The organism is Clostridium sp. AT4 (assembly GCF_001517625.2).
Classification (GTDB): Bacteria; Bacillota; Clostridia; order Lachnospirales; family Lachnospiraceae; genus Enterocloster.
Genome location: NZ_LN999828.1, coordinates 556,989 through 1,018,361, shown reverse-complemented (window position 1 = coordinate 1,018,361; position 461,373 = coordinate 556,989). Strand labels below are relative to the sequence as shown.

Sequence of the window (461,373 nt, the reverse complement as noted above, 5' to 3'; positions counted from 1 at the left end):
CCAATGCAGGAAAGCTTTTTTCTCGGAAAATACTCCGGAAAACGGGCTGTCATCTTCTCCAGTTCCTCTGCGGCCTTTTCAAGGCGCTCCTCACTGCCGTCGGACAGAGTGAGCGTTAACAGCCCCACTGCGGGAGGATATCCCAGAAGCCGCCTGAAATTCATCTCCTGGCTGTAAAAGCTTTCATAGTCCTGGCTGGCTGCCGTCTGTATGCTGTAATGATCCGGCTGATAGGTCTGGATCACCATATTCCCCGGAATATGGCTCCTTCCGGCCCTTCCTGCTGCCTGGGTTAAAAGATCAAAGGTTTCCTCCCCGCAGCGGTAATCCGGAGCATAGAGGGAGAGATCGGCCGCCAGAGCCCCGACCAGAGTGACCTTTGGAAAATCGTGTCCCTTTACGATCATCTGGGTTCCGATCAGGATATCGGCCTCTCCTCTTGCAAAGGCAGAAAGGATTTCCTGATGGCCTCCCTTTTTTGAGGTGGTATCCAGATCCATCCTGAGAATCCTTGCCTGAGGAAACATTTTTACTGCCATTTCCTCAATCTTCTGGGTTCCCGTTCCAAAGGGCGCAATATAGGGGGAACCGCAGGAGGGGCAGAGCTTTGGCTGCATCACCGTATGACCGCAGTAATGGCACATCAGACGGCCGTCTTTATGAAGCGTCAGGGTCACATCACAGTGGGGACAGCGGATTGCCTCCCCGCAGGAACGGCAGGATACAAAATTTGCATAGCCGCGGCGGTTGATAAAAAGCATGGTCTGCTCCCCTTTTTTCAGCCGGTCCTCCATCAGTTCCTTCAGCCTGCGGCTGAAAATAGAACGGTTTCCCGCCTTTAATTCCTCTCTCAGATCTACGATCTCCGCCTGAGGCAGTGCCGCGCTGGCCTTTGCCCGTCTTGTGAGCTTAAGAAGGGTATATTCTCCCAGAACCGCCTTTGTGTAGGATTCCAGAGAAGGCGTGGCAGAGCCCAGGATCAGGCTGGCCTGATTGATCCTGACCCTCTCCCTTGCCGTCTCCCTGGCATCATAGCGGGGGGACAGCTCGCTCTGATAGGCATTTTCATGCTCCTCATCAATAATGATCAGCCCCAGCCGTTCAAAGGGGGCAAACAGGGCAGAACGGGGCCCGATCATAATATCGATATCCCCGGTTCTTGCCCGTTCATACTGGTCATAGCGCTCCCCTGGGGACATTCTGGAGTGAAGCAGGGAAACCCGGTTCCCGAAACGTTTATAAAATCGCATGACCGTCTGCCAGGTAAGGGAAATTTCCGGGATCAAAAGGATTACCTGCTTTTTTTTCTCCACCACATGGCGGATCAGCTCCATATAAACCTCTGTTTTTCCGCTGCCTGTGATCCCATGGAGCAGATATGTGGCGCGGATCCCTCTGTCATACTCCCGGCAGATGCGGTCTGCGGCAGCCTGCTGCTCCTCATTTAAGACGGGAATCGGACTGCTTTCGGAAAAATCCATGGCAGAAGCCCTTCCCGTTTCCCCTGTGAGAAGCCGCTTCATCTCAAGAAGGGGATTTCTGTATTTTTCTACGATTTCTACCCGGATCAGCCCCGCTTCCTCCAAAGGCTTAAGGACCGCCGGGGTCAGGTTCAGACGGTTCATGGCCTGATCGTAGGAAACGGGATTTTTCTCTTTTAACAGGCAAAACAGGCGCAGCCTGGCCTTATAGCCTCTGCGCTCTGCCAGATCCACCGCCTCCCGGAAGGCTTCTTTTTCGCCAATGAGCCGGATCTGCCGTTTGGGAGCTTCCTTTATCTTCTGCTTCACAGGAAGGACCGTCTTTAACGCCTGGTTCATGGTAGAGCCGTAGCGCTCCTTCATCCACCAGGCCAGCCAGATCAGCTGTGACTGGGCTGTAACGCTGTGCTCTACAATCCCTTCTATTTCCTTTAATTTTGCCACATCGTATTCCGGCTCATCCGTAAGCTCCACCACATATCCCTTTCTCCTGCGGCTTCCCGCTCCAAAGGGAATGTAAACCTGCTGGCCTGCCTTAAGAGTTCCTCTCAGCTTCTCAGGAACCCGGTACTGAAAGATCTTATCCACGCTTTCATGGGAAATATCAATAATTACATTGGCATATAATCCGGTCAAATCTCATCCAACTTTCTTTTATAATAGACAAAGCCTGCCAGATCGGCTAAAAACCAGCCAATGGGCACAGCTGCCCAGATCCCGGTTACCCCAATAGACGGAACGGCGGACAGGACATAGGCTAAAATCACCCGGGTGCCCAGGGAGATCACAGTCAGGACCACGGACATTCCCGGTCTTCTCACTGCCCGGTAAAGGCCATAGAGCAAAAACAGACAGCCGATCCCACAGTAAAACGCACCCTCAATCCGAAGATAACTCATCCCCACCTTAAGGATCTCTGTTTCATGGGGCTGGACAAAAATCAGAAGGAGCGGCTTTGCAAATACGCATACCACAAAGGAGATAAACAGGCAAAACAGAACGGAAACCGTCACAGCAGAACGGATTCCTGCACGGATCCTGTCTTTTTTTCCTGCTCCGTAATTCTGAGCAATAAAGGTGGAAAATGCATTTCCAAAGTCCTGAACCGGCATATAGGCAAAGGAATCGATCTTTACCGCTGCGGCAAAGGCAGCCATCACCACCGTTCCGAAGCTGTTTACCAGTCCCTGTACCATAAGGATGCCAAAATTCATCACAGACTGCTGGATACAGGTAAGAAAGGAAAACTGGGAAATTTCTCCTAAAACCTGGCGCTCTATCTTCATATGTTCCCGCTCCACCCGGAACTCAGGCATTTTTACAAGCGTATAAATACCGATTCCAATACCGGAAACAAACTGGGAAATAACCGTGGCCTCTGCCGCTCCCGCTACGCCCCGGTGAAGCACCAGGACAAATACCAGATCCAGTATGATATTTAAAACGGCTGAAATTCCCAGAAAAATCAACGGCACCAGAGAATTTCCCACAGCCCGCAGAAGAGAGGCGTAAAAATTATACAGAAAAACTGCCAGGATACCTGAAAAGATCACTCTCAGATATTCCCGCATCATCCCGTAAATCTCTTCCGGTACACACAGAAGGCTCATAATGGGATCGGTAAACACCACCACCGCCAGGTTGACGGCCAAAGCCACCGCAGCAATCATTACAAAGGATACATAGATGCTTATTTTTAAACGGGCGCTGCTTTTCTCCCCAAAGCGCAGGGAAAAGACAGCCCCGCTTCCCATACACAGTCCCAGAAGAATAGAGGTAAGAAATGTCATAAGGGTATAGGCCGAGCCTACGGCTGCCAGGGCATCCGCCCCCAGAAAGCGGCCTACGATCAGCGTATCTGCCACATTGTAGCACTGCTGTAAAAGATTTCCCAGTATCATCGGAAGGGCAAAGCGCAGCATAGTGCCTGTAATGCTTCCCTCTGTAAGGTCTCTCTGCATGGTTTCTTCTAATCTCCCCTTTCCGTTTATTAATATACCTCTATCCGGCTGACTGTCTTTGTCCGGACGCACTCCGGCCTCTGGGCTTTATGGTGCAAAGCCAGAGGCCGTGTATATCAGGGTGTTTTCCCCCTTATGATCTTATTCCTGCTCCACGCGGTAGCAGCCTTTTCCCTCTGCTTTTAAACAGGTATTAAAGAACGTCTTTGCTGCCTGGATCAGATAACAGGTATCCTTTACGCCGGCTGTCTCATAAGGGGAATGCATCGCCAGCTGGGGCAGGCCGATATCCACTGTATTGAGAGCTACATGAGCATTGGAAATATTTCCCAGAGTAGAGCCTCCCGCCATATCGGAACGGTTGGCAAAGGTCTGGCAGGGAACGCCGGCCTTTTTGCAGATTGCCCGGAAAACAGCTGCGGATACTGCATCTGTAGTATACTTCTGGTTGGCGTTGTACTTGATTACAATCCCCTCGTTCATGGCAGGACGGTTGGTCGGATCTGCAAATTCTCCGTAATTTGGATGAACCGCATGAGCATTGTCGGCAGATACCATAAAGCTGGAGGCCAGAGCCATCAGATATTGATCCTCGCTGCGTCCCAGACTGCGGTTGATCCGGCGCAGGGTATCCTCTAAGAAGGTGGAATCTGCACCCTGTTTAGTGCCGCTTCCCACTTCCTCATTGTCAAATACGGCTGCAACGGATACGCAGGAAGGATGTCCTCCTGCCAGCAGGCCCTTAATGGAAGAAAAAGCACACTGCAGATCATCCAGACGTCCGCAGGAAAGGTAAGCCTCATCAGCTCCCCAGATGGTTCCCTTGTCGCGGCTGTAAAGGAACAGGTCATGGCCCAGGATATCCTCTGCCTTTACGCCTGCTGCTTCTGCCATCAGGGTCATAAAGCTTCCCTTTGCTTCCAGACTTCCAAAAATAGGAAGCGTATCCTTCTGTGCATTATACTTGTAAACGTCATTGACCTGTCGGTTCATATGAATAGCCAAATTAGGGATCATCACCAGATCACGGTCTATATTCACTAACTTTGATACCAGTCTTCCATCCTCTTCTACAACCAGGCGGCCCGCAATGGATAAAGGACGGTCAAACCAGGGAGACATGATCATGCCGCCGTACTTTTCTACGTTTAATTTGATAAAATGGCCCTCTGCCTCCATCTCCGGATTCTCCTTAATCTTAAAAGAAGGGGAATCGCTGTGGCTTGCCATGATCTGAAAGCCTGTAAAATCTGCTCCCGGCACCTTAAATGCAATGACAGAAGACTGATTGCGGGTCACATAGTAAGAGCCGCCCGGTAAAAGCTTCCAGTTTTCCTCCTCACGGATTTCCTCAAAGCCTGCTGCTTCCAGCATATTCGTTATATTGGCAATAGCGTGAAAGCTGCTGGGGCTTTTCTCCAGAAAGTGCAGCAGCTCCTCTGCCGTCTGACGGCAGGTTTCTTTCGTTAATTCCATGTGTTTTTTCCTCCAGATAATCATTTTAATTCGTGAGTTTTTCTCTCATAAAGCTCACGGCTTTAGAAAGCCCCATGCTGTTTGAACCCTTAAACAGCAGGCAGTCGCCTTCTCTTACTGCTTCTGCCAGCCATGTTTCAGTTTCCTCCAAAGTGGAGGTTTTTACGCATGAGATTTTTCCTCCATCCATTTTAAGACCCGTTTCAATCTCCCATGCCAGTTCTCCCATAAGCACCAGCTGGTCAATTGGCTGATGTTTTAAAAAGGCACCTACCTCCCTGTGGTACGTTATGGTATCCGGCCCAAGCTCCTTCATATCCGCCAGAACCGCAATGCGGCGCTTCACTCCTGCCATGGAGGAAAGCACCTCAATGCCTGCCTTCATGGAAACGGGGCTTGCATTGTAGCTGTCATCTATGATGGTGACGCCTTTTTCCTTAATGATCTGCTGGCGTCCCTTAAAACCATCAAACTGTTCTAAGGCAGCAGCAGCCTTCTGTAACGGTATTCCATACCGGGAAGCCACTGCCAGGGCTGCCAGGGCATTGCTTACCATGTGATTTCCCATTACATTAAGGTGTACCTGTACCCGCTCTTCTTTGCAGATTGCGGTAAAGACAGGAAAGCCATTTTCCAGATGAAGGTTCTCTCCCCGGCAGTCGCAGCCTTCCCACAGGCCATAGAGGATCCGGCTGCGTCCCTGGTCCGGCATTACCGCTCGCAGGAGAGGATCGTCGCCATTGAGGAAAAGAACACCATCCTCTGCCATTCCATCCTGGATATGGAGCTTCTCTTTTAAAATATTTTCCTTAGAGCCAAGCTGTTCGATATGAGCCACTCCGATATTGGTCATCACTGCACAGTCCGTCTGTGCTACCTGGGCAATCTTTGTCATCTCTCCGGGTTCGCTCATGCCAAGTTCAATAACGCCGATCTGCGCTTCCTTTGGTATATTAAAAACAGTGATGGGGACACCCACCTGGCTGTTGCTGTTTCCCGGCGTCTTATAAACCCTATAACCGGCGCTCAAGGCACAGGCTACCATCTCACGGGTGGTCGTCTTTCCCACACTGCCCGTAATCCCTACCAGAGGAATCTGCGCCTGGCTGCGGCACCAGGCTCCCAACGCCTGAAGAGCCGCTTTTGTATCCTCTACACAGATCCAGGTGCTTAAAAGAGCCTGTCCGCTCCATTCAGGATGCTCCCTGCACTGGCTTTCAATGGCCTCTCTTACCTCTTTTTCACTGTGATGACAACTGGTGAACACCGTTTCTGCCCCAGCGCTTATTGCCTGACAGATAAACCGGTGTGCGTCTACCCGTTCTCCGACGATAGGAACAAACAGATCCCTTCCCTCCATTTTTCTGGAATCCAGGCTGATGTGGCAGATCTTTTTTTCCGGATCACCGAAAATCACCCTGCCTCCGGCGGCTCTGGCTGCCTGTTTCGCTGTTATCTCTCTCATCCCTGTTCCTTCTCTCTCAGTTCCCTTACTGCTTCTTCAATCACTTCCCGATCCAGAAAATGATGGCGGACACCATTGATCTCCTGATAATCCTCATGGCCTTTTCCAATCACCGCGATCATATCTCCCGGCTCTGCATGGAAAACACTGTATCGGATGGCTTCCCTGCGGTCCGGTATCTCCATAAAGGCTCCGCCTGTTTTTTCAATACTTCCCCGGATATCCGCCAGAATATCCTCCACTTTTTCATATCTGGAATTATCCGCTGTGAGGATGCACAAATCTGCCAGCCTTCCGCCAATCTCTCCCATAGAATAACGGCGGTCCTTAGAACGGTTTCCACCGCAGCCAAATACACACACCAGACGTTTGGGGCTGTAATCCCGCAATGTCTTAAGCAGGCTTTCCATGCTCACTGCATTGTGGGCATAGTCAACCAGCACGGTACAGTGGGAGGATGTATGTACGATTTCCATGCGTCCGTTTACCCGAATATGCTCCAGTGCATGGCTGACCGTTTGAGGATCCAGCCCCAATAAGCTGCACAGGCTGACTGCAGCCATGGCATTTTCCACATTAAAAAGTCCCGGTATGCCAAGGCGGATCTCCATCTCACATCTGCCGGAAACATGAAACTGCGTTCCCACAAAGTCCGGCTCTGCCAGATACCGGATATTCTCTGCCATAAAGTCATCCGGCACTTTACTTTCCTTTCCTGCATTGTAGGTATAAAGCTTACAAGAAACTTCCTTCTTTATGGCCTCTGCATGAGGGTCTGCCCCGTTTAAAAGGCCAATGCGGCAGCTGTCAAGGAGACGTGTTTTATAATACAGATACTCCTCAAAATCCTTATGCTCATCCGGCCCGATATGGTCTGGGGAAATATTAGTAAAAATACCGTAGTCAAACAGGATACCGTCTACCCGGTGCATTTTTACCCCCTGGGAAGAAACTTCCATAACCGCATAGTCACAGCCTGCCTCTGCCATCTGAGCAAAGGCTTTGTGAAGTTCGTAAGATTCCGGGGTCGTGTTCATGGTAGGAGTCACATGCTCTCCAATGACAACACCTGTGGTACCGATCAGACCGGCCTTCTTTCCTGCCGCTTCCAGCACAGTCTTTATCATATGGGTCGTGGTAGTCTTTCCCTTGGTGCCTGTAACGCCGATCAGGGTAAGCTTCTTTGCAGGATATCCAAAACGGGCCGCAGACAGCAGGGCCAGAGCCCTGCGGGAATCCTTTACCCGCAGGATCGTAATCTTTTTCTTCTCCTCTTCATCAAGCTCACAGGCTTCAAGCTCCATATCAATGGGCCGTTCGGTCACAAGGATCCTTGTGCCTGCCTTTAACACATCAGGGATAAAGCAGTGGGCATCGATCCGGGTGCCTGTCATGGCCACAAATACAGTGCCCGGTCCCGCTTTTCTGGAGTCATAAATAACCTCTTCCACCTGAGTATCAGGATTTCCCTGAATCAGGGTATAATCCAGTTCTTTTAACCAGTCTTGCAATATCATGAAACTATATTTCCTCTCTCATACTTAAAACAGTCCCGTGATCTTTCCTTCCTCATTCACATCAATCCCCTCTGCTGCCGGCTTCTTGGGAAGTCCCGGCATGGTCATAATGGAACCTGTAAGAACAACCACAAAACCGGCTCCTGCACATACATAGGCGTCTCTTACGTTGATCTGGAAGCCTGCAGGCCGTCCCAGCTTCGTCTGATCATCCGACAGGGAGTACTGGGTTTTTGCCATGCATACGGGAAGATTTCCAAAGCCCATCTCTTCCATGCGCTTTAACGCCTTTAAAGCTGCCGGAGTGTATGTCACGCCGTCCGCTCCGTATATCTGGGAAGCAATGGTTCCGATCTTATCCTTTAAGGAAGCTTCATTCTCATAGAGCACATGGAAATCAGTGGGACGGTTTTCCAATGTGTTTAATACCTTTTCTGCCAGGGGAAGCCCGCCCTCGCCGCCTTTTGCCCAGACCTCAGCCAGAGCAAATTCACAGCCTCTTTCCTCACAGAAATGCTTAATATAAGCATACTCTGCTTCTGTATCGCTTATGAAAGAATTAAGGGTAACTATAACCGGAACGCCAAACTTCTGGATGTTTTCAATATGTTTTTCCAGATTTACAATGCCCTTCTTTAAAGCTTCCAGATTTTCTACGGAAAGCTGATCCTTCGGGACACCGCCATTATACTTTAAAGCCCGGACGGTGGCTACCAAAACAACCGCATCCGGCTTTAAGCCTGCTTTGCGGCACTTGATATCCATAAACTTCTCAGCGCCCAGATCCGCGCCAAAGCCTGCTTCCGTAACAACAATATCGCAGAGCTTAAGAGCTGTCTTTGTGGCTCTTACACTGTTGCAGCCGTGTGCGATATTTGCAAAGGGGCCGCCATGAACCAACGCGCCTGTATGCTCCAAGGTCTGGATCAGGTTCGGCTTTAAAGCATCCTTTAAAAGAGCCGCCATGGCTCCGGTGGCATGAAGATCTCCCGCAGTCACCGGCTCGCCTGCAAAATTATATGCAACGATAATGCGTGACAGGCGCTCCTTTAAATCCTTCATATCATCGGCCAGACAGAGGATTGCCATGATCTCGGATGCTACGGTAATGACAAAATGATCCTCTCTTACCATGCCGTCGGCCTTTGCACCCAGACCGATCACAATATTGCGCAGCGCACGGTCATTCATATCTTCGCACCGCTTCCATAAAATCTGTCTTGGATCAATGCCGAGGGAATTTCCCTGCTGGATATGGTTATCAAGAAGAGCTGCCAGAAGGTTATTGGCAGAGGTAATGGCATGGAAATCACCTGTAAAATGCAGATTTAAATCCTCCATAGGCACAACCTGGGCATAGCCGCCTCCAGCAGCTCCTCCCTTGATGCCAAAGCAGGGGCCAAGGGACGGCTCTCTCAGCGCTATAATGGAATTTTTTCCCATTCTTCCAAATGCTTCTCCCAAGCCTACTGTCACAGTTGTCTTTCCCTCTCCTGCCGGTGTGGGATTGATAGCCGTCACCAGCACCAGTTTACCATCCGGACGGTCCTTGATCTGATTCCATAGCTCATCGGTCAGCTTGGCCTTATATTTTCCATACAGTTCCAGATCGTCCTCTTTGATTCCATATCTGGCGGCCACCTCTTTTACCGGTATCATTGCAGCTTCCTGTGCGATCTCAATATCTGATTTCATTTGGCTGATCCTCCTCTTTTTCGGCGTCCCGATCAGGTTATGTCCTTCTCCTGCCGGTGCCTGGTAATTTATATTTTATGCCCGGAGTCATTGGGATTCTCCTTTGGACTCCTGATGCATTTTAATACCCCTGTTCCATCATTTCCTCAAACTGTTCCGGACTCATAAGGATCTTTCTGGGTTTTGTGCCCTCCTCTTCGCCCACAACTCCTGCCTCTGCCAGCTGATCCATGATCCGGGCCGCGCGGTTAAATCCGATCTTAAAGGCCCGCTGGAGCATACCGATGGAAGCCTTGTCCTTTTCAATAATGAAGGCTCCGGCCTGTGCAAACAGTTCATCCCGGTCTGCCCCTGAGCTTCCTCCATCCATGGAAGGAGATGCAACTTTATTTACCACTTCCTGGCTGTACTCTGCCACCATACCCTGCTCGGTAAGAAATTCTACCACGCGGCTGACCTCCTCATCCGATATAAAAGCGCCCTGTACACGCTGGGGTTTTGGAAAACCTGCGGGATAAAAGAGCATATCGCCCTTTCCAAGGAGCTTTTCTGCACCGTTCATGTCGATAATCGTTCTGGAATCTACACCTGAGGACACGGAAAATGCAATTCTGGAAGGCACGTTTGCCTTGATCAGTCCGGTGATAACATTGACGGACGGTCTCTGGGTTGCAATTACCAGATGGATGCCTGCTGCACGGGCCAGCTGGGCCAGACGGCAGATGGAATCCTCCACCTCTCCCGGAGCCACCATCATAAGATCGGCCAGCTCGTCGATAATGATCACAATCTGGGGCAGCTTCTTTGGCTTTTTGTCATCATCGATATCATCTAATTTCGCAACCCGTTCATTGTAGCCCTTTAAATCCCGGACATTGCACTCGGCAAACTTCTTATACCGGTCTGTCATCTCAGCCACCGCCCAGTTTAACGCCCCGGATGCTTTCTTCGGATCGGTCACGACCGGGATCAGCAGATGGGGGATTCCGTTGTAGACGCTCAGCTCTACCACCTTGGGATCTACCATGATCAGCTTCACATCGGCCGGATCCGCCTTGTAAATAATACTCATGATCAATGTATTGATACAGACGGACTTACCGGATCCAGTAGCGCCTGCGATCAGAAGATGAGGCATCTTTGCGATATCCGTAACAACCACCTGACCGCCGATATCCTTTCCCACAGCAAAAGCCAGACGGGACTTGTGGCGGCGGAAGGCTTCGGATTCAAAAAGCTCACGCAGATAAACAATGTTATTTTCCTTATTAGGCACCTCGATCCCCACTGCGGATTTGCCGGGAATCGGAGCCTCGATCCGGATATCTGCCGCTGCAAGACTCAGCTTGATATCATCAGTCAAAGAAACGATCTTGCTGACCTTTACGCCCTGTTCCGGAAGGAGTTCATAACGGGTAACAGAAGGACCGCAGCTGATATTCGTCACAGTAACGCCTACACCGAAATTATGAAGGGTCTGCTGAAGCTTGATCGCTGTGGCCTTAAATTCATTTTCAGAAAAAGCGGCATTATGCACAGGCTTTTTCAGCAGATCCGTAGGAGGGAATACATATTCCTTTTTTTCCTCTATCTTTTTATGGATCTCCTGAGCCACCGAAACCTCTGCTGCCTGAACCTCTGCCGCCTCCCGTTTCTTTTCCAGTTTTTTCTGAAGAAGATCCGTTTCCGTTTCGATGATCTTTCCGGAGGCAGTGACAACACGTTTTGTGCCTTCCGGCTGATACAGAGTATCGGGAGCGGCCATCATAGACGGCTGTACCGCTTCGAATGGCTTTGGCGCAGAAGTGGGGCTGCTGTCTGGATCCGGATCCCAGGGAGAGGTTCCGTCACAGTCCGGCTCCTCTGAACCTTCATCCAGATGGATGGTTTCCTCTTCAGGTTCTGTATCCCAGGGAGCAATATGTACAGCCTTTTGCTCCGGCATTTCATCTCTCTCCTGCTTCTCCGGCTCCCTTGCCGGCGCGGGGGCAGATACAGGTTCCTGCCGGTAAACTGTTTCCTGTAATCCACTTATATCCTCTTCAAAGCTTACCGGTCTTGGAGCGCCTACACCCATATCCAGCTCATCCAGAGTTCTCCTGTCTCTCTGAACCCGGATCGTTTCATATATCGGCTCTTCTTCCTCTGCTCCCCCGCAGTCTCCCTGTTCTGTCCGGCTCTGAGGCGTCGGTTCATTTTTGCATTCTCTTCTGGCTTCGGATGTTTTCTCACGGTCTTCCAGCTCTCTGGCCAGACGTCCCGCTTCTCCTTCCGTCCTTTCCTGTCTAGCTCCCACAGTGCCTGCTGTGTCATAGTTTCTGGGAAGCTGGATCCTTCCGCGAAATTCATCTGCTGGAGACGCCTCATTTTCTGCAGGCTCACCCTTTCTTACAGGATCCGCTCCAAATTCCCGTTCAAATGCATCCTCTGCAAGGCCTTCTTCCTCATAAAATTCCTCTGTCCGATCCCCTCTTCCCCCCAGAGCAGTCGCCTCCAGATTCACACCGCGGACACGCTGCTCCTCCTTAAGAAGACGTCTTTCTTCTGCTCTCTGAGCATGGAGTTCTCTCCTGCGGTCCATATCCTCCCTTGCATACTGATAGGCCCGGTCACTTCCCTGCTGTACAAAGGATACAAAGGATTTTCCCGTAATACATACCATACAGATGATAAGGAGCACCACCAGTACCAGATATGCTCCGGCCCGTCCCAGAAGGAAGCTCAAAAGGCCGGATAATGCTCCGCCGACCAGCCCGCCTCCTGCTCCATTCACAGAGGATACCGTATAATACTCCATCAGGGAAGCGCCCTCAGGCGCCTTTCCAAACATCAGCTGGAGCAGGCCGCAGAGCGTGAAAAACACTCCTATGACTGCAGCCAGTTTCACTGCTGCGTGGATATTCCCCTGATTGGACAGGTGAAAACAGGTTCCCACAAAAAGCATGATAGGAAGAAGATAGCCGATCATGCCAAAAAGTCCCAGCTGCACGCTGCGCAGCACATCTCCAAACACTCCGCATAAGCGGAAATTGCTTAAAAACAAAAGGATTGCCACAGCAAAAGAGCAGATGATGATCACTTCTGCTCTCATAAATCCCATATCCTCTTCTTCCTCATAAGCCGGGCGTCTTGGCCGGCTTTTATCTCTGGATGTGCTGCTCTGCCTCTTTGCAGTAGTTGTCCCCGTGTTCTTTTTTGTCGTACTTCCCTTGGGCCTCCCCGGTTTTCTGGCGCTGCCCTGCTGTTTCTTTACTGCATCAGACACAAATACAAGCCTCCCATTCCTCGTTCCTATATTAAGTCTTGACTTACATTACTTATAGTATACAAAAATTTAATGGGAATTGCAACGCAGTTTTTTACCGCATATAAGATTGGAAAAAACGGTACGCATTTTCAAAGCAGAATTTTTTCACAGCCCCTTCGGGAATCCCCCGCTCCGCAAGATATGTTCCAAAGGAAGCCGCTCCAAACGGCGAGCCAAGGGAAGGGTCGCAGGTGATCTGTCCGTCCAGATCTGTTCCCCAGGCGATACAGTCCTCTCCTCCCAGCTCCAGCATCCTGTATATATGGCGAAACAGCAGTTCGCGCTCCCTCTCTCCCTTCTGATCCGGAACAGAAAGGAAACGGGAATATAAATTGATGCCGCAGAGGCCGCCCCGGCGTACAAGCTCAACAAACTGATCCTCTCTTAAATTTCTTGGCACCTCACAGCAGGAACGCAGGTTGGAATGGGAGGCAACAAATGGCCTTTTCGTTATGTTCAAAAGATCCTCAAAGCCTGCATCGTTTAAATGGGAGCAATCCACAATGATTCCATTTTCTTCCATAAGCTTCACGGCCTCTTTTCCAAATCCCGTAAGTCCTCCGGTTCCGGCACAGCCGCTTCCCAGCTCATTTTCCCCATTCCAGGTAAGGGTCATCATCTTAATCTTCTTTTTGGCAAAATGGACAATCTTTTCCAGATCTCCTCCCAGGGCTGCTCCCCCTTCTATAGTCCGGATAAATACCCATTTTCCTTCCTCTACCCCTTTCTGCAGCTCAGAAGCGGAATCTGCCAGGACTGCCCGTTCCGGGATCATTTCCACAAGCGTTTCCAGATAGGCCAGATGGCTGTCTGTAAATTCTACTGCCGCTCTTCCCCGAATGGAATCCGGTACCCAGACGGCCATACACTGGACAGCCGCCTCAAACCGTTCCTGATCCTGTATGGTAAACTGAGTGGTGCTGTTTAAAAAATTCTCCCCGCGTTTTTTCAATTCTTCAATGGTATCGCAGTGAAGGTCAAAATACTTCATGGCTGTTCCCCCTGTCTTATCTTATGTGTATATCATACGATACTTCTGCTCTTTCTTCTACTGTTTTGCGAGATTTTTTCTCTCGTCGATCATCTCATACAGTTTCGCTAATGCCTCCTTTATCCCGCCGACTGCATCGATCAGCCCCACGTCTACTGCCTCTTTTCCCACAAGAACGGTCCCTAGATCCCTGGTAAGCATCTCTGTATTGTGCATCAGGTCATGGAGCTTGTCATAGGCAATGGCGGAATGCTCCGATACAAAGGTTAAGATACGATCCTGTATCATCTGAAAATAGTCATAGGTCCGCTCAGTGCCGATCACCATGCCCGTCATGCGCACCGGATGAACCATCATGGTCCCTGAAGGTACAATGAAGGAATAGCAGGAGGATACGGCCAATGGTACGCCAATGGAATGGCTGCCTCCCAAAACCAGCGATACTACCGGAATGCTCATAGATGCGATCATCTCAGCGATGGCCAGTCCCGCATCCACGTCTCCTCCCGATGTATTTAAAAGAACCAGCATTCCGTCAATGCTGTCGTCATCTTCAATCTGGGCCAGTCTGGGAAGCACATGATCGTATCGGGTGCTTTTGGAAGAACCGGGGCTGTTTTCGTGTCCTTCCACCTCTCCTATAATAGAGAGCAGATGAATTTTTCTCTTTTTTCCATTTTCTTCCAGGGTCATCTGGCCATACTCTTTTAACTCCCTGTCCTCTTTTTCACGGATTTCCTGCTCTGTCTGCCGTTCTTCCTGTCTGTTCATATAAAAAAGACCATCCTTTCCAAATCGGGCCTTACCACAAAGGGATAGGGGATACCTTATATAAGGCATCCGGCCCATATTCTTTCAGGATAGTCTTTCCTTTTTTCTTTCTTTTAATCCAGCATGTTGCGGATTGCTACCGGAGAGCGGTAATTCCAGGTAGAAATCTTGATGCCGCTGCGCCTGCTTGCCGCATGAACCACCTGTCCGTTTCCAATATACAGAGCCACATGGTTGATACGGCCATTGCTGCCTGCATAGAATATCAGATCGCCCGGCTTCATATTTCCAGAAGTGACCTTCTTTCCCATTTTGGCCTGCGAGCCGGAATAGTGAGGAAGCGATACTCCGAATTTCTGCATTACCTTCATGGTAAAGCCGGAGCAGTCTACGCCGTTTGTCAGGCTGGTACCGCCCCAGACATAAGGATTTCCCACAAACTGAATCGCATAGTTCACTATCTGAGAGCGGCGTGAACCGGAGCCTGAGCTTCCTGAACCTCCGGAGCCGCTTTCAGCAGGTTTAAACTTAATAGCCTCATTGATCACATAACGGACTTCCACATTATTATCTCTTGTAGAAATATAGGCTCCGTCTGATACACCCCCATCTTCTTCATCCACGGAATCAAGATCGATCTTCAGCCAGCCGTCCGGCGTTTCAGGATCGTCGATCACAGGATATTTTTCATCCTTTACGATCTGGGTCCAGATCTTGGCGTCCGTACTGGGTTCTGTGCGGACGTTTAACACATCCGTACTGATCACCGCTTTCAGGGATGCGGTCTGAAGGGCAATATCCTTTGCCTCCCTGCCCGTAGCTGTGTACTGGGGATCAGAGGAAATATAACCTACGATAGGGCCGGATTTCACCTTATACCAGCCGTCCAGAGTTTCCAGGATCTCTCCTCCCGCCTTGCTGGTCATCTTTCCGATAATATTGGCATTTCCTTTATCCTCCGGTGAACTGCGCACATTCAGATAACCGTTCACCTTGGACATCACCAGATTTTCATACTGATTAATGGCCTTTGTTTTTTCATCCAGTTTGCGTCCTTCCTCCAGAGCATAGCTTACCTGGGCAAACTGATCGGAAATATATCCGTCCTTAATCTGGATCCATCCGTCCTCTTGGCTAAGCACCTCAAAACTTTCCCCGTCTGATACGGCTCCTATGACATTGTCGCTGGTGGAATCGTCCGGAGTTTCCCGCACCCGCAGTTTTTCGCCTTCTGTCTCCATAGTAATCACAGCTCTGAGCTTTACATATTTTTCCGCCAGATTTTTTGCCTCCTGGCCGGTTACAAGATACTGGCTGCTCACATAGCCCTCTAAACCTCCTGACTGTATCTTTGTCCATTCGCCCTCTGTTCCCAGAACCTCGCATCCGCCTCCGTCTGCGATAGTACCTAAAACCGTACCGTCTGTTCCCGGAGTCTCACGGATATTTACATAGCCCGACACCTGGATCAGACCCAGATTGGCAAAACGGCCCACAGCTTCCTCCACCTGCTGTTCCCACTGTGTCTCTTCATCGCTCTCTGCAGCCACAGCCGCTGCCGGGTCTGTCTGCGGCTCTCCCGTCTGGAGCTGCTCACCCATCGACCGAACCGCCATTTCCCCAGATTCCGGCTTTTTCATATATTTCACCGCAAAAATAATAGCTCCCACAGCCAGGACAGCTGCCAGGATCAGAATCCACAGCCTGGGATCCGGCTTCTGGCTGCGCTTCCTCCTAGCCTTATTCAGGCTGGATAAATAATCCTTATGCTCAAGCATATTTTAATCGTCTCCATCTCAAATTTGATTCCTGCTTTGCAGTGCAAAACAGCCTGTCCTTTTTATTATACCATAAAGGACAGGCTGGATGGGTGAATTTTTTATGAATTTTTAATTTGCCAGCATCATACGGTCATTTGCAAATTCTTTGCCGCTGGCCTCGGCAAATTTCTTTAACAAGTCATCCACCGTGAGGTTCTTTTTCTCCTCCCCCCTCACATCATAGATAATATGGCCGTCATTCATCATGATCAGGCGGTTGCCGATCTGGATGGCATCCTTCATATTATGAGTTACCATCAGGGCAGTCAGCCGCTGCTCCTCTACGATTTCACTGGTAAGCTCCAGAACCTTCTGCGCCGTCTGAGGATCCAGGGCAGCAGTGTGTTCATCCAGCAAAAGCAGCTTTGGCTTTTTTAAAGTTGCCATCAGAAGGGTTAAGGCCTGTCTCTGTCCGCCGGACAAAAGTCCCACCTTAGAGGTAAGGCGTTCGTCCAGCCCCAGTCCCAGCTTTAAGAGCAGATCCCGGTACAGCTTTCTTTCACTGCCTGTAATACCGGGCTTTAATGTGCGGCGCCCTCCTCTTCTTAAAGCCAGAGCCAGATTTTCCTCAATTCCCATAGTAGACACGGTTCCATTCATGGGATCCTGGAATACACGGCCCAAAAAGGCGGCTCTTTTATATTCCGGAAGCTTTGTCACATCCCTTCCGTCTATCACGATCTTTCCCTCGTCCACAGGCCACACGCCTGCAATCGCATTCAGGGTCGTAGACTTTCCGGCGCCGTTTCCGCCGATGATCGTAACAAAATCTCCATCCTTTAAGGTGAGGTTCAAATCTTTCAAGGCCTGCTTTTCATTTACCGTGCCCCTGTTAAATGTTTTATTCACATGACAGATTTCCAGCATCAGCTCTTACCTCCCTTTGGCGCACTCTTAAAATATCTTCCCTTCCAGGTGGGGATCGCCAGGAAAACAGCTACCACAGCAGCGGAAAGAAGCTTCAGTAAATCCGTATCAACTCCCAGCCAGATCACAACCTGGAGCACCAGATAATATACAATAGAGCCCAAAGCCACACCCAGAAGGCGGAAGCCAAAGTTGTGGAAAACTTTTCCAAAAATCGCTTCTCCGATAATCACAGCGGCCAGTCCGATGACAATGGCTCCGCGGCCCATATTGATATCTGCAAAGCCCTGATACTGGGATAAAAGCGCGCCGGAAAGTGCGACCAGTCCATTGGAAACCATCAGCCCCAGCACACGGTTAAAATCGGTGTTGATCCCCTGTGCTCTTGCCATGCGGTCATTGCCGCCGGTGGCACGGATGGAACAGCCAAGCTCCGTGCCGAAAAACCAGTAAAGCAGACCGATCAGTACCAGGATCATCACAGACACCAGAAAAATGGTATTTTTAAACAGGGGTACATTGCGGATAAAACGCAGGGAAACCAGCAGGTCATACTTGTCTACATTGATGGCCTGGTTGGCTTTTCCCATAATTTTTAAGTTAATGGAATACAGGCCCAGCTGGGTCAGGATACCGGAAAGAATAGCCGGGATTCCCATAAAGGTATGAAGGATACCTGTGCAGAATCCTGCTGCCATCCCTGCCAGAGCGGCACATAAAAGAGCCACCCAGACATTCTGTCCGGCAAGCATCATCACGATGCAGACAGCGCCCCCCGTACAAAGGGAGCCGTCTACGGTCAGATCCGCAAAATCCAGGATGCGGAAGGTAAGGTATACGCCAATCGCCATTATGCCCCACACTAGTCCCTGGGCCACAGCGCCTGGAAGTGAATTAAATAAGCTCATAATACTCATGATCGGTTATTCCTCGATTGCTTCATAATCATCCGGCACGGCAACTCCCAGTGCATCGCAGATGTTTTTGTTGTACTTCTTTGTAAACTGAGGCGCATACTCGATGGGCATCTCAGATACATTGGCTTCGCCGGAAAGGATCTTTGCAGCCATCTTTCCGGTTGCCGTACCCAGATCATAGTAGCTGATGGATAAGGTGGCAACGCCGCAGCCCGCGCAGATGCCCTCCTCGCCAGCTACCACGGGAACGCCTGCCGGCTGGCAGATATTATTGATGATCTCTGTGTTGGAAGCAACGGTATTATCCGTAGGAACATAGATCACATCGCTTGCAGAAGCTGCATTAGTAGCAATGGTGGATAAATCATTGGAATCGGAAAATGCATAATACTCACATGTATAACCCAGCTCTTCCAGAGCCAGCTTTACCGTATCTACCTGGTACTGAGAGTTAGGCTCTGCAGAGCAGTAGAGCAGACCTACATTTTTCTTATCCGGGAACAGCTCTTTGATCATGGCCGCCTGCTCGTCCAGAGGAGCCAGATCCGATGTTCCGGAAATATTTCCTCCTACGGTTCCGTTAAAATCGGAAATTCCCAGGGCCACACCGTATTCTGTTACAGAAGTTCCCAGCACAGGAATCTCGTTGGTGCCTGCCTGAGCGGCCTGAAGAGATGCGGTTGCATTTGCCAGGATCAGATCCACACCCTCTGATACAAAGCTGTTGATGATCGTGGAACAGGTGTTGGAATCACCCTGGGCATTCTGCTCATCAAACTCCACACCGTCTTCTCCAAAGGTCTCCACCAGAGCATCCTTAAAGCCCTGAGTCGCCGCATCCAGGGCAACGTGCTGTACCAGCTGGCAGATACCTACCTGGTATACCTCCTTACCCCCCTCTGCTTCCTTTGAAGTGTCCGCAGCAGCTGCCGTTGTTTCATTTGTGCCTGATCCACATCCTGTTACAGCCGCAGCCATCGCTCCGGCCAGTACGAAGGAAAAAATTTTTGCCGTCTTTTTCATAACATCGCTCCTCGTTTTTACCCAAAATTTCGTCCGTTTCTTTCGAACTTTTTTTATCATACTACAAAAAAAAGGGCGCGTCAATTTTATTGCTTTAAATTTTTGTGTTTTTAACGCATTGGCGCTTTTATGTATCAAAGTATAACCCAATTATTCCCATTTCAATGGAATTGTAACCGTAAATTCCGTTCCCTTTTCCAGCTGAGAAGCCACATGGATAGAACCGTGATAAAAATTTACGATATGCTTTACGATTGAAAGTCCCAGTCCCGTACCTCCCTGTTTCCGGCTGCGTCCCTTATCCACCCGGTAAAAACGTTCAAAAATACGGTCCAGGCTTTCCTCCGGTATCCCCACGCCATTATCCCGGACACGGATCACCATCTGTCCGTCCTGTTCTCTGATCGTCACCCAAACCTGTCCTCCCGGATGATTATACTTAACCGCATTTCCGACCAGATTTGTAAGAAGCTCCTTCATCTGCTGCACATTGGCCTTTATGCACAGCGGCTGGCAATCTATATGGATAAAGACCTGGCTCTGGGCGGCTGCGGGCTTTAAGCTTTCTGCGATCTCCTCCAAAAGAGGGCTAATCCGCACATCGGAAAGCACCACCTGGGCATCCTTTGCCTCCAGCCGGGAAATCATCAGAATATCCCCGATCAGCCCTGCCATATTGGAAGCCTCCTTTTTGATCCGCCGGATAAAATCCAGCTTCATGGCTTCATCCTGGATCATCCCGCTCTCCATCAGCTCTGCGTAACCCTGGATCGAGGTAATAGGAGTTTTAAGCTCATGGGAGGCATTGCTGAAAAACTCCTGACGGATCTGCTTTTCTTTCTCTATACGGTTCAAATAATCTTTTACATTATTTGACATTTCCATGGTCGTCTCTGCGATCACATTCAGCTCCTGATACGGACAGGGCGAAAAATGGAGTTCCCCGTTTCCTCCCTTCACCTTCTGAAGCTCCGAAACAATATCCTGCAAGGGTCTTGTAACGGAATCCACAAACCGCCTGGTAAATACAAATGCACAGGCTAAAGCGGCAAGAAAGCTCACAAGGGCAGCCGGCAGCAGCATGGGCAGATATTCGCTGAATCCTGAGTAGGGAACGGAAATGCGAAGGATCATATCTGATCTGTGTGACTGGAAGGCAACGTAAAGAAAATGCTTTCCCATGGTTTTAGAATACCGCTTTGCATATCCCATTCCATTCAGCAGAGCCTCTTTTACCTCTTTGCGGCTTAAATGATTATCCAGATCTTCCGTAGAAGTATCTGTGTCAGATACAACCGTGCCATCTAAATGGATCAGTGTAACCCGCGTATCATCCGCGCCTGTAAACTCCTCCATACGCTCGATCTGGACAGCCAGATACGATTCATCCTCATAATCGAGCAGACGGTCAATCATTTCTATAGTATAGGTCATATCCTCTCTGGCCATCTTTAAGATCATATGACTGCTGATAAGATAAAAGATGACGCTGTTAATACACAGCGCCGCCAGAAGTACCAGTATAAATTTTTTCAGAATAGCCCTTCTCATCGATCCTCCTCCTTTGTCTCCGAGCGCACCAGGCGGTAGCCAACGCCACGGACGGTCTTGATGCAGCTTCCGCCCTCTTCTCCCAGCTTCTGGCGCAGGGTACGGATGTGCATATCCAGTGTCCTTGTCTCTCCGTCATACTCATAGCCCCAGATCTGGTTTAAAAGTTCATCCCTGGTTACTACTCTGGCCTGATTCTCCAAAAGATAACATAAAAGCTCAAACTCCTTTAAAGTAAGCTCGCAGACACGGCCGCTGCTGGAAGCCTCTCTTGTCTTTTTATTGATACTGATCCCCTGATAGGACAGTATATCCTTTTTTTCTTCCCGCCTTACCCTGCGCAGGAGACTGCGGATCCGGGCAGAAAGCTCCAGAACGCCAAAGGGCTTTACCATATAATCATCTGCTCCGCAGTCCAGCCCCACTACTTTATCCAGCTCCTTTTCCTTTGCTGTCAAAAGCATGATCGGAAGGCCGCTTATCCCCTCGGTCTGACGGATCTGCCGGATGGCCGTCACCCCGTCCATTCCCGGGAGCATCCAGTCGAAGATCGCCATGGACGGGCATTCCTGCCGGATACGCTCCAGCCCTTCTTCTGCTGTTTCAAACCCCTCTGCCTCAAAGCCAAACCCCTCCAGTGCGATCTTTAACAGATTTCTGATATTTTCGTCATCCTCTATGATGTAAATTTTTTCCATAAATGCTGATTCCTGCCCTTTCCCTGTTATTAAATTTACATATTAAGCTTTTTAAAGCCTCATGTAAACAGCATACCAAACAGAAGTAAAATCCGAACCAATGAAATGTAAAATCTGCGTAAATTTTCATATATCATCCTATTCAGTTTATACTACGTCAAAAAAGATGTCAATGAAAAATCCCCATCGCACCATATACGGCAGATGGGGAATGTAAACTCCTTATTCACTTCGCAGCGCATCAATCGGATTTAAATTAGCCGCACGGCTGGCTGGCATATAACCAAAAAGCAGGCCGATCCCCACGGATACGCTAAATGAAATTACAATGGCAGAAAATGTAGGTGTAGCCGAAATGCCAATGGCTGCCCCTACTACTGCAGTAGCCCCGCAGCCAATGAGAATTCCGATCACTCCGCCCAGAGAACTGGTAACTGCCGCTTCGATCACAAACTGCTGCATAATGGTTCCCTTGTCCGCCCCAAGAGATTTTCGGATTCCAATTTCCCTTGTCCGCTCAGTCACAGACACCAGCATGATGTTCATAACGCCCACTCCGGCTACCAGAAGGGAAATCCCGGCGATTCCTCCCAGCATACCGCTCATCATGGCAATCTGTTCGTTCAGGGAATCCAGCATTTCACTCATGGCAGATACCCTATAGTAATCGTCATCCTTAAAAATCTCAAAAAGGAAATTCTCAATGAGCGTCTTTGCCTCATCCGCATCATCCGTATCTGCCACTGTAAAGGTGTAGCTGTTAATATTAGCGCTTCTCGCCAGACTAATGGAAGCCGTATATGGAAGCCATACAAAATCATCCGTGCCTCCGTCGCTCATATCGTCCTCATCCTGAATTTCTGCTACGCCCACTACCTTATAGGCATAGCCCCCTACCTTCAGCGTATCCCCAAGAGCCTTTTCAGCACTGCCAAACAGCTCCTGGGCCACATACGCCCCGATCACGCAGACCTTCTGACGGGAAAGAATATCCGAATAGGTGATATTTCTTCCCTGCTGCAGCTCATAGTCCTTAATCTCCAGATACTGCTCGCTGCGTCCTGCCACACTGGTAGAAGTCATGGAATCATTTCCCTTTTTTATCGTCGTGGAAATGGTCACGTTGGGGCTTAAAGCCTCAAATACGTCTGTGTGCTCTTCAAAAAATCCATACATTTCATCTGGACTTACAGTTCGGGATGTCAGATTGGTTACGTTTACATTGATCTGGTTCACTCCCATGCTGGCAAAATTTTCTACGATCGTCCCCATGTATCCATTTACCAGGCTTACGAGAATGATCACCGCAGCCACACCGATAATAATCCCCAGCATGGTAAGAAAAGAACGCATCTTATTGCCCCATATGCTTTTAAGAGCCAGTTTAAAGGATTGCAGCATAATCTTTTACATCTCCGTCAAAAATTTTATGCCCGTCTGCAATGCGGATCACCCGCTTTGCCTCCACAGCAATGGAATTGTCATGGGTAATCATAACAATGGTATTTCCCTCCTCATTGATCTGCTTTAAAAAATTAAGCACATCACGGCTGGTTTTGGAGTCCAGCGCTCCTGTGGGTTCATCAGCCAGGATCAGGGATGGATTTCCTGCCAGCGCCCTGGCAATAGATACCCTCTGCTGCTGGCCTCCTGAAAGCTGATTAGGCATATTTTTCCATTTTTCCGCAAGCCCCACCTTTTCAAGGGAAGCCATGGCCCGTTTTTTTCGTTCCTCTGCTCCTGTTCCCGCATAAAGAAGAGGAAGCTCTACGTTTTCCAGAAGATTAAGTTTGGGAAGGAGATTATACTGCTGGAAGATAAAACCGATCATACGGTTGCGGATCCTGGCCAGCTGCTTATCTCCCATTTTACTTACATCCTCACCGCCCAGATAATACTCTCCTGTGGTCGGCACGTCCAGAGCGCCGATAATATTCATCAGAGTGGATTTTCCGCTTCCTGATTTTCCTACAATAGCCACAAATTCACCCTTTTGGATAGAAATATTTACATCGTCATTCGCTCTGACTTCTTCTCCTCCCATATTGTAAATCTTTGAAATATGCTTCAACTCGATCAGTGGATGTGTTTCCTCTGACAGCCGTTCATTTACGTTCATAAGCTTTTTCACCCTTTCTGTCAGCGGCCGCCGGAACCGCCTCCCATTCTACCTCCTGGGCCGCCTCCTGGGCCGCCTCCCATTCCGCCTCCGGGCATCATCATCACAGCATCGCTGCTCTGGCTGGATTCCGCCACATAAACCGTATCTCCTTCAGAAAGCCCGCTTTTGATTTCCACATAGCTGTCGCTTATAAGGCCTGTTTCTACCTCCACGGCTTTAAAGCCTGCGGGGATCGGTCCCTGCTGCTCAGTAACTGTATCGTCCTTTATGTAGACCTGATTTCCCCTCATAAGCGCATCTACGGGAATTGAAAGCACATCCTCTGCCTGATCCAGGGTAATAATACCGTCCACATTCATACCCGGAAGAAGATCTCCTGCTTCATCCATGGTTACCGTTACCGGATAGGTGCTGACTCCGTTTGAATAGGTACTCTCCAGGCTTACGTTTGTAACCGTACCTGAAAAGGTCTGCCCCTCATAGGCATCGGCCGTCACAGCCACTTTTTGGCCCACTTCTACTTCTTTGATATCCAGTTCATCAATGGACATTTCAAAGGTAAGACTGGACAGGTCATAGATCACTGCAAGAACGGTGGTATTACTGGTGTTCTTTGTAATATTATCCCCCACCTTATAATTCTTTGTGATGACCTGGCCGGAAATGGGAGCTGTGATCGTATAATTGTCATAGCTGTCCTGAGTGCTCTCCAAATGGCTCTGGGCCGACTCCACGCTCTCCTGGGCCTTATCCAGACTGTCCTTGTAGCTCTGGATCAGCTTATCCGCCGTTTTTGCCGTCATGCGGAAAACAGGCGTTCCCTTTGTAACGTAATCGCCTTCATTTACCAGCATCGCCTCTATTTCTACGCTGGATGAAAGGTCTGCCTCCATAGAGGTATCAATGGAAGCCTCAAAAAGCCCTTCCTCACTTCCGATCCACTCGCCTACCCGGGCAGACGCTCTGGTAGAAACAGTCAACCCACCAGGATTTGCCACTGTAAAGGTCACATACTGTACCAGACGCCCTCCGGAAAGAGCTTCCTCTCGGTTGGCAACTGCCTTAACCGACGCTTCCACCTGTTCTCCTGAATCAGTCAGCGTAAGGACAGCGGAACTTCCCGGGGTAATCTGGGCTGCTTCGCCGGAAAGGAAGGGGATCCGTATCTCCATCACATCATCACTGTACAGATCCGCCAGCTTTGTATTTCCGCTTACCTTATCGCCTGCACTGATATAAAGTTCCTTGATATATCCCGATTCTGTGGCCTTATATGTATTTCCGCTGTAATCGCTTAAGGCCTGATTATAATCCTCCAGCGCATCCTCATAGGAATTCCGGGACCGGGTCAGGGTATTTTCAGCGCTGGTAAGCTCCGTTGTCATGCTGGAACTGTCGATCTCATAAAGCACCTGATCCTTTTGCACCTGATCTCCCTCTTCAAAAGCGGCGGCAACCACCTCGCCCTCAACCATGGACGTGATGCTGTATGTATCCTTTGCCGCCAGAGTACCGGAGGAGGATAGTTCAGAGGTAATGGTTCTCTTTTTCACGGCTGCCGTATTAAGGCTTTGGGCCCGGGCTGCAGCCGCAGCCTTTGTTTTTTTATTTTTCCAAATCATAAGGCCGGTAAGAAGTACTGCCGCTGCCAGAAGAGCCGCCAGCAGACGAACCCATAATTTTTTCTTTTTCATCTCGTTTCTCCCTTAATATTCAATCGCATCCACTGCCGTATAGCTGCTTCCGCTTCTGCTGCACACCAGCACCACATCGTCCCCCACTTCCAGATTTCCATAGATGGAAAACAGATACTGAAGTTCCGAAGAGTCCAGACTGATATTCAGATAGCCGTCGGAATCCACATCCTCGCTGGTATCAAAATCATCGTCTGAATTTGCCTCATCCACCTCGATGCGCACCGAGGTCGGCGTCATCACATCTGTGGACTGATAGTAGATATTTTTGATCTCTCCCTTGATGAGCACATAGGTGTTGTTGCCCGAATCGTCCTTTGTATCCCAGCCGGTGGTCGTATACGCCCAGATGGTTTTTGACTTCACATTGTAATACAGTACTGCAAAACCAGACTGCTGCTGGGAAGCCTTTACCGCCGCCAGGGTGCTTTCCACGCCGTTTAAAAACACATTGGCATCCTCCGTATCAAAGGGTACAGACTGGGCCACGCTGAAATTCTTATGGACCAGGATGGGGCCTTTGCGCTCATCCTCCAGTATGGAAATGGGATTGATCTCCCCATCTGAATTCAGCTCGCAGTCCAGCACGGTTCCGTATATCTCGTTGCTGTCCTTCTTTTTTGTTTTCAGCAGATTATAAAAAATATTCATGCAGTCCGTTTCCGTAATCGCTTCATCCGCCTGACAGCTCACATCTTCATTCAGTTCCAGATGATTAAATTTCGAAATCCTGGAGCTGGCCATCTCTCCTGTAAAATCCTCATCTGTATAGCCTAACAGCGTTAAAACGGCCTTCACTGCGTCCTTATATAAAACAGGCTCCTCCGGTTTGAAATTGCCGCCCAGATATCCGCTCATCCAGCCCTGAGAAGCTGCCACACGGATATAGACCGCGTTTGGATGGTCTGCCGGCACATCCGCATATACCGACACGCTGGAAGAAGGAAGATTTTCCCGGTAGCTGGACGCCTTTACCAGCATCTTCGCAAAATCTCCTCTTGTGATCTGCCCCCGGAAGCTGGAAATCTCCATGATTCCCGTAAGCTTTACTACCTGACGGCGCAGGTCAAAATTGGCGCTGGAAATATTGTCTGCAAGCACTGTAAGAGACAAAAAGGGCGAAACGGCAAACGAAACAGCCAGAGAACCACAGATAAAGCGGCCATAGGATTTGGAACCTTTCATACATAAACTCCTCTAAGTAATTATACATATCAATGATTAACTGTCACTAATGTACCATCCGTTTGTGACGATTTTGTGTTCTGGCTGTGTATTTTTTGATAAACAAAAAGCGCCTACATAAGAGGCGCGATCAGACGCAGCAGCCTTCCTGCCTTGCGGCCCAGCCAGCTGTAGCTATAACAGGTTTCAAGGGTGACCGGAATACATTTTTTTAGTGTTTCCTGATAATCCGCTTCGATTTTTTCAATAACCGGATTGCGGTATAAAAAAGTGCCGCACTCAAAATGCAGGTACAGACTGCGAAAATCCAGGTTGATGGTTCCCACCGTGGCTTTCTCATCATCACTGGCAAAAACCTTCGCGTGGACAAAGCCCGGTTCATATTCAAAAATCCGGACTCCTGCCTTTAAAAGCTCCGGATAATAGGTTCTGGCCAGCAGATAGGCATATTTCTTATCCGGAATATGAGGCATAATGATAATAACCTCCACTCCCCGTTTTGCCGCATAGCACAGGGCGTCCTTCATGCCGTCATCCAGGATCAGATACGGCGTCATAATGTGGACATATTCCTTTGCCTGGCTGAGTATGTCCAGATAGACCTGCTCGCCGATCTGTTCCTTGTCAAAGGGGCTGTCCCCATAGGGGATCACATAGCCTTTCTCCATCCGTCCGGCTGCGGCTTCTCCTGCCGGAGCAGAAAGATATCTCCTGTAATCCTCTTCCTTTTTCTCTGTCACATCCCACATCTGAAGAAACATCATGGTAAAGCTCTTTACCGCATCTCCCCTTACCATCAGAGCCGTATCCTTCCAGTGGCCAAAGCGCACTTTGCGGTTAATATATTCATCTGCCAGATTTACTCCTCCGGTAAAGGCACAGCGGCCATCAATGACTGCAATCTTTCGATGATCCCTGTAATTCTGATGGGTCGAAAGCACCGGGATAATGGGAGAAAACATTTTACAGCGGATCCCTTTCCGTTCCAGCTGCCTGGGATAGTGAAACGGAAGAAGCATCAGACAGCACATTCCGTCATACATCACCCGGACTTCTACTCCTTCCTTTACCTTTTCCTCCAGAACCTTTAAGATCTCATCCCACATATATCCCCTATCAATGATAAAAAACTCCATAAAAATGAAATGCTTTGCCGCCTTCAGCTCTTTCATCAACCGTACGAACATATCCTCTCCCAGGGGAAAATACTCGATGTCCGTATTTTTATATACCGGCGCTCCAGCCATACGTTCCAGGTAATCCGCCAGTCCGGCCGTACGGCCGTCCAGAGCCTCAAGTTCCTTCCTCACATCCTCATTCTGGTTCAGATAGGGTCTTGTTTTGGCAGTGGATGCTGCCAGACGTCTGGCCAGAGCTTTGGTCTGAAACTGCATCTGTACGAAAATGTATAAAAGTACGCCGAACACCGGTATCACGAGTACCGGTATGATCCAGGCCATCTTAAAGCTGGAATCAATAGGTTCATTTAAAATGGCGATCACTGCAAGAGCACTTAAAAGCACACAGAGAATATAAAAATAATGAAGATACCCATTCAAAAACTTAAACGCCGCTATAAATACCCAAAGCTGCAGCCCCAGCCCTGCCATTACAAAAGCAGTCCTGCCAAAGATGATCCTAAAAAGACCTCTCAGTTTTTTCTTCATATGTATGTCCCTTTCTTCTAAAACAATGGCCCCATATTCTTTCCCGAGAGAAAATACGCGGCCAGCCCCAAAGAAGCTAAACCGCGTATTATTATCTCATATATTTTCTTTTCTGGCAAGTATACGAAGCTGCCTCCATTCTGGCCGCTACTGCTGATCGATCTTTTTCACGTCCATATCTTTTGGAAGGATCAGGCTTAAAATAATAGATACTACAAACACTACCGCTACCACATTGGCAGAAAATACGGACTGGATCATCGGCGGGAAGATATCCCAGATCCCGACCTCGCTGGCTGTGGTAAAACCGATGCCGATGGATAAGGACAACGCTGCAATGGTAATATTTCTCTGAGAGAAACCGCAGTCAGCCACCATCTGAATACCAGAGGTTAAGATAGTTCCAAACATCATGATCGTACATCCTCCTAATACTGCGTCCGGAAGGGAAGCAAAGAAATTTCCCACCGGCGGAAGAAGTCCTGCTAAAATCATGCAGGCAGCGCCCGTCATGATCGTAAAACGGTTCACTACCTTTGTCATATTGACAAGGCCTACGTTCTGTGAAAAAGAAGTTACAGGAGGACATCCAAAGAGACCAGAAATAACGGAACCATAGCCGTCGCAGCCCAGGGAACCTGAGATTTCCTCTCCTGTGATCTTCCGGTTTAATCCGCCTGCTACCAGAGCAGAGGTATCGCCGATGGTCTCAGCCGCAGACACCAGGAAAATGATACATGCGGAGATAATCGCTCCCGGATAAAATTCCGGCTTAAAGGGCATCAGATGGGGCAGGGAAATGATTCCACCGGACATGATCATAGACAGATCTACCTTTCCCATGGTGATCGCCAGAATATATCCTACTACCAGGCCGGCTAAAACGGAAAGCTGCTTTAGATATCCCTTTGCAAAAATATTCCACAAAAGACAGGTAGCCAGTGTTACGGTTCCAAGGATCAGGTTCTGGGCAGAACCGAAATCATCATTATAGCCGCCGCCAAAAGATCTGGCTCCTACGGTAAAGAGTGAAAAACCGATGGCCGTTACTACAGAGGCCGCTACGATCGGAGTAATGATCTTTCTCCAGTATTTTGCCATCAGTCCTAAGGTTCCTTCAAAGAGACCTCCCACCAGAACCGCTCCTACTACAGCCGGATAGCCGTAATTGGCTGAAATGGTACTGAGCACCGTTACGAAGGTAAAACTTACACCCATAACCACAGGAAGCTTTGATCCGATCCGCCAGATAGGATAAAGCTGAATCATGGTAGCAATGCCTGCTACAAACATGGCGTTCTGCAGAAGCATACCCAACTGGGCCGGTGTAAGCGGCGTCTTGGACGCTCCCGCAATAATGGTGATCGGCGCCAGGTTTGAAACGAACATGGCTAAAATATGCTGCAGTCCAAAGGGAATAGCCTTTCCGATGGGCACTCTTCCCTCCAGTCTGTATATGTTGTTAATACTGCAGTCTGCTGCATTTCCTGCTGTTTTTGCTGTTTTCCCCATACGATTTACCGCCTCCATTCTCATGCCGGCAGCTGTCTTTATTTATCTCCCCAGACCAGACATCTGCCGGCACACTCATTCTATGCTTCTTTATGTGTGGTCTGATATACTTCTTCCACAATCCGTTCCATAGCGTTTAAAATGTTCTCATAGCCCGTGCAGCGGCACAGATGACCGGAAATGAGCTTTTTAAGCTCTTCGCGGTTGTACTTCTTTCCCGTTCCCACGATCTCAACCGCACTCATGATCAGGCCCGGCGTACAGAAGCCGCACTGTACGGCAGCCTCCTCAATGAATGCCTTCTGGATCGGAGAAAGCTCGCCGTTTGGCCCCTTTAAGCCTTCTACGGTCATTACGCTCTTTCCATCTGCCCACATGGTCAGATAAATACAGCTGTCAATGGCCTCTCCGTTTACCAGTACCGTACAGGCTCCGCACTCTCCTACCTCACAGCCCTTTTTCACCGAAGTCAGCCCCAGGCGCAGACGCAGAGTATCTAAAAGGGACTCTCTCTCGTCCACTGCCAGTTCATGCTCTTTTCCGTTTACTTTCATATGTATGATCTTAAGCATTGCAATTACCTCCTGCTCTTGTGATAGATTCTGCCAGTGCACGCTTTGCTAACTCCTCAATGAGCTGTAAGCGGAATTCCTTGGATGCTCTCCAGGAAGAACGGGGATTTACTTCTGTGAGCGCTGTTTTTGCAAACTGCTCTGCCGCCTCTTTGTCATCCACTCTTGCTCCTTTTAAGCCTTCCTCTGCGTTCCGGCAGCGAAGGGGCGTAGGTCCTGCCACTCCGTAGCCCAGGCGCACATCCTCAATGACCGTCTTGTCTTCTGAAAGCTTTACCCGGACTGCACAGCCTAAAGTGGCAATCTCCATGGCCTTTCTCTTTCCGTACTTTACATACTGGCCGTACCAGCCCTCATAATCCTCTTTTGCAATGAGAAAGCCCGTACATACCTCTTCTCTGGCTCTTACGGTCCGTCCGGGACCTGTATAAAACTTGCAGATGGGAACGATTCTCTCCCCTTCCGGTCCCACTAGGATCACTTTGGCATTTAAGGTCCACATGGTAGAAGCTGAATCTGCAGAAGTAGCTCCATTGCAGATATTTCCGCCGATGGTTCCTGTGTTGCGGATCTGAGGTCCACCCACCATATCCACTGCCTCACCCAGCATGGGGATCAGCTTCTGGATCAGGGGATCATTTGTAATATGGGAAAATGCAGTAGCTGCTCCGATCCAGAGATCTCCGTTTTCCAGAACATTTACTCCCTTAAGCTCCGGAATATTGTGGATAGATACAAGGGCTTTTCCTGCATCCTTTCCCTCTCTTACACGGATCAGTACGTCGGTACCACCGCTGATCACCTCTGCATCCGGCTCATTTACCAGAGCCTGCACAGCATCCTGTACATCCTTTGCCTCGTAAAATGATTTTATATCAAACATGCCTTATTTCTCCTTCCTTCTTAAATAAGTCCCTTTTCTTTAAACGCTGCGATCAGACGCTGGGCTGTCATAGGCGCTGTATTCATATGTACGCCGGTTGCATGAAGGATGGCGTTCCGGATCGCCGGAGCAACCGGAATTGCCGGCGGCTCGCCCAGAGATTTGTTTCCATAAGGGCCTGTAGGATCGTCTAACTGGATAAATTCCACATGAAGCTCCGGAGCATCCATAGCGGTAGGGATCTTGTAATCCAGAAGGTTATTATTTAACGGTTTTCCGGTCTTTTCATCTACTAAAAGCTCCTCAGAAAGTCCAAAACCAAGGCTCATGCTCATACCGCCGTGTACCTGTCCGGCGGCTGTCTTCGGATTGATCAGGATACCGGAGTCATGGACATTGATCACATCCTTTACAGTCACAAGACCCAGAGGCATATCGATTTCCAGATCCACAAAGCAGCAGCCGGAAGCAAAGGTATTGTCCTTGCACTGGTTTGTAACCTCTGCTGTAATATGGATAGAGCGGTCTAAGGAATAGAACGCTGTATCAGCTACTACCGCCACATCAAAGAGTACCGGATCGCCGCCGTTTACAACCACCTGGCTGTCCGCAATGTCTAACATCTCCCAGGTAATTTCCTCCTCTGCATGAAGCCCCAGAACCTGACGTACCTTACCGGCAGCCTCCTTTACAAGATCTGCATAGACCGTCTTTGAAAGATCTGTCACATCATGGTTCAGCATATAGGCAGCATACTCTAAGACCTTCTGACGGAACTCTAAGGCACACTTTTTGCAGGCCATGCCGGATACATAGGTCTGACGGGACGCATAAGCACCTGTATCAAAGGGAGTTACATCCGTATCCTGTGTGGAATTGATATATACCCTGTCTACGCTGATTCCAGTAGTCTCTGCCGCCATCTGAGTGAATACGGTATCTGCTCCCTGTCCGATTTCCGTAGCGCCCATGGAAAGCTGGATGGAACCGTCCTGATTTAAAGTGATACGGGCAGAAGCAGTTTCCAGAGAAATGGGATAAACGCCTGTTTTGTAAATAAACATCGCCATTCCCACACCTCTTCTCACCGGTCCGGTCTGATTCTTATAGGCCTCTCTCTTTTCGTCCCAGTGAATGTACTCCCGGCCTTTTTTAATGCACTCGGTCAGGCCATATGTATGGAATGTAATACCGTTGGCCGGATCCACAAAGCCTGCATCCAGACAGTTCTTTAAGCGGAATTCACAGGGATCCATACCGACTGCATCTGCCATATCATCTGTCAGACACTCTGCAAACCAATCTGCCTGGGGGATGCCGTATGCTCTCATGGCTCCTGCCGTAGGGGAAGAGGTATAAACAGTCCAGCAGTCTACCTCTGTACCCAGCCGGTCTTTATACAGATCCTTAAATACATTTCCGCAGTTGGCACAGATAGCGTGACCATGGGAGGCATAGCCGCCGTTGTTGGCAAAGGCCTCCAGCTGTCTTGCAAGTACGGTTCCGTCCTTTGCAACAATACCCTTGCACACGCCCTTGATCGCATGGCGGGTACGGGTTCCGGAAATGGTTTCCTCGCGGCTGATCTCCATCCGGACGGCTCTTCCGCCTACACTCATGGAAAGGAAGGCATTTAACGGCTCATAAAGTACATCCTGCTTGTTACCAAAACCGCCTCCGATATAGGGCTTAATCACGCGGACCTTACCAACTGGGATTCCCAATGCCTGAGCCGTTACACGGCGTACAATATGGGGAAGCTGCGTGGAAGAAACAATGGTCACTTTTCCGTTTGTATCCACATAGGACCAGGAAACGGGAAGCTCAATATGGCAGTGGGAAATCCTTGGAGTATCATATGTTTCATCAATCTCCACCAGGTTTTCCTCTCCGTACTCTTCAATGGCTTTCTTTCTTCCCTCTTCAAAAGTAAAATCAGAAGATCCCATGGTCATATGGGAATGAACGACTACGTTGTCCTTTCTGAGATCGGGATGAAGAGGTGTTGCCTCCGGCTTTAATGCCGCTTCTACGGTAACAATGGGTTCGTACTCCTCGTACTCAACCTTGATCAGACGAGCCGCCTGAGCCGCAGCCACTTCATTTTCAGCCACAACTGCCGCAATATCATCCCCATAAAGGCGAACTCTCTGATTTAAAAGCTTTCTGTCACAGATATCCTGATGCTTTAACTCCACGCTCCAGGGATGACCTGCGGTGGGAAACTGGATATCCGGAACATCAAAACAGGTGACGATCTTTACCACTCCCGGCACCTTTAACGCCTCGTCCAGATCAAAGCTCTTTACAAGGCCGTTTGCAATGGTGGAATGGACGACTTTTCCATGAAGGATATCTCTGGGTTCCAAATCTGCGGTATACTTGGCTTCACCGGTCACTTTACCGAAAGCGTCCACGCGTGTGATTTCCTGGCCAACAACTTTCATTGTATTTCCTCCTTACTTTACTGTCTGTTTCTGCATCCCGAACGATCGTTCCGATTCTTTCATCCTCGGATAAACGGACAGCTCTCTTTTTATACCAATGCCGCAAGCATGAATTTTTCAGGTAAAAATAACTGTTAAAATCCAACAACGCCCAGCTTATAAACAGGTACAAAAAAAGAGCTGACTACATAAATGTATGTAGTCAACTCTTAAGGTAGTTGGTAGAGACTCTGGGCCAATCCCCAGGATATACATATCAGACAATTTGCTTTATTGAATTATCTATATTATATACCCTTAAAAAAATTTAGTCTATCTGCATTTTTCTCAAATATTTTCTTTATTTTTATGCATTTTTCACAAAAACAACCTAAAAATTTTTGCATTTTATCGTTATATTTTCACAAGAATAACGTCTTATTCCTCTAATGCCTGACGAATATCTTCTATGATATCCTCTGCATCCTCAATACCGACGCTGAAGCGGATCATGGACGGATCAACGCCTGCCTCTACAAGCTGCTCATTGGTCAGCTGTCTATGCGTATGGCTTGCAGGATGAAGAACGGCTGTGCGGGAATCAGCCACATGGGTTTCAATGGAGCAGAGCTTTAACCGATCCATAAATCTGGCTGCTCCCTCTCTGCCGGATTTTAAGCCAAAGGAAATAACGCCGCAGGTACCATCCGGCATATATTTCTTTGCAAGCTCATAATATTTGTCGCCTTCCAGTCCGGGATAATTTACCCAGGCCACATCCTCTCTGGATTTCAGATAGGAAGCTACCTTATATGCATTTTCACAGTGCCGGGGCATTCTCAGATGAAGAGTCTCAAGGCCTACGTTGATCAGAAAGGCATGCTGGGGAGACTGGATCGATCCAAGGTCACGCATCAGCTGTGCAGTAGCCTTTGTAATATAGGCCATTTTCCCGAATTTCTGCGTATAGATTACACCGTGATAGGACTCATCCGGCTCTGTCAGGCACTTAAACTTATCGTGGTGAGCCTCCCAGTCAAAATTGCCGCTGTCTACGATACAGCCGCCTATGGTCATGGCGTGGCCGTCCATGTACTTGGTGGTACTGTGGGTTACAATATCTGCTCCCCACTCAAAGGGACGACAGTTGATAGGGGTTGCAAATGTATTGTCCACAATCAGGGGAACACCATGGTCATGGGCTGCTTTTGCAAATTTTTCAATATCCAGAACCGTTAATGCAGGGTTGGCAATGGTCTCTGCAAATAATGCCTTTGTATTGGGGCGGAACGCTGCTGCCAGCTCCTCTTCAGTGGCATCCGGGCTTACCAGGGTACATTCCACTCCCATTTTAGGGATCGTAACCGTAAAGAGGTTCGTTGTCCCGCCGTAAATAGCCGCAGAGCTTACCACATGGTCTCCTGCCTGACACAGATTCATCACCGCATAAAAATTAGCCGCCTGGCCTGAGGAAGTAAGCATGGCGCCCACACCGCCCTCCAGCTCGCAGATCTTGGCTGCGACCGCGTCATTGGTGGGGTTTGCCAGTCTTGTATAGAAATATCCGTTTTCTTCCAGATCAAACAGACGTCCCATCTGCTCGCTTGAGGTGTACTTAAAGGTCGTGCTCTGGTAAATAGGCAGCTGTCTTGGTTCGCCGTTTTTCGGCTCCCAGCCACCCTGAATACAGATAGTGTCTAATGAACGCTTTTTTGTCATACTTCTCTCCTCCTGGGGTCGGTTTCCGTAAAATTTGATACTGTTTGGAACAGCTGCTTTTTATTATAACCCAGGTTGGATGGGGATTCAACTTGAAATTGTGGGAGTTGTCGTATGGGCGTCCTGCCTCCTGTCTGTCCGGGCTCAGGTTTCCGGCCATAAGAAGATCTAAGGGGCCTGGATTTTTCTAAAAACAAGAGCCACATCAAAAACTCGCTGCGCTCAGACAGGTTTGATGTGGCTCTTAACGAAAAGTCCAGCCTCCTAAAACCTTCTAATGACCTCCAAAAATCGCCCGGACAGACAGGAGGCAGGACGCCCCGGCTGGGGATATAATAGCCGATGGGACAAAAATTAATATAATCTCTGATACTGAATGTGTTTAAGCATCTACATAGAGATATACCAATCCTGATAAGATCAGGTAGAACCAGGTGGTTGGGTTGGAGAACCAGGTGGTGAAGAAGGACAGGATCATGTACATGGCGATCTGGGCGTAGATGATGTGGCCTGCGGGGCAGGTGAGTTTTTTCCTGAAGCGGATCAGGCCGTAGCAGGCCGCGCCCAGAAGAGCTCCGAAAAAGATCATGCCGAAAACGCCGAAATCATAGTAGGCGTCGTAAAATAAGGTGACCGTCGTCAGTTCCTCTTTTGTTACATATAATGGAAAGTTCACGAGAGACGGAAACAGGAATTTAAGGCCTGTCAGCGCCCATAATGGAAACAGTCCCTTGAGTCCGAAGCTGTGGCGGCCCAGCTGTTCTACCAGGCAGTTGAAGTTGTCGTAATTATTAGCAATGTAGATATAAGGCTGGGTGATGAAAATGGGCATATGGCTGTTTTTCATCTCAAAGATGCCGTTTAAATATTCTACACTGTGGCTTCTTAATACGGTGAGGATCAGGTAGGCCGGGATTAAAAGGACGATCAAAATTCCTGCGTGTATCAGACTGAAGCTTCCGGTCATAGAGATATAGGTGAATACCGCCATGCCTGCTGCAAGGATCAGCTGAAATCTGGATACGCATAAAAGCGGGATAGAAAGAGCCACCACATCCAAAACCACTGCCAGCCAAAAGCCTCTGTCTCTTGTAAGTCCTCTTCCCCGTCTGGCTGTCATTACGCTGTAAACCACGGAAAGACTGGGAACCAGTACGCAGGATACGGTAAAGTAATGAACTCCGCTGATGTGGAACTCTGAATAGGCGTGAGGTACGCCGTAAGAAAACATGGGAACAAAGCCCAGTCTCCAGGCCTCAAATAAAAAGGCCAGAAGGGATACTGCAGTGATGACGCTCATGGAAATCAGGAGGCGCTTTGCCTGCAGGGGCGATTCCCCGGAGGAAAAAAAGCGGTAAACTGACTGCATGTCCTTTTCCGACCAGCCGTCAAAAAGACGGGTGAGTATCTCAAAGACCGTCCAGAAAAAAACGACAGCCAGAAAAAGGCTGATCCAGGTCATAAGCGCCCAGTCAGTCTGAAGCCTGGAAAGCTTAAAGCAGGAGATCCCCTGTCCGCCCACAAAAAAGAGACAGAACAGTCCCCGAAGATGGATCAGGTTTCCTGTTCTCATATAATCCTTTATATACAGCCACAGAGCTGCTCCTAAGAGCACAAGGCCGGACAGCACATAAATGTGCTGCCAGGCCAGGATAAAACTTACAATGTAACAAATGAGGTAAACTAACATCAGTCGGTCATCTTCTCCATAAATTCTTTCATATAAGCTTCCACTTCTGCCGCTGTAGCAAAGCTCATTGCCTTCTCTGCCACTGCCTGCAGCTCCTTAATGCTGAAGCCTGTTACCAGCTTTCTGGTGCGCAGCACTGCAGAGGCGCTCATACTGAACTCATTTAAGCCAAAGGCAAGCAGCAGCGGAACCATCATGGGATCGCTGGCAGCCTCGCCGCACATTCCTACCATAATGCCTGTTTCCCGTCCGCAGGCAATAATATGGCGGATACTTCTAAGGACAGCCGGATTAAAGGTGGAGTAAAGGTAGGAAATCTTTTTATTTCCGCGGTCTACCGACATGGTATACTGGGTCAGGTCATTAGTTCCGATGCTGAAGAAGTCTGCTTCCTTTGCAAAAATATCAGCGATCAGGGATGCTGCCGCAGTCTCCACCATGATGCCTACCTGAATATCCTTCTTATAGGCAATTCCCTTTTCATCCAGTTCCTTTTTGATCTCTTCGATCAGGGCCTTTGCCTCTCTGAATTCATCGATACAGGTTACAAGAGGAATCATGATGCGGATGTTTCCAAATGCACTGGCTCTTAAAAGGGCGCGCAACTGAGGCTTATAGATATCCTCCTTACGATCCAGGCATAACCGGATAGCACGGTAGCCAAGGAATGGATTTTCATCCTTTTCAAGTCCCATATAAGGAATTTCCTTATCGCCTCCGATATCCAGGGTACGGATGATCACCGGCTTTCCGTTCATAGCGGCAGCTACCTTTTTATAAGCCTCAAACTGCTCCTCCTCTGTAGGCATTGCAGTGCGGTCCATGAATAAGAACTCCGTACGGAACAGACCGATTCCCTCTGCGTCATACTGAAGCACCTTATCAATATCCTCAGGCTTTCCGATATTGGCTACGATCTCAACCTGTACACCATCTTTTGTCACAGAGGGCTGTCCGATATATTTTTCCAGCTCCTTCTTATCCATTAAAAACTGCTCTCTCTTTGCTTCGTAAGCAGCCTTTACCTCTGCCTCCGGATTTACATAAACCTCTCCGGCGCTTCCGTCAAGGACAACCGTGTCTCCATCCTTTACCTCATCTAACAGGCCGTTTACGGCAACTACCGCAGGAATCTCCAGGGCTCTTGCAAGAATTGCACTGTGGGAGGTACGTCCGCCAAGTTCTGTTACAATACCGGTTACATTCGCCGGATTGATGCCTGCTGTCATAGACGGGGTCAGATCCTTTGCCACCAGGATCGTTCCTGCCGGAAGGGCAGATACGTCCACAGACTGAAGTCCCATCAGGGTACGCTGCATACGCACCTTAATGTCCCGCATATCGGTCGCTCTCTGCTGCATCAGCTCATCGCCCATGGACGCGAACATATCTGCATACATATTGCAGACACTTTCAATGGCAAACTCACTGTTTACCTTATCATTCTGAATAGAATTTTCAATCTCCCCTGTCAGCATCGGGTCAGATAAAAGCATCATATGGCCCTGCATGATCTCGGCTTCCTTTTCACCCACACGGGCAGCCAGATCCTCAGCCATTTTTTGGGTTTCAGCAATGGTCGTTTCCAGCGCTCCCTTAAAACGCTGCACCTCTGCCTCTGTATCGTTTACTTCTCTCCTTGTAATGATAAGCTCTGCTTCCTCCACAATCACCGCAGTACCGATGCCGATACCGTCAGAAGCATTTGTTCCCTTATACATATGTATTTCCTCCTTAATATTTTGAAATCCCGGCCCATACCGGTATTTCCTTATTTATACTCACAACCTTTGGTTGCCGTCATCATTCTCCCAGACGGTCGTCCACCAGACGGATAATGGCTTTAAGAGCCTCTTCCTCATCGGAACCATCACAGATAAATTCCACTTCCTCACCGCATTTGACACAGGCTCCAAGAACGCTTAAAACACTCTTTGCATTGGCCGTAACGTTGCGGACCCTGAAGGATATTTTTGATTTAAACTTTAACGCTTCCTTGCACAAAATTCCTGCCGGCCTTAAGTGAAGGCCGGATGGATTTTTAATTATAGTTGCCTCATTTACCATATAACTTCACTCCTGTCTTATCCATAATACACGCTGCTATGACTGCTCGGAAGCAGAGGCGCTTTCTTCCTCTGTCTCTGCCTGGCTTTCCGTTTCCATGCTCTCTTTTGATTCCTCTGTCCGGTCATGGACAATGATCTGAAGAGGATCACAGCTTACCAGCTCATAGGCGGCTCCCAGCTGAAACGTTACTTCTGCCGTATGGGTTCCGGGCTTCATATCGCTTACATCCACCTCTGCCTCCAGGCTTTCCTCGGTCAGCTGATCCAGATCCTCCGCCAGCCCCTTGATGGTAACCGTGATCTGATCCCGGTCAAACTGATAGCTATAGTGGCTGGATGCACCTACCTGGCGGACTGCATCGGCTCCCAGCACAATATCCTTTGTTTCAAGAGGCTCTACCTTGATGGTAACCGTAATCTGACTTTCCTCTCCTGCAAGAGATACTCCGTCCGGCAGATACTGTTTCAGATCAATATTGACCTTGCGGTCTGAATCAGCTCCGTCCATATTCAACTCTGTCTTCGGAATGGTAATGGAATTGATTCCCGCCAGATCGGATTTAAGTCCGACTACTTCCACCGAGTTAATGCTGGACTCAATCCCTGTATAGCGGTATCCTTCTGCCACACGGCCCTCTGTTTCAAAATTCAATCCCAGATTCTTTACCTTGAGAATAGACTGATCATAATCCGCCTCCGTCCGGCTTAAAATAACCCGTTCATCCAGGGCAATCTCCTCGCCATTGGCATCGTAACATTTAATGGGCCTGGTACCGGTAAGATCCTCCGTCGCCCCGCTTAAGTCGATTTCAATCCCCACGCTGCTGATCTGTCCTACCAGAGACTGGGGGCCGCTTACAACGATCTTAGACGGTGACAAACTGACGCTTCCCTGGCGGTAGCCTTCCTCCGCCTTTCCTACATATTTAGGCGTAAGCTCAAAAGGCTTCTCCTGCAGATCCTCTGTCCTTACACGGATCACTCCCGGCTTGGCTTCTACCGAATCCACACGGTTATTTTTAACCTCTATCTTGACAGGAACTGCACCTGTAGGCTCATACATATCTGCCAGATCAATATAGGCTCTGAAATCTGAAGGAGAAACACCTCCTGCGTCCAGAGTCCGGACCTTGTAGGAAACAGTAACCGTACTCCTGTCGTCTAAAAGCTCATAGGTCTTTTTACTGGAGGTAAGCACAGATTCATTGATCACATCCAGAGACACGATCTGGGTTGCTGTAATATCAGGGTTTGATATATTTACCACAGCCAGCCATACAAAGAAAGCGATGAATACGGAAAGAATTTTCAGTTTTAAATTATTTATCAGCTTTTTTTCCATTGATCAGCCTTCCCTTCCATAACCTAAACCGACTGCCAGACGGTTCGGCTGTTTCCCGGATCCCGGACAGGATCGTTCTGAGGGTTTCTGCGTCAGATACCGTCTGAAGATGTCCTTCCTGAGCAACGGAAACACGTCCCGTTTCCTCTGATACAACAATCGTCAGGCTGTCTGTACTTTCACTAACGCCTACTGCCGCACGGTGGCGTGTTCCCAGAGCCTTGTTGATGGACATATTATCCGACAGAGGCAGGTAGCAGGTAGCTGCTGCTACCCGATTTCCCCGGATCACCACTGCTCCGTCATGAAGGGGGGTATTGTGCTCAAATATATTGATCAGAAGCTGGCTGCTGATCAGTCCGTTGATCTCAATTCCCGTACGCTCAATCTCCTTTAAGGAGGTGCCGCGTTCAATCACCATCAGAGCTCCCGTCTTTACCTTTGCCATTTCAAAGGTGGCGCGGACCAGCTCATTGACCGTACGCTCATTAAATCCGCTTCCTTCTTTACCGGAAGAGTCTACCGGAAGAAAATTGGTAATAATATTCTGGCTTCCCAGCTGCTCCAAAGCCTTTCTGAGTTCCGGCTGAAATACAACTAAAAGAGCCGTTACCGCAATGGCTGTAATATTTTTGATGATCCAGAGAATGGTATCGAGCTTAAACAGCACCACAACCACTGAAAAGGCAAAAATCACCAAAAGGCCTTTTAGAAGAGTCCAGGCTCTGGTGTTTTTGATCCAGACCAAAAGCTCGTAGACAAGAAAAGAAATAATAGCGATCTCCACTATATTTTTGGCTGAGATCCTGGGCAGCAGAGACAGCCAGGATGACAGCTTATCCAGCACTTCCAGAAAAATATCCATCTTCTATCGCCCTCCTCTCACAAATATCATATGTTACGGCTGCCTTGTTCCTCCCGGCTCACGCTCTCTTGCGCTCCGCCTGTGCGTATTGATCTTTTTTACCCGCACATCTGTGGTGCTCATAGTCATCTTTGGAACAGCTTTTACATAGTAGTAATAGTCATCGTCCTCAAACTGCACATACTCCGTGCGGGAGTAGTCTACTGAAAAAATAAAGAAATTATACAAAGCCGCCAAAGCCGCCGACACCAGCATCCCCACAACCATTTCAAGAGGTGCTGCCGGCACACCAAACACAAAATCACCGATAAAGATCACCACAAGCTCTGCTACAGAACCTGTCACAATGGCTGCCAGCCAGGCATAGTCAATGGAAAGGCGGCGGATCAGGTATACCACAAGAATACCTACCGCACAGGTAGCGATCATCACCGTCATGGTCTGATTTAAAAATACGGACCGCACAATCTGGCTGTAGCGCTGTACCATGTCCACGGCGGCTTCTCCTGTGAGAACGCCTGCATTCTGCTTTACATACATGATAAGGTAGTAAAAAAAGATGCCGCAGCCCACAGGGATCACGGAACTTAAGCTTCCTCCCAGTCCTACCAGAAGCGGAACCGCATAAGGGATTTTAAACAGAAATGCCAGCGACGTAAGAACCATAAGCCAGCTGTCTCCCGGTTTAAAGCCATAATAAAGGATGCCTATTATCATCATCACAAGAACCGCGATCAGCGCCATTTCTACAGACACCGCATACAGATGAACTGCCAAAAATCCCCCTATGAGAAATACCAGCATACAGTTGGGAAGCAGCGTTCCGACCAGGCAGACCATAAAAACCACCAGTGGATTCTTAAGTTTTGCCATATATCCAACAGTAGAATTGATGCTTAAAACAGTGCACAATGTAAACAGAAAGCGGATCAGCGGATGGAGCAGCTGATTATATTTCTGATAAAATCCCTTCAGATGCTCTTTCCAGAGCAGCAGTCCTGTCATATAGCTCTTCCTCCCCGTTTTTCTCTGCCTGTATCCGGCTGGTCTTTTCCATATCGTCTGATCAGATGTTTTAAGCGGGCTGTAAACATCGTCTGGCTCCGTGCGGCTATCTCATAGCGCCGGGAGCTGATCTTCCAGGTAACGGCAAGATATAAAACCAGACCTCCCACATATGCAAACGTCCCGTTTTTAATCCAGCCAAGAACCGTGTCGGGCCCGGCCCCGCCCAAGATCACATCCAATCTGTACATCGCCCAGGTGAAAACGATCAAAAGGAAGCTGAAGGTATAGCCGAAAAAGCCCCTGAACATCTGACCGCCCACATAATCGCTCCTAAAAAAACGGTTTACGGGAAAAATCTTTCTGCCTTCATTCTTTTCAAATATGGCCAGCTCTGTCATATAGCGGATCTTCTCTTCATTCAGCATAGGAACGCTCCTTATTATATGCCCGGAAATGATTTACAGGCACAGGATTCTCAAAATATGTCAATTCAGTATACCACAACTTTTTATATTTTGCGACACTTTAAATGAACTTTTATTTTTGTATGTCCGAAAAGGACAGACAGGTTTCTTTAAAGCAATCGCCCGGAAGCGGCTTATTAATATAGTAACCCTGGATCATATCGCAGCCCATTTCTTTTAAAATATCTGCCTGTTCCTTTGTCTCCACGCCCTCGGCCACCGTACGGATCTTAAGGCTTTTGCAGGCCGCAAATACGCTCTGGGCCACAATTCCTGCCTTTGGATTGTGGAACATATCTGTGACAATGCTTCGGTCTATTTTCAGGATCTTGATCGGGAGATCATAAAGCACATGGATATTGCTGTACTCCGTTCCGAAATCGTCCAGGGAAATACCATAGCCGTCCTCTGTAAATGCTGTGGTAATGGCCTTCAGGCTGATATTGTCTACTGCGCTGATAGTTTCTGTAATCTCAATGGAAATAAGCCTGTGCGGAATACGATAACGGTCTGTAATACCGCAGGTTTCTTCTAATATCCCCGGCTCTAAAATCGTAATTCTGGAATAATTAAGAGAAACAGGAAATCCTTCCCAGCCTTCATCCAGCCACTGGCGCATCAGGCGGCAGCTCTCCTCCAGCACAAAAAGGTCAATATAGCGGATCAGCCCGGCCTTTTCAATTTCCGGCAGAAATTTATCCGGCGTAATTACACCCTTTCTTCCATGTTGATAGCGCACCAGCGCCTCTGCTCCACAGATACGGCCTGTTTTTAAGTCTGCCTTGGGTTGGAAAAAAGCAGTAAACCCGCCTCTTTTTATCGCCTGTTTAAGCTCAGAAAGCATTCGGGCTGCGGCAGGCGTCCTTCCGCCATAGGCCCTGGTACTTCTCTGGTTCATGGCGATCTGCAGTTTTTCCTCCACCTGCTGCTGAAGCTTCATGGGCGCCTGAACCTGAGCTGTCCACACATATTCGCAGAGAATCTGCCCCGGGCACAGCGTTTCTGCTTCCATCTGAAACCGCCTGCCTTGTTCCTCAAACCGGTCTTTTGTTACATCTGCAAAACGGATCAGAAAGCCCGCTCCACTGATGCGGTAGCAGTCCGCCCCCTTAAAAATTTCCCGTATCTTCTCTCCCAGCTGTGCTAAAAGCCGGTCGCCTCCTGCATGGCCATAGCGCTGATTATATCCCTTAAAATCCCAGATATGGATCCCTGCTACTCCCATGGATGAATAGATTTCCTGATTTTCGTGGCTCAGGCACCGGATATAGGACTAATAATTTAAAAGCCCTGATTCCCTGTCATGGGTCATAACATAGCTGTATTTTTCCTGCATCAAACGGTACTGGGCCATCTTTCCCACAAAGCCGGAAATTTCCCTCAATACTCTGGAACACTGTTCCTTATCCCATACCCCTTCTGCTACAAGCAGGCCTGTAAGGCAGTCTCCCCAGCAGCCAGTCCACAAAAGCGGGAATTGATACGATGTTTCTTCCAGCAGGCCTTCCAGCCCCCCATAGGCAGCTTCCTCCCTCTTTTCTGCTTCAAACACCTGTTCCTGTCCAGATCTTGCACCCAGACGTTCCCATAAAAGAGAAGCTTCTTCTGCTGGAATAAAAGAAAGCCTCTGCGCAGCCGCTGCTTCTCCAAAGGCCGGTGGTATAATACCGGTATCCCCAATTTTGAAGCATTCTCTTAAAAGCTCCCAGGAAAGCTTCTGCCTCTCTGCTGTCTCACTCCTCTCCCCATAGACCTTCATCTGGTTTTTGCCCTCATATTTAGCCCGTTCCAGAGCTTTTAAACTCCTGTGATACAGCTGGTCGTATGTAACGGTTTCCTCACAGCTGCAGCAAAGACCTGCCGACCAGCTCATATACAAAAGCTCGTCCCCCGCCTGATACGTCCGGCACAGCAGCCTGCGCAGTCTGCCAGCCTCCTCCCTGATCTCATCTGCTGAGGAGATATCAAAGTAAAAGATGAGAAATACATCCTGCTCCAGCCGTCCTGCCACGGAAAGGGGCGGAAGGCTGCTGCGCAGGATCGTGCTGGCCTGACGGAGAACCTCTTCCTTTTCGCCTCTGGACCAATTTTTTCCTGTTTTTGAAAAATCATCCATATCCAGGATCAGCGTAGCATGAATACCGTTTTTGCTGTTTTTATTTTCCAGTATGCTCTGGATCATAAGGCGGACGGTTGTCTGATCATAAAAACCGCTGACAATATCAGTTCCGGCTTTGTATTCCAGCGCCAGCTCTCTCTTTTTCTGCTCATCAATGTTTCTGGCATAGCCATATAAAAGAAGATCTCCGTCATTCTGCCGCACTGCATGGAAATCCATTCTGGCCCACCGGATCCTTCCTTCCCTGTCCTTTTCCCTGAATTCAAAGGACGGAACTGCCCGTTTTAAAGTGATATCCCGCAAGATCTCTTCTCTGTTATATCTGAGTCCAAACCGCTTCCTGTCATCCTCGCTGGCAATATGGCTGTTGATGTAGCCTAAAAGGAAGGAAAGGCTTCTGTCACTGCTCTCTCTGTTAAGCTTCTCATCCAACCCCCAAAGCTCCTCCAGCCGTTCTCTGGTCAGATTGAAACGGAAGGAAAAAAGAAGTTCCTTCTCTCCCAGAGGTTTATCCGCACTTCCCTTCGAAGCCCGTATAATAGCCGTCGTCAAAAAGGAATCCAGCTCCTTTTGTCCCACCGTAGTTCTGGCAATTCCCGGTTTTGGAGCCATCAGGCTCTTTTCATGTTCTTTATCCAGATTGCGGATCACCCCTGCAAACAGCTCCGGGCGGCCATTTCCATCTCTGTACATCCGCCCTCTGCATAAAAGATGCTTCCATGTGCCGTCTGCTGCCTTCGCCCGGTATACAATGGCATGGCGGTCTGTCCTTCCGTCTGCAATCTCCTGATTACTGTCCAAAAACATTCTTGCGTCATCCGGATGGATCCTGCGTTTCCAAAAGGAAGCTGCATTTTTTACCACCTGCCCGGGAAGCCCAAAGTCCTCCGCCATCTGCCAGGTATAACGAAACTCTCCTGTCTTCAGATTGCCTACAAAGATATAATCATCAAGACTCTCCGACAGGGCGTCTAAAAGCTGGTCTTTATGATAGGAAAAAGCGTTTCCTCTCGTCGCCGCTTCTTTGCTGAGCCGTCTGGCTGCCTGCTTTCCGGATAATATGTGATAATCTCTCTTGCGTATATACATCTGCATATCCGCTACGGAAAGAACGTCGGAAACAGAGAGCCTGTGGCCTCCATTCACAGTCACCAGACCGTAGCTGAAGGTTGCCTCATAATCGATGCCAACGGACTGTCTGCGCTCCTTTAAGCGCGCAAGGATTTCCTCAAGAATACCGGCTGCCTGATCAGAATCCTTATTCTGGAAAACCAGAATGAACTCATCTCCGCTGAGGCGGAAAGCAAAATCAGAAGCCTCCATCCCTTCCTGCATGGTACAGGCCGTAACCTTTAAAAAACGGTCGCCTTCCAGATGGCCATATGTGTCATTGACCCATTTCAATCCATTTAGATCGCAAAGAGCTACCGTACAAAGCCCGTCCTCCTTTAAGGAGGAAAGAACCTCGCTTAGATGATTTTTTCCCGCATTCCGGTTTAAGAGCCCGGTCAGTTCGTCAATAGAGGCCTCGATGGACAGCTGAAGAAAGGAGGTAATATCCACGGAATTCTGTATGTGATACCTGCGCCCGTTCCATTCCTCCAGCCAGTCATAATTGATATAATCACGGCCTGAAGCCTCATTGTGCTCCCGCCAGACAATGGCTTCTCCCAATTCTTTGTCAGCCAGAGCCGGTATTTTGCAGAAAGGACAGGGTTCCTTCATATCCTTTTGCAGAATCTCCCAGCAATATTTCCCCTCCGGCATTTCACAGTTAAAAGCCTCCTTGATATATCCGTTGGTATAAAGAATCTCATGTGTAACAGGGTCTGTAATATAGAGGCTGGACTGCATCCGTTCTATAATCCTCTTTAAAAATTCCGCATCAAATTCATAATCCATACTCCTGCACCCCTCTGCCGTCTATTCTCTCTTTCCTGTCCGGAAAAGAAATGTATTCTGTCATTTATTATATCCGCAGTTCCATGTAATGTAAATAGTGAACCAGACAGATACGCTGCTTATCATTCATAATTGAATACTATATGAAGTAAATATTAATTTTTTATGAATTTGCTTAAAACTCTTGTATTATTTTAAAAATATGCTATTTTTTTATATTGATTCTAATACTGTGATTCTGTATCACAAACAGGATCCAAATATCATGTAAAGAGGTTAGATATGAATACACTGCGAATGCTTCATTATTTTAATTTTGTAATGGCCACTATCTTTGTTGTGTTTTATTTCTATCAGATTGGCTATCTGCTGTTAGGTCTGTGGAAACGGCACACAAAAGAGACAGATGTCTCCCATGCCCTTCACCGCTATGCAGCTGTGATTTCTGCCAGAAATGAGGCAAATGTAATCGGCGGCCTGATCGCAAGCCTGAAGGCCCAGGATTACCCTTCCGAGCTTCTTGATATCTATGTGATCGCCGATAACTGTACCGACAATACGGCTCAGGTAGCCTTAGAGGCAGGCGCCAAGGTATACCGCCGCTTTAACCGCCAGCTGATCGGAAAGGGCTACGCTTTGGATTATCTGTTTAAATGTCTGTCCGCTTCCGGAAAGGATGTTTATGACGGCTACTTTGTATTTGATGCCGATAATTATGTAGATCCCAATTTCGTACGGGAAATGAACAATACATTTGACGGCGGCCACTATGCGGCTCTGACCAGCTACCGCAATTCCAAAAACTTCGGAGCCAACTGGATCTCTGCCGGATATGGACTGTGGTTTCTGCGCGAAGCCCGCTTCCTTAACTTCCCCCGTATGCTTTTGGGAACCAACTGTGCCATTTCCGGCACCGGGTTTCTGGTATCCGGAGAAGTCATCCGTGAAAAGGGAGGCTGGCCCTTCCATCTTCTGACCGAGGATATTGAATTTTCTGTAAACTGCGCCATTGATGGAAAAGTGATCGGCTACTGTGACAAGGCCGTTATCTACGATGAACAGCCCGTAGACTTTAAACAGTCCTGGAGACAGAGACTGCGCTGGTCTAAGGGATTTTATCAGGTTGACTGGCACTACAGCCTGGATCTCATCCGCGGCTGCTTCCGTCCGGGCAGAAAGGGTTTCTCCTGCTATGACATTTTTATGACGGTAGCACCGGGAATGTTTTTTACCCTGGCAGCACTGATCATCAACGTGGTCATGCTGGGCGCCTATCTTACAGAACCCGGCTATATTGCCCGGATGATCGTGGAGGAAAATATCTTCTTTCTTGGAAGGACGCTTGGAATGTTTTATGTGAGCCTTCTGATCTACGGCGCTATCACCATGGCGGTAGAATGGAAACAGATTGCCATGTCTGCAGGCAGGAAGATCCTTTATACCTTCACCTTCCCGATTTTTATGTTTACCTATATTCCGATCTCTGCCGTTGCCCTTGTCAAAAAGGTAGAATGGAAACCCATCTGCCATGGAAATACGGCCGGAGAGCTGATTCCAAACAAGGGACAGGGGCGATAGGATTTCCCCTACAGCACATGGCGGAAAGGACTGATTACGATCCGGAGAAGCGCGTATACAGCCCTTTTTGCCATATCCTGCTCCCTCGGCTCATAATTTTGTCCGTCCTCAGTCCGGCCATCCGGGCTCATGTGGCGGCTTTTTTCTTTTAATGGCTGTGCCTGCTCACGGATAGAGGCGTTTAATTCAGGGCAGTCTACTGCCAGCGATTTGGTATGCTGCGCCTGGTCTCCCAGATACGCATAAATATGGACTCCAGTCTGGCAGATCTTCTTTTTCTGATTAAGATAATCGGTACATCCAAAGGGGTTGGTGCCGCTTTCTACGGCATTAATCACAATGTCCACTCTGGCGCCCTTTTCACAGACAGAGCGAAGATCCTCATACATCTTTCTGCTGCAGATCATATAGGGAGTCTGTACCAGGATATCTTCTTCCCCTTCCATGGCTGCGATCATCCTTTCCCATACAACAGGCTTCTTATTTTCCGGCTCTGTGGGATTCTCCACAGTTCAATTCCCCTGGTTTCCATGGTAGCCTTCTCCCAGTCCTCTTTTGAATAAATCCGGTCAAAGGCTTCCGGATACCGCTCTTTCACCCGCTCACAGCACTTCTCCAGCCCGCCTATGCCGCCTTTTGCATCAAACTCCTTACAGCAGGGCTGATTCCAAATCTCATGAAAAGATGCTTCCAGCGCCTGAAAAGAACTACCTTGTCCCGGCTTCTCTCCATAGACCAACAGATCCCTATCCTCGTTATAGCTTTCCTTATTATATCCCAAAAACCGGTTGTCTGTATTTCTGCCTCCCACAAAGCCGCCATGATATCCTGTCCGCTTTCCTCATCTCTGAAATCAAAGGTAGTGAGAATGATCCGTTCTCTAGCAGCCCCGATCAGTCTCAGTCTCCAGATCAGAGCCTCTTTATTATCATCAATACAGAGAATCCGTTCCGGCGTACTAAAGCTATCTCCTTCTGCATCCGCCCCTGGGCCATATCCTGCTTCTTTATGAAACAGCGGCGGGACCACCAGACAAAGGATCACGAATAAAAGCCACAAAAGCAATATCAGAACGGTATATCGAAGCCATTTTTTCATTTGCAGCTTCCCCTTTCATTTTCAGATGTTATAAAAAGAAGTATATCACAGATAAATAAAAATTCTTAAAAATTTTAATAAAAAAATATTACTTTCATTTGAATATTTCATAGAAATATGATATCCTAGTGAAGTTAAACATTTTAGAAAAGGAAGGTTATCAATGGAAAACACAAAGAAAATCACCTGGTACACCCTGGCATTCATGGCCTTTTCTACGGTCTGGGGCTTCGGAAATGTACTCAACGGCTTTGTATACTTTAACGGTATACAGGTTATTTTCAGCTGGATCCTGATGTTCGCACTGTATTTTGTGCCCTATGCCCTTATGGTAGGCGAGCTGGGATCTGCTTTTAAAACTTCCGGCGGCGGCGTCAGCTCCTGGATCCACGAAACGATCAGCCCGAAATTTGCCTACTACGCAGGCTGGACTTACTGGGCCTGCCACGTTACCTATATCGCCAGCAAGGGAAGCGGCGGCTTAAAGGCATTAAGCTGGATGTTCTTCCAGAACGGAACTACTTATGACCAGTTCCCAACCATCTGGATCCAGCTGGCTACACTGGCTGCGCTTTTATTCTTCTGCTGGGTAGCAAGCCGCGGCTTAAACCCATTAAAAAAGCTTGCAACCATTGCCGGAACCAGTATGTTCGTTATGTCCATCCTGTATATCCTGATGATGTTTGCAGCTCCTGCCATCAATCCAAACGGCGGCTATGTTACCATGGAATTCAGCAAGGAGACACTGATCCCTCAGTTTAACCTGGGATACTTTACCTCCTTATCCATCCTGGTATTTGCCGTAGGTGGCTGTGAGAAGATCTCCCCTTATGTAAATAAGGTAAAGGATCCTTCCCGCGGTTTCCCCAAGGGTATGATCGCTCTTGCCATTATGGTTATGGTCTGCGCAATCCTTGGAACCATCGCTATGGGTATGATGTTCGATCCTTCTGTGATCAACGAAAGCTCTGAAAGCTTTAACTCCTATGTATCCAACGGCGCTTACTGGTCCTTCCAGAAACTGGGTGAATACTACCATGTAGGAAACCTGCTGTTAATTATCTATGCAGCCTGCAATGCCATCGGCCAGTTCTCTACTCTGGTTTTAAGTATCGATGCTCCGCTGCGTATGCTTCTTGACAATGAGGATGCAAGACAGTTCGTTCCTACCAAATTGTTAAAGAAGAATCAGCATGGCGCTTATATCAACGGTATCTTTATGGTAGCCGGCCTGTCCGGAAGTATTATTCTGATCCAGTCCTTCGTTCCCGGAGCCGCAGCTGTACTGACACAGTTAAACAAGTTAAACTCTGTCACCATGCCGCTGCGTTACCTGTGGGTATTCGTAGCCTACATCGCTCTGCGCAAGGCAGCAGACAAGTTCCATCCGGAATACCGTTTTGTAAAAAATCAGGGCATTGCTCTGACTGCCGGTATCTGGTGCTTCGTTGTCACTGCATTCTGCTGTATCTTTGGCATGTATGTAGAAGGCGATCCGGCATCTACGGCTTTAAACGTGATCACTCCTTTTGTGCTTACTGCTCTTGGCCTGATCCTTCCGATCATCAAGAAAAACGAAAAAGCTGCCGGCTGAAAAAATACCTGAAAAAAGCCCTGTGCATCCGTTCATCCGGATCTCACAGGGCTTTTTCCTTTCAGACTTTCATATCTTCCATTTTTTCGTAATAGCTGTACCTTCTTTTTCCCTTCTTCTTGCTCTCATACAGGGCCATATCTGCGCATTTGAGCGCTTTTTGATAATCAAAGCCTTCTCCCGATACAAAACAGATACCGGCACTGCAGGAAAGAAAGTCCCCGCAGGAATCATTCAGCCGACTAAACAGCTGATCCATTCTCCTATCCAGGATTTCCTTATTTTCAATGCCTTTTACAAATACAAGAAATTCATCTCCGCCCAGACGTCCAATCAGATCGTGGCTTCGGAAGGTATGGCGCAGCACTTCTGCCAGTGATTTCAATACCTCATCTCCCTTTAAATGGCCAAAGCGGTCATTGACCTGTTTAAAATCATCTAAATCCAGGATCAGCAGCGCTCCCCTTGCAGAATCTTCCCCGGTTGTCATAAAATCAGATACCTCTTCTTCAAAGCTGCTCCGGTTGTATACCCTGGTAAGGGGATCACTTTTGGCCGCTGTCTCAGCCGCAAGCTCTCTCCTCTTTTCAGCATCAATATTTTTCAGATACACAAGAGCATACATATTTTCTGTATAATGATCCTGAAATACATGGATCACCAGCTTCATCCAGCAGAGACGCTCTTTCACATAGTGGCGGAAGCACAATTCAACCGTATTGGTTCCGCTTTTATACATTTCCTTCATATAGGAAAGATCCATATACGATTCATAAAGCTCCAGATCCTCACAAAAGATCTGATCACTTCTCATCTGCTGCTGAACAATGCTTTCAAAATCCTGTTCCTGATCCTTGCTCTGGACGAATGCCCACAGCCCTGCTGCCTCCATAATATGGCCGCTTTCCACATCTATCTCTGCATGGGCCACAGTTTCCGAAAGAAGAGCCTCATAAAAATCTGTCTTTTTCATATATTCCAGCTCTATGGCACGTTCCTGATCTGCAGAATCCATGAGCACTGCAACTGTATAAACATCCTCCTTTTTATCGCTGAGGTGACGGGTCTTTACCTTAAACCACTCATAGGAACCGGATTTGGTCCGAAAAAGCATCTCGCTGCCTGCCCGATTCCACTTATCCTTAACATCCCGGAACATAGTTTGAAATTCATCTGCAAAATGAGGATGGACAATCTGTTTTCGGATCCAGCATTCCGGAAAATCCTCTTCCCGGATCTTATCTCCCGCGATCATCTGACGCTTCGTATGGAAATAAATGGTTTTCTTATGCTCGTTGTATTCAAAGATCTCGCTCTTAAGACCGCCAGGCAGAAAATCAGGCCGTTCCAGATCGCTGATGATCTGGTGATACCCCTCCAGCCAGACCGTGCTGTTCTCCCTTTTGGCCCGTATCATCATACAGCGTACCGTAACCTCACCTCTGGAAGGATGATTCCATGTATACTCAACCTGTGTAATCTTACCCGTTTCAACCGCACTCTGGATCGCAAGGTTAATATAGTTGTAATATCCGTCATTGATCCTGTTGTACCAGTGGAAATAACATTCTTTTGGCGAAAGAGCCGTTTCCACTCCCATGACCCGAAGCATCACTGGATCTGCATACAGCTCGTAGCACTCTGTTTCAAAATCTGCGCATATCCTCCACAGTCCCAGGCTGGTATGCTCCAGAATGTCTTCATACGTCTCCTCCGTACGCTCTTGTGTACCATCCAGCTTTCCGTCTCTGGCAGCCGGACACCTGAATTTTAACAGCCGCTCTCTCCGTTCCTTATAGGCCTTTGAATCCCGGTTCAGATAGGTCTGTTCAAATTCCTCTTTTCTGCAGGGTCTGGCAAAAAGATATCCCTGAAGCACATCCGGACACAGTTCCTTTAAAACAAACAGCTCTTCTTCCGTCTCAACGCCTTCACAGCAGACACGTATCCGGGCGCTGTGAGCCAGCTGTATTACATTATCCAAAAGCCTGTAGTTGTAGGCATTTTTCTGGATACGATTCACAAAACAGCGGTCAATCTTTGTTTCATCAATATCAATGCTTTTTAAATAGCTTAAGCTGGAGTATCCTGTTCCGAAATCATCAATGGCAATCTGGATTCCTTTTCGCTTCCAGTCATAAAAGATCTTATTATAATAGGTATAGTCCTGAAGCTGCATACTTTCCGTCACTTCCAGAGTGAGAGCGTCTCCCGGCAGTCCTTCTTCCCTGAGAATACCTAAAACCTCTTCCTCGATTTCCTTTTGACGAAGCTGCACATAGGATATATTTACGCTGATATGAAAGCTTGGAAGAATCCTGCGCCATAATACGCTCTGTCTGATGGCCGTCCTCAGTACCCATAATCCTACTTCACAGATCAGGCCGCTCTGCTCCAGCAGAGGAATAAACTGATCGGGCCCTACCATCCCGCGTTTTCCTGATTCATAGCGAAGCAGCGCTTCGGCTCCGTACAATCCGTAGTTTTTACTGTCAATCTGGGGCTGATAACAGAGATAAAATCCCCTGCAACCCTGATCAACAGCTGACTTAAGCTCATCCAAAAGCTCAATCTGATCCAGTTTTTTCTGATAATCTTCGGGAGAGAAGAAAATAAGCATATTTTTTCCCTCTTTTTTTGCCCGATCAAGGGCATTTTCCGCAAACTGGTATACGGTCCAGCCATCCATGCCCCGGTTAGGGGAATAAGCGGCAGCTCCCGCTGATAAAGTGCACTCTTTTTCCATCTCCTGCCTGACGGTATCGTAAAAGGAGAATACTTCCTTTTTCCCTTTTCCCGGAAGGGTTGCTGCAAAACAGTCTCCATCCAGCCGATACAGCGTAACCAAACAGTCTGCATTTTTTTCCAGACTTTCTGTCATCCGCTTTAAAACATCATTTCCAAAGGGTCTTCCATTTTTTACATTGATATGCTTAAAATTATCAATTCCAAAAACGATAAAATATCCCTCTTCTTTTAAAACAGCAGATTCCAGATCCTCTGTACACTTATCATAATTCCACAATCCGGTCAGACTGTCGATCCTCTGTCCCAGGACAAGCTCATCCATGCTCCCTAAAAGAACTGCCGGCTTTCCTGACTTATCCGCATGCACCGTTGCACGCCAATGAACGCCCACCCGGTTTCCTTCCCTGTCGATCATCCGGCATTCGATATCACAGCCGTTTCTTTTACCCGAACGGACCGCCTCCATATCGTCTTTTATGAGCTTTACATCCCGGTCATAAATAACAGCTTCCCATTCTTTAAACGGGATTCCCTGCTCTCCGGAAAAAGGCAGTGCAAATCTGCGGCAGATCTTATCTGTAAAATACATGCGGTCATCCTGCAGATCACAGGCATAAAGATATCCATTGACGCTTTCATCCAGAAGACGGATGATCTGCATATATATATTCAAATCTTCCCTTATATCCATATGTATCAAATCTCCTTTATTGATACTATGTATTTTATCATCTAACCGGAGATTTGTGTAAAAAATTTCATTCTTTTCAGATCTTCTTCCAGGTCCTCTTCATGGAACTGATGGCCCCCTTCATAACAGCGGTGGACCAGACATTCTGCGGCGCCGTTTAACCCATAGGCTTTTCGTACGATCTCCACCTGTTCCTCTGCATTGACAATGCCCCTTGGGCCGTTTAAGTGATCTGCCCTGCCGGACTGGATCACAAGTGGTCTGGGCGCAATGAGGGACGCAATATCTCCCATATCCAGCGCATTCCAGAGCCCCGGGACATAATTGCAGCTGCAATTTCCATTTAATTCCAGAAGAGAGTCTTTAAATCCATACAGATAACCGCTGATCACTGCATAACGTACACGCTCATCCAATGCAGCCAGATACAGCGTCTGAAGTCCTCCGCCAGAAAAGCCCACGCAGCCCAGATGCTCTGTATTCCATTCTCCCCTCTCTTCCAGATAGTCGATCAGGCGCATCAGATCCCAGGTATTCATTCCTGCCACAGTCATTCCAAGGGGCTCTGCCATATGGGCCAGATAGAAACAGGTTCCGCGCATAAATGCATTTTCCTCATCCTTCTGAAAAGCCAGATCCCTCCGCTCGCCAAAGCCTCTGGCATCGGGACAGACGGCAACATATCCCAGCCGGGCCAGATAGAGGCCGTAATCGTAATGGAAACGGTCAATCGCCTCTGCCACTGCCGGAATCTCACTGCAGCCGGCCACACTGTATTTTCCCGCCCCCTGATGTCCATGGGGAGCAAGGACACAATCGGAATGACGTCCGCTGCCCGGCGGGATCAGCAGATACACCGGCATCCATATATCCGGTTCCACCTGCAAAAGAAGCTTTTCCCTCAGGATTCCTCCGTCCAGCATGACTCGTTCCGCTATTTCAGGGCAGGGGGAGCAGATTTCCATTTTGTCCATTCCCAAAAGCTCCCACAAGCGTTTCTTTTCCTTATTTTTCCATCCCGTCCATTCTTCCACGTTCGTTCCTGAAAAAGCCTCCTGCCTTGCCAGACGGTCATATTTTCGCTTCATCCCGTTTAGGCTGTCATAATAGCGGCTCACTGGCAGGATCCGTTCTCCTGTGTTACTCATCTTCGTCCTCCTTACTGCTATTTTCCCTTATCCTGTCAAAGGCTCTGCGTATATGGAAGGCATTGACCACAAAAAACAGCGGACAGCCGAAAATAAGAAAAATAATGGCCGCCTGGGGCAGAAAGGCAATACTGAATACTGCAGCGATCCCCAGTACAAGATCCTGAAGGATCATGGCAGAGGTTGCCCCCCAGTTTGATGCTGCCATCATGTATGCACTTTTTATGGTTCCCATCCATGTATTTTCAAAGGTTACAAGTACCGGCCACAGCCACAGCATAAGAATCCCGTAAAGAATGGAAAGAAACACGGTAAGAGCCAGCATAAAAAGTCCCGCCGCTCCCTTTGGCTGTACCGGGCCGGAAAGCAGGTACAGATCGGTTCCGATCACCGCACCGGCTAAAAGACTTATAACTCCCAGAGGAAGCGCCTGAAAAAAATTAATCCGGAAGGCTTTAAAAAACATGGAGCACACAGAGCCGCCTTCATCCCTGACAATCCGCAGGGCTGCATAATGGGCGGCTGCCAAAGCAGGTCCTGCCGTTATAACCGGCAGGCTGCAGAGGAGCCAGAGTACGTGAAGGATGATCATGTCTCCCAGTTTCATTAAAAACGTTATAAATGGTCCGTCATATCGCAGCATATTTTCCTACCTCACCATTCTCTGAAGCTGTTCCATCTGATAAAATTCTCCTTTTTTTGCCATCAGCTCCTGATAGCTTCCCTGTTCCCTGATCCTTCCCTGTCCGATGACAAGGATCCTGTCGGCTCCGCGCACGGTAGAAAGGCGGTGAGCCACAATAAAGGTAGTCCTTCCCTTTGTGAGGCGTTCTAAGGCCTCCTGGATCTCCGACTCAGAGATGCTGTCCAGAGCCGACGTAGCCTCATCCAGAATAATGACCTGAGGATTGCGGATCAGCGCCCGTGCAATGGATATCCTCTGGCGCTGGCCTCCGCTTAAATTGGCTCCATGCTCTTCAATCATGGTATCAAGCCCCTGGGGCAGCCTCTTTATCACCTCGGACAGATTGGCTGCTTCTACTGCCTGCGCGATCTGCTCCTCACTCACATGTTCCAGACCATAGGTAATATTTTCCCGCACGGTTCCGGTAAACAATACCGGCGTCTGAGGCACCACGGACAGAAAACGGCGGTAGGTCCTTAGATTCAGGCCCTTCATATCCTTTCCGTCTAACAGCAGCTGTCCCCCTGAAGGCAGGATAAAACCAATGAGCATATTTAAAATGGTTGTCTTTCCAGAGCCCGACTCTCCCACCAGGGCAATGGTTTCTCCCTGCTTTACCGTAAACTCCAGGCCGTGAAGCACCTCCCTGTCGCTGTCCGGATAGGAAAAGCTTACCTGTTTAAAAGAATACTCTCCTTTTAAGGAAGCCAGCTCTTCCTTTCCTTCATTTTTCTCTACCTCATCCGAGGACAGCACTTCTCCGATGGAGGAAACGGATTCCAGTCCCTTTGTAAGAATGGGAAGCAGGTTGATCAGGGCGGAAAACTGATTCACTACGGTCGTAAAGCTGGACTGATAAAAGGTCACGTCTCCCACCTTTATAAGGCCGGACATGGCCATAAAACCGGATACCGCCAGGCATACCACCTGAAACACCTGAAATACCACCCAGCTTACCGCTCCAAAGTGGGCCTGTACCATATCCAGGCGGTAGCCCCGGTTGGCGGTTTCTTCAAGAAGCGCACTGATCCTGGCTGCTTCCTTGTCCTCTAACGCATGGGCCCTTGCTACAGGAACCATCTCTACCATCTCCATCACCCTGGCGCTGGTTTCCTCCATTCCCTGGCGGAAGGAGCGGTTTTCCCTGTGGATCTTGGTCCTGAATGCCACCACCGCTCCGGCAGCCACCGGAGCGACCAGAACGAAAAACACAAGGATCAGCCGGTTTTTTACGGCTGTGATCGACAGAGTGATCACGAGATTCATCACAATATTAAGCATATTGACAAACAGCTGGGACGACAGCGTTTCCACTGCCTCCACGTCACGCATGATCTTTGACTGAAGGCGGCCCGACTGGCTGCCTGTATGGTAGGGAATGGACAGCTCCTGAAGCTTTCTTACCAGGGCCGCCCGAAGTCCGGCTTCCGTATTTCGGATCACACGGCTTTTCAGCTGATTGTGGATCCAGTTTGCAGGCAGATGGATGCTCAAAAGCCCCAGCCAGATTCCCACATTAATAAAAATTGCCCTGCTCCCGGCTTCTCCTCCCTCGATCACCCCATTGACTACATTTGCGATCAAAAGAGGGGAAAGGAGGGCCGGGGAATGTTTCAGCAGGAAAAAGAGAGTGGAGAGAAGAAATTTGTGATACTGTCCCCTGTAGAATTCCAGAAGCACCCGTACAGAGTGCTTCCCATGCTTTTGATAACAGGCTGCAAAGCGGCGCTCCATCTCCTGATACCGGTCCATTTTACTGCTCCTCCTTCTCCTCTGCCAGAAGGCTGCTGTATGGCTCTCCCAATGCCCGAAGGCCCTCTGCAAGGAATCCGGCCATCATAACGGCCCCTTCATATTTTAAATGGGTATTGTCCTTTGGCCACACAAACAGCGGACGAGACCACAGTTCCCCCACCTGTGCCAGATACTGTTCTGTCACAGTAGTAAGATCCACAACCGGAACGCCTGCTTCCTTTGCCGCCTCTTTCATCGCCCTGGGATAGGCACCGTGGCTTCCCGGTTTAAAAGTTCCGTTTTCATCAAACAGACGTCTGGCAATGGGGGTAATAAATACGGCCTTTGCACCGCAGGCCTTTGCTGTCTCTGCAAACATCCGAAGATTTTCCTTAAAATCCGTATCCGGATCGGTGTGACGCGCTTCATCTGCTTTTGAATCATTGTGACCGAACTGGACGAACAGATAATCCCCCTTCTTAAGTTCCTTCTCAATGGCGGCAAGCCGTCCCTCTGCAATAAAGGACCTGGTGCTGCGGCCGTTTTTTGCAAAGCTTATTACCTGGATATTATCCTTTAAGTACAGCGGCAGAGCCTGGCTCATGCCGGTCTGGGGATATGTATGGATTTTGTTAAATGCTACGGTGCTGTCTCCAGCATATAAAATTCGTTCCATTGTTATACACTCCTGTCATTGCTCCTGTAAAGCGTTTTCCCTTTTTTAATCCCTCTGAACAAAGGGACGTAACGTGGTCAAAAACGCCAACGCATGTTCCATTGATATAGAAAGACCTCTTAAGCCCTTCCGTGACAATTTTAAGGGAAACAGGACGGTTTCCCGGCTCAAAATCCTGCTCCAGACAGCGGACATAGGCGTCGTCCACATATTCTCTGACAAACAGGCTGTTACCCTTTATGCCAAATTTGATAAATGTGTTTTCATCATAGTATAAGGTCAGTCCGGCATCCCGGTATCCGTCCTCATCCGGAGCCCACATTTCATATTCGCAGGTAAAGTTAAAATCCGGCTGGCGTTTTACCAGAAGGCTGACGCAGCTTCTGTCATTTAAGTCCTTTCCTTCTCCCCGGATACGAAGGATTCCTTCGGGAGAAACGAAGCTACGCTCTCTGTCAATGGTTCTTGGACAGAGCCAGCCGTCATAAGGAAGCTTAACCGGATCCGGTTTCTGCAATCCATTAAGAGGAAGCTTTGCCATATAAGAGGGGCCTTTTCTCTGATTTACCAGCGGCCAGCCATCGGGTGTCCAGGTAATCTCATCCAGACACGTTTCTCTTCCCAAAATTCCCCATTTTCCGTCCAGATACCGCGAACAGAGATATACCATATACCAGCGTCCGTCTGGAGTACTGACCGGTTTTCCATGGCCGCAGCACTGGATGGCTGCAGCCGGATCCTTCTGGGTCATGATCGGGTTATAGGGACAGTCCTCATAGGGGCCCATAAGCTGCCGGGAGCGGGCCACCGTAATTTTGTGTCCGATCCCGGTTCCACCCTCAGCCAGGAAACAGTAATACCAGCCGTCCTTTTTCAAAATATGAGGCCCCTCAGGCCCATGCTTATCCCAGCCATACCAGATCAGCTCCGGTTCTGAAAGACATTCTTTCCCGTCCTCAGAGATCTCCATGATGCGTGCTCCGCGGTTAAGAAGCATATAGGTGCGCCCGTCCTCATCATGGAAAATGGAGGGATCGATTCCTAAAACTTTGTGGATCACCGGTTTCTCATAAGGGCCTTCCGGCTTTCTGGAACGGGCCACAAACTGGGTTTGGATACAATCCGCGTCATCATTCATCCGAAGGGTGGCACAGACGGTAAACCAGCCGTCATGATAGCTGATATCCGGCGCCCAGAAGCCTCTTCCGCCCTCTAACGGCCCCAGATACTTCCTGGCCCAGTCCGGATCCGCCGCCACATATCCAATGGTTTCCCAGTGGACCAGATCTCTGGAATGGGACACCGGAATTCCCGGAAAAAAGATAAAGCTGGAATTAACCATGTAGTAGTCTTCTCCCACACGCACAATGCTGGGATCTGGGTACATCCCCCGGACCACCGGATTGCGGTAGCAGGCTTCATGGGAAAAGCCGCAGACGGAAGCAATCCAGGCTTCCATTTCCTCTGCCGCCAGATCGCCCGGATGCTCCTTGGCCTGGATATGAGCCAGATCAAAGGGCGTTACCAGATCTGCATTGGCCCAGGTCAGATCCAGCCCTCCCGCTTCTGTAAGGAAACGCACCAGCTCAAGATTTTTGCTTCTTACCGCATAATGAAGAAGGCTGTTCCCTTTCTCATCACAGGTTTCCAGATGGAAGGTATGGCCTGCCAGCTGCTTTACTTTGTCCAGATCGCCCAAAAGAGCCGCCTGAAAGGCCTCCTCAGCGATCTTTTTTGTGGCTGATGTGTATGTAATCATATTCTCCCCATCCTCCTGATACGGTATTGTTCCGGTTGCAGGCCCACAGGCAGAGCTTGGCCCCGGTCCAGGTCCCCTTTGCCAGATGGAAGGAAGGGCCGAAGGGAAGGAAGGTACTGCCGTCGTCAGAAACTGAAAAAGAAAAAGTCTTATCTTCCCTAAGCTCCATGCGCAGCCACAGAGCTTTATCCTGTTTCCACTCCCTTGAGGCTGCCAGTCCCTCCATCGCCTCGCCTTCAAACTCTTTTCCTGTGACAACGCCTTCGTAAAGACGCAGCCAGACCGCTCCGCCTTCCCGTTCCAGGCCGCAGAACGCATAGTGATGGCCCGTCATGCCCAAAACGGCCATATCTCCGTCACTGTCCTCTGTCCCAGCGCCCTCCGACAGCCTAAGCTTTACGTCTGCCGTAAATGCGTTGGACTGAGGGATCTGGGTCATCACATTGGGAGCATACCACAGAAGATTCTCCCTCTCCGGGTTGGCCAGACAGGCTAGCTTAAGGGTTCCCATTTCCCGTTCCCGCGCAAAAAAAGCTTCGTCTGGATTGGCCTGCCACTGCCACTGCAGCCCCGGACGTCCGGTTTCAAATTCATCTGAGTCCGCAATCCTGTAAGCAGGCTGTCCTGCTTTAGGCAGCTCCCACTCCTCTACCGGCTCTCCGATCATATCGCCGTTTGTTTCACAGCCGATAAAGGGCCAGCCATCCTGGAAGCACATAGGCTGCAGATGGACAATGCGTCCTAACTCTCCTACGTCCTGAAAATGGATAAACCAGCTGCTTCCTTCCGGCGTGTCCACCCATGCGCCCTGATGAGGCCCATTGACGGCTGTATTCCCCTGGTGCATTACAATCCTGTACTCATAAGGCCCCCAGATCTTCTTTGCCCGCAGGGCAGACTGCCAGCCAGTGGCAACACCTCCGGAAGGCATCAGTACATAATACCAGCCATCCTTTTTATACAGTTTTGGCCCTTCGCTGGTGGGCGCCAGCTGAGTGCCGTCAAAGATCACCTTTGGCTCTCCCTTTAGCTGTGTACATTCCGGATCCATCTCCACCAGAGCCAGACGGTGCTTGATCCCGCAGCGGCTTCTTGCATAGGCGAAGATCATATAGGCTCTTCCATCCTCATCCCAGAACGGACACGGATCGATCCAGCCTTTGGCTTCACAGAGACGGTTCAGCTGAAAGGTTCCTTTCGGGTCTTTGGAGCGCGCCACAAAAATCCCCTCATCCGGCAGAGGCACAAAGACAAAAAACTCCCCGTTATGATACCGGATGGAGGGCGCCCAGGTTCCCGAGCCATGGGATGGCCGGTCATATTTTTCAAACGGCAGGGCCGGCACGCAGTAGTTCATGATCTCCCAGTGGACCAGATCCCTGGAATGAAGGAGAGGCACCCCCGGAAGATATGTAAACGAAGATGCCACCATGTAATAGTCTTCCCCGACCCGGATTGCATCCGGATCGGAGTAGTCTGCATATAAAATTGGATTTTTGTAAGTTCCAGTGTTCATACATTTCTCCTCCCTGCGTCTGTCACTCTTTGACAGCGCCGATATTCACGCCGGAAATAAAGTATTTCTGGCAGAATGGATAAATGATCACAAACGGAAGAATGGCTACGATAACAGCCGCATTCTTAATTGTGTTCTCCGTTGCGCTTCCCACTGCGGAAGGAAGATCGCTTCCTAAGATCAGGGAGCGCAGCTTCATCTGGAAATTATACAGGTTTTCATTTGTAATGTAAAGTTTATAATTGGTGTAATCATTCCAGTATTGAACCGCAAACATCAGTCCGATGGCTGTTAAAGCAGCCTTGGATAAGGGAAGGACGATCTTAAAGAAAGTTCCCATAGGAGAACAGCCGTCAATCTCAGCAGACTCAAACAGGCTGGCCGGAATTCCTTCAAAGAAGTTTCTCATCAGAACCAGATTGTATACATTGATCGCAGGAAGGAGGATTACAACCCAGAGCGTATTCGTCAGGCCGAGAGCCTTCATAACCAGATAGGTAGGGATCATACCGCCGTTAAAGATCATAGTAAATAAAAGGAAATTTGCCAGCAGCTTGCGTCCCGGCATCTTCCACTGGATCAGCACGTAAGCGCCCAGAGTGGAAATGGCAAGTCCTGCGAAGGTTCCCGCAATGGTCGTCACACAGGAAATCAGAAACGGCTGGAACAGAGTGGGATTGGTAAATACAGAAATATATCCGTCCAGGCCGAACTGCTGCGGCAGAAGCCGCATACCATAAGCCGTCTTTAAATCAAAGGAATCCACCAGAACCTTATAAATGGGGATCAGCATGATCAGGCTGATCATTACAAACAGGATGACCGAAATCACATCGAAAACAGTCCTTCTTTTCGTTCTCATAATTTTTATTCCTCCTATACAATGCCTCTGCCGCGGACCTTATAGCTTGCCCGGTTGCACAGCAGCACCAGAATACAGCCTACAACCGACGCCGTCACGCTGACCGCTGTGGTATAACCGAAATCCGGAAGCGCGCCTGAATTAAAGGTCTGGGTATAGATATAGGTCTGAAGAACGTCCGCCTTCTGGATCACCGCATCATTCTGCAGTACGAATACCGATTCAAACAGATTCATAACCTTGGCAAGATTTAAGATCAAAACCGTAATAATGGTATTGGCAAGAGCCGGCAGCGTAATGTAGCGGATCTGATTCCAGCGGTTTGCTCCGTCCATGGAAGCAGCCTCATAAAGCTCCGGATTGATGCCCGATAAGGTAGCCATGAAAATGATGGTTCCCCAGCCCGTATCCTTCCAGATATTGATCGCATAGAACATGGTCCTCCACCATTCCTTATCTCCCAGGAAATAGATTCCCTCGTCAATAATGCCCAGCTTGATCAGGATTGAATTTACCAGTCCTGCATCACCGGGAGACAGGATCAGGGTAAATACAGAGGCAGTTACAACCCATGACATAAAATGGGGCAGATACACAATGGTTTGGGTTACCTTTTTAAACTTCATAAACCGCAGCTCGTTGAGCAGAATGGAGATCAGCACGGCCATAAACGTATTCAGAAGAAGCTTTACTACGCTTAACAGGATCGTATTTCCAAACGCGCTCCAGAAGCCCGGCATGGAAAACATACGCTCAAAGTTTGCCAGACCGATAAATTCCGGCGCCTTAATGCCCTTATAGGAAAACAGGGAATAACGGATTCCCAGCATTGGCAGATAGTGAAATACGACTGCAAAAATAAATACAGGGATAAACATAATATAGAAGCTTCTGTAATAATAGATCTGCTGCTTCAGAGATTTTTTATGCACCGTTCCCGTTCCCGGGTTTGATGTTTCTTTTTTCATTCTATTTTCCTCCCATTTCTCTTTTGTTTACCTGGATGACTCTGCTTCCGCCAGGCGGTTAAGGGAATCCACGATCATATTAGACCACTTTACACCGTGCTCCTTTTCAAACCTCTGGTATGCCTCCTCTACCGGCATTCCCTGAACGACTACATCTGCCACAATGGAACGCTTTAAGGTTGTCAGATCGCCGTTATAGGTAGCCATTTCCGTTGTGGAGGGAACCATAAGGGACTGTTTGCAGTTTTCATTAAATATCTCCTGTGAACGCTTGGCAGCCGGAGCAACGGAGTCAATACCGGGATCATTTTCCCACTCTACAATGGAAAGCGTCGGATCCATATGTCCCTTTGTGTACTGGGTTCCCGGCTTATCCATACTTTCCAGACCATGGAACTGGCCTTGCTCATAGGTGTTTCCGCAGACCGTCTCAGCCTGAACAGACCAGTGCACGCCCTCTACGCCATATGTCCAGAGCGTCTGCATATCGCCGCCGTCCATCATGGATTCAATAAAATATTTGTACACTGCCTCCGGATATTTACAGGAATTGGTAATACACCAGACAGCCGGCGTTCTCTCTATATAATTTCCCAGCTCCTTGATCGGCGGAAGGGGAACCAGCTCGTCATCCAGTCCATTCTTTGCCAGATTGCTCCGCAGGTTTTCCGCCCAGGTTCCGGACCAGTAGGTAAATACGCCGCAGCGGTCTTCGTAAAACTTGTTGCGCACATCGCTGGTGCCGTTGGTCAGCGTTTCCTTATCAACATATCCGTTTACATAAGCATCTCTTAAACGAAGCAGCGAATCCTTGAAATCCTGCTCCATAAAGCCGTCATACCACACTCCGTTCTCATCCTTTGTAAAGGAAGGATAGGATTCCTGATAAAATTCCGGCAGATAGTTGGTATAAGGGGACTCCTCGCCCATAAAGCCGGCTGCGGAAAGGGCGTATGTATCGCCGTTTACTCCGTTTCCGTCCGGATCTCCCTCTGTAAATGCCTTTAACATATTCATGTATTCATCATAGGTTGTCGGCACTTCCAGTCCGCAGTTATCCAGCCATTTCTTTTTTACATAGGTAATGCAGCCGCCGCCGCGGTTTACAGGAAGTCCGTAAAGCCTTCCTCCGATGCGCATTCCGTCAATGACATCCTCGCCTGTCAGCCGTCCGGATTTCTTTAAACCGGAATTTTCATACGTTTCTGTCAAATCCCACAGAGCGCCTTCCTCTGCGTAACCGCTGTAATAGGTGGAGCTTAACAGGATCACATCCGGCCAGTTTTTAACACCGGAAGCAAACGTCTGTCCTACCACATCATAGTAAGCGCTGTGGTCCGGCTGAATAAATTCAATATCAATGCCTGTCAGCTCTTCCCAGCGGGCCTCAAAGGCATCACGTCCATTCCGTTTTGTAAAAACCGTACCGTCTGCCATAACCGTAATTTTTTCCGGTTTGACCAGTTCTCCGTCTGCTGTGTACTTTTCCACATTTTCAGGTGCTGTCACGCCATCCTGGCCGCAGCCGCCAAGCAAAGACACTGCCATGACTGCTGCAGCGAAGGCTGCTGTACACCTAACCCTTTTTTTCATGGTTTTCCCTCCAGATCATAGATTTCGTATGCTGATTTCACCACACGTTTTATGTGTCTACAAAATTATCACTCTTACTGCTTCATATCAACTGTTAAAATTTCATTTCATTGTGCATTTTTCATGAAATTCTTTGTTTTTACATCTATTTCTTTTTCTTTATAGCATTCAAAGTTTTTTCACGTTTCCATTAAGATCTGCACTGCAAAACACACATTTTTTACGGATAACATACATTTTTCTCTTTTTCAGTTGATTCTCTCCCGTTCTTATATTATAATGGCACCTATGAAAACACTAAAAAACATATCCTTTAAAAACAGGCTTGCACTGTCATACAGTTTTATTCTGGCCCTGATGCTGATCAGCGCAGCTATTTTTTATCATACATCCTACCATCATTTAAAAAAAGGGCTCCATTCCCAGACAGTCAGCGTACTCTCATCCTCTGTCCGTCAGATGGATGATCTTTTAAAACAGATCCATACTGCCAGCCTGCAGCTTTCTTCCAGTTCTTCTTTCAAAGCCCTGGCAGATTCTGAGAATATGGAAACGGAATCCTTTTCTTACTCCGCATGGAGGGTTCAAGAGCAGCTTAAACTGATTCTCCCTTCAAAGGAGCTGAATACAGGCGGACAGCTGTTTATTTACCTGAAAAACAGCGGATATATCTTATCCTCCAATTTCTTTTCCGAACTGGAGCTTGCCAGAAAGCATGATTCGCGCTACGCATTTTCCGTTGACTTAATGTCTCCGTCTTCATGGAGAACATTTATTCCGGTGAATGAAGGAGACAACTTTCTCTATATCTGCCCTGTAAGCAGCTCTCTGATTTCCATAAACGGAACGGTAAACAGCGTCCTCTGTTTTATGGCTGAGCGCAGCCAGCTGGAACGTTTTTTTCCTGAAATCCGCCTGTCGGACGACTATCAGATCTGTGCATTGGATAAAGATGGCAGCCCTTGTTTTTCCGTCCGCGGCTCTGCCTCTCCTGAGATTGACCTGCAGCTTCTTTCCGGTCTCTCCTATTCGGATAAAACGGCTGATTTTAAAGACAAGGGGCGCTCCATAAGCGCAGTACAGACAGTATCGGACTATAACGGCTGGAACTGGTATCTCATTCAGCCCTCTTCTACCCTTTATTATTCTGCTGAAAACTACCAGCGGCTTTCGATTGTACTGATCATTCTGACCGTACTGTTAGAAAGTGGCTTTATCGTCCTTTTAACGGCTTATAACAGCAGATCCGTTGCCGATCTGAGCAGTGAACTGGAAAATCAGCATCATCTGGCTTCTGCCCTGACTACTATGGTAGAACAGGCAAAGCCTCTTGTATCGGAATCCTATATCCGTAAAGTAATGGAGGGTAATATTACAACGAATGAACAGATGGAGCGGATCACCTCTGAACTGGGCTTAAAACGGGAAGGATGCCGCTATCAGGTTCTTTATATAGGGGCAGCTCCCCGCCATGCCCATAACCTGGATGCAGAAGCCCTAAAGCTGTGTATTGAAAACCATGATATCCTGGTACAGGAAGCGCTGAAGCGCTACTTTCCCGACACCGGACATATCTATAAACCCGGCGATGCTGCCTTTGCCTGTTTAATTGCCGTTCCCTCTGCTCGTTCGGACAATGAAAATACCGAACAGAATATACAGATATTCCGTTCGGTCCATCAGGAGCTTTTAAAGCTTTATGATATTGAGATCAGGGGCGGTCTGGGAAATATCTGTGAAGTAGTTCCCTATATCTGGAAATCATACCAGGAAGCCCACAACGCATGGTCCATGACTACCGATCAGCGCTGTATCATCAGCAGCCTGTGTCTTGATTCCTCCACCGATACATACTATTTTCCTGAAAGTCTTGCCGTACAGCTAAGCGGCTTTATTTCTACCGGAAGCAGTTCTCAGACAGAAGCTCTTTTTTCCTGTTTAAAGGAAGAAAACCTGGAGAAACGCACCCTTTCCTTTACACAGCTTCGCTGGCTTGTTTCCGATATAAGAACGGTTCTTTTCAGAAAACGCCTGTCTGTTGACCCATCCTTAACAGATGCTCCGGAACGAAAGGAGCTGTTGGATCTGATCGACCGTCAGTTTGAAAATGAGATCAGCCTGGATTCCCTGCAGTCCATCGCACTGCAGCTGTGCAGCTTTTATGGCTCTTGCGGCGACTCCAATGAACTGATCCAGAAAATCCAGAATTATCTGAATCGTAATTATATGGACTCCTCCTTATCTCTTTCTAAAATCTCTGAGGAATTCCATATTTCGGAAAATTACTTCAGCTTTCTTTTTAAAAAAGAAGTTTCTGAAAATTTTTCCGTATATCTGGAAAAACTGCGGATGGCAAAGGCAAAGGAACTGGTACTGGAATCCTCGATTTCCATTTCTGAGCTGTACCAGTATACGGGCTACAACAATGCGGCTTCCTTCCGCCGGGCATTTAAGAAAAAATTCGGCGTATCACCAAAAGAAATGCGTGAAAAAGCAGCCTCCGGTCTATAAAGCGCCCTTTCCCAAAAACTCTGCTCTTTCTCCCAGCTCTTCTTCAATCCTTAAAAGACGGTTGTATTTTGCCACCCGTTCGCTCCGGCTGGGAGCCCCTGTTTTGATCTGTCCCGTATTCAGGGCAACTGCCAGATCGGCGATCGCCGTATCCTCCGTTTCTCCGGAGCGGTGGGAAATAATCGCCGTGTACCCGAACCGGCGGGCCAGTCGGACCGCTTCCAGCGTTTCTGAAATCGTTCCGATCTGATTGGGCTTGACCAAAATGGAATTACCGCATCCCCATCCAATACCCTTTTTCAGCCGCTTTGTATTGGTAACAAAAAGATCATCGCCTACCAGCTGGATCCTGTTTCCCAGTTCCTTTGTCATATACTTCCATCCTTCCCAGTCCTCTTCATCAAGACCATCCTCAATGGAATATATGGGATACGTTTCACACAATTTCTTCCAATGCTCTGTCAGCTCTGAAGAGGTAAACTTTTTTCCGCACTTGGGAAGAATATATTCTCCCGTCCTTTCCCCTTTCCATTCGCTGGCCGCCGCATCCAAAGCAAGCACAAAATCCCTTCCCGGCTCGTATCCGGCCCGTTTTACCGCCTCTAAAATACAGAGGATTGCTTCCTCATCGCTTTCAAGATCCGGAGCAAATCCCCCTTCGTCGCCTACAGCAGTAGCCAGCCCCTTTTCTCTTAAGAATGCGGCTAAGGCATGAAACACCTCCGCGCACCAGCGCAGTCCTTCCCTGAAGCTTTCTGCTCCTGCGGGCATGATCATAAATTCCTGTACGTCAACCGTATTTGCCGCATGGGCTCCTCCGTTTATAATATTCATCATGGGAAGCGGCATGCAGCCCGCATTGACGCCTCCCAGAAAACGGTACAGCGGAAGTCCCAGGGCATTGGCCGCTGCCGCTGCACTGGCCATAGATACCGCCAAAATGGCATTGGCTCCCAGCTTTGACCGGTCTGCTGTGCCGTCTGCCTTGATCATGGCATGATCCACCTCATAAATATTACAGGGATCCATCCCCCGCAATATTGCATGGATATCTGTACGGATATGTTCTGCTGCCTTTAAAACACCTTTTCCGCCAAATCGGTCCAGATCGTGATCCCGCAGCTCCAATGCTTCAAATTCTCCGGTGGAAGCGCCGCTGGGAGCTGTTCCCCGGCCCATAGTCCCGTCTGTCAGATGGACCTCTGCTTCTACCGTAGGATTTCCCCTGGAATCCAGAATTTCTCTTCCTGTAACAGATGCGATTTCCAAACGTTTCATATTCCTTTTCCTTTCCCACAGTCAATTTACCATTTAAAAAATTCCCATCATCCCGCCGATCCAGTACACGGCTCCTAACGCCCAGCTTGCAAGAACCCCGTAGAGGATCACCGGGCCTGCAATGGTAAAAATCTTGCATCCCACGCCAAATACTTCTCCCTCTGCGTGAAACTCAATAGCCGGGGCCGCCACAGAATTGGCAAATCCGGTGATGGGAACAAGAGCGCCGGCTCCTCCAAAGGTTACCAGTTTGGGATAAATATTAAAGCCTGTGAGGAGAACACTGAGAAGGATCAGTGTCAGAGAGGTCCAGGCTCCTGCCGCTTCCTGCTCCAATCCCCGGCTGTTCATCAGCCAGTTATTTATAAACTGGCCCAAGGTGCAGATCAGGCCACCCGTAAGAAAGGCTTTTCCCAGAGTCGGCCAGAACGCATGAACCGGGGTGATGCGCTTTACATATTCCTCATATTTCTTTTTATCAATTTCCATAATGACTTCCTCCTCAGCTAAACGGCCAGTCCCTTCCAGAAATAAATCCAGGCCCCGGCAAACTTCCCTGCAGCAATGCCCAGTATCAGATACTGCAGCCCTGCCGCCAGACCGATCCTGCGGCTCATGGCAGGAAGAGCCTTCAAAGTCTCTGCTAATGACATAGCCAGACAGCCGACAAAAACGCCGATGGAAAGGCCTGCTGCCGTTAAAAAAAGCGTTCCGGGGCCTTTGCCCAGTATCATGGGGATTTCATAAATGTCTGCTGCATTTCCCAAAATCCCTCCTGCTATAATCCATTTTTCATACAGACGCGCCTTTTTCCCGGTGTTTGTCCGCCCCATAAGACGGACAAACACACCGATCATAGCTAAAAAGGCATATACACCTGCAGCGATCACGCCTCCTGCACAGATCCCAAAAAAGATAAGGAACGCATATTTAAGAAATGTCAATCTTTTTCTCCTTCCTCTGTGCATTATCAATGAGGGTTTTACTGATGTTTTCCTCGTAAAGCCGCATTTCTACCTCCAGAGGAGTCGGATCTGTATTCACCTTGCCGGCAGAAATATGGTTAAAGAACACCATGATCCCAAGAGACAGCCCCACACAATAGCTTGCCTCCAGCACAGTAAAGCCCGCTGCCTCATACCCCATCACCAGACGATAGATCTCATGAAATACGCTGGTGACGCTCACATCATTATTAAATGTCATAATAGCAAAGGCCGCTCCAAAAAAACTGATCAGGCAGATACAGGCTGTCTTACACCACTGCCGTCCATAGGCAGGAGGAGCGGCCGGCTTGTAGGCAATGATAAAGTCTGTCTTTCCCATATGCTCCACTTCAATCCCCGGATCCAGAGCCTCCAGCTTTTTGGTCACATCCAGAGCGCTCATCACATACCGATGGGCTTCATCTGAGCGCACGGTCATGATCCTGCATACGCTGCATTTATTCTGTATATTCTGATCCCGGCAGTAGACCTGGGCAACATCCTTTAAAAGAATATCTTTGTGGGTCAGTTCCGTAATCTCATCCAGCTTTACATAAACCGTATGGGTCATATTCATACCCCCTGACATTTTTGAATATAAACCATCACTCCCTCGTTCTCGTATCCTTTGTCTCTGATCCCCCAGACTGCATACCACGCAAAAACGCCCAAAAGAATCGCTGCTGCTGCCAGAATGCCGATGATCCACTTATATTTTCCTGATTTCATGCGTCTCACATCCTTTCCGGTTTTGATGCATCATCAGCGGACAAGGATGATTTCGTCTGCCTTTATCCGCTGATGGTAGTATGGGTTTTTTTATCGTTTCTATTCAACTATTTTTCAGCTGCTTCCCTCCTCATAGCGTTTCCGCATCTCCTTTAAGATCCGTTTTTCCAGACGAGAAACCTGTACCTGAGAAATGTTAAGCGCCTTTGCTACCTGAGTCTGAGTCTGGCTGTAAAAATACCTTCTCAATATGATTTCTCTGTGCTGGTCTGTGAGTCCTTCCATCAGTTCCTTTAAAACAAGATGGTTTAACAGTTCTTCGTGGCTGTCATGCTCCTCCTCCAGCCGGTCCATCAAAAGCAGTTCCTTGTCACCGCTGTTTCCCAATGGCTTATAGAGGGATTCCACCTCTGCCGCCGCCTCCAGGGACGCTGCTATCTCCTCACGGCTGGCCCCTGTTTTCTCTGCAATCTCTTCAATGGTAGGCTCCCGTCCCAGTATTTTAGTCAGCTCTTCTGCGGCATTTCTGGCCTTAAAGCCCAGCTCCTTAACGGAACGGCTTACCTTTATCATTCCGTCATCTCTCATAAAACGCCGGATTTCTCCTGCGATCATAGGAACCGCATAGGTGGAAAATTTCACTTCATAGTTGGTATCAAACTTATCAATGGCTTTCATAAGACCAATACTTCCAATCTGAAATAAATCTTCCAGCTCGTATCCTCTACCTGCGAACCTGCGGACAATGCTCCACACCAGTCCTGTATTTTCCGTTACCAGCCGGTCTCTGGCCGCTTTATCCCCTTGGTGGGCGTTCTGGATCTGCCTGATGGTCTCTTCCATGGGCGTCACCTGCCGATATATTTTTTCATGGTGACCTTTGTTCCGCATCCGGCCTCTGATTCCACTGTGATCTCATCCATAAAGGCTTCCATAAAAGCAAAGCCCATTCCAGACCTCTCTCCTGATCGGTCTGTGGTATACATGGGTTCCATGGCCTTTTTTATATCTTCTATTCCGGTTCCCTGATCAGTCACTTCTACGGTCAGGCTCCGTTCTGTGCGGTCTGCCGTCAGCTCCATAACTACCGTTCCACACTTCTCTCTATAGCCGTGGATCACTGCATTGGTAACAGCCTCCGATACCGCTGTTTTCACATCATCCATCTCTTCCAGTGTAGGGTCTAAACGGCTCATAAACACAGCCGCCACCACTCTTGCAAACTCCTCATTGCTGGAACGGCTTTCCATTTCCAGCCTTATATGCTCTCTGTCCCCTTCCATATCCTGTACCTCCTTTTTATTTCAATGCTCCCACTGCCTGCTCCCTGCTTTCATATCCTTCCATCAGCCTGCAGATCCCGCTCAGTTCCATGAGTCTTCGCACCCGTCTGGATGCTCTGCAGTAGCATACGCTTCCCCGGCTGGCTTTCATCTCCTTATATCGGTTTAACAGCACTCCGATTCCTGAAGAATCCATAAATTCCGTTTTTTCAAAATCAAAGATAATCCTCCTGACACAGTTTTCCTCCAGCATCAGATCCGTGTCCGTTTTCAGTTTCCTGCAGTTGTGGTGATCCAGCTCCTTGGGCATATGGATGATCAGCGTATCCTCATATGCCTCATATGTAATTGTTCCTGCGTCCATCCCATTTCCTCCTTCTTCTCTTTTGGGCAGATATTTTCTATAACAAAAAAGGCAGAAGGTACGATCCTGTGATCCATTTCTTCTGCCGTAAAAAGTGTATTTTATTTAATAGCCTCTTGCATTTCTGGCCCGCTCTGCATACTCTGTATCGCCATGCTCGCCTACCACCTTGTCAAAGAGTGCGTTTGCATTTTCCGTATCTCCCGCATCCTGATAGAGACGCCCTGCATAAAACATAGCCTCAGGGTTGTCAGGCCTTATTTTTAAGCTTGCAAGGAAATACTCCTGAGCCTGGGTCTTATTTCCGCCATTCCAGAGCTGCAGTCCCTTATCAACCAGCGTCTGGTAGATGCTTCCTGTCATCTCCTGACGTATATTATCCACAATCCCCTGAATATTCGCATCCTCGATCAGATCAAAGCTGGACTCGGCAAAGGTCTTTGCCGCCGATACCATATCCCCGGTGCGGTAGGACTGGAGCACCCAGATGAGGCTCTGATACTGGGCAATAATACTGGTGTTGCCGGTTGTGAGCGTATCCAGCTGCTCCTGTACCTCTGCCATCTTGGCTTCGATATCCTCATTTTCCTGCGCCAGAATATCATTTTCCTGATTGGCGCTGTTTAATTTCTGCATATAGACCATCAGCTCATCATCACGCTGGCGGTTCAGGCGGTTTTCCACTGCCGGGAGCACCAGCACATAAAAGGCCACCAGGCCGAAGATCAGGCCCAGGATAATGTGAAACACCGTAGAAAGCCCCGTAGACTCTTTATAGGTGTTGGGGATGATCACATCATCATCCTCCATCTGTCTGTGGGAAAATGCCTTTACCATCCGGCGCTTTTCCGCCTCGGCCCGTCCCGTATTCTGCTTTACAATGGACATATAGTAAAGCGCCTTGGAATTGCTCTTATCAATCTGGAGGATCTTATACAGAGAGCGGCCGGCCTTATTATAATCCTCCCGCCTCATATATAAAAGAGCCAGAAGAAGATGGGCTTTGACAAAATGGGGCTTGGCTGATACCACTCTGGCAAGCTGCAGGGCCGCCAGATCATCGCTGCCGTTCTGGGCATGCCACAAGGCCTGGTTAAAGGTCTTTACTGCCTGGCTTTCCGCTTCTAACTGTCCCGGCTTTCTCTGGATCCGTTCCAGATAATGATCTGCCAAATTATTTTCCGGCTGCAGGCTCATACTGATAACCCACTGCACCAGAGCATCCGCCACCTCGCCGTTCTCGTAGTAGATCAAACCCAGCAGATTTCTGGCGTCGATCTGGTATTTGCAGAAATGAAGGCTCTTTTTCAGGCACTGGGCCGCTCCGGAAAGATCCCGTATCCTTGCTTTCTCCAGACCCAGGTTATAATAGCTGTTGGCAATCTGTCTGTTTTTTGCCTCAATCTCCATCACCGTCTTTTCCCGTCTCTTTCCCGGATCATCTCCATCATAATATCCGTCATATCCGTAAGATCGCTTTTCACAATGGCGTCCTCTACCGCCTCTACATCCAGACTGGGTTTAAAGCGCTGGATCTCCTCTTCAAAATCGATCATGTATCTTCTCTCCTTTCCATGCCTTTAAGCTGTACCTTAAGCTCCCCGATCAAATACAGGGAGCCTGCGCAGAATAAGAGCTCATCTCCTGCCTGCTTCTTCATCTCCCGCAAAGCTTCCCCTGCGGTTTCAAAGGCTCTCACCGGCCCTTTATATGCCTGCGAAAATGCTTCTGCCAGAACCTCTGTGTCCATGCTCCGGCTGCTGTCTATATGTACCACACCGATCCCCGCCCAGGAAATCCCCTCACAGAGCAGCCGGGCCATAGCCCTGTAATCCTTGTCCGATACGGCGCCAAATAGCAGATACGCCTTTTTTTTCTGCCGGGCAGCCATAGATGCGGCTGCCTGAATAAAGGCTTTTATGCCGCCCGGATTGTGGGCTCCGTCCAGATACAGATTTTCTCCAGCCCGCTCCATACGCCCGGCCCAGCGGGCAGTCCGGATCCCCTCTGTAATCTGAGCCTCTGTCAGACGGAAACCCCTTTCTCTCTGCCCTAAAACAACCGCTGTTTTCACAGCCAGCATGGCATTTTCTGCCTGATAAGGTGCTTCAAAGGGAATTTCAAGCACCAGAGGGCCTGCCGCGGCAAACGCCTGAGCAGCTTCTCCCTCAGCTCTTATAGAAAGTCCTTGATCTTTGGTTTCCAAAATGGAAAAATCTCCCTTTCCCACCGGATATGCCTTTGACGCCATCTGTACCGCTCTCTCACGGATCACCTCAGAAGCCTCAGGCACGGTATCATCGTAGATCACAGGAACCTGCCTTTTTATGATCCCTGCCTTCTCTCCTGCAACCGCTTCTATGGTATCTCCCAGGTACATGATGTGATCCAGACTGATGGAGGTAATCACACAGGCCAGGGGATTCTCAACCACGTTGGTAGCGTCCAGGCGGCCTCCCAGCCCGGTTTCCAAAATCACAAGCTCCGGCGTTTCATCTGCAAACAGCGCCATTGCCATATAAAAAAGAAACTCAAAATAGCTAGGGTGGGAATACCCCTTTTCTTTCATGATATTTACAGTCTCAAGAACCGTCTCAAAGGCAGCCTGAAGCTTCCCGGGCGAAACCATTTCATTATTTAACAAAAACCGTTCCCGGACGGTTACCAGATGAGGAGAGATAAAGGTTCCGGTGCGAAAACCGGCGTTTCTGTACAAAGAGGTAAGAAAGGCGCACACAGAGCCTTTTCCGTTAGTTCCCGCCACATGAATGATGGAAAGCTTCCTGTCCGGGTCTCCCATTTCATGTAGAAACGCTCTTATATCTGTAAGAGAATGTTTTTCCCTGGTCCACATGGGAATCTTCTCTAAGTATTCTTCTGCCTGCATCATTACTCATCCTCCTGCCTGTTCCCTCTATTTTAAATGATTTTCCCCAAAGTTTCAACATCATGTTCTCGCCCTGCTTCGCCAGGAAGCGACAGCCTTCTTTCCTAACCTGCAAAGACAGAGATCAGTACCGGAACTGCAAAAGAGCAGAGCATTCCGTTTAAAACCGACAAAACAACCGTTTCTTCATTGGTATATTTTAGCATCACAGGAAGGGTGGTATCTTCGCTGGTCGCCCCGGCAGGCGCAATACAGGTAAGGTCATTGAGCTTAAGGGCGATCAGGGGAATCAGGAAAAAAGAAAAGATTTCCCGCATGAGATTGCTCATAAAGGCAATGCTTCCCAGCTTTGCCCCTCCCAGCTCGCTGATCGCCGCCCCGGCCAGACTGTACCAGCCCATTCCGCTGGCAATGGCAGTTCCCTGTCCCACCGGAATTTTAAGAAGCAGGGAACAGATGATCCCCCCCACAATGGAACCGGCTATAATTCCTGCGGGAATGATAAATATTTTAATATGGTATTCCCTGATCTTGCTTAAAATCCCCCGGTGCATCCCAATGCTGATGCCGACAAAAAACATCAGGGCATACAAAACTCCGTCCGTGTTCTTTAAGATCAGGGAAACAGCCGGAATATGAAAGCCAAAAATCCCGTAGGCAAGTCCTCCTAAAAGGGATATGAATGTAAACAGAATAATCATTTTTCTTTTTTCCCCCTGGTTTCATACTTCTTTCTTCCCATAAAATTCCGGGTCAAAATGTATACAAAGACAATGGAAAAAAAGGTGGGAAAGGCAAAAAAGAGGAAGCTGGCGCCTCCCAGGGAAAGAAATTCCCGGACAAAATTTTCTCTCTGCCCCAGCGTTCCTCCCATTGCGAAGATCAGAACAAAGGTGCAGGCAAGGGATAAAAGCTCATTTACCTTCTTTATCCTGCCGGACCGAAACAGCCGTCCCACCAGGATTCCCATACACATGACAATTAAAATATCCACCGGATGACTCCTTTCTGTTTTGCTGATATCTGCAAAAGGGGGCCGCCGCAAACTGCGCGGCAGCCCCGGTTATGACGGGATCTGTTATTTTACAAGCTGTGCCAGACGGGCCTTTACCTGCTCCATCATCTGGGTATATTTCTCCAGCTTTGCACGCTCCTCGGCAATCTTTGCCTCAGGCGCACGGCTTACGAATTTCTCATTATTCAACATGCCGTTGGAACGGGCCAGCTCGCCGTTTAAGCGCTTCTCTTCAGCCTTTAAACGCTCGATCTCCTTTTCGATGTCTACCAGTTCTGCAAACGGCATATAGATCACTGCCTTGTGGATCACTGCGGATACGGCGTCCTCGCCGATGCCTGCCTTATCCTTCTGAAGGATTACCTCTCCTGCATAGCCTAAGGTGGCAAAGAAGCTGCAGCTGTGCTCAAAGATACCTAAAATATCCTCATCCTCAGATACAACATAAACGGTCGCTTTCTTGCTTGGCGGCACGTTCATGGAAGTGCGCACATTTCGGATGGCTCTTACGGCAGCCTTGATGGTCTCTACGGCCTGCTCCTCAGAGGCGAAGTTCCATTTTTCCTCATACAGCGGCCAGGAAGACAGCATAATGGTCTCCTCTTCCTCCTGCAGGTTGCAGAAGATCTCCTCTGTGATGAAGGGCATAAATGGATGAAGAAGCTTTAATGCCTGGATCAAAACGTGCTTCAAGGTCCAGAGAGCGGCAGCCTTTGTATCGTCTGCTTCATTGTACAGTCTTGGCTTTACCATCTCAATGTACCAGTCGCAGAACTCTTCCCAGATAAAGTCATAAACCTTCTGGAGAGCAATTCCCAGCTCATACTTGTCCAGATTTTCCGTTACATCCTTTGATAAGGTATTTACCTTGGAAAGGATCCACTTATCTGCCAGCGTAAGCTGATCCTCTGTAACGCCGGACAGGTCGGAAGCCTTTTCAATGTTCATCATGATAAAACGGGAAGCATTCCAGACCTTATTTGCAAAGTTTCGGCTGTTCTCCACACGCTCCCAGTAGAAACGCATATCGTTTCCGGGTGCATTTCCCGTAATCAATGTCATACGCAGGGCGTCTGCGCCGTATTTGTCAATTACCTCCAGAGGATCAATGCCGTTTCCAAGGGACTTGCTCATCTTGCGGCCCTGGGAGTCTCTTACCAGTCCATGGATCAAAACAGTGTGGAAGGGCTCTTTTCCGGTCTGCTCAAGGCCTGAGAATACCATACGGATAACCCAGAAGAAGATAATATCATAGCCCGTTACCAGCACATCTGTGGGATAGAAGTAATCCAGATCTTCTGAGTTCTTTGGCCATCCAAGAGTGGAGAAGGGCCATAAAGCAGAAGAAAACCAGGTATCCAGCGTATCCTCATCCTGTTTAAAATGGCTGCCGCCGCACTTGGGGCAGGTATGGGGCGCTTCCTTTGCTACAACCGTTTCTCCGCAGTCCTGGCAGTAATAGGCCGGAATCCGGTGCCCCCACCAGAGCTGTCTGGAAATACACCAGTCGCGGATATTTTCAAGCCAGTGAAGATAGGTCTTTCCAAAGCTTTCCGGCACGAACTTTAACCGTCCGGACTTTAAAGCCTCAATGGCCGGCTTTGCCATCTCATCCATGCGTACAAACCACTGCTGCTTTACCATAGGCTCTACGGTAGTCTTGCAGCGGTCATGGGTACCTACATTGTGGGAATGGGGAACCACCTTTACCAGAAGTCCCTGATTCTTTAAGTCCTCTACCATAGCTTTTCTGGCCTCGTAGCGATCCATGCCAAAGTATGGGCCCGGTACATTTACTGTGGCATCGTCATTTAAAATAACGATTTCCTCTAAACCATGGCGCTTTCCTACCTCGAAGTCATTGGGGTCATGGGCCGGAGTAATCTTTACGCAGCCGGTTCCAAACTCCTTATCTACGTATTCATCTGCAATAACAGGAATTTCACGGTCGGTTAAAGGCAGCTTTAACATCTTGCCTACAATATCCTTATACCGCTCGTCCTCCGGATTGACAGCCACAGCCGTATCGCCAAGGAGCGTCTCCGGACGGGTGGTTGCAATCTCAACAAAGCGGCCCGGCTCTCCCACTACGGGGTAGTTGATGTGCCAGAAGAAGCCGTCCTGTTCTACGTGCTCTACCTCCGCGTCGGAGATAGAGGTCTGGCATACAGGACACCAGTTGATGATGCGGGAACCCTTGTAGATGTATCCTTTCTCGTAGAGTTTTACAAATACTTCCAAAACTGCGTCGGAGCAGCCTTCGTCCATGGTAAAGCGCTCTCTGTCCCAGTCGGCAGAAGAACCCAGCTTGTGAAGCTGCTTTACGATCCGGGTGCCGTACTCCTCTCTCCACTTCCAGCACTCCTTTAAGAAGCCGTCTCTTCCCAGGTCTTCCTTGGAAACGCCTTCTTTTTTCAGCTTGTCAATGACCTTTACCTCGGTAGCAATGGCTGCATGGTCTGTTCCCGGCTGCCATAAAGCCTCATAGCCCTGCATTCTCTTATAGCGGATTAAAATATCCTGCATGGTATTGTCCAGAGCATGGCCCATGTGAAGCTGTCCTGTGATATTTGGCGGCGGCATCACAATGGTAAAGGGCTTTTTGCTGCGGTTTACCTCTGCATGGAAATATTTTCCATTCAGCCATTTTTCATAAAGACGGTCCTCAATGGCCGCCGGATCATATGTCTTTTCCAGTTCCTTCATATATATCCTCCTTTTTTCCTATGAAATAAAAAACGCCCTCTGCCTCTTCCTCTAAGGAAAAGCAAAGGGCGATCATCTCGCGGTACCACCTTTGATTCTGCCATATGGGCAGTAAGCCTGCCCGGCAATCTCTGTCCCCTTAACGCGGGAAATACGGGAAAAACTACTAAAGGGAAGCTGATTCCCCCGTTGGCCCTTCCGGCTCAAAAGCTACCTTCCGCACCTTCCTCCGGGGCCGCCTTTCAGCCTTCGGACTGCCCTCTCTGCCGGTTCCCTGTACGTACTCCTCTTTTTCACAGCCATTTTCTTTTCATCTGTTGTCTGCATTTAAGCATAAATAGATTTCACTGTTTTGTCAAGCAGATTTTCACACCATCTTGCGGTACTCGCTCTTCCACCGCCCAACGATCCGGGCCGCGCCCTCCATCCGGTAAGGCATATCCCGCTTCATCAGAGTCCGCAGCCCGCGCACCTCCTCCGCCTGTTCCCCATCGGTTCTGGCCTGGCGCAGTTCTTCCTCCCAGGCGCCTTTAAATTCCGGCTTAAAAAGCGGCCCATAGGTATCTGCCGCCTCCAGCTCCGGAGCCAGAACGCTCAGAAAATAAATGCGTTTTAATACCTCTCTGTCATGGTCCAGACCGTAGGCCTTATCGTATGCCCGATATGCCCGGTGGAACTGGAACATCTGGGCATAAGCTGCCCCAAGGCTCTGATAAAGGGCTCCCATAAAGGCCGGATCCTCCTTTTTTTCCTCTGTTTCCGCTAAAAGTTTCTCATAACGGACAGAAGCACGGCCATACTGTTTTTTCCCAAACAGATAATCGGCCACTGCCTTTTCATACCGTGGGGCCGGGAGACTGCGGTAAGCTGCCGCTGTCTGCCGAAACCTCTGGCTCTCTTTTTCCGTACAGTAATCGCATTCTGTCAAAAACAGGTACAGCGCCTCTTCCGGGCGGCTTCCGGTTTCCGAAAGCTTTTCCATCCTGCCTGCCACAAAGCCCATGCCAAGCTCATTTTTTACAAAGCTGTAAAGAGCTTTTCCCACAAAGCCGTCCATTACAAGCAGAGGATGGTTGCAGATCACATAGCACAGCTCCTGAGAAGAGTAGATATGGATCCCCAGTACCTCAATATAAAGCGGATGCTTTACCGGCTCCCTTCTGCACAACAAAAGACTCATAAGCTTACCTCTTGCCTTACCACAGCCCCGGAAGCAGGAAACAGATCCCCAAAGCCTCTGTCCTTGATCACCGTGACCATGGTATTTTCATCTTTAAAACCAATATTCATCTCAATCCGGGTCGTTTTTGGAGGACGGTCCGGAAAACCGGAAAGAGGCACCTTTACAACCTTTTTCTTTCTGGAATCCAGATGGGAAATGATAAATTCAATCTCCTTTTCATCATCCAGGATCAGCTCCAGAGAACTCTTTGACTCATACCAGTTATCTCCATAAGAGGCCACAGCCAGGAGAACCTCCTTCCCTTTCTGCATAACCTTTAAATCAACCTCTGCTTTTAAACGTCCCTCGCAGACAAAAATATAGGGGTATTCGGTAGCGGAATTAAGATAATCCTGTCCCTTAAACGCCGCTCCCCTGGAAAAAAGCTCCTTTTCCACAAAGCACCTTCTCCTGCTGCATACCAGCTTCATAAACCCGCCGGCCCAGTCCTGGCGCTCGAACCCTTTTCCTGTGAGAAATACGGTGGAGAAGAGTTTTTTGCTCAAAAGTTTTTCCCCGCAGGAAGTAAGGATCTGATCTGCAAGCTTCTGTCCGGAAGGCGTACCCAGGATATCCAGATCAAAGGCTTCCTCCTGGTTCTGAGCTTCTGCCTGGACCATGTTTCGGCGCATTCCTCTCTGAACCTTCATTTCATAATAGCACAGACGGTCTGCTGCCAGCTCAAACAGCCCTACCTGATTGGACCAGAGCTCCCGTTTCTGGCTCAGCACATAATATACAAAACTTTCTGTGTGACTGATCACATGGACCCTGTCTCTGGAAATGCCCATGGCATCCGCGCAGTACATCAGTGTGTCCGTAAGCCTTGCATCCATCTCCTGCATGGTCACTACCAGCTGGGAAACGGTCTTTTTCCCCTCTTCCTTTAAGGGATATTCTAAAACCTGCTGCAGAAAAATACGCAGCAGAAGGGCGCCTGTATAGCACACCCCTCCAATGGTAGAGGTGCCTTCTTTTTGCACCATCTTTAAAAGCTTATCTACGATCACCCCTTCGCCCAGAAGCGTGGCCGCATAGGCCTCCTCCCCTGTAAGCCAGATTTCCTCCTCTTTTTTCCTGCAGATCACCGTGGGGATCGTCCAGGATATTTCTTTTCCATAGCAGCTGATCTGAGTATACTCATCATTCAGATCCAGACCGATCACTAGGCCGTCCATCCGCTGTCTCCTCCATCTATTCTTTCACCGGAAACAGGCTTCCCAGCACGGCGGACCGTTTCAGATAGTCCTCCATGGCACCAGCAAGCTTTTCCTCATTTTTCTCTTTTAATGCTGCTCCCATGCGGTTTAAGCAGGCAAAACGGCTGTTTTCCCTCCCATCCAGCTTATGGTCGCAGGTAAGCCTTCCCTCGGCTGTCAGAACCCTTCCCCGGCTCCCTCTTTCATAAATCTGGTACTCTAACGTCTCTCCCTCGAAAAGCACCATTTCCTTTACATAAATTCCCTGGTAAACCCTCCGCATTTCCTCCCGGTGAAAAGAGGTTTCTTCCGGCAGCAAACGGACTTCCATCCAGGGCGCCCGATCCCTGTCACCATGGTACTCCACCATGGTCTTATCCAGGATATCCTCCGGAACAGGAATATGGCGGGACAGGTCTCTGGTATACGGAAATATGAGTCTCTGCTCCAAAAGGAGACGTGTCATAAATAAAAGCAGCTCTTTATCTTCCGGACTGATTTCAGGGATCCCTGCAAAATATTTGGTCAGGGAAAGCAGATACAGCGTAGGAAGCTTTTCTCTGTTAAGGCTCATCCTGGCGGCTTTTTTCAGGTAGTCAAATACCTTGGGATCCATTTCCTTTCCTTCCAGAAAATACTGGGCGCATTTTTCTGTAAAATAAGCCTTCACAATACTTTCTCTGGTCTTTTTGCGGCTCATATACAGATCAAATACAGAATCTATGCGGTCGCAGCAGCCGGTAAACAACATCTGAGCCAGCAGCCGTTCCTCCAGATCATAGGTTTCGATATGCTCCTGCACGCCCCGGATCAGGATCCCGTACATCTGAGACACCGTTCCGTTAAAATGCTCGCAAAGGTAATCCAAAACCACACTATCTGCCTTTCCTGCTTCAAATACACGATAGGAAAAAGATAAAAGCCAGTCATCCTGATCAAAAAGCTGCTGTAAGATCATCCGGCTGCACAGTCTGGAAAGAAGCTGTACATCGATATCTGTGATCTTAAACCTGCAAATCATATCATAAGCTTCCCTGAGAAAATCCTGTCCGATCAGGGTCTCACAGATCCGCTTTCTTGCCTTTTCGCTTAAATCCTCCTTATCCATCTGAACCAGACAGGCACAGTTTGCACTGTTTTTGTCCTCCCTGTCATCCTCTTCCATACGACAGTAAAATTCCACTACCTGTTCCCTCAGTCTGGTCTCAAACACAGGATTTAACCGGAGAAGATGCGCTGCCTCATCTAACATATGAGCCTCCTGAAGAGTATGGATTCCTTCTCCCATCACCTGACAGCAGGCCCTTAAAAGCAGCATGGGATGATCCGGAGCCAGTTTAGCGCACCGGTCCAGCAGTTCCTTTTTATCCATTACAGGATATTTTCTGTGCTTCACATCCAGATACCGGTTTCCATAGGCATCCTGGAACATTAAGATCATATGGCCGGAACGGGCCGGAACGTATGCCTCTCCCTTTTCCAGAGCATATGTTTCCTCATCCTGCAGCTCTTCACAGCGGACGACCACATACTTCATTCCGGGCTCCTCACAAATAATGCGCCGGGAACAAAGGATGGCAGGCAGGACCTTTGCCGCCCGCTCATCAATCATATCCTGGTAGATCATATGCTCATAGATCACCGCCAGCCGGCTGTCGATCCGCAGGGCAAAGAGCTGCTCCATGGCAAACTGCTCCATTTCCCTGATGTATGACTGATAAAGCTCAGACGAGGGATTCATGTACAGCAGGATATTCCTGTAAAGAATGCACCGATGCTCCCGGTCCAGAGTCTTATCATAAGAGAAATATAAAAGCACCTCTTTCGGCAGCAGACGGTTATAGTCATTCGGCAGGGAATAAAGGAAATACTCATACAGCCTTGTAATGTTGATATGAGCCTCCTGAGCCTTTTCATACCATAAAAACGCCTCTCCGGTCTTTTGTTCCCCACGGATCAGCAAACCGCAGACCGCCTCTAAAAGTTTCCGCTCCGGATATGCCTCATAGAGCTGTTTTGCCAGTCTCCACACGGGCTTTCTGTAATATTTCTGTGCGGAAATAAAATCTGCTGCCTTTAAAACTGTCTCCCTGTCTAAAAGCCCTTCCCGGATCCCAAGCTGAAGCACCTGAAGTTCAAATGCACCCAGCTTTAAAAACAGTACCGGATGTTCTGTAAGCAGACGGCAGGCTCTTCCGTAAAGGAACGGGCTTCTGCACCCGTTGGCAAAGAGCATTTCCATAGAACGGTACAGATCCAGAGGATTCTGAAGACAGGTCTCATCGGTACGGATCAAAAGGAGCAGCAGCCATGGGGATGGACTGCCCTTTTCCCAGAGAAGCTTCCTTATATAACGTATCAGTTCTTCCTTTCTGCTTTCTGAGGGATTTAATAAAAGACACAGATATTCATAATAACAGTACAGCCACGGCATCTTTTCCTGTTCCTTCAGGACTTCCTCCCGCACCTCTTCAAGAGCCGCCTGCGCTGTATCCCTGCGTCCGGAAAGCATCAGATGCTCTGCCCTGAGAAGACGCACCCTGCCATCCTTTGGATAAAGAATGCGAAGCTTTTCTGTTTCCTGGAGCAGCTCCTCCTCCCATTCTCTGTCCGTAGAAGCAGCAAGTTCATAGAGGAGCCGCTTCTGTATATATTCCAGAAATCCTTTTTTATCCTCTGCCGTTTCCCTGTATGGATCCCGGCGTTTCCTTCTCTCGGCCTCAATAGGGATCACAAACTCCCGGCGGGGGGTACGGATCACGATCCGCCCCATGTTCTTTCCTCCGTGAAGAGCATCTGGTAAAATCCGATAAGGGATCTGGCAGCGGTTTTCCGTAAAATCCCGGTCTGTCACAGAAGACGTTTCCAGAGAAATAAATGCCCCCTCTGCCTGAAGCACGGCCTCTTTATATCCCCATCCGCTGAGCGCCAGCTCAATAAAGTCTTCCTTCTCCTCTTCCAGATCCCTGTAGCATCTGGGCGATGTGTCTGTGCTGATCCTCACCGGCTCCTTTACATGAAGAGCCACCAGAAATTCTTCCAGCAGATTTTTCCTTCCGTTTCTTCCCCGCAGGCCTTCGTAAATGCTTCTGGCTTCCGGTTCCTGCATAAAGGGTGCCTGTATAAAATCCTGATACTCAAACAGACGCAAAGCCAGCTCTGTATTTTTCCGCGCAAGGTTTGCAAAGTCTCTGGCCGTCTTTAAAGATGCCAGTTCCTCCCCTCCGGTTCCCGTCTGAATGCGCAAAGAATAAGGAATCTCCCTCTCACCTCCATTGGTGACCAGGTAAAAAGATCCCTTGATTTCGTCTCCATCTTCCATACAGCGGGTGTCGACCTCATATATAATATGGCTGCGAAGGCCTCCAAAAGCCTCATTTACAGCCCGTACTCTCTCATTGCTGGAATAGACCAGTCCTTTTATGTACAGATCATTCGTACTCTGCACAAGAAATTCGCCCTTTACCGTCTGGCCTGCCCCAAAAGAGCCTTCCAGACGCTCAGGCTTTATCATCAGCCCCGGAACACCGCCGTCAACGATGCCTCTGGCCAAACGGTTGATCCGTTCTCTCATACACCTACCACCTGTGTCTTCCTCTTATGCTTTTTGCTTACGTTTCATGATAACACATTTTCATATAATTTAAAAGAGAAATCTGCACTACAGCTTGATTTACCCCCTTAAACTTGGTATGATAGACAGTAAGAATTGCAACAATTTTATTCAATGGAGTGCGCGATATGCTGACTGAGCCTATGACCCTATATAAACTGATGAATCTGTATATGTTAAAGCAGGTGAACTTCCCCTTAAACAACGCCCAGCTGACCAGCTTTTTTACGGAGCACGAATATACTACCTATTTTACCCTTCAGCAGGCCCTAAATGAACTGGAGGAAGCAGGACTGATCCATAAGGAAGCCAGCCACAGCAGCACACGCTATGAGATTACAAAGGAGGGGGAAGAAACCTTAAACTTTTTCGGCAAAAATATATCCCCGGCCATTGTGGAGGACATGGATCAGTATTTAAAGGAAAATAAATTCCGACTCCGTGAAGAGGTAGGAACCACGGCTGATTTCTATAAAGGCACCAATCAGGACTATATCGTTCACTGCGAGGTACGGGAAAACAAAGCCGTCCTGATCCGTCTGGATCTGTCCGTTCCGGACAAGGATCAGGCCGAGGATATGTGCAGCGCCTGGCGCTCTAAAAGCCAGGAAATCTATTTCCATATTATGCATACGCTACTGTCGTAACATAAACGGAAATTTCGTTTTCAGAAAGGAACCATTTTATGCCTTTGTTAAAACCCAGACTTTATACATCGGATGATTACTGGAATCTGCCAGAAAATACCCGGGCAGAGTTAATTGACGGACAGCTCTATAACATGGCTCCTCCCAGCCGGATCCATCAGAGAATATCCGGACAGCTGTATATCACCATTGGAACATACATTGAGGAACATCGGGGAAACTGCCAGATCTATGCCGCCCCCTTTGCTGTCAATCTGGACTGCGAGGACAAAAACTGGGTAGAGCCGGATCTTTCTGTCATCTGCGATCCTGACAAGCTGACAGACCGTGGATGCTCCGGTGCTCCGGATCTTATCATCGAGATCGTATCCCCCAGCAGCCGGAGGATGGATTATGTTCAAAAACCCGTCCTGTACTTAAATTCCGGCGTCCGTGAATATTGGATCGTTGACCCGGTCAAAAAATGTACAACTGTTCACCTCTACGATCAGGATCCCGCCGAATTTGCCCCTGTTATCTTTCCCTTTGAGAGTGATATCAGGGTGGGCATTTATTCGGATCTTTGTATTAATATCAGTAAGCTGTTGTAAAAAGGGCTCCCCGGCTGAATGGATATAGCCGGGGAGTCCCTTTTTCTTTATTCTTCTGTTCCCAACGCCACTTTCTCAATCAATTCCCATATCTCCTCTCTCCCCTGCTTTGTCTCAGCAGAAAAAGGAATCAGGATATCTTCTTTCTCCATTCCCAGCCCTGTGCGGATGGTCTTTACGGCCTTTGGCACCTGGCTGCGTTTGAGCTTGTCCAGCTTGGTGGCGATGATCACCGGATGGTAGCCGTTGCTCACCACCCAGTCGTACATCATCTTGTCATTGGCAGAGGGCTCGTGACGGATATCCACCAGCAGAAACACCAGTTTCAGCATAGGGGATTTCTGCAGATACCGCTCGATCATCTTTCCCCACTTTGCCTTGGCCTCCAGAGAAACCTTTGCGTAGCCGTATCCGGGCAGATCCACATAGTACAGCGCCTGATTGATGTTGTAAAAATTGATGGTCTGCGTCTTTCCCGGCTGGGACGAGGTTCTGGCATAGGACTTGCGGTTCATCAGGGCATTGATCAGGGAAGATTTGCCCACATTGGATTTGCCTGCAAAGGCAAATTCCGGCAGCGTATTTTCCGGCAGCCGGCTGGTGACGCCGCATACGGTTTCCAGATCTACGGATTTAATAATCATGCAAATGCCTCCTTTACCACTGCTTCCATGTTTTTAACAAATACGATTTCCAGTCCCTTTGTGATCTCCTTAGAAAGTTCTCCGATATCCGGCCTGTTTTTCTCCGGCACAAGAACCTTCTTAATATGGGCCATCTTGGCTGCCAGGATTTTTTCCTTTAAGCCTCCGATAGGCAGTACCCGGCCTCTTAAGGTAATCTCACCGGTCATGGCCACTTTTGCAAGAACCTTCTTTCCTGTCACAGCAGACAGCATGGCTGTCGCCATGGTAATGCCTGCTGATGGGCCGTCCTTTGGCACAGCACCCTCCGGGATATGGATATGCAGGTCATGTTTTTCAAAATAATCGTCTGCCAGCCCGTATTCCGGACAGATAGAACGCACATAGGTAAGAGCCGTCTGAGCGGATTCTTTCATTACATCTCCCAGCTGTCCGGTCATTAAAAGATTTCCCTTTCCAGGCATCACATTGACTTCGATCTGAAGAGTATCGCCTCCGGCGCTTGTCCAGGCCAGTCCCCGTACGATTCCCACCTCGTCCTCCTCATTTGCATCCTCAAAGGTAATCTTTTCCTTTCCCAGATATTTTTCCAGATTGCTTTCCGTGATACGGATACGGCTGTGCTTTTTATCCTCCAGATACCCTCTGGCGGCCTTACGGCACACGTCTCCGATCCGGCGCTCTAAGTTTCTCACTCCGGCCTCTCTGGTATAATTGTGGATAATCTTTTCCAAACTCTTATCAGAAAATACGATCTGTTCCTCTGTCAGTCCGCTTCTCTCTCTCTGCTTTCCTACCAGATAATCCTTTGCAATGTGGAACTTCTCATTTTCCGTATAGCTGTTTACCTCTATGACCTCCATACGGTCAAGAAGAGGCCCTGGAATGGTCTGGGTTGTGTTGGCCGTGGCAATAAAAAGAACCTGGGATAAATCAATGGGAACCTCTATGTAGTGATCCCTGAACCGCACATTCTGTTCGCCGTCTAAGACCTCTAAAAGAGCCGATGAGGTATCGCCCTTATAATCGCTGCTTACCTTATCAATCTCATCAAGAAGCATCAGCGGATTGCTCACTCCCGCCTGACGCAGTCCCTCTGCCAGACGGCCGGGCATAGCGCCAACATAGGTTTTCCGATGTCCCCGGATCTCAGCCTCATCCCGGACGCCGCCCAGACTGATGCGCACATACTTTTTATTCAGCGCTCTGGCTACGGATCTGGCAATAGATGTTTTTCCCGTTCCGGGCGGGCCTACCAAACAGATAATGGGACTGGTGCCCTTCTTTGTAAGGCTGCGCACAGCCAGATACTCCAGAATACGCTCCTTTACCTTTTCCAGGCCGTAATGATCTTCATTAAGCACTTCCTGGGCATGAAGGATATCATCATTATCTTTTGACATTTTTTTCCAGGGAAGTTCTAAAAGGGTTTCAATATAGGTCCGCAGCACATTTGTCTCCTGGCTTCCCGTGGGCATGGTGCGGAAGCGTCCGATTTCCTTTAAAAGCTTTTCCTTTACTTCCTTTTCTGCCTCTAACTTCTCTGCCTTTTCCTGATAATCATCTGCATCTGACAGGGAAGTATCCTCTCCCAGCTCCTGACGGATGATCTTCATCTGCTCTCTGAGGATGTATTCCTTCTGATTCTTATCGATATCTGCCTTTACCTTTTCCTGAAAATCTTTTTTGATCCGGTAAACCTCCATCTCGGTAAGCAACGTCTGAAGCACGGTCTCATAGCGGGCGGAAAGCAGGGTGCACTCAAGCACATTCTGGCGCACCGTATAATCCCAGGGAAGCTGGATCGCAATCTGATCCAACAGCTCAGACAGGTCGTTGATCAGAAGAAGGGACGGCAGGTTTTCCTTGGCTGCCCTTAAGTTTACGGTTCCATACTCCTCCAGTTTTTCCCGGATGATCCGCACCATGGCTTCCTTTGCCAGGTCATCTGCATCCTCCTGCTCCGGCTCCATGGAACTGATCTCTCCGATCAGACAGGGCTCCTGCGAATCAAAATCAAGAAGCTCCGCACGCTCAAGCCCTTCTACCAGCACCCGCACTGTCTTTCCCGGCAGCTTCACCAGCTGCTTTACGACTCCAATGGTACCTACCTGGTATAAATCCTTAAGCTCAGGATCCGGAATTTCCGGATGCCTCTGGCTGACTAAAAACAGCTTCTGATCTCCGATCATGGCCTTTTCCACCGCCGCTACGGACCTGGGCCTGTTTACATCAAAATGCTGTACCATTCCCGGAAGAATGGTAAGTCCTCTTAAGGCCACTACCGGCATGGTTATCACTCGTTCTTCCATCTGTTTGTCACCTCGTATCTTTAAAAAGGCCGCTGCAAATGCAGGAATCTGGTTTGCAGCGGTCTGAAATGTTCTTGCTAATTTTCATCGATCAACGGTACGCCTTAAGCGATCTCCCCGTTTCTTCCTCCTCTGATCCGTTCGGATAAAGGCTTTCTGGCTGCCGGCTGCATATCTCTGTATACAAACTCCGGCTCCCCTGTTTTATCGATCACAGCCTTTGTAATGGTGCAGATACCAATGGAATCATCGGAAGGAATCTCATACATCAGATCCATGATTGCGCTTTCCAAAATGGAACGCAGTCCTCTGGCTCCGATCTTGCGCTCTACCGCCAGTCTGGCAATCTCCTCCAATGCTTCTTTGGTAAACTCAAGCTTTACGTTGTCAAGTTCGAACAGCTTCTGGTACTGCTTTGTCAGAGCATTCTTCGGCTCAGACAGGATGCGCACCATAGCTTCCTTTGTCAGCTGCTCTAAAGATACCTCTACCGGCACACGACCGATAAACTCAGGGATCAGGCCGAATTTTGTCAGATCCTGAGGCTCTACCTTGCGCAGAAGCTCATCAATATCCATCTCATTGCGGTTTACCACCTCAGCATTAAAGCCGATAGAGCCAGCGCTGATGCGCTGTTCCACGATCTTTTCCAGACCGTCAAAGGCGCCGCCGCAGATAAAGAGGATATTGGTGGTGTCGATCTGGATCAGCTCCTGATGAGGATGCTTTCTACCTCCCTGAGGCGGAACGCTGGCAACGGTTCCCTCCAGGATTTTAAGAAGCGCCTGCTGTACGCCTTCGCCGGACACGTCGCGGGTAATGGAAACATTTTCTGCCTTTTTGGTGATCTTGTCGATCTCATCAATGTAAATAATGCCGTACTCCGCACGGTTTACATCGTAATCAGCCGCCTGGATCAGCTTTAAGAGAATATTTTCCACGTCCTCGCCTACATATCCTGCCTCTGTGAGGGCCGTAGCATCTGCAATGGCAAAGGGGACATTCAAAATCTTCGCAAGGGTCTGTGCAAGATAGGTTTTACCGGAGCCCGTGGGGCCGATCATCAGGATATTGCTCTTCTGCACATCCACATCCATATGCCTGCAGGAGGTGACGCGCTTGTAGTGATTGTACACGGCAACAGAAAGAACCTTCTTTGCCGCCTCCTGTCCAATCACATACTCATCCAGAAATGCCTTGATCTCCTTTGGCTTTAACAGATGGATATCATTTAAGACAGAAGCCTCCTCTGCATCTCCCTCTAACTCCTCCTCCAGAATCTCAGAGCACAGTTCAATACACTCGTCACAAATATATACATTACTGTCGCCCGTTCCGGCAATCATCTTGCGTACCTGATCCTGCGTCCTTCCACAGAAGGAACAGCGGATCGTGTCATCTGGTCTAACTGGCATACTATACCTACCCTTTCCTATCTCCTAACTCTTCTCAATGATGTGTGAGGATCTCATCGATCAGGCCGTATGCCTTTGCTTCCTCAGCAGACATATAGTTGTCGCGCTCCGTATCCCGCTCGATCTCCTCAATGGATCTGCCTGTATTGGCTGCCAGGATCTCATTTAACTTTTTCTTGGTCTTTAAAATATTTTCAGCTACAATCTTGATCTCTGTCGCCTGGCCTCTGGCTCCGCCGGAGGGCTGATGGATCATGATCTCGGAATTGGGAAGAGCAAAGCGCTTGCCCTTTGTTCCTCCTGCAAGAAGGAATGCACCCATGCTGGCTGCCATGCCGATGCAGATCGTAGACACATCGCATTTGATGTATTTCATGGTGTCATAAATAGCAAAGCCTGCGGATACGGAACCGCCGGGGCTGTTGATATAAAGGTGGATATCCTTGGAAGGATCCTCCGCCTCCAGAAACAGAAGCTGAGCCACAATAATGCTTGCGGAAGTATCATTTACCTCTTCGCCCAGGAATATGATACGCTCCTTTAACAGCCTGGAGTAGATATCGTAGGAACGCTCTCCCCTGCTGGTCTGTTCAATGACATAGGGTACTAAACTCATGTAACCATCCTCCTGTAATTCTGTATAATAAAACACTTATTTTCAAAATGAAACCAGGGAGATCCTCCCTTTCCTGCGCCTTTCAGACACACGAAAGAAGGGATCCCCCTGCCATCCTGTGTGGATTAAACCAGCTTAGCCTCGGATACTAACAGATCAACTGCTGCCTGAACTGCAAGGTCCTGCTTCATCTGGTCCTTATCGCTGTCCGTCATGTAGCTCTTAAGTTTGTCAGCCTCCATCTTGTAGGCCTCAGCCATCTTTGCGATCTCCTCATCTAACTTCTCCTCAGAAGTCTCGATGTTCTCAGCCTTTACAACTGCCTCAAGAACCAGTCTGGTCTGGATGCGCTTTACAGCCTCAGGACGCATCTGATCCTTCATCTGATCTGCAGTCATGCCTGTGTACTTCATGTACAGATCCATGGACAGACCCTGGCTCTGCATACGCTGTGCAGTTTCCCGAAGCATGTTGTCAACCTGAGCGTCGATCATCTTCTCCGGAATCTCCATGGAAGCATTCTCAACTACCTTTGCAACTACGCGGTCTTCATTCTGGGAAGCGGCTGCCTTCTCTTTTCTCTCCTGGAGCTTCTTCTCGATATCCTGCTTGTACTCATCCAGAGTATCAAACTCGGAAACCTCAGATGCGAACTCATCATCCAGGGCAGGAAGCTCTTTTACCTTGATCTCCTTTACAGTTACCTTGAACATAGCAGGCTTTCCTGCCAGCTCTGCTGCATGGTACTCAGTTGGGAAGGTAACGTTTACTTCGCACTCCTCACCGATGTTCTTGCCGATGAGCTGCTCCTCAAAGGTATCGATGAAGGAATGAGAACCAATGGTTAAAGGATAATCCTCAGCCTTTCCGCCCTCAAAGCCCTTGCCGTCTACAAAGCCCTCAAAGTCGATGACAGTCTGGTCGCCGTCAGCTACCGGACGATCCTCAACAGTCAACAGTCTTGCATTCTGCTCCTGTACTCTCTTAAGCTCTGCCTCAACATCCTCAGCAGTTACAGCAGCGTCTGCCTTCTCAACCTCAACGCCCTTGTACTCGCCTAAGGTAACTTCCGGCTTAACAGCAACTAATGCGCTGTAGATGAATGCCTGATCCTTACCAATCTGCTCTACTGTGATCTCCGGTCTGGAAACGATATCCAGTCCGCTCTCCTTCATAGCCTCAGCATAGGTAGAGTTGATCGCTTCGTCAGCAGCATCCTCATAGAATACAGCCTCACCGTACATCTTCTCGATCACAGCCTGAGAAGCCTTGCCCTTACGGAAGCCGGGGATTGCAAAACGGTTCTTTGTCTTGTTGTAAGCCTTCTTGATCGCAGCCTTAAAATCTTCTGCGCTGACTTCAACGGTCAGCTTAGCCATATTTTTCTCTAACTTTTCTACCTGTACACTCATTATTACGGGTTCCTCCTTAAAATATATGTGATTCGCCCATAACCATGAGGGCGCTACACTTCAATGTAGCATTATATCATGGAGACGGGAAAAAGGCTAGTATTTTTTGAAAAAGTTAAGCAGATCCGTCTATTTTGCCTGATTGTACTGGATCGCAGCCCTAAGGCCGGCAGCATGCTGGGATCCTAAAAGAAGGCGTACCAGTTCCAGGCCCAGATCCAGCGCATAGCCAAGTCCTCTGGCTGTAGTGATATTTCCGTCTGTCACTACGCCCTGCAACGTATGGGAAGCCCCGTGAAGCATGTCTTCAAAGCCGGGATAACAGGTGGCAGTCCGTCCTTTTAACAGATCCATCTCTCCCAGGATACTGGGAGCCGCGCAGATGGCCGCCAGCCTCCTGCCCTGCTTATTAGCACGGCAGATGGCTTCAGACAATCCCTCATGTGCTTTTAAGTTGCTGGTTCCGGGCATCCCTCCCGGAAGAAACAGTACGTCCGCCTCATCCGTATTTACCTCTTCAAAAAGAACGTCTGCCTGAAAGTGGATTCCGTGAGCGCCGGTAATGTCTTTCCGGCCCATCACCGATACCAGTTCTGTATCCACGCCGGAACGCCTCAAAACATCCACCACTGCAAGACACTCTACTTCTTCCAGTCCGTCTGCCACAAATGCAAAAACCTTTGACATAATATATTCTCCCTTTATCTTATATGGACATTATTTTATCATTTCTCCCTTTCCCTGAAAAGAGATAAATGATATGATAGTCTGCGTAAAATAAAATGAAAAATAGGTAAATCTCACAAAGGAGGTTATTGAATGGAAATCGAACGCAAATACAAAATCGCCCGGTTAGAGGATCTTCCGAAAAACTACCGGGCCTTTCCCTGCCATGCCATTGAGCAGGCTTATCTGTGCACCGATCCTGTCGTGCGCATACGCCGGGAGGATGATTCCTATTATCTCACCTACAAGGGAAAAGGACTCCTTGCAAGGGAAGAGTATAATCTTCCGCTCACAAAGGAGTCCTATGAACATCTTTTAAAAAAAGCTGACGGCCTGGTTCTCACAAAAGTACGCTGGCTTCTTCCCCTGGAGGGCCAAACCGGTCTCACCATTGAACTGGACATCTTCCAAGGATACTACCAGGGACTGATTTTAGCCGAGGTAGAATTTCCTACTTTGGAAGAAGCAGCTTCCTTTACGCCGCCGGACTGGTTCGGTGAGGACGTCACCTTCTCGGGACTGTATCAGAACAGCCGGCTGTCACAGGCTGCAAAGGCGTAAACCGTTTTCAGCCTTTAAGCATACCTGCTACAACCACAATCACAAACAGCACACACAGGCCGAAGATAATTCGATCCATGGTCTTTACAGAAACGTGCACATGGTCATACAGACGTTCCTTGAGCGGAAGCTTCCGGAGCCGTTCATTCTCCTCCCGAAGCTTCCTGTTTTCTTCCTTCAGCTGATTTAATTCTTCAGCTTCTATTCTCTTCCCTGTCTTTTCTTCCATGTAAATTACTTCTTTGCAATGTACTTTCTGATATCCAGGGCAATTGCCACTACGATAACGATACCCTGTGCAATATACTGGTAGTTTGTATCAACGCCCAGATACTGCAGACAGGTCTTTAAGATCTCAAATACAAGCACACCGATCAGTACGCCGGAAATACGTCCGATACCGCCGTTTACAGATACACCGCCGATGGTACATGCTGCGATGGCCTCCAGTTCCCAGCCCTGTCCCATATTTACAGAGGAACCGCCGGACTTGGCGCCTACCAGGAATCCGCCTAATGCGTATAAAGCTGCTGCTGTGATGTAAATGATGATCTTTGTCTTTTTGGTATTAACACCGGAAACCTCTGCTGCCTGCTCATTTCCGCCGATGGCATACATATATTTTCCATGAGGCATCTTATTGTATACGAACCACATAATGAGGCCCACAACTAAAGCAATGAGGAACAGATAGGGGATTCCAAAGAATTTACCCTTTGCGATGATGGTGTAATCCGGACGGTAGCCGCCGATTGGGGTTGCATCCGTATATACCAGGCAGACACCGTATACGATCAGCTGCATACCCAGAGTTCCGATAAATGCGGGAACCTGTAAGAAGGAAACAACCAGACCGTTTATCAGGCCAAATAAACCGCAGACAACAACACAGATTAAAAGAACTGCTGCAACCCACCATGCGCCAAAATTTGGAAGTCCTTCCCAGAACTTTCCGCTGTAATCCGGCTTCTGCAAAAGCGTACCTGCAATACATGCCGCAAGACCTACCATACGTCCTGCTGAAAGGTCGGTACCCTTTGTAATCAGACAGCCCGACACACCGCAGGCAATGATGAAACGGGGAGCTACGTTCAAAGCAATGTTTATAAAGTTATCAGGCGTTGCGAATGTAGGCTGCATAATACTTGTGTAAATAGCCAGCAGTACAAGAACAACGATAATTCCATTATTGATAAGAAAATCTTTTACATTAATTTTTTTAGCTGTCATGACTTAAACCTCCTGTTTGGCATCTTTGGCTGACTCGCCCTGAAGATCGAACTGGGTCGCATAGGACATAATCAACTCCTGAGTTGCTTCTTCACCCTCTAATTCTCCTGTTATATGTCCGTTGCACATTACGATAATGCGGTTGGACATACCGATTAACTCAGGCATTTCGGATGAAATCATAATAATTGACTTACCCTGCTTCACAAGATCAATCATAATCTGATAAATCTCATACTTAGCTCCTACGTCAATACCTCTTGTAGGCTCGTCCATGATCAGGATATCGGGATTATTTGCAAGCCATCTGGCGATGATAACCTTCTGCTGGTTTCCGCCGGACAGAGACCGGATCAGCGTCTTTCCGCTGGGCGTCTTGATGTGCAGCTTGTCAATACTGTCCTTAACAACATCATTTACCTTCTTTTTGTCAATTTTTCCCATATGGGTGTAATTTTTATAAGATGCAATAGCAGTGTTGTCGTCAATACTGAGGCAGCCAAAAATACCCGTTCCTCTTCGATCCTCTGTAATCATGCCAACTGAATCATTAATTGCATCCTGAGGGCGCCGGATGACCCGCTTTTCACCCAGAATTTCAATTTCACCGCTGGCAATATGGCGCATACCAAAGATAGCCTCCATCAGTTCCGTTCTCTGCGCGCCCACCAGTCCACCAAAGCCAAGGATTTCACCGCGTTTAAGCTCGAAAGAGCAGTCCTGGAAAGAACGCTCATGAATACTGCTCAGATGGCTGACCTTCAAAACAGTTTCATTTGTCCGGCAGTCTGCCTTAGGAGGATATACATTTGTGAGTTCACGCCCAACCATTTGCTTTACGATTTCATCATCCGTGATATCCTTTACTTCCCAGGAGCCTACATAGGTTCCGTCACGCATGATGGTAATATCATCCGCAATCTGGCGGATCTCAGCCATTTTATGGCTGATATATATCATAGAAACGCCTCTTGATTTCAGATCCCGGATAATGCGGAACAGCGCCTCTACCTCATTATCAGTCAGGGAAGAGGTTGGTTCATCCAGAATTACCAGTTTTGCATTCTGGCTGACTGCTTTTGCAATTTCCACTGACTGCATCTGTCCTATTGATAAGGTTCCCAACTTTGCTTTGGGATTAAAATTCATTTTTACATCTTTCAGCCACTTTTCTGCTTCCTTATTCATGGCAGCATGGTCTACCATCCTAAAGGGGCCAAATCCCTTCATAGGATATCTTCCCAGATACATATTTTCTGCAATTGAACGCTCCGGTATGGGCTGCAGTTCCTGATGAACCATGGCAAGCCCCTTATGAAGAGCATCATCCGGATTTGCAATCTCCACTTTTTCTCCATCAATAATGATCTGGCCCTCGTCCATTTTATAAATACCAAACAGGCATTTCATCAGAGTAGATTTACCAGCTCCGTTCTCCCCCATCAATGCGTGAACGGTACCGGGACGTACTTTTAAATGTATTCCATCCAGTGCCTTTACGCCAGGGAATGACTTACTGACCCCTACCATTTCCAGTCTGTATTTTTCCGCCATCCCGTTACTCCTTTCAAATCCATTTTCCTTTGCCGGCTTCGTTCCAAAAAATCGGGTGTGTCAGCGGACACACCCGTTTTCCAGTCTCCAGATGCCAATTAGTTCAACTTGTCCAGAATATCCTGAGCATTGTCCTTGGTAACCTTTACATAGTCAACCATATTTACAGGCTCTACCTTTTCTCCCTTTAAGAAGGATACAGCACAGTTTGCTGCCATCTCTGCCTGAGAGAAATGATCGTTAAATACAGTACCTGTCTGTTTGCCGTCGATTACGTTCTGGACAGCCTCTGTCAGAGCATCAACGCCTACCAGATAAATATCTTCATTTACGGTACGTCCGGCTGCCTCAATTGCCTGTAAAGCGCCAAGAGCCATCGCATCGTTATTGCAGAAAATAACCTCGATCTTATCACCGTGCTGTGTCAGGGCATCCTGTGCGATCTGCTGTGCCTTAGCCTGATCCCAGTCACCGCGCTGCTTTAACAGTTCTTCAACTTCCATACCTGCGTCGGTCAGAGCCTTAACAGAGAACTCAGTTCTGTACTGAGCGTCTACGTTCTCCGGATCGCCCTGGATCATGATATAGGAAACCTTTCCGTCTCCATTGATATCGCCCTTATTGGCTGTCTCTAAAATTTCCTCACCCTGGAATGTACCGGACTGTCTTGCATCGCATCCAACGTATGTAGCCTGAAGTCCGTCTGCAGACCATCTGTCCTCTTCTGCCACATCCGGCTCACGGTTGATATATACTACAGGGATTCCGGCTTCCTTACACATATCTGTAACTTCCGGCGCTGAAGAAGCCTGTACCAGATTCAGGATCAGAACATCATACTTCTGAGTAATAAAGTTCTGAATCTGGTTGGTCTGCTCTGCCTGATCTCCCTTGCCATCCTGAATAACAACATTTTCCTTCTTGAAGCCCAGTTCCTCAACCAGATATCTCTGTAACTCATTTCTGTACAGAGTCATGAAGTTATCATCAAATTTGTAAATGCTGATACCAATCTTCTTATCAGCAACATCAGAAGCGTCTACGGCTTCAGCAGCCTTCTTTGCATCCTCTTTTGCCGCCTCTGTAGCAGCCTCTGTTGTCTCCTCTTTCTTGGCCTCTGTCGTTTCTTCCTTTGCTTCGGTAGCTGCTGCTGTCGTCTCCTTTGCACCGCCGCCGCATCCAACCATAGAAACTGCCATTGCAGATACCATTGCAGCTGCTGCCGCCTTCTTAAATAATCTCATATTGTACATCCTCCCTTATACATTTTTGTCGGCTTTTGTCTGTTTTTCCCTGTCGACAAATATATTATATGTCTGTTTTATATGTTTTTCTATATAATTTTCTAAGATTAACTATAAATTTTCTTTGATTTTGTGTTTTTTTACAGTTCATCTCCATATCATCAGGTTTTTATTTCACAAAAACCACAAATGCCTTCTGGAAAACCCTGCATTTCCTGACCTCCGGCAGTGCTACTCATGAACCAGTACCCTCTGCGGACACCAGCAGTACGGAGATTCCGGAAGTTTTTCTTTTTCCCCGCTTCCGGAAAGGGCTGATGCAATTTCAAAAATGGCACTCGCATATTTTCTTCTGTCCGCTTCCACAGTTCCGAGAAGCTTTCCATTTTTCAATGCTTCGACTCCTCCCGGAGTACCGTCAATTCCTACAAGCTTGACCGCACCGTCCAAAATCCCGGCTCGCTCTATCGCATCAAGCGCGCCGAGAGCCATTTCGTCATTATTGCAGATTACCACCTCAATCTGCTCCCCATACGTTTCAATCCACTGTTCCATAAGGGCAGATGCCTGGCTTCTTTCCCAATTTGCAATCCCGCCCGTAAGTTTTTGCAAAGGAACGCCTCCGTCTTTAACCGTCTGAATCGACCACTCTGTACGAATCAGGGAATCTTGATGGCTGGTTTCCCCTTCCAGCAGCACATAGCTTACCCGGCCATCTTCATTGCGGTCCAGAGAGAATGGATTCTTTTGATAGGCATCCACCAGAATCTGTCCCTGTAAAACAGCCGTTTCCTTTGCATCAACCCCTACGTAATAGAGTTTTTCCCATCTCTTCAAATCTTCTTCCACCGGTTCACGGTTAAAAAATATCACCGGCGTATTCGCAGCCATCGCCTTGTCAATAACTACAGAAGCCGCAAAACGGTCTACGATATTTACACACAGTGCATCACAGCCCAGAGCCAGCTGACGCTCCACCTGGCTGCACTGTGTATTCTGGCTGCCCTTTGCATCCAGAATATTAAGCGTTACCTCAACGCCCGTTTCCTGCTCATATTTCCTTGCCTCTTCCTGGATTGATTCCTGAAGCATACTGATAAAAGCATCATCCCCCTTATACAAAAAAACTCCAATACGAATTTCTTTTTTTTGATCCATATTACCCGTATTTTTACTGCAGCCTCCAAGCCCCACAAGCAGGGCCGAAATTGCCAGTCCTGCCGTCAGCAAACAAACTCCGTTTCTTTTCATATCCGCTTTCTCCTTCCCGCCTCAGCCAATCGGGTAAAATATCCGTTCGTTTTCCTTCTCACGGATTGTTTTCCGGTCAACATAAACCGGAGCCAGACGATGCTGCTGCTTCTGCCGAATCCCTCCTATTGCCTCCACTGCCCGCTGCAGGCTTAAATACCCCTGATCAAAACGGCTGCAGTCAACGATCCCGGTAATAATTTGCTCATCCAGCTTTTCAAGCAGATACAACGAACTTCCAATCCCGTAAATTCCCCTTACATTTTTCTGATAAACCGTACTTCCATCCAGAATTTTCGCCGTCTGTACAAGAGCCCCCTCATCCAGTGCAATCACTGTAACAGGAACGCCTCCGGGATAAACCGTTTCCTCAATTGTCTGACGGAACGCCTTACCGGAGGAATCCTCAATCAGCCTGCTTTTTATCCCTGCTTCATTCAAAACCGCGCATACGCCGTCATACACTTCCGAATTATCCGAAAATTCCAGTCCTTCTGTAAACAGGCAGACAGACGCTTTTTCTTTGTTTTCCTCCAACACGGCCTGTCCCAGAAGACGCCCGGCTTCATAACTGTCCATAGATACCGTATCTACCACATGCTCACTTACTGCTGTGCCATTTAAAAATATGACCGGACAGCCCGGATTTATTTCATCCAACGCCATAGCTGCTTCTCCTGCCTTAACCGGCGCCATAACCAGTGCTTTCGCTCCGTTTTTTATTTCACGGACAACCCGTTCCATCTGATCTTTCTGGTCTTTCTCTTCATAAAGCGTAACAAAATTCACGTCCAACCTGTATTCCTCAGCAGCCTTATCCATCCCTTTTTTAAAACCTGCATAAAGCTCATCACTTTTTTCCTGAATAATAACAGATACCGGATATACCTGTATTTTTTTTTCTTTAATAATCAGATTCGTGGAAGACAAAAGGAACAGGGTAATCAGTATAACCCCCCAGCCATACCAGAAAATATTCTCTCTATTTGACATCATACCCTCCTTTCCTCACCTGCTCATAGGGAACCGCTGGCAAGTGGGCAGTCACCTTCGTCCCCTCATCGGGTTCTGATTCGATAATCAGTCCGTAACCGCTGCCAAAATACAGCCTGATTCGTTCATTCACATTTTTAGCTCCAATACCTGAGCCCCTCCGTGATGAGATATGTTCTGTATCCTCAAAGAGCCTCTGCACCTGCTCCTCTGTCATACCAAGCCCATTGTCCTCCACACAGAGAAACAGCTCTGAATTCTGTCTCCACGCCCTGATATAGATTTCTCCGTCTCCATCCATAAATTCCATACCATGATAAATTGCATTCTCCACCAATGGCTGCAAAATCAACTTCAAACTGGCAAGGCCAAGTACCTCTTCCTCCGCCTCAATTGAATATGTAAATTTGTTCTTATACCGCATATGCTGAATCATCAGATAATTGCGTACATGCTCCAGTTCATCCGCTACTGTTATGATGCTTTTTCCTCTGCTCAGGCTGATACGGAAAAAACGTGCCAGGGCCGTCACCACCCTGACTGCATCTCCCTGTTTTTCATTTTCAATCATCCATACAATAATATCCAGCGTATTGTAGAGAAAATGGGGGTTAATCTGGGACTGCAGCGTATCAAATTCACTTTTTCTTTTTGATTCATGCTCTGCAACAATATCATCCATCAGTTTTCGGATCTGTCTGGCCATATTATGGATAGATTCTCCAAGATGGCGTATCTCATAAGAACCGTTTCCCGGAACCTCAGCATTTAAATCCCCTTCTTCGATTTTTTTTACTGATTTTTCCAGTTCCTTAATCGGATTCGTAATTTTAGAAGAGATATAAGAATTAATAATTGAAAGAATAAACAGAATAAATGCAATAATAAACACAACAAGAAGTTTTGTTTTAATACTGTTTAACGCCATTCCGTCTACAGGCATCACACCTACAACTTTCCAGCCGGTATACCCCACTGTTTTTACCGTCACTATTCTCTTTTGCCCTTCAAAAACCTCCTGATGATTTCCTTCTTTATAGGATGCCGCCTGATAATTGTTTTCCGCATGCACTCCCGAATACAGCAGCTGTGCCATGGGGTGATATATAATTTCCCCATTCCCATCCATCAGATAGACATATCCCTGATTTCCCAGAGTAACTCCATCAAAAAATTGCTCCAGGCCGTCATAACGTATATCAATAAGAAGTACGCCCTGATCTGTATAGGGTCCTTTTGTTATCTCTACAGATCTGGAGACGGAAATCACCCATCGGTACTGCTTTCCCGCAGCATCAAATATATACTGTACATGAGGAGAGGAAAAATGAATATTTTCTGTTTTTTTCAAGGTTTCCTTAAACCATTCCTCCTCCGCCACATCCACATGATTCTTCAATCTGGCTGCAGGCACTGCCTCCAAGAGCATTCCCTGTTTTGACAAAAGGGCAATATTCTCAATCATATCCTTATTACTATCATATAAAAGCGTAATCTCCTGATTGATAGAATCATCTGACAGATCTGCATTTTTTATAACTCCGTAATAAATGGAGTCTGACAGCTTCATAATTGTCCGCAGATAGGAATCCATAGAGCGGGTTATCTGATTAATCAGAATCTGATTTTCCTCCTGTATGGTAGACGACATCTGGCCGGACAGTCTTGTATACAGTGAAACACCTATAAATACACTGGCCGCTAAGGCGGTCAGCGTAAAATAGATAAAAATAATATAACGGATACTGGCATTGGCAATCCGTTCTTTCAGTTTTTCAAACACAGCCCTCTCCTTATACTCTATTTGGCTCCCCTGAATTTCGTAGGCGATACCCCGAAACGCTTTTTAAAAACATAGCTGAAATAGTTCTGTTCCTGATACCCTACCTTTGCGGCAATCACATAGGTTTTATCGTCGGTCTTGTTTAAAAGCTCCACCGCTTTGTCAAGACGTACCTCTGTAAGATAGGCAATATAGGTTTTCCCTGTTTCCCTGCGAAACATCGTGGAAAAATACGCCGGGCTCATGTGCAGGTGACGGCAGATCTGTTCCACTGACAGCTCCGGTTCCTGATAGTGATCCAGAATATACTGTCTTGCCTCCCGTATCACCTGCTTCATGGTATTATCCCTCTCCCGGTTCATAGCCTGATGAACGTAGAGGGCTGTATTTAAAAGCCAGATGGAAAAATCCTCCTTTTTCTGCAGGCCAGGGAGCATCTCAAGGCTTCCGTTTTCCTTTAACTCTCCGTTAAACACAGCCTCCATATCCAAATCATACAGCTGCAGCAGCTGGATCATAGAATTTGCCACCGACAGCATATACGCCTGCTGCTGGCGGAAATGAACCTTTGCATCATTCATCCTGTCCATGATCTGAGCCACAGCCTTCTCAATCTTTTCTTTGGGGCCGAATTTAATAGCTGCCGTCAGCTCCGCTTCTGTCTTGCCGTCAAGCTCCAGCTTTCCCCGGCTCACCGGCTCCATATCATTAATATAAATGGTACTTCCAATGCCTACGATGGCCTTATACCCCAGGGAATTGACCGCTTCCTTATATGAATCGCAGATCCGGCAAAGACGTGGGGAATTATTTCCAATACCAATGGTAACAGGCACTGCAAGGATCTTTCTGGCTTCTTTGCAGATATCCCCCAGGACGTCAATGAGGCCTGTCTGGCTGTTTTCCCCGTCAATGGCAGCGATTACCGACAGACCGGACTCCTGGACGCCTGCCGTATTAAAAAGAGCAAAACGGCAGTAAGCACCCAGCTTTTCCCCCAAAATCTGCATCACGGAAATGGGGATCAGATCCTTTTCCTGATGAATGGCCAGCTGGCCCATGCGCTCCTTTTCCGGCTCCTCGATGTCAATCGCAGCAGCGATCCACTTCTTGGCTCCCAGAAGATCCAGATCGTATTCCCGCATCCGGCTTTCCACGATTGCCGGATCCATGGAATGGCTTACAAGTTCATTTAAAAAGTTTTCCCTTAAAATAGGAAGGCTTCTGATATAGTTCTCTCTCAAAAGGTTTACATTCCGCTTCTGCTCGATTTCCTGATCCAGATTCACCTTGATCCGTTTTAAGATTGCTGTCAGTTCCTCCACATTCACAGGCTTTAAAATGTACTCTGTCACGTTGAGCTTAATGGCCTGCTTGGCGTACTCGAAATCATCAAACCCCGAAAAAATAACGATTTTCATGGAGGGGTATTTCTGCCGGATCCGCTCTGCAAGGGTAAGGCCGTCCATATAGGGCATACGGATATCGGTCAGCACTACATCCGGCTCCAATGCCTCGATCTTTTCCAGCGCATCCTCTCCGTTTTCCGCATCTCCTGCCACAAAAAAACCGGCCTCTTCCCAGTCAATCTTTCGGATAATGCTCTTTCTTACTTCTTCTTCATCATCCACCAGGATGATACGGTATAATTCCATATGCAGTTCCCCTCTCCCAGTCTGTCTTACCGCCCGCTCATCCAGCCGTCATTTCCTCCAAGGACGCGCTCCCGGCTGTAAGGTTCCAGCTCATCTTCAGAAAGAATCCTTACCCATTCCGGACGCTCCTCAGGCACAGCTCCAGGGCCCGTGCTTCCTGCCTCGGCGAAATACAGGGTGTCATGCGCCTCCCGTTTGCCCCAGTCATGCCATCCTTCTCTGCGGATATGCTCCTCCATGCGGCAGTGCAGCAGCACGGTTTTTGCAAAATTTCTCCATGGACGGCCCAGATAAACGCTCCTTGGAGGACAGTTGCCTGTAAAATGGCAGCCCTCAAATACATAGCCATATTCCTGTCCCTCAGGAGTAGATGCCGCGGTCACATATCCGTTAATCTCCCGGCCAATATCCTGGGAATACAGCTCACAGTTTTCAAAATATGCCGTGGCGCTTCCAAAAATAAAATCAATATCTCCCCTTATAAAGCAGTCCTTGTAATAATGACGGCCATTGATCCTGGGGGCATACTGCTTGGGGCCGATAAAACCGTTTGGTTCGATTTCCTTTGGCGGAAGGGGACCTGTAAAAATGGTGTCCTGGCTGGCCAGCATCCGGCAGCGGTCAAACAGGATCCTGTCTCCATCCACATAAAGGGCCAGAGCCTGTCCCACTAATGCCCCCAGTCCGGCGCTGTTTTCAAAGGTCAGATTTCTGGCCGTAAAATCATGCGTGTCAATTAAGACAGAATAGCTGCGGAAGGTACCTCTGCGGCTTCCATCTTCCATCTCCATCTTGGCTCCCAGATTATAGGTGATCACTGTTTCATTCATATCCTCGCCCTCAAACGTTACAAAGGGCCGGCGGATAGTCAGGCGTTCCTTATATACACCTTTTTTTATGTAGATAAGCGCCGGCTCCCCTTCTTCTCCCAGAGCTGCCAATGCCTCTGTAACAGTGGAATAATCTCCGGTTCCGTCTTTGGCTACCACAAGGGTAAAGGGCTTTTTTTCTGTCATATCTTCTCTCTCCTGTCTGATAAAATTGTCCTATTTTTATCCTTTGTATTTGGAATTATTATACAATGAATTGTCATTTTTTGCAATTCCGGCCGTTTTTGATTTTCCCTTCCCCTGTTTCTTTTTCCCTTTCTTATATGTTTGATAAGTATAAATAATAAATATACCCTATTGTTATTTTATTTTAATATATGTTATGATATCAGAGTCAAACAAGAACACATCATGTTATGATACATACATGGATTCTTTACAGAAAGGAAGTAATCTCTATGGGCGGTTTTTTTGGAGTTGTTTCAAAACAGAGCTGTACGCTGGATCTGTTTTTTGGCGTAGATTATCATTCACATCTTGGAACCAGACGAGGGGGCATGGCTGTATATGAAAAAGGAAGGGGCTTTGCCAGATCCATTCACAATATTGAAAATTCCCCCTTCCGCACAAAGTTCGACAGCGATCTGGATGAGCTTACAGGCACGATGGGGATCGGATGTATCTCTGACAGCGATCCCCAGCCCCTGTTGATCCAGTCCCATCTGGGCAGTTATGCCATTACCACAGTAGGAAAGATCAACAATGAAGAGGAACTGATCCGATCCGCTTATGAAAACGGTCACATCCATTTTATGGAAATGAGCGGCGGGCGCATCAATGCTACGGAGCTGGTGGCTGCTTTGATCAATCAGAGACCTACCATCACAGAGGGGCTTCTCTATGCTCAGGAGCAGATCAAGGGCTCCATGAGTATTCTCCTTCTTACAGAAGACGGCCTTTACGCATCCAGAGACCGCCTTGGACGTACCCCCATTGTGATCGGTCGAAAAGAAGGCGCCTTCTGTGCATCCTTTGAAAGCTTTGCCTACATCAACTTAGGCTATACTGATTACCGGGAGCTGGGTCCGGGAGAGATCGTAAAAATCCATGCAGACGGCGTAGAAACCTTAAGCGCTCCTAGAGAAGAAATGAAGATCTGCTCCTTCCTCTGGGTTTACTACGGTTATCCCACCTCTACCTATGAAGGTGTGAATGTAGAAAAAATGCGCTATGAATGCGGAAAACGTTTAGCCCGCCGGGATGAAGCCCAGCCGGACATTGTGGCAGGTGTGCCTGATTCCGGTATCGCTCACGCCATTGGCTATGCCAATGAATCCGGCGTTCCCTTTGCCCGTCCCTTTATCAAATATACACCTACCTGGCCCAGATCCTTTATGCCTCAGAATCAGAGCCAGCGAAACCTGATTGCCAGAATGAAGCTGATCCCCGTAGATGCTCTGATCCGAGGAAACAAGCTTCTGCTGATTGACGATTCCATTGTCCGGGGTACACAATTAGGAGAAACCACAGAATTTCTCTACCAGAGCGGAGCAAAAGAGGTACATATCCGTCCTGCCTGCCCGCCGCTGCTCTTTGGCTGCCCGTATTTGAACTTTTCCCGTTCTACCTCTGAACTGGATCTGATCACCCGACGGATCATCCGCGACCGTGAGGGAGACAATGTATCTCAGGAGATCCTTGACAGCTATGCAGACCCTGACAGCCAAAATTATGCGGAAATGATCGAAGAAATCCGCAAACGGCTGAATTTTACCACACTCCGCTACCACCGTCTGGATGATCTGGTGGAATCTGTGGGAATCTCTCCCTGTAAGCTCTGTACCTATTGCTGGAACGGGAAGCATTGATTTTACCGCCGTATCGCAATATGATTTAAAATGATTTAAAACGCTCCCGTACACAGATCATGATATACGGGAGCGCTTTTATTTTTATATCTGTATGGATTTTGCTTTAAAACTGTGATAAAATCGGCCTGAATATACCAAATTCACAGAGCACAGCAGGAGGAAAGAGAATGGATCTTAAAAAACGGGCAGAGAAATTAAAAACAGATATTCCTGCTATATTTTTGGCGCTGAAAGACAAAGATACGCCGCTTCCCGCAAAGGTATTTGCCGGCCTTACCATAGCCTATGCTCTTTCCCCTGTGGATTTTCATACCTGATTTTATCCCGGTTCTGGGATATCTGGACGATGTGATACTGTTTCCTGCACTGGTATCATTGACGGTCAAATTCATTCCTGAGGATGTTCTGAAAAAAAATAGGAGAAATGCTGAGGGAATCTGGAGCGGCTGGAACGCCTGGAAATGGTATTATATGATTCCAGTTGTGGCAGTGTGGGGGATTATAATTGGGGTATTGGTGTTGTAAAATGAAGTGTAGCGATACTCCTTTTTCTCTTTTAGGATTATTGATTGGTTGCGTAGGATTTTTCTTTGTTTTTAGAAGTGCAAAGGAAAAATAGGACAATTAGAATTGACCGAGCTGAAAGCGAGGGATGCTTCTTGTCCGAAGGGCAAGAAGATGCGATGATAATATTATTCGTATCGGAGATAATGCTTTAATTGCGCCAAATCTACAAATATATACAGCATTTCAGCCGACAAATGCGTTTGACCGTTTTGGTGAGCCTAAAGAAGATGGTTCATTTGAATTTTGCAAAACACAAACTGCACCAGTGATTATTGGTAATAATGTATGGATTGGTGGCGGAGCTATTATCATGCCTGGTGTTACAATCGGAAATAGTATTGTCATTGGAGCAGGAAGTGTTGTGACAAAGGACATTCCTGATAATGTTATAGCTTATGGGAATCCCTGTAAAGTAGTAAGAGAGAATAAATAAACTTCCAGTTTATCAGTGAATTAAGCGAAACAGTAACCTGCACCGATTACAAAGACAAGATTTGAAAATTGATATGTCATATGCAGAAAAGCACTGAAAAAAGATCCCACATGGCTGCATTCCGGATTCGGACCGGACCCTTCCGGGCTACGAACCCGGAATGCAGCCATGTGGCGATCTGTTTCTATCTTAACATAATCGATACCTATTTACAATCGCTTCTCTCAGACCATTTTTTCCATATCTGCCACCAGGGCAAACTGTGTTCTGCAGCGGTCCAGATTGTGATTTTCACGGTGAATCTTCCTGCTCCTCCCAATCTCTTTCCGAATCCAATTTCCGTTTTTTATCCCCTTCTCACACCTGATACAGCAGCGCATTGCACAGCGCAGCCGCCACGTTGCTCCCACCTTTTCTTCCCCTGGCTACAATATAAGGCGTATGGGGAAGCGTCAAAATCAGTTCCTTTGAGGGAACCACATTTACAAATCCCACCGGAGCGCCGATGATAAGGGCGGGAGAAATCCTCCCCTCCTGCACCAGCTCATAGAGACGTACCAGAGCCGTAGGGGCATTTCCAATGACGAAGATACAGGGACGGGAATCATTTCCATAGAGCTCTGCCGCCTTTTCCATGCTGGCAACAGCCCTGGTGGAACCGGATGCGGCTGCCTGGGCTGCTACGGACTCATCTGCCATAAAGCACACTGCTTCTCCTCCAAGGTTCGCCAGCTTTTTCTTATTGATTCCCGACCAGGCCATATTTGTGTCCGTAATGATCACAGCCCCCTCCCGCAGTGCGTTCAGCCCCGCTTCCACGGCTCCTTCGGAAAATACCAGATTGTCCGCATAGTCAAAATCTGCCGTAGTATGGATCGCCCTGCGGATCAAAAGATCCTGCACCGGATCCAGGACCTTTCCCATGGCAGCCAGCTCATCCTGAATGATCTCAAAGCTTCTGTTCTCAATCTCAGCCGGAAGTATCTGCTCCAGCTGGATATGTCCTTTATGCATCTGATATTCTGTATTTCTTTTATCTTCCAAAAACCTCACTCCTTCCGGCCCTCAAGCCCTAAAACCTTATAAATCAATTCCATATTTAAAGCCTTTCTCAGTTCCCCGGCCAGCTTGTCATACTGGCGGTTTCGGTAGGCGTCATACTCTTCTTTCAGATTTGTTTCCAGCTTAATGCCCTTTTTCTCAGCCAGAGCATTTACCAGCGTATCCGCCACACCCGGAGCATCAAATATGCCATGGACATAAGCTCCGTAACAGTTTCCTCTGTTCCAGCCATCCGGCTGCACCTGTTTTGTATCCCCTTTAAAAAGATAGCACATGGGACGGCAGATTTCCGGCTCTTTCCTGTCCGGAACCAGTCTTGCGGTTCCGGCAGGCCCCTCCGGACATGCAATTTCCGTCCGCCCCATATGAATCTCATAACCAAATATGCATTTGCCGGACAAGGGCGCAAACACACCGTCCAGCTCTGCCAGCGAGCCCTCTGAGCGGGTACGGATTTTTTCTTTTTCAAAAACCGTCCGCAGAGGAAGAAGGCCCATAGCTTCAATCCGGCGGCATTCCCCGGATTCGGCTCCTTCCTCATCGATCACCTCTTCCCCCATCATCTGGTATCCTCCGCAGATTCCCCATACAGGTACATTCCGTCCGGCCAGTTTAAGAATGGCTCCTTCCAGACCATTCTGGCGCATCCACAAAAGATCGCTTATGGTATTTTTCGTTCCGGGAAGGATCACCAGATCCGGTGTGCCAAGCTCGGACACCTTCGTCACATACCGCACCGTCACGCCGGGAATCCTCACAAATACATCCAGATCTGTAAAATTGGAAATTTTAGGGAATCGGATGACCGCCAGATCCACCAGTCCCTTTTCCCTTTGACCAAGCTTTTCACTTAAGCTGTCCTCATCCTCAATATCTACATCCATATAAGGAACTACTCCCGCTACCAGGATACCGCAAAGCTCCTCCAGCTGCCGAATCCCCGGCTCTAAAATAGAGGAGTCTCCCCTGAATTTATTCACGATCAGGCCGCAGATCCGTTTTCTTTCACTTTCTTCCAAAAGAGCCACGGTTCCGTAAAGCTGCGCAAATACGCCGCCCCGGTCAATATCTCCTGCCAAAAGCACCGGAGCATCCACCATAGCAGCCAGACCCATATTTACAATATCATCCTTTTTTAAATTGATCTCTGCCGGACTTCCTGCTCCCTCTATGACAATGATATCATAATCCCCGCACAGACGGTTATAAGCCGCCAAAATCTCCGGAATCAGCTCTTTTTTATAGGCAAAGTAATCCTTCGCCCGCATATTCCCTCTGGAAATACCGTTTACGATCACCTGAGAGCCTATGTCTGTGGTGGGTTTTAAAAGGATGGGGTTCATATCTGCCCGCGGCTCTGTCCCAGCCGCCTCTGCCTGAACCGCCTGAGCCCGCCCCATTTCCAGACCATCTGCGGTGATATAGGAGTTAAGAGCCATATTTTGGGATTTAAAGGGAGCGACCCGGTAGCCGTCCTGGGCAAAAATCCGGCAGAGGCCGGCAGCCAAAAGGCTTTTTCCCGCATTGGACATGGTTCCCTGTATCATGATGCATTTTGCCATTATTCTTCTCCTTATAGCGTTTTGGGGTGAATCATCTTCCCACAGCCTCTGTAAGATATCGGAGGAAACAGTCATTTTCTTCCGCTGTCTTTACGCAGATCCGGTAATAAGAGCCGTCTAATCCGGGATAATTGCCGCAGTTTCTGATCAGCACGCCCCGGCGCAGCAGTCTGTCATAAAGGGAATCCCCTTCCTTCCAGACAGGATCTCTGAAAAAAATATAATTGGCCTGGGAGGGATAAACCTGAAAGCCAAGCTCTACAAGCTTCCCCTTCATCCGTTCCCGCTCCGGCCCAATGAGCCTTTTTGTAGCTTCCAGATAATCCCTTTCTTTAAGTGCTGCAATACCGGCCCTCTGAGCCGGTCCGGAAACAGACCAGGGCTGACGGACTGTTTCCAGGCGGATGTTTAATTCCTGATCTGCACAGAGGCTGTAGCCCAGCCGCAGCCCGGCCATGGCATAAATTTTGGTAAATGCCTTTAAGACAATCACATGATCCAGATCCTTTAATTTAGGGATTACTGAATATGCCTCAGGCTCATCCAGAAAATCACAGAAGCATTCATCCACAGCCAGCCAGGTTCCTGTCTCTTTGCACACCACTCCGATTTCTTCCACTATTTCTTTTTTTACAGGAAGGCCCGTAGGGTTATTGGGATTGCATAAAAACAGGATATCGTATGGCTGTTTCTCTGCCCTGGCGCGAAACAGCGCTTCCTTCAACCTGAATGGGTCCAGCGAAAAGTCCTCATCTTCCCTCAGCATAAATGAGTCTGTTTCACACCCCCACAGATGAAGGGCCTGGCTGTATTCCAGAAAAGAGGGCGCTAAAAGCAGCGCGTGCCTGGGCCTTAAGGCTGCCACCAGTGCAAAAATCAGATCGGCCGCCCCGTTTCCGCAGCTAATCCACTCCTTTGGAACATGATGTATTTCTGATAAAGCCATTTTTAAGCTTCGGCAGGCGCTGTCCGGATAAATGCAGCATACATTTTCCTCCACGCAGCAAAGCAGCTCTCTCTTTACCCCTTCCGGAAGACCCAGAGGGTTAATGTTTGCAGAATAATCCATTTTTATGGGGCGGCTGTAGATATCGCCCCCATGAGTATAAGGAATTTCCATAAGCTCTCCTAGAGTAACAAAAGTAATATCACAAGGCCTGCCATCAAAAGTCCCTGAGCTCCAAACATAAGGCTGCAGACTCCTTTGATGTCGTCTGGACGGATAGGCCGGTCATCATCGCCGATATAAGGCTTTTTATAAAGAGTTCCAAAGTACCAGGCGTCCCCGGCCAGACGCAGATGAAGAGCTCCGGCACAGGCCGCCTCTCCCTGGGCGGAATTGGGGCTGGCATGGTTAAAACGGTCCCGTTTAAAGATTCTCCAGGCATTTTTCCCATCCATTCCCGGAAGAAGCCAGGCGGCGGCGGTAAGGAGCATCCCGGAAAGGCGGGCTGGAAGCCAGTTTACAGCGTCATCCAGCTTTGCCGCCGCCCTTCCGAACAAAAGGTACGTTTCATTTTTATATCCCACCATGGAATCCATGGTATTGACTGCTTTATAGAAAAATCCTCCTGCCGGGCCAAATACCGCCATAAAGAAAAAAGGCGCAATCACTCCGTCCGAAGTATTTTCTGCCACCGTCTCCACCGCCGCTCTGGCGATTCCGTCCCGGTCAAGAACCGCTGTATCCCTTCCTACGATCATGGATACGGCTTTTCTGGCTTTTTCTATATCCCCTTCTTTCAGAGCCGAACAGACCTTCATGCTCTCAGTCTGTAAGCTTCGGGCCGCCAGAAGCTGTCCGCAAAAAAAGCTTTCCAGAACAAACAAGCAGATATAGATCCAGTGTCTCTGAATGCCAAAGGACAGAAGACCTCTGTATATCCCCAAAAAGCCCAGTACAGGAATCAGAGTCCAGAACAGGCACATGAAGCCAGCAAGCACCCCTCCTGCAAGCAAAAGATGCTCAGGAAACAAGCGCCGAAGCCTCGCTTCAAGCGCGCTTATCATATTTCCCATAAACCGGACCGAGTGAAACAGCCAGTAGGGATCTCCCATCAGCCAGTCTAAAATACAGCCTGCAATGAGAGCCATGCTGTGAAATTTCCATAGGTGGAACAAACTCATTTCTTAACATTCCTCTTTCTGTTCATCGTTATTTCAGCCTCTGTCCCAGGCCGCAGGCCACGCGCCATACCTGCTCAGACCGGGCAGCCAAAAGACAGCAGATCCGCCCGGTTTCCTCCCTGTATTCCCTTTCAAAGGGATCTAAGGGTACAATGCCAAGGCCGATCTCATCTGTTACCAGAACACGGCCGGGACAGGCTTTAAAAAGACGTTCCGTCAACGCCTCCCGATCCGGCAGCCGGCAGCCGTTTCGTTTTTCCATAGTGCCGTACACCCAGTCGGGTGCATTTAAAGAAGGCTCTCCCAACAGCAGCCTGCGGATAAAAAGATGGAATTCGCAGACATAGGGGCTGTCCAAACACTCATCAAAACTGGTCTGCCCCCCTCGGATCCAGAGTCCTGAGATTTCTGATGGTTCTCCTTCCCCAGAAGCTATGTTTTTCTCCCAAAAGGCCCGTTTTCCCTGAGCCCGTCCTCCTGTAATCAGGATCATTTTCTCATCCTCCCACATTATTTGAAACCCAGCCGGCGAGAACCAGTGCTGCGATCAGACAGACCAGCTCTCCTGCCTGAAGGTAAAACCCGGCCAGATCTCCCGTAATCCCTCCAAACTGCTTTTTGCTCCACCGGTAAAACCAGACAAACAGGATCAAAAGCAGTACAAAAAATACGGCTGCTGCCAAAAGCCAGCTTAAACCTCCCAAAAGCCAGGACACTGCACCTGTGGCTAACGGCCACAGCATCATTCCCATACGGTCTGTTTTCTTCTCTGCAGCCTGTGCAAAAGAGGCTGCCAGGCCGTCTTTTTTGGCAGAAGGAAAGGAAAGCACCGACAGGCCGCTGAAGGCCCGCTCCATGGTCATAAAAAGCACAGGGAGCAGCCGTGCGCTTCCCTCTGCCCTTGCTGCAAATTCACAGGAGGCTCCGGCATAAAGGAGCATATATGCAAACGTATAGATAACCGCAAAAGCCCCCAGATGGGGGTCCTTTAAAATTTCCAGCTTTTTTTCCCGATCCCCATAGGAGCACACTCCGTCCATGGTATCCAGAAAGCCGTCCATATGAATCCCTCCCGTGATAAGCACAGGAAGAGCCGCCGCCCACAGGCCGGTCATAGCAGGAGACAAACGAAAGACCTCCTCTGCCAGCCACAGCCACAGCGCCAGAAACAGGCCCTGGATCAGACCCACTAGAGGAAAAAAGCATAATGCATGCTTCATCCGCTCCTTCGTCCATTGGATCTGGGGCATAGGAATCCTGGAATACATGGAAATTGCTATGATACAGGAATACAGAAGCTTCATTTTCCCTTCTCTCCTTTCAGGACAACCGGAATCCCATAAACCACCTCAACTACTTCACTGGCCCTTTCAGCCAGCAGGCAGTTAAGCCGCCCCATAAGGCGGATATACTCCATGGTTTCCGGCGTATAGTCCTCCCCATCTGCTCCCACCTCATTTGTGATAACCGCCAGAAAATCAGCCTGGGAATCCAGATAAAGAATATCGTCAAAGAGCCCTTCTGCCAGTTCCTCTGTATCCGGCTGTATGCCCTCCTTTTCAAACATGGCGTTGGCAACCAGATTGGACACGCACTCTAAAATGACAGCCTTTTTTCCTTCTCCTTTTAAGCTTAGTCCGGACAGGCCTCTGGGCCTTTCAAGGGTCACAAAGCCTTTTCCGGCTCTGAGAGCCCTGTGGCGTTCTACCTTCCTGCGCCCCTCTTCCCCGTAAACCTCCATGCAGGCCACATAGAAGCGAAGGGGCATCTGCTCCTCCATCACCCTATATTCCCCATATTCGGATTTTCCGCTGCCGCTGCCCCCTGTGATCAGGATCATTCTTCCTCTTCCTTTCCAAAACGGCGGTACTGCTCCACATGGATTTCCTCAAATGACTCCATCTGTCCGTACACAGCTGCAGCCATGTCAAGAAGGGGAAACAGCGCCACGGCTCCCGTTCCCTCTCCCAGACACATTTCTCCGTGGATCGCAGCCTTTAAGCTCAGCGCCTCTAAGGCCATAGCTCCCGCAGGCTCTGCGGATACGTGAGAAGCCAGCAGATAATCCCTTACCGTCGGAGAAAGCTTCACAGCCGCCAGAGCAGCCGCAGCCGTAATCAATCCGTCCAGCACCACCGGGATCCGATAACAGGCACAGCCGATATAAAAACCGGCCAGAGCAGCCAGATCAAGGCCGCCAACCTTGGAAAGCACGTCGATAGCGTCCTCCGGATCCGGATGGCAAAGCATGATTCCCTCACGAATGACACGGATTTTCCGGTTCAGCGCCTCATCCGAAAGTCCTGCCCCCCGGCCAGTCACCTCTTCCGGCTCCTTTCCCAAAAGGACAGAAAGGACAGCGCTGGACGTAGTTGTATTTCCAATTCCCATTTCACCGCAGCCTGCCAGCCGGCAGCCCTTTTCTTTTAGAATCCCTGCCGCTTCCATCCCTGTTTCCATGGCTTTTACCGTTTCCTCCCGCGTCATGGCAGGCTCTTTCAGGAAATTCCGGGTTCCATAGCGTATTTTCCGGTTTAAAATCCCCGTTCCTTCCATATCTGAGGCAATTCCCACATCCACAGGAAGTACCTTTGCCCCTGCTTTCGCAGCCATCAAACAGACGCAGGAGGCCCCTCTTGCCATATTTGCCGCTACTACGGCTGTTACCTCCTGTCCGGTCTGGGTAACGCCTTCCTCCACAATGCCGTTGTCTGCGCACATGACGGCAATCCACTTCTGATCCAGACAGACCGCCTCGCTGTTCTGAGCCCCGGCAATGCGTACCAGATCCTCTTCCAGGATCCCCAAGCTGTTTAAGGGCTTTGCCACCTGGTCCCAGCGAAGCCGGGCCGCCTTCTTTGTCTCACTGCTTACCGGACGTATCTGCTGCAGCGCTTTTTTTAGCGTCATTTTTCCTTCTGTATTTTGTATCATTCTTCTGCCTCATCTCTTTTCCGTTTGTATCTTACACAGGCTTTGGCAAAACGGACGGCAAAAGCCGGGCAGGAGGGGTAAAATAAATGAGGAAAACCGGCCATCACCTGATTCTTTATGCGTATACAGGGCCAGCTTCTGTTTCCTACCGGCTTTTTTGCTCTCATTACCCATTCTTCTTCCAAAACCTCGCAATCCCAGTAATGAAATTCATGACCCCTGATCTGTTCTCCCGGCTTTAAATACAGGCTGTCTTTTTCCGCTTCCACTCCAATGTAGCCAAAACGGCTATTTTTCCCCTTTTTATATCCTTTTCCCTTCAAAACGCCTGTCATGGGCCAGATCCGTCCATCTTCCGCCTCCAGCTCCTCCAAAAGATACAGATATCCTCCGCACTCTCCCAGAACAGGAAGCCCCCCTTCTGCCGCCTTTTTCACAGCTTCCCGCATGGACTCATTCAGCGAAAGCGCCTCGCAGTAAAGCTCCGGATACCCGCCTCCTAAGATCAGGCCGTCCAGCTGTTCGGGAAGGCTCCTGTCATGAATGGGGCTAAAGTATACCAGTTCTCCTCCCAGACGCTCTAAAAGCCGCAGATTATCCTGATAATAAAAGCAGAATGCCTCGTCCATGGCAATTCCCAGACGGAAGCTGAAAGCCGCTGTACAGGAAGCTTCTGTGTTTTCTTCCTCTAAAGCATCCCTTTCTTCTTTTTCTGCTCCCAGTTCTGCCAGAAATTCCCAGTCTATCATTTCCTCCAGACATTTTCCAAGGCGGTTCATCTGCTCTCTTAATCCGGCAATTTCCTCTGGCAGCACCAGTCCCAGATGACGGCTTCCCACCTTGAGAAAATCCAGCTCCGGCACAAAACCGGCTGCCCGGATGCCGGTTTCCCGTTCCACCAACTCCCGGATCCTTGGATAGAGCATAGGGGACATTCTGTTAAAGATCACAGCCTTTATCTGGCTTCCCATGGATCGTTCAAACTCCAGAAAGCCCTTTATAAGTGCAGCCAGCGATACGCTGGCTCCTCTGGCATCAACCACCAGCACTGCCGGAAGATCCAGTATGTGAGCCACCTCCCAGGAGCTGGCTCTTGTGGTGCTTCCTCCAAGGCCGTCAAAATATCCCATGACCCCTTCCACCACCGGCAGATGGCCTTTAGACAGACGGCTGTATTTATCCCGAAGTTCCTCCGGAGCCTCAAAATAGCTGTCCAGGTTCATTCCTTCCAGCTCTAGCACCTGTTTGTGAAACAGTCCGTCAATATAATCCGGTCCGCATTTGCAGGCCAGGGGATTTAAGCCCTTTCTTTTAAAAAGCTCCAAAATCCCGCAGGTAATCATGGTTTTCCCGCTGCCGCTGGAGGCTGCTGTTATCATAAATCCTGCCACTGAAGCTCCTCCCCATCCTCTGCCGGATGCTGCATCACCGCAATATACACAGGATTCTGAGCCTTTGGCATATGGTAGCTTCCCACCTGCTCCACTGCAGATGCCTGAATCTGAAGAATCTCTCCTTCTTTAAAGCCATACTTTTTCATACATTCCAAAATTTCCGTCACCGTTTCCAGAGAAATTGCGTTTGCCACGATCCGCACCTTTGGATTCATCTGCAAAAGCACCTCTATCATCTCCTTCATGCGTCCCCCGCTCCCGCCGATAAACGCATGGGTAGGCGTCTCCAATCCCTGAAGGGCCTCAGGAGCTTCCCCGGCTACGATATGAAACCCGGACCAGTCACCGTGAAATTTTCTCCTGTTAGCGTCAATCAGCTCCAGTGCACCCGGCTCCCGCTCAATAGCATATACCCGGCCTTCTCCGCACTGCCTCCGGATGGCCAGTCCCATTTCTACAGAAACAGAACCCGTTCCAGCACCGATATCAAAACAGACCGCATCTGCGCCAATACGAAGCGTTTCTAATGACAGACGCCGTACGCTTTCCTTTGTCATGGGCGTCTTGCCCCGGATAAAATCAGAATCCCTGGGATGAAGTTCAGGATAGATCCGTGCTTCCACTGCATGAGGATTTTCCACGATCGCACAGGCCAGGCTGCCAAAGGGATGTACTTCTTCCTCCATGAGGATTTCTGCCGGTTTCCGTTTCCAGAGGATCCGTTCCTCTCTATATGAGAGTTTTTCTCCTGCCCAAAGATCCACATGACCCAGACCGCTGCTCACAAGGCTGCGGCAAAGCTCTGAAAGCCCCCCTTCTCCTCCCAGGAGGACAAAGCAGGTTTTATGGTTTCTCACCCAGGCCGGAATATCGCACTCCCGTCCATGGCTGCTTACCGGATATACATCCTGCCAGCTTCGGCCGATTCTGGCGCAGAAATAGGAAAGACTGGAAATTCCCGGAATATATTCCACATCCCAGCCTTCCCGTATAAAGGCCTTGGAAGCAGCCTCTGCCCCGCTGTAAAAGCCCGTGTCGCCGGAAAGCACCAGAGCGGCCTCCGTCCATGAAAAGGAACCAAGCCACTGAACCATCTCGCTGGGCTTATAGGCTGTAAGCACCGGCTTCCCCTGTATATACGGCTCTACGGAACCTAACATCCTGCCTGCTCCCATGACAGCCTCTGCTCCCTCCAGGCGGTCAATGGCCTGCCCGGTAAGCTGATCCTCACCGCCCATTCCAATGCCGATCAGATAGACCACAGGACGTTCCTGTCTGTATGTTTCATCCTCTCTCATGAGTTTTTCCACTCCTTTACTTCTCTTATAACCGCTTCCAGGCTTATCCCCTGATCGAAAGGGCGCCGGATCACCAAAACCTCTGCTCCCGCTTCCTGGGCGCCTTTTAATTTTTCTTCAAAGCCGCCCGTCTTTCCTCCATCCTTTGTAACCAGAAAACGGCAGTTATATTCTCTCAGATGGGCCCGGTTCATTTCCGCAGAAAACGGACCCTGCATGGCGATAATATGGCGGCCCTCATACCCCTGCATCCTGCAGCCGCGGATGGAATCCTCCAAAGGCAGGACGCGGACATAGACCCTTTTCCTGAAATCCGGGATCTGTGAAAAAGCCTCCAGATCCTTGCTTCCTGTGGTAAGAAGGATATTTCCCTCCTGCCCGGACAGCCAGGAGACTGCCTCTTTAACCGAAGCCATCTCACGAACAGGGGCGGCAGCTTCCGATTCCCCTTCTTCTCTGAGACACCGGAGAAGCTTCACATTCGGAACATGACTGCAGGCTTTGCGGATATTCGCTGTGGCCTGATCTGCATACGGATGAGTGGCATCAATGACAAGGGAAGCATTCTCTCTCCTGATCAGCGCTTCCATTTCTTCCTCATCCAGCCGGCCGGCCCTGATTTTCAGGCTGTCTTTTACCCCTGTTCCATCCCTGTTCCTTAATGAACACACCCGTTCCATTTCTTCCTTAAGAAGCTCTTTTCCATATTCCGTCGCAGCGCACACGACTCCCGAAATTCCTTCTTCTGCCAGTTTTCCTGCCAGAATCCTTCCCTCAGTAGTTCCTGCAAAGAGGATCAGTTTCCTGTTTTTACCCATCTCCTCATGCGTCCTTTCCAGAGAAATATTTTCGTTCATAGCCTCTGGGCGTTACCATGTGTCCGCCGATCTGTTTTGTGGAAGAATTGCCGATATAAACGGTGGTAAACATATCCGCCTCTGCCTCCATAAGCTCTTTTAAGGTCAGGATCTCCGTTTCTTCTCCTTCCCGTCCGATGCGCTTTGCCAGGCCGCAGATCGTCTGAGGAGAACGGTATTTTAAAATCCGCTCACAGGCCTGGCGCAGATAATCCGGCCGCCCCTTGCTGCGGGGATTATAAAGGCAGATCACAAAATCTGCGGCGGCTGCCTTCTCAACCCGCTCCCAGATGGTTTCAATAGGGGTCAGCCGGTCGCTTAAGCTGATGACGGCAAAGTCATGCATCAGAGGCGCTCCCAGGGCAGCTGCACCGGAGCAGGCAGCCGTCACTCCCGGCACTACACAGATTTCCACCTGAGGCGTTTCCTCTGCCAGCTCAAGCAAAAGACCTGCCATGCCGTATACACCGCCGTCTCCGCTGCAGATCATCGCTGTATCCTTTCCCTCAAGGCAGCAGGCGATTGCCATGCGGCAGCGCTCCTCTTCTCTTGTCATGGGAGTGGTCAGATACTCCTTTTGGGGAAATTCATCCCGCACCAGGTCTGCATATACAGTATATCCGGCAATCACCTGGCATCGCTCCAGAGCCTGCCTGGCCTCTCCTGTCATCCCTTTTGCAGAGCCGGGGCCGATCCCCACCACATATAAGCGGCCTGTTCTGCCTTCCTTTTGCCTTAAATCCCCTGTTTTTTCATCTTCCGCCTTCCCGCAGGCCTCTCCCATCTCCGGGTTCTGCGCCTTCCGGTACTCTGTTTCAAAGCACGGATCATACAGCTTAGACCGCTCATAGTCCTTCTGTCCGACTGCCTCTCCTACGATGATCAGCGCTGTCTTTGTAATACCTTCAGCTTCTGCCGCCTCTGCCAGATTCTTCACCTCACAGCGCACGATCTTTTCCTCCGGCCAGGTAGCCTTATACACAATGGCAGCAGGCGTATCTGCCGGATATCCTCCCTTTATCAGCTCTGCAGACAGTTCCCTTAGCATCCCTGCGCTTAAAAACAGAACCATAGATGTCTGGTGGGCCGCAAAGGAAGCAATGCTTTCCCGATCCGGCACCGGCGTTCTTCCCGCCATCCGGGTGATGATCACGCTCTGGGAAATCCCCGGAAGCGTATATTCCATCCCCAAAGAGGATGCTGCTCCGCAGAAGGAACTAACGCCGGGGCAGATTTCATAGGGGATTTTCTCCTTATCCATGGCGTCCATCTGCTCTCTGATCGCCCCATAGATGCAGGGATCCCCTGTATGAAGGCGCAGGATCTCCTTTTTTTCCTTCCAGGCCCTTTTTATCACCGCCATCACCTCTTCTAAGGTCATGCGGGCGCTGTCGTAAACTTCAGCTCCTTCTTTTGCCAGCTCCAGCAGTTCCTTATTTACAAGGGAACCTGCATAAATGATCACATCCGCTTCCTTTAAAAGTCTGGCTCCTCTCACGGTGATCAGGTCTGTGGCCCCTGGGCCTGCTCCAACAATATGTACCATACTGCATCCTTTCATTCAAATATTATTCTGTCTCAAATTCCTTTAAAAGCGCCTCTGCCCCCGATGTCATTCCCAGTATTCCCCGTTCGTTGGTAAATATGATGCACTCTGCCTGAAGGCGTTCTCCGGCTCTCTTTTTCAGATGAAATTCCACTCGTTCCATCACCCTGGACATCACCGCTTCCAAAAGTCCCGGCGTTTCGTCCAAAACAAAAAGGGCCTGTTCCACCGTCACTGCCTCCAGGATCCGGCAGATCCGCTCGGAAGACGCGCCCAATGCTCCCCCCCAGGCTCCAAGCACTTCCATACGTCCGTCTGCCGCGGAGGAATGGGTATTCATCACCCCGGCTGCAAGCTTAATGAGTTTTCCTCCATGTCCCACCAAAAGAACCTGGCGCAGCTTTTCCTGAACCGCCAGATCCAGGGTATCTCCGATAAAATTGCTGCACTTGACCGCCTGATCCAGCTCAATCCCCAGGTGATCTCTTAAAAATGCAGTCCCGTAATTGCCCGGCGTAAGAATCAGGCGTTCACAGCCTGCCAGCCGTTTCTGCCGCAGCTCCAGCCCTATGGTTTCAAGGAGGGCCCTCTCACTCATGGGTTCTACCATCCCGCTGGTGCCCAAAATGGAAATACCTCCCAAAATCCCCAGTCTGGGATTAAAGGTTTTCTCTGCCTGCTCTTTTCCGCCCGGAACCGAGACAGAAAGCTTAATACACCCCTGAAAACCGGATTCCCGGCAGGCTCTTTCTGCCTGATGAAAAATCATGGATCTGGGAACCGGATTGATGGCAGGCTTTCCCACCGGACAGTTAAGTCCCGGCTTTGTAACAACGCCTACGCCTTCTCCTGCCATAAGCTCAATCCGAACGCCTTCCCGCTCAAACACATATCCATTCTCCGGCTCTCCCTCTGCGCTTCCTGTTCCATATTCTGCACGGGAGTACACAAGCATTCCGTTCGTCACATCCGGATCATCCCCTCCATCCTTGCGCACCGCACAGGAAACCCAGTTTTCCCCCATCTGAATATCCTCAATCTCCAGCTCCAGACGGACCCCTTTTGGCGTTGTAAGGCTTACCAGTTCCGTTTCCTTCCTCCCGAGCAGCATGAGAACAGCGGCTAGAGAAGCCGCCGCCGCACAGGTCCCTGTGGTATAGCCCCACCTTAATTTTTTCTGGTTTCTGTATGTAAAAATCTGTTCCATCGTTCACCCGTTTTTTTCATTCTGCCAAAAAGTATACCATATGGCATTTCATTGCACAATGAAAAAATACGGCCTAGCACTACCGTTCTCCAAATCCCTTTTCACACAAAATCACATCTAAAGCCTTACACGCGGCTGCCACGGCCGTTCCCTCTCCCGTCCTTTTTTTCAAAATCAGCCTTCCGCCACCAGCGCAGGCCGCCCGTTCGCATACATTTCCGATCCCTACCGTCTCTCTCACAAATTCTGATTCTTTAAAATCTCCCTGCACCAGAGCCAGTTCCTCTGCGGTATAAAAGCAAAGCTCCAGTCCCCGCTCCTTTGCCAGCTGTAAAATCGCCGGCTCCTCCTTTTTCCGGTCAACGGAAGCCAGCCTCTTTACCGCCTCAGGTGCAATTTTCGCCTCCTTCAGGCATGCATCTACCCGTTCTTTCAGAACCGGAAAAGGAATCCCCTTTCGGCAGCCAACGCCTAACGTCACTGCCCGCGGTACCAGACGCAGCACCTTGATCCCCTGAGGCATTTCCTTTGGCAGCCGGTCTTTTATGGTAATCCAGATGGTATACTCCTGCCAGTAAGGCGCACAGCCCTCCGGTACTCCATCTGTGGGGAAATCGCTTATAAACCCAACGGTTTTCCCCTCCAGGATCCGGGCAGAAATTTCTCTTGCCATCTTCCGGTCCGTCAAAACCAGCCCGTTTCCTGCCGCAAAGAGATCCACTGCAAAGAGTCCGTTTCGGTCCGTAGCCGTAGTGATCACCGGCACTGCGCCAAGAAATGCTGCCAGCTCACAGGCCAGCTCATTGGCTCCTCCCACATGACCGGATAACAGAGGGATCACAAATCGGGCCGTTTCATCGATCACAATTACCGGAGGATCCGCAAACTTGTCCCGGATCCACGGAGCCGCCGCCCGTACGGCAATCCCCGCAGCGCCTATAAAGATCATAGCATTTTTCTCCGAAAACTGCCGGCCGCTCCACTGGGTCAGGTTTTCCTTTCCCCGGCTCTTCATCCCATCTGCCTTCCAGTCCTGCTCTAAAAACCGCTCCGGCACACAGGCCTCACAGTTCACTCCCTGTGCTTTAAAATATGTATACAGGCGCCTACCGATCAAAGCGCCCTTCTTTGTAAAACAGATAACTGCAAGCTTCATCCTCTATCTCCTGTCCTTTCTCCGGCCGCCGCCTTCGCCTAGATCTCATCCTAAGTATAGCGGATGAAGCCCCTTCTTTCAACTATCCTTTTCCTTGCCTGCAGCTTCCTTCATCTGGCGTCTGCGCTTTGTCATCATTCCTCCGATGCGTCCGCTTTCCTTGGATGTCAGGCTCCGCCAGCCTTGTTCCAACACCTTCGCATCCAGTCCCAGCTCCTGTGCAATTTCAAATTTCAGCTGCTCCTGCGGGCTCATATGCTCCGGGTCAAAGTTTTTTTTATGCGTGCTTTTCTCCATGCTGCCAAACTCCTTTCCTTCCCTTTATCTATAGACAAAAGGGATTCATTAAGGAAAAGTCTATCCATATTTTTACAATATATTCCGATTTTTCTTGCTTTTTGAACTTTTGTATATTATACTGAAAGTGAAGAAAATATATCGTTTCATAATGAAAAGCGAAAATTTTTTTCACCGCAATTCAGAAAGCGGCCGGCCATAGCAGCCGGAAGAAGGGGTTACTTTGAATATTGCAATCGTTGATGACTGCGCTCAGGATAGCTGTCATTTATCGCAGCTCCTTGGCGCTTACTGCTCTGCCTGTTCTCTGGCCTTACAGGTATCGACTTTCACTCGTGCGGCGGATTTTCTCAGATCATGGAAATCCGGCGTTTTTGATTTAATCTTCATTGATATCTTTCTGGACAAAGATTCCGACACAGCATCCGGCATCCGTCTGGCAGAACACATCCGCCGTGAAGATACCGGTTGTACCATTATCTTTACCACAGTAAGCCCGGACTTTGCATTAAAAAGCTATTCTTTAAAGGCACTGGACTATCTGGTAAAGCCCATTTCCACAGCGGATTTTTCTCAGACCATGGATTATTACCTTTCCATGAAGACGAAGCGCTCTTCCCATTATATTGAGGTAAAGGAAAGCCGGGTCATGGTAAAAATTCCCATTGATACAATTTTATACACCGATTACTTTAATCACTACATACAGATCCATCTGGCTGACCGGATCGTAAAGACCTATATGCGGTTTGAGGACTTTTCGAAACTTTTGCTGTGTTACCCACAGTTTATCAGCTGCTATCGCAACTGTATCATTAACCTGGACAAGGTGGTTCGTCTGGAAAAAACCTCTTTTGTCCTTACGTCCGGTGAACATCTGCCTATTACCAGAAGCCTCAGGCTCCAGATTCATCAGCAATATGCGGATTATCAATTCCGGAAGATAAATGGAGGTATTGAATGAACCTTTTAAATCTTCAGCTTTCCGCACTGCTGGTGTTGGATCCTCTCTCAGTGATCCTTCCATTTTTATGGATCTTTCGTTTAGAATGGCGTTATGATGCCCACAGAATCGCAGGTATCCTTTTCGGATATCTGTTTATCATCTGTGGGCTGTTTCTTTTTTTCCTGCGCCTGCTTCCCGGCTTTTCCAGACACGGCCTGATCTGGTCTCTGCTTCTTATGGCATTTTCACTGTCTTTATGCCTCCTTCTTACAAAGGTAAAAATACAGGCAGCTGCCTATACGCTCTTCCTCTTTAAAAATGTTTCCGACTCCGCTTCCCTGCTGTCCCGCTTTCTCACCGTTTTAATCACCTCTCACAATCCCTCTATCCCGCATACCGCCTGTGTCCGTTCTCTGGAACTGCTTCTGATTCCCGCCGCAGTCCTCATCATCACAGCCGTCATTGGAACACGGCTGAGACAGGCTGTTTATTATACCCGTTTTCTTCCGGTATGGAGAAGAATGCTTTTGATCCCCGCCTTTTTCTTTCTCATGTACTATATGGATATGGGGCTTATCTATATGCCGGAGCTTCGCCCTGATGATTATAACTACAATGTTCTCCTCATTACCCTTTTCTGGCTGATCTGTGTATATACCGTGCACATCACTACCCTGCAGATCCTCTTTCTCATCACTCAGAGCTTTGCTCTGAAGGAGGAATACCGAACCATGAAGGTAGTGTCCGATGCTCTGACCTCCCAAACGGCCAATCTTCAGATCAACTTAGAGCAGCTGTTAAAGGCACGGCATGATTTCCGCCACCATCTGGCGATCCTAAAAGGGCTGTTGGGACAGAAGGAGTACACGGCTGCATCCGATTATCTGGAAAGCTACCTGGGCAGCCAGGAAAGCTGCGATACATATACCTACTGCTCCAACGCTCCGGTCAATGCACTGTTAAATTATTATCTCCAGACAGCCAGAGAACACTCGGTCAATGTAACTGCCAATGTGTGCCTTCCTGCTGCTCTCCCTATGCCGGACATGGACTTTTGCACCATCTTGGGAAACCTGCTCTCCAATGCCCTGGAGGCCTGTCTGAGACAGGAGGGAGGAATACCGGCTATCTCAGTCACTATAAACTCTGTAGGCCAGTCCATGATCACCCTGTCCATCCGCAACTCCTATTCCCATGAAATAAAAGAACAGGACGGCCAGTTTATCTCCTCCAAGCGGGACGGGATCGGCATTGGCACCTCTTCGGTGCGCTACCTCACAGAGCGGTATCACGGCTTTCTCAATTTCAGCCATGGAAACGGCATTTTTGAGGCTTCTGTTTTTTTAAATCCATCCATGGACCGCGCAGCACCTTAAAATACATCGAAAATTTTCTGCTGTGCATACGCCGCTAGGCGCACCATACTACAACAAGGCCCCGCGGAAAATCCGCAGGGCCTTATTATTTCATGCCTTATTGGCTGTTAGTTGGAATAGGAATCGATGTCTACATCAGCAACATCCTCATTCTGAGGAGCTGCAAGGAGAGCCTTTACGCTTAAGCTGATCTTGTGATCGTCCTCGTTGAAATCAACGACCTTAGCCTCAATCTCCTGTCCGATCTTTAATACATCAGATGGCTTCTCGATATGCTCTCTGGAAATTTGGGAAACATGAAGCAGCGCGTCTACGCCTGGCTCTAACTCAACGAATGCGCCAAAATCAGTCATACGTGCTACGCGGCCTGTTACCACATTGCCTGCTGCATACTTCTCAGCAGCCTGTGCCCATGGATTTGCCTCCGGGAACTTTAAGCTTAATGCGATCTTCTCGCCCTGGATATCCTTGATCAGAACAGTTACCCGATCACCGGACTTGAATACCTTCTTAGGATTCTCTACACGGCCCCAGCTCATCTCAGAGATGTGAAGCAGGCCGTCAGCGCCGCCCAGATCGATAAATGCACCAAAGTCTGTTACGTTCTTTACAGTACCCTCAACCTTATCACCTGGCTGGATACGTGCAAATAACTCTTCCTTCAGCTTTGCCTTCTCAGCAACTAAAAGCTGCTTTCTGTCGCCGATGATACGTCTTCTCTTTGGATTAAACTCTGTGATCACGAACTGGATGTCCTGATCTGCGTACTTGGACAGATCCTTCTCATAAGTATCAGATACAAGGCTGGCTGGAATAAATACTCTTGCGCCCTCAACCTCAACGCTTAATCCGCCGTCTAATACCTGAGTAACCTTGGAAGTTAAAACCTCCTGATTTTCAAATGCCTCCTCCAGACGCTTGTTGCCTCTGTCGGCTGCCATACGCTTGAAAGATAAGGAAACCATGCCTACGCCGTCATTTAACTTGATAACCTTAGCTTCCATCTCTTCACCAATCTGTACTTTTGTAGTCAGATCCACACTGTTATCGTTGCTGTACTCGTCGCGGGTGATAACGCCCTCGGACTTGTTGCCCGCGATGCTCAGAATAATCTCATCTTTGCTCACTTCGATGACCTGACCGGTGACTATCTCTCCTGTACGTATTGGTTTGGTTGATTCTTCCTCTTCCTTTAATAACTCTGCAAAACTCTGCTCTGCCATTCTGGTATGAACCTCCTCAATAATCTTTTTTGGGGTGGATGCCCCAGCTGTAATACCTACGCTGCGCACAGAAGATACACTGTCAGGATCTAAATCGCCGAGTGTCTGAATGTAAAAGGTGTTCTTACATTCCTTGAGACAGATTTCGTAAAGCTTCTGGGTGTTGGAAGAATGCCTGCCGCCAATAACGATCATGGCGTCCACCCGAGAGGCGATCTTCGCTGCCTCCACTTGTCTTTCCTGTGTTGCATTGCAAATCGTATTTAAAACACTACTATCATAACCCTTTTTTAAAATTTTTTCAACTAAATCTTGAAATTTGTTGTAATTAAATGTCGTCTGAGACACTACGCACAGCTTTTTCCCCTCCGGAACCACATAATTTTGCGCTTCCGCCTCATTCTCAATCACTGTGGTGTATGTATTGCCCCAGCCTCTTATACCCTCCACCTCCGGATGAAAAGGACTTCCTATGATAACAACCGCATCCCCAGCCGCCGCATGCTCATCTACAATGCGGTGGATCTTCTTTACAAAGGGACAGGTGGCGTCTGCGATCCGGATCCCGCGCTCTTTTAAAATATCATAGATATGGCGGCTGACGCCGTGGGAACGGATAATAACTGTCCCCTTTCCCTCAGGAAGAGCTTTTAAATCCTCCTCTGTGTCCAGAACGGTTACGCCCTTTTCCTCTAAGTCCCGTACCACTTCTTCATTGTGGATAATGGGACCGTAGGTATAAATGGGGCCTTCTGCCTTTCCCTCTTTCACTGCCTTAATCTGTTCATATACCTGATTTACCGCCCGCTCTACACCAAAGCAAAACCCGGCCGTCTTTGCCACGGTGACCGTACGGCCCTCCGGAATTTCAAAAGAAGCAGCCCCTTTTACCTGCGCATTCATCTGTCCTCCCCCTTATTTCCAAGAGCACTGACAGCTGCGCTGCAGCCCTTCTCTGCCGCAATAACAAAGATAGCCCGTACCACCTCATCCAGAGTCATATCTGAGCTGTCAAGCAAAACCGCATCCTCTGCCTGCATAAGCGGAGAATGCTCTCTGTGCATATCCTGATAATCCCGGCTTTCGATATCCCGCTCAATCTCCCTTAAATCAGCGTCAATGCCCTTCTCTGTCAGCTCCTTATAACGTCTCTCGGCCCGTACCTTTACAGATGCAGTCAGATAAATCTTAGCCGGAGCATCGGGAAGCACACAGGTTCCGATATCCCTTCCGTCCATAACAACATTTTCCCGCTTTGCAAGCTCCTTTTGAAGCTCCACCAGCTTTTCTCTCACAGGAAGATAGCCAGAGGTGGCGGAAGCCGTCTTTCCCACCTCCTCGGCGCGGATCAGGCCGGAAACATTTTCCCCATTTAAAAGAACCTGCTGGACGCCGTCTTTATAGGCGATCGTTACATTTACATTTCTGCAGGCTGCGCTGACTGCCGCCTCATCCTGAGGATCGATGCCTTCTCTTAAAATATGCAGCGCTATGGTGCGGTACATGGCCCCGGTGTCAACGTATACAAAACCCAGGCGTTTTGCAGCCAGCTTTGCGATGGTACTTTTTCCTGCTCCCGCAGGTCCGTCAATTGCAATATTAAAGTGTTCCATTGTTTCCTCCTGTTATTATAGGGTTGTGTCCTTAGCCGCAGCCTTTCCCGCCTGCCAGCCCGTAGACCAGGCAATCTGCAGATTAAAACCTCCGGTTACTGCGTCAAGATCCAGAAGCTCTCCTGCAAAATACAGACCCTTTACCCGTTTTGACTCCATGGTGGAAGGATCCGTCTCCTTCACGCTGATGCCTCCCTGGGTAATAATAGCCTCCTTAAACGGACGAAGACCGGTGAGCGTAAAGGTAAGTCCCTTTGTAGCTTCCACCAGCCTGCGCCGTTCCTGTCTGGTGATCTCATTGACCTGCTTATCCGGGTCAATACCGCTGCGGCGGATAATCTCCGGAATCAGCTTTGCAGGATAAAGATGACTTAAGCTGTTTTTAAACTGCCTGTTTTTCGCTTCTGCAAAATCCCTCAGGATACGCTCATCCAGCTGTTCTCCTGAAAGAGCCGGTTTTAAATCGATAACCAGCTTTAAGGCCCCCTTTGACACCGCCTTTGCACAGAAGGAGCTGGCGCTTAAGATCACGGGGCCGCTGACTCCGAAATGCGTAAACAGCATCTCGCCAAATTCCCGGTAAAGCTCCTTTTTCCCGTTATAGACAGCAATTTCAATATTTTTAAGAGAAAGCCCCTGAAGAGCCTTTACCTCCTCTTTCTCCGCCGCTTCAAAGGGAACCAGGGCCGGAAGAAGATCCGTCACTTTATGGCCCAGCATTTTAGCCCATGCATGTCCGTCCCCTGTGGATCCGGTAGACGGGTAGGAAACACCTCCCGTAGCCAGGATCACACGATCCGCCGGCACCTCTTTTTCCTTTCCGTCCGGCCCTTCCAGACAGATCCCGCAACAGACCTGCCGGACCGCTCCGGTATCCGTATCCTCTTCGCTTCGCACTGCCAGCCCCTTAATCTCCTGCCTTAAGTATACCTTTACACCTGCCTGGCGCATCATCCGCTCCAGAGCGGCAATCACATCGGAAGAATGATCGGAGCAGGGGAACACACGGTTTCCGCGCTCGATTTTAAGAGGCAGCCCCGCCTCCTCAAACAGCTCCATCACGTCCTCATTGGTAAAGCCGTAAAAGCTGCTGAACAAAAACTTGCGGTTTGTCACAACGGCTCCAAAAAGTTCTTCCATATCACAGGCATTTGTCACATTGCAACGTCCCTTTCCTGTAATAAACAGCTTCTTTCCCAGCTTTTCATTTTTTTCATACAGGCTGACTTTACAGCCCTCTCTTGCAGCGGCTACTGCGGCAATCATTCCTGCCGCACCTCCGCCTGCGATGATAATATGCTTTTCTTTATTCATGAATCCTCTCTTGTTCTCTGCCGCGGCATATATTCTGTGTTGAACGTAAGTATACCACATTTTTCCATCAAATAAAACGGCCCAGGCCAAAAAATCCCGCCCGGGCTGTTTTCACTGTATAACTCCCGGCCGATCCCTACAGATCTGCCAGTACAAAAATATCATAGATGGCCCGAATTGCTTTCTCAAAGTCATCATTCTTAACGCCGATGATAATATTCCACTCACTGGAACCCTGATCGATCATCTTTACATTCACTCTTGCATGAGCCAGGGCGGAGAACACACGGCCTGCTGTCCCGCGATTAGAGCGCATGCCTCTTCCAACCACAGCGATCAGAGCCAGATCGGATTCCAGCTCCACCACATCCGGCTCAACAGCCCGGTGGATTCCTGCGATCACAGACTGCTCATGATCCTCAAACTCAGACTGATGAACAAAAATTGTCATCGTATCGATACCGGAAGGCATATGCTCAAAAGAAATACCTGACTTTTCAAACACGCTTAAGACCTTTCTCCCAAAGCCCACCTCTGTATTCATCATGGCCTTTTCAATGTTGATGGCGCAGAAGCCCTTCTTTCCCGCTACGCCTGTGATCGTGTGGCGCGGCTTGCGGCAGGTCGTTTCTACGATCAGCGTTCCCTTATCCTCCGGACGGTTGGTATTGCGGATATTAATGGGGATCCCCTCTTTTCTTACAGGGAAGATCGCATCCTCATGAAGAACGCTTGCTCCCATATAGGAAAGCTCCCGGAGTTCTCTGTATGTAATGGTCTCGATTACCTCCGGATCCTCTACAATCCTTGGGTCTGCCACCAGAAAGCCGGATACATCCGTCCAGTTCTCATACAGATCTGCATGAACCGCTTTTGCCACAATGGAGCCCGTCACATCGGAACCGCCTCTGGAAAAGGTCTTTATGCTCCCATCCGGACGGGAACCGTAAAAGCCCGGAACCACAGCCCGTTCCACATGGGACAGACGCTCAGAAAGCTCTTTATCGGTCAGATCTGCCTCAAAGTTTCCCTGCTCATCAAAGAAAATCACCTCTGCAGCGTCAATAAATTCATATCCCAGATAATTTGCTATCACAATACCGTTTAAATACTCTCCTCTGGAAGCAGCATAATCCCTGCCTGCCCCGGCAAGAAAATTCTCCTCCAGTTTTGCAAACTCATGGTCCAGATTCAGGTTTAAATCCAGGCCCTCGATAATCTCCTCATACCGGCCTCGGATTTTCTCCAGGATCTTTTTATAGGAACGCCCCTCAGATGCTGCATCATAGCATGCATAGAGCATATCCGTTACCTTTTCGTCCTTGTCATTGCGTTTTCCCGGTGCGGAGGGAACCACATACCTCCTTGACTTATCTGCCCGGATGATATCTCCCACCTTTTTAAACTGCTTTGCACTGGCCAGTGAACTGCCGCCGAATTTAGACACTTTCTTCATAATCGTAGATCTCCTCTTGCCACATTTTCGAAGGTAATGCTTTCTGGAAATGATATCCCACTTCTATAAAAAAGTCAATAGTTTTTACTCAGAAACTTTGTGTACTGAGCACATTTGTCCGTGTGATAAAGACTTTTTATTCGCAGTACAAGTGGATCCCCTGTGACTCAATAAGGCTTCTCCACTCATCAGAAAGCTCGTCATCTGTAATGATACTGTCAAAATCCTTCAGATGAGAAAAGGCTGTTGGAAAAATCCTTCCAAACTTGGAAGAATCCGCCAGAAGTATTTTTGTCTGTCCGCTTTCCATCAGGGCTCTCTTTAAATCCATCTCATGGGGGGCAATGCAGGTAACATTCATCTTTTCACTGATGCCGGCTGCCGTAATGAAGGTCTTATTGATGCATGTTCGGTTTATCATGGAAATTCCCTCCGGACAGTAAAAGGTCTTTGTATTGGAATAAAGATAACCGCCGGAACAGATGATATCGCAGTTGTAATGGTCATTTAAGTCCAGAAGAACATTAAAACTGGAAGCCAGGACCGTCATATGGATATCATAGGGCAGAGCCCTGGCAAGATAGGCGGCCGTAGATCCGCTGTCAATGGCAACTACGTCATTTGCTTCAATAAGAGAAGCCGCCCGTCTTCCAATCCTCTCCTTTTTCTGCGGAAATACCAGGCACTCATCATTTAAATTGTACTCCGGGTACAGAGCCGTTTTTTCTGCCGCATGATATATGGCGACTCCGTTTACCAGCCGCAGACAGCCCAGTTTTTCCAGGAGCTTTAAATCCCTTCGGACGGTAATCTCCGACACATCCAGCTTCCCTGCAAACTCCCTGATGGTAATCCCGTTTTCCGTCATCAGCATTTTTCTCATCCGGTCCAGCCGGTCTGTTTTCCTGCCGCTCATCCTGTTTTCCTCCTTTTTCTAATCTGTATTTTTTTGTATTATACTGAAAAATTTTTATGCTGCTGATATAAAATGATCAAAACATTTAATTCCCTCTGCTATAATGATTCAATCCATCATAAATATAACATTTTTTCATATTTTTTGATAGCATTTTATCATTTTATCAATTTTATTTTGCAATATTGACAATGAGTATGATAAGAATTACAATATTTTTATACAACATTTTACCATTTTTCAAACAGAGAGGAGTACAAAATGGAACTGCGACTTGTAGACCTGGTCAAGGATTTCTCCGGGACAAAGGCCGTTGACACCGGCAGTTTTTCAATCTCAGACGGAAAACTCACCGGACTTTTAGGCCCCAGCGGCTGCGGCAAATCTACCCTTCTTTACCTCATCTCCGGTTTATTAAAACCCACCTCCGGAAGGATCTTTTTCGGAGACCGGGATGTGACAGAGCTTCCTCCGGAAAAAAGAGGAATCGGCCTTGTTTTTCAGAATTATGCCCTTTATCCCCACATGACAGTTGCGCAGAATATCGCCTTTCCTCTGGTAAACCGCAAGGAAAACAGAGAGCTCATCCAGCAAAAAACGCAGCAGATGGCAAAGCTAGTGCAGGTAGAGGAGCTTTTGTCCAGAAAGCCGGGACAGCTCTCAGGAGGCCAGCAGCAGAGGGTTGCCATCGCACGGGCTTTAATTAAAGAACCGGACATCCTTCTTTTAGATGAACCTCTCTCCAATCTGGACGCGCGCCTCAGACTGGAAATGCGGGAGGAAATCCGCCGCATCCAGCTGGAAACGGGAGTTACCACTATTTTCGTTACCCATGACCAGGAGGAAGCCATGAGCATCACCGACGAGATCGTACTGATGAAAAAGGGCATCATCCAGCAGCAGTGTGCTCCCATTGATATGTACTTACAGCCTGTAAACCGTTTCGTGGCATCCTTTATGGGAAATCCTCCCATTGACTTTTTCCATTTTCCCATAAAAGACGGACGCCTGATCCTCTCAGAAAGCTATGCACTTCCCATCCGCACAACCGCCAGCGGAACCGTACTTACAGGAATCCGTCCGGAAGCCTGGGAGCCTGGACCGGGAATACGGGTAACAATTGAAACCTTGGAACAGAGAGGCCGTGATGTACTGGCCGGTTTTACCCTGACAGGCGCAAAAGGCAAGGCGCTCTTAAGCATTACAGACCGGGTCCGCACCGGCGATACGGTCGAACTCTCTTTAAAGCGCAAGGATCTTTTGTACCTGTTTAATGAAGCAAACGAAACTCGGATCGATGCAGAGGTAGCCTATGAAAGTTAAAGGTTTTTGCAGAAAGCCCCGTCCTGAAAATCCGCTGGGAAATACAGAATACAGCCTGAAGGCTTACTTTTATCTGCTTCCTGCAGCTCTTATTTTAGCTGTATTTGTATTTTTCCCTATTATAATGACCCTGCGGATGGGCTTTTATGAAAGCTATGTCTATCTGACCGATGTAGGAAAAGGCTTTGGTCTTGCTTCTTTTCGCTATGTGTTAAAGGATCCAGCCTTTCGGTCTGCGGTACGCAACACACTGATCATCACCTTTATCGGCGTTCCTATTACGATCGCCCTGTCGCTGGGAAGCGCCCTGTTTATCAACTCTCTGGGCAAAGGAAAAGGGCTGTTTCAGACGATCTACTTCCTTCCCTATGTAACCTCCACCATTGCCATCGGCCTGGTGTTCCGGTGGCTGTTCCACTCAGACTATGGCTACATCAACCATGTTTTAAGCTTTTTTGGCCTCCCGCCTCAGAAATGGCTTACAGATCCCAATCTGACTACCATTTCCGTCACGATCTTTACGATCTGGAACGGAATGGCCTTTAAGATCGTTCTGTTTCTGGCAGGACTTCAAAAGATCGATCCTCAGTATTATCAGGCGGCACGCATGGACGAAACTCCGCCTTCCCGTGTGTTTTTCCGAATCACCATGCCTCTTTTATCCTCTACCTTCTGGATGGTAACCATTGTATCGGTCATTCACGCCTTTAAGACCTACAATGAAGTTTACTCCATGTTCGGAGGAAACGGGGCCGGCCCCGGAAACAGTGCCATTACCATTGTTTACTATATCTACGATATGTTTTTCAACCGTTCTCAGGTGCACTACGCATCAGCCGCCGCTATTATCTTTTTCATCATTATACTGGCGCTGACTGCCCTGCAGAAATGGGTATCGAAAAAATTCGTTCACTATGTATAAGAAAGGAGACGCCTCATGACAGAAAAACTGAAAAAAGCAGCCGTCTGGATCCTTTTAACAGCCGGAGCACTGGTTATGATGTTTCCTTTTATCTGGATGTTAGCCACCTCCTTAAAGACGCTTCCGGAAGCCACTGCCATTCCGCCTACGCTCTTTCCTGCAAAGGCTATCTTTGCAAATTATGCGGAAGCTTTCACCATGGCGCCTTTTGGACGGTACCTTTTTAACTCCATCCTGGTAGCCGGGCTGGGGACGCTCCTTACTCTGGTCATCACCGTATTAGCCGCCTATGCCTTTACGATTTTTGAGTTTCCCGGAAAATCCAGCCTCTTCTTCTGCTGTCTTGCCACCATGATGATACCGGCAGAGCTTTTGATCATCCAGAATTTTATCACCGTTTCCAAGCTCCACTGGGTCAATACCTTCCAGGGTATCATCATACCGACCATTGCCAGTGGATTCTATATCTACATGATGCGGGAATACTTTCTTCAAACCCCTTCTGTGCTTTATAAGGCCGCCAAAATCGACGGCTGTACGGACTGGCGCTATCTGTGGCGCATTATGATGCCTATTAACAAAAATGCCATTGCCACCATCGGCATCCTGACCTTTATCAGCCAGTGGAATTCCTTTATCTGGCCTCTGATGGTATCCAAAGATGACGCCCACCGCGTCATGGCAATCGGTCTTTTACATTTTAAAGATGCCGTCAGCTCCCAGATCAACCTGCAGATGGCCGGTTCCACCATTGTCCTTTTGCCTATGCTGATTTTTTATCTGATCTTCCGCAAACAGATCATTGAGGGAGTATCCCGCGGAGGAATCAAAGGATAATATTTATTTCAAGTCAACCAACCAAGGAGGAAAACAAATGAAAAACATGACCTGTCTTCTTTTAGCAGGAACCGCTGCACTGTCTCTTGCTGCCTGCGGCTCTGAGTCCGCGCCTTCCCAGACATCTGATGGGATTGTCACAAAAATCACCAAGCCTGTAGAGCTTCAGTTCTGGCATTCTATTTCCAATCCTGTCCATGCAGAGGTTTTAGATAAGCTGATCGCCCAGTTTAATGATACCGTCGGAAAGGAAAAGCAGATCACTGTAACCGCTACCTTTAACGGAAGCAGCTCCGACTTATATTCCAATGTAATCGCTGCCATTAAGGCAGAAACTGCCCCGGATGTAACTCTGGCTCTGCGCCCCTATGTGGCCGATTATCTTCAGACCGACCTAGTCGTAGATCTTACCCCCTACATCCAGGATGAAACTGTGGGAATGCCTGACTACGAAGATATATTTGAAGGTTTGAGAAACGGCGGAACCACCTATGCCAAGGAAGGAACGTATTCTCTTCCCATCCACTCCTACTCAGAAGTGCTTTATTACAACACCGCCTTTTTTGAGGAAAACGGCTTAACGGTTCCCGCCACCTGGGACGAGCTGATCGAAACCAGCAAAAAAATCCATGAGATCACCGGTGCTCCTGCCTTTGGCTGGGACAATCTGGCCGGAAGCTTTATGACCCTTGTAAAGCAGTACGGCGGACGGTATACAGATCCGGAAGGAAATATTTACTTTGCAGAAGAGGATTCTGAAACGGCTTTAAAGGTATTAAACCTCTGGAAGGAAAATGTAGGATCCGGTATCTGGAGGACTGCGGGTGAGGATATGTTTTTCTCCGGGCCCTTTGCAAACGAACAGATCCCCATGTATGTAGGAGACAGCGTAGAAGCCAGCTATATTCCTGCCAAAAATCCGGAACTTAAGTGGTCAACCGCTCCCATCCCACAGGTAAGCGATGATACGGCAGCCAACTTAAGCGCCGGTCATGTCATCACGGCCTTAAACCAGTCCGGAAATCCCGAAAAAGCCTATGCTTCCTATGAGCTGATCAAGTTTTTAACCTCCAAAGAAGCCAATCTGGCTGTGGTAACCGCAGGCACCGGCTATCTTCCCATCCGCCAATCTGTGGCTGACAGCGAAGAATATAAAGCTTACGTTGCCGATGGACATGATTTTCTTACCGCCGCAGTAGAGCAGAATGACCGCTATTTCTACGAGCCGGCCTTTACCAACGATACCACTACCTCCAGTGCCGTTACCAGCGCCGTGCGTACTATGATGCAGGAGGTTGCAGAAAACGGTACAGACCCGCAGACTGCTCTGGACAATTTAAAACAGACCGTAGGACTGAATTGATTTTCCGTCCTTCTGTCAGAAAGACGAGGAACAAATTTATGGAGATTCTCTATCATCATATTCTTACTCCCTGCGGAGAACCGGCAGATATTATCATCTCAGCTCTGCAGAAATTCATCCGCAGGGGAAAAACGGAGGAAGCGGCCCGTGCTGCCTATGAGCTCTATCTGTCCGGCGAGGAGCTTCGCGACTATCTGTGGCAGAGGCTTTTAGTCATCAGCGCAGAGGACGTGGGGCTTGGACAGCCGGCTGCACCGTCGGTTGTGCTTTCTCTGTACCACGCCAGCCAAAAGCTTGGAGCAGACAGCATGGATTACCCTCTGTTTTTTGTCCATGCAGTCCGCTATCTGTGCAGCTGTCCCAAGGAACGGGGTTCCAGCACTCTGGCCAGTCTGACCAAGCGGCGGATCCGCGACCGCGTCCCCTTCCCCCTTCCGGACTATGTATTTGACATGCATACCATCGAAGGACAGAATCGTGGCCGCTCCTATGAACATTTTATCTCTCAGGCGGCTGTCGTTTTCCCGGAAGCCGTTTTAAATGACAGTACAGCTGGTCAGAATGACCGCTGGGAAGCAGAACTTACAGAAAGACGGAAAGGAGAGGAAGACATATGAACCGGACACTTGTCATTTCCATCGATGCATTGATCAGCGCTGATATCGAACGTTTAAAAAAACTTCCCAATCTGGGGCGTATCATGAAGCAGGCCTCCTGGGCAGAGGATATCCTGTGCTGCTACCCCACTCTTACCTATCCCTGCCATGTAACCATTTCCACCGGCTGCTGGCCGGATCGCCACGGTATCTGCAACAATGAAAAGTTCCAACCCCTGTCAAAAGACCGGCCGGAATGGTACTGGTTCAGAAAGGATATCAAAACGCCTACTCTCATTGACTATGCAAAAGCAGCCGGGCTGACCACTGCAGCCATTACCTGGCCTGTAATGGGTGATTGCGGGGCAGACTACAACATTGCGGAAATCTGGGCTCCCCATGAAGAGGATGACCCCACTCCTTACTTTGACTTAGCAGACAGCCCAAAGGCCAAAGAGATTTTTGAGCGCAACAAGCATATGCTCCGCTGGATGAAAACGCCCCAGATGGACGAATTTGCCGCCCAGTGTGCCGTAGATATTATAAAAGAATACCGGCCTGACCTTATGTTCCTGCATTTATCCTATGTGGATCATCAGCGTCACAAACTGGGGGTACGAAGCGAACAGCTGGATCATGCCTTTGCTTTTGTAGATGAACAGCTTGGCAGGGTATTTGACGCCCTGGATGAAACAGGAGGCCTTGAGAATACCAATATCGCCGTCCTTGGGGATCACGGCCAGCTCTACTGCGACCAGATGTTCCACTTAAATACCGTGCTGCGCGATATGGGCTTTCTGACAGAGGAAAACGGAACCGTGACCTCCTGGAAGATATATGCCGCCCAGTGCGCCTTCAGCGCACAGATCTACCGCCAGCCGGATGTAGACCCTAAACTGGTCTATGAAACCCTTTGTAAAATCCGCGACCAGTATCCCGGAAGTATTTCCCAGATTTTTACAAAAGAACAGGCGGCAGACCTGCATCTGACCGGAGAATTTGACTTTGTAGTAGAAGCCGGGGATCGGACAGCCTTTGATAAGACAGCCAATGCCACTGAGTACTTTACTTCTGTGGATGAAATCCGCGAATACAAGCTTTCTGTTTCTACCCACGGCCATCTGCCGGAAAAAGGGGACAAACCGCCCTTTATCTTAAGCGGCCCGGATGTAATCCCCGGAAAGGTGCAAAAGGGCGGATACCTGGTGGATGAAGCACCTACGCTCCTGCGTCTTTTAGGTATTACAGAAAACCATATGGACGGAACCCCGTTTACCTGGATGACAAGGCTGTAACAAGAAGGAGGGCCCTATGACACCACGCTTCATCTGTTTTGACCTTGACGGAACCCTTTATCTGGATTCCTGCGTATACCTGCGGATGATTGATCATTTTTTTCATGACACGCCTTACAGAGACTGGATTTTTCCGGTTCAGGAGCAGATGAAACAGGTACTCTCCGGCCAGAGTTCCTTACGATGCGGGCAGTTTGTTCCCAAGCAGAAGGCAGAGCATCCAAAAACTCCTGAAGATCTTTTTGATATACCGGGCACGGCAGCCCTTCTTCTGCCTGATCCCTCCCCCTGGCTGGATCGAACGCTTTATTCCTACATTTCCGACGGCTGGACCCTGGGTATGTATCTGGCCCGCAGAATCGGCTGGGAAGGAGAAGACTTCTGGAAGCGGTTCCGGCTGGTGCGGAACGATCTGATCGATCCATACTGGGGGCCTGTACCGAATCCGGCTCTTCCTGTCCTTCTTAAGGAATTAAAAAAGCAGGGAATCCATGTGGTTCTCTGCTCCAACGCCCAGGAGACTAACTGTATTGAGCTTTTAGATTACCTTGGCTTTGATGACTCCTGTTTTGAAGAGCTGTGCTTTGACGCAGACAAACCCCATACCTTTCCCCAGAGAATTGCACAGTGGGGCAGACAGTTTAATCTCTCTCCAAAGGAAATGCTTTTTATCGGTGACCAGGGCTATTTTGACCTGTATTCCGGCAAAACATGCGGCGCTTCAACCCTCCTTGTTTCTCCATGGAATGCAGCGGATGCAGAATTGTGGGATCACATGGTACAGACGCCAAAGGAAATGGAGGCATATTTACGGGAGCTTTGTCTGAAATAGGGGACTGTTTTTAAATCTGGTCCGTATTTCTCTTTCTGTACGGCAGATTTTACGGTATTCCTCTGCTCCAAGCCCCAGATCATGAACCGTTTCCTTCAGCTCCCCTTCATTGAGCCGAAGCCATGAGCCGTTTTTTGTACGCACGGCCTCCAAAAATAATTTTTCAAAAGATAGCGTGAACCCATCCGCTGTCTTTTCTGTTTTCAGCCCACGGATCACCATAAAATGCTCCCGGACAACCAGCCCCTCCGATCCCATGACCTGAAACACGCACCAGTTTTCTCCCTTGGGAAAAAGCATTCGGCCACCCGGCTGATCCAGTTTCCAGAAAATCTGCGGAGCATTTTGTTCAAAACAGTCGTTTTCCTCTTTCATACACATTAAAGGAAATGACAGATGCTCCCTTTCCCTTTTAATATCTGCCCCGTACCCCCAAAAACGGTCTGAATCCGTTCCATCTGTATCCCATAACTCATTTTTCCAGATTTCATATCCATGATACACGGTTCCTGTAGGAAATCCCTGTTCAGGATATACAAAGCGGCAGCTTCCTCTGCTTCCTCTCTTATCCGTATCCTCCTGAACCCGTCTGCGCTTTGTCAGTTCCCAGCGCCTTCCAAGGACACCATCCAGTTTCTCAAAAAGCCGCTCAGACCTGGCATCCCCCTGATCCAGCCTTATAAGTCCGCCAAACATAGCCAGCTCCACTGCATTCCCCTGATAATGCACTTTTTCCCCATTTCTTCGGAATACCCGCTCTGCCTGATCCAAAACCGTCTCATACGCCTCTGATGATGCCAGAAGCACAAACTTATCGCCTGCAATACGGAACAAATGATCTCCCTCTCTCATTTCTCCTTCTATTCTCTGCAGGCAATCCAGCACAAAACGCTCCCCTCCTTCTCCGCCAAATACGGTTTTCAGATAGCGGATTCCCGGCGCCTCCATATCAAAGCACACAATCCAGGTGTGCTCCCTGTGTTCCAGCATCTTTCTCATATCCTCCAGACAGAATCTCCGTCTGAATACGCCGCAGTCATCACAGAAAAAATCCTGTCTGGGAAAAAGCTGCCAGAACCGGCGTCTTTTTCTGAATCTGGCCGGTGTTTCCTGCCACATTTTCTTAAATGCTCTTGTAAATACCTCCTGGGATGCAAAGCCATATTCCAGGGCAATCTCGCAGACGCTTTGTGAGGTGGATAAGAGTTCCCCTGCTGCCTGAGTCAGCTTCCGTCTGGCTGCATACTCCATCATCCCATACTGGAATACTTTCTTAAAAAGAGCTTTTGTGTTGGATCTGGAATAATAGCAGGCTGACGCGATCTCCTCTGCCGAAAGAGATTCTCTTATATGCGCTTCTATATAATCAATTACATTTTTTAATCCCTGTTCTTCATTCATAGCTGCCCTCCGGGCTTTCATACAGGCTCCGCACCATCTCATCCAGCCCTGCTTTTTCCTTTCTGCAGACCTGTCGTCCAATCTGGTAAAAGTCTTCCAGCGGTTCATCCAGCATCTTCTTTCCGTGATCGATCAGAATCACCCGGCTGCAGATTTCATCTATATCCATCATATCATGGCTGGTCAAGAGAATAGTTGTCTGCTTCTCCCGGTTCAGCTCCTTTAAAAATTTCCGGATCCTGTCCTTCGCCACCACATCCAGTCCTACTGTGGGTTCATCTAAAAACAGCACTTCCGGATCATGGAGCAGAGACGCCGCCAGCTCTGCCCGCATCTTCTGCCCCAGGCTCAGGCTTCGCACCGGTTTTCTTAAGAATTCCTCCATTCCCAGCAGCTCTGTAAAGCATTCTACATTACGTTTATAGATTGACTCCGGGATTCGGTACATCTTTCGGTACAATTCAAAGGTATCCTCCATGGGAAGCTCCCAGTTTAACTGAGATCTCTGGCCGAAAACCACCCCCATGTGAAGGGCATTTTCCTTTCTCTCCTTCCAGGGAACACGGCCGCCGCACAGAACGCTTCCTCCATCAGGAACCAAAATCCCTCCAAGCATTTTAATCGTAGTGGATTTTCCTGCCCCATTTGGCCCTATATATCCCACCATTTCCCCTTTTTGGATGAAAAATGAAATTCCATCCACTGCCCGTTTCTCTGTATAGGTTCTGTGTATCAGCGACCGAAGGGCTGCCCCTGCGCCTTTTGGACGCTCATACACCTTAAATGTTTTCTGCAGATTTTCAGCCTCAATATATGCCATTCTGTTTTCCCCTCTTTCTGTTTTGATTATGAGCCTGCCCCGCTGTAGGCCCGCAGACCCAGCCGCCAGAACAGCCTGGAAAGCAAAAACACACCGCAGCCTACAAGGGGTGTCAGATACCGCAGAATTCCCGGACAGATTCCCTCCTGGCGGTCAATGAAATACTGTACGGGATAGTAATTGATAAATGCATATGGGAGCACAAAGGTCAGCAGCTCCCGGATCCCCCGGTGATAAACAGACAGCGGATACTGGATAAATTCCGTCAGATTTTTATAGAGAAGGCGATACAAGCCCTCGCTCTCCCCAATCCAGAAGGCAGGAACCGCTGTAAATACAAAGCCCGCCGCCTGTATCAAAGATGCTCCCAAAAGATCCGCTGCCAGCCAGAACAGATGAATGGGCGTCAGGGCAATATCCAGCCGGATCAGGCAGATCACAAGCACAGCTCCGCCCATAAGATAATTGCTTGTATAGCCGGCGCTTACATGGGAAGCTGCCAGATATATCATCGGGTCAGCCGGCTTTGTCAGCACAAGATCCAGTTCTCCCTGGCGGATCAGCCGGTGCAGTTTTCCAAAAGATCCCATAAAAAAGGTCGCTGCAACCGAGTAGGACAAAATATCAAAGGCATAAAGAAGAAGGATTTCTTCCCGGTTCCAGCCTCCGATCTGTCCGAACCGTTCCAAAAGGATCAGCACCATAATCATTCCCGTAGACCAGCCCATAATCTTTGCAAGCATCCGCATGGCATATTGTCCCCTGTGGGCCATCTGTGTCAGAAAACCATTTTTAAGAAACGCTCCGTATACTCCCATTTTCTCATCCTCCCTCTATCTCAAGCACCGTTCCAATCCGGTTCCAAAGCCATTTTTCAAGCACCGTTACCGCCAAAATCCAGATAAGCTCCAAAATGAGCAGCCTGATGCATTCTGCATGGGTATACCGGCCAAGCCAGATACAGACAGGTTCATAAACGGTCAGGCGAAAAGGAAGATAACCACAGAACTTCTCCAGCCACCGAGGATAAAACCACAAAGGAATGGACAGGCCGGAAAACAGCGTAAACAGGCTGTCTGTAATCATCCGGGTATAGGTTCCGTCCTTCATCCAGAACACCAGAAGTCCGGTGGTATACTGGATGCTGTAGCATAAAATCACGGCGAAAACCACAGCCAGACTACCAAAGCACATGGAAGAAACCGAAGGCAGAGGCAGATTCCAAAGACAGAAAGCAAAGGGAATCAGCACTAACCCTTCTGCCAGAAAGCGCAGTACATTCTCCCCTAGCTGATCAAAGAAAAAATACCATTTTAAGGAAATAGGGCGGATCAGATCTACTGCGATCATTCCGCTTTTTACCCGGTCTGCCAGCTCTCCGCTGATCCTGGTATCCGTGAGGATCAGAATCAGAAGGCTGATCAGAGTATAAGCTGCTGTCTCCGAAAAACCGTCTTTCAGGAGCGCCAGCCAGATACAGCCTTTGATATAGAGCCTCAGCATATCTCCCACCAGCCTGAGAGCCATCCCGGCCCGGTACTGGATCTGCCGTCTCCAGCCGAATTTTAAAAGAATACCGTACATATTGCCACCGCCTTCTGTTGATTGTGTGCAGAACCACATAAATGCGGAGCTTAGTATACTACGGGACAGGGATGGATTTCTTGATGTTTTGGACAAAAATCCCGGTCTAAAAAAATAAAAAGAGACGCCTGGGCTTCCCGGCATCTCCAAACGGTCAGATTACTTTATTTTCCAGATAACATTCCAACAGATACGAGGGATTTTCATAATACATACTGCTGTTGTAATCATCAATTTTACTGCTGATAAATGAATTATAGACCTTTATCAGGGCGTCAGTCACTTCTATCTTCTCGCACTCTGCCACAGACTTTATCAGTCTTTTATAAACCTTTCCAATATCCCAATGGGACGGAATGGCATATCCACAAGCTGCTACATTGTCAAAATTTCCCATTTTGATTCCTGCTTCTCTGATAAAATCATCACTCACACGCTCTATATTGTCACAGTGATAGACATCCGCCAGATCATAGATTTTCGCAAGGTTCTTTTTCCCTAATGCATTTACGGTATCTGCTCTTGTATTTTTCGTTTTTCTTGCAATATAATCAATCAGGCTGCATGTAAAAAACAGATCGTTATCCTTTGCCGACTCTCTGCCTGGATTTTCCATCATAAAACCTCCTCAAAACCTCTGTATTCGAGACATTTCAGCGCTTCTTTTGTGCAGAAGTTAATCCGATGCGTTGGGTACTTAAATTTTGCCAATATCCAAAACTGTTCTCTTGTAATGCTCCCATCCAGATAATCAGATATATAATTATAAATCTGATCATCTGCCATTGCCCCAATTACAATATCATATGCATGTTTCTTTCCGTTCCTGCAGTCAATAATAAAATCCACTTCCAAAATCCTTTGTGTTTTTTCCAATACGGATCTCCGGGATTTCAATCGGTGTGTAACCACCGTGATAAACTGTCATTTTTGCCATTTGATATCTGCCTCTCTATCTAAAGCTTCTCGGCTAACCTGTCTTAAGCTACAATATTAACTGCATTTTCTTTAATTTCAATAATTTTTTTCATCAGCGCGGTTCTTGTTTTGGCATCAAACAGCTTAACAAAGCTGATCGGCTTATCAAAAGGCGGCTTCATAAGCTCCTTAATGTCTTCCATATAACCGCTCTGCTCCATGTGATTTATAATCTTACGTACAAATGCAATCTGTTTCTGATTCAGTGATGCATCATTGATAAACGCGGAGAATGCCTCCATTGCCGCATCGTGATCAAGCTTTGCAATTTTTCTGATAAGAAGCCCAAAGGGTGTATCTCCATATTCCCGCTTATAATCCTCTTTACTTCCAAGCTCTTCTGTGAGCACACGCTCCAACGCCTCATAATCCCCTGCGGTCAGCGGGATATTATGTGTAAGCTTATGAATCACAATGGAATTGCCATGTTCATTTACATAGCGGTTTACCTTCTTTTTGTAATCCTCAAAATCATATGCAGGATCCAGCTGTTTCCCTTCTGTCGTATCAATCACAGGATCTGTGAGATTTGTAATAATCCGTTTTTTCGGTTCTGCATCATCAACGAGGAATTTCATTAAATCACGAAGTTCTCTCCTTGTTTTCTCAAAAACCAAAATATCATTCGCTTCCCAATAGGAGTCTGTATTAACTTCCCTGATAATTGAAAGTTTGGCTTTAATTTGAGGAATGGTTATCTTTTTTTCAAATGATGCTGCAATCTCACATAGCTGTTTTCTGGCATATTTGAAAGACGGCATCGCTTCCAAACATGCAATCATCATTCCATATATAAAATTATCAAAACGCTTTGCATATTCATCCGGGTCATTCATATACACCAATGGTGCAATATGGTCAATCAACTCTCCCTTTGCCCCTTCACTTATATAGGTAAAGCTTCCCAGCTTACGATATTTCTCTACATATTCACGCCTGAGCCGCACAGATACAAGCTCTGTGTTAAGGGCCAGAACCTGGGCATTGCATTCTGTTACCAGCTCCTTTCTCCACTCCTGGTAACACTCCTCTGCAAATGTGCTTTCCTGCATGGCAGCAGCCAGCCGCACTTTTTTTCCAAATATATTTTCTGAAAGCGATTTTGTATCATTTCCTTCCATTCCATTCGGCTTCTGTCTGAAATATTCAAAATTTCCGCAATAATCAAAAATTATGAAATATTTCTTTCCGGTATATTCACCGTTTATACCATCGACACAATTTAAGTAAGGCGCTAATCGGGTGCCGCGGCCAATCATCTGCCAGAACTTTGTTTTTGAGCGGATCTTCTTAAAAAATACAAGATTTACACACTCCGGAACATCAATACCCGTATCCATCATATCAACCGACACGGCAATTCTCGGCTCCTTATCCGGCTGTTTAAAATCATCTATGATGGTTTGCGCATAGGCATCATCACAGATAACCCGCTGTGCAAATGTTCCTTTATGCTGAGGATATAATTGATTAAACCGTTCCAAGATAAATTCTGCATGTTTTTTATTTTGAGCAAAAATAATCGTTTTTCCAATGAGATCTCCGCCCTGAACCTTAATGCCCCGCTCCATTAAATCCTGCAGTACCATATCTACCGTATTTTCATTAAAGACAAACTGATTCAGTTCGGCAGAAGGAATAAAGTCCGGAATATATCCGTCCTCAGCAAAGTCGTCCTCATATCTTTCCTTATCCTCTTTTGATAAATCATCATACGTAATTCCCTCTTCCAGAAATTTTGTTTTGACCTCATAGTTATAATACGGAACAAGCACATGATCCTCATTTACAGCCGTTTCATAATCGTATGCATACGTGGGGACGCCATCCTCCATTTCAAAAAAGTCATATGTATTCCTGTCTACATCTGTCCTTGGAGTCGCCGTAAGCCCTACTAAATATGCGTCAAAATATTCAAAAATAGCCCTGTATTTCTTAAAAATCGACCTGTGACTTTCATCAACAATAATCAGATCAAAATGCGTGGGCGTAAATAGCGGAAGCCCATCCTTTGTCTTACATTCATCAATGGCATTCAGCATGGTCGGATAAGTAGAAAATACAATCCTGGCTGTTTTATCATCCTTACTTGAACACAGATTACAAAGAGACATATCGGGAAGATAGTTTTTAAAATCATCCTTTGCCTGTTTCACCAAAGCAGTTCTGTCTGCCAGAAATAAAACATTTGTCACATATCCGCCCCGGCTTAATACATCCGTCAGACTGGAGGCGGTTCTTGTTTTTCCGGTGCCAGTTGCCATGACAAGGAGATTTTTCCGGAATCCCTGCTCAATATGACCGCATACTGCCCGGATTGCTTCTTTTTGATAATATCTGTCTGTAATTTTATCATTAATCGGAATCTCGTTTAATGGCTTTCTTTCCGTTCTGCGGTTCATAAGACGCTGAAGATCCTCTTTTCCAAACACCTCACTCACCCGTCTCTGCGGACTCGTCTGATCATCCCAAAAATAGGTCTCAAATCCATTTGTGGTAAACATCATGGGTCTCCGGCCAAATTTTCTCTGTAAGCAATCCGCATACAACATCGCCTGTTTTCGTCCAATATTCGGGTCTTTGCTGGTCCGTTTTGCTTCAATCACAGCCAATGGCAAACCGTCTTTTCCAAACAGCACATAATCAACGTATCCCTTTTGCCCAAGGACTCCTGCCATACCATCCACTTCATACTCTTCCCATACATCGGCATCACTTCCATCAAATTTCCATCCTAACTGTTTCAAATCAACATCTATGAATCTCTTTCTGGTTAAAAATTCGGAAATATCCTCCGGTTCAAAGCTTCGGCTCTGCTGATTCTGTTCCTTGGAAGCAGTGAACTGTTCTGACATAGATGCAATTTTCTTGCGAAGCTTCTCTATTTCTGCATCTTTTTCCCCAAGAAGACTCTCCTGCTCTTTTATCTTCCTGGCATCAACAATCACCCTTTCTCTTGGAATCTCTTCCTCTCTGAAATACCGTTCTTCATAGTTAAGCCCATAGCAGTAATCCACCCATTCAATAAACTCAAATAAGCTACGCAGCGACATAAGGGCATCACCGGCACTGACACTGCGTTCTGTATGTACTGCAAGATTACCTAATTTTACAATAAATGGAAGCTTACCCCAGGTATGATAATCGACCGAAAACCGAAAGCTGGGCTCATGGATCAGTGACTGCAGATTATCCTTATACGGCATCTGCATAGAATCGTCCGCAGAATACACCCATTTCACAGCTAATTCCAACGCTTTTCTGCTCCCAACAGCTGACATGGCCGGAGAAGTCGCATAAACCTTTTCTGCTTCTATCGCAGCGTTTGCAAATAATATATATTCTTTTTGGTTCTTTAAAAATTCAAAATTTGCCATCTCTGATTTATCCCCCCATATAAAATTCTAGCATTGCGTTGAAATTATTGCGTATATATTCTAAGCAGTAAAATAGATATTTCGATTTGTCGGTCTGTTCCGAAAGCTCCACAAAAGCTCTTTGTTCTTCTATCGGAGGCAATGGAAATTCGAGATTTCTGCATTGTTCAAGACTCAGATTGAGTTGTCGAATACCAACTGCTTGTTCCAAAAAAGGCCGTAATACATTCGGTTGCATAAGTGCTGCCATAAGGTATCTTGGAAGAACCCTGTCTTTGGCTCTGAAAATTGCAATTGCTTGATTTATATTCCATTCAGAAAATTCATCAGTAACAAGAGAAAATTTTCCTAATGGTGGGCCAACAATATTCATTAGCACGTCATTAGGTAAAACTTTGGAACGTGCTAACTGCTTATTATGGGTATCAGCCGAAATATATTGCGGCATATTATCAAACAACAATTCTCCAGTAAAACTTAAGTTATACACTTTCAAATACGGAATCATTCCAATTTCATATTTTTCAGTGATTTCTCCTGTAGGTGGTGTTGTTCCTTTAGTTATAAAATCACAAACTTCTGAGGCTATTACCGTTGGATATCTACCTGAACCAAACATCTCTATAAATCGGGATTGGAAATCACCCTATATACTTTCTATGAGAGATTTTAACATTATTTTGATTTACCATTGCGTACTGCATTGTGGTATCTATCTTAGCATGTCCAAGCAATCTTTGTACCTGTTCAATCGGCATTCCCTTGTCAATAGCACGTGTTGCCAGTGTTCGCCGGAACTTATGAGGATGTACTTTTGTAATTCCCAGTTTCCTTCCCAAATTACGCAGACGTATCTCAACTCCACTGATTTCTAACCGCTTAAATGGTTGAATCAAAGACACAAACAGCGCAGGATTTTTATCTGTTCGACTATCAAGATAATTTTTCAAATGAATTTTCGTTCTTGCATCAAAATATACGGGACGTTCTTTGCTTCCCTTACCAAATACAACGCATTCCCGATTTTCAAAATCTATGTCAGATCTGTTTAATCGTACCAGTTCACCTACTCGCATCCCCGTTGATGACAGCAAATCAATCAATGCCAGATCCCTCAAACACCCGCATTGATCCCTCATGATTTCCAGAGATTCATCTGTGTACGTTTCTTTTACCGGCTGGTTTGATTTTATCTTATGAATCCGGCGTACCGGACTTTTCAATATATAATTCTCATCCTCTAACCATGCAAAAAAACTGGAAAGGATACGGCGAATATTATCAATATTACTTTTACTGCACTGACTGGTCTGCTGATATTCCGATAAATATCCTCTTAAGTCATCCGTTCTCATACGAATTGCCGGAATATCTACCGTTGAAAAAAGCCTCATGATTGATGCTTGATAGTATTTTAATGTCTTTTCACTACATCCCTCTACACGTTTTGCTGAAATGAACATATCCAACAACTCAGAATTTGTTTCTTTCTCTTTTATCTGATCTGTCTCTTCTTCCGGCGAAACCTGCACTCCCCAAAAACAGTGCGATAATGTCTCCTGTAATTGTTCCATCTGATAATTATCCAGATATGGAAGCATTTGGCGGGTAATCTCAGTAATCAGCTGTTCTTTCATTGTGGTACACTCCTTTACTTGTATACCAACATCCTTCTCCAGCTTTTCGCCCCATTTTACATATTGTCTATTTCATCCTTATAAAACAGCTCTATTCCCTTTTCCATCTTTTGAAATTCCGGGATATATTGCTTTAAAATCATATCAACCAGGCGTCTGGCCGCTAATGCATCATAAATATGCGTCATATCATTTCTTGACTTTAGCATCCCCAACCAAATATCTTCATCGATAAAATCATAAATGGTAAATGCTGTTTTTAATATCATTTTAGGAGATCCGCTGGCGGAAATACTCTGCCCTTCATAGCTCAGTAATTCTTTTAATACCTTCCATCCAAGCTCAAACTGAATAAAAAATTTGTCAATAATCCCTCCAATGATAAACTCATTGGACAGATTCTCTTTCTCTGCCAGAGCTAATACCCTTAAATTTGATTTAAAATGTTCAAATTTTTTCATATAATACCCTTCCCTCTTTTTGAATCGACTCTATAAGTTCCTCTTGTATTTTTTCATCCAAATTAATGATATCAAATTTTAAAAGGGTTGATGTGTCTTCATTTACATCAATAGAAAATCGAGTAAAGTCACCGCCTTTGACCGCCAAATCAATATCACTTTTTTCTCTAAAATCTCCCCTGGCCCTGGATCCAAATAAAATCACTTTTCTGACTTCATATTTTTGGGCCAGATTCTGTATCTCATGAATTACCTGCTGTTTAATTCCTGTTTTTTCCATAAATCCCTCCCCAATAATCAGCTAAAATACTGCTGCATAAGTGATTTTTTCAAAATTTCTAACTGTTTCAGGCTCTTTTCCACTGCCAGTTTCGATTTGTCGGTCTGGGCAACAAAGGCAGCAAACTGATCCTGTTTCTTTTTTTCTGGCACAATCACCTTTAATTCACTAAGAGTTTTCAGGTTTATATTCTTCTGAGCAGACTCTGGAGCCTGAGATTCAAGGATTGCTTGAAAAAAAGAAAACCAATAATGAATAAAAATATTATTTGTCCTCTCGTTCCCAATAAATCCAACCACACTATCAGGAAAACAGGCATCAAATTCCAGTATAGCCGTCTTTGCTATATTGGCAGCGATCGTAATACAAAGAGTACCCTTTTCCCACATTTTACTCTGCTTTAACCCTAGTTCCGAATATGTGCTACTATAAGATGTAATATATAATCCAGCGTTTGCAACATCTCCTGTCTGAATCAATGGATATTTACCACCTAACAACTTAATATCATTTCTTGGTCTGTGTTTAGATACTCCTCGACCGAATTTTCCTAAATTAGGTAATGTATCTTCTGGTAAACTGTATGGATTCGATACAGGATCCCCAAACAATTCGACAAATCGGGACTTGACGAGCTGATCAAGAAGACTCAATTCCTCTTTTCGTTTGTCTATCAACCTTATAACTTGGTTGATTTCATCAGCAATTTGCAACTGTTCAGTCATGTTACGGTATGGAATCATCATTTGACGCATTGCCGTCTGCGTTAACTTCTGTCGTGTTGCACCATTGACCAATCCCTCTGTGTCATAAAACATAAGTGCATAGCAAAGATAATCTGCATTCACAAGCGGCTTGGCTTTCAATACATGTGCGTGGTTATTTACCCAGCACTTTCCAGAAACACGATATGCAATCGGTCGCTCTTTGGATCCGAAGTTACCCCCATCTTCTGCAAGAAGCACCAATTCATCGTCAAATATGTATTCTGCTACATAATCCTGCAACCCATTTGCTCCGTAATACGGATAAATACCAGTCTTGCGATTCTTTGCTGTAATCGGTACACGACGAGAATCGAGGATTTCGCACACTTCTTCCAACTTTTTATATATTGCACTCATGCTGGCACCTCCATCTCACCGCAAAGTCGGGATTGGATAAGATTATTCAATTCATTAAGTTGCTGTTTGCGAAATTCAATAATCTTCTGTAGTTTATCCAAAATATTTGCACACCTTTTCTGCTCCTCTAAACATATATCTGGTATTGTCATTTCTTTCAGCATATTAATTTTAAGATTATCTCGAACGCTACCAGTAGCTTTTGCTTGAATTATTTGACGGCCAATATCACTTTTCAAAAAATAATACAAAAACTGACGATCAATACTATCCGAAACGGAAAATACATTATAAAGCGGACTAACAATTACCTGTTCCTCACATCTCTGCCAATCAATTGAACCAACATTGATTCGAGAAGGATTATATGCAAAATAACCATATGGCACTATTTTATACGTTGTCTTATCCTTACTGGCTATCTCTTTTCCAAAATACTCCTTGCAAAAACCTTGGCTATTTGTAACACTGTATACAGGAATATTCAAATCATTTTTATTACGGACAGAATATTCGCTAATGAACGTTCCTAATTGAATTCGTTTTCGCGTCACAATTTCATCCTTGCACTTCTGAATCTTATCAACCATTCTGCACCTCTTCCCCTGCCTACAAAAGCAGTTTCTCCAACTCAGCCATTTCCTCGGCTATTTCTTTTTCCAGTCTCCTCAATTCAGCCATAATTTCATGGGTTGGCGGATAATTTACCGGCACGTATTCAACTTTCTTATATTTATTGATTGATAAATCATAATCATTATCTACAATCTCCTGTTTTGGAACAAAAAAGCTCTGCTCTGTTCTTTCCCTGCCGGCCTCTTTTTCCAGATTATGGAATCTCTCAATAATATCAGGAATGTCATTATCCTGGATCTCACTTCTCTTATCATCCAAGCTGTATCCGTCTGCTTTCATGTCATAAAACCAGACATTTTCCGTCCCACCAGCTCCTGTCTTTGTAAATACAAGCACTGCTGTTGAAACTCCCGCATATGGTTTGAAAACACCGGAAGGCATAGATATAACTGCCTGAAGCTGATGATTTTCAATGATTTCTTTTCTTATGGACTTATGAGCATTACTGCTGCCAAACAATACGCCATCTGGTACAATACAGGCACATCTTCCGCCCTTTTTCAGCAAACGGAGAAATAACGCCAAAAACAACAGCTCTGTCTTCTTGGTATTTGTAACCGCTTTTAAATTATCATTGATGCTTTCTGCGTCTATGGTTCCCTTAAAGGGAGGATTTGCCAGACATACTGTATACTTGGAACTGATATCATTCTGTTTTGAAACACTGTCCTTATAATCCACATCCGGATTACTGATCGAATGCAGCATCAGGTTCATTGCAGATATTCGTAACATCGTTCGGTCTGTATCAAATCCGGAAAACATGGTGCTGGCATAGGCATCCCACTGGTCACTGGTCATTGTATCCTCGTAATGTTCTCTGATATATTTAGCTGAAGCTACCAGAAAACCAGCTGTTCCGCAGGCCGGATCACAAATAGTATCATCCGGAGTAGGTTCAACTAATTCAACTATCATATCTATTATGTGCCTTGGCGTTCGAAATTGTCCATTACGTCCTGCAGATGCTAATTTTCCAAGCATATATTCATATAAATCCCCCTGCATATCACCGTCTGCAATATCATGTGTATACAAGTCTTCCAATCCTGTAACGATCTTCTGCAATACCTGTGGAGTCGGAATAAGGAACATTGCATCTTCCATATATCTGGAAAATGCAGTATTTTCGCTATTGGAATATTGATCTGCTTCATTCACTTCTACTAGGTCACCTGCCATATTAAAATCCGGCAATTTACCATGTTTCATTTTCTTTATTGCAGGAAACACCCTTTGAGATACGATATCAAAAATATCTCTTGGATCTTTATCCTTAAATTTGCTCCAGCGCATAGACTGCCCTGACTCTGTCTGTGGAAAAATATAATCTCCAGACTCTCCCATCATATTGGCAAATTCCTCATTTTCCAACTCTTTTTCATCCAGAGATCGAATAAACATCAAATATGTAAGCTGTTCAATTACAGTAATCGGATTTGTAATTCCTCCTGCTGCTATATCATCCCAGATTTTATCTACTTTATTTTTTATTGCTCCTGTTACCATTCCTTTTCTCCATTCTGCTTTTTATCTCGCTTATAGCATACAATTATACCATGCCCTAACCGCAAAATCCATATATACCCACGCAAAAAGACAGCCCCCCAGGATTCCAAAAACCACTCCCAGGTGCCGTCTTTTCACTCAAATTCTATCTTCCCTTATCCATCTCTATCAGATCTTAAAATACTTCACACCAGACTCAAAGATCTTCATATCCTGTTCGCCGTAGATATTGACCGCTACTGCCTCGCCCCGTCTCTCAGAGTGGGCCATCTTGCCGAGGATACGGCCGTCCGGGCTGGTGATGCCCTCGATTGCCATGTAGGAACCGTTTGGATTCCAGTATTCGTCCATGGTTACATTTCCCTTGTCGTCCACATACTGGGTGGCAACCTGCCCGTTTGCGATCAGGCGGTGAAGCCATGCGTCATTTGCTACAAAACGTCCCTCGCCGTGGGAAGCAGGATTGCAGTACACGCCGCCAAGTTCGGCTCCTGCCAGCCATGGGGATTTGTTGGTAACTACCTTTGTGTAAACCATCTTGGAAATGTGGCGTCCGATGGTATTCATAGCCAGCGTAGGAGAATCTGCCTTCTGCTCCGTGATGGTTCCCTCCGGTACAAGACCCAGCTTAATGAGCGCCTGGAAGCCGTTGCAGATACCCAGCATCAGGCCGTCCCTCTCGTTTAAAAGCTTCTCAACCTCTTCCTTGATTACTGCATTGCGGAATACGGTCGCAAAGAATTTAGCAGAGCCCTCCGGTTCATCACCTGCGGAAAATCCGCCAGGGAACATGACGATCTGAGCCTTTGCAATTTCCTTCTTATACTCCTCTACAGACTGACGGATATCCTCCGGGCTCAGGTTCTTGAATACTCTTGTCACAACCTTTGCACCGGCCCGTTCAAAGGCCTTTGTGCTGTCATATTCGCAGTTGGTGCCTGGAAATACGGGGATAAATACGGTTGGCTGTCCGATCTTGTGGTCACAGATATACACTGCGTCTGTATGGTAGAGCTTTTCTTCTACTCTGGCCTCTTCGCCTGTCTTTTCCTTTCCTGTTACCGTCGGGAATACCGCCTCTAACGTACCTGTCCAGGCCTTTAATGCCTCGTCCATGGAAATATGTACGTTTCCGTACTCAAATACGCCCTGGTCAGTCACTTCACCGATCACGGTATATGGAATGGACAGCTCTCCCATCTTGCCCTCTGCTACCTCGCAGACAATATCGCCCCATGCAGCGGCAAAGAAATCTCTTGGGTCTACATTGTGCTCGATCTTTACGCCAAGTTTATTTCCAAAGGCCATCTTGCTCACTGCCTCAGCGGCTCCATGGCCCTCCACTGCGTAGGCAGACAGAATTTTTCCAGCCTTAATGTCCTCAAAAATCTTGTGGTAACCTTCCATGATCTGACCGTAATCCGGCAGATCATACTGGTCTCTTGGCGCCTTAAATACCACAATCCGGCTTCCGGCCTTCTTAAACTCCGGTGTAATGATATTTTTGCTGCTGTTTACATCGACTGCAAAGGAAACCAGCGTAGGCGGAACATTGATTTCACCTGTTTCATCGTCAAAGGTTCCTGACATACTGTCCTTTCCTCCGATGGAAGGAAGTCCAAAGCCCATCTGTGCGCTGTATGCGCCAAGGAGGGCCGCAAAAGGCTGACTCCATCTGGATGGTTCCTCACTCATCCGGCGGAAATACTCCTGGAAGGTAAAGCGGATCTTTCTGTAATCGCCGCCTGCTGCCACGATCTTTGCAACAGAGGACACAACTGCATATACGGCTCCGTGATAGGGGCTCCAGCTGGACAGGTAGGGGTCAAAGCCGTAGCTCATCATGGTTACCGTATCCGTATGTCCCTTTAATACCGGAAGCTTGGCTACCATGGCCTGAGTTTCGGTAAGCTGATATTTACCTCCATAAGGCATAAATACAGATCCAGCACCGATGGAACCGTCAAACCGCTCTACCAGGCCCTTCTGAGAGCATACATTCAGGCCGGAAAGCATCGTAAGCCATTCCTTCTTAACATCTCCTACCTCTCTGCGCTCAAAGAGGCTTCCCTCACGACCCGGAACCTCCAGGGTAACATCTGCCTCCTGATGTGCTCCATTTGTATCAAGGAAGGCACGGCTGATATCTACAATGGTTTTTCCACGCCAGTTCATCACAAGTCTTGGACTTTCCGTTACTGTAGCTACGGTTACAGCCTCCAGATTTTCCTCTGCCGCATATGCCAGAAACTGCTCCACATCCTTCGGATCTACCACTACTGCCATACGCTCCTGGGACTCGGAAATGGCAATCTCTGTGCCGTCCAGGCCGGCATATTTCTTAGGAACACGATCCAGATCAATCTGAAGACCCGCTGCCAGCTCACCGATGGCAACGGATACGCCGCCAGCTCCGAAATCATTGCATTTCTTGATCATGGAGCTGACCTCCGGGCGGCGGAACATTCTCTGGATCTTCCGCTCTGTGGGAGCATTTCCCTTCTGTACCTCAGCGCCGCAGACCTCGATGGAGGCGGTTGTGTGAACCTTGGAGGAACCCGTTGCACCGCCGATGCCGTCACGGCCGGTTCTTCCTCCTAACAGGATAATAATATCTCCCGGATCAGAATTTTCGCGGATCACATATTTTCTGGGGGCAGCGCCCATAACAGCGCCGATCTCCATACGCTTTGCCACATAGCCTGGATGGTACAATTCCTTTACATAACCGGTTGCAAGTCCGATCTGATTGCCGTAGGAGGAATATCCCTGGGCCGCGCTGTTTACGATTTTTCTCTGAGGCAGTTTTCCCTTTAAGGTCTCATTTAATGGCCTGGTGGGATCGGCTGCTCCGGTTACGCGCATGGCCTGATATACATAGGTACGTCCAGACAGCGGATCGCGGATTGCTCCTCCCAGACAGGTAGCAGCGCCGCCAAAGGGTTCGATTTCTGTGGGGTGGTTGTGAGTTTCATTTTTAAAATTCACCAGCCACTCTTCCGTTACGCCATCGATTTCAACGGGAACCACGATGCTGCAGGCATTAATCTCGTCGGATATCTCCATATCCTCCAGCTTTCCCTCGCTTCTTAACTTCTTCATGGCCATCAGCGCAAGATCCATCAGGCAGACATACTTGTCATCTCTTCCTTTATAAATTACCTCTCTGTCTGCCAGATACTGATGATACGTATCCTCGATTGGTTTTCTATACTCTCCCTCTGTAAAGGTCACATTTTTAAGCTCTGTAGAAAATGTGGTATGACGGCAGTGGTCGGACCAGTAGGTGTCCAACACACGGATCTCTGTCACGGTAGGATCTCTGTGCTCTTCCTCTGCGTAATACTTCTGGATATGAAGAAAATCCTTAAAGGTCATGGCCAGATTCAGTGTACCGTAAAGTTCCTTCAAATCCTCTTTGGATGCATGGGCAAAGCCATCAAAGCTCTTAATATCCTCCGGCACCTCAAATTCAGTCACCAGGGTCTTCGGCTTGGTTTCCTCAGCCTGACGGCTGTCCACCGGATTGATACAGAAATGGCGGATTGCCTCCTCCTGTGCCTGGGTCAAAGGCGCAGTGATCACATAAGTTGTAGCAGTGCGGATCACCGGCTCCTCATCTTCCTTTAGCAGCTTTACACACTGCTCTGCGGAATCGGCTCTCTGATCGAACTGACCCGGCAGGTATTCTACGGAAAATACGAGATCGCCGGGATTTTTCGGAAACTCCTCCTCGTATACCTCATCTACCGGAGGCTCTGAAAAAATCGTCACAAGAGCCTTTTTATAGGTTTCCTCTGACAGATTTTCAATATCATAGCGGATCAGAACCCGCACATTTTTTACCCCTTTTATATCCAGATAGCTTTCCAGTTCTTCTCTCAGCTCACCAGCCTTTACCGCATAGTCTGGCTTCTTCTCTACGAAAATTCGTCTTACGCTCATTTAAAAACCTCCTGTGGTTCGCCATACCTGCACTCTGTAAAATCAGAATACAGAATCATACATTACCATTGATCTGCCTATATCATAACACAGGTGGTATAAATTAGTAAAGTTAATATATTTAATTACTGTTATTTTTTATACTTATAAATATTCCGCTGCTTTCCAACATATCAGAAGTCTTCGTGCCGAATTTCCATTTTTAAAAACACACTCTGGCACACTAGCCCGAACTATGCTATACTAGGAAACAGTTGATCCGCTGTCTGCTGCGGATTATAAAGAATAAAATATTGGGAGAACGAAAGACATGAAGATCGGATTTGACAATGATAAGTACCTTTCCATGCAGTCGGAACACATCAGAGAACGGATCGGCCAGTTTGGTGATAAGCTTTATCTGGAATTTGGAGGAAAGCTGTTTGATGACTACCACGCCTCCAGGGTTCTTCCCGGCTTCGCACCTGACAGCAAGCTTCGGATGCTCCTTCAGCTGGCCGACCAGGCTGAGATCGTCATTGTGATCAGCGCCTCTGATATAGAGAAAAATAAGGTACGCCAGGATCTGGGGATCACCTATGATGTGGATGTACTGCGCCTGATTCAGGAGTTTCAGGATAAAGGCCTTTATGTGGGAAGCGTTGTGATCAACCTGTATCAGGGCCAGGCGAGCGCAGATATCTTTAAGGCCAAGCTGGAGCATATGGGAATCCAGGTATACCGCCATTACTGCATCGAGGGCTATCCCAGCAATATCCCTCTGATCGTCAGCGACCAGGGCTATGGAAAAAATGATTATATCGAAACCAGCCGTCCTCTGGTCATTGTGACTGCTCCCGGACCGGGCAGCGGCAAGATGGCTACCTGCCTGTCCCAGCTTTATCATGAAAATAAGCGGGGCGTAAAGGCCGGATATGCCAAATTTGAGACCTTCCCCATCTGGAATCTCCCCTTAAAGCATCCGGTGAATCTGGCTTATGAAGCAGCTACCGCTGATTTGAATGATGTAAATATGATCGATCCCTTCCATCTGGAAGCTTATGGAGAAACAACCGTCAACTACAACCGTGATGTAGATATTTTCCCGGTACTGAATGCAATCTTTGAGGGCATCTACGGAAGCAGCCCCTATAAATCCCCCACCGATATGGGTGTAAATATGGCTGGCTTCTGCATCTTTGACGATGAAGCCTGCAGAGAAGCATCCAACCAGGAGATCATCCGCCGCTATTATCAGGCCATCAACCATCTGGCCAAGGAGGAGGGAAATTCCGAGGAAGTCTACAAGCTGAACCTCCTTATGAAGCAGGCCAAAATAAAGCCGGAGGATCGAAAGGTGGTAACGCCCTGTCTGGAACGTGCCCAGGCATTAAATGCTCCTGCAGCAGCCATTGAGCTGGAAGACGGAACCATTGTCACAGGAAAAACCAGCAGCCTGTTAGGCGCTTCCGCCGCAGTCCTGTTAAATGCCATCAAGGTACTGGGAGAAATCCCCCATGATACCCACCTGATCGCACCCTCTGCCATTGAGCCCATTCAGACCTTAAAGACTACCTATCTCGGAAGCAAAAATCCCCGTCTCCATACTGACGAGGTTCTCATTGCCCTGTCCATGAGCGCTGCCACGGATCCGGTTGCAAAAAAAGCCCTGGGACAGCTTCCCAAGCTTCAGGGCTGCCAGGTACACACCTCCGTCATGCTCTCCAATGTGGATATCAAAACCTTTAAAAAACTTGGCATGAATCTGACCTCCGAACCGGTATACGAGCACAAGAAGCTGTATCACTAAGAGAAACAGATCCATTCTGAACAAACTAAATGCCGGACAGCAGGATTTTCCAGTTCCCGCTGTCCGGCATTTTTACCGTTTTTTTCTATTTTTTCTCCACATCTGTATAATACAGGTGTCTTGGAAGCCCATCTGTCATAATAGGCGTAAGCTCCGCCTGGATCAGCGGGCGGATATAATTGACAAACTCATCTGTCACATAATCGCCGGCCTCATTGATCCACTCCCTCGGCACCTTCTTTTCTACATTTGCCACCTTATGTACGTCATAAATGTCTGTGACACAAATATAAGGATCATCTGACACTCTCTTTAAAATGATCATCTTGCCCGTTTCACCCTCAAAGGCTTCCTTAACGGCAGCTCCGCCTACCTGATATGCCTCTGTGATATCTACCCGGGATACTATATGGGAAGCGCATCTTTGGAGAGAGTTAAACTCAATGGCTCTTGTCTTGCATCCCACCTCACGGTTGATCTTCTCTGCCAGGAAACGGGCCGTTCCTGTAAGCTGCTTATGGCCGAAGGCGTCTACAAATTCAATTCCGTCCGTAAGCTCACAGACATAACGGCCGTCTGCTGTCTTTACCCCCTCAGATACAGCTACCACAACCGACTTTTTCTTCTTGTGAAGCTCTGCTACCTTGTGCATAAATTCATCTACATCAAAGGTAACCTCCGGAAGGAAGATCATATCCGGGCCTTCACAGTCCTCGCACTTTGCAAGGGCAGCTGCGCCGGTGAGCCAGCCTGCATTGCGTCCCATGATCTCTAAAATCGTTACATTCTGCTGGTCATATACCAGGCCGTCACGGATCACTTCCTTTGTAATGGAACCGATATACTTTGCAGCGCTTCCGTAGCCCGGAGTATGATCCGTAGCCGCAAGGTCATTGTCAATGGTCTTTGGAACACCCATAAACCGGATCTTGCTTCCATTTAAAAGAGCATAGTCAGAAAGCTTCTTTATGGTATCCATGGAATCATTTCCGCCGATGTAAAAGAAATATTCCACTTCCAGGCCATCCAGAATTTCAAAAATCCTGTCATAAATCGCTCTGTCCTCTGAAATCTCCGGAAGCTTGAAGCGGCAGGAGCCCAAATAGGCGGAAGGCGTACGCTTTAACAGCTCAATGTCCAGATCATTTTTAATATGCTCCGACAGATCTACATATCTCTCCTGCAAAAGTCCCTGAATCCCATGGAGCATGCCGTAAACCTTTTTAGCCCCTCTGTCCCTGGCAGTCTTATAAACACCAGCCAGACTGGAATTGATTACTGCAGTTGGCCCTCCGGACTGGCCTACGATCACATTGCCTCTTACCTCATTCATAATGGATACCTCCTAAAGAATCTTCCTCACTCAGAAACCAGCCGTTTTCCGGCCTTCTCATTTTGTAAGCGCTTACAATCATATTGCTATATTAATACCAATATTTGTAATTTTCAAGATAGAAACAGGCATTTTTTTACAAACATCTCGTCTTTTTTTTAACATAATAGAGTCATTTCGACAAATACTTCCATTAATCTCCCAAATAATATACAGCCAATATGGTTCCTTTGCTGTCATAGAGAATCCAGTTTCCCCATTCTTCTTCAGACAGGCTCAGCTCTCTGGGCTGAGCGGATGCCAAAAGCAGCGACACATGGCCGCCGCAGACAGCGCCTTTGGCAATCCGTATCTCTCCTTTATAAACCGGCTTCATAATCGTATCATCGCTGTCCTGCCACAACTTATAAACACCTCTTTCATAATCATAGTCAATGCCTATATAGGGATTCCAGCCTGGGTCTGCAGCTGTTTCCCCTTTTTCATGAAATACAAGAATTTGATTTTCCATCTCCAATATCTTTGTCTTACCAGTGAGTTCATCCACCGTTACCTCTTCCTGCCCTCCCTCCTGCACCGCTTTCATCTGTTCCTGCGTAACAGTTACAGGACAGGAAATAACTCCGGGCGCTGTAAAATACGTTCCCCGATCTTCCGCCTGCGCCATATCAAAGGAAATGCCTGTATCTCTGGAAACATGGGTTCCTGTGAGAGGTGATGACTCACCTTCCCTCTGATTTAAAAGAAAGGGAAGATAGGGTGCCTCTGATATACCCTCAGGGCCTCTATAGCCCTCCTTTACCCGCTCCTCAAAAGGAATATTCTCCAGTTCCCGGATCAGCTGCACATTGGCCCGCTCTGTGTCTGTAAGCAGCTCCTCTGCAAATGCTTCCGGCTCTATCCTGCCCCTGTACCAGATTTTCTGCTGGAAATATTCATTCAGGCTATCTGTTTTGAATTTTCTCCCATGGTGTGCGTAAATGGTGTTTCGTAAAAGAGAAAGATTCTCTGAAGGCAGACATGCAAGTTCTGTACGCGTATAAAACCGCTCTGACAGTCCTATTTCCTCATAATTGCAGGAAGAATAATAAGTACCTCCATATGCTCCCTCACTTTCTACTTCAATCCGCGTACCTGCCTGTTCATCTGTTATAAAAGCAGCACAGGCCGGCTCCTCTGTTTCCCGTTCCAGTACCCCGTCTGCATACGGACGGACATTGATGACCATTTCGTATTTGTCCTTTCCCGGCTCCAGCACAAACTCTGCCACAGCCGAAGCATTCTCTCTGTCATCTGAAAAAAAGAGCTGAATCCTATGGGAATCCATAAAGCTCTCCCCTTCATCCGGGTCGATATAAACCATGCAGCTGATTCCGCTGTCCCCGGCCAGATAAAATGGTTCGGAAAGCAGGCTGGCCTCTGCTCCCAGATCCTCCAGTACGCGGACGGAAGCCGAATCATTCAGGGGCAGCTCACCATGAGCAGACTCCTCCCTGCCCGCATCATCCATTTCCACTATTTCGTCCATTTTCCCCTGTTCCATATCAGGAGCAGAGCTATATTCCATTTCTGTTTCCCGTCCCGGCCTCTGGCCTGCACATCCTGCCGATAATCCGACAAAAATCAAAGCCATCGCTGCCAGCTCTGCTCTAAAAACCGGCTTTTTCATAAAACACACTCCCTCCTGACAATACCTTTTTTATTTTTATTATACTCCCTTTTTCCGGAGCCTGTTTTACGTTTTCCTTACAATCTGTCCCACCCGGAAATCCCTTTCGCGCTACATAGTTTCCGCCTCAGCTGCACCATGTCAAAAGCTCCATGCTGCAGACACAGCACAGAGCTTTTCTACTGAAACAATATAAAATGTTTTAATCCAAATGATCGCACCGGTCAAAATCGACCAAAACTATTCTTCCCGTCTCCGGGGCATACTCAAAGGTAGTAATGCTTGCATTATGCACAACCCGCTCCCCGCCTTCTTCGCCGCTCCCCTTTAAAAGCTGCTCCATAAAATGGGCCAGCAGCCCTCCATGGGATACAATGGCCGTATCGCCGGTTATCTGGCTTTTAATGAACTCCCAGGCTTTCAGGCAGCGGTCATCTACCTGTATCACGGTTTCCCCTCCGGGGGGAGCCACCTCTGCCGGGCGATCCCACCAGGCTTTATAGCGATCCCCGTCTCGTTCAAGCAGCTCCTGTGCTGTCTTCCCTTCCCAGTCTCCGTAGTTAATCTCCATCAGCTCCGGCAAAGGGATGATAGGAACAGGATTCTCTCCTGCTGCTGCCTGAGCCGTGGCATAGGCCCTGATCTGAGGGCTTGTATAAATGGCGGTCAGCTTTTTATCCTTCATGGCCTTTGTGAGGCAGGCGGCCTGGGCACGTCCGGTTTCATTTAAGGGGATGTCCTGCTGTCCCTGAATCCTGCGCTCAATATTCCAGTCTGTCTGTCCATGGCGTATTAAGTATAATTTCATGCCCTTCTCCTAACTGTTTAAATCCCAGCCGTCTCTCATAGGATCATAGCCCAGGGATGGACGGCCGCTTCTTCCATATCCGTCTCTGCGGAGAGCAGGAGCCGGTTCTGTATCTTCCTCTGCCTCCCCGTCAGAAGCCGCCGTACCTTCCCCGTTTACCGTCAGGGCGTCCAGCGCCAGCTTCATGATATCCTTGATCTCATCCGGCGTCATCTTCATCTTTTCCGCCAGTTCCTCTACGGTAGCCTCCCTGCCCAGCTCCTTTGCCATGACCTGGGATACGGTCTGAAGCACATTCACTCTGGCTGCCATCGTTTCCTCAATCTCCGCCTCGCTCCTTTGTTCCAGCAAGGCCGCCTCAACCGCCTGACGGATCTTCGTTTCTGCAAAGTCCGGCCACTCCTGGCTTCCGTCATACTCTGTGACAGCCATCATAAGAGCCATATTGGCCTCCTGGACAAGATCGGAAATTGGAAGCTCTTTTCCCTCATATTCCTTTGCAACAGCCAGCGCCCTAGCCAGATTCCCTTCTACCAGACGGTTTCCTGCCTCTTTATCTGCCCTGGCAGCTGCCGCCAGGACTCTCTTTTCCTCTTCCTGATCCAGAGGTCGGATTAACTCCATCTCCTCCAGATACATTTCATAAAAATTTTCTGCCATGAATATCTACATTCCTTTTTCATTAAAATAACATCTCTATAAGAATAATCCATCCCCGCCGCCAAGTCAACCACTTTACAAAGCCTCACAAAGCTGTTAATATAGATACAGTTATAAGGAGGACTTAATAATGGATATAAATTATGAATTATATAAGGTGTTTTACCACGTTGCCGCCACACTCAGCTTTTCAGAGGCTTCCAAGCAGCTCTTTATCTCGCAGTCTGCTGTCAGCCAGTCCATTAAAGTCCTGGAAAAAAAGCTGAACCAGCCCCTTTTCATCCGAAGCACCAAGCGGGTACAGCTCACACCTGAAGGCGAAATTCTTTTAAAACATATCGAACCGGCCATGAACCTGATCCGAAAAGGGGAAAACCAGCTTTTGGAGGCCCATACCCTGAATGGAGGTCAGCTGCGCATTGGGGCCAGCGACACGATCTGCCGCTACTATCTGGTAACGTATCTGAACCGTTTTCACAAGGAGTTTCCCAATATTCACATCAAGGTTACGAACCACACTTCCATTGAATGTGCCAAGGTGCTGGAAAACGGACAGTGCGATTTTATTGTGGCAAATTATCCCAATTCTGCCCTGTCAGGCAGCCTGCACACACGGGTGATCAATGAATTTCACGATGTATTCGTAGCTAACCGCCAGGCCTTTGACCTGGAGGGAAAATCAGTGTCCCTAAACCAGCTCCTTGACTACCCTATTATGATGTTAGACAGAAAAAGCACAACCAGCGAATTTCTCCATCAGATCTTTCAGAAAAACCGTCTGGATCTGGTGCCTGAAATCGAGCTTTCCAGCAATGACCTTCTCATTGATCTGGCTCGGATCGGCCTGGGGATCGCCTTTGTGCCGGACTTCTGCATCCCGGAGCAGGATAAGGATTTATTTATCCTTAAGCTGTCCGAAACACTTCCTGCCAGACAGATGGTAGTAGCCTACAACGAAAACCTGCCTGTATCCCAGGCTGCCAAACACTTTATGGAAATGCTGTAGCAAAAGAAGCTTACATTTCCTCCTGCCGCGGAAATTTTTCCCAAAATTCTCTCAGGGCCTGGGATACATTTCCGCGGTTTACTACGGTATAGGTCCCCCATTCCCTCGGAAAAAGGGCTACATACTCCGGGCGCAGAAAACGGTCGTCCAAAAGAGCGATCACTCCTTTGTCATTCACCGTGCGGATCACCCGCCCGGCCGCCTGCATGACCTTATTCATGCCCGGATACTGGTATGCATAATCAAACCCATTTCCCTCTCTCTCGTCAAAATATTCTTTTAAAATCTCCTGCTCCGTGTTTACCTGAGGAAGTCCCGTTCCCACGATAACCGCCCCGATCAGGCGCTCCTCCTTTAAATCAATTCCCTCAGAAAAGATACCTCCCATTACGCAGAGCGCGGCAAAAGACCGGCTGCGTTTCGCTTCAAACTGCTCTAAGAACGCCTCTCTCTCCTCCTCTGTCATCCGGTTTGACTGGCAAATGCGGTCAAAGCCCAGAGAGCCTGTCCTTTCCCGCTCCAAAAGGATAGCCTCCACCTGCTCCTGAAACTGATAGGACGGAAAAAATACCATATAATTGCCCTTCCGTTCCCGGATAATGACTTCCAGATAGTCTGCAATCCGCTCGTACTGGCTCCGTCCCCGCCTGCTGTAACGGCTGCTCACATCCGACGCCGCAAGCACCAGACGGTTTTCAGGTGAAAACGGCGATTTGGCATAGATCGCATATTCCTGCGGATCACCGCTTAAAAGCTCCTTATAATATTGAACCGGCAGCAGGGTAGCCGAAAAAAACACCGTACTTTCACTCTGATCCAGACACCGGCGCAGACATTCTGACGGATCCATGCACATGAGCTTTACCATAAAGCTTCCATCCTCCAAAAGCCTTGCGTAGATCCTGTAGCGGTCATCTAAACGGTCATGGATATTCAAAAAATCACGAACCTTAAAATAGAGCTCCAGCACCAGATCCCGGTCCGTAAATTCTCCGTTTTCATTCATAAAAGCTTCCAGCTCTCCAAACATGGCCATCAGCTCCAGGGCAAGCAGCTTCACATCACCCAAAAGCTCATAATCTACGCCTAAAACTCTCCTGTGGCTGATCCCTTCTTCCTCTTTTCCTGTCCCGTAAGCTCTCTTCAGCTCCAGCATGCGCTTATTGCAGGCGTCCAGAAGTGAGACTGTCTTTGCCGCTCCGGGAAGTCCCTTCAGGATTCTTTTTGCTAAAAGAAGATCCTCCTTCACAACGGCTGCGCTGTACATTTCCCTGGCTCTCGGCACCAGATTGTGGGCCTCATCCACCAAAAACAGGTAAGAGCCCGTCTGCTCCCCCTCAGCAAAATAACGTTTCAGCCGCACATTGGGATCAAACACATAATTGTAATCGCAGATAATCCCGTCTGTCCAGCTGCTGATATCCAGACAGAACTCAAAGGGACATACCTGAAACCGCTCCGCATACCGTAATACCTTTTCTCTGGTAATCCCCTCTTCCTCATGAATGATCTCATAAACCGCGTCATTGACCCGGTCAAAATGGCCTTTTGCCCTGGGACAGTCATAGGGATTGCAGCTTGGCTTTTCCAGCACGCAGAGCTTTTCCTTTGCCGTAATAGTTACTGTGTTAAAATACAGCTCTTTCTCTCCTCTCAGGATATCAAAGGCCTCCTCTGCCACGCTGCGCGTAATGGTTCTGGCAGTGAGATAAAACAGCTTTTCCCCATAGCCTTCTCCCATGGCCTTTAAGCTGGGAAATACGGTAGAAAGCGTCTTTCCCACTCCGGTAGGCGCCTGGATATAGAGGTTTCTCCCCTCTGCCACAGAGCGGTACACACAGGCAGCCAGTTCCTTCTGGCCTTCCCGATACGCATAGGGAAATTGCAGAGTCTTTAAGCACTCCTGTCTGCGCATCCTGTGATGGTACAGATACCTGGCCCATTTTACATACTCATGGATCAGTCCTTTAAACCAGTCCTCCAGTTCCTCTCTGGTTTTAACCTCCTTAAACCGGCGGATCTCCTCCGTCTCAATATTGCAGTAGGTAAGCTGAATCCCAATTTCTTCCAGATCATGGTGAACGGCATATATAGTTCCATAGCAAAGCGCCTGAGCCATATGGACCGGATCCGGCTCCTCCAGCCTTCCCGGATCCATATAAATACATTTGATCTCATCAATGGTCACTCCGCCGGGCTCTGTGATGATCCCATCGGCCCGTCCCTCAATGAGAAGCTCAAACGAATCCTCTTTTACTGTATGCTTTAAGCTTACCTCTGCCTGATAATCCGAGCCCATCCTGCGCTGGATCTTCCGGTGCAGACGGCTTCCGGCCTGCATAGCCTCCTTTTTTGCTCCTGCCATCCTGCGGTCATCCAGATCGCCTGACCGCATCACAAATTCCACCAGATTCCTCACGGAAATCCGTACCTGAGACAGAGCTTCCCTCTGTGCCATTTTCTCCCTCCTGTCGGCCTCTGGAGCAGATGCTCCCTTTTCCTCTGATTGCTTTCAGCATATCACAAAAAAAGACGGATTGCAAACTTATGTTCGCAGTCCGTCCCCTGTCACAGGTTCCGTTAAAAGAAAAATAAAATTTATGCAGCTGTTGTGCAGGAATCCGGAGAAATGGTTTCCAGATATGCTTCAAATTCTTCATTTTCACCATTCATCTGTACGGTCAGAACTCTTGCAAGATCCAGGCTTAATACACCAAGGATGGACTTTGCATCAATTGTAAAACGATTATAAAATACATCAACATCAAAGTCACACCTGGAAGCCTCCGTTACAAAGCGCTTTGCCTCCTCAATGGATGTCAGCAGAATTTTCTTTTCTTTCATTTTCAAAGACTCCTTTTTGTATCAAAGTGTGTTATTCTATTTCGTTGTATAGTTATATCACTATTACACTTTCATGTCAAATTTTATTCTGCCTCCGAGACATTCATGAATTTCTGATGTTTTTTGTGTATTTTATATATTTTTATCTCACAGCTCTCATTTTGTCCGTCATAATTGCAAATTACATTTCCTGTTTTTAGAAAATACATTTTGTTCTCATTTAAATACAATCAGAGATAACAGAAATTTTCGTGAGAGTTTTGCAAACGTTTTCGTCTTTTTTGCTCCCCCGTTATCTGCTGCTCTCCGTTGCATATTCCCGGAATATTTTTGCAGTGCGGTACAGGCAGGTCAGCTTCATAACGCTTACGATCAGTGTTCCGATGGTACCTACCAAAAGCGCCGTAATTCCCAGCATCCCGTTTAACATCACCAGAAGAACGGAGCTTATCATTAATCCAAATGAATACACAAACCACTTCCAGAGCCGTTTCCATTTTACAGCCATCTCTTCATCCAGCGCACAGATTACTTCGGAATGGCCCATATACTCGGAATATTCCCCGTAAAATGCCAGGATCATCACAGGGAAGGAAAGCAGTCCGATCAGCGAAGCCATAGCAGCGCCCTCCGGAACCAGAGAGCTTCCTGCATCCACTGCAACGGATGCCAGACAGCAAATCGCTGCCATACGGTAGCGGCTGCTTTCAGAAGACAGCTTTAAAAGTATATAGCCATACGCGCACAGCGTAACCATACTGATGATCCGCCCCGGCAGATACAAAAAAGGCAGCCAGGCTGCCACCGCCTGATTGCTCAGTACAGCGCCTGCTATACTGGGAATTACCATCCAGAACAGTATTCCCAGCCATTTTCCCAGCTCCTCTGCTTTGGAAACAGAAATCACAACCTGAAGCTCATTTTCATTTTGAATTTCTTTGTTCCATTCGTTCATACCAGTCCCTCCTTTGTTCCTTTTACCGGGATCAGGGTGCATGAAAACTGGCCGCTACCCCCACAATGATTCCCAAAACCATAGCGATTCTTCCTATAAACTGCCCCATGCGATAAAACTCGCTGGGTTCTCCGCCTTCTACTGCAAGGCCGTACTGAAATTTAAAAAGCAGATCCGGGAATGCAGTATCCAGAGCCAGCAGTACACCCAAAAAAGCGATCACAGGCAATACTTCCACCCTTCCCCGTTTCTGACAGTTCTCATTCACCGCCCAGCGGTAGATACAGCTGTAATCAGGAAAAAGCTCCTCATCGGAATGCTCCGTAGATATACCGTTTTTTATCTGCATATCAAAGTATACTTCTTCTCCATCCCCCGTTAAAAGCCAGGTATCTCCCACCAGATGGGCTTCCCCCTCGAAAACCAGAGCCCCGTCTTCAAAAATCTTCCCTCTGGAGTTATCAGGATCCCATCTGACTTCATAAAGCTTCTTTGTTTCATTAACAGAAAACTCAATCCATGCAGCCCTGTCCTGGCGGCGGATCTGCATTTTATAATCCGTCTCTCCATCCGCTCCTGTAAAGCTCCCGTCCTTTTGACGGTACAGAAACGTTTCCTGCATCCATAAACCGGGTCGGAACAGAGTATACAGATATACCGAACCAAGAACCAGACATACGGCCGTTCCGATGAAAACCGCCCATTTTTTCCACTGTCTCATATTTACCTACCGTTTCAGCACCAGATGCTGGGGAAGCCCGTTTACCATAAATGGCTGATAATCGCCCTGGATCAGAGGCTCTACGTAGTCAATAAATTCTCTGGTTACATAATTCCCCTCCCGGTTTACCCAGGATCTGGGAACCAGCTTTTCATTATTTGCAATCTTATGCACATCATAAATTCCTGCCGCGCTCATATAGGGGTCATCCGATACCCGGTCGATAACAACCATACGCCCGGAATCCCCTTCGTCTGCCGCTTTTACCGCGGCGCCTCCCACCATAAAGGCTTCATTGATATCCACGCGTGAGGCCATATGGGAAGCGCTGCGCTGGAGGGTAGAAAGCTCTACAGCTCTGGTCTTGCAGCCTGTCTTGGCGGCCAGGAAACTGGCCAGATAGCCTGCGGTTCCGGCCAGCTGTCTGTGACCAAAGGCATCTACATAATCGCTTCCTCCGGCCAGCTGGCATACATACCGTCCGTCCGGTACCTTGATGCCCTCAGAAACTGCAATTACAATGGAAGGCTTCTTTTCCAGCAGGTCACTGCATTTTTTCGGAAACCGGTCTACATCAAAGGGAATCTCCGGAAGGTAGATCAGATCGGGACCGCAGCAGTCCTCTGTCTTTGCAAGCGCCGTAGCACCTGTCAGCCAGCCTGCATTCCGTCCCATGATTTCCATGATAGTAATCATTTTCCGCTTGTAGGAAAGGCCCATGGCATCCCGGATCACTTCTTTTGTGGAGGCTGCAATATATTTAGCCGCGCTTCCAAAGCCAGGGGTATGGTCTGTAAGCGCCAGATCATTGTCAATGGTCTTTGGAACACCTAAAAACTTCTGCTCATGTCCCTTTACGATCGCATAATCGGAAAGCTTTTTGATGGTATCCATAGAATCATTTCCGCCGATGTAGATAAATACTTCGATCTCCAGTTTATTCATAATGGAAAAGATCTTTTCATAGATTTCGGGATTTTCATGGATCTCCGGCAGCTTAAAACGGCAGGAACCTAAAAAGGCAGACGGAGTACGCTTTAACAGCTCAATATCCATATCCGAATGAATCTGCGTGGACAAATCCACATACATCTCATCCAAAAAACCTTCAATGCCGTGAAGCATACCGTAAACCTTATGGAAGCCTCTCTCCTTTGCAGTCTTGTATACACCTGCAAGGCTGGAATTGATCACAGCCGTGGGGCCTCCAGACTGTCCTACGATAATATTGCGTTTTTTTCCCATAACAAAATCCCCTTTCCTGTTCATGGACAGACAACCTTACAGACGAAGGGGAATCTTTAACCGTCCCGGCTGTCTGCCTCGTGTCCTTATTGTACTATAGGAAAGGGGATTTTTCCAGCACTTTTTCAGATTATGCCCGTATTTTGCGCTGTGTTTTATATATATTATACAATTTTATTTGTTTTCTTCTGATTCTTTTTCCTTCCAGATAAAGCCTCCGGCCGTTTTCTGTGCTCCGGTAAGAGCACAGGAAAGGCTTCTTCTGCTGATGCCCAGACTTCGGCTGGCATGAGCAATAGAAATAAATTCAGCAACCGGTTCGCCGTCTAACGTCATCTGGATCAGCGGACGCTTGTCATGGTAGCCGATCCGGCTGGTAAGATCTACGCTGATCGGATCTTCGGGAGTATTTTCAGGAACAACCCGCCACAGATAACCGCCTCCTGTTTTACGCTCTCCATGGGCAGCTCTGGCGATAGAACCTAACGATACGCCTGTCGCTTCGTAAGCCAGACGGGAGCTTTTATAATCTGCAATAAACATTCCGTCGCGGGAATACTGTCGATATACATGACCTGCTTTAATTGTACGACTCATCTGTAAGTTCACCCTTCCTTTTGTAATATGGCTGTAGTCATTATAGCAACTATTACTTTTTTTGTCCATACAGCATAAAGTGTGCATAGACTGCCTTACTTTGGGTGTGCAGAAAGCCTATTTCTGTACTGCAATGGGACGACAGGAAATACCGTTGATTTCCACATGCTCATTGATGGCAATGACAATGCAGGGGCGTCCGTCGATCATCCTGTTTTCCACCAAATACGTCTTATCCGGAGCCACCTTGATGGTCACGTCCGGTGTTTTTATTTCAAATGTCTTTGTGTTTACCACATTAGCTGCCACAAAGCTTGTTTCCGGCGTATTTTCCACATCCTTATAGCGCTCCTCAAACTCCTCAAGCTTCTCCGGCGATGCGCCGTTATTTTCAAGGAGCTTCTTTACCTGGTACTTATCCAGAGTCAAAGGCACTGGCTCGTCCTTTGTCTCCTCTACCAGTTCGCTTAAATTTTCATGGATATTTTTTACGGTTTCAAAATCACAGTTTTCTCCCAGTGTTTCCTCCACGATCGCCTGAAAAGTTTCCTTCTGGCTCTTGGCCGACATGGGAATCCCGCAGCCTAATACCTCGTCAATCAGGCTGTCCGGCAGCTGCTCCGGATTTTTGGCATAAAAGAGCAGACTGTGAATATCTGTATTCCGGTCATTGAAAGCCGGGAACAGGAAGCTGTTGATGGGCGCCTCCACCAGCCAGTCCCGGATGCGGTTTTCAATGGCATTTGTCATGGAATTATAACAGAGCCCTGCCTTTGAAAGCTTCACAGGACAGATGGTACACTGGATAAACTCATATACATAATCAGACGCGTCAAACATCTCCGAACCGTCTGTGGCCTTTGCAGGAATATCATAGGCACAGTGGATGAGAATGATATAATAATTCTCACCGTAATCAAAATTGGCAATAATCTTATCATAAAACTCCTCGATGAGCGCCTCATCCTTTAATTCACTGTCTCTCAGCTTTAAAAGAAAGTTCTGGGTGCCCCCTTCTGATTCCGTATGTAAAGGAAACTCCATATTTAAAAGATTTTTCCCCACTGTTCCCGAAAGCCCGTTTCTGAAAATGGTAAAATACTTAAATGCCTCCTCCTCCGGCAAAGAAAGGAAGGCTTCCTTTAATTCTGTCTTTTTGTTTTTCTCTGAATCTACATAGCAGCCGCAGATCCGGCTGATGGCACAGTTTGCAGGGGTAAAAAGTTTTTTGATCTCATTACATTCCTTCTTATTCATAAATTTCTGTATCTCCTGTTCCGATTTCCTTGTTTAAATACAAAAAACCGGAATACTCTACAGTACTCCGGACTTCTTGCGGGTTGGGCTATTTTTTCAAATAGTCAGCAGGGGAAGAGGGGCTCGAACCCCCATCTACGGTTTTGGAGACCGCTGCTCTACCATTGAACTATTCCCCTATTTGGTTGTTTGTTTTGCTGTTCTCTCGAACCTCAATTATAATACCATACCATCAGGAAAGTGTCAACAGTTTTTTTAAATTATTTTTTTTAGATTATACAATTACTATTTCCAGATCATCATAAATTCCTGACTTTACTTTCTCGCCAAACCTGGCAAATAACGGAACCCAATCCTCAGATTGCCTGTAAATTAAAATAGTTTCTTTTATAGGATCAACAATCCAATATTCCAGGACACCTGCTTCCAAATATAAAAATTGCTTTCTGGAATAGTCCATTTTCCTGCTTGAAGATGAAACTATTTCTATAATCCAGTCCGGCGATCCATGACAGCCTTTATCATCTATCTTATCAGGATCACAGATTACAGATATATCCGGCTCTACATAGGATTCATTTTCATCATTGTCTTTTAGAAACACAGCAAATGGCGCAGGAATAATTTCACAGTTTCCATTATGTGATTCAATATAATTATAAATTTTCCCATGCAAAGCACTTATAAGTTTTTGATGTTTTGTGCTTGGTGGAGCCATCATATAAATCTGTCCGTTAATTAACTCTGCCCGTTTACCCTCTGGAAGATTGTAGATATCCTTTATTGTATAGGATATTTGTTTTATTGCGTCCATTTACACATCATCCTTTTCTGCTTATTATAACGTAACTATCCAGAATCACCCTTATTCGAAGATGAAATTCGAATAAGCTGAGATTGCATATTTGAGTCAAATACAATGCCAGGGCTTCGTTGATTCTAATATAAGCATCCAGCTGTTTCTGCAACAGGAAGCCGATATCCAAACGAATACATACTTCTCTAAATGTTTCCACCAGAACGAATTGCCGCATCTGCGCCATCCATCAAACACAACGTACCCTCTCCGATAATGAGCATCAGATTGTGCTAATACTCAGCTCATTCATTCCAAGCCTCCAATCGGGAAATTTTCTATATTTATACTAATCTGATTCTTCCCATCGGACATCTTCTTCCATTCCTTTCTGATAAACATAGTTTACCAGAACAAAACCAAAAAGAAAACCATCCTTTAAAATAGGTTCGTCAAAATAACGTTGGATTATTTTGTGTATTTTGGGGATCTGTAAAATGTCGGTTAGCAACGTATGAAAAAGAAGTCTGAATCAGAATTTCGTTCGAACGTTATCCATATGATTTCACCCCTACAAAAGCCCGATCGCCTCCCGCACATTGGACACCCCGATCATCTTAAGCCCTTTTATGGGCTTCATCTTATCGAGACAGACCTTTGGAATCACACAGGAAGTAAAGCCCATCCTGGCTGCCTCGGCTGCCCGTTTGTCCGCCTGTGAAACCGCCCGGACCTCCCCGGAAAGCCCCACTTCTCCAAATATAAGCATACCCGGATCCACCGGCCGGTCCTTATAGCTGGACATAAGAGCCATTACAATGGCAAGATCTAACGCCGGCTCATTCATCCGCATACCGCCTGCGATATTGACATAGGCGTCCAGACGGGACATCTCGTATCGGCACCGTTTCTCAAGCACTGCCATGAGAAGATTCACACGGTTATAGTCCGTTCCTGCCGCCGTGCGTCTTGGCATGCCGAAATTTGTTTCAGCTACCAGAGCCTGAACCTCTAAAAGGATGGGACGGCTTCCTTCCAAAGAGCAGGAAACCACTGCCCCGGAAGCATTTTCCGGCCGGCCGTCCAACATATATTCTGAAGGATTCTCCACCTCCATGAGGCCTTCCTCCCGCATCTCAAATACACCGATTTCATTGGTAGAACCAAAACGGTTCTTTACACTTCTTAAAACCCGATAGACTGCGTTCCGGTCTCCTTCAAAATAGAGCACCGTATCCACCATATGCTCCAACACTCTAGGGCCTGCCACCACCCCCTCCTTTGTCACATGGCCTACTACAAAGATGGCAATGCCCCGGCTCTTTGCAATCTGCATCAAAAGGCCTGTGGATTCTTTTACCTGGCTGACGCTTCCGGGAGCAGAGGAAATCTCCTCCCGGTACATGGTCTGGATGGAATCGATCACCACAATCTGGGGCTTTTCCAGATCAATGGCCTGACTGATCCGGTCCAGATTTGTCTCGCACAAAAAACGCAGATCTCCTGTTACGCTTCCGATCCGGCAGGCCCGCATCTTGATCTGCTTTAAGGACTCTTCTCCTGATATATAGAGCACTTTTTTTCCATCTGCTGCCAGCTGACGGCAGACCTGTAATAAAAGAGTGGATTTCCCGATTCCCGGATCTCCTCCCACCAGTATCAGAGAACCGGCTACGATCCCGTCTCCCAGCACACGATCCAGCTCCTTAAAGCCTGTGGAAATCCGATCCTCTTCTTCTAAGGATATCTCTGATAAGAGGGCAGCTTTCTCCCTCTTGCCTGCACCGATCCCGCTTACGGCAGACAGACGGCCAGAGGGGGATGCAGACCGTGCTGATCCTGCCGTCGGTTCCTCCACCAAGGTATTCCATGCCTTACAAGCCGGACACTGACCCATCCATTTGGAAGATTCATATCCGCATTCACTGCAGAAAAATGCAGTTGTCTTTGCTTTTGCCATTTGTTTACTCCCTGTTCTTTGATCCGCTGACAGCGGAATTCTGAAAAAAGGAGGCCGTCTCCGGCCTCCTAATGTTCCGTCTGTTTTCTCAGACAGAATCCATCCTTACGCTCTCTTTACGGCCTTTACCTTTACAGCCGTTCCCTCTTCCAACTCTACACTGACACTGAGCTTTCCGCTCATGTTGGTCTTCATGCTGCCTACAGCCACTCCGTCTACATACACCTCGTAGTCTGTGTCATCCTCCAGCTGTACAGTGATCTGGGCATCCTTAGCGCCCTCTACCGAAAACTCCACACCTTCATCTGACACAAGGAAATGTTCTGCAACTGTACCCGGAACGGATTCATATACAAACAGATCATTGCGCTCCAGCTTTGTGATCTCATAGAAGGTCTTTACCTTGTAAACATCTCCCTGATATTCAAAATCGGACTTCTTCGCTTTCTGTCCCAATGTGTAATTACCAAAACTGATGGTGCCATCCTGCTCTGTGCGGATCAGTTCTTCAACAACCGGCATCTTTTTATCCTCCTGTTCATTCAGTCCCGTCCCATAAGGCGGACTGCCATTCTCCACTCCCTGTCTCACAGGGATATTCTGTACTCCGATTATACAACAACCGGTTCAAAATAACCAGTTATTTTTTCTTACTTTGCCTTATTTTCTAAAACCTGCTTTTCTATTTCGCCGGAAGCGGACTTTTTCCGCGGTACAGCTTTCTTTTTTACGGAAAAGCTCAGATCCTCTCCCTCAAGTCCTACCTCTACCAGAGCATTTTTTCGCACCTTATGATCCAGCACAGCCTCTGCCAGCTTATCCTCAAGAAGGTTCTGGATCGTACGTCTTAAAGGCCTTGCGCCGTATTTGTCATCATAGCCCTTATCGATCAGATAATCTCTGGCCGCCGTATCTACAGACAGAGTAATCCCCAGCTGTTCTCTGCTGCGCTTTATAATACCCTGCAGCATAATATCTGCAATCCCCTTCATATGTTCTCTGTTTAACTGGTGGAACACGATGATCTCATCAATGCGGTTTAAAAATTCCGGCTTAAACAGATGCTTCACCTCATCCATCACACGGCCTTTCATAAAGGCATAGTCGGCCTTTGCATCTGTGGCAGTTCCAAAGCCCAGACGCTTGGGGGAAATGATATTTTCTGCCCCTGCGTTGGAGGTCATGATGATAATGGTATTTTTAAAGTCGATCTTCCGTCCCTGGGCATCTGTGATATGACCGTCGTCCAGAACCTGTAAGAGAATATTAAATACATCCGGATGCGCCTTTTCAATCTCATCAAAAAGGATCACGGAATAGGGATTCCTGCGTACCTTTTCGCTGAGCTGTCCGCCCTCCTCATATCCAACATATCCTGGCGGAGAACCGATCATCTTGGAAACACTGTGTTTCTCCATATATTCGGACATATCTACCCTGATCAGGGCTGTCTCTGTACCGAACATAGCCTCTGCCAGAGCCTTGGAAAGCTCTGTCTTTCCCACACCTGTCGGGCCAAGGAATAAAAAGGAGCCAATGGGACGTTTGGGATCTTTTAATCCCACACGGCCTCTGCGGATGGCCTTTGATACGGCAGTTACGGCTTCCTCCTGCCCCACTACCCGCTCATGGAGAATACCTTCCAGATTTTTAAGGCGCTCCGACTCTTCCTCTGCCAGCTTTTTCACCGGAATCCTGGTCCAGCCTGCCACTACATCTGCAATCTCATTTTCACTGACGATCAGTCTGCGTGTTTCCTTTTCCTTCTGCCATTTCTCTAAAAGGGCAGCGATCTTTTCCCTCAGCTTTTCCTGTTTTTTCTTGATCTCCCATGCCTTTTCATAAGCCTCCTCCCGGACAGCAGCCTCTTTTTCATCCTCCAGCTTTTCAATCTGAGCCTCTAACGCTTTGACCTTGTCCGGACGGGTATAGTTCATAAGCCGTACTCTGGAAGAAGCCTCGTCAATCAGGTCAATGGCCTTATCCGGCAGGAAGCGGTCATTGATGTACCGGCTGGACAGCTTTACCGCAGCCTCCAGGGCATCATCTGTGATCTCTACCTTATGATGATCTTCATAACGGCTTCTGAGCCCCTTTAAGATAGCAACGGATTCCTCCTCGCTGGGTTCGTCGATGGTAACAGGCTGGAAACGGCGTTCCAGAGCAGAGTCCTTTTCAATATACTTTCGATACTCATTGATCGTGGTGGCTCCAATGAGCTGAAGCTCCCCTCTTGCCAGAGAAGGTTTTAAAATATTGGAAGCATCCATGGCTCCTTCTGCTCCTCCGGCGCCAATGATCGTATGGATTTCATCAATAAAGAGGATCACGTCCTTTGAGTCTACCACTTCGGCAATTACCTTTTTGATCCGCTCCTCAAACTCACCTCTGTATTTAGAGCCAGCCACCATGCCGGACAGATCCAGGGTCATCACCCGCTTACCCGCAATGGTTTCCGGCACGTCTCCTGCTGCGATCATCTGAGCCAGTCCTTCTGCTACTGCCGTTTTTCCCACTCCCGGCTCTCCGATGAGGCAGGGATTGTTTTTTGTGCGGCGGCTTAAGATCTGGATCACCCGGCGGATCTCATTTTCACGGCCGATCACCGGGTCTAGCCTTCCCTCTTCAGCCATCTTTGTAAGATTGCGGCTGTAGCTGTCAAGGGTAGGTGTGGCATTTCCCCGCCGTCCGGCTCTGGAGCTCTGCATCTCCTCCTTTACAGTGGGAGCATCCTCGCCCATGGCAGCCAGAAGATCAATATATATCTTCTGCACACTGACGCCCATGGTATTTAAAAGGCGGCTGGCAACGCAGTCTCCCTCCCGCAGGATCGCAATGAGCAGATGCTCCGTACCGATCTGGGCTGCCTTAAACCGCACAGCCTCCCGATAGCTGTTTTCGATCACGCGGCGGGCTCTGGGAGTATAGGCAGCTGTATCTGCTGTCTGAAGGGTAGGATTGGGAGCAATGAGCTGGCTCACCAGCTCCACTACCTTATCCTCTTCCACTCCATTTTCCTCCAGTACCTTGGCTGCCACGCCGGTTCCTTCCTGCAAAAGACCAATGAGAAGATGCTCCGTACCCACATAGCCGTGGTTTAAGCTCTCTGCCACGCCAACTGCCAGGCTTAAGGCTTCCTTTGCCTGTGGTGTATATCGTTCCATAACTTTTATGTCCTCCTTATGCGCTTTCGATCATCCTGGGAAGCCGTTCCCTGATGTATGCGGCACGCACACAGTCGGCCTCCTCCTTATCCAGAGGCCGACTGGCCCACAACGCCAGATTGGCCGGTTTGATGCCGATCATCAGGCTGTATAAGCTTCTCTCCTTTTCAAAGGAAATAACGCCGTCTTCCTCTCCCGCCATAAGCTGGGACAAAAAGATCCTGGCATCCTTTTCCGTGATCCTTCTGGCATATTTTAAAATGCCGTAAGACTTCCAGGTTTCATCCTCCCGCTCCAGCCGTCTGGCATTTAAAGCAGCATTCCTAACCCGAAGCTCCTGATTGTTTAACTGAGCGGCTGCCTTTGCCACCTGCTCGATGATTTCCCGCTCCGACTGTCCCAGGCTTCTCTGATTGGACAGCTCATACATATTTCCGTAATTTTCGCTTCCTTCCCCGTAAAGCCCCCGTATCGCCGTCCCAAGCCTTCCCATGTCGCCTACGATGCTCTGAAATTTGCGTACCTGAGACAGCATAGGCAGATGGAGCACTACACAGGCCTTTAAGCCGGTTCCTACATTGGTGGGGAAAGTAGTAAGATAACCGTATTTTTCATCAAATGCATAGGAAAAACGCTCATTGATAAAATCATCCATCTGGTCTGCTTTCTTCCACAAATCCTCCAAATCCAGCCCAGGCGCGAGAAACTGGATGCGGATATGATCGTCTGCCCCTAAAAGCAGGCTGCAGCTCTCATCCTCTGATAAATACAGGCCGCCTGAACCATTCTTCTCCACTGCTGTGCGGTTCAAAATACGCCGTTCCCTTAAAGCCTGCTTTTGCGCTCCGTTCATAGCTGCCAGATCATTCCACAAAAGGGGATGCTCTCCAGTCTTCGCCTCTTTAAGCCCCTCTCTTAACTGCTCTGTCACCTGAGAGGCCGCCTGCTCACTTAACCGGGAGGGAAACACATATTCATCCCAGTTTCTGGCAAGACGGATCCGGCTGTAAATGATATTGGAGCTTTCCTCACGGATTCCTTCATACCATCGGCTCATCTGTCCTGCCTCCCTTCTCATCCCGGCCTTCGGCTGCCTTTGCTTTTAAAGCACGGATCTCATCCCTATACCGGGCCGCGCTCTCATAATCCTCCTTAGAAACAGCTTCCTTTAAGGCTTTCTGCAGACGCACCACCTGAAGGCTTTCCTCTGCAGACACAGCCGTTTTTTCTTTCCCGGGATCAGTATCGATACGGTTATCTTCCGAAGTTGTTTGCCCTTTTATGGGTTCTTCCGGCGCTTTTAACGCATCCAGGTGCTCTTTTTCAAATTTGCTCCTGAATTTTGGATGCTTTCCCTTATGGTTTTCACTTCCCTGAAGCTGTTTGATCTTGTCATTTATAAAAAGGTCAAACACCCCATAACAGTCCGGACAGCCAAACCGGCTGTTTTCCACAAAATCGTCAAAACTGGTGCCGCAGGTAGGGCAGACCACTGCCGCCCTCTCATCTGTATCCTCTTCATCTTCTTCCAGCCCTAAAAGGCCGGAAAGAAGCCTTCCCAGAGGAAATTCCCCGTCGAGCACAGCGCCATACTGTCCAAAATCCATTTCCCTGGCACAGTGAGAACAAAGATTGTGCTCTGTCTTCACTCCATTAATAATTTCCGTATATTTTATATTTGCTTCCCGTATCTTACATTTTTCACATAACATACTGCTCCTCCATCCGGGCTCCTGCCCATTTACAGGTCTTCTTCGTCTGCACAAGGTCTTGTATACCGGTCATAAATCTGATCTACCAGCTCATGGACTTCCCGCCGGGAAATATCCCGGCAGATACCACAGGCCAAAACCACATCCAGATTCTGGCGCATCTCCTCAATGGCCTGAAGTTTATCAATATCCAGACAGACAACAGCGCCCTTTCTCCGGTCCAGCTTTACAAACCCCTCCTGGCGCAAAACGGAATATGCCTTATTTACTGTATGCATATTGATGCCGATATGATCGGCCATCTGACGCACCGAGGGCAGCGTATCCCCCTCCCGTATCATATCTGTAGCGATCCCCATGATGATCTGATTGCGAAGCTGGATATAAATCGCCTCGTCGCTGTTAAAATCAATCTTTAATACCATACGCACACCATCTTTCGTTCTATGACTCTAATCGGAACGGACCTGCCGCAGCCTGAGCATCAACGTTATATCTGTTCTACAGGCAATATAACACCTGCCGTCTTTACTATAACAGGAAAATAAAGATCCGTCAAGAACCACTAACTTCTGGCTCCTGACGGATCCCTTCATTTCTGCAGATATTTTATTCCTGCCCTGCTCCTGTTCTTTAAAGCAGCTCCAAAAGCGCGTCCACCATCTCCGGCGTCGTAGCCCAGCTGGTGGCAAAACGCACAGCCGTATGGTTTTCATCTACCGGCTCCCAGATGCTGAACGCCACCTGTTCTTCCAGCCGCCGGATCGTATCCTGATCCAGTACCACAAACTGCTGGTTTGTAGGTGAATCAATAAGGAACTTACAGCCCTTTTCACGAAGTCCTTTCTTTAAACGCTCTGCCATTTGAATGGCATGGCGGCTAATTTCAAAGTACAGCCCATCTGTAAACAGAGTATCAAACTGCAGCCCCAGAAGACGCCCTTTTGCAAGCAGCGCTCCATGCTGCTTTATTAAGGTAACAAACTGTCTGGGAGCATTCTTTTTTGTAAATACCACAGCCTCCCCAAACAGTGCTCCTACCTTCGTGCCTCCGATATAAAACACATCACAGAGTCTGGCGATATCCTCTAACGTCACATCCGTATCCAGGCTCATCAGGCCATATCCCAGGCGGGCTCCGTCTAAAAACAGAGGAAGCCCGTACTCGCCGCAGATTTCAGACAGAGCTGTCAGTTCTGCTTTCGTATAAAGAGTTCCAAACTCTGTCGGATGGGAAATGTAGACCATGCCCGGAAATACCATATGGTCATGGGATGGATCCTTATAAAACGCCTCCATATATGCCCGTAACGTCTCCGGCTCTATCTTTCCGTTTTTCTGAGGCAGAGCCTGAACCTTATGGCCTGTAAACTCGATTGCCCCTGCCTCGTGGACATTCACATGACCCGTCTGGGCAGCGATCACACCCTCATAGTTCTTTAAAAGAGAATCGATCACCGTCTGGTTGGTCTGAGTCCCCCCTGTAAGAAAATAGATATCTGCCTGCGGGCAGCGGCAGGCTCCGGCAATCTTTTCCTTTGCAGCTTCACAGTAGGGATCAGCTCCATACCCCGGAGTCTGCTCCCGGTTTGTCTCCGCCAGACGTTTTAAAATGGCCTCATGGGCCCCTTCTGTATAATCACTTTCAAATGACAGCATATCGTTCTCTCCTTTTCTTATGATTTTATCCTTTGCAACCATCCATAACCTTTATAACAAGTTCTAAAATCCGATCCATATCCTGAAATGGATACACCGGCGTCTCATCCCATTTTCCCTGTATCCCTCCGCCTCCAAAATCTGTTACATAAGCCAGTACGGTCTCCTGTCTGCATACAGGCTCTGTTGAAATGACTCTGCGCATGGTCTCAAGCTTGGGATAGGATGAATGTTTCTGCCCCTCCAAAAGGATCAGATCCGCCTCTGAAAAACAGGCAATGAAATCTTCTGCCTGCTTTGTTTCTTCTTTGACCACGCAAAACCTCTTTTCTGAATAAACAACCGTTCCAAAAGCCCCGGCAGCCTTCATGCGATGGCTGTCCGTTCCGGGAACATCCGGGGTAAAATCGTGACCGTCATGCTTGATCACGGCGACTTTCACCCCACGTTTGGAGAGTTCTCTTACAAGTGCTTCTGTAAGCGTCGTTTTTCCCGTATTTTTACTGCCGCTTACCGCCAATACTGCAGGCCTTTTTCTATCTTCCAGCGCTTCATACGCCTCCGGACGGTTTATATTCATAAACCAGGTATCGGGAATGTGTTCCTTTTCTGTATCCAGAATACGCATACGCAGTCTGCTGCACAGCGTCCTCATCCGGAACTCCCCCTCATTCAGGCAGGATTCAATCACCGGAAGGGCGCTTTTGGCGTAAAAAGCGCAGACGGGATGGAGCCGTCCGTCCCGTGTGCGCCACATAACCCCGTCATCTCCCTCTTTAAAAGCAGCTACCAGACGGACAGCCATTTCCTTTCTGAAAAATGGCAGATCGCAGGACACAAAAAACAGGCCTTCCATGGAACTGTCCTTTAAAAGACAGGCCTTAAGACAGGACACAATCCCTCCCATGGGACCTGCCTGCTGAATCTGATCCAAAACAGGGTTCCACAGAGCCATTTTGTTTCCGGCATCTTCACTTGGGCTGCTTTTTTCTGCCTCTGAAAGAAAACAGGGTATACCAAGCTGCTCCAGCTCCTGTCTGATCCGAAAACCGAAGGTTTGTCCTCTCCATATGAGCTCTGACTTATCTCTGTATCCCATACGGCTTCCTCTGCCGCCTTTTAAAAGAACACAGCCCCATTTCATAATTTCGTCTCCTATCCCCGGCTGCCAGCTAAAAAGCCAGCGATCAGGCACTATGATGATTAAGCATATCAGTTTCCGGGTTGAAAATCAAGACTTTCATTCTCTCGTTTTTCCCGTTTTCTGTCAATTTGCAGCCGTATATTGCATATTATGATTACTGAAATTATTTCCTGCCCGGAGGACAGAGAATGTACAAAATTGCAGGTTTTTTCCACCCGGAAGGGGTGTACTTAAACAACAGAGCTTATTTTCAGGAGCGCCTGAACGCTATGGGAGATTCCCTGAAGAAAAACGGAAAGGGCCAGACAAGGCTGTGGCTCTCTTCCTGCATTTGCCTTTCAGAAACCGGGCCGTCGGAGCCAGAAACCGCAAGCAGCCTTATCTCAAAAGCCTTTGGTTCAGGCATTGTGGCCGTGGCTTTCTGCGGAGAACTTTACAATTCCAACGAGCTTCGGACAGAACTGAAACATCTGGGGCACTCCTTTCAATCCTCCTCAGATAAAGAAATCCTTCTGGAAAGTTATCTGGAATGGGGAATGGATTTTGTAAAACGGCTTAACGGTATTTTTGCCTTTGCCATCTGTGATACAGCCTGTCAGACGCTTCTTCTCTTTCGAGACAGGATCGGTTCAAAACCGCTGTTTTACACCGTTCTTAAAGACGGTGAGCTGGCCTTTTCCTCCCGTATCCGCTCCCTCCTTTCTCTGCCCGAAATCAAACCGGAACTGGATCTTACAGGCGCAAACGAAATTTTCTCCCTTGGGCCTGCCAGATCCTCAGGCTGCGGTATTTTCTGCGGCATCCGTGAGGTGCTTCCCGGCCATGTCCTGATCCTTACGCCGGAAAGAAAAACGGAAAAACCCTACTGGACGCTGGAAAGCCATCCCCACGGTGACTCCTGGGAAAAGACCGTAGAAAAAACCTCCTTCTTAGTCACCGATGCTATCAGCCGTCAGCTGGACTCTGCTGAACCGGTATGCACCTTTTTATCCGGCGGGCTGGATTCCAGCCTGGTATCTGCCGTCTGCGCCAGGAAATGTGCAGCGGTCGGAAAGACCCTTACCACCTTCTCCTTTGACTTTACGGAAAATGACGCCTGCTTTCAGTCCAACGATTTCCAGCCCTCCAGGGACCGTCCTTATGCAGAACAGATGGTCCGCTGCCTTCATACCGATCATCATTATCTGGAATGCAGCAGTACTGTTTTAGCCAGCCGCCTTACAGATTCCGTTTTAGCTCACGATCTGCCGGCCATGGGAGATATCGACGCCTCCCTTCTGCACTTTTGCTCCATGGTAAAAAATACCAGCTCCGTGGCGCTCACAGGTGAATGTGCCGATGAGATCTTCGGAGGTTATCCCTGGTTTTATAAAGAAGACTGCCTTAAATTTCACGGCTTTCCCTGGACGATGGATCTGTCGCCCAGAAAGGCGCTGCTGAAGGATGAAATAATTAAACTGCTCCATATGGAGGAATATGTACAAAGCGCCTGCGATTTTTCCCTGTCCCATCTCCCCGTCTGCAAAGAGGATACAAAAAAAGAAGCCAGACAACGGGAAATTGTCTGGCTGAATCTGAACTGGTTTATGCGTACTCTTTTAGAACGCATGGATCGGGCCGCTGATTTTTCCGGCTTAAAAGCCAGAGTTCCTTTTGCCGACCACAGGATTATTGAATATCTCTGGAATGTGCCCTGGGAACTGAAGGCAAAGGATCATACGGCAAAGGGTCTCCTGCGCCATGTCTCCAAGGGACTGCTTCCCGAAGAAGTATTATGGCGCAGAAAATCCCCCTATCCCAAAACATATGATACACACTATGAAGCTCTGCTCGCAGAACAGGTGCGTGAAATAATCCATGATCCCTCTTCCCCTGTTATGGAATTTTTAGACAGAGAAAAGACGGAACGTTTCCTTCAGATGACCTCTGACTATGGAAAGCCCTGGTACGGCCAGCTCATGGCAGGCCCGCAGATGATGGCTTATCTGATCCAGATCAACTTCTGGCTGAGTCATTACCGCATAACCCTTAAGCTATGACGATGGATTAGAGAACAGAAGCTGCAATCGCATCTGCAATCGCATCTATTTCTGCCTCCTGTCCCTTCTTTAAGCTGGATTTGATGCTTAAGGAGGGCTCCAGGATCTCCATGTTTTTCATCGTAGAAATGATTTCCTTCATCTGCTTTGCAGCGATGAGGCCCCAGGAACCATTTTCCATTAGGGCTACGGTGCGGTTCTGAAGCGCATGTGCTTTTAAGTCGCCCAGCACCCGCTCCATATTTGTGAAAATGCCGCCGTTATAGGTTACGGAAGCAAATACCAGATGGCTGCAGCGGAAGGCTTCGCTTACCAGAACGGACGGATGAGTAGAGGAAACGTCATAAACCGCAATATTGCGGACGCCTCTGTCCGCCAGTCTGCAGGCAAGAATATTGGCCGCATTCTCTGTATTTCCGTAAATAGATCCGTAGGCGATCATAACTGCCCTTTCCTCAGGCGCGTAGCTACTCCAGGTAAGATATTTGTCCACATACCAGCTGATATTCTCACGCCATACAGGGCCGTGGAGCGGGCAGATCATCTGGATATCCAGTCCGGCAGCCTTTTTTAACAGCGTCTGAACGGAAGCACCAAACTTTCCTACGATATTTGTATAATATCTTCTGGCGTCATCCAGCCAATCACGCTCAAAATTCACTTCATCCGCAAAAATATTTCCATTCATAGCGCCAAAGGTACCAAAGGCGTCTGCGGAAAACAGTATCTTGTCTGTCATATCGTAGGTAACCATAACCTCCGGCCAGTGAACCATAGGAGCCATAACAAATGTATACGTGTGCTTTCCGGTGCAGAAGGTATCGTTTTCCTTTACGATCACTGCCCGGGAATCAATGTCAAAATCAAAGAACTGCTTGATAATAGCAACTGTCTTGGCATTGCATACGATCTTTACTTCCGGATAACGTCTTACTACCTCTGACAGCGTGGACGCATGATCCGGCTCCATATGATTCACAATTACATAATCCAGCGTACGGCCTTCCAGTACAGCTTCCAGATTTTCAAACAGCTGGTCGCCGATGGCGTTGTCTACCGTGTCAAAGAGAACCGTTTTTTCATCTTTTAAAACGTATGCGTTGTAAGAAACTCCTCTGGGGATTGGAAATGCATTTTCAAACAAAGTCAGACGGCGGTCTGTCCCGCCAACCCAGAATAAATCATCTTTAATCTTTTTAATACAGTACATCTCTAATCTTCCTTTCCAATGGACGTTAAAATATACACAAATTTAATCCGTAGGCAGTATAGCACAAATTGTTTTAAATGTCATTGTATTATTTGCCGAACAGAAGGATTTTTAAACCGGTTTCCGATAAAAACAGCCCCAAAAGTAAAGACATATCCTTACATTTGGGGCTAAATCCTATTTACAGATCAAAAATTTCAAAATCATCGCCATCTTCCCGCTTTTCCTCCGATGACAGACGCGGATGGAGCTGACGGATGGGAGCCTTAGGCTCAGGCTCTGCCGTTTCATGTTCCGGTTCTTCTTCCTCATCCTCAAAGGAAAGATCTATGGTGTCAAAGAAGTCGTCCTCCTCCTTGGAAGCCGGTTCTTCTTCCGATGTGTCACCCTGATCTTCCTCAACGATATACTCCATCTCTTCCGCTTCTTCCTCTTCAAACGGATCCGGGATCAGCTTCTCTCTTTCTTCTTTCCGGCTGTGTAATGGTGCCTCTTCCTTCTGCGGTCTGGACCCTGTCTCATCCTTCCGCTCAGAAATCCGTTCTCTTCTTCCTCTGTCTTTCTTTCCTGTCAGGGACACAATAAGAAGAACAACCAATACAAGAGCAATCACGATCACTGCGATCAGCAGGGTACGGAACAGATTATAATCCTTTCTGAGGGAATCATACTGTCCGGCTAAAAGCTCGTATGTCTCCGCAGATACCGCGGTAGATGAGCTGTCAGCAAAATATCGCTGGATGGTACGCTCAGAACTCTTTAAATCGTATCGGTACAGTCCCTTTTCTCCATCCTCATTCATGGCATAAATTACGCAGTATTCATGCTCTGCCTCATCGCCCCATACCCATCCGGTCACCTTATGATCGTCAATGGTAATGGTGGTAGAAACCAGTCCTTCCGGCACCTCTACCGTATCATCCGGCTCCATCACAGTAAAGGAACGTCTGGAAACATGCATCTCAAAGGCTTCATTTGCAGAAGAGGTCTGGCTGTCCGCAGATGCTCCGCCTTCTTCTTTAGTAACTACGATCACATATTCTTTTGAGGCCTGTCCGTCCTGTGCAGTAACCTTTACCGTGACGCGGTTTTCACCCATTTGAAGGCCTTCTGCTCCTGAAACCTGCGTAGCCGCCTTGCTGTCTGCCGTTTCTGCGCTGACGATCAGCTGATCAACATCCGTACCCACTTTCACGCTGTAAGTGTCCACATCTGCTGAAAACTCCGGAGAAAGGGTGCCGGGGGACACCTTTAAGGATTTCAAAGAAGCATTATCAGAAGCCCCCTCCTCTGCGGTCACTGTCACCTTCGACTGTCCCTGCTGATCCACTGTAACAAGCTTGGAATTCGCGTCATAAACTTCCTGCTCTTTAACCGTGATCTGGGAGGTGCCTGCAGTAAGCGCCTTAAATTTCAGCTCATAGGCCAGTGTGGAGGCGCCGCCTGCTCCTGCATCTCCATGAACCCGGAGAGCTCCGTTTCCGCCGTCCGTATTGGTTCCCTCGATAAATTCCAGGCTGGCTGCATCATAGGAAAGCATCACATCTGCCGTAGATAAGGGTTCACTGCCTGATATCTTCATTCTGACAGTAAATTCACTGCCTGCAGCTGCAGACGGATCGGAAAATGCGATCCGCGCCGTTGCGGCGAAGGCTGTGATGCCGCACCATGGCAGCAGCACCGTCATCACACACATGAGAAGCAGCGCCGCCGCTCCTTGTTTTATTCGTTTTATCATGATCATTCCTGCTTTCTCTTATTTCATTTCTTTTCCATCGCAGTTTCCTGCGCTTATCCTGCGGCTTAAGGGCTTACGCCCACAATTGTCACATTGCTGCCACCGGGAGTGTTTCCTCCTCCCGAATTTCCGGAACCTCCTGATGAACCGGGGCCGGACGAACCGTTTCCTCCTCCCGGGCCTTCAGAGGAACCGGGGCTAGAAGGCGAGCCTGCACTTCCTGATGAGCCAGAGGATACAGGCCCTCCGTCCTGCTTTACCACATGGATCGTATAGGTTCTTGCGCTTCCATTTTCAGCAGTTACCGTAATCGCAATATCTGTGGTTGATCCATTTAACGGAATACTTCCTGCTCCCGAAACAGACGCTTTTGAATCAGCGGCAGCTGCATTAACCTGAATGCTGGAAACAGACGTATTTACGATCAGATTGTAACTTTCTGTATCCTTTCCAAAGGAAGGCGTCAGACTGTAGCCCTCAGCGCTCAGGCTGGAAAGCTTATTGTTCGGGCTTCCGTCGCCTACCGGAGCTGCACAGGCTGTTTCCGGCATATTGTTGTAAACCGGGATCTGAAACTCAAGAGCAGAATCCTTTACGCTGCTGTATGCCTTGGACAGCCGCTCCGCCTCAGAGGCTGCACCCTGGATATTTGTCATATACTGGTGCTTATACAGATTGGAACCCTGTACGTTAAACTTTTTCAGATAAAACGTATTCTGTCCTGCTTTTACATAATTATCCCCGTAATTTTGGGCGCCTCCGATAATTGATTTTTCCACTGTGTTCCACGGGCGTCCGTAGGAACCGGACTGAGACGCATAGCGAAGGCCTGTCTGTATGGCGGACATGGAGCCGGACTGATATGCTTCTACATTAAAGAAGTTATAATATCCCGGATAGCCGGAATAATTGCCGGAAATCAGTGGGGAGCCGCCGTTTGTTCCCTGCTCCTGAAGAATCATGGCTGCCAGCACATAGGGACTTACTCCCGACTGCGCTGCCGCATCCATAATAATATCCACATACAGCTTACTTCCTGAACCCGTATTGGAAGAGGGAGTTCCGGATGAGCTTCCTGAGGAAGAGGGGCCGCTGGAAGAGCCTGCATTCTGAGAGGAAGAACTGCCGGATGGACCGGATGTCTGGGAAGAACCCGTACCAGAGGCCTGTCCGCCGCTTTCCGGCGCCTGTCCCACACTTACATTTGAGTCACTTCCACCGCTTCCCGATGATACGCCGGGTCCTCCTGTGTTTGGACTGCCGGAAGAAGACGGAGCGTTAGAACCGGACGAACCGGAAGGTGCACCCGTATTTTGAGAACTGCTTCCCGGCGCTTCCCCTACGCCAATACCGGTCATGACAAGATTATGGTTTCTGGGTGTTACAGAAGCATGGGGCGCCTCTAAGCTTACCTCTCCCGTACTTCCTGCCGGACTGCCTGAGTTTCTGCTGCTTCCCGATACGCCGGGGCCATGATTTACATCCTGATCCTTTCCCTGGCTGCGCCCGGGGCCATCCTTGGAAACACCGCCTGAGCTGCCAGAAGAACCGGACGGGCCAGAAGCGCCTGTACTCCCTGTGCTGCTTCCTGTTCCTGTGGAATCCGTAGTACCGGAAAGAAAGCTGCCCTCTACCATTTTCGCAAGCCCGTCTCTTGTCTGAGTGGAGGAGTTATATTCATGGGAAAGGAACTGGAATACATAGGTATCGTCCAGAAAGTTTCTGGGATCCATATAGTACCTGATGATATCCTCAGAAGCTGCCACCCAGTTGCTGCCGTCAAAGCCGGTCCATGTACTGTTATCCCAGTTATAGGCCCCGCTCTCTACGGATTTCCAGGAGGAAATGCTCCCGGATGAAACCAGATTCCGGCCCAGGAGGGCTTCATTTTCAATTACCGTGTTCCAGTCCAGCCCTGTTTTTTTGGCCTTGAACACCCAGTTCGGATACTGGGCATGGAGCTGGCGCAGGCCATTTTTATAGCTTTCCGGAAAGCCCTCCGCGCTCAGTTTTGCTTCAAAGTCCGAATCCGTCGTATAGGATACAGGCAGACGCACATATTCAGCAGATACATATCCCGTCTGTTCTGTACCTCCGGTACCGGAAAAACGGATCTGATACCAGGTCTTCCCATCCGTCCCCCGCTGTTCTCCCAAAACCTGAATGGATGCTCCCGCAGCCAGACGGCCTATGGCCTGATAACCGGTTCCGGCCCCGCTGCGAACGTTTAAAGAGGAGGCCTTCACTGTGGCTGCTCCCGTATAAGCATAGGTATCCATCGGATGAAACGGAACTGCTCCCGGAAGCTGGACAGCAAGTGCCAGACCCAGCATTACCGCAAGACCCCTTTTGTATTTTTTAACCTTCATGTGTATATGTATCTCCTGTCCTGTTTTTCATAAAAGACTGTGTCAAGAAACCCTTTTACGGCATTTTCTTTATTATAATGACAAATATTGCTCTATGTCAACTGCAACGCAAAAACTTCACATAATGCAGCTGAATTGTAAGAAAAGTTTAAAAAATAAAAAACATCCCGCAAATATGTTTCCAGGCTGCCGGCACTGTAAGCGCTTCTATATCCCTGTCTGCATACAGGCCATACTCCCCCAGCTTGCGGTCACCCAGACTGTACTGAATGTTTCCCAGGAGTTCTCCCTTCTTTACAGGCGCAAAGATACGTTCTGGAAGCGTAACTTCCCGTCTGATCTCTTCCTTTTCTTCCTTATTTAATAGGATTTCAAGACGGCTGTCCGTTTCCTCCTGCTTCATCACAGCATGAAGAACTCCTTCGGGATTTTCACCCCAGCAGATTCCGCCCTCTGTACAGATCGTATGCTCCGGTTCCGGTTTAAAAATATCCGTAAGCTCATATTGCTCCAGACCATATGAAAACAGCCTTCTGGCATCTGCCCACTTATATGTTTTATGGGGCGGCCAGCCGCAGCCTAAAAGCGAGATGATATACAAGCGTCCGTCCCGAAAAAGAGCCCCTGTATAGCAATATCCTGCGCCTCCTGTAAATCCGGTCTTTCCTGTGAGCGCACCGTCCATCATGGTAAGAAGGGCATTGTGGTTTCTGCAGGAAAAGGCCCTTTTTCCCGATTCATCTGTAAAATAATAATCTGACGTCCTGGTAATCTTTAAAAACTCCTCTTTTTGGGGAGACTGTGTAATGCAGTAACGCAGGATCTGAGCCAGGTCTGCCGCTGTGGTAGAATGGATCCGCTCTGTACCGTTTTCATCCTCTTCCTTTTTATCAAGACCATTGGGAGTGATAAACCAGGTATCCCTGCATCCTAAGCTCTCAGCTTTTTCATTCATTCTGCGGCTGAATTCCTCTGTGGAGCCTGCTGTTTTTTCTGCGATCATCACTGCCGCATCATTATAGGATTCCAGCATCAGAGCATAAAGGAGATCTCTGATCTGATAGCGCTCCCCCTTTTTTACCCCCAGTCTGACCTGTGGCTGGGCTGCAGCATTAGACGAAGCTTCTGCAAACTCATCCAGTCCTCCGGCCTCCAATGCCAGAATACAGGTCATAATCTTAGTCGTACTGGCCATAGGGCGGATATCATTCTCATTTTTCCCATAAAGGATCCGTCCGGTAAGGCCGTCCATGAGAACAGCAGACTGCGCGTGCAGGGAAAGCTTTGGATCGTTCTGCTCTTTTGGCAGCGCTGCCGCCTCATATGACGCCGCTGCCCCACCGGATGCAGCCGTATACATAACCCCTTTTTCCTGTATGATCCCAGACCGCTGTATCTGCCCGATTTCCGGACACAGCCCTGCCGCAAGTCCCAGCTGTCCCGCCAGGCACAGTCCTGCCAGGATCCGTCTGATACAGCCCCGCTGCTGCGTTTTTTCCTTTTTTATCCTCATGCCGCCACTTTCCCCGGTTCCTTCCTCCTATCCTATTCGCAAAATCCTTTACATATTCTTGCATCTGCATACGCCTTCTGTTATGATACCATCAGTGCATCTGGAAACACAGCTTTCCCAAACAAAATAATACAAACCCGACAGAAAGGATTGAATGCATGATAAAACGAAGTCTGTCCTATCTTATTTCCGGTGCGGACGCCGGCCGGACCATAGAAGAATTTTTAAGGACAAGAGGCTATTCCCACCGTTTGATCGTCCATCTGAGAAATACGTCTCTTGGACTTACCATCAAAGGAGAAACAGCCTATACAACCCATATATTAAAGGAAAAAGAGCTTCTTTGCGTCACGCTTATAGAGGAAGAAAGTTCTGAACACATCATCCCTTCCCCGCTCCCCCTTTCCATTGTCTATGAGGATGAGGATATTTTGGTCATAAATAAGGCTCCGGGCGTCCCTATCCATCCTTCCCAGGGCCATTTTGAACACACTCTGGCAAATGCCGTAGCCTGGTACTATCAGTCCAAGGGCGAACCCATCGTCTATCGGGCCATTAACCGACTGGACCGTGATACTTCAGGACTTTTAATCATTGCAAAGCATATGTTAAGCGCCTGTATCCTTTCCGATCAGATGGTAAAGCGGCAGATCCGCCGGGAATACCGGGCAGTTGTCTGCGGAAACCTTCCCCCCGAAGGAACCATCACAGTCCCCATCGCAAGGGTTCCCGGCTCTACCATCATGCGCCAGACAGACTTTGAAAACGGCGAATATGCCTGTACCCATTTTACAAAGCTTTCCTACAACAGCAAAAATGGTCTTTCCTATATCAGCCTGAGACTGGACACGGGAAGAACCCACCAGATACGGGTTCATATGGCCCATATCGGCCACCCTCTTCCCGGAGATTTTCTCTACCATCCTGATTACCGCTTTATAAACCGGCAGCCGCTCCACTCCTTCCGTCTTGACTTTATCCATCCTCTTACCAAAGAACCCATGACCTTTTTCGCACCGCTTCCGGATGACATGGCTTCCCTTATTTCTGAGGGTGCGCAGACGCCTGCATCCGTCTGAGGCCTTTGGGATAATGATTCTTAAGACAGCCCCCGGAAAGCTTGCTCCAGCCTAGGCTCCAGTCTTCTGCACACATCAAAACCCAGCCTTTCTCATTGCCCGGCCAGCTCTCCATCCGGCAGGAAAGTGCCTCTCCTCTTAAATAAGCGGCAGTTTCTTCTCCGTCCGCCTCCATCCTGTACACCCTTTTTGCCTCCTCCGGAAGCAGCGATAAGGCCAGTGCATGGGATGGTTCAAACCGGTTCTTTTTCACGGTACCCATATGGAGTCCCGGCCGTAGCACCTTCAATCCTTTCAGATCCGGCATCTCACCCGGCAGAAGATAAAGCTGATCTCCAAACATCACATATTCTGCCCGGTTCAGATAAGAGCTTCCATCAGCAAGGCTTTCCTTTAAAAATGCTTCCAACAGAGAAAATACATCCCTGTTCCTTCTGCGGTCCAGATAAGCAGGATACGTTCTTTTTGCTTCTTTACGTTCAATTTCCTCTCTGCGCCTTATTACCGCTATAAAATGTCCCTCTCCTTCCAGACAATGGGGCAGAAGACGGAATGTACGTTCCAGATGGTATATTGCAGCCTCTTCCTCGTGTGATTTTTCCTCAGCATCTCCAAACCCTGCCCATTCCGGCTTTCCATGAGAAAATTTCTCGCATCCTTCTGTTTGTTCAAGATAAAAATCCTCATGACACTTCAAAAAATTTAATACCGTACCTTCATTTTCCTCCGGGGCGAAGGTACAGGTAGAATACACGATCCGTCCCCCCGGTTTTATCATCCTGGCCGCCTGAGCCAAAATCTGTTCCTGACGGGCCGCACACATTTTTACATGCTCTTCGCTCCACTGTTCTGCGGCTTCCTCATCCTTTCTGAACATACCCTCTCCGGAGCAGGGCGCGTCTACCACAATACCATCAAAAAATTCCGGAAACACCGCCGCCAGACGGGAAGGCTCCTCATTTACCACTACGCCATTTGAAACGCCCATACGTTCCATATTTTGGGAAAGGATCTTTGCCCTGGCCGGATGGATTTCATTGGAAAGAAGGAAGCCTTTTCCCTTTAACCGTGATGCTATATGACTGGATTTTCCGCCCGGAGCAGCGCACAGATCCAAAATACGCTCTCCGGGCTGAGGATCCAAAAGCTCTGTCACAGCCATGGCGCTGGGTTCCTGTATATAGTACACACCGGCTTCATGGAACGGATGTCTGCCCGGACGGGCCTGCGCCTCATAGTAGTACCCCTCCTTCACCCAGGGAATCGGCGTAAGAGAAGTTCCCAGCCGGTTCTCCATTAAGGCGGCCAGCCCCGGTACAGCTTCTTTTTCCCAGCCTATCTTCCGTCCCTCCACCGATTTTAAGCTGTTAAAACGCAGGCCCTGAACCCGTTCTTTTTCATAGCTGGCTTCAAAAGCCTCATATTCATCCTTAAACAGTTCTTTCATACGCTTCTTAAAGGCTTCGGGCAATGTGATCATCATTCGTTCTCCTTATATTTTATTAAAAAAACCGGGCTCCATTTTGGGGTCCGGTCTTAAAAATCCGTGTCTGTCTGTTTTACAGCACAATCTTGTAATCATCCGAAGGAATGCCGTTTACAACATAATATGCAGCATTCTCCTCCGCTACGATGTAGAGTTCAAACTCTTTGATCTCCTCATCCGGATGGTTTTTCTTAAAGTCCTCCATGGCGGCTGCCAAAACTTCCTTTGCGGCAATATCTCTGCCATTATACTGGAAGTGTACAGCTGCGCTTGGCTCTGCTGCTTTTCTGGCTGCCGGCTTCTTTACCGGAGCCTTCTTAGCTACGGCCTTTACTTCCTCAGCAGCCTCTTTTACTGCTTCCTTAACCTCTTCCTTTACTGCTGCTGTTTCAGAAATTGCCTCTTTTACTGCCTTCTTCGCCTGTGCAGATACGGCTCTTGTACTTTTTCTTGTTGCCATACTATCCTACCTCCCTGTAGTGTGTATACGGCCCTTGGGCCATACAACCGGGTTGTCTCCGGCGCAAACGTTCTTATGTAAATGCTCAGATGCAATAAGAAAATTATAGAATGATTTCCTGCTTTTGTCAATGTACATACCGCCACAATATGCCGCGTTTCCCTTTGATTTATCAGGATTTTTCCCTTTTCTCTGCACTTTTTCCCATACATGGCCGGATTCGGGAGCGAATGGTTTCATCTGCCTACCGGCTGTATGATAACGTCATTGGGCGAGGTAGTTTTGGGCGTATCTGCACCGGGATCCGCTTCATTTGAAGAAGGTTTTCCTGTCGATTCTGTCACTCCCGGTCCGGCAGCGCCAGTTTCCGGATTTTGAGTGCTTTGCGTACTGCCCGATCCGTATATTTCCTCAGACGGCTTTGGCGGCTGCGTTTCCTGCGGCGTCTCGGGCACTGTTTCTGCGGGCTGCAAAGGAGCAGTCTGAACAGGAAGCTCTGTCTCGGGAGGCGTTTGTGGGACGGTCTGGGGAACTGTTTCAGGAACAGCAGTCGGACTTGCAGATGCAGGAGGCTCCGCTCTCCCTGATGCACTGCCTGCCGTGCTGCGTTCCGTTCCTTCCAGATTATAACAGATTACAGGCATTCCCTTATATACATTTTCATACAGCGTCTTTGCAGCTTCATAAGGCATATTCACACAGCCATGAGAACCGTTTTTCTTATAAATCGTACCGCCAAAGGTATTACGCCAGCTGGCATCGTGAAAGCCGATACCTCCGTTAAACGGCATCCAGAATTTTACAGGGCTGGCATATCCCTCGCCCTTTAGCACGGCATCTCTCTGCTTATATGTAAGACTGAACAAGCCTGGAGGAGTTGTATACCCCTTAGACTGGTTTCCTGATACGAAATCAGATTCCAGGATTTTTTTCCCATCCTTATAAAAAAACAGATGCTGAGCCGTAAGGTTTACTTCCGCATAGGTAGTTCCATAGTCATTTCCCTCCCGGCTGGCAGCTGTCTGCAGATACACAGGCTCCCTCTCCACTGGCTCTCCGGCCAGAATCTCCTCCTTTAGCCGCGCCTTCTCTCCTGCTCCATCAATCCTCCATCCATACACTCCGGCCACTTCTACCTCTGGACCGTAGCTGGTCTTAAATTTCCGTTTGGTATAGGCGGTATTATATTCCGAACCAAGCGCCTTTACATAGGCAGCCAGCTGTTCCTCATCAATCACTGGCTGATCATTTTCATCATAGGAAATCCACTGGCTGATCGTTTTTCCGTCCAGGATCTCTCTGCGGCTTCCAAAGGTATAGGTCACAGACATGAAGGCAAAACGATTCATCTGTTCCAGGCGTTTCCTTAAAACCGGATCGTCCGAGCGCACCGCCGGAGCTTCATAGCAGCCCGCCTGGTCCAGATCCAGCTCAGGCAGAAGACCGCAGATGGCTTCTTCTGCCGCCTTAAGAGTCCGCTCCTGGTTTAAACGTGCTCCTTCTGACTCTGGCAGGATGGAATACCCCTTTCCTTCCTCATATTCTGAGATCACTGCGTCTGCAGGCGCTTCTGCCGCTTCGGGATCTGACTGGGAAAGTTTGGAAACGGCTGCTGCCAGCTGCGTTTCATCATAACTTATAAGAGCCTTTATGTCATACTCAGGCCCTCTTAACAGATAAAGCGGCCATGAATACGGATCCTGCTGACGCAGGATTTCTTCCAGACTTCCATCAAATTCTGCCAAAAGACCGATCTCATTTCCAAAAATCTGTGCCGTTTCACCCTGGCGCATAGACAGGAACAGACGATATGAGGCCGCTTCCGAGGTGATCATCTCCTTTACCTCCCCGGCCGTCTTTCCCCCCACCTCCATACCGTTGACCGTTGTATTAGGGAAATAGGTATCCGTATACGCTCCTGCCTGATAAATATATCCGCCGATACTGATAACAACCGCTGCTGCCATCCCTGCTCCCACAGCCTTTACAGACCCCTTTTTTGTCTTTTTGGCCCTGGCCCGTTCCTTTCTGCGGGCTTTGAAGGCTTCTCTGCTGCGGCTCACCGGCCTTTTCTTTTTTTCTTCACTCATTCACTTAAACCTTTCTGACTGCTCCTTCCTCCTAAAAACGCTTCCCGTCTCCCAAAACACGTCCACTGAATACAAAATAAACCCCAACTGCCACCGCACTGGCAATAACATCGGCCGCCGGCTCTGCATAAAATACGTTTTCTATTCCCGCAAGCGCCGGAAGGATCAGCATTGCAGCCAGATATACGGCTTTTCTGAACATCGACTGACTGATTGCCAGAGCCGCTGCACCCATTCCTGTAAATCCGTCTACTACCTCATACTGAATAGCAAGAGGAACAATGGCAAGGACGCTGATGCGGATGGCGCGCACACTGGTTTCTATAAAAAAGCGGTCATTTGTAAAAATCTCAGCAAATTGTGCCGACAGTGTCATTGCAATGACAAACATAACCGCTGTAAATACCATTCCAAGACCAATGATGTGCTTCTGGGCTTTTCGGATCCGATCCGGACGGCCTGCTCCATAATTATACCCCAAAATAGTCTGCGTGCCTCCGGTAATTCCTCCCAGCGGCATAGTGATCATCAGCATAAAACTCTGCACGATGGTATTGCAGGTCAAAAGCACATCGCCCATTTCGTACCTTCCATAATGGCGGATCAGCATATTCATAATAATGATCAGGCCGCTGTCTGAAGCCGTGATCAAAAAGGGGGACAGGCCCAGTACCAATACACGGGCCATAAGCTCCTTTTGATATCCTCCAAAGGTAATCCGCACCAGAGGCCGCTTTCCCAAAAGGAAAAACAGGACATAAACACAGGAAGCAAGCTGGGAAAGAACGGTAGCGATCGCAGCTCCCTTTACTCCCAGATCCAGCACAAAGATAAAAACGGGATCTAATATAATATTGCTGACAGCCCCTAAAAGCACGGTCATCATTCCTACCTTTGCAAAACCCTGACAGATAATAAACTGATTCATGCCAGTGGAAAGAAGGGCAAAAGCAGTTCCTGACAGATACCAGGTCAGATATTCATCCGCATAAGGAAAAATAGCCGGACCGGCGCCAAATACGGTCAGAAGCTGATTTTTAAACAGATACATAACCGTCATTAAGACGGCTGCCATGACTGCAAGGAGCACAAAGCAGTTAGCTACCACATTTTGAGCCGCCTTTTCATTCTTCTGCCCCAGACGGATGCTCATGATCGGCGCTCCTCCAATACCAACCCAGCTGGCAAAGGAAGTGATCAGGGTCACCACTGGGCCGCAGACGCCTACGGCTGCCAGAGCCTGCCCTCCGATTTCCGGTATGTTTCCTATGTACATACGGTCTACGATACTGTATAAAACACTGACAAATTGAGCCAGCATGGAAGGAAATGCAAGCTTCCATACCAGCTCTCTTATGCGATCTGTATCCAGATTATTTTCCAGTTTCACGATTTTTCTCCTTGATATAGGTTATTTTCCCCTGAATCGGGAAATTTCCTCTGCCAGTTCCCTTGCGCTGTCTGTCATGCCCTTAAACGCCCCAAATCGGTAAAGGCTGGCTATAAAGAGGCCGATCGGCACTGCCAGGATCATTCCGGCAAGCCCCCTTATCTTAAAGCCAAGATAAAGCAAAAACAGGGTCAAAAGGGGATTTAATCCCATAGTATCCCCTACCAGCTTAGGCTGCACCAGCTGGCGGATCACCTGTGTCAGCACATAGATCAGAATCAGCCCTGCCGCAAAGGCATACTCTCCGCCCAGGACTTTGATGATTCCCCAGGGGATCAGGGCAGTTCCCGTACCAAATACTGGAAGAAAATCAAGCAGGGCGATCAAAAGCGCCCATAAAGGCCCGTAGCTTACGCCCAGAATGAAAAAGCCGGCTGTCAGGATCAGCCATACGACAGCCATAATTTTAAACTGCGCCATAAAATACCCGCCGATCAGCCGTCTGGACTCTTTTTTCAGATGATTGGAATACCGGCCGGTCCACTCCGGCATATGGCTTCTTATAACAGACAAGATCCGGTCACGGTCTGCAATAAAAAAATAAGCCGAAAGAATGATGACCACAAAATACACCAGCGCAGCCGGGATCCCTTTTGCTACAGTTCCTGCCGCTTCCATAGTAGGCGAGGCAATGGACTCCGCCAGCTTTCCAATATAGGCTCCCAGATTGTCTCCCAGGGTCATCCATGCATCCCGCATGGTTTCAGGCATGAAATCAAAGATACCTTCCAGCCGTCCCAGGCTGCTCTGTACATCTCCTTCAATCCCTGCATATAAGACCGGAAGATCCTGGATAAAGGACCAGATAAAATGAAGCATTCGGGATACAGCAAGATATAAAAGCCCTATCACCAGAGCCAGAGCTCCTGCCACGATCACAATAGAACTGTGCCTGCGCACCAGCTTCAGCCTGCGCTCTAAAAAGCGCACCAGCGGATTGGCGATCATGGCAATGATCCATCCCACGACAAAAGGCATGAAAAACCCCAGAAGCTTCGGCCCCAGAAAACACAGAAAGAACCATCCAGAGGCTGGAATCATTATATTTAAGATCAGACGCAGAATATACCGCCACTGGGGTTCTGTTTTTTCCCGACTGTTTTTATATTCCTCCATACGGTCTCACCTGTCCTTTCCTGTACGGCCCATTTTATCCAAACAGCTCTAATCTTCCAGCCCCTTTAACCCATATCCTTCTGCCACACGCTTAAAGGCAGGAAGAGAACGCCGGATCTGGTCAAAGGATACGCAGTAGGAAATCCTTACATAACCCGGACAGGCGAAGGAGCTTCCCGGAACCACCAGAATATGTTCCTTTTTGCAGGCCTCACAGAATTTCTTCTCATCCGGCTCCGGAGATTTTACAAACATATAAAAAGCACCCTGGGGCTTTACACATTCAAAGCCGGCTTCCCTCAGTCCCCGGTACAGAAGATTCCGGTTCCTGTCATAGGCCTCTATATCTGCCGTCTCATCCACACAACGCATAACAACGCGCTGCATCAGGGACGGAGCATTGACCGCTCCCATGACACGGTTTGCGATTACAGCCGCATTGAATACCTCTTTGCTGTCTGTAAGCTCATCCGGGATCACCAGATATCCGATACGCTCTCCAGGCAGGGAAAGGGATTTGCTGTAAGAATAGCAGATGACCGTATTATGGTAAAATTTCGTCACATAGGGAACCTCTGCCCCGTCATATGCCAGCTCTCTGTAAGGCTCGTCAGAAATCAATACGATCTGTGTGCCAAATTTCTTTTCCTTTTCTGTCAGGATTTCCCCCAAACGCGTCAGTACAGCTTCTGAATAGATTACTCCTGTTGGGTTGTTGGGCGTATTGATAATGACAGCCTTCGTACGGTCTGTAATCCGCCTGGAAAATTCTTCCAGATCCGGCTGGAATGTTTCTGTGTCCGCCGGAACTACCTCCAGTATACCATCATAATTTCTCACATAATTGCCATATTCTACAAAATAGGGCGCAAAGGTCACAACCTGATCCTGAGGATTTAAAATCGTCTTTAAAATCACATTCAGGCCGCTGGCAGCGCCTACAGTCATCAGGATATTTCCCTGATGGAACTTTGTTCCAAAACGCCGGTTTAAGGACTGTGCGATGGCCTCCCTTACATCTTCAAAGCCTGCATTGCTCATATAGCCGTGAACCATAACAGATGGTTCCTCATTCACAATCCTGCAGATCGCCTCATTGACCGCCTCAGGCGCGGGCACATTGGGATTTCCCAGGCTGAAATCATATACATTTTCTGCTCCATATATGGCTGCCAGCCGTTTTCCCTCCTCAAACATAGCCCGGATTGCGGAGTTATTATTTACAAGCGGCTTCATCTTTTCTGATATCATACTCATGTCCTCTCTTTCCCGGTAACGTGCAGCGTTCTGCCCTCTGACCGCTCCTTTTCTCTGTACAGGAAAAATGCAGAAGCTGCTGCTCATTTGATTGTATCCTTGATGGGAAAGATTGTCAATACCATCAAAAAGCCATATCGAGACCCGGCCTCAGACAGGCGCAGGTTTGATATGGCTTTGAATGAAACAATAGTTCCGGCTACCGAAGCCCTTTAAAAAGAGCTTCTATTTCAGGCGTGACATCATCCGGCCAAAACTCTGCCGAAACTCTGCTTTCATCTAAGGTCAATGTAACATAGAGATCGTACCTTGCAGGCTGTTCTGGCTCACGCATACCATTCATATCAGCAAGCTCCCTGTCACGCAATGCTCCCATAAGAAGCTCGATCTGCTCCTGTTCTGTAAAAACAAGCGTTCCATCTTTCTGATAGAAGGGATTTTCCGTCTGGATCTGCTTTAAGGCTTCTCCTTCCGGAAGTCCGTCACCGTATTCTTCCCCGTTCACAATTGAGGATACATCCACGGAAATCCGGCTTACATGTTCAGCCGCAAAATAAGCTCCCGGCTCAACCCCCATTTTCTCTAAAACCTGTATAGTATTTGTAAAAGAGGGATAAACCGGCCATCTGCAAAGCTGATCCAGATGGTTTTCCATATACCGTTCCATCTCATCCGCAGAAGGCATTTCATTATAAGAATCTTTCAATGTTTCCGGGCCAAGAAGCATTTTGATCAGATCTCTCTGATATTCAGAAATATAACCGTCGTTTTTTCCCCACCGTTCCTGAATATACAGGCACAGCTCCTTTTCTGCAAACTGAAGCGCTCCCACCGGATCTTCTCTCATCCGGTCCTTAAGTTTCTGCCCCTTAAGATCGGTCTGATAGGCTCCAAGAAGCTCCTTTATGGCATCTTCTTCCATTGTATTAAACAGAGAATGATTTCCATTTCCCTGGTAGGAAACGTATCCCATCTCCTCCGGCTGCTGAGAAAGGATCGGATAAAGGCCCTTTTTATACGTTTCATTATTATAAATGTTTTCATAAGTTTCCAGCACATCTTCTAAATCCATGTGATACCTGCGGCTGACCTGCCGGCCGTTCTTTAAACGATAGCGGATAAGGATCTGGCTGAAATACCGGTCATACGCTTCCTCTTCCTCTTTGCCGGCCACAAAAACAGAGGTCGGGCCATCTGCTCCTCCAATGACAGATATGGCTGAGGCATCCTTACTGCTATAATGGTTCACAGACATGGAAACTTCGTTTAAGCTGATCTGCGCTTCCCAGCGGTTCAGCTTTTCTTCCCTGTATCCTGCCGCTTCTCTGGAAGCAGCCTCTGCCAGAGCAATAACAGACTCAAAATCGGTAAGCTCCATCTTCTCTTTTATAAAATCTCCCGCACTTTCATATATCAGTCTCCGGGTATCTCCCTGCCGCATCACTCTTGGCATATTGGCGGCAAACGAATAATCAATGGATAAATCCACGCTGGCAGAAGCAATTTCCTCCTGAGACGGCACATAGGAATCATAGCCATACCAGTCATAACGGAAGCTGCAAAAAAACAGCATTCCCGCTCCCAGGCACAGCGCCAGCTGCATTTTGTGTGAAAAAAGCTTTTTAAAATCAAAATGATAGATGATCTCAACCACGCAGTGCACAAGGAGAATCCCTGCTGCCGTTCCAAACAGCCCCCATTTCACCTGGCTTTGCAGCGTCCAGAAAAACCATCCTCCCGCCATTCCTCCAAGAAGTACCAGAAGGATACGAACCGGAGCCTTGCTTTTTGAAAATGCCATGGCTTTTCCGGCTGCCTCTGAGGGTCTAAGACGGTAAAGCTCTAAAGACAGGGCGGTAACTGCCATCATACAGGCTGCTGCCTTTAATACCTCAGCCATTTTGATTCCATCCGCGTCCGAAACAGAAGCAGCAGACCAGATGTATGCTCCCACAGGGGACAGATTTTGCATCGCCCACAAGTAAGGAGAACTGTCCGCATACCAGAACTCACCTGCCGATGTGACAAAAAACTGATCTGCAAATGCGCCCAAAAGTCCGGCTGCCAGAGGAACAAAACCGAAAAAAACGGCCGTACCCAAAAGACCGATCACTATATTTCCCGTCATCATCATGGCAACTGTAACGGTTCCATAGACAAGGCTGTAATACAGAAGGTTCATTCCAAAGGCAGCTGACATGGAGCCGAAAAATTCAGAAACAGGCACTCCATAAGCGGCGGCTACTGCCGTAAACAGGAGGCAGCCAAACAGATATGCTGCTGCCGGGATCAGTATCCCGTCCCCGTACTGAACTGCAAACAGCACTTCTCTCCTCACAGGGATACTATGGTAAAAATCGACCTTTTTCTTATTGTGAAGATAGGAGAACGCCGTCACTCCTACAACCACCGCAGCCATCAGGAATAAAAAGACCATCAGCCCATTTCCATAGGAAATTTCATCCAGTACAACTTCCCTCTTGAAAAATGCAGTCATCATCTCATACTGCTTGGCAGTGAAATGCTCCGGAAGCAGCTTTTCAATCGGCTCATAGTCATTATAGGCGCGAAACTCCATTCGCCGGGCATTTTCCATAACTAATGCCAGCTTTACCGGAAGGGCAAAGAAAAAAACCAGAAACATCAGCGCCAGCACCCAGATACGCCGTTTGATATCCTCTTTCATCAGTCCCCATATTCTGTCACAGACCTTTTTTTCAGAAAACAAGTTTTTTGACGTCATATCCTGCCACCTCCGTTTCACTGATAAAAATTTCCTCCAGAGTCAGAGGAATACATTCAAAAAATACAGGATCACAAGCTCCAAGCTTTGCCTCGATCTCTTCCCGCGTTCCCCGGACGGTCAGCGTAAGAAGCCTTCCTCTGCGCTCTGTGGACAGAACTTCAAGACTTACCAGATCCTCCGGCTCCATTCCGGGCTGCAGTACACACTGGATTTTGTGAATATTCAGCTTCATATCATCCAGATCCTTTGAAAGGAGGATTCCTCCCTTATGAAGCAGGCCTACATGGTCGCAGATATCTTCCAGCTCCCTGAGATTGTGGGATGCGATGATAGGTGTCAGATTCCGGTCTTCCATATCGGCGGCAAACAGGCTCTTTACTGCCTGGCGCATGACCGGATCCAGTCCGTCAAAGGTCTCGTCGCAGAACAGATACTTTGTATTAGCACAAATCCCGCAGATCACGGACACCTGTTTTTTCATTCCCTTGGAAAAAGTGTGGATCCTGCGCTTTTCATCCAGTCCAAAACTTTTTAACAGGCGGCGAAACCTCTCCTTGTCAAAACGCTCGTACACACGGGAATAATAAGCCATCATGTCAAGGGGCGATGCATTGCTGAAAAAATATGCCTCATCGGATATGTAAAAAACCATTCTTTTAGCTGCCGGATTTTCAAATACCTCCTGGCCGTCAATGGTAATGTGTCCCTCATCCGGCTTTAAAATGCCGCTTGCAAGACGTAAAAAAGTAGATTTTCCCGCACCATTGGTACCAATCAGTCCAAACACGCTTCCTTCCCTGATCGCAGCGTCTATATGATCAACTGCCGTAATATCCTCAAACCGTTTCGTCAGCTTCACTGCCTGAATCATGGTCGTCTCCCCCTTCTTCCTTATTTTTCTCAAGATTAAGCATCCGTTCCAGTCGCTCTGTCATTTCTCCCGGAGAAATGCCGATCTGTATACCATCCTTCACCGCACGGTCAAAGCTCGCTTCCCAGGCTTTTTTTCTTCCGCTCCTTAACCGGCTCCCTTCCGCCACGAAGCTGCCCTTTCCCTTAACAGAATAAATATAGCCTCTTTGCTCCAGTTCTGCATACGCTCTCTGGATGGTATTGGGATTGATGGAAAGCTCCGTCGCAAGGCTGCGGACTGAGGGAAGCTTTGTATTTTCCGTCAGGATTTCCTGAAACATCAGCTCCTCCAACCGTTCTGTGACCTGTTCATACAGAGGCCTCCGATCCCTGTAATCCAGTACGATCATTGGAATCTCTCCTTTCTCTGTTTTAACTGTACTAATTCTCTTAATACAGTTATCCTGATTTAACAATACCATGAACCAGTCTGAAATACAATAACAATTTTCTTACGATTCTTGACAGTTTGTGGTACAATTCATTCAAACAGCATCAGATTCAGGAGGTCTCCCCATGCAAAGCAGATATCAATTCAGAGAAATCACAAAATCAGGGGTTCCCCAGATGTTTTCAATGATCCTTAAGCGGATGGAGTGGATGGACGAAAAAGGGATACAGCAGTGGAATGCTGCAAAGTATGATACGATCTATCCTCTGTCTTATTATGAAGAAAAACGCTGCCGCAGAATGGAACGATTAAGACGAATGACAAATGCCGGTCGTGCTGTGTTACCAGATATGAGTGAGAAGGGATTTGTGGTTGATAAAGATATTTTGAATGCGCTTCAAACAGACGCAGAAGTTTGGGAAAGTTTCAAAGTTTTCCGCCACTTTATCAGCGTGTGAGAATTGATACAATTCAAATTAAGAAAAAACAGCCGGAACTATTCCAGAGTCGCTTACAGAAGCTTTTAGATAACACAAAAGCGGGGGTTATGTATGGCGAATGGAATGATAATGGGCGACTGTTTACGGTATGACAACTTGGAATTTGAGGTGGAAATATGGCATCAAGCAAGGAATACTTAGAGTTTATTTTAGGGCAGCTATCTGAGTTAGAAGAAATTACTTATCGAGCTATGATGGGAGAATTTATTATTTATTATCATGGCAAGATTGTAGGCGGTATCTATGATGATAGATTACTTGTTAAACCAGTAAAATCAGCAATTAGTTATATGCCGACAGCTCCGTATGAATTACCCTATGAGGGAGCAAAAGAGATGTTGTTGGTAGATGAAGTTGATAATAAGGAATTTTTGACAGGCTTGTTTCATGCAATATATGATGAACTGCCAGCCCCAAAACCGAAAAAGAAGAAATAAACAACTTCCAGTTTGTATATACCCTTAATACAACAAAATGCCGTATCCAGACGGAGTGAACCAGATGCAGCAACAACTGAAATGTATTCACTTAAACCAGAAAAGAGGGTGCTGCAAAATCATCCACAATCGAATGATTGAGCAGCACCCTCTTTCCTGTTGTTCAGGCCACTATGCCTTACTTTTTGACGTCTATTAAAAGGTGTTTTTCATTTCTAAACTTTTCCTAACGAAGCCGGCTTCATCTGGCTTTCAAACTCACTTGGCCCATCTTTTGACTTGTCTGTGCCGGGCTTTTTCCATGCATGCATAGCCAGTGCCATGGCGATTACGCCATAGGAAACGAATACGCGGAAATACTCACCGATCACAGGATCTCCGAACAGTTCCTTTCCTGCTAACGGAGATACGATAAACAGGGTATGGAACAGAACGATGCCTAAAAGAGCATTTTTATTTGTCGCCTTCTGCACGGAAGCGCCGCCTACCAGAAGCGCTGCAATAGCAAACTGCCCCACCTGGGTATGCGCACCATAGGTAGACATGGTGCCGATATTCTGCAGATAAATAAGCTGTCCCCAGCTGGCAAGCACGGTAGAAAACAGCATGGCGATAATACGGGTCTTATCCACATCAATACCTGCAGAGTTTGCTACCGCACGGTTCTGGCCTACTGCCCTCATATTCTGTCCCAGACGGGTCCGCATCAGCAGATTGTTGAATACGCAGAGAGCTCCAATAGAGATATAGGTCATCACAGGAAGCTGTACGGCAATCAGCACGTTAAACAGTGCGGGAATATAGGTAAGTCCATATACTGCACCAGCCAGAACGATAAAGACAAGGGCTCTGCGTATATCAAAGGTGTCTCTTTTGCCAAAACTTCCGGCTCCCGTATGTTTCGTCATTTTATGTCTCACGATCTGAAACAGCTGCCACAGCACAACGCTCAGACAGCCCAGCTCTACCGCCGACAAAAGCAGCAGACGGTCAGAAGATAAGAACTGCTCCACCGGTCCGATAAAAGTCAGGGCATAGACAAAAACTGCTGCCGCCGCCTTAAGCGCTGTATCCTTCCAGTTCACTGCCTGTTTTTTGATCCGCTTGTGAATGGTGGTAAAGAGAAGTCCTGCAATTACCAGATAGAAGCCAATTTCCAGAACCGTCAGCATGGGAATGGTATCCAGAGCATATTTTACCGTATCCTTTAGGTCAATGGTATTCTTTACGCCTACTCCTGTGGCAATCATCAGCGTAGGATTATTCATAGCAATCACGCCGCCGAATACGAACAGGAAGATCAGCTGGTAAATACCATCTGCAAAATATCCCAGGATCAGGCCCGCGATCATCTCATTTCCCTTTACCAGGTTGAAGAGTTTTCCTACCAGGAAGCCGAACACCAGCGCAATAGGGGTAGCCAGGGCAACGGTAATGAAAAAGCCGCCAACTCCCGTAAAACCCCAGTAAGTGGTAAGGAATAAGGCAATCTGTGCCGCCATGGCGCCTACTACAATACCAAAATTCAGACCCAGACCCGTAATAACCGGAATGATCAGTGCCAGCACGATAAACGCATTTCTGGCGATTCTGGTAAACAGCTCCGGGATCACAAAGGTCAGAGGCTGTTTCGATGCAGCCGTAGCTCCTACACAAAGAAGAAGGAACAGGATCACTACCTTATTTTTAAATAAGAAATCAGATATTTTTTTATTCACGGCTGTCACCTCCCTTTGCCTGTGCCAGTGCATACAGAATAATACCATTAGAGATGATCAGACGCATTACCTCTGATAAGTTGCTCTCCGGAATGAACTGGTTTACAACCGGAAGGCCCAGAGCCATGATGCCCTGAAACAGGAACGTACCGATCAGCACGTGGGCAATGGAGGCCCGCCTTGGAGTAGCGCCTCCGATCAGTACGGCTGCTACAGAGGTAAAGCCCATCATCATAGGACCATTGTACAGCTGGATGAAGCCGAAGGCCTGTGCATATACCAGGATACCTACTGCAGCCAGGACGGTCGAAAGAATGGTACCCACTAGACGCATCCGGTTTACATTGATGCCTGCGGCCTTGGCAAACATCGGATTCGTACCTGCCGCACTCATGGCAATTCCAGTCTTAGAACGCATAAAGAGCCACACCAGAAAGCACATGAGGAAGAAAAACAGAAGAAGTCCGGTAGGAACAAAAAAGTCTCCAATGGAAAAAGCAAGGGTGTCATTCATAACACCGCTGTAGGAGGAAGCAAGGGAAATTGTATTTCTCAGTCCCTTTCCGGCATTGGGCCAGATCAGCTCACCATTGTCGAAGGGAAGAAGCATCCAGACCATATTCATGAAAGCGATCACGGAAAATCCTACATAGGTAGTAACGGTCATTTCAGAGCCCTTTACCCGGTTTAAGAGCTGGCCGTAGAGGTATCCGATGCCCACTGCCAGAATCACGCCGATCACAATGGCAGCCAGAATAGCCACCCAGGCTGCAAAGAGAGGATGGATTGCTACCAGAGCGGGATTTTGTGCAATATCCAGCTGGATCACAACCAGACCTCCCAAAAGCCCTCCTACAATACCCATGGTGATACCAAAGTTCGGTCCGATCCCGCACTGGATCGCCGGCACCATTGCAAGAGCTAAAACACCGTACATTCCCCAGCGGCGGAGCACATCACTGAAAAACTGGGGCAGATTCATCTGGAATGCCCCTGCACATACCACCAGAAACAGAAAAAAGAGAACGATAATAATACGCGGAAGGCCGAATTTACGGATCATCTTCTTAACAGAATCAGTCATTTTCCATTCCTCCTTTCCGTGTTCCGGACATAGCCAGACCGAAGTCAGCATCCGAATCGTCCGGTTTTAAAATACCCGACAGCTTTCCATCGGAAATGATCGCAATCCGGTCTGAAATCGACCGCAGTTCTACCAGCTCAGAAGAAACGATGATCACCGTCATGCCCGTCTCGCGGTTCAGTTTTGCCAGATACTCAAGCACCAGCTTCTTGGCGCCAATGTCAATTCCTCTGGTAGGCTCCGATACAAACAGGATATCCGGTTCCAGAGTCAGTGCTCGTGCCAGACATACTTTCTGCTGATTGCCGCCGGAAAGACGGCCTGCCGCCTGCCCGATACCAGTACAGCGGATATCAAGCGTTTCTACCATATGAGTGGCATGAACTTTGGCAGCGGCAGCATCATATAAATGAAACCAACCGATCTTTTTTAAAAATCTGCCGTTGGTCTGCATGGCAGAAAAGACGATATTCTGCTCAATGCTTTCGTTCAAGAGAAGGCCCACACCGCGGCGGTCCTCTGATACAAAGGCTACCTTATGATCCAGGGCATCTCCCAGTTTATCCAGATTTAAGGCCTCGCCATTAATCCTCACTTCACCGCTGGCCTTATAAAGCCCCATGATGCCGTTAGGGATGCCAAGTTTACCCTGGCCTGCCAGGCCTCCAATCCCAAAGATTTCTCCTTTTCGGATATCCATATCAATCCCATTGACCTGCTCGCCCGGCATATCTACTCTGTAATTTCTTAAGCTGACAGCAATTTCATCGTCCCGGATCACCCGTTCATCCGGTATATCATCATCTAACAGCTTCTCCACTTTGCGTCCGATCATCAGTTCTGCGATCTCAACCACATTTGTATCCCTGATCTCACGTCTGGCTACAAATTCTCCATCCCTGAGAACCGTCATACTATCCGCCACTGCCATGACCTCATCCAATCGGTGGGTGATAAAAATAATGGCAATTCCGCTGGCGGCGATCACTTTCATGGCCTCCAGCAAGCGTTTAGCCTCTGATTCGGTCAGCACTGCAGTTGGTTCGTCAAATACCAGTATCTTAAGTCCCGTTTTATCAAGCTCTCTGGCGATCTCAATAAACTGCATATATCCTACGGGAAGTCCTGCTACTTTTACATACTCTTCAATCTCAAGCCCAATGGTTTTAAGGGCCTTTCTTGCATCCCGATCCATAGAATCAAAATCCAGGGTTTCCATCGATTCTCCAAATACACGGCTGGCCAGGTTTGCATGACTGATTTCCCGGCCCACCTTAATATTTTCCGTAACGGAAAATCCCGGAATCAGCATAAACTCCTGATGTACCATACCGATTCCCAGCTCCATGGCCTTTACCGGGCTGTTGATCTGCACTTCCTTTCCGTCAATCTCAACGGTTCCTTCAAAACCGCCTGTGTTGTGAATGACCGGCATACCAAACAGGATATTCATCAGGGTGGATTTTCCTGCGCCGTTTTCTCCCATCAGCGCATGAATCTCACCGGGACGTACCGCAAGGTCAACTCCCTTCAGGACACGGTTCCCGAAATATTCTTTCACAATATGATCCATTTTCAGGACATAGGTTTCTTTTGCATTTTCCAAAATACCAACCTCTTTCTTTTTGACTTCTTTTTCTACCGCCCTCCATCAGGGAAAAATGAAAAAAGGAGTCCGCCAGCTTCTGCCCCAAAGACGCCAGCCGGCGAACCCCCTGCTTCTTATATCAGCCCCATTGCGGTCAAGTCTATTTAAATGTAACGAAATCTGACATTACCAGGAAGTGGTTATCCTTTTTGTTTCCGCTGTCATCTACATAATGCTCAATGGTCATATTTGCATCCGGTGTATACTCTTTTGCACATTCCTGAATGGTAGCCTTCAGAACTTCCTCATCAAGAACCTCACCGTTGGTCTCGCCTTCCAGTACCTTTTTTGCATACTCAACGCCTGCATTTACAAACAGCATATTGCAGGGAACGCCCCATGTGGAAACGCGGCCGTTCATTCCATACTCGTCTACCTTTGCCTGAAGCTGTTCCATCATATATGTAACGTCTGCTTCGTGACCGGACATATCAATGTTTAAAGCTGCCGGGAATGCGTGGAACGGAGACGGGCAGCACTGTAAGGAGTAGATCGCGCCGTTTTCAAATACGGAACGGATCAAAGGCTCCTGCATACCGCAGTTTGTGGTGAAGAATACGGTGTCCTTGCCATACTTTTCAATCTGGCGGGGAACATCCTCCAGAATAAACTGCTGTGCGCCTGTAATACCGGAATCGCCGGTAGGATCGGGAGCGGTTACGTCAACCAGCTCGATTCCGTTTTCTGCACAGTATTTCTTCATGTTCTCATGACGTGCAACAATCAAAGCATAGCTCATATGACGCGGGAAAGAGTAGTGGATCAGCGTCTTTGCTCCCTGAGCCTTTGCCTGAGGCGGAATCACAACACCGCAGCCTGGCTCGTCGACCTGAAGGACGATATCGGCCTTTGGATTGATAACGCCCGGATCCTCGCCGGGAGTACCTGCGATGAAGATCATATCCGGACGGGTCTCACGAACCTTGTCAATGGCTGCTGCAGTACCGGGAACTGCCTGGCACCATACGATTGCCTTAACAGCCGGATCAGAAGCCATAGCCACTGCATTAGAGATCAGGGTTTCTGTCTCTGTGGTGAAGTTATCAGGATAGGTAGAGGTAACAACCATGTCACCATATTTTTCTTTCATCTTATTTGCCTGAGTGATCTCCTCATCACCCTGGGAGGCCGTACCGGTAATAATACCAATCTTAAAGTCTTCTGCCGATGCTGTTTCTGCTTCTGAGGTCCCCTCTTTCTTTTCCCCATCAGCCGGTGCAGCCGTCGTTGCCTCTGATGCCGGTGCAGCTGTTGTCGCTGCCGGTTCTGCGCTGCGGCATCCTGCTAAAGACATTACCATTGCAGCTGCCAGTGTCAAACTGAGAAAACGTTTTTTCATTCCTTCTCCTCCTTTTTTAAGTCGGGTATCTTTTTATATACCCCGTTTTTAACCCGCCCTGTTTTTCCTTTCGCGAATTGTTCGTATTATATCACATGGTTTGTATCTTGTCAAAAGACATTTGTCCGTTTGGTACAATATAAGTTGATATTTTTTCAGTCTTTCGCATATTGTATACAAATATGTTGATATAATTCCAATCAATTTGCAAAAAATTAACTTTATAATCAGTTTTATTTATATTTTATCTTAATATTATCTTCTAAAATATCTATATTCTAAATATAGACGAACTTTATTTTTAACATTGTCTTTTTTTAAGAACAATGTTTTTGAACCTGGCTGGAGATCGAACAAAGAAAAGAGGATTAAAAAAAGACGCAGCAAAATGCCGCGCCTTTTCAGACTTTCGTCGATCTGTTTTGTTTTACTTCTGAGGGCCAGCTGCAACCAGAGCCTTGCCAGCCTCATTGCCTTCGTATTTTGCGAAGTTCTTAATGAATCTGCCAGCCAGGTCCTGCGCCTTTGCATCCCACTCTGCTGCATCTGCATAGGTATCTCTTGGATCCAGGATTTTGGGATCTACGCCGGGAAGCTCAGTAGGTACTTCAAAGTTGAAGTATGGGATGGTCTTGGTAGGAGCATTCTTGATATCACCGTTTAAGATAGCGTCAATGATGCCGCGGGTATCCTTAATAGAGATACGCTTTCCGGTACCATTCCATCCGGTATTTACAAGATAAGCCTTTGCGCCGCTCTTTTCCATTCTCTTAACCAGCTCTTCTGCATACTTGGTAGGATGCAGCTCTAAGAATGCCTGGCCAAAGCATGCAGAGAAGGTAGGAGTCGGCTCGGTGATGCCGCGCTCTGTACCTGCAAGTTTTGCTGTAAAGCCGGACAGGAAGTAATACTGTGTCTGCTCAGGAGTAAGAACAGATACTGGAGGCAGCACGCCGAATGCATCTGCGGACAGGAAAATTACATTCTTCGCTGCCGGAGCAGAGGAAACGGGACGTACAATATTCTCAATATGGTTGATCGGATAAGATACACGGGTATTCTCGGTTACGCTGTCATCTGCGAAATCGATCTTGCCCTCTGCATCCAGAGTAACGTTTTCAAGCAGAGCATCACGGCGAATGGCATTATAAATGTCCGGCTCAGACTCTTTGTCCAGGTTGATAACCTTGGCATAGCAGCCACCCTCAAAGTTAAATACGCCGTTGTCATCCCAGCCATGCTCGTCATCACCGATCAAAAGACGCTTAGGATCGGTAGACAGAGTGGTCTTTCCGGTACCGGACAGGCCGAAGAAGATAGCGGTGTTCTCGCCGTTCATATCTGTATTTGCGGAGCAGTGCATGGAAGCGATGCCTTTCAGAGGCAGGTAGTAGTTCATCATGGAGAACATACCCTTCTTCATCTCACCGCCGTACCAGGTGTTGATGATAACCTGCTCACGGCTGGTAATGTTGAACATAGCAGCTGTCTCAGAATTTAAGCCCAGCTCCTTATAGTTCTCTACCTTTGCCTTGGAAGCATTGTAAACAACGAAATCAGGCTCAAAGTTCTCTAATTCCTCAGCAGTTGGCTGAATAAACATATTAGTAACAAAGTGTGCCTGCCAAGCTACTTCTACGATGAAGCGGATTGCCATGCGGGTATCCTTGTTTGCGCCGCAGAATGCATCTACAACGTAAAGCTTCTTATTGGACAGCTCCTTTAACGCAATCTCCTTGCAGGCCTTCCATGCTTCCTCAGATGCAGGATGATTGTCATTCTTGTACTCATCAGAAGTCCACCATACAGTATCTTTGGAGTTCTCATCTACCACGATGAATTTGTCTTTTGGAGAACGGCCGGTGTAGATACCAGTCATAACGTTAACTGCGCCTAATTCACTGACCTGTCCTTTCTCGTAACCTTCCAGCTCGGGTCTGGTTTCTTCTTCAAATAACAGCTCATAAGAAGGATTGTGTACGATCTCAGTTGTTCCGGTAATGCCATACTTGCTTAAATTGATCTCTGCCATACTACATTAACCTCTTTTCTTTCCTGTGATATGATGTGAAATGATGTAAATGTGAATGTCTGGTTTATAAAACCAAATTCAAGTCTATTATCTCACTTTATTGTTAAAAAGTCAACAATTCCATTTTAACAAAATTCTAATTTTTACAGAAAATGGTACAGATATGACAAATACCGGCCCCCTGGACAATGTCCAAACGGCCGGTACCTTATTCTAGTGAATGAGACAGTACACTAGTCTTCTTTAATTTTTACAATTACCTTCTTAATAGGGGCAGGTTCACCGTCTGCTGCCTTTGGCTTGTGTGCATCCCATGGATGGAAGATCATGTACTGACCTGCCTTTACAACTGCCTGAAGGCCGGGAACCGTGTTCTCATAAAACGTTACATCTTTATCCGGATTGTAAGGAGTCTTTACCTCCATCTCATGTGTCGGAGCATAGGTCATAACCTCACTCCCCTCGATCACATACTGGATATCGGTGTAATGCTCGTGAGACTCATACTTTGCCTCTTCCCACGGAATCGTAGTGTAGGAGGTCACATTGGCATATACATTGGTTCCGTCGATCTCATGCTTTCCAGCCTCTAATGCTGCCAGATCCGTGTTCATAAGAAAATCAACGGCCTTTGCGTATCTTCCCTCAATTCCCAGATTGCGGTAAAAATTCAAATTTTTCTTTTCATCAAAAATCATGATTCCAGTCTCCTTTGCCTTCTGTATTGGACAGTTTCCCGTCACTTCACAGTATACGCCAAAGGATGCGGAAACTCAACCCTTTTTGAGTCTTTTCTATGGGCGGTTATCTGAAAAATTCATGACCGTCATGTGCAAAGAGATAGGTAAGACTGGAATCAAACCAGGAAGCCTGTTTTCCCGAAGCCCTGCGGTTCATAAAGTAAATAGCCCCGTTTGAGTAATCCTCTCCATCCAGGGCGCGGTCTACGCAGCGGATGGTATCCGGCGTCACCTTTACGGTGTTGATCCTGCCATTTGATACGGGCTGGAACTGGTTTCTCTGGTATACAACCCCTTTTACCGTATTGGGGAACCGCTTGGAAAGGACACGGTTAATGATCACATCTGCCACCAGAATCTTCCCCTTATCATCACAGATGCCTGCTTCGGCCTGTACAATACGCAGCAGGATCTGGTAATCCTCGTCTGAAATCCGGATCCGTCTGGCGGCCCGCCGCTCCTCCTCAGCCTTTCTTCTGGCTTCCTCTTCTTCCTTCTCTTTTAAAATCTGCTTCTGCAGCGCCTCAATCTCTGTCTGGGCTGCTGCCTCTCTTCTCTGTTTCTCCCGGACATCCTGTTCCAGCAGCGCGCCTGCCAGATGCTGGCCTTCACTGTCTGTATTTAAAAGTCCAAATTGTATTTTTGCTTCCGTAACAAAGCTGCTTCCTCCAGATACCACTTCCTCTTCCGGTTCTTCCGGCTCCTCTGCGCTTTCCTGGATCCTGGGCGCAGCCATGGCATTTCTACCGCTTCCGCCAAATCCGTTTGCACCGAAGGTTACAATGGCAATGACTACAGCCCCTGCCATCACAACAGAAGAAGTGCGGTACTGTTCTTTTTTGACCTTAACTGCAAGCGCCTTTACAAAGAGAACGACCGACTGAAGGAATGAATGCAATGTAAGCATACATACTCCTCTTTTCTTTCCTGGGATCTGTCTGATCCCATGTGTCAACAAGTTGCTTTTCATCAGATCCAAAATAAGGTTTATTCCCCACTTTTGACCTGTTTTGCTGGGATGTACGGGTATTATATGGGATTTGGTTCTACCCGTCAACAGAGGTTTTACAATTTTGTTACATTTTTTTTGCATCAGGAAATAATTTCCGATTATATTGTGCTTATTGTATACTTTTTCTTGATATCATCCTGTTTTTTGAACGAAATATAGATTTTATTTTTACGTTTTTATTACATTATTGTTAATATTTAATTTTGTTATTTTATTAACAATACAATTTCAACCCTTTATGCCACCTGTTTTGCGGCTTTTTTCCGTTTTTTTCCTTCTGTACTTCACGATTTACCCTTTTACATTTTCTGTCGAAATATGGGATTAACCCCCACTTTTAATAGTTTTGTAATAAAAAAGTTTCTGTCCGATAATTCTATTGCGAAACAGAAACTCTCTTTTATCATGATTCTTTTTTATTTAATCTCAGGTCATAAGCAATCAGCTCTGAAACTATTTCATCACATATTTCGGAAACAGATTTTCCATCTGTTGCTACTGTGATATCCGCTGCCTCTTCATACAAAGCTCTGCGTTTTTCTAAAAGCTGTGAAATAAACTCTACATTCATATTATTATTCAGGATCGGACGTTCTGTACTGTTTTTCACCCGCTCATAAACAGTATTGGGCGTTGCAGTTAAAAACACAACCCGCCCATTTTTCTTCATATGATCCTTATTATCTTCCCGGACTACAATACCTCCTCCACAGGAAACGATCGTCTGTTTACGCTTTTGGAGTTCAATCAGCACATTGCTTTCCAGATTACGAAAATATGTTTCACCATATTCCTCAAAAATATCTGTGATGGCCATTCCTCTCTGCTCCACGATCAGCTGATCCATTTCAACGTAATTCATTTCCAGCTGTTTTTTTAATTCTCTAGCCACAGTGCTTTTCCCTGCGCCCATAAAGCCAATAAGGAAAATATTATAATTAAACAGAGCTTTAGCCTGAATCCTTCGGCTGTTCTTCACAATGTATTTGAAGATATCCAGTATCTCCTCCTCAAAGGGATTATCTCCCAGCTTACGCTTCAGGTTATCCTCCTGCTTTTTTTCCTGCTCCGGCTGCAGGATCGGAATTCCCTTTTCCTTCTTATATTCAATAATATCCTGAATACATCTCATTCTGGCAACCAGCTGCTCAATGATATTGTCATCACACTGTCCAATTTTATCACATATTTCTTCAATTCTGTCCATTGCACTCTCCTCTGTCTTCTTCGTCACACGAATTATTTTTGAATGCAATTATATCAGCAGAACCTAAAAAGCGCAATGATTTTATCGATTTAACGCGCTATTTTCTCTTTATTTGGCATAAAAGGCAGGAAATTAATCACAATTCCAGAACAGATCAGTACAGCGCCTGCTACAAACTGCCATGTAATAATCTCATGAAGAAGCACCACCCCAAGTACTGCTGATACCAACGGCTGTAAAGGGTAAAACATAGAACAGGTACTTGCACTCAGCTGCTGAAGGCTCTTATTCCAAAAGGTGTGTGCTACCGCAGTTCCAACTACTGCAACAAACAGGCAGGCCAGCAATGCTTTTTCTGTAGGATGGCTTCTGAAAATGAACATATTCTCAAATACTGCTGCCGGTACGTTTAGAATCAGTGCAATGGCCATACCGTAAAGAGCGGTCTGAACCGGATCATAATATTCGGAGATTCTGCGAATGGATACAGAAGCTGCTGACCAGAGAATTACAGAGCCTGCGGAAAACAGGATTCCCATGATGTCAGCCTGCAGCTCTCCCGTTCCTAAAATAACATATACGCCTGCAAGAGATATAACAATGCCGATCGCATTTTTCCATGTGATCCTTTCCTTTAAAAATATCGCCGCCATAACAGAAATCGCAACGGGATTCAAAGAATTCATCAGGGAAGAAAGCGATCCTGACAATCTGGCGGTTCCGGCAAGCTGCAGTATAATTGCTGCAAAATATCCCAAGCCTCCCAGAATCATCAAATACGGCCAGTGCTCTTTCTGAACTTTTTTATGACATCCTTTTAACTTTAAAATACCATACAGACAGATCAGAGCTATTCCATACCGGCAAAAAGAAACTGTTACCGGCCCCATAACCTCCAAAGCATACTTGCTCACAACATAAATACTTCCCCAGCAAAAAAAGGTAATCAACAAATACAGATACCCTACATTACGCTTCATGTTCCCTGTTCCTTCTTTCTGTTATCAGTAGCTTTGCTTTGGTGAATTTCTACAAAAAAACAGCTGCTGCAGTTTCTCTTCTGCACAACTGTCTTTTATTATTTTATGGGCGGTTCATTATACCGCAAAATATTTTTCCATTATTTCCTTAACCGGCATTTCCTTACCTGTATAAAGTTTAAATGCCTCTGCCCCCTGCCATAAAAGCATCCCAATTCCCGGAATCACTTTACACCCTGCCGCCGCAGCATCTGACAGGAGTCTGGTTTCTCTCGGATTATAAACTACATCTGACACAGTCAGATCACTGCGAAAAACTTCAGGATTTTCAATCAGGCTCTCCTGATCCATAGGCTTCATTCCCACCCGGGTGGCATTGGTGAAAATATGACTGTCTTCTATTTCATGATAAAATAAATCCCTGTCTTCCAAATCATACAGATTCACCCGGCATCCTGAAACATGCCTGCGGATCTTTTCTACCGTAGCCTCTGCATTTGCAAAAAAAGTGTCCTTTCGTGCAAATATAGAAATCTCACTCATCCCTTCTAAAGCAGATGTAATCTCAATGGCAGTAGCCGCTCCACCGGAACCGGCAATCGTCATTTTCTTTCCCCTTATTTCAAAGCCATGCTCCCGGCAGTTTCTGACCCAGCCCAAACCGTCCGTGTTATGGCCAATTAGTTTGCCATTTTCATTTACTACCGTATTTACCGCTCCGATAAGCTGTGCTGCTTTTGAAAGCTCATCGCAGCAGGAAAGCGCTGCCGTCTTTCCCGGCATAGTAATATTAAAGCCCTTTACGTTTAATAACCGAAGCGCATTAATAGCCTTTGATGTATCTTCTTCTTTTATATCAAAAGCCAAATACACATAATCCAGCCCCAATTTTTGAAAACTGTAATTATACATAGCCGGCGATCCCGAATGCCCGACAGGGCTTCCTATCAGGCACAGCATTTGCGTATGTCCGCTAATTTCCATAACTCATTTCCTCCCTGTCTTAATTTTGGTCTATTTTACCCCAATCTCATAGAATATGCAAGTGCATTATTTCTTTATCAAATTTAAAAAACAGGGTTATTCAAAACAAGGCCTTTTCCTTCTTATGGCTTTATTGAAAAATCCCTGGACCGTCCAAAGATGATTCATGAATTTACCCGCTGTTTGACGCTTGCCGCTCCCCCAAAAAATGATGAAAACCCCACGTCTTTCATTGAAATCCCCTTTCTTTTTTCAGCCTTCTTTTTTTCTCAAAGACTGTTTAACTCTGCCTCCGTACTGCTGGGATACCTCTGGCTGTTCTGGCTGATTTTCTGCGTATATTACACTGCCGTAAAATTAAGCCTCCACAGCCTGCGCGGAAACCAGTTTTCCTGCTATCTCTCCTTTGTAATCCTGTCCGTTTCTGCCTACGGATTCTTTCTGGTAAACTATTTTGCCGTCCCTTATCTTCAAAAAGCAGTCGGAAGCTATGCGCTGGGTCTCATCGGCACTACCGGGCTGTATTCTCTCCTGCTTCTTGGAGCGATCCTTTTTTTCCGTCCGCGTTTTTTTAAACCGATCGAACAGTTAATACAGCTTGGAAAGAAATATCCCGCTATCGAACCCTACTATTTTCTCTTTTCCGCCTTAATCCTTGTGTTCTGTACGATGATCTTTTTACCTTTTTCCATCCTGTCCTCCCAGAACCCGCTGGTTTTTCTTTTATTTCCGGCTCTGTGCATCTTATTATCCGCCATGACATAAAAAATATTTTCTTCACTATGGGAAATTTTGTAAATGAAAGCGAAAACCAGGAGATGAAAGATTTTTTCTGGGGAAAAATCTTTCCCTGCTCCCAGGATACCATCCGCCAAAGCGAACTGCTGTCATCCATCTGCCAGCTGCCCTCCGAACCTCTGTAGGCCTTCTTCGTTTTAAAAACTTCTCAGGCTTTGCAGCAAAAATGTTCCATTTCCCTGCACATTCAGGTTCTCCCTAAAACCTGGCAGACCGGTATGGATCTGATCGATCTAACCCATATTCTGGGAATCCTGATTGATAATGCAATTGAAGAGGTTCTTCTGGTTCCCGATGGCATCATCGAAGTCCGCATTACAGGAAATGCCTGCGGCTGCTCCTATACAATCCGAAATTCCGTTACCCCGCGTACAATCCAGCAGGGCATCCATGCCGGAATCAGCACCAAAGGAGAGGGACGCGGAAAAGGGCTTTCCACTGTCCGTGAACTTTTAAGCCCTTATCACAATGCCACCCTGAATTCCTGCCTTCAGGGGGATATCTTTATCCAGAGCCTTACCCTGTCATGGCAGGATCCTCTGTCCTGAACCCTCAGAAAATGTCCTGAACTCAATCTATAATCCTGTTTTTACGACACCGCACACGCCATTTAAGCCAAATCCCACACGGATTTGGCTTTTTATGTTATGATCCGTCAGACGAAAGGAGACGCGATCTATGAAACGACTTATCTGGAAACCATTTTTCCATCTGCTGCTTCAGGCCAGACTTCCCTGGTTTTATATCCTGGTCTATACGCTTCTGTCTATGGCAGCAAGCCAGCTGTATCTGCTTTTTCCCTCCTATACCCGGCAGATCATGAACGGCAGCCTGAATCCGGCGCTTATTTGTACAGTAATTGCCGTTGTTTCAGGACAGGCATGTATTACCTCTGTCAGCCAGTTTATTTTAGCAGCTGCAAGTGCAAAGGTTTCTCTGCGCCTGCGCGAGCTTATCTGGAGACAAATCCTCCGCCTTCCTGTTCCTTTTTTTGACGCACAGCCCTCAAAGGATCTGATCAGCCGCGTAACCCAGGACACCGCAAGGCTCAGTGACCTGGCTGTTTCTTTTCCCGGAAATGTGCTGTCCTCCCTCTACACGTTTTTCGGTTCCTTTGTGCTCCTCTTTTCCTATCACTGGAAGCTTGCTGCGCTGGAAGCCGTTATGATCCCCCTTCTGTATGCTCTCGGCGTATGGCAGGGAAAAATCCAGTTTTCATGGAATGAAAGGATTCAGGGAAAAAACGCCGGGCTTACCGGTCATCTGTCCGAAATCCTGTCCAATCTGCCTCTGGTAAAAGAATTTTGTGCAGAAGAATGGGAAAAGAAACGGGGAAACCACTGGATTCATCAGTTGTTTCAGGTAAATATTTCCAATTCTCTTATCACTAATCTTCTGCTCCAGTTAAAAAACCTTGCTTCACTGCTCCATACAACTGCCATGATCGAGCTGGGACTGTGGATGATCTCCCATAATGAAATCACCCTTGATATCTGGGTTGCATTTTATCTCTACTCCCAGAACCTTTTAAACTCATTTTCCAGAATCATGAGCATCTGGGGAACCGTTAAATCCAGTCAGGGAGCAGTCCGCCGGATCACAGAGCTTATGGCAGAACAGACGGAACCTGATGATCCCTGCACCGGTTCAGACGGGATGAAAGGAGATATCCTGTTTGAAAATGTATCCTTTTCCTACGAAAATCAGCCTGTACTGAAAAATCTTACCTTTACAGCCCCGGAGGGGAAAACAACGGCCCTCGTCGGTCCAAGCGGGGCCGGTAAAACTACTTTTTTTCAGCTTTTGGAACGCTTCTATTCTCCGGATCAGGGAAGTATCCGCATGGGTAAGACAGATATTTTTAAACTCCCTCTGGTGCAGTGGCGGCGTATGATCGGCTACGGGCCCCAGAGCCCCTATCTTTTTTCCGGAACGATCCGCGAAAATATCCTTTATGGGATTCACCGGCCTGTAACTGAACAAGAGCTTTTACAGGCCATAGAGGATTCCCAGTGCAGTGATTTTATACGTGCCATGCCCCACGGCCTTATGACCCGGATCGGAGAAGGCGGCAGCGGGCTCTCCGGAGGGCAGCGCCAGCGTATCTCTCTTGCGCGGCTGTTTCTCCAAAACCCCAAAATCCTTCTTTTGGATGAGGTGACTGCGAACCTTGATCCGGAATCAGAATACAGGGTGGAACAGGCCCTTGCCCGTCTCAGAAAAGGACGGACCACATTCGTCATCGCCCACAGAACGTCCGCTGTAAAGGACGTTGATGAAATCATTCTCTTAAATAGCCGGTCCTTTAACACACCGGTTCCAGAAAGGAGTTTATGATGATACAAAAGAAACTGCAGGCCTGGAGGCCATTTTTTCATCTTCTGTCTGTTTCCGGTATTCCGTGGATCTGGTATCTGGCAGACGTTCTATTCGGACTTGTGATTTCCATGCTTACCGTCTGCCTCCCCCAGATAACCGGCGCCATTATGCAGGGGGAAATCTTTGACAAAGGACTGATTGCAGATTATGCCGGGATTACGCTCTTTTCCATGCTGCTCAGTTTTCTTTCCACCCTCTTTGGCTCATGGATCGGCTTTCACACCGATCAGGTTCTCCGAAAAACCCTGTGGAATCATTTTTTGTACTTTCCCATGTCCGTGTACCAGGCCTGCAGGCCCTCCCCCCTGATCAGCCACATCACACAGGATACCTCCGGGATCAGCTACGGCATTTCCAGCTGCATTGGTGTGGTTGTGCCGTGGCTGATTCTGGTATCCCTTGTAACTGGCCGATTTGCTTTTCGGTTCTCCGCCGGAGAACGGCAAAGACAGGCTCTTGCAAGGGCGCTGGTCCGGGATCCCCAGTGACTTGTGTCATCGTCACCCATGATATGAATCTGGCCCGGACAGCCGGACATATTATCGTTCTGGACCGGGGCACTGTCTGCGGAGAGGGGACCCACGATACGCTCTATGAATCCTGCAGCGTATACCGGAATCTCTATGACAAAGCCATTTCCTAAAAAGTAAACCAGCAGGACGTCTCTATCGATATCCCGCTGGTTTACTTATTTTTAAATTGCCTCAATCATATTTCGCTCTAAAAAGTAATGGTAAATTCCGTCCTCCTCAACCGACAGGCAGCTTTCATCTGCGCTGTCCTTTACCTCTGTACAGGAATTTCCCATCGCTACACCAATCCCCACTGCCCTCAGCATCTCGATGTCATTCTTCCCGTCTCCGAACGCTATGGATTTCTCCCTTGAAATCCCATAGTAATCCAATACATCCATTACGGCAATTCCCTTTCCGCTGTTTGACGGAATAATATCCGCCGCTCTGTCCCACCAGGAAGTGATCTGTGCACGTTTGGTTCCTTCAAGAATTTCCTCGTATTCATCCTTTGTGCAGCTGCACATAATCTGATAAATGTCTTCCCTGGAAATGTCATTGAATTTTTCGGAAATTATCATTTCTTCATTTCCGAATGCAAAGTACTGTTCCAGATCCGGATCGGTTCCATTTGTGACCACCACAGCTTCATTGCTGATTGCAATTGCCCGTTTCTTCTTATTTAGATTGCCTATAATACAGTTTACATCCTCTCTTGTAAGAGGCTCTTTGCGGATCACTTCCTCCCGATTTCTGACATAAGAGCCGTTAAATGACAGAATAACATCAAATTCAATTCCTTCAAAGCGCGGTATAAACGGGTAGCTTCTTCCCGTTGCCATACATAAAAGAATCCCCTGCTTCTGTAACTGTTTTAACGCGGATCTTACCGGTTCTGACAGATCATTGTGCCTGAACCGGAGCAGTGTTCCGTCTATATCAAAAAATGCAATTTTAATCATAATAACTCCTTCTTTTCCCTATAACAAAAGACCGGAGCTCTCGCCCGGCCTTCTGCCTATACGTTTCTCAATACATCCGTAATTTTTACTCCTGCTCCAGAATCACCTTAGCAGGACACTTTTCTGCACATTTGCCGCAATTAGTACACTTGTCATAGTCAATCACAGCCAGATTGTTGTCCATATGGATGGCATCTGACTCACACTGTCTGGTACACAGGGTACAGCCGATACAGCCGGCCTGGCAGGCTGCCTTTACATCCTTGCCCTTGTCGTGGCTGCTGCACTGTACCAGATGCTTTGCGCTGTAAGGCACAAGCTGGATCAGTCCCTTTGGACAGGCAGCCACACATTTACCGCAGGCCACACATTTTTCCTTGTCAACCACTGCCACGCCGTCAATCACGTGGATGGCATCAAACTGACAGGCCTTTACACAGGAGCCAAATCCCATACAGCCGTAGCTGCAGGCCTTGGGGCTGCCTCCGGGAACAACGGTGGCTTTGGCGCAGTCCTCGATTCCTGTATAGGTGTACAGGGTTTTTGCCTTATCGCAGGTTCCCTTGCAGCGTACAAAGGCTACCTTCTTATCTGCAGCCCCTGCGTCTACACCCAGGATGGAAGCGATCTTCTCTCCTACGGGAGCGCCGCCTACGGGACAGGCATTTGCGGGAGCCTGACCGTTTGCAATGGCCTTTGCCAGAGCATCACAGCCTGCGAAGCCGCAGCCGCCGCAGTTGTTGCCTGGAAGCTCCTCCCGGATCGCCAGCTCTTTTTCATCCACTTCAACCTTGAACTTCTCGCCAAAGAGGCCCAGGCCGATACCAACTACAATACCTACCACCGCAATGACAGCGGCAGCCATAACAATTGCCATAATATTCATCTTCGTCTCCTCCTTCTACAGCAGTCCGGAAAATCCGAAAAATGCGATAGCCATCAGTCCTGCTGTTACAAGGACAATGGGAGATCCCTGGAAGTTATATGGGATATCATTTCCCTCAATACGCTCACGGATACCGGCTAACAGCACGATGGCTACGGTATATCCAAATGCGGTTGCAACACCATTTACCACACTCTCAATGATGGTGTAGTCATTCTGCACATTGGTTAAAGCCACGCCCAGTACGGCGCAGTTTGTGGTAATCAGAGGCAGGAACACACCCAGAGCGTTATACAGGGATACCATGCATTTCTTTAAGAACATTTCCACGATCTGCACCAGGGCTGCGATTACCAGAATAAACACAATGGTTTTTAAGTAATCAAGGCCCAGAGGCTGCAGGATCAGCTTATACAGCAGGCTGGCAGCAATGGATGCGATGGTGATAACGAAGATAACCGCACCTCCCATACCGGCTGCTGTCTCTACCTTCTTGGAAACACCGACGAAGGAACAGATGCCAAGGAACTGGCTTAACACCACGTTGCTGACGAACGCGGAGCTGACGGCAATTACAAGTAATTCTTTCATCTACTCTTTCCTCCTATTCTTCCGTCTTCTCTTTGCAGGAAGCGCAGTCGCCGCTGCAGCCCTTGCGTTTCTTCTTATCCTTTACAGAGCCGTTGGTAGCACATGGCAGCTTTAACTTATTCTGAAGTGCTGTCAGGCAGGCCAGAACAAAGAAGGCGCCGGGAGCCAGGATAAAGATAGCAGCAGGCTCATAGGAAGCAGGCATTACCTGGATGCCGAAAACCGTTCCGGCCCCTAAAAGCTCTCTTGCTCCGCCGATAAGGATCAGCGCGATGGTAAAGCCAAGACCCATTCCAAGACCGTCAAAGGCAGAAATGAGGGGCTTGTTCTTCATTGCAAAGGCCTCTGCACGGCCCAGGATGATACAGTTTACAACAATCAGGGGAATATAGATTCCCAGAGCACTGTAAAGGGAAGGGGTAAAGCCTTCCATCAGCATATCTACAATGGTAACCAGAGAAGCTACCACTACGATCTCGCCTGGAAGCCGCACACGGGCGGGAATAATATTTCTCAGGGCGGAGATCACAATATTTGCCGCAACCAGAACCGCCGTGGTGGAAAGTCCCATACCCGCACCGTTGGTAGCGGAGGTGGTTACTGCTAACGTAGGACAAAGGCCCAGCATCTGGATTAAGATGGGGTTTTCCTTCCATACGCCGTTATAAATTCGTTCCGTATATTTATTCATCTCTTACGCCTCCTACTCTCCGATGCAGTTTTCTACAAAATAGATGGCCGCATTTGCCGCTCCGGTTACTGCATTGGATGTATAAGTTGCGCCGCTGATGGCCTGAATCTGGTTGTCAGCCGAAGGCGCTGTTTTTGTTACCTCCAGAGTCTGGGCTGCCTTTCCTGTAAACTGGCCCTTAAACTCCGGCTCTGAAGCCTTCATGCCAAGACCAGGAGTCTCGCTGATGCTTAAAAAGCCGATACCTGTCAGCGTTCCCTCCGCAGTAATGCCTGCCGAGATCTGCACCAGGCCATTGTAACCGTCATTGGAGCTTGCGGTAATCAGGTAGCCAAGCAGAGTTCCGTCCTCAGCCAGAGCCTCCTGGGCTGCGTCAATGGATACGTTTCCAAAGCCCTGCTCTGCAATCTGGGCTGCTCCGGCCTCTACTGCTGCCTTTAACTCATCGGTCTGTTCAAAGGAAGCCGCCTCAGGAAATACCTCCTTGTAGGTAGCTGTATTGGCTGCCAGCTGGGCCTTTGCGATAGGCTCTAAGGTCACCTCGTGGACTGCACCCAGACAGGCGCCTGCTACCAGTGTGATGACAAAGAGAAGAAATGCATCTTTCATAATTCCTTTCATGCCTTTTTAGCCTCCTTTCCGAATGCTTTTGGAAGGGTCACGCGCTCGATCATGGGCACGAAAAGGTTGCATAGGATGATAGCGTAGGAAACGCCCTCAGGAGAAGCGCCCCACAGACGGAAGATACCGGTTAAAAGTCCCAGCATGATTCCGAATACGATCTGTCCCATAGGTGTAATGGGGCTGGTAACATAATCGGTCGCCATAAAGAACGCTCCGAAGATCAGACCGCCGCCGCATACCTGGGCAAGCACATAATTGGCGTCAAGGCCGCCAAAGATAAATACAAATACAGCCAGGGTAGCTATGTATGTCACAGGAATCTTCCAGCTGATGACTTTCTTTACGATCAGGTAGATGCCGCCGATCAAAAGTGCGATCACAGAAACCTCACCGATGGTTCCGGGAATCCGTCCTACAACCATAGCGGCCAGATCCACGCTTCCCCCTGCCCGCATGGAGGCTAAAGGAGTGGCTCCTGAGACGCTGTCAAAGCCCAGCTTTGCGGATGAGAAATTATTCATATGGCCCGCAAAGGAGATCAGGAGAAAGCATCTTGCTGCCAGAGCCGGGTTCATGAAGTTCTGTCCCAGGCCGCCGTACAGCTGCTTTACTACGACGATCGCAAAAATACCGCCGATCACAGGAATCCAAACCGGAATCTCCGGAGGCATATTCAGCGCCAGGATCATACCCGTTACCAGGGCGCTGCCGTCCATAATGGTAATGGGACGGTGCATCAGCTTCTCATATACATATTCGCTTGCAATACAGGCAGCTACAGTTGCCAGTATCACAAACAGCGCATGAAAGCCAAAGTTGTATACGCCAAAGGCTGCCGCGGGAAGCATGGCGATGGCCACGTCCAGCATCAGGCTCTGTGTATCCACGCTGCATCTCACATGAGGAGATGAAGATACATTTAATAATTTATTCATGACTTTTGTACCCTCCTACCCTTTCTTCCTGCGGTTTGCCGCAACGGTCTTTCTCATTTCCTTAAAGGCCTGAGTCAGAGGACGTCTGGCCGGACAGATATAGGTGCAGCTTCCGCACTCCATACACTCCATGCCGTTGACCTTCTCAAAACGCTCACAGTCATTTCTCAAAGCTGCCTGCATCATCATCACAGGAACAATGCGGCTTGGACATACGCTTACGCAGCGGCCGCAGCGGATGCAGGCCGTAGGCTCCAGGGCAGATACCTGATCCTTTGTAAAACAGGTCAGCGCAGAGGAAGTTTTGCTTACAGGGATATCCACGGTAAAGAGTGCCTGTCCCATCATGGGACCTCCGGAAATAATCTTCTCCGGCTCCTCCTTAAAGCCGCCTGCAGCCTCGATGAGCTCCTGATAATTGGTTCCCAGCTTTACATTGAAGTTGCAGGGCGTATTGACCGCATCGCCGGTAATGGTGATGATCTTGCGCATCAGAGGCGTGCTCTTGCATACCGCCATATAAATAGAAATAACTGTATCTACATTATCTACAATGCAGCCTGCATCGGCAGGAAGCATAGAGGAATTTACCTTTCTTCCGGTTACTGCATAGATAATGGAACGCTCACCGCCCTGAGGATACTTGGTAAGCAGAGGACATACGGTAATCCTTGGCTCATCCTTTACAAGCTCTTCCAGCTTTTTAATGGCCTCCGGCTTATTGTTCTCCACCGCGATCACGCCTTTGGCATTGTCAAAGAGCTGAAGGATGACCTTTAAGCCTCCTACTAACTTCTCCGGCTCCTCTACCATCAGACGGTAGTCGCTGGTCAGATAAGGCTCGCACTCCGCTCCGTTTACAATGACGTAATCAATGGCGTTCTCGTCCTTTGGGGTAAGCTTTACATGAGTCGGGAAGCCTGCGCCGCCCAGTCCCACGATGCCTGCTTCCTTGACAATGGAACGGATCTCTTCTTTTGACAGTGTCCCCGGATTTCTGTTCTCTCCCAGCCCCTCTACCGTCTCATAGGCTCCGTCATTTTCAACGATCACAGACGGAACCATAGCGCCGTTGGCCGTCCGTCTCGGCTCGATGGCCTTTACTGTACCGGACACGGAGCAGATTACATTTGCAGAAATAAATCCGCCTGCCTCTCCGATCTTCTGCCCCGCTAAAACCCGGTCGCCTTTTGCAACCAGCGGTTTTGCAGGAGCACCTATGTGCTGAGACATAGGATAAACCAGTTCGCCCTTTGGAAGCAGGACCTGAATCGGTTTGCTTTCAGACAGTTCTTTTCCTTCATACGGATGGATACCGCCTTTAAAAGTCGCCAGACCCATAGATTTTTCCCTTCTTTCTTGTACATTTTCTCTTTTTTGTGAATCTTTCACATTTTTTATAGATCTTTCACAGCCTTATCAGTATAGCATAAATAAAGCGTGTATACAATATGTAAACCAATCGTTAAATTTTTAATTATTTTGTTTATTTTTTATCAATTAAGCATTGTTTTCTAATTTGTTCACTTTAATCCAAAAAATGCAGCAGAACTATTTCGCTCTGCTGCATTCCAATCTACGGCTGTGACATCTTTCGTCTCAGATATTTAACGGATAAAGCTGGTGCGCTTTTTCTCCGGTTCCGCCTCAGGAACCGTAATTCCAGCCTTTCTTCCGGCCTCAATGCACTTTAAAAGCCAGGCCATATTCCGGCCAAGGGTACGCATGATCTGCATCCCTTCCTCGTCCTGAACGGTTTCCTCTGCACTTCTTCCATGGACCATGTTCCAATACTGGGATGAAACCACCGGCATCTGATTAAAGGTAAAATATTTATTTAACTGATCCAGAGTTGCTGTGGTTCCTGCTCTTCTGGCGGAGGCGATGGCCGCTCCCGGCTTATGAGCTGCAGCGCTTCCGCCGCAGTAGAAGAAACGGTCTAAAAAGGAGGTTATGGCTCCGCTGGCAGATGCATAATGAACCGGAGAGCCAACGATCAGACCGTCGCATTCCTTCATCTTAGCGACTGCCGTATTTACCAGATCCTCATCATGGACACATTTTCCCAGTGTGCCGCAGGCTCCGCAGCCCATGCAGCCCCATACCTGCTGTCCGCCAATGTGAAGAATTTCAGACTCAATTCCTTCCTTTTCCAGTTCCTTTGCAATCTCACACAGCGCTCTCCATGTGCATCCCTCTTTGTGCGGGCTTCCGTTTAACATCAATACTTTCATATTCTATATCCTCCTGCTTGATTTTTTATTTTCTTCTTAAACAGAATCTTCTGATATCTCTCCGATACAGTCCAAAAGCTCTTTTGCGGTAAGATCAGACAGGGAAATCCCTTCCCCTGTGACAATCTGATCTGCCAGCGCTCTCTTTGCCTCCTGAAGGTTTAAAATATTTTCCTCAATGGTATCTTTGGTAATCAGACGGTAAACTGTGACCTGTTTTTCCTGGCCAATGCGGTGAGCCCTGTCTGTGGCCTGGTTCTGGGCGGCCACATTCCACCAGGGATCATAATGGATCACAATATCCGCTGCTGTAAGGTTTAACCCCGTTCCTCCTGCCTTGAGGCTGATGAGAAAAACAGGAACATTCTCCTTTGAAAACCGCTCCACCAGCTTTAATCGCTCTTCCTTCGGCACGGCTCCTGTTAAACAGATACTCTCAATCCCTTCTTTTTCCAGCCGGCGGCTGATCCGCTCCAGCATAGAGGTAAACTGAGAAAAAAGAAGGATTTTATGTTCTCCCTCTGTTCCCCGCCGGATCAGATCCATACAGGTTTCCAGCTTAGCTGAACCGGATCTCCATCCCTCCAGGCACAATCCGGGATCGCAGCAGATCTGCCGCAGGCGCATAAGACCGGAAAGGATCTGAAGCTTTGCCCCATTTCCCGGCATATCCTGAGAAAATGTACGTTTCAGTTCCAGGGCTTTAGCCACATAAAGCATCCTCTGCTCTCCCTCCAGATGGGAATATACCACCTGCTCGATCTTATCAGGAAGCTCTTTTAATACATCCTTTTTCACACGGCGCAGCACAAAGGGACCAATCAGCCGCTTCAGCTTCAAAAGCGCCTCCTGATCCTGATCTCTTAAAACCGCCACCTCATACTCTTTATGAAAAACCGACGGACCAAATAAAAAGCCTGGCATCAGGTAATCAAAAATGCTCCACAGCTCTCCCAGCCTGTTTTCCACCGGCGTCCCCGTAAGCGCAAACCGTGACTGTGCGCTGACTGCCTTTATCGCACGAGCGCTCTGTGTGGCTGCATTTTTAATATACTGGGCCTCGTCAATAATCTGAAATCGGAAACGGATGTCCTGATAAAGAGAAATATCCCGTTTTAAAAGATCGTAGGATGTGATCAGGATCTGGCAGAACGAAGGATTTTCCCTTACAGACTGCAGCAGTTCCCCTCTGGCCGTACTGGAGCCGGCCAAAGACCAGACGCGCCGTTTCGGAGCAAACCTCCTGATCTCACATTCCCAATTATATACCAGAGAAGCCGGACAGACAATAAGGCTGGGAAGCGTCTCCCCCCGGCTGTAGGCATCCTCCAAAAGAGCAATGGTCTGAAGCGTTTTTCCAAGCCCCATATCATCCGCTAAAATCCCGCCAAACCCGTACTGATCCAGAGTTTTCATCCAGCGATATCCTGTTTTCTGGTATTCTCTCAGCACACCTTCCAAAGCCTCAGGGAGCGGATCTGAGCTGTCTTCTACAGAACGGATCCCCCGGATCACAGCCTTAAACAACCGGTCTCTGTAAAGCGCCACTCCTGACCCCTCTTTTAAAAGATGATCCACATACAAAGCCCGATAGGACGGGAGCCGGATCTGTCCTGCTTCCAGTTCTTTTTTCGTTATGCCAAGTTCCTTTGCCAGGCGCATCACTGTATAGATGCCCCCTTCTCCCAGCTCTAAAAACTGTCCTGTTTTTAAACGGTAATACTTCTTTTTCTGGCTGTAGGCCTCCAGGATTTTTGTCAGTTCCTTCACAGAAAACTCTTCCGGATCCACCGTAAGCTCCAGCCACCCGGCTGCCAGACGTACCTCTGCTTTTATCCCTGGTGTTCGGATCACTCTCCAGTTTTTCATATTTTCTGCCAGATAAACCTCTCCCAGAGCCTTAAATTCATCCATCCCGGTACCCAGCAGACGATACAGGGCATCCTCATCCTTGCGGATCACCAAACGTCCGTCTGTGCTGCTTTTGCATTTAAAATACGTTCCAATGACCTGGCTGATCTTAAATTCCCCCGGTACATCCCGACAGACCGTTCTGGGAAGCGCTTCATCTTCTATGGGATGAAACCTGTATTCTCCATAAGACAGATATGGCTCCATATAGAGCGTTCCATCTTCTCCTGCTTCAAAGTAAAACTCTGCCTTTAACGGTTCCGGCTCATACTGGTCTAATTCCACTTCCTCCAGACGGATCCGGCTGTATCCTTGGATCCGTTTTAATACTCGCTGCTGAAAAAGAGGAATATCCTTATCTGCTATCAGGATCTGGCTTTCTCTGTCTGTGCGGATCTGTTCCAGGAAAATCGCTGCCGAACGTGAAAATGCTTCACCGCAGCAATACAGACGCTTTCCGGCTGCAAGATATAAATGACGGCTTCCTCCAAAAACTGCCTGCACTGCCTGAGGGGTTTCCTGTTCACCATCCTGTTCCAGAACCCCCTCCAAACGTACCCGAATACCATCTCTCCCGTACCGGCTTACCAGAACCGCCAGTTCCGGCTCTGAGCATTCCAGAGAAAATATCCCTCCGCTGCCCTGAGGCAGGCGAACCTCCAGCCCTTTTTCTCCTGATGTATTTTTTAATAAAATCTCAAAAAACCGATCCCGGTCCAGTCTGCCTAAAGTCACGCGTCTGAGAGCCTTCTGATGCTCCATAAGCTCCAGGATCAGATCCACGAGCAGCCTCGATACCGGTTCAAAGACCGTTCTTTGATGATGGAAGGCCAGCTCCTTTCCATAGGATACGTAAGCTCCCCCCTCTAGGGCTGTACAGAAGGCCGGAAGATCTCTCAATGCATACATACGCTCTCTTCCGATCTTAAATTCCGCCTGTATATCCCGGCCTTCCAGAAACAACACTGGTTCGATGCGTACCTGGGAGCCCTCCTCTTCTTCCAGAATATCCGCTACTGCACGGTTTGTATACTCCCGGATCATGGCATGAGCCTGAAAAGAAGTACGGATCGGAAGCTTCAGGGCTTCCTTTTTATATTTCTTATAATATGCAAAAAGGGCCTCCCCATGGGCGCAGATGCCCCTGTAAGAATTCCCTTCTGCACAGGTACAGGAATAATCCCTTACCTGGTCATTTTTAAGATACAGTTGAACCTTATAAGTATGGGCCTGGTCTTCTACCAGGCCCTTTACACCAGCCTCTCCTTTCCAAAAGCTGCTGGTTTCCATTTTTTCAATCTTCATTGACATGAAATCCATCCTGCCTTTACAGGCTCTGGTTTACATCCGCTCCGGCGCTTCGATCCCCAGAAGGCCGATACAAGTCTCAAGCACCCGCTTAGTAAGGGTGATCAGGCCGATGTAGCTGTCCTTTCTGGCCTCATCTTCCTCAGAGAGGATCTTGGTATCGTGGTAAAAACTGTTAAATGCATTAGCAGTCTCATAGACATACTGGCAGATCTTGTGCGGAGCTGTTTCTGCAAAGCTGTTTTCCAGTACCTCGCTGTATTTTGCCAGCTGAAGCATAAGGGCCTTTTCAGAAGCTCCTGCTGCCGGAAGGATCTTTTTCTCAGCGGCCAGCTCGCTGACACTTCCTCCATTTTCCTTGTATTTTCCAAGAATGGACTTAATACGCACAATGGTATAAAGGATGTAGGGACCTGTATTTCCTTCAAAGGAAATAAACCGATCCATATCAAATATATAATCCTTAGAAGCCTGATTGGACAGATCGCCATACTTTAACGCAGCAAGGCCCACTACCTTTGCAGTCTCCCTTGCCTCCTCTTCTGATACAGTACGGTTTTCCATGATGCGGTTAAATACAGCCTCATCAATATCTGAGATCAGCTTTTCCAGACGCATCACGCCGCCTTCTCTTGTTTTAAAAGGCTTTCCGTCCTTGCCGTTCATGGTGCCGAAGCCCAAAAAGATCATCTTTGTATCCGGCTTTACGATTTCTGCCTTTCTGGACACCCGGAATACCTGCTCAAAATGCATAGCCTGGCGCTTATCTACTACATAAATATAGCGATCTGGTTTAAAATCCTGTTCCCTCTCAACGATCGTGGCAAGATCAGAGGTAGCATAAAGGGAAGCTCCGTCTGATTTACGGATCAGACAGGGAGGAATCTCCTTAGTATCGCCCTCTTGGGCCACATCCACAACCAGGGCGCCCTGGCTTTCATAGGCCAGTCCTTTGTCAATGAGCATCTGCACCATATGGTCAATATATGGCTCTGCGTCGCTTTCGCCCTTCCAGAGATCGAAATCTACATTTAAATTAGAGTAATTCTTCTTAAGGTCTGCCACAGATACAGCCAGAATGTGATCCCAGATGGCTCTGAAGGGCTTATATCCCTTCTGAAGCTTTAAGGTCGCCTGATGAGCTCTCTCCTTAAACGCTTCATCCACCTTTGATTTGGCGCTGGCTGCCGGATAAATCTCCTCCAGCTCACTGATGGTAAAGGGAGCCTCTGTGGGATACTCACCCGTATAGGATTCATCAAAGTATACCAGTTCCGGTTTTCTGTCCCTTAATTCTTCGATGATCAGACCCATCTGCAGTCCCCAGTCGCCCAGATGAACATCACCGATCATCTCATATCCCATAAAACGGCCCATGCGCTTGATGCTCTCTCCGATAATAGCAGAACGCAGATGGCCCACATGAAGGGGCTTTGCCACATTGGCGCCGCCGTAATCCACGATGATCGTTTCCTTCTTTTCAGGTTCTTCCAGTCCCAGCTTGTCCGCCTCTGCCATACCCTTCATATAATCTGCCAGAAACGCCTCTGACAGCTTCAGATTGATAAAACCAGGCATCACAGCCACTGCTTCGCCAAACATGGGCTGCTCCCTTTCTGCTGTCAATTTTTCCACTACCGCATTTGCAATATCAATCGGCTTGGTTTTATACGCCTTGGCTGCTGCCATGGCTCCGTTGCACTGGTACTCGCACAGATCCGGCCGGTTGGACAAAACCACCTTGGCAAATTTATCCTCATAGCCGCAGGCTGTAAAGGCCGCCTTAAGCTTCTGCTCCATCAGATCCAGAATTTTCTTCACTCCACGTTTCTCCTTTTCTGCACTTCTTATAGATGCAAAACTGCCCCGGCAGTGAAGCCGGAGCAATCCTACATTTTCTCACATACAAATGAATTATACACGGGACAGATACTCGCCGGTTCTTGTATCGATCTTGATCCTGTCGCCGATCTCTACGAACAGCGGTACGCTTACAACAGCGCCGGTCTCTACAGTTGCAGGCTTGCTTGCACCGGTTGCTGTATCGCCCTTAAAGCCCGGCTCTGTATCTGTGATCTCCAGCTCTACAAAAAGAGGAGGCTCTACAGAGAATACGTTGCCGTTGTAGGAGCAGACCTTGCAGATCTCGTTTTCCTTAACGAACTTTAACGCATCGCCGATCAGATCCTGGTTTAATGCCAGCTGCTCGTAGTTCTCTGTGTTCATAAAGTTGTACAGATCGCCGTCTGCATACAGATACTGCATATCTACACGGTCAATTCTTGCTGCCGGGAATTTCTCAGTTGGACGGAAGGTGCGCTCAACCACACCGCCGTTGATCACATTTTTTAACTTGGTACGTACGAAAGCAGCGCCCTTGCCTGGTTTAACGTGCTGGAACTCAAGGATCTGCACTACCTGTCCTTCGATCTCCAGTGTAATTCCATTTCTAAAATCGCCTGCTGATATCATAAAGATATTCCTCCTTAACGTTCTTTGTACAGGACGCTTTTCTCTCCAGCGCCCGCCAGGGCATGACCTGCCTTTGGCGGTCCCCTGTATATCTAATCTTTTATATTTTATACTATGTGTCCATGTTTTTCAAGTTCTTTTTACGGCTTTTTCTGTAAAAATAAAGCACAGGCCGTTCCAGATACCGTTTGAGCACGATCTGTATCTCCTCTTTAGGGTCAATGGGCTTTACAAGAATGCTTTTAAGTCCTGCCCGGTTTGCTCCATATACGTCCGTAAACAGCTGGTCTCCCACAAAGAGAGTTTCCTTCGGCCCTGTCCCCATACAGGCCATGGCATTTTTATACCCTCTCTTTGAGGGCTTTCCTCCCTTATGGATATAAGGACTTTTCACCTGCGACGCAAAAGGCTTTACTCTGGCTTCTTTATTATTAGAAAGAAGACAGGTTTTAAATCCCAGCTTTTTTAAATGTTCAAACAAAGCAATGGCTCTCTCATCGGCAGGTGCGCCATGAGGCACCAGCGTATTGTCAATATCAAAGATCACGCCCTTAATCCCCCTGTCCTTCCAGGTTTCAAAGGGGATATCATATGTGGAGTCCCAAATTTCCTGAGGGTAAAATGGTTCAAACATAATCCTTTTGCCTTTCTCCTATTTTTTGAGAAGTTTTCCCAGCTCCTCCATAAAGGTGCTCACGTCCTTAAACTCTCTGTACACGGAAGCAAAACGCACATATGCAACCTCGTCCACCTGCTTAAGCTTTTCCATAACCAGTTCACCGATCACCGCAGTAGATATCTCTCTCTCCTCCCGATTAAAAATCTGATTCTCAATCTCATCGATCATAACTCCGATCTGCTGGGGAGATACGGGGCGCTTATGGCAGGAGTGGATGATACCGGCTTCAATCTTGGAGCGGTCATATGCCTCTCTGGTATTATCCTTTTTAATCACCATAAGGGGCATGGTTTCCAGTTTTTCATAGGTTGTAAAACGCTTCCCGCAGCGCTCGCACTGGCGGCGTCTGCGGATGGAACTGTTATCGTCTGCGGGACGGGAATCAATTACTTTCGTATCTGCTTCATTACAATAGGGGCATTTCATATGGCTTGCACTTCCCTTCTTTATATAAAATGATGACAATTTATGTCTTTATTTGCATTTATTTTAACCGAAACACTTCTCAAGTGCAAGAACTTTGTAACCAGACCAATGAAAATCATTGGATGGATCGGAATTTTTTTGCTATAATAAAAAAACAAACTATACTGCAGTGAAAGGCGGATCAAAATGAATTGTGTATATGTAAGAAATCTGCGTCTGGGAGAAGGCACTCCCAAGGTCTGTATTCCTCTTGTGGGAGCTTCGGATGAAGCTCTTTTTGAGGAGATCAAAGCGCTCTCTTCCTATCCGGCGGATCTGGTGGAATGGCGGACAGACTACATGAATGATATTTTTAATGAAGGGCGGCTGACTGGTCTTCTTCCCCGTCTCAGAAAACATTTGGGAAATACGCCTCTTATTTTCACCTTCCGTACCACAAAAGAAGGCGGACAGCGCCAGGCCTCGCCTCAGCAATATAAAACACTGGCTATGGAGGCAATCGCCTCCGGCTGTATCGATCTGATCGATATCGAACTTTTCTCTGATCCGGACAGCATTACAGAGCTTACAGCTCTTGCAAAAGAAAAAGGAGTAAAAACCATTTTTTCCAGTCATGACTTTTACTCCACCCCCTCCTGCGGAGAACTCCTGTCACGGCTGCGTCACATGGAAAAACTGGGAGCCGATATTGCAAAAATCGCCGTGATGCCCCGGTGTCCGGAAGATGTGCTTACGCTGCTTACAGCTACCGTTACAGCCCGACGCCAGCTCACCTGTCCTGTAGTCACCATGGCCATGGCGGGAACAGGGCTCATCAGCCGTGTCTGGGGGGAAATCTTTGGCTCCTGTCTTACTTTTGGTCTGGCAGGACAGGCATCCGCTCCCGGACAGATCGATGCCAGAGAGCTAAAATGTGTGCTGGATATTCTTCATAATAATCTGTAGCAGACATAGGGTATTTCTATAATAGTAAATATATTTCATTTTCAGTAATTCCCCTTCCCTTTCAGCAAAAAATGTGTTAGTTTTTAGTCAGTGTTTCCTTACAGAGTGCCGGTTCATCCCCCCCAACAGCTCCGGCACTCCCTTCCAAAGTCAAAAGCCCGCACAAGCTTTTCATACAGCTTTTTCTTATAAAACGACTGCCTGCCAGTGATCCCCCGTCACTGGCAGGCAGTCGTTTAACACTTTACCTTTTCCTCTACATTCTTTTCCTTCACATCCACCAGGATAATATCATTTCCGACCTGGCAGATATCGCAAAAGGGAATGATATACTCCTTTTCCCTCCCCAGAAAACCGCAGATGCATCCGGGCCCCGGAACGATCAAAGCGGTCATGCATCCCGTTTTCATATCAAAATCCACATCTCCTACGAAACCCAGGCGTTTGCAGTCCTTTATATTTATGACCTCTTTCTGTTTGAGATCGCAAATCGTCATTTTTCCCCTCCTGCCTGGCAGTTTTATTTCTTATCCATATATACGCAGAAAGAGCCGGAAGTATTCATTTCCGGCCCATTCTGCTCCCTATGCACAGGGAATTTCAAATATAAAATTTAGAATACAGGGACAACCGCACCCTCATAGGTACTTTCCATAAATGATTTTACCTCATCACTCGTAAGCGCCTCAATGAGAGCCTTTGTTTTTGGACTTTCCTCTTCACCCGCTCTTACGGCGATCACGTTTCCGTAGGTCTGGGCTGCCAGAGATTCCGCGTCCTCTGTTGCCAAAGCGTCGCTTACCTTTAAGCCCGCCTCGATGGCATAGTTTCCGTTGATAACTGCCACATCGCCGTCCTGTAAGGAACGGGGAAGCTGGGCTGCCTCGATCTCTACAATATCAAGGTTCTTTGGATTTTCTACAATATCATTTTTCGTTGCTTCCAGACCTGCATCCTCCTTTAAGGTGATCAGACCCTGGGCCTCTAAAAGAAGAAGGGCTCTTGCCTCATTTGTCAGGTCATTTGGAACAAGAACGGTTCCCTTTTCCGGAATCGCGTCTAAAGAAGCGCTCTTTCCTGCATAGATACCAAAGGGCTCATAGTGGATCACCGCCACACCGGAAAGCTCTGTGCCGTTCTGGGCATTAAAGGAATCCAGATAAGGCTGGTGCTGGAAATAGTTTGCATCCAGATCACCGGAATCCAGCGCATTGTTCGGAAGCACATAATCTGTGTACTCTACAATCTTTAAGTCATAGCCTTTAGAAGCCAAAACCTCTCTGGCAGCCTCCAGAATCTCCGCATGGGGGGCAGGGCTTGCGCCTACGGTCAGCTCTTCCAGTTTTTCAGGGCTCTCTTTCTTCTCCTGTCCTGCATCGGCTTTGCTTTCCTGCTTTTCTGCCGCTGCTGTTGTCTCCTCGGCCGGTTTGGAGCAGCCGGTTAACAGGGATGCAGCTAATGCTGCTGCGATTACTGCTGTTTCTAATGTCTTTCTTTTCATAATAGTTCCTCCTCTTTTCAGGCCCAGGGCCCTGATATGTATTCTGCGGTTTTTAAGCCGCTTAAGATCCGTTTTACCGGATCCTCTTATCGCTCTTTCTTGATATGCGCATAAATACTTCCTGAATAATCTGTACGATCACTACAAGAAGGGCTACTGTAATGAGCATCATCTCTGTCTCATATCTGTGGTAACCGTAACGGATGGCAATATCTCCCAGACCGCCTGCACCTACCGTACCTGCCATGGCAGAGTAGCCGATGATCGTTGTAATGGAAATGGCAGCCCCCACTAAAAGGGATGGCTTGGCCTCTGGAAGAAGCACCTTCCATATAATCTGTCCCGCAGACGCGCCCATGGACTTGGCTGCCTCGATCACTCCTGCGTCAACCTCCTTTAAAGAGGACTCCACCATACGGCTGATGTAAGGAAACGCGGAAATCACCAGAGGCACTACCGCTGCATTGGGTCCGATGATCTTTCCTACGATCATGCGGGTAAATGGGATGACCATTACAAGAAGGATGATGAAGGGAATGGAGCGAAGGAGATTGATCACAACGCCAAGCACCTTGTTAAACAACGGAAAGGGACTGATTCCATCCCTGTCTGTGACTACAAGGGCAATTCCCACGGGAATACCGATCACATAGGATAAAAATGAGGAAAGTGAAACCATGTATATGGTTTCCCAAATTCCTTTTAAAAGCATATCGATCGTTGTCTGATCAAAGGTCATCTCTAGTGCACCTCCTCAAATGTTACTCCGGCTGTTCTCAGATAATTGCAGATCCGGTCTGCATCCACGGTATCCTCAGGAAGCTGCAGAAGCATCTGCCCCATAGCCTTTCCCTCGATATCTCTGGTATCCGCATGCATGATATTCACCGGGGCCTTGCAGGCCAGGATCATATTTGCGATGATCGGCTCAGAGGATTCCCGTCCGTCAAAGATCACACGGATCATACGGGAACCGCCGAAATTCTTTGTCTGATCAGAGGTATCTCCTAAAATCAGCTGGCGTCCAATATCAGATTTGGGACCGGAAAAGATATCCGATACCTTGCCCGACTCTGCAATATGGCTGTGGTCGATGATCGCCACCCGGTCGCAGATGGCCTCAATGACTGCCATCTCATGAGTGATCATGATCACTGTGATCCCCATTTCCCGGTTAATCTTTTTTAGCAGCTCCAAAATGGACTTTGTCGTATTGGGATCCAGGGCGCTTGTTGCCTCATCACACAATAAAACCCTGGGATTGGTTGCCATGGCTCTTGCGATGGCAACTCTCTGCTTCTGTCCGCCGGAAAGCTGGGCCGGATATGCGTTCATCCTCTCTTCCAGTCCGACCAGCTTTAACAGCTCCTTTGCCCGCTCTTTTGCCTGTCTGCTGTCCATATGGGCAATCTCCATAGGGAAGCACACGTTCTGCAGCACATTTCTCTGGGCCAGCAGATTAAACTGCTGAAAGATCATTCCCATGGACTGTCTTGCCAGACGCTTTTCCTTTTCCTTCATGGCGGAAAGATTTTTTCCCTCAAAGATTACCCGGCCGGAGGTAGGTTCCTCCAGATAGTTGATACAGCGCACCAGGGTACTCTTTCCTGCTCCGGAAAGACCGATGATACCAAAAATCTCTCCCCGGCGGATTTCCAGATTGATGTCATCTAAAGCAGTCACGGTCCCGTTTGACGTGGCAAACTGTTTGCCCAGACCTTCCAGGCGTATGATGGCCTCTTCTTTATTCTGATCCATTTCTTCATTCCTTTCTCTAATCCTTCCCCTGTTTCCCATCCTCCGGCTAAGAAACAAAACGGGGCCGCAGTCCTGCACGGACCTGCAACCCCGAATGATACGTTCTCCAAAATATATTGATATCATGATTCCAAATCCATACAGATCGTTTCCCATTCAGTTTTCAAAGCACGCGGATACACAGCACATGTACATGCTGTTCATCATATCCATATTCTGCATGGCTTTGAACTGATTCATGAAAATCCTCCTGCCTGGACTGGTAATCATTTCCTATAATACTGCTAGGAATAATGTCAGTTTTAAAGATACCGCACTTATACCGGTTTGTCAAGAATTTTTTCCTGCCATCCGGCTCTGAAAGGCAATTAGGCAATTAACAGCACAGATCTACGATTACCTGAGCAAAAATCTTTGCACTGGTAAGAAGCTCGTCAATCACTGCAAATTCGTCGGCTCCGTGCATCTTATTGTCGGTACCTGGCATGGAAGCGCCGAAGGCAACTCCATTTTCCAGATGATGCACATAGGTTCCGCCTCCTGTGGACTCACAATGTCCCTCTAATCCGGTATACTCCTCATAGGCCTTTAAAAGTGTCTTTACAAAATGGGAGTTTCCGTCTACATGGTGAGGCGCTGTCATATGGTCTGCCTGTAAGGTAAGGCCTTCCTCTGCCATACGGGCGCGGATCACATTTAAGCTGTTCTCCTCCGTAGCACACAGACAGGCACGACAGTCAAACGCTCCCTTCAGGTGGTCTTTATCCAGGGTGAGCATATCAAATGCCAGGGTCAGAGGACCGGAAAGTTCATCCTCCATGGCGATTCCTACAGCCTTTCCTCTGGTATCACCATGAGGGAAGAGGGTTACAAGGCTCTTTACTGCCTGAAGCTGAGGGCAGTCTGCCAGCGGCAGGCTTACCAGATAGGATAACAGGCCTGTAAGAGCATTATTTCCCTCATCCGGAGTGGATGCATGAGCGCCCTTTCCTTCAACAGTAATCTGGATTCCGTCCTCCGTCTCTCCAAAGCTGAAGGAAAGTCCCGTCTGCTCTTCAACCGCAGCCGCAGCCTGAGTGAGAACCTCTGCTTCAAGACCTGCCACTACGGCCTTTGCCTTGCCGGGAACTACATTTACCTTAATGCCAGCGTCAATGGAAACAATCTTTGGCAGAGCCTCAGAAACTTCAAAGGAAGCAGAAAAGCCCCCTGGGATGCGTCCCTTTTCAATATTGATCACAGGGAAGGAGGCATCCGGTGAAAATGTCATGGGTGCTTCCTTCTCACGCTTATAGTACACCTCGATATCGCTGCTTCCGCACTCCTCATCGGTTCCCAAAATCAGGCGCACATTTTTCTTTACAGGGATGCCAAGCTCCTTTATAGCACGCATGGCATAAAGAGCAGCCACTGCCGGCCCCTTGTCATCTGCCGTACCGCGGCCATACAGCTTTCCATCCTTTTCCACAGGCTCAAAGGGCTCTGTAACGGTCCAGCCCTCTCCTGCGGGAACCACATCCAGATGTGCCAGGATATCCAGCTGGCGCTCCTTATCATTTAAATCAGCTGTTCCCACATAGTTATCATAATTGGTAATGGAAAAACCATAATCCTCCATCATAGCCAGAGCAGCGTGAAGGGCATCAAATGCGCCGTCGCCATAAGGCTTTCCCTCGGTATAGGGCATTTTCTCACTGTTAATCCGGCAGAGCTTGCAGATATCGTCAATCATCTCCTGCCTGTGGGAATCGATAAATCCCTCTATTTCTTTTCTGTACATATTGTCCTCCTTTTGCCGCCCTTTTTGTATGGGCACTTATTTACTTAAACATACCTGCCAATGTTTCGTTTACAACCTTTCCGTCTGCCTTTCCCTTCACTCTGGGCATCAGAACCTTCATGATCGCACCCTTATCCTTGGGAGAGGGCGCATCGATCCCCAGCTCTGCAAGAACCTCTGCGATCACCTGGCGGATCTGATCCACACTCATATCCTCCGGAGCAAATTCCTTATATACAGCCAGTCTCTGGGCAGCTTCGCTGCGGATATCTTCACGGTCTGCAGGAGCCAGGTCATACGTCTCCTGTGTCTGCTTGATTTCCTTTTTGACAACTGCATTTTCCTCGGCCTCAGTCAGGGGCTCTCTCTTGTCGATCTCCGCATTTTTAAGAGCGGAAAGCAGCATGGAAAGGGACTCCTTTCTTGCCTTATCCTTTGCCTTCATGGCCTGTACCATAGCGGCTCTTACTACTTCTACCTTTGACATCTCTAAAACCTCCTTTATCTATGAGGGCACAGCAGCCGGACAGGAAACCTGTCTGCTAATTGGTGCCGAACTCGCTTAATTTAAGACCCGGATTGCGGTCTAATACCATACCTACGCTCCAGCTGTTGATAAATAAAAGCAGCGGATTTCCCTTTAAGTCGCAGATGCGCTTCATGTCGGAGGTTCCCATCAGACGAGCCACATCCACCTCCTGAGGATTCTCCACCCAGCGGATATGCTCATAAGGCAGTTTTTCCAGGATAACCTCTACATTGTATTCGCTCTGCAGACGGTAGGTTAATACCTCAAACTGAAGTACGCCTACTACGCCTACGATGATCTCTTCCATACCTGTGTTAAATTCCTGGAAGATCTGGATCGCACCCTCCTGGGCAATCTGGTTGATCCCCTTGATAAACTGCTTGCGCTTCATGGTATCCACCTGGCGCACTCTTGCAAAATGCTCCGGCGCAAAGGTCGGGATCCCCTCAAATTCAAATTTTTCATTGGATGTGCACAGCGTATCTCCAATAGAGAAAATACCCGGATCAAATACGCCGATAATATCGCCCGCATACGCCTCTTCCACGATCTTACGATCCTGTGCCATAAGCTGCTGAGGCTGTGTTAAGCGGATCTTTTTTCCGCCCTGAACGTGGTTCACTTCCATGCCTGCCTCGAACTTTCCGGAGCAGATACGCATAAAAGCGATCCTGTCTCTGTGGGCCTTGTTCATATTTGCCTGGATTTTAAAGACAAAGGCGGAAAAGTCCTTGCGGAATGGATCGATCTCTCCTGTAAGGGACTTTCTTGGCAGGGGAGAGGTGGTCATTTTCAGGAAATGCTCCAAAAAGGTCTCCACACCGAAATTCGTAAGGGCAGAACCGAAAAATACAGGAGAAAGATCTCCCCTCTGCACCCGGTCCATATCCAGCTCATCGCTGGCGCCGTCCAAAAGCTCAATGTCGTCCATCAGCTGCTGGTAATAAATGGGGCCGATGACGGATTCTGCCTCCGGGCTTTCTGCCTCAAATTCCCTGGTTGCAACCTCCTTTGCGCCTCCCATGGCAGCGGTAAAAGTGGAGATTTTCTTTGTAAAGCGGTCGTAAACACCCTTGAAATTCTTTCCGCACCCGATGGGCCAGTTCACCGGACAGGTGCGGATGCCCAGCACGTCCTCGATCTCATCTAAAAGCTCATAGGGATCTCTGGCCTCACGGTCAAATTTGTTAATAAATGTAAAAATCGGAATGTGGCGCATGACGCAGACCTTAAAAAGCTTAATGGTCTGGGCCTCTACACCCTTGGAACCGTCGATTACCATGACGGCGGAATCGGCAGCCATGAGGGTACGGTAGGTATCCTCTGAGAAATCCTGATGTCCCGGCGTGTCCAGGATGTTGATGCAGAATCCGTCATAATTAAACTGCATGGCGGAAGAGGTAACGGAAATACCTCTCTCCTTCTCGATATCCATCCAGTCGGAAACTGCATGCTTTGCCGCCTTGCGGCCCTTTACCGTACCTGCCAGATTGATGGCGCCTCCGTAAAGAAGGAATTTCTCTGTCAGTGTGGTTTTACCTGCATCGGGGTGGGAAATAATGGCAAAGGTTCTGCGCTTTTTTATTTGTTCTATCATCTGATCATCTGTCTGTGACAATGGTCTTATCCTCCGTTCCTGCTGATTGCGTCCCTTAAAGGGGCGGGATGTTTTTCTTTGAAAAATGGCTGCTTACTCCTGTTTTTGGCGAGGCCCAGGATTCAAAATCCTCCTGCAGGCAAGCCTGCGTCGGATTTCAACCTTTTTCCCCCTGGTATCCTACCTATTTTATTATGATTAAAGGGTAAAGTCAAGACGGTTCCTGATCTCGTCCAGCAGGCAGTGGGCTACCTCCTGTTTTGTCATCTTGGGAAGTTCTGTCTGGCCCTCTCTGGTGATCAGGGTCACTACGTTGGTATCGGTACCAAAGCCCGCTCCCTCTGTTTTTAGGTTGTTCGCCACGATCATATCAATCTTCTTGCGTTCCAGCTTTGCTCTTGAATTTGCCAGAAGATCCCTTGTTTCCATGGAAAAACCGCAGAGGAACTGGCCTTCCCTCCGATGGGCGCCCAGCCAGCCTAAAATATCATCCGTGCGTTCCAGTTCAATCTTCATGTCGCCTTCGGATTTTTTAATCTTATCCTCTGCCTGATGGGCGGGACGGTAATCTGCCACTGCTGCTGCCTTGATAATGATATCCTGCTCTTTCGCCGCCCCTGTAACTGCCTCATACATCTGTTTTGCGCTCTCTGCCGGTACGGTTTTCACAAACAGAGGCGGTTTTATGGATACGGGGCCTGTGACAAGGGTCACATCTGCTCCGCGGTATGCAGCCGCCTCTGCAATGGCATACCCCATTTTCCCGGTGGAATGATTCGTAATATAGCGCACCGGATCAATGGCCTCTCTGGTAGGGCCTGCGGTAACAAGAATTTTCTTTCCCTTTAAGTCTTTGGGAGCAAGGGCGCATCGGATGTATTCCAGAAGGAGCTCCGGCTCCGGCATCTTTCCCGCCCCTGTATCGCCGCAGGCCAGATACCCCGTCGCCGGACGGATGACCTGGATGTGATAATGCTCCAGAACCTTTAAGTTATCCTGAAGGATTTCATTTTCATACATCCGCGTGTTCATGGCAGGCGAGACGATCTTCGGACAGGTGCAGGCCATAAAGGTAGTGGTCAGCATATCGTCTGCGATCCCGTGGGCCAGCTTTCCGATTACATTGGCAGAGGCCGGGGCCACCAAAAAGACGTCTGCCGTCTTTGCCAGTGATACATGCTCTACGCTGAATTCAAAATTCCGGTCAAAGGTGTCTACCAGACATTTATGGCCGGTCAGTGTCTCAAAGGTAATGGGATTGATAAAATTCACAGCATTTTTCGTCATAAGCACATGGACGCTTGCTCCCTGCTTTACCAGGGCGCTGGCCAGGTTTGCGATCTTATAGGCAGCAATGCTGCCCGTAACTCCAAGGAGTATGGTTTTTCCTTTTAACATACGCTTCCTCCGGTTGTCTTTCCGTTTTTTCTATGTTACAATCATAGCACAATTTTTCTTTGATGGAAATACCATCCGCAGAAAGGAGTCTTCTATATGATTTTAGCCATTGATATGGGAAATACAAATACCGTGATCGGCGGAATTGATGAGACAAAGACATATTTTATCGAGCGGGTCACCACGGACCAGAACCGCACGGATACAGAATATGCAGTTACAATTAAAAATGTTCTGGAAATGCATGAAATCCATCCCTCTGCCATTGAGGGTGCGATCCTCTCCTCTGTGGTCCCTCCCTTAAATTCCACGATCCTGAGGGCGGTAGAAAAGGTTGTGGGGATCCGTCCGCTTTTAGTCGGCCCCGGCATCAAAACAGGCATCAATATTCTCATGGATAATCCCAAAACGCTGGGCAGCGATCTGATCGTAGATGTAGCTGCTGCCATCCACGAGCACCCCCTTCCCCTGGTAGTGATCGACATGGGTACCGCTACTACCATGAGCGTGGCGGATAAACATGGAAATTACATCGGAGGCGTGATCCTTCCGGGTCTGCGTGTATCCTTAAACTCCTTAAGCGGAAAAACCGCCCAGCTTCCCTACATCAGTCTTGAAGTTCCGGATAAAGTCATCGGAAAGAATACCATTGACTGCATGAGAGCAGGCATTATCTTCAGCAATGTAGATATGATCGACGGCCTCTTAGACCGGATGGAAAAAGAGCTTGGCGAAGCTCCCACCGTCATCGCTACCGGCGGTCTGGCCCGTTTTATCACGCCTCTGTGCAGACATACGATCATTTACGATGACGCCCTTTTATTAAAGGGACTTTTAATCCTCTACCGAAAAAATACACAGTAGAAACCGGGCCGCAGTTTTTTGCAAATCAGCAAAAGCTGCGGCTGTTTTTATTTGTATCTGCCTCTTCTTTGCTGCGATTCCCATTTTCTGGATAGAAAAAAAAGTATAAAACCGTCCGTATCCGTCCATCATTCTCTTATAGCCGGAATGGAAATACGAAAAGCTTTCCGTGCATAACACAACCAAACGGAGGTACGGACCATGTCATGCTATAAGGTTGAAATCTGCGGCGTCAACACTGCCAAACTGCCGCTTCTGAGCAATGAAGAAAAAGAGCACTTATTCTCCCGGATCCTGAAAGGGGATATGGATGCAAGAGAAGAATATATCAAAGGAAATCTGCGTCTGGTCTTAAGTGTAATCCAGCGTTTTGCCGGAAGCCAGGAAAATATCGATGATCTCTTTCAGATCGGCTGCATCGGCCTTATCAAAGCCATTGACAATTTCGATATTACCCAGAATGTAAAATTTTCCACCTATGCGGTACCCATGATCCTTGGCGAGGTACGCCGCTATCTGCGTGACAACAACTCCATCCGCGTCAGCCGCTCCCTCAGGGACACCGCATATAAAGCCCTCTATGCCAGAGAACAGCTCACCCGCCGTCACTCCAAAGAACCTTCTCTGATGGAAATTTCTCAGGAGATCGGTATTTCCGGAGAGGATATCACCTATGCCCTGGATGCCATCCAGACTCCGGTCAGTCTTTACGAGCCGGTATATACCGACGGCGGGGATCCGCTTTATGTCATGGATCAGATCAGCGATAAGAAAAATCTGGAAGAAAACTGGGTAGAGGACCTTTCCCTTGTAGAAGCCATGAAACGTCTGCCGGACCGGGAACGCCGCATCATCGATATGCGCTTTTTTGAAGGAAAAACCCAGACCGAAGTTGCAAAGGAAATCCATATCAGCCAGGCTCAGGTATCGCGGCTTGAAAAAAGCGCCTTAAAATCCATGCGCAGCTATCTGACCAGCTGATATCTCTCCAGATCCAGCAAGTCAAAACCTGTGACCTCTTGTGCCTGCCGCCCGAATATGATACACTGATTATACGTTTAACAGTCCCACATGGGATAATTCTAGGAAAGCGACAGAACACACAGCATATGGAACAGAATGAACGCAGATTTGCAGTATTGATCGACGCAGACAACGTATCTCCCAAATATATCAAATATATTCTGGATGAGGTATCCGATATCGGGATCGCCACCTATAAACGCATTTACGGCGACTGGACGGACAATGAAAAGCGGGCATGGAAAAATGTGCTCCTGGACTGGTCCGTAAACCCCATCCAGCAGTACAGCTACACCACCGGCAAAAATGCCACCGATTCCGCCATGATCATCGATGCCATGGATATCCTGTATTCGGGAAATGTAGACGGCTTCTGCCTGGTGTCCAGCGATTCGGACTTTACCAAACTGGCCCAGAGACTCAGAGAAGCCGGTATGTTTGTCATGGGCATCGGGGAGCAGAAAACCCCAAAGCCGTTCCGGGCAGCCTGCGATACGTTTAAGCTTCTGGAAATCATTTCTTCGGAAGATGCGGCAGAGACCGCTCCGATAAACAAAGGACGGGCAAATGCCCTTACAGCTTCCAAAACCGAGGTACCCTCGATTGACGAAATCCAGAAAACCATCACCGGTATTGACGAGATCCAGAAAGCCATTACAAAGCTTCTGATCGAAAACAACAGCCAGAATCAGCCTATCATCCTGGCACGGGTAGGAAATTTCCTCACCAAACGCTTCTCTGATTTTGATGTGCGCAATTACGGCTACTCCAAGCTTTCCACCTTCTTAGAAAGCTTAAATAACAGTGATTTTCAGGTGGTAAAGCTCCACGGAGGCTACTTTGTTCAGGAAAAATCCGCCTCCACCTCCAAGGCTGATATCGAAAAAGAGATCATCCGCCTGATCCAGAACAACAGGGGGCATGTGGATAATTTGAGCATCATCCACGAAGAGCTGAAAAAGAAATTCCCGGATTTTGATGTAAAGCAGTACGGCTTCAGCCGGATTTCCAGCTTTATCCGAAGCTTTGGAACCTTTAAGATCAAGGATAATATGGTTCAGCTGCGGTAGAGGTATCTGTATAGCATTTCATCAGATTATAAAAACACCCCGACTTAGATTGTACGTCTAAATCTTGGGTGTTTTCTTCTGCCTTATTATATTGAATCATTCCCGCTCTCAAAATAATCAAGACCATGCACCTGCACAATACCCAATGTTTCTTCTCTTGATCTTCTTGCTTCTTCCTGATCTCCATTTAATATGCTCTGATACATCTTTATATGAGTATCATCTTCTAATTTTGCAGGATATCCTGCTCTTTTACGATCATGAGTACGTTTATACAATAACTGTTTAATATGATCTCTTACCAGTTCCTGCACCACCTGATAAACGGCCACATAGAGATGGTTATGGCTGATTTTAATTATTTCATAGTGAAAAGCTAAATCTGCATCTACAAGATTTTCCAAATATTCCCTATTGTCAATGTCTTTATTATATATGTCTGTTGCATTATAATAGGAGTCCAGACATTCCTTTAATTTTTTCAAATCCTCGTCGTTGGCATTCAAATGCGCCAAACGCATACTTTCCCCTTCCAGCAGATTGCGAAGCTGTACTACATCCTGATATCGATCTTTGTCATGATAAACAGCTGCAAGTTCACTGAAGAATGGTTTTGGTGAAAATTTAGTGACAAATGACCCCTCTCCTACCCTCGTTTCGATCAATCCCAAGGTACTGAGTTTTTGCAATGCCATACGCACACTAAGACGATTAACCTCAAATTCATCTGCAAGCTCACTCTCTGATGGAATCTTATCTCCCACATTCCATACATGATCTAAAATATTCTGTTTAATAGCTTCGCTCACCTGATCTACCACTGAAATCCGATGGATAGCCTTTGCCTTTTTTACTCTTTTTATATCACCCATATATAAAGTCACCTTTCTTTTCATCTTTCTCACCTTGCTTGTATCGTATCGAAATTTAGATAAAATGTCAATAAATTCGCATACTTTCCGCTTCAAAACAATTTAACCGAAAGAGGCAGAGCCATTTTGGGGTAACGGCTCTGCCTCTCATACTTTATCAACAATATATCATTACATTACTTCTTTACAAAATTAGCGGCGGGAGTGGAGGCATCAATTACAACTTTTCTGCAGTGTGATAATTCTTCCTCACTCATTTCCTGCCCAATGCCAGGAAGCTCTGGTATATCGTAATACCCATCCTTTGGACAGTAATAATTTGTTCCACCATTCTTAAACTTGGTCAACAGATTAGCATTGTGCTCTTCATGAATTACAAAATTAGGAATTGCTGCTTCTACCTGCAAAGCTGCAGCTGTAGCAATTGGCCCTCCACAAACATGGATTTGAACACCAATGTCATAAACTTGTGCCATATCACAAATCTTCTTTGTTTCTGTAATTCCTCCTGTATTACACAAATCCGGCTGGATAACATCCAACGTACGATCTTCAAAGAATTGACGGAATCCCCAACGTGTGTAACTGCGTTCACCTGTTGCCAAAGGAAGCCCGCAACGCTCTTTAATATGTTTAAATACAGATGGATTACATGGCATTGTAGGCTCTTCATAATACATAATACGATATGGCTCCAATGCTTTTCCTAAATCAGCTGCTGTATTTGCATCAAGAAGGGAATGAATCTCTACAATAATATCCATATCTGGTCCACCAGCTTCCCTTGCAGCTGCAATTCGTTCTACAGATCGTGCAAGGTCATGCTGACGATAACATCCTCTGTGATGCGTTCCCTGAGTCGAAAAAATAGCTCCAATATCTCCTTTTTCATAAGGCGCGAATACAGGATCAATCTTCACAGAATCATACCCTTCAGCTACTGCGTCCTTTACAACATCATAATAGTCCTGTGGATCATAAAGCAATGTAAGGCTGTCATTCTTTTCAATCTGCGTTCTCCAGCCAAACTGCAACTGACTCGCATATGCTCTCAGCTTATCATTTGTCTTCCCGCCTAAAAGCTTATAAACGGGTACCCCAAAGGCTTTACCCTTGATATCCCAGCATGCCGTATCAATAGCAGCCATAGCAGATGTAATTACTACGCCTCCTCCCATTCCCCAGAACGTATGGCGATGCAGATGCTCCCATATCTTTTCTGTGTCAAATGGATCCATACCAATAACCAGCTTTGCAAAATCCTGGCACTGGCCAAAAGCTGCTTCCCAACAGTTTCCATATGCTAGGCCTGCTTCACCCCATCCACTAATTCCTTCATCCGTGTTAACCTTTACCGTAATAAAATTACCCAGATAACATTCAACACTCGTAATCTTCATAAAAAAACCTCCATTATTAATAATTATTTGTTAATCTTCCGCCCATACGGAAGTATGGATCTCAATGTTTCCTGTTTTAGCACGCCAAAATCCAATAATTGCAGCAATTATAATAATTCCAACATTCGCAGCTGCCAAACCACGGCTCATAGACAATACAGATTTCCAAAGTACTATTAAAAATCCTAACAGGGATACCAAACAAATCGTATAATAAATGCTGTTTGGAACATGGAATCTTGCTTTCTTCCAAGCCTCCGGATATCTTTTAGGAAGCTGTATCATAGCATAAAAATTTAACAATGCATACGCAGATGTAATTAATTGCACCATATTGGTGATAGTTGTAATAGAAAGACCAAAAATAATTGGAATGAGACCCAGTATGTACATAAAAACAAGAATATATACCCTTGCTCCTGCCCTATTCTTTTTTCCAAAAGCAGCCGGCAACCATCCATCATCACAAGACTGTCCAATTGTAATTGCATTATAAGCAAAACTTGAATTTAACGTAGACAGCAGCGCCATAATCGGTCCACCAATAATAAAGAAGTAAAATAAAGCGGTAGGAAGAATCTTTCGGGCTGCAAATACTAATGTAGTAGATTCACCATATTCTGCCACAGACATACACCCTACACCTGCAATAGCAACACCCACATAAAGGACAATCAGCGTAGGAACGCACATACAAAGAACCACAGGAATATCTCTGCGGGCATTTTTAGAATCACGTCCATAGGCTGTTGTCATATAATATCCTTGTGTCGAATATACAAACAACAATACTGCCCCGATAAAACCACCACTGATCTGCCCATTTTCAAATGTAATTCCAGGTCCATTTATCATAAACTGGGGATCTGTAAAATCGAACACCGGGAGTTCCATTTTAGTAAATCCTGCAATCGCAAACATAACCAATGCAGCAATAAGAAGCCATGTCATCATCTTCTGAGCTGCTGCCATAATATCTACTCCCATAAGATTCACAACAAAGAAAAATGTCAACAAACCTCCACCTACTAAAATTCTTGGAAGATGTCCGCTTAAAGCCGGAATAATATCACCTAAATAGGCAGCAGCAGAAGTTCCAAATAAGGATAAAGACAAACACTGTGTCAAATACATAAACGCAAAAATACCTGCTGTAGACGGGCCTGCCAAATCACATAACATAGAATAATTTCCGCCGCCTAAACGAAGGGTAGAAGAAATAAAAACAAATGGCAAAACCATTATAAAGCCCATTATAATAGCTACAAAATAGGCAAGCCACGCTGAATATCCTGTCATTTTAATTGCTGGTACAATCAGTGTAATTACCCCTGCTCCAATTACCTGTCCAATTGCCAGTGCATACAACTCAACCCTTCCCAATGTTCCCGGCTTTGGAGCCGGTTCTTTTACAACTTTAATTGCCATAATCCCTTCTCCTTCATCTTTCTACTTTATGACTTTGTATAATGTTGCCCTGCCAATAGCCTCCTGTAAAAATTCATTTCCAATTCCTGGCAAATCTGGTATTTTAAAATATCCATTTTCTGGCTGTAAATTATATTTTGTTAATCCCAGACATGTATCCATACGATTGCATGTATGATGTTCATGAATAATAAAATTAGGAATCGTACATTCTACATGAAGAGCTGCATTAGTAGCAAGTGGACTCCCCGCCACATGTACCTGTACTCCTACATCAAATGCATGGGCCATATCACATATTTTTTTTACTTCAGAAATACCTCCACAGTTTCCGATGTCTGGTTGAGCCAGCTGAAGTAAATTTTTTTTAAAATACTCTGCATACTGCCATCTTGAGAAAAGACGCTCTCCATTTGCAATAGGAACAGATGTATATTTAGTAATATACTCGACCGTATGAACCGTTGGCGTATTTGGTTCTTCAAATGCCAATATATTATATTTTTCAGCCAATTTTGCCAACTGCAGGGCGCCTAAAGCATCTGGATAAGAATGATTCTCCATTATAATATCCACTTTATCACCAGCAACCTCTCTTGCAGCCTTCATTCTATCTTCCACCATTTTTAACTGACTAGGTGTTAAAAATCCGGTTGTATCGAGAAATGTAAGCGGTTTCCCATCTTCATCCCGATCAAAAAAGTCAATCTTAACGGCATCATACCCCTCTTCAATAGCAAGTTTCACATTATACGCATAATCATCTGGGGTTACAGCCCAAAGATGTTCTGAAATTCCCGTCTGACCCCATCCAAACTGAAGCTGACTTGCATATGTGCGTAGCTTATCACGAACCTTGCCCCCCAACAATTGATATACTGGCACATTAAAATATTTTCCTTTGATATCCCACAAAGCTACATCAATAGCTGCAATTCCAGAAAATACTACTGGTCCGCCATTCTGTCCCCAAAAAGTACGTTTGTACATGGTTTCCCAAATCAACTCGGTCTGCAGGGGATCCATTCCCACGATTAATTCTGCCAGATCACAAATCATTCCATATGCTGCAGTTCCTCCAATTCCATAAGCCATTCCAGCCTCTCCATCTCCATAAATTCCCTGATCTGTGTGAATCCGGCAGCCTATCGGGCTGTTTTGCTTACTATTAGCAGTTGGTAAACGAAAAACTTCCACTTTTGTTATCTTCAATTTTTACCTCCTCATATATATCATTTGATTGCTATTATATTACTCATCTATTCACTTGTTCGCTAACTATGATTATACAATAGTACGTTTTTTCTACTTTGTCAATAGTATTTTGTGTGTTTGTGATATAATGCCTATTTATTTTTTATATTATTATAAAATATGCACAAAAAAATATGCTCTGGCTTACCATTCATTTTTTCATGGTTCCAGAGCATATTTCATTCAGTTCTCCAGTCATCTACTCGAAACGGACAATCTCCTTTTTCAGTCTCTTCATGATTTTTTTCTCCAGTCTGGATATGTAGGACTGAGAGATGCCGAGAAGATCGGCCACTTCTTTCTGAGTCATTTCTTCGCCGTCCTCATCTGCCAGGCCATAACGCAGTTCTACAATTTTACGTTCTCTGGGCTCTAAATGGCTGATGGCTGTATTTAAAAGATCCTTTTCCACCTCATCTTCGATCCCCTGGCAGATCACATCTTCATCCGTTCCAAGGATATCTGAGAGCAGAAGCTCATTTCCATCCCAGTCCACATTTAACGGCTCGTCGATGGAAACCTCCAGACGCGTCTTGCTGTTGCGCCTTAAATACATCAGGATCTCATTTTCAATACACCTGGAAGCATAGGTGGCCAGCTTTATGTTTTTATCCGGCTTAAAGGTATTGATGGCCTTTATAAGGCCGATTGTTCCGATGGAGATCAGATCCTCTACTCCCACACTGGTATTATCGAATTTCTTTGCAATATATACTACCAGACGCAGATTGTGTTCGATCAGGCAGGAACGGGCCTGGCGATCTTCCGGGCTTCCCAAAAGATCGATCATGCGCCCCTCTTCCTCTGTCTCAAGAGGCGGCGGAAGGATATCAGCGCCCCCGATATAATGAACCTCCCCCTGCTTCTGCATCAGCATCGTACGAAAACCCGGAGCCGTTTTAAACTGAAAACGGTTGGGTATGGATACTTTAACGATCATTTTACTTCCTCCTGTTTTTATGGCGCCGCGATTCCCCTATCTTCCGGCGCCGCCGTCAAACTCCTGTATCAGGACCTCATATTCTCCGGTCGGAGAAAGAGGCTGTTTTACCACAGCCACCAGAGGTCTCGCAAGTGTATAGCAGTTCCCCTGCTGCTCCACCTTTATTTCATCTAATGTTACTGCCGGGAGAAGCCCTTCTCCTCCTACACTGCGGTAGGGGATATAGGTCACTCCCTGTATTCTGGGCGATATGGCTTCTATCACTTCCCGAACGGCTACGTGAACCGGCCTTCCGCTTACCGGCTCCTTCAGCCGGTTTCCTGTGTCGATCAGCCCTGATGCCACATACATCCGGCTGCCCTGACGCAGGGTTACCCTGCACAGGACCTTTTTTTGCAAAAGCGACGCTGTAAGCCCTCTGAGCCAGCAGACTGCCCCAAAAACGGATGCTGCGCCTCCAAGGAGCATAAGCGCTCCGGACAGATCCGGTATCCCCAGTACCTTAAGACCACAGGCCAGTGGAAAAAAGATCCCTCCGGGCCTTAGCTGCTCCTCAAAAACCATCATGGCTCCCCCGAGAATGACAGCGGCCAGATAGATTCCCGCCGCCGCCCGGCCGATCTCTTTTATGCCCTTTACCCCAAATGCGGTTACTGCCATGACAGCACCTGCTGCTCCATAGGTTCCTGCCGCTTTAAAGGTCAGCGGCATCTGCGGAAATATGGCTGTTACACAGGCCCAGGCCGCCCCCAATGCTGCACCCCTCACGATCTGCGCGGCCCCTGCCCGGTAACAAAGCACTTGATTCACTGCCATCAGCACCATCAAATCCATAGCCATATTTACAGCAAATACTTCATCTATGTAGACTGTATAAACCACCTCGTTTTGGCCTCACCTCCCCTATCAGGCTGTCCTATGGATATTATAACGTTTCTCCTATGCAAATGCTGTCGAAGGGAGGGGGAAAACAGAAAGAATTTTTCGACAAAAAAAGACCGTTGAAACGGATCATGATATACATTGATCCATTTCAACGGTCAAATCAGTTCATTAAAATTGATTATCTCTTATTTTTCAGAAAATCCGGAATGTTGATCTGCATTTCCTTATTGGCAGTCGGACGGAAGGAAGGTGTCTGATTCTGAGTCGGAGCAGCTGTACTGCCTGCATTGCTGCCGGCTGCAGTTGCTGCCGGAGCGGAAGCTGTACCGGAAGAACTAAAGCTTCCCGTATTCTGTCCAAATCTTGGCGCTGTAAAGGATGGCGTGCTGTTTCCTGTGCTCTGCTGTCCAAAGCTGTGGCTAAAGGAAGGCTGAGCCGGTCTTGTAAAGCCTGTGGAAGCAGTAGCTGCGGCTTCCGGAGCTGCGGCACGTTCTGTCTGGGCTGCGGAAGCTGCAGCAGGTGCCTTGGGCTTAAAGTTTGTAAAGCCTGCCATTGCCTTTGTCACAGAAGAGGTAGAATTGTGCTCATCCAGGCCAGTAGCGATTACGGTAATGCTTGCCTCATCCTGAGCATTTTCATCATACATCGCACCAAAGATGATATTTGCATCATCTCCTGCCAGCTCCTGTACATAGCTTGCGGCATCATTTGCCTCGATCAGGCTGATATCACCGGAGATATTGATGATCACATGGCTTGCACCCTCAATAGTTGTCTCAAGCAGCGGGCTGGAAACGGCCTGCTTTACAGCCTCGATGGCCTTGTCGTCGCCCTTTGCCTTTCCGATACCGATGTGTGCGATGCCCTTGTCGATCATAACGGTCTGAATATCTGCAAAGTCCAGATTGATAAGGCCTGGAACGTTGATCAGGTCCGTAATTCCCTGAACTGCCTGCTGAAGCACCTCATCTGCCTTTTTAAGGGCATCCGGCATGGTGGTCCGGCGGTCAACGATCTCCAAAAGGCGGTCATTGGGGATAACGATCAGAGTATCCACTGCCTGTTTTAAACATTCGATTCCGTTTAAAGCATTTGTCATACGGGCCTTTGCCTCAAAACGGAAGGGCTTTGTCACTACGCCTACTGTCAGGATTCCCATATCCTTGGCAATCTTCGCAACAACAGGAGCAGCTCCGGTTCCGGTTCCGCCGCCCATACCACAGGTAACGAATACCATATCCGCACCCTTTAATGCCTGTGAGATCTCCTCAGAGCTTTCCTCTGCGGCCTTTTCGCCTACGTCCGGTCTGGCGCCTGCACCCAGTCCCTTTGTCAGCTTCTCACCGATCTGCATGGCTGTGGGAGCCTTGCAGAACTGAAGGGCCTGCTTATCCGTATTGATGCCGATGAACTCCACGCCTGCGATGTTCTCGTCGATCATGCGATTTACTGCGTTGTTGCCTGCGCCGCCTACACCTACTACAATGATCCTTGCGGCATTTTCTGACTCATTTATCTTAATCTCTAACAAGATACTTATCCTCCTTATCCCTTTCATGCATCCCGGCTCTCAGAGTCTGTTTTGAGAATGCATCTCTGTTCTCTTTTCTTCAGATATTCTTTCATATGTCATGCTTTTAGCCTAACTAATACTATATTTGATTTTATTAAAAAAATCAACCCTGAATTTTGTATTTTATTTCTTTTTAAATGTGATTCCCGCCCGGTCATTTGTCTCGCTGTAATCCCCCAGTTCCAGCGTTCCGCGGATCCCCCTCAGCTGGGGCTGATCTGTGAGGATATCATTTAAAACAGAAAGCTTACTGTCAATATTTCCCATACTTTCCAGGATCACTTCCATCTGTCCGATGGTTAAAACCGGCTGATTATAGGCGTCAAAGCGGATCTGATCCGCCTGGATCTCATAAAGGGAAAGCTGCTGGGTCAGGTTTAAAATTTCCTCAAAGATGCGGCGGTCTGCAACCGGAAGCGGCTGATAGAGCACCACCCTTCCCAGATCCATTCCCGTGATCCATGGGATTCCCTCCAGCTTTCTGCCTGAGCTTTCTACTACAATGCCTTCGCGGTCAAAGTACATATAGCTGCTCATATAGGAAACGTAGCCTACAATGCTTTTATCATAAATAATGACCTCCGCATGAAACGGGCCGTGAAACACGATTTTATAGTCTTCCACAAAGGGAATCTGTTTATGGGGATTGAGCCTGTCCCTTATATAGGCAATGACCGAATTTTTTCCCATCCGGCCGGAAAAGAGCAGCTCCTCCGCCTGCTGTGCACTGTAACGGCTGCTTCCTGATACCGTAATCGTCTGGATGCGGACAGACAGCACAAGGATCGCCGTGAGCAGAAAAACCGCCACGGCAATCCCCAGGATCATATGCTGTTTTTCGTTTGTTTTTCTCATGCGGTATATCACTCTCCTATCCATTGGATCCTGGCTCCGAGAGCCGATAAATCCCGACAGATGTCCTCATACCCCCGTTCAATATGCCGGCAGTCCCCGATGACCGTTTCTCCCTTTGCAGTCAGCGCCGCTACCGCAAGCGCCGCCCCGCCCCGAAGATCTGCTGCCTTTACGGCAGAGCCCTTTAGGGAACCGGCTCCGTAAATAACGGCCGTTTTCCCCTCCAGCCGAATTAAGGCCCCCATTTTTTCAAGTTCTCCGGCCGTACCAAACCGTCCTTCAAACACACGCTCTTCTATCCGGCTCACGCCCCGTCCCGCAGCCAGAAAGGCCATGAACGGAGACTGCAGATCCGTAGGGAATTCCGGATAAGGCCCGGTTTTAAGAGTGAGAGGCCCGGCAGGACCTTCGTTTCTGATCCGAATCCGTCCCTCTTCCTCAGAGCCGATCCCTGTCGCCTGAAGCCGACCGCTGCTTTCCGAAACCGTAACAGTTCCTCCGGACCGGGCTATCAGAGCCAGAGGAAGCTTCAAAGCCGACGGACGAACACCTTTTAAGGTCACATCGCCTCCGGCTGCCATCACCGCCGCCCCATAGGTTCCTGCCACGATCCGATCCCCTTCTACCCGAAAGGCGCTGTCTTTTAAAGACCGTACCCCCTGAATCATCAGGGTTTTTGTACCTGCGCCGCAGATCACGGCTCCCATATTATTAAGGAAGCCGCACAGCTGGCAGATCTCCGGCTCCATGGCAGCTCCACGGATTACCGTCACTCCCTCTGCGAGCACAGCGGCCAAAACCGCCTGCTCGGTGGCTCCCACGCTGGGATAGGAAAAAATGATCTCCGTCCCCTTAAGACGCCCGCCTGCTCCTACGCAGGCCTCTATGATCCCATCTTCTTCACTGATCACAGCTCCCAGTTTTTTTAATGCCATAAGATGAAGATCTATGGGTCTTGCTCCGATCAGGCAGCCGCCGGGATAACAGCAGCTTCCCTGGCCCATACGGCCCAGAAGAGCTCCCAGTAAAATAATGGAAGAACGCATGGACCGGACATATTCCTGGGGCACCTGTGTGCTTTTTATCTCACCGGCGTCAATCACTATACTTCCTCCGCGGCGGATACAGCTGCAGCCCAGAGCCTCCAGGATCCTCATCATGCAGGCAGTATCCTGGATCTTCGGCACATTGGTAAGAACCGTAAGGCCTTTATGCAGGAGAGCGGCCGCCATCATGGGAAGGGCCGCATTTTTTGATCCCTGTATGGAAATTTCCCCCTTTAAGGGTATGCATCCACTGACACGGATTGCGGACAAAAGACCACCTCCGCAGCAATTATACTATACGAAAGTATATGCCCTTCATCCGCTGTTTGTGCATTTATGTTTTGTTCGCTGCCGCACCTATACGGCTGCCCGTATCTGATTGGATACACTGAGCACGATCCCCATTTCTACCATAAGAAACAGCACAGACGTCCCTCCATAGCTGATAAAGGGAAGGGTAATTCCCGTATTGGGGATCGTATTGGTTACTACGGCAATATTTAAAATAACCTGAATGGCAATATGGGCCATCACTCCCACAACCAAAAGAGCGCCAAACAGATCCGGCGCATCATTGGCGATCATCACGAACCGGTAAATCATCAGAAGGAACAGCATGATAACCGCAATGGCTCCAAAAAGTCCCAGTTCCTCACAGATGATGGCAAAAATCATATCATTCTGTGATTCAGGAAGGAATCCCAGCTTCTGGATACTTTCGCCCAGTCCCTGCCCCATCAGGCCTCCGGAGCCAATAGCATAAAGTCCCTGAAGGATCTGGAAGCTCTTTCCCTCCGGATCCAGCTCCGGATTCAGCCATGCCTCGATCCGGTTATACTGATACGGCTTAAGAACATGGATATTTAAAAGGAATTTACCCAGAGGCCCGGCGGTCATAAGGATACCCAGCGCCCCTCCTCCGGCCATGAAAAAGGGCCACTTCACCTTACAGGCTACAAACAGCATAACAAAGCCGATTCCCACCAGGATAATACCTGTACTCAGGTTATTTGCCGCTACGATCGCGCCAATGGCAACCGCCAGCAAAAATACCTTTCCCATAACGGCCCACTGGTTAATTTTTCCTCCCAGCTTCGTAATCACTGCTGCCAGCATGATGATCAACGCAATTTTTGCAAACTCAGAAGGCTGAAATCCGATGGGGCCTATATCCAGCCATCTTTTTTTTCCGTTTACCTCCCGTCCCACCAAGGTTACAATAACCATAAGAATATGAGACAATATATAGGACGGCACGGCCAGCCGGTAGAGCCAGTGATAGTCCATCTTGGAAATGATCAGCATAAAGATAAAGCCTCCCAGGGCGATTCCACCCTGGCGCTGCATAAAATAGGCGCTGTTATTATTCAGGTCATCATTCAGCTGGGCCGTATAGGAACTGGCGCTGTAGATCATTACCAGTCCGAAAACGGTGAGGACAATAATGATCACCACCAGGCTCAGATCGTAAAAGCTGCGTTCCCTTTTCTTTTTTGGAACCGTTCCTGCCTCATAAGCCTGCTTCTGATTCCCATACTCATACGCTGCACGGGCCGCCTGCGTCCTGCTGCCCTGCTGCATTCTCTGACCCTGTCCCTGGCGGGGCTCTCTCTGCACCCTCTGGGCCTGAGGGGAACGTCCGCTCTGACGCCTTCTTTCATCCTGCTCATACCGGCTGTTCCGGGAAGTCCTCTGCACCGTACGACTGCCGGTCCCTGTCTTTCTCTTTTTACTGCCTCCGGGTCTTTGCGCAGACCGGACGTCTCTCACCGGGGCTGCATCATACCGCGCCGGCACTCTGGCCGCCGCTGCTCCCGTCATTCCTTCCGGCCTCGCTGCCCGGCGCTTATTTCCAGCCATTCCTTTCTACCTCCTACAGAGCCATCACGCATTCCTTAAAGACGCGCCCCCGTTCCTCAAAATCCTTAAACATCCCCCAGCTGGCACAGGCCGGGCTTAAAAGCACACAGTCTCCGGAATCAGCATAAACAGCGCAGACCTGCACTGCCTCCTGAAGATCCTCCGCATACATAACATCTGTAAAGCCGTGCTCCCTGGCACAGGCCGCAATCCGATCCCTGGTCTGTCCGATCAGCACCAGATACTTTACCCTGCCGGAAAATTCCTTGGCCCAGTCACTGTAATCACTGTGTTTGTCATACCCTCCTGCGATCAGGAGCACCGGCCCCGGCATAGCCTTAAGAGCCCGGATGGCAGCCTCCGGATTCGTTCCCTTGGAATCATTATAATAGCGGACCCCGGTGCGTTCCCGCACAAACTCGATCCGATGCTCGACCGGCTTAAACTCCCTGGCCGCTTCTCCAATCGCCTCAAGGGATATGCCAAGGGTCATGGCAGCAGCAGCGGCAGCCATCACATTTTCATAGTTATGCTGGCCTAAAAGCTGAAGCTCCTTCACATTTAAAAGAACCGTTTCTTTTCCGGCCTTTGCATATATGATTTCTTCTCCTTTCAGGAAAAATCCGTCCTTTAAGCTCTCTTTTGACGAAAACCAGATTACCTTTGGCTTCAGCCCCTCTTTTTTACCAAATTCCTTTAAAATGGGATCGTCAAAATTCAGGACAACCGTATCCTCCTCCGTCTGGTTCATGGTGATGCACTCTTTGATCTGAGTATACGTTTCCATGGTTCCGTGACGATCCAGATGATCAGGCGTAATATTTAAAATAACGCTTACATTGGGCTTAAAATCCATAATGGTTTCCAGCTGAAAGCTGCTGATCTCAGCTACGGCAACCGAATCCTCTGTCATTTCTGCTGCTTTTGCAGTAAAAGGTTCGCCGATATTTCCCACTACAAAAGTTTCCTCATATTTTTTCCTTACCATCGCTCCCGTCAAAGCTGTGGTGGTCGTCTTTCCGTTTGTTCCCGTAATGGCAGCCAGCTTTCCTGCGCTGCACTGATAGGCTAGTTCGACTTCTCCAAGGATTGGGATCCTGGCCTCATCTACTACTGCCACAAAAGGACTTGTAAGAGGAATTCCCGGACTGATAATGCACAGCTCCACCCCAAGAAGGTCGGAGCGCTTGATCTCCCCTAAAACAACGTTTACCTTAGCGCCCTCTTCAAACCGGGCCTTGATCTCTTTTTCATCCAGAGCTGTATTCCCATCATAGAGAACTACCTCTCCTCCCCGGTTAAGAATCAGCTTTGCCGCAGCAATGCCGCTTTTGCCGGTTCCCGCAACTAATACTCTCTGACTTTGATCCATTCGTGGTTAAACCTCCTTCTTTGCCTAAGCTGCCGGCGCTCTTACAGTCCCAGATAAGCGACCATGCATAAAATGGCCGTAACAATGGAAAATACGGCTACAACCCTTGTTTCAGACCATCCGCACAGTTCAAAGTGATGATGGATGGGTGCCATTTTAAAGATTCTCTTTCCCCCTGTCTTTTTAAAATACGTTACCTGAATAATAACAGACAGAACCTCTACCAGATAGATCAGACCGATTATGGGAATAAACAGAGGCAGACGCATCATATATGCTGCAGAAGCCACAAAGCCCCCCAGCGCCAGAGACCCAGTGTCTCCCATGAACACCTTTGCCGGATATACATTAAAAAGCAGAAAACCCAGAAGGCTTCCCACCACAGCTCCTGTAATGGGGCTGATCCCCATATCCTCCCCAATGGCCACAATGGTTAAAAAAGTCGCTACAAGTATGGTTACGCTGGTGCACAGACCGTCCAGTCCATCGGTAAAATTCACACCGTTATCCGTTCCCAGCGTTACAAAAAACAGAGCCGGAACAAACAGGATACCCAGAGAAAGGAATTTTCCATCCTCAAACCCGCCTGTAAAGGGAATGAGCATATCGGTTCCCACCTCGCCGCTGTTAAGCACATACCAGGCAAAAATGCCTGTGATCACGATCTGTCCTGCCAGCTTCTGGAGCGGAGTCAATCCTTCCGAACGCTTCAGGATGATCTTGATATAATCGTCCAGAAAGCCGATGATCCCAAAACCGGCCGTCATAAAAAGCACCGGAATGATCTTCGGATAAGAAGGAATATAAAACAGGGATGTGATAATAATGCTGGATAAAATGATCAGTCCTCCCATGGTAGGAGTTCCCTGCTTTTTTAAATGGCTCTGAGGCCCGTCATCCCGGACCTGCTGGCCGAATTTCAGCTTGTGAAGAAAGGGAATGATAATCGGACACAGCAGGGCGCTGATGGCAAATGCAATAATAATCGCTAATATCGTCTCATGAATCATAGGGCACCTCAATCTCATATGTATTCTGCCGGCAAACGCCGGACAGCAATAATAGTATACGTCTTTTTCGGAGAATAATCAACCAGCTTTCGGCTCCGGCCGGATTCCCATATATGGAAGAATATTTTTAAATAATTCTCCGATCACGGGAGCCGCAATGGTTCCTCCGTAATAGATTCCCTGGGGTTCGTCAATGGTGATCAGGGCCATTACCCTGGGATCGTCCGCCGGGGCAAAGCCAAGAAAAGAGGAAATATATTTTTTGAGGCTTCTTGGAAGTTTCTCTGAGGTAGCTGTCTTTCCTCCAATGCGGAACCCCTCTAACGCCGCCCGTTTGCCGCTTCCCTCTGCCACAACCTGTTCTAATACATACCGCATGGAAGCGCTGGTCTCAGAAGACAGGATCTGCTTTCCCTGAGGATAAGAAAGTTCCTTTACAGCACCTCCATCCGAGCGGATCACCCTTACGCCAAAATGAGGCGTAACCCGGCGTCCGCCGTTTACAATGGAAGCCGCTGTCGTAATAAGCTGAATGGGTGTGATCTGAAAGGACTGTCCGAAGGATACGGTAGCTAATTCCACAGCACCCATTTTCTCCTTTTTATGCATGATCGTGGCTGCCTCTCCCGGAAGATCGATCCCTGTTTTTCCCTTAAGACCAAACTGGGTAAAATACTTATAGTACCGGTCCACTCCCAGCCGCTGTCCCACATCAATAAACACAGGATTGCAGGAATTCATTGCTCCCTGAAGAAAAGTTTCTGTTCCATGGCCTCCTGCCTTATGGCACCGGATCCTCCGGTCTTCCACTACGCGAAAGCCCGGACAGCTGAAGGTATCCTCAAGCGTTACTGTCCCCGCCTCCAGACCGGCTGCCGCTGTGATGATCTTAAAGGTAGAGCCCGGCTCATATGTATCATTGATGCAGGTATTTCTCCACATGGCATTCAGCCGGTCCTGGAGCCCCATGGTCTGCGACCGGGCCGCCGCCTCTTCCTTAAGGCTCTGGCTTTTTAAATTCTGATCCGGCGTAAAAGGATCATTTAAGTCAAATTCCGGCGCATTGACCATTGCAAGAAGCTCGCCGTTCCGGGGATCCATCACGATCACAGAAACTTTTTTCGCATTTTTTTGTTCCATAACCTGATAGGCAAGCTGCTGGGCGTACAGCTGGATATTTACGTCCAGGCTGATCTGAAGATCATTTCCCGCCACCGGTTCGATCCTGTCTTCTGCTGCTTTGTCAAGCTCCACTCCCCTTGCATCTGTCAGCGTAAGAATCACTCCGTTTTTTCCCTTTAAATACTTTTCATACATAACCTCCAGGCCGATAATCCCCTGATTGTCTCCTCCAGTAAAGCCCAAAACCTTGGAAGCCAGACTGCCCATGGGATAATACCGTTTATAGTCCTCATCCACTTTTACTCCATCCAGCTTTAATGCCCGTATCTTATCTCCGGTTTCCTTATCCACATTTGTCTTTATGATCTCCCTGGAACTGCGTTTTTCTACCTTTTTTCGGACCGGCTCCTCTGAAAGCTCCAATATGCTGCAAAGGGAGCGGATCACCTCTTCCCGATCCGTGACCTGATTATAGATCACGGAAATAGTACAAACCGTCCTGTTATCTGCGATCACATTTCCCCCTGCATCCAGAATCCGTCCTCTGGCCGCCTTGATGGTACGCTCTCTTTCATGAAGATCCCGGGCCATCTCACCATAGTGATCCGCCCGGACCAGCATAAGAAAACCAAGCCGCCCTAAAAGTCCGGTCATCGCTACAGCAATGAGCAGGCCCAGGACGGCTATGTTTTTTCTATGCTTTGTCAAATTTGGATTCATTTGATAACTTCCCCATCCGCCATTGATATTAAATATACGGATTCCCGGGGGATTTTATTCCCATCAGGCTTCAGAGGAAGCTTTTGTTTCACCAGCAGTGCCTTCCAGGTCTTCCTTCTCTTCTGACTGGCTCTCTTTCTTTTTCTTCCATCCATCCGATGTTTCCTCTAACGACAGGGAAGGTGCGTTTGGATCTGCCGGTACCCCATCGGGAAGGCCGCTTTCATAGCCGTCTCCTATGGTTTCGTCTGTTTCATATACCTTTTCTGTTTCCTGTGTTTCAGTCTCCGGCTCTGTTTCTTCGCCTTCCGATCCGGAAGGCTCATTGATACCCTCGTCCGCCGCCGTATCGCCAGCCTGTTCCTCCTCAGCGCCCGCTTCAGGAAATACATTCATATATGGAAGGGCCTCTGCCATAATTTTGGCGAAAATGCCGCTGGCAAAGGAGCTGTGAGCCTGCTGGGGACCCGGAGGATAATTGGGTACATCCACCACAACATAGACAAAAAGCTGCGGATCCTCTGCAGGAGCAAAGCCTGCGAAAGACAACAGATAATTTTTAGCCGAACGTGGCTGCTTTTCTGCGGTTCCCGTCTTTCCTCCAACGTGATAACCCGCTACTTTTGCAGCTCCTCCCGTACCATTTTCCACGGTCTGAAACATGGCCTCTTTCAGAAATTCCGAAGTGGAAGAGGATACGGTCTCACGAACCAGAACCGGATCCTTTGTCTCTACCACGGAACCCTGCTCATTCATGATCTGGCGCATAACATGGGGCTCATAATAGGAGCCTCCATTGATGACAGAACAGAGTGCGGCAGCCATCTGGATCATGGTACAGTTGTAATTCTGTCCGAAGGCATTGGTGGCAAGCTCCGTCGGCCCCATATTTTCCGCGCTGTAGATCAGGCCTGCGCCATCCGCCTCACCGGGAAGATCTACTCCTGTTTTCTGCCCCATTCCAAAAATGGCCTGGTACTTTGTGAAAATATCCTTTCCCATCATGGCGCCGATCCGCATCATAGCTACATTGCAGGACTGCATGATGGACTCCTGAAGGCTTAAGGAGCCATGGCCGCCTTTTACATAAGCCGTACACTTAATGGGCCAGCCGCCCACATTTAAAAGACCTTCACAGTCAAAATATTCATTTCCTTTTAAAACGCCTTCCTCCAGTCCTGACGCTACAGTAAGGATCTTGGACGGAGAACCGGGTTCATAGGTATCACTGACACAGAAATTTCTCCAGATCTGGTTCCAGACCACCTGACGTCCATAGGAGATCACATCCTCCCGTTTCGTATCCGCGATCATCTGCTCCTGGGTCAGGGTTGTATCCGGATGCTCCCTTTTGTATACAGAAACCGCATCCTTTTTCCCAAGCTCATAAAGCTGGTCATCACTATAGCCCTCGATCTTTCTGGGGTCATTCAGATCAAATTTATTGCTGGTTGCCATTCCCAGGATCTCTCCGTTTTTGGGATTCATGGCAATGGCAGCCGTCACATGGCTTCCCACAGTAGTCTGCCATTCATCAATATACTTCTGGAGGATGTTCTGGATATTCAGATCAATGGTGGAAACAACGGTTTTTCCGTTTGTCGGCTCTTTTAACACGCCTTCCAGATTATTTTCCTCATCCAGATAGCCGTATTCACGGCCGTTTACTCCCATCAGATCTTCATTGTAAAACTGCTCGATCCCGCCCGTTCCCACCGTGCCGTCCGCACTGGAAAAACCGATCACACTGCAGGCGGCTGAACCGTAGGGATATACTCTCCGGTACTGATCCTCAAACCACACACCCATGATCCTTAAGCGTGACTGGCTCTCATCCTCACTTGCATAATAGGCGGCATTGCGCTCTTTGCGCATGGTTTCAAAGGCTACCTTCTGATCATAGCTTAACTGTTTGCCCTTTTTATAAGGAACATATGCCCGGTCGCTCTTTTCCTGGATCAGGCTGCGGATTTCCCCGGAATCAAAACCGAAGCAGTCCACCAGAGCCTGAATGGTCGGCTCTAAATAGTATTCCGGCTTTTTCATGATCTGCTGGGGATCCAGGATCAGGTTATACACCTTTTCACTGGTAGCAAGCAGCGTTCCATTGCGGTCTACAATATCCCCCCGTCTGTACGAAAGGATCCGGCTGGAAAATTCCTGCTGCCTCTGGCTTAAAACGATCTTGCTGTACTGATCGTTATTTTCCTTTATAATTCCATACAATACCCATATAAGTGCAAATAAAGCCAGCGTGATCACGATTGCCGTGATTGCCAGCTTCCCCCTCATATGCTCTGTAAATACTCTTTTAGAATGGCCGCTTTTCGATCCCCTTTTACGGCCCTCAGACCGATCCCCATAAGGGGACGGCCTAGTGTTCCGGGATGTCTTCATACTGTCTTACATACTCGCTTTCTGTCTTATCATATAAGAGCACCTGATCTCTCCTGGCATAAACCATGCCCAGCTCCTTGGTTGCAATCTCATAGATTTTATTCAGATCAATGCTGCTGTTGATGCTCGTTTCCAGCGCGTCATTTTCCGTTTTCATTTTCTCAAGCTGCGCTTCCAGATGTTCAATATTGTGCATTCTGGCTGTAATTCCGGACTGCAGGTGCAGATAGCTGACACAAATATATAATGTACAGATACAGGCAGCTGCCAAAAGAAATACATAGGGCAGATCCATAGCCATGGCTCTCTCCCGGTTACGGCGCAGCTGCTGATTTTGATGCAGCCCTGTCTTTTTCCGTCTGACCGGAGCTTTTCTTTCCGGTCTGTACTCCGGTTCCAGCTTTGGTGCGGCTGTACCCCCGATATAAGCCATATCACGGGTATTTCTTCTGTTGTACGCCCCACTTCTGCCTGTGGGTCTTCCCATTCTCTGGGCCATGGCTGATTCCTCCCTTCATAATCTTCTGTCCTGCCTGATTTTCTTCTCACTCTCCCCGTTCAAACACTCTCAGCTTCGCACTCTTTGAGCGGCTGTTTTCCTCCAATTCCTCCTCTGAAGGAAGGATGGGCTTTCGCGTAATCACCCTGCCCCTGCTTTTCCTTCCGCAGACACAGACCGGAAAATCGGGAGGGCAGATACAGGGATCCTCATTGATCCTGAACCGGCTCTTCACGATACGGTCTTCCAGAGAATGGAATGTAATAATACTGAGTCTTCCTCCTGGATTTAACAGTCTTATCATACCGTCGATGGACTCCTCCAGCACATCCAGCTCATGATTCAGCTCAATGCGGATAGCCTGAAAGGTTCTCTTGGCAGGATGACCGCCTGTGGCTCTCACCTTGGCGGGAATGGCTGCCTTTATGATCTCGCACAGCTCTCCTGTAGTGGCAACCGGCTTTTCCTGCCGTGCCTTTACGATATGCTTTGCAATGTTTTTGGCAAAGCGGTCTTCTCCGTAATCACGGATAATGCGGAACAGCTCCATCTCGCTGTATCCATTTACAATATCAGCGGCTGTCTCTTCCTTTCTCTGATCCATCCGCATATCAAGAGGCGCGTCCTCTCTGTATGTAAATCCCCTGGAAGCTGTATCTAACTGGTAGGAAGAAACTCCCAGATCCAGATAGATTCCGTCCACTCGCGGGATATCCAGTTCCTTTAAAACATCAGCCATGCTGCGGTAATTGCTCCTGACAATGGTAACCTTGTCCTTAAATGGAGCCAGACGGCGTCCCGCCGCCTCAATAGCGTCCGCATCCTGATCGATCCCAATAAGCCGGCCGCTTCCTAAACGCTTGCATACCTCGTATGCATGGCCGCCTCCGCCCAGTGTGCCGTCTACATAAATGCCCCCCGGCTTTATATTCAGGCTGCCCACTGTTTCATATAACAGTACGGACTTATGTACAAATCCATGTTCCTCCATCAAATACCCAAGCCTTCCATATGTTCTGCGATTTCTTCCATATCATCAAAGGTATTGGCCTCAGCCCATTTATCCTTATTCCAGATTTCAATGCGGCTTCCAACACCTACAAGCACGGCATCCTTTTCGATGCCTGCAAATTCCCGTAAAACAGAGGGCAGCAGGATCCTTCCCTGTCTGTCCACTTCACAGGTGGCAGCGCTTCCTAAAAGAAAACGTGAAAATTTACGTCCGGCAGCATTGGTAAGAGGCAGGGAGCGAAGCTTCTCTTCAAGAGCGGTCCATTCTGAATGATCATACACAAAAAGGCAGTTATCGAGTCCCTTCGTGATCACGAACTCCTCCCCTAACTGCTCCCTGAACCGCGACGGAACGATCAGACGTCCCTTTGCGTCAACTGTATGATTGTATTCACCCATGAACATAGCTCATCACCTGCTGTACATCCCATGGCAAATCAGCGCGGCCGGAGGAAAATCCCAAATCCCCCGTTCATCCACGCAACAACCATCCTCTACCACTTTGCACCACTTTCTACCACTTGTACGTCCATAATAGTACAGAAACTGGGAATTGGCAAGAAGTTTTTACGTTTTTCTTTCAAAAAAGAGAAGGAATTTTCTGGAAAAAATGAGAGACAGACAACGGCTTTCGCCTCCTGTCTGCCTCTTTTGATCCATATATGGATTTTATATTTCTTTTTTGCTTAATTTTTTATAATGATAGGTCAAAGCTCCCACTGCCGCTCCCGCCAAAGTAGCAGAAAGAAGCTGCGACACAGCCAGAGCGGTTCCCGGAACCTTCAGCTGATCTGTCCGCAGGCCCTCGATCCAGAAACGTCCCACGCCGTAGCCCAAAAAGTAGATCCAGAGCATTTCCCCGTCAAAACGCTTGCGTTTTCTGTACCATAGCATAAAGAGAAGGACGCTCAGATTCCACACCGATTCGTATAAAAAGGTGGGATGTACCTGGATATAGGATATCCCATTTTCCACAATCCTGTGGTCGATCAGCTCCTGCGAGATCATGGACGGGTTTACGATGCTTTCCTTAATGCGCATGGCAAACAGACTGTCTGTATATCCTCCAAAGGCCTCGCAGTTAAAGAAATTCCCCCACCGGCCGATGATCTGTCCTGTCAGCAGTCCTAAAACTCCCGTATCTGCCATGGAGAAAAAGGACTGATGGCGTACTTTGGTAAATACGATAAGCGTAATTACCGCACCAATCACTCCGCCGTAGATTGCCAGACCTCCGGCCCGGAGATTAAAGATCTGAAGAAGATCATTTTTATAGTTGTCCCACTCAAAGGCCACATAGTAAAGTCTGGCCCCTATAATGGAAAACACAATGGCGTAAAGGGCAAAATCCAGATAGAGATCCGGATCCTGCCCTCTGCGCTTTGCATCTGAAAATGCCACCGCCATGCCGGCTAACATCCCAAGCCCGATGATGACCCCGTAAAAAGCAATCCGAAATCCAAAAACGGAAATGCTGTTTGGCAGGTGGGTAAAGGTAATCCCAAGGTTTACAAAGCTGAGATCTGCTCCAATTGCTTCCATATTATATACTTCCTTCCCGGCAGAGCTACAAGTCTGTATTTTTTCTGCCCTCTGATGTCATATTCTGTCCGTACCCCTTATACATCCAGACAGCTTCCCCCGATAAATTCCCGAAGAATGGAATTTTTCGGTATATCCTCACTGCTGACCCCGATAAAATAATCCAGAAATTTCAGCAGCCGTTTTGCTTCCACATACTCATCACAGTCTCTTGGGATTCCAAAAAGCAGCGGCTCCACATACTGCTTTAATACTGCCAGTTCATAGATAAGAGCAGAGTTAAACATGGCATCCGCCTCCTCCTGATAGGGGAAAATGTTCTGTTCCTCTCCTCTGCGAACAGAAGGCCACATACGGATGGTTTCTCTGGCAGAAGAGCCCCGTGTCCTAGCATCCCGGACCATGCGGCGGATCAGCCGCCCGTCCGTGGTAGGAATCCGGTTGTGCTCGTCAATATTTAACTGGGTTAATGCACTGATATAAATCTTAAATTTGCTTTCTCTCGGAAGAGCATAGGACAGCTCGTCATTGAGGCAGTGGATGCCCTCGATCACAAGGATATCGTCCTTTCCCAGCTGCAGAAAATCACCCTTATACTCCCGTATGCCCTTTTTGAAATTATAATACGGAAGTTCTACCCGTTCTCCTGCCATCAGAGCCGTCATATCCCGGTTAAACTGCTCTACATCCAGGCATTTAATGCTCTCATAGTCATAATTTCCCTCCGCATCCCTTGGACTGTCTGCCCGGTTTACAAAATAATTGTCTACCGCAATGGGATGGGGACGCAGCCCGGCAGCCTCAAGCTGAATAGACAAACGATGGGAAAAGGTGGTCTTTCCAGAAGAGGACGGGCCTGCGATCATAACAAATTTCGCAGTTTTCTTCTCCGCGATCTGCGCCGCGATCTCCGCGATCTTCTTTTCCTGAAGCGCCTCCTGAATTAAAATCAGATGAGCCATCCCTCCTGCGGCGATGGTATCATTTAAAGCTCCTACGGTCTCCAGATCCGTTCCCCTGCCCCACCAGGCGGACTCGGCCAGCGTGGCAAACAGCTTATCCTGGGGTACAAACTCAGGCAGTTCTTTTGGTTTTCCCATTGTCGGAAGAAGGAGGACAAAGCCATACTGATACCGCTTTAAATCAAAATATTTCAGATATCCCGTATCCGGCACCATATACCCGTAATAGTAATCCTCAAAGCCGTCAATGCTGTACATGTTCACACGGGAGACACGGCGGTAACGGAACAGCCGCTCTTTATCATACATATGATGATCATGAAACAGCTCGATCGCATCATCCGTGGATACGCTGCGCTTTTGGATGGGAATTTTCCGATTTACATATTCTTCCATTTTTGCCTTTACCTGCTCCAAAAAACCATCGTCCACAGTAAATGCGCCTCTTGCCTCTACGAAAAAACCCTTTCCTACGGAAAAATCCACGATCACCTTTTCCACCCGTTCTGCCCCGGCCACTGCATAGAGGGCCTTTAGCATCAGCAGGGTAGCGCTGCGCTGATAGGCAGACATTCCCGGCTTTTCCTCTGCAGTGATAAAGCGCAGACTGCCGTCCCTGACGGCCTTGTGAAGTTCCTGGAGCTTTCCACCAATCTGTACCAGCAAAATATCATGTTCAAAACCACTCTGATACTCTTCTGCCACCTGCGCCCAGGTCGTTCCCTGAGGATATTCTCTTATGTCTGTTCCAATTTTCACCCGTACCATATGCTTACCTCCCCACTTCTGATTTTCTGCTGCCGCTATAAGCAGCTGCCGCTTTCCTATAAAAGAACGGACGGCCAGGCCGGCTCTGCCAGAACAAGCGCTGCCTCACCTTTTAGTTTTTCCCGCAGAACCTCAGCCATATGCTGGATAAAAATATGCTCCAGCCCGTAATGGCCTCCGTCAATGACGGCAAGTCCCCTGGCTGCCGCGTCAATTCCCGGATGATGGCCGATATCACCGGTGATCAAAACATCGGCTCCTGCCAAAACCGCCTGCTCAATAACGCTTGATCCGGAGCCGGGACAGAGAGCTGCCCTTTTCACTTCCTTGTCCATCAGTCCCGGCCCGTAAACCAGCACAAAAGGAAGATCAAAAGCTTTCTTTACCTTCTCCGCCAGACCGTTCACCGTCATAGGCTCATAAAGGCTGCCCACAGCCCCGATCCCGTAGGGGACGGATGTTCCATTTTCTTTCATCTCCCCCATACACTCTAAAGGACGTATTTCCCTTATATCCAGCCGCTCTGCTGCCAGAGCTGCCATTCCCTCAGGCGCGGCGTCAAAATTTGTATGCATGGCATACAGGGAAATATCTGCCTGGATCAGCCGCACCAGCCGCCTTGTAATAAAATTCTGGTCATTTACCTTCTTAACAGGACGGAAAATAAGGGGATGATGGGTAAGAAGAAGATCCGCCTTTTCACGAATGGCTGCATCTACAACCTCATCCGTGGCATCCAAGGCAATGTATATCTTTTTTACCTCCTTATCGCTTCTTCCCGCTAACAGACCGGGATTATCCCAATCGCAGGCGCAGCTTTCCGGAGCCGTTTCCTGTAATATCTTTATGATGTCACTGCACTTCATATTCTGCCTCCCTGATCTGTGATAATTCTTCTAAAAGGGACTGTCTGGCTTTTTCCTGCCCTTTTGTAAGCTCCCCTTCCTCTTTTGCGGAAAGCGATGCAAGGATTGCCAAAACCCGTTCCTCCTCTTTTTTTAAATATTCTTTTAAAACGGGTTCCTTCTGTTCAAGAAGGTATTTTCCATAGCGGTATTCAATGGTCCTGTTATAAACCATAGCTCCCCGCACCACGCTCATAACCGTATAGTATTTTCCTTCCTCCCGGAGCATGGCCTCTTTTTCAATGAGAAACCCCTCTTCTGAAAGGAAGCGGCGTACCTTTTCAAGATCTGACTGAGGCGAAAGGATAAAACGCCGGATCGTGCTCCATAGATGCCTTCCCTCCTGCAGGATCTTTATCTCCAATTCGCCTCCCATTCCGGCGATGATCACCGTGTCTGCCTCTTGGGGCTTTAACTCTTTTAATCCGTCGCTTAAACGGGTGCTTATAGGGATATCTGAAATTCCCGCCTCCTTTATGTGAGCTTCCGCCCGTTCCAGAGGGCCTGTCCGCACATCCATGGCAAGGGCGCTTTTTATGCGGCCTTCTTTTGCCAGACAGATGGGAACAAAGCCGTGGTCCGTACCGATGTCTGCGATCCGGCTGTCCTGGGGCACAAAGGAAGCCACCAGCTTCAGGCGCTCAGACAGACGGGGAACAAAATTTGCTGTATGATTCGTCATATTCATTTTCCTGTTCGTGTAATAATTTTTATGCGCTAATCCAGAGAAATGCTGATCTGCTTTAAGGCAGCCTGCTGCTTTATGATCTCCTGCAGCTGGGCGATATCCTTTGCATTGCGGCTGGCCGTGTCAAGACTGTGTCTGCGCACCTTTAAAACCGTTTCTGAAAAAGCTTTTTTCTGCTCCTCATTGCTTAAAGACTCCTTCAGGCTGGCGTTAAAAAGAGCCGCCACCTCCCGGTACTGGTCGTCATCATTGATAAAACGGCTGAGGATCGCAGCCGGATTTAAACTGCCCTGCTCATGGCCTTCAAAGACCATCACCGCCACCTGATGATACAGCTCTTCCACAAAATCATCTGCGGTTATAACTCCGCGGATCTTATCAAACAGAGCCGGATCCTCGATCAGCCATGTTAAAAGCAGACGCTGGGAGCGGCGTATACCGTCTTCTCTTTCCGGACGGCGGCGGGATTTCGTTCCATCCCCGTTCCCTGTCCGACCTTCAGACACGCCTTTAAAGGAAGCCCCTTCATCCGGTGCAGTTTCTTTGTAGCCCCGTCCTCCCGTTTCTTCTCGGTAGCTGTCGCCTGCCTTTAATCCAAGCTGCATACCCATGCGGTTTACCAGCTGGCGCAGCTCATCCTCTTTAATCATATGCTCTCTGGCTACTGCCTGAAGATAATTGTCCCGCTCTAAGGGTTCCCCGAACTGGAGCAGCTTTCTGGCTGTTTCCTGATAAAACTTCGTTTTCTGCTCCGGATCATCCAGCGCATACTGCCGTTTCAGCACATCAATCTCAAACAGGAAGCTGTTTTTCGCCTCCAAAATCCGCTTTCTGAACGCATCCGGCCCCATCTGTTTGATAAATTCATCCGGATCCTTACAGGGGCTCATATTTAAAATTCTGGCTGAAAGCCCTGCTTCCCTGAGAATAGGAATGGCTCTTAAGGCTGCTTTTACACCGGCTCCATCGCTGTCATAGGTTAAGATCACCTGATCCGTATACCGCTTCAAAATCCCCGCATGCTGACTGGTAAAGGCAGTCCCAAGAGAGGCCACTGCATTGGTAAAACCGGCCTGATGCAAAGAGATCACATCCAGATAACCCTCGCAGATCAGCATAAACTTCTCCCTGGTGGTCCTGGCATAATTTAAGCCGTAAAGGCTGCGGCTTTTATCAAAGAGCCTGGTTTCCGGAGAATTTAGATACTTTGGCTCCCCTTCTCCCATCACACGGCCTCCAAAGCCGATCACACGGTTATTTACATCCATAATGGGAAACATGACACGGTTCCAGAACTTGTCCCTGCCGCCGCGTTCTTCTACGGTCACAAGGCCTGTTTCCTTTAAAAAGCTGTCCTCATAGCCCTTTTCCCTTAAAAACCGGTACAGGTCATCACTGGTCTTATTGGAATAGCCCAAACCAAAGCGCAGGATGGTCTCATCCGTAAGCCCGCGCTTTTCCTTAAAATACTCATATCCGGCCTTTCCCTGGGGCTGCTTCAACTGATAATAAAAATAATTGGCAGCCAGCTTGTTTACCTCAAGGAGCCTGGAGCGAAACTCTGCCTGTTCTCTGGCCTCTTTGCTGTACTCCATCTTGGGGAGACTGACCCCGGCCCGGTCTGCCAGAGCGGTAAGCGCCTCCTGAAAGGTATAGTTTTCGTATTCCATCACAAAGGTAAGCACATTTCCGCCCGCCCCGCAGCCAAAGCAGTAGTACATCTGCTTGCCCGGAGAAACGGAAAAGGAAGGCGATTTTTCATTGTGAAACGGGCACAGGCCGAAATAGTTAGCTCCTTTTTTCTGCAGTTTTACATATCCTGAGATCACATCCACGATGTCATTTTTCATTCTCACTTCTTCTATGACTTCATCCGGATAGTACATGCATCTTCTCCCTTCCGACTTGTTTTAGTATACATTCCACCGTTTAGGCACAAACAGCGCCTCAAACCGGTCAATGGCATAAATGTCACTCATTCCCGCAATATAGTCGCAGACCACCCGGGACTTTTTCTCCCCATTTACCATTAAAAGAATATACTCCATGGGAAGACGGTCCGCATGCTTCATATAATATTCATACAGTCTGGCGATCATCTCCTGGGCCTTGCTTTCTTCTGCCTTTGGAATGTCATTTCTATATACATGTTCAAACATCCACCGGCGCAGGCCCTTCATCGCCTCCTCCATATCTGAAGACATGATAATCTGAGGCTGATCCATACTGTTTAAAATAAGATCCCGTATCATACGGTTCAACCGTTCCCGCACACTGTTTCCAAGAACATCCGTATACTCCTTTGGGAGCTCCTCTTCTGCAAACATACGGGCACGGATCGCATCATCAATATCGTGATTGATATAGGCAATCTTATCCGACAACCGGACAATGGCACCCTCCAGCGTGGATGGATGGCCTGCGGTCCGGTGATTTAAAATCCCGTCCCGGACTTCCCAGGTTAAATTAAGGCCCTTTCCATCTTTTTCCAGAACCTCTACGATGCGGACGCTCTGTTCGTAATGGGTAAAGCCGTCCTCACAGATCTGATCTAAAACAGCTTCTCCCGAATGTCCAAAGGGCGTATGGCCCAGATCGTGTCCTAAGGCAATGGCCTCTGTGAGGCTTTCATTCAGACGCAGAGACTTGGCAATGGTTCTGGCAATCTGGGATACCTCCAGGGTATGCGTCAGCCGGGTGCGGTAATGATCTCCCTCCGGCGCCAAAAACACCTGGGTTTTATGCTTCAGCCTGCGGAATGCCTTACAGTGGAGGATCCGATCCCTGTCTCTCTGATACTCCGGCCGTATATCACAGAGCGGTTCTGCATGATCCCTTCCTCTCGTCCGGGAAGAAAAGGAAGCATATGGACTTAAGGTCTGTTCCTCCAGGGCCTCTAATGACTCTCTAACATTCATTCCGCACCTCTTTTCTCTTATATCTGCCTGATCTGTAAACAAAAGCACCGGCTGCGTCTTTTTGCAGTCGATGCTCTTATTATATCACAAATGTATTTGAATGAACAGCGCGGCTTTTCCCCTACATCTGCCTGTCCGGCACTACCGCTGCCTTGATCACATGATCTTTGCGGTTTTCAAACACATCATAGGCAGCGTCAATCTCTGACAGAGCAAACCGGTGTGTAATTAATGGTGTGGTATCAATCTTCCCCTCCCGGATCAGCGAAAGAATTTCCTCACAGTCACAGCCATCTACGCCGCCGGTTTTAAAGGTCAGATTTTTCCCATACATTTCAGGAAGAGGCAATACCTGAGGCTTGTCATAGAGAGCCACTATTGTTACAACTCCATTGGGGCGGGCACACTCCCAGGCCATGCGGAAGGTATCCTCTGTCCCTGCTACCTCCAGAACCACATCGGCCCCTCCATGGCGGCTTTCTCTCTTTACCGCTTCCCGGATCTGCTCTGGAGAAAGGATAATTACCTCTGGATAATGCTCCTTTATAAAACGGCGTCTGTCTTCATCCTGTTCACAGAGCAGAATCTTTTCCGGCTTCTTTAACATCACGCACAGCAGGGTACAGATGCCTGTGGGGCCGCCGCCAATGATCAGCACGGTGTCTTCTTCTGTAATTTCTGATATTCTGGCTGCCCAGAAGCCGGTCGCCAGCACATCCCCCACAAAAAGAGCCTGCTCATCACTGACCTCATCCGGAATTTTATTTAATCCCTGATCCGCATAGGGAACACGCACATATTCTGCCTGCCCGCCGTCGATCCGGCATCCCAGGGCCCAGCCGCCGTTTGGATCGGTACAGTTGTTTACATATCCATTTTGACAGAAAAAACAGGTTCCGCAAAACGTTTCCACATTTACCGTTACCCTGTCTCCCGGCTTTACCCCGGTTACATCTTTTCCTGTTTCTTCCACGATTCCCACCATCTCATGGCCCACTGTAATTCCCGGAACTGCCCGGGGTACAGAACCGTGCTTGATATGAAGATCACTGCTGCAGATGCTGGACATGGTAACACGCACAATCGCATCTCTTGCATCTGAAAGTTTTGGAACCGGTTTGTCAAGAAGTTTAAATTTTCCCTTTTCCACATAGGTATACGCAAGCATGAAACGACCTCCTGATATTTTGAAATAACTGCCTTCATTTTACCATACTGCCTGTGCTTTCGCAATCAAGAAGCCCTTGGGTTCCTGTATTCATCTGCCTGTAAACTCCGGTTTAAACGTTCAATGCTTCTGCCAGGGCCAGTATGGTAAGAGACTGTCCATATGTCATAGGAGCAATCAGGATATTTTTGTAATGTTCTGCATCCATCCCCATTCCTGTGCCTCCGGACACTTCAAGAACCGTTCCGTCTGAATCAATACGGTCTAAAATTCCCCGAATGGCCTTTACAGCGCATGGAAGATAGGAATCATCCAGTATGCCGCAGAGGATCTCCTTGAGAATCCCCGCTGTAATCGCTGCAGTACCTGAGGTTTCCACATAGCTGTCCGGGTCTGTGAGAACCGTATGCCACAGTCCGGTTTTGAGATCCTGAAGCTCCTTAAGCTTCTCCACCTGAGCCTTATAGGTATCTATGATAAATGTTTTTAAGCCTGCATTCATAGTACCCTCAAACATATCAATGTAATCCAAGATTCCCAGGGTAAACCAGTCTTCCCAGAACTGTTCTGTTTCCTCCAGTTCTTCTCTTCCGACATGGAACATTTCTTCCAAATGTAATTTTGTAAATGCACTGCTGGAAAAATATAGATAGATATCCCTAGCGCGCTCCTTTGCCGGCAGCACCTGATAATCCGCATATAAAGTCAGCAGCGCCAGATGTTTCATGTCTGTATGTATCAGATTATTTTCTTCCAGCATTTCCAGATCCACGTAGTCTTCGTACTCACTGTCTGTAGAAACAGACATTTGCCACAGCCATTCATATATCTCATTTGCTTCCTGATACCGTCTGTCATCGACACAATCCTCCGCAAACCGAATCATAGACATGATCTTATCGCCGATTCCCTGATTATCATAATACTCTGTAATCCAGTCTGCTTCCCAGTATCCGCTGGAGTAGTCTTCATACTCTTCTGTATCAAGGTAAAGCTCCCCTTCATCAATCTGATCCTTCCAATTCTGTATTTGTATCATTTTCTCATTCACAAAATCATCCGACATTCTCACTAACGCTGCCTGTGATTTCTTATTCCCAGGCTGTATTCCAGCCTCTTTAACTATCTTCTGGAATTCCTTTTTCTGTTTATCTGACAATAATTTCTGTACTTTAAAAATGATGTCCTGCAATTCTTTTTTCGATAAATTTTTTATATCTTCTTCGGTCATCTTAAGAAATCTCCCTTACTGTTTTCTTCCACAGCATTTCTTGTATTTTTTCCCACTGCCGCAGGGGCAGGGATCGTTTGGATATAAGATCAGCTTTTTCAACCGCCTTTGAAAAAGTCTCCAGTTGTGACTTTATCCATTCCAGATCTTCTGATTTTCCCAGTTTTTCTGCCAGTAATTTCGCCCGCCCGAATAGGAGTTCATTTTTAAACGTACATGCGACACCTATAACTTCCCTGCGAATAATTTTATAGGCTTCTTCTGCTCCTTTTTCTTCCTGAATACACCAGCTCCAGACATTCAGAGCATTCTGGTTATGCGGTTCCTCCTTTAGCCAGTCTTCAAACCACGTTCTCCCCTGTTCCGCTTTTCCTTCTGCATATAACTCTTCCCCGATTGCGGATTTAAAATTACTGCCATCATCAAAGCTCCAGTCCAGCATTTCCAGGATTCTCCGGCAAAATTCTACACGCTTTTCGTGTTCACCTGCATTTCCCAGTTCCATTTCCATATCCTGCAGCCATGCATCTATTGGATATTCATAGTCCTGAGATTCCATAAGTCCACTAATGCCTATTTTATATTCTGCCGTTTTAACAATTTTCTGAAAAATTTCCCATGTTTTCCACCATAACGGAATCATTTTTTCGAAATTTTGATCAACGAGGGTCTCATATCCTTCCTGAACCAGATTATCCCATTTGTTCCATTCTGTCAGAATTTCATGTGTATCTTCATAGTCAATACACTGCCGTACCATATTTTCTAATGCACCGGCATATCTTTGCTCATCATATGGTTGATTTTCCTTCATGACATCGTAAATCTCTTCTATTACAACAGCGCCAATCTTTTCTTTCGCTTCCTGTACAGAATATCCGGCAGCAATTAATCTGTCATAAGATTTGCCATTTTTTCTTCACCTCTCTCATAAAAGTACAAATAACAAACAGGCTTATAATGATATTATACTTGTAAAAGATAGGTCAATTCAATTCTTTCTTTGTAAGCGCAAAATATTGCTACGCTGCCCATGAATCACGCTTGCACCAAAATGATAGATGCAAGCGTTTTGCTCTATGTTTAGTTTTGACAGTTCGCTTTCGCAGTCTCGCTCCATGGGGCAAGCTGTTCCAGCTGTTCATCTGACATTTTAGCGTCTGGTCGCTGTGATAAGAGGTATGTCAGATATTTGTAGGTATTCAGGTCATTCGCTTTTGCCATCTCAACCATTGTATACACAATAGCGCTAGAGGCAGCTCCCTTCGGACTGGCACTGAACAGCCAGTTTTTCCGCCCAACAGTGAATGGTCTGATTGCATTCTCGCTAAGATTATTGGATAAACTGCAATGACCGTCTTCCAGATAGGTCATCAGGGTGTCTTTCCGATTTTGGGCATAGTTCACCGCTTTCGCCAAACGGGTTCCCTTGTTTGGACGCTGTTGATCCAGCCAATTCCAGAATGCCTCCAGTATCGGCTTCTCCTTTTCAAGACGGAACTGTTTTCTCTGCTCCGCAGTATGATTTTTTGCTTTTGAGTACCGCTCACAATCAAACAGCTTGGAGCAGAATTGTACTCCCTGCACCGCCGGAAGGCTGTAATCATACTCCTTCCCTTTCGGTATGGCATCTGTGAAATAACGTCTCACATGTGCCCAGCAAGAGCAGCGTTTGATATCCGGCAGATTGTTATAACCCTGGTATCCGTCGGTCTCCAGATATCCACGGAACCCATTCAGGAAAGATGCTGCATGGAACTTTGCCCTTGTCTCTGTGTAATGATAGAGCAGGATCGGCGGAAGCCCATCTTCTCCACTGCGGAAGAGCCACATCCAGGAATCTGTTTCAGGATTGCGCTCCGGCTCATTCAGTACCTGAACTCGAGTTTCATCTGCCATCAGATATTTACGCATCCGTAACTGACGGTGAAAATAATCATAAACATGACAGAGGTAATTCTCGGCACAGTAAATGATCCAGTTAGCAAGCGTAGCCCGGCTTAATGGGACACCCAGCTGCGTCCATTCCGATTCTTGCCGGTTTAATGGCAGACCATTCTGGTACTTCTGGTGCATTGCCCATCCTACAACAGATTCCGATGCATAACTTTCCGGGATCAATGGGTCCTGAACAGGCGCTTTGACAAATGTCTGCTCATCCGGGTGTTCCTCTGATATGGCACACTCCGGGCATTTATAGGTTTCACGATAGATATTTACTACTTTCCCTTTGGCAGGGGTAAACCGGAATTCATGGCGGACGAATTCTTTCCCAATACATTCCATCTGCGTTCCGCAGGTTGGACAGTTTCGCTCCTCCTCCGGAAGAGAAATGATCTCGTCGCAGGAAGGGATATTTTTAAAGAGATCCGCATGTGTCCGTCGTGCTTTTCGCTTATGTTCCGGAACAGTGATGTCATCAGGAAGTTCCTGTTTCCATGTCGGATCTGCTTCCTGCTCGGCTTCATCAAAAAGATTCAGCTGACCATCGATATCTTTCCGTTTTTCACTGGAAGTACCAAAGAGCTTCTTCGTGAGATATTCAATCTGCTGACGAAGATTTTCTTTTTCCAGACGGCCTGCTTCCAATGTTTTTTGTAAAGACTGGATCAGTTCTGTCTGTGCGGAAATCGTTTTATTCAGTTGGTTGATCATGTCCTTGTACGCAAGGATTTTTGAATCTTTTGAATTACCAGCCATATGTTTTCTGCTCCTTTTTTACTGCTCTTATTATACCATAAAAAGCAATGAAAAAGAAGCAGGACACCCAGTATTTATAAGGGATTGCAGATATGATACAGGGTGTGGAAAGCTCTCCATTTTTGTTGGTTGGCATAGAGATTTTACACGATCATTCCGTAGGTTTGAATGCTTTTGGTTGTTCGATTTCAAGACCGGACATGAGCCAGTCGAATTGCTGCCAGGTCAGTTGCTTTACTTCCAACTGATTTCTGGGCCAGCGGAATCTGCCCTGGACTTCCATACGTTTATACAGCAACACAAATCCGTCAGATTCCCAGAGCAAAGCTTTGATCCTGTCACAACGTTTTCCACAGAAAAGATAAAGGGCGCTTCGCCTTGGCTCCATATGGAGTTGATCCTCTACAATAGCACACAGCCCGTCAATGGATTTCCGCATATCCGTTCTGCCTGTTACGATATAGATTTCATCGGCGGCTGTGATATCCCCTAACATTCCAACTCCTTCACAATGCGAAGTGTTTGAGCCAGAAGCTGAGGATCTGTTCCATTTGGTATTGTTAGATGAAAACTTCCTACAGACAGCTTCATTGGTTCTGTTACGGAAAGGTTATTTCTTTCCGTAGTTACTGGAATCACATTTAATGGCTGTTCATATGGGAGCGGGTCAGTATCATGAAAATCCACTCTGACAACTTCCTGGCTTTCCGGTGCACGATAGCTGCATCCATACAACCTTTCTGACGCAGCCTTTTTACCCAGTTGTAAAAAGTTCCCGGTTTGATGTCGTGTTCCACACACCATTGATGATCTGTCAATCCACTTTGACGGCATTCCATGATGAGACGGTATTGTTTTTCGGCAGGTATTCTTTTGCTTCTCATGAGCACACCTCCATAAATCGGATAGAATAAAATGCTCGCATCTATCATTTCTAGCAAGAGAAGATGAAGTGAAATGCTTGCATTCTCTAATGATTATTATGGAATAATTTTTAGGGCAACACAATCCGTCGAATTATTTTGCGCTTACCTTTCTTTCACAAAAAGAAAAAAATCATTTCGGTATACTCTCCTCCACGCACAGTGCCCCCGAGGATGTCAAGTCATTGCTACAAAAAATATGCGGCTTTTTTGCCAAGAAAATGGCTTAAAACCGCATATTTCTGTATAGAGGACGTTATATAATTGTCACAAAGTGGGTGGGGAGGATGTAACGTTATTGTCACAAAACTTAATATTATCCATTCTATGCAAGCAACAGTACAGAGAATTCTCAAATCAGCAAATACGCAAATTTCCTATTAGCTTATCTCCCTCTTCTGTTCTCTGCATCTTAACTGCAACATGTTGAAACTTCATCACAGCGCCAACATCTACGCTAATAATATTATTTTCCCATTCTTTCTCTGGTGCTGGTGGCATTGGTTTTCCTAAAGGTGCAACCATTATTTTAGGATCTTCACTTCTATCTGTATTCCAAAATCCAGTACTCTCATACGTTGTATATGTCCTAATCTCATCAATATGTATTCCCAATACCCCTTCCAATGCACGAACATTAAAATAACTAGCACGTATTTTTTGTTTTATTTCATGCCATTTTTTGTTATCAACCTTACTCTTCATTTCAATAAGATGCAATATCCATTTCTCTTCCTTTTTTTGAAGCAAAACATGATCAACACTTCTTCTTAATTTAAATGGACTTTTTTTCTTAAGAAAATTGCACTTTCCTTTATGGTCATAATCCTCACTACATAAATTATCCCCTTGTACATCTACGTGCAATTTGCTTCTTCCTGTCTCACTTTTTTCCTCTAAACAATAGGAATTGCTAAAGGGCAGGAAAAAATTATCTTCTAAAAAATTATCAATTCCATACTGTATCCGTTCTTCAATCATTTATCAGTCCTCCTGAAATGCGTATACTTCCTCAACTATTTTTTCAAGAGCATTATTAAATGTTGGAACAACAAATCCATATTTTGTTGCCTCCAATGGTATCAATCTTGTTTTCCCACTATTTTCCGTAACAAACTGATACATTTGAATATCTTCTCTAGAAAGAAGATCTTCCTTTTTATATCCATATTCCTGCTGCAACTCATTGCTTCGTACATGATTTTTTAATTTCATCATATTATTTATATGTTGCAAAATGGTATCGCTATGAGTAGTAATCCATACCGGTATACCCAAATTCATCATATTAATAATCAGTCTAGCCATTTTTTGTTGTAACTCTGGATGTAAATGAGCTTCTGGTTCTTCAATAATCATTGCTTTAAAATTAATGCCGGATTTCAGTACCAAAAGTAATGGTGAAATTTCCGAAACAATAGATGATGCAACATACAATGGAATTTCTTTATCACTTCCCTCCGGCTGATATTGGATAACTGGTAACATATCTTTTTTTACTGACAAATTTCCTTTTGTCATATTTTTTTCAATATATTCAATTATGCCTGAATACTTTTTGCTATCTTTTTTATTAATTTCAAACTTCGTTATCAGCTGTAAGAAATCTACATATGGAAGTGTAAGAGTACTTGTATTTTCATGTAATTCTGCCGAAAAACTAATTTGTAACGAATTTTCAATCAGCTGCGAGTATGTAAGCATAAAGCCTGTTCTCGAAGCCGGAAGATAAATTGGCTCGCCAATTCTTCTTCCCTTTACAATTGGTGTATATAGTGGAGCAGCAATACCCTCCATTAATAAATTCCAACAAATATACGCATTCATCCGAAGCAACTCATCCCTATTAGGTAAATCTACTTCCGGAAATTTAATATAATTGTTTGTTACAGAATATCTAGATCCTGATTTTTCCCAGACAATTTTAATAGGTTTAGTTCTTTCATAATTAGTAATCTTTAATTTTTCAACCTCAACATCGTAATTAAAAATCTTTCTAACTAAAGACTTTTTTTGAGTATTTAACAATTCATTAAACCAATTTATATATAGTTCCATATCATTCTCAGATAATTCAATCTCTGTATTGATATGTGCTTTTAACCAATCTTCACACTGTTTATATACTCTGGCTTCTGAAGGCTTCTTGGGAAAAATATCTTTTCCTAATGTTAAAATCCCCCATAATATACTCATTAAATAACTTTTTCCACTATTATTATCACCCACAAAACACATCAACGGTGCAACAGTAACATCCGCACTTTTTATTTTTGCAAAATTTTCAACATGGAGTGTCCATTTTTTATTCATTCCAGTCTCCCTTCTCGTACATATTGCTCTTATATATTTCCCCAAATATACGCTTTTTATACTTTAATTATTCTTTTGTTTCTCATGAATTATATCCATTTTAATAGTAACATATGCACTTTTCTTTTTCAACAACTCCACTTATCACATTCTCTTCAAGTAGCGTATGGTATGCTCTCAACAATACTTAATTGTCTCTAGGATGTCATGTCATTGTCATACAGTATAAGAGCTCAACAATAATATTTACTCATCTCCTGTAGTATCAAAAACAACATTTCTTATTTCTATAAATTCATTTTTATTCTCACTAATTCTTTTCCACCCATCTACAATATCAGATTTTATTCCTCTTACATACAGTTCTTTCGCAATCTTGCAAGATATTATTCGACATCTTAATTTATACAAAGCTTCTTGTTCAGAATCTGTTTGTTTTATTACCGTCTCATCTTGAAGCTTTAGCAAACATACAAGTAAAGTCTGTATTTCTGTTTTTAAAACAATTTCATTTTTTATTATTGCATAACACAATTTCAATGCAGCCATATTGTGAAGTATTTCACTACTTATCACTCTATATATCGAAATCCTAAAAAGCATATTTGAACACTTCAACAACATGTCATTGTTTTGTAACTTAAAATCATTTATATAAAGTACATCATAAAAATCTTTAATCAACCCCAACTCTTGCTCATTACTTAACCAAATTTTATTTTGAAAATCTTCAAAATAAAATTTGCTATCATCAACAAAACATGCTTCTATCATGTCAATTGCAATGGAATTTTTATACAGCTCGCTTAAAGCTTCAAAATATGCATACACCTTTTCTTTTTCTGTCTCGGATAAATCAATATTTTTACTCTCACGTAAAATAATCAATCCCATGACAACTAAAAAGCTCTGACGAATTCTTTCACTAGCATTTGGTTGATTTCTCTCAACCCATGATTGGTTAGTTTTCACTAAATTCGTCAGCACTTCCAACGCTTCTTCCAGATTAATTTTACTAATATCTATATCATTAAGAATTCCTATTAAGTCTCTATAATTATTTCCTCCAGCCGAAAACATTTGCGTATTTGAATCTGATTTCATTCTTTTTAATGTATCTTCAAATATTTCTTTTTTATTTTTCTCATACTTTTGTTTATCCAACACATATAATATAGACTTATTTTCTAGTGTTTCTTCTTTTTCTAATACCTTACATAAATATCTCAAATCCTCCTCATTTAGTATAATAACTTGTGCAAGTATAACCAAACGATTCACTGCAGCTTGTCTTTTTTCATTTTCTGCTTCTTTTATTGTTTGTTTAATTTGGAAAAGTATCCTGTTATATATTTCAATATCAAGCACATATTTTTCTCTCGGTTTTGATATAAATACTATTGGATCGCAATAATCACTCATTCGATCTACATCCACCGGAAATTGTAGTATTTTCTCGATTCGATTTTCTTGATCTTGAAGTGAAAATGCTTCAAACAATCCTTTAAATATTTTTCGAATACCCTTGAAATTTGTTCGAACATTACTTAAGCACAAATCAAGAATTGAATCGAAAATTTCATCCAATATATTAATTGAACATTTATAACATAATCTCGCTATAATATCTGGAAGAACTACTGCTGACTGCTCATATATAGACTTTGCAAAAAAGAAATTCTCTGGCTTAACATTTTTCATCACAATCTGAAATATTCTTAAATATTCTTTCGCAATATCATCAACTTCTTCTTGTGATAACTCATACAACTTAACTCGTCCAAACATTAAATCTATATGTTTATTATCCTGTGCTATTAAAATTTGCATAAGGCACCAGTGTGGATAATATGGTGCTAATAGTTTTACTGTGCTGTGTAATCCTTTAGTATTAGTAACATTCTGCAACCGAAATGGATGACCTGTTTGTTCTAGAAACCTCAAATATTCCAGTGCATAAAACACATTTGTATTATCCCTTCCCATATGCATTGTATATGTAGAGGACAAATCGAAATTATCTTTTGTTTCAAAACTCTTATTACCTTTTTCTTCTGTATTTAAATATAAACAATACTTATCATTTTCATTCCACCAAGATACATCACTTTCATGTATACATTCTTCTGTCTCATCTACAATATTTCCTTGTCTGATAAAATTAATTAATGATACAATACTTTCTTCTATCGAAGACAAATATTCGTTTCCACTTGCTTTGACCAACTGTTTCCTCACCAAGGTAAGTACATCCGATAGGATTGCATCCGCTTTTGATATTTCTCCAATAAGTGCATACATATTGGCTTTAACCAAAGGCCAGTACATATCACCGTTTACCAAATTCCACGAATCCAGCATTCCCGCTAATTTTTCAGCTTGAAATCTAAATAGCTGTTTCCGACAATCGCACGCATATAAAAATTGCTTATTATCATAGTCTAAATATGCATCTTTTATTTTTTCATGACATGCTTCATACTTTTCCCATTCTGCCAACTCTCTATAAGAACGTAAGAGATGCAAATATATTACTTGTTCTTTGTATTCTAATTCTGTTCCAAAACTGTCAACTAGTTCATCCCCTTCTTTTTTCTCCAATACATTCAAAAACTGATCCACTACCTGAGAAAGAATCGGTCTTCCTGCGATATCCATAAACTTTACATATTCATACATATAGTTTACTTGATCTGTGAATGAAATATGTTCAAATTCATTCATATTATCGAGTTCATTTAATACATAACTTACCTTATTTTTCATTTTCCACGGTAAAAAAATCCAACCCGGATATGATTCATTTAATTTTTTCATTATTTCTGTTTTTTTCACAAAATCAGTATCATACTGTAAATGCAACTGTCTTAAATCAAACCAATTATCTTTTCTCCGCTTTTCTTCCACTCTTAATTTTAATTCTTCTAAAAAAGAATTCAATCTATCACCAATATTTTTGTCTGGCCATAGTTCTTGTAAATCAATAACAATAATATTACGTTCAAAAAGTAATTTACGTTTTGCCTCAGCAATATGAGTAACTGATACCATATATATCTTTTGCGAGCTACTCTTTCCAAGATTATCATGTATCCATCCAATCCACTTTATGAAATTAGGATCCTCACAAGAAAAACCTAACATGCAAAATACATTCTCTAATAATGCTTGCTGAACTGTATTAACCATTGCAGCAAACTTCACTGGATATGTTCTATAATCTTCTTCGGTAATTATAAATGGACGGTATGATGGAAACGAACCATGTAATTTTAAAATTCTGGGAGCATTGTTACTATTGACTAAATCTTCTTGGCAAATGACAACATTATATCGACGGTTTGTTACCTTATCTGCTGCACGCTCTAATAAAGTATCATAATTTGTAGTGAATACATCCTTCCATGGCATTTCCATTAACTTCACATACACTTCAGAAGGAGCGTATTCCAAATCCGGTACTGCATCTTTAATTATTTTTTCCAATTTGGGACGTCCTACCGTAATCTCTACCTCCTGAGCAAGCCTCAGAGAACTATTATATTGCTTCCCTGGCCCTTCTTTCCCATAAACTGTTTCATAAAACAAATCAGAAAGCTCATTCCAATTTAAGAATTTTTTATCTGTAATAGAAACCTTTTCAGCATTTTTTGAAAATCCAGCCCCTACCATCAATGCAGCATGATTCTCAGACAAAGCTTCTGCAATTTCTCTAATATAATTCATATTCATGTTCTCACCTTTCTTTCAACATAAAAACATTATCTAAATCTATATTTATTCTACCATAGCACATTAAATATTGTCATCGTGCTAATTTAAGTGCCCTCCATTCCACCTCCACTCTCCCGTCATCATACACATATATTCCCTGCACATATTCTTCCAGCATTTCTCGTGTCAACTTCTCATAGCCTAAATACTTCAACATCTGCTCCACCGGAACATTTTTTTTCATCAGAATTTCTTTCTCTCCGTTTATCAGTTCATCCAGTTCCTGTACACGTTTCTGCAGTCGTTCTCTTTCTTCTTCCAACTGCTTCTTTGCTTCCATGAACTGTTTCTGATTCATCTGTCCCTCATGATACTTCTCATAGTTCTGGCGGTTCTGAATCTTTATCTGCTCCTGACGTTTTTCACAGTCTGCACTTTCCGTCTTATAGGCTTCTATACTGTCCTCTTGCTGTTTTCTCATAGATTGCTGCATCTGTTCCTGGCTGATATTCTGGCGTAAATATGCCTTTATTTCTGCCAGTACGATATGCTCTAGCATTTTGTTATCCGCTTTCCCGGCAAAACACCCTGTATCTTCTTTTCCTTTACTGTAAGCACAGCTATAAAGAATATGACCATGAACCGGACTGCTTGAAGTCAGACTTCTATGACAATTTCCACACTTCACATAGCCACCTAATAGTGTTATCTCCCTGTCAAATTTGCTTTTTTTAGTGTATCTGATCTGCAGGGACTGTGCTTTCTCAAAGATGTCTTTTGATACAATCGGCTCATGGTGATTTTCCATCACTTTCCACTGATTTCTCGGCACTGGTACTTCTTTCCCTGTCCCTGGTTCTGGAATCTTTGTCTTTCCATAGACCATACAGCCTATATAAGTCTTATCATCCACAATCTTCCGTATCATATCACTCGTCCACTGCAATCCTCTTGATGTAGCTTTCTTGCTGTCTGATTTCTGTCGTCTGCTCATAGACTGCAAGGGAGTCAATACCCCCTCTTCATTGAATAACTTACAAATCTCCATCTTGGAATATCGCTGATTGGTCAGTTCAAATACTCTGCGAATCACTTCCGCTTCGTCCTCTACAATCACCAGTTCTTTCTTATTTTCTGGATTGATTCGATACCCATAAGGTGCAGAACCACAACAATACTCACCTTTTCCCCGTCTGGTGCTGACTGCTGCCTTTACCTTTACAGACTGATCTTTCACATAGAAGTCTGCGATCAATCCTTTAAACTGTACTTCGATGTCTGAACTCTTTCCTTTATAATCTTTAGAATCATATCGGTCTGAAATAGAAATGAATCGTACTCCCAGAAATGGAAAAATCTGCTCCAGATAAGTTCCCATCTCAATATAGTTTCTGGCAAAACGTGAAAAATCTTTTACCACAATGCACTGCACTTTGTTCTCTCTGGCAAGCTCCAAAACCTGCTTAATTGCTGGACGCTCCATACTAGAACCAGAATATCCATCGTCGTAGAACTCCTGAAATGGCATAGAATCCAGTTCCGGAATATTGGAAATATAATCTTTTACCAGTTTTCTCTGATTAATAATGCTGTTACTTTCTCCCTCTGAGTCATCTTCCATGGAAAGACGGTAATATCCAATAATCAGTTTCTGATCACTCATGTTCTACCGCCCCCTTAAACCCGAAATTAATTTCCAGTCTGCCATCACCATACAGATACATACTTTCAACCAAGTCCTCTGCAAGTTCCGCATTGATTCTGGTTGTCCCATCCAATTCCAGCAGACTTCGTAAAAATCTGGCTTCTTCTTTCTGCTGTTTTTCCAGCTTTCGTATGGTTTGCTCTAAAAACTTCTTTCTCTCTTCGCAAAACTCTTTCCAGCTATTACGGTCATCTTTCATTTCTATATAGGCTTCTTTGGAAAGTTCCCCCTCTTTATATTGCATAAATGCCTGTGCCAGTTTTTCTGAACGTTTTTCCATATCTACATCCAATTTTCTGATTTCTGTTTGAACTTCTTTGATTTTGGAAAGAAATACCGCACTGCTTATAGCAGACATATCCTTTTTCCGTAAGCCAGATAACTGAAACTGTCTGGTCAGCTCCGAGCGGACAATTTTCTGCAATTTTTCTTCAGAGATAGATTTATGACTACATTTCCTTTCATCCCGATACTGAGCAGCGTTGCAAAAATAATACACATTGCCTCTGTATCTGCGTGTACACATTTTCCGCTTGCAGTCTCCACAATAGAATACATTGTAAAATGCTCTTTCATCCTCTTCCCATCCTACCGTATTTTTTGCTGCTTTCTGTTGTGCTGCTTTTAACCTGACCCGTGCTTTGTCAAACAATTCTCTGCTGATAATCGGCTCATGAGCATTTGGCGTAATAATCCACTGACTTTCGTCCAGTATGTCACACCATTTTTCACCTCTTTGAAATCTGGATTCATATTTTCTCTGAACCAGATCTCCATAATAATTATTCCGGTTCAGTACTGCACGTATCGAAGAATTTCCCCACTGATGAAGGTTCTCTCCGTCCTGACAGTACACATGATGATATTGGTTATAATCTGAAATCCGATGTACCCTATCCTCAAACAGCCTGTCAATAATGCTCTGTATGCCATCTCCCGAAGCATATTCTTCAAAAATCCTGCGGACAATCTTTGCAGCTTCCGCTTCCACCATCAACTTATAAATTCCATTTATCTTTTCCACACAATATCCATATGGAGCTGTAGATCCCACATACTCACCATTTTTCTGTGCAATACGTTTCGCTGCCCGTTCTTTTGCAGAAATGTCTTTCGCATAAGCATCATTCACCAGATTCTTGATATTCATGGATAATTCCTGATTCTTGGCATCCGGTGCATAGGAGTCATAGTTGTCACATACAGAAACAAACCGCACTTTCATAAAAGGGAGAATCTTTTCCAAATAATTTCCGGTTTCGATATAATTTCTTCCAAATCGTGAGAAATCCTTTACCAGAATACCATTTATTTTACCTGCCCTGACATCATTCATCATCCGTTCAAATCCCGGTCTGTCAAAATTTGTTCCGGTTTTTCCCAAATCAGAATAAATATCATATACAGCAATCTCATACTCTCTGTCTGGATTTTCATTGTTCTTCTGAATGAATTCTTTTATCAGCGTAACCTGTGTTTCAATAGATTCTGACTTTTTTTCATCACTATCTACGGATAATCTGGCATAAATTGCAGCCATACATACCGGAATACCAGAAACTTTCTTCTCTGTGTTTTTCTTATATCTTTTTGCTGTTCTTGCCATTTATCCCACCTCTTTCCTGTACTCTGTCCTGTGTTCCGCATAAAACCGTCTTATGACTTTCATCTTCTCAATCATATCCTGATAGCGGATGTGAATTTTAATTTGCTTGTTCTCATAAATATAGATTTTATCTACAGTCAGTGCCAGCAATGTGCGATCCAGTTCTTTGATTTCCAGTGATTTCTTCCAGTCCTCCAACTGAACAGTTGCAGACACTCCACCCTCAAACATTTGCTTTACCAGTTTTTTCTGGTTTTCAATCATCTGCTCCAGTTCTTCACATTTTCTTCTGTAACTTTCCCGAAAATCATCGAACTCCTCTTTGCTGATCAGTCCCTCTTTCAAGTCATCACCCAAAGATGCTTTCAGGCTGTAATAACGGTCATATTCTTCCTGCAACTTACTAATCTGCGTATCATAACCGATTACCTGATCGTAACTGACTTTCATTTCACAAAGTTCTTCCATAATCATCTGATAGTCTACGAAAAGTGCCGTATATGCCTGAATCTCTTTCAATACAATCCTTTTCAGCACCTCTTCCGGAATACTGTGTCTGGTGCAATCTCCACCTTTATTTTTTGTCTGGCAAATATAAAAGGCTTTTTTCTTTCCCTTATACTGATTTACCCTGCGTATCATCGGTGTATGGCAATCTCCGCAAAATACAAAACCTGAAAAAAAGTTTGCACTGTCCGATGTTTTCGATGCCCTGCCATCATACTGAAGTAGCTTCTGCACCACATCAAAATCACTCTGCCTGATTATTGCCGGATGCGTATTTTCTACTTTCACCCACTCTGATTCTGGCTTATCCAGACGTTGCTTTACCTTATAGCTGATTCGTTCCTGCTTGCCTTGTACCATGTTTCCAATGTAAACCTCATTGGTCAGAATCCTTTTAATCTGCACTGCCGACCATTTCGGTGTGTCTGAGCTGTGAAATCCAGAATTATAATTCTCGCCATTTGCCTTTTTATATTCTTTTGGCGACTGCACATGACGTACATTCAGTTTTTCTGCGATTGCTCCAAGACTGAATCCATCAATTTTCCACGAAAATATTTTTCTTACAATATCTGATGCATAAGAATCAATCACCAGACAATTCTTATTCTCTGGATCTTTGCAGTAACCATACGGGGCAAACGCTCCAATAAATTCACCTTTTTCACGTTTGATTTTCTGGTGGCTTCGCACTTTACCGGAAATGTCCCGACAATAGCTTTCATTTACGAAATTTTTGATTGGAACTACAAATGACTTCTCTGAAAAATCTGCTGTTTTACTGTCAAACTGGTCTGTAACTGAAATAAAACGCACATTTAAAGCCGGGTAGGTCTTTTCGATCCATCGCCCGGCTTCTATATATTCTCTTCCGAATCTGGATAAGTCTTTTACAATCACGCAATTTACTTTTCCAGCTTCTATATCAGTTGTCATTCGTTTAAACTCAGGTCGATCAAAATTTCCTCCTGAGTATCCGTCATCCACATATATATCAAAGATCTGAATATCCGGCTGGCTTTTTACAAAGCTCCGAAGTAACTCTCTCTGATTTGCAATGCTGTTGCTCTCTGACTTCGCACCGCCCTCTTCCATATCATCTTTCGATAATCGAAGATACAATGCAGCATCGTATATATCTGGCATATTCATTTGCATCTGTTCCATTTTACATCGCTCCCAACTTACTTATTCCATTGAATTTGAAGTCAGAAACCATGTATCACGTTCATTTTCCCTGACTTCACATTAACATAACATCTGTAGCTTCGCAAGATATTTTTTCAAGACTTGCATCTAATACATCAACTCCGTTCTTTTTCTTAAATAATCACTGATTGCATCTGTAGCATCCATTTCTCCTGTCATTTCCACGACTACCACATACCCTTCATTCATGTGAGCATACGGCTGATCGCCAGATTTATCCAGAAAAGTTTCCACTTTTTCAGAAATAGCTTTATCCATATCAGGAATTAAATCTTCAATGTCCTTTAACTGCTCCAGATTAACACTGGAATCTATTACTGACTGATTCACCATGATGCTCACCTCTTTTCCAACATATTCTTTGTATAAGTCGTCCTATACCTACAATTTTCTCAATCACATCACCTTACCTTTCGCATTTTGTTCTCAAATTTTATCTATTACTATGGCATTGCATATTCTGTTCGGCGTGTTGGCTTCCATTCGTATAATCTGTTGTCAGCGTTACGTCCAACCTCTATCAGAATATTTCTGAATGCTAGCAGCTTCTTCGCAAACTTACCAGCCGTTTCCGGAGTATCTTCGACGCTCGCCAGTAAAATCATTTACAGGGTTATGGCATCTGTGGAATCAAATTATACAGCTCATGCAGTTTTCAAGGTACAAAAGAGAGTTTTTTGAATATCCTTTCACTTATTACAGCCTGGAAACACCAAAATGTTGTTCGCTTCAAAAAAACCTCTCACTAATAAAGCCTGACAGAAGGATTTTACCAACCTCATTTTGCAATAATTTGCAAAAAGTATTTATCCTTATCTGTGCATTCGCTTTCATGCGAACCTTTATCGTACTGTCATTTTAATTCGCATTTATGCGAATGTCAAGTATTTTATTCGCTTCAATGCGAATCTTTCTGTTTACATTCCTTGTTTTTAGTAGTAAAATGGATTTATCAAAAAGAAAGTTGGAAATCTGATATGACAATCGGTGATAAAATAAAAAAAATCCGGACATTCCGGAATATGACACAGGCAGAACTGGGGGCCGCCCTCGGTTGGGGCGATAAAGGCGCAAACCGTCTTGCCCAATATGAAACAAATTACCGGGTTCCCCGAAAAGATTTGGTAACTGAAATGGCTAAGATTCTGGATGTGAATCCACTAGCACTGCATGAACCTACTACTATGGATGCTTCTGAACTTATGGAAATTCTGTTCTGGATTGATGAATTTAATCCGACAGCTATCAATCTCTTCCAGTTAGAAACTTATCCAAGAGAGAAATGCAATTCCAGCGAAGATACCTCTGTCCGTTATCACGATTCAGATAACTGGCCTGCTCATCCACCTGTTGGTATGTGGTTCAATTATGGAGTTCTCAATGATTTTATGAAAGAATGGGTTCTCAGAAAAGAAGAACTGAAATCCTGTGAGATTACCAGAGATGAGTATTTTGAGTGGAAAATCAACTGGCCGCAGACTTGTGACGGATGTGGAAAATATGAGCCTAAGAAACAATGGCGCTCTGTAAAATCAGAACTCAGTGAAACTTAGCAAAACTTAAATTCACTGCATTTTTCCTCTTTGCCAAAAGAAAAAGCACTGTAAACCCAACGGTTTTCAGTGCTTTCAGACTGTAGACAAACTTGGTGTTGGGTGTTATGCCCAGCACCAAGTTTGTCTACAGTCTGAGCGATACCGCAGTATCGCCCTCTAATTTCTTAATATGGAATTTTAATTATTACCTGCGCACCACCAGTCTTTTTAGAATTGCTTAAAATAAGTTGCCCGTTATGTTGTTTGATAATGCTGTTTGTGATATAAAGTCCCATACCAAAGTGCATATTAGAAGTTCTGCTTTTGTCGCCCATAAAAAATTGTTCTTGTGCATGGTGTATAGCTTCTGATGTGAAGCCGGTTCCCTCGTCTGTTATGGATATGTGTAAAAAACGGTCTACCTTTTGTGTTGTTACATAAATTGTTCCCAGTGGTGGAGAATAGTCTACGGCGTTGCTTATCACATTCATAATTGCCCGTTCTAACAGAAGTTTATCCGTTTTGAATATACCCAAGTCAACTTCCTTTTCCATGTGCAGACAAATTCCTTTTGCAAGACATAAAGAGTTTGCCTGTGCTTCAATCTGTCCCATATAACCAGAAATATCAATTTCTTCCAAATGAAGCTGATACCCAGCAACAGTCCGGGAAATATCAATCAGCGTCTTAATATAAATGCTTATTTGACTGGAGCTTTCAGTGATATAATCTGCATATAGACGTTGTTCGTCATCAAGTTCCGTTTCATTTATCAAATCAATATTTCCTTGAATAACTGTCAAAGGTGTTTTCAAATCGTGGGCTAATGCTGCAATCTGTTCTCTCTGTAATTGTTCCGCGTGCCATTGCTTCTCTAAAGACATTTTCAGATCATCCCGCATTTTAGAGAAAGAAAGCAGAACATCTTCAAATTCTTTAATATTAGAATGGCCTATTTCAAAATCAAGATTTTGTGATGAAATTTCTTCGGTCGCGTTCATAATAGGCACTAATTGTTTTTGTAGACGCCTTGAAAAACGAATGGTTAATAGTATACATACAAACACGCAATTCAGAGCAATTAGAGAGTAAAGTATCATTTCCGGTGAAGGAAAATATTTGTTCAACCATGGGTTTATAAAGCGTGAACCAATATAGTATTGTAAAACAATCAATTCCTTATCCCTTGTAATCAGCAGAAACTGCTTTCCGTTATTTGCAGTATTAACACCATCGGTCGCATATCTTAATGCTGATTTCACATCATCATTTTTTAAGGAGGTTTCCAGTATTGTGTATGATTTATCCAGTAAAAGGTAATCACACCCGGGGGGCATATTTTCTGTTACATCTGCCAAATCAGGTGTTGAAGCAAGAACAGGAGCTATTGTTTTCACAAATTCTTCACTTTGATTAGCATAATTAACAATCCCCAAACTAGCAAATATCGTAAATATAAGAAATGGAGTGATTACGGATAATGCCAAACCGCCTATCAGCATAACAAGGTATTTTATAAAAGCTGTCCTTAATGTCGCTATCTTTGTTCCCATTTGTAACCTATCCCCCAAACTGTAATGATTGGCTGTACCCCCATCTTATTAAACTTTGCCCGTACATTTTTAATGTGAGTAGAAATTGTTGAGTTATCGCTGTCTCCGTCAATACTGAATACAGCCTCATAAATCTGTTCTTTAGAAAAAACCTGTCCTTTATTATTAGCAAGATATTCACAAATTAAATATTCGCTCTTTGTAAAGGGAACCGGGCAGTCATCAACCCGGATTTCTTTTGCGGATAAATCGACCTTAATATGTTCAAAAACGATTGTGCTGTGTTTTTCTCTTGTTTCCCGCCGCAGATGGGCGTTTACACGTGCCCGCAATTCAGCTATACGGAAGGGCTTTGTCAAATAGTCATCAGCTCCAATTCCCAAGCCAAAAGTGATATCGTTCTCCAATGTTTTAGCAGTAAGAAATAGTATGGGGCAATCCACAAGGGAGCGGATTTTTTTACAGAATGTAAAGCCGTCTGTGTCAGGCATCATAATGTCAAGCATTATCAAATCATATCGGTTTAAGTACTCTAAGGGAATCTGTGAAACAGATGGATATGTGGAAACGGTGTGTCCGTCTTTCTGCAATCCATTTTTTATCAATTCCAAAATAGGAATTTCATCATCTATAGCAAGGATATTTGCCATAAAATGCACCTCCTTTCACTCCGGTACTATTTAGCACCATCATATTATTTTGCAAATTTTACTGACATTTTGCCACTCGGTATTCAGAATTTACTTCTACTGCCACGGAATCAGTTCTATCTTTGTCCAAGATTTCATATATACCGCCTATTGTCCACTGCTCTCGTTTTTGTGAGCTCTTCTCTTTTCCGCTCCAATCAATATGATATAGTTCCTCTTTGGGAATTTGTAATTTTGTTTCACTATCAAATGTATAGGATTCAGCAATTATATCAATATATTCTCCAATATTTTCATCGGGAACGGTTTCATCTGTTATCTGATAAACTTTATCCCCACATAGCAACTGTGTACAATTTTGCGTATTTATTGTAAAATCTCCTTCTGCTGCTACCTCTACTTTTTGGTTGTATCGAAAAATAGTATCTTTGTCTGTAACAGAGCTATTAAGAATAGCTTTGTGGTAGCCTCCATTTGCGTCAACAATAAGCTCCTGCGTATTTCCAGCTTTGACCGTATAGACATTTAAAAATGGAATGATATAGGCGGCGTCTTGTTCTAAATCAGCAATATCAGCTAAAGTTTTAAAAGTGGCCTTTTCTGTATCCTGTTGAATCAGGATTTTCCCGTTTGAATCTATAACCGCAAGTTTTCTGATATAGCCAACCCATTCTCCAAGTTCTGAATTTGACAGCGTATCATCAAGAATGGTGAAGCTGTCTCCCTTGTAGGTAAACTGTGTCACATTATCCGTATTCAGCACACATTCTTCTTTGTCTTTGGAATATTCATCAATTCCCTTTTCCAAAATAGAACAGCCAGTCATACTTGCTCCCATCAGCAGAATAGCAACAACCAGTAAAATCATTTTCTTAATCATCGTTTTTCCTTCCTTCCCATTGTGAAATCCAAAAAGTCACTGCAATAAAAGCAATTATTGTAATAAGTCCCATTATAAAAACCTCATTTTTGTGTAGGGATAGTTTATCGTCTAACACATAATGGCTTAAATCAATCGCCCAAGCGAAAGGGATATACTTCCAAACTCCCGCTAAGACAATATTACTGTACATAATTACCTGTAGGCTTTCAAATACACCTAAAAATAATGACGGCCCAAGTCCAAATTTAAAGCCAATAAATAAATGGAAAATGTAAAGTATAATATTTCCAAAGGCAAGGACTATTATTGTTTCTAACAGCATGACATAGGGTGGATGTGGAATAAGTCCTTGTATTGCTACCAGTATAGAAAATAATAGCACCAAACTAATCAGTGAAAGAACGCCTCCACCAAAAAGGACAAGAAACTTTCCGCAGAAAATGGTTATCCTGTTTGGAACGGATAGAATCGGCTGTGAATGTGCGGTGTGATCTTCCATAAACGTATTTAACCCGGTAATTATGCTGATAAGAATTGGAAAAAACGTAGCTGTAATCTCAAAAATCAGCTTATATTTATTGTAGTCTGGCCGGAAACTGTATAAGCCAAAATAGCTTGTAAAAAGGATTGCACCGACTATCGGTACGAATATATGAATTGGTAATAGTGGTGTGTGGCGCAATTTTACCAATTCTGAACGAATTGCTCTATATAGTGTCATTCTATTTTGCCTCCTGTCTGCTAAAATTACCTGCACCCAGATAAGTAAGTACGAAAAAAAGTATGAATGATAAAATTAAAGATAATGCAACAGGTAATATGGAAACGTTAGGAGTGTCATTCAATGTTCCATTGATACCAATTCCCATTAGTGATTCCGCCAGCTTTGGAGCCCAACAATATGGACACAGCCACCATAAGGAGGTAGTTCCAAAAAAGCCGGGAAGAAAAATTCCAAAGGCAGTATTTACTGCAAGCGGCATAAACAATCCTATTTTAAAAATCAAGAATAAGCAAAGCGGAATCTGCCATATAGAAGCTATCATAATAGCAACACTGCCTATAAAGGATTGTCCCGGTGTGAAAATAACGGTTGACGGGGAGATAATATTGCTAACACATACCAACAATGCCAATATAAAAGCCGCAAATATCATTTTTTCAATCAGAATCAGATTTTTACTAATCCAAAATTTTTTCAGATTGATAGACATAGAATATACAGAATAGTATTTATCTGCACGTATTTCTTTTTGATTGGACAAATAGCAAAGAACTGTAATTGTTCCCGGAAGTAAAAAGGAATACCACCAATACAAGGTCATATATTGGAATCCAGTAAATCCAGCCATAAGCCAAGCAAAAACTGCTGTAATCAATGGGGCAATTATCAACAATTTATTGGAAAAGGTTCTTCTGAATTTTAAATGTTCTGATTTAAGGTATTTCATACTCTTACATTTCCTTTCTGTTCTTTTTCACAATATCCATGAATAATTTTTCGAGGTTTTCTTCGGCATGTAAAACACCCTCATACCCCAAGACGCCCTCCGAGATAATGCCGATATGGTCGGCAATCTGTTGTACTTCTGTAAGAATGTGGCTGGAAAGAATTACCGTAATTCCTTTAGAGGGGAAGGAACGAATCAATTCACGGAGTTCTTCTATACCAACAGGATCGAGGCCGTTTGTAGGTTCGTCTAAAATCAGCAGGCGGGGATTGTTTAAAATTGCAATCGCAATTCCCAACCTCTGTTTCATGCCAAGAGAAAATTGTCCTGCCCGTTTCTTTCCGGTATTCGTAAGGCCGACAATATCAAGCGCTTCATGGCAGCGTTTATCTGGTAAGCCGAGAAGCTCCGTCCTCACTTTTAAATTCTCGAATGCAGTCAGGTTCTCATAAAGAGGCGGGGTTTCGATTAAGGTTCCTATGTCATTCAAATCTTTTCGGCTCCAAGCGTGGCCGTCAAACTCAATGCTCCCAGATGTAGGCCGGAGAATCCCGGTAATCATTTTTAATGTGGTAGATTTTCCAGCTCCGTTTGGTCCCAACAATCCATAGACGGAATTTTTTTCAATATTCAGCGATATGTTATTTACAACTGTCTGCCTGCTGAATGATTTACAGAGATTTGTTGTTTTCAAGATTATACTCATATTTTACACTATCCTTTCTTTTGATTATGCTAAAAGGATAACTGCAAATTTTGAAGATTTCATAAAGAAAATAGAATTTCTTAAATACATAATAGGAAATATTTTGGCTAATGATATGTACTGTATAAACATATCCAAGAAGGAAAAATCACAAAACTGTGATTTTTCCTAATCCTGATTTGGAAGATATATTATAAACTTGCTTCCTTGTCTATTTAGTAGCATGGATTCAATTGCATGTCAGGGACGCCCGGTACACTCTGAGCAACACGATTCCCATATTGACAAACACAAATAACAGGATCAAATTCACAGGTAGATACCCTCTGATTACATCTCCAAGCACTGCTATACATGAAAGGCTTCCAATCAAAAACATTTGTGAAATTTCGTTCCACATTTTTTTGTATTGTTTTATTGTTTCCATAATTATCGCCATTAAGATTCCCGCAATGAAAAGCACAGCTACGATTGCCAGAATCCTGATAACCCATACTTCTCCACCTGCATATGCTATTTTCTGGTTAAATCCATTATCATAAGTTGGATATACCAGCCATTTACAAAATTGAACATACCACATGAATGGAGTCATGAAAAAATCTATGAAATCATGTTGAAAAGCACCATTCTGTAGAATTGCAAACAGAACTACCGTAATGTATCCCATTCCCCAGAAATACTCCATAGCCTTCATGTTTTCCGTTCTGTCCTTTACTTCTTTTTTCGCTTTACGGATTTCCAGCTCAGCACGTTTCTTTTCGTTACGGGCTTTGGATTCTGCCTGCTCCATCTTTTTCTCTGCTTCTTTTTGTTTCTTCTGTGCTTCATCCACTGCTTCAACAGATGATTTATTCACCTGTATCTGTAATTTAGAGTTCTGGTCCCGAACGTCTTTTATTTCTTCTTCGAGCTGCTCTTGCTCGCTCCTGCTCATTAAGCCATTTCTGTTTCTCAGATCGTCGTTGTTCTGCTGAAGCGATTGATTCAGCTTCTGCGTTTCGGACAGTTCGGTTGTCAGACGCTGAATTTCTACGGTTGATTTCCGAACTTCTTCTCGCAATCTCTGCCTGTCGGATAAGATCGTCTGTTTCTCTTCTTCCAGTGTCTGGATCTGCTTTTTCTGTGTTCGCATGAACGCTTTCGCTTTCTCGAAACTCTGTACGAGAATATCCCTCTCCACTTTGAGTTTGATCGGCGATTCCTCTGGCGTCTTTGATGGCTGCGTCAAGCTCTCTGTAATAGTTTCTGAGTTCTTCGTCTGCTCTGCTGTCTCTGTCGGCTGCAACTCTGGATTTTTCCCTATTTCCATTAAATTCATTCTCTAGTCCCTCCTTGCTGATATCCAAATGAAATGTTTTGAACAGATTACTGTCACGTACTTTCTTTCCCTCTTGGTTCTGAAAAGTAATGTGCTTCCGTTTCTCTGTCCAGTTTACGTTCCATCCGAACTGCTTCATTTTTTCTATAAACTTTTCTTTGCTGATACAATTTTCCAGTGCTTTTAACACTGCCATTGCACAGTCCGCTACAAAGCTATCCTTTACCTGCTGACGGAACAGATTATATTTGTCTTTGCTCCATGCAATGACTTCCCCTTTTTCAATCTGACTTCCATCAAAATGCTTTCCTTTTTCGGCAACGGTCAGTCCTCGTTCCCGGCACATCTGATTGGTAAGCTGTTTCATACGTTCCAGATCTTTTCTGGTGTTATGCAGCTTTCTCCCATCTTCATAACTCACTGAATTAGTAACCAAATGGCAGTGGACATGGTCTTTATCCTTATGCACAGCCACTAAGGTCTGGAATCCACTGAACCAATTTTCTGCAAACTCTTTTCCAAATTCAAATGCCTGCTCCGGGGTGATCTGCTCATCCTTATGCCAGGAAATAATGTTGTGGGCATACATTCTCCCTGTATCTTTATTCCACATCTTCTTTTCTTCCAAAAAGGTTCTGTACACCAGATCATAATTAATTTCATTGTGACAGTACGGGCCTGTTACATAAGTAAGCAGCTCACTTGTCTTGTCCTGCCGTAAAACATATTCAATACAATTTCTCATTGCTCCATGTGTATTTGTCCGCTTATTAATCGTCTTATTAACTGCCATATCCTTTCACTCTCCTTCCGATACTTGAGAATATTTTTATTGAGGAAATACAACATACTGTCGTTTGGGATTTCTCCATCTGTATGCAGTTTTCTTGCAATCTGGTTGATATTTGTCGTAGCTCCCCGGAGCTGACAAAGGATATCCGCAAACATCTGGTTCAGTCTTTTCAGTTCTTCTATTTCCTCTGCCGATGCTATCTTCAAGTCTGCGATTGCTTTTATCACAACTTCCTGCTGTGTTCTTCCGGATTCTTTAACCTTGCTCTGAAACAAATCGTATTCCTCTTTATTCATCCGTATGGTTACTGTATGATTTCGTTTTCTCATAGGCTTTTGTCTCCTTTCATTGCTTGATTTTCATTCTTTGTTAACAGCCACAGCGTTCTGGTGGCATATTGGCAGGAGATTTATAAGAGAGTGCAACGCTCTCTTATACAGGTGCAGGACAGAGTCCTAGTCAATCCGTAAGTATTCCGTAGGAATGTCCAGTGGACATTTCGCAGAAATACTTACGTCATTGACGTGCCGGGGTTCCAAGGGGCAGATCCCTCTGGCAAGTTTAGGAACAGCCCAAAGGCTGTCTCCGGTGCAGAGTGGCTTGCCACTTTGCGAAACTTGCCTGTCATCTCCCCACCACTGAACCGACACCCACCAAGCCATATTTTCCACTCTACGTTATCAGATCAAAATGGAGATGACGGTGGTTTTGTGGTGCAGGGACAGACTGTGAAAAAAATAGAAAAGCTCCCATTTCGATAGATTTTCTCTTTCTGAAACAGGCTGTTCATGCATCACTCCGATGCGAAGTATCGGACAATCATGTGCCGTATCCGGCACTCTATTCTTTTCTTCGCCTTGCTTGTTCCATCCACCCATCTGCCAACGCTTTTCTGTTATATTTTCCTGTAATTTCTGTCTGTCTTTTTCTGACTCTCTTTCCATCTCTGCTAAAAGACCTAAAAATAGCAGTCATAAACATTTCTCCAATTCATAATGTCTGAAATGCCATCACTGCCATTGTCTTTTTCTGCTATTCTGTTTTTGTAAAGCTATTCCTTACTGTCAGTCTGTTTTCCTGTTACTGCTATTTCGTAATTATCTAAAAACTGTCTGCAAAATCCAGTGCTGCATCCATATCAGCTTCTTTCTCCCAGTCCAGATTATCTTCTGCAATCTCTCCATCCGTTTTCTCCATTGTTAGTGTTCTGTCCGGCAGATTAATTTCTCCTACCGATTCTTTTACAAACGGTACAAGCATTTCCATCAGATTCTTCGCTATAGCCATCGGGACGGATTCTTTCACTCCATCCCGGATAGCTGTTTCCACCCTTTCCAGAAACGCATCTTCCTTTTCTCTGGTTTCCAGATACGGATCTGCTTCATTCCTGTACTCTTTGGAAAAATAATCGTTTAAAGCAACTACAACTGCTCTGGTGTATGATTTATATTTTTCCCTGTCCATCGTCTGCAAATATTCCCATGCCTGCCTGTCTTGTTCATCACTAAGATTCAAACGGATATTTGTATTGATGATTTTCCGTTCTTTTCTCATACAAGCATCCCTCCGTTTCTCTGGATTTTCCTTACGGTCATTGCTTCATAACCTTTCGCTGTGGCACAGATGTCCCGTACAATCGTCACTCGGTTCTTGTCATATTCTCCGAAGTTCTGGATCATACAACCGCCACCGCCCACTACATACAGACGCATCAGTTCTGGATTATATTCCCGTTCTCTCAGCTTATGGAAAATTTCTTTCGTATAATCTCCGGCAGCTTTGCGAATGACTGTCAGATATTTCTCACCAATATCTGCTGTCCCGGTACGGATCACCTGCTCAATCACCAGATCATCCACCACTGTGCCCAGTTCTTTCAACAAAGATTCCCTGACTGCAAGCACACACTGGTGCGTTCCATATTTCTCTGTAAAGCATTTCTTCTCTAATGGACGGGAATTATTGATATACATGATATTCATAGTTCCGTTTCCAATATCTGCCAGCATGTTGATACCTTTAAAATCCTGTAAGCGGTAAAAGGCTGCTGCAAATCCCTGTGGGTAAATATCAGCACCTGCAAACTCCACATGATATTCTTTATTGCGGAATGTAAAATCCACACATTCATTCTGGAGAAGATATTTCTGGAAATCTTCTTTCTGTGTAGCTACCCAGGTAAGTGGAAGTCCGGCTGCAATGTGTACCTTTGCCCGATTCATACCTTTCCCATCCAGTTCCCTTGCGATAGCCGCCAGTGTCAGCACATAATAGTCCTCGTCCTGCGTTTTTTCTGCACAGAACTCCTTGTGTTCCTCTCCGATCTGGTAATACATGCCATTGTAAACAAGAAGATTGTTCTGAAAGATTGGCTCCTTGTCATATCTGGCTACACCGGATGGAAAGCATCTGGTGGCTGTTTTCATGTTTCCATACCCATGATCAATCCCGATCACCATAACTGTCTCATTATTGTTGTTTTTCATCATTCTCATAATCATACCTCATACTTTCTTAATATTTATTTTTGACTTTCTCCCAAATTTGGGAAAAACCTATATTTGTATCAGCTAAAATGTTGATACATAAAAAGGGCAGTCAGTGTAAAAAAAGCAAAATTTTATGTACTCTGGCAGCTATCTTTGTTATTTCTCCTGCTCCGGTAACATTTCTTTTTGCTTATTTTGCCCTAAATACCCTTAATTCCCTGATTCATATTTAATTGTAACTGTTTATAATCTGTATCTGTTTCTTCAAAAGGTATTCTTTCTTCTGGATCTACAGGACAAAAATCTTCTTCCTTAACTGCAATATCCTGATAATAGAACTCACCATTGTACTGCTTCAGAAGGAAACCTTTATCTGTCATATTCCTGAAAAAGTTGGATTTACCATGCCCCTGTCTGCCATTATCTTTGCAGTATTCCTCATACATATGGAACACTTCACTTCGTTTCAGACGTTTTCCTTTGGCACGCACCAATGACTCATCAATAAAAGCACAGATACTGTCAGATGACCGCTGTACCTCTCTTACACATTCTTTGCTGTGTTCGCTCTCCGTGAACTTTCCCTGTTCGTACAGATTTTTCAATGCAATCATCGCCATATGAATTGCATAATCGGATTCTGCCTGTACCTTTTCCTTTAAGTGCAGATCTTTTTCACCACTTTTTACTACCCGGTTCATATCAAGAATCAGTAGTCTACGGTAAAAAGCATCTGACTTATCCTCAAGATTCTGCGGCATTTCATTGGTAGAAAAAAGCAGCTTTGCATAAGAGTGGAAATGAATTGCATCCTGTCCTTTTTTCTCATAAATCAGTGTGTCCTCACCGACTGCTTTCTTTAATACATCTGTATTCTCCATTGCCTTGCATGGAATATCCGCACAGGCATTTAACAGCTTTCCATACATTCCAGTCGCATAGAATCGTTTGTTCAAATCCTGTAAAGAAATGCTGGACATATTGGTGATTCCAACTACATGCTGGATCAGTGATACTGCCACAGACTTTCCGGTTCCACCATTTCCTTTCAATGTAAGGAATTTCTGAAACTGCGTATCCTGTGTCATGCAGTATCCAAAATACTCCCAGAATGTCTGCTGTTCTTCTTTATTTGGAAGAGACGATGCCAGATACTTTTTGATATTTTCTCCACCTTGTAACACCTGCTCACAATCCTCTGGATAATAGGGAAATGGAATCTGATTGATTGTCAGATAATCCGGATTGTGTTCCAGCATTTCACCCGTAACCGGATCATAATATCCATTTTTGAAGTTGATCCACCTCACAGGTTGTTTATTTAGTTCATATGCCTCTCGGTGAACTTTTGGCTGTGCGATCAGCAGATTATAGATTCTTTTGATCACTCCACTCTGTACCTGGTCACGATAGATCAGCTTCTGGATACGGTATTTCATTCTTACCCCATCATGGTCTTCCAGGAAAACACCATGCTCATAATAATACGGTGTGATTCCTACCACAAAAAACTGAACATTCTCCACCAGATAATCTACAATCTCCATATCCCGAACGCCTTTCACATTTCCTTTTGCATCAAATAAGTGAAAACGACTCAGTTCCGGTTCTTCTCTCGGATCTCGTTCAAAACGCAGAATATACTGTTCCAGTAATTTCTCAACTTCTTTCTGATTATCCAGTTTGCCAAGATACTCTTTCTCTTTGAACAACTGCCAGCCTGCTTTTCCGTCGAGACCAGCGTCTTTGAAAAATGTCTGTAACTTATCATTCATCCACTTCACTGTACAGGCAGCCACATAATGATAGGCACTCTGACAGCTTCCAGTAAACTGAATAGACCTCATTTCCTCTATAAAAGAATCTGCACTGAAATAATATCCGTCATCTTCCTGCACCAGACAGATTGCCTGATATCCTGACATTACAATATTCAACGCTATATCCTGATTGTCCACCAGAAAGATATAGGTTTGTGCTGTCCCTTCTGGATTGGTTTCCATATAATGCTTCAAAAACTTCTTGTTCAAACTTATCACTTCCTTTCAGGCAAAGAAAAAGACGCAAGCCATATTTTATGACTCACGCCTTACTTCGCTCACAATATTCTATTTTTATCAGTTACCTGCCAGATTGGTTACTGGCAATCCTTATGCATAAATCAATTCTTTCAAGATAATCTCCTCTGCAATCGCTCTGTGCTGATTAGCTGCTCTTACCCATGCCATCTGATCTTTCTCCTTATCTGGCAGTGGTTCTTTTTCTTCCAACTGCTCCAAGATTACTTCTTCCCGTTCTCTTGCTGCCTTGTCCACTTCCAGAAGATGCTCGCCAATCGTATCCTGTAAAAGCATCACCTGATACGTTGAGTTTCGATGGTTCTTCAGATAATCTCTGCGAAGAAATCCATATTTGCCAAGTTGCTCCATCTGCTCACCGGATTTATAGGTGAGATTCGGAATCAGGTATCCATTTACATTTGTATAAGTCAGTTTCATATCCCTATGACCTCTCTTTCGTTTAAACTGTTGTCTGTAACAGAACCAACTGTTCATGTTACGTCATTGCTACAAATCTTTCTTTCCATATCATTTTGAATCCAACCCGGGCAGATTTTCTTCAAAATCATGGTAAAAGTGCTTCGTTTCTGTGTTGGGAAAATGAACGGAAACACTTGATTTTACTGACTTTCTTCAATGTAACCTTATTATAACGTCCTCCCCATACCCCACCCTCTCATTCGGCCATTCTGTATAACCGGGAAGATGGCGGGCGCCGCGGATGAGGTAGGCCTTTACCTTTTCCCCATAAAGAAAGGGGTCGTTTCCGTCTACAATGCCCCACTGCATCAAAAGCGCCGCGCTCCCCGTGACAAATGGGGCTGCAAAGGAGGTTCCTGTCACCGCTTCATATCCCCCTCCTGCTTTTGCGGTGATGATATCGACTCCGGGAGCAGCCAGATCCGGCTTTACCTGCCTGGTCTGCCTGGTAAAGCCACGGCCGGAAAAATCCGCATATGCCAGATTTGAATCATTATATGCTCCTACAGAAATAACCCCTGATGCTGTGGAAGGAATCGTAAGTGTTGTCTCCGGCACCGGACGAAGAAAACGGGTGGAGGGATTTAAAATCCGGCCTGAAGGAAGCCAGAAATCATAATGGCCTGTGACAAGCTCTATTGGTGTCAGCTGAAAGGTCCAGATCCCGCTGTCGGTGTAATCCTTCAAAGGAATAAAATCAAAGTAAACCTCCTGAGCCCGGCTGTAGGGACTGGGCTTTCCATAATAGATCAGAATACGTGTATTTCCATTTTCCAGTCTTTGAGGCCCCAGCCGTTCTTCAATCGGCCCCAGGCTCCGTCCATCAGGCGCTGTAAGGAGAATGGAAAACTGATCTGCATAGGACTTCCAGAGCTGTACACTGAAACTGGTCTCAAAGGGAGCTACAGACAGCTCAATCCTTTCCCTTTCTCCAATGACAAGCTGTCCCGCCATGTGGCCTGCTGACGCTCCTTCGTTTCCCGTACCTGTGACAATTACATTTCGGCTGTAATTGGAGGCTTCATTCATAAAGGTTTCCAGGAGGCTGGTTCCGTCATGGGAACCATAGGTATTTCCAAAGCTGACATTAACAGCCACCGGGCGCTCAAGCAGAATGGCTCTCTTTAATATAAAATCCAGGCCTTCCATAAGCTGAGTGGTCCTGGGAAAACTGTCCTTGGGAGAAGTTCCCAGCTTTACTGCAATAAGCTCGCTTTCATAGGCCACTCCCCGGTAAACTCCATCACTTCCCCGTCCGTTTCCCGCAGCTATGGCTGCCGCTGCGGTGCCGTGGCCGCTGACATCCACAGAAGGCACTATGTTAAGAGCCGCTCTCCTGTCATTTTGTTCCCCATATGCTGCCAGCGCCCGGTTTATGTCCTCTCTGTTATACACTTCTCCCAGATCCTGATCCCACAGATACAAAATCCGGGTACTGCCGTCTTCATTTCTGAAATCCGGATGAAGATAATCGATTCCTGAATCAATGATTCCCAGGATCACCCCTTTTCCCGTAAGCCCGTGCTCCAGGACGCCTGTAAGGCTGCCCGGCTCCGTTCCAGATGGCCTTCCTCCCTCTCTTCTCCCCGGCTGAATCCCCAAAAGACAAGAGGCTGCCTTTGCCATATCCATGGTAAAGAACAGCCTCTTTGGTTTTTCGATATACTGAATCTCACGAATACCGCTGACCTGGTCTAAGAGCCCCTGGGGAACTCTGGCAATGGCATATCCGTTAAAAAGTTCTCTCACCGTGACTCCCTGATCCGAAAGCTCTCTCAGGCGGTTCAGATTTCCCGAATAACGCAGGATCAGCTCCCATGTTTTATCTTCCGGATCGTATCCTATTTCCAGATTTTCTGATTTAAGACGTTCTTCCTCTGAAGCACTTAAAGCCAGATTTAAAAGATTTTCCCGCTTCTGATCCACTACATCCAAAGACATATTCCTCCCGGAAGAATCATCCCCTCAGCAGGGCTTTTTCCCTCTGAGTCTATGTCCCGGGCATTCGTATTATACCTATTTTTTACCAGATCAAAAATGCTTTTTCTCTAAAACGCAGATTAGCCTCTGTAAGGAAATAATCGCCGTAAATAATCGGAACCTGGCGGTCTGAGGCCCTGTCATACCGTGCAGAACCTCCGTCCAGGATCGAATCCTTATCAGGATCCCACTCGCAAAATGCCTGAACCGCCTTCAGGCATCTTAAAGCGGATTGTACATAAAGCGGCTTTTCATATTCTCCCACATGCTCTGAGAGTTCTAAAAGGCCGCAGGCCGCACAGGCTCCGGCAGTAGTGTCAATATAAACCGGCTCCTTCGGCGCCCTGAAATCAAGAAGGGGAATATAGTCATTTAAAGAAACATTTGCCATAAAATAATGAGCCGACCGCTTGGCTGCATCCAGATAGGCCTGATTTTTCGTATAACGGTATGCCAGAGCCATCCCGTAAATGGCCCAGGATTGGCCTCTGCTCCAGGAGGAGCCGCTTTCATATCCCTGTCCTCCGGGATTATCTTTATATTCCCCTGTTTCGGGATCAAAATCCACCATATGATTACTGGAACCGTCAGGCCGCAGAATATAGTGCAGGGCCATTTCCGTATGCTCTATGGCAATCTGCTTCCAGGCAGGAGACTCATTTTCCTGTGCTGCCCAATATAAAAGCGGCAGATTCATAAGACAGTCCACAATGGCAACTCCCTGCCGTACTCCATTCCAGGCCCGGATATAATGTCCGGCCGGATTGTACCTTCCGGCCAGAATCCCGGCTGCATGGAGGCCTCTCTTTCTGGAGGTTTCATTGCCTGTAAGCCTCCAGTCGGCTACCGCCGTGTGAAGCCACAGAAAACCCACATCATGATCCAGTTTTACAAATTCCTCAAGGGCAGCGTCCAGGCGCTCCTCTATCCCCTCTGCGGCCCTGCGGAACTCTTCCTCTTTAAATGCGTGATACATCTGCCACAGCATACCGGCATAAAAGCCGTTCGTCCAGGCAGTCAGTTCTCTGGCCCCCATATCATAGTAACAGCCATGCTCCGGCACATAGGGCATGATGCTCCCAAGCCTCAGGCACTGGGTCTTAAGCTTTGCATACAACTTTTTCTCCAGGCCTTTAAACCATTCCTCTGTTTCATTATCAATCCCGTAAGGCATAGCAGTTTCCTCCTCCGATCACAATATCCTTCTGTGTAAAAGAAGCTGTAACCATACTTTCAAATTCCGTAACGCCCGGCTCAATAGCAAGATGTACCGCAGGAATACGCACATTTGGAAAAATCAGGTTCATATTGGAAAAAGGACGGATCACCGTTCCCTGACCCATGGAAGCACTCAGACGGCTTTCACCATTTTCATCCCACACTGCCGCCATATGCTCCTCTTCTGTCTGGCTGGTCTGCTCCATGCAGTCCGGATAGGAAAATCCACAGTCATAGGCCTCACAAGACAGCTGGCTTACAATCCTGTGCCTGCACAGATGGCCTCCCTCTGCCAGAATCAGCCAGGTTTCCACTTCAATTCCCTCTATGGGACTCCATCTTGCATAAACTTCCGTTTCTGTTACCCTATGCTCCAGACACCTGCGGCGCACATAGTACATTCCATGGACATAAAATGCCAGCATACTGTCTGTCCCGGCCTGCTCCAGACAATGGAAGGAACGGGATACGCAGTATCCAAACACGGTAGAATAAGCAAACTTGGCATATTTTTCCGCCGCCATGGGATGCTCCATGGTAGGATACTGTCCGGCTGTAAGAGCCACTGCCTCATGAGGCCTGTGGCAGATCAGCATATCGCATTCCCGGATACATTGAACCGGCTCAAGGGAAGGAAGAGACTCCTCCTCTGCCTGCCAGAAGGGATGATCGTCCGGCAGAGCCAAAAATACAAAGGCCTTTAAGGCCCAGTAGGGAGAACCGGGAGCATTATATGTCTCAGACATAAGAAGGTTTGGATAGGTATAACCTACCGTCAGGATTCCTCCATTATCAAAAATCGGCTGCTTCATCCAGTAATCCAGATGACGGGCCACAATCCCCTTCATCACGCCCCAGGAAATACACTCCACTCCTGCCAGGGCACAGGCGGAAAAAAAGGCTGCCTGTGCAAACCGGTAAGTCAGAGAACGGCCAAAGGGCAGGGCCTTTCCCTCATCATCAAACCAGTAGATAAAGCTCTCTGAAAATGTCTTTGCGCGTTCCTTAAAAAGAGCCGTATGCTCCGGATCTTCCTTTTCCATAAACCGTGCATACAGCAGACAGTAAAAATGAATGCCAAAGGACACATAATAATCCTTCTGAGGCCGTTTCCGTCTGAATACCAGCCGTTTCCCAGATAAAAGGACTCATAGCGGTCCATGGCTTTTTTCACTTCTTCAGGATTCCATTTCTTTCCCACGCTCTTTAGCGCCAGATTGACAATCACCTTAAAGTAATGCCAGTTATTATCCGCCTGAGAATAAAGATTGATCTGATACAGCCAATCTGCCAGATGATCCTTTGATGCCTCACTTAACGGCTCCCACAGCTTTTCCGGCACCAGTAAAATGCCATAGCTGATAGCCGCCATTTCCACCATCCGCTGATCCTTATTGTGAAGATCTCCTCAGTAGGAAGAAGCCTCAGGATCCGTTCCTGCCGCCAGTCCTTTCTGGTAAACTGAAAGAAGGCTTTCGTCTTCTCCTCCCCCGGCCCAGTAGGAGGCCAGCCCCCATAAAACCCTGGAAAATCCTTCCATTTCTGCAATTCGGTTTCCATATCCTGCCGAAAATGCTCCCAGATAAAGTCCGGACCCGTCATCAGTATAATGACGGGTCAGAGGGCGTATCATTTTAAGGAGCATCTTCTGATAATCCGCTTTCTTCTTCATATCATTCTCCTTTTGTATCTCTTATTCTGCTTTCAATTCGTCTAAAATCTCCTGATACTGCTCCATTAAGGACTTTGCAGCTTCCTCAGTTTTCTGTTCCTGCCGGTTCCCCCTAATCCAAATGAAACACCGGCGCAAGATCAACGCTTACAGGACTGTTATCCTCGTTTGTTTCCATAATATCCGCCATAAAGTCCCACCATTTTCTGTTAATGGGCGTATCGACGGAGGCGGCCCAGAGCGCTTCATCCTCGATTTCAATATAGCCGTAAAGCACATGGGTTTCCCGGTCTAAATAGATGGAATAATTATGGCCTCCGTGAGCGTGGATCATTTCCTTCATTTCCGGCCAAAGCAGGTTGTGACGCTTTTCATACTCCTCTTCCATGCCCGGATATAAAAACATCTTAAAGGCTTTTCGGATCATGCAGATGCCTCCTTTATTTCTCGTATAAAAACTTCTCCGGCAGAGTTACATGAAAATCCTTTGCCAGATCCCTGAAATTCTGAGGAGTGATGGTCTGAAGCTTATCCGGGCGCATGGACAGCATCTTAACCAGAATCTCCGCAGATTTTTCTACGGTATGCATCAGTCCAAAGGTGATGTCAAAGTCCTCGCCTGCGGCAAAGGTTCCATGATGCGCCCAAATAGCCACATCATACTGTTTCATAAGCTCACTGGTAGCCACCGCGATATCCCGGCCGCCGGGAACCATCCAGGGCACAACGCCGATACCGGCAGGGAATACGACCGGACATTCCGTTGCCATTTCCCAGAGCTCTCTTGTAAATACCTCATCTTTCAGAGGCAGTACAAAGGTGAGGGCAATCACATTCACCGTATGGGCATGATAGATTACCCGGTATGCACCGTTTGTTGCGATTTTCTTTACTTCATGGTTCATCAGGTGGGAAGGGAGCTCGCTGGTTGGCTTTCCGCCGTTTACTAACCCCCATACGATGCGGTAATTCTCTCCTGCCTGATCTAACTCGATCATGCAGATGGAATCCTCAGGCTTAATAATTACATTTCTGAGATACTTTCCGCTGCCTGTTACAAGGAAATACTCTCCGCCCAGAGCTGGAACTGTAGTTCCGATGGGACGCCATTCCTTTGGCTCTAATTCTTCCTTTACGCTCTCTACTTCCTCATCCTTTACACGGTAGGATATATTTCCTCCATTTCTCTCATGCCATCCCTGCTCCCAGCCGTCGTTTGCCATGCGGATAAAACCCTGAACAAATTCTGCATCTAAAAATCTCATTTTCAATTTCCTCCTTATTTTCTCTGTGACAGTACGTCTTTCTCATATATTTTTACTTTTTCAAACCAGCTCTGGTCACTTTCCACACCGCACTGACGGCAGTATTCATTCCATACATCGCCCAATGGATACAGCTTTAACTCCTCCTGCATCATCATAAGCTCTGTCATGCGGTTCTCATCCTGAAGCTCCTTTAACAGAGCTGCCGGCGTAAGAAGTGCGGACAGCAGTGCTTTCTGGAAGCTTCTAAAGCCCACAGCCCATGCAGAAATACGGTTGATGCTGGCGTCAAAGTAATCCAGCGCAATATAAACACGGTCTAAGGCGTTATTTCTTACGATCTCCTTTGCGATTTCCTTTGTCTCATCATCAAAAAGCACCACATGGTCGCTGTCCCAGCGCACCGGACGGGTCACGTGAAGGGCAATCTCCGGGAAGAAGCAAAGAAGGGCGGGAATCTTGTCAGAGACCATCTCTGTAGGGTGATAATGTCCGTTGTCCATTAAGGGCAGTACTCCTTTATGGGTTGCTGCAAAGGAAAGGGCAAATTCGGCGGAGCCTGCCGTATAAGATTCAACGCCGATACCGAATACCTTGGACTCTACACAGGGCTTAACAAGCTCTGGATCGTACGGCTCTGATAAAATCTCCTCAATCGATTCCTTATAGCGCATTCTGGGACCCATCCGGTCTGCAGGCACATCCTTAAAGCCGTCGCCTGTCCAGATATTCATTACGCATGGAACTCCTGTCTCCTGAGCGAAATACTGGGAAATACGGATGCAGGCCTTTCCATGGCGGATCCAGAACTCCCTCGTTTCCTTATCAGGACTGGATAAGGTCTGTCCGTCCTTTACCTTTTCATGGGAGAAGAAGGTAGGGTTAAAATCAATGCCCATATTGTGCTTTTTGGCAAATTCCACCCACTTCGCAAAATACTTTGGCTCTAGCTGATCCCTGTCTGCATTCTCCCCCTCCTCAAAAATGGCATAGCTTGCATGGAGGTTTAATTTCTTTTTGCCCGGCATCAGGCTCATAGCCATCTCCATGTCATCCATCAGCTCCTGAGGCGTTCTGGCTCTTCCCGGATAGTTTCCTGTGGTCTGGATACCGCCGGTTAGGGGGCCGTCCTGATCAAAGCCCTTTACGTCATCTCCCTGCCAGCAGTGAAGGGAAACAGGAATGTTTTTTAAGGTCTGGATCACCTGGTCTGTGTCGATTCCCAGGCTTTTATACATCTCTTTTGCTGATTCATAGCGTTCTGTCTGATTCATAACAATTCTCCTTTCGATTGATTCTGGTTATCATTCCGGCATATATTCATGGATGGAAAATGACGTTCCCACACACCTGCGGGCCTGTTCTAAGGTGTCAAATTCTCCTTTTTGAATCATCTGAGCCATCAGATTTCCGATGGCCGTGGCTTCTCCCGGCCCTGCAAGCACCCGGCGGCCAGATTTCTTAGCAGTCAGGCGGTTTAAATACTCCGCATTGGAACCACCGCCCACGATACAGATAGTATTATAATGACTGCCCGTAAGGCCTTCGATTTCCTCTGCGGTCTCTCTGTAGCTGTCGCTTAAGCTTTCATACACCACTGCGGCCAGTTCATCCGGTGTTTCAGGAACCGGATGCCCGGTCTTTGCACACATTTCCCGGATCGCCCGGATCATGGAATCCGGCGCTAAGAATACCGGATCATTTACGTCCACTCTGGAGGGGAAATCGCTGCGCCTGGAAGCCATGGCGCACAGCTCTGCAAAAGAATACTTATTTTCCAGTTCCTTTCTCACAGACTGGATCATCCACAGTCCCATAATGTTTTTAAGATAACGGTAACGATATTCATATCCGCCCTCATTGGTGAAATTCCGTTTCCGGCTCTCTTCGGTACAGATGGCTGTTTTATTTTCAATTCCCATCAAGGACCAGGTACCGGAGCTGATATAGAGGTTTTTATCGCCCTCACCAGGCACTGCCATAACAGCAGAGCCCGTATCGTGGGTAGCGGGAAGAACTACTTCGCAGGAAAATCCCACCTCTTCTTCTATTTCTTTTGTAAAGCTTCCCACCAACCTTCCCGGCTGGCTTAAGGGAAGGAACATTTCCTGGGGATATCCCAGGCGTCCAATCAGCTCCCAATCCCAGTCATTTGTCTGTGCATTTATCAGCTGAGTCGAAGTTGCATTGGTGTACTCCGAACATTTCTGTCCTGTGAGCAGAAAATGAAAATAGTCCGGCAGCATTAAAAAGGTTTTTGCCGCCTTCAGGTGCTCCGGATTATTTTTCTTTACTGCCATCAGCTGATAAATGGTATTAAAGCTCTGCTTCTGGATTCCGGTGCGGCTGTAAAGCTCTTCTTCCGAAATGATCTTATATACATCCTCATCCACTCCCTGAGTGCGGCCGTCACGGTATCCATAGGTTTTTCCCAGTACCTGATCCTTTTCATCCAAAAGCACATAATCCACGGCCCAGGTGTCAATTCCCATAGATACAGGGATCTTTCCCAGTTCCTTACATCGCTTCATTCCTGTCTTGATTTCCTCAAACAGCGCATCCAGATCCCAGCACAGGCTTCCTTCCCGGTCCTTCATGCCGTTTTCAAAGCGCCAGATTTCCTCCAGGATCATTTTCCCGTCCTCTATATGCCCAAGCATATGACGGCCACTGGAAGCTCCGATGTCTATGGCCAGATAATAGCGTTCCATAGCCCTCCTCCTTTTACCGTTTCACCACACGTTTTGTCATGGCTTTATTGTACCTGAAGGCAGCGGGCAAAAAAAGAACGGTTTTTGGCTAAAAAACTGTCCTTATTTGCAGAGTTGTGGTATACTGTGAACAGCAAAAATGCCTTCTGCAGACAGATAAGGGGAGTATTTATGAATGAACGGCTTTTGAGGGAACTGAGCCATATTACAGAAGAAGAACAGGATATCCTTGATGGAAAAACAGGCATAGACCGAACCCTTTATTCAGAAGGCTCTGATTTTGTGATCACCAGCGAAAAGATGCTCAAAGAGGGGCGGCTGATCCAGTTCCGCCCCCACACCCGCTTTGTCTATTTTCCCAGACACACTCACAACTACGTGGAGATGATCTATATGTGTTCCGGTTCTACCACTCATATCATAAATGGCACAGAACTTATCCTTCAAAGAGGGGAACTTCTGATTTTAAATCAGCATGCCTCTCAGGAAATCCTTCCTGCCGGGAAAGAGGATGTGGCCGTCAATTTCATCATTCTGCCGGAATTTTTTGATCAGACCCTTGCAATGCTTGGCTCCGAACAGAGTATGCTGAGGGATTTTGTGGTAGGCTGTCTCCAGACTGCAGACTCTCCCCTGTCCTATCTGCATTTTAAGGTTTCCGACATCCTCCCCGTCCAGAATCTGCTGGAAAATCTGCTCTGGACCCTTTCCCATGAGCTTCAGAATAAACGGCTTATGAACCAGATCACCATGGGGCTTCTCTTTCTGCAGCTTTTAAATTACACTGACCGTATTCAGGCCGGACGCACCTCATTTGAGCAGGAAATTCTCATGCAGGTCTACCAGTATGTGGAGGAGCACTATAAGGACGGAGAGCTGACTTCTCTTGCCGCACGGCTTCACTGCGACTTAACCTGGCTGTCCCGGGCCATCCGCCGTCTCTCCGGCTGCACCTACACAGAGCTGGTTCAAAAAAAGCGGCTGAACCAGGCCTGCTTTCTCCTGCGTTCCACCGCTCTGTCCGTGCTGGATATCAGCATGGCTGTGGGGTATGAAAATTTCAGCTATTTCCACCGGATTTTTAAGCAGACCTTTGGCCAGACTCCCAGACAATACCGGATGGCGTTAAAAAAAGAACCGGAGGAGGGTTAAATCCCTTCCCCGGCTCTTTCTCTTTATTTCAGGAAGCCATTTACGATCTGGGCCTCTGCCTCTGCCTCTGTCAGTCCCAGAGTCATAAGCTTTACGATCTGCTCGCCTGCGATCTTTCCGATGGCAGCCTCATGGATCAGGGCCGCATCAATATTATCAGCCACCAGACCGGGAACTGCTACGATTTTGGCATCGTCCATGATAATGGCGTCACACTCTGTATGGCCGCTGCACTTTGCATTTCCGATCAGATTGGACTTGAATATCTGTTTTGAGTGATCCTTTGCAACAGAACGTGAAACCACGTCTGCGCTGGAGCCGTCTCCGTTTAATTCCACATCATAGGTACTTTCTGCCACCTGATCTCCATGGGTTAAAAGGCGCTCGCGGACCAGAAGCTTTGCACCTGCTGCCAGTACGGCCTTGTTAGTGCGGTTGGTGGAATCTACGCCCTTGATCTGAACCATTTCCATTTCCATCAGGCTATTTTCTTCCATATATACTTCAGAAACGGGATTTAACAAACGTTTTCCTTCCCCGTCTCCCTCGCCATAGTGCTTTTCTACGTATTTAACCTTAGCATTTTTACCTACAAAGAAGCGGTGGATGCCGTCATGCTCCGAATCCTGGACTCCGCAGTTGTGGATGCCGCAGCCTGCCACGATCACCACATCAGCATCATCCCCGATATAGAAGTCATTGTAAACCACTTCCTTTAAGCCGCTGGCGCTTAATACCACCGGAATATGCACGCTCTCATGCTTTGTACCCGCCTTAATGCGGATGTCAATTCCCGGCTTGTCCGTCTTTGTGGTAATGTCAATATTGGCGGTTGTATTTCTTCCTGCCATCTGGCCGTTGGCACGGATATTGTAGGCTCCCTCCGGCACTCCGTGAAGGTCAGCCACTTCCTCTAATAATCTCTCTTCGATCTGATCCATCCTCATGTCCTCCCTTACTGCACGGAATCAAGGAAACCGGAGCAGGCATCCACTGCAGAAGCCGTTCCCATGATCTTTGGCATGATCTCATCCCTTGTACCCTGATTTACGATTTTTCCGTCTGCGATCACAACGATCTCATCGGCAATATTTAAAATACGCTCCTGATGGGAAATGATCAGGATGGAACCCTTTGTATTCTGGCGCATGCGCTCAAATACCTGAATCAGGTTCTGGAAGCTCCAAAGGTCGATTCCCGCCTCAGGCTCGTCAAATACGGACAGCTTTGCCCCTCTTGCAAGAATAGTGGCAATCTCAATGCGCTTTAATTCGCCTCCTGACAGGCTGCCATTGACCTCACGGTTAATATAATCCTTGGCACAGAGTCCTACCTCGGATAAATACTGACAGGCCTCGGACACGGTAAGCTTCTTGCCGGAAGCCAGACGGAGAAGATCGATCACCTGAACTCCCTTAAAGCGAACCGGCTGCTGGAATGCAAAACTGATACCCATCTTTGCACGGTCTGTAATGCTCTTTTCTGTAATGTCCTCCCCGTCAAACCAGATCTTTCCCCCTGTGGGATGCTCGATTCCCATGATCAGTTTAGCCGTGGTGGATTTACCGCCGCCGTTGGGTCCTGTGATCACCACAAATTTCCCATCATCTACTGTCAGGCTTATATCCTTGATAATGCCCTTTTCTCCTTTGTCGTCATTTACTTCAAAGGAGAGATTTTCCAATCTAAGCATAATGACACTCCTACCTCTCTTTTCGTCCCGTTTTAAGGCCAGCCGCATCTGCGGCAAATGGCCACACAACTTACAGTATATACTATTTATGGACAAATTACTATTATAATTTACCTCTTAGGGTAAAAAATGTCTGCTGCATTTATCACATAGCAAAACAGGAAGCCAGTTTTCTGACTTCCTGCTCATATCCTGCAGAAGAAGGGAGTCGAACCCTCAAGGTATTACTACCACACGGACCTGAACCGTGCGCGTCTGCCAATTCCGCCACTTCTGCATTTTCTGTTTTTGCTGTTTAGCAGTAATTCTTACTGGCTGTCTCAGCAACGAAGACTATTATATCGGATAGCAGCGGATTTGTCAACGACTTTTTTAACTTTTTTGCGCCATTTTTTAACAGATTTTTTGCCGCTTTTTAGCCTTTATTATCTTCCATGCTCCGTAATTAACATTGCAAGCCATCAATCCAACAGCTCCATCAACTCATAGACCCTCTCTCTGGTAATCTCCATTGCCTTTAAACTGTATGCCATGAGCTGCATACTTCCTCCTTCAAACTCCTTTCCGGCCTCATCTGCATCCGTTTCCTTGTCTTGGATCCAATCCCGCTACCCTCTCCCTCATCCGAACTGCCAGATCCTCTCCCACAAAGCCATAAGAATGGACTGAATTCACAACAACATAATTTCCTCTGTTTACAATGGATTTTCATATTCCATCTCCAAAATGTCCACCTGATAGCTGTTTTCATCCAGCCGGACAGGAGATCCAAGACGGCCTGTGAACACAGACTCATATATGGTTCCCTGCGGATTCTCTTCTCCGATTTCTCCCATATTGGCATCCTCAAATCGTCCCGAAAAGCTGCCGTCTTCCCGGATCTGAAGCTCCGTCCTCCATGCACCTGCACCGCTTGAAAATATAAACATCGTATTTTTAAACTCTGAAAAAAACTCTGCAGATGCGGTAGTTTCCGAACCCTCTGCTCTTTTTGCGGCTTCCGGGACTGCTATCTCCGCTGTTTCCGCTGCCGCTGTTTCTTCTTTTCCACAGCCCGCCGTCAAAAGTCCTGCTGCCAGAACTGCACATACAGCCCTCATATAGCTTCTGCTTTTACCATCCATACACATTCTCCCTTTCAGTTAAAAAAGGGCAAAGCCAAAACAGCTCTGCCCTCTTAAAAAATCTTCTATTTGCTTTACGCCCTCAGCTCAATTCCAAGATCCTTAAGGCCATTTAAGATCTTATTCATCACCGCTGTGACTTCCTTCTCTTCCAGAGTGTGATCCTTAGCTCTGAAAGTAATGGAGTATGCCACGGACTTATGACCTTCCAGTACCTGTGCTCCCTCATAAATATCGAACAGCTTGCAGCTCTCTAAGATCTTTCCGCCTCTCTGGCTGATCACATCCTCGATCTGCCCTACCAAAACTGCCTTTGGAACAACCATACTGATATCTCTGGTAACAGCCGGGAATTTGGCAATTCCGGTGTACTTCCGGTCAAAGGTGGTAAACTCTGTCATTGCGGGCATATCAATAACTGCTACATAGGCTCTGTCGCCGATCTTATAATTTTCAGCCACCTCCGGATGGATCTCACCCAAGAAGCCCACGGTGCGGCCCTCATAAACGATATCTGCCTTTCTGCCCGGATGCAGGTAAGGATGGTCGCCCTTTGGATCGTAATGAACCTTCTTGTCCATTCCCACCTTGTCGAAGAATTCCTCTACCACGCCCTTCATATCAAAGAAATCTCCGCTTCCATACATACCCAGAGTAAACTGCATCCGCTCATCGGGAAGCTCGGTTAAAGGAAGGGCCTTGGGACGGTATACATTTGCCAGCTCATACAAACGCACCTCTTTATTGCGGCGGTTGTAGTTGGTAGATAATGATACCAGCATACCGTTTAAAGGCAGGGTACGCATGATGCTGAAATCCTCGCCCAGAGGATTGGAAATGGTAATGGCCTTTCTTAACTCACTGTCCTCAGGAATTAAAAGCTTGTCAAATACCTTTGGACTTTCAAAGGAATATGTCATACCCTGGGAGAAGCCGCAGAATTCTGCTGTCTCTCTTGCCATATCCTCGATCATCAGCTTATAGGAAAGCTTTCCTGTGGTTGCTTCACCGGATGGAAGTGTGGTCGGAATCTTGTCATAGCCATAGAATCTTGCCACTTCCTCTGCCAGATCTGCCATACGAAGAAGATCCTGACGCCAGCTTGGAGCGACTACCTCACCGGAAGCCTCATCATAGCCCAGGTCGATTTTCTCAAAATATGCCAGCATATCTTCCTTTGAAATATCGGTGCCGAGAAGCTTATTGATCTTTTCAGGCTCAAATTTGATCCTTGTCTCCCCTCTCTTTACAGGATAAACATCAATCATTCCGCCTACAACCTCTCCAGCTCCCAGCTCTTCGATCAGCTGGCAGGCACGATTTACAGCCTCTTCTGCAGTGTTGGGATCCAGTCCCTTTTCATACTTGCCGGACGCATCGGTGCGCAGGCCCAGCTTCTTTGCGGAAAGACGGATATTGGTGCCGTCAAAGCAGGCGCACTCAAATACCATAGAGGACACATTGTCTGTGATCTTGGAGTTTTCGCCTCCCATGATACCGGCGATTCCCACCTGCTTTTCACCGTCATTGATCATCAAAATGGTAGAATCCAGTGTTCTGTCCTGTCCGTCCAGAGTCTGGAATACATCCCCCTCAGAAGCACATTTTACCACGATCTCATGACCTGCCAGCTGGTCATAGTCAAAGGCGTGCATGGGCTGTCCGTACTCTTCCATCACATAGTTGGTGATATCCACGATATTGTTGATGGGACGGATTCCGCTGGCAGCCAGACGGCGCTGCATCCACTCCGGTGAAGGAGCCAGCTTGATATTCTTTACCATTCTGGCACAGTAGCGCTTACACAGGTCTGTATTCTCCACACTCACCTTTAAGTAATCGTGAATGTCCTCATTGTTGCCCGTAGCTGTAACCACCGGCGGGAAGAAGGACTTGCGGAAGGTAGCGGCTGCCTCTCTTGCGATTCCCACTACGCTGTAGCAGTCTACACGGTTGGAGGTAATCTCGTATTCAAACACCACGTCTCTCAGACCTAGGATCCGCACTGCATCGTCTCCGGGAACACTGTCCTCGGGGAGCAGGTAGATGCCGCTTTCAGGGGCATCCGGATACATATTCCGGTCAGCGCCCAGCTCTTCGATGGAGCACATCATTCCAAAGGACTCCACGCCTCTTAATTTGCCCTTTTTAATTTTAATGCCTTCCTCCGGAAGGGGGCCGCCGTCATGGCCTCCTGCTACTCGTCCGCCGTCCAGTACCACCGGTACCTTTGCACCGATGGAATCCTTTGTAATATTTGGCGCTCCGGTTACGATCTGTACGGGCTCTGCTTCCCCTACGTTGACCTGGCACACGACCAGCTTGTCAGCGTCCGGATGACGTTCTACGGAAAGAACTTCTCCTACTACGATCTTTTCCAGATTTTTATCTAAACAGGTAAATCCTTCAACCTTGGTGCCTGTCAATGTCATCGCATCTGTATACTCCTGGGCAGCCACATCCAGGTCAGGAACATATGCTTTAATCCATGATAATGCTGTATTCATGTCGGTTCTCCTTTTTATTTATGATGGAACAATTAAAACTGCTTTAAGAAGCGGATATCATTTTCATAGAGAAGGCGCATATCGTCGATCTCATATTTTAACAGGGCAATTCGCTCCAGGCCTACGCCGAAAGCAAAGCCTGTATATTCCTGGGGATCAATGCCGCACATCTCAAATACATGGGGATGTACCATACCGCAGCCTAAAATCTCAATCCAGCCGGAGCCCTTGCAGAAACGGCAGCCTTTTCCGCCGCACTTAAAGCAGCTTACGTCCATCTCGGCGCTGGGTTCGGTAAATGGGAAATGGTGGGGACGGAATTTAACCTTTGTATCCTCGCCGAACATCTCTCGTGCAAACTCTGCCAGAGTTCCCTTTAAATCGGAGAATGTAATATTTTTATCAATAACCAGTCCCTCGACCTGATGGAAGGATGGAGAATGGGTTGCATCCACCTCATCGGAACGGAATACGCGGCCCGGAGAGATCATACGGATAGGAAGCTTACCTGTTTCCATGGTTCTGGCCTGTACCGGGGAGGTCTGGGTACGGAGCACAATGTCCTTGCTGATATAGAAGGTATCCTGCTCATCCTTAGCCGGATGGTTTGGCGGGATATTTAATTTGGTAAAGTTGTACTCATCATACTCCACCTCAGGGCCTTCTACTACCTCGTAGCCCATGCCCACGAAAATCCGCTCCACTGCCTCTAATGCAATGGTATTTGGATGGCTGTGGCCTACGCTGTTCTTCTTTGCAGGAAGGGTAACGTCAATAACCTCTCTCTTTAACTGCTCTTCTCTGGCCTTCTTTGCCAGGGCAGCCTTTGCTTCCTCTAAGCGGCCCTCGATCACAGCTCTGGCTTCATTTACCAGCTGTCCCACCTTTGGACGGTCTTCCGGAGCCACATCCTTCATGCTCTTTAAAAGGCTGGTCAGCTCTCCCTTCTTTCCAAGATAAGCGACACGGATGTCATTCAGCGTATCAAGGCTCTCAGCGGAAGAAATCTGCTGCAGCGCCTCTTCTTTGATCTTCTCTAACTGCTCTTTCATGGGTTCTCCTTTTCTGTTCTCTTTTAAATAAGTGTACGGTTCTTTTCGCGGAAATGTTTGCTGCCATAACAAAAAACCGCCCCTTCAGATTCCTGAAGGGACGGATCAAATCATTCCGCGGTACCACCCTGATTCCTGCAATACAGATACTAAGCCAAAGGCTTTCTATCCTTTGCAGACACTTAAACACGCTTAACGCACGCCTACGTCACAGGCTGCGAGCAGACGCCCTTTCACCCATGCAGCTCCGGTGGGAAATTCAGCGCTTATGTGAACTCGGGAACGCTTCCAGCCGACGACCTTCCCTCTCTGTGAGAACATAAGTACCTACTGTACACTCTCATCGCTTTTAGATATAAAATCTACTGTAAATTTTAGCCGTTTCATCTAGAAAAGTCAACCCCCATTTTTTCCTGCGTTTTCACATTTTGCACCAGTCGCTGGAGTTAGGTTCTCTTATGACCGGAAACCGGAGTCCAGCACACCAAACTCCAGGAGCCGGTGCAGAGTACAGAAACTCATTTTTCATTTGACCTTTCTCTCCTTTCCAGCTATCATAGAACCATCATTTTCACAAAAGAAAGGATGATTTCCATGAAATATACCTGTACCATCCCCTGCTTTGACTTAGAGCAGACCGCTCTCTCCGGTCAGTGTTTCCGGCTGATGCCAGGAAAAGAGCCCGGACTGTGGTCCGTGATCAGCCAGGGGAAGCTTTTATCCATCAGGCAAAACGATTCCCAATTCACCTTTGAATGCGAAGAAGGTTCTTTGGAATACTGGCTGTCCTATTTTGATGTGTCCACAGACTACCAGGCCATGATTGATTCCATAGATCCGGATGATACTTATCTTTTATCTGCCGCCAAAGCAGGTGCAGGCATTCGTATTCTCCGTCAGGATCCATGGGAAATGATCATCACCTTTGTTATCTCCCAGCAAAAGACCATCCCGGCCATCCGCTCCTTAGTTGAAGCTCTGTGCCGTAATTATGGAACGCACATTGAACGCACATTGCCCGCATCCTCAAAGCTTTCTGAAGCCGGTTCCTCCCCCTTTGCCTTTCCTACGCCGGAACAGTTAAGCCGCGCCTCATTGGATGACCTGCTGGCACTGAAGCTGGGATACCGGGCAAAATATATCCACCGGCTCTGTCAGGACGCACTGGAAGGAAGCCTGAACCTGGATCTTCTGTCCTCCCAGAACTATAAAGAGGCCATAGATTATCTCACCAGCTTTTATGGAATCGGTAAAAAGGTAGCGAACTGCGTCTGCCTCTTCGGTCTCCATCATATTGATGCATTTCCTGTCGATACCTGGATCCAGAAAATCCTCATGGAACATTATTTTGACGAAAAAAAATACCGCCGCATCCCCAAATCCCAGCTGTTTGACCGAATCATCGAAGATTCCTTCGGATGCTATCCAGGCTATGCAGGGGTAATGCAGCAGTATATTTTCAACTATGAGAGAAATGTGATCGGAAAAAACCAGGCTTAAAGCTCCTGAGGGTTTCCGGCCTCAAATATTTTCCATTCGTCCCTTCCCTTTCCCACAGCCATTTCCCGGATATATTCTCCATCTCCGCTTAATTGTCTGTTTTTAATGGCCTGGTCTGTCCAGGTCTGATGAAAGGCCACACGGACTACACGGTATTCCTCATATCCCAAAAGGGCCGCTCTGCCGTCATAATACTCTTTGCTTCCCGCATATTCCTCCTCCGGAAGCGTTTCAAAGCTGTGGATCAGATAATCTTTTATGTAGGAGCCGCTTTTAAAATCCTCCTCCTGTTGGGGAAAATTCATAAACTCTGCCTGATCCTTTGAAAGAAGGCTGCTGCATTCCTCATACTGAGCCATGGCGTGATAGCGGAAAAACAGACCTGCTGTCATTTCGGTCTCTCCCTCAGGCATCTCTTCAAAGCGGATATGGCGGGGATTTTCCGCTGAAATCGTATATTCTTCCGCCAGACGGTTCTCCTGGCGGTTCCGGTTCACCCAGGCCACGGCAAACATAACTCCCAGACAGATCAATGTCATTCCGCAGATTTTAAGAGCCTGTCCCGATACCTTCTGCGGCCGTTTTGGTGCCTGATCTTTTTTTATATCCTTCTGTCCCACGTTCGACAGAACCTCCTTTTTGTTATGGCAATTCTTCTGTCCGGCCTTTATCCCCGGGCAGACAGCTGCTCTTTCTTCCACTTCCAGCAGACTCCGTTATCCTTCATGCATCGGGATAATCCCTCTGCCGTATCCCCAAGGAAAATCCCCAAGGCTTCTATTTTACCTGTATCGATCGTCAGATTTCTGGGGAGCGAACGAAAACGATCCCTGTCCGCTTCCACCTTTAGCAGCACTCCTGTTTTTACAGATACTGCCTGAGCAAAAATCCCGGCGGTTTCCCAGGTGCTTCTCTGATTCCTGCTCCCGAAATTATAGATTCCTCCCGGCAGTTCCATCACCTGCTCCATAGCCCGGATCACATCCCACACATAGGTGATGCCTCTGTAATCATGGATCGGGCTTACAATCACCTTTCCTTCCCCGGCGGCTGCAAACATCTGTCCTAACAGCCCGGTTCCCGGCGTCCTTTTCGGAACCGGATAATCATACATCCAGGTCAAACGCAGACAGACCGCCCCTTCTGCCAAAGCAAGCGCTGTCTCCTCTGCCCGTTTTTTATCCCTTCCATACACATTCACTGGCTTCACCCGGTCTATCTCACGATTCAGCTCCAGAGTATCTGTTCCCGTATAAACCTGATCCGAACTCATAAAGATCAGCCTGCAGCCGCTCTCCCTGCAGGCTCTTGCTATATTTTCTGTTCCCTGAACATTGATCCGTCCCGAAGCCAGGGGATCCGCCTCACACTGTCCCGTATTAGACAAGCCTGCACAGTGCAGCACTGCCTGAGGACGAATCGCCTTAAAAAATGCAGACACCGCCACCATATCTGTAATATCCAGCTCCTCATGGGTAACCGCTACCGTCTCATACCCATCCTTCCCCTCAAAATATTCCGCAAGTCTCGACCCCAGAAATCCTCCTGAACCCGTGATCAAAATCCGTTTTTTCATTCTATAACCAACAGCCTTTCTTCCTCATAAGCCTTACCCAGTCCCCGGAAATCCCACGTCATCCGGCAGTCCCAGGTAAAAATATATCTACCATTATACCCATACTCCCCCCCAGAATCTTTGCGATTTTCTTAATTTTTCTCAAAAATTCAGGACGGCGCGAAATCGTGCAGAAACAGCCCCGTCAAGCTCGCTTGTAAGGAGCTGTTCCTGCACGATTTCACATCGGATGAACATCCGATGCTTCTTGACCCGCAAGCGGGTCAAGAAGATCCCCGTCCTGAATCCCGCCCGGTCCCTAAAAAACCAGCTCCCGCATCCCCTCGCTCCCAAAGATAAAGCTTTTCCCCTTCCGCATACCCCCCCCAACCCTCCAACAAAATCCTCCACACAAAAAAGAAAACCGCCCCCAAAACGTCTCTCGTCATCCTCACACAAAACCATCCAACAAGAGCAATTCCAGGGCGGTCTCCCGCTCATATCAGTCAAAGCACGAAACGCGCCTGCACTCAGCGCATCTCACCTTCATTTTTCAAAAAATTCTTTAAACCCCTTCTTCTTAGGCTTCCCTTCCTCCGAAGCCACACCATTCATAGCTTCATCAAACCGCTTCAGGGCCTCCTTCTGAGCCTGGGTCATTCTCTCGGGAACCTGAACCACTAAAGTCACATAGTGATCCCCTCTCACATTCCGGTTTCTTAAGGAAGGCACACCCTTCCCCTTCAGCCGCACCTTCGTATCAGTCTGCGTACCAGGACGAACCTCATACTCCACTTCTCCGTCCACTGTCTTAATCCGGATCGTACCGCCTAAAGCCGCTCTTGCAAAGGAAATCGGCACGGTAGAATAAATGCTTGTATCCTGACGCTTAAAGATCGGATGCTGGGAAACAACTGCCTCCACTAGCAAGTCGCCTCTCTCACCGCCGTTGATACCAGGCTCTCCGCCTCCGGCCATACGAACGCACTGACCATTGTCAATACCGGCAGGAATGGACACCTTAAACTTCTTGCGGACTGTCTTATACCCCGTACCATAGCAATCCGGACACTTTTCCTTGATCACCTTGCCTGTACCGCCACACTCCGGACAGGTCTGTACATTCTGTACCTGTCCAAAGAAGGACTGCTGGGTATACATGATCTTACCCTTTCCATTACATTTTGTACAGGTCTGGGGCGACGTACCCGCCTTTGCGCCTGTTCCGTTACAGGAAGAACAGGTCTCCTTAAAATTAATCTCAATTTCCTTTTCACAGCCGAACACAGCCTCTTCAAAGGTGATCCGAACCGCGGTTCTTACATTTGCGCCCCTTGAAGGACCGCTTCTTCCTCTGGAGGAACGGCCGCCGCCAAAGATATCTCCAAAAATATCTCCAAAAATATCTCCCATATCCTGACCGCCAAAGTCAAAACCGCCGAAGCCGCCAAACCCTCCTGCGCCTCCGCCTCCCTGCTCAAAGGCGGCATGGCCGAACTGGTCATACTGCTGGCGCTTCTGAGGATCGCTGAGCACGCTGTAAGCCTCAGATGCCTCTTTAAATTTGGCCTCTGCCTCCTTGTCTCCGGGATTGGCATCCGGATGATATTTTTTGGCGAGCTTTCTGTATGCCTTTTTCAGGGCATCGTCATCCGCGTCTTTGGAAACGCCCAGAACCTCATAGTAATCTCTCTTACTCTCTGCCATGTTGTTTACCTCTTACATATCTATCAGAACATTTTCTCTTAAATAAAATATCCCCGGACAGACCTTTAGGTCCGGCCAGGGGGCATCTCGCCCAATGGACCGGACCTCTGGCCTTACGGTTTTATATAATGGATTCCCGCCCTGCTGCAGGCGGGAATCCTTTCTCCTTACACTTCCTTAAAGTCTGCGTCTACTACATCATCATCCGGTCTGGAGCCGCCTGCTGCGCCGCCCATGTCAGGGCCTGCACCTGCTGCTCCTGCCTGCTGTGCCTGCTCATATACCTTTGCAAAGAGCTTCTGAGCGCTGTTCATCAGCTTCTCCTTGCCGGACTTGATATCCTCTACCTGAGCATCGGTCATCTGATCTACCGGAGCACGGTTGATTGCTTCCTTCAGTGCATTTAAGTCTGCCTCTACCTCTGCCTTATCATTGGCATCAATCTTGTCTCCAACCTCTTCTAAGGCCTTCTCAGTCTGGAATACCATGGAGTCGGCGTCATTTCTGGCGTCAATGGCTTCCTTGCGCTTCTTATCCTGAGCCTCATACTCAGCAGCTTCCTTTACAGCCTTGTCGATATCAGCGTCAGACATATTGGAGCCGGAGGTAATGGTGATGTGCTGCTCTTTTCCGGTTCCCAGATCCTTTGCAGATACATTTACAATACCGTTAGCGTCGATATCGAAGGTTACCTCGATCTGAGGGATACCTCTTCTTGCTGGCGGAATTCCATCCAGACGGAACTGTCCAAGAGTCTTGTTATCTCTTGCAAACTGACGCTCACCCTGTACCACATGGATATCAACAGCAGTCTGATTGTCAGCAGCAGTAGAGAAAATCTGGCTCTTCTTGGTAGGAATGGTTGTATTTCTCTCGATCAGTCTGGTAGCTACGCCGCCCATGGTCTCAATGGACAGGGACAGTGGGGTAACATCCAGAAGAAGGATATCTCCGGCGCCTGCATCGCCTGCCAGTTTTCCGCCCTGGATTGCAGCACCGATGGCTACGCACTCATCCGGATTTAAAGACTTGCTGGGCTCTTTGCCTGTGATCTGCTTTACCTTTTCCTGTGCAGAGATCATACGGGTAGAACCGCCTACTAACAGCACCTTTCCAAGCTCAGAAGCAGTGATGCCTGCATCCTTTAATGCATTCTGTACCGGAATTGTGGTGCGCTCGATCAGGTCATGGGTCAGCTCGTCAAATTTTGCTCTGGTTAAGTTCATATCCAGATGCTTTGGTCCCTCTGCAGTTGCAGTGATGAACGGAAGGTTGATATTGGTAGTAGTAGCGGTAGACAGCTCCTTCTTTGCCTTCTCAGCTGCTTCCTTTAATCTCTGAAGAGCCATCTTATCAGCGGAAAGATCTACGCCCTCTGCCTTCTTAAACTCAGCGATCATCCAGTTTGTAACTGCATTGTCAAAGTCATCGCCGCCAAGATGGGTATCGCCATTGGTGGAAAGAACCTCGATTACGCCGTCACCGATCTCGATAATAGAAACATCAAAGGTACCGCCGCCTAAGTCGTATACCATGATCTTCTGCTCATTTTCATTGTCAAGGCCGTAAGCCAGCGCTGCCGCTGTAGGCTCGTTGATGATACGCTTTACTTCCAGACCTGCAATCTTTCCTGCGTCCTTGGTTGCCTGACGCTGTGCGTCATTAAAGTATGCGGGAACAGTGATAACAGCCTCTGTTACTGTCTCGCCTAAGTAACTCTCTGCATCTGCCTTCAGCTTCTGAAGGATCATGGCGGAAATCTCCTGTGGTGTGTACTTCTTTCCGTCAATGTCCACCTTGTAGTCTGTGCCCATATGGCGCTTGATGGAAGAAATGGTGCGGTCTGCGTTTGTAACTGCCTGACGCTTTGCTGGCTCGCCTACCAGTCTTTCACCTGTTTTTGTAAATGCCACGATAGATGGTGTGGTTCTTACGCCCTCTGCATTTGCGATAACGGTTGGCTTTCCACCTTCCATAACGGCAACGCAGCTATTCGTTGTACCTAAGTCGATACCAATAATCTTGCCCATAGTTATTTCCTCCTGATTTGATCAATCTATAAAATATTTTAGTTTGCAACTTTAACCATACTGTGTCTTACAACGCTGTCCCGGTACATATATCCCTTCTGGAGCTCCTCCGCAACGATATTTTCTCCCAGGCTCTCATCCTCCACATGCATCACTGCATTGTGGAAATTGGGGTCAAATTCCTTTCCGGCTGCCTCAATGGGCTTTACTCCGGCTTCCTCAAAGACCTTCTGGATCTGCTTGTAGATTTTTTCCATGCCCTCTGCAATGGGATCTTCCTTTTTATCCTCAGGGATTACTGCCAGTCCTCTCTCAAAATTGTCAATCACGGGAAGGATACGCTCAATGATATCTCTGGCGCCCATCTCATACATGGAAGATTTCTCCTTTTCCGTTCTCTTTCTGAAATTTTCAAATTCAGCCATCTGGCGTTTTACCCGGTCGGTCAGCTCCTCGATCTTTTCATCTCTCGGATCCTTCTTTTTCTTAAAGAAGCCTCCCTTTGACGCGTTATCCGCAGCTTCTTCTGTCTGAGTCTCTGCTTCCGCAGTTTCCTCTTTGACAGCGTCTGCTTCCGCAGCCTTCTCTTTGACAGCCTCTGCCGCTTCCTCTGTCTCCGGAATATCTGTTACTTCTTCCTTCTTATTATCTTCACTCACTGCCTATCACCTTTCATCCTTTTTAAATGCTGCATCCAGCTGGCTCATCAGATTCCGCAGCGTTCCAAGGACCTTTTCATAATCCATACGCTTCGGTCCGATAATTCCGACTGTTCCCCGAAGTCCTCCGCCCAGATCGTAATTGGCCGTAACCACGCTGCAGTCCTTCATGGACTGAACCGGCGTTTCATCACCGATATAGACCTGGATCCCGGCGTCGCCGCCATTTTCCGTATTGACCTCGTAAACAAACTCCTGAAGCATTTCCTTGTGCTCCAGTGTTCCGATCAGCTTGCTGGCCTTATCGCCTTCTGAAAGCTCCGGATACCGGAAAATATTCGTAGCCCCGCTGGTATAAATCTGAAGATCTTCTCCGCCGGCCTTGATCGCTTCCGCAACCTCGTTTAAGACCAGCTCCACCACCTGGCTGTGAATGCCTGCATCCTCCTTCAGACGACTGATGATATCCAGATTGATTTCTTCAATCGTCAGCCCGTTTAAGCTGCTGTTTAACAGGATGTTCAGATTCAAGAGTTCCTGTTCCCCCAGCTCTTCCGCAATATCGATCATGGTATTTTTAACGATATTGCCTTCTACCACAACCACTACCAGAAGCTTATGTGCCTCTACTCTGGACAGCTGGATAAATTTCAGCTTTGTCTTGTGGTAGCTGGGGCCGCTGATCATGGCCGCATAATTGGTATTGGCCGCCAGAACCTGAGCCATCTTTTTAAGGACCAGTTCCAGCTTATCAACCTTCTGAACCATCATATCCTTAAATTCTGTAACTTCATTGTCCTTTTCCTGCATGATCTGGTCTACATAGAACCTGTATCCCTTATCGGAAGGAATACGCCCTGCGGAAGTGTGGGGCTGAATAATATATCCCATCTCTTCCAGATCTGACATCTCGTTACGGATGGTGGCAGAACTCAGTTTTAATTCTGAATACTTGGAAATGGTTCTGGAACCAACCGGTTCGCCTGTCTCCAGGTAGGTTTTGATGATCGCCTTTAATATGGTGATCTTCCGGTTATCCAGCTGTGTATCCATCGTTTCCTGTCACCTTCCTCTCTTGGGATTATTAGCACTCAATGCTCTGGAGTGCTAACATCTACATTTCATAATATATTCCTTTCTCTCTGTTTTGTCAAGGGATTTTTCATTTTTTTCATGATCTTATTTCCTGTATATACAGTTTTCTCTTGACAAAAGTCCTCTCTGCCTTTATTCTGGACGTAGATTCATTTTTATTTCACAAATCAGAATTTCTGTCTGTTTTGTAACCTTCTAAACATTCTTTTATATACGTTTCAGATCCTGTTCAGGAATGATATCCGGACAATATTTTTCTTACCTGCTATGAAGCTGCCTTTTGCAGTTTACATAAATATAATGTACTAAGGGGGTATACATTTGGTATACGACGTATTTCTCAACAAAATCAAAACGGGCATGGAACAGGCCCTGGGAAAGGAGTATGAACTGAGTCTGCACAGGATCACCAAAAACAACGGCCTGATTCTGGATGGTCTGTGCATTTCCAAAGACAAAAATCCGGTAGCTCCTGCTATTTATCTCAATAACTGCTACCATCAGTATCTGAAAGGCTGCTCTTTGGAGGAAATCACTCAGGAGCTTTTGGAACTGTACCGCTCCAATGAGGTTTTGCCCACCATTCATCCGGCCCGGCTTTCCGATTACAGCGCCATGAAATCCCGGACCGCCTGCCGCCTTATTAACACGGCTGCCAATGAAACACTTTTGCAGGATATGCCTCATATTCCATGGAACGATCTTTCCATCGTATTCTACCTGTTTCTTCAGGAAAATGATACCGGTATAATGACTGCCGGAATCCATACCTCTCATCTGAATACCTGGGGTATTTCCCAGGATGAACTCTTTCAGGCTGCCATCTCCAATGTTTCCCGGCTCTTTCCTCCGTCCATTACCAGTATGGACTGTATTTTAGAGGATCTGACAGACGCCGTCCCCGACCTGAACAGACAGGCCATGACCCCTTTCTATGTTCTTTCCAATACCTGCGGAATCAACGGAGCAATCTGTATGCTCTATCCTGATGTTCTTAAACATTTCTCAGAAGGGATTGAACGCGACGTGCTGATCCTTCCCTCCAGTATCCATGAAGTTCTGCTTCTTCCCGATGAAGAAGACATTTCTTATGACGAACTCAGCCAAATGGTAGCCCAGATCAATGCCTCCGAGGTTCTGCCTCAGGACCGCCTCTCCAATCAGATCTATCGCTACAGCCGGAGATCTGATTCGATTGAGATCGTATCTTCCTGCATGCTTCCCCTCAATTAAAGCATACAAAAGGAGCTGCTGTACGAACCCTTTCATCCGTTACAGCAGCTCCTCTTTTTACCTATCCTTTATACAACCCTTACTGAACCCAGGCTCCCGATCCGTCTACATATCTTCCATCCGGTGTCCAGGTATTTCTAAACATCACTCCGCTTCCGCCCATATAGTACCATCTGCCATTCACAGACTGCCATCCGGTTGTCATAGCGCCGCTTCCATCCAGATAATACCACTGTCCGTTCTGCTCCAGCCATCCTGTCTGCATTACGCCGCTGCTGTTTAAATAATACCATCTGCCGCTTACATACTGCCAGCCCGTCTGCATCTCACCGCTTCCATTGAGATAATACCACTGTCCGTTTACATTCTGCCAGCCGGTTGTAAGAGCACCATTGGAACCAAGATAATACCACTGACGGTCTACCTTCTGCCAGCCAGTAAGCATATATCCGGAACGGTCAAAGAGATACCACACTCCATCGATCTGTTTCCAGCCATCTGCCGGATAACCGCCTGTAGAGTAAGAATACCACCAGCGTCCGCCTTCCTGTACCCAGCGTCCGCTTCCACCGTAAGAACCTGCCTCATCCTCATCTACATACAGGGAAGAAGAATCCTCAGACCACTCGCCTGCCTTGTCATTATAGCTTGCAATAGCTCTCACACGGAAGGTATAATCTCCTTCTTTATTAAAATATCCAGAAAAGTCAAAATACGTATTAGATGTATTGACAGTTGTAACCGTTTTGTCATCTCTTAACAGCTTTACATCATAGCTCTTGGAACCCTCTACCTCGTCCCACTCAGCCGTGCTGTCATTCCAGTCCAGATTATCAGTAGCCTCCAGCTTGCCTCCGATACGGTCCAGCTCTACCGTCACTTCCATATAATCGCCGTCATCATAAATTTTTGCCTTTTTAAACTCAGCGTCACAGCCGCTTATCTTAAAGTGGCTCTTGCTGGTATAGGAAAAACGGTATCCCTCAGAAGCAGAAAGTTCTACCTTTACCTCGGGAACATCTCCTACCGTCCAGACATCCTTATCCTCCAGATTCGTATACTCTACGGAATCCACATCATATGAATCGTCTCTGGCCCTTACGCTGATATCACCAATATCATCTCCGCTCTCCGGTTCCTTATCATAAGAAAATTCCAAACGCACTGTATCGATCTTCTCCGTGCCCGCATAGACCGGAAATACAGCCATAGCTGACAAAAACGCTGCCATTGCCAGGGAAAACATTTTCTTTGTATACATATACCTCTCCTCCTTATATTTAAGATTCGTTTTATTTCTTTTGTATGATTTTATTATAAAGGAAAGTTTGGATTTATGCAATTTCATAATTCTTACAAAGAGTTTACAATTCCTTACAGCCCAAACCGGTTCCCAGACTATTCCATATCCAAAAGCAGCTTTTTCACTTCCACCATACGGTCTCTGAGCCGGGCCGCCTCCTCAAAGTTTAACTCGGCTGCTGCCTGACGCATCTTCTTTTCCAGTTCCTTTGAAAGCTTTTTAAGTTCCTTCTCATCCATAGATTCCGGATCCTTCGTATCTGCGAAACAGTCATTTTCCACGGCCTTTGAAATGGCGATCAGGTCTCTTACTGCCTTTTTAATGGTTGTCGGCGTAATGCCATGCTCCTCATTATATCTCTGCTGGATCTGACGGCGGCGTTTCGTCTCCTCAATCGCCACCCGCATGGAATCTGTGATGGTATCGGCATACATGATCACATGACCCTCAGAATTCCGTGCCGCACGGCCAATTGTCTGAATAAGTGAGGTTTCTGAACGGAGAAAACCTTCCTTGTCCGCATCCAGAATCGCCACCAGCGTAATCTCCGGTATATCAAGGCCCTCTCTTAAAAGATTAATCCCTACAAGCACGTCAAACACATCCAGGCGCATATCCCGGATGATCTGCGCACGCTCTAAGGTATCAATATCGGAATGGAGATATTTCACCCGAATTCCCACTTCCCGCATATAATCGGTAAGATCCTCTGCCATCCGCTTTGTCAAAGTAGTGATCAGAACCTTATGATGGCCTGCCACCTCCTTGTTCACCTCTGAAATCAGATCGTCAATCTGCCCCTCCACAGGGCGGACAAATATTTCCGGATCCAGAAGCCCGGTCGGACGGATGATCTGCTCCACCCGCATCAGCTCATGCTCCTGTTCATAGACAGAGGGCGTAGCTGATACAAACAGCATCTGATCAATCTTGCTTTCAAATTCCGAAAAATTTAAAGGACGGTTGTCCAGGGCAGAAGGAAGGCGGAACCCATAGTCCACCAGCGTCATTTTTCTGGAACGGTCTCCCGCATACATGCCCCGTACCTGAGGCAGAGTGATGTGGGACTCATCTACAATAATGAGAAAGTCTTTGGGGAAATAATCAATCAGGGTACAGGGAGGCTCTCCCGGTGCTGTTCCTGTCAAATGTCTGGAATAATTTTCAATACCAGAACAAAAGCCTGTCTCCCGCATCATTTCCACATCAAAATTCGTGCGTTCGGAAATCCTCTGAGCCTCTAACAGCTTATCCTCACTCTTAAAAAATGATACACGCTCCTTTAATTCCTCTAAAATATGTTCCGTGGCCTCCATCATCTTTTCCTTGGGAACCACATAATGAGATGCCGGAAAAATCGCCACATGCCCCAGCTGGGCCTTCACCTCTCCAGTCACGGTATCAATTTCCATGATCCGGTCTACCTCATCCCCAAAAAATTCCACCCGAAAGGCCTGACCGTCTGAGTAGGCCGGATAAATGTCCAGAACATCACCCTTGACCCGAAAGCTTCCCCGCTTAAAGTCCATGTCATTGCGGTCATACTGGATTTCGATCAGCTTGCGGATCACATCATCCCGGTCCTTTTCCATCCCCGGTCTCAGTGAAATAACCATCTCCTGATAATCAATGGGACTTCCCAGACCGTAAATACAGGATACAGATGCCACGATGATCACATCGCTGCGCTCAGAAAGAGCTGCTGTAGCCGAATGGCGCAGCTTGTCGATCTCATCGTTGATGGCGGAGTCCTTTTCAATGTAGGTGTCCGTGGAGGGAACGTAGGCCTCGGGCTGGTAGTAGTCATAATAGGATACAAAGTATTCTACTGCGTTACCCGGAAAATACTCTTTGAACTCACCATAGAGCTGTGCTGCCAAAGTCTTATTGTGCGCTATTACCAAAGTCGGCTTATTCAGCCGCTCAATGACATTAGCCATGGTAAAGGTCTTGCCGGAACCCGTAACCCCTAGTAAAGTCTGGAATTGATTGCCTTCCTGAAACCCTTTGACCAACGCCTCAATGGCCTGGGGCTGGTCGCCAGTGGGGGCGTATTCGGAATGTAATTTAAAGATTTTTTGTTCATTTTGCATAAAATCCACCTCCAGATTTCAAAGTAAAAAAGGACGCCTATAAGGCAAAAATTCGTCAAGGAACTTTTCATTTTCGTCGTGGCGCTTTCTCAGATTGCGGCAAAATAGGCCCACGACGAATTTTGTTCACAATTTGCTTTTTTTACAACCTGCCGTACCCATGTAATTCTATATGGACGAAACAGGAACAAACCATATAAAAAGGACTCAGACATTGTACTTTCGTATACCACAAAACAACGAGCCAAGTGACTGCTTGCAGGCATTTGGCGACTGCCATTGACAGTAGACTCTTTGCGTCTACTATATCACAAGTTCTTTCAAAAGTACAGAAGCAGTGAACATCTGTTCTTTTGCTTTTACGCAGTCTCTGGAAGGAATCCTGTTACATCCACCACAATCTCTAACAGTTCGTTTTTAAATAGCTCATTTTCTTCCATATCTGGAAATACCATGTTCATATACTCCTCTATTTCTGGTACTCCATTCGCTATGATCTCTCTGTTGTCAGCATAAACATCTCTTCCTACCTGTCGTTTCACTTTTAAGATACGGTTAATATAATCAATATCCGAATATTTTACGCCATTGATTTCGGATCTGCGAAGTCCCATAAAAACTCCAAAGAGTACCTGCATATAGATCGGAGTATCTCTGCTTTTCTCCAGCAAAACCAAAATCTGCTCCATCGTCAGTGTTTTCTTTTTCGTAACAACATCTTTTGCGATAGCCTGATTTGCCTCATTAGCAGATAAACCGGTTCCTTCAAGATGCTTTCCACCATGTCCAAAACTAACTTCTTTATCACCAATATACCGGATCTGCCAGGACTCCAGATAGCTGTAAAGCTTCTCTTTCTTTGCGAAGGTGCGGTTCCCGGCCTCGTCATACTCATAGGTATAGGTGCCCTTGTCAACCCCCCCTGCTCTCCGTGCACTTTATAAGCTGCCCGTTGTCATCATAAATGAAGTTCCGCTCCGTAGTCTCCCACTCCGGGTTCTGGTTCTGCCACGGGTTCTTTCCGGTATGGATGCACAGGTCATCTTGGATTGGCACCGTATTTTTTGATTTGGTACTGTTTTCATTGCAATTTCATTCTGCCGAAAGAAGCATAAAACTCATTGAGTATGGATTGAGTGGAAATTGAACGAAAAAGAAACGCAGCCACGCACCGTAGTGCAAGACTGCTGTAGAAAATACTTTTACATACATCGTTTATTTTTCGAGAATCTGCGGATCAAGAAGGAAATTATAAATGTTTACAGTCAAAATGCCATAGTCATCATAATAGTGATATTGTCAATATTGGTTTACACTTTTTTCTCAAGAATGTTCGACCTTATGCTGCCTCCTGTAGCGAAGCATAGTATTGTTGTCGCTTAACCATTGGAGGTAGTCCACCATTAGCAGAGCAGATCCTCCGATTATTCCAGTAGCTGATGAAGTATCTCCAGATGAGCGTCTTTAACTGCTCTACGGTCATTGAGGTAGGATCGTAACGACCATAAAGTAATTCCTCTTTGAAGCGTGCCCACATACTTTCGCATCTGGCATTATCATGGCATCTGCCACCGGCACTGTTCATGCTTTGAACAATGCCATATCTGTTGATAGCTTTACGATATAGCTCACTGGTATACTGGGTTCCCCTGTCACTGTGAAGAATAGCTCCACGGAGCATCGGGTAAGCTTTGCAAGCATTCTCTAAGGTTTGTTCGCATAGGGTAGCTCTCATATTTGTATCCATAGCAAGTCCCAATACTGCTAAATCATAGCAGTCAAAGATAGCTGAAACATAGAGCTTCCCGTCAGAAGCCTTTATTTCAGTCATATCGGTCATGCACTTTTCAAGGGGCTTTTCAGCAGCGAAGTCACGCTTGATTAAATCGTCGGATTTACTGGCTTCTCTATCAGCTTTGGTAATACCATTCGGCTTACGTTTTGGTTTATGATTAAGACCAATTTCTGCCATGACACGATAAACAGTTCTCTCACCGGGAATATGTACTCCCTCAAGCTGTTTGAGCTGTAAGGCCTGATACATACGGATTCTTCCATAAGTGTCATTGCATTCATCTTCGCTGCAAATATCAAGCATTGCATCTGCCAGTGCCTGATATTTCCAAGGGGTATCTTTTGCTTTTAGGAATTTGTTGAATGCCTGCCTTGAAACATGAAGCACTTTGCAATAAAAAGAAATTTTACCCTTAATCCGGCCGTCATCCGTTTTGATTGCAATAAACATTAATCTCTGTTTTTTGCTGACTTCCGACGGCTGGCTGCGAAAAAAGCACTTGCTTGCTCAAGGAATTCGTTTTCTTCTTTTAAGCGACGAATTTCCTTATCCTGCTCTTTTACACGCTTTCTGAGTTCAATAAGCTCATCGTTGAGGGATAAAGCATTCTTGGGCGTATGAACTGCTTCATTTGCACTGAGACGCCCCTCTTTGAAGGCTTTTATCCAAGTGTACATAGTACCCTTTGGAATCCCTAATTCCTGAGCAGCTTTATGACCGCCGATTTCCTGGGCAAGCTTTACCGCCTGTGCTTTAAATTCATTGTCATAAGATTTTTGATTCTGTGCCATAGGTTTTTCTCCTGTTCTCGTATTGATTATGATTATATATCAAAATCCTTGAGAATAGGGTGTCAACTTTATTTATACACCATCACTTTGTCAAGTGGGTGCAGTATTATTTTGGGATGCTATAATTGTTTTTGAGCAACTCAATTATACCAAACCAGACAGTATTCATGCTATTTTTATGCCAGTTATTATTAAATTTTCAAGGTACATACGCACTTATTCAAGTGCGAAGTTTGAGTCAATTATTTCTTCTGTATTGCGAAGCTGCTGCGATAAAAGAAATGTATAATAAATCAGCCAGTAATAAATCTCTCCATTTACATTCTACACAAAATATCTGAAAATAAAATTGCAATTTTCTTCCTCTTTAATTCAGTTTGCCCAATAAAAACAAACCTATTGATCGGTGGGAACATATGAACAGAGATTACATCAAGGAGAGCAATCCTATCTGCTTTAATAATCTATACCTTAGCGGCGAATTGTGGACGTATTTGGCTGATTTGAACGAACAAGCAAGTATCCGCTTGAACCTTATCATCGAGTAAATAAAAGCGGCTGAGGGCGTGACAAAAGGAATGAAGCAACAAAATTAGATGGCATAGGATAGAGCCATGAACAGTATCCGTAAGTTGGCTGGCCAACGCTTGATTTCTTATGCTATGAAAAAATCGAAATTTTTGCTTTATTCGCTGTAAAAATGTAATTATTTCAACAAAACTCATTGTAATTTTTGTAATTATGCGTTATACTATATTTGCATTATAAGGACGGAGGTGTGTATATGTACCGAATTGCTATTGAAAAGCTATTAAAATGGAAACAAAGCAAACGTCGTAAGCCTTTGATTATCGAAGGGGCACGTCAAGTCGGTAAGACCTGGCTTATGAAAGAGTTTGGCCGACAGGCATATGCGGATACCGTATATATCAATTTTGACTCCAATTCCAGAATGGCAGAACTGTTTGCTTCTGATCTGGATACAGAGCGTTTGATCATGGGATTGGAACTGTATGTTGGTCGTAAAATCGATCCCGACCATTCTTTGCTGATTTTCGATGAAGTGCAGGAAGTCCCAAGAGCGTTGGCATCTCTTAAGTATTTTTATGAGAATGCTCCACAATACCATATTGTATGTGCCGGTTCTTTGCTCGGTATCGCTTTGCATCAAGGCACATCTTTCCCTGTTGGCAAAGTGGATTTCTTAAAGTTGTATCCCCTTTCTTTCAAGGAATTTCTGATGGCAATCGATAAAGAACGTTTTGCTGAATTGCTTGATAAGAGAGACTTCCAGATGATTACGAGCTTCAAACAGACATATATTGATGCTTTGAAGCACTATTACTTCGTTGGCGGAATGCCCGAAGCAGTACAAAGTTTCGCAGAGAATAAAGATTTCAACGAGGTTCGTGATATTCAAAAACGAATCCTTGCCGCCTACGAACAGGATTTTTCCAAGCATGCTCCCAATGAAATCGTTCCAAGGCTGCGCATGTTGTGGAACAGCATTCCTTCTCAGTTAGCGAAAGAAAACAAAAAGTTTATCTATGGTCTTGTTCGCGAGGGAGCTCGTGCAAAAGACTACGAAACCGCAATTATGTGGCTCAGCGATTGCGGTCTTGTTCATAAGGTTAGCCGTGCCAATGCAGCAGGTATCCCCTTGAGAGCATATAAGGACTTGAAAGCATTTAAACTATTTGTGGTAGATGTTGGACTCCTTGGCTGCATGGCTGGGCTGCGTCAGCGCACCTTGCTCGACGGCAACGATCTTTTTATAGAGTTCAAAGGTGCTCTCACAGAACAGTACGTTTGCCAGCAGTTAAAAACCATTCCGGATTTGGATGTTTATTACTACACCAATGACAGAGGTTCCTGTGAGGTTGACTTTGTTGTTGATACAGGTGAACTAATCATTCCTGTGGAAGTAAAGGCAGAAGTAAATCTCAGAGCTAAGAGCCTTAAGACTTATCAAGAAAAATTCTCTCCCGAAGTTTCTGTTCGTACATCTATGGCGGACTACAAAAAAGAAGAATGGCTCGTTAATCTGCCACTGTATGCGATAGACCAGATTACTCAAATATAATCGGAAGCAGAAGCTATGAATATTAAACAATTCTCTTCCGATGACGAGATTGCTCATTTAACCTAGATTATTCACGGCTATGCCGCGTGAAGTGGCTGAAAGCCACATTCGTGGCAAAATCGTGAATAATTCAGGCTAATGTAAGATCAGACAAAACAGTTCACTTTTAAAAAACAGCAACCATTTGTCAACCGCTCAAAAAAGGGTTGACAAATGGTTGACAAATCGACAATTATGTATTGCAGCTTTCCCTGTAAACACTTATTTTACGTGGGAAAGGAGGCACACAGTTTCTATCCCGCTCGTAAATGGAAACATATCCACGCAGCACACCTTTTCAACCTTATATCCGCCCTCCTGAAGAGGCACCAGATCTCTGGCCAGGCTGGTAGGCTTGCAGCTGATATAAACCATCCGATCCACCCCAAATTCAATGATCTTTCCAATAGCCTTTGGGTGAATGCCATCTCTTGGCGGATCCAGGATAATAATATCCGGGCGGTCGGTAAGTTCATCAATAACCTTTAATACGTCTCCTGCAATAAATTCACAGTTTTCCAGACCATTGAACGCCGCATTTTTTCTGGCAGCTTCCACTGCCTCCTCCACGATCTCCACACCTACTACCTTGTCAGCCACCGGTGATGTGATCTGAGCAATGGTTCCGGTTCCGCTGTAGAGGTCAAATACTACCTTGTCCTTTGTCTCCCCTATGTAGCTTCTGGCTGTTTCATAGAGCACCTCGGCCCCCAGTGAGTTGGTCTGGAAGAAGGAAAAGGGGCTGATGCGGAAGGTAAGGCCCAAAAGCTCCTCATAAAAATAGTCCTTTCCATAAAGTACCTGTGTTTCATCGCTCTGAACCACATCTGCCAGACTGTCATTGCGGATATGGAGAATCCCTGCAAAGCTTCCCTCTAAAGGCAGTTCCTTAAGCGCCTCCATCCATCCCTTTAACAGTTCCTGCTCCTGAGCCCGTCCGTCTCCCTGAGTATCCCCGGCAAAAACCTCTGTCTGGCCTGAGGTTACAAGAGCGGTAAGGATTTCTCCTGTTTTTACAGCCCTGCGCACCAGCAGATGACGCAGATAGCCTGTATGCTGCAGCTTTCTGTAATATCCGATCTTTCGACTAGAAAAATATTCCAGAGTCGCCTCCAGAATCTTGCAGAAATCAGGATGTACGATTCGACACTCTGGTGTAGTCACAATATCATAAAAGCTTCCTCTGCGGTGCATTCCAAGAGCCAGAGGCCCATCCTTATACTCATCCCCAAAGGAAAATTCCATCTTGTTGCGGTAGCCTTCGTATATGGGACTTCCCTTAATTCCCTGAAATTCGTAGGAATCACAGACCTCATCAATCAGCCCCTTTACCTGCTCTCCCTTAATCTTTAGCTGCTCCTCATAGGGAAGCCCCTGATACAGGCAGCCGCCGCAGATGCCGCCATGGGGACAGGCCCTATCCGGCTGCTCAATCGGTGAGTGCCCCACCACCTCCAGCAGGCGGCCTTCACACTTTCCCTTTCTTTTTTTATTGATCACAAAACGAACCTTCTGACCGGGAACTGCATTCTTTACAATGACCCGCTCTCCATCCACATGAAGAATCCCTTTATTTGGAAAATCAATTTTTTCTACAACTGCTTCGCAGATATCTCCCTTTTTCAATACGTTTACTCCTTACTTCTTATGTCTGTTTCAAAGAAACAGCCGGAAACGGATCCGGCTCTTTTCGCCTTTTGTTCCCGGCTGTTACGCGCTGTTTGGAGGATAATTATGCTTCCTGATCCTCTTCTTTTTCTTCCTTCTTTTCCTCTGCCTTCTTTACAGACTCCTCATCCTCGAAGAAATCATCGTCGAAATCGTCGTCGAAATCATCCTCAAAATCTTCCAGATAATCAGGTGTAAAGAAACGGTATACGGCATAGGCAATACCGGCTACGGCAGCTACAGCTCCGATAATAGCCAGAATCCAGAGAATGCAGTTTCTCTTTTTTTCATCCTCTTCTCTTTTGTGCATCAGTTCGTTGATCCGGCTGGTATTCATCAGCTCCTCTACACGGCTTAATGCTTCTTTTCCCATGGCATCCAGTCTGTCTCTGTCAAAACGATTCATGGCATATCCGTCCTTTCTTGCAATAACGGGAAGCCGGGATTTGGAACGGTTCATCCGCACGCAACCCCATTTTAGCTGCCCGGCGCTTCGCTATAACTTATTATAGCATGGAATCATTGTTTTTACTATCCCATTTCTTTTCAGTTTTTCCAATTTTCTGCCAGATATCTGAACATTTATATTTTTTTCAGCTTTGCAAAGCAGGCCATCATTTTTCTCTGACCACCTGTATCAAATTCTACTGTCACCTCGTAATCTCTAGCTCCGTCCACAATTTCCTTTACTGTGCCGTCTCCGAACCGGTCGTGGTGAACCCGGTCGCCCTCTTTATAATCCAGTGACGCTTCCTTTTGAACTGTAAATGACTTTCCAAAGCCGGGGTTCGTCCCAAAGCTCTGACCGCTGCCAAGGCCGCCTTTACCACCTTTAAAGCCCGCATTTGCCGTTCCAAAACCTGCCGTTTTTGAAGCATAGGCATTGTACCCCTTTCCAAAGGTGCTTACCGTGCCGCTTCCCGGCTGATTCCAGGGAAGTCCCTCTTCTCCAGCTCCAAATCGTCCTGACGCTCCGCCAAAACTATCTGCCCCTCTCGCACTTCCAAGCACCGGCTCCAGCCTCTCCTCCTTAAGAAGCTCTGCCGGGATTTCCTCCACAAAACGGCTGGGTTTACAGTAGCGCGTTTCTCCGTGGGTCATCCGCTTTCTGGCCGCAGTAATCACAAGCTCCTTTTTGGCTCTGGTAATCCCCACATAGCACAGCCTCCGCTCTTCCTCCATATCCGTGGGGTCATCCGAAGAAACGGCCATCATTCCCGGAAACAGCCCATCCTCCATACCTGCCAGATATACTTTGGGAAACTCCAGTCCCTTGGCGCTGTGAAGGGTCATAAGCGTTACCCTGTCTTCTGAGGAATCTACGTTATCAATGTCAGCCACCAGCGCTACCTGCTCTAAAAATTCATCCAGAGAAGGATGCTGTGAATCCTCCTCATAGGCGGCTGCCTTATTGATCAGCTCCTGGATGTTTTCCATACGGGTCTCCGCTTCAATCTCACCCTCTGCCTTTAACTCCTCCTCATATCCCGTTTCCTCCAGAATCGCCTCAATCAGATCCTGAATGGAATATTCTTCCGACTGGGCCATTGCCCGAAAGCACTCCATCTGAGAAATAAAACGACCGATTTTCTCAACTGCTTTTCCAAGCCCCGGCACCATTCTCGCTTCCCTAAGAGCACTGTAAAGGCTCATGCCATGTTCTGAGGCAAACATCGTCACCCTTCCCATGGATGTTGCTCCAATTCCTCTCTTCGGCACATTAATAATTCTCAGAACGGAAAGATCGTCTACACCATTGGCAACAGTCTTTAAATAAGCCAGAATATCCTTGATTTCCTTTCTCTGGTAGAAATTCACGCCTCCCACCAGCCGGTATGGCACATTGTAAAAAATACACCGCTCCTCTAACAGACGGGACTGGGCATTGGTACGGTAAAGTACCGCCTGATCCTGATAGGAAAACTCACTGTCTCTGATCTGACGGGCAATATAATCCGCCTCATCCCTTGCATCATCAAACTGTTTAAACAGGATCTCATCTCCTGTTCCGTTGGCTGTCCACAGGGATTTTTCCTTTCTTCCTCTGTTGTGGCGGATCACACCGTTAGCCGCATCCAGAATATTCTGGGTAGACCGGTAATTCTGCTCCAGCTTAATCACTCTGGCGCCGGGAAATGTCTGCTCAAAGCTTAAAATATTTTCAATATCCGCCCCTCTGAACCGGTAAATGGACTGGTCATCATCACCTACCACACACAGATTCCCATATTTGGATGCCAGAAGGCTGATCAGCTTAAACTGAGCCGTATTGGTATCCTGATACTCATCTACCATAATATATCGGAACCGTTCCTGGTAGTAATCCAGAATCTGGCTGTCATTTTGAAATAACTCCACTGTTTTTACAATCAGATCATCAAAATCCAGAGCATTGTTCTTTTTCAGCTGATTCTGATATTCCCTGTAGATCTCCCCTACCTTTTTCTGGCGGAAATCCTGTCCTGCATTCAGAAGAAATTCCTCCGGAGAGATCAGCTTGTCCTTGACAGAGGAAATAATTCCCAGTACCGAACGTTCCTTATACTGCTTTGTATCAATATCCAGCGTCTTAAACACCTGCTTCATCAGCGTCTTCTGGTCGTCGCTGTCATAGATGGAAAAGCTGGTGGTATATCCCAGATGTTCAATATAGCGCCGCAGAATCCTCACACAGGTAGAATGAAAGGTGCTGACCCAGATGTTTTCCGCTCCAAAGCCCACCAGAGAATCCACTCGCTCCCGCATCTCTCCCGCTGCCTTATTCGTAAAGGTAATAGCCAGGATATTCCAGGGATTGACCTCTTTTTCCTCGATCAGGTATGCAATCCGGTGGGTCAGTACCCGGGTCTTCCCCGATCCGGCTCCCGCCAGAATAAGGAGAGGACCTTCGGTGTGAAGCACTGCCTCCTTCTGCATGGGATTTAATGTATCATAAATACTCATAAATGTACCGCCTTTTTATTTCTGTCATTTTCGCCTCCAAACAGTATAGCATAAGTGATGACCCAGGAAAAGTCCTTTCGCGATTCCTCTTGCCATCTGGTTTTTAATACTATATAATAGATACAGCAATACAACATCATGTGTCAAACCGAGGTGAATATAGATGAAATCAAACGCTGAACAGCTCTCAGGCCTTATGGAATTTCTAAACTCCCAGACTCATGTAACGCCTGAGGAAATTCCGAACATTGACCTGTATATGGATCAGGTAACTACCTTTATGGAGGAGCATTTAAAGGACTCCAAGCGCTATGAAGAGGACAAGGTCTTAACAAAGACCATGATCAACAATTACGCCAAAAACAACCTTCTGCCTCCTCCGGTAAAGAAAAAATATTCCAGAGATCATATGCTGATGCTGATCTTTATCTACTATTTTAAAAGTCTTCTGTCCTTCCATGATATCGAAACCTTTTTCGGCCCCATTACGTCCAGACATTTTTCTTCCGGAAGCCAGTCCTCCGGGCTTTCTCTGGAAGATATTTACCGTGAGGTCTTTTCTTTGGAGGAGCGTGAGATGGAGCACTTAAAGGCAGATGTTTCCGCCAAATTTTCCCGTGCTATGGACACCTTTAAGGACTGTCCCGCCAGGGAAGGAGAACAGGAGTATCTGCGTCTTTTTTCCTTTATATGCGAACTGTCCTTTGATGTATATCTGAAAATGCGCCTGATCGAAAAAATTGCAGATCAGCTCCGTGAGGACGAACCGCCTCTGAAAAAGAAATAAACCACAGCCGAAAACCGCCCCGGTCTTTGACGGATCATTCATCCGACAGCAAGACCGGGGCGGTTTTCCTATCATCACATATTCACATCATTTATCTGCATCATATTGCAGGATTTCACTTCTTTTTTGCATATGGCGTATTCTTAAGGGGCAGTTCTGTCTCAAAAATCTGATTCCACTTATAGTAAGCGCCTGCCACTGCGGGAGCTGTAGGAATAGAGGTAATCTCACCGATACCGATGGCTCCGAAGGCTACATCCACTCCCGGTTTTTCAACAATTATAGACTCTACCTCAGGAGCCTTATCTGCACGGAACAGTCCCAGAGTTCCATACTTGGCTGTAGGTACGCAGTCTTTTAGGGGATACTGCTCTGTCAGCGCATAGCCGCAGCCCATAACGATTCCGCCTTCTACCTGCCCCTCTGCACTCTTTGGATTTACAACTTTTCCCACATCATGGGCGCCCACCATTTTTTCAATGGTTCCGTCCTCTTTTAAGATGCACAGCTGGGTCGCATAGCCGTAAGCCACATGGGATACCGGATACTCTACATCAGCGCCCATCTTATCTGTCTTTGCCAGATATTCGCCGTAGAATTCTTTTCCATTTAACAGAGCCACTTCTTCAGCCGTAAAGGTAACAGCCGCCGTCTCCGGGCTTTCCTTTGCCACCATTACATTGGACAGGTATGCGCTTGGCATCTCCGTTGCTTCATAACTGCGTCCGGTCGCCTCAAAAAGAGCCCTTCTTAAATCCTTGGCAGCCCTTCTGCAGGCTTCTCCTGTTACCAGTGTCTGTCTGGAACCTGAGGTAGTTCCCGAATCAGGAGCCATGGAGGTATTTGGACGGTGATACTCAATCTCATCCATACTGATGCCTGCACTTTCTGCCAGCATCTGTACCAGAACCGTTCCAACGCCCTGTCCGATACAAGAGGCGCCAGAATGGATATGAACCTTTCCGCCCTCTACGATCAGACGTACACGGCCTGTATCCGGAAGTCCCACTCCTACGCCGGCATTCTTCATGGCACAGCCGATTCCCACATAAGGATGGCTGTAGTAAATATCCTTTACTGCCTCCAGGGTCTCTGCCAGACCGGTAGAAGGATCTGCAATCTGTCCATTCGGCAGCACCTGTCCCGGACGGATTGCATTCAGGTAACGGAACTGCCAGGGATCCATACCGCACATCTCTGCCAGAAGATTGATATTCATCTCCGTTGCAAAACAGGTCTGTGTCACGCCAAAGCCTCTGAAAGCTCCCGCAGGCGGATTGTTGGTGTAAACTGCCTTTCCGTCAATGTCGATCACCTGATAATTATACGGTCCTGCTGCATGGGTACAGGCTCTCTGGAGCACCGGCCCTCCAAGAGATGCGTAAGCTCCCGTATCAGCCACTACCACAGCCTTCATAGCTGTAAGACGGCCGTTTTCATCACAGGCAGTTGTCAGGTCAATGCTCATGGGATGACGCTTTGGATGCACCAGAATACTTTCCTTACGGGTCAGCTTTACCTTAACGGCCCTCTTTGTAATATAGGCAATCAGCGCTGCCTGATGCTGAACCGTTACGTCCTCCTTGCCGCCGAAGCCGCCGCCTACCAGCATATTTTCTACGATTACCTTTTCCGGAGGAAGGCCCAAAAGGATAGAAGTTTCATGACGGGTATCGTAGGTACCCTGATCGGTAGAATAAATCAGCACGCCGCCGTCAAATGGCATGGAAACTGCACATTCAGGCTCCAAAAATGCATGCTCTGTCCAGGGAGTCTCATAATGGCGGGTTACTTTGTATTTGGATGCAGCAATCACTTCATCTGCATTTCCCCTCACCAGATGCTCATGGCTTAAAATATTTCCTGTGGAATGTACAAGGGGAGCTCCCTCTTCCATAGCCTCTGCCGGACAGGTCACAGGTTTTAACTTCTCATACTCCACCTCTACCAGAGCCTTTGCCTGCTCCAGAATCTCCGGTGTCTCAGCCGCTACGAGGCAGATTGCGTCTCCCAGATACCGTGTGGTATCTCCCACTGCGATCATGGTATCCCAGTCCTGCTTTAAGTGGCCTACCTTGTTCTTTCCGGGAACGTCATCAGCTGTCAGCACGCAGACAACGCCGGGAAGGGCTTTTGCCTTCTCCGTATGAATAGCCTTTACAATGGCTCTGGGATATTTGGAGCGTACAGCACTTCCATAGATCATTTCCGGAAAATCCACCTTATCCAGATCATCTACATATTTTCCTGTTCCCAGTACCTTTCCCTCAGCATCGATCCGGTGAACCCTGCTTCCCACCCTGATCATCTTCTCCTGCTCCGCCGGAGCGATATCCTCCCGCAGCATCTTAGCTGCCAGCTGGATCGCATCTATAATCTTTTTATATCCGGTACACCGGCAGTAGTTATTGCGGATCGCATAGGCAATCTCCACACGGCTGGGATCGGGATTTACATCCAGAAGCCCTTTGGCGCAGATCACCATTCCCGGAATACAGAAACCGCACTGAACCGCTCCCGTTTCTCCAAAGGCATATACATACACATCCTTTTCTCTCTGGCTTAAACCCTCTACCGTTAAAATGTGTTTTCCTGCCAGACGGCCCATTTTCTGTACACAGGACTTGGTTGCTTTTCCGTCGATCAGCACCGTACAGGTACCACAGGCGCCCTCAGAGCAGCCATCCTTTACTGATTTCAAACGCAGATCATTTCTAAGTACGTCCATCAGTTTCCGCTCTTCATCTGCTTCCACTTCCTGTCCGTTGATCCATACTTTACAATAAGAGCTCATAAACTCCCTCCACTTCTACATCTGACAAACGAATTTCTTCATCTGTTCTTGCTTTTGCTTCAGCCGGAGCCGCCCATGCCATCCCGCAGCCTGCGCTGATCTGCCTGGGAACAGGGATCAGACGGCCGGGAATCCCATGCTCCCTGGCACACTGCTCCATTTTCATGGCTTCTGTTGTAGTGTGAAATGTATACACTGCCTTTAATGTCTTTTCCCTTGCCATGGCTTCTCCTTTTTTCGTTATACCCTCTCGAATATAACGTTACTTTTTTAACAAATGCCTTGTGTATCAGGCCCGGAGGGAAATCCTCCTCCCCTCCGGGCCTGCTTTCAGCTTTTCATCGAAGTTCTGTCCTTTTTCCCAAATATCACGAATTACAGAATCAGATAGCTGTAATCCCGGATTACAGTTTCAATGATCTTTGCAATTCCCTCAGGAACTCTCTCATCTGCTGTTCCGGTCTGGTAAGCAAACTCATTTCCCTGAAGCCGTACTTTACATGCTCCCTTTTCAGCATCTAACACTGCAAAGCCCTGATTAGTGCTGTCTGCCATATCTGCCTCATTTGCAAAGAGAGTGAACTTGTCAAGATATGGAGCGCTGTCCCATGGACAGAAGCTGCGGCAGTTTCCGCACTCGTTACACATATAGTCCACATGGATAATCTGATGCTTCTCCATGCCCGGAACTACAAGGGCAATATTTGCACGGTTGGGGCAGACCTCCATACAGTTCTCACAGTAGCTGTTGCAGGAAAGGCATCTTCCGCTGTCTGTTCTGCTTTCATCCTCTTCTGCCAGATTTCCCTTACGGTACGTGATAACCTCTTCATCAGACATCTTAAAGATATCCTCGGAAAGATCTCTTCCGATAATAGCCTCTGCAGCCTTCTTTCCGTCCCGGATGCCTTCTACTACAGTAGCAGGTCCGAAGAGGCCGTCTCCCACTGCATACACGCCCTTAAGGGAGGTTTCCAGTGTATCCTGATTTACCTGAGGACGCTTTCTGGAATCCAGGGCAATACCGTTTGCTTCATAGAAGCCGGAAGGAACCTTCTCGCCTACTGCTGCGATTACAGTATCTGCCGGAACCTCTACGATCTCATCTGTCTCAACAACGCCTCTGCGGCCGCTGGCATCAATATCGCCCAGAACCATCTTTTTACAGATGAGTACACCGTTTTCCTGACGGACCGGAGAGAGAAGCTCTGCAAACTCTACGCCGTCCTCGATTGCCATTACCAGCTCTTCCTCATCCGCAGGCATATAGCGTCTGGTTCTTCTGTATACCAGAGAAACCTTTTCAACGCCTGCGTTGCGCTTTGCAGCTCTTGCTGTATCCATAGCTGTATTTCCGCCGCCGATCACTACTACGTTTTTGCCCAGGTCAACCTTTCCGTCGGTTGCCTTAAACTGTGCTAAAAATTCAAGGGCATTAACCGGCTCGCCTGCCTCTAACTTCAGTACGCCCGGCGCAGAAGCTCCCAGAGCCAGAACCACATAGTCGTAATCCTTCTTAAGCTCTTCAACAGACTGAATCTCCCTTCCGGTTACCAGCTCTGCTCCCAGAGCCTTAACGATCTCTACATCATTGTCAATGGCGCTGTCAGGAATACGGAAGCCCGGGATTACGTTGCGGACAACACCGCCCATTTTCTCTTCCTTTTCAAATACAGTTACCTTCATTCCGCCCTTGGCTAAGAAGAACGCTGCTGCCAGACCTGCAGGGCCTCCTCCTACTACAGCCGCCTTCTTATCAGAAGAAACAGCCGGAGCCTTAAGCTCTTTCATCACTGCCTCATAGCCGCCCTCGGCGCACTCTAACTTGGTTCTGCGGATATTGACAGCTGTCTCATAGAAGTTTCTGGTACATTTGCTCATACAGTTATGAGCACAGATCGTACCTGTGATAAAAGGAAGAGGATTCTTATTTAAGATAACCTTCAGCGCTTCCTCATGCTTGCCCTCTCCTGCCAGCTGCAGATACCGGGTAATATCCTGATGGATGGGACAGCCCTCCTGACAGGGTGCAATAAAGCAGTCTACCAGCGGAACCGGACTGTTTACCTTTCTGGACGGAAGAGGCTTTACAGCCTTTACATGATGCTTATCGGTTCTTGCACCCTCTACCAGAGCTCTTACCTTTGCGGCATCCACGCCCTCAAATACAGGAGCTTGCTTTGCCTCAAAGATTCTTCCGATCTGCTCCAGTCTCTGATAGCCTCCGGGCTTTAACATGGTGGTTGCCATGGTTACAGGCCAGATACCCGCATCCACGATCTTTTCAATATTAAAGTAATCCGCACCGCCGGAATAGGAAATCCGAAGCTTTCCGCCAAAGTCATCTGCCAGCTTTAATGCTACGGACAGAGACAGGGCATAAAGAGATTTTCCGGACATATACATCTCTTCGCTTGGAAGCTCGTTCTGCTTTACATCTACCGGGAAGGTGTTGGTGATCTTTACGCCGAATTCCAGTCCCTTCTCATCTGCCAGAGCCTGCAATCTCTTTAACATGGGAACTGCATCCTCATACTGAAGGTCATCCTTGAAATGGAAATCACCGAAGGCTACATAATCATAACCCATCTCATCCATAATGCGTCTTGCATATTCATATCCAAGAAGCGTAGGATTGCATTTGATAAAGGTATGTACGTGCTTTTCCTCGATCAGATATCTGGCAATGCGCTCGATTTCCTGTGGAGGACATCCGTGAAGGGTAGAAAGGGTAATGCAGTTGCACACATTTGGAGAGATTCCCTCTACATCTTCCTTGGTCAGGTTTTCAAAGCGATCCAGATTGTCTAAGAGCCACTGACGGCATTCTGCAAAAATCGGAGCCTCAGAAGCATCCTTCATGCCTTCGATAAAACGGTCGATTTTCTCTGTCTTAATGCCCTCTAAGTCATATCCCACAGACATATTAAACTGGAACCCATCCATAGAGCCAAGGCCGTACTCCCTTGCCAGCACCTTGCAGGCGAACCACGCCTTGATATACTCATCATATGCCTGAGGCACATAGAGTTCTGTAGACCACTCACAGTTATAGCACTCATCATCTGCCTTGATACAGGGTTTGGATACGGGAAGATCCTCGCCGTCTAATTTCTGCACGGTCTTTAACTCAAAGAAGCGGCTACCGGCCACATAGGATGCCACAATATTCTGTGTAAGCTGCGTATGGGGACCTGCTGCAGGTCCGAAGGGAGTTTCAAGACCTCTTCCGAAAATGGTGCTCATCTTCTTTGGATCAGCGGCAAAAGGCTTTTTAATTCCGAAAATGGAGCCCTTCTTATGCTCTTCAAGAATCCAGTTCATCAGTTTTCCAAAAGGAATGGGTGTCATAATGTCGCTCATATTTTTCCTCCTTCACACGACCAGGTCCCAGCACCGGAAACATCCATTTTCCTTCTCTTGTCCGGCTCAGCCGCCCGGCCATAAAAGACCGGGGTGCTGCTTTCCCGCCGCCCTGTAATCGGCACTTGTTTTATTTTCTTTGATGGATTATAATCAGCCGTTGATGGATTTTGCCAGATCTGCGGCTGCGTTCCTTACTTCATAGAGAACCTTCTCTTCATCAATGCCAAGCAGCTCCCTGTCCTTCATCAGGATCTTTCCGTTGCAGACCGTAGTCACAACGCTGCGTCCGGTCATGCCGAATAAGATATGGCTGTTTACATTGGATGCGTTCATTGGGGTTCTTGGTATGTAATCTGTTACGATCACATCTGCGGCTGCGCCCTCCTTTAATACGCCCAGCTGCTTTTTAAAATAGCGGTTGGCAATCTTTGCATTGCCCTCGAAGAGCATCTGCGGAACCTCGCCCCAGGCCGCGTTAGCGTCACAGAGATGATGCTTGTGAAGAACATTTGCCACCTTGTAAGACTCTAATATATCCTGAGTATAGCCGTCTGTTCCAAGTCCTGTCAGGATGCCTCTGTGAACAATCTCCATGGTTGGAGGACAGCCACAGGCATTGCCCATATTGGACTCAGGATTGTGCACTACCATCGTATCCGTTTCCTTAATTAAATCCATCTCGTGGGGATTTACATAAATGCAGTGGCCCAGCAGCGTTTTGCTTCCCAGGATATTTTTATCCATCAGGCGGTCTACAATACGCTTTCCGTATTTCTTTAAACAGTCATGCAGATCCTCAATCCCCTCTGCCACATGGATATGGTAGCCAACCTCCTCAGGCTTGTTGGCCGCAGCCAGATCCATGGTCTCGTCTGAGATGGTAAACTGCGCATGCATACCCATCATACCGGCTATCATATCTGTATCATCTGCAAGGGCATGGCGGATCCATCTGGCATTTTCCATCACAGACTCTCTTGCCTTGTCCATGCCGTCACGGTCTGAAATCTCATAGCACAGGCAGGTACGCAGACCAAACTCCTTCGCAGCGTCCTCGATGGCAAACAGGCTGTCCTTGATCTCGCCAAAGCTTGCGTGATGGTCAAATACGGTAGTCACGCCATTTTTGATGCAGTCCATATAGGTAACTCTGGCACTCTGGCGTGTCTGCTCATTGGTCAGATGGCGGTCGATGGTCCACCACATTCCGTCCAGGATATCTAAAAATCCTTTTGGATCATATCCGTTAATGCTAAGGCCCCTTGCCATGGCGCTGTAGATATGCTCATGGGTATTAATGAAAGCCGGCATGATGACGCCCCCCTTTGCGTCAACAAACTCGGCGTCAGGGAACTCTTTTTTCAGGGTTTCCAGATCGCCCACCTTCTTAACTGTGGTTCCGTCGATCACTACTGCCCCGTTCTCAAAAAATGGCTGTTCGGCGTCTCTTGTAACAAGACGTCCATTTCCGATCATCAGCATATGGTACTCTCTCCTTTTTTGTTTTGTTACCCTTATAGTAACACTATAAAAGTCCATTTGCAAGGGTAAAATACAATTTTTTTTAGTTATACAAAATTTTTTTGTAAAAACCTCTTGCAATTACATTTTTTTGTGCTATGATGGAATCATAAACAATGCAGTTGCATTTTGCAAAGTATCATTGTACAAAGTAACCATATACACATCATCTAGAATATGACGGGAGGTAAGGCTATGGCATATACTCTGAATCTGCTGAAGCAGATCGCCGACGGCCTTGCAAAGCAGTTCGGACCTGACTGCGAGATCGTGATCCACGACTTAAAACGGCACGATCTGGAACATTCGGTCGTACATATCAACAACGGCCATGTGACAAACCGCAGGGAAGGCGACGGCCCTTCAAAGATCGTCCTGGAGACGCTCCACAAGGACCCTGCTTTGTTAAAGGATCATGTAGGCTATCTGACGCGCACATCAAATGGAAAGATTTTAAAATCCAGCACATTCTTCATAAGAAATGAAGAGGATACCGCTATAGACTACATTTTCGCCATCAATTATGATATCACCGGCCTTATGACCGTTGACCGCTCCATCCGCTCTCTTATTGATACCGAGCAGGGAAGCAGTCCAAAGCAGCAGCCGGAACAGATCGTACATAATGTAAATGATCTGCTGGATACACTGATTGAACAGTCCGTAGCACTGGTGGGCAAACCCGCCGCTCTGATGAATAAGGAAGAAAAGGTAACAGCGATTCAATTTCTCAACGATGCAGGCGCTTTTCTTATTACAAAATCAGGCGACAAGGTTTCAAAGTATTTTGGGATCTCCAAGTTTACCCTGTACAGCTACATCGATGTAAACAGCCGCAAATCATCTTAAACCACACAAATAAGGAGGACAAAGTATCATGGATCAGAAAATTCTGTGGGCGGTCAACCACATGCCGAAGACAGAAGACAAAAATCTTCCCATCATGGGATTAGAGGAGATTAAAAAGGCAAGAGCGTTCCACGAAAGCTTCCCGCAGTACAGCCAGACTCCTCTTACAAAACTTCCAAACATGGCTTCCTATCTGGGAGTAAAGGAAGTTTATGTAAAAGATGAGTCTTACCGTTTCGGCCTTAATGCATTTAAGGTACTTGGCGGCTCCTTCGCAATGGCGCGCTACATTGCAAAGGAAACAGGAAAGGATGTTTCCGAGCTTCCCTACTCCGTTCTTACCTCTGAGAAATTAAGAGAGGAATTTGGCCAGGCTACCTTCTTTACAGCTACCGACGGAAATCACGGACGCGGCGTTGCATGGGCTGCAAACCGTCTGGGCCAGAAGGCTGTCGTACATATGCCAAAGGGTACCACACAAACCCGTCTTGAGAACATCGCAAAAGAGGGCGCTCAGGTAGACATTCAGGAAATGAACTATGATGACTGTGTTCGTCTGGCTGCCAAGGAAGCAGATGAGACTCCAAGAGGCGTGATCGTACAGGATACCGCATGGGACGGCTATGAAGAGATTCCCGCATGGATCATGCAGGGCTACGGCACCATGGCTATGGAGGCCGGCGAGCAGTTAAAGGCTCAGGGCTGCGAGCGTCCTACCCACATCTTCGTACAGGCCGGCGTTGGTTCCTTAGCAGGCGCTGTTGTAGGCTACTTTGCAAACCTTTATGCAGATAACCCTCCAACCTTCGTAGTAGTGGAAGCAGAAGCTGCTGCCTGCCTCTACAAGGGCGCTGCTGCCGGAGACGGCGACATCCGCATCGTTGACGGCGATATGCAGACCATCATGGCAGGTCTTGCCTGCGGCGAGCCAAATACCATTTCCTGGGATATCTTAAAGAACCATGTAAAGGTATTTATTGCTGCTCCTGACTGGGTAGCTGCAAACGGTATGCGTATGCTGGCCGCTCCGATCAAGGGCGACGCTTCCATCACCTCCGGTGAGTCCGGCGCAGCTCCATTCGGCGCTCTGGCAGCTATGACTACACTGGATGAATACGAGCAGTTAAAGAAGGATATCGGACTGGATGAGAACTCCAGGGTTCTTCTCTTCTCCACAGAGGGCGATACCGATCCCGACCGCTACAAAAACATCGTATGGAAGGGCTTAGACAAATAATTTTAAAATCAATTATGGAGGATGATATAAAATGAATCTGGATTACGCAAAAATCAAAGAAGCTGCACAGAACTATCAGAAAGATATGACCAAGTTCTTACGCGAGATCGTAAAGAACCCAGGCGAGAGCTGTGATGAGAAGGCTCACATCGAGCGCATCGCAGAAGAGATGAGAAACCTTGGCTTTGACAAGGTAGAGATTGATCCCATGGGCAACGTACTGGGCTTTATGGGTACAGGCGAAACCCTTATCGGCTTTGACGCACACATTGATACCGTAGGCATCGGCAACCGTGACAACTGGACCTTCGATCCATACGAAGGCTATGAGACCGAAACTGAGATTGGCGGCCGTGGCGTTTCCGACCAGTGCGGCGGTATCGTATCCGCAGTATACGGCGCTAAGATCATGAAGGATCTGGGACTTCTCTCTGACAAGTACACCGTTCTTGTAACCGGTACCGTTCAGGAAGAGGACTGCGACGGTCTTTGCTGGCAGTATATCATCAATGAGGACAAATACCGTCCTGCATTCGTTGTTTCCACCGAGCCTACCGACGGCGGCATCTACCGCGGACAGAGAGGCCGTATGGAGATCCGTGTAGATGTTAAGGGTGTTTCCTGCCATGGTTCCGCTCCTGAGCGCGGTGACAACGCAATCTACAAGATGGCAGATATCCTTCAGGATGTCCGCGCATTAAATGAAAATGACGCAGCAGATGACAAGGAAGTTAAAGGACTTGTAAAGATGCTGGATCAGAAGTATAATCCTGAGTGGGAAGAGGCTAACTTCCTCGGCCGCGGAACCGTAACCGTTTCCGAGATCTTCTTCACCTCCCCAAGCCGCTGTGCAGTTGCAGACTCCTGCTCTGTATCCTTAGACCGCCGCATGACTGCAGGCGAGACCTGGGAAAGCTGCTTAGACGAGATCCGTGCTCTTCCATCCGTTAAGAAGTACGGTGATGACGTAACTGTTTCCATGTATGAGTATTCCCGTCCTTCCTACAAGGGTCTGGTTTACCCCATCGAGTGCTACTTCCCAACCTGGGTAATCCCGAAGGATCATGAAGTAACAAAAGCGTTAGAGGAAGCTTACACCAACCTGTTCGGCGAGAACCGTATCGGTGCTGAGGAGACTCTGGAGATGAGAACCGCACGTCCTCTGACTGACAAGTGGACCTTCTCTACCAACGGCGTATCCATCATGGGCCGTAACGGCATCCCATGCATCGGCTTTGGACCAGGCGCTGAGGCTCAGGCACACGCACCAAACGAGAAGACCTGGAAGCAGGATCTGGTAACATGTGCTGCCGTATACGCTGCTCTTCCAACCGTTTACTGCAAGTAATTTCATATCATCTGCCGTCCGCGGTCTGAAACGATCGGGCTGCGGGGGCATTTATCTCATACTCATTCTATCAAAAAGGAGAACAAAACACATGAAAACTTTACAGGATTACATTGATAAGCTGAATTCCTTAAACTTCAAGGAAATGTATGAGGGCGATTTCTTCCTTACCTGGGAGAAGACAGATGACGAGTTAGAGGCTGTATGGACTCTGGCTGACGCTCTTCGTTTCATGAGAGAAAACAACATTTCCACAAAGGTATTTGAAAGCGGTCTGGGAATCTCCTTATTCCGTGACAACTCCACCCGTACACGTTTTTCCTTCGCTTCTGCCTGCAACCTGTTAGGTCTTGAGGTTCAGGATCTGGACGAGGGCAAGAGCCAGGTAGCTCACGGCGAGACTGTCCGCGAGACTGCAAACATGATCTCTTTCATGGCTGATGTAATCGGTATCCGCGATGATATGTACATCGGCAAGGGAAATGCATATATGCATGAGGTTGTTGACGCTGTTACCCAGGGCTACAAGGACGGCATCCTGGAGCAGAAGCCAACTCTGGTTAACTTACAGTGCGATATCGACCATCCTACCCAGTGTATGGCTGATATGCTGCACATCATCCATGAGTTCGGCGGCGTAGAGAACTTAAAGGGCAAGAAGCTGGCTATGACATGGGCTTACTCTCCTTCCTACGGAAAGCCATTATCCGTTCCTCAGGGTGTGATCGGCCTGATGACACGTATGGGTATGGAAGTTGTTCTGGCTCATCCGGAAGGCTACGAGGTTATGCCTGAAGTAGAGGAAGTTGCAAGAAAGAACGCTGAGAAGTCCGGCGGTTCCTTCCGCGTATCCCACGACATGGCTGACGCATTCAAGGATGCTGATATCGTTTATCCAAAGAGCTGGGCTCCATTTGCGGCTATGGAAAAGAGAACTGACCTGTACGCTGAGGGCGATTCCGATGGCATCAAGGCTCTGGAGAAGGAGCTGCTGGCTCAGAACGCAGAGCACAAAGACTGGTGCTGTACAGAAGAGCTGATGAAGACCACCAAGGACGGAAAAGCTCTGTACCTGCACTGTCTGCCTGCTGACATCAACGATGTAAGCTGCAAGGACGGCGAGGTTGAGGCATCTGTATTCGACCGCTACCGTGATCCTCTGTACAAAGAAGCAAGCTATAAGCCATACGTAATCGCTGCTATGATTATGTTAGCTAAGTTCGCTGATCCTGCCGACATCTTAAAGAAACTGGAAGACAGAGGTACTCCAAGAGTATTCAAGTAATTTTCTGAACTAATATTGCCAGGCTGCCGGACCGGAGCGCGCCTTTACATTGCTTGTGTCAGACGCAATTTCAGGCGTACGCCGGGACCGGCAGCTCTTTTTAACCCATATTTCGTTTTTTGATCAGCAAAGATACTAATTTTTGGTAATACGAGGGGAATTTTAACTATGGAAAATAAGAAGAAAAAACGCATTGTCATCGCCCTGGGAGGAAATGCACTGGGAAATACCCTTCCGGAGCAGATGAAGGCCGTAAAGATCACTGCAAAAGCGATCGTAGACCTCATTGAGGAAGGCTGCGAAGTAATCGTTGCCCACGGAAACGGTCCTCAGGTCGGCATGATCAACAACGCCATGGCTGCCTTAAGCCGTGAAGACGCCAATCAGCCCAACACACCTCTCTCTGTCTGCGTAGCCATGAGCCAGGCTTACATCGGCTATGACCTGCAGAACGCCTTAAGAGAAGAACTTTACAACCGCGATATCTATGATATTCCGGTGGCTACCATGATCACTCAGGTCCGTGTTGATGCAGATGATCCTGCTTTTGATACTCCCTCCAAGCCAATCGGGCACTTTATGACCGAGGAGCAGGCTAAGGTTGCAGAAGAAAAATACGGCTACATTATGAAGGAAGACGCAGGACGGGGCTACCGCCGTGTAGTAGCTTCCCCAAAGCCTGCTGAAATTGTTGAAATCGGAGCCATCCGCTCTCTGGTAGACTCCGGTCAGCTTGTAATCGCCTGTGGCGGAGGAGGTATCCCCGTAACCCGTCAGGGCAATCACTTAAAGGGTGCCAGCGCTGTTATCGATAAAGATTTTGCAAGTGAGCTGTTAGCAGAAAATCTGGATGCAGATTTCCTCATCATCCTCACTGCTGTAGAAAAAGTTGCGATCAACTTCGGAAAGCCGGAAGAAAAATGGCTGAATGAGCTTGATACGGAAGAAGCAAGAAAGTATATGAAAGAGGGTCATTTTGCTCCCGGTTCCATGCTTCCTAAGGTTCAGGCTGCTGTTAAATTCGCTGAATCAAAACCAGGACGCACTGCCCTCATTACCCTGCTTGAAAAGGCAAAGGACGGTATCCAGGGCAAAACCGGTACCCACATTCACTTAGGGCAGAATAACTAAATAATTTTGCGTACAGATAACCTGTTCATCCGGCTGCTGGGATGGACGGGTATTTGTGGGGGGTCAAAAGTCTGCTATGGCAGCCTCCTGTATACTAAAAAGTAAAGGAGAACAACATTATGAATACAGCAAAAAAACATGCGTCTCTTTTTGAACTGGACGGAATACCAAAGATGAGCCAGGCCATTCCTCTGGCTCTGCAGCACGTTGTTGCTATGATCGTGGGCTGTGTAACGCCTGCCATCATCATTTCCGGCGCAGCCGGTATTGACACTGCCGACCGTGTGCTTTTAATCCAGGCTTCCCTTGTGGTATCCGCTCTGGCAACGCTTTTGCAGCTCTTCCCCATGGGAAGCAAAAACGGCTTTCATCTCGGCTCTGCCCTTCCCGTTATCCTGGGAGTAAGCTTTGCCTATGTACCCAGTATGCAGGCGATTGCTGAAACAGGCGGTATTCCCGCCATTCTGGGCGCTCAGATCGTAGGCGGTATCTGCGCGATCCTGGTAGGTCTGTCCATCAAAAAGATCCGCAGATTCTTCCCGCCTCTGATCGCAGGAACAGTTGTATTTACCATCGGCCTCTCACTCTATCCTACTGCCATCAATTACATGGCCGGCGGAACCGGCCAGCCCGGCTACGGCTCCTGGCAGAACTGGACGGTTGCCATCTTCACTCTGATCGTTGTAACCGTTCTCAACCATTTTGCAAAGGGATTTTTAAAACTGGCTTCTATTTTAATCGGAATGATCGCAGGCTACATCTTTTCCAGCTTTTTCGGAATGGTAAGCTTTTCCAACGTGGCACAAGCCGGTGTATTCCAGCTTCCCGAAGTCATGCACTTTGGCATCGAATTTGAGCCCTCTGCCTGCGTAGCCTTAGGTCTGCTCTTTGTCATCAATTCCGTACAGGCCATTGGAGACTTCTCTGCTACTACGGCCGGCGGTTTAGACCGTGAACCAACCACCGGCGAGCTTCACGGAGCCATCCTCGGATACGGTGTTTCCAATATACTCGGTGCATTTTTAGGCTGCCTTCCCACCGCTACCTACAGCCAGAATGTAGGTATCGTAGCTACCACAAAGGTCGTAAACCGCGTGACTCTGGGGCTTTCTGCACTGATCATCCTGACCGCAGGACTTTTCCCAAAATTTTCCGCCCTTTTAACTACGATTCCCTATGCGGTTTTAGGCGGCGCTACCGTATCTGTGTTCGCATCCATCGCCATGACCGGCATGAAGCTTGTTATGACGGAAAATATGAACTACCGCAATACCTCCATCGTAGGTCTTGCAGCCGCTCTGGGAATGGGTGTTTCACAGTCCTCTGCCTCTTTGGCTTCCTTCCCGGACTGGGTAACTACCATTTTCGGTAAATCGCCGGTAGTTATCGCTACTCTGGTTGCTGTTTTCTTAAACGTAACGCTTCCAAAAGACAAGGAGGCAGAGAAATAAATTGAATCTGTATACAGCCTGCCGGCTGAGCAAAAAAGGCTCCGTCCATCCGCTTTGAATGGCCGGATCCTTTTTTTGCTCAGTAATCCTCTTGTCTCTTTCGTTATCCTTACTCCAGCCCATAGGTCACTGTAACCTGGGCCTCTACGCTGACCTCTCCGGGCATTACCGCCATGTCTGAAGCTGCAGCCGTTTCTTCCACTGCCATCTTGGCTGCTGTGGCATTGTAGGAGGAATATCGGGCCTGCGGATTGTAGCCGTATTCCTGAATATCTACCACAGAAGAAAGCTTCTTTCCAGATGCCTCCGCCATCGCTTCTGCCTTTGATCTTGCCATAGCGACAGCGCCCTTTAACGCTTCCTGATAGTTCTCATCATATTGGCTTGAAAAATAGGTGACAGACTCGATCTGATTCACACCTGCTGTCACAGACTGGCTGAGGATCTCTCCTGCCTGGTCAATGGGAATATCCGATACCGTGATCTCTGTATTCATCTCATAGCCTGTGATCGTCCGGTTTCCTGAGTTCCAGTCATAAATGGGACTCAACCCATAGGCAGATGTCTGAATAGAAGTTTCCTCCACCCCCAGTCCTTTTAATGTTTCAATGGTCTGATCCAGCTGTTTTGCATTGTCCTCCTGGCACTGGGAAGCAGTCTGGGCCTGACTGTAGACTCCATAGCGGATCTCGGTCATATCCGGAACCACCTTTACCTCTTCCTTCCCTGTAACTGTGATTCCCTCTGAATCATTTACATCCTGAACCTTAATCGTGTCCGGGAACTGAGCCGGAGCTGCACAGCCACCTGCCATTACAGCCGCAAACAGTACAGCCGCCGCCATTCCTGCCCGGTTCCGGATTTGTTTTCCGCTCAAACCTCTCTTTTTTCGCTCTGCAATGTATCTAACTCGTTTCATCTAAGTCCTCCTCCCGTCATTGGCACGCCTCTTCTTTCTGCCTTTATTCTACCAGATTCAGGGAAAGATGGTATTTCTTTTCTCTTAAATTGTCTTACGATTTTTCCTGGAACCTCTGTCAGCATCCCTTTTTCCCAGTTCCCAGAATGCCACTGCACTGGCGCAGCTGATATTCAGCGAATCCACCCCATGACTCATGGGGATCATCACCGTGTAATCACAGTCTGCAATGGTATCAGACGCCAGTCCGTCTCCCTCCGTTCCAAGGATCACCGCCAGCTTTTCTTCTGCTCTGAGAGACGGATCATCCAGAAAAATAGAATCCTGCTTTAAGGCCATAGCCGCAGTTTTAAATCCCAGTTCCTTTAAAAGTTCCATTCCTCCTTCTGGCCATGGCTCTTTTTTCTCATCAAATTTTGTCCAGGGAACCTGAAATACCGTTCCCATGCTGACTCTGGCCGCACGGCGGTACAAAGGGTCGCTGCAGCCGGGAGTCAAAAGCACCGCATCCATATTTAACGCTGCAGCAGAACGGAATACAGCGCCTACATTGGTAGGATTTACCACATTTTCAAGAACTGCAATCCTTCTGGCTCCGGCACAGATCTCACGGACAGACGGAAGGGATTTCCGCTTCATAGCACATAAAAGTCCTCTTGTAAGCTTAAAGCCCGTAAGTCCCGTAAGTACATCCGGTTCTGCCATATAAACCGGAATATCCCCGCACCGCTTAATAACCTCATCAGCCTCACCTTCCATTTTCCCTTTTTCTGCCAAAATAGATATGGGCTCATAGCCTCCGTCCAGAGCGCGCTGGACTACCTTTGGACTTTCTGCGATAAAAATCCCCGGATTTGGCTCAAACAGACGCAGAAGCTGAACCTCCGGCGTCCTGGAATACACATCCAGAGCGGGATCCCTTATATCCGTTATCATTCTAATATCTGCCATGTTAAATTCTCCTGTGTTCTAAGGTAAAATAGCGATTCTTTGACCAGGATATTTTCTGCTCCCGGTTCAATCATACGCACCGTTTTATTATGGAAAATGGAACCTTTTTTGTCAACTGACATTTCGGTTTTATGGAACCCGGATCCGGATGCTCCCCTTTCCACCGGTCGTAAGTACCTTAATTCCCAGATGCTCCATCCTCTTTACGACTCCCGGATCCGGATGGCCGTAGGAATTTCCTTTCCCGTAGGAAATAACCGCCAGCCGGACGTTCGTAACAGCTTCCAAAAAGGCCAGACAGGATGAGCCGGAAGAACCGTGATGAGCCGTCTTTAATAGATTGATATGGGCCAGATGCTCCCTGATCCATGCTCCCTCTCTGCGGTCTGCCTGGATCAGAAGCTGCTCCTCTTCCCTTTTTCCCATATCCCCCGTAAACAGCATATGAAAATCCCCACTGTCTGCGCATATCACCAGCGAGTGGGCGTTACGGTCTGTTTGATCGCTGCCCTCTCCACTGTAAACACAGGTAAGCTTAAGCTCACCTACACGGAGCACGTCTCCCGTTTCCATATACTGGGTTTTCCCTCCTGCTTCTTTCTGAAGCCGTTCCAGACGTTCATAGATCTCCTGTCCTTTCCCTCCGGCAGGAAGAAGGAGAAGCCCCGGACAAACCGTTTTCTGCTCCAAAAGATACATAAGGCCGCTTATATGGTCATTATCCCCATGGCTCACTACAGAAACATCCAATCGTTTGATTCCCATACTGTTTAAACAGGGTTCCAGCGTCATCTCTCCCAGTTTCTTTTCACTGCTGCTTCCTCCGTCTATAAGCACGCTGTGGGTTCCTGCCTGCAAAAGGAATCCGTCTCCCTGTCCCACATCCATACACAGAACGCTAATTCCCCTTACAGGCATAGGGATAAAGATTACAAGGCTGAAATAAAAGGCGCAAAAAAACAGCGCAAGCTTCACTGACCTGCCAGTCTTCCCCTTCTTCCCGTTCCAAACCCGCAGTCCCGCAAACAGAACGATCATAAAGAGCACATACACCACTATCCTTTCCCATCCGGGTCTTCCAAGTACCAGACTGTATCCCGGAAACTTCCGGGACTGGCTGCACAGCCAGTCATAATACCCCAGTATATAATGACCTGCCCCTCCAGCCCCTCTTCCCAAAGCTGTGCTGAATCCTCCAAGCCCGATGACCAGAAGACCCGAAACCATCAGCATCGGCACAAAGGGAAGAATCAGTACATTTAACGCCATACCATAAAAAGGATATTTAAAATAGTGCCACAGCATCACAGGCGTAAGGATCATCTGAATGCACAGGCTTACAGCGGCGCCCTTCTGCCAGCCTTTTTCCAGCTCCAGAAGCCTGCAAATCCCCATTCCCGGCCCGGCAATGGCCCATACGGCAAGAAAGGAAAGCTGAAATCCGCTCTGAAATACCAGATAGGGCTGCTGCCACAAAAGCAGCACTGCCGCCATCCCCAGTGCAGAGAGTGTGTCATAGGTCCTTCCCTCTTTTTTAGCCAGCCACAGACAGAGGATCATGATCACAGCACGCATGGCAGAGCCGGAGCCTCCGGTGAGAAGGCCATAGTTCAGGACCAAAAAGGCCCCAACAGCTCCGGCTCCCGTAAAGCCAAATCCAAGCTTCCTTAAGATCAGATAAACCCCGCCGCCGATCACGGACAGATGCTGTCCGCTTACAGCCAGAAGATGAGCGATCCCGCTGTCCCGATACAGCTCCCTCTGCTCCTTTTCCATTTCGCCTGAATCGCCTAACAGCATGGCCATAAACACAGCCGCGTCTTTCGGAGTACAGCACTTCTTCAAGACCTGAGCACAGTGCTCCTTTATCCGTTCAAGCATGGCCGGACAGGGATACGCCGAACCCTCAGAGCCAAAATATGTTTTCCCATATACCTTTACGGCAATTCCTTTTGAACGGTAATAGTTACGAAAATCGAACTCTCCCGGATTGAGAGGCCCTTTTACTGCCTCAGGCCGTCCTGAAATCTCCACCGTTTTCCCTGCTGCCAGTTCATTTTCCCAGTCCGGCACATTGCCATAATCCATATACAACAGTATACGGCGAAACGTTTCCTTCCTCTCTCCGCTTTGGAGCTCTGATTCTTTAAGCTCCAGTGTCAGCCGTTCTTCCTTCCAGCTTCGTTTTTCCACAGTGCCTCTGATCCGGCACTGTTTTCCCTCAAAGGGCTTTACAAGTCCTTCCTCATGATCCAGCCGGTTCTTTACCATACCTCCTCTGCCGCTTCCCGCCGCCATAGCCAAACTAATTAAAAAAACAGACAGGAGCTTTTTTTTAATACCACTCCTGCCTGTCCGTCTTTCTTTTGCCGTCCCCCATTTTAAAACCGCACAAAAAAGTGCCGGTATCAAAAGGACCACCGTCAGCCACACATTCACAGCCTCCTGCATCTGCAGGACCAGCACCTCTCCAAGTACGAAACCTGCTGCAATACCTGCAATCGGCCGTTTCATATTCATTTTACCTCATTATTCTTCTTGGATATACTCATGGTTTAACTCAAAGGTCTGGTTTAAGGATACCACATCCCGAAACATCACATCCTGGGAACCGTTTACCATGATCTGAACCCTTGTAATACTTGTCATCTCAGCCAGAGAAGAGACAATGGCATAAATGGGAAGATATTCATTTACTGGATGCCCCATTTTCAAAAAAGAGGAATCAAAGTTGATGTAGCATACATTATCCGTAACAGAAATGCTTAAAATCTTGCAGTCAGATGGGAGCACCGCCAGATGGCCTTCTTCCTCCGGACCTGCTAAAAGCTGTTCCACGATCAGCTGCTCCATGGAGGTATTTATATTGTGGACAACCTCTCTTGTCTCAGAGATCAGCTTTGTTCCCGTTTTATCTGCAAAATACAGCTTCAGCTCTGTTTTTTCATAGGAATTTACATTACTGGTATTTAATATAAAATCGGAGGCAGACACAGCGCCTACCGGATTTCCCTGACCATCCATCAGCGGCTGATCTCCACAGTAAATACTGATATAATCCACGCCCGGTATCTGGGTAAGCGTCCTCGCCAGAGCCGCGCGGCATAAAATTTCCTGCTCTGGCTTCATATTTACATAACTCACATCAAAATACAGCGACAGTACCCCTGCGTCCAGACGGCTTTCCCTGAATACTGCCTTGTCTCCCAAAGCAGTCTGGCAGTCCAGATCCTTAGGGACGTAACGCAGCTGCTCCATCAGCTCATCAGACAGGGCAAGCGGATCTGTTTCCTCCGTTTCATACACCCTGGGAATCAGATTTACCCCGGAACCATTCAGATAGTAAACCAGATATCGTCCTTCCTTCGGAGCTGCCACAGGCTCCTTCTCCAGATGACAGCCGGAAAGGAATAAAATCCCTGTCAGACAGAACAGTCTCAGAAGGATCTTTACTGAGAACCTTCCCTTTTTTCCTGTGGTACTCATGATTTATCCTCCTGTCTGGACACATAATTTAGGGGAATGCGCACGCTGAAGGTTGTCCCTTCTCCTGGTGTACTTTCCGCATCAATGATCCCATGATGCATCTGGATCACATTCAGCGTAATGGCAAGCCCAAGGCCTGTGCCTCCCACCTCTCTGGATCTGGCCTTGTCCACGCGGAAAAAACGTTCAAAAATATGATCCATGCAGTCCTGAGGAATCCCGATTCCGGAATCCGCTACACGAATATAAAAATATTTATGATCTGCATCCAGAGTGACCCGCACCCAGCCGGAATCCACATTATACTTAATAGCATTTTCTACCAGGTTCGATACAGCCAGGGAAAATTTCACCCGATCCACATCTCCTGTTACCTCTCTGATACTTTCTAAAATCAGCTCTACATTGCTTCGCTTGGCAATGGGACGCAGGCGCTTTAAGATCAGCTCCAGCTCTTCATTTATATTCGTCTGTGTAATATTCATCTGGCTCTGGGCAGATTTATCCATTTTCACAAGCGTTAACAGATCAGTGATGATCTGATTTTCCCGGTCTACCTCATCCGAAATATCTGCCATAAACTCCCGGTACAGCTCTGCCGGCACTTCTTCCATGCTCATAAGCGAATCTGCAAGCACCCGGATAGAGGTGATCGGGGTCTTCAGCTCATGGGATACATTGGAAACAAACTCCTGTCTGGACTGATCTACTGCCTTAAGCTTTCTGAGCGACTTCTGTACTGCCTGTGAAAGCTGGATTGTTTCCTTATAGGCATCCTCCATGATATCGGTGTCCAAATCTCCGTAGGAAACACGCTCAAAGGAAGCCAGAAGCCGCTTAAAAGGCCGTATAAGGAAAAACACGGCTGCCATGGAACAGACCACCACCACCAGGATCATGCACAGCAAAAACAGCTGGGTGCTTCCCTGAACCCGGTCGGTCAGTGCGGAAATATTTTCCGTAGAAGCCATAACCACCATCACTCCCGTAACTTTCTTTTTATCGGAAGCACTGTGGATGGGAATAGTCTGGGTCAGATAACCCATCTCCTGATTCATACGGCTGTTTGTCTCCCCGTTAAAGCAGCGGATAACCTCTTCTGAAACATAATACTTCCCTGCCGCCAGGTTAAAAGTATCCTTTATAATCTTAAAGCTGCTGTTTACAATTACAATCCGCCCGTTATAAATATCTGCGATCGTCTGCATACGGGTATCCAGCTCCATGGTATTTCCCTTATCCGAGGTCATATAACCTGAACGCATGAGGCGGCTGCTTAAGATCAGACACTGATTCTGTATCTCAATGCCCTTCGCCTCCAGCTGGGTCTGGTTAAATGCCCTGCGGCTGATCATTGCCTGCAAAAGCATGGGAACCAAAGCAGTAAGGATCATCAGAATCACCATAGGGATCATGACGCTTTTTCCCCTTAGCTTAAACCGCTCAAGCCATTTCTTCTTTTTCAATCTACTCCAGCTCCTTTAAATGGCCGCTGCAGGCCACAGCAAGACAGCCCGGTCCGATATGGCAGGCAATGCTTAATGACAACGGCGCTATGCAGATATTGGCATCCGGATAGATTTCTGCCACTGTTTCCTTAAATTCCTGAGCCATCTCATCGCTGCAGGTATAAGCAATCTCCAGCCAGGTATGACGTGCCTCAGGATCGTGAAAACGTGTTTCCAGATCCTTTTTAAGAGCGGTCATCATAATGGTCTTTCCCTGCTTTAAGGTTCTGGCCTTGGAAAATGCATCCAGCTTTTCCCCCTGGATGGTGAGGACAGGCTTAATCTGGAGAAGAGTTCCCAACATAGCGGCTGCCGGAGTGATGCGTCCTCCCTTTTTAAGATATTTTAAAGTGGTCACTGTAACATAGATGGAACTGTCAAACTTTGTTTCTTCCAAAATATTGCGGATCTGTGCAGCCGCATATCCCTTTTTTATCAAATCTCTGGCATCCAGCACAGACTGCATCTGGGTCACGGAAATGCGCTGGTTATTGACTACATATACCTTTCCCTCGTAATCCTCTGCTAAAAGCATGGCGGTCTGACAGGAACCGCTTAAACCGCTGGACATGGGGATATACACCACTGCGTCATACTCCTCTAAAAGTTTATCCCAGAAATCAGTCACCTCACCGGGGGACGGCTGAGAGGTGGTAATATCCGCTCCCTCCTCCATCCGTCTGAAAAATTCCTCGTGGGTAAGATCCACACCCTCATAGTACATCTGCCCGTCAATCATAAAGGGCATGGGAAGCACATGGACTCCCAGCTGCTTTGCCTGCTCCTGGGTAATGCCGCTGTTGCTGTCCGTAGCTGCTGCTATTTTCATAACATATCCTCCTTTCAGTTAAGCCCCTGATTCAAACGGTTGGCTGTCATATAAAGCTGGTAATACATCCCCTTCTTTTCAAGAAGTTCCTTATGATTTCCTTCCTCCACGATCTCATTGCCGGAAAGCACCAGGATCCGGTCTGCCCCCTGAATGGTCGTCAGGCGGTGGGCGATAGTTAACGTAGTGCGGCCCTCAACCAGCTTTTCCAGAGACTGTGATACCAGATACTCGCTCTCATTGTCCAGAGCTGAGGTGGCCTCATCCAGAATGAGGATTGCCGGATTTTTAAGAAATACCCTGGCAATACTGATGCGCTGTTTCTGTCCACCGGAAAGCTTTACGCCCCGTTCGCCCACATAGGTATCGTAGCCGTCTTTTAATTCCGTAATAAACTCATGAGCCCCCGCCATTTTTGCAGCCTTGATCACATCCTCTCTGGAAGCGCCGGGGCGTCCGTAGAGAATATTTTCAAATACAGTGCCGGAAAACAGGTATACATCCTGCTGTACCACTCCGATATTGGAGCGAAGGCTTCTCAGGGTAATATCCCTTACATCCATTCCGTCAATGGAGATAGTTCCCCCTGTTGTGTCATAAAATCTGGGCAGCAGATTACAGAGTGTGGTTTTTCCGCCGCCGGAAGGGCCAACTAAAGCAATCCTCTCGCCTGGACGGATCTTTAAACAGATATCATTCAGTACCTGGGTATGATCGTCTGCATATTCAAAGCTTACATGGTCAAATTCGATTGTTCCCTTTACATCGGAAAGAGGCTTTGCTCCCTTTTTATCCCTGATATCGGGAGTCACATCCATAATCTCCTGAAAACGCTCAATCCCGGTCATTCCTCTCTGGAACTGCTCCGCAAACTCGATAATCCGGCGGATGGTTGTCAAAAGAGTGGTCACGTACATGGTATAGGCGACCAGATCTCCCGGCGCGATCTTTCCGTTAATCATGAAAAGGCCTCCGGCCACGATCACCAGCACATACATCAGGCCGTCAAAGGAACGGGTGGTAATCTGAAAGGCCGCCATATACCGATAGGTATGCTTTTTGATCTTCATAAACTCCCGGTTGCCTTTTCCGAATTTTTCAATCTCCACCGGCTCATTTGCAAAGGCACGGACCACCCGGTTTCCTAAAAGCGTATCCTCAATCTGGGCGTTCAGCTCGCCAATCTGATTTCTCTGAAGCCGGAAAGCCGCTTTTACCTTCAGATTAAACCAGGTACAGGAAACAATCATGATCGGGATCATCAGGAAAATGAGCAGCGTCAGCTCCAGATTGATTCCTGACAAAATCACAAAGGATACGATTCCCTTTAAAATGGCAATAAAAAATTCCTCCGGACAGTGGTGTGAAAATTCCGTCACGTCAAACAGATCGCTGGTGATCCTGGACATGATCTGTCCAACTTTGGTATTGCTGTAGTAGCTGTCTGAGAGCATCTGCAGATGCTCAAAGGCATCCTGGCGCATATCTGTTTCAATATATACGCCCATCACATGGCCCGTATATGCCATATAATAGGCAGCCAGCGAATCGATCACCCGCAGGATCAGATATAAAAGGCCGATTTTTACCACAAGCCCTGTGGTTAAGGAAGCCAGATCCTGCATTCCCTGATTGGTGATAAACCGAAGGATCAGAGGAAGCACCAGCTCTCCCAGCGTGGTCAATGCCGCACAGAACAGATCCAGGATCAGGATCTTTTTGTACTTTCCATAATATGGAAGAAAGCTTTTTAACAGCTTTCCCGCTTTCATTCCCTTTTTCGTATTCATATTCCTTTCTCCCCTGTTTTGTTCTTGCCATCAGAGTAATTTCTCCGGGCAGTTATCTTTTTATTGTAACGTATCTGAATGGAAAATGGAAGAGGCAGGGGAAAGAATTTTTTCCTACCCTTTTTTCCAGATTTTGCTATAATAGTGTCAAATAGATTTGAAGGAGAAAATCAGCTATGGGATATGTCTATCTGCTCTGCGTTGCCTTGATGTTCAGCTTCGGCGGTACCTGCGTCAAACTGATCAGCCCCTATTTTAACGCTTCATGGATTACCTTTTTCCGTTTTTTCATTGGAGTGGTGTGGCTGCTCATCTTAAAGTGTATCCTGAGGCAGCCATTTCAGAAAAACTTAAAACAGGCCCTCTTATCCTGCTGGAAATGGATCCTGTTCGGAGCCTTTATCAAATGGATGGCCTATCTGACAGAAAACTACGCCTTAAGCCACGGACTTTCCTATGGAAATATTGTGACCCAGCCTGCCCAGACCCTGTTTCTGACGCTGGTAAGCGTACTGTGCTTTAAGGAGAAGCTGTCCCCCAGAAAGGGATTCTGTATCTTTCTCTGCATCGGCGGCGTTCTGTGCATCTCTTTAAACGGCCGTCCTCTGGATGTATTTTTTAAAGAAAATCTCCTTTTTACCGGCCTGTTTATCCTGTCCGGTATCTGTGCAGGCTGCCATGTGCTTTCCCAGAAAATGGTAGCTGGACGGCTGGATATTATCGACAGCAATCTGGCTATATTTACCCTGTCCGGTCTTTTTTCCCTGATCCCGGCCGCAGAGCCTGTATTTACAGGGAAAATAGCTTTTATCCGTCCGGATCTGGCCTGCATCCTTGCCATCCTTGCCTTCGGCTTTATCACGGGAATGGGCTTTTACCTCAATGCCAAAGCCATCCCCCTGGTGCCCTTTTATATGGTTCCCGTGATCCAGAGCATGATGGCCGTATTCGCCATTCTCTGGGGCGTATTCTTCTTTCACGAAACGGTCACTGGCTGGATCATCGGCGGAACAGCCGCTTTTATGATCGGGGTCATCGGGCTGCAGATGAAGAATAATTAAAGTCTGAGTCCTCAGGCGTACTACTGCAAAACCCCCCGGAAAAGCTTCTGATATGCTCTCTCCGGGGGGAAAATTGTCAGCCACTCTCAAGCGGTATCATTTTATCTTATTTCACCAGCAGAGACTTGCCAGTCATCTCCTTAGGCTGCTCCAGTCCCATCAGCTCAATCAGGGTAGGTGCGATATCGCAAAGAGCGCCGCCTTCACGAAGTTTAAAGGATGGATCTGCATTTACCAGGATAAAAGGAACAGGATTTGTGGTATGAGCAGTGAATGGCTCACCTGTCTCATAGTCTACCAGCTGTTCTGCATTTCCGTGGTCTGCGCAGATAAACATTACACCGTCCACTTCTTTTACAGCCTCTACGGCCTTTCCTACACAGGCGTCTACCGTCTCAATAGCCTTGATGGCTGCATCTTCAACACCTGTATGTCCCACCATATCCGGATTTGCAAAGTTAATGATCACTACATCATACTTTCCTGAGCGAATAGCCTCTGTCAGTTTGTCGCATACGCCGTTTGCACTCATCTCAGGCTTTAAATCATAGGTAGCCACTTCCTTTGGAGAAGGCACCAGAATACGATCCTCTCCTTCATTTGGCTCCTCTACTCCGCCGTTAAAGAAGAAGGTAACGTGAGCGTACTTCTCTGTCTCGGCAATGCGTACCTGCTTCTTGCCGTGAGCAGCCAGAAACTCTCCGAAGGTATTGGTGATCTGCTCCTTCTTAAATGCCACCAGCTTATTTGTGATGGTCTCGTCATAGTCTGTAAAGCAAACATAAACCAGATCCAGTTTTTTCTCTCTTGCAAAGCCGTCAAACTCATCGTCACAGAATGCATGAGTAATCTCTCTTGCACGATCAGGGCGGAAGTTAAAGAACACAACAGAGTCGCCATCTTTGATGGAAGCTCTGGGAGCACCGTTTTCGGTTACAACGAAAGGAACTACAAATTCATCTGCCTTTCCATCATCATAAGACGCCTGAATACCGGCTGTAGCGCTCTCAGCTGCCTTACCTTCACCCTTTGTAAGTGCTCTGTAAGCCAGCTCTACGCGATCCCATCTCTTATCACGATCCATTGCATAGTAACGTCCCATAACGGAAGCTACCTTTCCAACGCCGATCTCAGCCATCTTTTCCTCTAACTGAGCCACAAAATCCTTACCGGATTCCGGAGGTGTGTCACGTCCATCCAGGAAGCAGTGTACATATACCTTCTCCAGGCCATTTCTCTTTGCCAGTTCTAACAGGCCATAGATATGGGTTAAATGGCTGTGTACGCCGCCGGTAGATACCAGACCGAACAGATGAAGAGCGGAATCATTCTTTTTACAGTTTTCTACTGCCTGTAAAAATTCAGGAACCTGGAAGAAATCGCCGTCCTCAATCGACTTGGTAATGCGGGTCAGCTCCTGATATACCACACGTCCTGCACCCATATTTAAGTGGCCTACCTCAGAATTACCCATCTGTCCATCAGGAAGTCCTACAAACAGGCCGCTGGCCTGACCTTCCACAAAAGGACACTGGCTCATCAACTGATCCATAACCGGAGTCTTAGCCTCGCAAACTGCATTGTGATCGCAGTTTTTATTCAGACCATATCCGTCCAGGATCATAAGAACTACTGGTTTCTTATTCATAATCTTTTATCTCCTTATTGGCTTACGCCTGCTTATAATTTACAATCTTTCCAAAATCAGGCTTTAAGGAAGCGCCGCCTACCAGACCACCATCGATATTTGCCTGTGCAAACAGCTCGGGAGCAGATGCAGCAGATACAGAACCGCCGTACTGGATGCGGATAGCTTCTGCAGTTGCCTCGTCATAAATCTCACCAATGCAGGCGCGGATGGCTGCACATACCTCTTCTGCCTGCTCTGTGGTAGCTACTTTTCCGGTTCCGATGGCCCAGATTGGCTCATATGCAATTACTGCAGTTTTTGCCTGATCTGCTGTTACATTCAAGAAAGCGATCTTGATCTGCTGACGGATCCAGTCAATAGTAATCCCTTGCTCTCTCTGAGTCAGAGACTCGCCGCAGCAGATAATCGGGGTAATACCGTGTTCAAATGCCTTTAATACTTTTTTATTTACAGTCTCATCTGTCTCTGCAAAATACTCTCTTCTCTCGGAATGTCCGATGATCACGTATTTTACACCTGCGTCTGTCAGCATATTGGGTGAAATCTCACCTGTATAGGCACCCTTTTCCTCAAAATACATATTTTCAGCACCGATATTGATATTGCTTCCCTTTGCAGCCTCCATTGCCGGGATAATATCAATAGCAGGTACACAGAACACTACATCCACCTCATCATTGGCTACTAAAGGCTTTAACTCGTTTACCAGTGCTACTGCCTCAGAAGGGGTCATATTCATCTTCCAGTTGCCTGCAATGATTTTCTTTCTTGCCATGATTATCTCTCCTTTACACACATTGATTCTGTAAATGGACCGCCCGGACCGCAGGCTTATCTCCGGTCCGGGCGGTATACTTATGCTATACAGCCTTATTTGTCATCTGCTGCTGCTACACCTGGAAGTACCTTGCCCTCAAGGAACTCCAGAGAAGCGCCGCCGCCGGTGGAAATGTGGCTCATCTTATCAGCAAATCCCAGCTGATTTACAGCTGCTGCAGAATCGCCGCCGCCGATAATAGTAGTTGCATCTGTCTCAGCCAGAGACTCGGCAACTGCGATGGTTCCCTTTGCCAGAGTCGGATTCTCAAATACGCCCATCGGTCCGTTCCATACAACAGTCTTTGCAGACTTTACAGCCTCAGCATAGATCTTTGCAGTCTCAGTGCCGATATCCAGCCCCATCTTATCAGCAGGCATAGCATCTACGGATACGTTCTCTGCCTCAACAGGAGCATCAATTGGATCCGGGAAGGAAGCTGCTACTACTGCATCTACAGGAAGAAGGAGCTTCTTGCCAAGCTTCTCTGCCTTTGCCATCATTTCACGGCAGTAATCTAACTTGGTATCATCTACTAAGGACTTTCCGATTTCCTTGCCCTCTGCCTTTAAGAAAGTAAATGCCATACCGCCGCCGATGATCAGAGTATCGCACTTCTCTAACAGATTAGAGATAACATTTAATTTATCAGCAACCTTTGCACCGCCAAGAATTGCTACGAAAGGTCTTACAGGATTTTCAACTGCATTTCCCAGGAAATCGATCTCTTTCTGCATCAGATAGCCAACTGCATTTGTGCCGCCCTTGGCAGAAATGAACTTGGTTACGCCCTCTACGGAAGCGTGTGCTCTGTGGGAGGAACCGAATGCGTCGCATACATAATCGTCAGCCAGATCTGCTAACTCTTTGCTGAATGCCTCGCCGTTCTTTGTCTCTTCAGCGCCGCGGAAACGGGTATTCTGAAGAAGAACCACATCGCCTTCGTTCATGGCCTCTACAGCCTTGGTTGCCGCCTCGCCGGTTACGTTGTAATCCGCTACGAATACAACTTCTTTGCCTAACTTCTCGCTCAGTCTCTTTGCGACAGGAGCTAAAGACTCACCCTCGTTAGGGCCATTCTTTACCTTGCCTAAGTGGGAGCAGAGGATTACCTTTGCACCGTCAGCGATCAGCTTGTTGATGGTTGGCAGAGCAGCCACGATACGTGTCTCGTCGGTGATCTCACCATTCTTTAACGGCACGTTGAAATCGCAGCGCACCAGCACTCTTCTGCCTTTTACGTTCATATCGTCGATAGATTTCTTATTTAACATAATGGATGTACCCCTTTCATACTGCGTAAAAAGGGCCCGGCCCTGACGACCGGACCCTTTTTATGAGTCTACTAAAAAACTGAATAATTAAGCCAGCTCTGCAAAGTACTTAATGGTTCTTACCATCTGGCTTGTGTAGGAGTTCTCGTTGTCATACCATGAAACAACCTGAACCTCATACAGATCCTCAGCAATCTGAGCTACCATGGTCTGAGTAGCATCGAACAGGGAGCCGTACTTCATGCCGATAACGTCAGAAGATACGATCAGATCCTCGTTGTAGCCGAAGGACTCGGAAGCTGCTGCCTTCATAGCTGCGTTGATGTCTTCCTTTGTAACGCCAGCCTTCTTAACAACTGCTGTTAAGATAGTGGTAGAACCGGTCGGTACAGGAACACGCTGTGCAGAACCGATCAGCTTGCCGTTCAGCTCTGGAATAACCAGGCCGATAGCCTTAGCAGCACCTGTAGAGTTAGGAACGATGTTTGCAGCGCCTGCGCGTGCTCTTCTTAAGTCACCCTTTCTGTGTGGTCCGTCAAGGATCATCTGATCGCCTGTGTAAGCGTGGATGGTGCTCATGATACCGCTCTGGATAGGAGCGTAATCATTCAGAGCCTTAGCCATTGGAGCCAGGCAGTTTGTTGTACAGGAAGCTGCGGAAATGATAGTATCCTCAGCAGTCAGAGTATCCTCATTTACGGAGAATACGATGGTCTTTAAGTCATTGCCTGCGGGTGCGGAGATAACTACCTTCTTAGCGCCTGCATCGATATGAGCCTGAGCCTTATCCTTAGAGCAGTAGAAACCGGTACACTCTAATACTACGTCTACACCGATCTCTCCCCATGGAAGGTCAGCAGCCTTTGGCTCCTTGTAAATCGTGATCTTCTTTCCGTCAACAGTGATGGAATCCTCACCAGCCTCTACAGTGTGCTTGCCCTCGCCGATGTGGCCAGCGTATCCGCCCTGAGCGGTATCATACTTTAACAGATGTGCTAACATCTTAGGATCAGTCAGATCGTTAATAGCAACTACTTCGTAGCCCTCTGCGCCGAACATCTGACGGAATGCCAGACGGCCAATACGTCCGAAACCATTAATTGCAACTTTTACTGCCATGATTCAATTCCTCCTAGTTGTTAAATTGTATTATTGTTAAATAATAATCAACTTGTACTCATTGTAATCAATTTTTTCCAAAATAGCAAGCGTTTTTTTTAATTCTACCTTTTCGTTAATTTTATAACAATTTGTGCGGGAAATTACAGCATTTTACCTCTTTCCCCTAAATTTGTTTGTCAGCCTTGAACTTTTTATCTGCCGCAGGTATAATATTTATCATCAAACGCCGCGCCTTTGGCATCCGGCCTGAAAGGAGGAGCCTGCATGATCTGCGACTGTCATCTGCATACCGCTTTTTCCGGCGATTCAAATACACCCGCCCGTGTTCAGATTGAACGGGCCGTTTCTATGAGAATGAAGGAAATAACCATTACGGACCATCATGACCGCGACTCATCCTTCTGTGAGGATAACTTTGAGCTGGATCTTCCCTCGTATCTGTCCGCCCTGAACACTCTTAAAGAAGAATACCGGGATAAAATCCGCATCAATATCGGCATCGAACTGGGGCTGCAGCTTCACATCTGCAGGTACCTGGAAAAATTTCATAAGGATTTTGGCTCTGAATTTGATTTTATCATCGGTTCCAGCCATTTTATCCGCTCCCATGATCCCTTTTATCCCTCCTTTTGGGAAGCCTGCGGTTCCAGGCAGGGACTTGAGGAGTTTTTCACCCTTTCCTTTAAGCGCGCCAGAGCCTTTCATCCATTCTTTGACTCCTGGGGCCATCTGGACTATGCCGCACGCTATGCTCCGGACAGTGCTTCTGTCTACAGCTATTTTGCCTTTAAAGAGCAGATTGATTCTATTTTGAGGGTTTTGGCTGAAAATGGAAAGGCTCTGGAATGCAATACGGGCGGCTTCCGCAGCAGGCTGAGTCATCAAAACCCCGATACAGAGATTTTAAAGCAATACCGCAGGATGGGCGGCGAACACATCACCATCGGCTCTGACGCCCATGCTCCGGAGCATCTGGGATATGGATTTACCCGCGCAAAGGAGCTTTTAAAGCAGTGCGGCTTTCATTACTATACGATTTACCATAATCGAAAAGCGGAGATGATCCCCCTGTAGGGATCTCCCCGCTTTTTTATGCAGTATCGCAGATCACAGCTCCTTCATGGCCGCATCAATGTCCTTTCTCAGCTGCTTCCACTCTTCCTCATGCTCCACATAATATTTCGGACACAGCTTACCGTTGATATCATAATGGCGCACCACATCGCTGCTTTTAAGCTTTAACTGGGTACACAGCCAGGCTGTAAGCCTCACGACAGACTCATATGTAGCATCGCTGTATTTTCCCGTATCGTCCGGGTGACAGACCTCAATGGAAAGAGTATCCTCGTTTCTGGGAGCATTTGCGTAGGCAATCTCATTGATCGGGATACACTGGATCACCTCTCCTTCCAGGCCCACAATAAAATGGCTGCTGGTAGAGGTGCCACCTTTCTGGCTGTCCTGATCCGCCAGGCTGTCAAAATAATTTCGGTTGCCCTCTGCACTGGAACCGGGATTTGCCACATAATGAAGCACAATATTGTTGATCTTCCTGCGGCTCACATCCGGCCTTGAAAAAATATTTTTCCGGATAAACTCCTGCTTTACCCAATCCGGAACCTCCACTGCCTTAAGATCTACCGTATAGGGCCGTTCCCAGCCCCATACGTAGTAACCGCCGCCCAGTCCTGCCAGAACGCCTACCACAAGAGCCATAAATACGGCTGCAAAGGGAAATCCCCTGCGTTTTGCCGTTTTTTTGCGGCTTCTGCGGCTCTTTTTCTTTTTTCTGTCATTTTCGTCTATGGGAACCTGGCGCAGCTCCTTGAGCTCTTCTTCCAGTCTCTTATCTTCATCCATGATATCCTTCATATCTGTAACCCGTCTTTCCGTGAAAGACAGGAATGGAATCCCCAAACCAGACCTGCGCCCTCACTGATACTATCAGTATAACGGACGGTTTTTCTCTTCGCAAGTATATTTTTTCTTCTGTTTGATCAGATGTTCAAAAGCTCGCTGTAAACCTGAAGCGCTCCGTCTGTTTCATGGGCCAGTACGCGCTTTGCAAGTACCTTGCCCAGCTGTACGCCTTCCTGATCGAAGCTGTTTACATTCCATACAAAGCCCTGGAACATGATCTTATTTTCAAAATGTGCAAGGAGTGCTCCAAGTGCCTTGGGATTTAACTGCTCTCCAATGATAATGCTGGAGGGACGTCCGCCCTCAAACTTCTTATTCAGATTCTCATCATCTTTGCCGCAGGCAAATGCAACGATCTGAGCAGCCACATTGGCACAGAGCTTCTGCTGGCTCGTGCTGTCCTCGATCACAACGTCTGTTCCGATCTGGCTGTTCTTAAATCCCACAAACTGGATCGGCACAATATCGGTTCCCTGATGGAGCAGCTGGTAGAAGGAATGCTGTCCGTTTGTTCCGGGCTCGCCGAAGAGGACCGGGCCTGTGACATAGTTTACAGGCTCACCAAACCGGTTCACGGACTTTCCGTTAGACTCCATGTCTGCCTGCTGCAGATGCGCAGGGAAGCGGCTTAATGCCTGTGAATAAGGCAGAACGGCTGTTGCCGGATAGCCTAACATATTTCTCTCATATACGCCGATCAGCGCATCCAGCATATCCGGATTCTGGAGCAGGTCTTCCTTTGCTGCCAGCTTATCTTCCTCTGCCGCACCCTCTAAGAACTGAGCGAACACCTCCGGTCCGAATGCCAGTGACAGGACTGCCCCGCCTACTGCGGAAGTAGATGAGAAACGGCCTCCGATATAATCATCCATAAAGAAGGCTGCCAAGTAATCATCACTCTTTGCCAGAGGTGAGGTCTCGCTTGTTACTGCAACCATATGTTTGGAGGCATCCAGACCTGCCTTCTTTAAAGCATCCTTTACAAAGGACTCATTTGTCAGAGTTTCCAACGTAGTACCCGACTTGGAAACCAGCACAAACATAGAATGAGCAACATCAATCGAACCAAGCACTGCAGCCGCATCATCCGGATCTACATTGCTGATGAACTTTGCTTCCATTTTAAATGTATTATGTTTCTTTGCCCAGTTCTCCAGTGCCAGATACATTGCGCGGGGGCCTAAATCGCTTCCGCCGATTCCAATCTGTACAACCGTTGTAAACTTCTCACCTGCCGCATTGGTGATCTCGCCGCTGTGTACCTTCTTTGCAAATTCAGCGATTCTCTCCTGCTGCTCTACATAGAAAGCCCGCTTGTCTGTGCCGTCTGCCACAACCTTATCTCCAAGCTGTCCGCGTGTGAGCTGGTGAAGCACCAGGCGCTTCTCTCCTGTATTGATCATCTCCCCATTGTACAGGGCTTTGTATTTTTCTGACAGCTGCGCTTCTTTTGCCAGCTTTTTTAATACTGCAAGCACATTTTCATCCACCTGCTTTGCCGCATAGTTATAGACCATGCCTGCTGCCATGGGAACGCTGTATGCTTTTACACGCTCTGCACCGCTCTCTCCGGACATTACTTCTGCAAGCTTAACACGCTCTGCTTTGGCAAGCTCCCCGTAGGACTCAAGACTGTCAAAATTCTTCCACTCGATCATTTTCTCATTCTCCTTACCCTTTTTTTCAAATGCAGCATTTTATCTGATACACTCTTACTACTTAAATATATCAGTTGTGTTAATTATACCCTTTCCCTTATAAAAATTCAATACAGGGCGAATCAGAAAATTTCCTGTACGGGCGTTGATTCTTTCGCTCCTTAACGTATACAATAAAAGCAGCCATGCAATAAATTCATTGTTACTGAATGCAACTTTTTCACCATTCCCGCCGTCTAACAGACAGAAACCAAGAAAGGAGAAGTTTAACGTGGATACCAACCCCATCACAAAACAGACCGAGCAGATACTGATCGATGGATATGAGCGCTTTTACCGTCTGGCCTACAGTTATGTACAGAATCGGGAGGATGCTCTGGATGTCGTTCAGGAAAGCGCCTGCAAAGCCATCCGGGACTGCGGCCAGGTAAAAAATACAGACTTTTTATCCACATGGATCTATCGGATCGTTATAAATACCTCTCTGGATCTTCTGAGAAAAAATAAAAAGGAAATCCCCGCAGAGGAAATGCCAGAAATCCCATGGGAGGACAAATATCAGGAGCTGGATCTTAAGACCGCCCTAAAGCATCTGGATGAAAAAAGCAGAACCATTGTCATGCTACGGTACTTTGAAGATATGAAACTGGAAGATATTTCCAGAGTTGTAGATGAAAATTTAAATACTGTAAAAGCCCGTCTTTACCGAGCCTTAAAAAAACTGAGAATTACCATGGAACCTGAAGAACCGAAGAAATCTTACGCAAAATGAAAGGAGAATCTTTATGGAGCAGAAAGACCTTAAACTTTCCGGATACAGACAGTTAGAACAGCTCAGACAGGAATATGAGTCACTTCCCGTTCCCCTGGAAGCCAGAGACCGGATTCTTGCCGGAATCGCGCAGGGAAAAAAAGAAACAGACAAAGCTCAAATGAAAGGAGTCATTTTTATGAAATTAATGAAACGTACAGGCATGACCGCAGCAGCCGCTATGGTTGCCATTACTCTTCTTACCAATCTGCATCCGACCATCGCCAATGCCATGGAACAGATCCCTGTTATCGGCCCGATCGCAAAGGTTGTAACCTTTCGTACCTACGAAAATAAGACAAACAACTTTGAGGCCAACATCCAGATCCCGCAGATTGAAGCTGCACCCGAAACTCTGAATAAATCCATTGAGGAATATGCACAGGAGCTCATCACCGCCTATGAAGGCGAACTGTCCCAGTCTCAGGGAGAAGGCAGCTATTCTCTGGACTCCTCCTATAAAGTTGTAACGGATAATGACCGCTATCTGTGCCTGCGCATCGACACCACCATTGTCATGGCAAGCGGAGCGCAGTCCACAAAGATCTTTACCATTGATAAAACCACCGGGAAACAGCTTTCCCTGAAAGAACTTTTTAAGGACCGGCCGGAAATGCTCTCCTCCATCACAGCCAATATTAAAGAACAGATGGCTTCCCAGATGGCAGCCGACGATTCTGTAAGCTATTTTTACAACAGCGACATGCCGGAGGATGACTTTAAGGAGCTTACCGGCGATGAGAGCTTCTACTTTAATGAAGAAGGCCTTCTGGTCATTGCCTTTGACGAATATGAGGTTGCTCCCGGATATATGGGCGCTGTGGAGTTTACAATCCCTTCCTCTGTAGCCGGAACCTTCTGATTGCAAAGCCCATTTATGCATAAATAAATACCGCTTCCTGCAGGATACAGCACGAGTCTGCAGGAAGCGGTATTTTGCAAAAACGGAGGAAAAGGGATTTGAACCCTTGCGCCGGTACTGCCGACCTACTGGTGTTCGAAGCCAGACCCTTCAGCCACTTGGGTATTCCTCCAAAAAACACGGCTTTAATTTCAAGCCGTGTTTTATTATACACTAAAATGCAGGATTTGGGTAGTGGGATTTTCGATTTTTTTCAATCTCCAGATTTACTCCTCCTTTGGCAGCCAGTCCACCTTAAAATAATAAACCAGCATTCCGATGGCGCAGACCACCCAGGTCACAGGCCATCCTGCAAAAACAACGGAAACATTTTTTGTCATAGGAACGGCGATCATCAGATAAATCTGACGCAGAAGCACAAAACAGCCTAACATGAAATACATGGGAACCTTGGAGCGTCCTGCGCCGCGCAGGGCGCCATTTAAAATCTGGATGATGGGCAGGAACAGATAAGCGCTTCCAAAAATACGGATCATACTGCTTCCCACGCTGATCACAGCCGCATCCTCTGTAAAAATACCGATGATGGACGGCGCCTTCAGGAACATGATGACAGAACCCACTAAAATAATACCGGAGCACATAAGCCAGGAAGTAAAAATCCCCTTCTTTACCCTTTTATATTCCTTTGCTCCGATATTCTGCCCCACAAAGGTAGTGATCGTCATATTAAAGCTCTGAAGGGGCAGCTGCAAAAAACCGTCTACCCGCAGTGTAGCAGAATACCCGGCCATGGCTGCCGTACCGAAATAATTGATATAGGACTGAACGATCACATTGGAAAATGAGGTGATGCTCTGCTGGATCGCTGCCGGAAGGCCAATATCTACAATACGCCGGATCATTTTCCTGTCAAAACAGATTTCTCCAAGCCGCACACGGTAAATCTCACGGGTCATAAGAAGCTTTCCCATCACCAGCGCCGCGCTGACCGCCTGCGCAATAATGGTGGCAATCGCCGCTCCCTCTACTCCCATTCCAAACCCGCAGACAAATAAAAAATCCAGGACAATATTTACCAGACTGGCTGCAATGAGGTAAAACAAAGGGTTTTTAGAATCACCGATCGCACGCAGAATACCGGAGCCCATGTTATAAAAGAGCGAAAATGTCATTCCCCAGAAATAGATGGATAAATACAGGGCAGAGTTAGGCATTACATCCTCCGGTACGCCGATGGCGTGGAGCAAAGGCTTTGTAAAGCTTAAGCCCAGTGCTGTAAACAAAACGCTCAGGATTGCCGTAAGAGCCAGGGAACTGTGGATGGCCCGGCGCATCTGCTCCGTCCGGCCTCCGCCAAAATACTGGGATATCACCACCCCCGCACCGGCTGCCAGACCCGTAAAGAAACCTACCAGCATATTTACGATCGGCGTAGATGCTCCGACCGCCGCCAGCGCACTGGTATTCACATAATTTCCCACCACATAGGCGTCTACTGTATTGTAGAGCTGCTGGAAGAAATTTCCAACCAGAAGAGGAATGGAAAACAGCAGGATGGATCTGGCGATGCTTCCGTGGATCATGTCTGTACTGTCTTTTACATTCTGTGCCATAACTTTCGTTTCCTTTGTGTGTATTTTTATACAATTATAACTCTGCAAAACAGCCTTGTCCATGTTGCTTTATCCATTTTTTTACACAAAAAAACCTGCCCCACGGCTGAATCTGTATCATCAGCCATAGAACAGGAGCTTTTATCAATATATTTTAATTAAGCAAGCTTGGACTTTGCCAGCTCAGCCAGCTTTGCGAAGCCTTCTGCATCGTTGATCGCCATATCGGACAGAACCTTACGGTTTAAATCAACCTCAGCCAGCTTTAAGCCGTACATGAACTTGCTGTAGGACAGGCCATTGATACGTGCTGCAGCGTTGATACGTGCGATCCACAGCTGTCTGAACTGTCTCTTTCTCTCTTTTCTGCCTGCGTAGGAGCTGGTCAGTGCGCGCATTACGGACTGCTTAGCTACTCTGTACTGCTTGGAACGGGCTCCTCTGTAGCCCTTAGCCATCTTCAGGATTCTATTGTGCTTCTTTTTTGCGTTTAAGCCGCCTTTAATTCTTGCCATCGGTAATTCCTCCTAATTTAATCTAAAACTTACAGATATGGTAAAATCTTCTTCATTGCCTTTACGTTAGTAGCATCGGTAACGATATCTTTTCTAAGATTTCTCTTTCTCTTTGTAGACTTCTTAGTTAAGATATGAGACTTGTAAGCTTTATTGCGGACTAACTTACCGGTTCCTGTCTTTTTAAAGCGCTTTGCTGCTGCTCTGCTGGTTTTTAACTTTGGCATTGTAAATTTCCTCCTTGAAAACTTTCTATTTTTAACGTTTTGCAGTTAAAAACATAACCATGCTTCTTCCTTCCACCTTTGAGGGCTTATCAACAACTGCGATGTCAGCCAGACTCTCAGCGAAATCGTCCAGAATGTACTTTGACTTGGACATATGGGCCATCTCACGGCCACGGAAACGAAGAGTTACCTTTACCTTATCACCCTTTTCCAGGAACTTTCTGGCAGCTCCCACCTTGGTGTTTAAGTCATTAGTATCAATGTTCGGGGACAAACGAACTTCTTTGACGTCAATCACTTTCTGTTTCTTTCTGGCTTCCTTTTCCTTACGGGCCAATTCGTAACGGTACTTTCCATAATCGATGATCTTGCATACCGGCGGCTTTGCAGTAGGAGCGATCTTCACAAGATCCAGCTCTGCCTCCTGCGCCATCTTGTAGGCGTCTCTTGCAGACATAATACCTAACTGTTCGCCGTTCTCACCGATCAGACGGATCTCTCTGTCTCTGATTTGTTCGTTGATCATTAACTCGCTAATAGTTGTACACCTCCATAGTCATGTTTGTTTGAATGAAGAGCCTTTGCCTCTGCTTGGTAAATGTAAAAAGCGGACAGCTTATGCCATCCGCTAAAAAATCATACTCGTCTGCTGCTCTGATTTTAAACCGAAAAAGATTCTTTATATAAAAAACCCTTTATACAGCTTCTGATATAAACCCGGGTCACTGATTCGTGCCAAGGTGAGGCGGATAACCTGCTTTCCTGTGCGTTGTTTTCACAACTTTTAGAATGATACCATATGATTCCGGTAATGTCAACTACTTTTTTAAGTTTCCTATTTTGCCTTATAAGTGGCGCATCTTGTATTTTCACAGTCGCAGGCTCCGTTTCCGCAGATACAGATTCCGGACGCCGTACAGCAGCAGTCCTCATTGTAGACGCAGTTTACGGCATCACAGTCTACCTCCAGACGGGTTTCCGGGGTTTTAAAGAGATTTTTAAAAGACCCGCCCTTATTTTCCTCAAAGCTGGCACAACAGGTACCCTCTGCATCCCTGGCTCCGTGTCCGTCTACCAGGATCGAGCCTCTGCAGCAGCACTGATCTGCATTGTGCACACAATTTTCCACTGAACATTCCAATTTTGTCATATTTGATTTCCTCCTGTCACATAAATTTTCCCAAAACGTAAGGTTTCAGGCGTCATGACAGGATTTAGTATGCGCTCTGGTGGCTTTTCTCATGCAAAAATACCTTAATCCTCTGCCCCCAGAGCCTGGTTCAGCTGCCGGATCCCATCCGTACATTCCCCCTCGGAGCCATCCATGCGGTATATATCACCCTCTGTCACAAACGTATACAGATTCAGATCGTCAATCCGTACGCTGCCTCCTCCGGCGCAGGAAATGGTCAGTTCTTCTGCCAATGCATTCTCAAATATCAGTTCTGCATCCGTTCTTTCTCCTGCCTGAAGGGTCTTAGTCCGCTTCCCCACCCGGACGCTTACCGTACTCCCGGCTGTTCCTTCCAGAGAGAAACGCACATGGACATCCGGGCCAGTTCTGCCGGTGACTCTGCCCCGCATCTCCTGGGAAATGCTGCTTCCTGAAGGAAGAACCGCTTCTTTTCCATTCTTCCCCTCTTCGATATAGCTTTCTCCGGTTACCTTCCAGCCTCTCAGTCCCAGGGCAAACTGGGGGTTATAAAGCTTGTTATCTCCGTAATCCCTGTAAGTCCACACGCCGTATCCTATGGTCATGGTGCGAAACAGCTCACCCATTCCGGCCAGATAGGCGTTTTTCTCCTCCGGCTTTAAACGGGCATTCCTTTCAAAACCAGGAGTATTGTCCGTAAAAAGGAACTGATCCACATATACCGGTTTATTTCCATTATACCGGCTGACCTGATCAAAAAATACAGGCGCCATGTTTAATGCCTGATCAGCTGTCACCCACTCGCCTTCATTAGGAAACCCCATAGGGACACTGTACATAATACTGGTGCAGGATGCATTTCCACAGCCAAAGGTACTCTGATGAGAAACACCTTCCAGCGTTTTGTCCGCTTTTTTTACCGGATCTGCGTCCAGCCGAACTTCCATGGAAAGATCTGGAAATACCTTCTGAGTTTCCGTCAAAAGCTCTGCAAGAAACGCATCATAAAATTCATAAAAAAGTTTTCTTGCATAAGAGTCCTTCTCCGGAAGCCATATTTCCTCATAATTTTCAAAGGAAGTTCCATAATATTCCTTTAGCTGCTCCAGCGTATATTTTTCCTTCAGGTAATCCGTATATCCGCACAACTTTGCCATTCTGCGTCCGGCAATCCCATTTCCATATCCGGCTGCATTTTCCGTGAAATTCCAGAAATCTTCCCAGGTGAGAAAGCCGCCGCAGAAGTTTTCATAAGCAGAAACCTGTTTATACAAACGTTCTGCATAGGAAATCCATGCGGCTTTTAGCTGCGGATCATATAAAAGTCCTTCATACCGTGACAAAGCAGACTCCGGTGACGCATAATCCCAGGTATAACCCACTCTGAGGATCACTCCCAATCCCTGTTTTCCGGCTGCGTCCATAACGCCCCCCAGTTTTTTCCAGGCATACTCCTCATACATGACCGGAGCTGTTTCCGGCTGAAATTCCCTCCATGGAACTGCCAGGATAATACTGTTAAAGCCGTCTGCCGCAATACGTGCCAGTTCCTCCTCCATATGGACACTTTCGCTGTTCCAGAAATTGATCACCCAGTCATCGGAATAATAGGTTGCCGAACGCAGATGACCCCTTTCTCCAGAAGAATACTCCGACATTCTGCCAAATCCGCATGTAAAAAGAATAGCAGTCCCCACAAACAGGACTGCTGCCACCCATGTCCTGCTCTTATGTTTCCTGTGCATTTGATTTCTCCTTCTTTCCCAGTTCGCGCCATACCGTACACAGCATGGTCCCGAAACAGGCCGTTCCGCCGATAAAATTAGATATGGGTTCTGCCATAAGGATACCGTCTGTGCCCAGATGAAAAATTGTCGGCAATATCAATATCAGCGGGATTACGATTATCACTTTCCTGAAAATGGAAAAGAATACGGCATATCTAGATTTTCCCAGACCTACAAATACGGACTGGCCTGCAAACTGCAGGGACATCATAAAAAAGCCGAAAAAGTAAATCCGCATAGCCGGTATTCCCGCCTCCACCAGTTCTCCGCTGCGGTTAAACATCCGGATAAAAAATTCGGAAAAACCATGGATCAGCCCCCAGGCAGCCAATGTATATAAAACAGAAACAGAAGACATAAATACAATGGCCTTTTTTACCCGTCCATACTCCTTTGCCCCATAATTATACCCCATGATCGGCTGAGCGCTGTTGGTCACGCCCTGAGCCGGCATGGAAATTACCTCACGGACAGAATTGATGACGGTCATAATCCCCACATAAAGATCACCTCCGACCCTCTGCAGCATGGTGTTGTACATGATCTGCACCGAACTGTTGGTGATCGCCATGGTAAACCCGCTCATTCCCAAACCCATGATACGGAAAATCCGCTCCCGTTCCAGCCGCATGGATGAACGGCGCAGCCGTAGAGTGGCCTTGGGCCCGGTGAGGAACCGGAGGATCCAGACAGCTGAAAGAAACTGGGAAAGAATGGTAGCCAGAGCCGCTCCCTGAACCCCCATATGAAATCCAAATATAAATACAGGATCCAGTAAAATATTGGCGGCTGCTCCCAAAAGAACCGTCATCATTCCAATGGTTCCAAAGCCCTGAGAATTGATAAAGCTGTTCATACCCAGTCCGACCATCACAAATATATTTCCCAGAAGATAAATCGTCACATAGTCATCCGCATAGCCAATGGTAGCGTCGCTGGCCCCAAACAGATATAAAAGCGGCCGCTTAAACAGAAGGCCCGCAGTGGTAAGGAGCAGCCCCACCAGTACCATCATTACAAAGGAATTTCCCATAATGGCCTCTGCCTCTTCCTTATTTCCTCTTCCCCGCTCAATGGAGCATAAGGGTGCACCTCCCATTCCAAAAAGATTTGCAAAGGCTATTACGATGGAAATAATAGGAAGACACAGCCCCAGACCTGTGAGAGACAGCGTAGCATCCTCAGGAAGCTGGCCGATATAGATCCGGTCTATGATATTATAGAGTACATTGATCAGCTGGGCCAGCGTCATAGGAAGAGCCAGCTTTAAAATATTTGAAATGATACTGCCCTTTGAAAAATCATGCTCCTGTGCCATACTCTTTTTCCCCCCTCTTCAAATCCTCCGGCAGATCCACATCCCACAGCTGTTTTTCCTCTGTTTCCATGATCCAGAGTTCCTCCGGATGGTTCTTCATAACCTGACGGCCGCCCTTATCTCCTGAAATAGCCAAAAGCTCAGAGCGGTAACAGCCTCCAAACGCAGTAGGACTTCCCCTGCGTCCCTTAAATGCCGTACAGCCGAGCTTTTTTCCGCTTTTAAAATAGCCCTCCGCAAAAGAAGCGATCATTTCTCCTTCCGTATAGGGCTGATCTGCCACAAAAAAAAGGAATGCATCCGTATCTTCCCAGGCGGCGGCTACCCCAAGGCGGATCGACGCCGTTATCCCCTCTTCACTGAACGGATTTTCCAGCACCTTTCCTCCGGAGATCAGGCAGTGGGCACTTTCCAGGATCTGGGGATATTGACTTACCGTAATTATCTCACAGCTTATCCCCGATTTTTTTTCCAGAATCTGCGCCCCTTTTTCCAGAGCAGACAATCCGTATGCATAAAGAGGACGTCCCTCAAAGGATGCCAGAAGCTTATTGGAACCAAATCGCTTTCCAAAGCCGGAAGCCATGTAAATCATCGAAAGTTTCATTGTATAAAGTCACCTTTCTATCCTGTTTAAAACAACTCAAATGACGGTTCCTTCCACAGGTTTCCCGTGATCAGACCCTCTGTATGTCCGATCTGCTCCAGGATCCGCTTTCCTGCCAGAACAAGCTCCCCTGTATCTGCCTGATTGAACACAGGAAGGATCCTGGCCTGAGGAAATGACTGCTTCAGCGGACTTAAATATCCCTGTTTCATCAGATAGGCCATATATTTCTCCTCCATTGCCCATTCCCTGTCCTCTTTATCCAGACTGAAGCTCTCTCCCAAAAGCGTTTTTGCCTGTTCCATGCGAAAGCAGCATTTCTCTCCCTTTTGTCCCAGAGCCTTAAGACCGTACACGCAGAGGATCAGATCTGTATCTCCCGGTATCACCGGCTCTGCCGGTCCCGGCACCTTCACCGGAAGCCTCTTTGCTCCATCGGCCTCCACTAAGACGAGATCCGCTTTTTCTCTGGCCTGCTGGTAAAATTCCCAGCCCCAGAAGGATATCTTTTTCTCTCCGGGCTTTCGTTCCTCCGGATTTCCCGCAACCGCAATCCCACTGTCTTTTAATGTCTGCTCCAAAGCCCCCACCGAAGGTTCCGGCACAAAAAAATGCTCCGGAAGGGCCATATGGGTTGTAGGAATCACAAGAACCTTAAGTCCCAGTTCCCGCCCTTCCCATGCCATACGGCGGATCAGGGAGGTTTTTCCTCCTCCGCCGGTGAATGAGATCACAAACGGACAGCCGGATAACCGGTATTTTTCTATTTCCAGCGCCTTGAAAATACTGTGAACGGCCTGTGTCAAACATGCTCCGTAATAATATGCTTCCACGTTCTGTCCCCCATCTTCTCCCATTGTTCTGTTTTATTTTATCATGGAGCAAATGACCGCACAAGGAATTTCTATGCATCTGCCGCATCCACAGACGCAAAAACAGCTGTATATAAAAACAGCCCGATTCCTGCAGGCAGAACCCTCTGCCCCCAAAAACCGGACTGCTTCCTTTTCAAAATGTATGTTTCATCAGACATTCTGCATTTCTATCTCAATTGTTTCCATGACTGCGGATCACACGGTACATATCATAGCCAAGGCTTGCAAATACGATTACTACGGCAATAAATCCCATTTTCTTTCTTCCTCTCCTGTTTCTTATGATGGAATTATTATAGCCCAAGAAGGATATAACCGCAATCTGCATTGTTGACAAAAATTTTTAGTTAATCTAAAACTTTTTGTATTAAATAATTTTCTTTTTGGAATGAACCATTTTCCTGTAAAATTTCTATGGACATTTTACCGGATTTGTTATATGATACTTTTAGTTAGTATATACTAACCTATATATTTCCAAATACATACCTGCAAGGGAGGATATTTCATGAGTGTTGTTATCATCGGAGGTCATGACCGGATGGTCACCCAGTATAAAAAAATATGCAAAACCTACAACTGCAAAGCAAAGGTTTTTACCCAGATGAGTGCCAGCCTGGACAAGCAGATCGGAACACCGGATCTGCTCGTACTCTTTACGAATACGGTATCCCACAAAATGATCCGCTGTGCTCTGGATGAGGTCCGTCCGGACACAACCCAGATCGTGCGGAGCCATACAAGCAGTGCATCTGCCTTAAATGAAATTCTGTCTCAGCGTACCGCTGCCTGTTCTTCTATTTAAAAATGCTTCAGGGCATCAATGGCTTCGTCGATCTGTTCTTCTGTATTAAAATGGGAAAAACTGAACCGTACCGCCCCCTGCTCCACGGTTTTAAGCGCCTCATGCATCAAAGGAGCACAGTGACCTCCAGAGCGGGTGGCAATGTCATATTCCTCAGAAAGATAGTCGCTGACCTGAGCGGAATCCTCTTCTCCCAGATTCAAAGATACAATAGCAGCCCTGTCTTTCTGGGAAAAATCCCCATAGATACGGATATCCGGAATTTCCAGCGCCTGCTCATAAAAACGCCGCATAAGCTGCTGTTCCCTCTTTCTCAAATGCTCCATACCCTGTTCCTTAATATACAGAAGGGCGGCCCGCAGTCCTGCAATCCCATGTCCGTTCAAGGTACCTGCTTCCAGCGCTGTCGGCATCTGTGACGGATGCTGCTTTTCAAAGGTCATAATACCGCTGCCTCCGGATAAAAGAGGCCGTATATTCACTCCTGTGCCAAGGCAGATCCCGCCAGTTCCCTGAGGCCCCATCAGGCCCTTGTGACCGGTAAAGCAGAGGACATCGATCTGATCTCTCTCCATATCAATCGGAAAGAGTCCTGCGGTCTGAGAGGCATCTACAATAAAAAGAGCGCCTGCCCTGCGGCACCATTCTCCCACCTGAGCCAGATCCTGGCAGTTTCCGGTGAGATTGGAGGCATGAGTCATAACCACAGCCTTTGTGCCCGGAGTAATGGCCTTCTCCATGGCTATCATATCCAGCCTTCCTTTTCTGGAAATCCCATTAGAAGGATCCTTCTCACAGCCCACAATGGTCAGCACAGCGCCCCTTTTTTCCATCTCATACAGAGGTCGGAGCACGCTGTTATGTTCAAGCACGGTAGTCACTACCCGGTCTCCCGGATCGATCAGGCCTTTGACCGCCATATTTAAACTTTCTGTGGAATTAGCCGTAAATGCCACCTGCTGCGGTCCGGGAGCATGAAACAGCTCTGCCAGAAGCTGTCTTGTCTCAAAAATGATCCTGGCTCCCGTTAAAGCTTCTCTGTGCGTTCCCCGGGAGCAGTTTCCCATGGAGTTCATCGCCTCTGCCACTGCCCGGGCCACCACAGGAGGACGGTAAAAGGAGGTAGCCGCACTGTCAAGATAGATCATAATGCGCCTCCCTTAAAAGCCCTGTTTCTGTTCCAGATATAAAAGGGCTTCTAATACAGAACCGCCGATCGCCCTCGCTTTATCTGAAATGGTAAAGCAGTTTTCATACTCGCTCTCTCTTGGATCAATATCCGCGATCTTAAAGCCCTTTGCCACTGGATAACCGTCCCGGATCAGCCCACGCACCAGGCCTGTAAGAGAAGCTTCTACCACTACCTCTCCCTGCCCCGTAACAATGACCGCGACGGGCTGTCCCTTTTCTACCCGGTCTCCGATCCTCACTTTTCCAAAAAGGATCCCCATGGCCGGCGAATGGATGACCCGTTCCTTTCCCGCGCCTCCGATCAGCCCCGGAGTTCCTGTATTCGGAAGGGCCGTTCCCCTGGAAATGATCCTTCCCAGGTTGTGGCCCCGCATGGTCTCGATCACCAGATCCACATCTTCCCCGGCTGTAAAGCCTGGCCCCAGGCCAATAGTCTTATCCGCCATATTCCGGTTCGTTCCTAGGTTCTTTTTTGCCAGGATCGCATCCACCAGAGCCCAGGGACGGACTTCCTTTAATATTTCACACGCCTCATCCATCATCATGGGGATGGCTCCTGCCTCTAAGACAGCCTTTGCCTCTGCAAAATCGGATACCTTTAAGCAGGTCACACCCTCAATTTCACTCTGTCCGTCATAGATTGCTTCGGAAAATGCCACCTGCCTGCGGATGGCAGAAGGACTGCCTGTTTCCAGCACCAGCACCGGATAACCGCACCGATGAAGGCGGTGGATGGTTCCTGTGGCAATATCCCCTCCGCCTCTGACTATGATCAGCTGCTTTTGTCTGTTCATACTCCCCACCTTAAGGCCGTACCAGCACAGCTGCCCCGGTCATCCTTTCTGCAATCTCATACATATTGGTAACGCTGCCTACTCTCAGCCTGTCCCCGATCCCATAATGGTTTAAGCAGGTGCCGCAGGTAAGAATTTCTACGCCCTGAGCCTCCAGCGTCTTAAGATCCTCCAGATTATCCGAGCCCTCACAGGAAAGGAAGGCGCCTCCATTATAGAGAAGAATGGTTTCCGGCAGTACGTCCTGCTGTGTAAGAGCATAAATAAATCCCTTCATCAGAAGGGTTCCCAGCACCGGATCTCCCTGCCCCATTTCACGGGAAGAAATCACAACCACCATTCCCTTCCTGCGTCCGTCCGGATGGCAGACTTCAGGCTCTTTTTCCGGTAAAGCATCTGCCTGCGGTGCGCTTTCCCTTTCTTTTACTCCCTCACCAGCTGTAATAACAGCCACATATTCTCTGCTACTCTTTTTTTCAGATGCAAAGGACAGCCCCTTGTGATCTGCCAGCTTCTTTAAATTCTGTACTGCGATCTCATTATCCACGACCACCTCTACTGCTTCCCCCGGCGCCGCTGCCTCCAGGGCCCGCTTCGCCTCAATCACCGGCAGCGGACACTGCTTTCCCCTTTCATCCAGTCTTATCATAGCCTGTTTCCTCCTCACTTCTCTTTTATTCTACAATCACGGCCTTTTCCTGCCGCGCTTCGATCCTTCCCACGATCCCGCAGGGAAGCCCCAGTTCTTCCAGTTCCTTGAGTGCTGCTTCGGCATCTGCAGCATCAATGGATGCAAGCAGTCCGCCGGAGGTCTGGGGATCAAACAGGATTTCCTGCATGGAAAAGCCACAGCTTCCAAAATCAATCTTATCCTGCACATGGTTGCGGTTTCTCTGAGCCGCTGCTGTGATATAGAATTCCTCTGCCAATGCAGGCGCCTCCGGAATAACCGGAACGCGATCCTTATAGATGCGGGCTGTGGCCTGATCCGTTACCATTTCACACAGGTGCCCTAAAAAGCTGAAGCCTGTTACATCCGTACATCCGTGGAGCCTGTATTTTTTAAGAATCTCGGATGCATATTTATTAAGGGTTGTCATGGACTGGACCGCCAGGTCATACGCCGCCTGAGGTGCCGCCTTCATCCTTGCTGCCGTGCATACAATCCCTACACCCAGAGGCTTTGTGAGGATCAGGGCATCGCCCTCTTTGCAGTCGCTGTTGGCAAATACACGGTCAGGATGGATAATTCCCGTAACAGAAAGGCCGTATTTTACATCGCTGTCCGCAATGGAATGGCCGCCCGCCAGAACACCTCCTGCCTCTCGTACCTTTTCGCTGCCGCCCTGCATGATCTTTCCCAGAATATTCAGATCCATCTCTTCCGGAAAGCATACGATATTTAATGCAGTTTTTACCTCTCCTCCCATGGCATAGATATCACTCAGCGCATTAGCAGCCGCAATCTGGCCGAATATATAGGGATCCTCCACCATGGGGGGAAAAAAATCAAGTGTCTGCACCATGGCCAGATCATCTGTAAGCCGGTATACGGCCGCATCATCGGAACCGTCATATCCGATCATCAGATTGGGATCCTTTGTTTTGGGCAGCCGATTTAACACACGGGCCAGTACCCCCGGCCCCAGCTTGGCCGTACAGCCTCCTCCCCTGCAAAATACGATTTCCTCACTCATTTTTTTCATTTCCTCCCATCTCTCTCATATGATTTAACCATTCATCCGAAAAATACGTTTCAAACAGACGATCCAGTTCCGCCTCTGCATCTCTTCGAAAGCTTAAATAAGCTTCCATCAGCTCCTTCGCCTGAGGCGTAAGGGTGGAACCTCCTCCGTCTCTTCCTCCGGTCTCCCGGTCTGTCAGCAAAAACCCCCACTCTTTTTCCGCCACCCGGAGCATTTTCCATGCCTTACTGTAGGCCATATTCATAGAGCGGGCCGCTCTCTGCAGAGATCCTGTTTTCTCTACCGCTCTCAGCAAAGTCACCATCCCCGGACCAAAGGCCTTTTCCTCAAAATACAGGCGCAATGATAAACCGTAATGAAGCTTATTGTTATCTTCCATCTTCTGCCCTCCCGTTATACTCTTTTGTATATAACGATTTCTGCAAAAAAACTGGTCTCTGTCTTTTTGGATCCAGCCATAAAAGACGCAGCCAGTATTTTGTGTGCTATGTGTAATAGTATACCATGCTTTCTCACGCTTTTCCAGCCCTTTCATATATATAAATTACAGACAGAAATAAGGCAGGAACAGCCATGAAAACATTTTTTGCAGTCGGGGGCGATATGCGTCTTCGATGGATGGTACAGATTCTTTCCAAGGAAGGATATCCCGTGTCTTTTTTTACAGGAACGGATTCCCCGCTGATGAAATCGGCAGTCAAAGAGGCCTCTGTGATCCTCGGCCCCGTTCCCTTTACCCGCGACGGGGTTCATCTGTTCCAGCCTCCCTCACACGGTATGGAACTCTCTGCCCTTCTTTCCTGCCTTATGCCCGGACAGTATCTTTTTGGCGGAAATCTCCCGGATCCTGTAAAAGAGTTCTGCGATAATAATGACATTCTATGGAAGGATTTTATGGACATGGAAGAAATTTCCCTGGAAAACGCCATTGCCACCGCAGAAGGCGCCATCTCTCTGGCAATCAGCCAGTGCCCCATCAATCTCCATCGCTGCCGCTGCCTGATCCTTGGCTATGGGCGCTGCGGCCAGGCGCTGGCTGACCGCCTGAGAGGAATGTTTGCAGATGCATCCGTCTGTGAGATAACCCCCATCCGGCAGACACTTGCCAAAACGCGTGGCTTTGACACCTTTGATCCCCAAAAACTGGAAAAATATCTTCCTCAGGCAGAGCTTATTTTTAATACAGCTCCCGCTCCTATCCTTACAGATCCCCTGCTTATCAAGCAGATCCATAAAGACGCGGTACTTTTTGAACTGGCTTCCGGCTCCGGCTGTATTTCTGAGGAAGCCTGCCGTCAGGCCGGACTTTGCCGGATCGCCTGTCCGGGGCTTCCGGGACGTTTCAGTCCCAAAGCCTCTGCCAGGATCCTGTGCCGGGCAGTACTGCAGGTCCTTGGAGAGGGACGTTAAAAACTACTACATTTTCATATAATAGAGGGAAATTCTTATGTCTCTGAAAGGAAAAACGATCGGCCTGGCTGTTACCGGGTCCTTCTGTACCTTTGATAAAATAAAACAGACCGTACAAACTCTCATACAGGAGGAAGCCGAGCTGTACCCCATCTTTTCCTCCCATGTGCAGACCACCCGTTCCCGTTTCGGAAGCACGGATGAATATATCCGGACCATCAGCGGTCTGACCGGACGGGAACCCATTCTTACCATTGAGGACGCGGAACCCATTGGCCCCAAAGGCTATCTGGATCTTCTGCTCATCGCTCCCTGTACAGGAAATACCCTTGCCAAGCTGGCAAACGGCATCACGGATACCCCCGTACTCATGGCTGCCAAAGCCCATTTGCGTAATGAAAAGCCTCTGGTGATCTTCCTTTCCACCAATGATGCCATGGGAATGAATTTTAAAAATATCGGACTTCTCTTTCCCTGCAAACATGTATATTTTGTTCCATTTTCCCAGGATTCACCGCAAAAAAAGCCCTGTTCCCTGGTTGCGAGAACAGAGCTTGTAATTCCAACCATAAAAGCTGCTCTGAAGGGTGAACAGCTCCAGCCTGTTTTATATAGTCCGGACTAATTACCCCAAATTTTACAAAAACAGCTCATTTTCCTTCCGGATCCCCTTTAACGGCAGAAGCTTCTGGTTTAACATCTCCTGAACAGGTTCCGGAAGCTTTTTTGCACCGGAAGGACAGACAGCGATGCAGCGCAGGCACAGGATACATTTCTTTGGATCTGTCACTGATGGATTTTCTTTTGAAATAGCTCCAGAGGGACAGAGTCCGGCGCAGAGTCCGCACCCGGTACAGCCGCTGCCGTTTACCGGTACTGCAGGCATCTTTTTCCATTCCTTATATGGGCGGTTCCCTGGCACCTGGGGCCTTGTAATTTCTGCCGCTTCAAGCTTTTTAAGGATCTGTGCTCCAAAACCGGAAAGCTCCTCATGATCCTTCGCATCCGGACGTCCTGCCGCCACCTCCCGAACCATGGAATGCTCCGCAAGGACAGCCACAGAAGCGAAAGGCTCAAAGCCCTGCTCCTCCAATGCATCATTTAACTCCACCAGAGCATCCTCATAGGCCCTGTTTCCATAAACGGCAGCCGTAACAGCAGCAGCGCCCTTTCCTGCGGTGCACTTTAACCGCTCTGCCATCAGTGCCGGGATCCTTCCTCCAAATGCAGGAGCAGCCACAATCACCAGATCATCCTTTTTAAATTCTGCGCCATTAAAATCAGGAGCAGAAAGATCCACCTCTTTTACCTCTTTTCCAAGGCCCTCTGCCAGATAAAGGGCCGCTTTTTTTGTTCCTCCGGTAGGACTGAAATATATTGCCCATACACATTCCTTCATGCCTTTACCTCCTTGTCTTTCCCAGTCTCTCGGCCCGCACAGAGATCATCTCCGCCGCAACGCTGACTGCAATCTCCTGGGGTGTTTCCGCATGGATTCCCAAACCGATCGGCATATGGCAGGCCTTGATCTCCTCATTTGAAAATCCATCTTCAAGCAGCCGTTCCGTCACCACACGGATCTTGTTTTTGCTTCCCATCACGCCCAGATAGCAGGGCTTTAAAGCCAGAGCCTGCTTCTGCACATAATAGTCAAACTGATGGCCTCTTGTCATCACGCATACGTAGTCTTGAGGCCGGATAGACACATAGTCGCCAATCCGCTCCATATCTCCCACGATTACCTGATCGGCATCGGGAAATACCTGCCGGTTGGCAAACATCTCTCTGTCATCCATGATCACACAGCGAAAGCCCACTTTTTTTAATACGGGAACCAGCTCCTGAGCCACATGGCCTCCGCCGAACACATACGCCGTACCAGATTGAACCAGAGGCTCCACATAGTAAAAATGATCGTTTTCCCTGGAAATGACCGCCTGGGAACCAAAAAGCGCTGTAAACTCAGGCCCAAATACCGTCTCCGGCAACACCCGTTCACATACAGAAGCGTCCCTTCCATCTTTCATTTCTGCGGCTCCCGAAGGACAGCTATGCTTCATCCACCCTGCTCCTGCCGTTTCATTTCCAAGGCCCAAAACGCCTGTCTTTTCACTGTAAAGCCCCATTTTCCACGATTTTTCCACAGTGAGGTCAAAAATCAGCCAGCTGTCCTCATCCACATCAAGAACACTCAGAACCTGATCGATAAGCTCCTGGATACCTGGCATTTCAGGATCCACATACTGGATGTACACCGTCACATCTCCCCCGCAGACCATACCGATATCGGCTTCTTTCCCACGGGTTAAAGTAAACTCTCGAAGACCGGACTCTTTACTTTTAACTGCTTCCCTGCAGGCCAGAGTTACCTGATACTCCACAGCTCCTCCGCCCACAGTTCCAAGAGCCGTTCCATCTGCTTTTACCAGCATCCGCGAACCCGCGCCTCTGGGTGTGGAACCCGCGCTCTCTATGATCGAAGCAAGTGCTGCTCCCTCTCCTCTTAAAAGGCATTTTTTCAGTTCTTTAAATAACTCTCTCATTTTGACACCTCATTTTCTTCCGGAAAATACCGTTTAAACAGCCGTTCGCTTTCTTTGCGCAGTTCTTCTTCCATGCACAGATATCGTCTTAGAAAATCTTCCCCCTTCTCTGTAAGACGGGAAAATCCCCCCTCTGTTCCTCCTGACCGGGATACAAGGAGGCCATAGCCCAGCTGATGCTCCGCCTCCTTTAAAAGCTTCCAGCCTTTGGTATAGGATATGTGCAGCTGCCTGCAGGCCGTCTGCATAGAACCTGTATGACGGACCACGGTGAGAAAACGGGCAAGCAGCGGCCCAAAGAAGGGATCATTTCTCCGAACGACCAGACGCACCTCCGGATGCACCTGGATCTTCTGTTTTTCCATTTCCCGTTCCGTACTGTCTTCATCCGTTTCCACTGCAAAGATAATTCCCTGATCTTCCACAGGTACTTCCTTTGTCACAAAGCACTGCTCCGCTTCAAACAGTGCTCCCCGCAAGCCCCGATTTCCCGTGTATTCAAGCACTTTCCCGGCTGCGTGCTCCGATATAAGAACCGGATGGCCTCTTTTTCCGTCAAAAACCGGCCGGATAATATCGCCCTCTTCTGAAAGCATTTTTTCCAGCGTATCACGCAAAAGAAGCGGAAATTTAGCAGGAAGGATCAGTGTCTGTGTACACAGTCCTCTGATGTAGCGAAGACCCATGGAAATGCTGTCAAACATCTGTTCCGTTTCGTAATCGGGATTGCGCAGGGAAATAACCTCCAGATCGCTTATATGCTTCTCCAGCTCATCTCCCTGTTTTCCCGTCACTACCACAATAGGATCAATCCCCACCCGCCTCATCGTAATAATGATCCGACGGATCACGGTGCTGTCCCCTACCGGGAGCATGGGCAAAAAGGCCGTTCCTCTGTTTTTATGGCCTGCCGCCACAATGACTGCTCCTGTTTTTTTCATATCAGAGTTCTCCTTTTAACAGTAAAATAGCCGACGGATCTACCCGAAGATACTCCGGGATCACTCCGGCAGAATTGTGGGTATGAATCGTCTTTTCTCGTTTCCACCACAGGCCGTTTTTCAGGGTAATATACCACTCAAAGGGCATTTCAGACACCTGGGGTTCTTCCACAGGAATACAGTTTTCATATGCGTATGCAGCTGCCTTCTGTCTGCTTAGCGGCTCAAAATCATGAGCCCGGATCCCCACTGCAGTAATCTCCTCCCCCACCAGACGGTCTGCCATCAACTCTAAGCCGCCCCAGTCCAAAGCGCAGATATGCCGTTCACCCATCCGCCTGATCCTGGAAATATTTTTGCAGCCCGTAAGTCTTGCAGCCTTGCAGGTTTGGGGCCAGGCAAAAATATCTCTCGTCTTTCCCCTGGCCAGAACCTTTCCCTGATCCATCAAAAGTATCTCCGGACAGAGCTGGTATGCCTCGTCCCTGTCATGAGTTACCAGAATGGAAACGCCGTCATAATCCTTTAATGCTTCTGCCAGCTCCAGACGCAGCTTTTCCCTCAGATATGTATCCATTGCTGAAAACGGTTCATCTAAAAGCAGGATTTCCGGTTCATAGGCCAGAATCCGGGCCAGTGCTGTTCTCTGCTGCTGGCCGCCGGACAACTGAGCGGGATAATGCTTTTCCAGTCCGATCAGCCGGAAACGCTCCGTCATCTCCTGCACCTTCTGCTTAATGGCCTGAGGGGAGCAGACCTGGGACTTCCTGCCCCCCGCTGCAGCCCTTGCGCCCTTTCCCTTTAAGCCTGCGGCAATATTTTCCTCCACCGTCATATTGGGGAACAGGGCGTAATTCTGGAACAGGTAGCCTACCCGGCGGATCTGAGGCGTTTCATTGATCTTAAGGGTAGAATCAAACAGAACCCGTCCCCCGGCTGCCTCCCCCTGAGCATATTGAAGGGCAATCCGGCCGGAATCCGGCGTCACAATGCCTGCAATGGATTTTAAAGTCATGCTCTTTCCACAGCCCGAAGGTCCTAAAATACCCAGACAGCCTTTTTCCGCCTCGAAGGAAAGCTCCAGAGAAAATTCCTTCAGCTTCTTTTTGATTTCAACTCCCAGCAAAAGCCTGTGTTCTGTCTCAAGCGCCATGCTTTCTTCCTCCTGCCCTTAAGGCTCCCAGATTCATAAGCAGAATAGAGATAAAGGCAATGACCACAATGACGGCCACATACCGGTCTGCAGCCCCCATATTGCCTGCGGCCACCTCTGAATACACTGCCATTGGTAGGGTTCTTGTCTTTCCCGCAATATTACCCGCGATCATAGAAGTGGCTCCAAATTCTCCCAGACCTCTGGCAAAGGCCAGGACACCGCCGCTTAAGATGCCGGGAGTGGCATTGGCAAAAAGCACCTTCCAAAAAATTTCCCACTCACTCATCCCCAGGGTCCTTGCAGCCGCAGTCAGATCCGGATCCACCTGCTCGAATGCACCCCTGGCAGAGCGGTACATCAGCGGAAATGACATCACCACCGCCGCCAGTACCGTAGCTCCCCAGGAAAAAGCAATCTTTACTCCGAAAAAATCAATAAAAAACTGTCCAATGGGGCGTTTTACCCCAAACAGATAGAGCAGAAAAAAGCCGGCCACCGTAGGCGGAAGCACCAGGGGAAGAGTCAGAATACCGTCACATATGATTTTTGACGTCTCATTTTTCAGACGGATCACAACCCCCGCTGCAAAAATACCCAGAAAAAAGGTGATAAAGATGGACAGGCTGGCTGTCTTCATGGATATCAGAACCGGTGACCAGTCCATAATACGTCCTCCTTTTCATTTACAGATTTAAGGCAGGATTTCATTTCCCTTGGAGAAGCCATAAGCCTCAAATACCTTCATGGCTTCCTCTGTTTTTAAAAACTCCACAAAATCTGCCGCTTCTTCAGAATGCGCGCTGCCTTTTAACACAGCTACAGGATAAATTACCTTCTTTTTCAGACTTCCCTCGGGAGCCTCAGCAATTACATCTACCTGCTCTGCCATGCTGGCTGCATCTGTGGCATATACGATACCTGCGTCTGCACTGGAAGCCGCTACCTGGTTTAAAACCTCTGTTACATTGGTTCCAAAGCTTACCTTATCCTGGATCCGATCCCAGATCCCAAGACTTGTGAGCGCTTCCTCTGCATACTGACTGGCCGGTACGCTGGCCGGGTCGCCCAGTGCGATAGAGGATGCTTTTTCAATATCTTCAAAAGCTTCAAGCCCTGCTTCATTTCCTGTGGGAACAATCAGAACGATCTTATTTTCCAGAAGATCCGCAATCGTATCCTCAGCAATCAACCCCTTTTCATTTAAAGCATCCATCTGCTTTGTGGCTGCGGACATAAATACATCTGCCTCCAGTCCTTCTTCGATCTGGGTCTGAAGCTTACCGGAGCTGTCATAGACGCCTGTTACTATAACACCCGGATACTGAGCCTCAAACATGGGGATCAGTTCCTCTTCATAGGCATTTTTTAAACTGGCGGCAGCTGCCACTAAAAGCTCTGTCTCTTCTTTCTCTGAAGCGGCTTCTGTTTCTGCCTCAGCGGCTGCCGGAATCTTCGCGGTCTCTGTTTCCTTCTCTGCCTGAACACTTGTCTGTTCCTCAGTCTCCTTTGCTCCTCCTGAGCATCCTGCCAGCATCCCTGCTGCTAAAATTGCTGCTGCCACTGCATAAAGCTGTTTTCTCATTTTCCACTCCTCTTCTTTCTGATTTTTTCCAGTTATTTACTCATTCCCATTGGCCTTATCTGGCACATTCTGAGGCACTGCCTCTTAAAATCCGAATCCCGTGGTCAAGAGAATCCAAAATATAACCCAGACTCTCCCTTACCGCCTTCGGACTTCCCGGAAGGTTGACGATTACGGTCTGTCTGCGGATCACTGATACTCCACGGCTGAGCATGGCCCGGTTCGTCACTGCCATGGACTGATACCGGATGGCCTCGGCAATTCCGGGAGCCAACCGGTCTGCCACTGCCAGAGTCGCCTCCGGAGTCTGATCCCGCATGGAAAATCCCGTACCGCCGCTTGTAACCACCAGATCTGCCCGGACTTCATCTGCCAGACGAATCAGCTCTGTCTTAAGTTCCTCCGGCTCATCAGGAATGATCAGCGTCTCCACTACCTCATAGCCTGCCTCCTCCAGCATCTCTTTTGCTGCAGGGCCGCTTTCATCCACACGCTCTCCCCTGGCTCCCTTATCACTCACCGTAATAACAGCTGCCTTAAATGACTTTTCCTCAAATCCGTTTCTCTCCTTCGCATCCATCCTTTTATCCTCCGATCGAGCTCATATTATGTGATTCCGTAATCCTTCCCGGTGTTTCAAAGCAGTGGGCCATGGGCTTTTTAAGGATCGTTTTCTCCATCACAGTCCTCAAACGGCTCTGAAGCCCTTCGTCACGAACATCCAGCCCTTCCGGCCAGATGAAGTGGCTTTCCTTTTCCGGCCGGGATATCTCCTCTCTGAGCACCTGTTTCAGATCCACGCCATCCTCATAACACAGACAGGTTTTCAAATATCCCTGAGCGGTCAGACGCACCCGGTTGCAGGAAGAACAGAACTTTCCGTGAATAGCGCTGATCAAGCCAATGCTGCCTTTAAACCTTTGGGATTTATAATAAACAGCCGGGCCAAAACCATGGACTTCATGGTCTGTTTCAAGATCCGGATACATTTCCTTCAGCTGCAAAAGCAGCGTTCTGTGATCAATGCCCTGAAACTGCTTTCCATAACCAATGGGCATCATTTCAATAAAGCGCACATCAACCGGATACTGCTCTGCCAGTGCTGCCATGGCCCGCCAGCCGTTCTTGTCCCGCTCTTTTCCATCCTTCCAGTTGTCGAAATCAATGGATACCGCATTGACCTTCACCGGGATGGGAAGCCTGTCTGCCCTGCTTATGATTCCCAGAACCTTATCCAGCGCATCTGCCCCGGTAATGGTCTCATAAAGCCCCGGATCCAGAGTATCCAGACTGATATTGACCGCATCCAGCCCCGCATTCAAAAGCTCACCCAGATACTGTTCCAGAAGAACACCGTTGGTGGTGAGAGTTACCTTCTCAATACCGGGGACATTTTTGAGCATCCGTACTAACTGGGGGCAGTCCCTGCGCACCAGCGGCTCTCCACCTGTAACCTTAATCTTCCTGATTCCCAGATCCGCCGCACAAACGGCTATCGCCTCCAGTTCTTCCAGGGAAAGGATCTCCCACCGGGGCATACACTGGATCCCGTCCGGCATACAGTATTTACATCTCAGATTACAGCGGTCTGTAATGGAGATCCGCATATAATCGATTTCTCTTCCCGTCTGATCCCTCATTTTTTACCTCTGCCTTCTTACCTCATTATAAAATTCCCCGCTCTTTCCGCCGGACTTATGCTCTAAATAGATATGGCTCATTTCCATAGACTTATCCACTGCCTTGCACATATCGTAGATGGTAAGGAGGGCCACATTCACTCCGGTCAGCGCTTCCATCTCCACGCCGGTGCGTCCGGTGGTACGGGCCGTACAGACTGCTTCAATCTCATTTGTCTCCTCATGGATCGTAAAGTCCACAGTCAGCTTGGTCAGGTTCAGCAGGTGGCACAGAGGAATCAGCTCAGAGGTTCTCTTGGCCCCCATGATCCCGGCCACACGGGCCACGCCCAGAACATCGCCTTTTTTCATAGAACCCTCTTTCACCATTTTCAGGCACTCCGGGCTCATAAAGATACTGCCCCTTGCAGTGGCCTCCCGTTTTGTTTCTTCCTTTCCGCCTACATCTACCATCCAGGCATTTCCCTGTTCATCAAAATGTGAAAAATCCATTTTTCCTACACTCCTTTTCCAAAACCGCAGTTGGGGAATGTGCAGACCGGGCAGTTCAGGCACAGGCCGCCCTGTCCCAGAGAAGCCAGATTTTCCTCTGTCACCTCATCATCTGCCATCACCCTTGGCAGCACCAGGTCAAAAATCGTACGCTTTGCATACATCACACAGCCCGGAAGCCCCATCACTGCCACTGTACGGCTCTTTCCTTCCTCCTCTACTTCCAGATAAGCTAATAAAAACATAGCTCCCGGAAGCACAGGAGCCCCGTAGGATACCACCCTTGCTCCTGTATTTTTGATGGCAAGGGGCGTCTTATCGTCAGGATCCACGCTCATGCCTCCGGTGCAGACTACTACATCCGCACCCTTTTTCACCATATCAAGGATAGAAGCAGTCACCTTTTTATCATCATCATTCCAGGTCACATGATCAATGATCTCCGTGTCAAACTGCGCCATCTTTTTCTCGATCACCGGGGTAAAGGTATCCTTGATCCGCCCGTAGAACACCTCATTTCCCGTGGTAATGATTCCTACCTTTTTATGTACAAAAGGCATTACATCCAGGATCGGACGTCCCCCTGTGGCAGCCAATGCGCTTTCTTTGGCCCGCTCCATCTTCTCCTCTTCGATCACCAGAGGGATGATACGGGTTCCAGCCAGCTTGTCCCCCTTCTTTACGGCAAAATTTCCGTGACGGGTGGCGATCATCATCTGTCCGAATCCGTTCACTGCCTTTAAGCCTCTGTTATCCACCTTTAAGAGACCGTCACAGTCAGCCGTAAGCTCAATCTTTCCCTCTTTTACCTCAGAGCGCTCCATATGGTTTCCCTTGCACAGGCTGCACAGGATCTCGGCTGCCTCATTTTCATGAAGCATCCCCTCCTCCTTTTCCCAGACATACAGCTGATCCTTTCCCACACTTAAAAGTACCGGTATGTCCTCCTTTGCAACAATATGCCCCTTGCGGAATACGGCGTCCTTTGTCACGCCCTTGATGATCTGTGTAATGTCATGGCAGAGTACAGCACCCTCTGCATCTACTGTTTTTATCAGCTTCATTTTGCAACCTCCACCGTTATTGTTTTTTTGAAATAACGCTCTTATGATGATACCACGAATGGGGGAATTTGTAAATGGTTTGCGGGGCAGAAAAGGATCATGTATTTCTACACGATCCTCATATTTGCAGTGTCTTACCATTACTGGATTTGCAGGCTTTCCGCATATTTAAATTGTATAATATCTCTTGGAGCAGTTTCAACATAGGCTTGCTCTTTATGCATAAAGAATTCTCCTTCCAGAGAAAAATGATATGCATTCGTTTCTCCCATATCAACTTCTTCACAGGGCACATCCTTTAAGTCTATTATGGAATTATGCCCTACAGGAACCGCCCCCATCGGAAGTGCCTGATAAACCAAATGGTTTACATGTACACATTTGTTGTCACAAACATGGATTCCTCACCAGAGTATCTCTTCAAATTTTACTGCAAGCGAGGGCTGATGGAAAACTTCATTAAAGAAAGCAAATCCGGTTTTGATTTTGCGTCCGTAAGCAGTCATACCAGAATGGTAAATGCCAATAGACTGCAGGTACATGCTCTTGCGTATAACATATTTAATTGGTTTAGAAGATTGGTGTTATCAGCAAATATGCGAAAGCAACGCATTGATACCGTCCGTTTAAAATTGCTGAAGATTGCTGCAAAAGTAGTTCATTCAGCAGGATATATCACATTCAAACTGTGCAGCAGTTGCCCCTATAAGAATGAATTCTATGAGACACTTTCAAATATCGGCAAGCTGAATGTACAGCTGGAATAGCAACTATTAACGAACATTGACAGCTTAACAACTGCTCTGAACTCTGCCACAGGGATTTTATACCCTTTTGACGGGTTAATTGAGTGATGTTATGGCTGCATGGATCAATTTTCAGATTCATGGTACTGTTATCAATTCAAATACTGTTCCGTGAATAATTTAGGATAATCCTACAGTTTCCGCAATCTCCAACAAAAGAAACAGCACGTGCCCGTCACAAAAGAAAACCCGTGCTGTTTTTAACCCACTTTATAAGTGACCCCCTACTCCCCGTCCGTATCTTCTCCCAGATGCAGACGCCCAAACACCATATCATAGCCGTCGCTTCCGTAATTTAAAGAACGGTTTACACGGCTGATGGTAGCGGTAGAGGCTCCGGTTCTGTCCGCAATCTCCAGATAGGTCTGCCCTTCCCTGAGCATTTTTGCCACCTCATAGCGCTGGGAAAGGGACAAAAGTTCATTGATGGTGCATACGTCTTCAAAGAACTTATAGCACTCATCCGGTGTTTTCAGGGTAAGAATCGCATCAAACAAATGATCCACTGCTTCTGTTTTAATTTTTTTATTCATATCTATATTCTCCTTATTGCTTTATGACTTTTTATTTATATAATCTGCACTCAGTTATTTTAACATATTAAAGTTTGAAAGTCCATATCTTGCGAACAGTTCGGGAAAATAAAGTAAATTATTTTCAAACAACTTCATGTGTGGTATACTGTTATCAAAAATATTACGACGTACACGCAAGGAGGCTAACAAATCATGCAGTACCGTACTGAACACGATTCCATGGGAGAAATCCAGGTTCCTGCAGACCGTTATTGGGGGGCTCAGACCCAGCGCAGCTTTGAAAACTTTAAAATCGGAGCAGAAAAGATCCCTATGGAGATAATACGGGCATTTGCGATCCTGAAAAAGGCAGCGGCCATGGCCAATCACCGTCTGGGAAAGCTGGATGAAACACGCCTTTCCCTCATATCTGCAGTCTGTGATGAGATTCTGGCAGGAAAGCTTGACGGTCATTTTCCTCTGGCTGTATGGCAGACCGGAAGCGGCACCCAGTCTAATATGAATGTAAACGAGGTCATCGCCAACCGGGGAAATGAAATCGCCGGAAAGAAGCTGCTCCACCCCAACGACCACTCCAATATGTCCCAGAGTTCCAATGACACCTTCCCCACTGCCATGCACATTGCTGCGGCGGTCGAAATCGAGGACAGGCTCTTTCCTGCTCTGGATCTTTTAATCTCCACCTTTGACCGCCTGATGAAGGAAAATGAGGGTATCATCAAAACCGGGCGCACCCATCTTCAGGACGCCACTCCCATCACCTTTTCCCAGGAGATCAGCGGCTGGAAAAATATGCTGGAAAAATCAAAGGAAATGCTTGCCTTAAGCCTTAAGGGACTTCGGGAGCTGGCTCTGGGCGGCACTGCCGTAGGCACCGGCTTAAACGCCCCAAAAGGCTTTGATACGGAAGTGGCAAAAGCAGTTTCCGAGCTCACAGGAAAAGAATTTGTCACCGCAGCCAACAAGTTCCACTCTCTCACCAGCAAGGACGAGCTGGTATTTGCCCACGGCGCCTTAAAAGGCCTGGCAGCCAATCTGATGAAGATCGCAAATGATATCCGCTGGCTTTCCAGCGGCCCCCGCTGCGGACTGGGTGAAATCTTTATCCCGGAAAATGAGCCCGGAAGCTCCATTATGCCGGGAAAGGTAAATCCGACTCAGTGCGAGGCTGTCACTATGGTGGCGGTTCAGGTTATGGCAAATGATACGGCTGTAGGCATTGCTGCCTCTCAGGGAAACTTTGAATTAAATGTATTCATGCCCGTATGTATTTACAATTTTCTCCAGTCTGTCCGTCTTTTAACCGACGCACTGATTTCCTTTAATAATAACTGCGTATCCGGCATCCGGCCCAACCGTGAAAAGATGGATGAAAATCTCCGTCGTTCCCTGATGCTTGTGACCTGCCTTAATCCGCATATCGGCTATGAAAATGCGGCTAAAACCGCAAAAAAAGCCTATAAGGAAAATATTTCCCTGAAGGAAGCCTGCGTATCTCTGGGCTTTCTCACGGAAGAGGAATTCGATCAGGTATTCAAACCCGAAGCTATGGTATAAACACTCTGCTCCCAGAGCACATTTTATTTTACAGGAGGAACAAAATCATGGATATCAATCAGGCATCCCTGCAGATGCATTACGACCTGAACGGAAAAATCGAGGTCGTTTCTCGCAAAAAAATCGAAACAAGAGAGGATCTTTCTTTAGCCTACACTCCGGGCGTAGCCGAGCCCTGCCGGGTGATCGCAAAGGATTACGAGCAGTCCTTTAAGCTGACCCGCCGCTCCAACCTGGTAGCCGTCATCACAGACGGTACGGCTGTTTTGGGTCTGGGAGATATCGGCCCTGCAGCCGGTATGCCGGTTATGGAAGGAAAATGCGCCCTGTTTAAGGAATTTGCAGATGTGGATGCATTCCCTCTCTGCATTGACTCCAAGGACACAGATACCATTGTACAGACCATACATCTGATTTCCAAAAGCTTCGGCGGCATCAATCTGGAGGATATTGCCGCTCCCAGATGCTTTGAGATTGAGCGCCGTTTAAAGGAGCTGTGCGATATCCCTGTATTCCATGATGACCAGCACGGCACCGCTATCGTTGTGGCAGCCGCCCTGTTAAACGCCATCAAGGTAACAGGAAAAGAAATGGGAACGCTTCGTGTGGTAATTAACGGAGCAGGAGCCGCAGGCATTGCCATCGGAAAACATCTGATCAATATGGGCTTTGGAAATGTGATCCTCTGCGATATCAATGGTATTATCTGCGAAGGCGACGAGGGCTTAAATCCTGGCCAGGAAGAAATTTCCCATATCAGCAATCTGGATCACGAGCATGGCACTCTGGCCGACGCTTTAAAAAATGCGGACGCCTTTATCGGCGTATCCCGTCCCGGACTGGTGACAAAGGAAATGGTTGCCTCCATGAATAAGGGTATCGTCTTTGCCATGGCAAACCCCACACCGGAGATTATGCCCGACGAGGCCTTGGCAGGAGGCGCTGCAGTCGTAGGAACCGGCCGCTCTGACTTCCCCAACCAGATCAACAATGTACTGGTATTTCCGGGCGTATTTAAAGGTGCTCTCTCCGTCCGTGCCAGAGAGATCACTGAATCCATGAAGCAGAGAGCCTCCTATGCCATTGCCGGCATGGTTTCTGATGAGGAGCTTACAGCAGATAATATCATTCCCTCCCCGTTAAACAAGGCGGTAGCCGACGTAGTTGCAAAAGCGGTAGCTGATGTGGCTGTAGAGGAAGGGATCGCACGGATTTAAAGAATACAATCTATTTAAAAGCCATATAACATCAAAACACAGGCGCAAAAAGGCCGCAGCCAGGACTCATCCGGCTGCGGCCTTTCTTATCTTTAATACGTTTTAGTTCTCCTTTACGGAAGGAAGAATGGTCTCTACCTCTGCATGTGGACGTGGGATTACATGAACGGAAACAAGCTCTCCTACTCTCTGAGCTGCTGCTGCGCCTGCATCTGTAGCTGCCTTAACTGCGCCTACATCGCCGCGTACCATAACAGTAACAAGGCCGCCGCCTACGAATTCCTTGCCGATCAGGGTAACATTTGCTGCCTTTACCATAGCATCTGCTGCCTCAATAGAGCCTACCAGTCCCTTTGTCTCGATCATTCCTAATGCATCATACTTCATGATTATTTCCTCCTGATTTATCTTAATTTTTTAGTTCACATGATTACAGTCCAGCCATTTTCAGCCGAAGACTTCCAATATAGTTTAGCAATGGATATGTACCACGGAAGTTCCTCCCAGACCGAAAGCATTTGCCTCCTCCATATCCAGGTGGCATTCCAGCTGCGACTGTGCAGTCACACGGATTGCCGTATTTCTTAAAATACCTCCTCTGGGACCTTCTGCCTCCAGATCTACAACCTGTCCGTCATGGACGCCAAAGCGCTCTGCGTCAGCCGGAAGCATATGAATATGCCTCTGAGCAACCATTACGCCTTTTTCTGTCTGTACAGAACCTTTCGGGCCCACCAGGGTAATTCCCGGTGTTCCATCCAGATCTCCGGAAAGCCGTACCGGAGCCTTTACTCCCAGCTTAAAGCCGTCTCCTGCCAGTATTTCTACCTGTGTTTCCCGGCGTACCGGCCCCAGGATGCGTACCTTTTCAATCGCTCCCTTAGGGCCGCAGACCGTAACCATTTCCTTGCAGGCATACTGCCCCGGCTGGGAAAGATCCTTCATCTTGGTCAGCTCATATCCCGGACCAAACAGGCGGTCTAAGTCAGCCTGAGACAGATGGACATGGCGGTTGGAAACACCTACCGGAATCCCCCCATTGGCACAGGGTTCTTCCTTTTTCTGCCCTTCCTGCTGTACCGCTTCCATTAAAAGCTTAAGCAGTTCTTCACACTGATTCATATTCTGCCTCCTTATTCGTTCATGGATGCAATCAGCTGGCGTACCAGATCAGCCAGATGGGCGTCATCTGTAAATCCCTTAACAGAGGCCTCTTTTAACTGTTCTGCCGTATCAATGCTGGATTCCTGAACAGCAGCCCCACAGCAGCACCCGCCCTGGCGGCGTTCAAAGGATGCCACGATATCAGCCGGGCTAAAGCTCTGGGAAGAAGCTGTATTCTGAGAGCAGCTGGCCTGTACTTCCTGCGCCTTCTCCGGATTGCGGAAGGTTCTGTCATCTTTAAGAAGGGTAGAGCAGTTCTTTAATCCATAAGCAACCTTCTTTACATTGATCAGATTTAAGGGGCTTACATTTTCGGAAACAGAGCTTCCGCCGCAGGTTCCGCAGCCTAAGGTAAAGGCTACATTCAGTCCTGTGCTGATTCCGGTTCCGCCCATGCTGCCTCCGGTATTTACAAGGATACGGGAAGCCGGCTTCATGGCAAACTTGCGAACCAGTTCCTGATCATTGGTATGGATGCTCATGGTATGACCGATACCGTTCTGTAAAAGGTCAATGCTGAGCTTGCAGGCTTCTTCCCAGTTTTCTACGGTGTAAAATGCCAGAACTGTTGTAAGCTTCTCATAGGAAAGAGGATATCCCTCTCCTACGCCGCCCTGTTCTCCGATCAGAACCGTGGTTCCTGCCGGAACAGAAATCCCGGCTGCCTGTCCGATCACCTCCGGACTGCGTCCTACGAACTTGGCATTCATTGCATGGCCGTTCTTAAAGAGCAGACGGCATACCTTGTCGGTCTCTTCCTTCGTCATAAAGTAAGCTCCATGGCGTTTTAACTCTGCAACCACCTCATCATGGTTACAGCGCTCGCAGATGATCGACTGCTCAGAAGCACAGATGGTTCCATTGTCAAAGGTCTTGCTGGCAATAATAGCGTCTACTGCCGCCTTAACGTCTGCTGTACGTTCAATGTATGCAGGGGAGTTTCCTGCGCCTACGCCGATGGCCGGCTTTCCTGCACTGTAGGCTGCCTTAACCATTCCCGGGCCGCCGGTTGCGATGATAAGAGCCACCTCTTTGCAGTGCATCAATTCATTAGTTGCCGCCATGGTAGGTGTTGTAATGCAGCTGATCACGCCCTCCGGAGCGCCTGCCTTAACAGCTGCGTCACGCATTACCTCTGCTGCCCTTAAAGTACACTTGGCTGCGGATGGATGGGGAGAAAATACGATTGCATTTCCAGCCTTAATAGCAATGATGGATTTGTAAATTACGGTAGAGGTAGGATTGGTAGATGGAACAATGCCCATGATCAATCCTGCCGGAGCAGCTACATCCATGGTACCTCTGGCACGATCCTCTGAGATAATGCCTACGGTTTTCATATCACGGATATCTTCATATAATAATGTAGACGCCGCATGGTTTTTATATGCCTTATGAACTGCATTTCCGAAGCCGGTCTCTTCCACTGCCATTCTTCCCAGACAGGCCGCATGCTCTTCTGCTGCTTCTACCATGCTTTTTAAAATTTTGTCAATCTGCTCACTTGTATAAGTGGCCATTTTCTTTGCTGCTTCCTCACCCTGACGGGCCAGATTTCTGGCTTCCTGGATGGAACGCAGATCTAAATCAAAATTCTCCATTATCGGTTCCTTTCTCCGGTCAGACACCGGATGTTTTATTTCTGTCGCGTTTCATACCATTGTCTCAATTCCTTTAAGAGACGGGACCGGTTTGCTCTGGAAAGCTCCCTTCCGGCCATTCCCAGCTCCGGATAACTTCTGGCAAGCTTACGAAGCTGCGTTACATGACAGTTTTTAAGAGCTGTCATCACTGCCTCTGCTCCTGAAACATCATAAAGGCCATCGCACCATGCCCGTGTAACAGGATTGGGAATGCTTATGTCCGGCTCCTGTACGGCGGTATTGCCCACTTCTGCATCCAACTCCTGTACCGCTGTGCCGTCTTCCCCAGTCTCTGCATCAGCCTCTTCAGCCCCGGTATCCTCCGACAGCCCTGCTGCCACAGTCTCCGGCTCATCCTCAAATGCAGTTTCCGGCTCTTCGGCCGCTTCCTCCGGCTCATCCTCAGATACAATTTCAGCCTCTCCGGCCGCTGCCTTCGGTTCATTCCGATTTCCCGGATCCTCCGGCTCTGGCCCGAAAAATCCCTCCAGCTCTTCATGAGGCCTTGGGATCACATGGCGGCTGACCAAAAGTCCTTCACCCAGATGCTCTGCTGCCGATGCGCCTGCATCTACAGCTGCAGTTACGGCTGCCACATCACCTGTTACAGTAACCGTCACCAGACCGCCGCCGATCTTTGTCTTTTCTACAAGGGTTACATCTGCTGCCTTGAGCATCACATCTGCCGCTTCAATGGCTGCCAGGGTTCCCCTTGTTTCTATCATACCCAGCGCCTGCATTTATGTCCCCCTTTACAGAAGGTCCGCCCAGTTGGCCGGATAGGTTGCATAGAATACTCTTGCCTTGTCCGGAGAACCCCAGATTACCTTGGAACCGGATGGAACAAAAAGAACATCTCCTGCATTTGCCGTATATTTCTTTCCGTCAATGGTAACGGTCAGCGTTCCCTCGATTACATAGTCGATTTCCTCATACGTCAGCTCCCAGGCAAACTCAGAATGATCGATCACAAGGAATCCTGCACTGATATGAGATTCCTCTTTGCTTACCAGTTCCTGGAAATAAGCAGTGGCATTTGGATCGCCTGTGTCAAATACATCCATTTTCACTGTATTTCCGCGGACTACCTTTAATCCATTTTCATGGGTTACGCACTGATAGGGGCGGCTGCCGCATTTTGTCAGCAGTTCTCCTAAAAGTCCCTTGTCCATCAGAGCTTTTAAAAGCTGATAGATCTGTTCGCTGTCAATGCCCTCTCCGTCGCAGGTACATGCTGCCTTCTCCGGCTCCTTGTCTGAAAATGTGATTCCAAGGGCTTCTGCAGCATCCTTAGCAGAAGGTGTTACGATCACATCCGGTCCTGTCACGCATACTGTCTTTCCTGCCTGCTTCAGTGCTTCTATATCCGCAGCACAAATCAGCTGTTTCATTTTTCCACATCCTCTCCTGATCCGCCTTATGAATCCTCAAAGGCGCAGTCTTCGTCAATAATTCCCACTACTGCCGCATCAGCCGGAATTTCGTCGCTTCCCAGCATCCGTCTGGCAGAAGATCCGCAGGCTACGATCACCCGATCCCCGATCCCGGCTCCGATGGTATCGATCACTACCATGCTCTCACCGGCTCTTGTGCCTCCGATGACCTCAGCTAAAAGGAGCTTATATCCGCTTAGAAGGTCTGATTTTCGTGTTGCCCAGATATTTCCTGTCAGTCTTGCTGTTACCATTCCTCCGCTCCCTCCTTTTCTCTCCGTCGGATTTCTTCCAGGGCCGCTTCTACCGAAGCCGTATCCCCAAAGATTGCCAGCATGATCATATGCTGGGGACAGCTGCCCCGGATGTCTTCCACCGTAACGCCCACTGCTTTTTCTGCTACATCAGCGGCGCAGACCATTTCGATCAGACGTCCCTGAACCAGGCCTACGGCATCCACATCGTCCAGCTTTACTGCATTTCCCGAACCCTTTCTCCGGGCCAGGATCTCTAATGTACCCCGGCTTGGGGATTTAATGATCCGGTACTCCATATGCTTTACTCCATTTCCTGATCCGTACAGCTCATAGCGATTCCAAGAGGCGTAACGAACATGGGATTTTCCGGTTTATAGGTAGGGATCCCTGTTTTCTTTCCTATGATATCCTCGATTCCGGAAAGACAGCAGGTTCCTCCTACCAGATACAGTCCCTGTACATTATAACCCTCGATCTGGCGGCTGATGATAGAAGCCACTTTTTCAATCACCGGCTTCAACACCGGAAGGATTTCTTTGTGATTCTTCTTATCCCTCTTATAAATCTCCGCTTCTGAGAAGGGAAGCTTATAAGCTCCGGCTAATACCAGAGAAAAATGGGTTCCTCCGGTGGCCTCATCATCTACATTGATCACTTTTCCATTTTCTAAAATGGAAATGCCTGTGGTTCCGCCTCCGATATCTACTACAGCTCCGTTTTGGATCTTTAAGATCTGATTGGCGGCTGTGGGTTCATCTAACAGGGCTGTGATTTCAAATCCAGCGCCCTGCACTACATTTTTAATCGCTCCCCCGTCCAGAGCGTCGGTTCCCGGAGGAATGGCTGCGGCTGCATAGATCAGTTCCGTACCCAGCTTTTCCTCCAGCTCTTCCTTCATTTCACGCACCAGACGGATGGCACCGATATAATCTACTACCATGCCGTCACGAACCACATCTGCATACCGGTAAGCGCCTGCTACCGGCCGGCGGTTCTCATCCAGAACAGCTAAAACCACACAGGCTGTTCCCAGATCCACGCCGGTATAATAAATGGAAGAGCGCTTCTTTACTGGCTTTTTTACCACCTGTTCAAATTCTCTCACCAGGCGGTCACATTCTGCAAATGCTAATTCTTCTGACATATTTTTCCTCCAAACCCATGGCAGATCATCTGTGATAATCGGTTGATGATACAGTGTGCCATTTCCTTTCTATCGTCGGGAAGCTCCCGTTCCAGCTTTCTTAATCTGCTTCTGAGCACATGAAGCCGGATCACAACCCGGCCATTAGGTGACTGGGCATGAAATCCTGTGATTTCAAAGCAGTCTGCCAAACACTTTCTGCAGTTTTCAGGACCGATTCCCGTACAGGCCGGACAGAGCATTTCCCAGCGCCTTTCTCCTTCGGCCATCTCTTCCCCGGACGCAAGCCTGGCAAGATTCCGTTCCAGTTCAAAGATTTCCTTTGAAACAAGAACATCTTCTCTTTGAAGATCCAGTCCTGCCTGAAGAAAATCAGCCTGAAGGTTTCCAAGCTCAAGCTGCCAGCAGGGCAGTTCTTCTGCCGGATGAGCTCCCTGTGAACGCTCCTCTGCTTCCGTTTCCCTTGGCTGTTCATTCTGTTTCAGACTGCTGCCGGCTTCTTTTTTTCCAAAGCCGGTCTGTCCGTTTCCTGGACGAACGCCATTTTCTGTCTCTGTCAGACGGATACCGCGGTCACTTAAAAACTGTCTTGCTCCCGGTGTAAGCCGCGTTCCCGCTTCTGGCTCATATTCTGTAAACCGTTCTCTGCGAAACCGCTGCCTCAAATCCTCTTCTGTGATAAATCTCATACGATTCCCCCTTTACAAAGCTTCTTGTAAAGGTATTCCAGCTCCTGCTTTTCAGGCACTCTGGGATTGGTAGCCGTACAGTTATCCTTTAACGCCTGCTCTGCCATCTGGGGAATGGCTTCCTCAAATGCCTCCCGTTCAACGGACAGGTCTGTCACATAAGCAGGACTTCCAATCCGCTTCATCAGATTCCGGATGTGGCGGATCAGGCCGTGTACTGCCGCTTTGGGAGTACCGCCTCCGATTCCCAGCATATCCGCAATCTTTTCATACCGGAGCAGTGCTTCATTTTCTCCATTCTCCTCCAGTCCCGCATTATATGCGATCACATGGGGAAGGATTAAAGCATTGCTTCTGCCGTGAGGAATATGGAAATGTGCTCCCAGGGCGTGAGCCATACTGTGGCAGACGCCTAAGGAAGCATTGCTGAATGCGATTCCTGCCAGACAGGAGGCATTATGCATATGCTCTCTGGCTTCCATATCAGAACCGTCCAACACGGCCCGTTCCAGATATTCCCATACCAGCCGGATCGCTTTTTCTGCACAGGCATCTGTAAAATCATCCGCCTTTGCGGAAACATAAGCTTCCAGTCCATGGGTCAGCACATCCATTCCTGTATCTGCCGTAATCGCCGGCGGAACGGAAGCTGTCAGCCTTGGGTCTAAAAACGCTGCATCCGGTACCAGAGCCTGATCCCGCAGCGCATATTTTGCCTGAGCCTTTGTATCCGAAATCACCGCAAAGGATGTTACCTCGCTTCCTGTTCCGCTGGTGGTGGGAACGGCTGCCAGAAGAGGCCTTCCCTCTCCGTTCATGGAGCCATAAAGATGACCGGCTGCCTTGGCGGTATCAATGGCTGAACCGCCTCCCAGAGCAATGATCCCATCGGGTTCAAATTCCTTCATCCCCTGAATGGCCTTTGCAACCACCTCGATGGATGGATCCGGTACGACCTCTGAGAAAATCCTTGTTTCTGCTCCAGCCCCATTCAGCATGGCAGCAAGCTCTCCGGCCCGTCCGCACTTCTCCATAAAAGGATCGCAGATAATATATGCTCTTTTAAGTCCCAGATGTTCAATTTCTTCCAGAGAAGCTTCCCCTGTATAGATCCGGGTACTCATTAAAAACTGTCCCATCATCATTCCCTCCTTTCTTCTGATTTTTCCGGCTCCGAAGCATCCGGCCTGTATGGATCCAGAATTCTCCGAAGCTGCTTCATACGTTCTGTATCATAGATGCTGATCTCATAAAAGGGCGGCTGGATCCCGGCTCTTATCAGCTGGCGTACCGCTCCTTTGCAGTCTCCCTCTGCGAGGTCGCAGCGTGTGACCACTCCGATGACAGGAACGCGGAAGGCTTTTGCAAATCCCGGAGGATATACCTCCCGTTTTCCCTTTGCATCCGCAGTCATCACCACACAGGAGGCGTCCTGAGCCGCCGCAATGAGATGATGGTGCATCCATGGGCTTTCCAGATACGCTCCCGGCGTATCCAGTGTATTTTTTCTGTAAACCATATTCTGGACCCTGCGGATATCGCTGCTGTCTTCTAGCCAGGCAGCCAGCGTTGTTTTTCCGCTTTTTCCGGGCCCTATGATCATGATCCGTTTCTTTCTCACGTTCTCGTTATCTCCGCGGCCGCAAATCCCAGCACCCGTTTCAGCGTATCCGTCACAGCCCTGAGGGCCGTATCTACGCTTTCCACATCTCCGGAAATCACTACAGAACCGGTAAAGCGGTCTAAAAATCCGATCTCCACATCAGACGCCTTGGCTGCAATATCCGCCGCGATCATGGCTGTCTCAAAGGGAGAAAGGGTCAGAATGCCAATGGCTCCTCTGCCCTCAATTCCAAGACATTCATAGATCTCCGGCACCGGAGAAGCGATCACATGGGCGATCGTCACCTGTTTGCCCGGAACCGATTCTTCAATCACCCGTCCGGCAGGCATAATTCCTTCTGTCACGGCTCCTCCTTACCTGTCAGTGGCGCACTACGGTTACAGGGAAATCATAGGCTTTCATCCAGCCCTCGATCCGGTCTAAATCCTCCTGGCTTAAGCTGGGGTCTCCCTCAATGGGATAGGGCTTATCCAGCTGCCCGTATTTTCCCACGCCCATTTTATGATAAGGAAGAAGATCCACTCCCTTAAAGTTTGGATCATCCCGGAACGGAAGCAGAAACTGGATCACCTGATCAATTTCTTCCTTGCTGTCATTGATACCCTTTAACATCGGCATACGCACCTTCACGTTATAACGCCTTGTCAAAAGCTCTTTTAAATTGGATAAGATCAATTCATTTCCAATTCCTGTCAGCTCATTATGACGTTTGGGATCCATATGCTTAATATCAAACAGGAACAGATCCACATATTCCGCAATGGCAAAGAGCTTGTCCGGCTTCGTGTGTCCGCAGGTTTCAATGGCCGTATTGATTCCCTGGCTCTTGCAGGCCATAAGGAGCTCCCTGGCAGCTTCCGGCTGTGCCGTACATTCGCCGCCGCCCAGGGTAACGCCGCCGCCTGACATACTGTAAAATGCAGCGTCCTCCTCTACTATCTCAAGAAGCTCGGATACAGTTTTTACCTGGCCGTTGACTTCCAGAGCAGCCTGAGGGCATACGGATTTACATTTTCCGCAGCCGGTACAGTCAATATCCCGGCGCACCTGGTGGATGCCCTCCGGTGTGATCTCATGGATCCCCACCGGACAGGCGTCCACACAAAGGCCGCAGTTGACGCAGGAGTTTTTCTTAAACATAATCTGGATCTTCCGCTCCAGACCTTCCGGGTTGGCGCACCATTTGCAGCGCAGCGGACAGCCTTTGAAGAATACGATGGTGCGGATTCCCGGTCCATCATACATATTGTATTTCTGAACATTAAAGATCAGAGCTTTTCTTTCCATGATATCTCTCCTAACTGCCCCACGCCCGGATTAAAAATGAGTCAGCATGGTACGGCTGATGATCTCATCCTGTACATCCTTGCACAGCTCTACGAAGAAAGCACTGTATCCGGCAACACGCACGATCAGGTCGCGGTACTGCTCTGGATGCTTCTGAGCCTCGATCAGGGTCTTGTTATCCAGATAGTTAAACTGCATCTCGCCGTTTCCAAACATGCAGGCTGTACGCAGCAGGGTGATCAGGCTTTCCTCGCCCTCAGGAGTATCAAGAAGGCCTGCCATGATCTTGAAGTTATGTACCATACCGATGTTCATATTATCATTGGACATCTTGGATACAGACTTGATAATAGCGGTCGGGCCCTTGAAGTCAGCGCCCTGGCTTGGGCTGATTCCGTCAGACAGAGGCAGCCATGCATGGCGTCCATTTGCAGACGCACCGGTCATCTGGCCGAATGGGGTATTATTGGAAATGGACAGAGTACCATGGCTCAGAATAGAGTAAAGAGTCTTGTACTGTCTGTGCTCATGCTCGGTAAAATTGATCAGATCTGCCGCAATATCATCTGCGTAATCGTCATCATTTCCGTACTTAGGAGCGTTCAGACAGTCGGTGCGGATCTGCTCATATCCATTAAAGTCTGCTTTTAATGCTTCATTTAACTGCTCCAGCGTATATTTCTTATCGTCAAATACCAGCTTCTTGATGGCTGCCATGGAGTCTGCATAGGTAGCAAGTCCGGACCATACAACGCCTGGTCCAAAGTTATACATAGCGCCGCCGGAGGATACGTCCTTTCCCTTTTCCATACAGCCCTCGTACATAATGGACATCAGAGGCTTCGGAGCCAGCTCTCTGTGAACTCTCTGGGAAATAACCGTAGCAACGCTGGTCCACTTTGTGATGTATTTGATCTCTTCCTTAACGGCAGCTTCAAACTCTTCATATGTCTTAAAGCTGTTTAAGTCACCCATATCTGGGCAAACCTGCTTGCCGTACCACAGCGGAACACCGTGATTTAATACAAGCTCGATACAAATGGGCCACTGTGTATAAGCGGTAGAGGTCCACTGATAGAGACGGCCGGCCTTCTGAGGCTCTACACAGCCCATCAGGCAGTAATCTCTTGCATCCTCGATGGAAACGCCCTTTGCCAGCATCATCTTGATGTGCGTATCATCAAAATGGCAGGCCGGGAAGCCCATTCCGGAACGTACAACGTCTACGATTTTCTTTAAATACTTTCTCGGAGACTTGTTGTGAATACGGCAGGCCAGAGACGGCTGGTAAATCTTTACATGACGGACTGCATCCATCAACAGATAGGTCAGGTCATTGGTTGCATCACGGCCCTCTCTTGTAACGCCGCCTACACACATATTTACGAATGGCTGGTATCCTGCAAAGAACTTGGAACCGCCCTCGCTGGTGATCCACATCATCTCAGACATCTTGATCAGCATACAGCCTGCAAGCTCAAATGCCTGGAAGTCATTCATTCTGCCGGACTCAATGTCTGCCTTGTAGAACGGGTACATATACTGGTCTACACGGCCGATGGACATACCAGTCTGATTCTCTTCCACAACAAGCAGGGACTCGATGGTCCATACTGCCTGGATTGCCTCCCAGAAGGTCTCAGGCTTGTGAGCAGGAACCTTTGCATTAATCTCGGAGATCTTGTAAAGCTCTGCCTTTCTCTTTGGATCGGTCTCTTTGTCAGCCAGTTCCTTTGCATATTCGGACATTCTTCTGGCATAGATCATTACGCCTTCGGTTGTCTCGATAATGGACTTGTAGAAGTAGATCTTCTCAATATCATCTGGATTCTCGTAGTGAAGCTTTGTTAAATGCTCTCTTGCTTCATTCTGGATATCCAGCATACCCTTCTTCATCAGGATTACATCATAGCCTGGGTTGGAGTCGCCGCCGCCGTTTAATGCATGGTAGGAGCAGTCGGATACGAAGGACTCGCCGGATAACTCCCATACGCCTGCCTCACGGTACTGATCCTCGCAGTACTCATCTACGGATTTGCCCTTCCAGAATGGGAACAGCTCCTCACGCATGATCTTCTTGTCTTCCTCGGAAATGTAGAATGGATCCTGAGGTCTTGTTCCGATGGTATCAATCTCATCTACCATCCATCTCCATGCGATATCTGGTGAGAATGCGCCGGCTCTGGGTGCGCCGCAGGGTGCGCCTACGATCAGCTCGTTATCCTGAATAACCAGAGGAGCTGTCTCACAGCAGTAGCGGAAGCACTTTGCTCTTAATTCGATCTTTGGCATACCGGGATTTTCAGCAGCAATCTTTGTGATCGCTCTTGCACGGTAGGTCGTGATGGATGGCTTCTGCTTTAAGTAATTCTCCTTTAACAGCTTTAAACGTCTTGTCATGCCGTCCGGAATCTGAGTTCCCTCAGAAGGATACTCGCACAGATCCTTTGCGGTCTCTTTTTTTGTATCTTCTTTTCCAATTTCCTGTGAAACAGATTCAAACATCTTCATCAGAGAAGCTTTCTCTTCAGGAGACATATTTTTTGTCGCTTCTGCAAGCTTATTTGAAAATTCTCTAATATCCAAAATAAATCCCTCTCTTTCTGGCTGCCTGTTTATGAACAGAGTCCATGGATCCCAAATGCTGCCTTTCTTCTATAGATCATGTGAAGAGGCGATACATTCTCTGCAGTGATCCCCTCTTTTGAGGTCACGCTTCCAAGGATCACTGTGGGGAACAGGTCTGTTGTAACTCCCATGGCGCCCCATACAGCCGGCGTATTGATCAGCACACGGCCTACGGGCTTCTTTAAGGCAAACTGCCGAATGACTTCCGGATCCTGCGAATGAATGGTAAGCGTATTGCCCCGGCTTTCTCCCACCAGAAGCTCAATACATTTTTCACAGGCATGAATCCAGTCTTCTTCAATGTAAAATGCCAGTACCGGGCATAAAAGCCCTTTGGCATATGGATTAAAATCCGTTATATAAGACTGCTCGGATACAAGGACCTTTGTATGCTCCGGCACTGCAAATCCGGCTTTCTGAGCCAGCCATGCTGCCGTTTTTCCGATGAACTCCTTATCCGGAAGCCCCGTTCCTTTTTCCAGTCCCAGAAACGCAGTCAGCTGTTTCTGTTCTGTCTCCGTCATAAAATAGGCCCCGTGACGGATCAGTTCCTCCTTTACCTGAGCGGCGATCTGCCGGTCTGCCACCACATACTGCTCGCTTCCTGCTCCGGTTCCGCAGTTAAAGCCCCGGCTGTCCGTAATACATGCCGCCGCCCTGCTTATATCTGCTGTTTTTTCAATAAATACCGGTCCGGGAGCGATCCCTCCGTATAAAACCGGGCATCCGGTGCGGCTGCAGGCTTCCAAAAGCGGCCGTTCACCCATATTCAGGATCAGATTTGTCTCCGGGTGTGAAAGAAGCTCGATGGCCCCTTCCTTTGCCGCTGTCTCACTGCAGGATAAAGCTCCCCGGACCAGTCCGGCCTCAAGAGCCGCTTCCTCCAGGATATGTACGGTACGCACCGTGGTCTTCACCGCTCTGGGATGGGGTGCAAAAACAATGGCGTTTCCTGATTTTACCGCGCATACGGCAGCGCTCAGAACCGCAGCCACCGGGCTTACAGCCGGTGCAGCCGCAGCGATCACGCCCATTGGAACGCCGATTTCCAAAACGCCCTGAGCCTCATCTGTGCTGAGAACGCCTACGCATTTCATAGGTTCCAGAGTTTTCCGCATTTTCTTGATCAGGAGCTTTGCCTGAAGCAGCTGATCCTTTGCGTCTCCGTATCCCGTTTCCCGAACCGCCTCTTCTGTGAGCTGTTCCAGCTTAAGCTCTAAAGCATCCATCATGCAGGCTGCGATCCGGTCCAGTTTCTTCTGTTCAAAAAGAGCCAGTGTTTTCTTTGCTTCGGCCGCCTCTTCCATCAAAACTCTTGCTTCCTGGACTGCCTTTAAGTCTTTGTCGATAAACTTCATTTCACTGCTCCCTTCTGCCTCTTATTTACTCTTCCTGAGGCAAAAGATTGGTCAGACTGTAGCGGGTAACGATCTTGCCCAGATCCTGATGCGGTCTTGGGATCACCACAGAGCTGTATACCTCTGCTCCCATATTTTCTACTGCCTTCACCCCGGCATCTACCGCTGTACGGCAGGCTCCCACATCGCCCTGTACAATAACGGAAATATAACCGGAAGCAACATTTTCATAGCCGATCAGTTCTACATCAGCCGCCTTGCACATCGCGTCTGCAGCCTCCAGAACAAATACCAGGCCGAAGGTTTCAATACATCCAATGGCTTCATATCTTTCCATATTTTTCCCTCTCACATCTCGGTTTATAGCAGCGGTCACGCGTCAATATCGTGTACCGAAACGATCTCTCCAACGGCACGGATCGGTCTTGGCATTACATTCTTTGCTGTCAGCTTTCCGATCGCGGCTGCGGCTGCGGCGCCGGCCTCGACAGAGGAACGCACAGCGGCCACATCGCCCTTTACCATGATTGTTACCAGAGTCGATCCAACATTCTCATAAGAGATGAGCTCCACATCTGCGGCCTTTAACATCTTGTCTGCCGCTTCCAGAGCCGGAACCAGTCCAAGGGTCTCTACCAGTCCGAGAGCCTCTTCACCATAATATCTCATATGCCGTTTCTCCTTTCCTATCTGCTGCGGTATTTAGCAGGAACGTATTTTTCCACGGTTGTGCGGCCGTCGTCTGTAATGGCAAACCGGAGAGAAAGATCTCCGTTTACATCCAGCTCATGGCTTACCAGAGTGCACATTCCGTTGGCCTCTAAGGACATCGTATGATCCAGATACATATCCTTTGTAAACTGTTTCTCATGTCCGTACTGGGGCTTCATTGCCTCCATGATCTCGTTGATATCAGCATTTTTCACAGTGCTTAAATAGTTGAGCACCGCCATTCTTGCGGGCAGCAGCATCTTACACCTCTCCCTTCTTGAAAAAGTCCAGCGGGTTCATGGTAACCAGGATCGCACCAAAGATGATTACAACAGAACCAACTACGATGGTAGTTGTTACAGGCTGTCCCAGGAACAGGATACAGAATAATACGCCCCAGAATGCATATGTAACGTTTAAGCTCATGCCGATGGCACAGCCGACTGTGGAATTTGCCTTGTACCACAGAAGGAAGGAAGCGCCTGCGCTCAGTCCGGATACTGCCAGCCACAGAGCCGGAATAACAGCTGACATGGTGCCGCCTAAAAGTCCAAGTCCGCCTACTAAGGGAACGATGATCACCAGATCTACCAGACCGGAGAAGAGCTGACGGATATTGGTTGCCACATCTGTATCGATCATGGCTCCGCCGTAGCTGGAAAGCATTCCCTCAAGTCCCCAGCACACAGCCGCGATCAGTGCGCAGATAATTCCCAGTGTAAAGTTCGGGCTGCCTTCCGGTTTTACCCAGTTGATAATGATAGCGCCTGCCACACAGGTAAGCATACCTGCTACCACACGCTTGGTTGGACGCTGCTTTAAGAAAATCCATGCAAACAGAGCGCCGAACAGGCCGCAGGTTGCAGAAATGGGGATCGCATAAGCACCGGCCAGAGCCAGGCCTACCAGATAAGCGCCGTTAGCGATAGGGCCGCCCAAAAGTGCTCCCAGGATCATCATCTTTCCTGGGAAGGTATTGGCTGTACGTCCAATCTCTGCCAGACGTCCCTTTTTTGCATTGTAGATCGTAAGCCAGATACCGGCGAACAGATCGTTCAGTCCGGAACATACATAAGGGGCTGCCAGGATACCAACCGCACTTACAAGTGGTTCATAATAGCCCGCAACCAATACCAAAGTCGTATAGATTCCGTATGTAAGGCCGGAAAGAGCTCCTGCTGTAAGGCCTGTTACGCGGAATTTTTTGCTCAGCTGCTTCATCTTCATATCCGCAGCAGATGTGTTTGTCATATTGCCGCTCATTGCGTTTCTCTCCTTTGATTATTCTGCCTTTCCGCCTCCCGGAAGGATGGTCTCCACTTCTCCGTGGGGACGTGGGATTACATGAACGGATACCAGCTCTCCGATCCTCTGGGCTGCAGCAGCGCCTGCATCTGTAGCTGCCTTAACCGCGCCTACATCGCCTCTTACCAGAACTGTGATCAGGCCGCCTCCTACTTTTTCCTTGCCGATCAGAGTTACATTGGCAGCCTTTACCATGGCATCTGCTGCTTCAATAGATGCTACAAGTCCCTTTGTCTCGATCATTCCTAATGCATCGTACTTCATGTTTCTTCTCCTTCTTTTTCTTCTTTTTTACAGCCAGCGCGCGCAGTATGCATGATCTTTTCACAAAAAGCATACATTTTCTGTACATTTAGTATAATCCATTCCCATATGTGGAAGGTCAAGTGTAATTTATCAATTTTTCAACAGACGATTTCTCCATCTTTTATTGTATATATCGCATAATATCGTTACTTTTTTCACAGCAATATGACGAAGAAACCGGCGTACACAAAAAAGCAGAAGGGTTTTCCTTCTGCTTTTTATCCCTGAAAGAAGTTTTCCTGTAAGTGAAAGCTCTTTCCATTCTTTTCCCCTATGGGGAAGGTTTTTGTTTTATTCCTCTAAAATTCGTATGGGCAGAATAATCTCTGTCACAAATTCATCCTCATTTGCAGTGGTCCAGTAATCTACCACATACCGTTCATAAACATTCGGCCCCAGGGATGCCCCCTTTGCTTTCGCCCATTCCGCCAGCTTCTGATAGCTTTCCTCGATCCGGTCATGGGAGCCCACATGATAGATCGTCGCTGCCAGAAAGCCGCCGAAATTGATCTCATTCGTTCCGCAGCAGCAGGGATGGATGGGTTTCTGCATAATCCTGGCCTGTCTGCAGGTTCGTTTCATCTTTTCCTTCCAGGATGGAAATTCCAGGATTACCGGCCCGGTGATCTCATTTTTTACCGTGTCCAGATAATTGACCCAGGGAATATTGATAATCGAATCCATGTAGTGATATTCAAACTCCTGATCCATATAGCAGTAATGATCCTCACTTACATAGCGCATTCCCACTTCCTGGATTTTATTGTAAAGCACTGCCCTTGCCTCCTGGATCAGTTCATACCAGTCCTTTACAGATACATAGCTGTTGTGGATTGCATGTTCCTGCTCCCGCAGCTCATTGATCTTGCTGCGAAAGCAGGAGCCTACCACATAGTAATCTCCGCCCTTTACCAGCCCCTGCATCTCCTCCAGCCGAAACCCCATCTGCTTGTAATATTTTAAAATAGGGATCCGGAGAATGGTATCCAGGGTGTAATAACGGTAACCGTTCTCACCTACCTCATCCGGCGCGATCACGCCGATCTTATCATAAAAGCGGAGAGCCTTTGTAGAGATATTGCACAGCTTGCTTACTTCTCCGATGGAATACAGTTTGTTTGCCGCCATAACCCCTATACCTCCTTTTCCTATCTCCTGCCAAGCTTCTGCTCCGCTTCCTCAAGGGAAGGATATCCGTAAAAAGCCACTGTATGCTCCAGCGTTTCCCGGACCGGATTGCGCCCATCCTTCATCCGCTTTAAAAGCATGGCTGCATAAAGCTTTAAGGTTTTGTCGGAATATGTACCAAGCTCGCCTTTTAGGTACGTTTCACTTGAAGTATTGAACATCCCGTCCTCTGATGCAGAAAGGCTGCGCCCCATAGACATAACTGAGGGGAATTTTTCTGCTGTTTCCCTTGTCCAGTCCATCATAAGGGAGACGAGCAGCTCCTCCAGGACTTTTCTTGCCGGATCCCTGTAAGGCAGACGGTCCTTTAATGCATCATATTCCTCCGGCGCAGTATGCTCCATCATCCTGGCATACTTTTCCGTCAAAAGGTTCCAGCCTGATTGTTTGGCCTCTTTTAAATCTTCCTGATAACTTTCCAACACCGGCAGATCCCAGGTATAAAACTGGCTTTTGCGCATAATGTCAAAAGTGTAAGGATCTTCCTGACAGGAAGCCCGTCCGCCCTGATTTTTCACCTGTGTAAACTGCTGCCACTCCATAGCGGTAATCTCATCTGCCAGAGTCCTGATTTCCTTTGACGGAGCAGCATCAGATTCAGAAGATTTCTCCTCTTTTTGTGTTTTCTCCCCAGAAAGTTTTTCCATCCGCGATAAAACTTCCGCCTTCTGGCGCTCTAAAAACAGCTCGTCACTGTCTGTCAGCCCCTGCTTCTTCAGTTCATCTAAAATAATCCCGCAGACATTCTCAATCCGCTCCTCTGTTTCCTCCTCGTCCGGACGGCTGCCTGCCAGCTGTTCCAGCGCTCCCTTAAGCTCCTGCACACAGATAAACGCCTCCATAGCCCGCAATCTCCACTTATAAAAGGGCATATACTGGCGGTTTAAAAGATATCCCGCCTCTGCAGAAGCCTGAATAAACTCTGCAAGGCTGGCCTGCATCATCCCAATATCCCTTCTGCGGCGGCCCCGCTCATAATTATACTGTCCGGACTGGGCCATTTTTCCCAGACAAAGTCCCAGACGGTACAGACGTACCTTTTCCGGACAGGCTTCAAATTCCCTCCTGCGTCTGGTAAATTCTCCCAGTTTATCTTCAAAAATAGCTCCGCTGACCGCAGTTCTTAACTGCTCCGGAGGGATCCTGTTCCATGCGGCCATGCCCTCAGCCGTTTTGCAGTCTGGAGCATGTTCCAGACCGGTAAGCCTTTTGTAAAAAGCACCGATTTCGATCACTCCCACGCGGCCCGCTCCCTCTTTTGTCGTATTTCGCACGGGAATCCCCTTAAAACTCTCTGCCAGCCTGTCATAATCTGCCTGAAGCTGTTCTCCGATTGCTTCATAGTCCTCTTTTGTAAGCCAGAAACAGAAGCCGGGACCAAAATCGTGATCTGTAGAATATACATCATCCAATCCCAGACATTCTGAGCCTTCTCCCGCCAGGCCTGCGGCAATCCGGTCCGCGTAGGCAGGATATTTTTCCAGCAGCATAGGACGGCCCTTCTGTTCATAAAAGCTCCTTGCCAGATCCAGTCCGCAGATCCCGCTCTTTTCAAAGGCCTCTCTTCGGGCTTTCACATCAAGAACCTGTTCCCGGTTGCGGTTTAACGTCTGCCATCCGTCATTTTTTCCGTACAGACGGTTGATGAGCTCCATAGCCTGTCTGTAATACGCTTCCGCCTCATCCAGTTCGCCCCGATGAAAACAGGCTTCCGCCAGACCAGCCAGAGCAGAAGGGTAATGGGGATCCGGATTTCCGGGAAGGTTTTCAAAAAGCGCTGCCGCCTCCTTCATATACCGTGCGCCTCTGGCTGTGCGGTGCATCTTAAAGCAGATATTTCCCAGATTGGTCAGCGTTGTAGCACACTCTGCCTGAGCGTCAGGAAGACGGCGGATCATATCAAGCGCCTTTAAGCCCCTTTTCTCTGCCTCCGAAAGCCGTCCGGTTTCCGCATACAGAAGGCTCAGATTATTGTGAAGGCCCGCCAGACGGTAATCCGGCTCCTCTAAAAGAGAAGCATATACCTTTTCGGCTTCCCTGTAAGCTGCTTCTGCTTCCTCATACCTTCCCGCCGCACGAAAGCCGGTGGCTGCGTTCAAACAAGTAGTTCCGTGATGAAGCGTTCCGGAAAGCCCCAGTTCCCTCACCAGCTCCATCGCCTCTTTCGCACAAAGCACACATTTTTCATACTCTCCCCTTACACGATAATATCCTATCAGTTCATTTAAAACAGCCAGAATGCCCCCCTTGTCATCTGCCTGCCTCGCTGTTTTCATGCCTTCTGTAAGATATTCTTCTGCCAGATCCATACGTCCGTTCTCATACAGACGATCCAGCCCATTCATAAATTCATCTAATTGGAACACGCTGCAGCCCCCTCCTTTGTGCTATTTGTATAAAATATATTTGTTTTGTGCGAATGTTTGTTTATTTTATCACCACCAGACGAGAATTGCAAGACCAACCCTATATCAGATTTGCTGCAATCGGAACTGCGATCACGGTCATCAAACCTGCCACAGCGATGGAGAGACTGCTCATAGCCCCTTCAATCTCCCCCAGCTCCAGCGCCTTAGCGGTACCAATGGCATGAGCGCTGGTGCCTAAAGCCAGCCCCCTGGCAATGGGGTGGCGCACCCCCGTGATGCGAAATACCAGTTCTCCCAGTACATTTCCGATCACACCTGTGAGGATAATACTCATAACAGTCAAGGTAACGATCCCCCCCGCCTCCTCACTGACTCCCATTCCGATAGCCGTGGTAATGGACTTTGGAAGCAGCGTTACATAATTTACATGGGAAAGCCCCATCAGCTGGCACATGAGAAAAATGCTCACCACACTGGCTGCCACTCCTGATCCAATGCTTGCAAATACAGCCGCTCCGTATTTTTTCAGCAGATGGAGCTGCTTATAAAGAGGGATCGCCAGGCACACCGTGGCCGGTGTTAAAAGCCAGCTTAAACCGGATGCACTTTGACTGTAGACCGCATAATCCACGCCTGTTCCCAAAAGAAAAACAATGATAACAGCCGCTGACACCAGAAGCGGATTTAAAAGAGCAAGCCTTGTCTTTTCTTTCAGCCAGCAGGCAGACAAATACGCTCCGACACTGAATACAAATCCCCAATACTGTGACTGTTCCAAAAATTCCTTCAGTATTTCCTTCATCCTCTTAGTCCTCCTCTTTCTTATTTCCGCTCTCCACCATTCTCTGGGCCACTGTTCCCGTAACTGCCATGACGATCACCGTTGACGTCGCAATAATAAGCAGAAACGGCAGGAGCACCTCCCGCAGCTGGTCTGCACTTTCAATAATCCCTACGGTAGCCGGAATAAACATCATGCTCATGGTATCCATGAGAAAATTTCCGGTCCCCTCTACGCTTTCCAGCTTCACGATCCCGCTCATCAGGGCTGTCAGCATTAAAAAAAGGCCGTATACGCCTGCCGGTACTGGAAACGGAAGAAAGTGGCTGAGGGCCTCTCCTGCCAGGGTGACCCCCAGGATAATGCCAATTTGTTTTACATACTTCATATGGATTCCTCCTGCTGTTTTATATGTACTCTCCCAACCATCCTATACGCCGTCCTATTCTATCACCACCCATTTTCAGGCGCAAGGCCTGAATTCATAAAATACAAAGGAAATACAATCCACCCGGTCTTGCATTCCGGACAATGGCCGATTACAATAAAAGAAAACATATCCGGAAAGGATCTGAATTCTATGAAATTTTTTTACGCTGACGCACTGGAGCATAGGCGGCATTTAAAGCTTTCCGCTCTTTTCGATCTCTGTTTTCCGTCCCCCTGCCTTCCCGGCGCTTTGCCGGCAGATGCAGACGGCCTCTGGCTGGCTGCTGATGAAAATGACGAACTGACCGGCTGCCTGCTCCTGTTCCAAACGGATCTTCATTCCTGGGAAGGAATCCCTTTCGTTCATCCAGCTTACCGCAGGAAGGGGATTTTTTCCGCTCTGCTGGCAAATGCCTGCCAAAAGGGGAACTGTCCCGGAGAGGATGACCTTTTCTTTTCCGTCCGTCCCACGCAGACACTCTGGCTACAGGTTCTCAACTCCATTGAAGCCGAAAAAGCCTTTGATGAATACATGATGGAATATTCATTTCAAAACCTTTCATCTGCCCGCCTGAAAATAGAGGCCGATTTTTCAGACGAGCTTACCGTTTCCTTTCAGGGAACAGAAGGAATGGCCTCTTGCCCTCATGTATCCTGCCTTCTCTCCGCTCACGGCTCCTCGATCTATCTGTATCAGCTCTTTACCGAAGAGGCGTTTCGCGGACAGGGACGGGCTTTGACTTTTCTGCACCATCTTTTCCCCCGGCTGAAAGCCCTTGGATTTTCCTCTGTCCGTCTCCAGGTATCGGGAGAGAATCTTCCCGCCATGGCCCTGTATAAAAAAACAGGGTTTCATATCACTGAAACCCTGTCCTTTTATCTTTATTAAACGGAATACACCGCGCCTAATCCCGGCGCACCTCTACTCCCTGAGCTTCAATGCGCTTTCGGATCTCCAGCATCTTTTCATCTGTCTGGGCAATCACATCGGCGCATTCTTTTAATTCCCCGCTGATCTCCCCGTCTGTATCTACAAATGACTTTTTGTATTTCAGCTCATGATCCAGACTGGCCCAGAAATCCATAGCAATGGTGCGGATCTGGACCTCTACGCGGATAAAACGCTTGGAATCCGTAAAAAATACGGGAACCTCCACGATCATGTGATAGCTGCGGTAGCCGTTGGGCTTTGGATTTTTGATATAATCCTTTACCGCGATCACCTTTACATCATCCTGGCGCACCAGCATCTCTGCCACTTCGTAAATATCATCCACAAAAGAGCAGATAATCCGTACTCCCGCCACGTCATCCAGGTTTTTAACCATAGATTCCAGAGATACCTCCAGTCCCCGGCGCTGCAGCTTTTCCACAATACTCAACGGCTTTTTCACACGAGACTTGATCATCTCAATGGGGTTTCTCTGGTTCTTTACCGAAAGCTCGTCATTTAAGACCTCCAGCTTCGTTTTTACCTCCCGGATGGCGCAGGTATAGTGCATCATCACCTGCTGGAACTGTCTTGCCTGATCCAGCCAGATATCCGGAACCTGGGCCACATCCGGAACACGGACGATGGACTGGTGAAGTTCGCTGTTGGGGCTAAGATTCGTATTCATTGATTTTGCCACCTCATATTGTCCTACAGAGCTTCCACTGCTTCTGCAGCCTTTTCAAACCATGGCATCTCGATGTACTCTACCCGTCCGCCGTCAACCATCTGAGCGATCTTCGGATCGATCGGGATCTGAGCCAGAACCTTTAAGCCATTTTCCTGTGCTGCCTGCTCCACATGGCTTTCGCCAAATACATGGATGTGTTTTTTGCAGTCCGGACATTCCAGATAGCTCATGTTCTCCACTACTCCCAGAATGGGGATATCCATCTTCTTTGCCATATTAACAGCCTTTGCCACGATCATGCTTACCAGCTCCTGAGGAGAGGTAACGATGATAATTCCGTCTACCGGAAGAGACTGGAAAACCGTCAGAGGCACGTCGCCGGTTCCCGGAGGCATATCCACAAACATATAGTCCACGTCCTGCCACAGGGTTTCCGTCCAGAACTGCTTTACAGCGCCTGCGATCACAGGACCTCTCCAGATCACGGGATCTGTGGCGTTTTCAAGAAGCAGATTGGCAGACATGATCTCCACGCCCTCTAAGGATTTTGCCGGAATCATCAGACGTCCGTCCGGAGTCACAGCCGGTCTCTCGTCTGCCACGCCAAAGGCCATGGGGATCGAAGGGCCTGTAATATCCGCATCCAGAATGGCTGTGTGATGGCCCTTGCGGTTCATGCTTACAGCCAGCATGGAGGTTACAAGGGATTTGCCCACGCCGCCCTTTCCGCTGACAATGCCGATGACCTTTTTCACCTTGCTTTCCGGAGCCAGAGCCTCTAAAAAGCTTGTTTTATCTGTTGTACGGCTCTCACAGTTTGCGCTGCAGGAACCGCAGTCATGATTACATTCGCTCATGATCATATTCTCCTTCCAAATTTCAGTTTCCTTTTCTGCCAGAAGCAGACACTCTTTTTATTATAATCCTTTCCCGGCGGAATGTCCATTCCTTTGAACGTTTGTTTCTGCATTTTACAGGCTTAATCCCTTACAGCATGGCCCCCAGAAAATCCCTCAATCCAAACCGCGGATCCTTTGTAAGGCGCTCCTCCAAGAGCAGGCGGTTTTCGTCTGAATGCTCCACCTCTCTGGAATAGGTGTGTGCTGCATCCGCCATGGCCTTTACATCCAGGCTTCCCTGCTCCATAAAACGCTCTAAAGCCATATCCTGAATGATCAGTACAGAGGCCAGGGCCATTTTAAGCTTTCCATAGGGATTTTCATTGTAAACGCTTCCGCAAAAGTAGGTAAATACAAAGTATACCATCAGCTGCTCAGTCCATAATTCAAGTTCAGGACAGGCCTTTAAACATACGTTCCAGGCCTTTTTATAAGCCTCTTCCCCATTTCCGTAAAGAGAGCCTTCGATTTTCCCCCTTCTGGAAGGCCATTTGAGGTTTAAGGGTTCCATTTCCCCCAAAAGGGAAAACAGCTTTTTAAGAAAATCATACCGGCTTCCCTGAATTTTCTTTTCTTCAAAATACCTGATCCGATCCTCCCGTTCATATCTGGCAAACAGGGCGTCGGCTTCATAAAGCCGGTTTCTCCGAATCCTTCCCTGAAAGTCATGGCCCAAAGCCAGCACCATGGAAAGCCGCAGGGAAACCGGCGTCTTCCGATCCTGGAGCAGTTTAAAAATAAGGCTTCTGGCATCTATGAGCTTTGTATACAGGAAAAAATCAAAGTCCTCATAGGTTTCCTCCCGCTCATCCTCCTTTTCCAGAAAGCGGACCGGTTCCTTACAGCCAAGGATCAGTTCTGCAGCCACCGGACAGGAAAGACACAGAGAAATCTCACGGCAGCCCTCAAATTCCTCTGTATGGCGGGGATACTGCCTGCAGGTCCGGCACAGGCTGTCCTTTCCCTGTTCAATATAAAGATCGCAGAGATTTTCCTCATTTAAGAAGGCACAGCGCCCTTCATAGCGCAGAAAGGAGCCCTCCTTCCAGTCAATGGAATTATGCAGGCGGTTTCCAAAGGAACCCTCTGTCTGCCGGTACCGTTTTAAGGCCTTATCATCAATCATAATTGCCCATCCGGCACAACAGGTATCGGGACATTTTGACCCGATACACTGAAACATTCTGTAATAATGGGGATATGTATACAGCATTTCTTATCTCTCTTTTCCGAATATGTACGTCTGAGGCGCACACTACTCCTGTGTTTTTGTTTCCTTTCGTCCCAGCCGGATCTCTTCCAGATAATCATTCAGCTCTTTATCTGCTCCCTGAAACAGGTAATGTTTGCCAGGTGCTCCCAGGCGTTTTTTTTCCTCGCGGATCAGCTGCTCCGTCCACTCAATATCCTCTCTCAAATCTTTTGCAGACATCAGGCGGCAGCCCTGTCCGTAAATGATCAGCTGCTCTAAACCGTCTGAGGTAGCCACGGTCACGCTGTACTTCCGCCCAATGCGGTGAGCCAGCTTTTCAATATATTGATCCGCTGTTTCCGCCTCTTTGGTGTATACTACATGGATGTTGTTGTAGTCCAGCGCTTCCCCTGTATTCCCTGAAACCTTGTAAGCGTCAAATACCAGGATCAGCGTACATTTCTTATAGCCCTGATAATTGCACAGAATATCCATCAAACGGTGGCGGGCGCCCTCAATGGTCGTTTTCGACAGCTCCCTGAGTTCCTCCCAGGCGAAAATAATATTATAGCCGTCCACAAGAAGGTACTCTGTTTCTTCCTCTTTTTTTTCTTCCGGCTTTCTTTTCTTTTCACTGGCAAAAACCCGGCTTCTCGCTCCCTCCTGGCCAGGATTTTTCCGGCGTACCGGGCCGAAGGTGCGCTCGAAAATAGCTTCCAGCTCCTTATCATCCGTCCAGGAGCCTCCTGCACCGCCCAAAACACGGCCCGGCTCCGAACCGTTGGAACGGACATCCGCGGCAGATACTTTCCTTTCAGCCTCATTCTCCGCCTGTTTCTTCTTTAAAGGACTTTCCAGATGCATATAGTCCTCCACCTGATCCCAGGGTACCACAAAACCGGCTCCATGGGAGCAGAATACAGAACCGGTTGGATTTTCCAGGTCTGCCTCCGGATCATATCCTGCCTGGCCGATGATCTCCTCCTCATTGTGGCAGGGCTCATAATCCCTGTACCACAAGGACAGCCGTCCTCTTCCCTTTGTATAGGCAGTGACCTCTCTCTGATAATCCCTCAGATTCACCACCGGCCCTTTTCCTGTAAGAACCGCCATATCCCCTTCGGTTTCCGGAGGATCAAATACGCCGTTTTTCCGCTCTATATCTGCCATTGCCCGTCCCAGATTCTCCGCAGGAATCTCCATACGGAACCCATAATACGGCTCCAGCAGGCGGCATTTTCCCGCACGCAGCCCCTGGCGCAGAGCCCGGTACGTCGCCTGGCGGAAATCCCCTCCCTCTGTGTGCTTAATATGGGCCCGTCCGGTTAAAAGGGTAATCCGCATATCCGTAATCTCAGCCCCTGTAAGAACGCCTCTGTGACGTTTTTCCTCCAGATGGGTCAGCACCAGTCTCTGCCAGTTCCGGTCCAGCACATCCTCGCTGCAGACCGTATCAAACTGCAGGCCGCTTCCCGGTTCCCCAGGCTCCAGAAGAAGGTGCACCTCCGCATAATGGCGCAGAGGTTCAAAATGGCCCACGCCCTCTATGGGCTCCAGGATTGTTTCCTTATACACGATATTTCCCGTGCCGAACTCTGCCTCAAGACCATATCGCTCACGGATCAGCGTTTTTAAAATCTCGATCTGTACTTCGCCCATAACCTGAGCCTTGATCTCACCGGTCGCCTCTTCCCAGAGGATGTGAAGCTCCGGCTCCTCCTCCTCCAGCTGGCGCAAATCCCGGAGGCTTTTATGCACATCCGTACCTTCCGGAAGAAGAATGCGATAGGTCAGCACCGGTTCCAGTACCGGAAGCTCAGAAGCGGCCTCTGCTCCCAGCCCCTGTCCCGGAGCAGAGGAAAGAAGGCCGGTAACTGCGCAGACCGTACCTGTCTGCGCCTCCTGAACCGTCTCATACTTTGATCCGGAATAAATCCGGATCTGATTGACCTTTTCTTCCCCGATCAGCGCATCCTTCACACAAAGGACTCCTCCGGTAACCTTTAAATGGGTCAGACGGTTTCCCTGGCTGTCTCTGGATATTTTATAGATTTTGGCACCAAAAGAAGAGCTTCCCTTCGGAGCCCGGACAATTTCAAAAAGCCCCCTTAAAAAGCTCTCGATCCCCTTCATCTTAAGGGCTGATCCGAAAAATACAGGAAAAAGCTTCCGGCCGGCTGTCATGCGGATAATCTCCTCCCTGCCAATCTCTCCTGTCTCCAGATATGTTTCCAGCACCGCCTCATCACAGACCGCCAGGTTCTCTGCAAAGCTCTCCCTCTCGTCTGTTCCGGGATTCCATTCTCCCCCATCTGCCTGCCAGCCTCCGAAATCCACACAGCCCTCATCCAGACGATCCTTTAGCTCTGCCATCAGGCGCTCCTTATCCGTACCCGCCTGATCCATTTTGTTGACAAACAAAACGGCCGGAATCTGATAGCGCTTTAGCAGCCTCCACAGCGTTTCCGTATGGCCCTGGATGCCGTCCGCTCCATTGATCACCAGAACGGCATAGTCCAGGATCTGAAGGGTGCGCTCCATTTCTGCTGAAAAATCCACATGGCCCGGCGTATCCATAAGGGTCACTTCCGTATCGCCCATAGAAAAAACGGCCTGTTTGGAGAAAATGGTAATCCCTCTGGCCCGCTCCAGCTCAAAGGTATCTAAAAACGCATCCCTGTCGTCCACTCTCCCCAGCCTGCGGATGGCTCCGGCGCCGTAAAGGATAGCCTCCGACAGGGTAGTCTTTCCGGCGTCTACATGGGCCAACAGACCTACAACTGTTTTTTTCATGCCTGCTCAGGCACAGCCTCAGCCGCAGGTGCTTCCGGTCTCTGAACCCCCGGACGGTTTACAGTCAAAGGAAGGTTTACTCCCAGCACATTTAAAATAATGCCGCCTGCTTCAGCCGCCAGTACGGTAGGCACCTTTTCCGCCTCCACCACAACCGGGCGCAGCTTATTGTCGCGGTTAAATTTCTGGAACTCCAGAATATCTGTAAAAGCAGGCTGGAACAGCTGTCCGTCCTTCATCTTTACAAGAGGAATCCCCTTCTCCTCTTTCTGAATGGCAAAAATATAGCTGCCCTTGCGGAAATCGGCTGTCAGCTCCTCATTGAGCTCTTTGATCCGTTCTGCCCGCGCCTCTGCTTCTGCCTCAGCTGCCGGCCGTCTCATCTCCTGAGCCAGATAGATGGCAGTCAGATGAAGGGATGGATTTTCCACCCACACGGTTCCCTGGGGCATATCATCCGGAGACTTGCGCTTTACAATATCTCCTACCTGCATGGAAGCCTTTTCCCCGTTCATCTCCACGATCAGGGCATTCACGCCCATAGCATAAAGACTGGTAAAAAATACCAGCATATCCTTACCGTTTACCTTTGCAACGGAAACAGGGATCTTCTGCTCTGCGAGGCCGGCTGCTGCTGTTTTTGCCTCCTCCTCATTTAAGTATAAGAATACCTCGTCATCAAAGGTTTCCGGATCACATACCACATACGGTTCCCTTGTGCACAGGGAAATCAGTACAAAAATATCAGCGTCATGTCCCAGCCGGGTAAGAAGCTCCTTCTTTACAGCTGCAACGGTGTTTTGCGTATCACTCATTTTCATTTTCTCCTTATCAACACATTCTTGTAAAATTGTACCACATTCCGCAAAAGGGTGCAATTAGTTCAGGAAAAAGAACCGGCGCTTTTGGTCTGCGCCGGTTCTTCATAACCTGCTTTTAAATTTCCTGTCTTTTTACTGTTGCTCTGCCTGTACAGCCTCTGCGATCAGAGTTTCAAAATCCTGATATGCCTCCGGATCAGGAACTGTGGGAACCTCTACGGGCTGGCCCGGGTCTGCGATGCCGATATCGCCGTCCAGCTTCATGGTGATGCTTTCACCATCTGCTTCCATTGCCATATCCATCTTCATGCGCATCTTAATGCAGTTTCCTGCCGGATCAATCACATATTCATAGATCACATCGCCCATGGTAATGCCTGCCGTATCTAACAGTCCGCTCATGCCGGTAGAACTCATCACCATCTGGAAATATTCATTCATCTGGTCGGCTTCAGCCACAAAGCCGATCACCTTATTTTCTCCCTCATCCCATAAACGGAAATTGGATAAATAATTCTCAAACTCATCCTCAAAGGCCATAGCGGATGCCATGCTCTGCTCCATCATAGTTCCTATATCCATAGGCATCTTTACCTTCTGTCCCATGGAATCCTGATAGTAGCAGCCGTCCTGATAATATGCGGAAATGATCATCGGTTCTTCCATGCCGTCCATAGTCGTACGGGAATACATCATGTAGCGCATCTGCTGAGGCTCTGTCATATGGTTCATCTTCATATTCATTTCCATACGCAGATTCATGGCATCTACGCCTGTATCCTCCAGGATACTGCCTCCGATGGAAATCTTAAAATCAGCAAAGGCGTTCATGTCTGTAATGGATTTCTGAGTTTCGGATACCTGGTGATAAAGAGCTTTTGCATCCTCAGAATTATCTGCGTAGGCGGTCATAGGGCAAAGCAGCGCGGCTGATAGCAGGACAGCAAAGAAACGTTTCATTTTTCTCATAGCGTAACCTCCTCGGTAAAGAAATTCCTCTTAAATTGTCACTGATGATACTGCTATTGTACTCCAAAACAGCTCTGCTGTCCATGTAAAACGCAAATATATTTCTTACGATTTCATCTTTTCTCTTAAGAATTCTGATATTTTTTCATCTGTTCCCTATCCGGCAAAATACTGGTCTATACCGGCTGCCAGGCCATCCGCCAGCTGTTTTAACGCGGCCTGGGAATGGTCAGAGGCCTTATCTCCCAATTCAATGTCCACAGACGGAACGGTAGAATAGGAGGTCTGGGTCAGATCCATCTCCATGGAGCCGCCGGAAAAGATCTTAACCCCCTTTTCCTTTAACCCCGCAACCAGGCTTTCTCCCAGCGCGTTGTGCTTCTGCCAGTTTGATTTTACCGGCTCCATATTCCGGTAAGCGGCATTGTTTGGAACACTCATGTAAAAGGCTCCTTTATTGCTGGAGGTGGAATCCCAGTGAAGCGCAATGTGGCAGTCGCTGGCATTATTGGCGATAAGTGTTCTGGCGATATTATCCAGCTGGACATCCTCTGTTTCACGGATCATCAGCACATCATAGCCCTTTGCCAGCAGCCTATCCTTTAAAATGAGCGCCATGGAAAGGGTAACGCTGCTCTCAGGCGTACCGTCGTCAAAGGTCATGCCGCCGGATACCGCCGCGGCTGTCACAGCTCCCGCTCCCGTAGTGCCTCCTGTGACCTTGGGGCTGCCGTCTGGATGACACTGAGTCTTTACAGAAGCGCCTCCTTTGGTACCATGACCTGCATTGACGCAGATGGTAAGGTTCTTTCTCTCTGCCGTCTGGCTCTGATAGAGAACCGCCGTTCCGGAGGTAATCTTTGCAAACTCTGCATAATCCCAGTTCGGATCCAATAAAACCTGCCTGCCATTTTCAGCTATGGCGCCGCCCTCTGTATTTACATAAACCCGATCGGAAACCGTTTCAAATTCCGGCACTGCAGCCCGTGTTCTGGACTGGGAGCGGCCGGAAATATCCGCTCCGGTCTCCGTCTGTTTGGATGTCCAAACTTCTGCAGCAGCGTGTACTTCTCCATCAGCCTGCGCCTCTGTACTGGCCTGTGCCCGCAGTTCTTCACTGGACTCATACTCTGAACAGCCTGATAAAATAAGCGCGGCCATTGCAGCGGCTAAAACACCTCTCTTCCAGAAAAACATTCGGACTGTTTTTGCGCGTTCTGCTCCGCCCCTCTGCCTCATAGGATAGTTCCTCCTCCCACTACATAGCCATTTTCATAAAATACCACAGCCTGTCCCGGAGCCGCAGCCCGTACAGGCTCATCGAACCTGCATTCTACCTCTCCATTTTCTATTTCGCGGATAGTGCACATAGCTCCGCCGTGATTGTAGCGGATTTTGGCCTTCACTCTCGTCTCTCTGCCGTGAAGCCCGTCCACAGCCATCCAGTTGAGCCTATTGCAGCGCACGGTACTGGTAAATACATCCTGACTGTCCCCGATCACCACCTCGTTTGTCTCCGGACGCAGGGCCGTGACAAAGACCGGATGGCCCATAGCCAGATTTAAGCCCTTTCTCTGGCCGACCGTATAATGGGTAATGCCCTTATGGCGGCCGATCACATTTCCCTTAAGATCTACAAAATTTCCGGGCTTTGATTCTTTGCCTGTATAATTCTCAATAAAGGAGGCATGGTCGTGATCCGGAATAAAACAGATTTCCTGGCTGTCCGGCTTGGATGCCACCGGAAGGCCCAGCTTCTGGGCCATCTGGCGGATCTCATCCTTTGTGTAATCTCCTACCGGCATCAATGTCCTTGACAGCTGATCCTGGGTCAGATTATAAAGGGCATAGGTCTGATCCTTTGCCGCCGTCACAGAGGTTTCAAGGGCAAAACGGCCGTTTTCCAGCTTTGCAATCCTTGCATAATGGCCTGTTGCAATGCAGTCTGCCCCGATCGCAAGGCTTCTCTGCAGCAGGGACTCCCATTTCACATAGCGGTTGCAGGCGATACATGGATTGGGGGTACGGCCCGCCAGATACTCCTGGGCAAAATAATCCATTACCCTGCACTTAAATTCCTCTTTAAAATTCATAACATAATAAGGGATACCCAGTTCCATGGCGACTCTGCGGGCGTCATCTACTGCGCTCAAACCGCAGCAGCCTCCCTCTGCCTCCTGGACCTCGGTATCCTCATCCTGCCATATCTGCATGGTTACTCCGATCACATCATAACCCTGCTCCTTTAACAGCCAGGCTGCCACGGAGGAATCGACTCCTCCGGACATGCCTACTACAACTTTTTTGCTCAATAGTCTTCCTCTTCTTCCTCTTCTTCGATATTATCCTTGGGCTTTTCCAGACCCTCAATGGTAATACCGTTTTTCTGTGCATAATCCCAGAGGGCGGCGTGAATGGCCTCCTCTGCTAACAATGAACAGTGTACCTTAACAGGAGGCAGTCCGTCAAGTGCTTCCATCACAGCTTTATTTGTAACCTGCATGGCTTCCTGCACCGTTTTTCCCTTTACAAGCTCTGTTGCCATGCTGCTGGTTGCTACGGCAGCTCCGCAGCCAAAGGTTTTAAACTTTACATCCCGGATGATCTGGTTTTCGTCAATATCCAGATAAATACGCATGATGTCGCCGCACTTGGGATTTCCCACCGTTCCTACGCCGCTTGGATTCTCAAGCTCTCCTACGTTTCTGGGATGTTCAAAATGATCCATTACTTTTTCTGTATACATCGTCTCTTCTCCTTGTTCGTCATTTTCGCCCTTTAACGGCTGTGTTTTCTCATATAATCCTCATACAGAGGGGAAAGCTCTCTTAAATATGCTACGATTTCCTTAATCTTATCTGCTGTTATATCCATTTCCTCCATGGTATTTTCCTCACTTAAGGTCAGACGCAGAGAGCCGTGGGCAATCTCATGGGGAAGACCAATGGCAAGAAGCACATGGGAAGGATCTAAGGAGCCTGAGGTACAGGCCGATCCGCTGGAACCGCAGATTCCGGCCATATCCAGCTTGATCAAAAGGGACTCACCCTCAATAAACTGGAAGGCAAAATTGATATTATTCGGCAGACGGCTGGTACGGGAACCGTTGATCCGGGTAAAGGGAACCTCCCGCAGTACCTTTTCCATAAGATACTCCCGCATCTCAACTTCCTTTTTGGTCCGCTCTTCCATCTCATCCATGGCAAGCTGAACCGCTTTTCCAAAGCCCACAATGCCTGGAACATTTTCCGTTCCCGCCCTGCGTCTGCGCTCCTGGGCTCCGCCGTGGATAAAGGAACGGATCTTTACGCCCTTTCGGATATACAGAAAGCCGATTCCCTTGGGGCCGTTTATCTTGTGGCCGCTGGCGCTGAGCATGTCGATGTTGTACTCGTCCGCTGAAATGGGCACATGGCCGTATGCCTGTACCGCATCGGTATGAAACAGGATACCGTGCTCCTTTGCAATGGCTCCGATCTCCTTAATCGGCTCAATGGTTCCGATCTCATTGTTTGCAAACATGATAGAAATAAGAATGGTATCCGGGCGGATGGCCTTTTTCAGCTCATCCAGCTTTACTACGCCATTTTCATCCACATCCAGATAAGTGACCTCATACCCTCTTTTTTCCAGATATTCACAGGTATGAAGGATGGCATGATGTTCAATTTTACTTGTGATAATGTGCTTCCCCTTGGCTTCATAAGCCTCTGCCGCAGCCACCAGGGCCCAGTTATCCGCTTCGCTTCCTCCTGCTGTGAAATAGATTTCATTGCTCTTTACTCCCAGGGAGTCTGCTATGATCTCTCTGGCTTTTGTTACAGCCTCTTTGCTTTTTGCTGAAAATGTATATACAGAGGAAGGATTTCCATAGAATTCTGTAAAATAGGGAAGCATGGCCTCTACTACCTCAGGACGGGTCTTTGTGGTTGCCGCATTATCAAGATATATCATTTTTTCCATATTAAAACGCTCCGCCTTTCTGTTTCTTTCATTCTGTCCTTACTATACCATAGTATTCCTACAATTTCAATAGGAATACTATAAAATAATTCGGTTCTGATATTCTTATTCTTTTCATATAGTAATAATAATTTTCCGGTTTCGGAGGCCCCGACCATGTTCCAGCTGACTCCCCGCAAAAAAGCCTTTCTTACCGGCACCCTTCTTCTGACCTTTACCGGCCTGATCTGCCGGATTCTGGGATTCTTCTACCGGATCTATCTCTCCCGGACCATTGGGGCGGAAGGTCTGGGACTTTATCAGATGGTACACCCGCTTTTTGGCATCTGCTTTGCACTCTGCGCCGGTTCCCTCCAGACCGCACTAAGCCAATATGTGGCTGCCCGTCAATCTCAGGGCAAAAAGGCTCTTATGGCTGCCCTGTCCGTATCTCTAAGCCTTTCTGTCCTCTTAGCCTGGCTCATCACTTCCTTCCGCACTCCCCTGGCCCGGTATGTGCTTTTAGAGCCCCGATGTGCTCCATTTCTTCCTGTTATCGCTCTGTCCGTTCCTTTCTGCGCCCTTCACGCCTGTATTAACGGATACTATTATGGAATGCAGAAAACAAGGGTTCCTGCTCTTTCCCAGGTGGCTGAACAGGGAATACGCATGGTGACTGTGTGGCTGATCGTCTGTGTTTGGACAGAAAAAGGCCGGCCTGTTACGGTAGATCTGGCTTTTTACGGCCATCTGGCTGGTGAAATGGCCTCTGCTCTCTTTACCCTTATGTGTCTGGGAGCATTTCCGCCCCGGTCTGAAAAACGTCCTGCTCCAGGATTCCAGAATCTTCCCCCTTTGTCACAGGATCCTTATCCGTCTTCCCCCGAGACGGAACACTCCTTTGGGACGGAACACTCCTTTTTTCAGGTACTGTCCTCTCTTTTAATCCTGGCTCTGCCCCTGATGGGAAACCGTCTTGTATTAAATATCCTTGGAAGTGCGGAGGCCATCTGGATCCCGGACCGTTTAACCGCATTTGGCCTTTCAGATCCCCAGGCCCTGTCCCTTTACGGCGTCCTGACTAGCATGGCCATGCCCTTTATCTTCTTTCCCTCTGCCATCACAAATTCCATGGCAGTTTTGCTGCTCCCCTCAGCGGCAGAAGCCCAGTCGCGCGGAAATAAGGAGCGCATCTCTTCCATGCTGGCGCTTTCCATCCGCTGCAGCTGCTATATGGGAATCCTGTGCATCGGCATTTTTACCCGCTTTGGCAATACGCTGGGAACCAGCCTGTTTCACAACCAGCAGGCCGGAGCCTTTATCACCACCCTCTGCTGGCTCTGCCCCTTTATGTACCTTGCAACCACGCTGGGAAGCATACAGAACGGCCTCGGAAAAACCTCATCCACTTTTTTCCAGAATGTAGCCGCCATGATTCTTCGACTGCTCTTTGTCCTCTTTGCCATTCCCGCCTTTGGAATCCGGGGATATCTATGGGGGCTTCTGGCAAGCGAACTGGCTCTGGCTCTTATGTGCTGCTTAAGCCTTAACCGCATCGCCCCTATTGGCTGGGACGTTTTTTCCATGGTTGTAAAACCGGTGCTGATTCTTTTGATCGCGTTTGGAATCAATTTCGCCTTATGCGCTTTTATTCCCGCTCTGTCCTCCCTTCCTGTTTTTCTGAATGCTGCCGTGCAGATCGGCTTTATCAGCCTGGTGTATGGAGGGATGCTGGTGTTGTTTCACAAAAAGAAGTGAAAAATCCCGGCCAACTCTGCCCTTTCCAGCGCGCAGAATTGTCCGGGATCATCCGTCTGTTTCTATTCTTTTTATTATGCCCGGTCATAAATCTCCTGCAGGAAGGCCACATCGCTGTGGAAACGTTCTCTGCTGGAGTTTTCAAGCAGCACCGGGATATGAGTTTTTTTCTCCTTAATGAGCTTCATCAGAGGCTCATAGCAGAACAGGCCCTCGCCAACGTGCCTAAACAGCTGATTCTGGCCATCAAACACAAAGTCCTTCACATGAAGGGCGCTGATCCGGTCGCCGTAATACTCAAAAGCCTGGCGAACGACTCTTTCCTGAGCCTCAGGTGCCACCTCATCCGGATGGATCAGGTTCACACTGTCTAAAATTACCTCTACGTTCGGGGAATCAATGTCATCCAAAAATCGCTTCATCCGCGCCGGACTGTAAAGGGTATGGTCGAACACGCCCTCTACTCCTACGATCACTCCCAACTTCTCAGCAGCAGAGACAATCTCTCTCATGCTCTTTAACAGAAGCTGATAACCGTCCTCTGAATACGTTTCAGGAGTCACACGAAAATCCGAGGACAGACGGCCGGTTTCTGTTCCTACCATATCTGCTCCGATGATGCGGGCATATTTTAAATGTTCAATAAACCGGGCTACCTCTTTTTTGCGCAGCTCTTCTACAGGGTTAGTAGGGTTAATATAGCAGCCGAGAACAGCCACATGGATCTCGTTTTTATCCAGCTGTTCTTTAATGTAGCGGGCAAATCCAGGGTTGTAATGACCGGTGGTAAAGTCATAATTGCTGATGGATTTAGCAAAAGCAAGCTGGATCTGGTGCACTCCATTTTCCTTTGCCAGCTGGAACACCTTTTCCATCTCCATTTTTTCACACAGGTCATGGCAGCGCATACCGGTATTTAATTTCATGGCAACTCCTCCTTTTATAAACGGTTCTGATCCCTTCCGCCCAGGAACCTGAATATTCCTGCTGCTTCCAGGAGCTTTGCAATATGAAAGAAGATCAGGGAATCAATGGGCCACATGATAAGATTTTTAATCACTCTTGGCGGCAAAAGCACCATAAATGCCTTTCCGTAAAGCAGAGACAGGCACAGCGTATTAAGCAGTACATTACAAACCAGGCTCACAACAAGGTGAGCGGCAAATACTCGCCCCAGACTTAAGGGCTTTCTGTAATAGAAAGAACCGTAGATCACACCTGCCAGCATCGCCACAAGGGTAAAACCGGGAAAAAATCCGCCCACAGGCTTGATCATATATTTTAAAATATCAAGCGCCCCCGCAAATAGGCTTCCTGCCGCAGGACCAAACAGATAGTGGACCAGTTCATTTGGAATACCTGAAAAGCCAATACGGACAGACGGTCCCAGATCAATGCTTAATGACCCCAGCACGATAGCGATAGCCCCGAGCATGGCACAAACGGTAACGGTCCTTACCTCTTTTAACCGGCGGAAGGAACAGGTAAACAAAGTTGCTAATCTTGTCATAAAAAAATTACCTCCTTTGCAGACCTCTCAAACTACAATCGGAGATAATCAAACCCTTATGATCTTCTCTGATGCAGCGGGATGCGGCCCATGCACCGCAGAAGGATCGGCACAAAGCCGCTCCTTACTTTCGTCTGGCTGGCAACTCCCTGTCCAGCCGGCACTTAACGCGCATAAGCCTACTCTGCTTATTTATTTTTTCATACATAACTATACACGTTTTTGAAAGATATGCAAGTTTTTTTTAAGAAGCATAACACGCACTCAAACAAAATACGCCCATTCTGCTTATATTTAAACAGAACGGGCGCAAGCCTCCTATTATGCCGCATATCTGGAAATTTCTTCCATCAAATCTTCACAGGATTCATCTGTGTGAACAATCACCTCCACTGTCCTGGATTTGGCCAGAGCCAGCACACCTACGATTGACTTTGCATCTACGATCCTGCTTCCACATTTTACATCTGCATCATATTCATACCGATTCATAATTCGCACAAAATCAATGATCTGATCCGGCTGATTGAATTTAACTGCAACGCGCTTCATATTCATTACCTCCATCATCTGCGCAATACTCTCATCACAAAGAGCAGACATTTATAAAATTCATTGCCGGATACACGGGGATGACGCTTACGGTAAGCAATATCCGGCAATGCATGATAACATCTTATGTTTCATATGATAACAGCTGAAGTTGAAAAAAACCATGGTAAAATCCTTTCATTCGCTGTAATTTTTTTTGATTTCCATTGCATAAGTGAAGGCTTTCAAATAAAATAAAGGCAGAGCGATTGTTGAATCAAAAAATGGAGAACCTATATCCTATGAAATTACTGATTGCTGATGATGAAAAACTTACCCGTGAAGGTATATGCAGCCTGCTGGATCTGAAACAATACGGCATTACAGAGGTAATCCTGGCAGACGACGGGGTCAACGCCCTTACAGAGGCTAGAAAGCACCGCCCGGATATCCTGCTTACCGATGTGCGGATGCCCCGCATGACTGGGGTTGAGATGGCTTCTCTGTACCTGGAAGAGGCTCCGGATACAGCCGTCATCTTCATGAGTGCCTACTCAGACCGCGAATATCTGAAAGCGGCAATTAAACTGAAAGCTGTAAACTACATTGACAAACCGGCAGAAAAAAAAGAACTTGAAGATGCTATAAAGGAAGCAGCCGACCGTTTCCGTACCCTGAGAGCCGCAAAAGCCGGCGCTATGCTGGAAGAAAAGGATCTGCGCGGTCACCTTGCCTTAGCCCTGACCGATTCTGACAAACTAGAGGATGCCCTGGAACTGGCAGCCCGCGTTTCTCCGAAAGTCGAGACGGATTTCTGGTTTACCTGTGTGATCACAAGCTGTCTCACCCCCCTTTCCGAGCTTCCCTCAGAAGATCTGATCCAGGAAAATCAGCTTTTTTCTTCCTATTTGAAAAAACTGGGGATCGTGCGGATTCTGATGCCCAAGGCAGACCGCTATATCGTAAGCTTTCTGTGCAGTTCCAACCGCCAGGAACCAGAAACAGTCCGCGCTTTTACCAGCTTTCTCAAAGAGCGGATCACACCCTACTGCCGTTTTTTTATTGCATCAGGCCCCTCTGTACAGGGCATGGATCAGGCTGCATTTTCGTATAAAAGCGCCATGAGCCTATTAAGCGAAAGCTTTTATCATGATTACAATTCCATCTTAACACAAACACCTCCTGCCGGCTCTCTGCAGCCTGCCAAAGATCCCTTTGCAGACTTTACAGCAGCCCTTGCAGCCCAAAGAGAGCTGGAAGCACTAAAAGCCGCCGGAAACTTTTATAATGCTCTAAAAAACAGCCCTCCTCTTCCGGAAGCTCAGGTAAGAGACCGATATTTCAGATATCTGAACAAGCTGGATGAGATCAGTCTGGCTAATCACATTTCTCTGTGGAAAAGAGAAGGTATCGAATCAGAATCCATCTGGGAGGATGTAATAAGCTGCGCCACCTTAGGAGAGCTCCATAATTTTCTCTGCCACAGGATCAGGCACTATTTTCAATCCCTGATCTTTAATCAGTCCGAGCATCCGGTCGTCTTTCAGATCAAGGAATATATACGCCAGAATTTTGCGGTTCCTACCCTGTCTGTGCTGGATATCAGCCAGTATGCAAACCGCTCCTCCAGCTATATCTGCACTCTTTTTAAAAATGAAACCGGCCAGACGATCAACCAGTATCTGACCGATTACCGGATTAAAATGTCCAAGCAGTTTTTGAGCGATCCCAGATACCGGATCACGGACATCTCCGCAAAAGTCGGCTACAGCGACGGCAATTACTACAGCAAGGCCTTCCGCAAGATCGTAGGCCTTTCACCATCGGAATACAGGGAGAAAATACTCTGATGAAACGTCCCATAAAACAGTTTTTTCATTATTACATTTATGATATGAAGCTGAAAAAGAAACTGGCATTGTCCTTCGCCATCCTCTTTATGCTTCCCACGCTGACTGTGACCTTCTTTTTATTTACCCGGATTTTCCGCATTGTGTTAAATGACACGCTGCGCTCCGAAGAGGTCTTTCATTCCCAGTCCGCTCTTGCGGCAGAAAATCTTATGATCCATGTAGCTCATGCCTCTGATACACTCACCTATTCCCTTCCGATCCAGCGGCTCTTTTCCATCACAAAAAAACAGGCGCCCGGAGCCGCCCTGTCACGCACGCATCTGAACAATCTGTATCAGCTGGCAGATATGGCTGCGGAACCCTCTTTAATCCGCACCATACGGATTTATTACGATGACAGCTCCTATCCGCAGCTTGACATTTTAAATAACGGCCGCCAGCGCCTTTTTATCCCTCTCTCTGCAATAGACAGCGGATGGCTCGACCGTTTTGAGTCCTCTCCGGAGGACAGACTGTTGTGTGCAGCTCCGGATCTGTCGGAAAATGAAAAAAAATACTGCGGGAATCTGGCCTATCTGGTTCGGCTTAATTATCTTTCCGAAGATGAAAGGGCAGAAAAAGAAGCGGCTGCCTATGTGGCTGTTTATTTTTCCCGCAGTTCCATGCAGCAGCTGATCACACACACGCATTTGATCCAGGGAGAAATCAATTTTTTTATGAACGCCTCCGGTGAACCGATTGATATGAAAGACGAGCGGCTCTCCAGTTCCATTTCAAAAATCCCCCACTCATTATTTGAACAGTTAAAACAAAAAGAACAATTCATTCCGGCTGATCTGGACGGTTCTCCTGTATATGCGGCATCATTTTCCATCAATGGATCCGACTGGTATCTTATGTCTGTCATCCCCAGGCAAAGCCTAAAGGCAGCAGGCGTCTCTATGATCCTCCAATTTATTGCATTCTATGGCGTTATCTCCCTGTTGGCCCTGTTTCTGGCTTACCGCCTTTCAAAGTCCTTTGCAGACCGCATTATTCATGTTGCCCTGCAGATGGAAACCATCCGCTCTGGACGTCCCAGACCTCTTCTTCTGAAAAATGCCGGGAATGACGAAATCGGCATTCTTTCCGGTGCCTACAATTTTATGACTGCAGAGATCAATGAACTGCTAAACCAGAAGGAGCTTGCTGCCAAAGAACTGCAAAAGGCTGAATTTCGCGCCTTGCAGGCCCAGATCAATCCTCATTTTCTCTATAATACTCTGGATATGATCAACTGGCTGGCAAAATCTGGCCAGATCAGCCAGGTAAGCCAGGCAGTTCAGGCTCTCACCCGCTTTTACCGTCTGACGCTTGGACAAAAAGAGCTTTTCGGTACTATTGATGATGAAATTACCCATGTAACGCTTTATATGCAGCTTCAAAATATGCGTTACAATCATTGTGCCGATTTTATAGCAGATGTTCCTCCAGAGCTTGGCAGCCTGACGATCCCCAAACTGACCTTCCAGCCAATTGTGGAAAACGCCCTTCTGCACGGCATCTTAATGAAGGAAGAAAAAAAGGGCTGTATTCTTCTTACCGGCTGGCGCGAGGGAGAAGATGCAGTCCTTGTGATCAGCGATGACGGGGCCGGGATTGCGCCAGAAAAGCTGGATACGCTTTTAGACAGCCTCTCAGCAGATAATGGCTTAACTTCTCTCAGGCACATCGGCGTGTCCAACACCAATCTGCGTTTAAAAAGCCTTTACGGAGATGCCTACGGTCTTTCCTTTACCAGTACTCCCGGTCAGGGTACTGAGGTTACTGTACGCATTCCTGCCCGGCCGGTATCCCTTTAGCAGCGTCCTCAGCATCATCATTCACACTCAAAGCTACATTGTGAGCTGTTCCAATACCTCCGGTGCGAAAAGCTGAAACCGAAGCGCTGTTACTCCAATTATCACTGCTGCCATACACAAAAATGCCTCACACTTTTTTACTATCTTTTTCATTGTCAATTCCTCCTCATGTTTTAACATTGTCCGTATCATAGCACCAAAGGAATTAAGATAGCACTCAGGTGTGAGGCATTCGTACTAAAATTGTATTAAATTATCCTCTGAAATTTTTTCCGCAGCTGTAGTACAAAAAGCACAGATCTGCCAATAACACCACTGCCAGAACAAACAGTGCCATCCAGGTGAGCGGAGAGCCAAAATCCATCTGTTTGAAAATCCACAGATTAGAAGCAGCAAACAGAATGAGCGGAAGGGCTGCAATAGAAATCACGCGAAGCAGGCGGTATTTCCTTCTACTCATTCCTTCGGGCACATAGTCCTCCGGATGAACCAATTCACAGTGCACCACGATCCCAAATCTTGAAGAAGTTCTGTACGCTCTGTACTCCTTTCCATCCATCATAAAATGCGGCGACCTGCTTTTCTTTGTTATAATGATCGTTTTTCCATTCTCTTTTCCGTACTTTAACAGCTCTCTCTCAAAGGTATCTGGCTCATCACACCGGTCATCAGGCATAAAGGAAAACTCCCGGATTGCTTCTGATCTTACAACTCTAGCATAATCATTGACGAAATCCATAAATACTGATCCCCGCTTTTCCTCCTGTTCCATTTCTTCCAGATAAAGATCGGGGTCTACATCTGCAAGCTGATTTTCCTTTATCCTTCCGCAAAATTCCAGGGCTGCCGTCAATTCCTCCTTCTGGGACTGCAGGCGGCTGATCTGATCCCCAATGGCTTCTTCCAGAGAAATGTCCCCTTCAAACATCCGGCGGATTTCTCCTATGGGCATCCCCAGCTTGCGAAACAAACGTATAAGCTTTAAGCGGCTGATCTCCTCCTCTGAATACAAACGATATGAATTTTCTTTATCTCTTTTGGGAGCCAGCAGCCCCTGCTTTTCATAATACCGGATATTCTGACTGGTCACCTTTGTCAGTTCCTCTGCTTCTTTGATGGTTCGTGACATATACACTCCTCCTTACCCCTATGGCTTAGGGAAATATTCTTTATTTACACAGTAAGCATAAGGCTTATACCTGGTATAATGTCAAGATTTTTCCAACAAAAAAATCCGAAACTCAAGTTTCCTTAAGTTTCGGATCATCATCCAGTGCAGAAGAAGGGAGTCGAACCCTCAAGGTATTACTACCACACGGACCTGAACCGTGCGCGTCTGCCAATTCCGCCACTTCTGCATATGCGGGAGATGGGACTTGAACCCACACGAGCATACACCCACAAGATCCTTAGTCTTGCCTGTCTGCCAATTCCAGCACTCCCGCAGCACGTGTTATAATATAGCACAGACTTTTCGATTTGGCAATACCTTTTTTTCAATTTTTTCAATTTTTTTCAAAAATAATTTCAAAGGGTATTTTCTCCCTAAAAACACCTGAGATAATAGTACGGCAAAAAGAGTCTTCCAAGCTGCTCCATCCCCGGAATCCATCTCCCTGGATCTACAAACACCGGACAAAATAAAAGACTTCCTATGATAAAAAACGGAATCATACAGCAGAGAAGCTCCGGTGAACGCACAATCAGCTTTAGCCCAAAGGCAAATACCGTACAGCCACATCCATATAAAAGCAAAAGCCCCAGCTCTCTTCCCACAGCCCCAAAGCTTCCTCCCTCTGCCATGCCGCCCAGAAAAAGCGCACAAAAAACAGATAAACAGGCCAAGGCTCCGGGCGCTGCTGCAGCTGCCAGACGACAGGGCAGACGCAGTCCGATCCCCAAAGGCATAAACAATCCCCTTCTCTCGTCTTCTCCTGCCATCACGCCGCCGTAAAGAGACAGAATAAAAACCATGACGGCCCCCAGACCGCGAACCGGAAAAATACTGCCTGCTGCATCAGATTTGGGACTCTGTGTCTCCACCCCGTCCTCTGATCCTCCCCCTCCGTTCGTTTCATATATATATTGGAAATGAAACAGGCCCTCTTCCTGATTCCAACGGTCATACCTTTCTCCCGCTTCTTCTGCTGCTTTCGCTCTGGAGCTGCTGTTAACAGGCCCCATCCCTGCAAAAGCCTCCCCTTCTTCCACATAATCCATAAGCAGATTTCTGTTATAAAGAGCTGCCAGCTCTGAAAATACCGTTTCTGTAGAAATAGAGCCGGCTACCGTAGAAGGAGCCATATACAAACGAATTACCCGTCTCCACTGCTTTTGATCCAGCTTCTCTTCCAGCCCTGAATCAATCACATATCCGCACTCAGCTCTTCTGGACGCCACCTCATCCCGTACCTGGGCTTCATCCGAACAGATATAAAAATCAAACATCCCATCCTTCCTGTCTGCCAGGCGTTCTGCAAGTCTCCAGGCCAGCGATCGTTCAGATACATCCTCCTCTCCTGAAACGCTGACAGCAACTGGAATCTCCCCCTCTTCTTTATCTGAAAGCCTTCCGGCCACAAAGGCCGCCAACGGCATAAGAAGCAAAAGAAGAGAAAAAATCCCCTTTCTCAGGCAGCGTTTGCAGGAAAGAAGAAACCAGATAACTGCTCTTTTCATGCTTCTTTCACCTCCGCTGCAGCTGCAATCAGCCAGCCGCCCACCCCAAGAGCTGCAAGTTCCACTGCTGTAACCAGGCTCTCATTTCCTGTCACTGCCATCTTCACACCTTCCATCAGGATATGGGTAGGAAGAAATGGAGCAGCTCTTTGTATGCTTTCCGGCAAAAACACTTCCGGCAGAAAGCCTCCCGAAAGAAAATGAAATGCCGTCACCAGAAAAAACTGCAGAAAAATGCCGCCGATCCTACTTCCTGCGATCTGAAAAAGACACACACTAAAGGATGCCGCCCCCAGACAAACAAGAAATCCTGTAAGAATCGTATTTAATCCAATGGAAATCATTCCTGTCCAAGCAGCTGCCGCAGCAGCCAGAACGGAAATCACGCTCAAAAGCACCGATACTCCCAAAATACGGCTTCCCGCCGTCGTAAAAGGTCCGATCCCCATCAGAGACAGCTTCTGCCTCATAACAGCAGGCTCTCTCTTTAAAAGGTCAGATACCGAAATCACGGACAAAAGCAGCACCAGAACAAACGCACTTATTCCATAAAATACTGGAACAGATACATCCTTTGCCGCATTTACCATTACTTTTCTGAAATAATCCATTCTTGGAAGACTATAAGTTAAATAAATCTGATTCATATCCCGCTCAAATACCGCCATTTTATCTGTAAAACCGTACTCGGATAAAAGTTCATCACCACTGTAGATTCCGGCCTGCGCAGAACCCAGTATTTCTGCTCCCGCATCCGTCAGCTCCTTAAAAATGCGGCTTTCTGCTCCTGCATTTTCCGGCAGGATGACGATTACCGGGGTGTTTACACCACTCATAATATCCTGTATAAACCCATCCGGCATTTTAAGAACTGCAAACAGCTCGCCCTTTTTCAGCTTTTCACCGGTCGCTTCTTCCTCAATATAGGTAAAATCGCAGAGGCTTTTTACACTTTCCAGAGAGCTGACCATCCGCATGGCCTGCCCTGCCAGCGCATCTTCCTCAGGCAGAACAACTCCCACCGGAATCCGTTCCACAGCCTGTCCGCCGTAGAGCAGTTTGCCTGCCAAAAGGGCGGCTGCACCCATGAGTACCACAAGCACCGCCGCTCCTGCCAGAATATGAGGAAGCCGTTTTAATGCCCGCTTTAATTCCATTCCTGCATAGCACAGATATCCATGCATATTATCCTGTCCTTTAATTTCCTGTATCCATCTGGCCGCTGAGACTTATAAAGCTGAACAGCACCTCCATAAGCACGCTGTTCCACTCTTCCTCTCCTGCTGCCAATACATCCATGGTGTCACCCTCTAAAGGAACAACCTCCTCCGTCAGCGGTCTTATATAATATTCGCCGCTTAAAACAGCATTTCCCGTGTCTCCCATTGCAGAAACATCCAAAGAATCAAGAGTCAAATGAATATTCTTTCCCTTTTCCAGTTCATCCACAACACCCTGAGCTGAAAAACCTAAAAGTTCCATTCCATCCTGGGCCGCTGCTGCCTGGACATCAAAACCGCCTCCCTCGCTGTTATAGGAGCTGTCAAGGGTGATATCCCATTTTTCAGCTATCTCTCCCTGATTTTCTATGGAAAGCTCGAAACCGGATGTGAGTTCTTTCCCATCATAGGCGCCCTCTTTCACTGCCTCAATCTGTACAGATGCAGCCCCATTTTCCAGCACTGCCTGAGCGCTCATATTCTGAGTCGGATAAGCGCCTCCCTTTAATTCACAGCCAAACTGCAGCTGAACCGGTTCAGCTTCCGACCCAGTACTGTTAAAGGAAGTCGTTCCCTTTACAGATGCCAGACATCCTTCTTTATCCACGTAAACCGTCATGCTCACATCATTTAACGAGCTGTCTAAAAATGCGATCATCCCGTCAATTTCCGTTCTGGCCTCCTCATAGGTCTGCTCCTGCATCTCCTGAGCGGTAGGGAAATCCTGTCCTTCCATCTGCGCACCTGCCAGCTGGCTTAATTTCACGCTCAGTTCCAGACGCTTTAAGAAATCCTTCTTTAAAACCTCATCTTGAAGAAAGAAATCAGAGGAGGTTCTCAGAAAGTTGATCATCGCTTCCTTGCTGACTGTAACCTCATATCCCCTGCAGGCCTGCTCCTTTCCGTCTATGGTAAAAGAAGCCTTCTCTCCCTTTTCCACAGTGAGTGCTGCCTTAAAGTCATCTTCCGCCTTGCAGCCTTCCCGGTAGCGTTTCATAAGAGCCTTCAGATCAAAGGAAGCCGCCTGCCCCTCCTGCGTCTGTCTGGCCTGCTCTGCCAACAGCTCCATATACTCTGCCATCACCGACGCATCTACTCCACTCTGCTCAAGAGCCGATCCGAGCATAGGAGAATTTTTCAGCCGTTCTTCCAGTCCTTCTCCAAAATCCAGAGTAAAAACTTTTGGACTCAGTTCCGGCACAGCAGCCATAACTGTATCATCCCCATAATAAAGATCCAGATTTACCAGATCCATTCCATTGTAAATGATTCCCATATTGGCACTGACTTTATTGTTTTCCACATCGTTTTTCGCATCGATCCGCAGTCCGCTCCCTGCATAGGTATTTACCGCAGGCTCAGAGCAGCTGTCCAGCTTTAACATCAGCCCCGAATTCTGGCTGGCAGAAACCCCTGCCTTCGCAAACTCCGACAGGCCAAACAGTTCCTCCATAGGGTCGGTCTGTCCCTCTGTATAAACATTTTCAAAGGCCTGGATCACCGTTTCCTTTGGATCGCCGCCGGCCAGCCGGGTATAAGCAAATACCCCTCCGCCAACCACTGCCACTGCTGCCGCTCCTACTGCTGCCATTTTCATCTTTTTTGTCATTTCCATACACGTTTCCTCCATTATTAACAGCACACGCCAACGTGCGCCTTTTTGTTCTTCGCCAATCCTTTTATCTGTTTGCTGCCATTAAAAATAGTGGATCAGTTCCCTGGAGCTTAATCCTGCTTCAATCTCTTTCAGACATCTGTCCTTCATTACATACAGACGGTCACAAAGCGATAGCTCTTCCATTTCATGGGAAGTAAGGATCACCGTTTTACCTTCATTTACATAACCTTTCAAATATTGCCGGATGGACTCCTTACACTCCAGATCCAACGCTGCTCCAGGCTCATCCATAATAAGGACAGGCGCATTTCCCGACAGAGCACAGGCAATACTGAGGCGTTTTTTCATTCCTCCGGACAGCTTGCCCGCTCTCATCCCCAGCATAGCAGGGATTCCCAAAAGAGCCGCGGAACCCGTTTTAAGATCCTCATTCATCTGCTTTTTATTTCCCCTGTGCCACAGGAGGAGATTATCTCTTACCGTAAGCTCTTCCATAAGAGGATTTTCCTGCGGAACATACGCCACATTCCGGGCAAATACCGATGGATGGCCAAGAGCCTCTTCCCCGTCAATCTTTACACTTCCCCTATCGGCTTTCCTGGTTCCGGCCAGAATAGATAAAAGGGTCGTTTTTCCGCAGCCATTTGCTCCCACGACCCCTACGCAGCTTCCCCTTCCGGCAAAAAACTCTGCCTGCTCAATAATCCTGCGTTTTCCATATGATTTACAGATTCCGGACGCCCGCAGCATCTTCTTCCCCCCTTCGCCATCGCACGATGTAATTTTTGTGCATTTTTAACATTTAACCTGAATTATTCACGGAACAGTATCTGAATTGATAACAGTACCATGAATCTGAAAATTGATCCATGCAGCCATAACATCACTCAATTAACCCGTCAAAAGGGTATAAAATCCCTGTGGCAGAGTTCAGAGCAGTTGTTAAGCTGTCAATGTTCGTTAATAGTTGCTATTCCAGCTGTACATTCAGCTTGCCGATATTTGAAAGTGTCTCATAGAATTCATTCTTATAGGGGCAACTGCTGCACAGTTTGAATGTGATATATCCTGCTGAATGAACTACTTTTGCAGCAATCTTCAGCAATTTTAAACGGACGGTATCAATGCGTTGCTTTCTCATATTTGCTGATAGCACCAATCTTCTAAACCAATTAAATATGTTATACGCAAGAGCATGTACCTGCAGTCTATTGGCATTTACCATTCTGGTATGACTGCTTACGGACGCAAAATCAAAACCGGATTTGCTTTCTTTAATGAAGTTTTCCATCAGCCCTCGCTTGCAGTAAAATTTGATGAGATACTCTGGTGAGGAATCCATGTTTGTGACAACAAATGTGTACATGTAAACCATTTGGTTTTCCGGCTTTTCAACCTTGCATACCACACGCCTTCCATAAGGCCATGAACTCGCTCTATACATGAATTCGCCATAGGCTACTGCATAATCGACTTTATTATTTTTGGTGATCTCATCAAGCTCATTCACAAGATAGGATGCTTTTTTACGGAGAATGCCATTCTCCTTCAGCCGGATCACATAGCTTGTGCCGTTTTCCTCACACTGCTTATAAAGATCAGGTGTAGCGAAACCGCTGTCACCACGAAGCAGAATACGGATCGCCGGATAATCATTCAGGTATTCATCAAGTATCGGCTGCAGGAAGTCAACCACTCCGGTAGAGGAATACTCGGTTCCATCACGAAGCTGGATTTTTACCAGATCTCCGGTCATTCCATCATAACAGACAAGTGGATGGTATCCATTGCTTTGATAATGAAAGTTAAAGGCTCTGCCTTCCTGTTTGCCGTATGCATCAAGAAGAGTGGAATCCAGATCCAGAATAACAGCCTGTGGCATCTGAATACGATAAACTCTCTTTCGGAGTATTCTGCCAATCATAAGTAACTGGTTTAAGGTATCTTCATCCATACGGTTAAAGAATCTTGATACCGTAGGCTGTGATGCAAGGGTGTCTTTTTCAAGTACAGACTTGAATACAGGATCATTTGTAAGTTCATCGGAAGTATCATCTTCAAAGTAGCCTGCAATGATCATATATATCATCTGGAGCAGGTTTTTCTGATCTGTATGATATCTGAATAATGCAGAATCGTTGGTCTTGAAAACTTTGCCTAAAAGATTATCAATACCAAGTTTTCTTACGAATTCTTTGATGAGAAGCAATCCTGCATCGGAGGATAAATCTCCTCCATCAAAATTTATTTTAATTTGTCTATTGCTTTCTAGTGATAAGGTGTTTACAATACTCATAAAGGGCTCCTTTGTTGGTATTTATTTTGATTAGACACCTTAATTTTACCACAAATGGATGCTCTTTTTTCATTCACTTGATAGGTGAAAAGCAATATTCAGTTAAAATACAGTAACTATGTGGCTTTCAGCCACATTCGTGGCAAAGTCGTGAATAATTCAGGTTTAATCTGCCAGTATCTTGAAATAAGTGTACCATATTCCCCCATTACAAGCAAAATATTTATATTTACAAATTTCTTAATGTTTTTCACCCCTTGTGTCTGCACCTGCATTTACGCTTAAATTACGTTTACGACCTTGACAGTCCGGTTTTGACCTGCTAAGATAATAAACAGCGAATTGCTTCGTTGGCACACCAGAATCCAATCTGAATATTCAGGGGTTGTACTGGTTTCGACGGGGATCATGCAGCTGGTGAAGCTATCCCTATGCGATGGGTTAAATGGCAAAATTAAAAATAAACGCTAACGACGAATTAGCATACGCTGCCTAATGGCAGCTGTCAGACTTAAGGCACCCACACTTTAAGACCCTGGCATCGACTATGTGGGAAACGACGTATACAAAGCTTTGAGTATATGGGCGTATTATGAAGCTACTAAAACCGTCAGAGTGTCTTTTCCCGGGCGGCGGAGGGAATGTTAAATAAGAGACTATGATAGTAGAAGAACAGGGAATTGGTTTTCGGACAGGGGTTCGATTCCCCTCAGCTCCACTTTTTAAAAACCGCGTAAATGCTGGGAAAGCCAGTGTTTAGGCGGTTTTTTCGTGGTTTGAGGGGGTAAGGACAGGAAGCCAGAAAGTAATAAAAAACCCCTGTTTTCCGGGCAAGTATCACACGAAATATCACACGAAAAAAGAGCCGGAAAAGCCTGATTCTGCACGGGTTTCAGGGCCATTGCAGAGGGCAAAATATCACACGGACAGCCAAAAGACAGCGGATAGTAATATAAAGGCCGGGAAAGCATGAGCCTCCCTGGCTCTTTTGCAAAATGAAGTTTTATGAAGTTGTCTCTGTGTCCTCTGGTTTGATCAGAGGAAGGTTCTCATACTTTTGTGATGGTCCTCTGGCTCACAGAAAGGCTCTTTCCTGCCCTTCTGTGACCTTACATAATAAATTATTGTATTGCCTCAGCCTTTGTGCTATACTGTCCACAAGGAAAGTCAGAGCACATAAAGGCGGCCTACCCTCCCATTTTTCGGAGGGGCTAACCCTCCAGACGAAAGAAAGGAGGGCTTGCCAATGTATGTTACATATTCGGATCTGATCCAGATAGGTATCTTCATTGTATCCCTTGTAGAACTGTGTTACACAATCTTTAAGGGTAGAAAATAGCCGCCACTACTGCCAATAGTGACGGCTTATGTTATATAGTCGCTAAACTATTCGGGTAGGCCGTGTGCTTCTGGCTTTCCCTTTTTACATCTTTACTATACCACATCTTTCTGGTCCATTCAAGGGTAAACCAATTTTTCTGCCCTATTGCGATATCGCAGCAAAGCAGTTCGTTCCCATTCTATTCCCCTGATCTTTCAGTAATAGTTTGAAAATATACAGTGCCCTGCGCCGATATGCGTAAAAATCATCTCTTTTTATAGGAATATATCTGCTGTGTCCCATGGCATCATACCCAATCCCTGTTGTCAATGAAATAAACAGCATTTCTGACAATCCCGGATTGCTTTCCATTACAGCATTTCTTATAAAGACTGCATTCTCTTCCCGTTTTGCCAGCTCCATAAGCACATTTTTTTCCTCTTCATCAATCCCGTAATCACAAAATTTCATTTTTCTGATTCTCATATGATTATACTCCCTCTGTTACCATGCGAACGCCTACACGGTTCTTTTCGCTATTTCCGAACTTAACTACTAACTGCCCGAATTTTGTACTGTCAAGCACCAGATCAGCTTTTATAACCTGATTTCCGCCCGAAATGTTGCTTTCTGACAAAGCTTCTTTGAGAGCCTGCTTCATGGTGGACAGCGGGGAAACCACTTCTGTCTCGCGGTTATTGTCACCGAGGATAGCTGCAAACATGCCTGCTCTGGGAGGCACTACCGTTCCGGTGGCAAGCATAGGCATTTTGTATGGGATGGATGCGTAAGCGGATGCAGGGTAGCCATATTTCCCCAGCAGATTCATCTCAGGAATAACGGGAATTGAAATTCCCACCTTATCCATTACATTATTGACCGCCTCTATAATTTTGTTTATTCCGGATATAACCGAATTCACCATGTTTTCCACACCAGAAACGATCTTTTCTATGGTATTCTTAATTACTGTCACAATGCTATCCCATATTTCAGCTGTCTTATTTTTCACGGAATCCCACACTGTTTCTATTGCCTGTCCGATTCCTTCAAATATGGTTTCCGCATCTCCCTTTAAAGTATTCCATAGCCCCTTAACAATATCGACCGTTTTCGCCCATGCAAATTCAATCCGTCCTATAAGAACGTTTAACGTCCTTTCTATTACTGCGCCAATAACTTCCAGCCCATCGCTGATAAAATCCCCTAAAAATGTTATCAATCCTTCCACAAGGCTCATTATTGCATCAATGACACCTTCTAATATCTCCTTAATACCTTCCCATGCCTTTTCCCAATCCCCGGAAAATACACCTGTCAAAAAATCAATAATTCCGGAAAATGCCGTTATTATCCCATCCAAAACGGATGCTGCCGTATCAATCAGATTAAGCAACGCTGTTCCTATTGTTTCCAGAATCGGAGCAATCACAGGCAGTATATTAGACGATATCTGACTAAGCAGAGGCTTTAAGCTTCCATCCCATATTTCCTTAATCAAATCGGCAATCTTACCTATCAGCCCAATAATCTTATTGAAAAGAGGCAGTATTGTTCCTTCGTATACCTCCGCAAACTTATCCGCAAGTTTTTGAAGTGTCGGGGCAATATACTGATTATATCCATCCAGCAAATTCCCCAAAATTTCAGACAGCCCATTTTTGATAGATTCAAACAGCGGGGCAATATGCTCATCATACATTTTATTTAAGTTCTCAAAAGCTTCCGTCATGCCACTCGAAACAGAATCAAGAACCGTTTTTATCGGCTCCAATGTATTTGCCAGCGCTTCTTTTATCTTATCTTTGTTCTCTACAAACGGGGTGAGGATTGTATCCAGCACATCTCTGAACAGCTTTGCAGATAATTCCGTGATCCCCATAAATACATCTGCAAAAATCGATATAATGTCAGCAGTAATCTGCTTTGCCGTATCACTTCTGAACACTGAAAAAATATCTGCTGCAGCTACGGCAAAATCAGCCCCTATTGTGCTGATTTCTGCTGTAATATCAAACATACTGATCAGATATCCCTTGATCCTGTCTTTGGCGCTTTCAAGATATAAAGCCATTCCCCCGGTTAGATTGTCCGCTATTGTAAGCCCGATACTGGAGAATGCTCCTGCGGTTCTGCCCAAATTGTATGAAATAGTGTTCAGCATCGTATCAAATGCAGATATAACTCCCTGATCTGTAAAAATATCCTTTAAGCTCTGTCCGATTCCTGCTATGTTTCCCTTTATGGAATCCAGAACAGGCGTGCAGTCTCCCAATCCCTGCCAGAATCCGGCGTGAAAGATATCCCCTATTTCAACTAACCTCTGTTTAATGGCATCCAGCGTTTCCACAACCTTATTTAAAAACGGGGATTCTTCCGGCTCTTCATCTGTAGATAGTGCCGGCGGCATTATTGCATTGTTTTCCGTATTTCCTGAACTTTCCTTTGCATCGCGCTGAATCTGAATCAGATTGTCGAATGGCGCCAATGATTTTTTTGCCTGTTTGCCTGCGTCCTCTACTCCGTCTGCAAATTCCTCTGCACCAGCGGCAGCCCCCTCATACCCGGTCTGTACTTCCGCCATTTCACCAGACATTTGGGCCATTCCGCTGCTTGCAGACTTACCGCCCATTACTGTCTCTGTAAAATTCTTAAATGCGGCTGTTGCCGCCGACAGCCGTTCAAGAACTACATTTACGGCCTTTATAACCGGAGTAAACAGATTGATAAAACCCTGCCCTATTGTGGCTTTTAAAGATTGTAATCTCAACTGAAAAACCCTTACCTGATTCGCCCATGAATCCGATGTTCTCACGAAGTCCCCGTTTGCTGCCGAAAGCTG

General features: G+C 47.4%; 401 protein-coding genes, 5 tRNA genes, 1 other RNA gene, 4 pseudogenes, 2 riboswitches and 1 other annotated feature (2 of these 414 running past the window's edge). Of the genes and pseudogenes, 61 read left to right on the top strand and 350 right to left on the bottom strand.

All coding sequences use genetic code 11. From position 1 onward, the window contains the following. From priA to BN3656_RS10760, 34 genes are all read right to left on the bottom strand, one after another. A protein-coding gene (gene priA / locus BN3656_RS10925; RefSeq protein ID WP_066547918.1) for a primosomal protein N' crosses the window boundary here: on the bottom strand, nt 1-2,117 show its 5' portion. Its footprint begins 160 nt before the window's first position; only the first 2,117 of its 2,277 coding nucleotides appear in the window; its start codon is at nt 2,115-2,117; the stop codon falls past the left edge of the window. Then, on the bottom strand, nt 2,114-3,442 hold the full coding sequence (locus BN3656_RS10920) for an MATE family efflux transporter (RefSeq protein WP_066547916.1): 1,329 nt from the start codon (nt 3,440-3,442) through the stop codon (nt 2,114-2,116). Before BN3656_RS10920 ends, priA begins: the two co-directional genes overlap by 4 nt. 141 nt (nt 3,443-3,583) lie before the next feature. After that, nucleotides 3,584-4,918, bottom strand: coding sequence for a M18 family aminopeptidase (locus BN3656_RS10915; RefSeq protein WP_066547912.1), 1,335 nt, complete (start codon nt 4,916-4,918; stop codon nt 3,584-3,586). A gap of 25 nt (nt 4,919-4,943) precedes the next feature. Next, entirely contained in the window at nt 4,944-6,383 is a 1,440-nt protein-coding gene (gene murF, locus BN3656_RS10910) for a UDP-N-acetylmuramoyl-tripeptide--D-alanyl-D-alanine ligase (RefSeq protein ID WP_066547910.1), read from the bottom strand. Beyond that, the gene (locus BN3656_RS10905; protein ID WP_066547908.1) at nt 6,380-7,900 is read right to left on the bottom strand and encodes a UDP-N-acetylmuramoyl-L-alanyl-D-glutamate--2,6-diaminopimelate ligase; all 1,521 of its coding nucleotides are present in this window, start codon (nt 7,898-7,900) and stop codon (nt 6,380-6,382) included. Before BN3656_RS10905 ends, murF begins: the two co-directional genes overlap by 4 nt. 24 nt (nt 7,901-7,924) lie before the next feature. Continuing rightward, complete coding sequence (locus BN3656_RS10900; RefSeq protein WP_066547906.1) at nt 7,925-9,595, bottom strand: formate--tetrahydrofolate ligase; 1,671 nt, start codon at nt 9,593-9,595, stop codon at nt 7,925-7,927. A 121-nt stretch (nt 9,596-9,716) separates the two neighbouring features. Further along, the gene (locus tag BN3656_RS10895; protein WP_347461180.1) at nt 9,717-12,695 is read right to left on the bottom strand and encodes a DNA translocase FtsK 4TM domain-containing protein; all 2,979 of its coding nucleotides are present in this window, start codon (nt 12,693-12,695) and stop codon (nt 9,717-9,719) included. A gap of 259 nt (nt 12,696-12,954) precedes the next feature. Next, nucleotides 12,955-13,893 carry a membrane dipeptidase gene (locus BN3656_RS10890; protein ID WP_066547900.1) on the bottom strand — a complete coding sequence of 313 codons (939 nt, stop codon included), beginning with the start codon at nt 13,891-13,893 and terminating at the stop codon, nt 12,955-12,957. A 57-nt stretch (nt 13,894-13,950) separates the two neighbouring features. Continuing rightward, complete coding sequence (locus BN3656_RS10885; RefSeq protein ID WP_066547898.1) at nt 13,951-14,664, bottom strand: ATP-dependent Clp protease proteolytic subunit; 714 nt, start codon at nt 14,662-14,664, stop codon at nt 13,951-13,953. A gap of 113 nt (nt 14,665-14,777) precedes the next feature. After that, entirely contained in the window at nt 14,778-16,442 is a 1,665-nt protein-coding gene (locus tag BN3656_RS10880) for a C40 family peptidase (RefSeq protein ID WP_066547895.1), read from the bottom strand. Between the two features lie 111 nt (nt 16,443-16,553). Continuing rightward, nucleotides 16,554-17,351 (bottom strand): ATP-binding cassette domain-containing protein, encoded by a 798-nt coding sequence (locus BN3656_RS10875; protein ID WP_066547893.1) that lies wholly within the window; start codon nt 17,349-17,351, stop codon nt 16,554-16,556. Further along, complete coding sequence (locus BN3656_RS10870) at nt 17,351-18,268, bottom strand: ABC transporter permease (protein ID WP_066547892.1); 918 nt, start codon at nt 18,266-18,268, stop codon at nt 17,351-17,353. Before BN3656_RS10870 ends, BN3656_RS10875 begins: the two co-directional genes overlap by 1 nt. A 6-nt stretch (nt 18,269-18,274) precedes the next feature. Next, nucleotides 18,275-19,291 carry an ABC transporter substrate-binding protein gene (locus tag BN3656_RS10865; protein ID WP_066547890.1) on the bottom strand — a complete coding sequence of 339 codons (1,017 nt, stop codon included), beginning with the start codon at nt 19,289-19,291 and terminating at the stop codon, nt 18,275-18,277. A 150-nt stretch (nt 19,292-19,441) separates the two neighbouring features. Continuing rightward, a complete protein-coding gene (locus BN3656_RS10860; protein WP_066547888.1) occupies nt 19,442-20,842 on the bottom strand; it encodes an ATP-binding protein in 1,401 nt (466 codons plus the stop codon). Next, nucleotides 20,839-21,540, bottom strand: a complete 702-nt coding sequence (locus BN3656_RS10855) for a response regulator transcription factor (protein ID WP_066547885.1) — start codon at nt 21,538-21,540, stop codon at nt 20,839-20,841. Before BN3656_RS10855 ends, BN3656_RS10860 begins: the two co-directional genes overlap by 4 nt. A gap of 222 nt (nt 21,541-21,762) precedes the next feature. Continuing rightward, entirely contained in the window at nt 21,763-22,941 is a 1,179-nt protein-coding gene (locus BN3656_RS10850; RefSeq protein WP_066547883.1) for an ABC transporter permease, read from the bottom strand. Then, nucleotides 22,925-23,659, bottom strand: a complete 735-nt coding sequence (locus BN3656_RS10845) for an ABC transporter ATP-binding protein (RefSeq protein ID WP_066550739.1) — start codon at nt 23,657-23,659, stop codon at nt 22,925-22,927. Before BN3656_RS10845 ends, BN3656_RS10850 begins: the two co-directional genes overlap by 17 nt. A gap of 20 nt (nt 23,660-23,679) precedes the next feature. After that, the gene (locus BN3656_RS10840) at nt 23,680-25,356 is read right to left on the bottom strand and encodes an HlyD family efflux transporter periplasmic adaptor subunit (protein ID WP_066547881.1); all 1,677 of its coding nucleotides are present in this window, start codon (nt 25,354-25,356) and stop codon (nt 23,680-23,682) included. A gap of 12 nt (nt 25,357-25,368) precedes the next feature. Then, complete coding sequence (locus tag BN3656_RS10835; RefSeq protein WP_066547880.1) at nt 25,369-26,541, bottom strand: S-layer homology domain-containing protein; 1,173 nt, start codon at nt 26,539-26,541, stop codon at nt 25,369-25,371. A 113-nt stretch (nt 26,542-26,654) separates the two neighbouring features. After that, nucleotides 26,655-28,208, bottom strand: a complete 1,554-nt coding sequence (gene cls / locus BN3656_RS10830; RefSeq protein WP_066547879.1) for a cardiolipin synthase — start codon at nt 28,206-28,208, stop codon at nt 26,655-26,657. Nucleotides 28,209-28,355: 147 nt separating this feature from the next. Beyond that, nucleotides 28,356-29,720, bottom strand: coding sequence for a nucleobase:cation symporter-2 family protein (locus BN3656_RS10825; RefSeq protein ID WP_066550737.1), 1,365 nt, complete (start codon nt 29,718-29,720; stop codon nt 28,356-28,358). 80 nt (nt 29,721-29,800) lie between these two features. Next, nucleotides 29,801-30,292, bottom strand: coding sequence for a xanthine dehydrogenase subunit XdhC (gene xdhC / locus BN3656_RS10820; RefSeq protein ID WP_066547877.1), 492 nt, complete (start codon nt 30,290-30,292; stop codon nt 29,801-29,803). Next, nucleotides 30,285-31,175, bottom strand: a complete 891-nt coding sequence (gene xdhB / locus BN3656_RS10815; protein ID WP_066547874.1) for a xanthine dehydrogenase subunit XdhB — start codon at nt 31,173-31,175, stop codon at nt 30,285-30,287. The genes xdhC and xdhB overlap by 8 nt, the downstream gene beginning before the upstream one ends. A gap of 20 nt (nt 31,176-31,195) precedes the next feature. Further along, nucleotides 31,196-33,622, bottom strand: a complete 2,427-nt coding sequence (xdhA, locus tag BN3656_RS10810; RefSeq protein WP_066547863.1) for a xanthine dehydrogenase subunit XdhA — start codon at nt 33,620-33,622, stop codon at nt 31,196-31,198. Between the two features lie 179 nt (nt 33,623-33,801). Beyond that, a riboswitch (purine riboswitch) is annotated at nt 33,802-33,897 on the bottom strand. Nucleotides 33,898-34,039: 142 nt separating this feature from the next. Further along, nucleotides 34,040-35,320: an O-acetylhomoserine aminocarboxypropyltransferase/cysteine synthase family protein gene (locus tag BN3656_RS10805; RefSeq protein ID WP_066547861.1), complete on the bottom strand. Its 1,281-nt coding sequence runs from the start codon at nt 35,318-35,320 to the stop codon at nt 34,040-34,042. Between the two features lie 382 nt (nt 35,321-35,702). Next, nucleotides 35,703-37,010 carry an O-antigen polymerase gene (locus tag BN3656_RS10800; protein WP_066547859.1) on the bottom strand — a complete coding sequence of 436 codons (1,308 nt, stop codon included), beginning with the start codon at nt 37,008-37,010 and terminating at the stop codon, nt 35,703-35,705. Continuing rightward, nucleotides 37,010-38,731, bottom strand: a complete 1,722-nt coding sequence (gene ptsP / locus BN3656_RS10795; protein ID WP_066547856.1) for a phosphoenolpyruvate--protein phosphotransferase — start codon at nt 38,729-38,731, stop codon at nt 37,010-37,012. Before ptsP ends, BN3656_RS10800 begins: the two co-directional genes overlap by 1 nt. Nucleotides 38,732-38,813: 82 nt before the next feature. After that, nucleotides 38,814-39,077 carry an HPr family phosphocarrier protein gene (locus BN3656_RS10790; protein ID WP_066547853.1) on the bottom strand — a complete coding sequence of 88 codons (264 nt, stop codon included), beginning with the start codon at nt 39,075-39,077 and terminating at the stop codon, nt 38,814-38,816. Between the two features lie 36 nt (nt 39,078-39,113). After that, entirely contained in the window at nt 39,114-40,421 is a 1,308-nt protein-coding gene (locus BN3656_RS10785; protein ID WP_066547851.1) for a CdaR family protein, read from the bottom strand. Continuing rightward, nucleotides 40,399-41,286, bottom strand: coding sequence for a diadenylate cyclase CdaA (gene cdaA, locus BN3656_RS10780; protein ID WP_066547848.1), 888 nt, complete (start codon nt 41,284-41,286; stop codon nt 40,399-40,401). The genes BN3656_RS10785 and cdaA overlap by 23 nt, the downstream gene beginning before the upstream one ends. Nucleotides 41,287-41,319: 33 nt before the next feature. Next, on the bottom strand, nt 41,320-42,291 hold the full coding sequence (locus BN3656_RS10775; protein WP_066547844.1) for an ABC transporter permease: 972 nt from the start codon (nt 42,289-42,291) through the stop codon (nt 41,320-41,322). Next, nucleotides 42,288-42,719, bottom strand: a complete 432-nt coding sequence (locus tag BN3656_RS10770; RefSeq protein ID WP_066547840.1) for a hypothetical protein — start codon at nt 42,717-42,719, stop codon at nt 42,288-42,290. Before BN3656_RS10770 ends, BN3656_RS10775 begins: the two co-directional genes overlap by 4 nt. A gap of 112 nt (nt 42,720-42,831) precedes the next feature. Then, complete coding sequence (locus BN3656_RS10765; protein WP_278284812.1) at nt 42,832-43,995, bottom strand: GGDEF domain-containing phosphodiesterase; 1,164 nt, start codon at nt 43,993-43,995, stop codon at nt 42,832-42,834. Nucleotides 43,996-44,031: 36 nt separating this feature from the next. Continuing rightward, a complete protein-coding gene (locus tag BN3656_RS10760; protein ID WP_066547836.1) occupies nt 44,032-46,779 on the bottom strand; it encodes a diguanylate cyclase in 2,748 nt (915 codons plus the stop codon). Between the two features lie 282 nt (nt 46,780-47,061). On the opposite strand from BN3656_RS10760, the gene BN3656_RS10755 reads away from it, so the two are divergent. Beyond that, nucleotides 47,062-48,357: a glycosyltransferase family 2 protein gene (locus tag BN3656_RS10755; RefSeq protein ID WP_066547824.1), complete on the top strand. Its 1,296-nt coding sequence runs from the start codon at nt 47,062-47,064 to the stop codon at nt 48,355-48,357. An 8-nt stretch (nt 48,358-48,365) separates the two neighbouring features. On the opposite strand, the gene BN3656_RS16880 is transcribed toward BN3656_RS10755, so the two are convergent. Beyond that, on the bottom strand, nt 48,366-48,866 hold the full coding sequence (locus tag BN3656_RS16880) for a phospholipase D-like domain-containing protein (protein WP_066547821.1): 501 nt from the start codon (nt 48,864-48,866) through the stop codon (nt 48,366-48,368). A gap of 115 nt (nt 48,867-48,981) precedes the next feature. Then, nucleotides 48,982-49,455 (bottom strand): hypothetical protein, encoded by a 474-nt coding sequence (locus BN3656_RS16875; protein ID WP_066547810.1) that lies wholly within the window; start codon nt 49,453-49,455, stop codon nt 48,982-48,984. Between the two features lie 163 nt (nt 49,456-49,618). Here BN3656_RS16875 and BN3656_RS10745 point away from each other — a divergent pair, with 163 nt between their 5' ends. Further along, the gene (locus BN3656_RS10745; RefSeq protein ID WP_066547807.1) at nt 49,619-51,049 is read left to right on the top strand and encodes an amino acid permease; all 1,431 of its coding nucleotides are present in this window, start codon (nt 49,619-49,621) and stop codon (nt 51,047-51,049) included. A gap of 61 nt (nt 51,050-51,110) precedes the next feature. Here the strand turns inward: BN3656_RS10745 and BN3656_RS10740 are convergent, their stop codons facing one another. From BN3656_RS10740 to BN3656_RS10695, 10 genes are read right to left on the bottom strand one after another with little or no spacing between them, the layout of a single operon-like run. After that, nucleotides 51,111-54,488, bottom strand: coding sequence for an EAL domain-containing protein (locus BN3656_RS10740; protein ID WP_066547803.1), 3,378 nt, complete (start codon nt 54,486-54,488; stop codon nt 51,111-51,113). Between the two features lie 41 nt (nt 54,489-54,529). Further along, nucleotides 54,530-55,636 carry an alpha/beta hydrolase family protein gene (locus tag BN3656_RS10735; RefSeq protein ID WP_242962987.1) on the bottom strand — a complete coding sequence of 369 codons (1,107 nt, stop codon included), beginning with the start codon at nt 55,634-55,636 and terminating at the stop codon, nt 54,530-54,532. After that, entirely contained in the window at nt 55,629-56,279 is a 651-nt protein-coding gene (locus BN3656_RS10730) for a YesL family protein (RefSeq protein ID WP_066547800.1), read from the bottom strand. The genes BN3656_RS10735 and BN3656_RS10730 overlap by 8 nt, the downstream gene beginning before the upstream one ends. A 6-nt stretch (nt 56,280-56,285) precedes the next feature. Beyond that, nucleotides 56,286-58,073: an ABC transporter ATP-binding protein gene (locus BN3656_RS10725; RefSeq protein WP_066547797.1), complete on the bottom strand. Its 1,788-nt coding sequence runs from the start codon at nt 58,071-58,073 to the stop codon at nt 56,286-56,288. A 1-nt stretch (nt 58,074) separates the two neighbouring features. Continuing rightward, on the bottom strand, nt 58,075-58,731 hold the full coding sequence (locus BN3656_RS10720; protein ID WP_066547783.1) for a rhamnogalacturonan acetylesterase: 657 nt from the start codon (nt 58,729-58,731) through the stop codon (nt 58,075-58,077). After that, complete coding sequence (locus BN3656_RS10715) at nt 58,688-60,490, bottom strand: family 43 glycosylhydrolase (RefSeq protein WP_066547781.1); 1,803 nt, start codon at nt 60,488-60,490, stop codon at nt 58,688-58,690. Before BN3656_RS10715 ends, BN3656_RS10720 begins: the two co-directional genes overlap by 44 nt. Beyond that, entirely contained in the window at nt 60,453-62,006 is a 1,554-nt protein-coding gene (locus tag BN3656_RS10710) for a glycoside hydrolase 43 family protein (protein ID WP_066547779.1), read from the bottom strand. The genes BN3656_RS10715 and BN3656_RS10710 overlap by 38 nt, the downstream gene beginning before the upstream one ends. Before the next feature lie 22 nt (nt 62,007-62,028). Further along, complete coding sequence (locus BN3656_RS10705; protein WP_066547776.1) at nt 62,029-62,868, bottom strand: carbohydrate ABC transporter permease; 840 nt, start codon at nt 62,866-62,868, stop codon at nt 62,029-62,031. 14 nt (nt 62,869-62,882) lie between these two features. Further along, a complete protein-coding gene (locus tag BN3656_RS10700) occupies nt 62,883-63,836 on the bottom strand; it encodes an ABC transporter permease subunit (protein WP_066547775.1) in 954 nt (317 codons plus the stop codon). 27 nt (nt 63,837-63,863) lie between these two features. Continuing rightward, nucleotides 63,864-65,429, bottom strand: a complete 1,566-nt coding sequence (locus BN3656_RS10695) for an extracellular solute-binding protein (protein WP_066547774.1) — start codon at nt 65,427-65,429, stop codon at nt 63,864-63,866. Between the two features lie 288 nt (nt 65,430-65,717). Here BN3656_RS10695 and BN3656_RS10690 point away from each other — a divergent pair, with 288 nt between their 5' ends. After that, nucleotides 65,718-67,940, top strand: a complete 2,223-nt coding sequence (locus BN3656_RS10690) for a helix-turn-helix domain-containing protein (protein WP_066547771.1) — start codon at nt 65,718-65,720, stop codon at nt 67,938-67,940. On the opposite strand, the gene eno is transcribed toward BN3656_RS10690, so the two are convergent. The 17 genes from eno to BN3656_RS10615 form a co-directional block, all read right to left on the bottom strand. Next, on the bottom strand, nt 67,935-69,218 hold the full coding sequence (gene eno / locus BN3656_RS10685; protein ID WP_066547767.1) for a phosphopyruvate hydratase: 1,284 nt from the start codon (nt 69,216-69,218) through the stop codon (nt 67,935-67,937). The two genes, BN3656_RS10690 and eno, sit on opposite strands and share 6 nt — an antisense overlap. A 33-nt stretch (nt 69,219-69,251) precedes the next feature. Next, nucleotides 69,252-69,707, bottom strand: a complete 456-nt coding sequence (locus BN3656_RS10680; RefSeq protein WP_066547763.1) for a SpoVA/SpoVAEb family sporulation membrane protein — start codon at nt 69,705-69,707, stop codon at nt 69,252-69,254. Nucleotides 69,708-69,724: 17 nt separating this feature from the next. Next, complete coding sequence (locus BN3656_RS10675) at nt 69,725-70,162, bottom strand: stage V sporulation protein AB (RefSeq protein WP_242962986.1); 438 nt, start codon at nt 70,160-70,162, stop codon at nt 69,725-69,727. Further along, nucleotides 70,149-70,775 carry a stage V sporulation protein AA gene (locus tag BN3656_RS10670; RefSeq protein WP_066547758.1) on the bottom strand — a complete coding sequence of 209 codons (627 nt, stop codon included), beginning with the start codon at nt 70,773-70,775 and terminating at the stop codon, nt 70,149-70,151. The genes BN3656_RS10675 and BN3656_RS10670 overlap by 14 nt, the downstream gene beginning before the upstream one ends. A 2-nt stretch (nt 70,776-70,777) precedes the next feature. Next, nucleotides 70,778-70,933: a hypothetical protein gene (locus BN3656_RS16695; RefSeq protein ID WP_167544877.1), complete on the bottom strand. Its 156-nt coding sequence runs from the start codon at nt 70,931-70,933 to the stop codon at nt 70,778-70,780. A gap of 114 nt (nt 70,934-71,047) precedes the next feature. Further along, nucleotides 71,048-71,776, bottom strand: a complete 729-nt coding sequence (locus tag BN3656_RS10665) for a SigB/SigF/SigG family RNA polymerase sigma factor (protein WP_066547756.1) — start codon at nt 71,774-71,776, stop codon at nt 71,048-71,050. A gap of 5 nt (nt 71,777-71,781) precedes the next feature. Then, complete coding sequence (spoIIAB, locus tag BN3656_RS10660; protein WP_066547753.1) at nt 71,782-72,216, bottom strand: anti-sigma F factor; 435 nt, start codon at nt 72,214-72,216, stop codon at nt 71,782-71,784. Nucleotides 72,217-72,232: 16 nt separating this feature from the next. Continuing rightward, nucleotides 72,233-72,580 carry an anti-sigma factor antagonist gene (locus BN3656_RS10655; RefSeq protein ID WP_066547750.1) on the bottom strand — a complete coding sequence of 116 codons (348 nt, stop codon included), beginning with the start codon at nt 72,578-72,580 and terminating at the stop codon, nt 72,233-72,235. Between the two features lie 105 nt (nt 72,581-72,685). Continuing rightward, nucleotides 72,686-73,990, bottom strand: a complete 1,305-nt coding sequence (locus tag BN3656_RS10650) for a tetratricopeptide repeat protein (protein WP_066547748.1) — start codon at nt 73,988-73,990, stop codon at nt 72,686-72,688. Next, a complete protein-coding gene (locus BN3656_RS16690; RefSeq protein WP_167544876.1) occupies nt 73,990-74,136 on the bottom strand; it encodes a hypothetical protein in 147 nt (48 codons plus the stop codon). Before BN3656_RS16690 ends, BN3656_RS10650 begins: the two co-directional genes overlap by 1 nt. Continuing rightward, nucleotides 74,133-75,470, bottom strand: a complete 1,338-nt coding sequence (locus BN3656_RS10645) for a folylpolyglutamate synthase/dihydrofolate synthase family protein (RefSeq protein WP_066547746.1) — start codon at nt 75,468-75,470, stop codon at nt 74,133-74,135. The genes BN3656_RS16690 and BN3656_RS10645 overlap by 4 nt, the downstream gene beginning before the upstream one ends. 101 nt (nt 75,471-75,571) lie before the next feature. Next, the gene (locus BN3656_RS10640) at nt 75,572-76,168 is read right to left on the bottom strand and encodes a lysine exporter LysO family protein (protein WP_066547744.1); all 597 of its coding nucleotides are present in this window, start codon (nt 76,166-76,168) and stop codon (nt 75,572-75,574) included. Beyond that, nucleotides 76,165-76,461, bottom strand: a complete 297-nt coding sequence (locus BN3656_RS10635) for a hypothetical protein (RefSeq protein ID WP_066547743.1) — start codon at nt 76,459-76,461, stop codon at nt 76,165-76,167. Before BN3656_RS10635 ends, BN3656_RS10640 begins: the two co-directional genes overlap by 4 nt. A gap of 84 nt (nt 76,462-76,545) precedes the next feature. Next, nucleotides 76,546-79,188, bottom strand: a complete 2,643-nt coding sequence (locus BN3656_RS10630; protein WP_066547742.1) for a valine--tRNA ligase — start codon at nt 79,186-79,188, stop codon at nt 76,546-76,548. A 367-nt stretch (nt 79,189-79,555) separates the two neighbouring features. Continuing rightward, nucleotides 79,556-80,368: a hypothetical protein gene (locus BN3656_RS10625; RefSeq protein ID WP_066547740.1), complete on the bottom strand. Its 813-nt coding sequence runs from the start codon at nt 80,366-80,368 to the stop codon at nt 79,556-79,558. Beyond that, nucleotides 80,365-81,588 (bottom strand): DUF5716 family protein, encoded by a 1,224-nt coding sequence (locus tag BN3656_RS10620; protein ID WP_066547738.1) that lies wholly within the window; start codon nt 81,586-81,588, stop codon nt 80,365-80,367. Before BN3656_RS10620 ends, BN3656_RS10625 begins: the two co-directional genes overlap by 4 nt. 16 nt (nt 81,589-81,604) lie before the next feature. After that, nucleotides 81,605-85,183, bottom strand: a complete 3,579-nt coding sequence (locus BN3656_RS10615) for a DUF5717 family protein (protein WP_066547737.1) — start codon at nt 85,181-85,183, stop codon at nt 81,605-81,607. A 167-nt stretch (nt 85,184-85,350) separates the two neighbouring features. Between BN3656_RS10615 and BN3656_RS10610 the strand changes: the two genes are divergently transcribed. Continuing rightward, nucleotides 85,351-85,869 carry a DUF4364 family protein gene (locus BN3656_RS10610; protein WP_066547736.1) on the top strand — a complete coding sequence of 173 codons (519 nt, stop codon included), beginning with the start codon at nt 85,351-85,353 and terminating at the stop codon, nt 85,867-85,869. A 38-nt stretch (nt 85,870-85,907) separates the two neighbouring features. After that, complete coding sequence (locus BN3656_RS10605) at nt 85,908-86,459, top strand: Uma2 family endonuclease (RefSeq protein WP_066547731.1); 552 nt, start codon at nt 85,908-85,910, stop codon at nt 86,457-86,459. A 47-nt stretch (nt 86,460-86,506) separates the two neighbouring features. On the opposite strand, the gene yihA is transcribed toward BN3656_RS10605, so the two are convergent. The 6 genes from yihA to BN3656_RS10575 form a co-directional block, all read right to left on the bottom strand. Continuing rightward, complete coding sequence (gene yihA, locus BN3656_RS10600) at nt 86,507-87,103, bottom strand: ribosome biogenesis GTP-binding protein YihA/YsxC (protein ID WP_066547727.1); 597 nt, start codon at nt 87,101-87,103, stop codon at nt 86,507-86,509. Continuing rightward, complete coding sequence (lon, locus tag BN3656_RS10595; RefSeq protein ID WP_066547724.1) at nt 87,100-89,415, bottom strand: endopeptidase La; 2,316 nt, start codon at nt 89,413-89,415, stop codon at nt 87,100-87,102. Before lon ends, yihA begins: the two co-directional genes overlap by 4 nt. A gap of 104 nt (nt 89,416-89,519) precedes the next feature. After that, on the bottom strand, nt 89,520-90,830 hold the full coding sequence (clpX, locus tag BN3656_RS10590) for an ATP-dependent Clp protease ATP-binding subunit ClpX (protein ID WP_066547721.1): 1,311 nt from the start codon (nt 90,828-90,830) through the stop codon (nt 89,520-89,522). Between the two features lie 34 nt (nt 90,831-90,864). Then, nucleotides 90,865-91,446 carry an ATP-dependent Clp endopeptidase proteolytic subunit ClpP gene (clpP, locus tag BN3656_RS10585; protein ID WP_066547717.1) on the bottom strand — a complete coding sequence of 194 codons (582 nt, stop codon included), beginning with the start codon at nt 91,444-91,446 and terminating at the stop codon, nt 90,865-90,867. A gap of 125 nt (nt 91,447-91,571) precedes the next feature. Then, nucleotides 91,572-92,858, bottom strand: a complete 1,287-nt coding sequence (gene tig, locus BN3656_RS10580; RefSeq protein WP_066547714.1) for a trigger factor — start codon at nt 92,856-92,858, stop codon at nt 91,572-91,574. A 129-nt stretch (nt 92,859-92,987) separates the two neighbouring features. Then, entirely contained in the window at nt 92,988-93,545 is a 558-nt protein-coding gene (locus BN3656_RS10575) for a DJ-1 family glyoxalase III (RefSeq protein WP_066547711.1), read from the bottom strand. A 132-nt stretch (nt 93,546-93,677) separates the two neighbouring features. Here BN3656_RS10575 and BN3656_RS10570 point away from each other — a divergent pair, with 132 nt between their 5' ends. After that, nucleotides 93,678-94,145 (top strand): CYTH domain-containing protein, encoded by a 468-nt coding sequence (locus BN3656_RS10570; RefSeq protein ID WP_066547709.1) that lies wholly within the window; start codon nt 93,678-93,680, stop codon nt 94,143-94,145. Nucleotides 94,146-94,152: 7 nt separating this feature from the next. Here the strand turns inward: BN3656_RS10570 and BN3656_RS10565 are convergent, their stop codons facing one another. From BN3656_RS10565 to BN3656_RS10525, 9 genes are all read right to left on the bottom strand, one after another. Beyond that, a complete protein-coding gene (locus tag BN3656_RS10565) occupies nt 94,153-94,374 on the bottom strand; it encodes a hypothetical protein (protein WP_066547705.1) in 222 nt (73 codons plus the stop codon). Nucleotides 94,375-94,379: 5 nt separating this feature from the next. Then, nucleotides 94,380-95,375 (bottom strand): hypothetical protein, encoded by a 996-nt coding sequence (locus BN3656_RS10560; RefSeq protein ID WP_066547702.1) that lies wholly within the window; start codon nt 95,373-95,375, stop codon nt 94,380-94,382. A 3-nt stretch (nt 95,376-95,378) separates the two neighbouring features. Continuing rightward, nucleotides 95,379-96,929, bottom strand: a complete 1,551-nt coding sequence (locus BN3656_RS10555) for a sugar ABC transporter ATP-binding protein (protein ID WP_066547699.1) — start codon at nt 96,927-96,929, stop codon at nt 95,379-95,381. 98 nt (nt 96,930-97,027) lie between these two features. Continuing rightward, complete coding sequence (locus tag BN3656_RS10550; protein ID WP_066547698.1) at nt 97,028-98,173, bottom strand: galactose ABC transporter substrate-binding protein; 1,146 nt, start codon at nt 98,171-98,173, stop codon at nt 97,028-97,030. 231 nt (nt 98,174-98,404) lie between these two features. Beyond that, on the bottom strand, nt 98,405-99,424 hold the full coding sequence (locus tag BN3656_RS10545; protein ID WP_066547695.1) for a galactose ABC transporter substrate-binding protein: 1,020 nt from the start codon (nt 99,422-99,424) through the stop codon (nt 98,405-98,407). A gap of 21 nt (nt 99,425-99,445) precedes the next feature. Continuing rightward, a complete protein-coding gene (locus BN3656_RS10540; RefSeq protein WP_066547693.1) occupies nt 99,446-100,417 on the bottom strand; it encodes a substrate-binding domain-containing protein in 972 nt (323 codons plus the stop codon). Further along, nucleotides 100,407-102,200: a sensor histidine kinase gene (locus BN3656_RS10535; RefSeq protein ID WP_066547684.1), complete on the bottom strand. Its 1,794-nt coding sequence runs from the start codon at nt 102,198-102,200 to the stop codon at nt 100,407-100,409. The genes BN3656_RS10540 and BN3656_RS10535 overlap by 11 nt, the downstream gene beginning before the upstream one ends. 17 nt (nt 102,201-102,217) lie before the next feature. Beyond that, on the bottom strand, nt 102,218-103,855 hold the full coding sequence (locus BN3656_RS10530; protein WP_066547681.1) for a response regulator: 1,638 nt from the start codon (nt 103,853-103,855) through the stop codon (nt 102,218-102,220). Nucleotides 103,856-103,881: 26 nt separating this feature from the next. Continuing rightward, nucleotides 103,882-104,871: a pectinesterase family protein gene (locus BN3656_RS10525; protein ID WP_066547678.1), complete on the bottom strand. Its 990-nt coding sequence runs from the start codon at nt 104,869-104,871 to the stop codon at nt 103,882-103,884. A gap of 272 nt (nt 104,872-105,143) precedes the next feature. On the opposite strand from BN3656_RS10525, the gene BN3656_RS10520 reads away from it, so the two are divergent. From BN3656_RS10520 to BN3656_RS10510, 3 genes and pseudogenes are all read left to right on the top strand, one after another. Continuing rightward, nucleotides 105,144-106,553, top strand: a complete 1,410-nt coding sequence (locus BN3656_RS10520; RefSeq protein ID WP_066547676.1) for an amidophosphoribosyltransferase — start codon at nt 105,144-105,146, stop codon at nt 106,551-106,553. Between the two features lie 170 nt (nt 106,554-106,723). Continuing rightward, nucleotides 106,724-106,873 carry a hypothetical protein gene (locus tag BN3656_RS17120; protein WP_331467881.1) on the top strand — a complete coding sequence of 50 codons (150 nt, stop codon included), beginning with the start codon at nt 106,724-106,726 and terminating at the stop codon, nt 106,871-106,873. A 365-nt stretch (nt 106,874-107,238) separates the two neighbouring features. Beyond that, a pseudogene (locus BN3656_RS10510) lies at nt 107,239-107,556 on the top strand (DapH/DapD/GlmU-related protein); the annotation flags it as partial. Between the two features lie 357 nt (nt 107,557-107,913). On the opposite strand, the gene BN3656_RS10505 reads toward BN3656_RS10510, so the two are convergent. The 16 genes and pseudogenes from BN3656_RS10505 to BN3656_RS10435 form a co-directional block, all read right to left on the bottom strand. Further along, nucleotides 107,914-108,570, bottom strand: a complete 657-nt coding sequence (locus tag BN3656_RS10505) for a precorrin-8X methylmutase (protein ID WP_066550733.1) — start codon at nt 108,568-108,570, stop codon at nt 107,914-107,916. A gap of 35 nt (nt 108,571-108,605) precedes the next feature. Then, complete coding sequence (locus tag BN3656_RS10500) at nt 108,606-110,180, bottom strand: cobyric acid synthase (protein ID WP_066547675.1); 1,575 nt, start codon at nt 110,178-110,180, stop codon at nt 108,606-108,608. 31 nt (nt 110,181-110,211) lie between these two features. Next, nucleotides 110,212-111,300 carry a threonine-phosphate decarboxylase gene (locus BN3656_RS10495; protein WP_347460982.1) on the bottom strand — a complete coding sequence of 363 codons (1,089 nt, stop codon included), beginning with the start codon at nt 111,298-111,300 and terminating at the stop codon, nt 110,212-110,214. Nucleotides 111,301-111,308: 8 nt separating this feature from the next. Next, nucleotides 111,309-112,307: an adenosylcobinamide-phosphate synthase CbiB gene (gene cbiB, locus BN3656_RS10490; protein WP_066547673.1), complete on the bottom strand. Its 999-nt coding sequence runs from the start codon at nt 112,305-112,307 to the stop codon at nt 111,309-111,311. A 28-nt stretch (nt 112,308-112,335) separates the two neighbouring features. Then, nucleotides 112,336-112,800 carry a bifunctional adenosylcobinamide kinase/adenosylcobinamide-phosphate guanylyltransferase gene (locus BN3656_RS10485; RefSeq protein WP_066547671.1) on the bottom strand — a complete coding sequence of 155 codons (465 nt, stop codon included), beginning with the start codon at nt 112,798-112,800 and terminating at the stop codon, nt 112,336-112,338. A 4-nt stretch (nt 112,801-112,804) separates the two neighbouring features. Beyond that, complete coding sequence (locus tag BN3656_RS10480; RefSeq protein WP_066547668.1) at nt 112,805-113,611, bottom strand: adenosylcobinamide-GDP ribazoletransferase; 807 nt, start codon at nt 113,609-113,611, stop codon at nt 112,805-112,807. Further along, complete coding sequence (locus tag BN3656_RS10475) at nt 113,608-114,147, bottom strand: bifunctional adenosylcobinamide kinase/adenosylcobinamide-phosphate guanylyltransferase (protein ID WP_066547666.1); 540 nt, start codon at nt 114,145-114,147, stop codon at nt 113,608-113,610. The genes BN3656_RS10480 and BN3656_RS10475 overlap by 4 nt, the downstream gene beginning before the upstream one ends. After that, on the bottom strand, nt 114,144-115,241 hold the full coding sequence (cobT, locus tag BN3656_RS10470) for a nicotinate-nucleotide--dimethylbenzimidazole phosphoribosyltransferase (RefSeq protein WP_347460978.1): 1,098 nt from the start codon (nt 115,239-115,241) through the stop codon (nt 114,144-114,146). Before cobT ends, BN3656_RS10475 begins: the two co-directional genes overlap by 4 nt. Beyond that, the gene (locus BN3656_RS10465; protein WP_066547664.1) at nt 115,238-116,632 is read right to left on the bottom strand and encodes a cobyrinate a,c-diamide synthase; all 1,395 of its coding nucleotides are present in this window, start codon (nt 116,630-116,632) and stop codon (nt 115,238-115,240) included. Before BN3656_RS10465 ends, cobT begins: the two co-directional genes overlap by 4 nt. Further along, the gene (locus tag BN3656_RS10460; RefSeq protein WP_066547662.1) at nt 116,617-117,933 is read right to left on the bottom strand and encodes a bifunctional cobalt-precorrin-7 (C(5))-methyltransferase/cobalt-precorrin-6B (C(15))-methyltransferase; all 1,317 of its coding nucleotides are present in this window, start codon (nt 117,931-117,933) and stop codon (nt 116,617-116,619) included. Before BN3656_RS10460 ends, BN3656_RS10465 begins: the two co-directional genes overlap by 16 nt. Next, nucleotides 117,930-118,751, bottom strand: a complete 822-nt coding sequence (gene cobK, locus BN3656_RS10455; protein ID WP_066550718.1) for a precorrin-6A reductase — start codon at nt 118,749-118,751, stop codon at nt 117,930-117,932. The genes BN3656_RS10460 and cobK overlap by 4 nt, the downstream gene beginning before the upstream one ends. A gap of 4 nt (nt 118,752-118,755) precedes the next feature. Beyond that, nucleotides 118,756-119,490, bottom strand: a pseudogene (gene cobJ, locus BN3656_RS17115) (precorrin-3B C(17)-methyltransferase); the annotation flags it as partial. 99 nt (nt 119,491-119,589) lie between these two features. Beyond that, nucleotides 119,590-120,336, bottom strand: a pseudogene (cobM, locus tag BN3656_RS17110) (precorrin-4 C(11)-methyltransferase); the annotation flags it as partial. Between the two features lie 22 nt (nt 120,337-120,358). Further along, the gene (cbiD, locus tag BN3656_RS10445) at nt 120,359-121,543 is read right to left on the bottom strand and encodes a cobalt-precorrin-5B (C(1))-methyltransferase CbiD (RefSeq protein ID WP_066547657.1); all 1,185 of its coding nucleotides are present in this window, start codon (nt 121,541-121,543) and stop codon (nt 120,359-120,361) included. A gap of 79 nt (nt 121,544-121,622) precedes the next feature. Further along, entirely contained in the window at nt 121,623-122,699 is a 1,077-nt protein-coding gene (locus tag BN3656_RS10440) for a cobalt-precorrin 5A hydrolase (protein WP_066547654.1), read from the bottom strand. A gap of 78 nt (nt 122,700-122,777) precedes the next feature. Continuing rightward, complete coding sequence (locus BN3656_RS10435; protein ID WP_066547651.1) at nt 122,778-122,996, bottom strand: small, acid-soluble spore protein, alpha/beta type; 219 nt, start codon at nt 122,994-122,996, stop codon at nt 122,778-122,780. 223 nt (nt 122,997-123,219) lie between these two features. Between BN3656_RS10435 and BN3656_RS10430 the strand changes: the two genes are divergently transcribed. After that, nucleotides 123,220-123,960 (top strand): LytTR family DNA-binding domain-containing protein, encoded by a 741-nt coding sequence (locus tag BN3656_RS10430; protein ID WP_066547648.1) that lies wholly within the window; start codon nt 123,220-123,222, stop codon nt 123,958-123,960. Continuing rightward, on the top strand, nt 123,957-125,318 hold the full coding sequence (locus tag BN3656_RS10425) for an ATP-binding protein (RefSeq protein WP_066547643.1): 1,362 nt from the start codon (nt 123,957-123,959) through the stop codon (nt 125,316-125,318). The genes BN3656_RS10430 and BN3656_RS10425 overlap by 4 nt, the downstream gene beginning before the upstream one ends. Before the next feature lie 107 nt (nt 125,319-125,425). On the opposite strand, the gene BN3656_RS10420 is transcribed toward BN3656_RS10425, so the two are convergent. The 5 genes from BN3656_RS10420 to BN3656_RS10400 form a co-directional block, all read right to left on the bottom strand. Then, nucleotides 125,426-127,444, bottom strand: coding sequence for a bifunctional 4-hydroxy-3-methylbut-2-enyl diphosphate reductase/30S ribosomal protein S1 (locus BN3656_RS10420; protein ID WP_066547632.1), 2,019 nt, complete (start codon nt 127,442-127,444; stop codon nt 125,426-125,428). Next, nucleotides 127,441-128,154, bottom strand: coding sequence for a (d)CMP kinase (gene cmk / locus BN3656_RS10415; protein WP_066547630.1), 714 nt, complete (start codon nt 128,152-128,154; stop codon nt 127,441-127,443). The genes BN3656_RS10420 and cmk overlap by 4 nt, the downstream gene beginning before the upstream one ends. Before the next feature lie 15 nt (nt 128,155-128,169). Next, entirely contained in the window at nt 128,170-129,468 is a 1,299-nt protein-coding gene (locus tag BN3656_RS10410; RefSeq protein WP_066547627.1) for an NAD(P)/FAD-dependent oxidoreductase, read from the bottom strand. Nucleotides 129,469-129,604: 136 nt separating this feature from the next. Beyond that, the gene (locus BN3656_RS10405; RefSeq protein WP_066547625.1) at nt 129,605-130,924 is read right to left on the bottom strand and encodes an aspartate kinase; all 1,320 of its coding nucleotides are present in this window, start codon (nt 130,922-130,924) and stop codon (nt 129,605-129,607) included. A 136-nt stretch (nt 130,925-131,060) separates the two neighbouring features. After that, entirely contained in the window at nt 131,061-131,840 is a 780-nt protein-coding gene (locus BN3656_RS10400) for a DeoR/GlpR family DNA-binding transcription regulator (protein ID WP_066547622.1), read from the bottom strand. A gap of 261 nt (nt 131,841-132,101) precedes the next feature. Here BN3656_RS10400 and BN3656_RS10395 point away from each other — a divergent pair, with 261 nt between their 5' ends. From BN3656_RS10395 to BN3656_RS10365, 7 genes are read left to right on the top strand one after another with little or no spacing between them, the layout of a single operon-like run. Next, entirely contained in the window at nt 132,102-133,163 is a 1,062-nt protein-coding gene (locus BN3656_RS10395; protein WP_066547621.1) for an ABC transporter ATP-binding protein, read from the top strand. Then, complete coding sequence (locus tag BN3656_RS10390) at nt 133,153-134,085, top strand: sugar ABC transporter permease (RefSeq protein WP_066547620.1); 933 nt, start codon at nt 133,153-133,155, stop codon at nt 134,083-134,085. The genes BN3656_RS10395 and BN3656_RS10390 overlap by 11 nt, the downstream gene beginning before the upstream one ends. Before the next feature lie 15 nt (nt 134,086-134,100). Next, complete coding sequence (locus BN3656_RS10385) at nt 134,101-134,922, top strand: carbohydrate ABC transporter permease (protein ID WP_066547618.1); 822 nt, start codon at nt 134,101-134,103, stop codon at nt 134,920-134,922. A 37-nt stretch (nt 134,923-134,959) separates the two neighbouring features. Further along, entirely contained in the window at nt 134,960-136,285 is a 1,326-nt protein-coding gene (locus tag BN3656_RS10380; protein ID WP_242962985.1) for an extracellular solute-binding protein, read from the top strand. A 38-nt stretch (nt 136,286-136,323) separates the two neighbouring features. Continuing rightward, entirely contained in the window at nt 136,324-136,902 is a 579-nt protein-coding gene (locus tag BN3656_RS10375) for a hypothetical protein (protein WP_066547616.1), read from the top strand. Further along, nucleotides 136,899-138,176 carry an alkaline phosphatase family protein gene (locus BN3656_RS10370; protein WP_066547614.1) on the top strand — a complete coding sequence of 426 codons (1,278 nt, stop codon included), beginning with the start codon at nt 136,899-136,901 and terminating at the stop codon, nt 138,174-138,176. Before BN3656_RS10375 ends, BN3656_RS10370 begins: the two co-directional genes overlap by 4 nt. A 16-nt stretch (nt 138,177-138,192) precedes the next feature. Further along, a complete protein-coding gene (locus tag BN3656_RS10365) occupies nt 138,193-139,008 on the top strand; it encodes an HAD family hydrolase (protein WP_066547612.1) in 816 nt (271 codons plus the stop codon). On the opposite strand, the gene BN3656_RS10360 is transcribed toward BN3656_RS10365, so the two are convergent. From BN3656_RS10360 to BN3656_RS10290, 16 genes are all read right to left on the bottom strand, one after another. Further along, nucleotides 138,985-140,409, bottom strand: coding sequence for a helix-turn-helix domain-containing protein (locus BN3656_RS10360; RefSeq protein ID WP_066547610.1), 1,425 nt, complete (start codon nt 140,407-140,409; stop codon nt 138,985-138,987). The genes BN3656_RS10365 and BN3656_RS10360 overlap by 24 nt on opposite strands. After that, nucleotides 140,402-141,229 (bottom strand): ATP-binding cassette domain-containing protein, encoded by an 828-nt coding sequence (locus tag BN3656_RS10355; protein ID WP_066547609.1) that lies wholly within the window; start codon nt 141,227-141,229, stop codon nt 140,402-140,404. Before BN3656_RS10355 ends, BN3656_RS10360 begins: the two co-directional genes overlap by 8 nt. Nucleotides 141,230-141,255: 26 nt before the next feature. Next, on the bottom strand, nt 141,256-142,047 hold the full coding sequence (locus tag BN3656_RS10350; RefSeq protein WP_066547608.1) for an ABC-2 family transporter protein: 792 nt from the start codon (nt 142,045-142,047) through the stop codon (nt 141,256-141,258). Between the two features lie 4 nt (nt 142,048-142,051). Beyond that, nucleotides 142,052-142,813 carry an ABC-2 family transporter protein gene (locus BN3656_RS10345; protein ID WP_066547606.1) on the bottom strand — a complete coding sequence of 254 codons (762 nt, stop codon included), beginning with the start codon at nt 142,811-142,813 and terminating at the stop codon, nt 142,052-142,054. Nucleotides 142,814-142,967: 154 nt separating this feature from the next. Next, nucleotides 142,968-143,432, bottom strand: coding sequence for a hypothetical protein (locus BN3656_RS10340; RefSeq protein ID WP_066547605.1), 465 nt, complete (start codon nt 143,430-143,432; stop codon nt 142,968-142,970). After that, complete coding sequence (locus tag BN3656_RS16685) at nt 143,429-143,662, bottom strand: DUF3990 domain-containing protein (protein ID WP_347461179.1); 234 nt, start codon at nt 143,660-143,662, stop codon at nt 143,429-143,431. Before BN3656_RS16685 ends, BN3656_RS10340 begins: the two co-directional genes overlap by 4 nt. Continuing rightward, nucleotides 143,646-143,741: a DUF3990 domain-containing protein gene (locus tag BN3656_RS17105; RefSeq protein ID WP_347461178.1), complete on the bottom strand. Its 96-nt coding sequence runs from the start codon at nt 143,739-143,741 to the stop codon at nt 143,646-143,648. The genes BN3656_RS16685 and BN3656_RS17105 overlap by 17 nt, the downstream gene beginning before the upstream one ends. A gap of 52 nt (nt 143,742-143,793) precedes the next feature. Then, the gene (locus BN3656_RS10330; protein WP_066547602.1) at nt 143,794-147,168 is read right to left on the bottom strand and encodes a DEAD/DEAH box helicase family protein; all 3,375 of its coding nucleotides are present in this window, start codon (nt 147,166-147,168) and stop codon (nt 143,794-143,796) included. Nucleotides 147,169-147,175: 7 nt separating this feature from the next. Then, the gene (locus BN3656_RS10325) at nt 147,176-147,787 is read right to left on the bottom strand and encodes a restriction endonuclease subunit S (protein ID WP_081422930.1); all 612 of its coding nucleotides are present in this window, start codon (nt 147,785-147,787) and stop codon (nt 147,176-147,178) included. A 22-nt stretch (nt 147,788-147,809) separates the two neighbouring features. Further along, entirely contained in the window at nt 147,810-148,805 is a 996-nt protein-coding gene (gene xerA, locus BN3656_RS10320; protein ID WP_066547599.1) for a site-specific tyrosine recombinase/integron integrase, read from the bottom strand. Nucleotides 148,806-148,861: 56 nt separating this feature from the next. After that, on the bottom strand, nt 148,862-149,266 hold the full coding sequence (locus BN3656_RS10315; RefSeq protein WP_066547597.1) for an HI0074 family nucleotidyltransferase substrate-binding subunit: 405 nt from the start codon (nt 149,264-149,266) through the stop codon (nt 148,862-148,864). Continuing rightward, nucleotides 149,253-149,546 (bottom strand): nucleotidyltransferase domain-containing protein, encoded by a 294-nt coding sequence (locus BN3656_RS10310; protein WP_179297087.1) that lies wholly within the window; start codon nt 149,544-149,546, stop codon nt 149,253-149,255. The genes BN3656_RS10315 and BN3656_RS10310 overlap by 14 nt, the downstream gene beginning before the upstream one ends. A gap of 17 nt (nt 149,547-149,563) precedes the next feature. Then, the gene (locus BN3656_RS10305) at nt 149,564-150,670 is read right to left on the bottom strand and encodes a restriction endonuclease subunit S (protein ID WP_066547590.1); all 1,107 of its coding nucleotides are present in this window, start codon (nt 150,668-150,670) and stop codon (nt 149,564-149,566) included. Beyond that, nucleotides 150,667-151,260 carry a restriction endonuclease subunit S gene (locus BN3656_RS10300; RefSeq protein ID WP_242962984.1) on the bottom strand — a complete coding sequence of 198 codons (594 nt, stop codon included), beginning with the start codon at nt 151,258-151,260 and terminating at the stop codon, nt 150,667-150,669. Before BN3656_RS10300 ends, BN3656_RS10305 begins: the two co-directional genes overlap by 4 nt. Nucleotides 151,261-151,279: 19 nt before the next feature. After that, a complete protein-coding gene (locus BN3656_RS10295; RefSeq protein WP_066547588.1) occupies nt 151,280-152,815 on the bottom strand; it encodes a class I SAM-dependent DNA methyltransferase in 1,536 nt (511 codons plus the stop codon). Between the two features lie 168 nt (nt 152,816-152,983). Then, nucleotides 152,984-156,760: a phosphoribosylformylglycinamidine synthase gene (locus BN3656_RS10290; RefSeq protein WP_066547585.1), complete on the bottom strand. Its 3,777-nt coding sequence runs from the start codon at nt 156,758-156,760 to the stop codon at nt 152,984-152,986. 310 nt (nt 156,761-157,070) lie between these two features. On the opposite strand from BN3656_RS10290, the gene BN3656_RS10285 reads away from it, so the two are divergent. Beyond that, nucleotides 157,071-158,549, top strand: a complete 1,479-nt coding sequence (locus BN3656_RS10285; protein ID WP_066547582.1) for a DUF1846 domain-containing protein — start codon at nt 157,071-157,073, stop codon at nt 158,547-158,549. 85 nt (nt 158,550-158,634) lie between these two features. On the opposite strand, the gene BN3656_RS10280 is transcribed toward BN3656_RS10285, so the two are convergent. The 4 genes from BN3656_RS10280 to BN3656_RS10265 form a co-directional block, all read right to left on the bottom strand. Next, nucleotides 158,635-159,882 carry a 6-phosphofructokinase gene (locus tag BN3656_RS10280; protein ID WP_066547579.1) on the bottom strand — a complete coding sequence of 416 codons (1,248 nt, stop codon included), beginning with the start codon at nt 159,880-159,882 and terminating at the stop codon, nt 158,635-158,637. A gap of 193 nt (nt 159,883-160,075) precedes the next feature. Then, a complete protein-coding gene (locus tag BN3656_RS10275) occupies nt 160,076-161,551 on the bottom strand; it encodes a DUF4454 domain-containing protein (protein ID WP_066547576.1) in 1,476 nt (491 codons plus the stop codon). A 202-nt stretch (nt 161,552-161,753) separates the two neighbouring features. Next, the gene (locus BN3656_RS10270; protein WP_066547564.1) at nt 161,754-162,359 is read right to left on the bottom strand and encodes a histidine phosphatase family protein; all 606 of its coding nucleotides are present in this window, start codon (nt 162,357-162,359) and stop codon (nt 161,754-161,756) included. A gap of 9 nt (nt 162,360-162,368) precedes the next feature. After that, nucleotides 162,369-163,019: a sigma-70 domain-containing protein gene (locus tag BN3656_RS10265; protein ID WP_066547562.1), complete on the bottom strand. Its 651-nt coding sequence runs from the start codon at nt 163,017-163,019 to the stop codon at nt 162,369-162,371. Nucleotides 163,020-163,149: 130 nt separating this feature from the next. Here BN3656_RS10265 and BN3656_RS10260 point away from each other — a divergent pair, with 130 nt between their 5' ends. Further along, on the top strand, nt 163,150-164,025 hold the full coding sequence (locus BN3656_RS10260; RefSeq protein WP_066547560.1) for a LysR family transcriptional regulator: 876 nt from the start codon (nt 163,150-163,152) through the stop codon (nt 164,023-164,025). 10 nt (nt 164,026-164,035) lie between these two features. Here the strand turns inward: BN3656_RS10260 and BN3656_RS10255 are convergent, their stop codons facing one another. The 17 genes from BN3656_RS10255 to mobB all read right to left on the bottom strand — a co-directional run bounded on the left by BN3656_RS10255 (nt 164,036) and on the right by mobB (nt 182,079). Continuing rightward, a complete protein-coding gene (locus BN3656_RS10255; protein ID WP_066547557.1) occupies nt 164,036-166,483 on the bottom strand; it encodes an ATP-dependent DNA helicase in 2,448 nt (815 codons plus the stop codon). A gap of 140 nt (nt 166,484-166,623) precedes the next feature. Next, entirely contained in the window at nt 166,624-166,869 is a 246-nt protein-coding gene (locus BN3656_RS10250) for an HPr family phosphocarrier protein (RefSeq protein WP_066547554.1), read from the bottom strand. Between the two features lie 292 nt (nt 166,870-167,161). After that, nucleotides 167,162-167,824, bottom strand: a complete 663-nt coding sequence (locus BN3656_RS10245; protein WP_066547552.1) for a hypothetical protein — start codon at nt 167,822-167,824, stop codon at nt 167,162-167,164. A 31-nt stretch (nt 167,825-167,855) separates the two neighbouring features. Then, nucleotides 167,856-168,545 (bottom strand): hypothetical protein, encoded by a 690-nt coding sequence (locus BN3656_RS10240; RefSeq protein WP_066547544.1) that lies wholly within the window; start codon nt 168,543-168,545, stop codon nt 167,856-167,858. A 6-nt stretch (nt 168,546-168,551) separates the two neighbouring features. After that, nucleotides 168,552-169,790: a 6-phosphofructokinase gene (locus BN3656_RS10235; protein WP_066547540.1), complete on the bottom strand. Its 1,239-nt coding sequence runs from the start codon at nt 169,788-169,790 to the stop codon at nt 168,552-168,554. 174 nt (nt 169,791-169,964) lie between these two features. Next, nucleotides 169,965-170,387, bottom strand: a complete 423-nt coding sequence (locus tag BN3656_RS10230) for an NUMOD1 domain-containing DNA-binding protein (protein ID WP_066547537.1) — start codon at nt 170,385-170,387, stop codon at nt 169,965-169,967. 117 nt (nt 170,388-170,504) lie between these two features. Then, entirely contained in the window at nt 170,505-171,644 is a 1,140-nt protein-coding gene (locus tag BN3656_RS10225; protein WP_066547534.1) for a DUF4317 domain-containing protein, read from the bottom strand. Between the two features lie 108 nt (nt 171,645-171,752). After that, nucleotides 171,753-171,823, bottom strand: a tRNA-Trp gene (locus BN3656_RS10220). 95 nt (nt 171,824-171,918) lie between these two features. Further along, nucleotides 171,919-172,458, bottom strand: a complete 540-nt coding sequence (locus BN3656_RS10215; RefSeq protein ID WP_066547532.1) for a Uma2 family endonuclease — start codon at nt 172,456-172,458, stop codon at nt 171,919-171,921. A gap of 553 nt (nt 172,459-173,011) precedes the next feature. Continuing rightward, nucleotides 173,012-174,400 carry a DNA repair protein RadA gene (radA, locus tag BN3656_RS10205; protein WP_066547525.1) on the bottom strand — a complete coding sequence of 463 codons (1,389 nt, stop codon included), beginning with the start codon at nt 174,398-174,400 and terminating at the stop codon, nt 173,012-173,014. 105 nt (nt 174,401-174,505) lie between these two features. Continuing rightward, nucleotides 174,506-174,922 carry an endosialidase gene (locus tag BN3656_RS10200; protein WP_066550707.1) on the bottom strand — a complete coding sequence of 139 codons (417 nt, stop codon included), beginning with the start codon at nt 174,920-174,922 and terminating at the stop codon, nt 174,506-174,508. A gap of 128 nt (nt 174,923-175,050) precedes the next feature. After that, complete coding sequence (locus tag BN3656_RS10195; protein ID WP_066547522.1) at nt 175,051-177,564, bottom strand: ATP-dependent Clp protease ATP-binding subunit; 2,514 nt, start codon at nt 177,562-177,564, stop codon at nt 175,051-175,053. Between the two features lie 16 nt (nt 177,565-177,580). Further along, entirely contained in the window at nt 177,581-178,621 is a 1,041-nt protein-coding gene (locus BN3656_RS10190) for an ATP--guanido phosphotransferase (protein ID WP_066547519.1), read from the bottom strand. Further along, a complete protein-coding gene (locus BN3656_RS10185) occupies nt 178,605-179,276 on the bottom strand; it encodes a UvrB/UvrC motif-containing protein (RefSeq protein ID WP_066547516.1) in 672 nt (223 codons plus the stop codon). The genes BN3656_RS10190 and BN3656_RS10185 overlap by 17 nt, the downstream gene beginning before the upstream one ends. A 29-nt stretch (nt 179,277-179,305) precedes the next feature. Continuing rightward, entirely contained in the window at nt 179,306-179,701 is a 396-nt protein-coding gene (locus BN3656_RS10180) for a GntR family transcriptional regulator (RefSeq protein WP_066547513.1), read from the bottom strand. A 208-nt stretch (nt 179,702-179,909) separates the two neighbouring features. Next, entirely contained in the window at nt 179,910-180,935 is a 1,026-nt protein-coding gene (locus tag BN3656_RS10175; RefSeq protein WP_066547511.1) for a low specificity L-threonine aldolase, read from the bottom strand. 25 nt (nt 180,936-180,960) lie between these two features. Beyond that, complete coding sequence (mobB, locus tag BN3656_RS10170) at nt 180,961-182,079, bottom strand: molybdopterin-guanine dinucleotide biosynthesis protein B (protein ID WP_081422929.1); 1,119 nt, start codon at nt 182,077-182,079, stop codon at nt 180,961-180,963. Nucleotides 182,080-182,267: 188 nt separating this feature from the next. Here mobB and asnB point away from each other — a divergent pair, with 188 nt between their 5' ends. After that, the gene (asnB, locus tag BN3656_RS10165; protein WP_066547504.1) at nt 182,268-184,118 is read left to right on the top strand and encodes an asparagine synthase (glutamine-hydrolyzing); all 1,851 of its coding nucleotides are present in this window, start codon (nt 182,268-182,270) and stop codon (nt 184,116-184,118) included. A gap of 7 nt (nt 184,119-184,125) precedes the next feature. On the opposite strand, the gene BN3656_RS10160 is transcribed toward asnB, so the two are convergent. From BN3656_RS10160 to BN3656_RS10145, 4 genes are all read right to left on the bottom strand, one after another. Next, complete coding sequence (locus BN3656_RS10160) at nt 184,126-185,328, bottom strand: FprA family A-type flavoprotein (RefSeq protein ID WP_066547501.1); 1,203 nt, start codon at nt 185,326-185,328, stop codon at nt 184,126-184,128. A gap of 181 nt (nt 185,329-185,509) precedes the next feature. After that, nucleotides 185,510-187,066, bottom strand: a complete 1,557-nt coding sequence (locus BN3656_RS10155) for a cadherin-like beta sandwich domain-containing protein (RefSeq protein WP_081423004.1) — start codon at nt 187,064-187,066, stop codon at nt 185,510-185,512. A 65-nt stretch (nt 187,067-187,131) separates the two neighbouring features. Next, the gene (locus tag BN3656_RS10150; RefSeq protein WP_066547496.1) at nt 187,132-189,435 is read right to left on the bottom strand and encodes an SH3 domain-containing protein; all 2,304 of its coding nucleotides are present in this window, start codon (nt 189,433-189,435) and stop codon (nt 187,132-187,134) included. A 148-nt stretch (nt 189,436-189,583) separates the two neighbouring features. Next, nucleotides 189,584-190,948, bottom strand: a complete 1,365-nt coding sequence (locus BN3656_RS10145; RefSeq protein ID WP_081422928.1) for a D-alanyl-D-alanine carboxypeptidase family protein — start codon at nt 190,946-190,948, stop codon at nt 189,584-189,586. 158 nt (nt 190,949-191,106) lie between these two features. On the opposite strand from BN3656_RS10145, the gene BN3656_RS10140 reads away from it, so the two are divergent. Continuing rightward, the gene (locus BN3656_RS10140; protein ID WP_066547494.1) at nt 191,107-192,027 is read left to right on the top strand and encodes an RluA family pseudouridine synthase; all 921 of its coding nucleotides are present in this window, start codon (nt 191,107-191,109) and stop codon (nt 192,025-192,027) included. On the opposite strand, the gene BN3656_RS10135 is transcribed toward BN3656_RS10140, so the two are convergent. From BN3656_RS10135 to BN3656_RS10090, 9 genes are all read right to left on the bottom strand, one after another. After that, nucleotides 191,990-193,510: an RsmF rRNA methyltransferase first C-terminal domain-containing protein gene (locus BN3656_RS10135; RefSeq protein WP_347460955.1), complete on the bottom strand. Its 1,521-nt coding sequence runs from the start codon at nt 193,508-193,510 to the stop codon at nt 191,990-191,992. The genes BN3656_RS10140 and BN3656_RS10135 overlap by 38 nt on opposite strands. 76 nt (nt 193,511-193,586) lie before the next feature. Further along, a complete protein-coding gene (locus BN3656_RS10130) occupies nt 193,587-193,973 on the bottom strand; it encodes a DUF6465 family protein (protein ID WP_066547485.1) in 387 nt (128 codons plus the stop codon). 236 nt (nt 193,974-194,209) lie between these two features. Further along, on the bottom strand, nt 194,210-196,063 hold the full coding sequence (locus BN3656_RS10120; protein WP_081422927.1) for a L,D-transpeptidase family protein: 1,854 nt from the start codon (nt 196,061-196,063) through the stop codon (nt 194,210-194,212). Between the two features lie 31 nt (nt 196,064-196,094). Further along, nucleotides 196,095-197,453, bottom strand: a complete 1,359-nt coding sequence (locus tag BN3656_RS10115; protein WP_066547481.1) for an MATE family efflux transporter — start codon at nt 197,451-197,453, stop codon at nt 196,095-196,097. 21 nt (nt 197,454-197,474) lie between these two features. After that, entirely contained in the window at nt 197,475-198,629 is a 1,155-nt protein-coding gene (gene ytvI, locus BN3656_RS10110; RefSeq protein ID WP_066547479.1) for a sporulation integral membrane protein YtvI, read from the bottom strand. Between the two features lie 48 nt (nt 198,630-198,677). Next, complete coding sequence (locus BN3656_RS10105) at nt 198,678-199,880, bottom strand: pyridoxal phosphate-dependent aminotransferase (protein WP_066550693.1); 1,203 nt, start codon at nt 199,878-199,880, stop codon at nt 198,678-198,680. 205 nt (nt 199,881-200,085) lie between these two features. Continuing rightward, the gene (locus BN3656_RS10100) at nt 200,086-202,629 is read right to left on the bottom strand and encodes a DUF6449 domain-containing protein (RefSeq protein WP_066547477.1); all 2,544 of its coding nucleotides are present in this window, start codon (nt 202,627-202,629) and stop codon (nt 200,086-200,088) included. Then, nucleotides 202,604-203,503: an ABC transporter ATP-binding protein gene (locus BN3656_RS10095; RefSeq protein ID WP_066547475.1), complete on the bottom strand. Its 900-nt coding sequence runs from the start codon at nt 203,501-203,503 to the stop codon at nt 202,604-202,606. Before BN3656_RS10095 ends, BN3656_RS10100 begins: the two co-directional genes overlap by 26 nt. Beyond that, complete coding sequence (locus BN3656_RS10090) at nt 203,469-203,894, bottom strand: GntR family transcriptional regulator (protein WP_066547472.1); 426 nt, start codon at nt 203,892-203,894, stop codon at nt 203,469-203,471. The genes BN3656_RS10095 and BN3656_RS10090 overlap by 35 nt, the downstream gene beginning before the upstream one ends. A 217-nt stretch (nt 203,895-204,111) precedes the next feature. Between BN3656_RS10090 and BN3656_RS16865 the strand changes: the two genes are divergently transcribed. From BN3656_RS16865 to BN3656_RS10080, 3 genes are read left to right on the top strand one after another with little or no spacing between them, the layout of a single operon-like run. Beyond that, nucleotides 204,112-204,393, top strand: coding sequence for a hypothetical protein (locus BN3656_RS16865; protein WP_242962983.1), 282 nt, complete (start codon nt 204,112-204,114; stop codon nt 204,391-204,393). Then, a complete protein-coding gene (locus tag BN3656_RS16860) occupies nt 204,390-204,527 on the top strand; it encodes a hypothetical protein (RefSeq protein WP_242962982.1) in 138 nt (45 codons plus the stop codon). Before BN3656_RS16865 ends, BN3656_RS16860 begins: the two co-directional genes overlap by 4 nt. 24 nt (nt 204,528-204,551) lie before the next feature. Continuing rightward, on the top strand, nt 204,552-204,872 hold the full coding sequence (locus tag BN3656_RS10080) for a TfoX/Sxy family protein (RefSeq protein ID WP_066547470.1): 321 nt from the start codon (nt 204,552-204,554) through the stop codon (nt 204,870-204,872). A 215-nt stretch (nt 204,873-205,087) separates the two neighbouring features. Here BN3656_RS10080 and BN3656_RS10075 read toward each other — a convergent pair whose 3' ends face one another. The 10 genes from BN3656_RS10075 to aroE form a co-directional block, all read right to left on the bottom strand. Then, on the bottom strand, nt 205,088-206,590 hold the full coding sequence (locus tag BN3656_RS10075; RefSeq protein WP_242962981.1) for an ABC transporter permease: 1,503 nt from the start codon (nt 206,588-206,590) through the stop codon (nt 205,088-205,090). Beyond that, complete coding sequence (locus tag BN3656_RS10070) at nt 206,583-207,674, bottom strand: ABC transporter (RefSeq protein ID WP_066547468.1); 1,092 nt, start codon at nt 207,672-207,674, stop codon at nt 206,583-206,585. Before BN3656_RS10070 ends, BN3656_RS10075 begins: the two co-directional genes overlap by 8 nt. Next, complete coding sequence (locus BN3656_RS10065) at nt 207,667-209,280, bottom strand: sugar ABC transporter ATP-binding protein (RefSeq protein ID WP_331467899.1); 1,614 nt, start codon at nt 209,278-209,280, stop codon at nt 207,667-207,669. The genes BN3656_RS10070 and BN3656_RS10065 overlap by 8 nt, the downstream gene beginning before the upstream one ends. 142 nt (nt 209,281-209,422) lie before the next feature. After that, complete coding sequence (locus BN3656_RS10060; protein ID WP_066547462.1) at nt 209,423-210,661, bottom strand: DUF3798 domain-containing protein; 1,239 nt, start codon at nt 210,659-210,661, stop codon at nt 209,423-209,425. Between the two features lie 427 nt (nt 210,662-211,088). After that, nucleotides 211,089-212,693: a phosphoenolpyruvate carboxykinase (ATP) gene (pckA, locus tag BN3656_RS10055; RefSeq protein WP_066547460.1), complete on the bottom strand. Its 1,605-nt coding sequence runs from the start codon at nt 212,691-212,693 to the stop codon at nt 211,089-211,091. Nucleotides 212,694-212,926: 233 nt separating this feature from the next. Beyond that, nucleotides 212,927-213,391 carry a YhcH/YjgK/YiaL family protein gene (locus BN3656_RS10050; protein ID WP_066547458.1) on the bottom strand — a complete coding sequence of 155 codons (465 nt, stop codon included), beginning with the start codon at nt 213,389-213,391 and terminating at the stop codon, nt 212,927-212,929. A 106-nt stretch (nt 213,392-213,497) separates the two neighbouring features. Then, on the bottom strand, nt 213,498-214,340 hold the full coding sequence (locus BN3656_RS10045) for a cell wall hydrolase (RefSeq protein WP_066547456.1): 843 nt from the start codon (nt 214,338-214,340) through the stop codon (nt 213,498-213,500). Nucleotides 214,341-214,848: 508 nt separating this feature from the next. Continuing rightward, nucleotides 214,849-215,652 (bottom strand): shikimate kinase, encoded by an 804-nt coding sequence (locus tag BN3656_RS10040; protein WP_066547455.1) that lies wholly within the window; start codon nt 215,650-215,652, stop codon nt 214,849-214,851. A gap of 89 nt (nt 215,653-215,741) precedes the next feature. Beyond that, a complete protein-coding gene (locus BN3656_RS10035) occupies nt 215,742-216,632 on the bottom strand; it encodes a DMT family transporter (RefSeq protein WP_066547454.1) in 891 nt (296 codons plus the stop codon). Nucleotides 216,633-216,749: 117 nt separating this feature from the next. Continuing rightward, nucleotides 216,750-217,616, bottom strand: coding sequence for a shikimate dehydrogenase (aroE, locus tag BN3656_RS10030; protein ID WP_066547453.1), 867 nt, complete (start codon nt 217,614-217,616; stop codon nt 216,750-216,752). 159 nt (nt 217,617-217,775) lie between these two features. Here aroE and BN3656_RS10025 point away from each other — a divergent pair, with 159 nt between their 5' ends. The 5 genes from BN3656_RS10025 (at nt 217,776) to BN3656_RS16450 (ending at nt 221,436) form a co-directional block, all read left to right on the top strand. Then, nucleotides 217,776-218,381, top strand: a complete 606-nt coding sequence (locus BN3656_RS10025) for a hypothetical protein (RefSeq protein WP_066547448.1) — start codon at nt 217,776-217,778, stop codon at nt 218,379-218,381. A 251-nt stretch (nt 218,382-218,632) separates the two neighbouring features. Beyond that, complete coding sequence (locus BN3656_RS10020; protein WP_066547446.1) at nt 218,633-218,962, top strand: GHKL domain-containing protein; 330 nt, start codon at nt 218,633-218,635, stop codon at nt 218,960-218,962. 130 nt (nt 218,963-219,092) lie between these two features. Continuing rightward, entirely contained in the window at nt 219,093-220,751 is a 1,659-nt protein-coding gene (locus BN3656_RS10015; RefSeq protein ID WP_066547444.1) for an ABC transporter ATP-binding protein, read from the top strand. Further along, nucleotides 220,751-221,281: an ABC transporter transmembrane domain-containing protein gene (locus BN3656_RS10010; protein WP_066547441.1), complete on the top strand. Its 531-nt coding sequence runs from the start codon at nt 220,751-220,753 to the stop codon at nt 221,279-221,281. The genes BN3656_RS10015 and BN3656_RS10010 overlap by 1 nt, the downstream gene beginning before the upstream one ends. After that, a complete protein-coding gene (locus BN3656_RS16450) occupies nt 221,278-221,436 on the top strand; it encodes an ABC transporter ATP-binding protein/permease (RefSeq protein WP_143331346.1) in 159 nt (52 codons plus the stop codon). The genes BN3656_RS10010 and BN3656_RS16450 overlap by 4 nt, the downstream gene beginning before the upstream one ends. Nucleotides 221,437-221,487: 51 nt before the next feature. On the opposite strand, the gene BN3656_RS10005 is transcribed toward BN3656_RS16450, so the two are convergent. The 13 genes from BN3656_RS10005 to nrdR form a co-directional block, all read right to left on the bottom strand. Then, nucleotides 221,488-222,267 (bottom strand): Cof-type HAD-IIB family hydrolase, encoded by a 780-nt coding sequence (locus BN3656_RS10005; protein WP_066547439.1) that lies wholly within the window; start codon nt 222,265-222,267, stop codon nt 221,488-221,490. A gap of 85 nt (nt 222,268-222,352) precedes the next feature. Continuing rightward, complete coding sequence (locus tag BN3656_RS10000; RefSeq protein ID WP_066547435.1) at nt 222,353-223,153, bottom strand: RnfABCDGE type electron transport complex subunit B; 801 nt, start codon at nt 223,151-223,153, stop codon at nt 222,353-222,355. Nucleotides 223,154-223,168: 15 nt separating this feature from the next. Further along, nucleotides 223,169-223,744 (bottom strand): RnfABCDGE type electron transport complex subunit A, encoded by a 576-nt coding sequence (locus BN3656_RS09995; protein WP_066547432.1) that lies wholly within the window; start codon nt 223,742-223,744, stop codon nt 223,169-223,171. Between the two features lie 13 nt (nt 223,745-223,757). Next, nucleotides 223,758-224,435 (bottom strand): electron transport complex subunit E, encoded by a 678-nt coding sequence (locus BN3656_RS09990; RefSeq protein WP_066547428.1) that lies wholly within the window; start codon nt 224,433-224,435, stop codon nt 223,758-223,760. 12 nt (nt 224,436-224,447) lie between these two features. Further along, nucleotides 224,448-225,056, bottom strand: coding sequence for an FMN-binding protein (locus BN3656_RS09985; RefSeq protein WP_066547425.1), 609 nt, complete (start codon nt 225,054-225,056; stop codon nt 224,448-224,450). After that, on the bottom strand, nt 225,053-225,994 hold the full coding sequence (locus BN3656_RS09980; RefSeq protein WP_066547423.1) for an RnfABCDGE type electron transport complex subunit D: 942 nt from the start codon (nt 225,992-225,994) through the stop codon (nt 225,053-225,055). Before BN3656_RS09980 ends, BN3656_RS09985 begins: the two co-directional genes overlap by 4 nt. 15 nt (nt 225,995-226,009) lie before the next feature. Then, nucleotides 226,010-227,335 carry an electron transport complex subunit RsxC gene (gene rsxC, locus BN3656_RS09975; protein WP_066547421.1) on the bottom strand — a complete coding sequence of 442 codons (1,326 nt, stop codon included), beginning with the start codon at nt 227,333-227,335 and terminating at the stop codon, nt 226,010-226,012. A 266-nt stretch (nt 227,336-227,601) separates the two neighbouring features. Then, nucleotides 227,602-228,228 (bottom strand): flavodoxin family protein, encoded by a 627-nt coding sequence (locus BN3656_RS09970; protein WP_066547418.1) that lies wholly within the window; start codon nt 228,226-228,228, stop codon nt 227,602-227,604. 36 nt (nt 228,229-228,264) lie between these two features. Further along, nucleotides 228,265-231,444, bottom strand: a complete 3,180-nt coding sequence (locus BN3656_RS09965; RefSeq protein WP_066550687.1) for a DEAD/DEAH box helicase — start codon at nt 231,442-231,444, stop codon at nt 228,265-228,267. 36 nt (nt 231,445-231,480) lie between these two features. Beyond that, nucleotides 231,481-233,268 carry an arginine--tRNA ligase gene (argS, locus tag BN3656_RS09960; RefSeq protein WP_066547416.1) on the bottom strand — a complete coding sequence of 596 codons (1,788 nt, stop codon included), beginning with the start codon at nt 233,266-233,268 and terminating at the stop codon, nt 231,481-231,483. A 93-nt stretch (nt 233,269-233,361) separates the two neighbouring features. Then, on the bottom strand, nt 233,362-233,919 hold the full coding sequence (efp, locus tag BN3656_RS09955; RefSeq protein WP_066547415.1) for an elongation factor P: 558 nt from the start codon (nt 233,917-233,919) through the stop codon (nt 233,362-233,364). Nucleotides 233,920-234,031: 112 nt separating this feature from the next. Further along, nucleotides 234,032-234,553, bottom strand: coding sequence for a YqeG family HAD IIIA-type phosphatase (locus BN3656_RS09950; protein WP_066547412.1), 522 nt, complete (start codon nt 234,551-234,553; stop codon nt 234,032-234,034). 18 nt (nt 234,554-234,571) lie between these two features. Next, the gene (gene nrdR, locus BN3656_RS09945) at nt 234,572-235,024 is read right to left on the bottom strand and encodes a transcriptional regulator NrdR (RefSeq protein WP_066547409.1); all 453 of its coding nucleotides are present in this window, start codon (nt 235,022-235,024) and stop codon (nt 234,572-234,574) included. A gap of 186 nt (nt 235,025-235,210) precedes the next feature. Here nrdR and aroD point away from each other — a divergent pair, with 186 nt between their 5' ends. After that, nucleotides 235,211-235,969, top strand: a complete 759-nt coding sequence (aroD, locus tag BN3656_RS09940; protein ID WP_066547406.1) for a type I 3-dehydroquinate dehydratase — start codon at nt 235,211-235,213, stop codon at nt 235,967-235,969. A gap of 236 nt (nt 235,970-236,205) precedes the next feature. Here the strand turns inward: aroD and BN3656_RS09935 are convergent, their stop codons facing one another. The 8 genes from BN3656_RS09935 to coaBC all read right to left on the bottom strand — a co-directional run bounded on the left by BN3656_RS09935 (nt 236,206) and on the right by coaBC (nt 244,532). Continuing rightward, nucleotides 236,206-236,466 (bottom strand): YlmC/YmxH family sporulation protein, encoded by a 261-nt coding sequence (locus BN3656_RS09935; RefSeq protein WP_066547403.1) that lies wholly within the window; start codon nt 236,464-236,466, stop codon nt 236,206-236,208. 116 nt (nt 236,467-236,582) lie between these two features. Then, entirely contained in the window at nt 236,583-237,470 is an 888-nt protein-coding gene (locus BN3656_RS09930; RefSeq protein WP_066547400.1) for a MetQ/NlpA family ABC transporter substrate-binding protein, read from the bottom strand. 73 nt (nt 237,471-237,543) lie between these two features. Beyond that, nucleotides 237,544-238,209 carry a methionine ABC transporter permease gene (locus BN3656_RS09925; protein ID WP_066547397.1) on the bottom strand — a complete coding sequence of 222 codons (666 nt, stop codon included), beginning with the start codon at nt 238,207-238,209 and terminating at the stop codon, nt 237,544-237,546. A gap of 2 nt (nt 238,210-238,211) precedes the next feature. After that, complete coding sequence (locus BN3656_RS09920) at nt 238,212-239,228, bottom strand: ATP-binding cassette domain-containing protein (RefSeq protein ID WP_066550684.1); 1,017 nt, start codon at nt 239,226-239,228, stop codon at nt 238,212-238,214. 376 nt (nt 239,229-239,604) lie between these two features. After that, nucleotides 239,605-241,008: a Sapep family Mn(2+)-dependent dipeptidase gene (locus BN3656_RS09915; RefSeq protein WP_066547390.1), complete on the bottom strand. Its 1,404-nt coding sequence runs from the start codon at nt 241,006-241,008 to the stop codon at nt 239,605-239,607. 40 nt (nt 241,009-241,048) lie between these two features. Continuing rightward, a complete protein-coding gene (locus tag BN3656_RS09910; protein WP_066547384.1) occupies nt 241,049-241,495 on the bottom strand; it encodes a GatB/YqeY domain-containing protein in 447 nt (148 codons plus the stop codon). A 55-nt stretch (nt 241,496-241,550) separates the two neighbouring features. Next, nucleotides 241,551-243,155: a peptide chain release factor 3 gene (locus tag BN3656_RS09905; RefSeq protein WP_066547382.1), complete on the bottom strand. Its 1,605-nt coding sequence runs from the start codon at nt 243,153-243,155 to the stop codon at nt 241,551-241,553. A 177-nt stretch (nt 243,156-243,332) separates the two neighbouring features. Then, nucleotides 243,333-244,532, bottom strand: coding sequence for a bifunctional phosphopantothenoylcysteine decarboxylase/phosphopantothenate--cysteine ligase CoaBC (gene coaBC / locus BN3656_RS09900; protein WP_066547380.1), 1,200 nt, complete (start codon nt 244,530-244,532; stop codon nt 243,333-243,335). A 96-nt stretch (nt 244,533-244,628) separates the two neighbouring features. Here coaBC and BN3656_RS09895 point away from each other — a divergent pair, with 96 nt between their 5' ends. The 3 genes from BN3656_RS09895 to BN3656_RS09885 all read left to right on the top strand — a co-directional run bounded on the left by BN3656_RS09895 (nt 244,629) and on the right by BN3656_RS09885 (nt 247,489). Beyond that, a complete protein-coding gene (locus BN3656_RS09895; protein ID WP_066547377.1) occupies nt 244,629-245,396 on the top strand; it encodes a type III pantothenate kinase in 768 nt (255 codons plus the stop codon). A gap of 201 nt (nt 245,397-245,597) precedes the next feature. After that, on the top strand, nt 245,598-246,377 hold the full coding sequence (gene sigG / locus BN3656_RS09890; RefSeq protein WP_066547375.1) for an RNA polymerase sporulation sigma factor SigG: 780 nt from the start codon (nt 245,598-245,600) through the stop codon (nt 246,375-246,377). Between the two features lie 128 nt (nt 246,378-246,505). Continuing rightward, on the top strand, nt 246,506-247,489 hold the full coding sequence (locus BN3656_RS09885; RefSeq protein WP_066547373.1) for an NYN domain-containing protein: 984 nt from the start codon (nt 246,506-246,508) through the stop codon (nt 247,487-247,489). An 86-nt stretch (nt 247,490-247,575) separates the two neighbouring features. Here BN3656_RS09885 and BN3656_RS09880 read toward each other — a convergent pair whose 3' ends face one another. The 36 genes from BN3656_RS09880 to BN3656_RS09705 all read right to left on the bottom strand — a co-directional run bounded on the left by BN3656_RS09880 (nt 247,576) and on the right by BN3656_RS09705 (nt 292,928). Next, nucleotides 247,576-248,361 carry a GntR family transcriptional regulator gene (locus BN3656_RS09880; protein WP_066550681.1) on the bottom strand — a complete coding sequence of 262 codons (786 nt, stop codon included), beginning with the start codon at nt 248,359-248,361 and terminating at the stop codon, nt 247,576-247,578. Between the two features lie 176 nt (nt 248,362-248,537). Beyond that, nucleotides 248,538-249,761 carry a mandelate racemase/muconate lactonizing enzyme family protein gene (locus BN3656_RS09875; RefSeq protein WP_066547369.1) on the bottom strand — a complete coding sequence of 408 codons (1,224 nt, stop codon included), beginning with the start codon at nt 249,759-249,761 and terminating at the stop codon, nt 248,538-248,540. 30 nt (nt 249,762-249,791) lie between these two features. Next, complete coding sequence (locus BN3656_RS09870; protein WP_066547367.1) at nt 249,792-251,189, bottom strand: APC family permease; 1,398 nt, start codon at nt 251,187-251,189, stop codon at nt 249,792-249,794. Between the two features lie 21 nt (nt 251,190-251,210). Then, the gene (locus tag BN3656_RS09865; protein WP_066547365.1) at nt 251,211-252,401 is read right to left on the bottom strand and encodes a mandelate racemase/muconate lactonizing enzyme family protein; all 1,191 of its coding nucleotides are present in this window, start codon (nt 252,399-252,401) and stop codon (nt 251,211-251,213) included. 241 nt (nt 252,402-252,642) lie between these two features. After that, a complete protein-coding gene (gene sigE, locus BN3656_RS09860) occupies nt 252,643-253,383 on the bottom strand; it encodes an RNA polymerase sporulation sigma factor SigE (protein WP_066547363.1) in 741 nt (246 codons plus the stop codon). A gap of 36 nt (nt 253,384-253,419) precedes the next feature. Further along, a complete protein-coding gene (locus BN3656_RS09855) occupies nt 253,420-254,268 on the bottom strand; it encodes a sigma-E processing peptidase SpoIIGA (RefSeq protein ID WP_066547353.1) in 849 nt (282 codons plus the stop codon). A 181-nt stretch (nt 254,269-254,449) separates the two neighbouring features. After that, nucleotides 254,450-255,802, bottom strand: coding sequence for a cell division protein FtsZ (gene ftsZ / locus BN3656_RS09850; RefSeq protein ID WP_066547350.1), 1,353 nt, complete (start codon nt 255,800-255,802; stop codon nt 254,450-254,452). A gap of 165 nt (nt 255,803-255,967) precedes the next feature. Next, entirely contained in the window at nt 255,968-256,699 is a 732-nt protein-coding gene (locus tag BN3656_RS09845; RefSeq protein WP_066547348.1) for a cell division protein FtsQ, read from the bottom strand. Nucleotides 256,700-256,707: 8 nt separating this feature from the next. Next, nucleotides 256,708-258,015, bottom strand: a complete 1,308-nt coding sequence (gene murA / locus BN3656_RS09840) for a UDP-N-acetylglucosamine 1-carboxyvinyltransferase (RefSeq protein WP_066547345.1) — start codon at nt 258,013-258,015, stop codon at nt 256,708-256,710. 87 nt (nt 258,016-258,102) lie between these two features. Then, nucleotides 258,103-259,605 (bottom strand): FtsW/RodA/SpoVE family cell cycle protein, encoded by a 1,503-nt coding sequence (locus tag BN3656_RS09835; RefSeq protein ID WP_347460934.1) that lies wholly within the window; start codon nt 259,603-259,605, stop codon nt 258,103-258,105. A gap of 13 nt (nt 259,606-259,618) precedes the next feature. Further along, nucleotides 259,619-260,977, bottom strand: a complete 1,359-nt coding sequence (gene murD, locus BN3656_RS09830; protein WP_066547343.1) for a UDP-N-acetylmuramoyl-L-alanine--D-glutamate ligase — start codon at nt 260,975-260,977, stop codon at nt 259,619-259,621. Nucleotides 260,978-261,018: 41 nt separating this feature from the next. After that, nucleotides 261,019-261,987: a phospho-N-acetylmuramoyl-pentapeptide-transferase gene (mraY, locus tag BN3656_RS09825; RefSeq protein ID WP_066547340.1), complete on the bottom strand. Its 969-nt coding sequence runs from the start codon at nt 261,985-261,987 to the stop codon at nt 261,019-261,021. A gap of 78 nt (nt 261,988-262,065) precedes the next feature. Then, nucleotides 262,066-263,829, bottom strand: coding sequence for a penicillin-binding transpeptidase domain-containing protein (locus tag BN3656_RS09820; protein WP_066547338.1), 1,764 nt, complete (start codon nt 263,827-263,829; stop codon nt 262,066-262,068). 63 nt (nt 263,830-263,892) lie between these two features. Beyond that, entirely contained in the window at nt 263,893-266,226 is a 2,334-nt protein-coding gene (locus tag BN3656_RS09815; protein ID WP_081422925.1) for a penicillin-binding protein 2, read from the bottom strand. Continuing rightward, nucleotides 266,204-266,725, bottom strand: coding sequence for a cell division protein FtsL (locus BN3656_RS09810; RefSeq protein WP_066547336.1), 522 nt, complete (start codon nt 266,723-266,725; stop codon nt 266,204-266,206). The genes BN3656_RS09815 and BN3656_RS09810 overlap by 23 nt, the downstream gene beginning before the upstream one ends. A gap of 46 nt (nt 266,726-266,771) precedes the next feature. After that, a complete protein-coding gene (rsmH, locus tag BN3656_RS09805; protein WP_066547326.1) occupies nt 266,772-267,716 on the bottom strand; it encodes a 16S rRNA (cytosine(1402)-N(4))-methyltransferase RsmH in 945 nt (314 codons plus the stop codon). After that, on the bottom strand, nt 267,716-268,141 hold the full coding sequence (gene mraZ / locus BN3656_RS09800; RefSeq protein WP_066547322.1) for a division/cell wall cluster transcriptional repressor MraZ: 426 nt from the start codon (nt 268,139-268,141) through the stop codon (nt 267,716-267,718). Before mraZ ends, rsmH begins: the two co-directional genes overlap by 1 nt. A 264-nt stretch (nt 268,142-268,405) precedes the next feature. Further along, nucleotides 268,406-269,278, bottom strand: coding sequence for a prolipoprotein diacylglyceryl transferase (gene lgt, locus BN3656_RS09795; RefSeq protein ID WP_066547317.1), 873 nt, complete (start codon nt 269,276-269,278; stop codon nt 268,406-268,408). A 77-nt stretch (nt 269,279-269,355) separates the two neighbouring features. Continuing rightward, on the bottom strand, nt 269,356-271,008 hold the full coding sequence (locus BN3656_RS09790; RefSeq protein ID WP_066547315.1) for a nucleoside kinase: 1,653 nt from the start codon (nt 271,006-271,008) through the stop codon (nt 269,356-269,358). A gap of 56 nt (nt 271,009-271,064) precedes the next feature. Continuing rightward, nucleotides 271,065-271,874 (bottom strand): Nif3-like dinuclear metal center hexameric protein, encoded by an 810-nt coding sequence (locus tag BN3656_RS09785; protein WP_066547308.1) that lies wholly within the window; start codon nt 271,872-271,874, stop codon nt 271,065-271,067. Then, nucleotides 271,861-272,595: a class I SAM-dependent methyltransferase gene (locus BN3656_RS09780; RefSeq protein ID WP_066547306.1), complete on the bottom strand. Its 735-nt coding sequence runs from the start codon at nt 272,593-272,595 to the stop codon at nt 271,861-271,863. The genes BN3656_RS09785 and BN3656_RS09780 overlap by 14 nt, the downstream gene beginning before the upstream one ends. 35 nt (nt 272,596-272,630) lie before the next feature. Continuing rightward, nucleotides 272,631-274,487 carry a DNA primase gene (dnaG, locus tag BN3656_RS09775; protein ID WP_066547305.1) on the bottom strand — a complete coding sequence of 619 codons (1,857 nt, stop codon included), beginning with the start codon at nt 274,485-274,487 and terminating at the stop codon, nt 272,631-272,633. Between the two features lie 24 nt (nt 274,488-274,511). Then, nucleotides 274,512-275,519: a deoxyguanosinetriphosphate triphosphohydrolase gene (locus tag BN3656_RS09770; protein ID WP_066547302.1), complete on the bottom strand. Its 1,008-nt coding sequence runs from the start codon at nt 275,517-275,519 to the stop codon at nt 274,512-274,514. Between the two features lie 121 nt (nt 275,520-275,640). Continuing rightward, nucleotides 275,641-276,687, bottom strand: coding sequence for an alcohol dehydrogenase (locus BN3656_RS09765; protein ID WP_066547300.1), 1,047 nt, complete (start codon nt 276,685-276,687; stop codon nt 275,641-275,643). 112 nt (nt 276,688-276,799) lie between these two features. Then, nucleotides 276,800-277,918, bottom strand: a complete 1,119-nt coding sequence (locus BN3656_RS16855) for a glycoside hydrolase family 88 protein (protein ID WP_242962980.1) — start codon at nt 277,916-277,918, stop codon at nt 276,800-276,802. A gap of 15 nt (nt 277,919-277,933) precedes the next feature. Then, a complete protein-coding gene (locus BN3656_RS09755; protein WP_081422924.1) occupies nt 277,934-278,020 on the bottom strand; it encodes an SEC-C metal-binding domain-containing protein in 87 nt (28 codons plus the stop codon). 981 nt (nt 278,021-279,001) lie between these two features. After that, a complete protein-coding gene (locus BN3656_RS09750) occupies nt 279,002-280,618 on the bottom strand; it encodes an IS66-like element ISRgn2 family transposase (RefSeq protein ID WP_066547293.1) in 1,617 nt (538 codons plus the stop codon). Between the two features lie 151 nt (nt 280,619-280,769). Beyond that, on the bottom strand, nt 280,770-281,114 hold the full coding sequence (gene tnpB, locus BN3656_RS09745; RefSeq protein ID WP_066546197.1) for an IS66 family insertion sequence element accessory protein TnpB: 345 nt from the start codon (nt 281,112-281,114) through the stop codon (nt 280,770-280,772). Between the two features lie 145 nt (nt 281,115-281,259). Next, nucleotides 281,260-281,502: a transposase gene (locus tag BN3656_RS17100; RefSeq protein ID WP_347460928.1), complete on the bottom strand. Its 243-nt coding sequence runs from the start codon at nt 281,500-281,502 to the stop codon at nt 281,260-281,262. 396 nt (nt 281,503-281,898) lie between these two features. After that, nucleotides 281,899-282,522 (bottom strand): hypothetical protein, encoded by a 624-nt coding sequence (locus BN3656_RS09735; protein WP_066547291.1) that lies wholly within the window; start codon nt 282,520-282,522, stop codon nt 281,899-281,901. Between the two features lie 3 nt (nt 282,523-282,525). Then, a complete protein-coding gene (locus tag BN3656_RS09730) occupies nt 282,526-283,854 on the bottom strand; it encodes an AAA family ATPase (RefSeq protein WP_066547287.1) in 1,329 nt (442 codons plus the stop codon). A gap of 246 nt (nt 283,855-284,100) precedes the next feature. Then, the gene (locus BN3656_RS09725; protein WP_066547285.1) at nt 284,101-287,586 is read right to left on the bottom strand and encodes an SIR2 family protein; all 3,486 of its coding nucleotides are present in this window, start codon (nt 287,584-287,586) and stop codon (nt 284,101-284,103) included. 73 nt (nt 287,587-287,659) lie between these two features. After that, nucleotides 287,660-289,231, bottom strand: coding sequence for a recombinase family protein (locus BN3656_RS09720; protein ID WP_066547284.1), 1,572 nt, complete (start codon nt 289,229-289,231; stop codon nt 287,660-287,662). Then, on the bottom strand, nt 289,224-290,879 hold the full coding sequence (locus tag BN3656_RS09715; RefSeq protein ID WP_066547283.1) for a recombinase family protein: 1,656 nt from the start codon (nt 290,877-290,879) through the stop codon (nt 289,224-289,226). Before BN3656_RS09715 ends, BN3656_RS09720 begins: the two co-directional genes overlap by 8 nt. Further along, nucleotides 290,880-292,553 carry a recombinase family protein gene (locus tag BN3656_RS09710; RefSeq protein WP_066547272.1) on the bottom strand — a complete coding sequence of 558 codons (1,674 nt, stop codon included), beginning with the start codon at nt 292,551-292,553 and terminating at the stop codon, nt 290,880-290,882. Between the two features lie 129 nt (nt 292,554-292,682). Next, complete coding sequence (locus BN3656_RS09705) at nt 292,683-292,928, bottom strand: DUF6870 family protein (protein WP_016286640.1); 246 nt, start codon at nt 292,926-292,928, stop codon at nt 292,683-292,685. 644 nt (nt 292,929-293,572) lie between these two features. On the opposite strand from BN3656_RS09705, the gene BN3656_RS09700 reads away from it, so the two are divergent. Beyond that, nucleotides 293,573-294,148 (top strand): helix-turn-helix transcriptional regulator, encoded by a 576-nt coding sequence (locus tag BN3656_RS09700; RefSeq protein ID WP_066547267.1) that lies wholly within the window; start codon nt 293,573-293,575, stop codon nt 294,146-294,148. Between the two features lie 167 nt (nt 294,149-294,315). On the opposite strand, the gene BN3656_RS09695 is transcribed toward BN3656_RS09700, so the two are convergent. From BN3656_RS09695 to rhaB, 22 genes and pseudogenes are all read right to left on the bottom strand, one after another. Beyond that, nucleotides 294,316-295,683, bottom strand: a complete 1,368-nt coding sequence (locus BN3656_RS09695) for a HAMP domain-containing sensor histidine kinase (protein WP_066547263.1) — start codon at nt 295,681-295,683, stop codon at nt 294,316-294,318. Further along, a complete protein-coding gene (locus BN3656_RS09690; protein WP_066547260.1) occupies nt 295,668-296,333 on the bottom strand; it encodes a response regulator transcription factor in 666 nt (221 codons plus the stop codon). Before BN3656_RS09690 ends, BN3656_RS09695 begins: the two co-directional genes overlap by 16 nt. 58 nt (nt 296,334-296,391) lie before the next feature. Then, complete coding sequence (locus tag BN3656_RS09685) at nt 296,392-297,213, bottom strand: NisI/SpaI family lantibiotic immunity lipoprotein (protein ID WP_066547258.1); 822 nt, start codon at nt 297,211-297,213, stop codon at nt 296,392-296,394. Next, on the bottom strand, nt 297,206-297,937 hold the full coding sequence (locus tag BN3656_RS09680; protein WP_066547255.1) for a lantibiotic immunity ABC transporter MutG family permease subunit: 732 nt from the start codon (nt 297,935-297,937) through the stop codon (nt 297,206-297,208). Before BN3656_RS09680 ends, BN3656_RS09685 begins: the two co-directional genes overlap by 8 nt. A gap of 1 nt (nt 297,938) precedes the next feature. Then, nucleotides 297,939-298,667, bottom strand: a complete 729-nt coding sequence (locus tag BN3656_RS09675; protein ID WP_066547252.1) for a lantibiotic immunity ABC transporter MutE/EpiE family permease subunit — start codon at nt 298,665-298,667, stop codon at nt 297,939-297,941. A gap of 4 nt (nt 298,668-298,671) precedes the next feature. Further along, complete coding sequence (locus tag BN3656_RS09670; RefSeq protein WP_066547249.1) at nt 298,672-299,373, bottom strand: lantibiotic protection ABC transporter ATP-binding protein; 702 nt, start codon at nt 299,371-299,373, stop codon at nt 298,672-298,674. 229 nt (nt 299,374-299,602) lie between these two features. Continuing rightward, the gene (locus tag BN3656_RS09665) at nt 299,603-300,310 is read right to left on the bottom strand and encodes a DUF6040 family protein (protein WP_242962979.1); all 708 of its coding nucleotides are present in this window, start codon (nt 300,308-300,310) and stop codon (nt 299,603-299,605) included. Beyond that, on the bottom strand, nt 300,246-301,487 hold the full coding sequence (locus BN3656_RS09660) for a relaxase/mobilization nuclease domain-containing protein (RefSeq protein ID WP_179297085.1): 1,242 nt from the start codon (nt 301,485-301,487) through the stop codon (nt 300,246-300,248). The genes BN3656_RS09665 and BN3656_RS09660 overlap by 65 nt, the downstream gene beginning before the upstream one ends. Further along, nucleotides 301,436-301,816 (bottom strand): plasmid mobilization relaxosome protein MobC, encoded by a 381-nt coding sequence (mobC, locus tag BN3656_RS09655; RefSeq protein ID WP_167544874.1) that lies wholly within the window; start codon nt 301,814-301,816, stop codon nt 301,436-301,438. Before mobC ends, BN3656_RS09660 begins: the two co-directional genes overlap by 52 nt. Before the next feature lie 351 nt (nt 301,817-302,167). Next, nucleotides 302,168-302,431: a hypothetical protein gene (locus BN3656_RS16680; protein ID WP_066547243.1), complete on the bottom strand. Its 264-nt coding sequence runs from the start codon at nt 302,429-302,431 to the stop codon at nt 302,168-302,170. A gap of 157 nt (nt 302,432-302,588) precedes the next feature. Continuing rightward, a complete protein-coding gene (locus BN3656_RS09645) occupies nt 302,589-303,041 on the bottom strand; it encodes a hypothetical protein (RefSeq protein WP_066547240.1) in 453 nt (150 codons plus the stop codon). Next, nucleotides 303,038-303,982: a ParM/StbA family protein gene (locus BN3656_RS09640; protein ID WP_066547238.1), complete on the bottom strand. Its 945-nt coding sequence runs from the start codon at nt 303,980-303,982 to the stop codon at nt 303,038-303,040. The genes BN3656_RS09645 and BN3656_RS09640 overlap by 4 nt, the downstream gene beginning before the upstream one ends. Before the next feature lie 194 nt (nt 303,983-304,176). Further along, on the bottom strand, nt 304,177-306,006 hold the full coding sequence (locus BN3656_RS09635; protein WP_347460920.1) for a phage/plasmid primase, P4 family: 1,830 nt from the start codon (nt 306,004-306,006) through the stop codon (nt 304,177-304,179). A 120-nt stretch (nt 306,007-306,126) separates the two neighbouring features. Then, nucleotides 306,127-306,474 carry a TnpV protein gene (locus BN3656_RS09630; protein WP_015541855.1) on the bottom strand — a complete coding sequence of 116 codons (348 nt, stop codon included), beginning with the start codon at nt 306,472-306,474 and terminating at the stop codon, nt 306,127-306,129. A gap of 195 nt (nt 306,475-306,669) precedes the next feature. Then, nucleotides 306,670-308,451 (bottom strand): S8 family peptidase, encoded by a 1,782-nt coding sequence (locus BN3656_RS09625; protein ID WP_242962977.1) that lies wholly within the window; start codon nt 308,449-308,451, stop codon nt 306,670-306,672. An 88-nt stretch (nt 308,452-308,539) separates the two neighbouring features. Continuing rightward, entirely contained in the window at nt 308,540-309,670 is a 1,131-nt protein-coding gene (locus tag BN3656_RS09620) for a glycoside hydrolase family 88 protein (protein ID WP_066547234.1), read from the bottom strand. Continuing rightward, on the bottom strand, nt 309,654-310,400 hold the full coding sequence (locus BN3656_RS17095) for a hypothetical protein (protein ID WP_347461177.1): 747 nt from the start codon (nt 310,398-310,400) through the stop codon (nt 309,654-309,656). Before BN3656_RS17095 ends, BN3656_RS09620 begins: the two co-directional genes overlap by 17 nt. A 12-nt stretch (nt 310,401-310,412) precedes the next feature. Then, a pseudogene (locus tag BN3656_RS17090) lies at nt 310,413-311,347 on the bottom strand (DUF2264 domain-containing protein); the annotation flags it as partial. Nucleotides 311,348-311,498: 151 nt separating this feature from the next. After that, the gene (rhaM, locus tag BN3656_RS09600; protein WP_066547227.1) at nt 311,499-311,813 is read right to left on the bottom strand and encodes an L-rhamnose mutarotase; all 315 of its coding nucleotides are present in this window, start codon (nt 311,811-311,813) and stop codon (nt 311,499-311,501) included. A 13-nt stretch (nt 311,814-311,826) separates the two neighbouring features. Further along, entirely contained in the window at nt 311,827-312,651 is an 825-nt protein-coding gene (gene rhaD / locus BN3656_RS09595; RefSeq protein ID WP_066547224.1) for a rhamnulose-1-phosphate aldolase, read from the bottom strand. A 14-nt stretch (nt 312,652-312,665) separates the two neighbouring features. Continuing rightward, complete coding sequence (locus BN3656_RS09590; RefSeq protein ID WP_066547221.1) at nt 312,666-313,925, bottom strand: L-rhamnose isomerase; 1,260 nt, start codon at nt 313,923-313,925, stop codon at nt 312,666-312,668. A 30-nt stretch (nt 313,926-313,955) separates the two neighbouring features. Then, a complete protein-coding gene (gene rhaB, locus BN3656_RS09585) occupies nt 313,956-315,362 on the bottom strand; it encodes a rhamnulokinase (protein WP_066547218.1) in 1,407 nt (468 codons plus the stop codon). 171 nt (nt 315,363-315,533) lie between these two features. Here rhaB and BN3656_RS09580 point away from each other — a divergent pair, with 171 nt between their 5' ends. After that, a complete protein-coding gene (locus BN3656_RS09580) occupies nt 315,534-316,514 on the top strand; it encodes an AraC family transcriptional regulator (RefSeq protein ID WP_066547215.1) in 981 nt (326 codons plus the stop codon). Between the two features lie 23 nt (nt 316,515-316,537). On the opposite strand, the gene BN3656_RS09575 is transcribed toward BN3656_RS09580, so the two are convergent. The 6 genes from BN3656_RS09575 to pheS form a co-directional block, all read right to left on the bottom strand. Further along, entirely contained in the window at nt 316,538-317,455 is a 918-nt protein-coding gene (locus BN3656_RS09575; RefSeq protein WP_066547213.1) for a SufD family Fe-S cluster assembly protein, read from the bottom strand. A 14-nt stretch (nt 317,456-317,469) separates the two neighbouring features. After that, entirely contained in the window at nt 317,470-318,207 is a 738-nt protein-coding gene (locus tag BN3656_RS09570; protein ID WP_066547211.1) for an ATP-binding cassette domain-containing protein, read from the bottom strand. Nucleotides 318,208-318,400: 193 nt separating this feature from the next. Then, nucleotides 318,401-318,484 (bottom strand) — tRNA-Leu (locus tag BN3656_RS09565). A 418-nt stretch (nt 318,485-318,902) separates the two neighbouring features. Continuing rightward, entirely contained in the window at nt 318,903-319,331 is a 429-nt protein-coding gene (locus BN3656_RS09560) for a hypothetical protein (protein WP_066547209.1), read from the bottom strand. Nucleotides 319,332-319,405: 74 nt separating this feature from the next. Then, nucleotides 319,406-321,838: a phenylalanine--tRNA ligase subunit beta gene (gene pheT / locus BN3656_RS09555; RefSeq protein ID WP_066547206.1), complete on the bottom strand. Its 2,433-nt coding sequence runs from the start codon at nt 321,836-321,838 to the stop codon at nt 319,406-319,408. Between the two features lie 32 nt (nt 321,839-321,870). Beyond that, nucleotides 321,871-322,890 carry a phenylalanine--tRNA ligase subunit alpha gene (pheS, locus tag BN3656_RS09550; protein ID WP_066547203.1) on the bottom strand — a complete coding sequence of 340 codons (1,020 nt, stop codon included), beginning with the start codon at nt 322,888-322,890 and terminating at the stop codon, nt 321,871-321,873. A 93-nt stretch (nt 322,891-322,983) separates the two neighbouring features. Continuing rightward, nucleotides 322,984-323,243: a binding site (T-box leader), on the bottom strand. Between the two features lie 241 nt (nt 323,244-323,484). Between pheS and BN3656_RS09545 the strand changes: the two genes are divergently transcribed. After that, on the top strand, nt 323,485-324,390 hold the full coding sequence (locus tag BN3656_RS09545) for a DNA glycosylase (RefSeq protein WP_066550670.1): 906 nt from the start codon (nt 323,485-323,487) through the stop codon (nt 324,388-324,390). On the opposite strand, the gene BN3656_RS09540 is transcribed toward BN3656_RS09545, so the two are convergent. From BN3656_RS09540 to hrcA, 6 genes are all read right to left on the bottom strand, one after another. Further along, entirely contained in the window at nt 324,387-325,010 is a 624-nt protein-coding gene (locus tag BN3656_RS09540) for a hypothetical protein (RefSeq protein WP_143331344.1), read from the bottom strand. The two genes, BN3656_RS09545 and BN3656_RS09540, sit on opposite strands and share 4 nt — an antisense overlap. A gap of 47 nt (nt 325,011-325,057) precedes the next feature. Further along, on the bottom strand, nt 325,058-325,966 hold the full coding sequence (locus tag BN3656_RS09535; protein ID WP_066547197.1) for a sugar nucleotide-binding protein: 909 nt from the start codon (nt 325,964-325,966) through the stop codon (nt 325,058-325,060). A 525-nt stretch (nt 325,967-326,491) separates the two neighbouring features. Next, nucleotides 326,492-327,652: a molecular chaperone DnaJ gene (dnaJ, locus tag BN3656_RS09525; RefSeq protein ID WP_066547191.1), complete on the bottom strand. Its 1,161-nt coding sequence runs from the start codon at nt 327,650-327,652 to the stop codon at nt 326,492-326,494. A gap of 167 nt (nt 327,653-327,819) precedes the next feature. Beyond that, nucleotides 327,820-329,682: a molecular chaperone DnaK gene (dnaK, locus tag BN3656_RS09520; RefSeq protein ID WP_066547180.1), complete on the bottom strand. Its 1,863-nt coding sequence runs from the start codon at nt 329,680-329,682 to the stop codon at nt 327,820-327,822. Between the two features lie 38 nt (nt 329,683-329,720). Beyond that, a complete protein-coding gene (gene grpE, locus BN3656_RS09515; RefSeq protein WP_066547178.1) occupies nt 329,721-330,341 on the bottom strand; it encodes a nucleotide exchange factor GrpE in 621 nt (206 codons plus the stop codon). Nucleotides 330,342-330,347: 6 nt separating this feature from the next. After that, complete coding sequence (hrcA, locus tag BN3656_RS09510; RefSeq protein ID WP_066547176.1) at nt 330,348-331,394, bottom strand: heat-inducible transcriptional repressor HrcA; 1,047 nt, start codon at nt 331,392-331,394, stop codon at nt 330,348-330,350. A 363-nt stretch (nt 331,395-331,757) separates the two neighbouring features. On the opposite strand from hrcA, the gene BN3656_RS09505 reads away from it, so the two are divergent. Further along, nucleotides 331,758-332,669 (top strand): DUF5688 family protein, encoded by a 912-nt coding sequence (locus BN3656_RS09505; protein ID WP_066547175.1) that lies wholly within the window; start codon nt 331,758-331,760, stop codon nt 332,667-332,669. Nucleotides 332,670-332,748: 79 nt separating this feature from the next. On the opposite strand, the gene BN3656_RS09500 is transcribed toward BN3656_RS09505, so the two are convergent. From BN3656_RS09500 to BN3656_RS09475, 5 genes are all read right to left on the bottom strand, one after another. Further along, complete coding sequence (locus BN3656_RS09500) at nt 332,749-333,930, bottom strand: N-acetylmuramoyl-L-alanine amidase family protein (protein WP_066547172.1); 1,182 nt, start codon at nt 333,928-333,930, stop codon at nt 332,749-332,751. A gap of 137 nt (nt 333,931-334,067) precedes the next feature. Beyond that, nucleotides 334,068-336,065 (bottom strand): excinuclease ABC subunit UvrB, encoded by a 1,998-nt coding sequence (gene uvrB, locus BN3656_RS09495; RefSeq protein WP_066547165.1) that lies wholly within the window; start codon nt 336,063-336,065, stop codon nt 334,068-334,070. A 359-nt stretch (nt 336,066-336,424) separates the two neighbouring features. Next, the gene (locus tag BN3656_RS16850) at nt 336,425-336,754 is read right to left on the bottom strand and encodes a hypothetical protein (RefSeq protein WP_066547159.1); all 330 of its coding nucleotides are present in this window, start codon (nt 336,752-336,754) and stop codon (nt 336,425-336,427) included. Nucleotides 336,755-337,404: 650 nt separating this feature from the next. Next, complete coding sequence (locus tag BN3656_RS09480) at nt 337,405-338,310, bottom strand: IS3 family transposase (RefSeq protein WP_066547154.1); 906 nt, start codon at nt 338,308-338,310, stop codon at nt 337,405-337,407. Further along, on the bottom strand, nt 338,310-338,651 hold the full coding sequence (locus BN3656_RS09475; RefSeq protein WP_066545712.1) for a transposase: 342 nt from the start codon (nt 338,649-338,651) through the stop codon (nt 338,310-338,312). The genes BN3656_RS09480 and BN3656_RS09475 overlap by 1 nt, the downstream gene beginning before the upstream one ends. Nucleotides 338,652-339,435: 784 nt before the next feature. Here BN3656_RS09475 and BN3656_RS09465 point away from each other — a divergent pair. Continuing rightward, nucleotides 339,436-340,734, top strand: a complete 1,299-nt coding sequence (locus tag BN3656_RS09465) for an ATP-binding protein (RefSeq protein ID WP_066547151.1) — start codon at nt 339,436-339,438, stop codon at nt 340,732-340,734. Nucleotides 340,735-340,995: 261 nt separating this feature from the next. Here BN3656_RS09465 and rlmD read toward each other — a convergent pair whose 3' ends face one another. The 3 genes from rlmD to BN3656_RS09450 form a co-directional block, all read right to left on the bottom strand. Beyond that, nucleotides 340,996-342,399: a 23S rRNA (uracil(1939)-C(5))-methyltransferase RlmD gene (gene rlmD / locus BN3656_RS09460; protein WP_066547148.1), complete on the bottom strand. Its 1,404-nt coding sequence runs from the start codon at nt 342,397-342,399 to the stop codon at nt 340,996-340,998. Between the two features lie 106 nt (nt 342,400-342,505). Then, nucleotides 342,506-342,847, bottom strand: coding sequence for a hypothetical protein (locus BN3656_RS09455; RefSeq protein ID WP_066550662.1), 342 nt, complete (start codon nt 342,845-342,847; stop codon nt 342,506-342,508). A 176-nt stretch (nt 342,848-343,023) separates the two neighbouring features. Then, nucleotides 343,024-345,384, bottom strand: a complete 2,361-nt coding sequence (locus BN3656_RS09450) for a UvrD-helicase domain-containing protein (protein WP_066547146.1) — start codon at nt 345,382-345,384, stop codon at nt 343,024-343,026. Between the two features lie 163 nt (nt 345,385-345,547). Here BN3656_RS09450 and BN3656_RS09445 point away from each other — a divergent pair, with 163 nt between their 5' ends. Then, nucleotides 345,548-346,171, top strand: a complete 624-nt coding sequence (locus tag BN3656_RS09445; protein ID WP_066547144.1) for a DUF1836 domain-containing protein — start codon at nt 345,548-345,550, stop codon at nt 346,169-346,171. A gap of 115 nt (nt 346,172-346,286) precedes the next feature. Here BN3656_RS09445 and xdh read toward each other — a convergent pair whose 3' ends face one another. The 4 genes from xdh to ssnA form a co-directional block, all read right to left on the bottom strand. Next, nucleotides 346,287-348,965: a selenium-dependent xanthine dehydrogenase gene (xdh, locus tag BN3656_RS09440; RefSeq protein ID WP_066547142.1), complete on the bottom strand. Its 2,679-nt coding sequence runs from the start codon at nt 348,963-348,965 to the stop codon at nt 346,287-346,289. Next, nucleotides 348,949-349,188 carry a DUF3343 domain-containing protein gene (locus tag BN3656_RS09435; protein WP_066547139.1) on the bottom strand — a complete coding sequence of 80 codons (240 nt, stop codon included), beginning with the start codon at nt 349,186-349,188 and terminating at the stop codon, nt 348,949-348,951. The genes xdh and BN3656_RS09435 overlap by 17 nt, the downstream gene beginning before the upstream one ends. Before the next feature lie 152 nt (nt 349,189-349,340). Beyond that, complete coding sequence (gene ygfK / locus BN3656_RS09430) at nt 349,341-352,328, bottom strand: putative selenate reductase subunit YgfK (RefSeq protein WP_066547136.1); 2,988 nt, start codon at nt 352,326-352,328, stop codon at nt 349,341-349,343. A gap of 153 nt (nt 352,329-352,481) precedes the next feature. After that, nucleotides 352,482-353,813 (bottom strand): putative aminohydrolase SsnA, encoded by a 1,332-nt coding sequence (gene ssnA, locus BN3656_RS09425; RefSeq protein ID WP_066547134.1) that lies wholly within the window; start codon nt 353,811-353,813, stop codon nt 352,482-352,484. Nucleotides 353,814-354,047: 234 nt separating this feature from the next. Between ssnA and BN3656_RS09420 the strand changes: the two genes are divergently transcribed. The 6 genes from BN3656_RS09420 to BN3656_RS09395 all read left to right on the top strand — a co-directional run bounded on the left by BN3656_RS09420 (nt 354,048) and on the right by BN3656_RS09395 (nt 361,153). After that, nucleotides 354,048-354,701, top strand: coding sequence for a helix-turn-helix transcriptional regulator (locus BN3656_RS09420; RefSeq protein ID WP_066547132.1), 654 nt, complete (start codon nt 354,048-354,050; stop codon nt 354,699-354,701). 28 nt (nt 354,702-354,729) lie between these two features. Then, a complete protein-coding gene (gene dpaL, locus BN3656_RS09415) occupies nt 354,730-355,938 on the top strand; it encodes a diaminopropionate ammonia-lyase (protein WP_066547130.1) in 1,209 nt (402 codons plus the stop codon). Nucleotides 355,939-355,975: 37 nt separating this feature from the next. After that, a complete protein-coding gene (locus BN3656_RS09410; protein ID WP_347461176.1) occupies nt 355,976-357,286 on the top strand; it encodes a YgeY family selenium metabolism-linked hydrolase in 1,311 nt (436 codons plus the stop codon). Nucleotides 357,287-357,377: 91 nt separating this feature from the next. Next, entirely contained in the window at nt 357,378-358,571 is a 1,194-nt protein-coding gene (ygeW, locus tag BN3656_RS09405) for a knotted carbamoyltransferase YgeW (RefSeq protein WP_066547124.1), read from the top strand. Nucleotides 358,572-358,739: 168 nt separating this feature from the next. Continuing rightward, entirely contained in the window at nt 358,740-359,702 is a 963-nt protein-coding gene (gene arcC, locus BN3656_RS09400; RefSeq protein WP_066547119.1) for a carbamate kinase, read from the top strand. A gap of 119 nt (nt 359,703-359,821) precedes the next feature. After that, nucleotides 359,822-361,153: a nucleobase:cation symporter-2 family protein gene (locus BN3656_RS09395; RefSeq protein ID WP_066547116.1), complete on the top strand. Its 1,332-nt coding sequence runs from the start codon at nt 359,822-359,824 to the stop codon at nt 361,151-361,153. Between the two features lie 109 nt (nt 361,154-361,262). Here the strand turns inward: BN3656_RS09395 and BN3656_RS09390 are convergent, their stop codons facing one another. The 7 genes from BN3656_RS09390 to BN3656_RS09360 form a co-directional block, all read right to left on the bottom strand. Further along, nucleotides 361,263-362,072 (bottom strand): SIMPL domain-containing protein, encoded by an 810-nt coding sequence (locus BN3656_RS09390; protein WP_347460909.1) that lies wholly within the window; start codon nt 362,070-362,072, stop codon nt 361,263-361,265. A gap of 84 nt (nt 362,073-362,156) precedes the next feature. Beyond that, complete coding sequence (locus BN3656_RS09385) at nt 362,157-363,023, bottom strand: RNA methyltransferase (RefSeq protein ID WP_066547113.1); 867 nt, start codon at nt 363,021-363,023, stop codon at nt 362,157-362,159. Between the two features lie 129 nt (nt 363,024-363,152). Beyond that, nucleotides 363,153-365,543: a DNA internalization-related competence protein ComEC/Rec2 gene (locus BN3656_RS09380; RefSeq protein ID WP_066547111.1), complete on the bottom strand. Its 2,391-nt coding sequence runs from the start codon at nt 365,541-365,543 to the stop codon at nt 363,153-363,155. A gap of 9 nt (nt 365,544-365,552) precedes the next feature. Further along, on the bottom strand, nt 365,553-366,509 hold the full coding sequence (locus BN3656_RS09375) for a GerMN domain-containing protein (protein WP_066547109.1): 957 nt from the start codon (nt 366,507-366,509) through the stop codon (nt 365,553-365,555). Then, on the bottom strand, nt 366,506-367,975 hold the full coding sequence (locus BN3656_RS09370; RefSeq protein WP_081422920.1) for a HAMP domain-containing sensor histidine kinase: 1,470 nt from the start codon (nt 367,973-367,975) through the stop codon (nt 366,506-366,508). The genes BN3656_RS09375 and BN3656_RS09370 overlap by 4 nt, the downstream gene beginning before the upstream one ends. A 1-nt stretch (nt 367,976) precedes the next feature. After that, on the bottom strand, nt 367,977-368,846 hold the full coding sequence (locus BN3656_RS09365) for a DegV family protein (RefSeq protein ID WP_066547107.1): 870 nt from the start codon (nt 368,844-368,846) through the stop codon (nt 367,977-367,979). 14 nt (nt 368,847-368,860) lie between these two features. Beyond that, nucleotides 368,861-370,636 carry an ABC transporter ATP-binding protein gene (locus tag BN3656_RS09360; RefSeq protein ID WP_066547105.1) on the bottom strand — a complete coding sequence of 592 codons (1,776 nt, stop codon included), beginning with the start codon at nt 370,634-370,636 and terminating at the stop codon, nt 368,861-368,863. Between the two features lie 176 nt (nt 370,637-370,812). Between BN3656_RS09360 and BN3656_RS09355 the strand changes: the two genes are divergently transcribed. After that, a complete protein-coding gene (locus tag BN3656_RS09355) occupies nt 370,813-371,697 on the top strand; it encodes a DMT family transporter (RefSeq protein WP_066547103.1) in 885 nt (294 codons plus the stop codon). Nucleotides 371,698-371,803: 106 nt separating this feature from the next. On the opposite strand, the gene gpmI is transcribed toward BN3656_RS09355, so the two are convergent. The 4 genes from gpmI to gap all read right to left on the bottom strand — a co-directional run bounded on the left by gpmI (nt 371,804) and on the right by gap (nt 376,558). Next, on the bottom strand, nt 371,804-373,345 hold the full coding sequence (gene gpmI, locus BN3656_RS09350) for a 2,3-bisphosphoglycerate-independent phosphoglycerate mutase (protein WP_066547100.1): 1,542 nt from the start codon (nt 373,343-373,345) through the stop codon (nt 371,804-371,806). A 22-nt stretch (nt 373,346-373,367) separates the two neighbouring features. Beyond that, nucleotides 373,368-374,123, bottom strand: a complete 756-nt coding sequence (gene tpiA, locus BN3656_RS09345; protein WP_066547098.1) for a triose-phosphate isomerase — start codon at nt 374,121-374,123, stop codon at nt 373,368-373,370. A 95-nt stretch (nt 374,124-374,218) separates the two neighbouring features. Next, nucleotides 374,219-375,439, bottom strand: a complete 1,221-nt coding sequence (locus BN3656_RS09340; RefSeq protein ID WP_179297084.1) for a phosphoglycerate kinase — start codon at nt 375,437-375,439, stop codon at nt 374,219-374,221. Nucleotides 375,440-375,526: 87 nt separating this feature from the next. Next, on the bottom strand, nt 375,527-376,558 hold the full coding sequence (gene gap / locus BN3656_RS09335) for a type I glyceraldehyde-3-phosphate dehydrogenase (RefSeq protein ID WP_066547095.1): 1,032 nt from the start codon (nt 376,556-376,558) through the stop codon (nt 375,527-375,529). Nucleotides 376,559-376,825: 267 nt separating this feature from the next. On the opposite strand from gap, the gene BN3656_RS09330 reads away from it, so the two are divergent. Further along, nucleotides 376,826-377,635, top strand: a complete 810-nt coding sequence (locus BN3656_RS09330; protein WP_066547092.1) for a histidinol-phosphatase HisJ family protein — start codon at nt 376,826-376,828, stop codon at nt 377,633-377,635. A gap of 33 nt (nt 377,636-377,668) precedes the next feature. Here the strand turns inward: BN3656_RS09330 and BN3656_RS09325 are convergent, their stop codons facing one another. Together BN3656_RS09325 and BN3656_RS09320 are read right to left on the bottom strand one after the other, a co-directional pair. Continuing rightward, nucleotides 377,669-378,433 carry a peptidoglycan recognition family protein gene (locus tag BN3656_RS09325; protein WP_242962976.1) on the bottom strand — a complete coding sequence of 255 codons (765 nt, stop codon included), beginning with the start codon at nt 378,431-378,433 and terminating at the stop codon, nt 377,669-377,671. 125 nt (nt 378,434-378,558) lie between these two features. After that, the gene (locus BN3656_RS09320) at nt 378,559-380,139 is read right to left on the bottom strand and encodes a glucose-6-phosphate isomerase (protein WP_066547091.1); all 1,581 of its coding nucleotides are present in this window, start codon (nt 380,137-380,139) and stop codon (nt 378,559-378,561) included. Nucleotides 380,140-380,410: 271 nt separating this feature from the next. Here BN3656_RS09320 and BN3656_RS09315 point away from each other — a divergent pair, with 271 nt between their 5' ends. Beyond that, entirely contained in the window at nt 380,411-380,911 is a 501-nt protein-coding gene (locus BN3656_RS09315) for a sigma-70 family RNA polymerase sigma factor (RefSeq protein ID WP_066547090.1), read from the top strand. A 13-nt stretch (nt 380,912-380,924) separates the two neighbouring features. Beyond that, entirely contained in the window at nt 380,925-381,812 is an 888-nt protein-coding gene (locus BN3656_RS09310) for an RsiV family protein (RefSeq protein ID WP_066547089.1), read from the top strand. Nucleotides 381,813-381,895: 83 nt separating this feature from the next. On the opposite strand, the gene BN3656_RS09305 is transcribed toward BN3656_RS09310, so the two are convergent. From BN3656_RS09305 to BN3656_RS17000, 11 genes are all read right to left on the bottom strand, one after another. Then, nucleotides 381,896-381,984: transfer RNA gene (locus BN3656_RS09305), tRNA-Ser, on the bottom strand. A gap of 94 nt (nt 381,985-382,078) precedes the next feature. Further along, entirely contained in the window at nt 382,079-383,428 is a 1,350-nt protein-coding gene (locus BN3656_RS09300; protein ID WP_066547085.1) for an MATE family efflux transporter, read from the bottom strand. A gap of 158 nt (nt 383,429-383,586) precedes the next feature. Further along, nucleotides 383,587-383,943 carry a 50S ribosomal protein L20 gene (rplT, locus tag BN3656_RS09295; protein WP_021869087.1) on the bottom strand — a complete coding sequence of 119 codons (357 nt, stop codon included), beginning with the start codon at nt 383,941-383,943 and terminating at the stop codon, nt 383,587-383,589. A gap of 29 nt (nt 383,944-383,972) precedes the next feature. Continuing rightward, nucleotides 383,973-384,170, bottom strand: a complete 198-nt coding sequence (gene rpmI / locus BN3656_RS09290) for a 50S ribosomal protein L35 (protein WP_021869086.1) — start codon at nt 384,168-384,170, stop codon at nt 383,973-383,975. Between the two features lie 31 nt (nt 384,171-384,201). After that, nucleotides 384,202-384,696, bottom strand: coding sequence for a translation initiation factor IF-3 (gene infC / locus BN3656_RS09285; RefSeq protein ID WP_066547082.1), 495 nt, complete (start codon nt 384,694-384,696; stop codon nt 384,202-384,204). 309 nt (nt 384,697-385,005) lie between these two features. Next, nucleotides 385,006-385,320, bottom strand: coding sequence for a DUF1540 domain-containing protein (locus tag BN3656_RS09280; protein ID WP_066547079.1), 315 nt, complete (start codon nt 385,318-385,320; stop codon nt 385,006-385,008). Between the two features lie 104 nt (nt 385,321-385,424). Continuing rightward, on the bottom strand, nt 385,425-387,068 hold the full coding sequence (locus tag BN3656_RS09275) for a hypothetical protein (protein WP_066547076.1): 1,644 nt from the start codon (nt 387,066-387,068) through the stop codon (nt 385,425-385,427). Continuing rightward, complete coding sequence (locus BN3656_RS09270; protein ID WP_066547072.1) at nt 387,052-388,428, bottom strand: MATE family efflux transporter; 1,377 nt, start codon at nt 388,426-388,428, stop codon at nt 387,052-387,054. The genes BN3656_RS09275 and BN3656_RS09270 overlap by 17 nt, the downstream gene beginning before the upstream one ends. Continuing rightward, nucleotides 388,412-389,035, bottom strand: a complete 624-nt coding sequence (locus BN3656_RS09265) for a nucleotidyltransferase family protein (RefSeq protein ID WP_066547066.1) — start codon at nt 389,033-389,035, stop codon at nt 388,412-388,414. The genes BN3656_RS09270 and BN3656_RS09265 overlap by 17 nt, the downstream gene beginning before the upstream one ends. A gap of 26 nt (nt 389,036-389,061) precedes the next feature. Continuing rightward, a complete protein-coding gene (gene yqeC / locus BN3656_RS09260; protein ID WP_167544873.1) occupies nt 389,062-389,868 on the bottom strand; it encodes a selenium cofactor biosynthesis protein YqeC in 807 nt (268 codons plus the stop codon). Between the two features lie 214 nt (nt 389,869-390,082). Further along, on the bottom strand, nt 390,083-390,214 hold the full coding sequence (locus BN3656_RS17000; protein WP_278284009.1) for a hypothetical protein: 132 nt from the start codon (nt 390,212-390,214) through the stop codon (nt 390,083-390,085). A 204-nt stretch (nt 390,215-390,418) separates the two neighbouring features. Between BN3656_RS17000 and BN3656_RS09255 the strand changes: the two genes are divergently transcribed. Continuing rightward, entirely contained in the window at nt 390,419-390,715 is a 297-nt protein-coding gene (locus tag BN3656_RS09255) for a DUF2325 domain-containing protein (RefSeq protein ID WP_066547061.1), read from the top strand. Here BN3656_RS09255 and BN3656_RS09250 read toward each other — a convergent pair. From BN3656_RS09250 to BN3656_RS09230, 5 genes are read right to left on the bottom strand one after another with little or no spacing between them, the layout of a single operon-like run. Next, a complete protein-coding gene (locus BN3656_RS09250; protein WP_066547060.1) occupies nt 390,712-391,863 on the bottom strand; it encodes an aminotransferase class V-fold PLP-dependent enzyme in 1,152 nt (383 codons plus the stop codon). The two genes, BN3656_RS09255 and BN3656_RS09250, sit on opposite strands and share 4 nt — an antisense overlap. 12 nt (nt 391,864-391,875) lie before the next feature. Beyond that, nucleotides 391,876-392,700, bottom strand: coding sequence for a selenium-dependent molybdenum cofactor biosynthesis protein YqeB (gene yqeB, locus BN3656_RS09245; protein WP_066547054.1), 825 nt, complete (start codon nt 392,698-392,700; stop codon nt 391,876-391,878). Between the two features lie 10 nt (nt 392,701-392,710). After that, a complete protein-coding gene (gene yedF, locus BN3656_RS09240) occupies nt 392,711-393,349 on the bottom strand; it encodes a sulfurtransferase-like selenium metabolism protein YedF (RefSeq protein WP_066547051.1) in 639 nt (212 codons plus the stop codon). Nucleotides 393,350-393,374: 25 nt separating this feature from the next. After that, nucleotides 393,375-394,397, bottom strand: coding sequence for a selenide, water dikinase SelD (gene selD / locus BN3656_RS09235; protein WP_066547049.1), 1,023 nt, complete (start codon nt 394,395-394,397; stop codon nt 393,375-393,377). Continuing rightward, nucleotides 394,390-394,785, bottom strand: coding sequence for a LysR family transcriptional regulator (locus BN3656_RS09230; RefSeq protein WP_066547046.1), 396 nt, complete (start codon nt 394,783-394,785; stop codon nt 394,390-394,392). Before BN3656_RS09230 ends, selD begins: the two co-directional genes overlap by 8 nt. Nucleotides 394,786-394,979: 194 nt before the next feature. On the opposite strand from BN3656_RS09230, the gene BN3656_RS09225 reads away from it, so the two are divergent. Continuing rightward, entirely contained in the window at nt 394,980-395,816 is an 837-nt protein-coding gene (locus BN3656_RS09225; RefSeq protein ID WP_066547043.1) for a dipicolinate synthase subunit DpsA, read from the top strand. Nucleotides 395,817-395,853: 37 nt separating this feature from the next. Beyond that, a complete protein-coding gene (locus tag BN3656_RS09220) occupies nt 395,854-396,441 on the top strand; it encodes a dipicolinate synthase subunit B (protein ID WP_066547041.1) in 588 nt (195 codons plus the stop codon). A 12-nt stretch (nt 396,442-396,453) separates the two neighbouring features. On the opposite strand, the gene BN3656_RS09215 is transcribed toward BN3656_RS09220, so the two are convergent. The 11 genes from BN3656_RS09215 to BN3656_RS16995 form a co-directional block, all read right to left on the bottom strand. Then, a complete protein-coding gene (locus BN3656_RS09215; protein ID WP_066547039.1) occupies nt 396,454-397,215 on the bottom strand; it encodes a 4Fe-4S binding protein in 762 nt (253 codons plus the stop codon). Between the two features lie 4 nt (nt 397,216-397,219). Continuing rightward, complete coding sequence (locus tag BN3656_RS09210; RefSeq protein ID WP_066547037.1) at nt 397,220-398,359, bottom strand: XdhC/CoxI family protein; 1,140 nt, start codon at nt 398,357-398,359, stop codon at nt 397,220-397,222. Then, entirely contained in the window at nt 398,356-399,300 is a 945-nt protein-coding gene (locus BN3656_RS09205; protein WP_066547034.1) for an NTP transferase domain-containing protein, read from the bottom strand. The genes BN3656_RS09210 and BN3656_RS09205 overlap by 4 nt, the downstream gene beginning before the upstream one ends. Before the next feature lies 1 nt (nt 399,301). Further along, nucleotides 399,302-400,453 (bottom strand): ATP-binding cassette domain-containing protein, encoded by a 1,152-nt coding sequence (locus BN3656_RS09200; protein ID WP_066547031.1) that lies wholly within the window; start codon nt 400,451-400,453, stop codon nt 399,302-399,304. After that, nucleotides 400,443-401,120, bottom strand: a complete 678-nt coding sequence (gene modB, locus BN3656_RS09195) for a molybdate ABC transporter permease subunit (protein ID WP_066547028.1) — start codon at nt 401,118-401,120, stop codon at nt 400,443-400,445. The genes BN3656_RS09200 and modB overlap by 11 nt, the downstream gene beginning before the upstream one ends. 27 nt (nt 401,121-401,147) lie before the next feature. Next, nucleotides 401,148-402,038, bottom strand: a complete 891-nt coding sequence (gene modA, locus BN3656_RS09190; protein WP_066547025.1) for a molybdate ABC transporter substrate-binding protein — start codon at nt 402,036-402,038, stop codon at nt 401,148-401,150. Nucleotides 402,039-402,093: 55 nt separating this feature from the next. Further along, nucleotides 402,094-402,618 (bottom strand): MogA/MoaB family molybdenum cofactor biosynthesis protein, encoded by a 525-nt coding sequence (locus BN3656_RS09185; RefSeq protein WP_066547023.1) that lies wholly within the window; start codon nt 402,616-402,618, stop codon nt 402,094-402,096. A 4-nt stretch (nt 402,619-402,622) separates the two neighbouring features. After that, on the bottom strand, nt 402,623-403,678 hold the full coding sequence (gene moaA, locus BN3656_RS09180; RefSeq protein WP_066547021.1) for a GTP 3',8-cyclase MoaA: 1,056 nt from the start codon (nt 403,676-403,678) through the stop codon (nt 402,623-402,625). A gap of 3 nt (nt 403,679-403,681) precedes the next feature. Then, nucleotides 403,682-404,170 carry a cyclic pyranopterin monophosphate synthase MoaC gene (moaC, locus tag BN3656_RS09175; RefSeq protein ID WP_066547020.1) on the bottom strand — a complete coding sequence of 163 codons (489 nt, stop codon included), beginning with the start codon at nt 404,168-404,170 and terminating at the stop codon, nt 403,682-403,684. 5 nt (nt 404,171-404,175) lie between these two features. Then, nucleotides 404,176-405,234 carry a molybdopterin-binding protein gene (locus BN3656_RS09170; protein ID WP_066547017.1) on the bottom strand — a complete coding sequence of 353 codons (1,059 nt, stop codon included), beginning with the start codon at nt 405,232-405,234 and terminating at the stop codon, nt 404,176-404,178. Between the two features lie 140 nt (nt 405,235-405,374). Beyond that, on the bottom strand, nt 405,375-405,506 hold the full coding sequence (locus tag BN3656_RS16995; RefSeq protein ID WP_278283996.1) for a hypothetical protein: 132 nt from the start codon (nt 405,504-405,506) through the stop codon (nt 405,375-405,377). A 42-nt stretch (nt 405,507-405,548) separates the two neighbouring features. Between BN3656_RS16995 and BN3656_RS09160 the strand changes: the two genes are divergently transcribed. After that, nucleotides 405,549-406,001, top strand: coding sequence for a transposase (locus BN3656_RS09160; protein WP_347461175.1), 453 nt, complete (start codon nt 405,549-405,551; stop codon nt 405,999-406,001). 263 nt (nt 406,002-406,264) lie between these two features. On the opposite strand, the gene BN3656_RS09155 is transcribed toward BN3656_RS09160, so the two are convergent. After that, nucleotides 406,265-406,573 (bottom strand): YerC/YecD family TrpR-related protein, encoded by a 309-nt coding sequence (locus BN3656_RS09155; RefSeq protein ID WP_066547016.1) that lies wholly within the window; start codon nt 406,571-406,573, stop codon nt 406,265-406,267. A gap of 195 nt (nt 406,574-406,768) precedes the next feature. Between BN3656_RS09155 and fumC the strand changes: the two genes are divergently transcribed. Together fumC and BN3656_RS09145 are read left to right on the top strand one after the other, a co-directional pair. Next, nucleotides 406,769-408,133, top strand: a complete 1,365-nt coding sequence (gene fumC, locus BN3656_RS09150) for a class II fumarate hydratase (RefSeq protein ID WP_066547015.1) — start codon at nt 406,769-406,771, stop codon at nt 408,131-408,133. A gap of 47 nt (nt 408,134-408,180) precedes the next feature. After that, on the top strand, nt 408,181-409,350 hold the full coding sequence (locus BN3656_RS09145) for an NADP-dependent malic enzyme (protein WP_066547014.1): 1,170 nt from the start codon (nt 408,181-408,183) through the stop codon (nt 409,348-409,350). Nucleotides 409,351-409,452: 102 nt separating this feature from the next. On the opposite strand, the gene eutM (BN3656_RS09140) is transcribed toward BN3656_RS09145, so the two are convergent. From eutM (BN3656_RS09140) to BN3656_RS09025, 24 genes are all read right to left on the bottom strand, one after another. Further along, complete coding sequence (gene eutM, locus BN3656_RS09140) at nt 409,453-409,737, bottom strand: ethanolamine utilization microcompartment protein EutM (protein WP_066547012.1); 285 nt, start codon at nt 409,735-409,737, stop codon at nt 409,453-409,455. A gap of 84 nt (nt 409,738-409,821) precedes the next feature. Beyond that, nucleotides 409,822-410,472, bottom strand: coding sequence for a phosphate propanoyltransferase (locus BN3656_RS09135; RefSeq protein ID WP_066547009.1), 651 nt, complete (start codon nt 410,470-410,472; stop codon nt 409,822-409,824). Between the two features lie 11 nt (nt 410,473-410,483). Beyond that, nucleotides 410,484-412,115 (bottom strand): acetaldehyde dehydrogenase (acetylating), encoded by a 1,632-nt coding sequence (locus BN3656_RS09130; RefSeq protein WP_066547006.1) that lies wholly within the window; start codon nt 412,113-412,115, stop codon nt 410,484-410,486. Between the two features lie 35 nt (nt 412,116-412,150). After that, the gene (locus BN3656_RS16990) at nt 412,151-412,897 is read right to left on the bottom strand and encodes a BMC domain-containing protein (protein ID WP_066547003.1); all 747 of its coding nucleotides are present in this window, start codon (nt 412,895-412,897) and stop codon (nt 412,151-412,153) included. Between the two features lie 12 nt (nt 412,898-412,909). Further along, nucleotides 412,910-413,548: a cupin domain-containing protein gene (locus BN3656_RS09120; RefSeq protein ID WP_066547000.1), complete on the bottom strand. Its 639-nt coding sequence runs from the start codon at nt 413,546-413,548 to the stop codon at nt 412,910-412,912. A gap of 26 nt (nt 413,549-413,574) precedes the next feature. Beyond that, a complete protein-coding gene (locus tag BN3656_RS09115) occupies nt 413,575-413,844 on the bottom strand; it encodes a EutN/CcmL family microcompartment protein (protein WP_066546992.1) in 270 nt (89 codons plus the stop codon). Next, complete coding sequence (locus BN3656_RS09110; protein WP_066546987.1) at nt 413,838-414,143, bottom strand: BMC domain-containing protein; 306 nt, start codon at nt 414,141-414,143, stop codon at nt 413,838-413,840. Before BN3656_RS09110 ends, BN3656_RS09115 begins: the two co-directional genes overlap by 7 nt. Nucleotides 414,144-414,148: 5 nt before the next feature. Then, on the bottom strand, nt 414,149-414,991 hold the full coding sequence (gene eutJ / locus BN3656_RS09105; protein WP_066546984.1) for an ethanolamine utilization protein EutJ: 843 nt from the start codon (nt 414,989-414,991) through the stop codon (nt 414,149-414,151). Further along, entirely contained in the window at nt 414,976-415,680 is a 705-nt protein-coding gene (locus tag BN3656_RS09100; protein WP_066546981.1) for a hypothetical protein, read from the bottom strand. Before BN3656_RS09100 ends, eutJ begins: the two co-directional genes overlap by 16 nt. After that, nucleotides 415,677-416,819 carry a 1-propanol dehydrogenase PduQ gene (locus BN3656_RS09095; protein ID WP_066546978.1) on the bottom strand — a complete coding sequence of 381 codons (1,143 nt, stop codon included), beginning with the start codon at nt 416,817-416,819 and terminating at the stop codon, nt 415,677-415,679. The genes BN3656_RS09100 and BN3656_RS09095 overlap by 4 nt, the downstream gene beginning before the upstream one ends. 2 nt (nt 416,820-416,821) lie before the next feature. Further along, nucleotides 416,822-417,301 (bottom strand): EutP/PduV family microcompartment system protein, encoded by a 480-nt coding sequence (locus BN3656_RS09090; protein ID WP_066546975.1) that lies wholly within the window; start codon nt 417,299-417,301, stop codon nt 416,822-416,824. Then, on the bottom strand, nt 417,298-417,633 hold the full coding sequence (locus BN3656_RS09085) for a BMC domain-containing protein (RefSeq protein ID WP_066550651.1): 336 nt from the start codon (nt 417,631-417,633) through the stop codon (nt 417,298-417,300). The genes BN3656_RS09090 and BN3656_RS09085 overlap by 4 nt, the downstream gene beginning before the upstream one ends. A 31-nt stretch (nt 417,634-417,664) precedes the next feature. Further along, nucleotides 417,665-418,591 (bottom strand): choline TMA-lyase-activating enzyme, encoded by a 927-nt coding sequence (gene cutD, locus BN3656_RS09080; RefSeq protein ID WP_066546973.1) that lies wholly within the window; start codon nt 418,589-418,591, stop codon nt 417,665-417,667. A gap of 30 nt (nt 418,592-418,621) precedes the next feature. Continuing rightward, complete coding sequence (cutC, locus tag BN3656_RS09075) at nt 418,622-421,177, bottom strand: choline trimethylamine-lyase (protein WP_066546971.1); 2,556 nt, start codon at nt 421,175-421,177, stop codon at nt 418,622-418,624. A 29-nt stretch (nt 421,178-421,206) separates the two neighbouring features. Next, the gene (locus tag BN3656_RS09070; RefSeq protein ID WP_066546969.1) at nt 421,207-422,577 is read right to left on the bottom strand and encodes an aldehyde dehydrogenase family protein; all 1,371 of its coding nucleotides are present in this window, start codon (nt 422,575-422,577) and stop codon (nt 421,207-421,209) included. A 25-nt stretch (nt 422,578-422,602) separates the two neighbouring features. Continuing rightward, entirely contained in the window at nt 422,603-422,914 is a 312-nt protein-coding gene (locus BN3656_RS09065) for a BMC domain-containing protein (RefSeq protein ID WP_066546963.1), read from the bottom strand. Between the two features lie 35 nt (nt 422,915-422,949). Then, nucleotides 422,950-423,246: a BMC domain-containing protein gene (locus BN3656_RS09060; protein WP_066546960.1), complete on the bottom strand. Its 297-nt coding sequence runs from the start codon at nt 423,244-423,246 to the stop codon at nt 422,950-422,952. A gap of 17 nt (nt 423,247-423,263) precedes the next feature. After that, entirely contained in the window at nt 423,264-423,548 is a 285-nt protein-coding gene (locus BN3656_RS09055; RefSeq protein WP_066546957.1) for a hypothetical protein, read from the bottom strand. Nucleotide 423,549: 1 nt separating this feature from the next. Next, on the bottom strand, nt 423,550-424,551 hold the full coding sequence (locus BN3656_RS09050) for a DMT family transporter (protein WP_066546954.1): 1,002 nt from the start codon (nt 424,549-424,551) through the stop codon (nt 423,550-423,552). Between the two features lie 18 nt (nt 424,552-424,569). Next, entirely contained in the window at nt 424,570-424,857 is a 288-nt protein-coding gene (gene eutM, locus BN3656_RS09045) for an ethanolamine utilization microcompartment protein EutM (RefSeq protein WP_066546952.1), read from the bottom strand. Nucleotides 424,858-425,190: 333 nt separating this feature from the next. Beyond that, nucleotides 425,191-426,027, bottom strand: coding sequence for a MerR family DNA-binding transcriptional regulator (locus BN3656_RS09040; protein WP_066546949.1), 837 nt, complete (start codon nt 426,025-426,027; stop codon nt 425,191-425,193). Between the two features lie 20 nt (nt 426,028-426,047). Continuing rightward, nucleotides 426,048-428,453, bottom strand: coding sequence for a DUF4125 family protein (locus BN3656_RS09035; protein ID WP_143331343.1), 2,406 nt, complete (start codon nt 428,451-428,453; stop codon nt 426,048-426,050). A gap of 100 nt (nt 428,454-428,553) precedes the next feature. Further along, entirely contained in the window at nt 428,554-429,258 is a 705-nt protein-coding gene (locus BN3656_RS09030; protein WP_066546929.1) for an LrgB family protein, read from the bottom strand. A gap of 4 nt (nt 429,259-429,262) precedes the next feature. After that, nucleotides 429,263-429,625 (bottom strand): CidA/LrgA family protein, encoded by a 363-nt coding sequence (locus BN3656_RS09025; protein WP_066546927.1) that lies wholly within the window; start codon nt 429,623-429,625, stop codon nt 429,263-429,265. A 192-nt stretch (nt 429,626-429,817) separates the two neighbouring features. Between BN3656_RS09025 and BN3656_RS09020 the strand changes: the two genes are divergently transcribed. Beyond that, complete coding sequence (locus BN3656_RS09020) at nt 429,818-430,555, top strand: GNAT family N-acetyltransferase (RefSeq protein ID WP_167544872.1); 738 nt, start codon at nt 429,818-429,820, stop codon at nt 430,553-430,555. A gap of 16 nt (nt 430,556-430,571) precedes the next feature. Here the strand turns inward: BN3656_RS09020 and BN3656_RS09015 are convergent, their stop codons facing one another. The 10 genes from BN3656_RS09015 to nifS all read right to left on the bottom strand — a co-directional run bounded on the left by BN3656_RS09015 (nt 430,572) and on the right by nifS (nt 441,925). Next, nucleotides 430,572-431,285, bottom strand: a complete 714-nt coding sequence (locus tag BN3656_RS09015) for a GTP pyrophosphokinase family protein (protein WP_066546921.1) — start codon at nt 431,283-431,285, stop codon at nt 430,572-430,574. A gap of 23 nt (nt 431,286-431,308) precedes the next feature. Continuing rightward, nucleotides 431,309-432,145 (bottom strand): Mrp/NBP35 family ATP-binding protein, encoded by an 837-nt coding sequence (locus BN3656_RS09010; protein WP_066546919.1) that lies wholly within the window; start codon nt 432,143-432,145, stop codon nt 431,309-431,311. A gap of 130 nt (nt 432,146-432,275) precedes the next feature. Continuing rightward, the gene (fliB, locus tag BN3656_RS09005; RefSeq protein WP_066546916.1) at nt 432,276-433,400 is read right to left on the bottom strand and encodes a flagellin lysine-N-methylase; all 1,125 of its coding nucleotides are present in this window, start codon (nt 433,398-433,400) and stop codon (nt 432,276-432,278) included. A gap of 42 nt (nt 433,401-433,442) precedes the next feature. After that, complete coding sequence (locus BN3656_RS09000; protein WP_066546913.1) at nt 433,443-436,172, bottom strand: TetM/TetW/TetO/TetS family tetracycline resistance ribosomal protection protein; 2,730 nt, start codon at nt 436,170-436,172, stop codon at nt 433,443-433,445. Then, on the bottom strand, nt 436,169-436,987 hold the full coding sequence (locus tag BN3656_RS08995; protein ID WP_066546911.1) for an SseB family protein: 819 nt from the start codon (nt 436,985-436,987) through the stop codon (nt 436,169-436,171). Before BN3656_RS08995 ends, BN3656_RS09000 begins: the two co-directional genes overlap by 4 nt. Before the next feature lie 138 nt (nt 436,988-437,125). Next, the gene (locus BN3656_RS08990; RefSeq protein ID WP_066546905.1) at nt 437,126-437,962 is read right to left on the bottom strand and encodes a DUF6612 family protein; all 837 of its coding nucleotides are present in this window, start codon (nt 437,960-437,962) and stop codon (nt 437,126-437,128) included. A gap of 156 nt (nt 437,963-438,118) precedes the next feature. Then, nucleotides 438,119-439,201 (bottom strand): N-acetylmuramoyl-L-alanine amidase, encoded by a 1,083-nt coding sequence (locus tag BN3656_RS08985; protein ID WP_066546903.1) that lies wholly within the window; start codon nt 439,199-439,201, stop codon nt 438,119-438,121. Next, nucleotides 439,198-440,274, bottom strand: coding sequence for a tRNA 2-thiouridine(34) synthase MnmA (mnmA, locus tag BN3656_RS08980; RefSeq protein ID WP_081422916.1), 1,077 nt, complete (start codon nt 440,272-440,274; stop codon nt 439,198-439,200). Before mnmA ends, BN3656_RS08985 begins: the two co-directional genes overlap by 4 nt. Then, a complete protein-coding gene (nifU, locus tag BN3656_RS08975) occupies nt 440,271-440,708 on the bottom strand; it encodes a Fe-S cluster assembly scaffold protein NifU (RefSeq protein WP_066546899.1) in 438 nt (145 codons plus the stop codon). The genes mnmA and nifU overlap by 4 nt, the downstream gene beginning before the upstream one ends. 32 nt (nt 440,709-440,740) lie before the next feature. Then, nucleotides 440,741-441,925 carry a cysteine desulfurase NifS gene (gene nifS / locus BN3656_RS08970; protein WP_066546896.1) on the bottom strand — a complete coding sequence of 395 codons (1,185 nt, stop codon included), beginning with the start codon at nt 441,923-441,925 and terminating at the stop codon, nt 440,741-440,743. A gap of 156 nt (nt 441,926-442,081) precedes the next feature. On the opposite strand from nifS, the gene BN3656_RS08965 reads away from it, so the two are divergent. Further along, nucleotides 442,082-443,662, top strand: a complete 1,581-nt coding sequence (locus tag BN3656_RS08965) for an oligosaccharide flippase family protein (RefSeq protein ID WP_066546893.1) — start codon at nt 442,082-442,084, stop codon at nt 443,660-443,662. A 74-nt stretch (nt 443,663-443,736) separates the two neighbouring features. On the opposite strand, the gene BN3656_RS08960 is transcribed toward BN3656_RS08965, so the two are convergent. The 3 genes from BN3656_RS08960 to BN3656_RS08950 form a co-directional block, all read right to left on the bottom strand. Then, nucleotides 443,737-444,588 (bottom strand): sugar phosphate isomerase/epimerase family protein, encoded by an 852-nt coding sequence (locus BN3656_RS08960; protein ID WP_066546891.1) that lies wholly within the window; start codon nt 444,586-444,588, stop codon nt 443,737-443,739. Between the two features lie 14 nt (nt 444,589-444,602). Beyond that, on the bottom strand, nt 444,603-445,172 hold the full coding sequence (locus BN3656_RS08955; RefSeq protein ID WP_066546889.1) for a folate family ECF transporter S component: 570 nt from the start codon (nt 445,170-445,172) through the stop codon (nt 444,603-444,605). 72 nt (nt 445,173-445,244) lie between these two features. After that, a riboswitch (THF riboswitch) is annotated at nt 445,245-445,361 on the bottom strand. A gap of 132 nt (nt 445,362-445,493) precedes the next feature. Further along, on the bottom strand, nt 445,494-445,724 hold the full coding sequence (locus BN3656_RS08950; protein WP_066546886.1) for an HPr family phosphocarrier protein: 231 nt from the start codon (nt 445,722-445,724) through the stop codon (nt 445,494-445,496). 281 nt (nt 445,725-446,005) lie between these two features. On the opposite strand from BN3656_RS08950, the gene BN3656_RS08945 reads away from it, so the two are divergent. Further along, nucleotides 446,006-447,553, top strand: a complete 1,548-nt coding sequence (locus BN3656_RS08945; protein WP_066546883.1) for a response regulator — start codon at nt 446,006-446,008, stop codon at nt 447,551-447,553. Beyond that, on the top strand, nt 447,553-449,397 hold the full coding sequence (locus BN3656_RS08940; protein ID WP_066546881.1) for a histidine kinase: 1,845 nt from the start codon (nt 447,553-447,555) through the stop codon (nt 449,395-449,397). The genes BN3656_RS08945 and BN3656_RS08940 overlap by 1 nt, the downstream gene beginning before the upstream one ends. A gap of 253 nt (nt 449,398-449,650) precedes the next feature. On the opposite strand, the gene BN3656_RS08935 is transcribed toward BN3656_RS08940, so the two are convergent. The 8 genes from BN3656_RS08935 to BN3656_RS08900 form a co-directional block, all read right to left on the bottom strand. Beyond that, nucleotides 449,651-450,526: a MerR family transcriptional regulator gene (locus BN3656_RS08935; RefSeq protein WP_066546878.1), complete on the bottom strand. Its 876-nt coding sequence runs from the start codon at nt 450,524-450,526 to the stop codon at nt 449,651-449,653. Between the two features lie 145 nt (nt 450,527-450,671). Then, nucleotides 450,672-450,755: transfer RNA gene (locus BN3656_RS08930), tRNA-Leu, on the bottom strand. 3 nt (nt 450,756-450,758) lie between these two features. After that, a tRNA-Leu gene (locus BN3656_RS08925) sits at nt 450,759-450,842 on the bottom strand. A gap of 100 nt (nt 450,843-450,942) precedes the next feature. Then, entirely contained in the window at nt 450,943-452,076 is a 1,134-nt protein-coding gene (locus tag BN3656_RS08920) for a hypothetical protein (protein WP_066546876.1), read from the bottom strand. Further along, nucleotides 452,073-453,260 carry an ABC transporter permease gene (locus BN3656_RS08915; protein ID WP_066546873.1) on the bottom strand — a complete coding sequence of 396 codons (1,188 nt, stop codon included), beginning with the start codon at nt 453,258-453,260 and terminating at the stop codon, nt 452,073-452,075. The genes BN3656_RS08920 and BN3656_RS08915 overlap by 4 nt, the downstream gene beginning before the upstream one ends. Nucleotides 453,261-453,273: 13 nt before the next feature. Next, complete coding sequence (locus BN3656_RS08910) at nt 453,274-454,911, bottom strand: hypothetical protein (protein ID WP_066546871.1); 1,638 nt, start codon at nt 454,909-454,911, stop codon at nt 453,274-453,276. 81 nt (nt 454,912-454,992) lie between these two features. Then, nucleotides 454,993-455,664 (bottom strand): ATP-binding cassette domain-containing protein, encoded by a 672-nt coding sequence (locus BN3656_RS08905; protein ID WP_066546869.1) that lies wholly within the window; start codon nt 455,662-455,664, stop codon nt 454,993-454,995. 220 nt (nt 455,665-455,884) lie between these two features. Beyond that, nucleotides 455,885-457,210 (bottom strand): IS1380 family transposase, encoded by a 1,326-nt coding sequence (locus BN3656_RS08900; RefSeq protein WP_066546866.1) that lies wholly within the window; start codon nt 457,208-457,210, stop codon nt 455,885-455,887. Nucleotides 457,211-457,591: 381 nt separating this feature from the next. On the opposite strand from BN3656_RS08900, the gene ssrA reads away from it, so the two are divergent. After that, nucleotides 457,592-457,931: a transfer-messenger RNA gene (gene ssrA / locus BN3656_RS08895) on the top strand. 762 nt (nt 457,932-458,693) lie between these two features. Here ssrA and BN3656_RS08885 read toward each other — a convergent pair. After that, complete coding sequence (locus BN3656_RS08885) at nt 458,694-459,017, bottom strand: hypothetical protein (protein WP_066546860.1); 324 nt, start codon at nt 459,015-459,017, stop codon at nt 458,694-458,696. A gap of 4 nt (nt 459,018-459,021) precedes the next feature. Beyond that, on the bottom strand, nt 459,022-461,373 hold the 3' portion of the coding sequence (locus BN3656_RS08880; RefSeq protein WP_066546853.1) for a hypothetical protein. 654 nt of this gene lie beyond the right edge of the window; only the last 2,352 of its 3,006 coding nucleotides appear in the window; the start codon falls outside the window, past its right edge; its stop codon occupies nt 459,022-459,024.

Bases quoted from the DNA above. Each gene is read 5' to 3' on its own strand.
- BN3656_RS09785 (WP_066547308.1), bottom strand. From the start codon at position 271,874: ATGAAGTGCAGTGACATCATAAAGATATTACAGGAAACGGCTCCGGAA.
- BN3656_RS09820 (WP_066547338.1), bottom strand. From the start codon at position 263,829: ATGAATCCAAATTTGACAAAGCATAGAAAAAACATAGCCGTCCTGGGC.
- BN3656_RS10460 (WP_066547662.1), bottom strand. From the start codon at position 117,933: ATGAGAGAGGATGAAACATACAGACAGGAACGTCCTGTGGTCTATCTG.
- BN3656_RS10290 (WP_066547585.1), bottom strand. From the start codon at position 156,760: ATGAGCGTAAGACGAATTTTCGTAGAGAAGAAGCCAGACTATGCGGTA.
- murF (WP_066547910.1), bottom strand. From the start codon at position 6,383: ATGAGAGAGATAACAGCGAAACAGGCAGCCAGAGCCGCCGGAGGCAGG.
- BN3656_RS09915 (WP_066547390.1), bottom strand. From the start codon at position 241,008: ATGTACAGAAAAGAAATAGAGGGATTTATCGATTCCCACAGGCAGGAG.
- dnaK (WP_066547180.1), bottom strand. From the start codon at position 329,682: ATGGGCAAGATTATTGGTATCGACTTAGGTACAACGAATAGCTGCGTT.
- BN3656_RS10185 (WP_066547516.1), bottom strand. From the start codon at position 179,276: ATGTTATGTGAAAAATGTAAGATACGGGAAGCAAATATAAAATATACG.
- BN3656_RS09250 (WP_066547060.1), bottom strand. From the start codon at position 391,863: ATGATCTATCTTGACAGTGCGGCTACCTCCTTTTACCGTCCTCCTGTG.
- BN3656_RS10305 (WP_066547590.1), bottom strand. From the start codon at position 150,670: ATGAGTGCAATATATAAAAAGTTGGAAGAAGTGTGCGAAATCCTCGAT.
- BN3656_RS10345 (WP_066547606.1), bottom strand. From the start codon at position 142,813: ATGTACGGTATTCTTTTAAAATTCGGCTGGAGACGGCAGATCCAGTAC.
- BN3656_RS10665 (WP_066547756.1), bottom strand. From the start codon at position 71,776: ATGGAAGAGACCATCAGGCAGATCCAGAACGCCCACCAAGGGGATAAA.
- BN3656_RS10365 (WP_066547612.1), top strand. From the start codon at position 138,193: ATGACACCACGCTTCATCTGTTTTGACCTTGACGGAACCCTTTATCTG.
- xerA (WP_066547599.1), bottom strand. From the start codon at position 148,805: ATGAAAGAACAGCTGATTACTGAGATTACCCGCCAAATGCTTCCATAT.
- BN3656_RS08920 (WP_066546876.1), bottom strand. From the start codon at position 452,076: ATGAAAAGAGCAGTTATCTGGTTTCTTCTTTCCTGCAAACGCTGCCTG.
- BN3656_RS10825 (WP_066550737.1), bottom strand. From the start codon at position 29,720: ATGGGGAAAACAGCAAAAACAGCAGGAAATGCAGCAGACTGCAGTATT.
- yihA (WP_066547727.1), bottom strand. From the start codon at position 87,103: ATGATTATTAAATCCGTAGATCTGGAAACCGTATGCGGCGTCACCAGC.
- BN3656_RS09225 (WP_066547043.1), top strand. From the start codon at position 394,980: ATGAAAACATTTTTTGCAGTCGGGGGCGATATGCGTCTTCGATGGATG.
- tnpB (WP_066546197.1), bottom strand. From the start codon at position 281,114: ATGTTAGGGGATATCACAGCCGCCGATGAAATCTATATCGTAACAGGC.
- cbiD (WP_066547657.1), bottom strand. From the start codon at position 121,543: ATGGAACAGATTTTTACATACAGAAACCAGAAAAAATTAAGGTGGGGC.
- BN3656_RS10380 (WP_242962985.1), top strand. From the start codon at position 134,960: ATGAAAAACATGACCTGTCTTCTTTTAGCAGGAACCGCTGCACTGTCT.
- BN3656_RS09790 (WP_066547315.1), bottom strand. From the start codon at position 271,008: ATGGTACGGGTGAAAATTGGAACAGACATAAGAGAATATCCTCAGGGA.
- BN3656_RS10900 (WP_066547906.1), bottom strand. From the start codon at position 9,595: ATGAAATCAGATATTGAGATCGCACAGGAAGCTGCAATGATACCGGTA.
- BN3656_RS10785 (WP_066547851.1), bottom strand. From the start codon at position 40,421: ATGGAAAAAAAGCTGATAAATAATTTAAAACTGAAAATTCTTTCCGTA.
- BN3656_RS10370 (WP_066547614.1), top strand. From the start codon at position 136,899: ATGAACCGGACACTTGTCATTTCCATCGATGCATTGATCAGCGCTGAT.
- ytvI (WP_066547479.1), bottom strand. From the start codon at position 198,629: ATGGAGGAATATAAAAACAGTCGGGAAAAAACAGAACCCCAGTGGCGG.
- BN3656_RS10270 (WP_066547564.1), bottom strand. From the start codon at position 162,359: ATGAAATTATACTTAATACGCCATGGACAGACAGACTGGAATATTGAG.
- BN3656_RS09685 (WP_066547258.1), bottom strand. From the start codon at position 297,213: ATGATTAAGAAAATGATTTTACTGGTTGTTGCTATTCTGCTGATGGGA.
- cobK (WP_066550718.1), bottom strand. From the start codon at position 118,751: ATGGGTAAAAACAGGAAACTGATCCTCTTTGCAGGAACTACTGAGGGA.
- cls (WP_066547879.1), bottom strand. From the start codon at position 28,208: ATGAAGAAAAAACTGAGAGGTCTTTTTAGGATCATCTTTGGCAGGACT.
- rsxC (WP_066547421.1), bottom strand. From the start codon at position 227,335: ATGGGTCTGGCGACTTTTAAAGGCGGTATCCATCCGTATGAAGGAAAA.
- BN3656_RS09395 (WP_066547116.1), top strand. From the start codon at position 359,822: ATGAATACAGCAAAAAAACATGCGTCTCTTTTTGAACTGGACGGAATA.
- BN3656_RS09000 (WP_066546913.1), bottom strand. From the start codon at position 436,172: ATGAAAAAAACAGTTGTAGGTCTGTTGGCCCATGTAGACGCCGGAAAG.
- BN3656_RS10690 (WP_066547771.1), top strand. From the start codon at position 65,718: ATGAAAACACTAAAAAACATATCCTTTAAAAACAGGCTTGCACTGTCA.
- BN3656_RS09390 (WP_347460909.1), bottom strand. From the start codon at position 362,072: ATGAAACGAGTTAGATACATTGCAGAGCGAAAAAAGAGAGGTTTGAGC.
- BN3656_RS09620 (WP_066547234.1), bottom strand. From the start codon at position 309,670: ATGCCTTACGGGATTGATAATGAAACAGAGGAATGGTTTAAAGGCCTG.
- BN3656_RS09695 (WP_066547263.1), bottom strand. From the start codon at position 295,683: ATGGGAACAAAGATAGCGACATTAAGGACAGCTTTTATAAAATACCTT.
- BN3656_RS10650 (WP_066547748.1), bottom strand. From the start codon at position 73,990: ATGGAGATTGAGGCAAAAAACAGACAGATTGCCAACAGCTATTATAAC.
- BN3656_RS09100 (WP_066546981.1), bottom strand. From the start codon at position 415,680: ATGAGATTTATCACAGAAGAGGATTTGAGGCAGCGGTTTCGCAGAGAA.
- BN3656_RS09545 (WP_066550670.1), top strand. From the start codon at position 323,485: ATGAAATATACCTGTACCATCCCCTGCTTTGACTTAGAGCAGACCGCT.
- BN3656_RS09020 (WP_167544872.1), top strand. From the start codon at position 429,818: ATGAAATTTTTTTACGCTGACGCACTGGAGCATAGGCGGCATTTAAAG.
- BN3656_RS09705 (WP_016286640.1), bottom strand. From the start codon at position 292,928: ATGGTGAATCAGTCAGTAATAGATTCCAGTGTTAATCTGGAGCAGTTA.
- BN3656_RS10070 (WP_066547468.1), bottom strand. From the start codon at position 207,674: ATGACTGATTCTGTTAAGAAGATGATCCGTAAATTCGGCCTTCCGCGT.
- BN3656_RS10800 (WP_066547859.1), bottom strand. From the start codon at position 37,010: ATGTTAGTTTACCTCATTTGTTACATTGTAAGTTTTATCCTGGCCTGG.
- arcC (WP_066547119.1), top strand. From the start codon at position 358,740: ATGGAAAATAAGAAGAAAAAACGCATTGTCATCGCCCTGGGAGGAAAT.
- BN3656_RS09420 (WP_066547132.1), top strand. From the start codon at position 354,048: ATGGCATATACTCTGAATCTGCTGAAGCAGATCGCCGACGGCCTTGCA.
- BN3656_RS10095 (WP_066547475.1), bottom strand. From the start codon at position 203,503: ATGATTCAGGCAGTGAAGCTGACGAAACGGTTTGAGGATATTACGGCA.
- BN3656_RS10275 (WP_066547576.1), bottom strand. From the start codon at position 161,551: ATGAAAAAGCCGGTTTTTAGAGCAGAGCTGGCAGCGATGGCTTTGATT.
- BN3656_RS10295 (WP_066547588.1), bottom strand. From the start codon at position 152,815: ATGGTAACAGGAGCAATAAAAAATAAAGTAGATAAAATCTGGGATGAT.
- BN3656_RS10080 (WP_066547470.1), top strand. From the start codon at position 204,552: ATGGCATCAAGCAAGGAATACTTAGAGTTTATTTTAGGGCAGCTATCT.
- BN3656_RS10090 (WP_066547472.1), bottom strand. From the start codon at position 203,894: ATGATCGTACTGGATTACAGGGATCGGAGGCCTCTGTATGAACAGGTC.
- BN3656_RS10340 (WP_066547605.1), bottom strand. From the start codon at position 143,432: ATGATGGAAAATCCAGGCAGAGAGTCGGCAAAGGATAACGATCTGTTT.
- BN3656_RS10760 (WP_066547836.1), bottom strand. From the start codon at position 46,779: ATGGATTATGAATTTGATGCGGAATTTTTAAAGAGGATTATAGAACGG.
- BN3656_RS09340 (WP_179297084.1), bottom strand. From the start codon at position 375,439: ATGTTAAATAAGAAATCTATCGACGATATGAACGTAAAAGGCAGAAGA.
- BN3656_RS09330 (WP_066547092.1), top strand. From the start codon at position 376,826: ATGATCTGCGACTGTCATCTGCATACCGCTTTTTCCGGCGATTCAAAT.
- BN3656_RS10250 (WP_066547554.1), bottom strand. From the start codon at position 166,869: ATGAAAGAAAAGAAAATTCTGCTGACATCCATTGAGGAGGCAAAGCGC.
- BN3656_RS10725 (WP_066547797.1), bottom strand. From the start codon at position 58,073: ATGGACCGGTATCAGGAGATGGAGCGCCGCTTTGCAGCCTGTTATCAA.
- BN3656_RS10390 (WP_066547620.1), top strand. From the start codon at position 133,153: ATGAAAGTTAAAGGTTTTTGCAGAAAGCCCCGTCCTGAAAATCCGCTG.
- BN3656_RS09950 (WP_066547412.1), bottom strand. From the start codon at position 234,553: ATGTTTGAACCATTTTACCCTCAGGAAATTTGGGACTCCACATATGAT.
- BN3656_RS10015 (WP_066547444.1), top strand. From the start codon at position 219,093: ATGAAACGACTTATCTGGAAACCATTTTTCCATCTGCTGCTTCAGGCC.
- BN3656_RS09990 (WP_066547428.1), bottom strand. From the start codon at position 224,435: ATGAATAAATATACGGAACGAATTTATAACGGCGTATGGAAGGAAAAC.
- modB (WP_066547028.1), bottom strand. From the start codon at position 401,120: ATGGACTGGTCACCGGTTCTGATATCCATGAAGACAGCCAGCCTGTCC.
- BN3656_RS09570 (WP_066547211.1), bottom strand. From the start codon at position 318,207: ATGCTTAGATTGGAAAATCTCTCCTTTGAAGTAAATGACGACAAAGGA.
- BN3656_RS09995 (WP_066547432.1), bottom strand. From the start codon at position 223,744: ATGAAAGAATTACTTGTAATTGCCGTCAGCTCCGCGTTCGTCAGCAAC.
- BN3656_RS10195 (WP_066547522.1), bottom strand. From the start codon at position 177,564: ATGGAACGATATACACCACAGGCAAAGGAAGCCTTAAGCCTGGCAGTT.
- BN3656_RS08985 (WP_066546903.1), bottom strand. From the start codon at position 439,201: ATGAGGCAGAGGGGCGGAGCAGAACGCGCAAAAACAGTCCGAATGTTT.
- nrdR (WP_066547409.1), bottom strand. From the start codon at position 235,024: ATGAAATGCCCCTATTGTAATGAAGCAGATACGAAAGTAATTGATTCC.
- tpiA (WP_066547098.1), bottom strand. From the start codon at position 374,123: ATGGCAAGAAAGAAAATCATTGCAGGCAACTGGAAGATGAATATGACC.
- BN3656_RS09735 (WP_066547291.1), bottom strand. From the start codon at position 282,522: ATGATTGAAGAACGGATACAGTATGGAATTGATAATTTTTTAGAAGAT.
- BN3656_RS09500 (WP_066547172.1), bottom strand. From the start codon at position 333,930: ATGTATACAAAGAAAATGTTTTCCCTGGCAATGGCAGCGTTTTTGTCA.
- BN3656_RS10330 (WP_066547602.1), bottom strand. From the start codon at position 147,168: ATGGCAAATTTTGAATTTTTAAAGAACCAAAAAGAATATATATTATTT.
- selD (WP_066547049.1), bottom strand. From the start codon at position 394,397: ATGAGTGAGGAAATCGTATTTTGCAGGGGAGGAGGCTGTACGGCCAAG.
- BN3656_RS10570 (WP_066547709.1), top strand. From the start codon at position 93,678: ATGGAAATCGAACGCAAATACAAAATCGCCCGGTTAGAGGATCTTCCG.
- BN3656_RS10710 (WP_066547779.1), bottom strand. From the start codon at position 62,006: ATGAACACTGGAACTTACAAAAATCCAATTTTATATGCAGACTACTCC.
- BN3656_RS16690 (WP_167544876.1), bottom strand. From the start codon at position 74,136: ATGATCGATTTTGAAGAGGAGATCCAGCGCTTTAAACCCAGTCTGGAT.
- BN3656_RS10610 (WP_066547736.1), top strand. From the start codon at position 85,351: ATGCTGACTGAGCCTATGACCCTATATAAACTGATGAATCTGTATATG.
- BN3656_RS09230 (WP_066547046.1), bottom strand. From the start codon at position 394,785: ATGGAAGATAACAATAAGCTTCATTACGGTTTATCATTGCGCCTGTAT.
- BN3656_RS10545 (WP_066547695.1), bottom strand. From the start codon at position 99,424: ATGAAAAGAAACGGAGTTTGTTTGCTGACGGCAGGACTGGCAATTTCG.
- BN3656_RS09910 (WP_066547384.1), bottom strand. From the start codon at position 241,495: ATGTCAAAGGTAGAAGTAGTAAGAGCCGCTATGGTACAGGCCATGAAG.
- BN3656_RS09145 (WP_066547014.1), top strand. From the start codon at position 408,181: ATGGATATCAATCAGGCATCCCTGCAGATGCATTACGACCTGAACGGA.
- BN3656_RS09185 (WP_066547023.1), bottom strand. From the start codon at position 402,618: ATGGATGCGAAGGAGAGAAACGGATTTGAGGAAAAGTCATTTAAGGCA.
- dnaG (WP_066547305.1), bottom strand. From the start codon at position 274,487: ATGTACTATCCGGATGAAGTCATAGAAGAAGTGAGAATGAAAAATGAC.
- BN3656_RS10035 (WP_066547454.1), bottom strand. From the start codon at position 216,632: ATGAAGCGTAATGTAGGGTATCTGTATTTGTTGATTACCTTTTTTTGC.
- BN3656_RS09725 (WP_066547285.1), bottom strand. From the start codon at position 287,586: ATGAATATGAATTATATTAGAGAAATTGCAGAAGCTTTGTCTGAGAAT.
- BN3656_RS10850 (WP_066547883.1), bottom strand. From the start codon at position 22,941: ATGCTGCAATCCTTTAAACTGGCTCTTAAAAGCATATGGGGCAATAAG.
- BN3656_RS10865 (WP_066547890.1), bottom strand. From the start codon at position 19,291: ATGAAAAAGACGGCAAAAATTTTTTCCTTCGTACTGGCCGGAGCGATG.
- BN3656_RS10325 (WP_081422930.1), bottom strand. From the start codon at position 147,787: ATGTTTGGTTCAGGTAGATATCCAACGGTAATAGCCTCAGAAGTTTGT.
- BN3656_RS09935 (WP_066547403.1), bottom strand. From the start codon at position 236,466: ATGACGATTTGCGATCTCAAACAGAAAGAGGTCATAAATATAAAGGAC.
- BN3656_RS09875 (WP_066547369.1), bottom strand. From the start codon at position 249,761: ATGAAGATTACGAGTGTTGAATGTTATCTGGGTAATTTTATTACGGTA.
- BN3656_RS10280 (WP_066547579.1), bottom strand. From the start codon at position 159,882: ATGAATGAGGTAAGAGGCAATGTGATCGTAGGCCAGTCCGGAGGGCCA.
- nifU (WP_066546899.1), bottom strand. From the start codon at position 440,708: ATGTATACAGAAAAAGTAATGGATCATTTTGAACATCCCAGAAACGTA.
- BN3656_RS08915 (WP_066546873.1), bottom strand. From the start codon at position 453,260: ATGCATGGATATCTGTGCTATGCAGGAATGGAATTAAAGCGGGCATTA.
- BN3656_RS17105 (WP_347461178.1), bottom strand. From the start codon at position 143,741: ATGACAGTTTATCACGGTGGTTACACACCGATTGAAATCCCGGAGATC.
- BN3656_RS10135 (WP_347460955.1), bottom strand. From the start codon at position 193,510: ATGATGATCACATTGCCCGAAGCCTTTAAGAAGCGTATGAAAGAACTG.
- BN3656_RS10790 (WP_066547853.1), bottom strand. From the start codon at position 39,077: ATGGTAAATGAGGCAACTATAATTAAAAATCCATCCGGCCTTCACTTA.
- BN3656_RS09985 (WP_066547425.1), bottom strand. From the start codon at position 225,056: ATGAAAGGAATTATGAAAGATGCATTTCTTCTCTTTGTCATCACACTG.
- BN3656_RS09085 (WP_066550651.1), bottom strand. From the start codon at position 417,633: ATGCCTGCCGGACGGGTGATTGAAGAATCGGTTCCGGGCAAACAGGTG.
- BN3656_RS10480 (WP_066547668.1), bottom strand. From the start codon at position 113,611: ATGAAGCTTCTGTATTCCTGTATCATAGCAATTTCCATGTATTCCAGG.
- BN3656_RS10140 (WP_066547494.1), top strand. From the start codon at position 191,107: ATGATAAAACGAAGTCTGTCCTATCTTATTTCCGGTGCGGACGCCGGC.
- pheT (WP_066547206.1), bottom strand. From the start codon at position 321,838: ATGAATACAGCATTATCATGGATTAAAGCATATGTTCCTGACCTGGAT.
- BN3656_RS10575 (WP_066547711.1), bottom strand. From the start codon at position 93,545: ATGTCAAAGGTTTTTGCATTTGTGGCAGACGGACTGGAAGAAGTAGAG.
- radA (WP_066547525.1), bottom strand. From the start codon at position 174,400: ATGGCAAAAGCAAAGACAACTGCATTTTTCTGCAGTGAATGCGGATAT.
- BN3656_RS10855 (WP_066547885.1), bottom strand. From the start codon at position 21,540: ATGGAAAAAATTTACATCATAGAGGATGACGAAAATATCAGAAATCTG.
- BN3656_RS10495 (WP_347460982.1), bottom strand. From the start codon at position 111,300: ATGGAAATTCCTTATACTCATGGGGGCGATATCTACAGCCGCCCCATA.
- rplT (WP_021869087.1), bottom strand. From the start codon at position 383,943: ATGGCAAGAATTAAAGGCGGCTTAAACGCAAAAAAGAAGCACAATAGA.
- BN3656_RS09115 (WP_066546992.1), bottom strand. From the start codon at position 413,844: ATGGTAACAGCAAGACTGACAGGAAATATCTGGGCAACACGAAAATCA.
- BN3656_RS09665 (WP_242962979.1), bottom strand. From the start codon at position 300,310: ATGAGCAGGAGCGAGCAAGAGCAGCTCGAAGAAGAAATAAAAGACGTT.
- infC (WP_066547082.1), bottom strand. From the start codon at position 384,696: ATGATCAACGAACAAATCAGAGACAGAGAGATCCGTCTGATCGGTGAG.
- BN3656_RS09355 (WP_066547103.1), top strand. From the start codon at position 370,813: ATGGGATATGTCTATCTGCTCTGCGTTGCCTTGATGTTCAGCTTCGGC.
- BN3656_RS10805 (WP_066547861.1), bottom strand. From the start codon at position 35,320: ATGACAAAAAAGCGTTCATTAGACACTATCTGTATTCAGGGTGGCTGG.
- BN3656_RS10890 (WP_066547900.1), bottom strand. From the start codon at position 13,893: ATGAAGTATTTTGACCTTCACTGCGATACCATTGAAGAATTGAAAAAA.
- BN3656_RS09645 (WP_066547240.1), bottom strand. From the start codon at position 303,041: ATGAGAAAAGAACGGAAAATCATCAATACAAATATCCGTTTGAATCTT.
- eutM (WP_066546952.1), bottom strand. From the start codon at position 424,857: ATGAAGTACGATGCATTAGGAATGATCGAGACAAAGGGACTTGTAGCA.
- cmk (WP_066547630.1), bottom strand. From the start codon at position 128,154: ATGGAACACTTTAATATTGCAATTGACGGACCTGCGGGAGCAGGAAAA.
- BN3656_RS09560 (WP_066547209.1), bottom strand. From the start codon at position 319,331: ATGGATGGTAAAAGCAGAAGCTATATGAGGGCTGTATGTGCAGTTCTG.
- BN3656_RS10550 (WP_066547698.1), bottom strand. From the start codon at position 98,173: ATGAGATTATTTAAGAAGGCGGCAGCAGCTGCAATGGTATCTGCAATG.
- mraY (WP_066547340.1), bottom strand. From the start codon at position 261,987: ATGATTCATGAGACGATATTAGCGATTATTATTGCATTTGCCATCAGC.
- BN3656_RS08955 (WP_066546889.1), bottom strand. From the start codon at position 445,172: ATGACAAGATTAGCAACTTTGTTTACCTGTTCCTTCCGCCGGTTAAAA.
- BN3656_RS09300 (WP_066547085.1), bottom strand. From the start codon at position 383,428: ATGGCACAGAATGTAAAAGACAGTACAGACATGATCCACGGAAGCATC.
- BN3656_RS10745 (WP_066547807.1), top strand. From the start codon at position 49,619: ATGGAAAACACAAAGAAAATCACCTGGTACACCCTGGCATTCATGGCC.
- BN3656_RS10880 (WP_066547895.1), bottom strand. From the start codon at position 16,442: ATGCTTGAGCATAAGGATTATTTATCCAGCCTGAATAAGGCTAGGAGG.
- rhaB (WP_066547218.1), bottom strand. From the start codon at position 315,362: ATGGAACGCTATTATCTGGCCATAGACATCGGAGCTTCCAGTGGCCGT.
- BN3656_RS09205 (WP_066547034.1), bottom strand. From the start codon at position 399,300: ATGAAAAAAACAGGAGCAGTCATTGTGGCGGCAGGCCATAAAAACAGA.
- BN3656_RS09835 (WP_347460934.1), bottom strand. From the start codon at position 259,605: ATGGCTGGAAATAAGCGCCGGGCAGCGAGGCCGGAAGGAATGACGGGA.
- BN3656_RS09845 (WP_066547348.1), bottom strand. From the start codon at position 256,699: ATGAGAAAAACAAACGAAAAACAGCATATGATCCTGGGGATTGCCGTG.
- BN3656_RS08965 (WP_066546893.1), top strand. From the start codon at position 442,082: ATGTTCCAGCTGACTCCCCGCAAAAAAGCCTTTCTTACCGGCACCCTT.
- BN3656_RS10005 (WP_066547439.1), bottom strand. From the start codon at position 222,267: ATGATTAAAATTGCATTTTTTGATATAGACGGAACACTGCTCCGGTTC.
- BN3656_RS10440 (WP_066547654.1), bottom strand. From the start codon at position 122,699: ATGAAGCTTGCAGTTATCTGTTTTACAAAGAAGGGCGCTTTGATCGGT.
- BN3656_RS09670 (WP_066547249.1), bottom strand. From the start codon at position 299,373: ATGAGTATAATCTTGAAAACAACAAATCTCTGTAAATCATTCAGCAGG.
- BN3656_RS09055 (WP_066546957.1), bottom strand. From the start codon at position 423,548: ATGCTGCTGCCCGCAAGAATGGCGGTGCTCAACTATTTAAGCACTGTG.
- BN3656_RS10560 (WP_066547702.1), bottom strand. From the start codon at position 95,375: ATGACAGCTAAAAAAATTAATGTAAAAGATTTTCTTATCAATAATGGA.
- BN3656_RS09455 (WP_066550662.1), bottom strand. From the start codon at position 342,847: ATGAATCGTTTTGACAGAGACAGACTGGATGCCATGGGAAAAGAAGCA.
- BN3656_RS10845 (WP_066550739.1), bottom strand. From the start codon at position 23,659: ATGAACGTAAATGAACGGCTGTCAGAGGAAACACATCCACTGATCGAG.
- BN3656_RS10310 (WP_179297087.1), bottom strand. From the start codon at position 149,546: ATGGAAAAAACAGGAATTAAACAGCAGGTAATTCATGAGATACAGAAT.
- gpmI (WP_066547100.1), bottom strand. From the start codon at position 373,345: ATGAATAAGAAACCAGTAGTTCTTATGATCCTGGACGGATATGGTCTG.
- fumC (WP_066547015.1), top strand. From the start codon at position 406,769: ATGCAGTACCGTACTGAACACGATTCCATGGGAGAAATCCAGGTTCCT.
- tig (WP_066547714.1), bottom strand. From the start codon at position 92,858: ATGAGTGTACAGGTAGAAAAGTTAGAGAAAAATATGGCTAAGCTGACC.
- BN3656_RS09255 (WP_066547061.1), top strand. From the start codon at position 390,419: ATGAGTGTTGTTATCATCGGAGGTCATGACCGGATGGTCACCCAGTAT.
- BN3656_RS16995 (WP_278283996.1), bottom strand. From the start codon at position 405,506: ATGGGAGAAACGAATGCATATCATTTTTCTCTGGAAGGAGAATTCTTT.
- cbiB (WP_066547673.1), bottom strand. From the start codon at position 112,307: ATGAGTTTGTTCCACCTATGGAAATTTCACAGCATGGCTCTCATTGCA.
- pckA (WP_066547460.1), bottom strand. From the start codon at position 212,693: ATGGCAGAGATCAATTTAAGCAAGTATGGCATTACCGGAACAACTGAG.
- BN3656_RS10315 (WP_066547597.1), bottom strand. From the start codon at position 149,266: ATGAAAAAATTTGAACATTTTAAATCAAATTTAAGGGTATTAGCTCTG.
- BN3656_RS10885 (WP_066547898.1), bottom strand. From the start codon at position 14,664: ATGAACAGACAGGAAGAACGGCAGACAGAGCAGGAAATCCGTGAAAAA.
- ptsP (WP_066547856.1), bottom strand. From the start codon at position 38,731: ATGTATAAGGGAACAAATGCTTCTGACGGTATCGGCATCGGTACTGCG.
- BN3656_RS10695 (WP_066547774.1), bottom strand. From the start codon at position 65,429: ATGAAAAAAAGGGTTAGGTGTACAGCAGCCTTCGCTGCAGCAGTCATG.
- clpX (WP_066547721.1), bottom strand. From the start codon at position 90,830: ATGCCAGTTAGACCAGATGACACGATCCGCTGTTCCTTCTGTGGAAGG.
- BN3656_RS10555 (WP_066547699.1), bottom strand. From the start codon at position 96,929: ATGGCGGAAAAATACAGACTGGAAATGGTAGGGGTCAGTAAGTCATTC.
- BN3656_RS09660 (WP_179297085.1), bottom strand. From the start codon at position 301,487: ATGGCAGTTAATAAGACGATTAATAAGCGGACAAATACACATGGAGCA.
- xdh (WP_066547142.1), bottom strand. From the start codon at position 348,965: ATGAGCTCTTATTGTAAAGTATGGATCAACGGACAGGAAGTGGAAGCA.
- BN3656_RS16850 (WP_066547159.1), bottom strand. From the start codon at position 336,754: ATGGAGCAGATTTTGGTTTTGCTGGAGAAAAGCAGAGATACTCCGATC.
- BN3656_RS08885 (WP_066546860.1), bottom strand. From the start codon at position 459,017: ATGAGAATCAGAAAAATGAAATTTTGTGATTACGGGATTGATGAAGAG.
- BN3656_RS10655 (WP_066547750.1), bottom strand. From the start codon at position 72,580: ATGGACGCAGGAACAATTACATATGAGGCATATGAGGATACGCTGATC.
- BN3656_RS09750 (WP_066547293.1), bottom strand. From the start codon at position 280,618: ATGGCTGGTAATTCAAAAGATTCAAAAATCCTTGCGTACAAGGACATG.
- BN3656_RS10045 (WP_066547456.1), bottom strand. From the start codon at position 214,340: ATGCTTACATTGCATTCATTCCTTCAGTCGGTCGTTCTCTTTGTAAAG.
- BN3656_RS09980 (WP_066547423.1), bottom strand. From the start codon at position 225,994: ATGAATAAATTATTAAATGTATCTTCATCTCCTCATGTGAGATGCAGC.
- BN3656_RS09700 (WP_066547267.1), top strand. From the start codon at position 293,573: ATGACAATCGGTGATAAAATAAAAAAAATCCGGACATTCCGGAATATG.
- BN3656_RS10630 (WP_066547742.1), bottom strand. From the start codon at position 79,188: ATGAAGGAACTGGAAAAGACATATGATCCGGCGGCCATTGAGGACCGT.
- BN3656_RS09360 (WP_066547105.1), bottom strand. From the start codon at position 370,636: ATGAATACGAAAAAGGGAATGAAAGCGGGAAAGCTGTTAAAAAGCTTT.
- BN3656_RS10060 (WP_066547462.1), bottom strand. From the start codon at position 210,661: ATGAAAAAACGTTTTCTCAGTTTGACACTGGCAGCTGCAATGGTAATG.
- BN3656_RS10565 (WP_066547705.1), bottom strand. From the start codon at position 94,374: ATGGAAGAAAAGACAGGGAAGAGAATAGAAGCTGAAGAATTAAATCAG.
- dnaJ (WP_066547191.1), bottom strand. From the start codon at position 327,652: ATGGCAGAGAGTAAGAGAGATTACTATGAGGTTCTGGGCGTTTCCAAA.
- BN3656_RS09380 (WP_066547111.1), bottom strand. From the start codon at position 365,543: ATGAATATGAAACGGCCGATTGCAGGTATTGCAGCAGGTTTCGTACTT.
- BN3656_RS09780 (WP_066547306.1), bottom strand. From the start codon at position 272,595: ATGACGAATCATACAGCAAATTTTGTTCCCCGTCTGTCTGAGCGCCTG.
- spoIIAB (WP_066547753.1), bottom strand. From the start codon at position 72,216: ATGGAAGGGGACAGAGAGCATATAAGGCTGGAAATGGAAAGCCGTTCC.
- BN3656_RS10235 (WP_066547540.1), bottom strand. From the start codon at position 169,790: ATGGGAAAAAAACGCAATATTATCGTAGGACAGTCTGGAGGCCCCACG.
- BN3656_RS10735 (WP_242962987.1), bottom strand. From the start codon at position 55,636: ATGAGTAACACAGGAGAACGGATCCTGCCAGTGAGCCGCTATTATGAC.
- BN3656_RS10720 (WP_066547783.1), bottom strand. From the start codon at position 58,731: ATGGAACGAATTTTATATGCTGGAGACAGCACCGTAGCATTTAACAAA.
- BN3656_RS10405 (WP_066547625.1), bottom strand. From the start codon at position 130,924: ATGAAGAAAGTGTCTAAATTCGGCGGCAGTTCACTGGCCAGTGCAAAG.
- BN3656_RS09720 (WP_066547284.1), bottom strand. From the start codon at position 289,231: ATGAGTGATCAGAAACTGATTATTGGATATTACCGTCTTTCCATGGAA.
- BN3656_RS10130 (WP_066547485.1), bottom strand. From the start codon at position 193,973: ATGGCAACAAGAAAAAGTACAAGAGCCGTATCTGCACAGGCGAAGAAG.
- BN3656_RS09270 (WP_066547072.1), bottom strand. From the start codon at position 388,428: ATGGCACAGGAGCATGATTTTTCAAAGGGCAGTATCATTTCAAATATT.
- BN3656_RS10010 (WP_066547441.1), top strand. From the start codon at position 220,751: ATGATACAAAAGAAACTGCAGGCCTGGAGGCCATTTTTTCATCTTCTG.
- hrcA (WP_066547176.1), bottom strand. From the start codon at position 331,394: ATGGATACACAGCTGGATAACCGGAAGATCACCATATTAAAGGCGATC.
- BN3656_RS10700 (WP_066547775.1), bottom strand. From the start codon at position 63,836: ATGAAAAAAGAAACATCAAACCCGGGAACGGGAACGGTGCATAAAAAA.
- lgt (WP_066547317.1), bottom strand. From the start codon at position 269,278: ATGGAAGCAATTGGAGCAGATCTCAGCTTTGTAAACCTTGGGATTACC.
- BN3656_RS09025 (WP_066546927.1), bottom strand. From the start codon at position 429,625: ATGAAGTATGTAAAACAAATTGGCATTATCCTGGGGGTCACCCTGGCA.
- BN3656_RS10915 (WP_066547912.1), bottom strand. From the start codon at position 4,918: ATGGAATTAACGAAAGAAACCTGCCGTCAGACGGCAGAGGAGCTGCTG.
- BN3656_RS09265 (WP_066547066.1), bottom strand. From the start codon at position 389,035: ATGAAACTTTCGATGATTTACATGGCTTCCGGCTTTGGAAAGCGATTT.
- BN3656_RS09895 (WP_066547377.1), top strand. From the start codon at position 244,629: ATGATTTTAGCCATTGATATGGGAAATACAAATACCGTGATCGGCGGA.
- BN3656_RS10485 (WP_066547671.1), bottom strand. From the start codon at position 112,800: ATGATCCTGATTACAGGAGGACGGGCTCAGGGAAAACGGGCCTTTTGG.
- BN3656_RS10040 (WP_066547455.1), bottom strand. From the start codon at position 215,652: ATGGACAGAATTGAAGAAATATGTGATAAAATTGGACAGTGTGATGAC.
- BN3656_RS09970 (WP_066547418.1), bottom strand. From the start codon at position 228,228: ATGAAAGTATTGATGTTAAACGGAAGCCCGCACAAAGAGGGATGCACA.
- BN3656_RS10920 (WP_066547916.1), bottom strand. From the start codon at position 3,442: ATGCAGAGAGACCTTACAGAGGGAAGCATTACAGGCACTATGCTGCGC.
- BN3656_RS10105 (WP_066550693.1), bottom strand. From the start codon at position 199,880: ATGATATCAGAAAAGATGAAGCCGCTTGTAAATAATAACTCCGCAATC.
- BN3656_RS10230 (WP_066547537.1), bottom strand. From the start codon at position 170,387: ATGAGTCGTACAATTAAAGCAGGTCATGTATATCGACAGTATTCCCGC.
- clpP (WP_066547717.1), bottom strand. From the start codon at position 91,446: ATGAGTTTAGTACCCTATGTCATTGAACAGACCAGCAGGGGAGAGCGT.
- ssnA (WP_066547134.1), bottom strand. From the start codon at position 353,813: ATGCTGATGATCGGAAATGGACGTCTTGTTACAAGAGACGCCGAACAG.
- BN3656_RS08935 (WP_066546878.1), bottom strand. From the start codon at position 450,526: ATGTCACGAACCATCAAAGAAGCAGAGGAACTGACAAAGGTGACCAGT.
- BN3656_RS08995 (WP_066546911.1), bottom strand. From the start codon at position 436,987: ATGAGTGATACGCAAAACACCGTTGCAGCTGTAAAGAAGGAGCTTCTT.
- BN3656_RS16695 (WP_167544877.1), bottom strand. From the start codon at position 70,933: ATGAAATCAGGAAAATATAAGTGGATCATCGGCATTCTGGCAGCAGCA.
- BN3656_RS10240 (WP_066547544.1), bottom strand. From the start codon at position 168,545: ATGAGACAGTGGAAAAAATGGGCGGTTTTCATCGGAACGGCCGTATGT.
- yedF (WP_066547051.1), bottom strand. From the start codon at position 393,349: ATGATAAGACTGGATGAAAGGGGAAAGCAGTGTCCGCTGCCGGTGATT.
- BN3656_RS10435 (WP_066547651.1), bottom strand. From the start codon at position 122,996: ATGGAGAAAAGCACGCATAAAAAAAACTTTGACCCGGAGCATATGAGC.
- BN3656_RS08990 (WP_066546905.1), bottom strand. From the start codon at position 437,962: ATGAGAAAAATGAAACGTTTCTTTGCTGTCCTGCTATCAGCCGCGCTG.
- BN3656_RS10375 (WP_066547616.1), top strand. From the start codon at position 136,324: ATGGAGATTCTCTATCATCATATTCTTACTCCCTGCGGAGAACCGGCA.
- BN3656_RS09310 (WP_066547089.1), top strand. From the start codon at position 380,925: ATGGAGCAGAAAGACCTTAAACTTTCCGGATACAGACAGTTAGAACAG.
- rhaM (WP_066547227.1), bottom strand. From the start codon at position 311,813: ATGATCCGAAAAGCCTTTAAGATGTTTTTATATCCGGGCATGGAAGAG.
- BN3656_RS09765 (WP_066547300.1), bottom strand. From the start codon at position 276,687: ATGCTTGCGTATACCTATGTGGAAAAGGGAAAATTTAAACTTCTTGAC.
- BN3656_RS10520 (WP_066547676.1), top strand. From the start codon at position 105,144: ATGGGCGGTTTTTTTGGAGTTGTTTCAAAACAGAGCTGTACGCTGGAT.
- BN3656_RS10705 (WP_066547776.1), bottom strand. From the start codon at position 62,868: ATGAGAACGAAAAGAAGGACTGTTTTCGATGTGATTTCGGTCATCCTG.
- BN3656_RS10025 (WP_066547448.1), top strand. From the start codon at position 217,776: ATGATTCATGAATTTACCCGCTGTTTGACGCTTGCCGCTCCCCCAAAA.
- BN3656_RS10840 (WP_066547881.1), bottom strand. From the start codon at position 25,356: ATGAAAAAGAAAAAATTATGGGTTCGTCTGCTGGCGGCTCTTCTGGCA.
- BN3656_RS10640 (WP_066547744.1), bottom strand. From the start codon at position 76,168: ATGATTATTCTGTTTACATTCATATCCCTTTTAGGAGGACTTGCCTAC.
- BN3656_RS10505 (WP_066550733.1), bottom strand. From the start codon at position 108,570: ATGCATAAAGGACATATCCAGCTGGAGCAGATACTTCCGGCTGAGATT.
- BN3656_RS10410 (WP_066547627.1), bottom strand. From the start codon at position 129,468: ATGAATAAAGAAAAGCATATTATCATCGCAGGCGGAGGTGCGGCAGGA.
- BN3656_RS09870 (WP_066547367.1), bottom strand. From the start codon at position 251,189: ATGGCAATTAAAGTTGTAAAAGAACCGGCTCCAAAGCCGGGAACATTG.
- BN3656_RS10420 (WP_066547632.1), bottom strand. From the start codon at position 127,444: ATGAATGCGCAGGTAAAAGGGGCTGCTTCTTTTGAAATTCCGGAGGGC.
- BN3656_RS09580 (WP_066547215.1), top strand. From the start codon at position 315,534: ATGAATGAACGGCTTTTGAGGGAACTGAGCCATATTACAGAAGAAGAA.
- BN3656_RS08950 (WP_066546886.1), bottom strand. From the start codon at position 445,724: ATGAAGCGCGTTGCAGTTAAATTCAATCAGCCGGATCAGATCATTGAT.
- BN3656_RS09375 (WP_066547109.1), bottom strand. From the start codon at position 366,509: ATGAGTACCACAGGAAAAAAGGGAAGGTTCTCAGTAAAGATCCTTCTG.
- uvrB (WP_066547165.1), bottom strand. From the start codon at position 336,065: ATGCAAAATGAACAAAAAATCTTTAAATTACATTCCGAATACGCCCCC.
- BN3656_RS09220 (WP_066547041.1), top strand. From the start codon at position 395,854: ATGTCTCTGAAAGGAAAAACGATCGGCCTGGCTGTTACCGGGTCCTTC.
- BN3656_RS10740 (WP_066547803.1), bottom strand. From the start codon at position 54,488: ATGGATATAAGGGAAGATTTGAATATATATATGCAGATCATCCGTCTT.
- sigE (WP_066547363.1), bottom strand. From the start codon at position 253,383: ATGATCGTTAAAGTATCCATACCCAACCGTTTTCAGTTTAAAACGGCT.
- BN3656_RS09095 (WP_066546978.1), bottom strand. From the start codon at position 416,819: ATGGGACAGTTTTTAATGAGTACCCGGATCTATACAGGGGAAGCTTCT.
- BN3656_RS10020 (WP_066547446.1), top strand. From the start codon at position 218,633: ATGGATCTGATCGATCTAACCCATATTCTGGGAATCCTGATTGATAAT.
- BN3656_RS10870 (WP_066547892.1), bottom strand. From the start codon at position 18,268: ATGAGTATTATGAGCTTATTTAATTCACTTCCAGGCGCTGTGGCCCAG.
- BN3656_RS10260 (WP_066547560.1), top strand. From the start codon at position 163,150: ATGGATATAAATTATGAATTATATAAGGTGTTTTACCACGTTGCCGCC.
- gap (WP_066547095.1), bottom strand. From the start codon at position 376,558: ATGGCAGTAAAAGTTGCAATTAATGGTTTCGGACGTATTGGCCGTCTG.
- BN3656_RS10775 (WP_066547844.1), bottom strand. From the start codon at position 42,291: ATGACAGGACTGCTGCTCTGGAAAGAGCATCTGAAGGGATTTTATCAG.
- BN3656_RS09280 (WP_066547079.1), bottom strand. From the start codon at position 385,320: ATGACAAAATTGGAATGTTCAGTGGAAAATTGTGTGCACAATGCAGAT.
- BN3656_RS09110 (WP_066546987.1), bottom strand. From the start codon at position 414,143: ATGGAGTACCGGATCATTAAATCCCCAAGCCGGGGTACATTAGAGATC.
- BN3656_RS09730 (WP_066547287.1), bottom strand. From the start codon at position 283,854: ATGAATAAAAAATGGACACTCCATGTTGAAAATTTTGCAAAAATAAAA.
- BN3656_RS16855 (WP_242962980.1), bottom strand. From the start codon at position 277,918: ATGACCGAAGAAGATATAAAAAATTTATCGAAAAAAGAATTGCAGGAC.
- BN3656_RS10530 (WP_066547681.1), bottom strand. From the start codon at position 103,855: ATGGAATTATACCGTATCATCCTGGTGGATGATGAAGAAGAAGTAAGA.
- BN3656_RS09630 (WP_015541855.1), bottom strand. From the start codon at position 306,474: ATGAAACTGACTTATACAAATGTAAATGGATACCTGATTCCGAATCTC.
- BN3656_RS10525 (WP_066547678.1), bottom strand. From the start codon at position 104,871: ATGACAGAAAAAAAGCCCTTTACCCTTGTGGTAGCCAAAGACGGAACC.
- BN3656_RS08945 (WP_066546883.1), top strand. From the start codon at position 446,006: ATGAAATTACTGATTGCTGATGATGAAAAACTTACCCGTGAAGGTATA.
- cobT (WP_347460978.1), bottom strand. From the start codon at position 115,241: ATGATACAAAATACAGAAGGAAAAATGACGCTAAAAAAAGCGCTGCAG.
- BN3656_RS10680 (WP_066547763.1), bottom strand. From the start codon at position 69,707: ATGGAAATTGATAAAAAGAAATATGAGGAATATGTAAAGCGCATCACC.
- BN3656_RS10145 (WP_081422928.1), bottom strand. From the start codon at position 190,948: ATGAGGATAAAAAAGGAAAAAACGCAGCAGCGGGGCTGTATCAGACGG.
- BN3656_RS10400 (WP_066547622.1), bottom strand. From the start codon at position 131,840: ATGAGCGGCAGGAAAACAGACCGGCTGGACCGGATGAGAAAAATGCTG.
- nifS (WP_066546896.1), bottom strand. From the start codon at position 441,925: ATGGAAAAAATGATATATCTTGATAATGCGGCAACCACAAAGACCCGT.
- mraZ (WP_066547322.1), bottom strand. From the start codon at position 268,141: ATGTTCATGGGTGAATACAATCATACAGTTGACGCAAAGGGACGTCTG.
- BN3656_RS09065 (WP_066546963.1), bottom strand. From the start codon at position 422,914: ATGGAAAGATATGAAGCCATTGGATGTATTGAAACCTTCGGCCTGGTA.
- BN3656_RS10895 (WP_347461180.1), bottom strand. From the start codon at position 12,695: ATGGGATTTATGAGAGCAGAAGTGATCATCATCTGCTCTTTTGCTGTG.
- BN3656_RS16680 (WP_066547243.1), bottom strand. From the start codon at position 302,431: ATGGAAAGAGAGTCAGAAAAAGACAGACAGAAATTACAGGAAAATATA.
- fliB (WP_066546916.1), bottom strand. From the start codon at position 433,400: ATGCTGTATACATATCCCCATTATTACAGAATGTTTCAGTGTATCGGG.
- BN3656_RS10605 (WP_066547731.1), top strand. From the start codon at position 85,908: ATGCCTTTGTTAAAACCCAGACTTTATACATCGGATGATTACTGGAAT.
- BN3656_RS10180 (WP_066547513.1), bottom strand. From the start codon at position 179,701: ATGGTATTAAAGATTGATTTTAACAGCGACGAGGCGATTTATATCCAG.
- BN3656_RS09030 (WP_066546929.1), bottom strand. From the start codon at position 429,258: ATGAAGGAAATACTGAAGGAATTTTTGGAACAGTCACAGTATTGGGGA.
- BN3656_RS09135 (WP_066547009.1), bottom strand. From the start codon at position 410,472: ATGAATCAGTGTGAAGAACTGCTTAAGCTTTTAATGGAAGCGGTACAG.
- BN3656_RS09365 (WP_066547107.1), bottom strand. From the start codon at position 368,846: ATGAAAATAGCAGCAGCTACGGACAGCAACAGCGGCATTACCCAGGAG.
- BN3656_RS09680 (WP_066547255.1), bottom strand. From the start codon at position 297,937: ATGACACTATATAGAGCAATTCGTTCAGAATTGGTAAAATTGCGCCAC.
- mobC (WP_167544874.1), bottom strand. From the start codon at position 301,816: ATGAGAAAACGAAATCATACAGTAACCATACGGATGAATAAAGAGGAA.
- xdhB (WP_066547874.1), bottom strand. From the start codon at position 31,175: ATGTTTGATATAAAATCATTTTACGAGGCAAAGGATGTACAGGATGCT.
- BN3656_RS10175 (WP_066547511.1), bottom strand. From the start codon at position 180,935: ATGCTGTCATTTGAAAGTGATTATACAGAAGGGGCCCATGAGGCCATT.
- BN3656_RS08960 (WP_066546891.1), bottom strand. From the start codon at position 444,588: ATGAAATTAAATACCGGTATGCGCTGCCATGACCTGTGTGAAAAAATG.
- BN3656_RS09215 (WP_066547039.1), bottom strand. From the start codon at position 397,215: ATGAAGGAATGTGTATGGGCAATATATTTCAGTCCTACCGGAGGAACA.
- BN3656_RS09385 (WP_066547113.1), bottom strand. From the start codon at position 363,023: ATGGCAGATATTAGAATGATAACGGATATAAGGGATCCCGCTCTGGAT.
- BN3656_RS10050 (WP_066547458.1), bottom strand. From the start codon at position 213,391: ATGATTTTTGATGAAAAGAAAAATTTGAATTTTTACCGCAATCTGGGA.
- BN3656_RS09200 (WP_066547031.1), bottom strand. From the start codon at position 400,453: ATGGCGCTTGAGACAGAACACAGGCTTTTGCTGGGAGTTGAAATCAAA.
- lon (WP_066547724.1), bottom strand. From the start codon at position 89,415: ATGGAAGAACGAGTGATAACCATGCCGGTAGTGGCCTTAAGAGGACTT.
- xdhA (WP_066547863.1), bottom strand. From the start codon at position 33,622: ATGAAAGTTGTTGGCCAGGAAATCACACGCGTGGACGCTTTCGGTAAA.
- BN3656_RS09050 (WP_066546954.1), bottom strand. From the start codon at position 424,551: ATGAGCGGCAATATGACAAACACATCTGCTGCGGATATGAAGATGAAG.
- BN3656_RS08910 (WP_066546871.1), bottom strand. From the start codon at position 454,911: ATGGAAATGACAAAAAAGATGAAAATGGCAGCAGTAGGAGCGGCAGCA.
- aroE (WP_066547453.1), bottom strand. From the start codon at position 217,616: ATGGAAATTAGCGGACATACGCAAATGCTGTGCCTGATAGGAAGCCCT.
- BN3656_RS09535 (WP_066547197.1), bottom strand. From the start codon at position 325,966: ATGAAAAAACGGATTTTGATCACGGGTTCAGGAGGATTTCTGGGGTCG.
- BN3656_RS08905 (WP_066546869.1), bottom strand. From the start codon at position 455,664: ATGCTGCGGGCGTCCGGAATCTGTAAATCATATGGAAAACGCAGGATT.
- BN3656_RS10100 (WP_066547477.1), bottom strand. From the start codon at position 202,629: ATGACGTCAAAAAACTTGTTTTCTGAAAAAAAGGTCTGTGACAGAATA.
- BN3656_RS16990 (WP_066547003.1), bottom strand. From the start codon at position 412,897: ATGCAGGCGCTGGGTATGATAGAAACAAGGGGAACCCTGGCAGCCATT.
- dpaL (WP_066547130.1), top strand. From the start codon at position 354,730: ATGGATCAGAAAATTCTGTGGGCGGTCAACCACATGCCGAAGACAGAA.
- BN3656_RS10770 (WP_066547840.1), bottom strand. From the start codon at position 42,719: ATGCTGAATGAAGAGAAGATCCGCTATATGACAGAGCTGGCCATATTT.
- coaBC (WP_066547380.1), bottom strand. From the start codon at position 244,532: ATGTTAAAAGGAAAAACCATACTCCTTGGAGTTACGGGCAGCATTGCT.
- modA (WP_066547025.1), bottom strand. From the start codon at position 402,038: ATGAGAAAACAGCTTTATGCAGTGGCAGCAGCAATTTTAGCAGCAGGG.
- BN3656_RS09770 (WP_066547302.1), bottom strand. From the start codon at position 275,519: ATGAATGTTAGAGAGTCATTAGAGGCCCTGGAGGAACAGACCTTAAGT.
- BN3656_RS10265 (WP_066547562.1), bottom strand. From the start codon at position 163,019: ATGGCAGAAAATTTTTATGAAATGTATCTGGAGGAGATGGAGTTAATC.
- BN3656_RS10225 (WP_066547534.1), bottom strand. From the start codon at position 171,644: ATGAATAAGAAGGAATGTAATGAGATCAAAAAACTTTTTACCCCTGCA.
- BN3656_RS10625 (WP_066547740.1), bottom strand. From the start codon at position 80,368: ATGAGTCTTTTGTTGTGCAGAAGGGAGCCGGTAAAGCATCCGCTTTAT.
- BN3656_RS10150 (WP_066547496.1), bottom strand. From the start codon at position 189,435: ATGAAGGTTAAAAAATACAAAAGGGGTCTTGCGGTAATGCTGGGTCTG.
- asnB (WP_066547504.1), top strand. From the start codon at position 182,268: ATGTACAAAATTGCAGGTTTTTTCCACCCGGAAGGGGTGTACTTAAAC.
- BN3656_RS10905 (WP_066547908.1), bottom strand. From the start codon at position 7,900: ATGATATTGCAAGACTGGTTAAAAGAACTGGATTATACCCTGATTCAG.
- BN3656_RS10645 (WP_066547746.1), bottom strand. From the start codon at position 75,470: ATGATGCAGGCAGAAGAATACTTAGAGAAGATTCCCATGTGGACCAGG.
- BN3656_RS09640 (WP_066547238.1), bottom strand. From the start codon at position 303,982: ATGAGAATGATGAAAAACAACAATAATGAGACAGTTATGGTGATCGGG.
- BN3656_RS10360 (WP_066547610.1), bottom strand. From the start codon at position 140,409: ATGAATGAAGAACAGGGATTAAAAAATGTAATTGATTATATAGAAGCG.
- BN3656_RS10835 (WP_066547880.1), bottom strand. From the start codon at position 26,541: ATGAAAGGTTCCAAATCCTATGGCCGCTTTATCTGTGGTTCTCTGGCT.
- BN3656_RS10730 (WP_066547800.1), bottom strand. From the start codon at position 56,279: ATGCTGCGATATGACGGACCATTTATAACGTTTTTAATGAAACTGGGA.
- BN3656_RS08900 (WP_066546866.1), bottom strand. From the start codon at position 457,210: ATGAGTATTGTAAACACCTTATCACTAGAAAGCAATAGACAAATTAAA.
- BN3656_RS10500 (WP_066547675.1), bottom strand. From the start codon at position 110,180: ATGGCAAAATGCATCATGATACAGGGAACCATGTCCAATGCGGGAAAA.
- sigG (WP_066547375.1), top strand. From the start codon at position 245,598: ATGTCATGCTATAAGGTTGAAATCTGCGGCGTCAACACTGCCAAACTG.
- BN3656_RS10200 (WP_066550707.1), bottom strand. From the start codon at position 174,922: ATGCCGGTTGTTGAAGAACTGATCCGCACAGAGCAGGATGGCACCATC.
- eutM (WP_066547012.1), bottom strand. From the start codon at position 409,737: ATGAAGTATGATGCATTAGGAATGATCGAGACAAAGGGACTGGTAGGC.
- BN3656_RS09015 (WP_066546921.1), bottom strand. From the start codon at position 431,285: ATGAATACGAATCTTAGCCCCAACAGCGAACTTCACCAGTCCATCGTC.
- BN3656_RS10285 (WP_066547582.1), top strand. From the start codon at position 157,071: ATGAAGATCGGATTTGACAATGATAAGTACCTTTCCATGCAGTCGGAA.
- BN3656_RS17100 (WP_347460928.1), bottom strand. From the start codon at position 281,502: ATGAGAAGCAAAAGAATACCTGCCGAAAAACAATACCGTCTCATCATG.
- BN3656_RS10000 (WP_066547435.1), bottom strand. From the start codon at position 223,153: ATGAATATTATGGCAATTGTTATGGCTGCCGCTGTCATTGCGGTGGTA.
- BN3656_RS09920 (WP_066550684.1), bottom strand. From the start codon at position 239,228: ATGGATCAGAATAAAGAAGAGGCCATCATACGCCTGGAAGGTCTGGGC.
- efp (WP_066547415.1), bottom strand. From the start codon at position 233,919: ATGATATCAGCAGGCGATTTTAGAAATGGAATTACACTGGAGATCGAA.
- ygeW (WP_066547124.1), top strand. From the start codon at position 357,378: ATGAAAACTTTACAGGATTACATTGATAAGCTGAATTCCTTAAACTTC.
- BN3656_RS09275 (WP_066547076.1), bottom strand. From the start codon at position 387,068: ATGCACAGGAAACATAAGAGCAGGACATGGGTGGCAGCAGTCCTGTTT.
- BN3656_RS10425 (WP_066547643.1), top strand. From the start codon at position 123,957: ATGAACCTTTTAAATCTTCAGCTTTCCGCACTGCTGGTGTTGGATCCT.
- BN3656_RS09120 (WP_066547000.1), bottom strand. From the start codon at position 413,548: ATGAAACAGCTGATTTGTGCTGCGGATATAGAAGCACTGAAGCAGGCA.
- BN3656_RS09060 (WP_066546960.1), bottom strand. From the start codon at position 423,246: ATGAGATATTATGGTGAAGAGGCTCTCGGACTGGTAGAGACCCTTGGA.
- BN3656_RS10715 (WP_066547781.1), bottom strand. From the start codon at position 60,490: ATGATTACATACACATCAGCCACAAAAAAGATCGCTGAGGAGGCCTTT.
- BN3656_RS09130 (WP_066547006.1), bottom strand. From the start codon at position 412,115: ATGGAGAATTTTGATTTAGATCTGCGTTCCATCCAGGAAGCCAGAAAT.
- rhaD (WP_066547224.1), bottom strand. From the start codon at position 312,651: ATGAGATTTTTAGATGCAGAATTTGTTCAGGGTTTTATCCGCATGGCA.
- aroD (WP_066547406.1), top strand. From the start codon at position 235,211: ATGAATTGTGTATATGTAAGAAATCTGCGTCTGGGAGAAGGCACTCCC.
- BN3656_RS09210 (WP_066547037.1), bottom strand. From the start codon at position 398,359: ATGAGAGAGTTATTTAAAGAACTGAAAAAATGCCTTTTAAGAGGAGAG.
- BN3656_RS09675 (WP_066547252.1), bottom strand. From the start codon at position 298,667: ATGAAATACCTTAAATCAGAACATTTAAAATTCAGAAGAACCTTTTCC.
- BN3656_RS10670 (WP_066547758.1), bottom strand. From the start codon at position 70,775: ATGACCCATACGGTTTATGTAAAGCTGGATGAGATTACGGAACTGACC.
- BN3656_RS10255 (WP_066547557.1), bottom strand. From the start codon at position 166,483: ATGGCACAGAGGGAAGCTCTGTCTCAGGTACGGATTTCCGTGAGGAAT.
- eno (WP_066547767.1), bottom strand. From the start codon at position 69,218: ATGAAACGTTTGGAAATCGCATCTGTTACAGGAAGAGAAATTCTGGAT.
- BN3656_RS09040 (WP_066546949.1), bottom strand. From the start codon at position 426,027: ATGGCGGCAAACAAACTGTATTCCATCGGAGAAGTAAGCAAGCTGTGC.
- BN3656_RS09435 (WP_066547139.1), bottom strand. From the start codon at position 349,188: ATGGCAAGGGAAAAGACATTAAAGGCAGTGTATACATTTCACACTACA.
- BN3656_RS10860 (WP_066547888.1), bottom strand. From the start codon at position 20,842: ATGAGAAGGGCTATTCTGAAAAAATTTATACTGGTACTTCTGGCGGCG.
- BN3656_RS09325 (WP_242962976.1), bottom strand. From the start codon at position 378,433: ATGAAGGATATCATGGATGAAGATAAGAGACTGGAAGAAGAGCTCAAG.
- BN3656_RS09465 (WP_066547151.1), top strand. From the start codon at position 339,436: ATGTACCGAATTGCTATTGAAAAGCTATTAAAATGGAAACAAAGCAAA.
- moaC (WP_066547020.1), bottom strand. From the start codon at position 404,170: ATGGATTTTTCACATTTTGATGAACAGGGAAATGCCTGGATGGTAGAT.
- cdaA (WP_066547848.1), bottom strand. From the start codon at position 41,286: ATGGATATTTTTCTGGAAGTGCTGGATAAGCTGTCATCCTGGCTGTCT.
- BN3656_RS10350 (WP_066547608.1), bottom strand. From the start codon at position 142,047: ATGGGAGTATACGGAGCGTTTCTTAAAAATGGTTTTCTGACACAGATG.
- BN3656_RS09715 (WP_066547283.1), bottom strand. From the start codon at position 290,879: ATGGCAAGAACAGCAAAAAGATATAAGAAAAACACAGAGAAGAAAGTT.
- BN3656_RS09475 (WP_066545712.1), bottom strand. From the start codon at position 338,651: ATGGCACAGAATCAAAAATCTTATGACAATGAATTTAAAGCACAGGCG.
- BN3656_RS09070 (WP_066546969.1), bottom strand. From the start codon at position 422,577: ATGAAGTTTATCGACAAAGACTTAAAGGCAGTCCAGGAAGCAAGAGTT.
- BN3656_RS10215 (WP_066547532.1), bottom strand. From the start codon at position 172,458: ATGGACGCAATAAAACAAATATCCTATACAATAAAGGATATCTACAAT.
- eutJ (WP_066546984.1), bottom strand. From the start codon at position 414,991: ATGTCAGAAGAATTAGCATTTGCAGAATGTGACCGCCTGGTGAGAGAA.
- BN3656_RS09155 (WP_066547016.1), bottom strand. From the start codon at position 406,573: ATGAATAAAAAAATTAAAACAGAAGCAGTGGATCATTTGTTTGATGCG.
- mobB (WP_081422929.1), bottom strand. From the start codon at position 182,079: ATGAAATGGGGCTGTGTTCTTTTAAAAGGCGGCAGAGGAAGCCGTATG.
- BN3656_RS10155 (WP_081423004.1), bottom strand. From the start codon at position 187,066: ATGATAAAACGAATAAAACAAGGAGCGGCGGCGCTGCTTCTCATGTGT.
- rpmI (WP_021869086.1), bottom strand. From the start codon at position 384,170: ATGCCAAAGTTAAAAACCAGCAGAGCAGCAGCAAAGCGCTTTAAAAAG.
- BN3656_RS09880 (WP_066550681.1), bottom strand. From the start codon at position 248,361: ATGGGTGATATAAAAAGAGTAAAAAAGGCAAAGGCTATCCATCGGATT.
- BN3656_RS17120 (WP_331467881.1), top strand. From the start codon at position 106,724: ATGGATCTTAAAAAACGGGCAGAGAAATTAAAAACAGATATTCCTGCT.
- cutD (WP_066546973.1), bottom strand. From the start codon at position 418,591: ATGGAAAGAAAAGCTCTGATCTTTAATGTTCAGAAATACAATATGTAT.
- murD (WP_066547343.1), bottom strand. From the start codon at position 260,977: ATGGATCAAAGTCAGAGAGTATTAGTTGCGGGAACCGGCAAAAGCGGC.
- BN3656_RS09810 (WP_066547336.1), bottom strand. From the start codon at position 266,725: ATGGCCCAGAGAATGGGAAGACCCACAGGCAGAAGTGGGGCGTACAAC.
- BN3656_RS09925 (WP_066547397.1), bottom strand. From the start codon at position 238,209: ATGACCTTTGATCAGACAACGATCGATATGCTTTTAAAAGGAATTTGG.
- BN3656_RS10385 (WP_066547618.1), top strand. From the start codon at position 134,101: ATGACAGAAAAACTGAAAAAAGCAGCCGTCTGGATCCTTTTAACAGCC.
- BN3656_RS10160 (WP_066547501.1), bottom strand. From the start codon at position 185,328: ATGTACTGTATTAAAAAGATTAAAGATGATTTATTCTGGGTTGGCGGG.
- BN3656_RS09965 (WP_066550687.1), bottom strand. From the start codon at position 231,444: ATGAAGATTGAAAAAATGGAAACCAGCAGCTTTTGGAAAGGAGAGGCT.
- BN3656_RS10190 (WP_066547519.1), bottom strand. From the start codon at position 178,621: ATGAGCCGATGGTATGAAGGAATCCGTGAGGAAAGCTCCAATATCATT.
- BN3656_RS08940 (WP_066546881.1), top strand. From the start codon at position 447,553: ATGAAACGTCCCATAAAACAGTTTTTTCATTATTACATTTATGATATG.
- BN3656_RS09450 (WP_066547146.1), bottom strand. From the start codon at position 345,384: ATGAGTATTTATGATACATTAAATCCCATGCAGAAGGAGGCAGTGCTT.
- BN3656_RS09815 (WP_081422925.1), bottom strand. From the start codon at position 266,226: ATGAAGACATCCCGGAACACTAGGCCGTCCCCTTATGGGGATCGGTCT.
- BN3656_RS09170 (WP_066547017.1), bottom strand. From the start codon at position 405,234: ATGAAGCTGATAAAAACAGTAGATGCAGAGGGTGCTGTACTCTGCCAT.
- BN3656_RS10355 (WP_066547609.1), bottom strand. From the start codon at position 141,229: ATGGCATATATTGAGGCTGAAAATCTGCAGAAAACATTTAAGGTGTAT.
- BN3656_RS09930 (WP_066547400.1), bottom strand. From the start codon at position 237,470: ATGAAAAGAAAGACATTAGAAACAGCAGTAATCGCAGCAGCATTAGCT.
- BN3656_RS09010 (WP_066546919.1), bottom strand. From the start codon at position 432,145: ATGAGCGAATGTAATCATGACTGCGGTTCCTGCAGCGCAAACTGTGAG.
- BN3656_RS09445 (WP_066547144.1), top strand. From the start codon at position 345,548: ATGAAATCAAACGCTGAACAGCTCTCAGGCCTTATGGAATTTCTAAAC.
- BN3656_RS10245 (WP_066547552.1), bottom strand. From the start codon at position 167,824: ATGAACGAATGGAACAAAGAAATTCAAAATGAAAATGAGCTTCAGGTT.
- BN3656_RS09320 (WP_066547091.1), bottom strand. From the start codon at position 380,139: ATGATCGAGTGGAAGAATTTTGACAGTCTTGAGTCCTACGGGGAGCTT.
- BN3656_RS10120 (WP_081422927.1), bottom strand. From the start codon at position 196,063: ATGAGTGAAGAAAAAAAGAAAAGGCCGGTGAGCCGCAGCAGAGAAGCC.
- yqeB (WP_066547054.1), bottom strand. From the start codon at position 392,700: ATGAACAGACAAAAGCAGCTGATCATAGTCAGAGGCGGAGGGGATATT.
- BN3656_RS10615 (WP_066547737.1), bottom strand. From the start codon at position 85,183: ATGAGAGAACGGATCAACCGTTTGGCCAGAGGCATCGTTGACGGCGGT.
- moaA (WP_066547021.1), bottom strand. From the start codon at position 403,678: ATGAGGGATCAGACGGGAAGAGAAATCGATTATATGCGGATCTCCATT.
- BN3656_RS09710 (WP_066547272.1), bottom strand. From the start codon at position 292,553: ATGGAACAGATGCAAATGAATATGCCAGATATATACGATGCTGCATTG.
- BN3656_RS10540 (WP_066547693.1), bottom strand. From the start codon at position 100,417: ATGTCAAATAGAGAGAATATTTTCTGGTATGGCTGGGGGGTTATACTG.
- BN3656_RS10395 (WP_066547621.1), top strand. From the start codon at position 132,102: ATGGAACTGCGACTTGTAGACCTGGTCAAGGATTTCTCCGGGACAAAG.
- BN3656_RS10755 (WP_066547824.1), top strand. From the start codon at position 47,062: ATGAATACACTGCGAATGCTTCATTATTTTAATTTTGTAATGGCCACT.
- BN3656_RS09590 (WP_066547221.1), bottom strand. From the start codon at position 313,925: ATGAATCAGACAGAACGCTATGAATCAGCAAAAGAGATGTATAAAAGC.
- ygfK (WP_066547136.1), bottom strand. From the start codon at position 352,328: ATGAGCGACATTATGACACCCATTCCTTTTGGAAAACTGATGAACTGG.
- xdhC (WP_066547877.1), bottom strand. From the start codon at position 30,292: ATGCTTAAGATCATACATATGAAAGTAAACGGAAAAGAGCATGAACTG.
- BN3656_RS09480 (WP_066547154.1), bottom strand. From the start codon at position 338,310: ATGTTTATTGCAATCAAAACGGATGACGGCCGGATTAAGGGTAAAATT.
- BN3656_RS16865 (WP_242962983.1), top strand. From the start codon at position 204,112: ATGTTTTCAATGATCCTTAAGCGGATGGAGTGGATGGACGAAAAAGGG.
- BN3656_RS10875 (WP_066547893.1), bottom strand. From the start codon at position 17,351: ATGCTGGAAATCTGTCATGTGAATAAAACATTTAACAGGGGCACGGTA.
- BN3656_RS10300 (WP_242962984.1), bottom strand. From the start codon at position 151,260: ATGGTTGATAAGATTCAGAAGTGCAAGGATGAAATTGTGACGCGAAAA.
- BN3656_RS16875 (WP_066547810.1), bottom strand. From the start codon at position 49,455: ATGAAAAAATGGCTTCGATATACCGTTCTGATATTGCTTTTGTGGCTT.
- BN3656_RS10475 (WP_066547666.1), bottom strand. From the start codon at position 114,147: ATGATCCTGATCACAGGGGGCAGCGGCAGCGGAAAATCCGAATATGGG.
- BN3656_RS09690 (WP_066547260.1), bottom strand. From the start codon at position 296,333: ATGGCAAATATCCTTGCTATAGATGATGAAATTCCTATTTTGGAATTG.
- BN3656_RS09885 (WP_066547373.1), top strand. From the start codon at position 246,506: ATGGAACAGAATGAACGCAGATTTGCAGTATTGATCGACGCAGACAAC.
- rsmH (WP_066547326.1), bottom strand. From the start codon at position 267,716: ATGGAGGAACATGGATTTGTACATAAGTCCGTACTGTTATATGAAACA.
- BN3656_RS10620 (WP_066547738.1), bottom strand. From the start codon at position 81,588: ATGGACGGCCTAGTGATCGGTCTGGATCTGAATGATGAGTATACTCAG.
- pheS (WP_066547203.1), bottom strand. From the start codon at position 322,890: ATGAAAGAGCAGTTAGAGAAGATCAAAGAAGAGGCGCTGCAGCAGATT.
- BN3656_RS09575 (WP_066547213.1), bottom strand. From the start codon at position 317,455: ATGGATCAGATCGAAGAGAGATTATTAGAGGAAGTGGCTGACCTTCAC.